This is a genomic window from Arthrobacter sp. PL16, assembly GCF_035985055.1.
Classification (GTDB): Bacteria; Actinomycetota; Actinomycetes; order Actinomycetales; family Micrococcaceae; genus Arthrobacter_D; species Arthrobacter_D cheniae.
Genome location: NZ_JAXCIC010000001.1, coordinates 55,645 through 517,017, shown reverse-complemented (window position 1 = coordinate 517,017; position 461,373 = coordinate 55,645). Strand labels below are relative to the sequence as shown.

Here is a 461,373-nt window from a genome sequence, read left to right as displayed (position 1 = left end):
CGCGGCACGCCGCAGCGCCTGGCCGGATGCCTGGACCACCGCCCTCCTCGCTGCCGGACCCCACCCCGCCGCAGTCCTCGCGGGTCCGGCCCGCGCAGACTTCGAGCAACCGGGCGGGAGCTAGCACATACGTGCTCGCCCCTCGCCGTGGGTCCGCTCCGCGCAAGGGCCGGCCCGTCCATGCGCGGAGAGTCGGGAGCGAAAGCCTGCGGTCGGTCGTCCTGCAGGGTCGGGGTGAAGGAGCCATCCGGATGTGCCCGGCGCGCGAAGTAGATGCAGGAAGGCGGCACGGGTCCGCCTGTACCCTGTGGAGGAAGAGCGTCGACACGAGAGCGGCGTCGCAGCACCACAGGTCCTGACGGGGAGGAGAACTGGCATGGACGACGCCGGTCTCCCCTATCTGCGCTCCCTCGTCCTCGTGTCGCTGATCCTGTCGGTGTCCTCCGCCTCGCACGTGGCCGCCGCCGGACATCTGCCCGCTCCCGCCGTGATCCTCCTGCTCGGCATGCTCCTCCTCCTCCCGATGATGCTGCTCGCACGGCGCCCGGTCTCGTTCCGTTCGGCACTGCTCAGCATGGGAGCCGGACAGTGGCTGGTGCACGCGCTCTTCTCCATGACCGCCGTTCCTGCCGTCTGCCAGAGCTCCGCGGCCGGGCCGGGTCATCATGCCGCCTTCGAGCTCGCCTGCTCGCCCGTGGCCCAGGACTCGATGGCCGGAGCGTCCGGCGGCGCGCTGATGATCCTGCTGCACGCTCTGGCGACAGTCGTCCTCGCGGCTGCGGCGTCGACGAGCGAGACGGCCCTCACCTCGCTCCGCGCCTGGCTCCGGCCGCTCCTCGTTCTTCCCTCCGTCGTCCTCCTGCCTGACACTCCGCACCGTCCGTCGGTGCTGGCCGTGCCGACGCCGGTTGCACCACGGTCCGCACACACCCGGGTTCCCACGCTGCGGGGTCCGCCACGTCTTCTGGCCCTGGCCGCCTGAATCGGAGATCCGAAGGGTCTCGGGTGGCAGGTCGGCACCAGCGATCTTCCTGACCCAATTTCCCGCTGCTCGACCCCGCCGTCGTGGCCGCAGTCGAGCGCACCCCGGAAGGCAATCCCATGTCATCGAACACCCCCCAGCGAAACCGCCCCGTCCTCACGACGTCCGCCGTCGCCCTTGCGACCGCCGGGCTCATGGCCTTCGGCCTCGGTGCCGCCAGCGCACACGTCACCGTCACACCGGCATCCACCACCGAGGACGGCTACTCGCAACTCACGTTCAGCGTCCCCAGCGAGTCGGAGACCGCAGCGACCAACAAGCTCGAGATCGAACTCCCCACGGAGCAGCCCTTCACGTCCGTCCGCGTGAAGCCTGTGGAGGGCTGGACGGCGGACGTGGTCACCGGCACCCTGCCGGAACCTGTCACCACTGCCGACGGCGCTACCCTCACCGAGGGTCCCCTGTCCGTGGTCTGGACGGCGGAGGCCGGCTCGGAGATCTCGCAGCAGGAATACCAGACGTTCTCGATCTCCGTCGGACGCCTGCCCGAAGCCGGTTCCATGGTGGTGCTCCCGGCAACGCAGTCCTACACCGACGGCGAGGTGGTCGCCTGGGACCAGGAGACCGTCGAAGGTGCCGAGGAGCCGGACAAGCCGGCGCCGTCGTTCGTGACGACGGCCGCGGTCGAGGGCGATGCCGCCCACGGAGGCGCTGCCGCCGCTGCCGAGACCCCTGAGGCCATCGACGCCGAGCAGGCGTCCTCCAGCTCGGCTTCGGCGGTCGGCTGGATAGGGCTCGTCGCCGGACTGCTCGGTCTGGCCGCCGGAGCTACGGCCCTGGTCCGCACGCGCAAGGCCTAGTCCCCGATACCGGCGCGGTGCCGGCGTGCGAACCGGCACCGCGCCCCCGGGCGGCATCCCTGACGGCAGGAGGCGAGGGGCGCCGGGTCCGTATGCCGCGGCGTCAGGACACCGGACCGCACTGGCTCAGGCGGTCGCGGGCTCCAGGAACCACAGGCGCGTCTCGCCGTACTTCTTGTCCGAGAACCGTTCGAGCCAGGCCGGCCACGGGGGCTCCGGCGTCCGGGCGGACCGTTCCACCACGACCACGGCGCCTTCCGCCAGTCGCGATTCGAGGGCCTCCAGGACGGCGATCACGCCGTTGGCGTCCACCGTGTAGGGCGGGTCCATCAGGACGAGGTCCCAGGTCAGTTCCGGCGCGACGCGGTCGAGGTAAGTCTCCACCTTGGACCGGTGCACCCGCACGGCCGTCCAGCCGAGCACCCGATTCACGAGGTCGGCGTTCTTCTGGGCCACCATCGCGGCGCGGTCGGCGGATTCGACGAGGTCCACGGTTGCCGCTCCCCGGCTCGCGCTCTCGACGCCGAGGGACCCCGACCCCGCATAGAGGTCGAGCACGTGCGCTCCATGGAGCACCCCGTAGGACTCGAGGCGTGAGAAGAGCGCCTCCTTCACGCGGTCCGACGTCGGCCGGGTGCCGTTGCCTTCGACGCTGACGAGGGTCGAGCCACCTGCGGCTCCAGCGATGATACGCGTCATGGATCGACTCTATCGCCCGTCAGGGGCGCGCCCGGAACCGGTCCGGGCAGCGACGGACGGTTGACGGGATAGACGGCCACGTCCGCATGACGGACGGTGAGGAAGACCTGGGCCCCCGCAACGACGTCCAGCGTGACGACGTCGATGGGGGCCATGTCCGCGGCCATACCCGCGGCGTGGACCCGCACCACGTCACCGCGGTGTTCGACGTCGTCGACCGCAGCCCTGATGCAGCTCGTCCCCGGCGCCAAAACGGCTTGGAGGGTCACGGCTACCTGCGCGGGCCGCACGGCGAGGCCGAGGTCCGTGCCCTGGGCCACAGGAGGACCGAGCGGTACGTGCAGGCCGTTCACCCCGACGAACCCCGATGTCGACCGCCGTCCCGGCACCAGGTTCAGGCCGGCGAGCCGGGCACCGAAGGCGGTCAGCGGGCGTGTGAGGACTTCGCCCGTCCTGCCGGACTCGACCACCCGTCCGCCGTCGAGGATGAGGACGCGGTCGGCGAGCAGGAAGGCGTCGAGCGGGTCGTGCGTCACGATGATCGCCGACCGCTCCGCCAGGACGTCCCGGAGCAGGGTCCGGATGGCCGGGGCAACGCTCACGTCGAGGGCCGCGAGCGGTTCGTCCAGCAGGAGCAGGGAGGGACCGGCGGCGAGTGCGCGCGCGACGGCGACCCGCTGTGCCTGACCGCCTGACAGGTGCGCGGGCCTGCGGCCCGCCAGATCCCCGATGCCCGCGCGCTCGAGCCAGTGCAATGCCGTCACGCGGGCGGTGGTCCGGTGCACCCCTCGGCTACGGGGTCCGAACGCCACGTTCTCCAGGACCGAGAGATGCGGGAACAGGAGTGCCTCCTGGGCGAGGAGTGACACCCCCCGTCCGCGGGGTTCGGTGAGGACGCGACGACCGGGGCCGACGTCGAAGAGCACTGATCCGTCCAGTCCGGCCCGGCCCTCGGACGGAGCCAGCAGACCGGCCACGAGGTCGAGCAGCGTGGACTTGCCCGCTCCGTTGGGACCGAGTACCGCGAGCGTCTCCCCCTCGGCCAGCTCGAAGGACACGTCGAAGTCCCGGTCGGCAAGGGTCGCGTCGAACGACAACACCATCAGCGCATCGCCTCCGGTGCACGACCCGGGGGCGTCCCGGCCGCGGTCACCGCGAGGCGGTCCAGCGGCCGGACCCGGTGTGCGACTCCGACGACGGCGATGGCGACGACGACGAGGATGAGGGACAGCGCCACGGCTGCGTCCGGATCGGTCTCGCGCTGGAGATAGATCTCGAGCGGCAGGGTCCTCGTGGTGCCTTCGAGACTGCCGGCGAACGTCAGGGTCGCGCCGAACTCACCCAGCGCGCGGGCGAACGAGAGGACGGCGCCGGACACGAGGCCCGGCAGGACCAGGGGCAGCGTGATCCGCCGGAGCACCGTCCAGCGACCGGCTCCGAGGGTCGCGCCGACGGCCTCGTAGCGCGTTCCCACGGACCGCAGGGCACCCTCGAGGCTGAGTACGAGGAATGGGAGGGCCACGAACGCCTGTGACATGACGACGGCCGTCGTCGAGAACGCGATGTCGATTCCCAGCGCGGAGAAGCTGCTGCCGAGCAGCCCTCGCCGGCCGAAGGTGTACAGCAGGGCGATGCCGCCGACGACGGGCGGGAGGACCAGCGGCAGGAGCACCAGGGACCTGACGAGGCGCTGGCCGCGGAAGGACGTCCGGGCGAGGACGAGGGCCATGGGAACGCCGACGATGACGCAGACGGCCGTCGCGGAGAGCGACGTCCTCAGGCTGAGGAGGAGGGCCGCCCGCGCGCTGTCGGAGGTGACGAGCGGTACGAAGCGCGGCCAGTCGACGCGCAGGGCCATGGCCACCAGCGGCAGGACCAGGAAAAGTCCCCCGACGACGGCGACCGCGACCACCCAGCGCGGAAGGGCCGCGGTGTTCATGCGTTGTGCCGTCCACGGGTGGCCGACCGCCCGCGGCCGGCATCAGGGCGCACCGAAACCCGCCGCCTGCAGCACCGCCGTACCCTCGTCACCCGTTACGAGATCGACGAAGGCCTGCGCGGTCGCGGCCTCGCCGCTGTCGGCCAGCGACGCTATCGGGTAGGTGTTGACGACACCCGACGACTCGGGGAAATTGATGCCGAGCACCGCGTCACCCGCTGCCAGCACGTCGGTCACGTAGACGAGACCGGCGTCCGCCTCACCGGAGGTGACCTTTCCGATCACGTCCGTCACGGAGGACTCCTCGCTGACCGGCGTGAGGTCCACGCCTGCGGCCTCCTCCACCGCTGCCGCAGCTGTTCCGCAGGGTACCTGGGCTGCACACACGACCGTCTTCACGCCGGATCGCGCGGCGTCCGCGAGTGTTGCGATGCCCGCGGGATTGTCGGGCGGCACGGCCAACTGGAGGATGTTCGTCGCGAGATCGACCGCCGGTCCCGCGAGGAGTCCGTCGTCGGCCAGCTTGCCCATGGTGCGCGTGTCGGCGGAAGCGAGGACGTCGGCGGGCGCGCCCTCGATGATCTGGGTGACGAGGTCCGACGACCCAGCGAAGTTGAGCGTCACGTCGGTCCCGGGGTACTCGTCCTCGAACCGCTCGGCGAGCTCGGTGAACGTCTCCTTCAGCGAGGCTGCGGCGAACACGGTGATGCTCCCGTCGACCGCGTCAGCCTGCCCACCGCTGCCCGCCGCGCCCGGTTCGCCGGTTCCGCACCCCGTGGCGGTGAGCACGACGACGCCGATGGCTGTGAGGACGAGGTGGCAGGAGTTCCGGGTACGCCCGCTCCTGGTCATGCCCTTCCTGCCGGGGTCTCGATGATGACGGTGGTCGCTTTGATGACGGCGATGGCAATTGATCCCTTCTCCAGGCCGAGATCACGGACTGCCTCACTACTCATGAGGGACACCACGCGGTGCGGCCCGCACTGGAGCTCGACCTGCGCCATGACTTTGTCCTGCAGGACATCGGTCACGATGCCGACGAACCGGTTGCGGGCGGATCGCCCGATGTCCGACGGGTCTCCCGGCAGGACGGCGTTCCGGTGCGCGAGCGTCGCCAGCTCGAACGCATCGACCACCGACCTACCCGCAGCGTCCTTCGCCCTCCTGAGCACACCGCTGTCGATCCACCGGCGGACGGTGTCGTCGCTGACTCCGAGGTATCGGGCCGCGTCTGCTATCCGTAGCTGCGTCATATATCCGATGCTACATCCTCAGATGCGGGGCGAAGGGATGCTAACCCTTCTCGAGGAATGCTTCCTTTTCCGGGTCGAGGTACAGCTCGATGGCCAGCGAGAGTCCCGGGTACCCCTTCAGGTCCGGATCACCCGCAACGATCTCCTGGGCGTCGCTGCGGGCCTTCTCGATCACCTTGCCGTGCTGGGTGATCTTGAGGAACCGGAGGGCGGAGCGTCCACCCGACTGCGAGGCCCCGAGGATGTTCCCCTCCCGCCGCAGCTCGAGGTCCTTCTGCGAGAGCTCGAACCCGTCGGTCGTCGACGCGACGGCGGACAGGCGCTCGCGGCTCGGGTGCTCGGGCTCGAGCTTCGTGACCAGGAGGCAGGTTCCCGCGTGCCCGCCCCGGCCGATGCGGCCCCTCAACTGGTGCAACTGCGAAATGCCGAAACGGTCTGCGTCCATGATGACCATGAGGGTCGCATTGGGGACGTCGACGCCCACCTCGATCACGGTCGTGGCGATGAGCAACTGGACGGTGCCGTCGGTGAAGCGCGACATGACGTCGGCCTTGTCCTGTGGATCCATCCGACCATGCAGCATGCCACTGACGACGCCCCGCACCTGGGGTATGTCTGCCAGCGACTCGAACAACCCCACCACACTGGTCAGTTCCTGCTGCCCGCCGGCCTTCTTCTCTCCCTGCGGCTCTCCATAGAGCGCCTCCGGGGCGTCCTCCTCGGCCTTGCCGTCGTCCCCGATCTTCGGACACACCACGTACACCTGACGCCCGGCGTCGATTTCCTCCCGTGCCCGGGCCCAGATCCTGTCGATCCAGCCGGGGTGCTCGGTCAGGCCGACCTCGTGGGTGGTAATCGGGCTCCTGCCGGCCGGCAGTTCCGAGAGCGTCGAGGTCTCCAGATCGCCGAAGACCGTCATCGCGACCGTCCGCGGAATAGGTGTCGCCGTCATGACGAGGACGTGCGGAGAGGTGCGGGCCTTGGTGCGCAGCGAGTCCCGCTGCTCCACGCCGAAGCGGTGCTGCTCATCGACGACGATCAGCCCGAGGTCGAAGAACTGCACGTTGTCGGAGAGCAGGGCATGCGTCCCGATGATGATGCCCGCATCTCCCGACGCCGCCTCGAGGAGCGACGTCCGCCGCTGCGCCGTGGACATCGATCCCGTCAGCAGTACGACCCGCGTTCCGTCCATCGCCCCGCCGAGCATCCCGCCCTCGGCGAGCGGACCGAGCGTCCGCGTGATGGACTGGAGATGCTGTGCGGCGAGCACTTCCGTCGGTGCCAGCAGGGCCGCCTGCCCGCCGGCGTCGATGACCTGGAGCATCGCACGCAGCGCCACCAGCGTCTTGCCGGAGCCGACTTCCCCCTGCAGCAGCCGGTTCATCGGATGGTTCTGGGCGAGGTCCTCCGCCAGCGTGCCGCCGACCTCGAGCTGTCCCTTCGTCAGAGTGAAGGGCAGCCTCGCGTCGAACTGGTCGAGGAGCCCACCCTCGCGGCGGGGCCGGGCGGTGGCCTCCTCCCGCGCTGCCAGTGCCCGACGGCGGGCCAGGGCTGCCTGCAGGACGAACGCCTCCTGGTAGCGGAAGCGGTGCTGCGCCCGGTAGGCGTCCTCGACCTGCTGCGGCCGGTGGACCAGCTCGTAGGCGGTGGCGAGGCTCATCAGCTTGTCGCGTCGGGCGATCGACGCCGGCACCGGGTCGTCGAGGTCGGACAGGCGGAGGGTGTCGAGGATGGTGCCGACGGCCAGCGCAATGCGCTCGCTGCCCAGCTTCTCGACGGCCGGGTAGACCGGGATGGGCCGGTTGACGTAGTCCGGATCGTCGTCCCCCTCGTCCAGGAGCACGTAGCCGGGGTTGGTGAGCGACAGCTTCCCGCGGTAGACCGTGACCTTGCCGGAGAACATGGCACGCACACCGGGCTTGAGGTCGCGCTCGGCGCCATAGCCGTTGAAGAACGTGAGGCTGATCGCGCCGATGCCCCCCTCGGCGTCGTCGGTGATGACGACCTCCAGCAGCATCCCCTTGCGCGTGCGCATCCTGCGGGAGTTGGCGGATTGGACGCGGGCGATCAGGGTCACCTCCTCGTCCACCGGGACGTCCGCGATGGGCGTCAGTTCACCGCGCTTGAGGTAGGTGCGCGGGAAATGGTTGAGCAGTTCACCCACCGTGGTGATACCGAGGTGTTTGGCGAGCAGCTTCGCCAGTGGACCGAGGTGCCGGTCCAGCGGTGCGTCGAGTTCCGAGGCGGTCGTGGACCGCGCCGTGTCAGGAGTCACCGGCCCCGGCTCCCGGACCGGGGGCGGCGAGCTGGGTGACGGTGATGTTGACCGGACTACCGGCCTCGTTGATGAGCGCCAGGGCCGGCGCAGCTTCCGGCACGTGCACGTGGACGCGCCAGCGGTAGCCCTCCTCGACCTGGGTGACGGCGCTCATGATCACCGAGTCGCCGATCTCGTCGAGGTGGAGGCGGAGCGTGGCGGCGTCCAGCGGACTCAGGTTGATGGTGCACATGACTTCGACGCCGTCCGCATCGCCGCCGTTGTGGATGTGCGGGGCCTGGATGTCATAACCGTGCAGTCCGTCGAGCAGCTCGTCCTGCAGCTCCTCGCCGAGTGCTGCGGCCCGCAGGGCGTCCAGGATCAGCAGGAAGCCGACGCCGCCCGCGTCCACCACTTCGGCATCGGTGAGCGGTTTGAGCTGGCTCTCCGTGTACACCACTGCTTTCAGCGCACTCTGCACCGAACCCCTGAGCGTCAGGGCGAGCGTCAGGTTGCTGTCGTCCCCGGCGTGCGCGGCGGCTGTTTCGGCGGCCCCCTGTGCGCTGGCCTCGAGCACGGAGAGCATGGTACCCGGTACGGGATCGCTGAGCGCGGACCAGCTCCTGATCTGCGCCCGGTGGAGCGACGAGGCGAAGAGCGAGCAGGTGAGGCGGGTGGTGCCGTGGAGCGGTTCCGCGAACGCTGCCAGGAAGACGGCGAAGAGCGTCCCCGAGTTGCCACGGGCATCCTCCATGGCGGCGCGGCCTGCGAGCGCGAGCAACTCGCCCAGGTCGGACGTGTCGGCGGCGCTGACTGCACGGGCAGCGGAACGCACCGTCTGGTAGAGGTTCGTGCCCGTGTCGCCGTCGGCGACGGGAAAGATATTGATCGCGTTGAGCCGGTCGCTGTGGTTGCCGAGGGACTCTTCCGCCTTGCTCAACCAACGCTTCATCGCGACTGCATTAGCGGTGATCTTAGTGTGCAAAGTGATCCCATCCCGTGAGAGCTGTCGCCTGTGACGCCAGTGTCACCTGCGGCTTGCCCGGCCTCACCGAGCCTACCGCAGTGAACCCGGGTGGAAGCAGGACGTCCGGGGGGAACGCGGCAAGGAGCCCATGGTCCTCGCCGCCGCCGAGCACCCAGTCCATGGGGTCGACGCCCAGCAGGTCGGCCGCCGGCGCCAGCGGACCGGAGTATTTCCGCAGCGCCGCCGGGTCGAGGTCCACGTGCACCCCGCTCGCCGCGGCAATTCTCTGCGCGTCGCGGACCAGGCCATCGGATATGTCAAGCATTGCACTGGCGCCAGCACCTGCAGCGACCGGACCTGCGGCGAGGGGCGGGGAGGGTCGCAGTTGCACCGCGATCAGCTCCTCCCCCAGCTGTCCGAAGTCGGCGGGTGGGCGGGCGCCCTCGAGGATCGCGAGGCCGGCCGCGGCCCTCCCGAGCGTGCCCGCGACCGCGAGGATGTGGCCTGCCCTGGCGCCCGATCTCAGCACGGGGGTGAGGCCCCGCATCGCTCCGGTCACGGCCGCCGTGATGACGAGCTGCGCGCCGCCGCCGAGGTCGCCACCCACGACCGAGCAGGACTGGGCACCCAGCTCTCTGATCGCTGCCGCGAGTCCCCGGGCGCAGTCCTCGACCCAGGCGACCGGCGTCTGCGAAGGGAGCGTGAGGCTCACCACGAGCGACGTCGCGACGCCACCCATCGCGTTGACGTCGCTCAGGTTCTGGGCCGCCGACTTCCAGCCGACGTCGTAGCCCGTCGTCCTGAATCCACCGGGGCGCAGGAGCCGGAAGTCGTGATCCTCGACCAGGGTGTCCATCGAGACGACCAGGGGCCCGGCCTCGGGCACCAGGACTGCGGCATCGTCCCCGGGACCGACGAGGGCCCCGGAAGCAGGACCCAGCAGCGGAAGGATCCGGGCCAGGAGTTCGCCTTCGCTCACGTCGCCGACGGTTCCCCGACGGGCTCTCGCATCATCGGCAGGGGACCGCTCTGTGGCTACCCCGTTGTACGGACCGTGACTCATAGGCCCTGCCGTGGGATTCCGGACCGGCGCAGGTGCCCTGCACCCCGGCGCCGGCTCATGCCGTCGTCAGGGCGGTGACGTAGTCACCGAGCCGGTCAGCGGCAGCCGCGGGGGCGAAGCCGGTGGCCCGTAGCTTGGCGAGGTCGAGCGTGCTCTGCAGGGGACGCGGAGCGGCAGCCTTGCCGGCGAAGTACTCCTCCGTGCTGACACCGGTGACGTCCGCGCGGTTCCTGCCGCAGAGGGCGTACACATCGGCCGCGATGTCGGCCCAGCTCTGGGGCTCCCCGTCGTTCGTCACGTTGTAGGTGCCGAACGGCGCCTCGTTCCCGACGAGGTGCAGGATCGCAGCGGCGATGTCCGCGGTGAACGTGAGGCGCCCGATCTGGTCGTTCACGACGCTCGGGGAGATGCCCCGTCCCGCAAGGTTCGCCATGGTCCGTACGAAGTTTGCTCCCTCGCCGATCACCCAGCTCGTGCGCAGGATGTAATGCCGCGGCACCGTCGCGACGATCGCGTCACCCGCCGCCTTCGTCTGGCCGTAGACGCCGAGCGGGCTGAAGGGCTCTGCCTCCTGGTGCAGCTCCTGCGTTCCGTCGAACACGTAGTCGCTGGAGATGTGGACGAGGGTCAGGCGGTGCGTGCTCGCTACCCTGGCGAGGGCCGCGACCCCTGCGACGTTGACGGCCCAGGCGGCAGCCCGGCCCTCGGCGCTCTCGGCCGCGTCGACCGCGGTGTAGGCCGCAGCGTTGATGATCGTGTCGTAGGCCGTCCACGGGCGGGCGCCGTCGAGCTCGTCACTGAGCAGGTCCAGTTCGGCCCGTCCCGCGAATTCGACCGACGGCTGGTCTGCGAGGGCGGACCGCAATGCCTTGCCGAGCTGGCCGTCAGCGCCCACGACGAGCGTCCTGCGCGGAGCCAGGGCGGTGACGTCGCCGAGGCGCGGGTGGGCCCGGTCCTTGTCCGACAACTCCGCGTTGCCGAGGGGGATGGGCCATTCGATGGCCGCCGTCTCGTCGGCGAGGTTCAGGAACACGTACTGGTCCTGGGCATCCGCGGACCAGTGGTCGTTGACCAGGTAGGTGTACGCCGTGCCATCCTCCAGCGTCTGGAAGGCATTGCCTACGCCCCGCGGGATGAAGATCGCCGTCGAGGGGTCGAGCTCGGCGGTGAAGACGGCGCCGAAGGACGGCCCTTCGCGGAGATCGACCCAGGCGCCGAAGACCCGGCCCGTGGCAACGGAGATGAACTTGTCCCACGGTTCGGCGTGGATCCCCCGCGTCGTACCGGCGGTCTCGTTGAAGGAGATGTTGTTCTGGACCGGACCGAAGTCGGCGAGGCCGGCGGCGGTCATCTTGGACCGCTGCCAGTTCTCCTTGAACCAGCCGCGGTTGTCACCGTGGACCGGCAGGTCGAAGAGCACGACCCCGGGGATCGGCGTCTCGCGCGAGGCGAGGGGTTTCGAGAAGACGGGACCCATGCGCTACTGCCCCAGTTCGATGTACTTGGACTCGGTCACGGCCTTCTGCGGCCGCCACCAGGTTTCGTTGTCGCGGTACCAGGCGATCGTGTCGCGCAGGCCCTGCTCGAAGTGGTGGAACTCGGGCGTCCAGCCGAGCTCGGTGCGCAGCTTGGTCGAGTCGATCGCGTAACGGAGGTCGTGGCCCGCGCGGTCGATCACGTGGTCGTAGGCATCCGCAGCCTCACCCATCTCGGTGAGGATGAGCTCCACGACATCCTTGTTGTTCCGCTCGCCGTCGGCGCCGATCAGGTAGGTCTGGCCGATCTCGCCCCTGTTCAGGATGGTCCATACCGCGGAGGAGTGATCGTTCGCGTGGATCCAGTCGCGGACGTTCAGGCCCTCCCCGTAGAGCTTGGGACGCACGCCGTCGATCACGTTCGTGATCTGCCGCGGGATGAACTTCTCGACGTGCTGGTAGGGACCGTAGTTGTTCGAGCAGTTGCTGATGGTGGCCTGGACCCCGAAGGACCGGACCCACGCACGCACGAGGAGGTCGGACGCCGCCTTGGTGGACGAGTAGGGGCTCGACGGATTGTAGGGCGTCTCCTCCGTGAAGCGCTCGGGGTCGTCGAGCTCGAGGTCGCCGTACACCTCGTCGGTGCTGATGTGGTGGAAGCGCCTGCCGTACCTGCGGACCGCCTCGAGCAGCGTGTAGGTGCCGATGATGTTCGTGTCGAGGAACGGGCGGGGGTCATGCAGCGAGTTGTCGTTGTGGGATTCGGCGGCATAATGCACGACGGCGTCGGCCCGCTCAGTGAGCGGACCGACCACGGCGGCGTCCGCGATGTCCCCGACGACCAGTTCGAAGCGCTCCGAGGGCAGCCCCTCGAGGGAGGCGTGGTTGCCTGCATAGGTCATCTTGTCGAGGACCGTGACGGAGACGTCCGTGTGCTCCATCAGATAGTGCACGAAATTGGACCCTATAAAGCCGGCGCCGCCGGTCACCAGGAGATTCTTCACGTCCTGCACTTTACCGGGTGCACCCGCGGTTGCCTGGTCGGGCGCAGTTCACGGCAGGCCGACGCCCTTTGGACTTCGACTGGGAGGCGCCCTCGTGCTCCCCGTCGCCTCAGCCCTGCACCAGCCGGCACGGACCGGTGCAGGGCTCTGCGTCACGACTGGTGGCGGCCCCGCCTGCGCACGACGACGACGGCGACAACGGCCAGGAGAGCGGCGAGGAGGCCCGCACCGATCCACGTGACGGGTGCTGTCGAGGACGCGCGGTCCTCGCCCACGGCCGCCGCAGTACTGCGGACCGATGGCGATGCGGACCGGCTTGCCCGCGGCGACGCGCTCGCCGTCGGGCTGGTGGTCGGGGCTGCGACCGTAGGAACGGCCGCAGGCGGCGCCGCGGCCGGTGATGCGGTGGGCGATGCGCCGGCAGTGGACGCCGGGACCGGAGCCGGGATCGGAGCCGGTGCATTCGCGGATGCCGTCGCCGAAGGGCCTCCGGCGGTAGGGCTCGGTGCGGGTGCCTCGGCCGGTACGTCCACGACGTCCCCCGACACGGAGTCGTACCGCAGGTTCGTGTAGATCAGCGTGTCGGCGAACAGGAGATAGCCGGTGTCCGGCTCGATGAGGTGGCCGGTCCCCGGATGAACGAGATAACCCGTCCGTGCATTGATCGCGAAGCCGGTCGCCGAGTCGACGCCGGCCGTCGCGGTGGGATCGGGCACGGGCGGTGCGGGCTCGCCGAAGGTCGCGGCGGGCTGCGGCTGCTTCACGACGTCCGGCTGTTGCCGGGCTAGGACGTCCGGCTGCTGCTGGGCGACGACGTCCGGCTGCTGCTGCTGCTGCTGGGCGACCATGGCCGGCCGGACGGCCGCGGGATCCACCGCGAGCGCGGAGGTGGGCGCGGCGATCAGTGCTCCCGCGACGAGGAGCGCAACCCTTCCGGATCGGGATCCGACTGTCCTGGTGCGGGCTGTCAGGGGCAGGGCGGGGTGGTGGGGCGCTGTCATTCGTCCTCGGCTCGATGTCCGCACCCGTGCCGCTGAGACAGCATCGGGCGCGCAGGGGACCGTCAGCGTGGCTCGGCTGCGGCTCTCGAATACTACTGTCGGCGATCCTCGCGGCCCGTTCACCGAAGCCCTGGCCGCTCCGTGTCGTCAGTGCGCCGGGGCTACACATTAGGGTGGGACCATGCGTGCTCTCCCCCGCGCCGTAGCCCTCGCGGCGGCGGCCGTCACCCTGCTCGTCGTACTGCCCGGCTGTACCTCCGTGGTCGACGTCGATCCGGCGGAGGATGCCGCGGACGCGTCGTGCGCCGACGTGATGATCGCGCTGCCGCCCACGGTCGCCGAGAACGAGCAGCGCGACACCAACAGCCAGGCGACGTCGGCCTGGGGTGATCCCTCGAAGGTGGTCCTGCGATGCGGCGTAGGTGTACCCGGTCCCACCACCGATCCCTGCGTGACGGTGAACGACGTCGATTGGGTGGTGCGTGAAGGGGACCCTGCGTGGACGGCGACGACGTACGGCCGTGATCCCGCCGTCGAGGTTTTGTTCGACCCCGACGAGGTGGCCTCGAGCACGGTCCTCGTGGAACTGGGCGATGCCGTCTCGCGGGTCGAGCAGACGCGCGCCTGCGTGGGCCTGTCCGATGCGACTCCGGCACCGCCTGGCGGCTGACGCGCTTCGGCCGGCCGAGCCGGATCCCACGTTTTACCCAGCTTCACCTGAACCAGCCGCGACCCGCCAGGAGGCACCGTGAAAGCCGAACAGATATCCGACGTCTGCACCTTCCACGGAGAGGGACCCTACTGGGACCCCCGGCGCGGGGAGCTGCTCCTGGTGGACATGATGGAGGGTGATGTCCTCGTACGCCACGAGGACGGCACCTTCGATCGGCATGACGTGCACCCGCGCCTCGCCGGAGTGATCCGCGGCCGGACCTCGGGCGGCTACGTCATCGGCGTCGAGCGGGGATTCCTCTTCTCCGACGACGCATTCACGGACCTCGTTCGGGGTCCCCTGGCCTTCAGCGATCCCGCCGTACGCATGAACGACGGCGGCTGTGACACCGCGGGCCGCTTCCTCTGCGGGTCGATGGGCTGGGGGGGCGGCTTCGGTGCGGGCGCGCTCTACTCACTGGACCAGGACCATGCTGTCTCCACGGTCCTGGAAGGACTCACCGTGTCCAACGGCCTGCACTTCTCCCCGGACGGCGGCACGGCCTTCCTCAGCGACACCCCGACGGGGCGAATCGATGCCCTCGGGTATGACGTGGAGGCCGGGTGCTTCACGGACAGGCGCACGTTCGCCGTCGTCGAATCCGCCCTCGGCATGCCCGACGGAATGGCCATCGACGCGGAAGGCGGCATCTGGACCGCGCTCTACGGCGGAGGAGCCGTTGCGCGCTACGACGCCGCGGGGAAGCTGTCGGAGCACATTCCACTCCCCGTCACGAACGTGACGGCCTGCGCGTTCGGCGGCAGGGACCTCTCGACCCTCTTCATCACCACCACCCAGGAGAACATTCCTGAGGGCTCCGAACCGCAGGCCGGCGCGCTCTTCTCCCTGGACGCAGGAGTAGCCGGAGCGGCCCTGCCGATGTTCAGGGGCTAGGTGCGCCTCAGAGAATCGGCTTGCCGCCCGTGACGGCGATGCGTGCTCCCGAGACATAGCTCGCCTCGTCGGATGCCAGCATCACATAGACCGGCGCGAGCTCGGCGGGCTGACCGGCCCGCTGCATCGGCACCTGCTGGCCGAAGCTCTCGACCTCCTCCTCCGGCATCGTGGCAGGGATGAGCGGGGTCCAGATAGGTCCGGGAGCCACCGAGTTCGCCCGGATGCCGCGCTCGGCGAGCAGCTGCGCCATCGACGCGATCATGTTCGCGATGCCGGCCTTCGTCGCCGAATAGGGCAGCAGTGTCGGCACCGGATTGTCCGAGTTGACGGAGCTGGACCCGATGATCGAGCCGCCGGGACCCATGTGCGGCAGGACGGCTTTCGTGAGGTGGAAGAAGGCGCTGAGATTGGTGGCGAGGGTGTAGTCCCACTCCTCGTCCGGGATCTCCTCGATGGACTCGTGCGACATCTGGTACGCGGCGTTGCTCACGAGGATGTCCACCCGGCCGAATTCCTCGACGGCCGTATCGATAACGGCCCGGCAGGTCGCGGGGTCGGCGAGGTCACCGGGGAACAGGACGGCCTTCCGCCCCGCCTCCTCCACCCAGCGCGCCGTCTCGCGGGCGTCGTCGTCCTCGTTCAGGTAGCTGATGAGCACATCCGCACCCTCCCTCGCATAGGCGATCGCCACCGCGCGGCCGATGCCGCTGTCACCGCCCGTGATCACCGCCTTCTTGCCCGCGAGGCGTCCCGAACCACGGTAGGACTGCTCGCCGTGATCCGGTGTCGGGTCCATGGCTTCCGTGGTTCCGGGTGGTTCCTGCTGCTGTGCTGGCTGGCTCACTGTTCCTCCTGGTGTCTACGGATGATCGCACCCGTGGGTTCCTTGCCCTTCCACCGTAAGCACGCTTAGTAATTGAAGGGAAGCGGACATCCGGTCCGGGAATCCGTTGCACAGGAGGACCTGCAGTCGCATGCCGTATGCAGCCGAGTACATCCTGCCGCTCAAGTGGGCCGACATCGGAGCGGTGGCCGAGCTGTCCGGCTACCTGGAGCACCTGGTCCGGTGGGTCGATGTCACCGTGGTCGACGGCTCCGCCGGCCCCTTCTTCGAGCGGCACGCCCGGGCCTTCCCCGCCGGTGTCCGCCACGTCAGGCCCGATCCGGAGCTCCTCCGCCGGGGCGGAAATGGCAAGGTGCTGGGTGTCCTGACCGGATTGGCCCTGGCGCGGCACGAGCGCGTCATCGTTGCTGACGACGACGTCCGGTACCGCCGCCCCGACCTGCAGCGGGTGCTCGGCCTCCTCGACGGGGCGGATCTGGTGCGGCCCCAGAACTACTTCGCGCCGCTACCGTGGCACGCCCGCTGGGATACCGGACGGGCGCTGCTCAACCGGGCTCTTGCCTCCGACTACCCCGGCACGCTCGCGATCCGGCGGAGCATCGTCGTTGCCGCCGGCGGCTACAGCCCGGACGCCCTCTTCGAGAATCTCGAGCTCATCCGCACCGTACGGGCCGCGGGCGGTGTCGAGGTCCGCGCCGACGACCTCTTCGTCCGTCGCATCCCCTGCTCGGCCCGGCACTTCGCCCGGCAGCGCGTGCGGCAGGCCTACGACAGCTTCGCGCAGCCGGTGAGGCTCGCTGTAGAGCTGAGCGTACTGCCGACGGTCCTGCTGGCCCGGCCTACGGGCCGGCAGCTCGCGGTCATCGCCCTCACCGTCGTCGCACTGGCCGAGGTGGGACGGCGACGGCGGGGCGGGCGTACGGTCTTCCATCCGGCAGCCGCGCTGTGGGCCCCGGTGTGGCTCCTCGAACGGGCCGTGTGCAGCTGGCTCGCCGTCGTCTGCAGGGTGCGCGGAGGAGTGGGCTACGCCGGGGGGCGGATGAAGCTTGCCGCCCACTCCGAGCGGAGCCTGCGGATCCGATGGGCCGACGGCGGGCATCTGGGGCCCCCACCTCGCTCCCCCGGGTCGGACTCCACCTGATCCCTCCGCCTGACGGTGTCGGTGATAGTAAGTACACTGATGGCTCAAGCCGATCACGATGAAGAGGTACTCACATGGCAGACACACTGGGAAGTCCGAACTCCGAGCCCGAGGGTGGTTTCGAGCGGGATCCCTCCGACTGGGTGACCGGTGACGAGCCGATGACCGCGGCGCAGCGCAGCTACCTCGACACCCTCGCACGGGAGGCCGGCGAGGAGATCCCGGCGGATATCAACAAGGCCGAGGCCTCGGAGCACATCGACCGGCTGCAGAAGAAGAGCAAGCGGGTCAGCGACTCCTGAGCTCCGACGCGTGACCTCACGGTCGCCTGATCCCACTCGACGACGCCCTTCCGTGGGCAGGTCCGGACATTCCCACTGGACGGGGTCGACGAGTGGGATTCTCGCGTCCGGGGCTGCCGCCTACCCGCTTACCGTGCGGCCGCGAAGTTGAACTCGGTGCAGATGTCCCGGCCGAACACGAAGCGCCGCACCGGAGCCGTGCGTGCCTCGGCCAGGACGTCGGAGCCGGTGAAGCGGATGCCGGGAACGCCGTCCCCGACGAGCACGGGGGCCGTGGTGAGGTAGAACCTGTCCAGCAGTCCGGCCTCGAGGAAACGCGACACGGTATTGCCGCCACCCTCGACGAGCACCTTCCAGAGTCCCCGGGCCTGCAGGATGTCCAGGACCCTGCGAGGCGCAAACTCCTCCGCAGGCAGCCTCACGACCTCCACCGAGGCGGGCAGTCCGTCGGGCACCATGGCGTCGAGGCCCGTGATCCAGAGGGTGGGGACGCCGTCGTCGGCGAAGACCCGTGCATCCGCGCCGACTTTCGCGCCGGCGTCGAGCACCACCCGCACGGGGCTGCGTCCGGCCACGTCCCCGACGGCCAGCGAGCAGTCCTCGGCGAGGACCGTCGATGCACCGACGACGACGGCGTCCACGAGCGCGCGCAGGCGCTGCAGGTGACCGTGGTCGCCCCGGTCCTCGTGCAGGCCGGAGTCGCCGGAGCGTGACGCGATGAAACCGTCGAGGCTCTGCCGCAGCTGCCCGATCACGAGCTGCCCCGTTGCTGCCGCGAGGTAGCCGTAGCGATGGGTGAGCTCCTCCGGCTCGCCCGGCGCGGGAGCGGTCGGCACGACGCCGTCGAGCAGGGCCTCCCACGCGTCCGCTGACGGAGCGGCGTCGTCGTGCCTCATGCGGGCGCGCTTGGTCGCGAGGTAGCCGGCATTCTCGGAACGCTCGGACACCGCGAGGCCGCGGCGCTCGACGACGCTGATCCCCAGCTCCTCCAGGGCTTCCTCCTTGGCCGGATTCCCTGAGAGCAGGCGGACCGCACTGATGCCGAGGTCCTGCAGGATCTCGGCCGCCTGGTCATAGCGGCGGGCGTCGATGGGCAGTCCAAGGGCGGTGTTCGCGTCCACGGTGTCGATGCCCTGGTCCTGCAGCGCGTAGGCCTTGAGCTTGGCGAGGAGCCCGATGCCCCGGCCCTCGTGTCCGCGGACGTACACCACGGCCCCTCGCCCCTCCTGGGCGATGGCAGCGAGCGCGGCGTCGAGCTGCTCGCCGCAGTCGCACCGCCACGACCCGAACGCGTCTCCGGTCAGGCACTCGCTGTGGACGCGCACGAGTGGGGGCGGATCCTGGGGGCCGTGGGCGTCGTCGTCGATCCCCTGTGCGAGGACGACATGCTCGATCCCTCCGCCGTCACGGTAGCCGACCATGCGGAAGGTCCCGTGCCTCGTCGGCAGGACGGTCTCCACGACCCGCTCGACGCTGGCCGGGACGGAGGAGGACTCGGACTCGGACTCGGCGGACCGGATGGACTGGGCGGGCATGCAACAACCTTAGGAGCGGTGCGGACGACGGCGAAAACGTGCGTCGTACTGTCAACGGACAGCAGCAGCCGTTTATTGCTGGATCAGGGACGGCGGGTGCCGGGGCAGGGGACGGCGCACTCCGGCCGCGGCGCGTCCGAGGACCTCGCGGAAGGCCAGCACGGCCGGCCGGCGTGCACCTGCGCGGCGTGCGGACGTGAAGATCGAGCGGCGCGGGCTGTCGTCGAGCTCGAGGAGCTGGACGGGCACGCTCCGCCCCGTCCACACGAGGTCCGGCATGAGGGCGACGGCGTTACCCGACTCGATCAGGCGGATCTGCGCCTGCAGGTCGGCGGTCTCGTAGCGGACGTCCGGCTCGAAGCCCGCTCGCCGGCACGCCTGCTCCGCCCAGTGACGGGACGCCGCTCCCCTGGGCTCCATCACCCACGCCGCCTCCGCCGCCTCCGCGATCGTGGAAATACCCTCATGCCCCATGCCCGCCCCGGGGACGGCGAATCGAATGGCATCCTCCGTCAGCGGCAGGTGGTCCAGCTCGGGGTGGCGGGGGGCGGCGTGGCCCGGGTACTGCTCGGCGATCACGAGGTCGAAGTCACGGGCGAACGTCTCGTACAACGCTTTCTCCGGCTCGCGCTGCACCATCTCGATGCGGACGTCCGGGTAGTCACGCGTCATGGCGGTAAGGGCGTCGGGCATGAGCGCCAGCGCCGCGGACTGGAAGACCGCGACCCGCACGGTCCCGGACACCGTGGTCAGCGACGCCGCCAGATCGGCCTCGGCCCGCTCGAGAGTCTCGAGCAGTTCCGCGGTGTGGGCTACGAGCACTTCGGCCTGTGGCGTGAGCACGACCCGCCGACCGGTCTTCCGCAGGAGCTCGACGCCGACCTCCTTCTCCAGGAGAGCCAGCTGCTGCGACACGGAGGACGGGCTGTAGCTCAGGGCCGCTGCCACCTCCGCAAGCGTCCCCCGGAGCTTGAGCTCGCGGAGCAGGCGCAGCCGACGCAGGTCGAGCATGGGACCTCCAGGGAGTAGTTACTACAGTCCTACCGATGGATAACCTTCGGGAATCGTCGCTTTTGCTAATCCTAGGGCCTGCCGATACTGGAAAGTGAAGTTGCTGCTTCATCCTGTGCCGGCGTGAGCCGTCCGACCGAGAGCCGTTGCCATGACAACCCAGATCCCGCCCCGTGAGGGCCTTTCCGCCACCGCGACACCCCTGGACACGTCCGCCGTGTCGGGCCAGGGGTCCGATCACGCGGCGGCGCACTCTTCCGCCCGAGACACCACCCATTTCTCCACCGGAGGCGCCACCCACTTCTCCGCCGGGTCAGGCGGCAGCACGGACATACCCGCAACGCTGCCGGAGGCGTCGATCGCGCTCGTGCGCCGGTGGCTCACCGAAGCGTCGAACGTCCCGGTCGACACTTCGGCACAGCAGCTCGCCGGCGTCCTGAAGGATCCGAACGGGCTCGCGTTCACGGTGGGCTTCGTCGACGGCGTCATCCGTCCGGAGGACCTCGCCGTCGCAGCACGCAATCTCGGAGCCATCGCACCGATGGTGCCCGGATTCCTGCCCTGGTACATGCGCTCCGCGGTGAAGATCGGGGCCGCCGTCGCGCCCGTCCTTCCGCAGGTCGTCATCCCCATCGCGCGGCGCGTGCTCCGGGGCATGGTGGGCCACCTCATCATCGATGCTTCCGACGCCAAGCTCGGCCGGTCGATCAGCAGGATCAGGCGCGAGGGAATAGGCCTCAACGTCAATCTTCTCGGCGAAGCCGTGCTGGGAGACCGTGAGGCCGAACGCCGGTTGGAGGGCACCGTCCGCCTCCTCGAGCGCCCCGACGTCGATTATGTCTCCATCAAGGTGTCCTCCACCGTCGCCCCCCATCCCGCCTGGGCCTTCGAGGAGGCCGTGGAGCACGTCGCCGAGAAGCTCACTCCGCTCTATGCACTCGCGGCCCGATCGGAGAAGCCCAAGTTCATCAACCTCGACATGGAGGAGTACAAGGACCTCGATCTGACGATCGCGGTCTTCACGGCGATCCTCGGCCGTCCCGAATTCGAGACCCTCGAGGCGGGCATCGTGCTGCAGGCGTACTTGCCGGACTCGCTCGCCGCGATGATCCGGCTGCAGGAGTGGGCGGCCGCCCGACGCGCCCGTGGCGGAGCCGGGATCAAGGTCCGGGTCGTCAAGGGTGCCAACCTCCCGATGGAGCACGTCGAGGCGTCCCTCCACGACTGGCCGCTGGCCACCTGGGGATCGAAGCAGCAGTCGGACACCCACTACAAGCGCGTGCTGAACTATGCGCTGCAGCCGGACCGCATCGACAACGTCCGCATCGGCGTCGCAGGCCACAATCTCTTCGATCTCGCCTTCGCGTGGCTCCTCGCCGGCGAGCGCGGCGTCCGCCACGGTATCGAGTTCGAGATGCTCCTCGGCATGGCCCAGGGTCAGGCCGAAGCCGTCAAGCGCGATGTCGGCTCCCTGCTCCTCTATACGCCCGTCGTCCACCCCAGCGAATTCGACGTCGCCATCGCCTACCTGATCCGACGCCTCGAGGAGGGTGCGAGCCAGGACAACTTCATGTCCGCGGTGTTCGAGCTGTCCGAGAACGAGGCGCTCTTCGAGCGGGAGAAGAACCGTTTCCTCGCCTCGCTGCAGGAGCTCGACACCAGCATCCCGGCGCCCAACCGCCGGCAGGACCGGACCGTCCCCTCGGCGGCCCACCCCGGCAGCGGTTTCGCGAACACGCCTGACACGGACCCTTCTCTGCCCGCCAACCGGGCGTGGGGCCGGGCGATCCTCGATCGCGTCCCCACGTCCCGCCTGGGGAACGACGTCGTCGCCGCCACGACCCTCACGCGTGCCGAGGAGCTCGAGGACACCATTGCCGGCGCGGTGTCCGCGTCGGGCTCCTGGGGTTCGCTGAGCGGCGCCGAGCGCGCAGCGGTCCTGCACAAGGCGGGGAACTCGCTCGAGGCACACCGCGCGGACCTCATGGAGGTCATGGCCGCGGAGACCGGCAAGACGCTGGACCAGGCCGACCCGGAGATCTCCGAGGCCGTCGACTTCGCCCACTACTACGCCGAGCGCGCACGCGAGCTCGACGACGTCGACGGTGCCTCCTTCTCCCCCGTGCGCCTCACGGTCGTGACGCCGCCGTGGAACTTCCCGGTCGCGATCCCGGCCGGGTCGACGCTCGCCGCCCTGGCGGCGGGCTCAGCGGTCATCATCAAGCCGGCCTCGCAGGCACGCCGATCGGGTTCCGTCATGGTCGAGGCCCTGTGGGCGGCAGGCGTACCGCGTGAGGTCCTGCGGCTCGTGCAGGTCGAGGAGGGCGACCTCGGCCGGCAGCTCATCGCCGACCCGCGGGTCGACCGCGTGATCCTGACCGGCGGCTACGAGACCGCCGAACTGTTCCGCTCCTTCCGGACGGACCTGCCGCTGCTGGCGGAGACCTCCGGCAAGAACGCCATCATCGTCACGCCGAGCGCGGACCTCGACCTTGCGGCGAAGGACGTGGCGCAGTCGGCCTTCGGCCATGCGGGCCAGAAGTGCTCGGCGGCCTCCCTCGTGATCCTCGTGGGCAGCGTGGGCACGTCCCGGCGCTTCCGCAACCAGTTGCTCGACGCCGTCACCTCGCTGACGGTCGGCTACCCGGAGGATCCGACGGCGCAGATGGGTCCCGTCATCGAGCCGGCAGCGGGGAAGCTCCTCGACGGCCTGACGACGCTGGGCGAAGGGGAGTCCTGGCTCGTCGAACCCCGCAAGCTCGATGACTCGGGCCGCCTGTGGAGCCCGGGGGTGCGCGACGGCGTGCGGCGCGGTTCGACGTACCACCTGACGGAGTACTTCGGCCCGATCCTCGGCATCATGACCGCCGCTACCCTCGATGACGCCATCGCGCTGCAGAACGACATCGACTACGGACTGACCTCCGGCCTGCATTCGCTGGACAGCCGTGAGATCGCGACCTGGGTAGACGGCGTGCAGGCAGGAAACCTGTACATCAACCGCGGTATCACCGGGGCGATCGTGCAGCGGCAGCCCTTCGGCGGCTGGAAGAAGTCGGCCGTCGGTGCCGGCACCAAGGCCGGCGGCCCGAACTACCTGGTGGGGCTCGGCTCCTGGTCGTCGAAGGAGTCCCTCACCCGGGGGGCTCCCCTGCCCGTCGTCGCACCCCTGCTCACGGCGGCACGGTCGGCAGGCCTGCCCCAGACCGACGTGGCTCGTCTGGAGCGCGCCGCCGCATCGGATGCTGCGGCCTGGACCAGCGAATTCGGCCGCGTGCAGGACGTCTCGGCCTTGGCCGCGGAGCGCAATATCTTCCGCTACCTCGCCCATCCCGTGACGGTGCGCCTCTCGCAGGGCGCGCTCCTCGCCGACCTCGTCCGGGTCCTCCTCGCCGCTGGGGCGGCCGGTGCGCCGGTCTCCGTCTCCTCCGCCGTGGAGCTCCCCGACGAGCTCCGCTCCGTCGTCGATGGCCAGGCCGACAGCGTTGCCGTGGAGGACGATGACGCCTGGCTGGCCCGTGCGGGACAGCTTCCCGTGCGCCGTATCCGACTCATCGGCGGAAGCGCGTCAGCCCTCGCCGTTGCCACGGGAGGACGCCCGGATCTCGCGGTCTATGCGCAGCCGGTCACCGAATCGGGACGGGTCGAAATCCTGCCGTTCCTGCAGGAACAGGCGATCAGCATCACGGCGCACCGCTTCGGCACGCCGAACGCACTGACCGAGGGCATTCTCTAGTCCGGCCCCGCGTCCGGTCCGTCGGCTCGTCACGGCGCCCTCTGGCAGAATCGATCCCGACAGTATCGATGCCCGCCTGGGCGGCCGGAAGGATCGACGCCCCGATATGAGAGACACCGGGAGGACCCCGAAGACCCGGGAGCCCTGGCTTATGGCGTGGCTCCCGGGTCTTCTCGTGATGGCGGCCGGCGTCACCGCGTCCCTGGCGCTGGCTTCGCTCCAGACTCTCCTCGGGGCCCTTGTCGTCGCGCTCCTCCTCGGAATCCTGCTCGGCAACTCCAGCCTGTATTCCGAGGGGCTCCGAACGGGTGTCGCCGGCGGGACCAAGCGCCTGCTGCGCGCCGGTGTGGTCCTTCTCGGACTCCAGCTCGCCCTGCCGGACATCTTCGCCCTGGGGCCGCAGGTCGTCCTCCTGATCGTCGCGTGCGTCGCCGTGAGCTTCTACAGCACGCTATGGCTCGGACGACGCTTCGGCCTGACCCGGACAGGGTCCCTCCTGATGGCGGCGGGCTTCTCGATCTGCGGCGCGTCGGCCGTCGCAGGAATGCAGGGCATCATCGACGCCGACGACGACGAGGTGGCCTCCGCGGTCGCGATGGTCACGCTCTACGGCTCGCTCATGATCGTCGTCCTGCCCCTGCTGAACGCGGTGATCGGACTCGACGGGAGCCGCTTCGGCATCTGGTCCGGCCTCGCCGTCCACGAAGTGGCGCAGGTGGTCGCGGTGGCCAGCACCGCCGGCACCGTGGCACTCGCGTCCGCGACGGTGGTCAAGCTCGGCCGCGTCCTCATGCTGGCGCCCGTGGCAGCCGTGGCGAGCATCGGCGAACGACGGCGGGCTACTGCTGCTGCTGCTGCGCCGAGTGTCCCGGAAGGGACGCCGAACGGCTCCGGGATGTCCGGCGGAGGAGCTCGCGCCGACCTCCGTGCCGCACGTCGGACCACGCCCCTGATTCCGCTTTTCGTCGTCGGGTTCCTCGCGATGGTGGTCCTGCGGTCCCTCGACGTCCTGCCGCAGCCTCTCCTCGACACCGGCCGGACCCTGACGACCATCCTGCTGGCCGCAGGAATGTTCGGGCTCGGCGCAGGGATCGACATCCGGCAGCTCCTGCGCACGGGCGGACGGTTCGCTGCGGTCGGCGCTGCCTCCACCCTGCTGCTCGCGGGGGTCTCACTTCTCGGCGTCGTCGTCCTGGCTTAGAGTGTGTCTCCTGATGCCCGGAGCCAGAGTGTGACGGCGCTGAAGACAACCCGCCGTAGGTGAAGTGAGCTTGTCGTAGCGGGACGAACTTCCGGCATTGCTGGCTGATGGTGAAGGGGCGTCTGGTGCATTCCTTGGAGTCCTCGACGTCGTAGCTGACGGGTCGGTCCTCGGGTCGCGGCGTCCGGGGTGTCCTTGCTGGTCGAAGGGCTCCGGAATGACCGCGACGATTCCACGGGAGGGAGCGCAGGTGCTGACCGATGACCCGCACCGAGTAGGCCTCGTCGCCGCGGACCCGGTCCCGGCCGGGCGACTCGAGAGTGATTCATCAGGATCGGGAACATCGGCGCGTCTCCGGCGTGATCTGGTCCGATGAGGACCACCAGGGGAAATCCCGCCCATCAGGGACGTCGTGAATCTTCGTGCTCGGCCCGCCTCCAAGACCGGCCCATGCCATGATCCGCGGTCCCATCGGGCCTGCGTCAAAGAACATCACGCGCACTCGGATATCCTCCCGTACGCCATCATCACCATCAGGAGACGCGTCCTCGTGTTTTACCTTTTCAATCCCCGCCGTCACTAACTGAAGCTCCAGGGAGGGCTGTCCGCCCGTCCTGAAGTGGTGGCTGCCCCGTGAAGCGACACCCGCGATAAGTCAGTCGCAATGAGTCAGTCGCAATAAAGTCGAGTCGATCGAGGATTACAGGAGCTTGAGAACTCGAACGCCCAATTCCCCATTGGGTGAGGCTGCCGCAGCGCTATCGATAACGCCCCTATTCGCGGGATGCATCGATCTCTCCGGCCGCGAAATCGGACTCAAGCTAGCTGGCCGGTGCGCAGCCGTATATCCATCCACGGCGCCGAATCTCTTTGAAGCTCACATGCCCCGATGACATGACCCGGCAAGGGTTGGTCCTCCGAAGGCCCAACCCCCACCGGGTCGAGAATGCCCATCAAGACACTCAAAGAAAATTCTCGTATCATGCACTAAGTGGACCTGCGTTATTAGTAACTATGATGACCGCCTTTGTCACATCTGATCCTCATCTTATCGCTCTTATCCCAGCCATCCTTCTCGCTGTAGCTATACGCCTGGTAAGAGTTGTCGCACTTGCCCTTCTGGATTAGGTAGTTGAAGTCACCGCGCTGCGTCCACACGTAGCGCTCGTCGATTATCCTTTGTTTGCCATTGTGATTTATTTGGACGACTTGCACGTAAACCTTCTTGGAATCGTAATCGTCGCCGACGACCTTCAGTTTGCCGTCACGGTTCACCTTGAGGGTTAGATCTTCATCGTCGCCGTGGTAGTTCCCATCCATTGCTACTTGGACGGGGGACGCAATGGCTGGTGCCGAAAGACTCATGCCTGCCAGCAAACCGAACAGTGTTCCTGCAACGAGGATGAACAGGCGCCAAGTAAGAGATTTTTTCATGATGGCTTTCTTCCACACATGCCGGGCCAACAATAGGAATTGGTGCGTGCCGCGGTCAGCACGCCGCGGGCGGATGTCCGGCGAGGCCGCTCGTTCATGCCAGAGCAGATGCGCAAACCAGGAATAATTCGGACAGCCTTGCCTGCCTGCGTTCGTTTCCGCTGCCTCTAGTTGCGATCTTCACATTCGGACCGTGCTTCCCCAGCAGGGCCGCCCCTACACCTTTTCCGGGTGCACTTTCATTGTAGATGACCGCTAGCGATCAGAAAAGGGCTGTGATACTTTATTCAATGTGTCGGTCCATCAATCTTCGCCGCACCTGAACACCGCCCGCCTGCCGTCATGGAATGGTACCTTGAAGATCCGCCGATGCTCCTAGGTCTTATTCAGCATCAAGCCACGAATAACGGGTCGAGCAAGTAATTATGGTGAAATGGCGTCGATTCTGCAAGTAGTCGACACCCGAATTCGGGTAGTTAACGGCAAAAATGGGGTATCTTATAGAAGAACCTCTGGTCAGTACCGCCAGATGCACCGACCGGCGCAGTTAGTGACGGCGGGGATTGAAAAGGTGAAACACGAGGACGCGTCTCCTGATGGTGATGATGGCGTACGGGAGGATATCCGAGTGCGCGTGATGTTCTTTGACGCAGGCCCGATGGGACCGCGGATCATGGCATGGGCCGGTCTTGGAGGCGGGCCGAGCACGAAGATTCACGACTTCGTTGAGGGGCGGGATTTCCCCTGGTGGTCCTCATCGGACCAGATCACGCCGGAGACGCGCCGATGTTCCCGATCCTGATGAATCACTCTCGAGTCGCCCGGCCGGGCCCGGGACGCGCGCGCTTGCACGCGGACCGGGGCCGCGGCGACGAGGCCTACTCGGTGCGGGTCATCGGTCAGCACCTGCGCTCCCTCCCGTGGAATCGTCGCGGTCATCCCGGAGCCCTTCGACCAGCAAGGACACCCCGGACGCCGCGACCCGAGGACCGACCCGAAGAACCGATCCGGGTCACGCCAGGGCGCGGGCGGGAGATAGGGACGCGAACTCTCATGCCCCCGGTAGGCCGGTCGGCTCAGCGCAGGCCGGTACCGCGGTCGAGGGCGAGCCCGATCAGTTCATCGATGAGCTCTGTATAGCCGAGACCGGACTTGGCCCACATCTGCGGGTACATGCTGATCGGGGTGAAGCCCGGCATCGTGTTGATCTCGTTGATCACCAAGCGGCCCTCCGGGGTGTAGAAGAAGTCGACGCGGGACAGACCCTCGCCGCCGATCGCCTCGAATGCCTCGGCTGCGGAATGACGCACGCGTTCGATGACCTCCGCGGGAAGGTCGGCCGGACAGGACAGCTCGGCGGCAGCCCCGTCCACGTACTTGGCCTCGAAGTCGTACCAGGCGTGGTCCCCGGGCTGGATGGCGATCTCACCGGGAAGGGACGTGCGCGGGGCGTCGAGGCCCCGGCCCTGCAGCACGGCGACCTCGATCTCGCGGCCCACGATGCCGGCCTCGATGACCACCTTGGGATCGAAGGCACGCGCGGCCTCGACCGCGGCCCGGATCCCGGCGGCGTCCTCCACCCGGGTGATGCCCATCGAGGAGCCGGCCCTGGCCGGCTTGACGAACAGGGGGAACTCGAGCGCCGTCGCCCGCTCGATGCTCGCCTCGGAATCGGTGCGCCACTGGCGATCCGTCACCACCACGTAGGGGCCCACCTCGAGACCCACCGACGCGAAGACCACCTTCATGAAGTGCTTGTCCATCCCGACGGCGGACGCCAGCACACCGGCGCCGACGTAACGCATGTCCGCCATCTCCAGCATGCCCTGCAGCGTCCCGTCCTCACCGAACGGACCGTGCAGCAGCGGCAGGACCACGTCCACCCTGCCGAGGCTCTCGGGGACCGAGCCGGGTGCGGCGACGAGCAGTTCCTGCCCTGCCCTGCCATCGCCGGCGGTGCCCATCACCACGGCCTGCTCGTTCGCCGTGACCTCGGGCAGGACGTCGGACCGAAGGGACCAGGCGGACGGGTCGGCCGAGACCAATGACCACTGGCCGGATCTCGCGATCCCCACGGGAACGACGTCGTAGCGGGAGCGGTCGATCGCCTCGAGGACGCCGGCCGCGGTCACGCAGCTGACGGCGTGCTCGCTGGAGCGTCCGCCGAAGAGGACGAGGACGCGGGCCTTGCGGGCAGGAGTGGCAGTCTCGGTGGTCACGATGCGTGATCGCCTTCCGGCTTGAGGTTGCGGGCCAGCAGGCGCGGCCCGAGGTCGTTCACGGACAGGCGTCCCTGGAGGACGGCCACCACGCTCTCGGTGATGGGCATGTCCACGCCGAGTTTCGTCGCGGACTCCAGGACGGCCTGCGCGGACTTGATACCCTCGGCCGTCTGGTTCATGCGTACCGTCACCTGGTCGAGGGTGAGCCCCTGACCCAGCAGGTGACCGGCGGTGTGGTTCCTCGACAGGGCGGAGGAGCAGGTGGCGATGAGGTCCCCCATGCCCGCAAGCCCGGCCATGGTCTCCGGCCTGCCCCCGAGCGCGACGGCGAGGCGCGTCGTCTCGGCGAGGCCCCGGGTGATGACGGAGGCCTTGGTGTTGTCGCCCATGCGGCGGCCCTCGCAGATGCCGACGGCCAGGGCGATCACGTTCTTCACGATCCCGCCGATTTCCACGCCGATCACATCGGTGGAAGTGTACGGGCGGAAGTAGGACGCCGTGCACGCCGCGGCGATCCAGGTGGCGGTGTGGTGGTCGGGACAGGCGACGACGGACGCCGTCGGTTCCTCCCGCGCAATCTCCATCGCGAGGTTCGGGCCGGACAGGACGGCGATGCGCCCGGCGGGGAGGCCGAGCTCCTCGGCGATGACCTCGCTCATGCGGGCGTCCGTGCCCACCTCGAGCCCCTTCATGAGGGAGACGAGGACGGCATCGGCCGGTATGAGCGGTCGCCAGGCCGGCAGCTGGGCGCGGAGCGTCTGCGCGGGAACGGCGAGGACCACGAGCTCGCTACCGGTGAGGACGGCGTCGACGTCGGCCGACGCGGTGATGTTCAGCGGGAGCCGGATGTCTCCGAGGTAGCGCGCGTTCCGGTGTTCGGCGGAGATCTCGTCGGCGACCTCGGGACGCCGGGACCACAGCATGACGTCGGTCTCCGCGGAGGCGTCCGCCAGGACCTTCGCGAAGGTCGTTCCCCAGCTCCCCGAACCGAGGACGGCGATCTTGCGGGGCGGCCGGGCACTCCTCACGGTGTCGCTCACGGCTTGGCCCCTGGCTGGGCCTCACCAGGACCCTGCTCCCTCGTTCTGCTCTCGCGGGATTCGACGTCGCGGGGTTCGCGCCCCATCCGATCCTGCTGCTGCAGCGCCGGATTCCAGCGCTCGGCTGGAGCCTGCTCGCCTCGGAGCTCGGCGAGGAGCTCGGTGACGGCATCGAGGATGCGGTCGGTCGCCGCGTCGAGGGTGGTGCGGGTCAGCGGTGCACCGCGGAACTCGCTGAGGTCCACGGGATCGCCGACGAGCAAGCGGGAGCGCTTGCGCGGGAACGGGTAGAACCGCTTGGCGTAGCGGGGGAAGAACTCGTGGGCGCCCCACTGCGCGATCGGTACCACGGGCGCACCGGTCTGCAGGGCCAGGCGGGCTGCGCCGGTGCGACCCTTCATGGGCCACATGTCCGGGTCCCGGGTGAGGGTGCCCTCCGGGTAGATGATGATGCCACCGCCGTCCGCCAGCGCGTCCCGGGCGGCTTCGAGGGACCGGTTAGCGCCCGCGGAAGTGCGCTCCACCGGCACCTGCCTGATGATGCGCAGGATGGACCCGATCACCGGCACCTTGAACAGCGATGCCTTCGCCATGAAGTGCGGCATGATGTCCTGGTTGTAGAGGAAGTGAGCCACCACGATCGGGTCGATCTCCGTGACGTGGTTCGGGCAGACGATGATGCCCGTGCCGCGGGGCAGGCGTTCCTGCCCCTGCCATTCCTTGGACATCATCGCGTTCATGGCCGGCCTCACCCAGGAGGCGAGGAAGGCGAACATGGCACGTGAGCCCCGAGGCTCCCCCACGTTCCCGGACCGCCTAGGAGAGTGCCACGGCGGCAGCCGGGGCGTCCTCCGTGATATCGAAGTCGGCGCCCAGGCCCTCGAGCTTGTCCTGGAAACGCTCGTAGCCGCGGTTGATCAGTTCGATCCCGGTGACGTGTGAGACGCCGTCGGCCGCGAGGGCTGCGATCAGGTGGCTAAAGCCTCCACGCAGGTCGGGGATATGGATGTCCGCACCACGGAGTTGCGTGGGTCCGGAGATCACGGCGGAGTGGAGGAAGTTTCGCTGGCCGAAGCGGCACGGCACACTGCCGAGGCACTCTCGATGAACCTGGATGCTGGCGCCCATTCGGATCAGGGCATCGGTGAAACCGAAACGGTTCTCGTAGACCGTCTCGTGGACGATGGACACGCCGGAGGCCTGCGTGAGGGCGACGATGAGCGGCTGCTGCCAGTCGGTCATGAAGCCGGGGTGGACGTCCGTCTCGAGGACGAGCGGGGAGAGGGGCTTACCCGGGTGGTAGAAACGGATGCCGTCGTCGTCGACGTCGAAGGCTCCGCCGATCTTCCGGTAGGTGTTGAGAAACGCGGTGAGGTCGAGCTGCCGGGCACCCTCCACGTAGATGTCACCCTTGGTGACCAGTGCGGCGGATGCCCAGGAGGCCGTCTCGTTACGGTCCGAGATCGCCTTGTGGTTGTACCCGGTCAGTTCCTTGACGCCCTCGATGCGGATGACGCGGTCCGTCTGGACCGTGATAATCGCGCCCATCTTCTGCAGGACGGCGATCAGGTCCATGATCTCCGGTTCGACGGCGGCACCCGACAGCTCGGTGATGCCATCGGCTCGGATGGCCGTGAGAAGCACCTGCTCCGTTGCTCCGACGCTCGGGTACGGGAGGGTCAGCTTAGCGCCGTGGAGGCCCTTCGGTGCGGAGATGGAAATACCGCCGGGACGCTTGTCGACGACGGCGCCGAAGTTGCGGAGGACCTCGAGGTGGTAGTCGATCGGGCGGTCACCGATCTTGCAGCCGCCGAGGTCCGGGATGAAGGCCTCGCCGATGCTGTGCATGAGGGGCCCGCAGAACAGGATGGGGATGCGGGAATCGCCGGCGTGGGCGTCGATGTCCTTGGAGCGAGCCATCTTCGCCTCGCTCGGGTCCATGGTGAGGTCGCCGGTGACCGGGTCCTTGGTGACTGTGACGCCATGCAGCTGCAGCAGGCTGGTGACGACGTCGACGTCCTTGATCTCGGGGACGTTCCGGAGGACGGACGGCGTGTTGCCGAGGAGTGAGGCGACCATGGCCTTCGGAACCAGGTTCTTCGCCCCGCGGACGGATACCTTGCCCGTCAACGGAATGCCGCCGCGAATGGTCAGAACGCTACCCATGAATACCTATTTTCCTCATACGTTTAGCCCCCGCGGAGTCGAAAATGCTCGTTCCAAGCATAGGAGCACCCCGGGGCAGACAGAAATACAAGGGTACTTCGTGCGCACCCTCTTCCATGATAGGAACCCCCGCGAGTGCGCCGGCATTCCGGCAGGCCCTTCGAACGGCACGTGACCTGCGCGACATCCACCTACGGGAGGCCCGGTCACCGAACCGTGGCTCAGCTGCGGACGGGCAGCGTCGTCGGCTTGAAGGACGGGCGACGGGCTTCGAACGCCGTGATGTGCTCTTCCTGGCGAAGCGTCAGGCCGATGTCGTCCAGGCCTTCGAGCAGGCGCCAGCGCGTGTAGTCGTCGATCTGGAAGGGTGCACTCACGGAGCCGCACTGCACGCTGCGGGATACGAGGTCCACGGTCACGGTGGTGCCCGGCTCGTTCTCGATCACCTTCCAGATGAGCTCGATGTCATCCTGCGCCACCTGCGCGGCGACGAGTCCCTGCTTCCCCGAGTTGCCGCGGAAGATGTCGGCGAAGCGCGAGGACAGCACCGCGCGGAAGCCATAGTCCTTCAGGGCCCAGACAGCGTGCTCGCGGGAGGAGCCGGTGCCGAAATCCGGGCCGGCGACGAGGACGGAGCCGCGGGAATAGGGCTCCCGGTTGAGGATGAATCCCTCCTCCTTACGCCATTCCGCGAAGAGCGCATCTTCGAAGCCCGTGCGGGTGATGCGCTTGAGATAGACGGCGGGGATGATCTGGTCGGTGTCGATGTTGCTCTGGCGCAGCGGAACGCCGATGCCGGTGTGCGTGGTGATCTTCTCCATGGCGGGCTCCTAGGCTGCTGGCACGGTGGGCGTTGCGGACGCAGCGTCCGCGGGATTCACGGCAGAGGCGCCCGTACTGCCCGGCAGCGGACCGAGGTCCGACGGCGAACTGAGGGTACCGCGCACGGCCGTGGCGGCGGCGACGACGGGTGAGACGAGGTGCGTGCGTCCGCCCTTGCCCTGGCGTCCCTCGAAGTTGCGGTTCGAGGTCGAGGCGCAGCGCTCCCCGGGCGCGAGCTGGTCGGGATTCATGCCGAGGCACATGGAGCAACCGGCGAACCTCCACTCGGCTCCGAAGTCCTTGAACACACGGTCCAGACCCTCGGCTTCGGCCTGCAGGCGCACCCGGGCTGACCCCGGGACGACCATCATCCGAATCGCGGGATCCTTGTCCCGTCCCCTGATAATGTCTGCCGCGATGCGGAGGTCCTCGATGCGGCTGTTGGTGCAGGAGCCGAGGAATACGGTGTCGACGCGGATGTCCTTCATCGGCGTGCCGGGCTCGAGGGCCATGTAGTCCAGGGCCCTCGTGCAGGCGGCCTTGTCGTTCTCGTCCGCGAAGTCGTCCGGTGACGGCACGGCCTGGGAGAGGGAGACTCCCTGGCCCGGATTCGTGCCCCAGGTGACGAAGGGCTCGAGCTCGTTCGCGTCGAGGAACACCTCGGCGTCGAAGACGGCGTCGTCGTCGGTGCGCAATTCACGCCAGTCGGCGACGGCGGCATCCCAGTCCTCGCCCTGCGGGGCGTGCGGGCGGCCCTCGAGGTACGCGAACGTGGTCTCGTCCGGCGCGACCATGCCGGCGCGGGCACCGGCTTCGATGGACATGTTGCAGATGGTCATGCGCGCTTCCATCGACAGTGCCCGGATGGCCGACCCGCGGTACTCGAGCACGTAGCCCTGGCCGCCGCCGGTGCCGATCTTGGCGATCACCGCCAGGATGATGTCCTTCGAGGTCACTCCGGGCTTGAGCGTGCCCTCGACCGTGACGCCCATGGTCCTGAAGGGCTTCAGCGACAGGGTCTGGGTGGCCATCACGTGCTCCACCTCCGACGTCCCGATACCGATGGCGAGCGCCCCGAACGCTCCGTGCGTCGACGTGTGCGAATCGCCGCACACGACCGTCAGACCCGGCTGGGTCAGGCCGAGCTGCGGACCGACGACGTGGACGATGCCCTGCTCGGCGTCACCGAGCGAGTGCAGGCGGACGCCGAATTCGCGGCAGTTCGCGCGGAGGGTCTCGATCTGCGTCCGGCTGGTGAGATCGGCGATCGGCTTGTCGATATCCAGCGTCGGGGTGTTGTGGTCCTCGGTGGCGATGGTCAGGTCGGGGCGGCGCAGCGGCCGACCGGCAAGGCGGAGGCCCTCGAACGCCTGCGGCGAGGTCACCTCGTGCACGAGGTGCAGGTCGATATAGAGGAGGTCGGGCTGCGCTTCGGCGCCGACGACCTCGCCCTTGCGGACCACGTGCGCGTCCCAGACCTTCTCTGCAAGTGTCTTGCCCATGACGATCGTCCTTTTCTGTTCCGAAGCGCCACACCGGTGGGGCGGCGGCTGTCGGGACCAACGGTGGTGTCAACTCAACCAGTGCCCGACAGGGAGTGCCAGCCGGACGGCTTGCGTCTCAGATAATGAGACTGCAATATCATCCTATGGACAATTCTAGCGGCGTCGGCGTCATCGACAAGGCCGCGCTCGTGCTCGACGCCCTCGAGGCCGGACCGACGACGCTCGCACAGCTCGTCGCCTCCACGGGCCTCGCCCGGCCCACCGTCCACCGGCTGGCTCTCGCCCTCGCACACCACAGGCTCGTCGGACGCGACATCCAGGGGCGCTTCGTGCTCGGCAGCAGGCTCGTCGAACTGGCGTCCGCGGCCGGCGAGGACCGCCTGATCGCGGCGGCGGGACCCGTCCTGCTCAACCTGAGGGACGCGACGGGCGAAAGCGCGCAACTTTTCCGGCGCCAGGGTGACTGGCGCGTGTGCGTAGCCTCCGCCGAGCGACCCGTGGGCCTGCGCGACACCATCCCGGTGGGGACGCAGCTATCCATGAGGGCCGGCTCGGCCGCGCAGTGCCTGCTCGCCTGGGAGGACCACGACCGCCTGCTGAAGGGCCTGCAGCACGCACGCTTCACGCCGACGGTACTGGCGGGAGTCCGTCGTCGCGGGTGGGCCCAGAGCCTCGGCGAGCGTGAGGCGGGAGTCGCTTCGGTCTCGGCTCCCGTGCGCGGACCCTCCGGAAGGGTGATCGCCGCCGTGTCGATCTCCGGTCCCATGGAGCGCCTGACCCGCCAACCGGGGCGCATCCACGCCGAGGTCGTCTCCGACGCGGCCCGCCAGCTGACGCTTGCGGTCGCCAAGGCGGCGGACTGACGTGGGTGCACCGGATCAGGGGGACCCGGTCGGGCTGAAGCAGCGGTATGCGATCTTCCTGCGCGGCGTGAATGTCGGCGGTATCACCGTTCGGATGGCCGATCTCCGGAGCGTGCTCGGGACCCTGCCCCTGACCGACGTCGCGACCGTCCTCGCGAGCGGCAACGTCACGTGCACCTCGGAACTGAACGCTGCAGCCATCAAGGACCTCGTCGAGGACGCGCTGCGGCGCCGGTTCCGGTACCAGGCGTGGGTGATCGTCGTCAGGCGCGCGGATCTTGCGGCCGTGGCGGCATCCGTGCCGACACGTCCGGACGGCGGTGACGGCACGTCTGTGGCGCCACCCGACGTCCACACCTATGTGACTCTGTTCACCGGTAGGGACGAACTCACTGCCTTCCTCGACGACGCGAACGGCATCGAGGAGCAGCCGACCGTGCTCGCGGGTCGGACCGCCGTCGCGTGGTTCTCCCCCAAGGGCCGGTCGACGGACGTCCCCCTCGCGAAACTGCTGGCGCGCTCGCGCTTCGCCGCCGTCTCCACGACGAGGAACATCAACACCATCGAGAAGGTCCTGGGACTGCTCGGCTGATCGGTGGCGTCCGAACGCCGGACAAGCACCGTCCCGCCTGAGCGCTCCGGCCGGTACTCCCGCTCCCGTTGCCGCGACTAGGCCGGTTTGGCGTACGTTGCCGCGCTCATGATCTCGTAGCCCACGAACGTCTCATCGTTCTCGACCCAGGCATCATGGCCGGCGGGTATCGAGTAGGCGTCGCCGGCGTGGATGGTGGTGCGGGTTCCGTCCTCCATCTCCACTGCCAGCGTCCCGGCGGTGCAGACCCCCAGGTGGTTGTTCTGGCAGCTCTCGGTATGGACCACGGTCTTGACGGTCTCGGACCATCGCCAGCCGGGCTCGAATGTGAACCTGCCCAGCGTGGTGTCGCCGAGGCTGACCACGTCGACTTCGGTTTTCGGCGGACGGCGCTTTTCATCGGGCTCGTTGAAGGATTTCGATTCAAGGGCGTTGACAGTTATGGCAGGCATTTTGTCCTCCTCGATGGGTTGCTTCTAACCGTTCATCCGGAGGAGAAAGCAGATGCTCCGGGAATGAGGATCCGGCGGACCCGATGGGGGCGCCCTGTGAGGGCTGGGCCGGACACGTGCGGGCGACGCTAAAAGCGTGCTCTCACCCGTAGTGGATGTCAATGTGCTTGGGCCATCCCGGCATGTCCGTCGCCTGCCCGGGCTACACGGCATGGGCGACCGCCCCGAGGCGGAACCGGCCGATCACACGACCCTACAATGGCCAGAAAAGCACCCGCCGCCAGAAGAAGGACAGTCATGCGCCTGATCGCCCAGGATTGCTACAGCCTCGAACAGCAGAAGGGGTCGCACGGTTTCGTCGTCGTCGGCGCCGGTCGGACCGCGGTGATCGATCCCGGGATGTCGTCCGGGTTCGACGGCGTCATCGCCGAGCTGCGCGCCAACGAGACGATCACCGGCCCCATCACCGACATCGTCCTCACGCACTACGATGCCGACCACGCCCAGTCGGCACAGCGTCTCCAGGAAGCGCTGGGGGCCACCGTATGGATCGGCCGGGACGATGCCGATGTCCTGCGCGGCCGAATCATCCCCAAGACCCTCTTCCGCAAGGTCCTGCAGAGGGTGGCGCGCGTGCCGTTTCCCGAGGGCGCGCGGGAACTGACCGGTTCGGGCGAGATCTTCCCGGGCCTCAGGTACTTCCCCACCCCGGGCCATACGCCGGGGCATTATGCGTTCCAGTGGCAGGCCGTGCTGTTCACCGGTGATGCCGCCAAGGTGTCGGCGGACGGCCGGGTCAGCGACTTCTATGCAGTCGTCATCAACGACAAGCCTGTTGCCGCGCGCACGGTCCAGCTCCTTGCGGAGCACATCCGCACCGGGTCCGTGGAGTGGATCTGCTCGGGCCACAATGCGATCGCCCGGACCGGCACGGCCTCCTGACGCAGGCGGACGTGATCAGCCGCGCCCGGAAGCTGCCAGGACGGCCGCGGTGAAGGCGTTGCAGCGCTCGACCTCGTCGGCGACGGGCTGCAGGACGACGTCGTGCGCCACGCCCGAGCAGGCGTCGAGCAGGCGCTTCCGCACGCGTGACGCACGCCGTCCCGCGCCCCATCGCGCGAGCAGGGCGGCCACGACCCCCAGGAGGACTCCCGCGGTCAGGCCGCCGAGGATGAGCAGCGTGGGCACCGGGAAACCTTCGACCCGTGGGACGTCGATGGCGGGAAGTTGCAGGAATCCGAGGACTGCCAGAACTCCGAGCCACGCCAGTCCCGCGACGAGGGCCGCGAAGGCGATCCACTGCAGGACGCCGAAGATGCCCCACCAGGCGCGCCTGCCCGTCTCGAGGTCCGTCCCGGTGACGGCGGTATCTAGGGCATCCGTCAGCTCCCCCGCAGTGTCGCGGGCGGCGTCGCGGATGGACGTGTGCCACGGTTCGACGACGTCGCCTGCCGCCGCATCCCCGAACACCCGCAGCGCGTGATCCACCCTCGCACGCTGGGCGGGTTGGGCGAGCGGGAGCGACGAGCGCCGGAGTTCCGGAGCCATGTCCTGGGACCGCAGGTTGAGCCGCCGCAGCGGATCGGGCCGGAGCCCCGCGAGCCACCGCGTCACGGGCCAGCCCATGGTTGCGTGCGCGTCGCGGCGGTAGGCACTGCGGACGGCGTCCACCACGACGCGGACTCCCGCTGCTGATCCGAGCTCGTCGGCCAGTGCGTCCAGAGCACCCCCGGACGGCATGGCGACGGCGGGGTCCGCCGTGAAGGGCAGCAGCTCGGCTGCTGACCGCGCCGCGTCCGCCACCATCCTCCGCGTCGCCGCGGCCCGGCTCTCCGCGAGCTCCCGGATCTGTCGCGAGAGGTCTCCGACGCCCTGGCCGGTCCTCGCCGACACAGGGAGGACGACGACATTGCGCAGGCCTTCATCGGCGAGGATCGCTTCGAGCGAAGCGGTGACCGCGTCGAGGTCTGTGGTGTCCAACCGGTCGGCCTGGTTCAGGGCTACCAGGGTCACGGCCTCGTGCGTCGCCAGCTCCTGCAGGAAATCGTGGTGGAGCGCTGCGTCAGCGTACTTCTGCGGATCCACCACCCAGAGCAGGACGTCCACCTGCCCGGCGAGCCGGTGGACGATCTCGCGGTGCGCCAGCGTGATCGAATCGAAGTCGGGCAGGTCCAGCAGGATCAGACCTGCAGCGGAGTCGAGCGGTACCGGCACTTTCGACGGGACGGTCGAGGAACGGGTCGTCGACGTCGAACGCCTGCGCCGCCACCTGAAGAGTCCCCACCTCGGCCGGCGCTCGGCCGCATCACCGGCCTGATCGAGGTTCGCGGGCAGGTCGGCGCTGTCGCGGCCGGCCCGATCGGGATTCGCGCTGTCGCGGCTACTGTTCCGGGCGGTCGCCGCGACCAGCACCTCGGCAGGTCCGCGTCCCGCGACGCCCTTCCCAGCCTGTGCCCCATCGATTCGTGCCGGCCCTGCGGGCCCGGTAGGTTCCGCAGCCGGCGCCCCGCCACCTGCCCCGGCCACCAGCAGCGCGCCGTCGGGCAGTTCCACGCGCTGGCGCACATCGAGCCAGTCGAGCAGCTCATCGCTCCCCTGCCGTCGCCACACGAGTGCCAGCGGTTCCGACGTCGTAGGCCTCCGCGCTGCTACCCGAGCCGCATCGGTGCCGCTCAGGGCGTTCACCAGGGAGGACTTTCCGCTGCCGGTGGGTCCGAAGACCCCGACGACGGTGTGGTCACCGGACAGGGACCGGCGGGTTCCCGCACGGTCGAGGGCGCTGTGAAGGCGTTCGAGGTGGTCCTGCGGCAGCCGGTCGACGCCGAGGTCGTGGGCCGTCCGCAGTCGGTCGAGTACCCCCGTGAGGGAAGTTGCCAGCTGTGTCTCCGCGGCAGCGTCCAGGTGTCGGCTCACGCCTCGTCCTCCGCGTCGGAGGGTCGCCCGGCCGGCAATGCCGTGCGCAGCCGGCGGGCGAGCACGCGCAGCGACTCCGCGGGTGTCTGCTGAGCAAGGGGCGCGAGGCAGACCTCGTAGGGCGCACGCTCGTGGCGGAAAAGCCCTTCGACACGCTCCGACAGGTTCGTGCGTGCCGTGGCGGTCAGGCGACGAACGGCGTCATCGCCGAAGACGGCTTCGAGGAGCTTCTGACCCGCGATCGCGGACGCACCGGCGATCCCGATCTCCCCGCCCGTCAATCCCCCGGTCGACGCGAAGACCACCACCATCAGGGCCACGGCGATGCCGTTGACACCGAAGGAGAGCATCCGAGCGGTGAAGCGCTTGTCCGCGCCCTCGGCCTGGACGAGCTGGAGGAGGTCCTGCTGCCAGGCTCGGATCTCACCTGCCACGGCGGCGGAGAAATCATCGGCCCGCCAGGCGGGCACGCCCTGGAGCAACACCGCACCGGCCTGGTCCGAGCGCCACCGTCGCCGCGTCGCCTCATCCGCCCGGGCGGCCTGCTCGACGATGACGGTCTGCAGTCCGCTCCCGATGGCCTCGGCCACGGTGGACGCCGGTGCCGGCCGACCGGTGAAGAACGCGCTCACACGGTCGCGGGCCCAGCCGATCCTCGTCTCGAGTCCCCGCATGAACTCGCCGGTACCGACGAAGTCCTGCCAGCGGGCGAGGACCTCCCCCCGCAGCAGCCTGCCGTCCTCGGTTGCCGCCAGGACATCCGCCAGGGCGTCCCTGTACGCGCCGTCGACTGCGGCTCGCAGCGCGTCCCCGACGGACTGCTCCTGTTCGGCGGCAACGGCTATCGCCTCGATGCGAGCAGCCAGGGCGCGCGTGGCGCCGCGGACGGTGCGTCGGGCGATGTCGCGGCGCCCCTCGGCGTCCGCCGCCAGCGCCTGCAGCCAGCGCATGATCGGTTCGACGACATCGAAGGGCAGCATGCGGGAGGTATCGAGCCGCACCTCGGGGATGACGAAGATCGGAGCGTGGCCGAGATTCTCGGCGGCGAGCAGTGTCAGCAGGTCTCCCCGGATCTCCTCCTCGACACCGGGTGGGACACGGTCGAGGACGACCGCGACCAGCACGTCCCGGCGCCCGGCCTCTGCCAGCAGCTTCCAGGGAACAGCATCCGCATACCGGTTCGCCGTGGTGACGAAGATCCACAGGTCCGCGGCAGCGAGGAGCTGTCCGGCGAGCCTGCGGTTCTCATCGGCGATGGAGTCCACGTCGGGCGCATCGAGCAGGGCGAGGCCCGGCGGCAGCGTCGGCACGGGTCGGAGGAGCAGTGTGTCGGCGCCGGCGGCCTGATGGAGGCCGGACCGCGGTTCCGAGGTCGACGACGGGATCGAAGGGCTCCCGAACGCGGCTGTCCCCGAGGACGCCTCGACGGGTCCGTCATCTCCGGCCAGGCGGACCCGGCTCAGTGTCGGCAGGATGCGGGCGTCGTCGAACCAGGCGCCGTCGTCGGGATGATGCAGCAGGAGAGGCTGTCGCGTGGTGGGCCGGACGGCACCCGCGACGGACACCGACCGTCCCACCAGGGCGTTGACGAGCGTCGATTTCCCTGCACCCGTCGAACCGCCGACGACGGCGACCAGGGGCGCGTCCAGACTGGCCAGACGCGGCAGGATGTAGTCGTTGAGCTGACCGCGCGCCGCCTCGGCGGAGCCGCGCGCCTCGACCGACGTCGGAAGGGCCAGGGGGAACGCAAGGCACTCCAGTGCCCCGCGTACCTCACGCAGCAGCGAAGGAAGCCCGCGGGCCTCGCCGGCGAGGGAAGGTGCGCTCATGGCACCATCATGCCAGCCGGTGTGCCGGCCGGCCGGAGCTTGCCCGAGGACGTCGTTCAGGTATTCTGCCGGGCGCTCGAGACCCGGGCAGACGAACCGGATGCCCTTGCCCGGAGCGGCACCTGGTTAAACAGGACGTCCCGGACATCGTGATGATGTCCGGGACGTCCTGTGTGTCCGTGAGGACCGCTGTGACCCCAGCGGGATTCGAACCCGCGTTACCGCCGTGAGAGGGCAGCGTACTAGGCCGCTATACGATGGGGCCAGTACTTTTTCTTGCTACTTACTGCTTTTTCCTACTTGTGCCATCCCGTCCGTGAGAACCGGAGTGCGCTGGGGTACCAGGACTCGAACCTAGAATGTTGGTACCAGAAACCAGTGTGTTGCCAATTACACCATACCCCAATGGCGCTTTTCGAAGCCCTGATCGTGCTGGGATCCGCTCGCGTAACCGCTCCGCGCCGAGAAATAACTTTACCGGACGGAGGGCAGGAACTGCAAAACGGCTTCCAGCCCGGCGATACGCGGCACTGCCGCCGCATCCTCCACGACTGGTTCACCTGCAGCACCCTGGTATCCCGCAGCCGTCCCCCCGTCCGCAGCCGGGTCAGGGCCCGGCCCGCCGCCCCGGCCTGCCCTGTCCAGCCATACGCCGACCAGCCCGGCGTTCCTCGCCCCGACCGCGTCGATCTCACGGTTGTCGCCTACATAGAGGGTCCTGGCTGGCAGGGTGCCGAGGAGTCGGGCACCCTCCAGGTAGATCGCCGGATCGGGCTTCGCGACGCCGACGGTGTCGATGCCGACCAGGATCCCGATCCGACCCAGTCCGGCGCGATTCAGCTTCGCGCGTTGGTAGTCGTGCACATTGTTGCTCACCGCGCCGTACGGTATGCCCCGCGCGTCGAGGTCGTCCAGCAACGGCCCGACGTCGTCGTAGGCCCGGAAGTGGAGCGGGAGCGTCTGCTCGTATTCGCGCACCCATGCATCGGCCACGTGCCCCAGGAAGGGCTCGGGCGTGAATGCAGCCCTGGCGTGCCGGACACGGTGGACGCGCTGCTCCTCGAAGGTCAGTTCCCCGGCGAGGAAACGGTCGTAGTGCCGTTGCGGGTCGGTGGTGTACATGGCCTTGTAGCGCACCCAGTCGTCGTCGCCGAGGTGGCTCAGCGCCGGATCGGGGATGGACTGGAGGGTGTGCCCCATCGCCTGTTCGAGATCCACGAGCGTGTCGTCGATGTCGAACAGCACCCCGTCGGCCACGATGGCCTCCTGTCCCGCCTGGTCAGCGTCGGACACCCCTCAGTCCACCGTCGCACGCAGGGCGCGTACCCGTGCGATCGAGGCTTCCCGTCCCAGGATCACCATGGATTCGAACAGCGGGGGGGAGATCCTGCGTCCCGAGATCGCGGTGCGGACGGGGCCGAAGGCGACCCTCGGCTTGAGGCCGAGGGTATCGACCAGGGCAAGTCGCAGCGCGGCCTGAAGCGCCTCCGCATCCCAGGCCTCGCAGCCCTCCAGCGCTTCCAGCGTTGCATCCAGGACCTCGGCCAGGTTCTCCGGAAGACCCTTCCGGGCGTCGTCGGCGATGTCGACGGCGTCGTCGGCCTTGAAGAGGAAGCCGAGCATCTCGGGGGCTTCACCGAGGAGTGTGATGCGCTCCTGGATCAACGGCGCGGCCGCCGCGATGACGCGAAGCTCCTCGACCGTCGGTTCTTCGCCGATGACGCCGGCGGCAGCGAGGTAGGGCAGGAGGCGGCTGCGGAACTCTGCGGGGTCGAGCAGCCGGACGTGGGTGCCGTTGATGGCCTCGGCCTTCTTGAGGTCGAACCGGGCGGGGTTGGCCAGGACGTCACGCACGTCGAACTTCTCTACCAGCTGCTCGACCGAGAAGATGTCCTCGTCTGCCGACATGCTCCAGCCGAGGAGCGACAGGTAGTTGAGCAGTCCCTCGCGAATGAAGCCGCGCTCCCGGTGCAGGAACAGGTTGGACTCAGGATCACGCTTGGACAGCTTCTTGTTGCCCTGGCCCATCACGTACGGCAGGTGGCCGAAGAGCGGCATGTATTTCGCGACGCCGATATCGATCAACGCGCGGTACAGCGCCACCTGGCGTGGAGTGGAGGACAGCAGGTCTTCGCCGCGAAGGACATGCGTGATGCCCATGAGCGCGTCGTCGACCGGGTTGACGAGGGTGTAGAGCGGCGCCCCGTTCGCCCGCACGACGGCGAAGTCCGGAACACTGCCCGCGCGGAAGGTGATGTCGCCGCGGACCAGGTCGGTGAAGGTGATGTCCTCGTCGGGCATCAGCAGGCGCAGGACCGCCGGTCTGCCCGCAGCACGGAACGCGTTCTTCTGTTCCTCGGTGAGGGTGCGGTCGTGGTTGTCGTAGCCGAGCTTGACGTCGCGACCGGCCGCCCGATGGCGCTCCTCGACCTCCTCCGGCGTCGAGAAGGACTCGTAGAGATGGCCTGCCTCCGTGAGCCGCGTGATGACATCCCTGTAGAGCTCGCCGCGCTGGGACTGGCGGTAGGGGCCGTGCGGTCCGCCGACTTCCACGCCCTCGTCCCAGTCGATACCCAGCCAGGTCATCGCTTCCAGGAGCTGCAGGTAGCTCTCCTCGCTGTCACGGGCGGCATCCGTGTCCTCGATGCGGAAAATGAGCTTTCCGCCGGTGTGTCGCGCGTAGGCCCAGTTGAACAGCGCGGTCCTGATGAGCCCGACATGCGGCGTGCCCGTTGGTGACGGGCAGAATCTGACCCGGACGGGCGTGGCATCGGTGACGATGGGGAGGTCTGCGGCAGTAGTCATGATGGTCTCAGTCTACGTGGGGCCCCCTGGCCGGGCGCGCCGCCGTCGTGCCTCCGACCCGACGGTGCAACCTCTCAGCGGCGGGCTGGGTTGGACAGCCGTCCGATGCCTTCGATGTCGACATCGAATCGCTGGCCGTCCGTGATCATGCCTACTCCCGCGGGCGTGCCGGTGAGGATGATGTCGCCGGGCAGCAGGGTGAAGGCCTGTGACACGTAGGCCACGAGTTCACGGGCGCCCCAGATCATGTCGCTGGTGGAGCCGTCCTGGCGGAGGTCACCGTCGAGCGTGCCCCGGACGCGGAGGTTCTCGGGGTCGAGGTCGGTCTCGATCCAGGGGCCGATCGGGCAGGACGTATCGAAGCCCTTCGCCCGCGCCCACTGGTCGTCGGTCTTCTGCACATCACGCGCGGTGAGGTCATTGGCGCAGGTGTAGCCGAAGACGACGTCGTCGACCCGCTCCAGCGGGACGTCCTTGCAGATCCGGCCGATGACGACCGCCAGTTCGGCCTCGTAGGAGATCTGGTCGGAGAAGGACGGCAGCATGATGGGGTCACCAGGGCCGACAACCGAGGTGTTGGGCTTGAGGAACATCAACGGCGCAGCCGGAGTCTCACTGCCCATCTCCTGGATGTGGTCGGCGTAGTTCCGTCCGATACCCACGACCTTGCTACGCGGAATGACGGGTGCCAGCAGGCGTACGTCCTCCAGGGCATGACGTACGCCGGTGAGCTGGACGCCGTTGTAGAAGGGGTCACCGTTGATGACAGCGACCTCCTCGCTTCCGGCCGGGCCTTCGACGACGCCGAAGGTAGGGTCATCATTTACGACAAAGCGTGCAATTCGCATGCCGCTAAGAGTAGCCTGAGCCGCTGCATCCGAACGCGGTCGCCGTCGCGGGGCCCGGGTGCCGCTGGACATAAAAAATACCGCGGGCACTCCCTCCCCAGAACGAGGGTGCCCGCGGTATCAGCACTAACTCACGAACTCGCCGGGCAAGATCCTTCAGGACGCCTGCACCGAGCCGGGGTGGTTAGTAAGGCCATCCGTTCACGCGGTCGGTCGAGGAGACGGGGGCCGTGGTTCCGGTCTTGGCGGGAGCTGCATTGGCTACAGCCGCCGTTCCGGAGACGAGGAACACAGAAAGCATGAGTGCGGAAACGAGACGCTTCATTTTGGACATCCTTAAAGTCGGAAACGGTGATGGGTGCGGGTGCTGGTCATTACCATAATGCGCCCTCGAAATCATCGTAAGCCACACCAGTCACTTTGGTAACACTTTTCGCCAGAAAGTTGCGAGTTGAGTCCAAATCGTGTCCTCCCCAGCAATCAGGGCCAATACTGTTCAGGGGCGATAGCCTGACAGTCGATGGCGGGAGGCGACCATGGCACTGCATGACAGTCGCAGCGAGCAGCTCATGATTGAGCTGCAAGCGCGAGATGCTTGGAATCAGCGGGATTATGTGCGCTCGCAGGAATTGGCCGAGCGCGCAGCGAGCGCTGCTGCAGCGTCGAACGACGAGTCGAGCTGGTGGAATGCGACCTTCCTCGTATCGGAAGCCCTGAGGAAGCAGGGGCTGATGCAGGAATCGAGGGACGTTGCGGAGAGGCTCGAGAACCATGCGCTGACGCGCACCTCGAACGCCCTGAGTGCGCGGGTGGCAACGCTGACTTCATTCGCTCTGCAAGGCGCTGGGGACCTCGCCCGGGCGGTCGTAGCGGCACGCGCGGCTGTCCAATTCGCGGAGGTCGAGCCCGGCCAGAAGAGTATCAGGATGGAAGCCCGAAATGCACTGATCGCGGCGCTCGCGGACAGTGATCAACTCGAAGGCGCCTGGCAGGAAAGTCTGATCCTCGCAGAGATGTTGTCCACCGAACCGACCACGCAGTCAACCGGTCTTGGCTACTGGGCCATCGGAAACGTGGCGTTTCTCCTGAAACACATTACCGAGGGGGTGTCGTATCACCAGCTCGCCGCCAAAAGCCTCTCGCCCACCAACGACCTCGATCTGTGGGCGCGCTTCAACAGAGGCTCCGCCCAGTTCCGTCTTGCCGCCGGCGTGGTGGAGCCCGAGACCCTCGAGTGCATCGAACGCGCTGAACTTGCCAGCTCCATCGTCGGGGGCACCGAGCGGGACCGCCTCGAGTTGAAGCTGACGCGCGCGCAGTGGCTCGTCCTCACGGGACAGTTCGAGGCAGCCATCAAACAACTCACGGAAATCATCGACAATAAGCACTTGCTGGCCTCGCATGTCGCCGCCCAGGCCCATTTCCTTCAGGGGCAGGCGTTGGCCGCCTCTACCAGCAACGCAGACGCCCTTGCCGACCTCAGGCTGAGTGAAAAGCTCTTCCTACAGTCAGGTGCTGATGAAAGAGCAACCACTGCCAGGGCTCTCATCGAGACCATTCAGCAGCCACAAAGCTGAATCGGCACAAGCGATTGAAAGTCAAGGGAAATCCGCGGCGATACTCTTGCCCTGATCTCCGCCGCGCCTGACGTAGCGTCTTCTTCAGGCCCCGACCGGGCTGGGCGTTTTCCCCCATTACTCCCACCCCGATCGGGGCTTTTTCCCGCTCGCGTCCTCTGGGCGAAATTGAGGCTATCTTGACGCGCCGACAGGCCTGCGATGAAGCGTCCCGGTGCTAGTGTTTTCCCGTCAGGTAGCCGATGGCGCGATGCTCGCCGTTCATCTGCTGCCGGCTGGGTCAAGCACGCAGGTCCGGATCCAATCCATTCATTCATTCGGCGACGGCTCGGGGGTAGGGCGCCATGACGAGGGCTTCCTCCTGCAGCATCTCCCGCGTAGGGCTTGTCCCCTGGTTGCTCCTTCCGACCGCGGGCGCCGCTGACTCCACCACACCCGGATTCCTGCCATCCGGAATGTACGCTGGAACCGATGAGCGCTGACCAGAAGGACCCCCGGCTCGCCATGCTGGTCGAGAGCATCGTGCGGCTATCGCGGGGAGAACTGAGCAGTCGCATCGAACCCTCCACCGCACGGGACGAGGTTGACGCCGTCATCACCGGTGTGAATCTCCTCGCCGAAGAACTGGAGCAGGTGTACGAGCAGTTCGAGAAGCGCGTGGAGAGCCGCACGGCCATGCTCCGGCAGGCCCACCTGGACATGATGAAGATGGCCATGTCGGACGCCCTCACGGGTCTCGCCAATCGGGTCGCGCTGATGGATGCCATCGAGGAAGCACTCAACCAGGCTGCGAATGGCGCCTTGCCGCCGGCCCTCCTGCTCCTCGACCTCGACAGTTTCAAGAACGTCAATGACCGCTTCGGCCACGATGCCGGTGACCGTGTCCTGCAGGAAGTCGCCCTACGCCTCAACAGCGTCGTTCGGGAGAGCGACGTCGTCGCAAGGCTCGGCGGGGACGAGTTCGCTATCCTCCTTCCGGCCGCCACGATGGATATCGCCATGCAGGTGGCGCGCAGGGCACTCGAGGTCCTCGGACAACAGGTCCGCCTCGACTCGCTCTACGTACACTCCCGCGCCAGTATCGGCGTCCGGCTCGGAACCGCGGAGCAGACGCCGGAAGAACTCCTGCTGGACGCGGACACGGCGATGTACGCCGCAAAACGCGAGGGTCGCAGCATCATCAAGGTCTTCGAGCCCGTCATGCTGTACTCGCGTCAACTGCGCAGCCAGATGGCGACCGAACTGCGTGGCGCCATCAGCGCCGACGAACTGGTCCTGCATTACCAGCCCGTGGTCGAGCTGGCGACGAACCGCATCCTCGGCGTCGAAGTGTTGGTGCGCTGGCAGCACCCGCTGCGAGGACTGATACCGCCCGATACCTTCATTCCGCTCGCCGAGGAAATCGGCGTCATCCACGATCTCGATCGCTGGGTCATGTCGGCGTCCCTCCGGCAGCTCGCCCGGTGGAGACGCGACCTCGATCTCGATGCGGACTTCCAGCTCAGGGTGAACCTGTCAGCGGTCGAGCTCAAGCAGCTGGACCTCGTCGACCACGTCCGAACCCTCCTCCGCGAGCTCGACCTTCCCGCCCAGAACCTGGTGGTGGAAATCACCGAGACCGCGATCGTGACGCGCGGCGAGGTGGAGATGTACTCGCTGCTCAGCCTGCAACAGCTCGGCGTCGGCATCGAGATCGACGATTTCGGTACCGGCTACTCATCGATCAGCTACCTGCGCGAGTTGCCGGTCAGCATGGTCAAGGTGGACCGCTCGCTCTTGGTCGAACTGGACACCAGGGCCGGTCAGCTGGAATTCGTCGCGGCGATCCTTCAACTGATCCGGGCTGCCGGGCTGGAGGCTGTCTTCGAGGGGATCGAGACACGCGAGCAGGCGGACCAGCTGCGCGCCATGGGCTGCGCGAGCGGCCAGGGATACTACTTCAGCCGGCCCCTGCCGGCGGAAGAGGCCGGCGCCCTCCTCGCCTCCACACGGCACCTGCGCGTGGAGGAAGGTATCGACGACCCCGAGGTAGCGCCGTTGCGGTGACCGCGCGGGTCCTCGCGGTGACCGATCAGAGGTGACCGATCAGACCAGGCGCGTCAGCCAGCCGTGCGTGTCCTCGACGGTGCCGGTCTGGATGCCGAGCAGCTGGCTGCGGATCGACATGGTGACCTCCCCCGCCGCAGCATCGGCCATGCCGATGAACTCGTCGCCGTCGCGGAGCTGTCCGATGGGCGTGATGACCGCGGCCGTGCCGCAGGCGAAGACCTCGGTGATCTCGCCACCGGCTACACCGTCACGCCATTCGTCCAGGGTGATCTTCCGCTCGCTGACCTGCAGGCCGCGATCGCGTCCGAGCTGGATGACGGAGGAGCGCGTGACGCCCTCGAGGATGGTTCCGGACAGGGCCGGTGTGACGATCGAGCCGTCCCGGAAGACGAAAAAGACATTCATGCCGCCGAGCTCCTCGACGGCGTTGTCATTGAACTGATCGAGGAAAAGGACCTGCTTGCAGCCGTGGGCCTCGGCCTCGAGCTGGGCAGCGAGCGACGACGCGTAGTTGCCGCCCGCCTTCGCGGCACCCGTGCCGCCACGTCCCGCCCGGGCGTAGTTCCGTGAGACCCAGATGTCGACGGGCTTCACCTCGCCCCCGAAGTAGTTGCCGGCAGGGGATGCGATCACGCGATAGGAGACCTCGCGCGCGGGTCGTACGCCCAGGAATGCCTCCGTGGCAATCATGAAGGGACGCAGGTACAGGCTCTCGCCGTCGCCGGAGGGAATCCAGTCCTGGTCCGCCGCGACGAGCTGACGCAGTGACTCGAGGAACAGTTCCTCCGGGAGCTGCGGCAGGGCCAGGCGCACGGCCGAGCGGTTGAGACGGGCGGCATTGGCGTCCGCGCGGAAGGTCCAGATGGACCCGTCGGCGTGCCGGTAGGCCTTCATTCCCTCGAAGATCTCCTGGCCGTAGTGCAGCACCGCGGCGGCAGGGTCAAGGGCGATGGGGCCGTAGGGCTCCAGTCGGGCGTCGTGCCACCCTCCGACACCGGATGCATCGACGCGGAAGTCGATGATCGTCGTGTGGTCGGTGAAGTAGTTGCCGAACCCGGGGTTGGCCAGGATCGCCTCCCGCTCCGCTGCGGACGCCCGCTGCGTGGACAGGTGCCGGGCAAACCGGGTATCGGTGGCTGTCATGATTCCTCCGCGCTCACGCGGGCTGCTCGTGCGGCAGGGCCGCCGTCGCCCGTCGGTGGTCAGTGCTTCGACACTGGGTTAGTGATGTGTAACCACCTTAGGACACGGCAGCGGCAATAGCATCGCCGACGGCGGCCGTCCTCCGGTCCGTGGTGCGGGACGAGATGTCCTCCTCCACGGCCCGCTCGATCCTCGCGGCGTGCTCGTCGAGACCGAGGTGCCGGAGCAGGAGCGCCGCAGACAGGATTGCGGCGGTCGGGTCGGCGATCTGCCGGCCGGCGATATCGGGCGCCGACCCGTGCACGGGTTCGAACATCGAGGGCGCGGTGCGATCCATGTTGAGGTTCGCGGACGCCGCAAGCCCGATCCCGCCGGAGACAGCCGCTGCCAGGTCGGTCACGATGTCGCCGAACAGGTTGTCCGTCACGATCACGTCGAAGCGCGACGGATCGGTGACGAGGAAGATCATCGCCGCGTCCACGTGCAGGTAGTCATGGCTGACGTCGGGGAACTCGGCGGCGACGGCCTCGACGGTGCGCTTCCACAGGTGGCCTGCATAGACGAGGACGTTGTGCTTGTGTACCAGCGTCAGCTTCCTGCGGCGCGCCGACGCCCGCGTAAACGCATCGCGGACCACACGCTCCACGCCGAATGCCGTGTTGAGTGAGACCTCGGTGGCCACCTCGTGCGGCGTCCCTCCGCGCAGCGTTCCTCCGTTGCCGGTATAGGGGCCTTCGGTCCCCTCCCGAACCACGATGAAATCGATGACACCGGGAGCAGCCAGCGGACTGGGCACCCCGGGATACAGGCGTGAGGGTCGCAGGTTCACGAAATGATCCAGGGAGAAGCGGAGCTTCAGCAGGAATTCGCGCTCGATGAGCCCGGACGGGATACGCGTATCTCCAGGAGCCGCGCCCACCGCCCCGAACAGGATGGCGTCATGGCCCCTGAGTTTTCCGAGGGTCTCGTCGGAGAGCGTCTCCCCCGTCTCGAGCCAGTGCTGTGCGCCGAGTGTGTACTCGGTCAGCGTCAGGCGGACGTCGTCGCCCGCGACAGCCCGCAGCACCTTGACGGCCTCCGCGGTCACTTCGGGGCCGATCCCGTCCCCGGGGATGACGGCGAGGTCGATACTGCGGCGCGCATCAGTCATGGCTCCAGCGTAGGAAAGCGCGCGGGGCGGTCACAATCGGTCCGCAGGGTGAGACAACTCCACCCGGGGTCGGCGGAGCAGTGGGAGGAACGGAGCGGCGCCACCCGGGGCGGAGCACCGACCGTGCGCAGCCGCTCCTGTCGGTCCTGACCGACAGGCCACGGACGGGACGTCCCGCATCCCCGCGCCGCGCGCATGCGCGACCTATATTGTGAGGACAGCTCAGCAGAGGTCGGGAAGGACACCGTGGCGCAGGACGAAGTACGTGGACGTCGAGGTGACGCCTCCGCCGTCGTCGCCTCCGCATCCGGCAACGAACGCGCACACCTCAAGCGTCTCCTCGAGGACGGCGGCCTCCCGACCAGGACGGTCACCACGGCAGCCTCGCTCCTCGACGAGGTACTCACGGCCCGGCCCGACGTCCTGCTCGTCGATGTCTTCCTGGCCCTCGCGTACGCGGACTCACTCGCCGACACCATCGCCCAGCACCCACAACTCACCGACCTGCCCGTGATCCTCCTGCTGCCCGAGGGCGGCGCCGGCGAGCTCCCGGATACGCTCGCGCCTTCCCTCTCCGACGTCGTCTTCCGACCGCTGGAGGCCACGGAGGTGCTGCAACGGACCCGATCCGCGATTGCGCGGCGACGGCACCGTCAGGCGCAGAGGGCATCATCCGAGCGGCTGCGCGAAGACATGCGCAGGATCTCGGCCCGCATCCGGGCGACGAACGATCCGGCCGTGATAGTGGACCAGTTCCTGCCGGCGGTCGGCCAGGCCCTCGACGCACACCACGTGGCACTGCAGGTCTTCGACGACGACCGCGTTGCAGCGCACAGCTGCAGCTGGACCAGGGACACCGATGATGGAGCAGCTATCGCGGCTCCGCTCCGGACCCACCAGGAAGCGTCGCTCGCACTCGCACTCGAACTGTGGGAGGACACGGCGACCGCATCCTTCAGCTCCGGACCAGCGGCCGCGCCACAACGGGACGACATCCCCCCGCCGGAATGGATACTCCACCACGCGCGGGCGGATCCCGCGAGCCTGCGAGGGGACGACCGGACGATGCACGGTGTCGTGGCGGCCCTCGGCGAGGGAGACACTCCGTTCGGGCTGCTGTGGATCATGAGTGAGGAGACACCGCTGACCTGGACCGGCGTCGAGGCAGCACTCACGCAGCACGTCCTCGGCAACCTCGCACACGGGCTGATCCAGGCGCAGCTGATCTCCCGGCAGCAGCAGGCCGTACGCAAGCTGCGCGCCCTCAACCAGGCGAAGAGCGACTTCGTCGGCACGGTGAATCACGAGCTGCGAACACCCCTAGCATCCATTGCCGGCTACCTCGAGATGATCATCGATGGCGTCGGGGGCGAGCTGCCGCCGGAAGCGCACACCATGCTGCAGGCCGTCGAGCGCAACACCGCCAAGCTGAGCCAGCTGATCGACAACATTTCTGCGCTCTCCGCCCGGGAGACCGACGCGTCCGAGCATGGTCCCGTCGACATCGTGCACCTCGTCTCGGAGCTGACCAGCCGCGCGGTGCTGCAGGCCGCTGCAGGCGGCATCACACTCGACTGCGCCCTCCCAGACCGGTTGGTCACGGTTTCCGGTGACCGCGGGCAGCTGTCGGCGGCCCTCGCGGTGGTCCTGTCTAACGCCATCAAGTTCACCCAGCAGGAGGGCACCGTCTCCGTGCGGCTGACGCAGGAGCCCGACCACGAACACGTCGTCATCGTCGTGCAGGATACGGGGATCGGCATCCCCGCGGATGACCTCCCCCGTCTGTTCGACGCTTTCCATCGGGCGTCGAATGCGACACCTGCCCTTCCGGGCGCGGGCGTCGGACTGAGCATCGCCAAGAAGACGCTCGAGGACCACCACGGAACTATCACGATCGAATCCAGCCTGGGCGTCGGCACGTCGGTGGCGATCACGCTACCGCTGCTGAACCACGCTGCCGTAGGCTGACGAGCTGGACTCCGCACGGAAGGAACGCTCATGACCGCGGCAGCGAACCGCATACCGGTGCGCCAGTTGGATCTGGACACCCTCCTGCCTTACCTCGACCTCCATCTCGTCGGTGCGACCAACGGCGTTCGCCTGTTCCGGGCGGCGGGCCTCTCCTGGGCCGGGACACCGTACGAGGAGGACTTCACGCGGCTGCGGCAGGAGATCAGCGAGGAGCGCACATTCCTCAAGCGACTCATCAAGGCTCTCGGTCATCGGCCGAGCCTCGTCAAGATGACCCTTGCCAGGGTCCTCTCCGTCATCGCCGACCTGGATCCCCTCAACCCCAAACGGCGGAAGGCGAGCGCGGGCGCGCAACTCGAGCTCGAGGCCCTGCAGTCACTGCTGAAGGGGAAGGAAGCGCTCTGGTCGACGCTCCTGGCACTCTCTCCTGCAGGATCGGGACAGCAGGCGAACATGGCGGAGACAGTCCTCAATACACCGGTCCTGGAGCGGCTCCTCGAAGCCTCCAAGCGACAGCAGGACACGGTTGCCCGCGTCATGACCGAGACGGCGCCGGCCCGCTTCCTGCAGCAGTAGCCGGGCATCACCCTGCAGTAGCCCGGGTATGACCCTGCGGTGGTCCGGCGGCGACCGCAGGGGCGCCTCACTCCCCCGCGGGTCCTTCGTACTTGGGGAAGACGGGCGACGGAGCGGGCAGCCGGGTCCCGGCCCCGATGTGCCGGCCCAGCGCCTCGAAGCGGCGCAGCGCATCGTCGCCGTCGGTACCCTGCCCCAGTGCGGTGAGGATCTGGCCCGCGCTGGTCGGCATCACGGGCTGCGCGAGGATCGAGACCACCCGGAGCACCTCCAGCGTCACGTAGAGCACGGTGTTCATCCGCTCGGGGTCCGTCTTGCGGAGGACCCAAGGCTGCTGGTCGGCGAAGTACGCGTTCGTGTCGCCGAGCACCGTCCAGACCGCCTCGAGTGCGCGGGAGAACTCCTGGCGGTCGTAGGCCGATCGGCTCGCGTCGAGCAGGGCGTGCGCCTGATCGAGGATCCCGGTATCGGCGGGTGACAGCGGGCCCGGCTCTGGCACGGCACCGCCGCAGTTCTTGGCGACCATCGAGAGCGAGCGCTGCGCGAGGTTGCCGAAGTTGTTCGCGAGGTCGGAATTCATGCGCCCCACGACCGCCTCATGGCTGTACGAGCCGTCGGCTCCGAAGGGGACCTCACGGAGCAGGAAGAAGCGGACCTGGTCCAGGCCGTACTGGTCCACCCAGTCACCCGGCGCCACCGTGTTGCCCAACGATTTGGACATCTTGACGCCGCGGTTGTGCAGGAACCCGTGAATCATGACGCGCTTCGGCACCTCGAGGCCCGCGGACATCAGGAAGGCGGGCCAGTAGATGGCGTGGAAGCGTGAGATGTCCTTGCCGATGACATGCACGTCGGCGGGCCAGAACTTCCGGAAGGTCTCCGATCCGGTGTCCGGGTATCCGACGCCGGTCAGGTAGTTCGTGAGTGCATCCACCCACACGTACATGACATGGCGGTCGTTGCCCGGAACGGGGACGCCCCAGTCGAAGGTGGTGCGGCTGATGGAGAGGTCCTCGAGCCCACGCCGCACGAAAGAGATGACCTCGTTGAAGCGGGGCTGTGGCGCACCGAACTCGGGCTGCGACCCGTAGAGGTCCAGCAGCTTCTGCTGGTAGGCCGAGAGCCGGAAGAAGTAGCTCTCCTCCTCGGTCCAGGTGACCTCCGTGTCGGTCTCCCTCGCGTACCGCACGCCGTCCTCGCGGACCTCGGTCTCGTCCTCGCCCCAGAACGCCTCGTCCCGCACGGAGTACCAGCCGGCGTACTTGTCGAGATAGATGTCCCCGTTCGCCTCCATGCGCTTCCATATCTCGGTCGCGGCGGCGTAGTGGTCCTCGTCCGTGGTACGGATGAAGCGATCGTAGGACGTTCCGACGACGTCGTTCATGTCACGGAACGCAAGTGCGTTGCGGGTGGCCAACTCGCGAACGGGGATGCCCTCGCGGTCCGCTGCCTGCTGCATCTTCAGGCCGTGCTCATCCGTCCCCGTCAGGTACATGACGTCGAACCCGTCCAGGCGCTTGAAGCGCGCCATGGCGTCGACGGCGATGGTCTCGTAGGCGTGCCCGATATGCGGGACGCCGTTCGGGTAGGAGATGGCCGTGGTGATGTAGAACGGAGGTTTGGCGTCAGCAGCGGGAGTCACCCTATGAAATTACCCCGCGGGACCTCCATTTGCCCAAGTGCGGCAGGGGGGCAAGGACAGGTCGGCCGTCTCCGGCAGTCACTCGACGACGACGGCGTCGAGTCCCAGCACCGCGTGGACGCCCCAGGTCCGGTTGGCGATCTGAGTGATACGGAGGTCGACGACGGAACTGGCGAGGGCCAGCGCCGTCTTCCGTTCCAGTCCGTACAACTGCTGCAGCCAGGTCAGCATCGCACCGAGCGCTTCCGCCGTCGCCCTGTTCAGGTCGGCATCGAATCCGAAGGTGATGCGGGCGGTCGGGGTGAGCGCATGGATGCTGCTGAGCGGCGCATCGCGGACGACGTCGACGGTGAGCGTCGTCGTCATGCCGCACTCGATCGCGGTGCCACCGACCTCGCCGTCACCCTGCGCGGCGTGCCCGTCGCCGAGGTGCAGGAGCGCGCCGGGTACGGTGACGGGCAGGAACAGCGTGGACCCGGCCGTCAGCTCGCGGCAATCGATATTGCCGCCGCCGGCGGCGCGGGGAGGGGTGGTGGAGTGTTCTCCGGGCTCCACGGGCGGCAGGCCCACGACGCCGAGGAACGGCGCGAGCCGGACGGTGTGGCCGTGCTGGTTCGTCCCGGTCCCGGCGTCGCGGTCGAGGTCCCACAGCAGCCAGGCGGGCTCCGACCCCTCGATGCCCAGGCTGTGGGCGAAGGCGTCGTCCCGACTGCCCCCGGCGGTCCAGCCCCAGTCCGCTGTTTCGACGGCGTCGAACCGGAGGGCGAGCACGTCACCCGCGGTGGTTCCGGCTACCTCGATGGGGCCCGTGAGCGCGTGCCCCCGGCGATCAGGGAACCGGTAGGGCGTCGTCGCGCCGGGGGCGGACTGCCGTTCGAGGTGCCCCCAGGCGTCCAGGGACTCGACGATCACGCGGTCGCCGGGTTCGATCGTCAGCACGGGTGCGGTGTCCCGGGACAGGACTTGCGTCGCGGTCGCCTGCTGGGCAAGGAGCCGGTGGGTCGCCATGGGAGCGCATTCCTCGGGAACGTCGATCAGGTGACAGCGGTCATGGGACTTCGATCAGTCCTGCAGGTCCACTTCGCGGGCCACGGATGCACCGATCTCGGCGCGTATGGCGTCGAGGACCTCCTGGGGCACGGAGCTGTCCACGGTCAGGAGGGACAGCGCCTGGCCCCCCTCCTTGTTCCGTGCCACCTGCATGCCGGCGATGTTGATGCCGCGCTCACCGAGCAGGCGACCGAGCGTCCCGATGACACCGGGCCGGTCGGCGTACAGCAGCACCAGGAGGTGGTCGCTGATGGGGATCTCGAGCTCGTAGCCGTTGACGCCGACGAGCTTCTCCACCTGCTTCGGCCCGGTCAGGGTACCGGCCACCGAGATCTGCGAGCCATCGGACAGAGCGCCGCGCAACCGGAGCACGTTGCGGTACTCCTCGGACTCCGGTGTGGTGATGAGCCGTGAGGTGATACCGCGCTGCTCCGCGAGGATCGGTGCGTTCACGTAGGACACCTGCTCCGACACGACGTCGGTGAAGACGCCCTTCAGGGCGGCGAGTTCGAGGGCCTTCACGTCGAGGGACGCGATCTCGCCGGCGACCTCGATGTCGATCTGCGTCAGCGAGTCGTGCGTCAGGGCGGTGAAGATGCGTCCCAGCTTCTCCATGAGCGGAATGCCGGGCCGGACGGCCGGGTCGATGACGCCGCCGGCCACGTTGACGGCGTCGGGCACGAGTTCTCCGGCCAGGGCGAGCCGCACGGACTTCGCCACCGAGACGCCGGCCTTCTCCTGGGCCTCCTCCGTCGAGGCACCGAGGTGAGGTGTGACCACCACGCTGTCATGGGCGAAGAAGGGGAGGTCGGTGCTGGGCTCCTGCACGAAGACATCGACGCCGGCTCCGGCGATCCGGCCCTCCTCGAGCGCCGTGTGGAGGGCCGCCTCGTCGACGAGTCCGCCACGGGCGACATTGACGACGTACGCGGTGTCCTTCATGAGGGCGAATGCGTCGGCGCCGAGCATGCCCACGGTCTCGGGGGTCTTCGGCATGTGGATGGTGACGAAGTCCGATTCGCGGAGCAGTTCGTCGAGTGTCACCAGGCGGACGTTGAGCTGCGCTGCCCGGGCCGAGGTCACGTAGGGGTCGTAGGCGAGGATCTGCGTGCCGAAGCCCTGGAGGCGTGCCGCAACGAGCGCACCGATGCGACCGAGGCCGATGATGCCGATGTTCTTCTCGTAGAGCTCCGTGCCGGAGTACTTGGAGCGCTTCCACTCCCCCGCCTTCAAGGCCGCACTGGCCTGCGGAATGTTCCTCGCGAGGCTGAGGATGTGGCCGACCGTCAGTTCTGCCGCGGAGATGATGTTCGACGTCGGGGCGTTGACCACCATGACGCCCGCCTGCGTCGCGGCCTTGATGTCGACGTTGTCCAGGCCGACGCCGGCGCGCGCGATGACCTTCAGCTTCGGCGCCGCGCTGATAGCTTCCGCGTCCATCCGCGTCGCCGAGCGCACCAGGACGGCGTCGACGTCGGCGAGTGCGCCGAGGAGCTGCGCGCGGTCCGCTCCGTCAGTGCTGCGGATCTCGAAATCGGGGCCGAGGGCCTCGACGGTGGCGGGTGAGAGTTCCTCGGCGATGAGGACGACGGGCTTCGGGGTCACGGGGAGTTCCTTCTGGGGTGTGGCAGAGGGCGGCTGGCTGGGAACGGCCGGGCGCTGCGGACCCGGGCCGGACATGGGACCGGCAGGGCACCTGCTCGTCGCTGAGCGTTGAACACGTGCCCTGCCGGGGAGGGATCAGGCGCTAGCGCGCGACCGAGCCCTCGGTGTAGTCATCGTTCGTCTTGATCCACGAGAAGAGCTTGCGGAGCTCGCGGCCCGTGCTCTCGATCGGGTGGTCCTCACCCTTCTTGCGCAGCTCGGTGAACTCGGGCGCGCCGGCGTCCTGGTCGTCGATGAAGCGCTTCGCGAAGGCACCGCTCTGGATGTCCGCGAGGACGGCCTTCATGTTCTCCTTGACCTCGGGCGTGATCACGCGCGGGCCGGAGACGTAGTCGCCGTACTCCGCGGTGTCGGAGACGCTCCAGCGCTGCTTGGCGATGCCACCCTCGACCATGAGGTCGACGATCAGCTTGAGCTCGTGCAGCACCTCGAAGTAGGCGACCTCGGGCTTGTAGCCGGCCTCGGTCAGCGTCTCGAAGCCGTACTGGATCAGCTGCGACGCACCACCGCACAGGACGGCCTGCTCGCCGAAGAGGTCGGTCTCGGTCTCCTCGGTGAAGGTGGTCTCGATGACGCCGGCACGGGTGCCGCCGATGGCCTTCGCGTAGGACAGCGCGAGGTCGCGCGCCTTGCCGGTGGCATCCTGCTCGACGGCGATGAGGTCGGGAACGCCGCGTCCGGCCTCGAACTCGCGTCGGACGATATGCCCCGGGCCCTTGGGTGCCACGAGCGCGACGTCGACGTCGGACGGAGGCTGGATGTAGCCGTAGCGGATGTTGAAGCCGTGGCCGAAGAACAGGGCGTCGCCGGCCTGCAGGTTCGGGGCGATGTCGTCCTTATACACGTGGCGCTGCACCTGGTCCGGGGTGAGCACCATGATGAGGTCCGCCTCGGCGGTCGCCTCGGCCACCGAGAGGACGCGGAGCCCCTCCGCCTCGGCCTTGGCGCGCGACGCCGATCCTTCCTTCAGTCCGACGCGCACGTCGACGCCGGAGTCACGCAGGCTGAGGGCGTGGGCATGGCCCTGGCTGCCGTAGCCGATGACGGCCACGGTGCGGCCCTGGATGATCGAAAGATCTGCATCGTCGTCATAGAACATCTCGGTCACGGGTGTTTCTCCTTGGGGTGGGTGGTGCTGGAAAGGAAGGGGTAGCGCTCGGAAGCGCTGTCAGGCGCTGCGGAGGGCGCGGTCGCTCATCGACTTGGCCCCGCGGCCGATCGCGAGGGTGCCCGACTGGACGATCTCGCGGACGCCGAACGGCTCGAGCACGGACAGGAGCGCCGAGAGCTTCTCCGGTGTGCCCGTCGCCTCGATGATCAGCGAATCGGTGGCGACGTCGACGACGGAGGCGCGGAACAGGTCCGCGGCTTGCGTGACCTGCAGCCGGGTCGCGGCGTCGGCCCTGACCTTGACCAGGATGTGGTCGCGCTGCACCGACTGCTCGGTGGTCAGCTCGACGATCTTGATCACGTTGATGAGCTTGTTCAGCTGCTTGGTGACCTGCTCGAGGAGTTCCTCCTCGGCCTCCACCACAACGGTGATGCGGGACATCCCCGCGACTTCGGTCGGTCCGACCGCAAGCGAGTTGATGTTGAACGCACGCCGGGCGAACAGGCTGGCGACGCGGGTCAGGACGCCGGGAACGTCCTCGACGAGCACGGAAAGGGTGTGTCGTGCCATGGTCAGTCCTCCTGCTCCCAGGTCGGGGTCATGTTGCGGGCAATCTGGATGAGGTCGTTGCTGACGCCCGAGGGCACCATCGGCCACACCATCGAGTCGCGGCTGACCACGAAGTCGATGACGACAGGGCGGTCGTTGATCGCAAGGGCCTGCTGGATGGTGGCGTCGATGTCCTCGTCGCGCTCACAGCGCAGCCCCACGCAGCCGTAGGCATCGGCGAGCTTCACGAAGTCGGGCACACGAACGGTGTCGTGCCCGGTATTGAGGTCCGTGTTGGAGTAGCGCCCCTCGTAGAAGAGGGTCTGCCACTGCCGCACCATACCGAGGGACGAATTGTTGATGACCGCGACCTTGATGGGGATGTTGTTGATGACGCAGGTGGCCAGTTCCTGGTTGGTCATCTGGAAACAGCCGTCGCCGTCGATGGCCCAGACCACGCGGTCCGGGTTGCCGACCTTCGCTCCCATGGCTGCCGGGACCGAGTAGCCCATGGTGCCGAGGCCGCCCGAGTTCAGCCAGGCGTGGGGACGCTCGTACTGGATGAACTGTGCTGCCCACATCTGGTGCTGGCCGACTCCGGAGACGAAGACGCCCTCCGGGCCGGTGAGTTCGCCGATGCGCTTGATGACCTGCTGGGGTGCCGACAGGCCGTCATCGGGCTGGGTGAAGCCGACCGGGTAGGTCTCACGCAGGTGGTTGATGGTCCTCCACCAGGCGGAGATGTCGGGCCGTTCCTGCGTTCCGAAGCTTTCGCGGACGGCTGCGGTCAGCTCGGGGATGATCTCCTTGACGGACCCGACGATGGGCACGTCGGCCGTGCGGTTCTTCGAGATCTCGGCCGGGTCGATGTCGGCGTGGATGACCTTGGCGTTCGGCGCGAAGCTGGAGAGCACGCCGGTGACGCGGTCGTCGAAGCGGGCTCCGAGTGTGATGAGGAGGTCCGCCTGCTGCAGGGCCGTGACAGCGGAGACCGAGCCGTGCATGCCGGGCATGCCCACGTGCTGGTCGTGGGAGTCCGGGAAGACGCCGCGGGCCATCAGCGTCGTCACCACGGGCGCGCCGACGAGCTCGGCGAGCTCCTTCAACTCGGCGGACGCATGGGCCTTGACCACGCCTCCGCCTACGTAGAAGACGGGGCGCTGCGAGCCGCTGATGAGGCGTGCGGCCTCGCGGACCTGCTTCGAGTGCCCGCGCATCACCGGGCGGTAGCCGGGGATGTCCACCTTGGGCGGCCAGGAGAAGATCATCGTCGACTGCTGCGCATCCTTGGCGATATCGACGAGCACCGGACCGGGGCGTCCGGTCGTCGCGATATGGAAGGCCTCGGCGAGGACGCGGGGGATGTCCTGCGCCTTGGTCACGAGGTAGGAGTGCTTGGTGATCGGCATCGTGATGCCGACGATGTCCGCTTCCTGGAACGCGTCCGATCCGATGAAGGCGCTCGAGACCTGGCCCGTGATGGCGACCATGGGCACGGAATCCATGTGGGCGTCGGCGATGGCCGTCACGAGGTTGGTAGCACCCGGGCCCGAGGTCACGATGCAGACTCCGGGGCGGCCGGTCACCATGGCGTAGCCCTGCGCTGCGTGGCCCGCACCCTGCTCGTGGCGCACGAGGATGTGGCGGAGTTTCGTGGAGGCCAGGAGCGGGTCGTACGTGGGAAGGATCGCCCCGCCGGGAAGACCGAAGACGTCGTCGACTCCGAGTTCCTCGAGGGACCGGACGATCGCGGCGGACCCGAGCATCTCGGTGGGCGCCACGACGGTGTTGGACCCTCGGACGGCGCTCACCGGGACGACGGGCGTGGCCGCGGTCTCGCGCGCGGGTGCTGCGGGAGGTGCTGGTCTTGCTGCCAACAGCGCTGGGCTGATGGGCGATCCCTTGGACATCTCAGACTTCCTTCGGAACGTGTGCTGCACTGCTGCAGCTGGAACTGCGGACGGACTTCCACGCGCCCCTCTTCCGTTGACAGATTGTGTCAACAAAAAAACCCCTCAGCCTTGTCGGGCTCTGCGAGGGGTTGCGCGTGACTGCAGTCGTCGATGAGACGGGCTTCAGGCCACGCGCTGCATAAGGACGACGACTACGGGTTCGAGCTGCATACCTGTAGTCTCCACGCCCCCGCGAAAGGGTGTCAACCACACCCCCTGCGATCTCACATGGTGGACTCCTGCGTCCAGTTACTGGACACTAACGCTCTTCCCCATCTCGCCGGCGCGGGGGAAGATGCCCCCGCGCCGGCCACGCGAACCTGCGCTAGCCGCAGTAGGCACCGGTCGACGCCGAGTGGACGAGCTTGGCGTACTTCGCGAGCACGCCCTTGGTGTAGCGGGCGGGGAGCGGCTCCCAGCCCACCCTGCGCTCCTCCAGCTCGGCCTCGTCGACGAGCAGGTCGAAGCTCTTGGCCGCGATGTCGACCCGGATGCGGTCGCCGTCGCGCACGAACGCGATGGGACCGCCGTCGACCGCCTCGGGTGCGACGTGTCCGATGCACAGGCCCGTGGTGCCGCCCGAGAAGCGTCCGTCGGTCAGCAGGAGGACGTCCTTGCCGAGGCCCGCACCCTTGATGGCACCGGTGATCGCGAGCATCTCGCGCATGCCCGGCCCGCCCTTCGGCCCCTCGTAGCGGATGACGACGACGTCGCCGGCGTGGATGGCGCCGGCGTCGAGCGCCTCGAGGGCACCGTTCTCACGCTCGAAGACGCGCGCGGTGCCTTCGAAGACGTCGGCATCGAAACCGGCGCTCTTGACCACGGCACCCTCGGGTGCCAGCGAGCCATGCAGGATCGTGATGCCGCCGGTCTTGTGCAGCGGGTTGTCGAGTGCGCGGAGGATCTTGCCGTCGAGGTCCGGCGGGTTGATGTCCGCGAGGTTCTCCGCGAGCGTCTTGCCGGTGACGGTGAGGCAGTCGCCGTGCAGCAGTCCGGCGTCGAGCAGTGCCTTCATGATCACCGGCACCCCGCCCACCTTGTCGACGTCGAACATCACATAGCGCCCGAACGGCTTGAGGTCGCCCAGGTGCGGGATCGTGTCACCGATGCGGCTGAAGTCGTCGAGCGTGAGGTCCACCTCGGCCTCGCGGGCGATCGCGAGGAGGTGCAGGACGGCGTTCGTCGAACCGCCGAAGGCCATGGTGACCGCGATGGCGTTCTCGAAGGCCTTCTTCGTCATGATGTCGCGCGCCGTGATGCCGAGGCGCAGGAGGTTCACGACGGCCTCGCCGGATTTCTGCGCGAACGCGTCGCGTCGGCGATCGACCGAGGGAGGTGCGGCGGACCCGGGCAGTGACATCCCGAGCGCCTCGCCGATGCAGGCCATGGTGTTCGCGGTGTACATACCGCCGCACGCACCCTCCCCGGGACAGACGGCGCGTTCGATGCTGTCCAGGTCCTTGAGGCTCATCGTGCCGGCCGCGCAGGCACCCACCGCCTCGAAGGCGTCGATGAGGGTGACTTCCTTCTCCGTGCCGTCCTCGAGCTTCGCGAAGCCCGGCATGATGGTGCCCGCGTACAGGAAGACGGAGGCGAGGTCGAGGCGTGCGGCCGCCATGAGCATCCCGGGCAGCGACTTGTCACAGCCGGCGAGGAGCACGGACCCGTCGATGCGCTCGGCCTGCATGACCGTCTCCACGGAGTCGGCGATGACTTCCCGTGACACGAGCGAGAAGTGCATGCCCTCGTGACCCATCGAGATGCCGTCGGAGACGGAGATGGTGCCGAACTGCATGGGGAACCCGCCGGCCGCGCGGACGCCTTCCTTCGCGCCCTCCGCCAGGCGGTTGAGGGACAGGTTGCAGGGGGTGATCTCGTTCCAGGAGCTCGCGACGCCGACCTGCGGCTTGGCGAAGTCGTCGTCGCCCATTCCCACCGCACGAAGCATGCCGCGTGCGGGCGCCGCATGGATTCCGTCCGTGACGATGCGGCTTCTGGGCTTGATGTCTGGAGTTGTTTCCACGCTCATAAGGGAAAGTCTAGGCCCGCGTTGCAGGCACGTTTCGCCATATGACCCTCCTGTTACAGCAGCCGGCAACGGGCAAGGGAGGGCCGTCTCCACCCGCGCGGATCCTCGTGCCTTCCCGCCGCCCTCCGGTACAGTGTGGATCTCGCGGGCAGTCCTTCCGGCCCGCCGGCCGAGAGCTCCGCGAGAAGTCCCGGACGGGACCAGTCCGACAGCCTCCTACCGCAACGGCGTGATATGACTCCCGATGAGCCCTCCGACTCCAGCCCACCCCTCGACGGCGGACAGGGACTGAAGAACGCCCTGCGCCGCGTCTTCGACGGGCAGATCCCCAACTACGGCGACTACAACCTGGTCTTCGCGGCACGGCACGCGAGCAAGGCGGCGGGACGCGCGCGAACCTCGCGGTCGGCTCCGGTGGCTCCGTCGCCGTCCGCCACCGCCTACGTGGTCGGCTATCGCTGGAAGCCGATGGAACTCATGATCGCGCCGGTGGACCTCACCGGCATCACGGGCGCCGGTGTGCCCGTCGAGGTGAACATGACCAATCTCGCGCACGCGCTCCAGTGGGATGCCGACGACAGCTTCGAAGTCGGCACGAGCACGGGGCGAATCTTCCGCTTCGACGTGTCCGCCGATCCGGTGCTCGATATCGGGCCGGGCACTCCCCTGCACCTGCCGCAGGACGACGACGTGATCGACTTCAACGCCTTCATGGCTGCCTTCATCGCGATGGCCTGATGAACCCCCGTGCGGATGGGACCTAGTCCCACGGGCCCTTCCGTACGAGGTTCTCCGGCTCGCGGCCCTCCCCGAGAAGCCCGACCTGACGCTTCAGCAGTGCGAGGATTCGAGGTGGGAAAGCCTCCGTGTTGCCGCCGATGTGGGGGGTGATGATCACTCCGGGAGCGCTCCACAGCGGGTGGCCCTCCGGCAGTGGCTCCGGGTCGACGACGTCGAGCGCCGCTTTCAGCCGACCCGCCAGGACCTCGCGTGTCAGTGCCTCCGTGTCGACGACGGCGCCGCGGGCCACATTGACGACGAGCGCGCCGTCGGGCAGGGCAGCGAGGACCTCGCGGCCGATCAGACCGCGGGTCGGTCCGGTCAGGGGTGTGATGACGATGACGACGTCGTGGTCCGGCGCGAGGCCGACCAGCTCGTCGCTGCCGTGGACGTGCCCGAGGTCGTCGTCGCGGGCCGCGCTGCCGACCCGGGTCACCTCCGCCTCGAAGGTCACGAGCCGGCGGCGGATCTCCTCGCCGATGCCACCGACGCCGACGAGCAGCACCCGCCGGTCCGCGAGGCCCGGGTAGCGGGCGCTGTGCCACCGGCCCTCGGACTGCTGCCGCACGGCGTCGTCGATCCCGCGCAGCGACGCAAGGGCCAGCCCGACGGCCAGCTCGGCGGTGGCCGCAGCGTGCACCCCGGCTGCCGTCGCGATCGCGACGCCCGGTCCGACGAGGTCCGCGACGCCGTCGTACCCCGTGGACTGCGTCTGCACGAGCCGCAGGTTCGGCGCCGCATCGAGGGCTCCGTCGAGGTGCGCCCGCCCCGTGTAGGGCAGGACGGCAGCGTCCAGCTGCGCAGGGTCGAAGCCCTCGGGGGCATCGCTGAAATCCCACAGCACCACGTCGACGGCTGGAGAGACGTCTGCCAGCGCATCGCGCAGATCCGCGGAGGGGACGCTCAGGGTTCGGACGATCGGGCCGGCGGAAGGAGTCGAGGGGTCGGTCATGGTGCCAGCCTAGCGCCGGGGCTGCGGCTGCCCCGCGGCCGACGAGGGTGGACACCCGGAGAAGCCCGTCCTAGGGTCGGAGCATGTCAGCCGCAGCACGACGGCGACCCGACCGCTCCCCCGCCCGGGCCATCCTGCCGGCCCTCGCGCTGCTGGTCCTGACCGCCTGCTCACCCGAGGCGGCCGAGCCCGAGCCGGTCTTCGCGGGTGCCTCCGCGGCCCCCGCTCCCGTCGCGGATGCCTCGTCCGCCGTTCCTCCTGCCCTGTCCTACGAGGGTGATGCGGTGTCGGGGCTCGGCCTCCCGTGGTCCATCGTGGTGCTCGACGACGGCAGCCTGCTCGTCTCGGAGCGCGACACCGGGGAGATCAGGCGGATCAACGGGACCACCCGGGAGGTCATCGGCACCATCGCCGACGCTACGGCCGCGGCCGGCGAGGGAGGACTCCTGGGCCTCGCCGTGGCAGACAGTGCCGACCCCGCAGCCCTGTACGCCTACTACACCTCGGCCATGGACAACCGCGTGGTGCGCCTCCCGCTGGGCGACGGCGGGCTCGGTGCCCCGGAGCCGATCCTGACAGGCATACCGAAGGCCGACATCCACAACGGCGGGCGGATCGCCGTCGGGCCCGACGGTCACCTCTACATCGGCACGGGCGACGCCGGAGTCCGCCCGAACGCGCAGGATCCCGGGAACCTCGGCGGGAAGATCCTCCGGATCACGGTCGACGGCGACATCCCCGCCGACAACCCCATTCCCGGCTCCCCCGTCTACAGCCTGGGACACCGAAACGTGCAGGGACTCGCCTGGGACTCCGCCGGGTCCCTCTGGGCGACGGAGTTCGGGCCGGAGATCGACGACGAACTGAACCTCGTGCAGCCGGGCGGGAACTACGGCTGGCCCGAGGTCACCGGCGCCCCGGGCGATTCCCGTTTCCTCGACGCCCAGGTGGTGTGGCCGTTGACGGCGTCGTCCTCCCCCAGCGGCATGACCATCCTCGATGACATCGCCTACATCGGGGGCCTGCGCGGGCAGCGGCTGTGGCAGGTCCCGCTCGAGGGCGGCACGGCCGGGGAGCCTGTCAGTCACTTCGACGGGTCCTATGGACGGCTGCGGGACGTCGCAGGGGCGGAGGGCGGTTCGCTGCTCGTCGCGACGAACGAGCCCGGCGGAGCGAGGATCCTGCGCATCGCCGTCGGTCCGTCGGGGTGAGCGTCCGGTTTCATGTTTGGGCAGAAGTGCTGGTAGAGTCTCATGCTGTTGCGGATGACCAGACCGGGTGAAATCGGGAGGTAGAAAGCCACGCACCTCTAGCTCAATTGGCAGAGCAATTGACTCTTAATCAATGGGTTTCGGGTTCAAGTCCCGAGGGGTGCACTTCGTTACCCCGTTCTTCAGGTCTCGCCGCCTGGAGGGCGGGGTTTCGTTATGCCCGGATGTTGTCGAGGTTTCCCGACATGGTCGGCGCGGGGTCAAGCCCGTTCCCAGGTCCCATCACTCATTGCACCACGGTCCACCGGTCTGCACGATGGAAGAAAGCGTGCAGGCGCAGGTGTCGGTCGGCGGAGGGACGTAGATGACCAGGAATGCCGCGGACGATCGGCCCGCCTTCGACTACCATCCCTGGCCCCGTCCGATCCCGGCGCCCTACCTTCCCCTTGTCCGGTTGGCCATCCTCCTCGGCCTCCTGACCGTCCTGTTCCTGACGGTCCTGCCCTCCCTGTCGATCCTCCACCTCCTGGTGAGCACCCTGGTCCTGGTGTCGTTCTTCCGCCGCACGAGGAGGACGCAGAAGCGCCGCGGGGACACGAACGGCTGACGCACGTCGCGCCGTCACGGCGGCCACCGGGCGTGCCGCGACGGCGCCTGCAGCAGTATCGGCACCAGCACCTCGTCATCACGCCGCCGACTGCTTGTCCCCCGGGCCTACGATGGACGCGTGAACGAAATCCTGTCCTTTGCCGGGAACTACTGGTGGCTTGTCTTCCCCCTGTCCGGGGTATTCGCGGTATGGGGTAAGTCGTGGTCCGCGGCGGGCGAGCGGCGCCACCAGCGCAGGATGGAGCTGTACCGGCTCAAGAATCCGGCACTTCCGCAGGCACCGCAGCAGCCGACCGGCGATCCGGCGCAGAACCGGGCCAGCCGGGAGCGTGACGTCCGGCATGTCGAGCGCATGCATGACGAGGTCGACAGGAAATGGCTGTCCTACGAGCTCGATGCTGCCAAGCTCATCGACTACCCGATGATGACCGACGTGCGGGAGCCGCTCACCGTCGCCTTCCTCCGCGCCAAGCGGGAGGCCGACGCACTGCGGCCGCAGGAACCCGCGGGCGTCTCGTCCGAGGAACTCGCCGCGTACCGCTCGGCGGTCACCTCGTTCGACGTCGCGTTCCAGGTGGCCGAGACCGAGGCCCGACGCGTCAGGGCGAGCGGGTTCACGACCGATGAGCGCCTGCGCCTGGACACGGCGCGCAAGCTCGTCACCGTGGCCGTCGACGACGCCGCGACAGCAGCTGAGCGCCAGACGGCGTATCGACGTGCGCGCCGGGAGCTGGACGGGCTGATCGTCCTCCCCGACGCCACCATCACCTCGCTCGAGAAGAAGGTTGCCGGTGCGATCGGTGCGCGGCCGGAGCCCTCGCCGTCCTGAGCATCGGATGGACGGGGCGGGCAGCGCCTACGCGCCGGGTCTTCCCTGACTGCTCCCACGCGGAGCATAATCGCTCCCACAGGCACCTTCGCCAGACAGCGCGGGTTATGACAGGAGCACACATCATGGCGGCGACGATCAACACGTACCTGAATTTCAAGGACAACGCGACTGAGGCGATGGACTTCTACCAGTCGGTGTTCGGCGGTGAGCTGCAGCGCAGCACCTTCGCGGAATACCAGGTCAGCGAGGACCCGGCGGAGCAGGACAAGGTCATGCACTCGATGCTGACGACTCCGTCAGGGCAGGTGCTCATGGCCGCCGATACGCCGAACAGCATGGAGTACAGCGCTCCGAGCGGTCATTCGCTCTCGCTCAGCGGCGACGACGAGGCGGAGCTCCGCGGCTACTGGGATGCCCTCGCCGGGAGCGGCACCGAGATCATGCCGCTGGCTGCCTCACCGTGGGGTGACAGCTTCGGCATGTGCATCGACCGGTTCGGCATCTCGTGGATGGTCAACATCGCCGGGGCGGGTGCGGGTCCCGACGCGGGCGGAGCCACCGACGCCCAGGAGGCAGGAATCGGAGGGTAGGAGCCGCCGCTCGACCGCCAGGCCCGTGCACCGGTCTCGAAGGTCAGTGTCGGTTCGTCCGGCATGGACAGCGTGAGCACGGCCTCCTCGATGCGCTCGTGGTCCTCGATGTCGTGTTCGACCGCTCGGAGGGCGACGGCGACGTCGTGCTCCCGGCGGTCCCCCACGAGGTCCACCGCCGCCACCAGGTACAACCGCTCGGGTCCCACGTACTCGAGGTGGAGATAGGTCACCCGCTCGATGCTCCGGTGCGCGCTGAGCCGCGCGGCCACCGACTCGAGGAGGGCGGGAGACACGGCCTGCCCCACGAGGAAGCGCCGGTTGCGGTCGATCAGGATCACGGCTATCACTCCGAGGAGGACGCCCACCAGGATGGAGCCGATCGCATCCGGTACGGGTGAACCCGTGAGCTGGTGCAGGAGGATGCCCACGAACGCGAGGACAAGCCCGATCAGGGCGGCCGAGTCCTCCGCGAAGACTGCGCGGAGCGTCGGGTTCGACGTCGTCGAAACGCTGTGCAGGGTTGAGGTCCCGCTCTCGCGCCCAGCCCTGCGGGCCTGCCGGAACGCCTGGGTGAACGAGATCCCCTCGAGGACGAACGCGACCGCGAGGACGGCGTAGGCGATGCCGTAGTCACCGGCTGGTTCGGGCTCGAGCAGTTGCTGGACCCCGTGCGTGATGGACACGACGGCGCCGGCCGTGAAGAGCCCGAAGGCGGCGAACATGGACCAGACGTAGGCCTCGCGTCCGTACCCCATCGGGTGTGTGCGGTCCCGGTGGCGCCTGGACTTGCGCTCGGCGACGAGCAGGAAGATATGGTTCCCGGTGTCGGCCCAGGAGTGGGCTGCTTCCGCGGTCATCGAGGCGGACCCCGTGACGATCGCCGCGAAGGTCTTGGCGGCGGCGACCACGAGGTTCGCGACGAACGCGATGATGACCGTCAGCGTGCTGTCGCTGCCCGGGGACGGCTGAGGTGCGTCCACGGCCGGCGGCGCCTCGGTCGCCGGGGTGTATTCCTGGTTCTTCAAGCCGTCCTTCCGGGACGTCGGACGACGACGGCGGCACCCACCCCGGGCACCGCCGTCGGGCGCCTCCTACCTGGATGCTTCCTTGTTCACATCCGTCGGCGAATCGAACTCACGGTCCGGCAGGTTCTTCAGCGTTTCCAGCACGGATCCGTCCGCGCCCTTTCCCTCGGCGTGCTTGACGAGGTCCTCCCTGGACGCCGGATACTCCATGCCGCCCAGTGCCTTCTGGATGTCGATCGGACTCGGATCTGCCATGTGGTGCTCCTTCGTATCGGTTTGATTTCCCTGCATGGTGGCGCTCCCGGTGGGGGCGCCGTCACTGGCCCAGGATCACGTGGGCAGCGTCTATCTCACGGTCGGTCACCGTGGTGGGCGCCTCGAGGTGCACCGCGCCGGAGGGGATGATGCCTGCTCCGCCGTAGCGCTCCATGACGCGCCACTGCGCGGCGACGTCCTCTCCGGCGTGCCCGGGCGGAAGCCTGTCCCAGAAATCGAACCCACCGCATGCCACGAGGGCCTCGCGGTCGAACAGGACGCACCCGCCCACCCACGCGACGCGGTACAGCCGCCACTCCCCCTGTGGGATCCGGAGCTCGGCGGCGGCGTGGGCGAGGTTGGCGGCATTGTGGAGGGGCCAGCGGGAAAAACCCTCACTCCCCGGCCGGATCCGCTCCGGGAGCACCTCGTCGTCCGGCCACAGAACCAGCCCGATACGCTCGTGCGGCCTGCGGTCGGTGAGGTAGGACAGACCCTGCACGGCAGAGCCGATGAACCCGCAGCCCGATGCCTCCAACGCCCTGCTCATCCGTACCAGCGAGCCGGGTTCGAGCCATACGTCGTTGTCGAGGAAGAGGACCAAGGGGGCACTCGCCAGTCCCAGGAGGTAGTCCCTATGCTCGGCGAGCCCCCTGCGGGGCAGGTGACGCTCGAGCTGCACGCGGTGGCCCTGGGCCTCGAGGACCCGGACCATCGCCCGGACCGCCGGCTGCATGAAGGAGGCGGCCTCGCCCTCGGTCTGGTCACTGACGATGACCCGGAAGGGCACACCCTCCTGCGCTGCGAGCCCGGAGAGCGTCACGGCGAGTTCCGCGGCCCGTCCGTAGGAGGGGATCAGCACGTCGACGAGAGGCTCCTCGCTGGGAACGTCGAGCGCCCACTCCCCCGACCAGCGTGGTGTCACGGCGCGTCACCGGGGACCGGCGTCGACCGGATCCTGCGCACCACGGCGGCGGTCGAGCGCTCGGGCACGTAGTCGAGGATGCTGACCCTGCCCCCGCAGGCCTCGACGGCCGGCGTCTCCTCCAGCATCTGCGCGGTGTAGTCACCGCCCTTCGCATAGACGTCGGGCCGCAGGAGCTCGATCAGCGGGACCAGGGTGTCCGTATCGAACACGGTCACGTAGTCCACGCAGCTGAGGGATGCGATGATCCCGGCACGGTCGGCGATCGGGTTGATGGGCCGGTCCGGTCCCTTGAGCCGACGGACGCCGTCGTCGTCGTTGAGAGCGACGACGAGGATGTCGCCGAGCTGCTTGGCCTGGTTGAGGTAGCGCGTGTGGCCGCGGTGCAGCACATCGAAGCAGCCGTTGGTGAGGACGATGCGCCTGCCTGCTGCGCGGTCCTCCTCCACCCGCCGCAGGAGGTCGGCCGTCGAAAGCGCGGTGTCCGCGACCTGCTGGAGGTGGCGCGTGAGATCCGCCGTCGTGCAGACGGAGGTGCCCGGGCGGTGCACGACGACGTCGGCGGCGGCCTGGGCGAGGTCGAGGCTCGTGGTCAGCGGGAGCCCTGCCGCTCGCGCGACGGTGAGGCTCGCGACGAAGGTGTCTCCTGCGCCGGACGCCTGCTTCTCCGTGGCGGGCCTGGCCCACGTCCGGTGTCCGCCGCCGTCCCGCGTGAGGAGCACCGTCCCGTCACGGTCCAGTGTCACGACGACCGCGGCGGCGTTGGTCGCCGCGAGCAGTTCGGCACGGCGCGCGGTGACTGCGGCAGCCCTGTCCGAGCGCGGATCGAGGCGGGTCGCGAGGACCTGCGCCGCTTCTCCGGCGTTGGGCGTGACGAGGTGCGGATTGAGCTCCGACCAGGCAGCGGTATCGTGCGCATCGACGACGATCAAGATGCGCGGGTCGATGGCCGACGCGGTTCCGAGAGCCGCGCGGACCTCGTCGCCGAGCGCGCCCGAGCCGTAGTCGCAGACGACGACGGCGTCCACCCCGGCGACGGCGTGCGGGACCCGGGCGGCGAGCGCACTGATCGCCGGCCCGGGGAGCTGGTCGTGCGTGTCGTCGAGGCGCAGCATGACCTGGTCGCCGCCGAGGATCCGGTACTTCGTGGTGGTGCCGACGCGGTCGTCCTGCACGAGGTCGGTCGTGTCCACACCGGCGTCGTCCAGGATCGCGCGGAGGCGGCGTCCGGCGTCGTCGGTCCCGATCAGGCCGCACATGCGCACCCGTGCTCCGAGGGCGGCGAGGTTCATCGCGGTGTTCGCCGCACCACCGGCTGCGTAGTCGCGGCGCGTGATGTCGACCACGGGTGCAGGCGCCTCACGGCAGAAGCGCTCGATGGTTCCGCTCCACCAGCCGTCCAGCATGGCATCGCCGACCACGGTGATGCTCGGGGCACGGTCTGCGATGGCAGCGGGCACCCAGGCAGCGAGCCCGCGTACCTCCGAGAGCTCGTCCCCGTCACTTCCCCCGTCCGGTCCGTCTGCTGCGGAGCCGAGCCGGTCCTGGAAAGATTCCGCCATCAGGCGCCCCCCTGCGGTGGCGAGCTGATGTGGACGACCTTCACGAGGGCGAACTCGTCGAGGAGTTCCGGTCCGTAACCGAAGCCTGCGCCGCTGATGCCGCGCGGCTGGGCGGACCCGCCGGGCGCACCACCGAAGACGGCGTTCACCTTGACCGTGCCCACGGCGAGGCCGGCGATGGCCCGCTGCGCGTGTGCGATGCTGCCGGTCAGGACGGAGGCCGCCAACCCGTAGGGTCCGGCTGCGGCCAGGCGAAGACCTTCGTCGAAGGTGTCGACGACGGTCACGGGGGCGACGGGTCCGAAGGTCTCCTCGGTCATGACGGTCATGGTCCCGGTGCAGTCGGCGAGGACGGTCGCCGGGTAGTGCGCTCCAGGGCCTTCCGGGACAGCGCCGCCTGCCAGGCAGCGCGCGCCTGCGCGGATCGCCTCGCTGACCTGGGCATCGACGGCGTCCCGCATGCGGCGATCGACGAGTGGCGGGAAACTACCGCTCGCGGTACGGGTGCGGGCCTCCTCCGTCAGTGCGGCGAGGAAGGGCTCGGCAATATCCCGGTGCACGTAGATGCGTTCCACGGACGTGCAGATCTGGCCTGCATTGGCGAAGGCCCCGAGGGCTGCCTGACCCGCTGCCCAGACCGGATCGACATCGGCGTCGACGATCAGGGGGTCGTTGCCGCCGTTCTCGCGGATGACGTGGGCTCCCGTGAGCACGGCGGCCCGCGCGATCCGCGCACCCGTGGCACTGGAACCGACATGGGCGAACACGTCTACGTCGGTCTCCATGGTGATCATCTGTCCTACCTCGGCGCCACCCGTCAGGGTGGTGAGGACGCCGTCGGGGAAGGACGGCTGGAGCAGGCGTCCGAGCAGTTCGCCCACGTGCGGGCAGCGCTCGCTGGGCTTGTGGATGACGGTGTTGCCCGTGACGAGCGCTGCACCGATCAGACCGGCCGCCACAGCCACGGGATCGTTCCACGGGGTGAGGAGGACCGCGACGCCGCGCGGCTCGGCGACGGTGTAGTCGGTTGCGGTCACGGCTCCCCGTAGGCTCAGCCCGCGGTGCACCGGACCGAGCTCGGCGTACTGTTCGAGCGTCGAGATGCCTGCCTCGATGCCGCCGAGCGAGTCCGAGAACGGTTTTCCGGTCTCCCTGGTATTGAGTTCCGCGAGTTCCCGGGCTCCGTCGCGGAGGGCTGCCGCTGCCCGCCGGAGGGCTGCTCCGCGATCGGCCGGGCTGGTGGCCGCCCACTCGGGCTGTACCGTCCGGGCCAGCGACACCGCAAGGGCGACCTGCTCGCGGGCGGTACCGGGCAGGGTGCCCACCTCGGTGCCGTCCACAGGACTGACGATCGTGATGGACGCGCCCTCCTGCGCATCAAGCAGGGAGGGTGCCTGGGACTGGACGGACATTGCGCTCCTTGATATCGACTGACTGCAGAGGTGCCGCTGCTCTTCGTTCCGGCAGCACGGCTAGTGGTTCCATACCCCCGCTCCCGCTGCTTCACACAGGGAGTCAGCTGATTTCTCCGCCGCGCCGCGCAGCCATCAGCACGCTTAGCATAGGGTGGCGGAAACAGGCCCGGCGGTTCCCGGGCGCCAGGAAAAGGCGTGGACAGCAGCAGCAGCGCTGTGTAGAGGTGGAGGGGGACCCCCGAGCCGGCTGCGGTACGTGCGCTGGGCACCAGGGGTCCATCAGCGGGTCATCGACAGTCTCCAGCTGCGAGCTTCATCAGCAGTGGTGGCGGACAGGAACGGGGAAGGGCTTCATGCGGAACGCGAACACGACGGCGGACTTCGGCGGACGACAGGACACGGCGAGGTCCGTCGGACCCGTCCTCGCCCCGTTCGAGGACGTGCGCCGGATCGCCGTCCTGCGCGGAGGAGGCCTCGGTGACCTCATGTTCGCCATGCCGGCCATCGCTGCCCTGAAGTGCTGCTACCCCGATGCGGACATCACCCTGCTCGGCATGCCGGGGCATGCCGCCCTCCTGGAGGGCAGACCCGGTGCGGTCTCCCGCATCGTCGAGCTTCCCTACTTCCCCGGAGTCCGTCCGGGCCGTGACGAGGATCCTGTCGCCGTCGAGCAGTTCTTCGCCGGCCTCCGCGGATCCTTCGACCTCGCTGTGCAGCTGCACGGTGGTGGACGCAACTCGAATCCCTTCCTCCTGCGCCTGGGCGCGCGCCACACCATCGGTACGCGGACGCCCGACGCCGTCGGGCTGGAGCGGACCATTCCCTACGTGTATTACCAGCACGAGGTCTTCCGCGCGCTCGAGGTCGTCGGGCTGGCGGGCGCCGTGCCGGTGGACCTCGAGCCCCGCCTGGACGTGAGGCCGGAGGAGATCGAGCGCGCGGCGCACCTGACAGGCGGCGGACCCGTGGTCGCACTGCATCCCGGAGCCACGGATCCCCGCCGACGGTGGCCGTCGTCGTCGTTCGCGGAGGTCGCACTGCGCGCGGCGGCCGACGGGTGCGAGGTGGTGGTCGTAGGAGACGAGACCGATGCCCCGACGGCGGAGGAGATCGTCCGCCTCGCCCTCGAGGCGGACCCGTCCGCGAACGTCCGCTCGCTCGCCGGTCGGCTCACCCTGGGAGAGCTCGCCGGGATCCTCGACCGGAGCGCCGTGATGGTCGGCAACGACAGCGGTCCGCGGCATCTGGCCCAGGCGGTCGGCACGCCGACGATCGGCGTCTACTGGATCGGCAATGTGATCAACGCGGGCGCCATGGGACGCTCACTCCACCGCGTGCACTTCTCGTGGGTGACCCGGTGCCCGGTGTGCGATGTGGACGTCACGCAGGTCGGCTGGACGGCGACACGCTGCGAGCACGATGACTCGTTCGTTGCGACCGTCCAGCCCGACGCCGTCTACGCGGACGTGGCGGAACTCAGGGCCACGAGCCTTCTTCTGCGTGGGCGATGACCATCTCGCGGATCTCGCAGCTCTTGGGCTGCGAGAGCGCGAAGAGGATCGCCTCGGCGACCCGCTCCGGGTCGTTGAGCCGTGAGTCGTCCTGCGGCTTGTACTGCTCGTCGCGGTCGTCGAAGAACCGTGTCTTCATGCCGCCGGGAATGATCGTCGTCACCCCGATCTGGCCTGCCGTCTCGGCTGCGAGGGCCTGCGAGAAACCCATGACGCCGAATTTCGAGGCGCAGTAGGCCGTCGCGTCGCCGACGGCCTTGATGCCGAGCGTCGAGGCGATCGTCACGACGCGGCCGTGTGTCTTCTTCAGGTACGGCAGCGCGGCGCGCGCGGTCGACGCCGTGCCCATGAGGTTCACGCCGATCACCTTCTCCCACTGGTCGGCGGGGACGGTATCGAGCGCACCGCACCGGTCGATCCCGGCGGCGGTCACGACGGCGTCGAGCCCGTCCATCATCTCGGCTGCCTCCTGCACGGCTTTCTCGACGGCCTGCCGGTCGGCGACGTCCACCTCGAAGGCCTTGACGCCGGTCACGCGGCTGATGTCGCGGTCGAGGACCACGGGGGTTCCCCCGGCCCTGATGACGCCCTGCACGATGGCGGCGCCGAGGCCGGAGCCTCCGCCGGTCACCAGGACGCGTCCCGGGTTGAAGCCGTTCGTTCCTGTGGTGGTCGTTGCGTTCTCAGTCATGCTGTTCCCTTCGGTGCTTGGCTACGGACCGACGGTTCGGTCCGACCGGATCTGCAGCTCGTTACCCGACGCGTGCGAGCGCGGCTGCGAGTTTGGTGGTGGAGCGGGCGGGTATGTAGGGAACGGTGACCGTCCTGCCGCCCCAGCTGCTCACGAGTGCGGCTTCGGGGAGGTCCTCCGCCGCGTAGTCGCCACCCTTGACCCAGATGTCGGGCTGCAGGCGGGAGATGGCGTTCTCCGGTGTCGACTCGCTGAAGACGAGGACGGCATCGACGCACTCGAGCGCGGAGAGTAGTTCGGCGCGGTCCTCCTGCTTGATGATGGGGCGGTGTTCGCCCTTCAGCCCCCGCACGGATTCGTCGGAGTTGAGGCAGACGATCAGGCAGTCCCCGAGCCGGCGGGCTGCCGCGAGCGTCCGGGCGTGGCCGGCGTGCAGGAGGTCGAAGCACCCGCCGGTCGCCACGACGGTGCCGCCGGCTTCCCTCGTACGCTGCGCGACGGTCAGGGCATCGAGTCCGTCGACGGGCAGTTGCCGGGGAGCGTCTTCGACCCGCCGACCCATGGCGCCGACGCCTCCGGACCCGAGGAAGTGTGCCGCGGCCTCCGTCGCCTGCTGCGCGGCCGCATCGATGGGGAAGCCCTGTGCGAGGCCGGCGGCGAGGGCCGAGGCGAAACGGTCTCCTGCCCCGCACGGGTCGGCGGCGCCGACCCGTGGAGCGGGCACCACCTGGGGCAGCAGGCCGGACGCGACGACGAGGGCTCCGTGTTCGCCCATCGTGACGATGACGGCCCGGCTCCTCCAGGCGGCCAGCAGCACATCGGCGGCAGCGGCGGCGGCCTGGGTGCCGGGGCCCCTGACCTCGGCGAACCGGAGTGCTTCTCCGAGGTTCGGCGTCACGGCGGCGACCCCCGGTACCGGCTGCGCCCCCGAGGGGTGGGGATCCCATACCACCGGGGTGGATTCCACGAGCGCCTCGAGGCGTGCGCGAAGCTCTTCGTTGGCGAGCAGTCCCCTGCCGTAGTCCGCCGCGATGATCGCGTCGGCGCCGTCGAGCGCTGCGAGCATGTCCGCCGTGCACCCCGGAACGGGCGGCGTCGCGCATCCCTCGTCGAACCGGACCACCGGCTGGCCAGAAGCACGGACGCGCGTCTTGACGGGCGTGGGTGCACCCGAGGGGCCCGCGACGAGGGTGATGCCGTCCAGCTCGGCGCGGAGCAGGGCAGCGGAGTCGTCGTCGCCGAAGACCGTCACCAGAACGGCATCGTGCCCGTCGGCCTGCAGCATGCGGGCTACGAGGCCTGCGCCGCCCGCGCGGCGCTGGACGGCGTCGACATCGACGACGGGCACGGGTGCATCCGGCGACAGCCGGCCGGCTCCCCCGGACAGGTCAGTGTCGAGGAGGACGTCCCCCACCACCACGATCCTCATCGCTGCTCCTCCTGACGACGACGGTGCACTTCTGCGTCGAAGGCCCGGCAGATGGCGTGGAGGGCGATGAGATGGCCCTCCTGGGCATTGGCGGACTGTGCCTCGACCGCCACGAAGTCGTCCACGCACTCGGTCAGGGGATTCGGTCCGGCGCCCGTGAGCGCCCAGGTGGTGATTCCGGCTGCCCTGGCGGCGGCGACGGCGTGCAGCAGGTTGGGGCTCCTGCCGCTCGTGCTCAGCAGGACCAGGATGTCGCCGGGACGGCCGTGGGCGCTCACCTGGCGGGCGAACATCCGGTCGAATCCGTAGTCGTTCGCGATGGCGGTGACCGCGGAACTCTCGGCGTGGAGCGAGATCGCGGAGAACGGTTCGCGCTCCCCGTCGAAGCGGCCCACGAGCTCCGCCGTGAGGTGCTGCGCCTCCGCGGCGGACCCTCCGTTGCCGGCCGCGAGGAGGCGCTGGCCCGTCATCAGGCGCGAAGCCAGTTCCACCCCCCATGCCGCGAGGGTCCCGGCGTTCTGCGCCAGGGACTCGAGGGCGGGAGTCACGGCCCGGAGGTGCTCCATGACGATCCGGCGCGCATCCTCCTGGACGACATCCTGCGGACGTCCTTCCTGGCCGCGGCGGTTCGGGGACGTCGGTAGCGCCTGCGGCGGTGCAGTGTCGCTGCGTGTCTGCAGATATGCGTCTGTAAGGTGCGTGGTCACAGTGCCCTGCCTCCGGTGCTCTCGAGTCGACGCGCGGCACTCCGCCGCGCGGTGGCCGGTTGGGTGGGTGCCGCCGCGCCCAGTGCCGACTGGTAGGCCCTCTCCGTGTCGGCGGCGATGCGGCTCCAGGAGTAGCGGGCCCTGACGCGGCGATGACCGTGGTCACCGAGTTCGCGCGCCCACTCGGGATCTGCGATCATCTCGGCGACAGCGGCGGCGATGGCCCCGGCATCCTGCGGCGGGACGTGGAGACCGGTCTTCCCGTCCACCACGGTGTCGACGAGACCTCCGACCGCCGCGGCGATCACGGGTACGCCGCAGGCCATGGCTTCGAGCGGAACGATGCCGAACGGCTCGTACCAGGGAGCACAGACGACGGCGTCGGCGCTCCGGAGGACGGCCGGCATCTCTGCGCGGGAGACCTGGCCGCGGAGGATCACCCGGTCGGCGATCCCGAGGTCGGCGGCCAGGCCGAGGAGCCGCTGTGCCTCCGGATCATCCTCGAGCCCGGAGGTGTTGCCGCCGCCCACGATCACGAGCTCGACGTCGTCGCGCCCCTGGTCCGCGAGGTCACGGAGGGCGCGGATGACCAGGTCCATGCCCTTGCGCGGGACGAGCCGCCCCACGCTGACGATCCGGTGGGCGCGGCCGCGGTCCTCCACCGGTCCCCGGGGAGTGAAGAGCTCGAGGTCGACGCCGCAGGGCGCGATCGAGATGCGACTGCCGGACACTCCCATGGCCTTGAGCTCGAACACCTCGTCCGAGCAGGTGGCGACGACCCGGTCGGCACTGCGGCCCACCATGGCCTCCAGCATGAGCCGCTCGGACGGGCTCGTGTCTTCCGAGCCCTGGTGGCGCCGCTTGACGGTGCCGAGGGCGTGGAAGGTCTGGAGGACCTGCACGGGCCGGCCTGCGCTGCGCGACTGGCGAGCGGCGTCGAGCGCTGCCAGGCCCGACATCCAGAAGTGCCCGTGGACGATGTCCGGTGGCTCCTGTCCCCAGTCCTCGACGATCCCGTCCGCGAGGTCACCCATGAACGGCAGGAGCATGTCCTTCGGGACGTGGCGGACCGGACCGGCCGTGATGTGCACGACCTCCAGGTGCGGGTCCGTCCGTACCCGGTCCGGCAGGGCGGGGTCGTCCCGGCGCGTATACACGGTCACGTCGTGTCCCCGGTGGGCGAGCGCCAGGGACAGTTCGGCGACGTGGACGTTCTGCCCTCCGGCGTCGACTCCTCCCAGGGCCGCGAGCGGGCTTGCATGCTCAGACACCATCGATATCCTCACTGTGCATTCCTTTCTGTAACCGCCAGGACCCGGTGCCGCGTCGGCTCCTGCTCGAGGACGTCGTCCCAGTCGGCGAGGAACCGGGCGAGCCCGTACTGTTCGAGGGCCGCTTCGCGAGCGACCAGCCCCCGTGCTCGAGCCTCATCCGGGTCGGCGATGAGGCGTGCCGCCATACGGACGAGGTCGTCGACGCGCGTCGAGATGGCGCCGGCTTCGGCGGGGACCGCGCGTGCGGCCTCCGTCGCCGCGAGCGCCAGCACCGGAAGCCCCACGTGCATGGCCTCCAGGAGCGAGAGACCGAGCGAGGTCCACCGCAGCGGGTGCACGTACGCCCGGGAGCGCCCCAGCCTGGCGTGCAGCTCCGCCATCGGCAGGTCACCGCCGATGCGCAGCTCTCCCGGACCGAGATCGAGTGTGTCGCCGAGGCCGTCGGTCCCCATGCCGAAGACTTCCACGGGCGCGACGCCGGCGAACCGCGGGAGGAGGTCGGTGCCGGTGATGCGGCCGCGGCGGACCGGCTCGTTGATGACAGCGGCGAGCTGCTCGACCTCACCGGTGTAGAGGTAGCCCGGATCGACGATGCCGTGCTCGATGACCGTGGTGCTCGCTACGCCGCTGTCCCAGAACAGCTCGTTGAAATGGGTGACGTGGATGACGGGGATGTCCGTCTGGGCGGCGAGCGGATGGACCGTGCCCACGATGTCCCGGCGCGGGGTGTTGTGCTCCAGGAACACGGCCGGAAGGTCGCGGCCGGGCGTCCGCCCGAGCAGGCGTTCGCATTCGGCGATCTCCTCGATCCGCTGCAGGACGACGAGGTCGATGTCGGCGTCCGCGAGGTCGGAGGGTGCCACCTCGATGACGGATGCGGGCCAGTCCCGCCCTGCCCGCCCGAGACCCCAGGCGCCGCCGTCGGGCGTGGTGGGCAGCACGTAGGTGTGGCTGCCCCTCACGAAGGCGTCGGTCCACCCGCCGTGGACGTGCCATAACAGGATCCTCATCGGTTTCCCCTCGTTGTTCTGCGGCCGTCGGTGCGGCCGATGCTGCGGCGTGAGCCGAGCGACGATATTCCGGAGCTGAGCCGGAGGACGGCGTCGACGACGTCCTCGGGTGAGACGTTGGACAGGCACGGATGGCCCTGGACGGGGCAGATCCGGGCGCGGCTGAGTGCGCAGGCCGCATCCTGGTCCCCGAGGAGTTCGACCGGGACGCGGTACGGGGCCCAGCGGATGGCCGGGACCACGGGTGAGAAGAGGCAGACGACCGGAGTGCCGACGGCGGCGGCCAGGTGCGCCGGACCGGTATTGCCCGTGATGACCACGGAGGCCCCTGCGAGCACGGAGCCCAGCACGGCAAGGTCCGTACGGCCGCCGAGGTCGACGGCTTCGGGACCGGCGACGGTCGACGTGAGGTCCGTCTCGTTGGGTGAGCCCGTGACCACGACCCGGAACCCGGCAGCGGTCAGGAGTTCGACGGCGGCGGCGTGATGCAGGGGCGGCCACGCCCGGGCGGGCACGGAGGCGCCGGGGTGCACGACGACGTAGGGTCCTCGACCGACGAGGGCCGAGGCATCGGCGAGATGCGTCACCTGGAGCCTGCCGTCGTCGCCGGGCGGGAGGGCGTACCCCGCGGCCTCCGCGATGCCGAGCGCCCGCTCGGCCTCCGGCTGGTCCTCCGGGAAGTCCTCGCCCGGTTTGAGCCGGACATCGAGCAGCGACCCCGCGTAGTCGACGGATGCGCCGGCGATCCGCCGCACCCCCGCGAGGCGGAGGAGGAGTGCGAGCGGCAGGGGTGACTGATGGAACGACGTCAGGATGACGGCCTCGTCGACGCCCAGCGCCACCAGGGCGTCGTGCAGTTCTCCGACGAGGTCCGGCGTGAGCTCCGGGGCGGGGTCGATGATCCACGGAGCCGACCAGGTGAGGACGTCGACGACGCCGGGCAGGAGCCTGGCCGCGGCTGCGCCCTGCGGGCCGCACAGCATGACGACGTCGTTCGGCGAGTCACCGTGGTCACCGGCCGCGATGGCGCGTACGGCAGGACCCGCGAGGAGGACATCCCCGGCGCTGTCGAGGCGGGCGACGAGGACGCGGCGCCTCACGCCGTGCCTGCCCACAGCAATTCCACGGCTTCGGCGAGACTCCCGGCGACGGCGGGAGCCGCGCTGATCTCGTCCTCGAGGGTGATGTCGGTCGGGACCAGGACCGCACGAGCGCCCGCGGCCGCAGCCGCGCCCATGTCCGCTCCGATGTCCCCGATCACGGCGACTTCACCGGGCTCGAGCTGCAGGCGGGCACTGGCCGAGAGGACCATCCCGGGACCGGGCTTGCGGCACGAGCAGGCGTCGCCGGCACCGTGGGGGCAGATCTCCCACACGTCGAAGGGACCGAGCAGTTCCTCCACGCGGGCGTTGACGGCGTCGACCTGCTCGCGCGTGATCAATCCCCTCGCGATCCCGGACTGGTTGGTCACCACACCCACGGGAATGCCGCGTGAGCGCAGGCCGTCGAGCACCTTGCGGGCGCCGGCCATGGGCTGCACCAGGGACGGGTCGCCGTTGTACGGGACGTCCACGACGATGGTCCCGTCGCGGTCGAACAGGACCGCCCGGGGGGCGGTCGGCGTGAGCTCGGCCGAAATATGCATACAGGCTTAGTTCCCGAGAAGCAGCAGTACTAAACACTTCTCACCGAACTTCTTCTCCTGCTCCTTCTTCCGGCCCCGTCCGGCGGCGTCGGAAGCAATACTCGTTCGATCCTCTGGCAGGATGATCGGCATGACTTCCGAGGGCAGGAGCGCCGTGAGCGCCCAGCAGCCGACCCCCCTGACTTCACCTCCACAGCCGGCCCCGTCGGAGCCCTGGAGTGCACGCGGAGTTCCCGCGTCGACCCCCGCCCCGGACGGGCGCCCCGAGATCCTCGCACTGCGCGCGTTGAAACTCGGGGACCTCCTCGTCGCGGTTCCCGCACTCAAGGGGCTGCGCAGGGCCTTCCCCGAGCACCGCATCCTCTACGCCGCGCAGGAGTGGCTCCGCCCGATCATCGGCCTCACCGGCGCCATCGACGACCTCCTTCCCACGCACGGACTCGACGATCCCCTGCCCATCGAGTACGGGCGGATCGACCTCGCCGTGAACCTGCACGGCAGCGGAGGGGAGAGCAGGGCCCGGCTCGAGGAGATCGGCGCGAAGCGGCGCATGGGCCACCGGTCACCGGGCTGGGACGGGCCGGGCTGGCAGGACGGCGTGCTCGAGCGGGACCGCTGGGCGCACCTCGTGAGCTGGCACGGCGTGCCTGCCGACCCGCTGGACTGCAGGCTGCGCGTGCCCGACGGCGAGAGCCCTGCGCCCGAGGCCGTCGTCGTACACGTGGGCGCCGCGTACGGAAGCCGGCTGTGGCCCGTGGAGCGGTTCGCCGAGGTCGCTCGCACCCTGGCTGCGGCGGGGCACCGGGTCGTCTTCACCGGCAGCGGCAAGGAGCGGGCCCGCGCGCTCGCCGTCGCCGACGCCGCCGGCCTGCCCGAGGACACGGTAGCCGCAGGCCAGCTACCCCTCGACCGCTTCGCACGGCTGATCGCAGGAGCATCACTGGTGATCTCGGCCGACACGGGCGCTGCGCATCTGGCGTCGGCCTACGCCCGGCCGTCCGTGGTGCTGTTCGGTCCGGCGCCGGCATCGGAGTGGGGACCGCCGCCGGGACCGCACACGGTGCTGACGGACGAGTCCCTCCGCGTCGGCGAGACCTTTTCACCCACACCGGATCCGGCCCTGATGGCCGTGACGGTCGAGCAGGTGCTGGCTGCCGCGGCGAACCACGGCATCAGCTGACGCAGGCGCGGTCCGCTTCCGAGCGGGGATCCCCGGGTCAGGCGATGCTCGTGCGCAGTCCCCGCTGGTCCTGCTGCGCGGGTGCCCCGAGGAGGCGCTTCTGGAGCTTGACCAGGATGCGGGCGAGCATTCGGGAGACCTGCATCTGCGACATCCCCAGTTCGTCGCCGATGGCCTGCTGCGTCTGCTCCATGAAGTAGCGGCGGTACAGGAGCTCCTTCTCGCTGCCATCGAGCTCATTGACCGCGCCACGCAGCGAGATCATGTCGTCACTGCGCTCCATGCCGCTGGAATCCGCCGCCAGGGTGTCCGCCCAGCTGCGGCCCTCGAACGGAGCATCGAGCGAGTCGGGTCGAAGGCTCCAGTGGGACGCCTGCGCTTCGAGGACCTTGTCCTCCGGCCAGCCCAGTTCGATCCCGAGTTCCCGCGCCGTCGCCTCCCGTCCGAGCCGCTGCGCCATGGCGGGTGCTGTGCGGGCGATCTCCGTCCGAAGATCCTGCACATCCCGAGGAGGTCGGACCACCCAGCAGGAATCCCGGAGGTAGCGCTTGATCTCCCCCGTGATCGTGGGCACGGCGAACGAGGCGAAGGGAACACCGCGAGCCGGATTGAACCGCTGTACCGCCTTGATGAGCCCCAGGTACGCGACCTGCCGGATATCCGACGCCTCCGGCCCGGTCGTCGCGAAGGACCGGGCTACCGCTTCGGCGATGTCCATGTGGCGAAGCGCGATATCGTCCTGCAGCGCGGCCTTGAGGGGGCCCTCCGTACACGTACCGTTTCCGGCCCGGTCGTCGACGGCGGGCACTCCTGCCGGCGGGCGCCGGAGGCCTCCGATGATCGACTGGGGTGCGGCGGTACTCTGCATGCTGTTCTCCGTTGGGCGCTGGACACGTACGCTTCCCAACAAAACATCAGCCTGCTTAGTACGCAACCTGTTTCTACTGCTGCACTACTTTCTCCCAAACCCTTTCCTTCTTCACCAGGCTCGTGTAAAGCGGCACATCGCCAGGTACTTCCCGAGGCATGCAGAAAGCCCCCTGCCTCGGTGGCAAAGGGCTTCGATAGTGTCGTCCTGCCGGTGACGGCGTTGGGCTGCAGCCCTGGCGTCAGCCGGGTACGGTTGCTGCCGGCCCTGACGCGCCGGGATTCTCGAGCGACGAGCCCTCAGCTGACGGGCTCGTAGCGGGCCAATTCCAGCGGGGCGCTCCCAGTTCCCTGATGACGACCTGCAGGTGGCTCCGCAGCTCGTCCGACACGAGCCCGCCGCCGGCGACGAGCGTCCGCTCGATGTCGTCGGCCGCTTCGAGGACATGCCGACCGCCGGGAGCGATCGAGACCATGTGGGAGCGACGATCGAGGTCGTTCCGCACCCTCGTCACGTGTCCCCTCGACTCGAGCCGTGACAGCGTCTTACCCATGGTCTGCGCCTGGACACGGACGATCTGCGCGAGGCTGGCCTGCGTCATGGCGCCCTGGTCGGCCAGGACGCCCAGGGCGATCACGCCTGCATGGGTGACCCCGATGTCCACGAGGCGCTCGTTCCACGCGTGCTCGACGAGCCGCGCCGCCGTCGTCAGCAGTCGACCGGTGGGCCATTGGTCCAGATCGGGCATAGAACCGTGCACTTCCTCTCACTCGCGGAACCGGCGACCGCCTCGGCGTCGGATCCTCCACCTATGATAGCTAGGATGGCTAGTCAATCCCCACGGCAGTAGCCCGGGGCTCGCTTTCCGGCGGGTCCACCGCTCCGGCCGCTCGTTCGATCCTCAGGAGTATGCATGTCAGAACGACTAGCCGCCGGCGAGAGTGCCCCCGACTTCACGCTCGATGACGCCGCAGGCAACGAGATGACACTGTCCTCCCTTCGGGGCGGAAAAGTCGTCGTTTATTTCTATCCGGCCGCCGCCACCCCCGGTTGCACCACCGAGGCGTGCGACTTCCGCGACAACCTCGCCTCCCTCGGCGCCGCGGGGTACACCGTCCTGGGGATCTCCCCCGACCCGGTCGCCAAGCTGGCCTCGTTCTCCGAGCAGGAAGCCCTCACCTTCCCGCTCCTCTCCGACGAGGACCACGCGGTCGCAGAGGCCTACGGCGCGTGGGGCGAGAAGAAGAACTACGGCAAGACCTATGAGGGACTCATCCGCTCCACGATCGTCGTCGACGAGGAGGGCAGGGTTGCTCTGGCGCAGTACAACGTGCGCGCGACCGGCCACGTCGCGAAGCTACGTCGCGACCTCGGGATCGACCAGTAGGGAGTCCTGCCCCAGCCTCCCATGGCGCTAAAGTAGGAGGCAGGGTGCTTCTCTGGCGAGGCGCATCGAAGCGCGAGTGGCGGAATTGGCAGACGCGCTGGATTTAGGTTCCAGTGTCTTCGGACGTAGGGGTTCAAGTCCCCTCTTGCGCACATCAAGGCCCTGGCCGGAGTGATCCGACCAGGGCCTTTCCGCTGCACGCAGGGTTTGTCCTCCACGCCGCCGACGCCAGTATCACCGCAGGTCACGGGCAGGTCACGGCGTGCTGGGCCCAACCGTGAGCGGAAATTTAATTTTGCAGAACCAACCCATCCACCCCCACCGGTCCCCCGAAGTAACTGTGAGACATCGACACGATGTGTTTCATCAAACAGTCACAGACCGCAGGCACTCGCCGGGTCACTTCTACGGAGGAAATCTCATGGAAATCACCAAGCGCAGGAACCTCTCGATCCTCGGGATCGCAGCCGTCTCGATGTTCGGTCTCGCAGCCTGTGGCGGTGGCACCGAATCAGCGTCCGAGGCCACCCCGAGCAGCATGGCCAGCGAGACCAGCATGGCCAGCGAGTCCCCCTCGGCAGAGGCAAGCATGAGCCCCTCGGCTTCCGCCGACGCCGCGATGGACCCCGCCGCCAACCTCGTAGGCCCCGGCTGTGCCGGCTACGCCGAGACGGTTCCCGACGGCGCAGGCTCGGTTGCCGGCATGGCCCTCGATCCCGTAGCGACCGCCGCGTCCAACAACCCCATCCTGACCCAGCTCACCGCTGCCGTCTCCGGTGGGATCAACCCCGACGTCGACCTCGTCGACACCCTCAACGGTGGCGAGTTCACCGTCTTCGCCCCGGTCGACGAGGCTTTCGCAGCCCTGCCCGCCGAGGCCGTCGAGGGCCTCAAGACCGACACCGAGGGCCTCTCCAGCATCCTCACCTACCACGTCGTGCCCGGCAAGATCCAGCCGGCCGAGCTCGAGGGCACCACCCAGACCACGGTCCAGGGCGCCATGCTCGAGGTCACCGGCTCGGGCGATGAGCTCAAGGTCAACGATGCCAACGTCATCTGCGGTGGCGTCCAGACCGCCAACGCCGTCGTGTACCTGATCGACGCCGTCATGATGCCCCCCGCAGCCGGCTAAGGACCACTGATCTCCCTGGTTCAAACCTCTAACGCGTTCCAGGGATAACGGACGGACCCTCTCACCCCCGCGGTGAGGGGGTCCGCTCCTTTGTCGTCGAACCCGCGTACCTGAGTGGCAGGGACAGAAGGATCGCCTAGACTGAGGGCTTCCAACCCCCGGATCGCCAGGACCGGGATTCCCCTGCCTTTCGGAGATCCTGCTTGTGAAGAACGCCGCCGCGCGCCGCGCCAGCCACGGACAGGCTCCCACCAGGACGCTCGCGCACCCGCTGCGGGCCGTGATCGCGTTCCTGTCCGTGGCCTCGCTCGTGTCGTGCACCGGTGGCCAGGTGGCACCACCACAACCCTCCGCGACGACGACGCCGGCCGCTACTGCTGCCGCTGACGTCTCCACCTTCACCTTCGGGACCGCTGCCGATCCCCGCACACTCGACCCCGCACTCGCCAATGACACGGAGTCCTATCGCGTCACCCAGCAGATTCTGCAGGGCCTCGTCGGGGTCGACCCGCTGACGTCGGAGCCGACGGCGCTGCTGGCCGAGTCCTGGGACGAACAGGACAGCGGCCGTTCCTACGAGTTCACGTTGAGGGACGACGTCGTCTTCCAGGACGGGGAACCCTTCGACGCCGCAGCCGTCTGCGCGAACTTCGACCGCTGGTACACCCTCCCCGCCACCGCTCGCACCGGTACCGGCCGCCTGCCCTTCGAGAATGTCTTCAAGGGCTACGCGGACCAGCCCGAGACCAGCCTGTACGAGGGCTGTACCGCTATAGCGGAATACACGGTCGACCTGCAGCTCGCCGGCCGGATCACCGGCCTGATCCCGGCGCTCGCCGCTCCCGCCTTCGCCATCTCCTCCCCCGCCGCACTGGAGGCGGGCGCCGCGAACGACCTCACGGAGTCCCTGGACGGAGCGCCCATGTCCCGCTACGGGCAGGCTCCTGTCGGAACGGGTCCCTTCCAGCTCGCCTCATGGGAGCCGGGCGGGGTGGAACTGTCCTTCTTCGACGGGTACTGGGGCGAGCGGGGCGAGGTGGACCGCGTCGTCTTCACCACCATCTCCAATCCGGACTCGCGAGCCAGGGCCCTGACCTCCGGCCGGATCGACGGATACGACTTCGTCTCTGTGGACAGCGCCGTCGATCTCGCCCGCAACGGCCTGCAGTTCCTGCAGCGGGATCCCTACTCCGTGCTGTACCTCGGAATGAACGAGGACTTCCCCGGGGTGGACAACCTGCTGTTCCGGCAGGCCGTCGCCCACGCCATCGACAAGGACGCGCTCATCCAGGGCCGCTTCCTGGACGGTACGAAACCGGCCCGGCAGTTCATCCCCGAGAAGCTCGGCGTCAGCGGCGAGACGGTGGAGGCCTACGGCTACGACCTCGGTCGGGCGAAGGACCTCCTCGAACAGTCCGGGTACGACGGGCGCGAACTTCCCTTCTACTATCCCCGCAACGTGTCCAGGGCATACCTGCCGTCCCCGGAGAAGGCCTACGCAGAATTGAGCCGCCAACTGACGGAGGCCGGATTCGTCATCAAGCCCGTACCGATCGACTGGAGCGAAGGCTACATCGAGGCGGTCCAGCAGACGGGCGACCGGGCCTTCCATCTGCTGGGCTGGAGTGGCAGCTACGAGGATCCGGACAATTTCGTCGGAGCCCTGTTCGGCGCCTACAACGAGGAGTTCGGCTACGAGGACCCGCAGCTGTTCAGCAAGATCAACCGCGCCCGCGGACTCCCCGCCGACGAGGACCGAACAGGGGCGTATGCGGACATCAGTTCCCAGATCTCGGCCCGGATCCCGGCCGTCCCCCTCGCCTTCCCGATCTCCGCGCTCGCGATGAGCGCACGGGTGACCACCTACCCCGTCAGCCCCGTGATGAACGAGGTCTTCAACCGCATCGACCTGGCCGACGTCGAGCCGAGGCCCGAGCCGTCCAGCTGATGCATCGTGCGTATCCTTCCGGTACCTCTCGACGGGGGCGTGCGGATTTAAATATGGTCACCGCCAGACGCTAGGCTTTCCCTGCTAGGACCTCGCGACTGGAGACAACGTTGACCACCACCCATCAGGGCACGCCCGCCAAGACCACCGACGTCGTCCTGATCGGCGGCGGGATCATGAGTGCGACGCTCGGAGCGTTCCTGCGACAGTTGCAGCCCACCTGGGACATCTCCCTCTTCGAGAGGCTCGACGTCGCCGGCCTCGAGAGTTCCGACCCCTGGAACAATGCAGGCACTGGGCATTCCGCACTCTGCGAATTGAACTACTCGCCCGCTGCCAAGGACGGTTCGGTGGACCCGGCCAAGGCAGTCGCCATCAACGAGCAGTTCCAGGTCTCACGCCAGTTCTGGTCCCACATGGTGTCCGAGGGCCACATCGGCGACCCGCGCACCTTCATCAACACGGTGCCTCACATGAGCTTCGTCTGGGGCCAGGCCAACGCGGAGTACCTGCGCAGGCGCTATGAGTCGCTCAGCGCCCAGCCGCTCTTCTCCACGATGGAGCACAGCGAGGACCACGGCACCATCGCCGGCTGGACTCCGCTGGTCATGAAGGGTCGCAACCCCTCGCAACCCGTCGCTGCATCCCGGGTCGAGGGCGGTACCGACGTCGACTTCGGAGCATTGACCCGCCACCTCACCACGTACCTCGACGGCACCGGCGTCGACCTCCACTACGGCTTCGACGTGCTCGACATCGCGCGCGCCGGCGACGGCCGCTGGGATGTGAAGGTCAAGAACAGGGCGACGGGCGAGGCCAGCACTGTCACCACGAAGTTCGTCTTCATCGGTGCGGGCGGCGGCGCCCTGCACCTGCTGCAGCGTAGCGGAATCCCCGAGGGTCGCGGTTTCGCCGGTTTCCCCGTCTCCGGGCAATTCCTCCGCTGTACGGATCCCGAGCTCGTCGACCAGCACAACGCGAAGGTCTACGGCCAGGCCTCGGTCGGCGCTCCCCCCATGTCCGTCCCGCACCTCGATACCCGTTTCGTCAAGGGTGAGCGCTCGCTCCTGTTCGGTCCGTACGCCGGTTTCTCCACGAAGTTCCTGAAGCGCGGATCCTACCTGGACCTGCCCACCTCCATCAGGACCTCGAACCTCGTGCCCATGCTGGCCGTGGCCAAGGACAACATGTCGTTGACCAAGTACCTCATCACGGAGGTCCTCAAGAACCGCGAGGCCAAGAACGAGGCATTGAACGAGTTCCTGCCAAGCGCCGAGGGCGGCAGCTGGGAACTCATCTCCGCTGGGCAACGTGTACAGGTCATCAAGAAGGCTCCGAAGAAGGGCGGCGTACTGCAGTTCGGTACTGAAGTCATCACGTCGTCGGACGGTTCGGTCGGAGCACTGCTGGGCGCCTCCCCCGGGGCATCCACAGCCGCTCCCATCATGGTGGAACTGCTCAGGCGGTGCTTCCCCGGGAAGATGTCCGATTGGGAGCCGAAGCTCAAGGAGATGCTGCCCGGGTACGGCGTCCAGCTCAACGAGAACCCGTCCCTGGCGGCCGAGGTCCAGTCGCTCACCGACAAGGCCCTCAAACTCGCATAACGACCGCGGAGCCAGCCAGCCGGGCGACCGTCAGCACCGAAGGCAGGTTAATTGTTCCGTCTTGCCCAGCTCTCGCTCGGTAATCGCGCGCTCATCGCGCTCATCACGATCTTCGCCTCCGTCTTCGGTGTCATCACCCTGGGGTCACTCAAGCAGGAACTCATCCCCTCGCTCGAGTTCCCCCGGATCACCGTGCTGTCCGCCGTTCAGGGAGCATCACCGGAGTACCTCGACCAGCAGGTGAGCGAACCGCTCGAGGCGGCGCTCAGCGGAGTCGAGGGTTTGGAATCGTCGTCGAGCACCTCCCGCACCGGCGTCTCCACCGTCAACCTCGTCTTCGTCTACGGCACGAACCTGGACCGGGCTCGGGCGCAGGTCGACAGGGCCATTTCCACAGTCCGTCCGACGCTTCCCGATGACGTCGAGCCGCAGGCGCTGGCCGGCAGCATCAGCGACCTGCCGATCGTCTTCATGGCGGTGTCCTCGGACCAGTCCCTCAGCGAGCTCAACGGGGACCTCGCTCGGCTGACCGTTCCCCGTCTCCAGAAGATCGACGGCGTGCGCACGGCGGACGTCTCGGGCGGAACCTCCCAACACGTGGCGATCCTGCCGAAGGACGGAGCCCTCGAAGCGGCCGGCCTGACTGTCGGTGACCTCACCAGCACCCTCGAGGACAACGGCGCACTGTTCCCTGTCGGAACACTCGATGAAGATCCGCGGTCATTGACCATCCAGGCCGGGAGCCAGATCGGGTCGCTCGATGACGTGGAGGCACTGCCGGTGCTGCCGTCCACCTCCTCCGGTGCACCCGATTCCACCGCCCCCGCCCCTGGGCGGACCGCGACTGCTCCCCGTCCGGCCGTCACGATCGGTGAGGTCGCCGACGTCGGCCTGGCCGATGATGCCCCCACCTCCGTCGCCCGTACCAACGGGGTCGAGACGCTCGCCCTGACGGTGACGAAGGTCCCCGATGGCGACACGGTCGAGATCTCGCACGAGATCGTCGCCCTTGTCCCCGAGCTCGAGGCCGAACTCGGCAATGCCGCCGACATCACAGTGGTCTTCGATCAGGCGCCGTTCATCGAGAGCAGCATCGACGACCTCACCACGGAGGGCATCCTGGGGCTCGGATTCGCCGTGCTCATCATCCTGATCTTCCTGCTGTCGGTCCGCTCGACGCTCGTCACCGCCATCTCGATACCGCTCTCACTGCTGATCACCTTCATCGGCCTCTACGCTGCGGGCTATTCGCTCAACCTGCTCACCCTCGGAGCACTGACCATCGCCATCGGTCGCGTCGTGGATGATTCGATCGTCGTCATCGAGAACATCAAGCGCCATCTCGGCTACGGGGAGGAAAAGCGCGAGGCCATCCTGACGGCGGTCCGCGAGGTCGCGGGAGCCATCACCGCTTCCACACTGACCACGGTCGCCGTCTTCGCCCCGATCGGCTTCGTCGGCGGGCTGGCCGGCGAGCTCTTCCGGCCCTTCGCCGTGACCACCGGGATCGCGCTCCTGGCGTCCCTCGCGGTGTCGCTGACCATCATCCCGGTGCTGGCCTTCTGGTTCCTGCCCCGGACGTCGGTGGCCCCCGCGATGTTCCCGACGTCCGCTTCCTCGACCTCCGCGTCCTCAACCTCCGCGTCCTCAACCTCCGCGTCGTCGACGCCCGCCGGCTTCGAGAACTCCGCGGCCACACGCCGCGGTGCCCGTCACGCCGCCGCCGTGCCGAGTGACGGCGGGCAGATCACACCGAGCCCGGAGCGGACCTCTTTCCTCCAGCGCGGCTACCTGCCGATCCTGACGGGCACGCAGCGTCACCCCGTCGTCACGCTCATCAGTGGGCTCATCGTGCTGGGAGCGACGGCGGCAATGGTCCCGTTCCTTCCTACGAACCTCCTGGGTGGATCAGGGCAGAACAGCTTCTCGATCACACAGACCCTCACTCCCGGATCAAGCCTGGCCACCACCACGGAGGCAGCCGGCCGGACGGAGGAGATCCTCGCCGACAATCCGGAGATCCGCGACGTCCAGCTCACCGTCGGCAACGCCGACGGAGCGTTCGCCGCCCAGTTCTCGGGCGGTGCCTCGGTGGCGACCTTCACCGTCATCACCGACGAGGAGGCCGACCAGGAAGTCCTTCAGGAATCCGTACGAGGGGACCTCGAAGAACTCCAGGACGCCGGCAGCTTCTCGTTGTCGAGCCAGCAGGGCGGCTTCGGCACCTCCAGCACGATCGACATCGATATCACGGCGCCGGTGAGCGAAGACCTCGAGTCCGCCAATGCCGCCGTGCTCGACGGCATGCAGGGGCTCGACGGCGCCGGCGAGGTCACGAGCAACCTCTCCGCGGCCCAACCGCAGGTGCAGATCGACGTGGACCGGGCCGGCGCCGTGGAGGCCGGGCTCACGGAGGGCCAGATCGCCGCCCTCCTCGGGGGCCGCATCAGTCCGGTCCCTGCGGGCACCGTGCGCTTCGATGCGAGTGACTTCCCGGTCCTGATTGGTGAGGGAACGGCGATCACAAGCCTCGAGCAACTGCGCACCCTTCGGATCCCGACGTCTCGGGGGCCCGTCGCCCTGACGGACGTCGCGTCGGTGGAGGAGGTCCAGGTGCCTCTTTCGGTGACCAGCTCCAACGGTGAGCGGACCGCCCGCATCTCGATCACGCCGTCGGGCGAAGACCTCGGGACACTGACGACGGCGGTCGACGAGAGGCTCGCCGGCATCGAGCTGCCGACCGGCGCAACCGCCACCGTCGGCGGGGCTTCGTCCCAGCAGACGGAGTCCTTCGAGCAGTTGTTCCTGGCGCTCTGGGCGGCCGTGGCCATCGTGTACGTCATCATGGTCGCCACCTTCAAGAGCCTCGTGCAGCCCCTGATCCTGCTCGTCTCGATTCCCTTCGCGGCCACAGGTGCCATCGCGCTCCTGCTGATCACCGGCATCCCCCTCGGGCTGCCCTCTCTCATCGGCATGCTGATGCTCGTCGGCATCGTCGTCACGAACGCGATCGTGCTGATCGACCTCATCAACCAGTACCGGCTTCCGCGGAACGGTTTCCCCGGCCTCCGTGTCGCGGATGCCATCCGCGAGGGAGCCCGCCAGCGCCTCCGGCCCATCCTCATGACCGCGTTGGCCACCATCTTCGCGCTGACGCCGATGGCACTCGGGCTGACGGGCGAGGGCGGCTTCATCTCGCAACCACTCGCCGTCGTCGTGATCGGTGGGCTCGTCTCCTCGACCGCGCTGACGCTCGTCCTCGTGCCGGTCCTGTACCGGCTCGTCGAGGGCCGCCGGGAGGAACGGGCGTCGCGCCGGGAGGAGCGGTCCCGGGGCCTTACGGGCGAACAACCCGCCTAGCCAGCAAGGACGCATCGTGACTGTCAGGTGCGGTACCTTGATCGGCGGCTACACTAGATGCAAAGCTATCTAGTTGTCGGCGGCGCCGGCAGAAGGCCGGGACGCAGCCATGGCTGAGCAGGTGGACACAACGATCGGACGCACGGATCAGGACGACCCGAGCGATACCGGGCCCTCGGTCCGGCAGTCGTCGGAGACCTGGGAGTCGCTGTTCCGCGCTCAGGTCGGCGTCATGCGGCGAATCCGCATGGATCCGGTGTTCAGGGAGCTACCCATCGGCGAGTACGACGTCCTCTTCAACCTGACCCGCTGTCCCACGGGCTGGACGCGCCTCAACGAGCTCAACCACCACCTACTCATCAGCCAGCCCAGCCTCAGCCGGATGGTGGACCGGCTGGAAGCAAAGGGCCTGGTGGTGAAGCGGCCCGCGCAGACGGACCAGCGCGGCGTCGAACTCGCGCTCACCGACGAGGGCCGGGCGTTGCAGAGGCGCATCGGATCGACGCATGTCCACCGCATCCAGGAGGTGCTGGCGCCCGTGCTCAGCACAACCGAGATGGAGCAGCTCAAAGCACTCACCGACAAGATCAACGCGCACCTCGGCGACTAGCACGGCGTACCTCCCCGGACCGTCGACGCGGAACGCGGGAGGGCTTCGTCATCGCCGGCGTCGGGTGGGCTCGTCCGTCTGGGGAGCAGTCAGCGCGGCAATCAGCGGAGGACGAGCCGCTCTTCGCTGCGCTCCAGGGGGAGGCTGTCGACCGTGGCAATCACCAGCAGCCGTGAATGCTGCAGCGAGCCGCCGACCGTCGGGAGGAAGGCCGTGTCGGTAGCATCCCTGCCGGTCTCAATGCGCAGCATCGAGGCCCTCGGCGCAAGCACGGTCGCGTCCAGCAGGAGCCAGAAACCGTCGACCCACGCCTCGACGGCGGCGTGGAAGTCCATCGGACTGAGGCCGGTTCGTTGCTCCCGGTAGACGGTCGGTTCGCCTCCAACTCTATGCTTGAGAAAAGGCCGCACACGTCGGCGTCAGCCGGGCATCTTCGGGCCGGCGGGCCGTAGCGGCATGAGAGGAACATCATGAGCGAGTTCACAGCGGATGCCATCGGCGACCTGACCGGAAGGCGTGCGATCATCACGGGCGCCAACAGCGGGCTCGGACTGCAGACCGCCGTCGGGCTGGCGCGGAAGGGTGCCCATGTCGTGCTCGCGTGCCGCAGCGAGCAGCGGGGGCGCGACGCCGAACAGAGGGTGCGTTCCCTCAGCGGAAGCGAGCACGTGCACATGCGCGTGCTCGATCTGGCGAATCTCGCCTCCGTGCGCGACTTCGCGGCCGGCACGGAGGGACCGCTCGATCTGCTCGTGAACAACGCGGGAGTCATGGCGACGCCGAGGTCGACCACCGCTGACGGGTTCGAGCTGCAGTTCGGCACAAATCACCTCGGCCACTTCGCACTGACGGGTTTGCTGCTGCGGAACCTCCATGCGGCCACTTCGGCGCGCGTGGTCACGCTGTCGAGCCTCGCGCACAAGCGCGGCCGTCTCGACTTCGGGGACCTGCAGTCCGAGCGTGGCTATCGCCGATGGGGTGCTTATGGACAGAGCAAGATCGCCAACCTGTACTTCATGGTGGAACTCGATCGGCGCGCCCGTGCCGCAGGATGGGACCTCGTCTCGGTTGCAGCACACCCGGGGCTCGCCAACACCAACCTGACTGCCGGCATGCAGACCCCGGCCATGCTTGATGTCTTCTCCGGCTTCGTTCGGCTGATGAGCCAGTCCGATGCAGCCGGAGCACTGCCCACCCTGTACGCGGCGACGGCCCCGGACGTCAGGGGCGGCGATTACTACGGCCCGTCCGGTCCGGGCGAGACCCGCGGCGCTCCCCGCCTCGTGGCACCGGTGGCCAGGGTTCTCGACCGGGACATCGCGGTGCGGCTCTGGAACCGCAGTGTCGAATTGACCGGAGTGGACTACGCGTCGCTCCAGCCGGCCGGCTGACCGAGGGCCTGCCGGCCAACCGAGAGCCAAGGATGGGCCTGCCTGCTTGACCGACGGGAAGGTGGGCCTGCCGGCTGACCGACAGCGATAGGGTCGGCCGCCGGCCGGCCGAAGGCGAGGAGTCAGCCCGTCGGCGGTGCCGCGACCTGCACCGAGAGGATCATCTCGCGGATGGTGGCGAACTCCGGCGTGGCGTAGTACTCCTCGGCCTCCCCGATCGTGCCGAAGGAGACGGTTGCCGGACCGGTGTTCGCAGGCGCCTTCGGTGCGAGCACCTCGAGGTCTCCGAAACTGAAGCGGCCCAAGGATTCGCCGCCCTGGACGGTGTTCGACAGGGAGCAGGCCAGCGCGTCCGCCCCGCCTACTCCGTCGGTGATCCCGTACGCGCCGAAGAAGCGGAATCCGGTGATGAGCCGGACGACGAATCGCGGCTCGATCCCGGTGGTGGCCGCTGGTTCGTCCGTCAGCGCGAGCGGTTCGCTGCCGATGACGTAGTAGGGCGTGCGCTCCGACTCGGGGCAGGGCGCTTCCGGTGTGAGGATGCCGGAGTGAAGCTCTGCGGTGGTCATCCCGTCCGGCGTGCGGACGGCGTAGTGCAGCGAATCGGGCGCGTAGAGGCCGGGCGCGGGAGCGAGCGGTTGCACCACCCAGTCCTGGGGCAGTTCGAAGCTCACGAGCCTCGAAGGATCGGTGAAGACTTTCCACCCGTCCCGTGCCTCGCGGAGGGGCGCCACGGTCGGCTCGGGTGTTGCGCTGGCAGATGATCCTGATGACGACGCACTTCCGTCGCCCTCCTCCGCCGCGGTGCACGACGCGAGGAGGAGCGCGATGAGCGCCGCGGTGAGGATGCGCGAGGACCGCCAGGCGCTCCTGCTGGGTCGTGCCTCGATCATTGCGGCCCTCCCTCGGCGTCGCCTCGTGCCGCCAGTCTAGGGGTCGGCGAGGTGACCGACCCCATGTGCCGCGCCGAGGGAGCGGACGGCGAGGACCGACGCGATGACGGCGTCGGCTGCCTCCTCGAGGTCCTCGCGCGCCATGCCCTGGGTCCACGACAGGCGGACGGCGCTGAGGGCTGTCCCCTCGTCGAGCCCGAGTGCCAGCAGGACGGCCGACGGCTCCGAGGATCCGGCCGCGCAGGCCGACCCACTCGAGCAGACGACGCCGCGCCGCTCGAGTTCGAGCAGGACGGTCTCCCCGCTCACGCCTGGGAAACAGAAGGAGGCGAGGTTCGGCAGTCGGTCCTCGGCATGACCCGTCAGAAGGGCATCCGGAACACGCGTCAGAATCCGCGCGATGAAGGCGTCGCGCGCCGACGCCGCGTCAGCGGCTGCTGCGGGTAGCGCGCCCTGGGCCAGCTCCAGCGCCCTCGCGAGGCCGACGGCGCCGGCCACGTTCTCGGTGCCCGAGCGGCGCCCCCGTTCCTGGCCCCCGCCGTGCAGCACCGGTTCGCAGCGGATTCCCGCGCGCAGGTACAGCAGGCCGATACCCTTCGGCGTGCCGAGTTTGTGTCCGGACAGGCTGAGCGCCGAGACGCCCAGACGGTCGACGTCGATAGGAAGCCAGCCTGCAGCCTGCACGGCGTCCGTGTGGAAGGGGACGCCTCTCCTCCTGCAGATTCCCGCCAGAGCGGCGACGTCCTGCACCGTGCCCATCTCGTTGTTGGCGTACATCACGGTGCACAGCGTGGTGTCCTCCCCCAAGGCAGCCTCGAGTGCGGCGGGCGCTACGACACCGGTGTCGGAGACGGGCAGCACGGTGATCCGGAAACCATGCGTGTCCCGCAGGTAGGCGAGGACCTCGGTCACCGCGGGATGCTCGATCGCGCTCGTGACAATATGGCGGCCCCGAGGGGAGGCGAGGGAGATACCCTTCAACGCGAGATTGTTGGCCTCGGTGCCGCCCGAGGTGATGATGACCTCCGACGGCCTGCAGCCGAGCATCCCCGCGAGCCGGACGCGGGCGGTCGAGAAGGCGTCCGCGGCGGCCTCGCCATAGGTGTGGTGGCTCGAAGGGTTCCCGAACGTCGTGGTCAGGAGGGGCCACATCTCCTCGAGGACCTCACGCCGGACCGGTGCCGTCGCGGCGGCGTCAAGGTAGATCATGCTCGCCGCCCTGATCGGTAGCATCCTCCGATACCCCATCCGAAGCAGCCGCCACGGGCCTGCTGGGGCCCGCCGCGAAATCGAGCCCCAGGTCGAGGGCACGGACGCTGTGCGTGAGCGCACCCGCGGAGATGATGTCCACCCCGGTTGCAGCGATCGCCGCCACCGTGTCCAGGCGCACGTTTCCACTGGCCTCGACGAGCGCACGGCCGCCGATCATGCGTACGCCCTCCGCCAGTTCCTCGAGGGCGAAGTTGTCGAGCATGATCGTGTCGACCCCCGCTGCGAGGACCGGCTCGATCTGGTCCAGCCGATCGACCTCCACCTCGACGTGCACCGTGTGCGGCAGCCGCGAGCGGGCTGCCAGCAGTGCTTCCGTGAGAGCCAGGGGCCCGTCAACGGCGAGCAGGGCAAGGTGGTTGTCCTTCACCATCACGGCGTCGGAGAGGCTGGATCGGTGGTTCGAGCCACCTCCGCACCGGACCGCCCACCGCTCCAGCACCCTGAGGCCCGGGGTGGTCTTGCGGGTGTCGACGATCCGGGCGTCCGTACCGCCGGCAGCCTCCACGAAGGCCTGGGTCATGGTCGCGATCCCGCTGAGGCGTTGAACGATATTGAGGGCCGTCCGCTCGGCCGTGAGGATACCCGCGGCCGGCCCGGAGATGTCGGCTATGGTGTCTCCAGCCTCGAAGCGGGAGCCGTCCGGGCGAGGGAACGTGACGCTGATACGGCCGTCGGTCAGCTGCATGGCCACCTCGATGGCCGCCGTTCCGCAGAGGACACCTGGTTCGCGTGCCGTGATGGTCGCCGTCGAGCAGAGGTCGGGGTCGATGAGCGCCTGGACCGTGATGTCACCCCAGGGTGCGTCCTCGGCGAGCGCAGCGGCGACGATCGACTCGATGAGGTGCCGCGGCGGAACGGTCGCCTGCGGTACCACCAGGGTCAGCCTGCTCATGGCGGCCCTCGTGGGGCTGGTCGTGGGGGTCATTCGGTGGCTCCTTCAGCAGCTCGTACATAGGACCGGCCGGGTGCGGGCCGGGGGGCGGTCTCGGTCTGATCTGCCCGGTAGTGGGCTCCGCAGGACGCCGTGCGCTGCGTGGCTGCGTGCACGAGCAGGCGTGCGCACAGCAGCAGATTGTCCGTCTCGGGATCCGCACCGGCGCGGTAGGAGGCGAGGTGCTTGCGGGCCAGGTCGAGGCCCGCACCCGTGCGCAGCACCCCGGCGTGGTCGGACATCAGGTCCTGCAGGTCGCGGCGACTGAAGGCGTAGGACGCCGCCCTGTGCGAGTCGAGGTCGACGGGCTCGGCGTCGAAGCTGGGCGCCCCTGCCCTGCCGTGGACGATCGCCGCCGCGCAGCGGGCACCGAACACCACGCCCTCGAGCAGGCTGTTCGAGGCCAGGCGGTTGGCGCCGTGGACGCCCGTTCTCGCCACCTCTCCGACGGCGAACAGCCCGGGGACGGATGTCTGCCCGTCGGCGTCGGTCCGCACTCCTCCCATCCAGTAGTGGGCTGCGGGCACCACCGGGATGATCTCCGACGACCAGTCGAATCCGTAGCGCGCAGTGAGCTCCGTCAACGAGGGGAAGCGCCGGGTGAGGAACTCCTCCCCCAGGGCGGTCGCGTCGAGGTACACCCGGTTCCTGGAGGAGTGATCGGGCGCGTCCGCAACCGAGCTGTTCGCCGAATGGGTCGCCGGTTCGGAGGCGCGAAGCGCGAGGTGTCGGGCGATGCTGCGGGACACGACGTCGCGCGGGGCCAGGTCCCCGTCGGGGTGGTAGTCCGCCATGAAGGCCCGTCCGTCTGCATCGACGAGCCGGGCACCCTCGCCCCGGACTGCTTCGGAGATCAGCGGGTTGCCCGGAACATCGAGTGACGTCGGGTGGAACTGGAAGAACTCGAGATCGGCGACCACAGCTCCTGCTCGCCAGGCCAACGCTACGCCGTCGCCCGTGGCGATCACCGGGTTCGTCGTGGAGGCGAAGAGCTGGCCCGCCCCGCCGGTCGCAAGCACGACGGCGTCGGCGGTGATGTCGCGGAGGCGACCGGCCGCGAGTACGCGCACCCCGACGGCCAGGGGCACGCTTCCCGTCGGGGTCGACAGCAGGACGCGCGACACGAAGGTGTTCTCGAGCACCTCGATGCCGTCATCCCTCCCGACGGCCGCGGTCAGCGCGTCAACGAGGCCGGCACCCGTCGCGTCCCCTCCGAGATGCAGGATACGGGCAGCCGAATGGGCGGCTTCGCGTCCGAGGGCCAAGGATGTTCCCGTGTCGCCGACGGTGTCGAAGACGACTCCTGCGCGCCGCAGGGCCCGAATGCCGTCGGCTGCGCCGTGGCATAGCACCGAGACGGCGGAAGGGTCGGAGACACCGGCACCGGCGGCCAGGGTGTCGGCGATGTGCGCGGCGACGGAGTCCCCGGTGTCCCCGTCGGCCCGCCGCGGGTGCCGCCCGTCGGTCTCCGCGACCCGAGGAACGACGGCGGCGATACCGCCCTGCGCATACCGCGTGTTGCTCTCGGCGAGGACGACCTTCGAGACCAGGACGACGGCGCACCGCGCATCGAGCTGACGCAGCACGAGTGCCGTCTGAAGCCCTGCGATGCCGGCGCCAACCACCACGATCCGACGCGCCCGACCGACGGAGGGAACCGTCGTGCCACGCGTGCCCGTCCGGGTCATGGGCGGACCGCGAGCATCCGGTTGAGGGCCACGCGGGCCGGCTCCGCAACGCTGTCCGCGACCGTGATGCGATTCATCACTCGGCCCTCGACGAGTCCCTCCAGCACCCAGGCGAGGTAGCCGGGATGGATGCGGTACATCGTCGAGCAGGGGCAGATCACGGGATCGAGGCAGAAGATGGTGTGCTGCGGGTACTGGGCGGCCAGGCGGTTCACCATGTTGATCTCGGTGCCGATCGCGAACGTGCTTCCGGGCTCCGCCGCATCGATCGCCTTCCGGATGTAGTCGGTGGAGCCCGCCTCATCGGCGGCGTCGACGACGGCCATCGGGCATTCCGGGTGCACGATTACCCGGACACCGGGAACGTCCGCCCTGGCTTTGTCGATCTGGGCGACGGTGAAGCGCTTGTGCACGGAGCAGAATCCGTGCCAGAGGATCACACGGGAGTCCCTGAGGGTCTGCTCGTCCGTTCCGCCCCACGGTTTCCTCGGGTTCCACATCGGCATCTGCTCCAGCGGGACGCCCATGGCCTTGGCAGTGTTGCGTCCAAGGTGCTGGTCCGGGAAGAAGAGGACGCGCTGGCCACGTTCAAACGCCCACTCGAGCACTGCGGCGGCGTTCGACGACGTGCAGACTATTCCTCCGTGCTCGCCGCAGAAACCCTTCAGTGCGGCGGAGGAATTCATGTACGTCACGGGAATGACGGGTTGGCGTCCGTCGGCGTCGGGTTCGGAGCCGAACAGCTCGGTCAGCTGGTCCCAGCACTCGGAGACCGAGTCGATGTCGGCCATGTCGGCCATCGAGCAGCCGGCGGCGAGGTTCGGGAGGATGACGGCCTGCTGCGGAGTCGAGAGCATATCCGCCGTCTCGGCCATGAAGTGGACCCCACAGAACACGATGGCCTCCGCCTCGACCCGTTCCGTGGCTGCACGCGCGAGCTGATAGCTGTCGCCGATGAAATCGGCATACTGCACCACCTCGTCACGCTGGTAGAAGTGCCCGAGAATGACGACAGACTCCCCCAGCGTCTCCTTCGCCGCGCGGATGCGTCGGTCCAGGTCGGGAGCGGAGGCTGTCCTGTACTCCTCGGGCAGTTCGCCCTGGCGGGGCGTCGCGGGCGGAGCGGTATCCCCCATGGAGGCGCCCGGCCCGTACTCGGGCATGGGCAGCGCGTCGAAGGCCCAGGGATCCCGGGCGAGCGCCGGAGAACAGGTCGAGGTGGGCGCAGGTACGGCTGTTGTTCCGCGTGAGATGAGCTCGATGGCAGTGGTGACGGACAAGTGCTTCTCCCTAGGGTGGGCCCTCGCCCGGCAGGGCGTGGGGGCGGTACGGCGGGGCGTTCGATCGAAGGGGTCCGGACCGGATGGGTCCGGACGAGCGCGGAGCAGGAGTGCCTGGCTGGACAAGCTCCGACCATGCGGGTGGCCGCGGATAGGCCGACGTGGCGCGCGGGCCGGGCCTAGGACGGCCCTCCGGCAGCCTCTGCGACGACCTCGGCCGGCTTGGCCCCAGGAACACCGACCGGCTTCCGGGCTCCAGTACCTGGCGCCGTGCCCGTTCTGCGGCCGGCACCGGTGCCATCGTCCACGCCCGGAGGGTCCGCCCGTGCTCCCGTGTACCGGTAGAGGCGCGGCGGCCTGTTCCGTCCTCCCTGCAGCACCTCGTCGGTCGGCGCGATGTCCTTGGCGGAACGGAATTGACGTCGGAAGTTCGCCGGATCGAGCTGCTTGCCGAGCACGGCCTCATAGACACCCCTCAGCTGCGCGAGCGTGAAACGCTCCCCCAGGAAGTGGTAGGCGACCGAGCCGTACTCGATCTTGCCCCTCAGTCTTCCGAGTGCGTAGGCGACGATCTCGTCGTGGTCGAAGGCCAGCCCCGCGACTTCGGACGCGCGGAACCACTGGATGTTCTCGGAGGCCCGTGCCAGGTCTGCCTGCTCCGGACGGACGAGCGCCCAGTAGACGATCGACACGAGCCGTTGCGTGGCCGATCGATCCAGCCCTCCGAAGGCGTACAGCTGCTCGAGGTAGGTGGGATCGAGGTCGGTGGTCTCCCGGAGGTTCCGCGCTGCGGCGTCCTGCAGGGACTCGCGGCCGTCCAGCGGGCCTCCGGGAAGGGCCCATCTGCCCAGGTGCGGCTGGCGGATCCGGCGAACGAGAGGCAACCAGATCTCCGGGCGCCCGGTAGCCGTGTCGTCACGCAGCGCGAAGATGACGGTGGAGATCGCAAGGGACGGAGCCTGCACCTGGCGCTCCGACACATTGGCGGAACTGTCCATGGAGCCCTCCGGCCGGTCGACGACGCGTGTCTTGTTAAGGTCAGATTGACTATAACTCATATCGAGGCGACAGCGTGAGCGAGGGCCGACGGCACTGGGCCCGCCCTGCCGCCACGCGTCATAACCGCGCTTCGGGTTGCCCCGAGGAGGAGGAGTGTCTAAAGTCACATGCGTCGGCCCTTCGAGGCCGCGCGGCGGGGATGTGTTCAAGGATGCACATGTCCCTGCCGCCCTTACCATGGGTCCATGGACCACCACGCTGTACACGACGTCGAAGGTGTCGACCCACACCTGTCCATCACCCGCAGCGATGCTCGCGATCCACGTCCGCTTCCCCCGGTCCTGCTGCTGCACGGCTTCGGATCCTCGTCGCAGCGGAACTGGGTCGACACCGGCTGGGTACGCGTCCTGAATGAAGCCGGGCGCTCGGCCGTCATGGTCGACCTGCCCGCGCACGGGGACAGTGCTGCTCCCGCGGATGCCGGCGCCTATGCGCCGAGCAGGATCCGCGCGGACATTCTGCAGGCGCTCTTCGACGAACGCATCACCCCCCTGAGGGACGGCGAGCCCACCTCCGGCGTCGACGTCGTCGGATACTCGCTCGGGTCGCGACTGGCCTGGGAGTTCGGCGCCACGCAGCCGGAAACGGTCCGGCGGATGGTTCTCGGCGGGCCCGGAACGGCTGATCCGCTCGCCACCTTCGATCTCGCCGGCGCGGAGCGCTTCCTTGCCGGGGGGCCGGCGTCCCAGGACCCTACGACGGTCGACCTCCTACGCATGGCTCAGGCTGTCCCTGACAACGACCTCCCATCGCTCCTGGCGCTGGTATCGGCCATCACCACGGAGCCCTTCGATCCGCAGGCAGCCGTCCCGAAGATGCCGCTTCTCCTGGTCGCGGGCGATCAGGACGACTATGCAGGAGGCATCGACGACCTCCAGGACTGGGCCCCGAATGCCCGCATCACCCGTCTTCCGGGCAGGAACCACACCAACGCCATCACCTCCCGGCTGTTCAAGGAAGCGGCGGTCGAATTCCTGGCCTGACACCCGGTGATGACGGCTCGGCGAGGTGCGCGCCGCTCCGGGAAATCAGCACTGGAGCGGCGCTATACTGAGAACTGATCAGCCGCCTTACTCTGAGGCTCGGCGATGATCCATCATCACAACCTGTCACGGGAGGACACCCCATGGATGTGCTCCTTGCTGACCGCTACCAGACCACCGACCTCCTCGGAGTGGGTGGGGCTGCTTCCGTCTACCGTGCCGTCGACCACAACCTCGGTCGCGATGTCGCGGTCAAGATCTTCAATCCGACGACGCCCGACGACGACGACTACCGGCGCCAGCACACGGAGACGATGCTGTTGTCGACGCTGAATCATCCCGGCCTCGTGACGCTGCATGACGCAGGTATCCACCAGGACCGGGATGGCCGCACCACCGGCTTCCTCGTCATGGAGCTCGTCGACGGCGAGGACCTCCGGCACCTGCTCAAGCGCGGGGCCCTTTCCGCTGTCGACGTCGCGCAGGTGGGTGCCGACCTCGCCGATGCCCTGGCCTACATCCACTCCGAGGGCGTTGTGCACCGCGATGTGAAGCCAGCCAACATACTGATGTTCCACAGCAGGGACAACAGCACCCGCCTGTATCCGAAGCTCACCGATTTCGGCATCGCACGCATGATCGACGCAACCATGGCGACCGCTGCCGGTGCAACCATCGGGACCGCGAACTACCTCAGTCCTGAGCAGGCCAGGGGTGATGCGTTGGATGAGCGGAGCGACATCTACTCCCTCGGGCTCGTGCTCCTGGAGTGCCTCACAGGTGAGAAGGCCTTTTCAGGCCCTGCCGTCGAGGCTGCGCTGGCCCGCCTGCTGCGCGATCCGGAGGTGCCCGAGTCCCTGGGCGCGGACTGGAGCGATGTGTTGCATCGAATGACCTCGAGGGATCCGACGGCGCGGCCCTACGCCCACGACGTCGCCCTGCAGCTCCGCAGCTATGCGGACGAGCACTTCGATCCGCCCCTCACGCCTGCTGATCAACCTCGGGCCGCGGGCACGCCCTCGTACTCCCGGGACGTGGACATGCTGACGCTCGAAGCCATCCCAGGCGGCGTGATCACGGGCAATATCCACATCCCAGAACCACCGGGCAGGGCTCCCCGCATCACCTGACGGCCGCGGGTGGTCCATCCGCTGTTGCGGACGGGGCGCCCCTAGGCGCCGTCGTCGTCCTCTTCCGGTTCGAAATTGCTCGGCTCGTCCATCGTCCCGGCTGCGACCCCGTCGGCGCCCGCGGGGATGGTTCCTTCGGGTCCCACGCCCTGCGAGTCCGCCTGATCGTCGTCGTTGCGGTTGGTTCCTTCGGTGCTCATGTGTCCTCCTGCTGATCGGCCGTGCTCCGATACTAGGCGCGGCGGTAACCGATGAACAATCGGTTGATGACCCCACATCGACTCGTGGTCAGGCTGTGCTGACGCGACGGAGAGCGATGGCGGACAACGCGCCGATCAGCAGCAGGATTCCGGCTGCCACGCCCGGCACCATCGCGGCTCCTGCAGCTCCGCCCGCTTGGGCGAGGGTACCGGCGAGCGCTGACCCGACCGCCGTGCCTGCCACGATGCCGCTCGCGAGGAACGTCATGACGGTGCCGAGGCGATGAGCCGGCGCCACTGCGGAGCCGATGGAGAAGATGGTGACCATGGCGGGTCCGACGAAGAGTCCCAGGATCAGCAGGACCACCACCATGACGGCGATCGACACGGGCAGGGCGAGCGCGGCCGCGGCACCGGTCATCGCCGCTGCCGACACCATCCAGCGGCTCGTGTGACGGAAGCGCGGCGACCAGTAGGCCACCGACAGTGCGGCGATGGCGGAACTCGACCCCATGACGGCATACAGCAGACCGGAAGATTCGGCAGCGCCGAACTCGCCGGTGAACGCGGTGAGGAAGGTCTGCGTGGAACCGAAGAAGCTGCCCATGGCGACCATGCCTGCAACGGGGAACAGCACGAGGGCCGGACCGAGACGCGGAACCGACGCGCCCGTTCCATCCTGCCCGAGGGCTCCACCATCGGCGTCCACCTCGGACTCCACGAGCGGACGCGCATCGCTGAAGGCAACAGTGGGGTGCACGGCGAAGGCGCAGACGAAAGTGATGGTGAGTGCGGCGGCGAGGGCCAGCGGGAGCCATGGTGCGATCAGGCTCGCAAGCAGCCCGACGAGTGCCGGGCCGAGGACGAACGTCAGCTCATCGGCGGTGCCTTCGTAGGACAGTGCTGTATCCAGGGCAGATCGGGGACTCCTGCGGGTCATGGCCATCCACCGCACGCGGGCGAGCGGGCCGACCTGCGGGCAGGTGAATCCCATGGCGAGCGACGATGCGAGGACGAGGGCGAGGGCCCTACCGGTGAAGCCGGCGCTGGTCGATGTCACGACCAGCAGGGCCGCGATGGCCAGGGTATTGAGCACCGCCGACACGAGCAGGACGATCCGCTGGCCACGCTTGTCGGCGAGAAATCCGAGCAGGGGTGCTCCGAGGGCGGACCCGAGACCGACGGCACCCGCTGCGAAGCCTCCAGCCGCATAGGAACCGCTGGCGGTGGTGACGAGCGTGAGAGCTCCGACCGCGAGCATCGCCAAGGGAAGCCGGGCGAAGAGGCCGAGAACGAGGAAAGAGGTTCCTGCCAGCTGCGGGAGGACACCGAACTTGCCCAGCCGGGATCGTCGAGGTGCTTCGGCGGTCGATTCAGGAGATGTGTCCGGGGATGGGACAGGACTCGGCGAGGCCGGTGTGGGGTTCTTGTACATGTGCTTTCCGGGTGCGCGAAACGCGCATCGTCCCCCCTCCCGATGCGCCCGACCCGGTAACGCATGAAATTTTACACGCTCACAGGCCGCTCCACATAGTGCAGGCTCGAACCCTGCCTGCCTTTCACGACCTGCAGTTGCGCACTGATGCGCTGCTTGAGTTCAGGCACGTGGCTGACGAGTCCGACGACCCGCCCCCCACTCCTCAAGCCCTCGAGAGCGTCCATCACCTGCTCGAGCGCCTGATCGTCCAGCGAGCCGAACCCTTCGTCCACGAACAGCGTCTCGATGTCGAGTCCACCCGCCTCTTGCTGCACCACGTCAGCCAGCCCGAGCGCGAGCGCCAGGGACGCCATGAAGGACTCTCCACCGGAGAGCGTCGATGTGTCCCGTCGATTGCCCGTCCACCCGTCGATCACGTCCAGGCCGAGGCCCGACCGCTTGTTCCCCGCCGTGGCATCGCTGTGGACGAGCTGGTACCGCCCGTCGGACATCTGGAGTAGCCGCTCGGTCGCGGCGGCCGCGACCTGCTCGAGGCGGGACGCGAGCACGTACGTCGCGAGGGACATCTTGTACAGGTTCTCACCGCCTCCGCGCGTGGTGTCGGCTATGGCCGAGGTGAGGTGCGCCCGCTCCCTCAGCGGTGCGATGGTGCGTTCACGGTCGGACAGCTCTCGGGCGTAGGTCTCGAGCTGCACCACGGAGTGCCCCAGTACCTCGGCGCTGATGCCTGCCCGGTGGGCGCGGGTCCGAAGATCTGCCGCTGCTGCTGCCGCATCGCGTTCGTCGTCGTCGGATGGCGGCGTCAGGCCGTTCTCCTCCTCCCGCAGGCACTCCCTGATGTCCTCGGAGTCCCACTCCGCGTCAAGGCGGTGACCCTGGATCTCGTGGTCCCTGACGGATTGCACGTGCCGGGCGTGACGGTCCTCCGGCAACAATGCTGCTCGTACATCAGCCGCCGAGGTGAACGGCGTGCTGCCCAGCGCCTGCTCGAGCCGCTGTCGGCTCTCCTGCAGCGCAGTCGTCGCCCTGTCCAGGGTATCGAGCGCACTCCGGGCGCGCTCGATCCTCTCGGCGGCGCGCTGCACCTCGTCCACGCGGTCCGCCAGGGACGCAGCCCCTGCCTGCAGTCCCGCCAGTCTTCGGGCCAGCATGGCGTCCTGGTCGGTCAGCGATGCCCGGCGCTTCTCCACCTCGCTCCGCTCGTGGCGCAGGACGTCCCGCAGTGCCCGCATCCGCTCCTCCTCCTCGGTCGCGCGCAGGATCCGCTCTTCGACGGAAACACACTCCGCCTGCGCCGCCTCCGTCCGGTCCACCCTGAGACGGGCGGCGCGGGTCGAGGAGGCAACGTCCTCGGGAACTCTGGCGCCTCCACGAGCCGCGAGATCAGCCAGTTCGAGCCGGATGCGGTCCCTTGCCTCCCGGGCGGCCTGCAGGGCGGTTTCGGCATCGGCCTGTTGCCGGCGCGCGGACTGCTCCTCCGCGAGGGTGACGCGGTCACCGCCGGGCGATGTCACGGGAGCCGGATGCTCCTCGCTACCGCAGACCGGGCAGGGCTGTCCCTCCTCGAGTCGTTCCGCAAGCTCCTCCGCGGCCTGCTCGAGCCGGAGTTGCAGCTTGTGCAGCCATTCCTCCTTCAAGGCGAGAAAGCGCTCCGACGCGAGGACGTACTCCGCTTCAGCCACGCCCCGACGCTCCTCGGCAATGCCATGCTGCCGGACGATATCCTCCGCAGCGACTGCCGCGGCGAGTTCGGCGCGGACATGCGTAAGGCCATCGGCGGCCAGCCGCAGGGGTACCAGGCTGTCGGAGTCCTCCGCGCGCCGGCGCTGCAGCGCACTGATCCCTCTGTCCGCCTCGTCGATCCGTCCGTCGAGGCGGCCGACCTCCGTCGTCAAGCCATCGAGTTCACGTCGCACGTCGATCAGCCGCTGTTCCTCCGGCAGCGCAGCACGCAGGACTGCCAACGCTGACGAGGACGCTTCGCAGGCCGCCGTGAGGGCTTCCCTCGGTCGCTCGGAGGAGTCAGTGCCAGGACCGAGCAGACGGAAGTCCAGATACTCTCCGGCGACACGGTCTGCCTCAACACGGCGCCGGGCATCTTCCTCACCCGTCTGTGCACGTTCCAGCTCCGAGGTCGCCTCGTCGCTCAACCGGAGAAGGGCAGCAAGCCCCTGCGCCTGATCATGACGGCGCGTCTGCTCCACCAGGCGCGCGATGCCCTCCGTTCGGCTCTCATGCTCCCGGCGTCGCCGCCGGAGCTGCGCAAGGGCTTCGAAGCGGAGCCGACGTCGGCTGATGCTTGCCAGCGAGCCATCGGCGAGCGCACTCTTCTCAGCAAGCTCCGTGTTCTCCGCGGCCGCCACCTCCCATCGGTCGCGCAGCGCCTCCGTAAGCGCATGCATCTCTCCATCCCGCTCCTCCGGGGACATGGTTCCGATGACTTTGTCTGCCGCACCGAGTGCATCGTCAGGGGGAGTTGCCATTGTCATGCCCAGACCGTGCCGCTCGGCTTCATCAGCCGCCCGGAGGAAGAGATGCCGCTGCTTGCCCTCCTCCTCGGCCAGCTCCCGGGACGACCGCTGGCTCTCCTCGGCGAACAACCGTTCGAGGTCCTCGAAGCGGACCGTCGAGAAAAGACGCTGCAGCAGTTCACGCCGTGGCTTTGCGTCGGCCCGCAGGAACGCCGCGAACTCACCCTGGGGGAGCATCACCACCTTGGTGAACTGCTCCTTGTCCATGCCGAGCAGGGATTGCAGTTCCAGCCCCGCCTCGTCACTCCGTGCAGACTTCTGCACCCACTCGGAGCCGATCCGCTCGCTGAGCAGGGTGCGCGCCTGCTCCGTCGTGGTGCCACTCCCCCGGCGCGCCGGCCGCTCCCAGGCCGGTGACCGCACGACCCGGAAGCGACGATCGGCGACGGAGAACTCCAGGGAGACCTCAGGGGCCACCGACTCCGCCGCGTGATCGCTCCGGAGTCGCTTGGCTCCCTGTCGTGCGCCCGGAACTGAACCGTAGAGCGCGAAGCACACAGCGTCCAGCACGCTGGATTTGCCGGCCCCGGTCGGGCCGTTCAGCAGGAACAGTCCCTGACTCGACAGGGCGTCGAAGTCGACGACCTGGCGGTCGGCGAACGGGCCGAACGCCTGGATCTCGAGGTTGTGGATTCTCACAATGCCGTCCTATCGCTCGTGCGCGAGGCTCAGCGCGCAATCGACGGTCGACCTGATGAGCGCCTCTTCCTCCGCCGACGCGGCGCGGCCGCGTACGTGATGCAGGAAACCACTGCAGATGTCGGCGTCGTCCCGTGCCTCAGCCATGCGCTGGCTGTAGGTCCGTGCGTCCTCCCGCTCTCCGCCCTCGGGCGCGAAGGCGAGGACGAGGGTATCGGGGAATCTCGTCCGGAGGCGTTCCATGGCTCGTGCCGGCCGCTCCCTGTCCGTCAGTGTGATGTGGCAGTAGGCGGTCTGGGCCGATCGGAGGTCCTCGCGGACCAGGAGTTCCTCGAGCGGGCCCTGCAGAACGGCGAGGTCACGTGGCGCCGGCCATTCGACGGCGCGAACTGCACCGATGCCGTTCTCCGTCGCCTCGATGAGCCAGGCACCCTTGGTCTGGTTCACCTCCGAGAAGGAGTAGGCAAGGGGCGATCCCGAGTAGCGCACGCTGTCGGAGAGTTTCTGCCTCCCGTGGAGGTGCCCGAGCGCTGCGTAGTCGAAGCCGTCGAAGAGGGAGAGGGGGACGGAGCCGAGGCCGCCGATGGCGAGGTCGCGCTCACTGTCGGAACCCGCACCACCTGCAGCAAAGGTATGCGCCATGACGATCGACACCACGCGGCGCTCGGAAGCCCGCTGGGCGATGTCCGCGCGGACCCGGTCGAGTGCCGCCGTCGTGACGGCCGTGTGCGTGCTTGCCTGCGCCTGGAGGATCTCGGCGACGACGCGCGGCTCCAGGTACGGGACGCCGTAGATGGCGAGCTCTGCACCTGCTCCGAGTGGATGCACGACCGGCGTCCCGATGTCCTCGGTGCGCGTACGCAGGTGCACTCCGCCTCGCGCCAGGATCCGTCCGCCGAATCCCAGCCGCGTCGCGGAATCGTGGTTCCCGCTACTGACGACGACGTGCGCTCCGGCCACGGTCAGCCGATCGAGGGCGTCATCGAGAAGGGCGACGACGTCGACGCCGGGCAGCGCCCGGTCGTACACGTCCCCGGCAATGAGGACGATGTCGACCCCCTCCTCGCGGACCGTCTTCTCGAGGTTGTCGATGAAGATCCGCTGGGAGTCGAGCATCCCGGTGCCGTGGAACGATCGGCCCAGGTGCCAGTCCGACGTGTGGAGGATCTTCATGATTTTCACGCTACCGCCGCTCGCCGACATTCCGCGAACCAGCGCGCGGCGGGCCGCGAAAGGACGCTAGCGCCCCGTCCCGGGTGCATCCGGATCGTCCATTCGTGATGCCTCGCGCGCATCGGTGTCCCGTGTCTCGAAGAAGGTTGCCGCGTCACGTCCGCGGCGCTCGTCGCCCTGCACGACGCGGTCGCCTGCCGCGGTTCCGCCAGGGGTGTCCTGCGCCGCGGGCGAACCGTGCCTCGAGGGCTCGGTCGTCATCCACTCGGAGCTCCCCTCACCGGCCGCAGGATCTGCCGGGGCGGAGACGGGGGCATCAACCGTGCCACGGCCGGCTCGGGCGGGTTCCCAGCTGTCGACGGTTCGGAAGACCAGCCCTGCGATGACGCCTCCGATGATCGGCGCGGCCCAGAACAGCCACAGCTGCTGAAGCGCCCAGGAGTCCGCGAAGATGGCCGACGCGGTGGCCCGGATGGGATTAAGGGCGCCGTTCGTGACGGGCAGGAGGAACGAGAGCAGGCCCGCGAAGGCCAGGCCGACGGCGAACGGTGCCAGGTCGCGCCGAGCACGGCGCGAACCGGCGCCGAGGAAGACGGCCACCAGGATGGCGGTGGCGGTGACCTCCAGGAGGAAAGCACTCGTCAGGGGGAACTGGGCCGGCGAGTGCTCACCGAAGCCGTTGGAAGCCGAGCTGAAGAAGGTACGGATCCCGGTGAGCTGCGAGTTCGCGCTGAGGACCAGCCAGATCAATCCGGACGCCGCCACCGCCCCCAGGACCTGCGCCACGATGTAGGGGACCACGGAGGCCCAGCCGGTCCGCCCGGCGATCGCCGAGCCGAGGGTGACAGCCGGGTTGAAGTGGCCCCCGGAGATGTAACCGAAGGCGATCATCGCTGCCACGACGGCGAACCCGAACACGAGCGTCGGCTGGAGGGACGTCTCCGTCGCGAGCATGGTGGCTCCGAGGCCCACGAGGATGATGAAGAACGAGCCCACTGCCTCGGCGATGGAGCGTGCCACGAGGCCGGACGCCTGTGGCCCGTCGTCCCCGCTCGTCATCGGGGCGGAGTCCGGCGTCGAGCCGGTCGCGGTCGTAGGGTGCGTCATGGGGTCGTAGTCCTTCTATCGAGCCTGCGGGAGACCGCCCGGTGGTATACCGGGCCGCCGACGAGCCTTCCATCCTAGTCTGGACGCTCGCTGGGATCGGGCTGGTCCTCGCGGCGCAGGAATGAACCCGCACCTCTTTAGACTGGGGACGTGACCAGAGACAGCGCCGCCGCCAGCACTCCCGCCGACGTCCCGGAAAAGGTCGACGAATCATCGACGGACCCGTCCACCTATGCGGACCGGGTGCTGGGATGCCTTTTGGGCACCATGGCCGGGGACGCGTACGGCGTCCTCCACGCCGTGGGCGACGATCCCTCCGCCGCGCTCGGCGATCCTGCGGCACTCGCCGTCTCCGACGCGACCCAGCTGACCCTGTACACCGTCGACGGCCTCGTCGACGCACTCGAGTGGGCGAACGACGGCGTCGCCGCCGACGAGACCGCCTGCCTCTGGCTCGCCTATCTCCGCTGGCTCGTGCGGCAGGGCGAGCACCTCCCGGCGAACGCACCGGCACCGCCCGGACGATGGCTGGACCGCCAGGACGACCTGCTGCCCGTGCACGACCCCGATGCCGACACGGTTCGCGCTCTCCTCACGGGTGCGATGGGCACGCGGTCACGCCCCCTCAACCCGCAGGCGGAGGGCGCCGGTGCCCTGATGCGATCGGCTCCCTTCGGTCTGGTCCCCAGGATTCCGGCGAGCATGGTGGAACGGCTGACGGTCGACGCTGCCGCGCTCACGCACGGATCCCCTGCCGCCCGGGGCACGGCAGCCCTGTTCAGCGGCCTCGTCCGTTCGCTCGCCATCGATGAACTGACCCTGGACGAGGCAGTTCGCGTCATGCGCGGCGAGGAAGACCGCCTGGCGCACACGTCCGGACACGACGACGGCACCAGCGGTGTGACGACGGGAGCGACAGCGCCGACAGCGTCAGGCGGACCGGCCGCGAGGGTCGCGCCGGGAGCGATGGCGGGAACGACCGCGGACGCGACGACGACGGGCAGCAGGGCTGACGCCACGACGGCGGCAGGGACGTTCGAGGCCGCACTGCAGGCCGTGCTCGAGGGTGCTTCCGAGTCGTCCTCTCCGCAGGACCATCTCGCAGCTGCACTCGCCCACGCCTCGTCCGCCGGACGCCCTGATGCCTCCTCCACGGTCGCGGCGTCCGTGGCGGGTGCGATCGTCGGCGCGCTGCACGGCACCCGGGCCCTTCCGGCCTCGTATCGGAACGCCGAGGGAATGCCCGCCGTCGTCCGGGGCATGGCCCGCACCCTCGTGAGAGCCACGACGGGCTCGTGACGCTCCGCCGATGGATCCAGGCCCCGGGACCGTCGCCGTGTGCCGAGGAAGCTCCTCGGTCGACCGGAGCACCTGCCTAGGCTGACATCATGTGGAATCCCACCGACCTCCCCCAGCTCTCCAATCACCGCGTCCTCGTCACCGGGGGCAATGCCGGTCTCGGCTACTTCGCCTGCGAGCAGCTCGCGGGAGCCGGTGCGAGCGTGGTCATGGCGTCGCGCAGTGACGAGAAAGCCCGTCGCGCCATCAGCGCCATACGCGGACGACATCCTCACGCCGATGTGTCCTTCCAATCCCTCGACCTCGCGGACCTCGCCTCGGTGCGTGCAGCCGCGGACGCGCTCGCCGACGCACCGCCCCTGACTGGCCTGCTCGCCAACGCGGGGGTGGTGGGGTCCTCACAGCACCGGACGACGGCGGACGGTTTCGAACTGCAGTTCGGCACCAACCACCTCGGCCATTACGCCCTCGTGGCGCTCCTCCTGCCCACACTGTCCGCTGCCGGTACGAGGATCGTGCACCTCGGCAGCATCAGCCACCGATGGGCGCGTCTGACGCCGACGTCCCTGCAGCCCTCGACCTACCGCAACGCGCGCGCCTACGCCACGTCCAAGCTCGCCGTGATGGCGTTCGGCTTCGAACTGGCCCGGCGTCTCGACCTGACCGGCAGCGCTGCCACGAGCGTCGTGGCCCATCCCGGCCTGGCCCTGCGTATGTTCACGCCGGAAAGGCCCGGAGTGGCCACGTTCGAGAACGCGGCGACGTGGCGGCAGCGGATTCTGCGGCCGGTTGCGCAGGGAAAGGACCACGGCGCATGGCCGCTGGTGCGCGCGACCGTGGATCCGACCATCCCCAACGGTGCCTACTGCGGACCGGACGGCTGGTTCCAGCTCACGGGATCCCCCGCCGTCGTCCCGGCGAAGCCGCACGCCCGGGAGAGCAACGCAGCATCGAGACTCATTGACCTGTCAGCCGGCCTGACCGGAATCGACCTCAGCTTCTGACCGCACCTGGGAACCCTGGCACCCGCATCTGCGCCTACTGGCTCCCCGCGGGCCAGCGGCCGCCGGTCATCTGTAGGAACTCCGCCTCGGAGAGCACCTCGATGGCCTGTCCGCGCTCATGCAGCTCCAGGACGCGTCGGGCCTTGCCGGTGACGCGTCCGTTCCTGAGGTCCGAGGCGACGAAGCCGTCGCCGACCACCAGCACCGTCGTGCGGCGCGTGACGGAACTGGCAGGCTGCGCTCCGAGGCGCGCCGCCCGCTCCTTCGCCTGCGGCCGCGAGATGCCGAGGCTGCCCGTGAACACGACAGTCTGTCCGTAGAGCGGGTGTCGCGGGTCCGCCTGGGCATTGGCGTGGGGGTTCTCGCCCTCTTCGGGCCAGCCCGACCAGCCCGACGGCGATGCACTGCGCTCGAGTGCCGTGCGGGTGGCTTTCGACAGTTCATCGATGCCCGGTGCGTAGGGCTCGGCACGCGACAGCGGCAGGTTGTGGGAGCCGAGCACGTCCTCCACAGTGGAGGCCTCGTACCGGCGGGCGATATCGATCATGATGCCGGCGCAGGCTCTGGCGTCCTCCACGGCATCGTGGTGGTTGACCAGGGGCACGCCCGCTGCTTCGGCCACGAACGGGAGCGAATAGGACGGGAGGAAGTAGCTCCTGCGGGACAGCACCACGGTACACGCGTACTCCCAGGCCGGGCCGGCGAGCGCGGAGACCTCGAGGGCCGAGCGGATCACACCGAGATCGAATGCCGCGTTGTGCGCCACCAGTACGTCGGAGCCGATGAACCCGCCGATCTCGGGGAACAGCTCCCCGAATCTCGGGGCGCCGGCCACCATCGAGGAGGTGATGCCGTGGATGGCGATGTTGCGGGGGTCGAAATGGTCATGCCCCTCGGGCGGGCGCATCAGCCATGATGCTTCTTCCACGACCCTGCCGTCGCGCACCTTCGTCAGGCCGACGGCGCACGGGGAGCCACGGAAGCCATTCGCCGTCTCGAAGTCGATGGCCGTAAACGCAATTCCCACGCATTCAACTGTACTGCCGCCCACCCACACCCGTTCACCGAACGTTCATCGCGCCCCGGCGCGTTCCCGCAGCAAGTGGTTCTACCCTGAATCATGGCCCGCATTGACTCCTCCCGCCGGTGGTACCTCTTCGACTACGGGAACGTGATCTCCACCCCTCCCACGCCGCAGGACTGGGACGCGCTCGCGGAGGCGATCGGCATCCCAGGACTCCAGGAACCGACGTCCACCTATTGGCTCCACAGGTACGCCTATGACGCCGGCTCGCTGTCCTCGGACGAATACTGGTCGCTGGTGAGCGGCGCGCGGGTCAACCCCGTGAGGGCCGCCTGGCTCGACATCCTCGACGGAAATCAGTGGTCGCACCCGAACCTCGAGGTACTCGACGTCCTGGAGGACCTCGATGCCCGGGGCGAGCGCCTGGCGTTGCTGTCGAACATGCCGGCCGCCATGGTCTCCCACCTCGGAGACGCTCCCTGGACGAAGCTTTTCCAGCACCTGTTCTTCAGCTCGTCCCTGAGACTGGTCAAACCGTCGGCGGCGATCTTCGAGCACGTGCTGACAGAGCTCGCCGTCGACCCCGGACTGGTGACGTTCGTCGACGACTCGCCGGCGAACATCGCTGCTGCCCACTCCCTGGGGATCGACGCGCGACTGTTCGACCCGTCGTCGGACCTGTCGAGGACACTCGTAGCGCCCGGCAGGGCGCAAGGCACCGCGCGAGGCTTCGAGGCCGTGGCCCTGCCCGGCGCGGAACCGGCGGTCAGCGCGCTGATCCAGGAGTAGGGACAGCCAGGGCCCTGGGCACCCCGGCCACCTCGGCTTTCAGTCCTACCCTGCGGAGTCCCCACGTTCCAGGAGGCCGGTGCTCACTGGACCCGCTTGTCCGCCCGGTGCTTGCGCACCTTGGAGACGACGAACCAGACCGCGAACACCACGACGGCGACGATCACGAGTTTCTGGAAGGTGTCGGCGTACTGCTCGACGATGTGCCAGCTCTCCCCGAGGTAGAACCCGGCCATGACGAAGATCGTATTCCAGATCAGGCTGCCGGCCGTGGTCAGCAGGAGGAACTTGCCGATCGGCATGCGTTCGATACCCGCCGGAATGGACACGAGACTCCTGAACAGGGGGATCATCCTGCCGAAGAAGACCGCGCGGTAGCCGTGGCGATTGAACCAGGCCTCCACCTTGTCGACGTCCTCGAGGTCGATGAGGGGAACCTTGGAAACGAGGCGCCGCATGCGGTCACGCCCGAGCCACGCGCCCAGGGCGTACAGCGCGTAGGCACCGACGACCGACCCCAGCGTTGTCCAGAGAATCGCCTCGAACAACGAGAAATTGCCCCTGCTGGCGGTGAATCCCGCGAGGGGGAGGATGACCTCGCTCGGCAGCGGCGGGAACAGGTTCTCGAGGGCGATCGCCAGGCCCGCTCCGGGTGCGCCGATGGTCTCCATCAGGTTCACCGCCCAGTCCGTGACGGCGCCGAGGGCCGAGCCGTCCGACGTCGTGGTCGCCGATGGGACGTGGACCGCCTGGACTGTCTGGATGATGCTCACGGGTGAATCCGTCCCTCTCGTGGTCCGCCCTGCGGGCGGCCGGTGCGTGCGTGCTGGCGTGCGGTGCTGCCGGCTGACCCTGCGGTCCTACTCGCGCTGTCGGGTCAGCAGTGTTGGTGCGTCAGGCGTGTCGCTACTCGGTAGGACGAGAAGACAGCGCGTCGACGAGGTGCGGCAGCAGCGCCCTGAAGGCGATACCGCGGTGGCTGATGGTGTTCTTCTCGTCGGGTGCGAGTTCGGCGCAGCTCCGGTCGAGTCCTTCGGGGACGAGGATCGGATCGTAGCCGAAGCCCCCGGTCCCGCGGGGTGCGTCGAGCAGTGAGCCGCGGAGTTCGCCTCGCTCGGTGCGGCTGGCGGCCGCATCACCGGTGGGATGCGCGAGTGCGGCCGCGCAGACGAAGGCTGCGCCCCGGCGCTCGCGCGGGATGTCGCGCAACTGACCGAGCAGCAGCTCCAGGTTCGCGGCGTCGTCCCCATGGTGTCCGGACCAGCGGGCGGAGAAAATGCCCGGGGCTCCTCCGAGGACATCGACGGCCAGGCCGGAATCATCGGCGACGGCGACGAGTCCCGTCGCGCGCGCAGTCGCTTCGGCCTTGAGGAGTGCGTTCTCCTCGAAGGTCACACCGCTCTCGACGACGTCGGGGGCGCCCGCGGACGCCGCGTCGATGACCTGGGTGTCGACGTCGAGTCCCGGCACCTGGTCACGCAACAGCTCGCGCAGCTCCCGCAGCTTGCCTGCGTTGCGCGTCGCGAGGACGAGGCGTGGCTGCTTGCCCTCAGCCACCTGGGAGTCCCGCAGCGTATCGATCTGGATCTGCGCCAGTTGCGCCGTCCCCAGCAGTGCGAGGTCGAGCAACGCGTCGAGCTCGGCACGATCGAACGGCGCTCCCTCGGCAGTGCCCTGCACCTCGACGAACTTCCCGGACCCGGTGACGACGACGTTCATGTCGGTCTCGGCGCGCACGTCCTCGACGTAAGGGAGGTCGAGCATGGGCACGCCGTCGATGATGCCGACGCTGATGGCGGCGACGGTATCGGTCAGCGGCGAGGCCGACGCCGGTATGAGCTTCTTGTCCTTCGCGTACCGGATCGCGTCGGCCAGGGCCACGTAGGCACCGGTGATCGCCGCGGTGCGGGTGCCGCCGTCGGCCTGCAGCACATCGCAGTCGAGCACGATGGTGTTCTCGCCGAGCGCCTTGGTGTCGATGATGGCACGCAGCGACCGTCCGATCAGGCGGGAGATCTCGTGCGTCCGGCCGCCGATCTTGCCCTTGACCGATTCACGGTCCGAGCGGGTGTTCGTGGCACGCGGAAGCATCGCGTACTCGGCGGTGACCCACCCCTTGCCCTCCCCCTTCAGCCAGCGGGGTACGCCGCTCGTGAGGGACGCGGTGCAGAGCACACGCGTGTTGCCGAACTCGATCAGGGCGGATCCCTCGGCCTGCTTCGACCAGCCGCGGGTGATGCTGATGTTCCGCAGCTGGTCGGGCGTCCTGCCGTCCGCTCGCAGCACGGGAGGTACAGCCGCGTCGGACACAGGGCCGGGTGTGGAATTCGCAGAGGTCATGATTTCCAGTCTAGACGGCTGCGCATGGGAGGTTGCTGGTAACACCGTCGCGCGGCCGACGCCGGTCAGACTGTGTAGGACACGCCGGCGACGGCGACCGCGAGCTGTCCGTCATAGCTCTGCCGGGCCTCGCTGACGGCGAGGTTCGCGTCGTTCCACACCGGGAGGTGGGTCAGCAGCAGGCGCTTGGCTGAGGCGCGCGTAGCGACGTCGCCCGCCCGCTTGCCCGTGAGGTGTACGCCTGTGATCCCATCGTCGCGACCCTCGTGGAACGCCGCCTCGCAGAGGAAGATGTCGGCGTCGCGCGCGGCCTCCACCAGTCCGTCGCAGGAGTCGGTATCACCCGAGTAGGTGAGGATGTGCGGGTGCGCGACACCGTGCTCATCCGTCTCGGCAACCACGACCCGCAGCGCGTATGCCTCCTCGATGGGGTGCAGGACCTGGTAGGGCGTGATGGTGAAGGGACCTACCGTGACCGGATCACGATCGCCCCAGGAGTGGAAGTCGAAATCCTCGTGCATCCCGGGGTCGAGTTCGAGGCCGTACGCACTCGCCATCCTGTCGGCGGTCGCCGCCGGCCCCCAGACGGGGATACGTGGCATACCCCAGCCCGAAGGATCCCAGTGCACGGCAACGTGGAGGCCACAGATGTCCATGCAGTGGTCGGGATGGAGGTGGGACAGGAACACGGCGTCGATCTCGCGGAGGTTCATGTATCGCTGCAGGGCGCCGAGCGAACCGTTCCCGAGATCGAGCAGGATACGCCACGTCCGGCCCTCCCACTCCGCGCTCAGGAGGTAGCAGGAGGCCGGGGACTGCGGCCCGGGGAAGGACCCGCTGCACCCGACGATGGTCAGCTTCATGCGCGGGGGAAGCCGGCGGCGGCGATCATCTCGGGGGTGATCCGAGCCAGGCTGCCGGTGGGGTACTGCGCTGCGACGTGGTCCACGTGCTGCACGCTCAGCACCTCGGGTCCGAGGAAACGGCGCGCCAGCACCTCGAAGCTCCCTGCATCGCCCGTCGCGATGAAGCGGTGCACGGCGGGCGCCGCGCTCCTGCGCTCGAGGCCGTGCGAGACGAGTGCCCTGTAGACGTCCTTGGCGGTCTCCTCGGCGCTCGAGACGAGGGTGACGTCGTCCCCCATGACATAGGAGATGACGCCGGTAAGCAACGGATAGTGGGTGCAGCCGAGCACGAGGGTGTCGATGCCGGCGTCCTGCAGCGGCGAGAGGTACTTCTCGGCGGTGCGGAGCAGGGCGGGGCCACCCGTGATCCCTGCCTCCACGAACTCGACGAAGGAAGGGCAGGCGACGGAGGTGACGTCGAGGTGTGGGGCAGCTGCGAAGGTGTCGTCATAGGCGCGCGAGCCGACGGTCGCGGCCGTCCCGATCACGCCGATCCGGCCGGACCGGGTGGAGGCCACCGCTCGCCTGACCGCCGGCTGGATGACCTCGATGACGGGGATGCCGTACCGGTCCGTGTAGCGCTCCCGCGCATCGCGGAGCACTGCTGCCGACGCCGAATTGCAGGCGATCACGAGGAGTTTGACGCCCGAGTCGACGAGCTCGTCCATCACACCCAGCGCGTGGGCACGTACCTTGGCGATCGGCAGGGGGCCATAGGGGCCGTTCGCCGTATCACCGACATACATGATCGATTCATGGGGAAGCTGATCTATGACGGCACGCGCCACGGTCAGTCCTCCGACGCCGGAGTCGAAGATGCCGATGGGCGCTTCGCTGCGGTCCGTGTTCAATGGCGAGAGGGTCATGATTCTCTGAGAATAAGACGTGCCGCCGACGAAAACTATTCGCCTCTGCGTGGGGTGCATCACAGACCACGCGTGCCGGGCCCTCAGCGATCCAGGCGAACGGCCTTCAACATGGCCTGCACCAGCGATTCCTGCAGCCAGGTGACGAAGTTGTACACCAGCGCGAGATAGGACTCGACGTCGTCGACATCCTTCGAGTCCGCGATGTCGTGGAGGCGTTCGGCGTCCGCCTCGGATTCGATCCTGAGCCGGTCCGCGAGGACGAGCCGCACATCGTTGAGCGCCTGTGCCAGGAGCCTCGCCTGCTCGTCGTTCAGCGTCATGGGGCTGAATTCGATGAGCAGGGCGCTGCCGCGCAGGGCACCGATCTTCTGCTCCCGCAGGGAACGTTCGGTCAGCCGGCGGAACGCGAGGGCTTCGTCGTCGTCCCCGCGGATAGCGTCGGGCAGGAGGCGGCGGACGGCGGAATCGTCCGGCGTAGTGGCCTCGGCATCGGCACCAGACATGCCGACGAGCGCGGCCAACGGATCCTCGCTCGGCGCCGTCTCGGGCTCGAGCATCGAGATGACGTCGTCGAGCAGGGCGCCGAGGAGGCGCGCCTCACCCGGTTCCAGCGCTCCGGTGATACCGCGTCGGGTCGACTTGAAGTGCTTCGCCATGGGGTGGGCTTACTCGCTTCCGGCTTTTTCGAAGGTGGCCCAGAGTCCGTACGAATGCAGGGCTACGGTGTCCTGCTCCACCTTCTCGCGGCTGCCGGAGACGACGGCGGAACGGCCCTGCTCGTGCACCTCGAGCATGAGGGTCCGCGCCCTCGCCTCGGTGTAGCCGAAATAGGACTGGAACACGTAACTGACGTAGCTCATGAGGTTCACGGGATCATTCCAGACCACGACGACCCAGGGCTGGTCGAGGTCGGTCTTCTCGGTCGTCCGCACCTTCTCCTGGGTGTCGGTGCCGGTTGCAAAGCCTACTGTCATACCGTCCATTCTAGGTCGCATCACCGATGCCCGGTGGCCTGGTACTCCTACAGCGGACGCCCCGCTATCGTTTTGAGGGTGACTGATGCCCTGACCACTGAATCACCTGACGCGGGTTCGGCCCCCCCTGCCGTGGATGCGCCGAACAGCGCCCTCTTCACCGACCAGTACGAGCTCACGATGCTGCAGGCATCCCTCCACTCCGGGGCGGCACACCGCCGATCGGTCTTCGAGGCCTTCGCCCGGCGCCTCCCGGCGGGGCGGCGCTACGGCGTCGTCGCAGGAACGGGCCGCCTCCTCGAGGCGCTGGCCACCTTCCGGTTCGACGAGGCGCAGCTCGCGTTCCTCAGCGACCACAGGATCGTCGACGACACCACCCTCGACTGGCTGGCGGGCTTCCGCTTCACGGGCTCCATCTCGGGGTACGCCGAGGGCGAGGCCTACTTCCCCAACTCCCCCATCCTGACGGTCGAGTCGTCCTTCGCAGAGGCGTGCATCCTCGAAACCCTGATCCTGTCGGTCCTGAACCACGACAGCGCCATCGCCTCGGCCGCCTCCCGAATGACCGGCGCTGCGGCCGGGCGGCCGTGCATCGAGATGGGATCCCGTCGCACGCACGAGGAGGCGGCGGTCGCCGCGGCCCGCGCCGCCATCATCGGAGGCTTCGCCAGCACATCCAACCTCGAAGCCGGTCGACGGTACGGCCTGCCGACGGTGGGCACCGCAGCCCACTCCTTCACCCTGCTGCACGATTCCGAGCGAGCCGCCTTCGAGGCCCAGGTCGCCTCGCTCGGCCGCGGCACCTCGCTCCTGGTGGACACGTACGACGTCGAACAGGGGGTACGCACCGCCGTGGAGGTGGCGGGTCCTGACCTGGGAGCAGTCCGGCTCGACTCGGGAGATCTCGTCGCTCAGGCGCGCTGGGTGCGCCAGCTCCTCGATGACCTCGGCAACCACACGACAAGGATCGTCGTCACGTCGGACCTCGACGAGTTCGCCATCGGCCTCCTCGCGTCCGCTCCCGTCGACTCCTACGGCGTCGGCACCTCGCTGGTGACCGGCTCCGGAGCACCTACCGCGGGCATGGTCTACAAGCTCGTGAGCAGGCAGGACGACGACGGCACCTTCATCTCCGTGGCCAAGGCTGCCAAGAACAAGGCCTCGGTCGGCGGGATCAAAGACGCACTGCGCCGCCTCGACGAGCACGGCACCGCGCAGGTCGAGGTGGTGGGGGTCGGTATCAGTCCCGCCGACGACGGCAATGACCGTCCCCTCATGCAGCAGTTCGTGAAGGAGGGCGTCCTCCTGCCGGGCTGGACCGGACCCGAGGCCGTCACCCGCGCGGCCGAGCGTCACGCACTGTCCATGGCCGAGCTACCCGGAGCAGTCCGCCGCCTGCAGCGCGGCGAACCAGTCATCCCCACCGAATACGAGGAGGCATCATGACGCGCGCACTGGTCATCGTGGACGTGCAGAACGATTTCTGCGAGGGCGGCTCGCTCGCCGTCCAGGGCGGCGCACAGGTCGCGGCCGACATCAGCGACCACATCGACGAGCAGGCAGGTTCGTACGACTACATCGTCGCCACGCAGGACTGGCACATCGACCCGGGTGCGCACTTCTCCGAGACACCGGACTTCATCGACTCGTGGCCCGTCCACTGCGTCGCCGGCACCAAGGGCTCGGACTTCCACCGCGACCTCGACACGGAGAGCATCGACGCCGTGTTCCGCAAGGGTCAGTTCGAGGCGGCCTACTCCGGCTTCGAGGGCGTCAAGGCGCCCGACGACGAGGTGCCCACCGGCGAGCAGAAGCTGGGCGGAGGGTCGGTGGAGAACAGCGAGGACCCGATGACGCTGGACGACTGGCTCCGCGAGCACGAGGTCGACGACGTGGTCATCGCGGGTCTGGCAGCGGACTACTGCGTCCGGTCCACGGCGCTCGATGCGCTGCAGGCCGGCTACTCCGTCACGCTGCTGACGGATCTCACGCGCGGAGTGCATGAGGACAACACCGAGGACGTCCTCGAGGAGCTGGCGGCCGCCGGCGTGGAGCTGGAGCGCTGAATTCCTACCACGGACACAGGCCGGGCTGGTTCGCGCAGCCCGGCCTGTCGTGTCCCTGGGCCCGTCCTACTTCTTGCCGATGAACCAGTCCTGAAGCTTCTGTAGCCGGCGCTGGAGCTGGTCCTCGTTGGCCTGGGCCACGGCGGGTCCGCCGCACTCGCGCCGCAGCTCCGTATGCACCTGACCGTGCGGCATACCCGTTCGCGCAGCCCACGCAGAGACGTTCTTGGCGAGCTGGTTCCGCAGCTCCGTAAGCTGGCGGTGGTCCACGACGAGCGGATCCGCTGCCGGCGCCGCCGAACCCCTCGCCTTCCGGCGGGACTGCTGCTCGTGCTGGCGCTGGCGCAGCAGCTGGCCCACCTGATCGGCGTCGAGCAGTCCCGGGATGCCGAGGAAGTCGAGCTCGTCCTCGCTCCCCATCTCGCCGCCCGTGCCGAACTCGCCGCCGTCGAACAGGACGCGATCGAAGGATGCCTGCGACTCCAGCGCCTCGAACTTCTGCTTGGTCAGGGAGTCCGACGCCTTGTCCTCGCGGTTCGCCGCTTCCATCAGTCCATCGTCGAGACCGAAGCCCTCGTCGTCCTTCTCGGGCCGGTCGAGCGCGTGGTCGCGTTCGAGCTCGAGCTGGTTGGCCAGCGCCATGAGGATGGGCACCGACGGCAGGAAGATCGACGCCGTCTCCCCGCGCCGTCGGGCACGCACGTAGCGGCCCACGGCCTGCGCGAAATACAGCGGCGTGGCGGTCGAGGTCGCATAGACGCCGACGGCGAGTCGCGGAACGTCCACACCCTCGGAGACCATGCGGACTGCGACCATCCATCGCTTGTCGCTGTCGGAGAACTCCTCGATCTTCGAGGAGGCCTTGGCGTCGTCGGACAGGATGACTGTCGGGGACTCCCCCGTGATCCTCTTCAGCTGGCCGGCGTAGGCGCGGGCATCGTCGTGATCCGTCGCGATGACCAGGCCACCGGCGTCGTGCACGGTGCGGCGCACCTCGGTGAGGCGCTTGTCCGCGGCGGCGAGGACGGCGGGAATCCACTCCCCGGCAGGGTTCAGGGCGGTACGCCAGGCCTGCGCTGTGATGTCCTTGGTCACGGCGGCCTCGCCGAGGGACGCTGCCATCTCCTCGCCTGCACTGGTGCGCCAGCGCATCTGGCCCGAGTAGGCCATGAACATGACCGGACGGACCACGTGGTCGCGGAGCGCCTGCCCGTAGCCGTAGGTGTAGTCGGCGCGCGACCGGCGGATGCCGTCCCGGTCCTCGACATACTCGACGAAGGGGATCGCGGCGGTGTCGGAGCGGAAGGGCGTTCCGGTGAGGGCGAGGCGCCTGGCTGCGGGCTCGAACGCCTCACGAATGCCGTCACCCCAGGAAAGGGCGTCTCCACCGTGGTGGATCTCGTCGAGGATGACCAGGGTGCGGGCAGCTTCCGTCTTCGCCCTGTGCAGCATCGGCTTGCTCGCGACCTGCGCATACGTCACAGCCACGCCGATGAAGGCGCCTCCGTGGCGACCGTCGGCGTTCTTGAAGTTCGGGTCGATGGCGAGGCCTACCCGCGCAGCGGCATCAGCCCACTGGCGCTTCAGGTGGTCGGTCGGGGCGACGATGGTGATCCGGTTGACGATTCCGCGCTCCACGAGCTCGGTCGCGACCCGGAGGGCGAATGTCGTCTTGCCCGCACCAGGGGTTGCGACCGCGAGGAAGTCACTGGGCGATTCGTCGAAGTACTTCTTCAGGGCCTCGCTCTGCCACTGGCGTAGCTTGGGAGCCGTCCCCCAGGCCGCGCGCTCCGGGTATGCGGGGGGCAGGGCTCCGCCGGCACCGAACAGGGTGTCACTACTCACGCCAGGACAGTACCTTCCATTGACTTGCTGGGGGTCGAGCTTGGCCCGGCGTCCGAAGACCCGGCCCCTCTCAGACCCGAAACTATACCTGCTGCCGTGGACACCCACAGAGCCAGCCAGATGGCAACGAACGTGGGGACGTGTCCCGGATTGCCGTCGTCGTGCAGGAGTGCGAACAGCGCTCCGGCGCCGGCCGTTCCGACCACGCCGCCGAGCTGGTCGGAGATCTGCAGGGCCGCGGAATTGCGTCCCTGCTCGCTCTGCGCCGAGAGCTTCAGGACGAGGACCGACGTGCTGGAGAGCGTCATGCCCATGGCGAAGCCGGACAGTCCCCAGACGACGGCGAGCACCCAGAGCGGTGCCTCGAGGGCGGTTGCGAGGGCGAAGAGACCGAGGGACATGGACAGGATGGACGAGCCCGCGACGAGCAGCCACTGGCGGGCGAAGGTCACCCGTGCCTGGACGAAGGATCCGGCGCTCCACCCGAGAGCGCCGGCGCTCAGGGTGAGCCCGGCGGTCCCCGGACTCAGGTCGCGGGAGCTCACCAGCATGAGCGGGATGAAGGCTTCGGTACCGAAGAACGCGATGTTCACGAGGCCGCGCGTTGCGATGATGCTGGGTAGACCCCGCGCGAGGACGAGGGTGCCCTTCGGCAGGAGCGCGGGCAATACCAGGAGGACGACGACGACGCCGGCTGCCGCGAGCAGTGTCAGGCCGGTGACGCTACCGGCGTCGGGTTTCTCCGTATCGGCGAGCCGGACGACAGCCCACTGCGCTGCGAAGACACCACCGGCGAGGGCGAACCCGCGCAGCGTGCGTGTCCGGGCCGAGCCAGTCTCGACCGACGCGATGGGTCCGAGCTGGCTGGTCTTCGGCCACACGATGAGAACTGCGGCGAGCACCACCGGAGCCACGCCGAGGAACACCCAGCGCCACCCGAACTGCTCGGTCACGAACCCCGCGACCACCGGCCCGATGAGCGCCGGCAGAACCCACGCCGCGGCGAGCCAGCCGAAGACGACGGGTTGCGCTCGCTGCGGAAAGGAACGGCCGATCACGACGTACACCGCCACGATCATGAAGCCCCCGCCGAGCCCCGACACGGCCCGGCCGACGGTCACCAGCCAGAAAGCCGGCGCGGCTCCTGCGGCGAGCAGTCCGAGGATCATGAGGGCCATCCCGACCGCGAGAGCGGGGCGGGGGCCCTTGCGGTCGCACCAGGAGCCGGCGACGACCGTGCCGAGCAGGGAGGCAGTCAGGTACATCGAGAACGCGAGGCCGTAGCTCGACTCCCCGGACAGCTCGCGCGCCACGGACGGCATCGCGGTAACCACGGCCATGGCCTCGAAGGCGGCGCAGGTGATGATGGCCAGGATGCCGATGGTGAGCGGCCGCAACTCAGGAGACATCGCTCCGACGGGCGTATCGGACGTTCTACGTGTGGCCTTGCTCATGTCACCTGTTCTGCTGAGGGTGGGTCTGCGGTGTTGCGGGGGCTGCGGACTGGTGGGGCTGCGGTGTTGCGGACTGCTGAAGCCCCGCGTTGCCGGACCTGCGGCTTTAGGGGGGTGCGACGTTGCGAACTGCTGAAGCCCCGCGTTACTGAACCCGCGGCAGTACGGGGGTGCCACGTTGCGAACTGTGCCTTGCCGAAGCCGCGGAAAAGTCGGCGGTGCCGCACTGCTCAGCCCTTCGAAGCGTCAGGCGGCGCGTCTTCTCCTGGTTTGCGCAGCCAACGGCCGCTTGAGCTATCCGAGCCGCTCAGAATCCACCAGCGGGGCGGGGTCCTAGTCCTTCGGCTTGTCGTCGCCACCTGGGCGAAGCCCGTTGTAAATTTCCTTGCACTCCGGGCACACAGGAAACTTTTCCGGGTCACGGCCCGGAGTCCATACCTTGCCGCAGAGGGCAATCACTGGTTCGCCGGTGAAGGCGGACTCCATGATCTTTTCCTTGCGGACATAGTGCGAGAAGCGTTCTGCGTCGCCGGGCTCGACCTCCTGACGGAGTTCCTCACGTTCGATGGTCGCCGTCGAGCCGCCAGTACCGGCATCGAGTGGATCGTTTGCGAAGGGATCAGGAGGCATAGTCATGGGCTCAGTCTATCGCTCGAGGCTGCGCTGGTCAGGTGGTGCTCGGTAGCGCTCCGACTGTTCTTCGGGACGACCGATATTCGCCTTTTCCGGGCGACTGATATTCGTCGAGACTCTCTTCTTGTCTTTCGGCGATGATTACCTACCGCTCAATTGAATGCACGTCGGCTAGTGGCCAGAATTGTCGGTGGCAGGGGACATAATTGCGGTATGGCTACGAATTCGGAGGACTTGAAGAACCTCGAGCACATAACTGCTCGGATTACTTCCCTGAGCGCCGAGAAAGCACATATCGATGCAGAACTGGCGATCGCCACCGAACATATGCGGGTGCTCTTCGAGCATCGACTCCTGACCCACCTGTCCCAACCCACCACTCGATCCCCTTCGGGCCCTGTCATCAAGCGGCCCAGGACGAACCTCGCGGACACCACGACCGCCACGGAACTCGCCTGCCTGCTCCGGGTCTCCGAACGCACCGCCCACCGCCTCGTGCAACACGCGATGCTCCTGATCAACCATCACCGACCAACTCTCGTCGCCCTGCGTGCAGGAACCATCACCTGGGACCACACCACTGCCCTGCTCCACGAATACGCGGGCCTACCCCACACCACCGCGACACGTATGGAAGAAGCGCTCCTACCCGTCGCCCAGGTGACCACCGTGTCCCGCCTGTCGTACCGGGCCCGTCGCCTGCGCACCCGACTACACCCGACCGCACTTCAAGACCGCGCCCGCAGCGCCACCGAGAACCGGCGCATCGACGTTGAACCAGCCGACGACGCTATGGCCTGGCTTCACGCCTATCTCCCCGCCACCGACGCCGCAGCCATCGACGCCCGACTGACTCACACCGCCAGAGCCCTCCAAACGCCCCACGAGCGACGAACCCTCCCCCAACTGCGCGCCGACATCCTCACAGACCTCCTGCTCGACGACCGCCCCCACCCCAGTGACGAGCAAGACCACCGACTATTGGACGGGCGCTTCGAGGCGAACCGCGCCTCATCACAGTCGGCAGCATCACGGTCGACGGCCCCGCCTGCCTCTTCAAGTTCCGGTAATTCTGGTGGTTCCTGTGGATCAACTGGCTTTGGTGGTCAGCGTGTGCGAGCCCATATCAACGTCACCGTGCCCGTCCTGACGCTGCTCGGCGTCGACAACGAACCCGCCGACCTCGAAGGCTACGGGCCCATTCCCGCCGACATCGCCCGACGCCTCGCCGCCCACGCCCCCTCCTTCACACGCATTCTCACCCACCCCGAAACCGGGACGGTCCTCAGCGTTGGCCGCACCTCCTATGCCGTTCCTGCCGACCTGAAGAAATGGTTACGCGTCCGCGACCAAACCTGCCGACACCCCGGCTGCACCACCCCGGCTTCACGCTGCGAACTCGACCACACCAGGCCCTGGTCCCATCACGGCACCACTTCCCACAACAACCTCGCCCACCTCTGCCGCAAACACCACATGCTCAAAAGCGAAGGCATTTGGCACTACGACCAACAATCCAACGGCACCCTTCAAGCACGCTCTCCCGCCGGCAACACCTACTACGACACCCCCAACCCCCTGAGCACCTGAACGCCAGATCGCCGGATCGCCGGATCGCCGGATCGCCGGATCGCCGGATCGCCGGATCGCCAAGCATTCAGCACCCACCAACTGCGCAGCTGGCATCATGCGGATATGGGCATCAACCTTGGCGTGCACTGAAGGCAATACTCGAGGCGGTGTGACCGGTGGGACCAGTCCTGCGGGTGAGCGATATCAGCGGGTGGGGGCTTCGCAACCGATGCCGGTCGGGTTCTCGATGCAGTTCTCACTCACGTTGTGCCCCTTGGTCCGCCAGATACTCATCAGGTGTGGCTCCGATATCACTGAGGCCTCACCGGCCACCGGCTGAAACGGACCTCCGTCAACCGAATAATCTCCCGCGAAGAACGTCGTCAATGTCAACGTGAAGTCACCCGTCTGCACATACTGATGACTGGTTGAAGTCTGCGTATTGAACGCCACCCCGTCTACCGGGCCGCCCGGCGTCGACGTCGTCGCACTCGTGCTATCCCCGTAGGACCATTCGTAGGACACTGGTCGTGCTTTGAGCACGATCATCGCGTCCTGAAACTCAAATGTGAAATTCTGCTCTACAGCCTTGGCATAGATATTGGAATGCGCGTTCCTCAGCCCGAAATTCAGCGGCTGTGACACGACCGCCGCCGCCAGGACGGGCTGCTTTTGAAACTCCTCGATCGTGATCACAACCGGAGCCTCCGCCACGGCTGAAGTTGCCCCTTCAACAGGAGGCTCTGGTGGCGAACCGGGGTACATACAGGACGACCGTCCGGTGGGAGTCTGAGATGCCGGCTGCACGTTGCTATCCACTTCAATCCAGTTCACCAGGACACCACCATCCTGAGCATCACATCGGGCATCTACTCGCGGACACCGCGCTGGATCCAGATCACTACCGACCCCAGCAGTACAGGCCCGAACATAGGTGTAATCAACTCCGTCATCGATAGGCGAAACCACAGGGTTTGCACTAGTCGGAGTCGAATCAGATGGGCTCTGCGGTGGTGCATCATGCTTCTGGGAACCAGATTTCGCAGTGGCAACGAACTCGTTACTGTCGGCCCTCGCACTTGGCGGTACACCATCGGCTATCGCCGAGGTTGTCGGCGTGAGAAGACCTACAATTAGGACCAGGGAGACGGCAACCAGTGATATTTGACGCATTACGTTCCCTCTGGCCGTCCAAAATCGAGGGCCGTCCAACCACCTTGGGCATAGGAGGCAAAAATGACATCCACCATCGCCTCGGTTGCGGGTTCTGAAGGGAATGCGCTCCCATCGTTTTCAAAGTAGGTGATTTCCGCCTGTTCATTATCGACAAATACTTGCACAGACCCCTCGGTGTTGATTGTAAAGTCTGTGCTGAAGCTAAGCACCTCAAATTCCCCGCCGCTGATCCACTGACCATCTTCATAGATGCCCTGCACCACTTCTTTCACCTGATTGCACGTCCTGCAATTTTCGCCAGTGACAGCCTCGAAAGGCACCCAATCATTCGTCTCGTAACCGTACGAGAAGAGCTCGAACCAGTACTTCGTGAACGCCTCCAGCCCCTCGGCCGAATTCTCGTCAGCGAGCGCCGGCTTCGCAGGAATTGGAAGGTTGGCGGCGGGACCGGCTGAAGACGCAGGCGACGGCTCGGAACTGGCAGGTGCGGACGCGGAGGCTGACGGCGACGCATCAGGGCCCGCCGGAGATGAGGACGGCGACGGCTGACCAGCGGTTTGGGTGGCGGCAGGATCAGGGTCACCCTGGCAGCCACTCAGGAGCACTATTGCAACTGCCGCACCTGCCACTACCGGAGTCACTCGTCCAAGACCAACCGATCGCATGAAGTACATGCAATTCCCCCATCACACTTGCCCGACACCCGGAACGGCCCAGCATAGCCGGGAGGTCGGATAGCGCTACGGGTTATGCACAGCGAAATTGCCATCAGATGGGAGGCACGGCGTTCGGGATACCACGAGCGTTCCAGAGGGGTCGCGAGCACCCCGACGGTTCCAACTGGCACTCCACGCCGCTCGTCGCGGCTCCATGCGCACAAACGCACGGGGCTCGACCGGCAGCCGAATCAACGGTTGGCGGAGACCGCCAGCAGCAACTCGGGCGCCCTGCGGTCGTACCAACGACCACCCATCCGAATGCCGACCACGAGCAGGATTGCTCCCAGTGCCACCCCGACCAGCAACGCGAGCCAACCGAACAGCATATTGCCGGTCACCAAATAGGCGATGGCGAGGACGATCTCGGGCAAGGCAAGGAGCAGCATCACCAACCACCCGATGAACTGCACGGCGAACATCGTGAAGTTCGTGCCCGGAGGAGTCTTGAAGGCACTTTCCCCCGGCAGTGGAACGTTATAGGTATACCGGGCCGAGACGACGCTCGACAGCCCGGCGCCAGTCAGCAGGAGTCCCAGGGACAGTCCCAGCATGGCCGGCGCATCTCCGATGCGGCCGGCGACCACCAGCGGCACCAGGGTGAACACCAGGGTGATTGGCAACGCGAACACCAGCAGCGCCGCGGCACGTCCGGACCGGTCGTCGCGCCCGCTCACTCCGGTGGACACGTGCAAGCTGAAGGCCGTGTTGTCGTAGGAGATGTCGGCGGAGATGGACCACGCCATGAGGAATGCCGTGATCGGGCCGAGGAAGGCGAAGGCCTCTCCTGACGCGCCCCCGGAGAAGAACAACAGGACGGCGACGAACGGGATGATCACCAGCGAGGCGGAGTACCGCGGATCCCTGAACCAGTAGGTCAGGGCCCTGGCCGTCACGGCTCCTGCAGGCGTCGCCGGGAAGCGGCCCAGGAACCCGAGATTTCCACCCGCGCGCTTGGTGACCGCGTTGTAGGGCGGAGTGACGAGTGCATGGCTGAGGCTCCGGCTCCACAGCACGAGGAATAACGCCAACGTCGCCGCCCCGATCAGGAATCGGGCGACGGCGAGCCCGGCCTCGCCCGCTGCGACGTCGGCCGGAGCTGCCCAGAGGGCTCCGAGCGGAGTCCAGGCGAGGACGTCGGCCAACGAAGATGCAAATCCCGGCGAGTTCTGGAAACCCGCCGTCACTCCCCCGATGATGGGGCCGAGGAAGATCAGGGGGATGAAGGCGATGATCCCGTTGACGTCCTTGAACCGCCGGGAACCGGTCATGGAGGACACCGCCGTCGTCACGAGCCTGGAGGCTACGACGCATAGCAGCACCGCGACCAGCCCGCACACGAGCGCTGTGAGCGCTGCCGCCGGATAGCGGATCCAGGTGAGCACCTGCGCCAGGCTCGCGATCAGGGTAACCACGCCGGGGATGCCGACCAGTCCACCGAGCACCAGCCCTGCGAGAAGCTGGCGCATCGGGATGGCGAACGTCACGAAGCGCGCCGGGTCGAGCGTCATGTCGATGCCGGTCGCCGCGATGGGAATGACGAGCCACCCGAGGACTGCTGCGGAGCCACCGATCACGAGGACCGTCCGGATGAACTCCACGTCGGCCGATCCGAGCAGCACGAGACCGACGACGAGCAGGGAGAGGATTCCGAGTCCGTACAGGCCGCCGAGGATCACGCCGATGAGTTGCGCGGTACTGCGCTTGAGCGAGTTACGCAGGAGGAGGAGCTTCAGTCTCAGGAGGTTCGCAACCACGACAGCCCGTCCGACGTATTGCGGCCACCGACAAGCTCCACGAAGCGGTCCTCCAGCGTCGCGTCACCCCGGACCTCGTCGACCGTCCCTGCGGCGAGCACAGTACCCGCGGCAATGACGGCAACGTGGTCGCACATGCGCTGGACGAGGTCCATCACGTGACTGGAGACGATCACCGACCCTCCGGACTGCACGTAATTCGCCAGGATGTCCCGGATGTTCGCTGCCGACACGGGATCCACGGATTCGAAGGGCTCATCGAGGACCAGCAGTTTCGGAGCGTGGATCAGGGCCGATGCGAGGGCGATCTTCTTCGTCATACCGGCGGAGTAGTCGACCACCAGTGTGCCGGCGTCGTTCGTGAGGTCGAAAGCCCGCAGCAGGTCGCCGGTCCGCTCTGCGACCGTCGCACGGTCCATTCCGCGCAATAATCCGGCGTACGTGACGAGCTGCTCGCCCGTGAGGCGATCGAACAGTCGGACGCCGTCGGGCAGGATGCCCATCAGCTTCTTCGCCTCGAGGGGCCGCGCCCACACATCGACGCCGTGCACGAGAGCCTGGCCGAAGTCCGGTCGAAGGAGGCCGGTCGCCATCGACAGTGTCGTGGTCTTGCCCGCACCGTTGGGTCCCACCAGCCCGTAGAACGAACCCTGCGGAACCTCGAGGGTGACGCCGTTCACCGCGATCTTCTCGCCGAAACGCTTGGCGAGCCCACGAATGCTCAGCGCCGCGCTACCGGCCCTTGCTTCGGGGTTGTTCTCGTCGGACGGTAGTGGCACCAGAGAGCTCATGCGCCCACGCTAGCAACGGGCACGCGGGCTGCTCGTCATCCCAAAGGAGGAAAAGCCACCCGTAGGAGGAGGACGAGGAGGCGGATCCCGGTCAGAAACCGCCGGCGCGCTCGTACTGGGGTACAGGGACGAATTCATGTCCGAGCTCGTGGGCTGCCCGCATCCACCAGTGCGGGTCCCGAAGCGCGGCCCGGGCGATCAGCACGACGTCGGCACTCTCGTTCCGGATCACGGCGTCCGCCTGGTGCGGGTCGCTGATGAGCCCGACGGCGCCGGTCGGAACGCCCGAGGTCCGCACTTCCTCGGCCAGCGCGACCTGATAGCCAGGGCCGACCGGGATCGGAGCAGCCGGGACCGCGCCACCGGAGGAGACATCGACGAAGTCGACGCCCTCTTCCGCCGCGCACTTCGCGAGCCGCGCGGAGACCGCGCCATCGATCCCGCCCTCCGTCCAGTCGGAGGCCGAGATCCTCAGCAGGAGTGGCATCGTCTCCGGGATGACGCGCCGGACCTCGCGTATCACCTCGAGCGTCAGGCGGAAGCGGGATTCCTCCGAGCCGCCCCAGCCGTCCGTACGGGTGTTGACCAGCGGCGAGAGGAACTGGTGGAGCAGGTATCCATGGGCCGCATGGATTTCCATGGCGTCGAATCCGGCGTCGACGGCCAGTACCGCAGCACGACCGAAATCGCGGATGACCCCGTCAATGTCCTCCTCGGTCATCGCCCGGGGTGCCGCGTACTTGCCAAAGGCCTCCTCCGTCGGACCGAGGGTCTCCCAACCACCGTCCGAAGCGGGCACGGAGTTGTGCCGGCCGCTGAAGGGCCAGTAGGTCGACGCCTTCCGGCCGGCGTGGGCTAGCTGCACTGCCGTCTTCGTCCCGACGGCGCTGTGCTCGTGGACGAAGTCGTTGATGCGGCGCCACGCGTCGGCCTGTTCCTGCGTGTAGATGCCGGCGTCGCGGGGGCTGATCATCCCTTCGTGGCTGACGGCCGCCGCCTCGGTGATGATGAGCGCCGCGCCGCCGGTGGCGAACTGGCCGAGGTGCACGAGGTGCCAGTCCGTGGGCACACCCGCGGCCACGTCCGGGTCGCAGGAGTACTGGCACATGGCTGCCACCCATCCCCTGTGCGGGAGCTCGAGCGAACGGAGCGTGATCGGGTCGAAGAGACCGGGGTTACCGGTCCGGGTGACTGCGGAGGTCATGTCGTCCTTCGATGGTGTCGGGCGGGGATGGACGTGGTCTAGAACAGGGCGCGGGCGAGCGCGCTCCTCGCCTTCGTCACGCGGGGGTCGGTGACGCCGACGACGTCGAACAGGTCGAGCAGTCGCCTGCGCGCCGCTTCCTTGTCCTCGCCGGCGGTGCGCCCGATGAACGCGATGATGCGGTTGAAGGCGTCCTCGACATGCCCGCCCGTGAGGTCGAGGTCGGCGACCGTGAGCTGGGCGTCCAAGGCGTCGGGCTCGTCGGCTGCGCGCTGCCGCACGACGTCGGCCCGGAGGTTCTGGACCCGCTCCAACAGTTCGACCTGCGCCAGACCTGCCTTCGCCTCCGCATCCGCGGGTTGCTCCATGAGCGCACGCCGATACGCGGCTGCGGCGGCTGCGTAGTCGCTCTTCTCGATGGCGTCGAAAGCCTCCTGGTGCAACGGCGGCAGAGGCGGCTCCTCCGCCTCTGCGGCGTCGGGCTGCGACCCGTCGTTGAGGCTGCCCGTGACGCCGTTGGCCTCGGCGACCTTCATGAGCTCGTCGAGATAGCCCAGGATCTGCTGTTCAGGAAGGACGCCCTCGAACAGCGGTACCGGCTGTCCCTTCACGACCGCGACGACGGTCGGTGCGCCCTGCGCCTGAAAGGCCTGCGCGATCTGAGGCTGTGCCTGGAGATCGACGTTCGCGAGCAGCATCCTGCCATCGGACGCCACGGTAGCGGCCTCGAGGACGGCCGTCACCTGGTTGGACTGCTCACTCCACGGGGCGCGGAGGTTCACGATGACGGGCACCTGGGACGAAAGCTGCACCAGCTGCGGGAAGGTCTGCTCCGTCACCTCGACGATGTAGGGGCTCTGTGCAGCAGGCGCCTGCCGTGCCGCTGCCGGTCGGGCAGCCGCTTCCGCGCGTGCCTTCAGGGCGGAGAGGTCCACCGCTCCCCGCAGGTTCATGCTTGACGGCGGGATACCGCCCCGTTGTGCTGGTGTGGACAATGCTCTGCCTTTCTCTGGCTGCTGCTGGTGGGTTGCCGACCGATGGCGGCATGAAGCCTTGTTCAGCGCAGTGTGGCCGACAACAACTGCTGTGCGGCGCCGATGACCCGGATCTTATCGTCGCTCCCCGCGGGTGGTACATACATCATCACGGCTTCGCCGTAATTGACGTCGATGCCCTTCTCACTGACATCCTTGCCCGTCAGGGACTGGTACACCGTCCCTTTCAGGTCGATGGTGTCCCCCGGGGACTTGGGCAGGCTGCTGTACGTGTGGGTGAGGTATCCGAAGACCATGGCGCCGCCGTCACCCGAGAGGAGGGCTTGTGTGCGGTCCTCCTCGGCTGCGTGGCTGAAGGTGATGGTGGCGGCCTCGTTGCCCGGGTCGGCGACGACGCCGGCCTGGAACTCGGTGATCGCCTCGGCGAACGAATTCTCCTCGAACGTCTCCTTGTTGGCACCGGAGGGCTTGGTGAGGAAGTCCGCGATGGAGGCCACGGCCGACTGCGGGGCAGTGGCGAGCGTTCCGGCTTCCTCGAGCGGCACCGGGCCGGTAGCGCCGGGCGCTGGAGCGGATGGGAAGGTGCTTCCCGGCAGCATCTGCACCGCTGACGTCAGCCTGTAGTTGTCGCGGGGCGTCTCCTGAACCAGCAGGAGCGCCTGCGGTACGGGGTTCTGCTCGCCCTGTGTCAGCGCCACGATGGTTCGCGGCCATTCCGGACCGGTCGGGACCATCTCCAGCATCAAGGGTGCATCGGCAACCGGCGCGGGCGCGGCTGCCTTCGCGTCCTTCGCGCCGACGGCGTAGGACCCCGAGCGGAGATCGAGCGCGGCGCCGGCGACCCGAGGTGCCAGGCGCTTGGCGTCGGAGGCGGCGTCGGCGTCGGCAACGGTCGAGGCTACGGACCCGAGGATGCGCTCGAGCTGGCTCTCGAGGACGACTGGCGGGCCACTCGCCTCACTGCCTGCGGACGGCGCGCCCGTGGCGGCCGAGGTCGGCGTCGCAGTGGAGGAGGGAGATGGGGATGCCGTGGACGAGACGGAGGGCGACGGCGACGTCGTCGCCATTCCCGGTGCGATCCCCAGCAGGGATCCGGCACCGATCAGTCCGGTCACCACGACGACGGCGGTGGGCGTGGCGATGGAGGACGCAGCCCCCGTCCTGCCGTCCTGCGCCTGCCTGCGTGCATAGGCACGGGTTCCCTGGGCAGGTTCGTCCCGGCTACCGGGAGTGCCACTGTTCCCCCGGGCGCGGGGGGTGATGAACAGGAGTGCGATTCCGAGCACGACGACGAGGGCGCCACCGATGATGAGGGGCAGCGCGAAGGGGGTCGACTGGTCGTTCGGGCGCGTCACGGACACGTCGGTCGGAGCCGGCGCCTTCCCGTCCGCCGCCAGCAGGATGGACCAGTCCCCCTCGACGGGCTCGCTCCACCGGTAGGTGAGCGTGCCGTCCCCCGGCTCCTCGCTGACCCAGAGATCGCTTCCGCTGGGGTCTGGCACGGAGTCCTCACCGTCGACGCGCTCGCTGGACAACGCGTCCTCGCTGATACCGGTCACGCTGAGATGCGCCGCATCCCCCACCCATGCCTCGACGTCGGAAGCCCGTCCGACGGCGAGGGTGAAGGGCCCGTCGGCAGTCACCGTCACCTCGACCGAGCCGCCCTCGGAACCACGCGCACCCGGCTCGATCACCGTGAGGGGCGCGGACTGCGCACCCTGCGCAACACTCGCCGTCACCGTTTCCGCCGGCGCCCAGATGGTCCGCTGCCCGATGCCGAGAAGCATCAGCAGGAGCCCTGCCACGATGATCGGTACTGCTGTCTTAACGCGCACTGATTGCCTATCGTCGTCCGTTTACGGCGGACCGCGTGGCCCCTTCCGCTCTGGTGGTCCGGCATGCCGCTCGGAAGTCCACGCAGGAATAGTCACTCAATGGTAACGAAGTTCCTACCGTTCGATCGGCCCTGAGCGGCGCCCGCCCGCGCCACCGTCGGACGGTCCTGCCGGGGCGCGGATCGCCCCGCGTCAAGAACCTCGCCCGCATGCCCTGACTGTTAGGGTTTCGCTAGACCCGCGGTAGACGCACCGCTCACGTGAAAGCAGAGCTCTTCGTTGACAGACCACCAGGACCTCCCGCTCGATCAGCCGCTTCCTCGGCCTGACGGGGCCGGAACCAGCGACAACGGCCTGTCCGCAGCTGATCGGTCCGTCATCGTGACACCGCCGCCGTCGACTCTCCGGAGCCTTTTCTCGCTCGCCCGCAGGTCGCTCCCCTCGGCACAGCCACGGCCGCGCTTCGAGTTCCCGGAGCTGGAGCCCCTTCCCATCGCCGTCGACCCTGGCGTCTCCCTGTCGGACGAACGCCTCAAGTTCGGTGGAGTCAGAGCGCCGAGTATGCAAACCCACCCCATACATTTCGGCTTCATGATGAGTGTCGGCGTCGGCCTTGCGCTGCTCGCCTTCTTCATCATCACCAACGTCGGTCAGCTCCTGGTCTGGATCGGCGCAGCACTCTTCATCGCCCTCGGCCTCGACCCGATCGTCCGGTGGCTCGAGACCAAGCGCGTACCGCGCCCTGCGGGAATCGCGGTCTCCCTGCTGGTGCTCGTGGGCATCGTCGTCGGCTTCTTCGCGCTGCTGATCCCGACCATCGTCAACCAGACGTCCCAGATCATCGACCGCGCGCCGGAATATGCCGACGACTTCCTGAATTCCGAGTTCTTCACGACCGTCGACCAGCAGTTCCAGGTCCGGGAGCGCGTAAGCAGCGAGATCGATGGATTCCTTGCCAACAGCTCGGCCGTCGGCGGTATCTTCGGAGGGGTTCTTGGCGTCGGGACGGTCATCGTCAACGGACTCTTCGGGGCCCTGGTGATCCTGGTGCTGGCGCTCTACTTCCTCGCGTCGCTGCCGTCCATGAAGAAGTGGGCGTACCGGCTCGCCCCGCGATCACGCCGCCCGCGCGTCGAGGTCCTGTCCGAGGAGATCACCCGCAGCGTCGGCATGTACGTCATCGGGCAGGCCTGCGTCGCCCTGTTGAACGGCACCTTCGCCTTCATCGTGATGTCGTTCGCCGACGTACCGTTCTCCGTGCTGCTGGCGTTCGTGGTCGCCCTGCTGGCCTTCATCCCGCTGGTCGGCGGAACCATCGCCGCGGTCCTGGTCACCCTGATCTCCCTCACCGTGGGATGGCACACCGCCCTGCTGTTCGCCATTCCGTACATCGCATACCTGCAGTTCGAGGCGTACTTCATCTCGCCCCGCATCATGCAGCGGGCAGTAGCGGTCCCCGGGGCGGTAGCGGTCATCGCCGTGATCGCGGGCGGAAGCCTCCTGGGCGTCCTCGGCGCACTGATCGCCATCCCGACGGCGGCAGCCGTGATGCTGCTGCTCAAGGAAGTCTTCATCGCGCGTCAGGACAGCCAATAGGCCCCGTTCAAGCTGTCGGCGGCATTCCGCCTACGGGGCTGTAGCCGCCGGACCCTCCCACATGGTGGGCAGCGGTGACACCGGGGCGGGCAGCACGACGTCGGCGATCTCGTTGAGCGCGCGCGCGGCGTACTTCTCCCCCACCCAGAGGTGCTTCGCACCCTTCACGGGAACGACCTCCGCCTGCGGCACGGCCGCGAAGCGCTCAGATGCTTCCGGGGGCTTCAGGTAGTCGTCGTGTTCGGGAACGAGAACCTTCAACGGCAGGCCCGCTGCTGCCCAGGCGGCGAGGTCGTCATCGTCCGCCCGGTGCAGTGGCGGCGAGAGCAGGATGGCCCCCTCGATGAGCTCCGCCACCGGGTCCCGCGCGCCGTACTTGAGGCACAGCTCGGTGCCGAAGGACCAGCCCACGAGCCAGATGTTGTGGAGCCCCTGCGCCACGGCCCAGTCCACTGCGGCCTGCAGGTCCAGGCGCTCGCCGTCGCCGCCGTCGAAGGCACCCTCGCTGCAGCCCCGCGGCGAGCAGGTGCCGCGCGTGTTGAACCGCAGGACGGCGATGTCGGCGAGGGCCGGGAGCCGGAAGGAGGCCTTCCTGTACACGTGGGAGTCCATGAAGCCGCCGTGCGTCGGCAGGGGATGAAGCGTCACGAGCGTGGCCTGCGGTGCCCGACCGCCCGCGGGTGCGGCGAACTCCCCCACCAGCGTCAGCCCGTCCGCCGTGTGCAGCTCGATGTTCCGACGATCCGCGGGAAGCACCGTCGACGCGCGGATCTCGACTGCCTCGTGGCTGGTCCTGAAGGTGTACTCGGGGGTGTCGCGGCTGGCCATCCGACCAGTCTAGGTGGGTCTGCCGGCCTCCGAGGCGGCCCCTCGGGCTTGCGGGAAGAGCCTCAGTAACGGAAGCTCCGCGTCTGCCAGCACCGCACATGCCAGTGCCTCCGGTCAGCCAGCGCTGCCTCGGGACCGAACAGCGAGTCCTCGCGCCACACCACCAGGTGCGCGATCCCGGGCAGGATGAACGAGTTGCAGCCGGGGCACGTATACGTCTTCGCCGCGTTCCGCTCGGTGATGCGCCTCACGGACCACTCGCCGTCGGGCGCGGTCTCCCGCAGGGGCAGCCCTACGCGGGACCGCTCGAGGTCCTCCTCCGGCGGCGCAGCCCACTTGGGCCGTGAGGAACCGCGGGGACGGTTCGGGCGGTTGGAACGGGGCACCGTCACAGTCTGCCCGACCGGGGGCTGTCCGTGGAAACGGGTCGGGGCCTCCGTCGGAACGTGCTGCCACGCGGAAGGCCTCCCCCGGTACGAACCCGCACCGGGGAGGCCTGTTTCGCGCTGTCTGCCTGCTAGCAGCGGCTGGCCCGCTGCTCTGCGGTGGCGGGGTTGTTGTAGCAGGTGTCACCGGTCCCGCGGGTGCTGGACGTCACGACCGGCGCCCCGGGTGCACTGGTTTCGGTCTCGAGCGGGGCCAAGGTTTCGCGGTCCACGGTGACCTCGGGATTAGCCGGGGTCGTTACCTCCTGCACATCGTCCGGGGCCGCAGCTTCCGTGACCGTTACCTCAGGGGCGGCGGGTGCGCAGAGCGTATTCACCAGGTCCTCACCGGGGAACGTTTCGTTGGTGATCACCGGCTCGCCGGCCTCTTGGAAGGTCGTCACCAACGGGGCAAGGGCCGTCTCATTGACGACTATCCGCGGGTTGGCGGCAATGGGGAATACCACCAGCACCAGCGGGGCTGTCGTGTTGAGCTCGTACCGGTATGTGGTCACCGTGGTCGTCGCGGTCCTCGTCCGCGGAACGGTCACCGTGCGCGTCTGTGTCGTCGCCTGCGTCGTGGTCCTGGTGAACGAAGTGGGCTGCGTGGTCGTCACGCAGGATTCCTGCTGCTGGCTGGAGGTGGACACCTCGGTCACCGGCGTGGTCGTCGTGGTGACGGTCTCCCGCAGCTGAGTCGTCGTGGTGACGCGCTCCTGCGGGGTGGTGACGGTGGTGATCACGGTCGTCGGCGTCGTGGTGGTCGTCACGACGGTCCGCTCACACCGCTCGACGGGCTTGGCACCCTTGTCATTGTTGACACGTTGGCAGTTCCGCGTGCCGGGTGCATCGGTGCTGGTCGGTGTCCCGCGCTCGGTGCGGGTGGTCGTCACCGGCGTGCCGGCAACGACCACCGGGACCGCCGTGGACTCCCCGGCATCAATCTCTTCGGAGCTGACCGAGGGGGTACCAGGACGCTCGGTCTCCACCACGACAGGATCTCCGACATCACGGGTCTCCGTCTCCGTCGTCGCATCAACCAATGGTGCGGGCGAATCGACGACTATCGGAGAGCCGAAAGGCACCGCATTGCTGTACGTCGTCTCGGGTACGCCGGCCACGGTGACCGGTAAAGTCCTCGTGGTGACGACGCACCGGTCCCCGCCCTGTGTAGCCGCTTCCGTATAGACACCGCCGGCCTGCAGGCACGTGTGCGCCCGGGTGTGGGTGGCGTTCGCTGCCGGAGCGAGCGGTCCGACCGCACCGCCGACGAGCAGCCCGACAGCGGCGAGACCTGTGATGTACCTGCGTGATTTCATAGGGGATTCCTGCCTCGCAACGCTGCGGGTAGTCGAATCTGCGTATGGAAGTGGCCGTGCGTGGTTGGGTTTGGGGGCAGGGCAATCTGTTGACACTGTAGGGATTGCCGCCGGGAGGCATGTCTGGGGTGGCCCAATATTGTTTGCCTGGGTCAAGTGTCGGTGCGTACTTCAGGCTCGGCAACACTCGTGTTTTCCAAAGCCGACCAAGTAGTGGCTGCTCCGGCAGACCCCGAACCGCCCGCTGTCGAAATCCTGAGGACCCCGCAGGAGTCCGGACCCGGCCCAGCGGGCCCCTAGAATGGACAGGTCCGACCGCCGGCGGATCGACCATCCGTGACCGCGGCCGGGCATCCACCCGCAGTAGATCCGAAGGTTGATTGTGCGTCTTGTCATAGCCCGCTGCTCCGTCGACTACATCGGCCGCCTCCGCGCGCATCTCCCCCTTGCCACCCGGCTGCTCATGGTGAAGTCCGATGGTTCCGTCCTGGTGCACTCCGACGGCGGCTCCTACAAACCCCTGAACTGGATGAGTCCGCCCGCCACACTGCGCCTGACCCCGCCCGACGATGCCGACCGCGCCGAGGGCATCACCGAGGTCTGGACGGTGCAGCACGGCAAGAGCGACGACAAGCTCGTCATCAACATCCGCGAGCAGTTCCATGATTCCTCGCACGATCTCGGGGTCGACCCAGGGCTCGTCAAGGACGGCGTCGAAGCGGATCTGCAGCGCCTCCTCGCCGAGCAGATCGAGCTCCTCGGAGCCGGTTTCACCCTCATCCGCCGCGAGTACATGACGGCCATCGGGCCCGTGGACATCCTCGCCCGTGATGCCGAGGGGCGGACGGTGGCCATCGAGCTGAAGCGCCGCGGCGACATCGACGGCGTCGAGCAGCTCACCCGCTACCTCGAGCTGCTCAACCGGGACCCGATCATGTCGCCGGTGCGGGGGGTCTTCGCGGCGCAGCAGATCAAGCCGCAGGCACGCGTGCTGGCCATCGATCGGGGCATCGACTGCCTGACCCTGGACTACGACGCGATGCGCGGGGTCGACGACAGCGCCTCCCGCCTCTTCTAGGCCCACCCCGGTCCCGTCCTCCGCCGGAGGGCCGGAACCACGACGGCCTAGAATCGGACCATGGCCCTCTCCAGCGGAACGCCCACTGCCCTTTCCGGACGACTGGTGACCGACGCCGGCATCATCGACGACGGCGTGCTGCACTGGGACGGCACCCGCATCACCGCGGCCGGCCGGGACACCGGGGACATCGCCGGAGGAAACCTGCCCGAGGGCTACCTGATCCTCCCCGGGCTCATCGACCTCCACTGCCACGGTGCGGGAGGAGGCGACTTCACCTCGGGTTCAGCCACCGATATCGAGACGGCTGCGGCACACCTCCACCGGAGCGGCTCGACGACAGTCCTGGCCAGTACCTGCTCGGCACCTCTCGAGGACCTCGAGGCCGCCTTCGGCCGCCTGTCCGAGGCCGTCGAAGCCGGACTGGTGGCAGGCATCCACGCGGAGGGTCCCTTCCTGTCGAAGGATCGCAACGGAGCCCATGACCCCGCTTTCCTGCTCCTGCCGACGCAGGAGGACGTCGCGCGGCTCGTGGCCGCCGGGCGCGGGCACCTGGCCTCAATGACGTATGCCCCCGAACTCCCCGGGAGCGACGTCCTCGTGTACGAGCTGGTGATGCACGGCGTCATCCCGTCGATAGGCCATACGGACAGCTCCACGGAGGGAACGGCGGCCGCGCTGGACCTCATCAACGAGGAGCTGGCGTCCACCGGTTTCGCCGGCTTCAGCGGCAGGCCCACGGCGACCCACCTCTTCAACGCGATGCCCGTGATCCACCACCGCTCGCCCGGGCCGGTGCCGTTGCTGCTGCAGCGCGCCCGCGCGGGCGAGATCGCCGTCGAACTCATCGCGGACAATGTGCACCTCCACCCGGAGACGGTGCGGATGGCGTTCACGATCGCAGGGTCGGAGAACATCTGCCTGGTCAGCGATTCGACGTCGGCGACGGGCTGCACCTCCGGAACCTACCGGTTGGGACGCAGCGAGGTGACCGTCGTCGGCGACTCGGCCGTACTCATGGCGACCGGAGCCCTGGCCGGCGGCGCGGGCAGCCTCCTCGACGTCGTTCGGTGCTCGGTTCAGGCCGGAGTGGGCATCGTCGACGCCGTTCGCTCCGCGACATCGGTCCCGGCGAGCGTCCTGGGACTCGCGGACGAAGTGGGGAGCCTGCGCAGCGGCCTCCGGGCCGATGCGCTGGTGGTGTCCGAGGACCTCGAGCTGAAAGGCGTCCTCCGCAGTGGAACCTGGATCCGGCCCCTGGAGCTCTGACATCCCCTGGCTTTTCAGCGCCACGGTAGAGGAATCAGCGCCACGTCCCGATGCCGATGACCGGACCCGCCTCGATCCATGAGGAGAGGCCCGCGTAGACGTCGTACTTCATCGCCAGATCGAAGGGCTCGCCCTCATAGGCCAACTGCACGACGATGGCTCCGGGCTGGATGCGGACACGCTCCGCCTCCGTGGGAGACCGCCAACCCTCCACCTCGAGGGAACTGCGCAGGAAACGGAATCTGGGGATGGGGCTCAGGGACAGGAGACTGAGCCATTCCAGGTTCTTGTCCGTATAACGACAAACCCCCACCCGCCAACCCTTCGGAGGGAGGCGGATGGAGGCGTCGAAGGTGCCGAGGGCACGGTTCAGCTGATACCGGCGGAGGAGGAATGCGCCGATCACGAGCACGAGCAGTCCGAAGACGACCGCGAGGCTGATGAACGTCACACCCAGTACCTCCATGCTCAGGACCCTAAGCGGATTCCGGCGTCACCGAGCCGCCGACCTTGGCGTTGTCCGCCACGATCACCACGCGGTTGGAATCGACCGAGAAGAATCCTCCGTCCACACCCACGACCAGGCGCTCGCCGCTGACCGGCACCACCGAAAGCTCGCCGGCTTCGAGGATTGCGAGGATCGGCGCGTGGCCGGGAAGGATCCCGATCTGGCCGTTGGCGGTCCGAGCATTGACCACGCGCGCCGCGCCCGACCACACGAAGTGGTCGGCCGCGACGATTTCGACTTGGAGTTCGCCCTGTGTCGCCATCGGCGCTACTTACCGGTCTGCTCTTGGATCTTGGCCCACTGGCGCTCGACGTCGTCGAGGCCGCCGATGTTGAAGAACGCCTGCTCCGCGATGTGGTCGAGGTCGCCGTTGCAGATCGCCGAGAAGCCCTCGATGGTGTCCTTGATGGAGACCGTCGACCCTTCGACGCCGGTGAACTGCTTGGCGGTGTAGGTGTTCTGCGAGAGGAACTGCTGGATACGGCGCGCACGCGCGACGATCACCTTGTCCTCTTCGCTGAGCTCGTCGATGCCGAGGATGGCAATGATGTCCTGCAGTTCCTTGTTCTTCTGCAGGATCTGCTTCACGCGGACGGCCGTGTTGTAGTGATCGTTGCCGATGTACTGGGGGGCCAGGATGCGCGAGGTCGAGGCGAGCGGGTCCACGGCCGGGTACAGGCCACGGGACGCGATCTCGCGTGAGAGCTCAGTGGTCGCATCGAGGTGCGCGAAGGTGGTTGCCGGAGCCGGATCGGTGTAGTCGTCAGCAGGCACGTAGATGGCCTGCATGGACGTGATCGAGTGGCCCTTCGTCGAGGTGATGCGCTCCTGGAGGAGGCCCATCTCGTCGGCGAGGTTCGGCTGGTAGCCTACGGCGGACGGCATGCGGCCCAGCAGGGTCGACACCTCGGAACCCGCCTGGGTGAAACGGAAGATGTTGTCGATGAAGAGCAGGACGTCCTGGTTCTGCACATCGCGGAAGTACTCCGCCATGGTCAGGGCCGAGAGCGCCACGCGAAGACGCGTTCCTGGCGGCTCGTCCATCTGGCCGAACACGAGGGCCGTGTCCTTGAGAACGCCGGCCTCCTCCATCTCGACCCAGAGGTCGTTGCCCTCACGGGTACGCTCACCGACGCCGGCGAACACCGAGGTGCCGCCGAAGTTACGGGCGACACGCGTGATCATCTCCTGGATGAGGACGGTCTTGCCGACACCGGCGCCACCGAACAGACCGATCTTCCCACCCTTGATGTAGGGGGTCAGCAAGTCGATGACCTTGATGCCGGTCTCGAGCATCTCCGTGGAGCCCTCGAGGGAGGCGAAGCTGGGGGCCTTGCGGTGGATGGGCCACCGCTCGGTGATCTGCAGCTCGGACTCGTCGACGTCGAGCGGCTTGCCGAGGACGTTGAAGATGTGGCCCTTGACCCCGTCACCGACGGGGACGGAGATAGCCGATCCGGTGTCCTGCACCACGGTCCCGCGGACGAGACCGTCCGTGGCCTGCAGCGAGATCGCCCGTACGAGGTTGTCGCCCAGGTGCTGCGAAGTCTCGAAGGTGATCAGGCGGGTGACACCGTTGAGGGTGACCTCGGTGGTGAGGGCGTTGTACATTGCGGGGATTGCGTCGGCCGGGAACTCGACGTCGACAACCGGGCCGATGACACGTGCAATACGGCCGGTGGCGCCGGGGGCAACTGAGTCCGTACCGTGTTCAACAGTCTGGGCAGTCATCTCTCTCACTTCATTTACGTAGATGGCGTGGAAACAAGTCTAGCTGTGCACCCGGCGCCCGCGAGGACCCGGATGAGGGAGGACATCAGGAGGCGTTCAACGCATCCGCGCCGGCGACGATCTCCGAGAGCTCCTGGGTGATCTCCGCCTGGCGGGCGGTGTTGCGCAGGCGTGTGTACTTCTTGATGAGCTCCGTCGCGTTGTCACCTGCGGACTTCATCGCCCGCTGGCGGGCAGCGAGCTCGCTCGCCGCTGCCTGCAGCATGGCGGCGAAGATACGCGCTTCGATGTACCTCGGAAGGAGCGCGTCCAGAACCTGCTCGGGCTCCGGCTCGTACTCGTAGAGAGGGAGGAGTTCGCCGTCCTGCGGCTCGTCCTCGTCCACGACCTCGAGCGGGAGCAGGCGCATGATGGACGGTTCCTGCACGACCATCGACCTGAACTTCGTGTAGACGACGTGGATCTCCTCCACGCCACCGTCCTCGAAGTCCTTCAGGAAGGTGGACAGGAGCGCCTCACCGACCTCACGGGCGGTGCTGAACTCGGGAGCATCGGTGCCTCCGGTCCAGACCTTCTCGTAACCGCGGCTGCGGAAGTCGAAGTAGACCTGGGCTTTCCGGCCGATGAGGTATGCCTGGATCTCCTTGCCCTCGGAGCGGAGCGTCTCGAAGAGTCCCTCCGCCTGCTTGAGGGCACTGGCCGAATACGAGCCGGCGAGGCCTCGGTCGGATGCCATCACCAGTACGGCTGCGCGCCGCACCTGACCGCGCTCGGTGGTCAGGGGGTGGTCGATCTCCGTCTGCGACGAGACGGCCGAGACGGCACGTGTAATCGCGTTCGCGTACGGCAGCGCCGCGGCAACACGCGTACGTGCCTTGCCGATGCGAGAAGTCGCGATCAGTTCCATCGCCTTGAAGATCTTCCGCGTCGATGTGGTCGAGGCGATCTTCTGGCGGTAGACCCGGATCTGGGCTCCCATTGTTGTCCTTTCCTTCGCTTCCGCTAGGAGAAGCGATCAGGCCAGGGTGCTGCACGCCGGGAGGGTTGGTCCCTCCCGGCAGCAGATCCTCTAGCGCTTGTGCCTGACGATCTTTTCCTGCTCGACCGAATCGGCGTCGATCGCTTCGTGCTCCTCGTGACCGGGGTGGACACCGTCCCCACCGGTACCGAAGAAGCCCTGCTTGAAGTTCGTGATCTGCGTCTTCAGCTCCTCGATCGTCGAGTCCTCGAGCTTGCCCGTCTGGGCAAGGGTGGTGAGGATCGGCGACGTGTGGCCGAGGTGTTCCAGGAACTCCGTCTCGAAGCGGTTGATGTCCTCGACGGGTACTTCGTCGAGGTGCCCGTTCGTTCCTGCCCAGATGGAGACGACCTGCTGCTCCACCGGCATCGGTGAGTACTGGCCCTGCTTCAGCAGTTCCATCAGCCGCGCACCACGGGTCAGCTGCTGACGTGATGCCGCGTCCAGGTCGGAGGCGAACATGGCGAACGCCTGCATGTCGCGGTACTGGGCGAGGTCGAGCTTCAACGTGCCCGAGACCTTCTTCATCGACTTCACCTGAGCGGCACCGCCGACGCGGGACACCGACACGCCGACGTCCACGGCAGGACGCTGGTTGGCGTTGAAGAGGTCCGACTGCAGGAAGATCTGGCCGTCGGTGATGGAGATGACGTTGGTCGGGATGTAGGCCGACACGTCATTCGCCTTCGTCTCGACGAGCGGCAGGCCCGTCATCGAGCCGGCGCCGAGCTCGTCGGAGAGCTTCGCACAGCGCTCCAGGAGACGGGAGTGCAAGTAGAACACGTCGCCCGGGTAGGCCTCGCGTCCCGGCGGCCGGCGGAGCAGGAGGGATACCGCGCGGTAGGCCTCTGCCTGCTTCGAGAGGTCGTCGAACACGATCAGGACGTGCTTGCCGCCGTACATCCAGTGCTGCCCGATGGCGGAACCGGCGTAGGGGGCGAGGTACTTGAAGCCCGCGGGGTCGGAGGCGGGAGACGCGACGATGGTCGTGTACTCCAGGGCACCCTTGTCCTCGAGGGTCTGGCGGACCGCAGCGATGGTCGACGCCTTCTGGCCGATCGCCACATAGATGCAGCGGACCTGCTTGTTCACGTCGCCGGAAGCCCAGTTGGCCTTCTGGTTGATGATCGTGTCCACCGCGATGGCGGTCTTGCCGGTCTGGCGGTCGCCGATGATCAGCTGGCGCTGTCCGCGGCCGATGGGAATCATCGCGTCGATGGCCTTGAGGCCGGTCTGCATCGGCTCGTGCACCGACTTGCGCTGTGTGACGCCGGGAGCCTGGGTCTCGAGCGCTCGGCGGCCCTCGGCGACGATCTCGCCCAGGTCGTCGATGGGCTGGCCCAGGGGGTCCACGACACGACCGAGGAAAGCGTCGCCGACGGGAACCGAGAGGATCTCGCCCGTGCGGTGCACTTCCTGGCCTTCTTCGATGCCGTTGTAGTCACCGAGGACGACGACACCGATTTCACGGGTGTCGAGGTTCTGGGCGAGTCCGAGCGTGCCGTCCTCGAACCGCAGCAGCTCATTGGCCATGACCGAGGGAAGTCCCTCGACTCGGGCAATGCCGTCGCTGGCGGTGGTCACGCGGCCGACTTCGACGCGCTCCGCGTTTCCGGGCTCGTAGGACGCCGCAAAGTCGTTCAACGCACTACGAACGTCTTCGGCGTTGATGGTCAATTCGGCCATCTCAGTCCCTGCTCTCCTGTGTTGTGATCACCATGGGATGCGTGGCGACCGGGGTGTGATTCAGTTGATGACGTGGAAGGAACAAGGCGCGAACGCCTATCCCGCCAGCTTGCGACGGAGTTCGGACAGGCGAGTGACGACAGTCGAATCGACCATTTCGTCCCCTACGCTGACGCGCACTCCACCGATGAGTGAGGGGTCTACCTTCACGTTGACCTTCAGCTGCCGGCCGTACATCGCGTTCAGACCGGTCGCCAGGCGTTCCTGCTGGCTCGCCGTCAGCGGACGGGTGACGCTGACGTTGGCGATCCAGCGCTGCTGGCGTGCTGCAACCAGTTCGAGGAACCGCCCGACGAGCGCTGCGGGCTTCATGCCCCGCGGGGCCCGAACGGCCTGGCTGATCAGCAGCCGTGCTGCCGGTCCGGCCTGCGGCACGAGCTTCAGGCCGAGCGCCACCTTCGACTCCGGGGTGGCCTGCGCTTCCGACAGCGCCCTCTGCAGGGCGTGGTTGGACGCGACCACCTGGACGAAGGAGTACAGCTCGTTCTCGAGCTCTTCCAAGCCCTCCACACCGCTGCCCTGCTCGGCCACCGAGATGACCACGGTGGCCGCGAGGGTCTCCAGGGCGTCACCGATGTCGCGAGCATTGCCCCAGCGCTCACCGACGAGGTCGCGGACGATACTCGCCGCTTCGGACGAGACACGACCGGCGATCAGCTGGTCGACGAGCACGGCCTTGTCGCTGCCGGTGCGTGAGGGATCCGTCAGCGCACGGCGGAGGCCTGCATTGCTGTCCAGGATCACCAGGACACCGAACAGGTCCTCGGCCAGTGCCAGGTCGGCACCCGGCAGTCGTGGCTCCAGTCCTTGACGGACCTTCGCCAGGGAGAGGCTCGATACTCCTGCCATTACTTCGCTGCACCTGCGCTCGACGACGTCTCGAGATCTGCGAGGAAGCGGTCGACGACACGCGACGAGCGTGCGTCGTCGGCGAGGGACTCCCCGACGATCCGGCTTGCCAGGTCGGTCGCGAGCGTTCCGACCTCGGCCCGGAGCGAGACCACGGCGGCCTGGCGCTCGGCTTCGATCTGGACGTGGGCCTGCTCGGTGATGCGTGCCGACTCGGCCGCAGCCTTCTCCTTCAGGTCCGCGAGGATCTGGGCACCCTCGGCGCGCGCCTCCTCACGGATGCGGTTCGCCTCGGTCCGTGCCTCGACAAGCTGCTGCTTGTACTGGTCGAGGGCCGCGTTGGCCTCGGCCTGAGCGGCCTCGGCTTTCGCGATGCCGCCTTCGATTGCCTCGGTTCGCTCGGCGAATGTCTTTTCGAATGCCGGCATGACGAACTTGCGAACGATGTACATCAGGACGACGAAGCCGACAACGGTCACCAGCAGTTCCCATACGTTCGGGATCAGAGGATTCGATCCCTCTTCCGCCGCCATAATCGCTGCATCAAGCATTTTTCACCCGTCTTTCTTCAACTGGTCTTCGGTCGGTCGGAGCGGCTGTGTCAGGCGCCGATGACGAAGGCGAAGACGAGACCCAGGATCGCGAGGGCTTCGGTCAACGCCAGGCCGAGGAAGGCGATGGGCTGGAGGACACGCTGTGCCTCAGGCTGGCGAGCTACACCATTGATGTAGGCCGCGAAGACGAGACCCACGCCGATACCACCGCCGATTGCGGAGAGACCGTATCCAACGAGGTTGAGGCTACCCTGTACTTCCATTGTGTTCCTTTCAAGATGCCGCCTTGATGCGACAGGTTGTTTGGGATCATCCCCGACGGGGAAGACGTGTGTGAATCAGTGGGCGTCGGCGTGCAGGGCGCCTTCGATGTAGATCGCGGCGAGCAACGTGAACACGTAGGCCTGCAGGACCATGATCAGCGCCTCGAGCATGTACATCGCGATCGAGCCGACGAGGACGAGCACGCTGGTCCCCTGGAGGAAGATGTTGCCCGTCATGACCATGTACTCGATGGCCGAGCCGGCCAGGGTCACAATGAGGTGGCCGGCGAGCATCGTGGCGAAGAGTCGGAGCGAGTGGGTGACCGGCCGGACGATGAAGTTCGAGATGATCTCGATCGGCACCACGATGAGCAGGATGTACCACGGGACGCCCGACGGGACGACGGCCAGCTTGAAGTAGCGGATGCCGTGCTTCTTGAGGCCGATACCGACCCAGAGGAAGAAGAAGAGGGCTGCGATACCGTAGGCGCTGCCCGGGTGGGAGAACGTCGGCAGCTGCAGGAACGGGATGGCCCCGAAGATGTTGTTCACCAGCACGAAGAAGAAGGCGGTGAAGAGCCAGGGGACGTAGCGGAGGAAGTCGTTCCCGCCGATGATGTCCTTGCCGATGGAGTTGCGGACGAAGCCGTAGGCCGATTCTCCCAGGAACTGGAGTTTGCCGGGCACCATCTGCCGACGTCGTGAGGCGATGAGGAAGAAGGCGGCGATGAGGACGACCGAGAGGATGGTCAGCAGCATCTGCTTACCGAATCCGGCCTCCAGCAGGACGCCGTACTCGCCACCCCACGGGAGGATGTCCCTGTAGTGGGTGTCCTCTATCGTCGGGGCTACGAATCCCTCTTCGGTAGTTGCGGCCGGGAGCGCAAGCGCGATCAACGCGTTTCCTCTCTGCAGTGTCCATCATTGGGCAAGATCTGTTCGGCCGAAGCGTGACTGGTCCGACTCGTTAAGTTAAGGGGAATCACTCGGGTCCTACCTCGGCACCGGGCGTCGTCCGGAGTCCGCTTCGCGGATTCGGCGTGTGGTCCCGAGTGAGGTTGTGCATGTGGGAGAGGTAGAAACCCCCCGCTGCACCTAAGAACGCTCCCGCCAGCACCAACCAGCGCGTGTCGAGGAGGTTATCCAGGCCCCAGCCTATCAAACTCCACACCAGGATCCCGCCAATGATGTAGCTGAAGACCGCCATACCGGCGTTGTAACCGCCGTTCGAAAAGCGCGCGTCGACCTGCTCGGACGGAGGAGCCGGATCGTTGTCCGGAGCGGGGGTGGAGCCTGGCATGTCAGTGTCCTTCCGTTCGATGGACAGGAGGGGCGGCATCCGAGGCAGGGGTGGCTCCCGGGCTCGGGGCGGCTTCACCGGCGTCCTCGGCGTCGACGTAAAGAGGTGTCCTCAACCGCGAGAAGGCGAAGACCTCGGCGACCTGCCAGGCGATGACGGTGGCGAGAGCACCCGTGAAGAACCAGGTGCGGTCGAGCCAGCCCGGCGTTCCCAGTAAGAAGAGGACGGCGGCGAAGCCGACCACCTTGATCGCATAGGTCACGGCGAAGAGCCCGAGGGCTCCGGACGGGTTCGTCCGTCCTGTGTAGTGCCCGATGAGGAGGCTGATGCCGAAGAAGGCGATCACGAGGGCGGCGCCGAAGAGCACGCTCAGGCCGGCAGCAGGCGCCGTCGCAAGGGTTGCAGCCACCGCCAGCACGACGGCGACGGTTCCGCCTGCGGCGGCACTGCGCGACAGGATCCCCAGCCAGGGCGATTCGGTGGCGCCCGATACCGGTACGAGGTTCGGGCGATCGGGTCCGTTCACCGGATGATCCGGTCGTGGCACGTTCTGTCCGCTCTGTCTGCTGCGCCGTCCGGCGCCCTGCTGCTCCTCCGCCGACGGCGTCGGGAGGTCTGATGCCGGATCAGCGGGACTGGTCGTCGTCGCGCCCGGCGCCTGAAATTCTACCGCACGCGGGGCGGGCCTCCGGGAGTCAGGCTTCCGCCGTCGCCCGGCGCCGGGCTACCGCGCGGAGGATCCGCGGTGAATAGAGGTAGAGCGCGACGACGACGGCCGCGAACAGCGAAACGGACACCGCGAGGGGCGCGGGGGCAGTGGCGAGCACGAAGCCGGCGGCAGCGGTCAGCGCCGAGAGGATGCTGACGAAGATCGACACCTGGACGTGGTTGAGGCCGGCGTCCGTCAGCCGCTGGTAGACGTGCTGGCGGTGGGCGGTCGAGAGCCGCTCACCGCGTCTGGCCCGCCGGAGGAACGTGGTGAACGTGTCCGCGAGGTAGATCAGCACCGGCGAGAGGAGGTACTCGAGGTAGACCCCGGCGAGTAGTCCGGTCACGGCGATGGCGGCGATGGAAGCACCGAGCAGATAGCTGCCCACGTCTCCGAGGAACACGAAGCCCCGCCCCAGGTTCCACGGCAGGAATCCCGTGAAGGCAGCGGCGACCACGAGGCCCGCGACCGTCAGCCACACCTGGTCGCTCAGCACGCCTGCCCACGAATAGAACAGGCCGACGACCAACCCGTGCATGCCCGAGATCCCGTTGATACCGTCCATGAAGTTGGTGGCATTGATGTAGGTGGCGAAGGCGACGGCTCCGACCGGGACCCACCAGTAGCTGCTGTCGTCGATCGACGTCGCGAGCGCGGCAGTGCCGATCGCCCCGATGACGAGTTGCGCCGACAGGCGGACCTTGACGGACAGGCCGCGGAAGTCCTCGACCCAGCCGAGGGTGGAGGCTGCTGCCACCAGGACGACGATGACGAGGATCAGCGAGCGGTCGACCGCGACCAGACCCGTGACGAGCGAAAGGACCAGCGCTGCCAGGATCGCCACCGCCACGGCCAGTCCCATCCCGCGGATGACGACGGTGCTGTGGGAGGACCGGTCGTTGGGGATGTCGATGACCCCCAGCCGCCGGAGCAGGGGCTTCACGACGACCGGCAGTGCAAGCGAGAGGACGAGCGCGACAAGCCCGACGACGACCAGGAGGACGCTCACGACGCACCGCCGCCGGCACCGGAGGTGGAGGGCGTGGACGGCCGCGACGCCGAGGTGGAGCTGCTATGGCGGACGGTGCCTGCCGCGTCGTTCTTCTCGTACGCCGATCCGCCGTCGGGCGTGGCACCGGGCTCGATGGCACCGAGCTCCGTGGCTGCATCGAGCGATGCGATGCTCCGCTGGTCATGTCCGAAGCCGCCCTCGGCTTTCCATTCCTGCAGGCTGAGCTGCTGCGGGTCGAGCGGCACAACCGAGGTGTGCGAGATCTTCGGGTGGAGTGGACGGGAGTCCTCCTCCCCCACGCCCATCAGGTCCTCATGCATCTTCTCGCCGGGCCGCAGTCCCGTGAAGACGATATCGATGTCCTTGCCGGACATCGCGATCATGCGCTGCGCGACGTCGAGGATCTTCACGGGTTCCCCCATGTCGAGGATCAGCACCTCGCCTCCCCTGCCGATCGCACCGGCCTGCACCACGAGCTGGCATGCCTCGGGAATGGTCATGAAGAACCGGGTGACGTCGGGGTCGGTCACGGTGATCGGACCGCCGTTGCGGATCTGCTCCGTGAACAGCGGGAGCATGGAGCCGCGACTGCCGATGACATTGCCGAAGCGGACGGACACGAAGCGCTGCCCCGTGCGCTCCGCGTGCCAGGACGCGAGCTTCTCCGCGACGCGCTTGGAGTGACCGAGGACGCTCGTCGGATCGGCTGCCTTGTCCGTCGAGATGTTGACGAAGTTGGTGACGCCTACCGCCGCGGATGCCTGCAGGACATTGAGCGATCCCTGGACGTTGGTCTTCCAGGCCTCCTCGGGATACTGCTCCAGCAGGGATACGTGCTTGAGGGCTGCCGCGTGGAACACGACCTGCGGCCTGCGGTCCTCGAAGATGTCGAGCAGGGCGTCGGCGTCGCGGATGTCCGCCAGCACGGTATCCCTGCCGGTCAGGAGGCCGCGTCCGGTGAGGGATATCTGCGTGGACTGCAGGCCGGTCTCGTCGCGGTCCAGCATGATGAGCTCGGCCGGGGCGAAGGCCGAGAGCTGCCGGCACAGCTCCGAGCCGATCGAGCCACCGGCACCTGTCACCAGCACTCGCTTGCCGGTGATGTAGCCGGCCACGTCGTCGGGGTGGATGTCCACCGGGCGCCGCCCGATGAGGTCCTCGACGGCGACCTCGCGGAAATCGGCGATCGCCGGGCCCGTGGCCCCGAGCATGTCCCGCAGCGGGGGCAGGACCAGCACCTTGATCCCGAGGCCCGCCACGAGGTCGGAGACCCGGCGCACCTGAGCCGCCTCGACCTCCGAGAAGGCGATGACGAGGATCGATGCCTGGGTCCTCGTAGCCACCTCACGCAGGTCGTCGATGCGGCCCAGGACGGGCACGGCGGAGAGTCGGAGGTGCTTCTTGGCGGGATCGTCGTCGATCAGCCCGACGGGGAAGTAGGGCGATTCCGGATCCTGCATCATCCGGTTGACGAGGGAGTTGCCGAGGAACCCGGCTCCGTAGATCAGCGTCCGCTGGGCGTCCTCGCCCGGCTTCGCCTTGCTCTCGACGTACATCCTCTTGAGGTACCGCGTGGCCGCGAGGAACATGCAGGCGAAGGGGAAGGCGATGATGCCGATGCTCCGCGGCACCTCGATCACGGTGAAGAACGCGACGCTGACCAGGACGAGGATCACCCCGACGAGCACCGCGACGATGACCAGGAGCTTCGCCTCGTGGAAGCTGCCGAAGCTGTACCTGCCGCGATAGAGCGCGAAACTCAGGCCCACCACCAGCTGCGCGACCACGGCGACCGCACAGAATGCAGCGATGCCCGGGACGTTGACTTCCTTGACGAGGAGTTCGTAGCGCAGGATCAGGGCAAGGAGGATGGCGACGATCCAGGCCGCCGCATCCAGCAGGTACTGCGACCACAACCAGATGGCCGGTTTGTCGCCGGTCGAGGCTGCGGCGGTGGAGCCGGGTGTCCGGGCGGTAGCCCGGCCTTCGTTGAGTCCCATGATTCCTAACGGTGTCATGCAGGCCGACACCGCCTTCCACACTTCACGTGCTGCCGCCGGGAGACCCGGCACCGGTAGTGCCGGGACCGGACCGGCAGGGGCTGGAACGCGGTGTAATAGACTGCTACTACCCGAGAATACTAACTGCCCCGCCTGCGCCAGGCCTGTTGCGCACTGCCCTGGCGCGGCCTGGAAGGAACAGGTTGTCCGCCCCTGACGCCGGCTCTCCCCGCGTGTTCATCGTCATCACCACCTTCAATCGGGCAACCCACCTGCAAGAACTCCTCGGCTCCATCGCGTCCCTCGATCCTGCACCCGCGGGCGTCATCGTCGTCGACAATGCCAGCACCGACGGGACCACCGCGGTACTCGCCGCGGTGGACCTTCCCGTGCCGGTCATCGTGCATCGGCTCCCGAGCAATGTCGGAGGTTCGGGCGGGTTCGCGGCCGGGGTGACGGCCGGACTCGAGGAGGGCGCCGACTGGCTCTGGCTGATGGACGACGACGTCGTCGTCCTCCCCGACGCCCTCGCCTCCTTCGCTCCCTGGATGGGCCGCTACTCCTGCATCCACGGGCGCCGCCTCGACCACGCCGGGAACCCCTTCTTCTGGCAGCACATCCTCAACGAGTCCCTCGGCGTCCATCTGCCGGTCCGCGGCGATGTCTTCGCGTCGTCTCCGGTCTTCCACACCAACGTCGGCTGCTTCGAGGGGATGCTCGTCTCGGCCGACGTGGTGCGGGAGACGGGTCTGCCGGATGCGCGCTTCTTCCTCAACGGTGACGACACCACCTACGGCTGGCTCATCTCGCAGCAGCACCCCGTGGCCTACGTCGACGCGTTCGTGCTCCAGAAGACCCGCCCCCAACGGCAGATCGACCTCGGCGTACGTCACCTGAACGATTCGAGCGACCTGTCGCGGTTCTGCGGCATGCGCAACCGCGGGCACCTCGCACGCTACCTCCAGGTCAACGGCTGCTACTCCCGCGTGGGCTTCGGACTCGGGACTCTCCTCTCGACGGGCAAGGAGGTCGTACGGCTGGTCGCCGTCGAGCGAACACTGTCAGGGGTCTCCGCCCTGTGGCGGGGTTGGCGAGCCGCGCGCGTCATCCTGCGGGATCGGGACTGGCGGCCTGAGCCGCCGCTGGCGGACCCGGCCGTGCAGGCGGAACGCCGGTGAGCTGGCTCGTCCTCGGCGGGTCCGGCTTCGTCGGGTCCGCGATACTCCGGGCACTCGAATCAGCAGGCGTCGAGGCCCGGACCGCTCCAGCGCCACGGCTCAGGACCGCGGCGGACACACCGGAGGCGCTGGCCGAAGCCGCCGTCCGTGCTGACATCACGACGCTGGTGGCACTCATGAAGGGGCACGATGTCGTCGTCAACGCGGCGGGACTGGCCACGCCGTCTGCGTCCGCCGGCGCCGACCTGCTCGGCGCGAACGCTCTGCTCCCCGTCGTCCTCGCCCGCGCGGCCGGCGAGGCGCGCGTCCGGCGCTTTCTCCACCTGAGCAGCGCGGCTGTGCAGGGGAGAACGGCAACGCTGGACGAGACGGATGCCGTACGGCCGTTCTCGGCCTACTCGCGCAGCAAGGCCCTCGGCGAACAGGGCCTCGCTGCGCTGCGGCTCCCCGACCTGTCCGTGGTGACGGTGCGGGCCACGTCGGTCCAGGGCACGGGACGCCCGATGACGACGGCTATCGCCCGGCTCGCCCGCTCACCGCTGGCCTCGGTGGCTTCACCGGGCAGCGCGAAGTCCCCCATCACCTCGGTCGAGGCGCTGGCCGACCTGGTGGTCGCGGCGGGGCGCCACGACGACGTCGTGCCCCGGATCGTCCTGCAGCCATGGGAGGGACTCACGGCCCGCTCGGTCCTCGAGGCGGCGGGCGGGCGGCCCCGTGCGCTGCCGGCGGCCCTGTGCAGGGTAGCCGTGGCAGGAGGCTATTCGGCGTCGATGCTGATGCGCGGACGCCTCGACGGACACGTGCGCCGTGTGGAACTGATGTGGTTCGGGCAGGATCAGGTGCCCGGCTGGGCCGTTCAGGCAGGTATCGTCCCGACGGCCCGGGTGCGGGACGTCCTCGCCGCTGCCGGCGCTGCAACCGGGGGCACCGTCTGGAGGTAAACCGTCAGGAGGTGAAGGGGCCGGAGCCGCCGGACACCGCCGGCGCGTCGTCCACCGACTCTGCCGGTGTTCCGCTGCCCGGCTCTGCCGGCGCAACCTTCCCCGACTCTGCCGGAGTCCCGACGCCCGGGTCGGCGCCGTCGATCCCGACGATTCCCGGCACGACCTCGCGCAGCCGTTCCAGCGAAAGAGTGCCCTGGCGTACGACCCGCAGGGTCTCCCCCGTCGCATCGACGATCGTCGAGCCTGTGCCGCCTCCCGCTGTCCGTGGGCCTGCGTCCAGGTACACGGCCACGGATTCCGCCAATTGTCCTGCTGCCTCGGCGGCCGTCGTCGCGGCCGGCTGGCCCGTCCTGTTCGCCGAGGAGACGGCCAGCGGCCCCGTGAGGGTCAGGAGCTCGAGGGCTACCTCGTCGTCGGGCATCCGGAGGGCAACGGTACCGAGTGCGTCACCCAGGTCCCAGGTGAGGGACGGCTGGGAATGGCAGATCAGTGTGAGGCCACCGGGCCAGAACGCCTCGGCCAACCTGCGCGCGTCGGGAAGGACATCCGTCGCGAGGCCGTCGAGCGTCTGGATCCGTGGGATGAGGACCGGCGGCGGCATGTTCCGGCCGCGCCCCTTGGAGGCCAGCAGGGTCGCGACGGCCTGGGGTGAGAAGGCGTCGGCTCCGATGCCGTACACGGTGTCCGTCGGCAGCACGACGACCTGCTTGAGCGAGACGGCCCGCTGGGCTGCGGTCAATCCCTCGCGTTTCTGAAGGGGGTCGGAGCAGTCGTAGCTAGTGGTCACCGGATCATCTTTCCATCAGGGGGGACACGCCTGCGCGCATCAGGCGGGTGGGTCAGGGGCGGACTCAGGCCGACGGCGGCGGGCCGAAGCCCGTGCCACGGAAGCCTGCCGAATATGCTGCGAACCAGGCCCGCAGGCCTCTCAGGTCGCGCTGTGTGAGGAAGTAGTAGGGGAAACCGATGACGTCCGCACCGAACCATCGAAGGTTCCGGTACTTGCGGGCGAGGTAGGCCCGGTTGCGGAAGTAGGAGAACCGCTTGAAGTCGCCCTCGGGGATCACCGGGGTGATGAAGCCACCGAAGATCGGCTTCATCTCCGTCCAGGTGGCCGGGTGGCGGACGGCCACGGTGGCCAGGGTCCCGTACTTCAGACCGGCCTTCCGCACGCGTGCGAGGAAGTCCACCTCGTCCCCGCGGATGAAGAACTTCATGTCCGGCAGCCCGATCTTCGAGAACACCTCGGCGCGGATCAGCGCCCCGTTGAAGAAGTGCACCATGTCGGGCAGGAAACCCATCGGCTCCAGCGTCGCGCGGTCGTTGGTCAGCCGTCCGTTGATCCGGAAGTTGAAGGACAGGCGAGAGGGGTCGGAGGTCGCCGCGACCAGTGGACTCACGATGTCGAGCTCGTGCTCGTGCGCGGCGCGGAGCAGTTCGGTGAGGCAGCGCTCGTCCTCGGGATGGCCGTCGTCGTCCATGAGCCAGATCCACTGGGCCCCGCTGGCGATCGCCGCGAGGATCGCGAAGGCGAAGCCACCCGCACCTCCGAGGTTCGCCTCCGAGCGCAGGTAGTGGATGGTGCCCTCGGCGGCCGCAACGACATCACCGGCCGGCTTCGTGCCGGAGTCCACGAGCGCCACCGTCACGATCGGTGCTGTCTGGGCGGCGAGCGAGCGCAGGAGTTGGGCCAGCTCCCCGGGGCGGTCGTAGGTCACCGCGGCCACGGCCACGGTGTCGCCGGTCGATGGTGCCTGGGTCGGCTGCTCCGTCATCGTGATGCCTGTCCTGTCGTCGCTGTCGATCCTGTCGATGCCTCGTCGTCGCTGAGCACGGCGCTCGTCGCCCGGTCCCGTCCGCCGAGGTCCTGGTGCGTCGTCACCGAGGACCAGACGCCGGCCTGCACGAGGAAGGCGGCGACCCAGGGCGCCTGTACCTCGGCGTGCTCCATGACGAAGCTGCCGCCGGGCCTGAGGAGCCGCGCAGCAGAGGCTGCGGCGGCCCGCGGCAGCTGCAGGCCGTCCGCTCCCCCGCCGTACAGGGCCATCTGCGGATCGTGCTCCGCCACCTCGGGCTCGTTCGGCACGGCTTCCGCGGGGATGTACGGCGGATTGGAGACCACGATGTCGAAGGAGCCGTTGTGCTCGGGAAGGGCCGTCGCGAGGTCGGCCTGGATCAGGCGCACCCCGAATTGCTCGAGGTTCGCTGCCGCCCACGCGAGTGCCAGGCCGCTGAGCTCGACGGCGTACACCTCCGCGCCCGGCACCTCGTCCGCTATCGCCGCGGCGATCGCCCCCGATCCGGTGCCGAGGTCGACGATCTTCGGGCCGACCATACCCTTGGCCAGGTCGATCACGAACTGCGCCACGGTCTCGGTCTCGGGCCGTGGGATGAAGACGCCGGGCCCGACCGACAGGTCGAGGCGCCGGAAGGACGCCGTTCCCGTCAGGTGCTGCAGGGGTACCCGCCGGGCACGCTCGTCGATCAGGGCGTGGAAGCCCTCGGGGATGTCCGCTCCGGTGAGGGCGAGGGCACGCAGGCGTCCCCTTGAGACCCCGAGGAGGTGGGCGGCCAGAAGTTCGGCGTCGACCCTGGGGCTCGGGACGCCTGCCTCGCGGAGCCGACGCTCCGCTGCCCGCAGGGCTTCCTCCACGCCTACTCGTCCGAGCCGATGGCGTCCAGGCGGGCCTGCTCGTCCATCTCGATGGCCGACTGCACCACGGGCTCCAGCTCGCCGTTCATGACGGCGTCGAGGTTGTAGGCCTTGTACCCCGTGCGGTGGTCCGCGATCCGGTTCTCGGGGTAGTTGTAGGTGCGGATGCGCTCCGAACGGTCCATGGTGCGGATTTGCGACTTCCTGATGTCGGAGTTCACCGCATCGATCTTCTCCTGCTCGTGCGCCAGGATGCGTGAGCGCAGCACACGCATGGCGGCCTCACGGTTCTGCAGCTGCGACTTCTCGTTCTGCATGGCCACCACGATGCCCGTGGGAAGGTGCGTGATCCGCACAGCGGAGTCGGTCGTGTTGACGGACTGCCCGCCGGGCCCGGACGAGCGGTACACATCGATCTTGAGGTCGTTCTGGCTGATCTGCACTTCCTCGGGCTCGTCGACCTCGGGCAGGACTAGGACCCCCGCGGCGGACGTGTGGATGCGGCCCTGGGACTCCGTGACGGGTACCCGCTGGACACGGTGTACCCCGCCCTCGAACTTGAGTCGCGCGTAGACGCCCTCGGCGGGATCGTTCGACGATCCCTTGATGGCCATCTGGACGTCCTTGTAGCCACCGAGATCGGATTCGTTCGCCGAGAGGAGCTCGGTCTTCCAGCCCCGGGACTCGGCATAGCGGGCGTACATCCGGAGCAGGTCCCCGGCGAAGAGCGCAGCTTCGTCGCCACCCTCGCCGCCCTTGACCTCGATGATGACGTTGCGGCTGTCGTTCGGGTCGCGCGGGATCAGCAGTCGTCGCAGGCGCTCCTGGGCGACGGCGAGCTGCTCCTCGAGGACGGGCACCTCGGCGGCGAACTCCGGGTCTTCGGAGGCCATCCCGCGGGCGGCCTCGAGGTCGTCGTCAAGGGCGGCCCACCGGTTGTGCGCATCGACGATGCGGCCGAGTTCGGCGTACCTGCGGCCGAGCTTCCGCGCCAGCGCCTGGTCGGCGTGGACAGCGGGATCGGCGAGCTGGTCCTGCAGCTCGGAGTGTTCGTCGAGCAGTCCCTGGATGGACTCAAACATCGGGTATACCTCTTTCGGCGTGTACGGCCAGTCTACGAAGAACATCGGGGCGGAGTGGACGTCACCACTCGGGTGGTCGTGCATGCCGTCCCCGCACCGGACGCCGGTCCCGGCGTGCGGGCTTAACCCGAAAACCGCCCTGGAACGGGACCACGGGTTCCGGGCGTCCGGCAGGCTGATCGCCTGCCGGACTCCCTGCGTCGTGGCCCCGTTCCGGGCGGTTCCGTGGTGCTAGTCGGAGTCCTTGGAGCCCAGCGTGGTCTTCTGGACCTGCATCAGGAACTCGACGTTGGACTGCGTCTCCCGGATCTTGTTGGTGAGCAGCTCGAGTGCCTGCTGGGTCTCCAGACCCGACAGCACGCGGCGCAGCTTCCACATGATCTTGACCTCGTCCGGCGAGAGGAGGTTCTCCTCGCGCCGTGTGCCGGACGCGTTGACGTCCACCGCGGGGAAGATGCGCTTGTCCGCGAGATTGCGTGACAGGCGGAGCTCCATGTTGCCGGTGCCCTTGAACTCCTCGAAGATGACCTCGTCCATCTTGGAGCCGGTCTCCACCAGCGCGGTCGCGAGGATGGTGAGCGAGCCACCGTTCTCGATGTTGCGCGCGGCACCGAAGAAGCGCTTCGGCGGGTACAGCGCTGCCGAGTCGACACCACCGGACAGGATGCGGCCCGACGCCGGAGCAGCGAGGTTGTAGGCACGGCCCAGGCGGGTCATGGAGTCCAGCAGGACCACCACGTCCTGGCCCATCTCCACGAGGCGCTTGGCACGCTCGATGGACAGCTCGGCGACCGTCGTGTGGTCATCGGCCGGGCGGTCGAAGGTCGAGGCGATGACCTCGCCCTTCACGGTCCGCTGCATGTCGGTGACTTCTTCGGGACGCTCGTCGACGAGCACCATCATGAGGTGGACCTCAGGATTGTTGATCGTGATGGCGTTGGCGATCGCCTGCAGGATCAGCGTCTTGCCCGCCTTGGGCGGCGAGACGATCAGCCCGCGCTGGCCCTTGCCGATCGGAGCCACGAGGTCGATGACGCGCGGACCGATCTTCTTGGGATCCGTCTCGAGCCGCAGGCGGTCCGAGGGGTACAGCGGTACGAGCTTCGCGAACTCGACGCGGTCCTTCAGGTCCTCTGCCGGCTGGCCGTTGACCGTGGTGATCCGGACCAGGGCGTTGAACTTCTGGCGTGCGCTGGCCTGGGTCTCGCCATCACGGGGTGCGCGGATGGCGCCGACGACGGCGTCGCCCTTGCGCAGGTTGTGCTTCTTGACCTGGGCGAGGGATACGTAGACGTCGTTGGGGCCCGGCAGGTAGCCGGAGGTGCGGACGAAGGCGTAGTTCTCGAGGACGTCGAGAATGCCCGCTACGGGCAGCAGGACGTCGTCCTCGGTGACCTCGACGTCGTCGACCTCGGGGTTCTGGGTGCGTCCACGGCGGCGGTCGTTGCGGTCGTTGCGGTCGCGGAAGCGGCTGCTGCGGTCCTCGACGACGGGACCGCCGGTGCGGTTCGCGCGGTTGCGTCGGTTACGTCCGCGACCCTCGTCGTCGTTCGCGCCGTTGGCGCCGTTGTTCCGGTTGTCGCTGCGCTCGCTGCCGTTGCGGCCGCCGTCGTTCTGGCTGTCGCTATTGCCGGTGTTGTTCCCGCCGCTGTTCGAGCCGTTCGTGAACGTTCCGTTCGCACCGTTGCCGGATCCGTTGTTCGAGCGGTCCTCGTCGCGGCCGTTGCGTGAGCGGTTGCGTCGCTCGTTGCGATCGGCACGGCCCTCGCCCTGCTGGCCGGACTGGGTCTCGGCCTGCGTGTCGTTCTGTGCGGTTGCCTGCGTCTCGCCCTGCGGGGCACTGGTGGATTCGTTCTGACCCGACTGCGCGTCTGAACGGTCCTCGCCGCGGCGGTTGCGGCGGTTGCGCTGGTTGCGGCCTCCGCTCTCGCGGTCACCGCGATCCTGCTGCTCGCCGGCCGGTGAGTCCTCCGAGCCCTCGCGGGAAGGAGCCTCGACCTGCTCGCTGGTGACGACGGCGGCATCCGATGCAGGTGCGGAGACGACTCCGTCACTCCCTGCACGACGGTTCCGGTTGCGGGTGCGGGGCTGGCGCTCGGCTGCCGGCGCCTGCTCGTCCGCGGTGCGCTCCTCGGAAGCAGGGGCCGGAGCATCTGCGGTCGAGGGTCCTGCGGTCGAGGATCCTGCAGTCGCGGTGTCGGCCGGAGCGGTGCGCTCTGCGTCGGCGGTGCGCTCGCTCCGGACGGAGGGAGCCTTCTGCCGATCGGCGACGGCGCCGCCGCGCTGGTGGTCCGAGATCGCGGACACGAGGTCGCTCTTGCGCATCCTCGATCCGCCGGTGATCCCGAGCTGTCCGGCAAGAGCCTGCAGCTGGGCTAGCTTCAGGCCGGCAAGGCCGCTGCTCTTGGAAGTTGTTGCGCCGGTTGCTTCGGCGTCTTGGGTGGCCACACCTGGTAACAGGTCAGTGGTGTCAGTCACGAAGGATCCTTCCCCCTCGTCGGGCGGCCACCTGATCAGTGGTCCGCGGTGGTTTGCCCCGTGCCGCATATGAAGCAGGCGGGGTTCAGCTGGACCGAAGGCTATCCGGCGTCGGCTGGGTGTGCTGTGAGCCTGAGGATGTCTTCGTGCGTCAGATCTGGCCCGAACGCACGAAGATAAGGTCGGAGGCTACACCGGAGGATGTGCTACTGCTCAAGGAACCTGCAGTTTTCGTGGCGGCCCTGAGAAAAGGACGGCCGACTCAACAGAAGCACACGATGTCTTGAGAGACACAATGATTCGCGAGGCGCACAGCGTACGCCGGAACGATCATTACCCTTGGTGCACTCCCACTTTAGCACCTACATGCTCGATCGCGAGCCGGAGGATGCGCCACGAGCCGGGCGTGTCCACCTGCCCGACCAGCTGCCGCACGGCCTCCTCCGCCGCAGCCGCGCCCGCCTCCCCGACGGCGAGCGTCATGACGCTCGGTCCCGCCCCGGAGATGGTGCTGGCGAATCCCGCCGAACGCAGCCCGCGCATCAGGGTGGCACTCGGCAGCATGGCCTGGGCGCGGAAATCCTGGTGCAGGGAGTCCTGCGTCGCAGGGAACAGCAGTGACGGATCGGCTCCGAGGGCGTGCACGAGCAGTGCCGCGCGGCCCGCATTGGCTGCGGCACTGCGATGGGACACCGACGGCGGCAGGAGGGCCCGGGCACTGTCCGTGGACAGCGCGAGCTCCGGGATGGCGACGACGGGGATGATGTCCGGATGCACCTCGACGCGCGTGCTGTGGAAGGCGTAGCCGCTCTCCCAGGAGATGGCGAGCGCGCCCAGAAGGGCCGGGGCGACGTTGTCGGGGTGGCCCTCGATCGAGGCGGCCCACTGGAGGAGATGCGCGGCGTCGAGCCGACGATCGACGGGCAGCAGCGCGTTGGCCGCGAGCACTCCGGCGACGATCGCGGCTGCGGAGGAACCGAGGCCCCTGCCGTGCGGGATCACATTCGTGGTGTCCAGCTCGAGCCCCGATGCCCGGAAGCCCCCGCGGCTCAGCGTGCTGATCAGTGAACGCGCGACGAGGTGCGTCTCATCGGTGGGCAGGGCGGCAGCGCCCTCCCCTGTTGCGCGCACCGTCGTCGTGCCCGACGTCGTGGTGCGGACCCGGACGGTATCATGCAGCGCCAGCGCGAGTCCGAGGGTGTCGAAACCCGGTCCGAGGTTGGCACTGGTGGCGGGTACCCGGACCACCACGTCCTGGCCCGACTCGACGGAGGGGAGGTCGGCGACGCCGCCTCCTGCCTCGACCGACGCCGGCACAGGCACTGCAGGCAGGCCTGCCATCTCAGTCCTCGAGCCCGAGTGCGGCGGCGACGCTGACGACGTCGAATTCCACCTTGATGGGTTCGATGTCGGAACCGTCCGCGGTGCGCAGCGCCCACTGCGGGTCCTTGAGGCCGTGGCCCGTGACGGTGATGACGATGGTCTTGCCCGTGGGCACGAGTCCCTCGGCGTGTTTCTTGATCAGGCCTGCCACGCCGGCGGCCGACGCCGGCTCCACGAAGACGCCCTCACGGGCGGACAGCCAGCGGTGGGCATCGAGGATCTCCTCATCCGTCACGGCCTCGATGAGACCGCCGGATTCGTCCCGGGCGGCGACGGCAAAATCCCAGGACGCCGGGTTGCCGATGCGGATGGCGGTGGCGATGGTGTCGGGTTCCGTGATCGGGTGGCCCTTGACGAGCGGCGACGCACCCTCGGCCTGGAAGCCCCACATGATGGGAGTGCGGGTGGCGACGGCGGGAAGTTCGCCGTGGTGCATGGACGCGTACGGCGCCGCGTACTCCTTGTAGCCCTTCCAGTACGCGCTGATGTTGCCCGCGTTGCCAACCGGCATGAGGTGGTAGTCGGGAGCGTCACCGAGGGTGTCGACGACCTCGAAGGCGGCTGTCTTCTGTCCCTCGAGCCGTGCCGGGTTCACCGAATTCACGAGGAACACGGGGTAGGCCTCGGCGAGCTTGCGGGCGACGTCGAGGCAGTTGTCGAAGTTACCGTTCACCTGCAGGAGCTGCGCGCCGTGGGCGATCGCCTGGCTGAGCTTCCCCATGGAGATCTTGCCGTCCGGCACGAGGACCGCACACGTGATCCCCGCCTGCGTGGCATAGGCCGCGGCGGACGCCGAGGTGTTGCCGGTCGACGCACAGACGACGGCCTTCGCGCCGGCCGCTACGGCCGCCGTCATGGCCATGGTCATGCCGCGGTCCTTGAAGGATCCCGTGGGGTTCATGCCCTCGACCTTGAGATAGACGGTGGATCCCGTCAGCTCGGACAGGTGGCGGGCGTGCACGAGCGGCGTTCCGCCCTCACCGAGGGTGACGACCTCGGTGGCGTCCGTGACGGGTAGGCGTTCGGCATATTCGCGGATGACTCCGCGCCACTGGTGGGCCACTTAGATTCCCTCTACTCGTAGTACGGATGAGACGGCGGTGATGACATCGAGCGCTGCGACCTGCTTCACGGTGGCCGCGAGGGAGGCCTCGGGCGCGCGGTGCGTGACGATGCGCAGTTCGGCGGTGGTGCCGCCGTCGGACCCTCCCTGGTGGATGCGCTGGCGCATCGTCTCGATCGAGACGCCGTTCTCGGCGAAGATCTGCGCGATGCGCGCCAGGACACCGGGCTGGTCCGCGACCTGCAGGCCTATGCAGTAGCTCGTGCGCACGGTGTCGATGCTCAGCGGCGGGACGTGGCCGGTGGTGGTCTCCGTCCTGCCGGGCCCACCGAGCACCATGCGTCGCGCTGCACTGACGACGTCGCCCAGGACGGCCGAGGCGGTCGGCGTACCGCCGGCACCCTGGCCGTAGAACATCAGCTCGCCGGCGTTCTCGGCTTCGACGAAGACGGCGTTGAAGGCCCCCCGCACCGCGGCGAGCGGGTGGGAACGCGGCAGGAGGGTGGGGTGGACGCGCACGCCGACACCCGCGGCTCCCGCCTCATCGGTGAGTATCTCGGCGATGGCGAGAAGCTTGATGACATAGCCGTCCTCGGCCGCGGCTGCGATGTCGTCGGCCGTCACGGAGGTGATGCCCTCGCAGTAGACGTTCTCCAGCGCGAACCGTGTGTGGAAGGACAGCGAGGCGAGGATGGCCGCCTTCGCGGCGGCGTCGTGGCCCTCCACATCCGCCGTCGGATCCGCTTCCGCGTAGCCCAGGTCCTGGGCGGCCTTCAGCGCGTCCGCGAACTGGGCGCCCGTGGAGTCCATCTGGTCGAGGATGTAGTTGGTGGTGCCATTGACGATGCCCAGCACGCGCGTGATGCGGTCTCCGGACAGGCTGTCCCGGATGGGCCGCAGGATCGGCACGGCACCGGCGACGGCGGCCTCGTAGGACAGCTGGACACCGGCGGCATCGGCCTGCTCGTACAGTTCAGGGCCGTCCTGCGCGAGGAGTGCCTTGTTGCCGCTGACCACGGCTGCTCCGTGCCGGATGGCGCGGAGGATCAGGGATTTCGCCGGCTCGATGCCGCCCATGAGCTCGATGACGATGTCCGCCTGCTCCACGAGCGACTCCGCGTCGGTGGTGAGGAGCCCTGTCGGGAGCTCGACGTCGCGCCGCGCGTCAAGCGAGCGGACCGCGACGCCGATGAGTTCGAGCGGAGCCCCGGCACGGCGGCCGAGGTTCTCGGCGTCGTCGAGGAGGATGCGGGCTACCTGGGAGCCCACGTTGCCGCAACCGAGAAGGGCTACGCGCAGGGGCTGTGCGGGGGGCGTTGCAGATGAGTTCATACTGTCCGTGGGGCTCCTGGATCCGTTGCGGGCACTGCTTTTGCGGGCGAGGCCGGCTCGCGCTGGACGTCCCTGCGGAACAGGTCCTCCTCCGTCTCGCCGCGCACGATCAGCCGTGCGATACCGTCGGCCACCGCCACTACGGGCGGGCGGGTCAGGTAGTTGTAGTTGCTCGAGAGCACCCAGCAGTAAGCTCCGGTGCCCGGAACGGCGAGGAGGTCACCTGCTCCCGTGTCGTCGGGAAGGTAGACGTCCCGCACCACAATGTCACCGCTCTCGCAGTGTTTTCCAACCACGCGGGAGAGCACAGGATCGGCATCCGGCGTGCGTGAGGCCAGGACGGCCGAGTAATCCGCGCCGTAGAGCACCGGACGGGCGTTGTCGCTCATGCCGCCGTCGACCGACACATAACGTCGCGGATGCGTCACGGAGGTGTCCTGCACCACCTCGGATCCGTTCGCGGCGGCGTCGACCCGCACCGTCTTGGTGGTGCCTGCGGTGTAGAGCGTGAAGGTGGTCGGTCCCACGATCGCCCGGCCGGGCTCGATCGAGATCCGGGGCACCCCCAGCCCCAGCCTCGTGCAGGTGGACCCGACGACGGCGGCCATGGCCCGCGCGATCTCCGCCGCGGGACGGGGCTCGTCGGCCTCGGTGTAGGCGATGCCGTAGCCGCCGCCGAGATCGAGCTCCGGGAGTTCGACTCCGTGCCGGTCACGCACTCCCGCCAGGAAACCGAGCAGCCGCTGCGCCGCGAGCTCGAAGCCCTCCGATTCGAAGATCTGCGAGCCGATGTGGCAGTGCACGCCGAGCAGGTTGATGCCCGGGTGTGCCAGCGCGTCCGCGACCGCCCGGGCCGCGGGCGAGGAGGCGCCGTCGGCCTCGGCTCCGCCTGCACCGTCCCTCCCGCTCCCGGCCGCCTGACCCGGTCCCTGCTCGGTGGTCAGCGAGAGACCGAACTTCTGGTCCTCGTGCGCCGTGGCGATGAACTCGTGGGTGTGCGCATGGACGCCGGGGGTGAGCCGCAGCATGACGTTGGCCGTGCGTCCGCGCTGCACGGCGAGATCGCCGACGAGCGCCACCTCCTGGAGGCTGTCGACGACGATCCGCCCGAGGTCGGCATCGATCGCGCGCGTGATCTCCGCCGCTGACTTGTTGTTCCCGTGAAGGCCCAACCGGTGGCCGGGCATGCCGGCGCGGAGGGCTACGGCGAGCTCGCCTCCCGAGCAGGTGTCAAGCCCGAGCCCTTCCTCGCGCACCCAGTGGACGACCTCCGTGCACAGGAAGGACTTGCCCGCATAGAAGACGTCCACTCCCCCGCAAAGATCCTGGAAGGCTTCGTCGAAGGCGTTCCGGAAGGTCGCGGCACGCGCGCGGAAATCACGCTCGGACATCACGAACAGCGGGGTGCCGAACTCCTGGGCCAGATCGGCGACCGGCACGCCGTCGATCCGCAGGACGCCGTCCGTCCCGCGCTCGACGTCCTCGGCCCACAGTTTGGCATCGAGCCGGGCCTGGTCCGTCGGTAGGGACAGCCAGCCCGGGGCGAGCGGTGATGCTTCGGCGACCACTGCTACATCCTTTCCGGCGCGGAGACGCCGAGGAGGTCGAGACCGTTCGCGAGGACCTGCTGCGTCGCGTTGTTCAGCCACAGGCGTGACCGGTGGACGTCCTCCACCGGCGCGTCACGGAGCGGTGCGACGCGGCAGGCGTCGTACCACCGGTGGTAGGTTCCCGCGATGACCTCGAGGTGGCGGGCCACCCGGTGCGGCTCACGGAAGATCGCGGACTGCGCGACGATTCCTGGGAACTGGCCGAGGGCGGCCAGCAGCTCGCCCTCCGTGGGATGGTTCAGCGAGGCGGCGTCGAAGGCGGTGGTGTCCACTCCCGCCGAGACGGCGTTGCGCGCGACGGCGTGGGTCCTCGCGTGGGCGTACTGCACATAGAACACGGGATTCTCGTTGGTCCGCCTGGTCAGGAGGTCGAGGTCGATGTCGATGTTCGAATCCGCGGAGAACCGGGCAAGGGTGTACCGCGCGGCGTCCACGCCCACGGCGTCGACGAGATCCTCGAGGGTCACGACCGTCCCGGCGCGCTTCGACATGCGGACGGGCGCGCCGTTCTGCACGAGGTTCACCATCTGCCCGATGAGGACCTCGACCGTATCGGGATCGTCACCGAGGGCCGCCGCAGCAGCTTTCAGGCGTGCGACATACCCGTGATGGTCGGCACCGAGCATGATGATGTTGAGGTCGAATCCGCGCCGGCGCTTGTTGACGAAGTATCCGATGTCGCCTGCGATGTAGGCCGGGGCGCCGTCCGATTTGATGACGACGCGGTCGCGGTCGTCACCGAAGTCCGTCGATCTGAGCCACCAGGCTCCGTCCTCGTAGAAAAGATTGCCCGAGCCCTTCAGCTGCTCGAGGAGGCCCCCGACGAAGTCGTTCTCGAACAGCGAGTGCTCGTGGAAGTAGACATCGAACTCCACCCCGAAGTCCCGGAGCGACTTCTTGATGTCGGTGAACATGAGATCGACGCCGACCGCACGGAAACGCTCGACGGCGTCGGCTTCGCCGAGACCGAGGACATCCGGCTCGGCGGCGAGCACACGCTGCGCGATGTCCTCGATGTACTGACCGCCGTAGCCGTCCTCCGGAGCGGTCCGGCCGGCCGCGCTCGCGTAGAGGGAGCGCGCAAACCGTTCGATCTGCGCGCCGTGGTCGTTGAAGTAGTACTCCCTCACCACGGACGCGCCCTGGGACTGGAGCACACGTGCGAGTGCGTCTCCCACCGCAGCCCAACGGGTCCCGCCGATGTGGATGGGACCGGTGGGATTCGCCGAGACGAACTCGAGGTTGATCTTCTGGCCGGCGAGCGCAGCGCTCGTGCCGTACGCGGGTCCCGCCTCGACGATGGTCCGCGCCAGCTCGCCCGCGGCTCCGGCGTCGAGGGTGATGTTGAGGAAACCGGGACCGGCGATGTCGACGCTCTTGACGCCATCGATGCCGGCGAGGCGGTCGCTGAGGAGCTGTGCGAACTGCCGCGGATTCATTCCGGCCTTCTTGCCCAGCTGCAGGGCGATGTTCGTGGCCCAATCCCCGTGCTCCCGGTTCTTGGGTCGCTCCACCCGAACCTCCGAGGGGAGGTCGATACTGAGGTCACCCGCTTCGACGGCAGCCTTCAGGCAGGCGGAAATAGCGGCAGAGAGTTCTTCGGGAGTCACCCGTCCAGCATAGCGGCGCCGCTCCGGACACCCTGATTTCCGTGACGGCGGTAACGTTCTGCGACAGGACGACGCAGCGGACAGGACATCGGGGACGTGCGCGTGCAGTCCGGAAGGGCAGAAGAAACGAATCGAGATATAGAACGTTGGAACAGACCAGTACGTTACTTTAAGATTCAATGACCCTCGGCGCGGAGCCTCTCCGCCCGTTCCCGGTACGGCGACCCACCAGGAGCATCCAGTGACCATGACAGGGCGAACCGACGAACCCTCGACCGAACAGACCGGCCGGCCCGGGTTCCCCCTTCACAAGCGTGTGCTGACCGCACTCGCCGCCGTCTCCATCCTCGGTGCCGCAGGCTGCGCCGGAGCGGAGGCACAGGCGCCCACGGACGGAACCCCCGCATCGGAGGCGCCTGCGTCGGACGCTCCTGCTGCCACCGGGGAGTCCGCACCGGCGGGTGGACCGGCAACAGCGGAAGCCGCTGCAGGCAGCCAGACCTACGAGGACGGTTCCTACACCGAGACCGGGTCCTACCAGTCCCCGGCCGGGCCCGAGGAAGTGGGCGTGACCATCACGCTCGAGGCCGACGTCGTCACCGCCGTCGAGGTCGAGCCGATGCCGGACAACCCGACCACCACCATGTACCAGGAGCGCTTCGCCGGAGGCATCTCCGACGCCATCGTCGGCAAGAAGCTCGATGAGCTCGCCGTCGACAAGGTGGCCGGTTCCTCCCTGACCAGCGGGGGCTTCAACGAAGCTACCGACAAGATCAAGAGCGAAGCGCAGCTCTAGGTCGTATCGGGCATGTCGCGCACCTTCTGCTTCGAGGCGATCGGTACCAGTTGGCGCGTGGACAGCAGCGAGCCACTGGCGCCGACCCATCGGGCCGAACTCCTGCGGATCGCGGAGGACTACGACGCGCTGTACTCCCGCTTCCGCGCGGACTCGGGGGTGACGGCACTCGGGGCCTCCGGAGGTTTCCTTCCGCTCCCGCTTCATGGAGCAGCGCTGGGACGCCTTCTGCGGACGCTGCATGACCTGACGGGCGGTGGCCTGTCTCCCCTGGTCGGCGAGCGCCTCGCCGACCAGGGGTACGACGCCGGCTACAGCTTCGTGCCCACGGCGCCCCCCGCACCCGCACGGGCCTGGGACGACCTGCTCGCGTGGACGGGGGACGGTATCACCCTGAGCGGACCGGCGCTGCTGGACGTCGGCGCCGCAGGCAAGGGCCAGCTCGTCGACCTGATGCTCGAGCGCCTCGTCACTGCCGGGCACGAGAACGTGATCGTGGACGCCAGCGGGGACATGAGGCGGGCGGGGAGCGGCTCGATCACGGTGGCCCTCGAGCACCCCTACGACTCGTCGTCCGCCATCGGGACGGTCAGCCTCGGGTCCGGAGCGCTGTGCGCGTCCGCGTCCAATCGCCGTGTCTGGGGCGACGGCCTGCACCATGTCCTGGATGCGCGAACGGGACGCAGCGTCGACACCGTCGTCGCCACGTGGGTCCTCGCCGAGGACGCCATGACCGCCGACGGGCTGTGCACCGCCCTCTTCCTCGCGGACCCCGACGACCTCGCCGTCTCCTTCGCCTTCGATTTCGTCCTGATGTATTCCGACGGACGGGCCCGCTACTCCGCCCCACTAGCAGGAGCACTGTTCTCATGACCGCAGCACTCGACGGCCTGCTGGGCCGCATGACCATGTACCGCCTCACGCTCACCCTGCTCCTGGTGCTGACCGTCGAGGCACTCGTGCTCTCGCTGACGGGGCTGCTCGCCTACACACCGGCGGAGATCACGGGGACGCTGGTCGCCGCGGTGGGAGGGACGGTCATCGGCACGAGGGTGATGGCCCTGATCCTGCGATTGCGGCCGCACGGGGACTCGTCGCTCATCACGGGCCTGATCGTGTTCCTCATCATGTTCCCGTCAAGCACCGCCGCCGGGCTCGGCGGCATCCTCGTCGCGGGTGCGGCGGCGGGAGCATCGAAGTTCCTGCTCGCCTTCCGCGGTCGGCACATCTTCAATCCCGCCGCGACCGGCGCCGTCGTCGCCACCCTGCTCGGTGTCGGGGCAGCCGCCTGGTGGGTCGCCAACGCCTACATGCTCCCCGTCGTCGCCGTCGGCGCGGCACTGCTCCTCTACCGGACGCGGAAGCTCTCCATGGGTGCGGTGTTCCTCGTGGTCGCGATCGGCATCCTGCTGTTCAACCTGGTGCAGGGCGGCATGACCGTAAGCGCCGGCCTTCAGCTCGTCCTGACCTCCTACCCCGTGCTGTTCCTCCTCGGTTTCATGATGACCGAACCACTCACCCTCCCGCCCCTGCGCCGGCAGCAATGGCTCTTCGCCGTCATCGTCGCCGTCGTCCTCGCCCTACAGACCTCCATTGGACCGGTGTTCCTCGGCCCGGAGTTCGCCCTCGTCATCGGTAACGCCGTGGCGTTCCTCCTGGGACAACGGCGGGGTGTCCGGCTGTCCTTCGCGGGATCCCGGCACCTCACGCCGACCAGCACGGAGCTCGTGTTCGAGCCGACGCGGCCGGTCCGCTTCAAGGCCGGCCAGTACATGGAGCTGAGCCTGCCCCACCGTGGCGCGGACAGCCGCGGCAGCCGAAGGGTCTTCAGCATCACCTCCGCACCCCAGCGGGCCGACGCCGTCACCTTCGGCCTGAGGACGACGGATTCGGGAAGCTCCTTCAAGAAGGCCCTCCTCGACCTGCCGAAGGACGCACAGATTACCGGCACGCTCGTCGGAGGCGACTTCCACCTGCCCCGCGATCCGTCGATCCCCCTCCTGCTCGCCGCCGGAGGGATCGGCGTCACCCCGTTCATCAGCCAGCTCAGGGACATCGACGCGCGGGGCGAGGAGCGCGACGTCGTCCTCGTCTATGTGGTGCGGAGCGAGGAGGAGATCGCCTTCCGGGACGAGCTGACCGGACTCGGGACGCGGGTGGTGCTCTTCGTGCCCTCGGGCGCCGGCACCCCTTCCCTTCCGGGCAACTGGACCTATGCGGGCGATGAACCGTCCGCGGAGGAGCTCCTCGCTGCGGTTCCGGACCTCAAGCAGCGCAGGGTGCTCGTGTCGGGTTCGCCGAGATTCATCGGGGACCTCCGCGCGGTGGTGCGCGCCGCGGGCGTGCCGAGGGTGAAGACGGACGCCTTCCTGGGCTACTGAGGATGGCGGACGAAGCTCCTCCCGCGTTTTCCGACGCAAGCGGTACCTGATAAGCTCGATGAGTCCCTTACCGGTACGGGAGTTCCCGTATCTGCCTTCGTAGCTCAGGGGATAGAGCGTCTGCCTCCGGAGCAGAAGGTCGTAGGTTCGAATCCTATCGAGGGCACCAAGGCTCATGCAGAGTCCACCGCCGTCGGCCACCAGGCCGGCGGCGGTTCTGCTTTTGGTAGGCTCCACTGGACGCGGCCCTGCGGGATCGCTCCAGCACCTACCGGCGGGGGAATCGTGGGGACGAAAGGCACGCCGCGGCACGCGAAAGCGGCACTGGGCGTCCCGGCCCTGCTCACCGTCCTCGTCCTCGTCCTCACCGTGGTCGCGGCAGGCTTCATCGGACGGTTCACCGCCCAACCGGTGGTGGATCCTCCCGTCGACGTCGTGGGCCAGGAGAGCACCGCGACTCCCTCCGCCACCGTCATGACCGAACCGCCGGCCGACAGCGAACCCCTGGTGATCAGCGGCGACACGGCCGCCGCCGCATTGCTCATCCTCGCCATGGCCGGTCTCGCCCTCCTGGTGCGGTTCCTCCTGAGGTTCCGTCGGCGGCACATCGCCGGGAGCGGTTTCCTCGAGCAGGCGGACCTGCAGCAGCCGGGCACCCTCGCGCTCGTGAACGATGCGCTACCGGCCTGGACCGAAGCCACGCGTACCGCCCTGGCCGGGGACGCCGACACCTCCGACGCCGTCATCCGGTGCTGGCTCGACTTCGAGCACCTGTGCGCCGTAGCGGGCGCCGGACGAACGCCCGCCCAGACGACGTCGGACTTCGCCACCGCCGTCGCGGCCGGCCTCGATCTTCCCGCTGAGCCCCTCACCAGCCTCAACCGCCTGTACCAGCGCGCCAGGTTCGGGCGAACGGACGACGACGCCCCGCAGCGCCTCGGCCACGACGACCGCGAGCTCGCGCTCTCCAGCGTCATCGAGCTGTCCATTGCCCTCGCAGCACACCGCAGGATCGCCGGATGAAGAGATCGGCGTGGGCCATCACCGTCGTGCTCGTCCTCCTCGCCCTCGTCGCGGGGTGGTTCTTCGGGCTCGATGCCCGCCACGCCGTGGCCCTCGCCGGTGCCGCGTTCGCCGCAGGAATAGCCAACGGACTCCTGGAGTCCGTCGACGTTCCTCGCGCGACCCTGGCGCCGCTGCCCGAACCGGTCCGCGGCCTCTCGGATCTCCAGGCCCTGGAGTTCTCCCTGTCATCGACGGAACCCGGTACACGCGCTGTTCGGGAAGTCCACGCACTCGCTCTTGCCGTCACCACCGCGCACCCCGGTGCGGCGAGGAGCCCGGCGCTCGAAGCCCTCATCGCGAAGGCGCAGTCCCCGGAGCTCAGCCATCACGAGCTGGGCACCATCGCCGATGAGCTGGAGCGGATCGTTCTCCTCCAGCCGGTGGCGCCACCCCGCCACACCCCGCCAGGAGACCCATGACAGCCCCGGACCGCACCCGTCCCGCCAGCGGAGTGCCGACCGAAGTACCGACCGGAGTACCGACCGGAGCGCCGGCCTATATCGGCGAGGCCGCGCGGATCGGCCGAGAAGTCCTCCACAGCACCGGGACCGTGGTCGTGGGAGCCGAGGGGGCTCTCCGCCTTGCGCTCGCGGCGGTGCTCGCAGGCGGCCACGTCCTGTTCGAAGATCTGCCCGGGCTCGGCAAGACACTTGCAGCCAAGACGCTCGCCCAGTCACTCGGCCTCGACTTCCGGCGCCTGCAGTTCACTCCCGACCTCCTTCCGTCCGACGTGACCGGATCGTCGATCTTCAACCCGGTCACCCGCGAGTTCGATTTCAAGCCGGGACCGATCTTCGCCGGGCTGTTCCTCGCCGACGAGATCAACCGGACCTCCCCCAAGACGCAGTCCGCGCTGCTGGAGGCGATGGCGGAGGCACAGGTGTCGGCCGAGGGCACGACCCTGCCCCTGACGCGTCCCTTCCACGTCTTCGCCACCTCGAACCCGATCGAGTTCGAGGGCACCTATCCATTGCCCGAGGCCCAGCTGGACCGCTTCATGGTCCGGCTGCGATTCGGCTATCCCGGCCACGACGGCGAACAGGACATCATCGCGAGGCGGCTCTCACGCCGTCAGGACGAAACGATGGTGGCGCGGGTGACCACGGCCGAGGGCCTGCTGCGCCTGCAGGCGGTCGTCGAGTCGGTGGGCGTCGACGACGACGTCATCGACTACGCGGTCCGCCTCACCGCCGCGACCCGCAGCCACCCGGCGGTGGAGGTCGGGGCGTCACCCCGCGGCTCGCAGGCGCTGGTGCTGCTGGGCCGCGCACTCGCCGTCCTCGACGCGCGCTCCTTCGTCCTGCCCGAGGACGTGAAGGAGGGCGCTGTGGCCGTCCTCGCGCACAGGATCACGCTGACGCCGTCGTCCTGGGCCCAGGGTGTGGCGACGGAGAAGGTGGTGCGGGACGTGCTGGGCGAGGTACCGACGCCGCCGACGGTGCACCGGAGCGAGCACGGGACCGGGCACCATGGCTAGGCGGTCGGTCACCCACTCCCCCGTGTGGGCCCTCGCGGTGATCATCGCCCTGGTCTGCGTCGGCGCCGGCCTCGTCTCCGGCAGGCCCGACACCGTGGCACTCGCCGCACCGTTCGCCCTCCTCGCGCTCGCAGGTCGAACCACCGCGAGCCGCGAGGACACCGTCATCGGCATCACCGGGGACAGACGGGCGCAGGGAACGGGACGACGCCTGCGCCTGCTGCTCGCGCCGCCCCGGACCGACGGCGTTGCGACGGTTGCGGCGCCGCCCGGGCTCGTCGCCACGATCCTGGCCGCCCCGGGGTGCCCGCCCGAAGCCCTCGTCCTCAGGTCCGACGAGGACTGCCCGGTCCTCGTGGACGGCCCGCTGTCGGGCGAGGCCGACGTGCTCTCGTACGGCTCCATCGGATTCAGCCCGGACCTCACGGCCGCCTCTGCATTTCGGCCCACTCCTCCCGTACGCGTCAGCATCCTCGCGCCGGTCGGCCCGATGCTTGCCCGTCCGGTGTCCCGCCGGCTCGCGGGGATGGCAGGCACGCACGGGTCGAGGCGGCCGGGTGAGGGCGGCGAGCTGAGGTCCATCGCCCCCTTGCAGCCCGGTGACCAGCGTCGAAGGATCGACTGGCGTGCCACCGCGCGCCGCTCGACGGATCAGGACCGCCTGATGGTCCGGCGGACCTTCGCCGATGCCGAGGCATCGGTCTTCCTGGTCGTCGATCAGGGGCAGGACCTGCCCCGGTGCACGTCCGACTGGTTCGAAGCCGGCTCACCGCGGCTCGTTCCGGGGTCCCTGCACGTGGCGCGGGTGGCCGCGACGAGGGTCGCCGCGTCCTACCTGTCCGTCGGAGACCGCGTGGGACTCGATGACCTGTCCGGCACCCGGAGGGCCCTGCGCTCTGCGGCGGGAGCGCGGCACCTCGAACAGATCCGCACCAGGCTCGCCGCGACGTCGGTGATCCCGCGACGACGCCGGCGTCGTGATCCCGTTCCACCGGAAGGCGCCGTCGTCGTGGTGTTCTCCGCCTTCCTCGATCCCGAGCCCGCGCGCCTGCTGCGTCTGTGGCACGCGCAGGGACTCGTGGTCGCCGGTGTCGACTGCGTGCCTTCCCTCGATCGCACGGAGGTGACGACGACGCAGGCACGTGCCGTGCAGCTCACCCTCCTGCGGCGCCGCCTCCTCCTCGACGACCTGCGGCGGGACGGCATTCCGGTCTTGAGCGGATCGAGCGGGGAGATCGGCTCCGGAACCGACGATTCCCTGGAGACCGGCTTCCGCCTCCTCGAGCGCCGGGCCCGCAGGCGGGTGGGTCAGGGATCGGGACCGGGCGCGCGGTGAGACGCGGCGGCACCCCGGCGGTTCCCGATCGGAGTGGACTCGTCCCCCTGTGGGCGCTGCGCTGCGCGACCGCGCTGATCGCCGTCCTGCTCGGGGCCGTCGTCTGGAACGGAAGTGCCTGGATCATCCTGCCGGTCCTGGCGGCGGCGGCCGCTGCGGTCCTTCCGTCGATCGGTCTCGCAGCGCTCACACTGCTCCTGCTGGTCGTGGCCTACGCCGTCAACATGCCGGTCGGGTCGCCTTGGCTCCTCGTCTTCGTCGCCGGACTCCACACCGTGTTCATCCTGTACCTCCTGCTCCTGCACCTCCCCCTCCGCGGCTGGATCAGCGGCGCGGCGCTGCGGGAGCTCGGCGGGTCGCTCCTGCGCATCCAGGCGGTCGCCCAACCGGTGGCCGTCCTCGCACTCCTGGTCGACGACGCCGGCTCCAGCCTCCCGGCGGTCGTCGCGGGCGTGGCGGCTCTCGTCGGCTGGTGCCTGTGGCTCGTCGGTCGGCGGGATCCTGACCCGAAGACCCCGGGTCAGCACTCCTGACGACGCCCTGCAGGGGCACTGGATCCCACCGCTCCCGGACCTGCAGCCGCCATCGGCAGGGCGTGCAGGAGGACGATCCATTGCGGACGAGTCCTGACCGCGCGACGTCGTACCGTTGAAGCATGATCGAGACCTCGGCACGCCTGCTGCAGCTCCTCTCGCTCCTGCAGCTGCGGCGCGAATGGACCGGCCCGGCCCTGGCCCAACGCATGGACGTCACCGAGCGGACCGTCCGCCGCGACATCGGCAAGTTGCGCACCCTCGGCTACCCCATCAACGCCTCGCCGGGAGTCGCCGGCGGCTACCAGCTCGGAGCGGGTGCGCAGCTACCGCCCCTCCTGCTCGACGACGACGAGGCGCTCGCCGTCGCCATCGGCCTGACCGCGGTCACGGCGAGTCCCGTCTCCGGAGTCGGTGAGGCGTCCGTCCGGGCCCTCACGAAGCTCGAGCAGGTCCTTCCGCCACGGCTCAGGCCGCGCTTCTCGGGGCTGCGCTCCGCGGTGACCCGCATGGCCGCCATCAGCACGCCGGTGAGCCCCGAGGTGCTCACCGCCCTCTCCGCCGCGATCACGGAGCGTCGCTGCGTCGCCTTCCGCTACGACCGCCACGACGGCGAGTCCTCCCGCCGCATCGTCGAGCCGTATCGCCTCGTGGACACGGGGAGGCGCTGGTACCTCGTGGCCTTCGACCGCTCCCGCGAGGACTGGCGCACCTTCCGCGTGGACCGGTGCCAGAGCGTACCGGTGGCGAGGGACCGCTTCGTCGCGCGCCCCCTGCCCGCCGCCGACCTCGCTGCGTACGTGCAGGAGTCCATCACGCGCTCGCCCTACTCCTACGATGCCGTCATCCGCTTCCACGCACCGCTGAGCGAGCTGGAGGCGCGCGTCCCGTCGAACACGGGCACGCTCGAGGCGGACGGCGAGGAGTACACGCTGCTGCGGGCCGGCTTCGACTCCCTCGACTTCCCGCTGGCCTACCTCGCAAGCTGGGACCTCGACTTCGAGGTCCTCGAACCGGCGGAGATGCGCGAGCGCGCCGTCGTCGTCGCCGACCGGTTGCGGCGATCGGCGGGGCCACCGGAGGACGCGCCGGAGACGGAGCACAGCCCTCGGTGAACGCCGGCCTGCGGCTCCATGCGAGCAACTAGACTGGCAGGCAACTATGGCACTGACAATCTCCTACCCCGCGGACCTCCCTGTCTCGGAACGCCGGGCAGACATCATGGCCGCCATCGCGGCCAACCAGGTCACCATCATCGCCGGGGAGACCGGCTCCGGTAAGACGACACAGATCCCCAAGATGTGCCTCGAACTCGGGCTGGCGGAGAACGGACTGATCGGCCACACCCAGCCGCGCCGCCTCGCAGCCCGCACGGTCGCCGAGCGCATCGCGGAGGAACTGCAGGTGCCGCTCGGCGAGGAGGTGGGCTACCAGGTCCGCTTCACCGGGTCGGTGGGCCGCAAGACCAGGATCAAGCTCATGACGGACGGCATCCTGCTGGCCGAGATCCAGCACGACAGGATGCTGCGCAAGTACAGCACGATCATCATCGACGAGGCCCACGAGCGCAGCCTCAACATCGACTTCATCCTCGGCTACCTCCGGCGGATCCTGCCCGAGCGGCCGGACCTCAAGGTCATCATCACCTCGGCCACGATCGACCCCGAGCGGTTCGCCGCTCATTTCGCAGCCGATGCCGCCGTCGAGAACACCTCTCCCGCACCGATCATCCAGGTCTCCGGCCGCACCTACCCCGTCGAGATCCGATACCGGCCGCTCGACCAGCCGCCGGGCGGGCTCGACGACGGCGACGGTGGCGCGGACAGCGAGCTCGAGGAGGAGCGGGATCCGCTCGACGCCGTGTGCGATGCCGTCGACGAACTGTCGATGGAAGCGCCCGGAGACATCCTCGTGTTCTTCTCCGGCGAGCGCGAGATCCGGGATGCCGCCGACGCCCTCCGGGCCAGGATCCAGTCGACCACGCGCCTGCGCGGCACCGAGGTCCTTCCGCTGTTCGCGCGCCTCTCGCTCGAGGAGCAGCACCGTGTCTTCCGTCCGACCGGCAGTCACCGCAGGATCGTGCTCGCGACGAACGTCGCCGAGACCTCGCTGACGGTGCCCGGTATCAAGTACGTGATCGACACGGGCACCGCCCGGATCTCCCGCTACTCCCACCGCACCAAGGTGCAGCGACTGCCCATCGAGCGTGTCTCCCAGGCGTCCGCGAACCAGCGCGCGGGACGCAGCGGGCGTGTCTCGGACGGAATCGCCATCCGCCTCTACTCCGAGGAGGACTACGCGTCGCGCCGCCCGTTCACCGAGCCGGAGATCCTCCGCACCAGCCTCGCCGCGGTCATCCTGCAGATGGCGGCGATGGGCGTCACACGAAGCCCGAAGGACATCGCCGAGTTCCCCTTCGTCGAACCGCCCGAGACGAAGGCGATCAATGACGGCGTCGCACTCCTGCGTGAACTCGGCGCGCTGAAGGACGACGGCGGATTGTCCGCCGTCGGACGCAAACTCGCGCAGCTTCCGGTGGACCCCCGCCTCGGCCGCATGATCGTCGAGGCCGGGGCGCGGGGTTCCGTCAAGGAGGTCATGGTCCTCGCCGCGGCCCTGACCATCCAGGACCCGCGCGAGCGGCCGTCCGCGGACCAGCCGGCGAAGCAGCAGCAGGCCGCGGAGAAGCACAAGCGCTTCGTCGATGAGAATTCGGACTTCACGGCCTACCTCAACCTGTGGCGGTACCTGGAGGAGAAGCAGGACGAGCTGTCCTCGACACAGTTCCGGAAGATGTGCCGCGCCGAGTTCATCAACTACCTGCGCGTGCGGGAGTGGCAGGACCTGTTCCAGCAGCTGCGCCAGCTCGCGAAGCCGCTCGGCATCACCCTGCCGGCCGGGCCCGTGGATCCCGTGGGACTGCACGAGCAGATCCACATCAGCCTGTTGGCGGGCCTGCTCGGCAACATCGGCCTGTACGACCAGCGGAAGCGTGAGTACTCGGGCGCCCGCGGGACGCGCTTCGCCGTCTTCCCCGGATCGGCGCTCTTCAAGAAGTCCCCCGACTGGGTGATGGCCGCCGAACTCGTGGAGACCTCACGCCTCTGGGCGCGCGTAGTCGCGCGCATCGATCCCCTCTGGGCCGAACAGGTGGCGCCGCACCTCGTCAAGCGCTCCTACAGCGAACCCCACTGGTCCCGGAAGATGGGCTCGGTCATGGCGTACGAGAAGGTCACGCTGTACGGCGTGCCGATCGTCCCGCAGCGCCGCATCAATTACGGACGCGTGGACCGTGAGGTCGCCCGCGAACTGTTCATCCGCCATGCCCTCGTGGAGGGCGACTGGAAGACGCACCACACCTTCTTCAGCCGCAACCAGGCGCGGCTGGCCGAAGTGGAGGAGCTCGAGAACCGGCTCCGGCGGCGGGACCTGCGGGTGGACGACGAGACGCTCTTCGAGTTCTACGACCAGCGGATCGGCGCCGAGGTCGTCTCGGAGCGGCACTTCGACTCGTGGTGGAAACAAGCCCGGCACGAGCACCCCGACCTGCTCGACTTCGACCCGGAGCAGCTGCTCAGCGAGGACGCCGCGGAGCTCGACGAGACCGCTTTCCCGAGCACGTGGCGGCAGGCAGGCTTCGAGCTGCCGCTCACCTACGAGTTCTCGCCCCTCACGCCGGGAGCCCATGACGGCGTCACCGTCACCATTCCGGTGCTGTTCCTCAATCAGCTCGCTCCGAAGCCCTTCCGCTGGCAGATCCCGGGCCAGCGGGTGGAGCTGGTGACGGCCCTCATCAAGTCCCTGCCGAAGCAGGTGCGGAAGAACTTCGTGCCGGCTCCCGATGTCGCACGGACCGCCGTCGCCGCCCTCGCCGCGGACTTCGATCCCGAGCAGGATGATCTCGAAGCGTCGCTCGAGCTCGCCCTGCGCCGCTTGCGGGGCCACATCGTCCCGCCCGGATCCTGGAACTGGTCGGCGGTTCCGGCGCACCTGCTCATGATGTTCCGCATCGTCGACGCCGAAGGGCGCGTGCTCGACGAGTCCCGGGACCTCGAATCGCTCAAGGAATCCCTGGCTCCCGCCGTCAGCCGTGCGATCGCGCAATCCCTGGGAGCAACCCCCGGCAGCACCCGGCCATCGGGTGGTCCGGGACGCGGCGGCCGCGGCAGTGGCAGCGGGAGCGCGTCCGGCGGCACCGGCCCCGCCGGACGCGACGATGCCCGCCATTCCTCCTCGCGGGGATCGGGACGGGGTGCCGCGAACGAGACCGCGCCGTCGGGCGATCGGGCGGGTACATCCCCGTCCGCCGGTTCCGCGCCCCGGGGAGGCGTAGCCGTCGCGGAGGCTCCCGCGGTAGCCGAACGCACCGGCGAAAAGGCCTGGGTCTTCGGCACCATCGACCGAGAGGTGTCCCGCACTGTCGCAGGGCACCGCGTGACGGGCTTCCCCGCCGTCGTCGACGAGGGCGTCTCGGTCGGCGTCAGGGTCTTCCCGACAGCCGGCGAACAGGCCACGGTCATGCGGGCCGGGATCATCCGGCTCCTGTCGCTGCGCATACCCAGCCCGGCGAAGTACGTGCTGGAACATCTCAGCAACACCGAGAAGCTCACCTTCAGCCAGAACCCGCACGGCAGCGTCGCCGAGCTCATCCGCGACTGCTCGCTCGCGGCGATCGACAAGCTCGTACCCCAGGACCTGCCGTGGACCGAGGAAGCCTTCAACAGGCTGTACGAGGAGGTCCGTGCTGAGCTGATCGACACCGTGTTCACGGTGACCGCGACGGTGGAGAAGATCCTCGCGAGCACGCGTCGTATCCAGAAACAGCTGAAGGGCACCACGAGCCTCGCCCTGATCACGGCCCTGAACGACATCCGCAGCCAGCTGGAGCACCTGGTGTACCCGGGCTTCGTCGCGGCGACCGGTTACTACCAGCTGGCATCCCTCCCCCGGTACCTGGGGGCCATCGAGGTAAGGCTCGAGAAGCTACCCACGAACGTCCAGCGCGACGGCGTCGGCACGGCAGCGATCCAACGGCTCGAGGACGAGTACGACGACGCCGTTGCGTCCCTCGCAGCCGGCCGGCACCGCCCCGAAGCCCTGACCCGCGTCCGCTGGATGATCGAGGAACTGCGCGTGAGCCTCTTCGCGCAGGACCTGGGCACCGCGTACTCGGTGTCGGAGAAGCGCGTCAGGTCGGCGCTCACCGAGGCCATGGCCTCGGCGCGCTAGCACTCCGGCCCGTGGACGCCGGGCGCTCCTGCGCGGCAATTCCCCCTCAGTCCGGCACGCATGTTCCGTGGCCGGCATCGCGCAGGGCGCCGCGGAGAGTCTCGGCCGTGCGCTCCATGTCCGCGGGATCAGGAGCGTGGTCGACGCGCTTCAGGTCGAAGTCCGCCGGTGACCGGGTGGGCCAGACGTGGACGTGGAAGTGGGGTACCTCGTAGCCCTCGAGCAGGACGCCGACGCGCTTCGCGCCGAAGGCCTCCTCCTGGGCGCGCCCGATGGTCTGTGCAACGGACATGACCTTCGAGAGCATCTCCGGGTCTGCTTCGAGCCAGTGCTCGATCTCGCGCCTGGGTACGACGAGCGTGTGACCCGGCGTGATCGGAGCGATCGTCAGGAAGGCGACCACGTCGTCGTCCCGCCACACGAAACGCCCCGGCACCTCTCCGTTGATGATCTTCGTGAAGAGCGTGGTCATGGGAACTCCTGGGGTCGGTACGGGAGGGACGCTGCCACCAGGGCTGCCCGGTAGCCGGACCTGCCCGCGCAGGGGTGGTGGCAGGGGGCGTCCTGGGTTCATGCTCCGACGCTACCGCGCCCTCCTGCAGCGGGCCAGCACCGCGCCCGCTGCAGGATCGCTGGGCCGCCCGCCAACACGGTGCGCACGGGCCATGCCCACTCCGGTCAGGCTCCGGTCGCCACCGGCAGGCCGTCCGTCGTCGACCACTGGGACCATGAGCCGGGGAACAGCGAGGCGTCGATGCCCGCGATGTCGAGGGCCGCGATCTCATGTGCAGCCGTGATGCCGGATCCGCAGTACACGGCCACCCGGCCCCGGTCCGCGCCGACCTCGCTGAAGCGGCGGCGGAGCTCAGCGGCGGGCCTGAAGCGCCGGTCCTCCCTCAGGTTCTCGGCCGTCGGCGCACTCACTGCGCCGGGTATGTGGCCGGCCTTCGGGTCGATCGGCTCCTGCTCGCCGCGGAAGCGCTCACCGGCCCGCGCATCGAGGAGCACGTCCACCGTCGAGCATTCCAGGAGCTCGGGGATGGAGATCACCGGCATCTGCCCGCTGGCCAGATGGACGTTGCCCACGCAATGTCGCTCCTCCCCGCCCTCGACGGGGAGCCCCGCGGCGCGCCACGCCGTCAGACCTCCGTCGAGGAGGCTGACCGACGTGAACCCGGCGTTGCGCAGCAGCCACCAGAGGCGGGCGGCGGCGAGGTTGCCCGAGTCGTCGTAGGCGACCACGGTGTCGCCGTCGTTGAGCCCCCACTGGCGCGCCGCTTCCTGCAGGGCCTCCGGGTCCGGCAGCGGATGGCGCCCGAGCCCCGGTCCGCCGGTCGCACACAGCTGCGTCTCCATGTCCACGTACACGGCACCGGGTATGTGGGCCGCGCGGTAGTGCTCGTGGCCGTGGGGGTCGCCCAGGGACCAGCGCACATCGAGCAGGATCGTCTGCGCGCCGGAGGTCATCCGGTCCTGCAGTTCCTGCACATCCATCAGAGTCTTCATCGAGATCTCCTGTCGGAATGAGCGACCGGAACGCGGTGGTCACCGCGTCCGGTCCTGATGCAGGTCAGTCCACCACACAGCCGCCTACCCTCCAAGAAGGCCACGCTGCGCACCCGCTCGTTGACCAGGGGAAGCACGACCGTCATCGGGCCCCGAGCCCCACCCACCTCCGCACCGCGGCCCCGAGATGGGACGTTCCCGTCAGACCTCGACGCTCTCGCGCGTCGCGAGATGCCTGAAATCCGTGCCGTACCGTGCGCCCAGCCGGGTGACGTGTCCCTCGACCATCGCGAGACCCGTCTCGTTGAGCAATCCGTCGTGGATCTGGAAAGCGCGGGCAGCGCGGACGGACGTCACGAAATCGACCACCTCCGCCAGCTTCGACCACGGCGCATGCACGGGGACGAGGAGAGTCCCGACGTCAATGCCGTCCGGGACGATGAGCGAGTCACCCGGGTGGTAGACCGAACCGTCGATCAGGAAGCCCACATTGGCGATCATCGGGATCAGCGCGTGGATCAGCGCGTGCTGTCCGCCGAACGTCCGCACGGCGAAACCGGCGACGGTGAACTCCTCGCCGCCGGACACCGCGTGGAGGCGGTTCGCAGCGCCACCACCGAGGGCAGCGCCGACGGTGTCGACGACGCCACGAGGGGCCCACAGCTCGATGCCGGGATTCGTCTGCAGCACGGCGACGACGCGGTCGACGGCGATGTGATCAGGGTGCTCGTGCGTGACCAGGACGGCTCCGGCGCCGGCGAGTGCCTCCTCGACCTCCGAGAACGCCCCCGGGTCGATGACGAGCACGGACCCACCCTGCTCGATGCGCACGCAGGAATGGGAGTACTTGGTCAGCAACATGGGCTCAGACTACTCGCGGCGGCGCTGATAATCTTGACTCTGGTCCAGGGCACCCGAGTGCCCGCGGAAAGGGTATGACATGACGCCTGAGGCGACATCCGAGCCAGCGGCGACGACGGCAGCGGCGACGGCAGGGCCGGGTCCGGCAGAAGGTTCCGGTTCGGAGACGGGACCGGCTGCCCGCAAGGGGCCGGAGCAGCGCGTGACCCGCCAGCGGCGTGCCGTCAGTGCGGCGCTCGACGAACTGGACGACTTCGTCAGCACACAGGAACTCCACCGCGTCCTCCACGACCGCGGCGAGTCCGTCTCGCTCGCAACCACCTACCGGATCCTGCAGTCGATGGCCGATGACGGACTGGTCGACGTCCTGCGGAACGGCGACAACGAGGCCGTCTATCGCCGCTGCGCCGTCGAGCACCACCATCACCACCTGCTGTGCAGGAACTGCGGGAGGGCCGTGGAGATCGAGGCACCCGCCGTCGAGCAGTGGGCCGTCCGCATCGCGGCGGAACACGGATTCACCGACGCCGCCCACACCGTCGAGATCTACGGGCTGTGTCCGGACTGCAGGGCATCCACCGTCGCGTCCTGATCGTCGCGGACTCCACCCGCCGCCCGGGCCCGTTCTCCGGTTCCGGACGGCGCATGATCCTCGGCCGTGACGGAATCAGGCACCATCGTAATCCCGGCGGCACGGACCGGGGGATCGCTGTTCCACCGGCAGACGTTTGCGGTCCATTGGATTAAGCTCGTCACGTGACGTCTCCTGACTGTTCCGATTCCAGCGGGACCCGCACCGGTGCCGGTCCCGGTGCTGACTCCGACCGTGCGGACCACCTCGCCGACCTCGTGGAAGCCGTCCGGCGCTACAGGAACGCGGAGCGTTTCATGCGCGGCCAGAGCAGGGACTCGATGCACCTCGGTCGAACGGATATGGCGGCGCTCCGCCTCATGCTCCGGGCAGGGCAGGCGGGGCGCCCCCTGAGTGCCGCGGCACTCGCCAGGGGGCTCGGGATCTCCTCGGCCGCGACAACGGTCCTCATCGACCGGCTGGAGAAGAGTGGCCACGCCGAGCGTCGCCGCAGCACGACGGACGGCCGTGCCATCGAGATCTGGCCGACGGCCGCGTCGGACGAGGAGGTACGGTCCACCATGGGCGTGATGCATGAGCGGATGATGGCCGTTGCCGCCGCCCTTCCGTCGGAGGACTGCACCACGGTCCACGGATTCCTCGGCAGGCTCGGGCAGGCCATGTCCGCCCTGGAGCTGCCGCACGTCACGCCGGCACCACCGGGCACCTGAAGAACCACCCACGTGGCAGAAGAGCCATAGCGATTACCTAGAGAGCTTGACTACTAGATGGTCTAAACTGTGAGCATGAAGCCTTCGGACGCGCGGCAGGGAGCAGGGTACTGGTACCCGCCGTCGGGAGAAGGCACCGCTGATGACGCCGCTACCGGCGTCGATGTCCTGAACGCCCTGAGGGCCTACCGCAACGTGGAGAGTGACCTGCGCCGTCGCCTCAGCCAGCGGCTCAACATCAACGAGACGGACCTCGGAGCCTTGCGCTACCTTCTCACGGTGTGGCAGCGGGACCAGGGCGCCAGCCCGAAGGACCTCGCCCTGGCCCTCGGCATCTCCAGCGCCTCGACCACCCTCGTCATCGACAGGCTCGAGAAGGCGGACTTCATCCGACGGCGCCGGCACCCGGTGGATCGTCGGGCCGTGATCCTCGAACCCGGGGACAAGGCCACGGACGAGTTCCGCTCCGCCTTCGATATCGAGAAGCGCGGCGTCCTCGCCGCTGCCGACGGCCTGACGAGCGAAGAGACCGAGACGGTCACGCGCTTCCTCCGGAGCATGGAGCAGGCCATCGCAGATGCCGTCGGCCAGCCCGATCGCACGCCCGATCCCTGACGCACCCGTGCTTCCGGGCGGGTTCCCGGCCGGGTTCCTGGGCGGGTTTCGGGGCGAACCCTAGGCGGACGATCCAGCGACGCGGAGGTCCGGTTGTCCGACGGCGTCCACTCGACGCGACCGTCGCCGTGAGCGGCGCGACCCGATCAGGCGGCACGCGAGATAGATGGCGAACGAGATCGTCGTGACATAGGGACTGACGGGGATCCGTCCACCCAGCGCCAGCAGGATCCCTCCGACCACCGACGTGCAGGCGAAGACCACGCTCAGCAGCACCACGAACCCCGGCGCCGAGGTGACCTTCAGGGCCGCCGCGGCCGGCGTGATGAGCAGTGCCAGCACCAGCAGGGCACCGACCACCTGGATGGACAGCGCCACCGAGACCCCGAGCAGCACCATGAAGAGGATCGAGAGCCCCCGGACAGGAACACCGCGCGCCTCCGCCAGATCGGCGTCAGCACTCGCGAAGGTGAGCGGACGCCAGATCGCCGCGAGCGCGATCATCACGACGACGGCACATCCGGCGAGAAGGTTCAGCTGCACATCGTCGACCGAGACGATCTGCCCGGTGAGGAGGCCGAACTTGTTGGCGGCTCGCCCCTCGTAGAGGGCGAGGAAGAGAATCCCCAGCCCGAGGCCGAAGGGCATGACGACGCCGATGACGGAGTTCCGGTCCCGCGCCCGGATCCCCATGACCCCGAGGACGAGTGCCGCCAGGACAGACCCCACCAGGGACCCGGCCACGACGTTGGCGCCGACGAGGAGGGCGAAGGCCGCGCCCGCGAAGGAGAGCTCTGCGATGCCGTGCACGGCGAAGGCGAGATCCCGCATCATGACGAAGGTCCCGATCAATCCGCCCAGCAGCCCGAGCACGGCTCCGGCGATCAGCGAGTTCCGCACGAGGGGCAGGAGCTGCGCATAGTTGTCGAACGTGAAGATGGCGCTGAGGATCTCCTGGAAGTCCATGGTCTAGGCGCTCTCGTGGTGGTGCGTAGTGTCATCCGGCAATCCCACGACGACGATGCGGCCGTTGCTGTGCAGGACCTCGACCGGACTCCTGTACAGGTCCGAGAGCACCTCGCTCGTCATGACGTCCTCCGGGGTCCCGACGCGGAACTCACCGTCGGCCAGGTACAGGACGCGGTCCACGTACTCGATGACGGGGTTGATCTCGTGGGTCACGAAGACGACGGCGCTGTTCTTCTCATGGCACTGGCGGTTGATGAGCGAGCTCACCGCCTGCTGGTGATGGAGATCCAGGGAGAGCAGTGGCTCGTCGCACAGGAGCACGGTGGGATCGGTGGCGAGTGCCTGTGCGGCTCGCAGGCGCTGCTGTTCGCCGCCGGAGAGGAGCCCGACGGGTGCATCCGCGTAGGACTCGGCGCCGACGTCGCGCAGGAGGCCGTCGACGCGCTCGTTGTAGGCCCTGCTCCGCATCCGCAACCCCCACCGGTGCCCGTCGACACCAAGACCCACCAGGTCACGCGCCCGAAGGGGTGTCTCGGGCGGAAAGGACTTCTGCTGCGGGATGTAGCCGAGGGTCCTGCTGCCACGAGCGATGGGCCGACCGTCGACCCGCGCGGTCCCGGAGTCGAGGGCCTGCAGTCCCAGCAGCACCTTGAGGAAACTCGTCTTCCCCGAACCGTTGGGACCCAGGACGGCGAAGAACTCCCCGGGCATGATGTCGAGGTCGAGTCCCTTCCACAGCGTGCGCTTCCCGAAGGAGAGCGCCGCGCCGCGGAGGCTGATGGCCGGCTGTCCCCTACCCTCCTGCGGGTAGGGGACCTGCCGGGGCAACGTCGAGGTCATGCGGAACGGGTTCCAGTCTGTCGTAGTGCGTCATGATGCTGGGTCGTGGTCCTGTGTTGCGGTTCCGGACCGGTCGCCCGGTTCCCGACCGGACCACCACCGCTCTCACTGTTCGAGGGCGGCCTCGATGGTATCCGTGTTGGCCGTCATCCAGGAAACAAAGTCCTCGCCGTCGGGAAGTGTCTCGGTGAAGTCGAGCACCGGAAGGCCTGCGCCGTCGGCGGCTGAGCGTACCGCTTCCGTCTGCGATCCCGCGGTCTGGTCGTTGTAGGCAAGGAAGGCGAGCGTGTCACCGGTGACGAGGGTCTTCATCTCGTCCAGGGCGGCGACGGGGACGTCCGTCTCCTCCTCGACCGCCTCGCTGAACTCCTCCGGGGTGACGTTCTCGAGCCCGGCGGCTTCGAGGAGGTAGACGGGTACGGGCTCGGTCACGGCGACCTGTCCGCCCGGGCCGTCCGCTGCGAGCGCCGCGAGCCGGTCCTCGAGGGGAGCCAGTTCCGCGATGAACGCGTCGGCGCGTTCCCGGTAGTCCTCCGCGTTGGCCTCGTCGAGACGCCCGAGTTCGTCGGCGATGGCGTCGGCCAGGGTTGCCATCGCAGGCAGGCTGTACCAGACGTGTTCGTTCAGCGCTCCGTATCCGTGCCCGTCGTCCTCGCCCGAGTGGCCTCCCGCTTCCTCGGCGTGCTCCTCCGTCGGCTCACCCTCGGCGGTTTCCTCGAGACCGGAGAGTTCGACGGCGTCGAGCACCGTCCCTGCCCCGGTCTCCTCGGCCAGATGCCCGAGGAAGGCGTCGTAGCCGCCCCCGTTCGCGATGACGAGGTCCGCCTCGGACACCGACAGCTTGTCCTGCACCGTGGCCTCGTACGAGTGCGGGTCCTGGCTCAGGCTGTCCACGATGGCTGTGACGTCGACGTCGTCGCCCCCGATGGTCGCTGCGATGTCCCCGTACACATTGGTGGCCGTGACGATCGAGATCGAACTCCCCCCGGCGGTGGAGCCCGCACCCTCGGCCCGCGCGTCGGTCGCACTACCTGCACAGGCGGTGAGCCCGAGGGCAGAGACCGCGAGAAGGGCTGTCACGACGGGACGACGGGAAGCGGGCATGAGGACCTCGATCAGACTGTTGAGAATTGTTTACGTTAGCGAGACGAGCCTATCGTAAACGCGAATCATTCGCATTCAGGTCGCCGGTCGACGATCAGGCGACCGGCGCCTCCGTGCCGTTGACTCCCTCACCGGTCCTCCTGGCTCCCTGATTCTGCGTCGCGTCCCGGATCTCACCGATCAGCTGTTCGATCACATCCTCGAGGAAGAGGACTCCGCGGGTCGATCCGTCGGGCCCGAGGACGCGGGCCACGTGCGAGCCGGTCCGCTGCATCACGGCGAGGGCGTCCTCGATCTCCTCGTTCAGAGGCAGGTTGGCGAGCGTCCGCACCTTGTTCTCCGTGATGGGTTTCCGGTACATCGCCTGCGGCATGGACATGATGTCCTTGAGGTGCATGTATCCGGTGAGGTTGCCGTGCTCGTCCACCATGACGAAACGGGAGAACCCGGTGCGCCCCACCGCCCGCTCGAAATCCTCGGGCGTCGCGTCGGCGCGGACCGTCACGAGCTCGCTCAGCGGGATCATCGTGGTCTCTGCCGTCTGCCCCGAGAACTCGAGTGCGCTCGTGATCAGGCCGGACTCATCGTCCACGAGTCCGCTCTTGGTGGATTCCTCGACGATGGACTGCACCTCCTCCAGCGTGTAGGTCGAGGACACCTCGTCCTTCGGCTCTACCTTCAGCGCGCGCAGGATGTGGTTCGCGGCCCAGTTCAGCGAGGAGATCACAGGATGGACGACCCTCGCGATCATCACCAGCGGAGGTGCCAGAAGAAGCGCGGCCTTGTCCGCCACCGAGACGGAGATGTTCTTCGGCACCATCTCGCCGAACGTCACGTGCAGGAAGGTGACGAGGAGCAGCGCCAGCGCGAAAGCGACACCGTCCGCCAACCCCTCGGGAACTCCGACGGCCTCGAACGGAACCACGAACAGGTGATGGATGGCGGGCTCGGCCACCTGCAGGATCAGGAGCGAGCAGACCGTGATGCCCAGCTGTGAGCAGGCGAGCATGAGGGACACGTGCTCCATCGCCCAGATCGTGGTCCGGGCGCGCTTGGAGCCCGCGTCGGCCAGGGGTTCTATCTGGCTCCGGCGCGCGGACATCACGGCGAACTCGGAAGCGACGAAGAAGGCATTGCCCATCAGGAGGATGACGAGCCAGGCTATTCCTGCCCAATCACTCATCGGTCGTCCTTCCCTACTGCGGTACTGCCCGCGAAAGCCGGCCGGCCGGCGCGCTGCGGGCGGGTTCCCTGGGCCACCGACTGGTGCTCAGGTACGACGGCGCCGTCGGGAGGGCTGTCCCCGCCGTCCGCGCGACCCGTCGGTGCGGGCCGGAAGTGGAGGCGGTCGATCCGGCGTCCGTCCATGCGCTCCACCGTCAGCGTTCCCGCCGGGACCTCGACGACGTCGCCGGGTTCCGCGACGCGACCCAGCTCCGCCAGCATGAAGCCGGCGACGGTCTCGTAGCCCGCCTCGTCCGGAACCACGAGGCCCGGGATCTGCACCGTGACCTCGTCCGGTCGCATGAGACCCGGGAAGTACCAGTCCCCCGCCGCGCTCTGCAGCACGCCGGGCTTGAGCTTGTCGTGCTCGTCCTTGACCTCACCGACGATCTCCTCGACCAGGTCCTCGAGCGTGGCGACACCGGCAGTGCCTCCGTACTCGTCGAGCACGACGGCGAGCTGCAGGTTGGCTTCGCGGAGCTCACTGAGGAGGGAGTCGAGGTGGACGGTCTCGGGCACGCGCAGGACGTCGGTCATGATCGTCCCGGCAGGAAGCTCCGCCCGCTTGTGGCGTGGTACGGCGACGGCTTTCTTGACGTGGACCACGCCGCGGATATCGTCCGCGGAATCGCCGATGAGCGGGAACCGCGAGTAGCCGGTGCGACGGGCGGCTTCCACCACGTCGGCGACCGTCTGGTCCGAATCGATGACCTCCATCCGGATGCGCGGCGTCATGACGTCCGCTGCGGTCCGCTCGGAGAAACTGAAGGTCCGCGCGAGGAACGTGGCCGTGGCCTGGTCGAGCGTGCCCATCTCAGCGGACCGACGGACGAGCGATGACAGCTCGGACGGCGTGCGGGCTCCCGAGATCTCCTCCTTGGCCTCCAGGCCGAAGATGTTCAGGATGCGGTTCGAGAAGCCGTTGAGCACGATGATGGCCGGCTTGAACACGGCTGTGAAGACGAGCTGCGGACGGGCCAGAGCCCTACCCACCCTGAAGGGCAGCGCGATGGAGAGGTTCTTGGGTACTAGCTCGCCGATGAGCATCGACAGGAGGGTCGCCAGGGCCATCGCGATGACGATGGACGACGAGGCCACCAGTGCCTCGGACAGCCCGAGGGAGGTCAGTGGCGCCTCGAGCAAGTGCCCGACGGAAGGCTCCATGACGTAGCCGGTGAGCAGCGTCGTGATGGTGATGCCCAACTGGCAGCTCGAGAGCTGGGTGGACAGGGATTTCAGGCAGCGCAGCAGCGGTTCCGCCCTGGTGTCGCCGTCGTCGACCGCGCGCTGGACGTAGGTCTGGTCGAGCGCTACGAGGGCGAACTCGACGGCCACGAAGAATCCCGTCCCCAGGACGAGGAGCAGGCCGGCAGCCAGGTAGATCCATTCCACCGCTACATCCCCTCCGTCGAGGAGCGGGACGGCGATGGTCCGCGTCTGAGGGGGTCCGCGGCGTCGGCAGGGAGGGCGGCCGCATCCTGGTCGGAGCCGGCGTCGGCCGGGTGTCCCGCATCGGATTCGGGTAGCGGATGGGCAAGAGTGGAGGATACGCCGGCGTCGAGCCGGCCCCTAGAAGGACTGTCCATAAGGAGACCAGTTTACCGGGTGGCGCGTCATCCGCGACACGATCTTCGGCCGGTTACTCCGACAGCGCACCGGGCTCCGGCCCGAGCCGCTCCTACCAGCTCTGCTGGACCGGCCTGCCCTCCTCGTAGCCGGCTGCCGACTGCACACCGACCACCGCACGCTCGCGGAACTCAGCCAGCGACGAAGCGCCCGCGTAGGTCATCGAACTGCGCACCCCGGCGGTGATCAGGTCCAGCAGGTCCTCGACGCCGGGGCGAGCCGGATCGAGGTACATCTTGGAGGCGGAGATACCCTCTTCGAACAGTCCCTTCCGGGCGCGCGCGAACACGTCGTCGCGCCGCGTACGGTTCTGCACGGCGCGGGCGGACGCCATGCCGAAACTCTCCTTGTACCGGCGACCGTTGCTGTCGGTCTGCAGGTCTCCCGGGCTCTCGTACGTGCCGGCGAACCACGAGCCGATCATGACCTGGCTGGCGCCGGCCGCGAGGGCCAGGGCGACGTCGCGCGGGTACCGGACGCCGCCGTCGGCCCAGACATGGGCGCCGAGTTCGGCCGCCGCCTGGGCGCACTCGTGGACCGCGGAGAACTGCGGGCGCCCGACGGCCGTCATCATGCGCGTGGTGCACATGGCGCCCGGGCCCACGCCCACCTTGATGATCGAAGCGCCTGCGGCGACGAGATCGCGTACCCCGTCCGCACTGACCACGTTGCCCGCGACGATCGGGACCTTCGGATCGAGGCCGCGGACGACGGCGAGCGCGTCCAGCATCTTCCGCTGGTGGCCATGCGCGGTGTCCACGACCAGTACGTCGACGCCTGCGTCCAGCAGCGCCCCGGCCTTCGCCTCGACGTCGCCGTTGATACCGACGGCGGCGGCTACGCGGAGCCTGCCGGAAGCATCGAGCGCCGGATCGTAGATCGTCGAGCGCAGGGCACCCGTGCGCGTGATGACCCCCTGGAGGGCACCGTCCCGTACGACCGGCGCCAGGGAACTCCGGGCACCGTCGAGATCCTCGAAGGCCTTCTGCAGCGCGGCGGCGGGATCGTCGTCGAACAGGGAGGCCTCGAAGGCCGCCGGGGCCTGGCGCATCACGGACTCGAGGGAAGCGAAACGGTCCACCTCCTCGCAGTCGCTCGCGTGGACCACTCCCACGCAGGTCCCGCCGTCATCGACCACCAGGACCGCGCCGTGTGCGCGCTTGTGCATGAGGTGCAGCGCATCGATCACGGTCGAACCGGGCTGGAGCTTCAGCGGGGTCTCGAAGATCGGATGGCGGTCCTTGACCCAGGAGGTGACCTCGGCGATGACCTCGACCGGCACATCCTGCGGCAGCACCCCGATGCCGCCGCGGCGCGCGACGGTCTCCACCATGCGGCGCCCGGTCACCGCCGTCATGTTGGAGACGACGAGCGGGATCGTGGTTCCCGTTCCGTCGTCGGAGGACAGATCGACGTCGAACCGGGATATGACCTCGGACGCGGACGGCACGAGGAAGACGTCCGAGTAGGTGAGGTCGGTGGTCGGCGGATTGATGTAGCGCATGGTTCTCCCTGTATCGGCGGCCGGACAGACAGCCGCAAAGAGTCTAATGCGTTCCGGGCGAGGAGCCCGTTCGGTGACCGGCCCGCAGTATCGCACGTCGGCTGCCAGGACGACACGCCTGATTGGATTGTTCGTCAGTCCTGTCACTACACTTGAACAGGGTCCAGACACGGCTTAACGCCTGTCCTGCCGACCGCACCGCGCTCAGGGCAACTTACGGAAGAGGCGTATACCAAGTGCCAGAACAAACCAGCCACCGTCTACCTGAAGAATTCGGCGGGAACGAGTGGCTTGTTGACGAACTCTACGAGCAGTTCCAGAAGGACCGCCACTCCGTCGACAAGAAGTGGTGGGACCTGTTCGATTCGTTCGATGCGGAGAATGCTCCGGCGGAGAACGGCCGGCGCTCGGCAGACAGGCCCGCAGATCCCGCATCAGCCCCCGCGTCCACGACTCCTACCGGACCCGCAGCAAGCGGTCCCACGCCTTCCACGCCTGTCGCCGCGCACCCTCCGACGAAGGAACTCCCCGTCGTGAAGACCGAGGCCCCGGCTCCCAAGGCATCCGGCGAGAGCCCCGCCAGCACGCAGGAGAGCGGCAAGCCCCCTGTTGCGAACGAGCCGGCCAAGAAGCCGGAGACCTCCCGCGAGGAGAAGCCCGCCGGAAAGCCCATCCCGGCGCAGCTCCCGGCCTCGGACCGCAACGCCGAGATGGAGGAGAACAAGGTCAGCGTGCTCCGCGGGCCCGCCAAAGCGATCGCCACCAACATGGAGGCGAGCCTCAGCGTCCCGACCGCGACCAGCGTGCGGGCCATCCCCGCGAAGCTGCTGATCGACAACCGTGTGGTCATCAACAGCAACCTCGCCCGTGCCCGCGGCGGCAAGGTCTCCTTCACCCACCTCATCGGATACGCCATCATCCGCGCGTTGGCCCAGTTCCCCTCGCAGAACGTCTACTACGAGGTCATCGACGGGAAGCCCTCGGCGGTGCAGCCCGCGCACGTGAACTTCGGACTCGCGATCGACATGCCGAAGCCCGACGGCACGCGCTCCCTCGTGGTACCGAACATCAAGAAGGCCGAGACCATGAACTTCTCGGAGTTCTGGCATGCCTACGAGGACCTCGTGAAGAAGGCCCGCGCGGGCAAGCTCGGCGCGGACGACTACGCCGGCACCACGGTGTCCTTGACCAACCCGGGCGGCATCGGTACGGTCCACTCTGTTCCCCGCCTCTCCAAGGGCCAGGCCTGCATCATCGGCGCCGGTGCCCTCGAGTACCCCGCCGAGTTCCAGGGCTCGAGCGAGAAGATCCTCGCGAAGCACGCGATCAGCAAGACGATCACCCTGACGTCGACCTATGACCACCGCGTCATCCAGGGTGCAGGCAGCGGCGAGTTCCTGCGCATCATCCACCAGCTGCTGCTGGGTGAGCAGGGCTTCTACGACGAGATCTTCGAGTCTCTGCGCATCCCCTACGAGCCCGTGCGCTGGAGCGCCGACATCCAGGTCGATCCGATGGACCAGATCAACAAGGTCGCCCGGATCCAGCAGCTCATCCATGCCTACCGCGTGCGCGGCCACCTCATGGCGGACACGAACCCGCTGGAGTACGTCCAGCGCAAGCACGCCGACCTCGACATCCGGACCCACGGGCTCACCCTGTGGGATCTCGACCGCGAGTGGCCCACCGGCGGTTTCGGCGGCCAGCCGATGCTCAAGTTCCGCGACATGCTCGGCGTCCTGCGTGATGCCTACTGCCGCACCACCGGCATCGAATACATGCACCTGCAGGACCCCGTCGAGCGGCAGTGGTTCCAGGACGAGCTCGAGCACCCGTACTCGAAGCCGAGCCGTGAGGAGCAGTTGCGCATCCTGCACAAGCTCAACTCGGCGGAGGCCTTCGAGACGTTCCTGCAGACGAAGTTCGTCGGGCAGAAGCGATTCTCCCTCGAAGGTGGCGAGTCGCTGATCCCGCTGCTCGACGCCGTGATCTCGGGTGCTGCCGACGACGGCCTCGACGAGGTCGCGATCGGCATGGCCCACCGCGGCCGCCTGAACGTCCTGACGAACATCGCCGGCAAGACCTACGCACAGGTCTTCCGCGAGTTCGAGGGCACGCAGGATCCGCGCTCCGTGCAGGGCTCGGGAGACGTCAAGTACCACCTGGGCACCGAGGGCACTTTCACCTCCGACGCCGGGAACGAGACGAAGGTCTATCTCGCTGCCAACCCCTCGCACCTCGAGGCCGTCGACCCCGTCCTGGAGGGCATCGTCCGCGCCAAGCAGGACCTCCTCGACCAGGGCGACAGCTTCCCCGTCCTTCCGATTCTCATCCACGGAGATGCGGCGTTCGCCGGTCAGGGAGTGGTCGCGGAGACGCTGAACCTGTCGCAGCTCCGTGGCTACCGCACGGGCGGCACCATCCACGTGATCGTCAACAACCAGGTGGGCTTCACCACCAGCCCGACGTCGTCGCGCTCCTCCGTGTACTCGACGGACGTCGCGAAGATGGTTCAGGCGCCGGTCTTCCACGTGAACGGCGACGATCCCGAGGCCGTGGTCCGGGTGGCCCAGATGGCCTACCAGTTCCGGCAGCGGTTCAAGAAGGACGTCGTCATCGACATGGTCTGCTACCGCCGTCGCGGGCACAACGAGGGCGACGACCCCTCGATGACGCAGCCGATGATGTACAACCTCATCGAGGCCAAGCGCTCGGTCCGCAAGCTGTACACCGAGGCCCTGATCGGCCGCGGTGACATCACCCAGGAGGAAGCCGAGCAGGCACTGCGCGACTACCAGGAGCGCCTGGAGCGGGTGTTCGCGGAGACGCACGCCGCGCAGACATCTCCCATCCCGATCATCACCAAGGACCCGCAGGCGGTGTCGGACCTCGAGCGTCCCCTCGCGCAGCAGGCCGACGCCGGCGAGACCGGTGCACGTCGAACCGCCATCAGTGCGGAGACCCTCGCGCACATCGGCGCCGCCCACACCTCGATACCGGACGGCTTCACGGTCCACCCCAAGCTCAAGGCCCTGCTCGACAAGCGTGAGCAGATGTCGCGGGAGGGCGGCATCGACTGGGGCTTCGGCGAGATCGCGGCCTTCGGTTCGCTGCTCATGGAGGGTGTCCCCGTGCGGCTGGCAGGCCAGGACTCGCGCCGCGGTACGTTCGTGCAGCGGCATGCGGTCTTCCACGACCGCGCCACCGGCCGTGAATGGCTGCCGCTCGACGGCCTCGCCAAGGACCAGGCGAAGTTCTGGGTCTGGGACTCGTTGCTCAGTGAGTATGCAGCGATGGGCTTCGAATACGGCTACTCGGTGGAGCGGCCCGACGCGCTCGTCATCTGGGAGGCGCAGTTCGGGGACTTCGTCAACGGCGCCCAGACGATCATCGACGAGTTCATCAGTTCTGCTGAGCAGAAGTGGGGACAGCGTTCCTCCCTCGTGCTGATGCTCCCCCATGGCTACGAAGGGCAGGGACCGGACCATTCGTCGGCGCGGATCGAGCGCTTCCTGCAGATGTGCGCCGAGCAGAACATGGTCGTCGCGAATCCCAGCAGCGCGGCCTCGCACTTCCACCTGCTGCGTCGACACGCGTACAACCGCCCGCGGAAGCCCCTCGTGATCTTCACGCCGAAGCAGCTGCTGCGCCTCAAGGGAGCAGCGAGTGCAGTGGAGGACTTCACCCAGGGTTCGTTCCGCCCTGTCATCCCGGACACGCTCGAGACGCCGGGCAACGACGTCGAACGCTTGATCCTGGTGTCGGGGCGCCTCTACTACGATCTGCTGGCCTCGCGCCAGAAGCTCGACGACGGCAAGACGGCCATCGTCCGCGTGGAGCAGCTCTACCCGCTTCCCCTCGACGAGATCAGGGCGGCTCTCGCGACCTACCCCGGTGCGGAGATCGTCTGGGCGCAGGACGAGCCGGCGAACCAGGGACCGTGGCCGTTCATCGGACTCAACCTCCCGCAGCAGCTCGACAGGCCGGTGCGGCTGGCAAGCCGGCCGGCGTCGGCCTCCACCGCAACAGGCTCGGGAAAGAATCACGCGATCGAGCAGGAACTCCTCATCAAGAGGGCGTTCGGCCGGCACTAGAAAGCCATCAGTATGATGTCAGGTGGGGTCGAGCGCCCCACCTGATGTCTTTAAGGCCCGTCGAGGTTCGGTCCGAGCCCCTACGCGGCCGGAACGGCCCGGTGTCCGAGCCCGACAAGTACCGCATCCGATCACCAGTACATCGACGACCAGCACACCGAGGGACCAGTGGAACAACGCAGAATCCGGCTAGCAGCAGTGGGCGACGAACTCCTCGCGGGGCTCGGTGATCCTCGTGCCCTCGGCTGGTTCGGTCGCGTGATGGCCCGCACCAGGCCGGACAACGCGACGGTGGAGGCCTACAGCCTCGCGGCACCCGGCGAGGGGACCGAGGCCCTTGCCAACCGCTGGCTGCAGGAGGTCGGGCGGCGCTTCGGGGACGGTCTCGAGAACCGCCTCGTGATCGGCCTGTCCGACCGCGACCTCGACCTCGAACTGTCGACGGCGAGGAGCCGCCTCAACCTCGCGAATATCCTCGATGGTGCTTCGCAGACGAACGTCAAGGTCCTCGTCGTCGGCCCTCCTCCCGGCCTCGATGCGGAGCGGAACAGGCGCCTCGCCGATCTCTCGGCAGCCTTCGGCGACGTGACCACCCGGCGCAAGCACGTCTTCGTCGACACCTTCACCCCGCTGCTCGCCCACGAGCAGTGGCGCCATGATCTCGCCGCCAATGGCGGCACGCCCGCGCAGGCCGGGTACGGCCTGATCGCCTGGCTCGTCCTGCACCGCGGTTGGTTCCAGTGGCTCGATGTGCCGGCGCCAGAATAGATGAGCGCACACCGCTGAAGCCCCGGAGACACGCCGTCTCCGGGGCTTCTTTCATTGCCCGGGAAGCGCATGTTTCGCCCAGGTAACAAATGGGTTATCACTGGTTCACTGAGTGTCCGGAGGCAACAATCCTTCGCTATGCTGTCCGAGTGTGATTGCCGTCACTGCCGCAATCCGCCTCGGGGGACATCACTGCGTCCCCCGCGCCAAGCACAGTAAGGACTATCGAATGCGTAATAAGCGCACCATGACGCTCGCCGCACTGTCCATCGGGGCACTCATGCTGAGTGCCTGCGGATCCGCGGGTGGAACTGCCGAGACCCCGGCATCGGAAGGCGCCACGGAGGATCTGGCGACGACGATCAACATCGCGATCAGCCAGGCACCCACCGCCTACAACGGTGGCACGGCCGCAACCAACGCCGTCTACAACACCTACGTGGACAACCTCACCACCAGCTCGTGGGTCGCCTTCAATGCGGAGGGCAACCTCGAGAAGAACGAGGAGTTCGGCACCTACGAGAAGACCAGCGACGATCCCCTCACCGTGAAATACACCATCAATGAGGATGCTGTCTGGTCCGACGGAACCGCGATCGACTTCGATGACGTGCTCCTGCAGTGGGCCGCCTTCTCGGGCACCCATCCCAGCGGCGAGACCGATCCGGAATCCGGCGCCGAGGCGGACCTCTTCCTGGCATCCTCCACCAATGGTTTCGGCCAGATGGAGATGCCCGAAGGCGAGCCGGGCGCCAAGGAATTCGAGGTCGTCTACAGCGAGCCCTACGCGGACTGGGAGTCCGTGATGTCGACCGCCCTCATGCCCGCGCACATCGCTGCGGAGCAGGCCGGCCTGTCGGCCGAGGGCGACGGCGCGGAACTCGTCGAAGCCATCCAGAACGATGACCGCGCGGCGCTGACCCCGGTGTCGGAGTTCTGGAACACCGGCTGGAACTACGAAGCCGACCTCCCGACCCTCCCCGACACCGCGATCCTTCCCTCATCCGGCCCCTACGTCCTCGACAACGCGGCCAACGGGACCCTGACGCTCGTCAAGAACGACCAGTACTGGGGTGAGGAGCGTGCCGGCAAGACCGACACGATCGTCTTCAAGACCGTCGTCGACGAGGAAGCCGTCCAGGCCCTCCAGAACGGCGACGTCGACATCATCGAGCCCTCCAGCCCGACCGTCGACACGAAGACCGCGCTCGAGCAAATCGGTGAGACCGTGACGGTCGACACCGGTCAGTCCCTGACCTTCTCGCACGTCGACCTCGACCAGCGCCCCGGCGCCGTCTTCGAGGACCTCAAGGTGCGCCAGGCCTTCGCCAAGTGCATCCCGGTAGCGGACATGGTCGACAAGTTCGTCACGCCGGTCGACCCGGAAGGCTCCGTGCTGAACCTGCACGAGTACCAGCCTGCGCAGGCCGACTACGAGACGGTCCTCGAAGGCGCTCCCGCCGCCGAGAGCGACGGCGTCGCCGACATCGAGGGTGCCAAGGCGCTCCTCGCCGAGGCCGGCAAGACCGAGCCCGTCAAGGTCTCGATGATGCACGCATCGACGAGCCAGCTGCGCGCGGACCAGGTCGCCCTCATCAAGGACAGCTGCGACAAGGCAGGCTTCGAGATCACCCCGCAGCCCGAGGCCGAGTGGAGCGCCAAGCTCTCCCAGCCCGGTGCCTGGGATGCCGTGGTCTTCGGTTGGGCCGGTTCCGGCCTGGTCGCCTCCGGTGAATCCATCTACGTCTCCGGCGGCGAGCAGAACTTCGGCGGCTACACCGACGAAGAGGTGGACCGTATCTGGAGCGAGATCGTGACCAACACGGACACCGAGAAGGTCGTCGGCCTGAAGAGCGAACTCGAGCAGCGCCTTGCCGAGACGCAGTACAACGTGGTGCTCTACGCCAACCCGAACATCGCGGGCTACTCCTCGAAGCTCCAGGGCGTGGAACTGAACCCGACGCAGACCGGCATCACCTGGAATGCCTACAGCTGGACGAAGCAGAACTGATCGCCTCTTCCGGATGAGCATGAGGACGGGCAGGCCCTCGGGCCTGCCCGTCCCTATGCCCGGCACAGCTACAGCCTGCACCGTTTCCTAGGAGCCCCCACGTGTTCTACTTCATCGTCAAGCGAACCATCATCTCGTTTTTCATCATGCTCGCAGCGACCACGCTGATGTACTTCCTCACGATTTCGTCGGGTGACCCCTTCGAGGACCTCGGTGAGGCGAGCGGCCCGGAGAAGGCCGCCACCATCGCAGCGCGTACCGCCGCGATGAACCTGGACGTGCCACCCATCCCCCGCTACTTCCTCTGGCTGCAGGACGTCGGCCACTGCCTCGTCCCGGGCGGCGTGAGCTGCACGCTCGGGCTGGACCGTACAGGAGCAGCCGTTCTGCCCCAACTCGAGAACGCCGTCGGCTCGACGCTGCGCCTCGTCGTCGTCGCCACCGTCCTGGCACTCGTGCTCGGCGTGGTCGTGGGTATCGTGACGGCGATCCGGCAGTACAGCACCTTCGACTACTCGGTCACCTTCATCTCCTTCCTGTTGTTCTCGCTCCCCCTGTTCTGGCTCTCGACGCTGCTGAAGCAGTACCTGGCGATCGACCTGAACACCTGGCTCGCGAATCCACAATTCTCGTATCTCACGATCGCCCTGATCGGGGTGGTCGCCGGCGTGATATGGGCGGTCGTCGTCGGCGGTGACCGCAAGCGCAGGCTGACGGTCTTCGCCATTGCCGCAGTGGCGACGGCGCTTGCCCTCTACCTCCTCCTCGTGTCCCGCTGGTTCGTCACCCCGGGCCTCGGATTGGTCGGCATGCTGGTCTCGGCCGCAGGCATCGCTGTCCTCTGGACCGCCCTGCTCGCCGGCTTCCGCCGTCGTCGTGTCCTGCACGCCGCCCTCGCGGCAGCGGGCGTGGGATTCGTCGGCTACCTCGTGTCGATTCCCCTCCTGGCGGATACCAACTGGCTCATCGTGCTGGCACTCGTCGTCGTCCTCGCGGTGGTGTCCTATCTCGTCGCCGGCGTCGTGGGCGGCCCGTTCCGTGCGCAGGCAGCCAAGATCGGAGCGGTCATCGCCGTCTCGGTCAGCCTGCTCATCGTCGTGGACCGCCTCCTCCAGGCCTATCCGACGCTCTCGGCAAAGGCCGGTGGCCGGCCCATCCCGACGACCGGCTCCCAGTCCGCCAACCTCGCCGGGACCTTCTGGGAGATCAACCTGGATTACGCACTGCACCTGATCCTGCCGACCATCGCCCTGACGCTCATCTCGTTCGCGACCTACACGCGGTACACCAGGGCCAGTCAGCTCGATGTCATGAACCAGGACTACATCCGCACCGCGCGGGCCAAGGGCCTCAGCGAGCGGACCGTGCTGGTCAAGCACGCGTTCCGCAACGCGATGATCCCGATCACCACCCTGATGGCCTTCGACTTCGCGGGCGTCCTCGGCGGCGCCGTCATCACCGAGCAGGTCTTCGGCTGGAACGGCATGGGCAAGATGTTCGTCGACGGCATCCAGAACGTGGACCCGGGGCCGGTCATGGCCTTCTTCCTCGTCGTCGGGACGGCCGCCGTCCTCTTCAACATGCTGGCGGACATCGCCTACGCGTTCCTCGACCCCCGCATCACCCTCAGCTAGGACCCGATCATGAGCAATCACCAGAACCCGCGGGACGATTCCCGCTCGTCTGTCGAATTGTCCGAGATGACCCTGCAGAGCCAGGACACGGACATCGCGACCGCCGCTCCGACACGGGCGCAGACGGACCGCATCCGCACCACCGAGGCCAAGAGCCAGGGCCGTCTCATCAGGGAGCGTTTCTTCCGGCACAAGGGAGCCCTCGCCGGAATCGCACTGCTGGTGCTGATCTTCCTGCTCGCCTTCAGCTCCATCGGTTTCGCAGGCATTCCGGGTTGGTGGAACAAGGACTACGACGTCCTCGCCGCCCGGTTCAACGAGGGCCGTCCCACGCTCACCCTGTGGCCGTTCAGCCTCGGTGAGCATCCTTTCGGGCAGGACGTCCTCGGACGCGACTACTTCGCCCTGACGATGCGCGGAACGCAGACATCGCTCATCATCGCCTTCATCGTCGGACTCGTGGCCATGGTCATCGGCACCACGGTGGGGGCCCTCGCCGGCTACTTCCGTGGCTGGACCGAGGCATTCCTCATGCGCATCACCGATGTGGTCATCACCATCCCGACGGTCGTCATCGCGGCGGCGGTCGCCGGAATCGTCGCCAAGGCGGGCATCATCCCCTTCGCGGTCTTCCTGGGCATCGTCACGTGGACAGGACTCGCCCGGCTGGTGCGCGGCGAGTTCCTGTCGCTCCGGGAGAAGGAGTTCGTCGAGTCCGCCAAGTCGGTCGGCGCGAGCTCGTTCCGCATCATCTTCCGGCACATCCTCCCGAATACCGTCGGGGTCATCATCGTCTCCACGACCCTGGCCATCTCCGGAGCCATCCTGCTCGAGACCGCCCTGAGCTACCTCGGCCTCGGCGTCGTCTCGCCGGATACCTCGCTCGGCAAGGCCATCAATGACAACCGCTCGGCCCTCACGGTGCGGCCGTGGCTGTTCCTGTGGCCCGGAGCGTTCATCATCGGCATCGCCCTCGCCGTCAACTTCATCGGTGACGGCCTGCGCGACGCATTCGACCCCAAGCAGACAAGGGTGAAGCAGTAATGGCAGCACACAGCTCGGTCATCATGACGGACGAACAGGCACCCGTCGGGAGCGGACCCATCCTCGCGGTGAAGGGGCTCGGCGTGGATTTCAACGTCGACAACGAGTGGGTGATGGCCGCCGAGGACGTCTCCTACGAGATCCACCCCGGCCAGATCCTCGCCATCGTCGGGGAGTCCGGATCCGGCAAGAGCATGTCCTCCATGGCCCTGCTCGGCCTCCTCCCCCGCAACGGACGCTCGCACGGCAGCGCGAAGATGCTCGGCAAGGAACTGATCGGAGCACCGCAGGGCACGCTCCGCCGCGTGCGCGGAAACGAGATCGCGATGATCTTCCAGGAACCCATGACGGCGCTGAACCCGGTCCTGACGGTCGGCGAGCAGATCCGCGAGGCGGTCGAGCAGCACACGGAGCTTTCGCCGGCCCAGGCCAGGAAGCGCGCCATCGAGCTGCTGCGCATGGTGGAGATCCCTGAGGCCGAGCGCCGCTACGACTCCTTCCCGCACCAGTTCTCGGGCGGCCAGCGCCAGCGTGCAATGATCGCCATCGCCCTCGCCAACGATCCGATGCTCCTGATCGCGGACGAACCCACCACCGCGCTCGATGTCACCGTGCAGGCCGAGGTCCTCGACCTGCTGCGCAAGCTCAACAAGCGGCTCAACAGCGCCGTGCTCCTCATCACCCACGACATGGGCGTGGTCGCCGACCTCGCGGACCACGTCATCGTGATGGAGCGGGGCAGGATCGTCGAGGCCGCGCCGACGGCCCAGCTGTTCGCGGCCCCGGCCGAGGCCTACACGAAGCAGCTGCTCGGCGCCGTCCCGCACCTGGGTTCCAAGGTGGGCGGTGTCCTCACCGACGTCGAGGTGGTCGACGGGCACCTGAGCATCCACGAGGAGTACGCGGAGGCAGCACTGCGGGCGCGGGAGACACATACGGCTTCCGGCGTCGTACCGGCGCTGGAACTCACGGATGTGGACATCGAGTACCCGGGCCGGTTCCGGCAACCGCCCTTCAAGGCGGTGTCCGGTGTCTCCCTGACCATCAACCCCGGTGAGGTCCTGGGCCTGGTGGGCGAGTCCGGATCCGGCAAGTCGACCATCGCGCGCGCCGTGACGGGACTGATCAGGACCTCCGGCGGAAGGGTGAGGATCGGCGGCACCGACATCACGGACCTCAGCGCGCGTCAGCTCCTGCCGCTGCGCAAGAAGTTCGCCATCGTCTTCCAGGATCCCGCGGCGTCCCTCAACCCGAGGATGTCCATCGGAGAGAGCATCGGCGAGCCTCTGCTCCTTCATCAGAAGCTGGGCCGCGGGGCGCTCGACAAGCGGGTCGCGTCCCTGCTGGAGGATGTGCAGCTGCCGGTCGCCTTCCGCAACCGGTACCCGCACGAGCTCTCCGGCGGTCAGCGCCAGCGCGTCGGCATCGCCCGTGCGCTGTCACTGCAACCGGACCTCCTCGTGGCCGACGAACCGACGTCGGCGCTCGACGTCTCGGTTCAGGCGAAGGTGCTGGAGCTCCTGCAGGAGCTCCAGCGGGAACGCGGATTCGCCTGCCTGTTCGTGAGCCACGACCTCGCCGTCGTCGAACTCCTGGCGAGTCACATCGCGGTGCTCAACAAGGGCAACCTGGTGGAGCAGGGCAGCACCGAGCAGGTCCTCAAGTATCCGCGTGACCCGTACACGCGCCGCCTGCTCGCAGCAGCGCCCGTGCCGGACCCTGCGATCCAGTCGTTGCGGCGGGAGCAGCGCACCGCCCTCCTGGCGGCGGGCTCGTCCGAGTAGGACGATCCGGCAGGAACGACGAGGAACCCTCCGCGCACGGAGGGTTCCTCGTCTGCATCTGCGCCGTCGGCCGGGTCAGTGACGGAAGACGATCTTTCCGAAGACGTCACCGGCCAGCATGCGCCGAAACCCCCGGGCAGCATCATCGAGGGGCAGGACCGTGTCGATCACGGGCCGGACACCGGTGGCCACGAGGAAGCGCGTGAGCCGCACCAGCTCCTCCCGCGTCCCCATCGTCGAACCGAGCACGCGCAGCTGGAGGAAGAAGACCCGGTTGAGGTCGGCGGAGGGCGCGGAACCGCTGGTAGCTCCGCACGTCACCACCGTCCCACCGGGCACGAGGGACTTCAGGGAGTGGGCCCACGTCGCCTCACCCACCGAATCGAAGACGACGTCGACGCGCTCGGGGAGCCGCGCACCGTCCTCGAACGCCTGGTCGGCGCCGAGCTCGAGCGCCCGCTGCCGTTTCTGCGCGCTCCGACTCGTGGCCCAGACGCGGAAGCCCGCTGCCGAGGCCAGGGCGATCAGGGCGGACGCGACTCCGCCGCCGGCGCCCTGCACGAGGACGGTGGCCCCGGGCGCGGCCGGAGAGACCGTGAAGAGCATGCGATAGGCGGTGAGCCAGGCCGTGGGCAGGCAGGCCGCTTCCTCGAAAGTGAGCTCGGGAGGTTTCGGGACGAGGTTCCGCTCGGGAACCCACACGTAGTCGGCCATCGTGCCGGGGTGGCGCTCCGACAGGAGCGAACGCTTCGGGTCCAGGGTCTCGTCGCCGCGCCACTTGGGCGAGGACACCACGCCGTGTACGATCACCTCGTTGCCGTCGTCGTCGACACCGGCGGCATCACATCCCAGGACCATCGGCAGCCTGTCCTGCGACAGTCCTACTCCCTTGAGCGACCAGAGGTCGTGATGGTTGAGGCAGGATGCGACGACCCTCACCCGCCGGAAACCGACGGGCGCGTCCGGGAGGTCCAGGTCTCCGACGGTGAGCCCGGCGAGCGGATCATCCGCGGACTGGGTGGCTACGTAGGCGGCGCGCATGCACAAGCTCCTTCGATCATGGATGATCCTTCAATCCTAGGGGCCGGCCGTGCCGCGAAGGAGGTGGCCCTGATCGGTGGAGGCAGGCTGTTTAGGTGACGCCCACCGCCGTATGGGAGACTTGGGTGCAGTTCTGCACGACTACAGTGCCGGAAGAAGAAGGAGGCAGCCATGAGCAAGCGAGCACGCAAGCGTCGCGACCGCAAGCGCGGAGGCGCAAACCACGGTAAGCGCCCCAACGCCTGAGTTCAGGCCTTGAAAGCATGGTGGTAGCACCAACGACAGAACCTCCGGCCCGTCAGGGTTCCGGAGGTTCTGTCGTTCAACCGTGTATTCGCCGAGATGCTCGCCGAAGACGCGACCTCGAGCTATTGAAGGTCAGTGGTCTGCCGTCTTGAGCTGGCTGATGCGGTCGAGGATGCTCGCCTTCAGGGTCGATGGCGCCACCTCGGTGCAGGATCGCTTGACGACGGACCGGATCACGCACTCGAGATCATGCTCCTCGGCGCACTCCGGACAACCGTTCAGGTGGTCCTTGATCTCCACCAGGTCCTGGTGTGACAGGGCACCGTCGAGGTACTCGTACAGCCGCTCGATCCTCGAGTCGGCGCAATCGCCCATACTCTCGCAATCGCTCATTTCTTCATCTCCTGTTCCTTGCCCGCTGCCCCAGGTGCAACCCGCTTCTTGGCACTCGCACCTGCGGTGGCACCGAGGCCCCGCTCGTGCGCGTACTCCGCGAGGAGCTCGCGCAGCAGTTTGCGCCCGCGGTGCAGCCGGGACATGACGGTCCCGATGGGCGTATTCATGATTTCCGAAATCTCCTTGTACGCGAAGCCCTCGACGTCCGAGAAGTAGACCGCGAGCCTGAATTCCTCGGGAATGGCCTGCAGCGCACTCTTCACATCGGAGTCCGGCAGGTGGTCCAGTGCTTCGGCCTCGGCGGAACGCAATCCCATGGAGGTGTGCTCCGCGGCCTTGGCGAGCTGCCAGTCCTCGATGGTGTCCGAGTGGGACTGCAGGGGCTCGCGCTGCCGCTTGCGGTAGAGATTTATATAGGTGTTCGTGAGGATGCGGTACAACCACGCCTTCAGATTCGTGCCCGGCTTGTACTGGTGGAACGCCGAGAACGCCTTGGTATAGGCCTCCTGCACCAGGTCTTCCGCATCACTGGGATTGCGGGCCATACGCATGGCGGCAGAGTAGAGCTGATCGACGTACTGCATCGCGTCGCGCTCGAAGCGTGCCTTGCGGTCGGCTTCCGACTCCGTCGACACGTCCAACTGTGCATCTTCGGCCTGGCTGCTGCCTGCGGGGGCTGTTGTATTCATCGAGTCGAAGTCTACTCGTCCGCCCTGTCGCGGCGCCGTGGTGCCGCCCCGCTGGATCGACGTCGAGAGCTGGAATCCTGGTCTGTCGACCGCCGCGGTCTGTAGCACCGTCATCCGTGCGACCCTTCTTCCGTTGCGAGTTTCCGTACACCTGCTCCAACCTCGTCCCGGAGCCTTCTATTCCTGTCGTCCATTCCTGAGGGGGATGCCGGCCCTGCGGTGCAGCTCCCTGTCCCGCAACCCCGCGGGCCGGCCCGGTCCCGGATCGCACCGCTCCGGCGAGGCGTGTAAAACTAGACCCAGCGTGCTTCGTATCCGTCGAATCAACCCCCGGCAGAGCTGTCGGGCCCCAGGAGGCAGTTGTGACCCTTGTCCGCGTTATAGCCCGACCCATGATCGCCAGCAGCTTCGTGTTCTCCGGGATCGACAGGCTGCGCAATGCCGGAGCCACGGCCCCACAGCTCAAGCCCGTCCTCGCGTCCATCACCAAGGTGGTCCCGTCCGCCGCCGCCGTGACCGGCAACGAGAAGCTGGTGGGCCAGGTGCTCGGCGCTACGCAGGTAGGAGCCGCGCTCCTGCTTGGCATCGGCCGGTTCTCCCGCGTCGCCGCCCTCCTGCTCACGGTGACGGCCACGGTCAACGCCCTCGTGGACTACCGGTCGGCCGATGCCTCCACCCCTGCGGGCAAGAAGGCCCGCCGGTCGCAGCTGCTCAAGAACCTCTCGCTGATCGGCGCCGTGCTGCTGGCCACCGTCGACACGAACGGCCGCCCTGGTATCGCCTGGCGCGCAGAGCACCTCGCCATCGGCGCGAAGAAGAACGCCGCGGGCCTCGGCAAGGACGCACGCAAGCAGTTCAAGAAGGCCGACCAGGCCGTGCGCAAGACCGCCGCCGACGTCGTCGGTTCTTAAGCTCCATGGCATCGTCCTCAGGCGGGGTGTCCGGCCAGTCCAGGTGGCAGGCACCCCGCCTGACGCGTCCCGTCGATGCGGAGCTCGCGGTTCCCGGCTCCAAATCCCTCACCAATCGCTACCTGGTGCTCGCGGCCATCGCCGATGGCCCCTGCGTCCTCCGCAGGCCGCTGCACTCCCGCGATTCCGCCCTGATGATCTCCGCCCTCCGGTCGCTCGGCGCGGTCATCGATGAGATCCAGGGCGACGGCGACTTCGGACCGGATCTGCGGGTGACTCCCCTGCAGGGTGATCAGGACACCGCCGCGGTGCGCGCCGTGAACTGCGGCCTCGCCGGCACCGTCATGCGTTTCGTCCCGCCGCTCGCGGGCCTGGTGTCCGGTACCACCACGTTCGACGGCGATCCGCATGCCCGCAGGCGCCCCATGGGCGGCATCGTCGATGCCCTGCGGGGCCTCGGGATCGCGGTGGACGACGGCGGCAGCGGATGCCTGCCGTTCAGTATCGAGGGGAAGGGCCACGTGCGGGGCGGACGCCTCGTGATCGACGCCTCCGCGTCCTCGCAGTTCGTCTCCGCACTCCTGCTCGTCGGCACCCGCTTCTCCGAGGGCTTGCACCTCGAACACGTCGGCAAACCCGTTCCAAGCCTGGATCACGTCCGCATGACGGTCGAGACCCTCCGGTCCCTCGGCGTCGTCGTGGACGACTCCGTGCCGAACCACTGGCGTGTCTCCCCCGGCTCCGTCCCTGCGTTCGACGTCGCCGTCGAGCCCGACCTGTCCAACGCCGGGCCCTTCCTCGCTGCCGCGGTGGTCACCGGCGGCACGGTCCGCGTTCGCAACTGGCCCGAGGGCACCACCCAGGTGGGTGACCAGTGGAGGCGCATCCTCCCCCTGATGGGGGCGACGGCGAGCCTCGACGGCGACACCCTCACCGTCACGGGCGGTGCCTCGATCTCCGGCGGCACGTTCCCCGACACCTCCGAGCTCGCGCCCACGGTCGCGGCCCTCTGTGCGCTGGCGACGACGCCGTCGACCCTCACGGGCATCGCCCACCTCCGTGGACACGAGACCGACCGGCTCGCAGCACTCGCCGCCGAGATCAACGGACTCGGAGGGGATGTCGAGGAGACGGCGGACGGCCTCGTGATCCGGCCGGCTCCCCTGCACGGCGGTGTCTTCCATACCTACGAGGACCACAGGATGGCGACGGCCGGGGCGATCATCGGCCTCTCGGTCGACGGCGTCGAAGTCGAGAACATCGGCACCACGGCCAAGACCATGCCGGAATTCCCCGAACTGTGGGCATCGCTCACCGACACCGCCGGCAGCGCCGGCCTGGCTGACACAGGTGCCCGCGCATGACCGAAGCCGGCAACCGCCGCGGATCCCGTTCCTGGGACGAGTCCGACGTCCGGATCCGCCCCAATAAGAAGGGCACCCGCCCCCGCACCAAGAACCGCCCCGCCTACGAGGACGCCGTGACAGGTCGCGTGGTGACGGTAGATCGCGGGCGGTACACCACGGTCGTCGACGAGGACACCTCCGACGAGCGGATCGTCGTGGCCGCGCGAGCCCGGGAGCTGCGGCGCAACGCCGTCGTCGCCGGTGACCTCGTGGCACTCGTCGGGGATCTCTCCGGCGGACCCGACTCACTGGCGCGGCTGGTACGGATCGAGGAGCGGCGCACCGTCCTGCGGCGGAGCGCGGACGACACCGATCCGGTGGAGCGCGTCGTGGTCGCCAACGCGGACCAACTGGTGATCGTCGTCGCGGCCGCCAACCCGGAGCCGAGGACGGGCTTCATCGACCGCGCTCTCGTGGCCGCCTACGACGCCGGCATCGAACCTCTCCTATGCATCACCAAAGCCGACCTCCGCGACCCCGCGGCTCTGCTCGCGAACTACGAGCATCTCGACCTGCGCGTGATCATCAGCCGGACCGACGAGAGCGTCGGCATCGAGGCCACCTCGGACGACGGCGAGTCCGCCCGTCTCTCCCACGGGGCGGTGGACGCCCTGCGCGACGAGCTCGACGGTCAGGTGAGCGTGCTGCTCGGCCATTCAGGCGTGGGCAAGTCCACCATGGTCAATGCCCTCACCGGGTCCACCCGCGCCACGGGCGGCGTCAATGCCGTCACGGGCCGGGGGCGCCACACGTCGTCGTCCGCCGTCGCCCTCAAGGCCGCCGACGCGGCACCCGGCACCTGGATCATCGATACGCCCGGCATCCGGTCCTTCGGACTGGCGCACGTCGATGCCGACCGCATCCTGAAGGCGTTCCCCGACCTCGAACCCGGGACGGAGCGCTGCGAGCGGGGATGCAGGCACGATGACAACGCCGTCGACTGCGGGTTGGACAGCTTCGTCGCAGAAGGTCTCGCCGGAGACTCCGGACCCGTCCGGCTGGGCAGCCTGCGGCGGCTCCTCACAGCGGGGATCGTCGACCCGCGGGGCAACGCGCACGACGCGAAGGAACTCGGCCAGCAGTGACCCCGGGTGATGGCGCCGAAGGCGCGGTCACCGGAAGCGCGACAGAAGGATGCTAGACTGAGACCTGTTGTTGTTTGCGCATTAAATTTCAAGCCTTGACCCTCCACCTGGAGTTCGACAGCTTTTGACGATAAGCGGGTAACGAACACCACGATGAGCCCCGAACGTCGGAGGCTCTCCCAGGTAAGGATGTACAACATGGCTACTGGCACAGTGAAATGGTTCAACGCCGAAAAGGGCTTCGGCTTCATCGCTCCCGAGGACGGCGGCGCTGACGTGTTCGCCCACTTCTCCGCGATCAACTCGAACGGCTACCGTTCACTCGAAGAGAACCAGAAGGTCAACTTCGAGACCACCCAGGGCCCCAAGGGTCCCCAGGCCGAGAACATCACCGTTCTCTAATACTCCCCGTGCCGCTCTGCGGCGACGGATCGAAAGCCACCGTGAGGCGCAAGCCCGCGGTGGCTTTCTGCTGTCATCAGCCGTCCTCGCCCGCGCCCGAAGCGTCCGAAGGCCCGCCCAGACGATAGGTTGATCGGTATGAGTTTCACGCAGGGCTACAACGACGATCTTCGTCTGGCCCACATCATGGCCGATTCGGTCGACGACCAGACCATGTCCCGCTTCAAGTCACTCGACCTCCGTGTCGAGACGAAACCGGACCTGACGCCCGTGACGGACGCCGACAAGAGCGCCGAGGAGGCTATCCGTGGCCAGCTCTCGAGGGCCAGGCCCCGCGACGCCGTCCTCGGCGAGGAGTACGGCAGCACCGGCTCCGGGTCACGCCGCTGGGTGATCGATCCCATCGACGGCACAAAGAACTTCGTTCGGGGCGTGCCGGTCTGGGCCACCCTGATCTCCCTGATCGACGACGGTAAGCCTGTCGTCGGCTTGGTGAGCGCACCCGCACTGGGCAAGCGCTGGTGGGCAGCGGAGGGTACCGGCGCCTACACCGGCAAATCGCTCGCTGCAGCGCAGCGCCTCCGCGTCTCCAATGTCTCACGGCTCGAGGATGCGTCGCTGTCCTACTCCAGCCTGTCGGGCTGGCGCGAACGCGGCGCCCTGGCCGAATTCGTCAACCTCACGGATCGCGTCTGGCGCACGCGCGCATACGGCGATTTCTGGTCCTACTGCCTCGTCGCGGAGGGCGCCGTGGATATCGCGTGCGAGCCCGAACTCAAGCTGTACGACATGGCCGCACTCGTGCCGATCGTGACCGAGGCGGGCGGCCGATTCACCTCCCTCGACGGCGAGGACGGACCCTTCGGCGGTAATGCGCTTGCAACCAACGGCACCCTGCACAGTGAGGTCCTGCGCACCCTCAACCCCGATGTGGATGACCTCCTCTAGCAGCAGCCGCCACCCTTCCGGTCCTTTCGATGCCCGGGTTCGTACGGGTCCGCATCGATGAGGATCGGCCCGAAGCTCGACGAACAGCGCCGGCGGGACATGGCAGCCGCTTATCTGTCCGGAGCCGGCCGCTACGACCGCGTACGGCCCGGTTACCCGGAGGCGGTCACGGAGTGGCTGATCCCCGCCGGTGCCAGCCAGGCGGTCGACGTCGGAGCCGGAACCGGTCTCTTCACCCGCGCTCTGGCGGCACGCGGGCTCGAGGTGACGGCCGTCGACCCGTCGGAAGACATGCTGGCCGTTCTCTCGGCCCACTTGCCTGCAGTGCCCGTCGTCGTCGGTACGGCCGAACAATCGCACCTACCCGGGGCATCGGCCGACGTGCTCGCGCTGGCACAGACCTGGCACTGGTGCGACCACGATGCCGCGGTCAGGGAAGCCGCACGGGTGCTGCGGCCCGGCGGCCGTCTCGGCCTTGTGTGGAATCAGCTCGACGTCTCGGTCCCCTGGGTCCACCGGCTGTCGAGGATCATGCACGCGGGCGACGTCTTCTCTCCCGAGGATCGGCTATCACTCGGACCGCTCTTCGGCCCGCCTGAGGAACTCCTCGTGCGCTGGACGCAGCAACTGACGGTGCCCGACGTCGTCGACCTGGCGCGGTCCCGCAGCTATTACCAGCGGGCCACGCCCGCCGTGCAGACGCGGGTCGAGAGCAACCTGCGGTGGTACCTGACCGACTACCTCGCATTCCCGCCTCGGGCGGTCCTGCGCATTCCCTACTACACACACGCCTGGCGTTCATCCCTCCTCGGTACCTAGTTTTCGGCATGGCTAAACGCTAAATTTAGGTATGCCTCAACCCGAGCGTCGGTCATCCTGGAGGATACGCTCCGTATCCTGCTCCGCCGTCGTGCTGCTGCTGACGGGGTGCGTCGCCCATGCTGCGCCTGCGCCCGATCCGGATGAGCGGCTCCTCGTCCTGACTACCTTCTCCGTCCTCGCCGACCTTGCCGACACCGTCGGCGGCGGTCACGTGCGCGTCGAGTCGATCACCAAGGTCGGCGCCGAGATCCACGGGTACGAGCCGACGCCCTCGGACCTCGTCCGAGCGCAGGAGGCGGACCTGATCCTCGACAACGGGCTCGGGCTGGAGCGGTGGTTCGAGCGATTCCTGAACTCGGTCGACGCTCCGCACGTGGTGCTCTCCGACGGCGTCGAAGGTGTCGAAATCCGCTCCGGCGACTACACAGGGCGCGCCAACCCCCATGCCTGGATGTCACCCATCGCCGCCCAGACGTACGTCGACAACACCGTGGATGCCCTCTCCCGTCTCGCGCCGCAGTACACGGCCGAGTTCGAGCACAACGGCCGCGAACTCAACACCGAATTGGGCGGGATCCTCGCGGGTTTCAAGAAGGACATCGCTCACCTCGACGATCCCGCGCTCGTCAGCTGCGAGGGAGCGTTCTCCTACCTGGCCCGGGATGCCGGCCTCGAGGAGGCCTTCATCTGGCCCGTCAACGCGGACTCCGAGGGTACGCCCCGGCAGATCCGCCGTCTCATCGACTTCGTACGGGAGAACCGGGTGCCGACACTCTTCTGCGAGTCGACGGTGAACCCTTCCGCGCAGGAGCAGGTGGCCCTGGCCACCGGGGCCCGGCTCGGGGGGACGCTGTACGTCGATTCCCTCTCGGCAGCCGACGGGCCCGTACCCACGTTCCTCGACCTCCTGCGCTACGACCTGCGAACCATCGCGGAAGGACTCACCAGATGACGGTCCATCCTGTGCCGACAGGTTTCCCAGCGGGCGCACCGGTCCTCGACGTCCGGCACCTGACCGTCCGTTATGACGACGTCCAGGCACTCGACGACGTCTCGGTCACGCTGGCACCCGGCAGGATCTGCGGGCTCATCGGCGTCAACGGCTCGGGCAAGTCGACGCTGTTCAAGGCGCTCATGGGCCTGCTCGCCCCGCAGTACGGCAGCGTCGAGCTCTTCGGCCGGACCACCGCGAGCGCCAGGAAGCAGGGACTCGTCGCCTACATGCCACAGGCCGAGGAGGTGGACTGGACGTTCCCGGTGTCCGTCTCCGATGTCGTCGCCATGGGACTGTACGGACGTCTTGGTCCGGCGCGACGGCTGCGTGCTGCGGACCGCGCCGCTGTCGATCAGGCCCTCGAGCGGGTCGGCCTGACCGATCTCCGGCGGCGCCAGATCGGCCAGCTGTCCGGCGGCCAGCGCAAGCGCGTGTTCATCGCCCGCAGCATCGCCCAGGATGCCAAGTTGCTCCTGCTCGATGAGCCCTTCGCGGGCGTCGACCGGTCGAGTGAGCGCACGATGACCGCGCTCCTGCAGGACCTGCGCGACGAGGGCAGGTCGGTGCTGGTCTCCACCCATGATCTCGCCGGCGTCCCCGAACTGTGTGACGAGGCCATCCTGCTGCATCAACGAGTCCTGGCGCAGGGGGACCCGGCTGCCGTCCTGACCCACGGCAACCTCGCGCGCGCCTTCGGTCCCGTACCCCGGGCGGCCCCGCTCCCGCCAGCCGCCGCTTCCTCCCCCACCGCTTCCTCCCCTACGCCAGCCCCCGCTTCCTCCCCCGCGCAATCCGCCGCACCGGCCCCCGCCCCGATCGGAAAGCCCTGACATGGACGTGTTCGCCTTCATCCTGGAGCCGCTGCAGTACGGATTCCTCACGCGCGCCCTCGCCGTCACGGTCGCGGCAGCGGTCGTCGCCGCCGTGCTCTCCTGCTGGCTCATCCTCATGGGTTGGTCCCTCATGGGTGATGCCGTGTCGCACGCCGTCCTCCCCGGGGTGGCCCTGGCCTACATCCTCGGCATCCCCTTCTCGATCGGTGCCTTCGTGTTCGGCGCAGGTGCGGTGGCACTCATCGGAATCGTCCGATCCACGACCAAGCTGAAAGCCGACACCGTCATCGGGGTGGTGTTCACCGCACTCTTCGCCTCGGGCCTCGCCATCGTGTCCGCCACGCCCTCGCAGATCGATCTGATGCACATCCTGTTCGGGAATGTCCTCGGCGTTTCGACGGGCGACGTCTGGCAGGTCATGATCCTCGGCGTCGTGACGCTCGCGATCCTCCTGTTCAAGCGTCGCGACCTCACGCTGCTGGCCTTCGACCGCACCCATGCGCACGTCATCGGACTCAACACCCGGTTCCTGTCGGCCCTCCTGCTCGGGCTGCTCGCGCTGACCGTCGTCGTCGGATTGCAGGCGGTCGGAATCATCCTCGTCGTCGCCATGCTGATCACGCCGGGAGCCACGGCCTTCCTGCTGTCGCGGAGCTTCGACCGGATGCTCGTGATCGCCGTCGTCCTCACCGTCGCGGCGTCCATCGCCGGCATCTATGCCAGCTACTACCTGGACATCTCCACGGGCGCGGCCGTGGTCCTCTGCCAGGCGCTCGTGTTCACCGTGGTTTACCTGTTCGCACGGCCGGACGGCGTGCTGTGGCAGGCACGACGACGGCGGGTGGTGCGGACACATCCCGTGGAAGGGCGGGTCGCTGCCTCCAGCATGGCCCCGGTCCCTGCCTCTTCGGCGCGGGCGTCCGACGGCGCTCCGGCCGGAGACGCCTGATGGCCGGCCGGAAAGGTGCCGTCCTCAGCATCGAATCCACGAGCGTGCAGGACTACGTCAAGGCCATCTACACATTCACCGAGTGGCAGGGCGACGCCGTCACGGCGACCCACCTGGCTGCGCGCCTGTCGGTCGCTAACTCCTCCGTCACCGGCATGGTGGCCAAGCTCGTCGATCTCGGACTCGCCGTCCACCGGAAGTACGGCCCCGTCAGCCTGACGCCGACCGGGGAAGCCCTAGCCCTCGCCATGGTGCGCCGGCACCGGCTCATCGAGTCGTTCCTCGTCACGGAGCTCGGGTACAGCTGGGACGAGGTGCACGATGAAGCGGAGCTCCTCGAGCACACCGTGTCCGATGCCTTCATCGAGCGCCTCGACGCCAAACTCGGACGGCCCCGGCGGGACCCCCATGGTGATCCCATCCCGGCTGCGGACGGCACGGTCGAGTATCCCCGCGCCTATCGCCTCGACAACCTCGACGACGGCCATGCAGGGCGGCTCGTCAGGGTCAGCGACGACGACCCCGACGTCCTGCGGTACCTGGACCGACTGGGAATCATGCTGGGCGACGACCTCCGACTCACCCGCCCCGGCGCGGGCGTGCTGCTCGAGCTCCACGTCGGTGGCGATGCCGCGCAGCCACCCCTCACCATCGACGCCGGTCTGGCCAGCGCGCTGTGGATCGAGAGCGACGCACTGCACGAGGGCTGCGAGCTCGAAGATGCTGGACGGTGATCGAGCGCCGTTGCGCACCGGACGCGCTCAGGACCTATCGTCTAGTCGACACCGTTGCCCGGACATCGAAACTGTCGTCCCTTGTGGAAGCTCCGGCCGCCCCGATGTGACGCCGAACCGTTGCCCCTTCGCCCACGGGTGTCCTCCGCTTCTAGACTGATCGGAATGCTCGGCCCGGTTCTACCCGATACGCCTGGATGGAGATCCCGATGACCACTCTCGGACTTGAGGAGGAGTACCTGCTGCTCGAACCGCAGTCAGGACTGCCCGCCGACCGTGCCTCCGAGGTGCAGGGACTGCTCGAGGCCACGCCGGAAATCAGCCGGGAAGAGATCCAGCGGGAGCTGCTGTCCTGCCAGATCGAGACCGCGACGCCCGTGTGCGACACCCTCACCCAGGCCGAGGAGTCCCTGCTGAACTTCAGGCGCAAGTTCGCGGATGCGGCCGGCAGGACCGGATGCATCGGAGCCGCCACCGGGACGGCCCCGCGGATCCGGCAGGCGTACCCGGAGCTGACCGACAAGCAGCGCTACGAGGACCTGCGGGCCAGCGCTCCGGGCATCGTCGGTGACCAGTTCGTCAACGGGCTTCACGTGCACGTCGGCATCCCCGACCAGGAGCGCGGCGTTCAGGCCCTCAATCGCATCCGTCCCTGGATTCCGCTGCTGACCGCCCTCAGCGTGAACTCCCCCTACTGGCTCGGCCGGGACAGCGGGTTCGGCAGCTGGCGCGTGGTGCACTACCGACGATGGGCCGTGCAGGGCGTCGCCCCCTACTTCGCCGATGCAGCCGATTACGAGCGGAGGATCACCCGCCTCGGTGCCTCCGGTGCCATTCTCGACCGCGGTGTCCTCACGTGGGTCGCGCGGCTCTCGGATCACTACCCGACCCTCGAGCTGCGGGCCTGCGACGTCCAGCTCGAGGCCCAGGATTCGGTTCTCCTCGGGGCACTGACGCGGGCGCTCGTCGTGACGGCCCTGAATGATGCCGAGGCGGACGCCACACCCCTGATCCCGGACCCCGAACTCTTGGATGCAGCGCTCTGGCAGGCTGCGCGGGACGGACTCGGGCAGCACCTCGTGGACCTTGCCACTGCCGAGCCGGTCCCTGCGCATCAGCACCTCACTGCCTTCCTCGACCATGTAGGCGCGGCGCTAGAGGCGGAGGGCGACGGCGAATGGGTCCGGGCGGGGCTCGAGACCCTCTCCACGCGCGGTACCGGAGCGCAGCGCCAACGGAAGGCGATGCACGACGGCGGCATGCCGGCGCTGCTCTCGCTCTACGGAAATACCCTCACCGCCGAGCCCTAGGCCTAGCGCTCGCGGCTGTCCCGCCGCAGAAGACCGACGATGAGGCACAGGAGACCCACCATGAGCGGGACCAGGGTGAAAAGCGTGTGCGTCCCGCCGAGGTAGCTCATGATGAAGATGTAGATGAACGTACCGCCGACGAGGATCCAGCCGAGCACGAGCAGAGCGCGTCCCCTGTTGGGCGGCGGCAGCGGCGGGAGCCACGACGGCGGCCGGTCAGTCCAGCTCATCTCCCCAGTGTAGGTCGCGCTCGGTCGGCCACAGTGGTGGGCACCGTGCTGAGCGTGACGGCGCGTTGTAGGATCCACGAAAGCACCGCGCACGAAGAAGCGCCCCGCCGGATACCGGCGAGGCGCTTCATGGTGGTGGAGATGGCGGGAATTGAACCCGCGTCCGATGCAGTGTAGTCAGGGCTTCTCCGGGCGCAGTTTGCGTCGGTTTTTCTCGGCTCCAGCCATCGTGCAAACTAGTGGCTGCCAAGCCCAGTTGTATAAAAGTCCCCCCGGTCCCTACAACGAGGACCGGGAGCAGTGGCCCTCTAAATGACGCCAGTATCCGGGGCGAGAGCAAACCCGGGCTGACGGACTAGCTAGGCTGCTTAGGCAGCGAGAGCGAAGTCAGTGCGCTTTTGTTCGGCACTTATTGTTTTACAGAGAGCGTTTACGAGATAACCCTGTATCCTCGGCCCGCTTCACCTGTCGCGACTAACATCGTCGAAACCTGTCATCCCCATGTTCAGTTATCAAGCGATACCTGCGTCCAACGTCCCACGGCCGTTCGACTGAATCAGTCTACCCCACCGAGCCGCGGTGCGAGCAGGCGCTTCGCTCCCGGAGAACGCCGGCACCTACCGCCCGAGGGTGAGTCCCAGGATGACGATCGGTGCCTGCCACAGACGGACGACGACGAAGGCCAGCGTCACGAACGCGATGCCGAGCGCAGCCAGTGCTGTGGTGGCGGCCTGCTTCCGGCGAAAGCTCCACCAGAAGATGGAGGCGTTCAGCAGGATCAGGATCGGCGAGATCCACACCAGGACCTGCGCGAAGAAGACGTAGACGAGGAAGACGAAGGGAATCAGGGACAGGATGCCGACCGGCACCACGATCATGAGGAGGATCAGGTCGACGAGCGCTCCTACCGTCACCCACCAGGGGCGCCGGTAGGTCAGTTCGGACGGCTCGGGCTCCTCGTCCTCCTGGGCTTCCCAGAAGACATCACTCACGCGCCGAGATTCTTCTCGCGCATTGCGCGGAGTGCCTCGCGGTTGTCCTGCTTCTCGCGCAGGGTCTGCCGCTTGTCGTAGTCGCGCTTGCCCCGTGCCACCGCGATCTCCACCTTCGCCCTGCCGTTCAGGAAGTACAGCTGAAGGGGTACGAGGGTGAAACCCGACTCGCGGATCTTCTGCGAAATCTTCGTCAGTTCTTCACGGTGCAGCAGCAATTTCCGTCGTCGCCGGGCCGCGTGATTGGTCCAGCTGCCCTGTGAGTACTCGGAGATGTGAATGCCTTCGAGCCACAGCTCATCGCCATAGAAAATTGCGTAACCGTCCAGGAGCGAAGCCCGTCCAGCCCGCAAGGACTTGACCTCGGTGCCCATCAGCGCAAGGCCGGCCTCATAGGTATCGAGGACGGCGTAGTCGTGGAAGGCCTTCCGATTGGTGGCCACCACTTTCCGGCCACTTTCCTTCGGCACGGCATAACTCCTTCGAAGATGCTGCAGCGGACGACGGCCCGCGGGAAGACAGTGTCTTCCATCCTACGACCTAGAACAAGCCGATCGGGTCCACGAGCGTGCCGTTCAGCATCGTCTCGAAGTGGAGGTGGCAGCCCGTGGAATTACCGGTGGTGCCCGTGTAGCCGATCAGTTGCCCGGCACTCACGCGCTGGCCCGCCGAAACGAGGTAGCTCGTCAGGTGGTAGAAATTCGTCGCGAGGGCGTTGCCGCCCATGACACCGTGGCTGATGACGATCCGGTTGCCGGCGCCCGGCAGGACGTTCGAGTCTGCGTACCAGACCTCACCCGCGGCCGGCGCGTAGAGCGGCGTACCGCAACCCACGCCGTAGTCGATCCCGGTGTGGGTGTACCCGCCGGAACCGTTGAAATCGATGGTTCCCACCGGCGTCGGACGCCAGCCGAAGCCGGAGCTGATCTGGCCGCTCACCGGTGCGTTCAGGCGGAACGCGCTGGGAGTAGAAGGCGCCGGCGCGGGAGGAGCCACGATCTGCGGAACGACGGGCGCGACGGGCGCCGCGACCTGTGGCTGCACGGGTGCCGGCGCGGGCCTGTTGGCGGCCTCGGCCTCCGCTGCCCGTCGTGCACTCTCCGCCGCGGCCGCCGCGTCGGCTGCGGCCTGGGCTTCAGCCTGAAGACGCGCCTGCTCCACCGCTGCTGCAGCTTCCGCTTCGGCGCGCAATCGCTCCTGCTCAGCCTTGACTCGCGCCTCTTCGGCCTTGCGTGCTTCCTCGATCTGGCGACGCTGGCGTTCGGCGATGTCGGCATTGACCTGTTGCTGCGCCTGCTCGACACTGGCCAGCTTCGCCTCGATGACCGGCTTCTGCTCCTGCAGCTTCGCTGACAGGGCCGAGGTATCGGCAACGAGTTTGTCGACCTTGGCCTTCTCCCCAGCCGCTGCGTCCCTGGCGGCCTGCTCGGCGTCGAGGGCGGCGTCGGCCTTGTCCTTGAGCTTGGTGATCTCCGCCTCGACCGCCAGCAGCCTGGCCCGGCTGTTCTCGTTGGTCGCGTTCTGCTCGGACAGGCGCTCCATGGCGGCATTCTGGCCGCGTAGCGCCTGATCCACCATATCCATGGACTCGGTGAAATCCTCGACACCCTCTGCTCCCAGCAGAAGCGAGACGTTGGTGGGAACCCCACCATTCTTGTACGCCTCCGTCGCGATCTGGCCGATGACCTCCCGGGTCTCGTCCATCTCCTGGCGATCAGCCCGCAGTTCCTCGGTGATCTTGTTCTTGGTTTCCTGCGCCAGATCCACGCGGACGGCCAGCGCTCCCACCTCGCCGGTCGCCGCCTCTACCCTGCCCTGCGCATCGGCGAGGGACTGCTGCGCGGCGGGCAGTTGACCCTGGTAGTTCTTCAGCGTCCCGATGGTCTCGGCGATGTCGGCGTCGAGGTACTCCATCGACTGCTGGACCTCGGTGATCTCGTTCTGCAACGAACCCTTCCGGTCGTCGAGTTCATCGGCGACGACGGGAGTGCTGAACCCAAGGGCGAGCGCGACGACGAGGGCGATCGAACTGCCCGCCGTGGCGCGGACGACGAAAACGGAACTATTCTGCCGGGCCCACCAGGTTCCTGATGAGCGCACGTGTCCCCTGGCGTTGAGCAGCATGATGCTAGACCTTTACGTATCGTCGAAGAGTGAGCAGGGATGAGAGTCCTGCGAGGATGGCCCCGAGCAGTATGAGAGCGGGCACCAGGATAAGAACCTGTTGGGAGGAGATGAACGCCGTCTGAGGGAAGGTGTTCACCAGCCAACCATCGATGAGGAATCGGGACGCGCCGTAGAGCGTCGCGGATGCGAGCACTGCCCCGATGACCGCCGCGATGACGCCCTCCAGGACGAAGGGCAGCTGGATGACGGCCTTGGAGGCTCCGACGAGACGCATGATGCCGGTCTCGCGCCGGCGGCTGAAGGCGGAGAGTCGGATGGTCGTCGCGATGAGCAGGATTGCGCAGAACGTCATGATGCCCGCGATTCCGAGCGCGACGACGGAAGCCCAGTTCATGTAGCGGAAGATCGCCTCGAGGAAGTCCCGCTGGTCGCTCACGGCGTCGACCCCTGGCTCGGACGAGAAAGCCTCGTTGATGACCTCGTACTTCTCCGCGTCCACCAGGCTGACGCGGAACGACTCGGGAAGCTGGTCCGCAGTGACGGAATCAACGATCGGCGAATTGGCGAACTGGTCGCGGAAGTGGCCGAGCGCCTCGTCCTGCGACTCGTAGGACACCGTGTCGACATACGGTGCGAACTGGTCCGATTCGAGCTTCGCCTGGATAGCCGCTCGCTGATCCTCCGAAACGGGTCCCGTGGCGCAGCTGGTCTCCGACGAGTTATCCACGCAGAGGTAGATGGTGACCTGGACGCGGTCGTACCAGTAGCCCTTCATCTGATTGATCTGCAGCTGGAACAGTCCGGCGGCACCCACGAACGTCAGGGAGATGAAGGTTACGAGAATCACGGACGTGACCATGGACAGGTTGCGGCGGATGCCCGAACCGATCTCGGACAGGATGAAAGCGAGCCTCACTCGACCACGGCTCCGGTCTCGCCGATGTAGATACCCTGCGCATCGTCGCGGACGACAGCTCCGCTGCGCAGCTCGACCACGCGCTTTCGCATGGTGTTCACGATGTCGTCGTCGTGTGTCGCCATGACAACCGTGGTGCCGTTCTGGTTGACCCTGTCGAGGACCTTCATGATGCCCATCGAGGTGGTCGGGTCGAGGTTGCCGGTGGGCTCGTCGGCGAGGAGGATACCGGGGCGGTTGACGATGGCACGGGCGATCGCCACACGCTGCTGCTCACCGCCGGAGAGCTCATGGGGCATCCGGTTGTTCTTGCCCTCCAGGCCCACAGTGGCGAGGACGTCGGGCACGGTCTCCCGGATGACGGCGCGGCTTCTGCCGATGACCTGCATGGCGAAGGCGACGTTCGAGAAGACCGTCTTGTTCGGGAGCAGGCGGAAATCCTGGAAGACCACGCCGATCCCGCGCCGGAGGCGGGGTACACGCCAGCTCGGAATGTTGGCTACATTCTGTCCGGCCACGTACACGGCGCCCTTCGAAGCCTGGTCCTCCTTGAGTACCAGGCGGATGAAGGTCGATTTACCGGAGCCGGAAGCACCGACCAGGAAGACGAACTCACCGCGGTCGACGTCGAGCGAGACGCCGTCGAGCGCGGGTTGGGACTTCTGGTCGTAGGTCTTCGTGACGCTGTCGAATCTGATCATGATCACTCTGCGCCCGTGGTGTCCGCCGGGCACGGGCATTTGTTGGGGGAAGGAAGCACCGGCTCCTCGACTATAACGACATATCTCGGGGTGCCTACTACCGCACCGGCGTTTCGTGCGCAAGTACTGCGAAAACAAACAGGTGTTTTCGCGGCAAAGGTGAGTACCGCTACGCGGCGTCGTTACGGTTGTTCGTGCGCCAGCGGATGCCCGCGTCGATGAAGTCGTCGATCTCGCCGTCGAACACCGAGGAGGTGTTCCCCACCTCGTGATTAGTGCGCAGATCCTTGACCATCTGGTACGGGTTCAGGACGTAGGAGCGCATCTGGTCTCCCCACGAGGCCTTGACGTCTCCCGCGAAGGCCTTCTTCTCCGCGTCCTCCTCCTGCTTCTTCAGGAGGAGGAGCCTGGACTGAAGAACGCGCATGGCGGCCGCGCGGTTCTGGATCTGCGACTTCTCGTTCTGCATGGACACGACGGTGCCGGTGGGTAGGTGGGTGAGACGTACCGCCGAGTCCGTGGTGTTCACGGACTGCCCTCCGGGACCGGATGAACGGAAGACGTCGACGCGTATCTCGTTGTCCGGCACTTCGATGACATCGGTCTGCTCGATGAGCGGGATGACCTCGACGGCGGCGAAGGACGTCTGGCGACGGCCCTGGTTGTCGAAGGGGCTGATGCGGACCAGCCGGTGGGTGCCGGCCTCGACGGACAGGGTCCCGAAAGCGTAGGGCGCCTTCACCTCGAAGGTCGCGGACTTGAGGCCCGCCTCCTCTGCGTAGGAGGTGTCGAGAACCTGCGTCGGGTAGCCGTGGCGCTCGGCCCAACGCAGGTACATGCGCAGGAGCATCTCGGCGAAATCGGCCGCGTCCACTCCCCCGGCGCCCGATCTGATGGTGACGACGGCTTCACGCTCGTCCCACTCCCCAGCCAGCAGCGTCACGATCTCGAGGTTGTCCAGGGACTTGCTGAGGGAAATGAGTTCCTTCTCGGCTTCGGCGAGGGTGTCCTCATCGCTCTCATCCTGCGCGAGTTCCACCAGGACCTCGAGGTCATCGATACGACTCTCGAGGGTTTCGAGCCGTTCGAGGGCGGATTGCCGGTGGGACAGCTTGGACGTGACCTTCTGCGCAGCCGAAGGGTCGTCCCAGAGGTTGGGGGCACCGGCTTCCTCGCTCAGTTCCTCGATGTCCTTGCGGATCCCCCCGACGTCGGAGACCTGCTCGATGGACTGGTACTTGGCGCGCAGGGCTCGGATTGCAGCGGGAAAATCAGTGGTTGCCATGGTCATTCCAGCCTACGTCATCGCCCTTGGGTGGCTGGGGACTACGCCATCGGTACCGATCGGGAGCCGGCACGGGGTTCGTGCACCAGGTAGCGCCTCAGCCTTGATGCGGCATACGCAAGGACAGCTGCGTACAGCAGAGTCAATAGTTGCCAACTAAGCACAGGTTGCCATTCGGCGCTGAACATCTCAGTCCAGTTGACTGTGCCGTCCAGTCCCACGGTGTAGCGACGCAGGGTGAAGATGAAGGCGTATACGTGGGTGAGGACGAGGACCGTGAGGACCCACGACGCTACAGCGGCGGAGCGCTTCCCGCTGGGGAAGGGTGTTTTCTCAACTGCAACCCCGCCATACAGTAGAGCGAGCACGACGAGCGCGAGGACGTACCGCCCCTGCCATATATAGCCGAGTTCTGTGATCACCTGGGCCTGCAAGAGGGCTGGAAGAAGAACGATGCTGGCAAGAAGCCCGAGCATGCCCACCCGCGCCCAGCCCTTGGTGAGCGCCACGCCGGCAAACAGAACTGCAGCCAGGCAGAAGTGCCAGAAGAAGTAGACACCGTCAGGGAGAACCGTGTCCATCCAACCCAGTACCCCGATGTACTCACGCGTCAATGAGAAAGCGCGCTCGATCATCGTCAGGAACGCTTGCTCCGGAGTCACCGCCGAGCCATTCCCCGTGAGGCTGTCGAGGCTGTCGGCATAGAACAGCCATGCCAGACTGGCCGCACTCGCGCTCAGAAGGATTGCGCTGCATACGAGTCCTGCCGGCGTGCGGAGAATGGTCATCACCGCGCGTCTGCGATAAATCAAAACGACGCCGAGTATTGCAGCCACAAGCCACACGAGGGACAACGCTCGCGTGTTCGCCAGCACAGCGCCCGACACGGCCGCGGCCAACAGATGCATGCCGTAGGGGGCACCTGGACGCTCCCGCCTCTCTATGCCAGCGGCGAGATTCGTGAAGAGGGCTGCTGTGGTCACAATCTCCAGTGCGTTCGGGTTGATCGAAGCGCTGAGGAACAACACCATCGGAGTCAGCGCGACCACTCCAGTTACCACGACCCACCTCGCGCTGGCCAACCTAGCAGCAGCCCAAAAGGTAAGCGTCAGAAAAGTTGCGCACAGCGCAGCGCTCAGCAGTCTCATCGCATAGACCACGGCATCACCATCCATCAGCAGGGTCGGGAGGCCAGCGACGTAGTAGTACATCGGGTTGTAATTTCCCGCGCTCGTGGTTGCAATGGTCGGTTCTGCCGAAGCCTCGCCTACCCCGTTGGCACAGTCGGCAGTGATCGTCGGCTGGAACCGGAAGCAGGTCTTCTCCGGGAGTTGCGCGATGTAGCCCGGAACGAGCACACTGCTTTGCGCCCCCTGTCCCTCTCCCTGATCACCGAGAGGTTGTCCTCGTACCACTGCCGCGGCCTTGATAGCGTGAGCCGTCTCGTCTGGTGAGGCCATGAGCGGAGTAGCAAACGCCCACATAGCGATTAACGCGAACAGTGTGGCGAATATAGCAAGAGGGGTCGAAGAGGCACGCCATCCCCCCCGCTTGTCCTGCTCCTCCATGAGGCGTTGCCTGTGGGATAGCCTCATTACTTCGCCCGGTGCATTTATCGCGTCCACAAGGTCCAAAGCTATCTCAGGTTGGAGGAGCTCGAGCGCGGACTGACAGCGACACGGATCTGCGGTGGCGGCCGGCCCCACTGGACAGAGAGACCCCGCTACCGAACAAGCTCCGCGCGGGCATCCGCCCGGGCGACAATCGGGATCCCCGCAGGCACGAGAAAGTTGACGATGGGTGGGCGCACGACGGCGGTGAGCACCACGCGGGCCGTCCGTCCGTCGGGGGCTCCTGTCTCCGGATCAATCCCGAAGCGCGTGAAGCGCGCCTCGGCGCCGGTCGCGGCGAGGTAACCTGCAGCCGCGTCCTCGACACTGGCGTCCTGCAGCGACGGGAGCGTCGACGTCGTCTCCTCGCCGCCGCTCCCGACAGCGATGCTGTAGCTGTCAGCGGCCGCGAGCGCAGCGCCGTCGGCGGCCGAAAGCAGTTTCTTGTGCTCTATGTAAACGGACGATACGGCTAGCACGACGCTGACGACGAGCAGGGAGACAAGGAGGTAGCCGATGACCAGGATTCCCACCTGCCCATCCTCCGGACCGCCGGCCGCTCCGGCACGTGCGCGAGAGCTACACCGGATCAGCACCCTGCCGCGAGTTCCCGCCATGACCGTCAGCCGAACCGTTCGACGATTTGGGTGGCCGTGGCGTCCACCGTCACCGCCGATGGGTGGGACCCAGCGATGGAGGGAACCAGCGGGAAGGGAACGTCCAAGCGCACGACGATAGTCACGCTCGAGCCCGGCTCAAGGCATTGTGCGCTGCAGACAATGTCCATCGCGGCCTGCTCCTCCGCGAATCCGAAGTCGCCGAGCGCTATCCGCACGGCTTCGCGCGCCCGGGCGTCGGCCTCCTGCGGTGTCGGCGCGTCCACGTACACCTTCGCAGCCTGGTCGACCGCCCCCACGACGGCAAAGGAGCCGCCCTGCAGTTGCCCGATGGTCAGCACGAGGTAGACGACGGGCACAAGGAGGAGAACGCCCAGGAAAACGAACTCCACGACAGCACTCCCGCGCTCGTCCCTCAACGCACACAGGGTCGGCCTGCGCCGCGTCGCTGCACGGCCCGAGCATCCTCCGTTGCGCCCGGACGGGCCTCGAGCGGCGGGCGCATCATGACGGGAGGGCAGCATGGCCGCGCACCTCCATGACACCGGCAGGACCGATGAGGCCGATCACGGGCAGGGGCGCGCGAACGACCACCTCCAGTGTCCTGACGCCTCCCTGCGTGCTCTCACCGACAGAGATGTCTGAACCGTAGGAATCGGCCAGCGAGCCGCTGATCAATTCCTCTGCACGTCCTACGGCGTCCTGCGGATTGCGGTCCGCGAGGGTGCCGTAGCGAGCTCCAGAGGAAGCGGCATCGATCAGCGTGTTCCGTACGTGGAGCACGAGCGTGAGCTGGATGATTGCGATGAAGATGACCGTCAGGAGGCCGCCGATCAGGGCGAAGTCCACAACAGCAGCACCCCGTTGCAGGTCCGAGCGGTTCCCACGTGCACGGAACCTCCGCGGGACCGGCAACATCTAGGGCGAGACCTGGTCGATCGCCTGGTTGAACAGGCCTTCCAGGGCGGGCCCCGCGATTGCGAGCAGTGCGGCGACGAGGACGGCTGACATGAGCGTGATCATCACCCACCCAGGAACGTCACCGCGTTCCCGATCTCCGGATGGTCGCAGCAGAGCTGCAGCGGTTGCTGATAGCAGCAGGGCGAGTCGCTGGGCGCTGATCAGGATTTTCATGGAGTTCCCCCTTGTAATGATGCGTTGAGTGATGATCGAACGTTCACAGGCCGAGGTTGATCAGCGCGATGCCCGGATAGACGGCAAAGAGAACGGTCAGCGGGAGCACGCCGAAAACCAAGGGCACCATCATCGCGATCTCCTTCTTGCCTGCCGACTCCATCAATTCGCGCTTCGCGAGATCTCGGACATCCTGTGCCTGAGCCCGCAGCACGTCTGCGAGCGGAGTGCCGCGCTGCACGGCGACGGTGATCCCATCGACGAATCGCGCAAGCGGGGCCAGTCTGGTCCGGCTCGAGAGATCCTGAAGGGCGTCCACGAGTGGCCTACCCGCCCTGGTCGAAGCCAGCACGAGGGCGAACTCACCGGCGAGCTCTCCCTTCGCGGTCCGACAGATGCGCTCGAGTGCGCCCGTCGTACTCTCTCCTGCAGAGACAGCCAGGGCCATGAGTTCAGCGAGGCTTGGAAACTCGGCAAGCATGCGCGCCTCACGTCGCTTGATATTCGACGACAGGACGTAGTCCCTCCCAACGAATCCCATCACAGCGCTCCCTAGGACGATCACGACGGCCAGTGGCAAGCTGGCTGATCCTGATGCTGCCAGGACCACCATGACCAGTGTCGAAGCGCCGAGCCCGCCGGACGCCCAGAGGAGTTGCTGCGCCCTGAAGTCCGTCGGTGACTGACCACGGCCTGCCTGGTCGAGTCTGCGCGTGAGCGTCGCGGTCGCAGGATTGAAGCGCTGCGACCAGGAGACAGTGTCCGCGAGAAGCGGGCGGACGATGCGCTCCAGTGGGCCGAAGGGAGTCACGTTCGCCGCCGTGTCCGCCAGAAGCCTGGACTGGACGTTGGCCGCGAGCAACTGCGGCGCGATGCGCTGCGTCAGGGTCATGGGCCGCATCGAGGGGAGCCGCACGAGCACCAACCACAGGCCCACACCGAGCAGGAGTCCGCACAGGGCGGCCAGTGCGACAACCGAGGTCATCGGAGAACCCTCTCGTCTTCCGGCAACGCTCCGACGCGCAGCATGATGCGGTAGCAGACGACAGATACCACCAGACCTCCGAGGAGGACTGCCGCCCCACCGGCGGAATTGTAGGCACGGACGGCTTCCGGCCGAGTAGCAAGAAGCATCAGCACCAACCAGGGTGCAGCCACGGCCAGCCTGGCAGCGTTCACCGTCCAGGACTGTCGCGCCTCCAGCTCACTCCGCGTGCGGGCAGCATCGCGCAGGAAGTCGGACAGGGTTCCGAGCAGTCGGCCGAGATCAGAACCACCGACCTCTCTCGTCATGCGGAGTGCCTCCACGATCCGGTCTGCTACAGGATCTGAAAGACGTTCCTTGAGCCGGTTCAGCGCGTCCTCGAACCGGCCGCCCGCCCGGTAGTCGGAGGTGAAGGTACGAAAGGCAGGCCGCAACTCGAGCGGCCCTTTCTCTCCGAGCTGGATAAGCGCCTCCGGCAAGGACAGACCAGCCCTGATGGCGGACCGCAGGTGGTCCACCACATCGGGCCAGAGTTCGCGAAGTGAAGCTGTCCGCTTGGCCGCACGCCATCGGACGATCGTGAGCGGAAGGAATCCACCAAAAAGCGCGAAACACACCGAGATCGGCGCGGAACCGGTCAGGACGAGACCAAGCAGGAGCACGAACACGCCGACTCCCGAGCACGAAGCGAGCAAACCGTTTGACGACACCCGCTCTACGCCCGCCCGGAGGAGAAGGTCATCAAATGGCCTTCGCCGTGCAACGGTGGCTCGCTTCCGCTCGGGCCGTTCCCAGAAGGACCACCAAATGAGGAACAGCCCGGCACCCAGAGCCACGCCGAGCGCCGTGGTCACGCGCGGGCCCCGAGCAACGATGCGACGTCGACACCCGCCGCGGCGAACTTCTCCTCAGCCGGCATACCGGTCGCCGTGAGTTGAAGGACGCCGTCGATGCGCTTGAACACCGAGGAGGATTCGATGACACCGTTCTCGACCCGACGGCCCAGGGCCATGATCTCCATGACCCGGCGTTGGCCGCCCGGTAGACGTGCACAGTGCACCACGAGGTCGATGCAGGACGCGACGGTCGGAAGAACAAAACTGCTCGAAATGTTCTCTCCGGCGAGAAGCGGCAGGGTGCAAATCTTCGTAATCGCATCGTGGGCACTATTGGCATGCACGCTGCACATGCCCGGCAGCCCACTGTTGAGCGCAATCAGCATGTCCAGGCTCTCCGCCTCCCGAACCTCACCGACAATGAGGCGGTCCGGGCGCATGCGGAGTGCTTCCTTGACCAGACGGCGGAGGGGGATCGCACCGTGACCCTCGAGGTTAGGCTGCCGGCACTGCAGGCCCACCACATCACGCAGCGGGAGTTGTAGCTCGAAGATCTCCTCGACGGTGATGACCCTCTCGCGAGGTCCTATGGACGCGCCGAGACAATTCAGCATCGTCGTCTTGCCGGCCTGAGTGGCGCCGGACACCAGAATGTTGAGGCCGCTCGCGACCGCAGCCCCGAGGAATCGTGCAGCCTGCGGCGACAGGGTGCCCAGGTCGACGAGATGTTCCAGCCTCGACGCTCGAGCGATGAACTTCCTGATGTTGACCGACCAGTGCTTTCGCGTCACATCGGGGATCACGACGTGCAGCCTCGATCCGTCGGGCAAGGAGGCATCGACGAAGGGGCTGGACAGATCGAGGCGCCGCCCGGAGGACTTCAGCATCTTCTCCACCAGGTCCCGTACCTGCTGATCCGTGAGCGAGAGGGCGGTGAGTTCGGACTCACCATCGCAGGCGATGTACACCTCGTTGGGGGCATTGATCCAAATCTCCTCCACGGTCGGATCATCGAGGAGCGGTTGCAACGCCCCGAAGCCGGCAACAGCGTCGTAGACCTGTTTGCGGGCGACATCGAGTCGGCCGAGCGGGGGAAGCACACCGAGCACCGAGCGATCCTCGTAGTCGGCGACCGCGTCGTTCACTAGGAGCTGGATCTCCGACACCTGCCGGGCAGGGTCGAGGCCGCGCCTTCGGATGAGTTCGCGCACCTCGCCTTCGATCAAGCGCACACCGTCCATGACCATCCCCCATATGCCGGCATATAGCTGCCGGTGCTCTGGCAGAGCCGTCGAAGCTCGTACCGCCCCTCACCCTACTGACGGCAGCGCAGCGCGACTAGACGCGAATGCTTGTGTGCGTAAGTCGTTTGAGCACACTTCAAGCCTCGTGTTCGGTCGACACGCCGCTCGAGGTGCCGGAAAACACGCAGGTTTTACCTAAGATTCTGCTTTCACTTCAGAAACCCCAGTCACATCAGTAACAGGACTGTAGTCTCCACGGGATTTCATTTAGCTGGCTAACGCCCGGATTCTGCTGGAGAAACCCGTGACCTTGCCCTCCCCCGCCCGCCTGCTGTGCGCCGCTGTACTGTCCCTCGGTCTCGCGGGCAGTGCCATTCCCGCTCTGGCCCTCGACGCCGCACCCTCAGTGCCTGCCGCTCCGACGATCCCGCCCACTCCGGCACCTGCCGATCCAACGATCCCGCCCACTTCGCCGTCTGCCGAAGAGCGTGCTACCGGTGAACCCGTCGCCCCGACCGCGACCCTCACCCCCAGCGCACCCTTGTTGTCCCCGCAACTCCCTGGGACGCCCTCTTCGGGAAGCGAGGGCATCGACGCCAGCACGTCGGCTTCGCCTGATACCGTCCCCTACGATCAACTCATCGCCAGCCCGGCCAAACAATCCGAGCTCGCGGGTCCGCTCGGTGCCAGCCTCGGTCAGGGACTTGAGCGGATCGTCGAGAATGATGACCCACAGGTGCCGACCGATGAGGAGAACGCGCTCCTCGCCCTGATCGTCGAGGGCAAGAGTATCGACGAAGCCACGGATCGTATCAGCGCTGAAGACGAAGGTGGAACCAACTCCGCTTCGGCAGCGCGCGAATTACCGGGACAGGTGTCGCCTGCCCCTTTCGCCGCGGCGACCAACTACTGGAAGCCGTCCGGCGTCCTCGGAGTCGACGTCAGCAGCCACCAGGGCACTGTGGACTGGGCAGGGGCATGGTCCTACGGATCGCGATTTGCCTATGTAAAGGCAACTGAAGGGACCTACTACAAGAACGAGTTTTTCGGCGGCCAGTACGGCGGTGCTGACAACCAAGGGATGCTGCGCGGTGCATACCACTTCGCCACGCCGAACACGACAAGTGGCTCTGAACAGGCTCGCTTCTTCGTCGCCAACGGAGGTGGCTGGAGCGCTGATGGCAAGACACTGCCGCCCCTGCTGGACATCGAGTACAACCCTTATACGTCGCTCGGCAACGTCTGCTACAACATGAGCCCGACGCAGATGGTCAACTGGATCCGGGACTTCTCCAACACCATGCGCACGCTGACCGGGCGCCTGCCGATGATCTATTCCACCGCGGATTGGTGGAATACGTGCACCGGCCGATCGACGGCTTTTAGCGACCACCCGCTGCATATCGCCAGCTACAGCAACTACGGACCGGGCACCCTCGCCGCCGGATGGAACTCCTACGCCCTCTGGCAGTACACGAGCGAAGGCCCTGTCGTCGGCGATTGGAACCAGTGGCCCGGGGACCTCAACGGGCTCCGGACCTTCGCTACCGGTTCAGAAAGAGCCCCTGCGGTGGTGGTGCCGGTGGATAAGTCGTTGAAGGTCTTCAGTCCCGGTGATTTCAATGGTGATGGGCGTGCGGATATGGTCACGCGTCGGACCGATGGGACCTTGTGGCTGCATCCTGGGTTCGGAAACGGCTCCTTCGGTGCTGCTGTGAAGATCGGTAGCGGCTTCGAGGTTTACAACCAATTCATCGGTATCGGCGATTACGACGGCGATCGTCGCAACGACTTCCTCGCTCGCAATGTCGACGGCAGCCTGTGGCGCTATTCCGGAACAGGAACGATCTCCTCAACCAATGAGGGCTATCGCATGGCCGTGAAAATCGGCGACGGCGGTTGGGACGGCTTCAACACGATCATCGGCGCCGGCGACGCTGACGGAAACGGACGCCCGGACCTCCTGGCTCGCAAGCCCGACGGCAGTCTATGGCTCTACTCCGGCCCAGGCGACGGCACCCACGGCTACGCCCGCCAAGTGGGCTCCGGAAGCAGCAACTCGCTGGAACTAAGTGCGGTCGGCGACTTCAACGGCGACGGCCCCGTGGACCTGATGTCCAGGTCCCCCCAAGGCGAACTTCGGCTCAGGGTCGGCAACGGCTCCGGGGCATTCACCCCCACCGGCTTCACCATCGGCAGCGGCTGGAACATCTACAGCACCGTGATCGGCAACCGGGACTTCAACACGGACGGCCGTTCCGACCTCATGGCCATCCAACCCGACCAAACCCTGCGCTTCTACGCAGGCACCGGAACCGCCTCCGAAGGCTATCTACGCCCCACCCAGACCACCACGTCCTTCTGGCCGTCCAACAGCACCACCACCGCCACCGCGGATCTCAACTCCGACGGACGCCGCGACGTCCTCACCCGCCGCCCCGACGGAACCCTCTGGTTCCACCCCGGCCAGGGACAAGCCTCCTTCACAGCCGCCCGCCGCATCGGGTCCGGTTGGAACATCTACCAGGACATCACCGCAGCTAGCGACTTCAACGCCGACGGACGCAACGACATCCTCGCCCGCACTCCAAACGGAGACCTCTACCTCTACCCCGGCACCGGCACCATCTCCGCCACCAATGAGGGCTACTCCGCACCCCGCAAGATCGGAACGGGCTGGAACGTCTTCACCGATATCACCGGAGGAACCGACCTCACCGGAGACGGCAAACCCGACATACTCGCCCGCCACCAGGACGGATCCCTCTGGCGCTACGACGGCACCGGACGCATCGGTACCGGCAACGAGGGCTACCAGCCCGGCACCATCATCGGACTCAGCGGCTGGGATGCCTTCACCGACATCACACCCATCGGCGACTACGACCGCAACGGCACCACCGACCTTCTCGTCCGCAACCCCAACGGAGACCTCGGCCTCTACCGCGGAAACAACTCCACCTTCCCCACTCAGGAGATCGTAGGCACGGGTTGGAACGTCTACACCAAACTCCTCCCCCTCGGCGACCAGAACGCCGACACACTCTCCGACATCACCACCACCACACCCACCGGCACCACCTGGCTCTACCCCGGCGACGGAATGACCAACGAAGGCTACAACCACGCCCTCACCACCGGCCGCCTCTAACCAACCACCGGAGAAAATGTTGAAAACAACACTCGCTTCTCAAGCATTGGCCGTCGCCGCGCTGTCCTTTGCGCTGCTCGCCTCGTCTACAGGACTCGGCACGACCGCCGTAGCTGCTGAGCAGCAGACCAGTGACCTAGTTAGTACCGTCAGCAAGGTACCGACGAACGACATGGAAGACGACGCAGTAGGCGAGTTGGAGGGTGCGCCGATCGAACCCGGGTACGGGTCGACAGAACCCGCAGTCGCCCCGGAGGGCGGTGCATTTAGTTCCGCCCCGGCCTCACCTTCAGATCGGCAGACGGATACCGCGTCCGAGGAGGCAACCGCGCCGTCGCCGTCGCAGGATGACACTGCGCCCGACCAGCAAGATCTAACCTCGCAGGTTCCTTCGCTCGATTGGAATCCGCTGCTCGAACCGAGACTCAACGCCCGCTACGGGCCCCACATCGAGACGACGAACGGGGAGTCAGCACTCGAGGGATCCTCTGCAGACCGACCGACGACACAAGAGGCGGCGAACAACGGCACTGCAGCCTTCGGCCCCCGTGAGGGCAAGCTCAATGTCAAATTCGTAACGGTGCAGCTGGCGGGGAAGACGGATGCAGATGTATCAGCCATAAATGTCAGCGCAGCTAAAGAGTCCATTTTGGCTTCAGACGCCTATTGGGGTGCCGCGTCGAATGACCGCATCGGCATGTCTATCGGTTCGACAGTTTTAAAACACCAGTCCGCGGCGCGTATCACCGACTCCTACTCGTCGATCATGGCGACGGTAACTCGTGAACTCAACTGGCAGTACCGAACTAATGAAGCTCTCGTCATTTTCGTTCCGCATAAGGATCTGAGCTACGGGGGCAGCTGGGGTATTCTCGGCGGCGGGTTTACCGACGGTCCCATGACAGGCAGGGTAATTATGCCCTACCCCTCCGCGGTAACGAAGAATGTTATGACGCACGAGTTCGGGCACGTGTTTGGACTTCACCACGCAAACTCGCTGAACTGCGACAGTGGTCGCCTCGACGTGGGCCGTTCCGGTGCGTCTTGGACAGATCCTGGCTGCCGCACCTACGAGTACGGAGACACGAGCGACCTCATGGGTTACGCACAATTAAGCACCCCTTCGATCAACTCCATGCTCTGGACTTATGGCGGATTCGGCAATGGCGACGAAGTTCTCGATGCCGGAGTCGTGACCACCGCTCGGTCATTCACATTGAAACCTTGGTCAGGGAATGAGCGGCAGCGCGCCGTGCGGTTCACTGACCCGGTGAGCAAAGAGACGTACTTCCTTGAGCTGCGTCTTCCTATCGGGAACGACGCTGCGACAGCAGTTAACGGTAACCGTGGGGTTAAGATCGTCAAGGAGGATATTCTCGGATGGGATGACAATGCTTCAATCGCGTTGGGCCGCGATAGCTCGTTCCGCGGATACCAAAACGGCACTCTCGCATGGCCTGCGGGTTCTACCTTTACAACCCACACCGGAACCAGGGTGTCCGTAGATTACATCGGATCGGCGATCGCCGGCGTCACTGTTCGACCGGCAGCATCTGCGGTGGTGGTGCCGGTGGATAAGTCGTTGAAGGTCTTCAGTCCCGGTGATTTCAATGGTGATGGGCGTGCGGATATGGTCACGCGTCGGACCGATGGGACCTTGTGGCTGCATCCTGGGTTCGGAAACGGCTCCTTCGGTGCTGCTGTGAAGATCGGTAGCGGCTTCGAGGTTTACAACCAATTCATCGGTATCGGCGATTACGACGGCGATCGTCGCAACGACTTCCTCGCTCGCAATGTCGACGGCAGCCTGTGGCGCTATTCCGGAACAGGAACGATCTCCTCAACCAATGAGGGCTATCGCATGGCCGTGAAAATCGGCGACGGCGGTTGGGACGGCTTCAACACGATCATCGGCGCCGGCGACGCTGACGGAAACGGACGCCCGGACCTCCTGGCTCGCAAGCCCGACGGCAGTCTATGGCTCTACTCCGGCCCAGGCGACGGCACCCACGGCTACGCCCGCCAAGTGGGCTCCGGAAGCAGCAACTCGCTGGAACTAAGTGCGGTCGGCGACTTCAACGGCGACGGCCCCGTGGACCTGATGTCCAGGTCCCCCCAAGGCGAACTTCGGCTCATGGTCGGCAACGGCTCCGGGGCATTCACCCCCACCGGCTTCACCATCGGCAGCGGCTGGAACATCTACAGCACCGTGATCGGCAACCGGGACTTCAACACGGACGGCCGTTCCGACCTCATGGCCATCCAACCCGACCAAACCCTGCGCTTCTACGCAGGCACCGGAACCGCCTCCGAAGGCTATCTACGCCCCACCCAGACCACCACGTCCTTCTGGCCGTCCAACAGCACCACCACCGCCACCGCGGATCTCAACTCCGACGGACGCCGCGACGTCCTCACCCGCCGCCCCGACGGAACCCTCTGGTTCCACCCCGGCCAGGGACAAGCCTCCTTCACAGCCGCCCGCCGCATCGGGTCCGGTTGGAACATCTACCAGGACATCACCGCAGCTAGCGACTTCAACGCCGACGGACGCAACGACATCCTCGCCCGCACTCCAAACGGAGACCTCTACCTCTACCCCGGCACCGGCACCATCTCCGCCACCAATGAGGGCTACTCCGCACCCCGCAAGATCGGAACGGGCTGGAACGTCTTCACCGATATCACCGGAGGAACCGACCTCACCGGAGACGGCAAACCCGACATACTCGCCCGCCACCAGGACGGATCCCTCTGGCGCTACGACGGCACCGGACGCATCGGTACCGGCAACGAGGGCTACCAGCCCGGCACCATCATCGGACTCAGCGGCTGGGATGCCTTCACCGACATCACACCCATCGGCGACTACGACCGCAACGGCACCACCGACCTTCTCGTCCGCAACCCCAACGGAGACCTCGGCCTCTACCGCGGAAACAACTCCACCTTCCCCACTCAGGAGATCGTAGGCACGGGTTGGAACGTCTACACCAAACTCCTCCCCCTCGGCGACCAGAACGCCGACACACTCTCCGACATCACCACCACCACACCCACCGGCACCACCTGGCTCTACCCCGGCGACGGAATGACCAACGAAGGCTACAACCACGCCCTCACCACCGGCCGCCTCTAACCAACCACCGGAGGTAGAACAGTCCGCGACGAACCCCGGTAGCCTTCGGGCTGCCGGGGTTTTCTCCGCGCCGGATTGTTATCCGACTGTCGTTACGACCCGGCGGAAGATCCAGTGCTTGTAGAGAAAAAAGTTCCAGACTGTCATCAGTGCGGTCGAGAGCACCTTACCGACCTGATAACCGAGACCAATCTGTTCAGATCCCGCAACGATGAGGCTGGCTGCGACAGTGTTGAAAGCTACTGCGGCAAGGTACTTCACAGCGCTGGGTCCAAGGCCGGTTGTGGCTTTGAAGGCGTACCGGCGCTGCAAGGCGTAGTTGGCTACCAGGCTCGTGAGGAAAGCGGCGGGCGTTGCGATGATCAGCCCCAGGTCTAGTACCTCGTGAAGCAGAACGAGGAGTCCGAAGTCGATCAAGAAGGACAGGCCGCCAACGAACAAGAACCTCAGTGCCTCGCCGCGTCGACTGGCCTGCACTGATTGGCCCGCGCCTCCGCCGTCGGCTCGCTGCGGGCTGTCATGTTCCATTCAGATTCTTCCTCGTGCTCAATCCTCGGCTGGTGTCGGCGATGCTTTCGAGGGGTCTTGCAGTCGGAAGCAACAACGCTGGGGGCTCGTCCGATGTTATCAGCCGGTGATCAGCGGTTCCTTGTTGGCCGCCGTCGCGCCCAACCCCCGGAGACATATCCCTCGAGCAGCAACCCCTAGACTAGATCAGGCTGCTTCTCCTAGGCCATGCCGGGGAGTGTTACTCAGCGGACTCATAGAATGCGAAGGACCCGAACGAGCCTGCTGTCTCAGTAGGGGCTCAGGAACGAAACCGAGATGGGGAAATGGTTCGAAGTAACGTACTCGTCATCATGCCAGCATGGAATGAGCAGGAGACGGTCGGCAATACGGTCCGCGAGGTCCTCGGACAGGAGCAGGGGTACGACGTGCTCGTGGTCGACGACGGATGCACAGATCGCACCAGCATCGAGGCGCTCCGGGCCGGCGCTCGTGTCCTTCGCCTCCCATTCAACATGGGTGTGGGCGGTGCGATGCGCGCGGGCTTCAAATACGCCAGGGAACATGGATATCCATCGGTCATCCAGGTCGATGCCGACGGGCAGCACGACCCTCGGGACATCGCGAAGGTACTGGAGGGCCTTGATCATGCGGACATCGCGATCGGTGCTCGTTTCGCGGACACGGGAACTTATCGTGTGAGCGGACCTCGTCGGTGGGCAATGATCTTCCTCGCGAAGGTCATCTCACGGCTCGCGCGAACAACCCTTACCGACGTCACCTCGGGGTTCAGGGCAGCCAACAGCCGAGCGATCAGTCAATACATCGATCACTATCCCGCCGAATACCTCGGCGACACCATCGATTCACTGGTTGTGGCCATTCGATCGGGCTGTACGGTCCATCAGGTCCCTGTCGCGATGCGTCAACGTCAGGGCGGACAGCCCAGCCACAATCCTGCAAAATCGGCTCTCTACCTGATGAGGTCCGTGCTGGCCCTGTTCCTGGCGCTTACACGGCGCCGGTCACACATACTGCCGAAAGAGGAAATGGCATGATCGCCCAGATTGCACCGTTCGCCTTCGCCCTCATCATGGTCGGCATCGTGCTTGAAATGCTGCGGCGAAAGACATTGCGCGAAAAGTACGCCGTGCTCTGGTTGGTCGTGGGGACGGGCTCCCTGATCCTTGGTGGATTTCCACGACTCCTCGAGGTTTCGTCAGAAGTCCTGGGGGTCGAAGTGCCCTCGAATCTACTGTTCGCGATCGGCCTGGTCTTCCTCGTGGGAGTATGCCTCCATCTGTCCTGGGAGCTCTCCCTCGTCGAGGACGAAACCCGGGTACTGGCCGAAGAGGTAGCTCTCCTGCGCGCCGCCGTCGAGGACCTACAGTCGTCGAACGGGACCACGGTGGTGCGGGACGGCCGTGAGGGCGGAAACCCGCAGCCCTGACACCAGACGCAGACTCAGGATAGCTACCGAGCCGAACTGATCAAGCGACGGGCGCCGCGGTCCTGCTCTCGCGCCCGACGAGGTCGATGAGGTACTGGCCGTACCCGCTCTTGAGGAAGGACTGTGCGCCGGCGGTTACTTCGTCGTCCGACAGGAACCCCTGACGCCACGCGATCTCCTCGGGCACGCCGATCTTGAGGCCCTGCCGGTGCTCGATGGTCCGGACGAAGTTCGCGGCGTCGTTGAGCGAGTCGAAGGTACCCGTATCCAACCATGCCGTCCCTCGCGGCAGCACCTCCACCCTCAGTTTCCCGGCCTCGAGGTAGGTGCGATTGATATCGGTGATCTCGAGTTCACCCCGTGCCGACGGCTTGAGCGCCTTGGCGATACCAATTACGTCGTTGTCATAAAAATAGAGCCCCGGCACGGCGTAGTTGCTCCGCGGGACTGCGGGCTTTTCCTCGAGAGATACGGCTTTGAAGTCGTCGTCGAATTCGACCACCCCGTATTCCCGCGGGTCACTGACGTAATAACCGAAAATCGCGCCGCCATCGAGATCGGCGAAACGGCGAAGCTTCGTCCCCATCCCCGGTCCGTAGAAGATGTTGTCACCGAGCACCAGGGCGACATTCTCCTGCCCGATATGCTCCTCCCCCAAAATGAAGGCCTGCGCGAGTCCCTCGGGCTTCGGCTGCGTCATGTAGGACAGGTTGGCGCCGAACCGCGAGCCGTCGCCCAGGAGGAACTTGAACTGATCGGCGTCCCTCGGCGTCGTGATGATCAGGATGTCGCGGACACCCGCCAGCAGGAGCGTGGACAGCGGGTAGTAAATCATTGGCTTGTCGTAGACAGGAACGAGCTGCTTGCTGACGCCGAGTGTGACTGGGTGCAGTCTCGAGCCGGTTCCACCGGCCAAAATTATTCCACGCATAGACTCCATGATCGTCTGTGGCGGGCGTCGATCAAAATTCGGCGCAATTTCCGGGCGGAGACGCGAAGAACGTTAACCATCTACCGAATACAAGAATACGGAATTGCCCGCCCACTGCAGTCGTGACTTGGCCTCGAGACACGGCAGGTCCAGCTCGGTGGCGGATGCGATGACGGCGACTGCGGGGAGCGCGTTCGCGAGTTCGCATGGATCGATCGAGACGTAGGTGACATCGAAGCCGTTCGTCGTGATCTCGGCCGGTCCGTCACTCTTCCAGCTGAAGGAGATGTAGCCACCGCCCCGGTTCCAAGCTTCTTCGGACGTGTTCTCCGGATCAAGCGCCCGCCATACCTCCTTGTCCGGCCCGGACCGCTGCAGCCCGGAAAGCGTCGGCACGCCATTCGCGAGCATGACGGTATCGAAGGAACCGGAATTCGACACCCACACGTCCCCTTCCCGACGTGCCTGGTCACCTGCGTCCCGAAGCTCCGTAGCCGTCTGCGAGTCGCGGAGGTCACCAAGACCGACGAGCACGGGGTTCGCCCGGTAGACGGGAATGAGCGCGAGGAGCAGGACGACGGCGGTGACCCACCGGCGGTCGCCGTACCGGACGACGAGGAAAGCGCAAGCCCCTGTCGCCAGGGACCCGACCACGATGCCGGTCAAACTGAGGTCCGGCAGGTAGTTCGCCTGCAACCGCGACCCTGCGTACGCCGTGACGGCCCCCACGACGATGCCGGACACGAGGGCAGGCCGCAGCCTGTTGGCTTCGACGAGCCTGGAGATGAGCAAGACCAGTCCGATCACTCCGAGGACTCCCACCACCTGTGCGGCCCGGATGGGGGTCACACGGTTGAGCAGCGGGACGAGCTCTCCGATCGCACCCCAGTTGGCACTGGCCCACAGGAGGGCGACGAAGCCGCTCACGAGGATGGTCGCCGTCGCGGCGACGTCGCGCCGATGGATCACGAAGCGGGCGCCGGCGAGGAGGATGACGACGACGCAGAACGACGAAGTGTACGCAGTCCCCAGCTCACTCTGGTTAAGGAACAGTGGCGGGACATCGTCCTGCATCACCCCGAGGAGTGGTGCTCCGAACAACAGTTCCACGTCCTGCGCCTCACCCGTGGACCGACGACTGCCGGGGTACACGGTGGTCAGGAGTGCAGTGAGTCCCGCGCGGTTCTCGAGGAGCATGCCGACCCCGAAGACAGCTGCCACGGCGCCGGTCCCGGCGACCGAGAGCCAGCGCTGTCGCCACGGGGTGGGTCGGGTCAGCACGTGGATCACAGAGGCAAGTAGCACGGGCACTCCGAGCAGGAGGGACCACGGCGTGTAGAAGGACGGTAGCCCGGCGATGAGGATGCCGCCGAAGAGGGCTGCGGCGGCGGCCGGCAGGTTCTTCCGCCGGTCGAGGAGGTCGTGCGCCTTTATCATGAGGTAGCATCCGGCGACGGTGTAGGAGATTAACGCAACGGGCATGAGGGACCACCAGGCAGATGCCGGGGCCAGGAAGATGAGCCCTGCCGCCAGGTAGCCGAGGTGCCGCTTCCCGCCCAGTGCCGTGATCCAGCGCGGCAGGGCGAGGAACAGCACGAGACTCGGCAGCCACCAATGCGCCGCGAAGACCATCGCGTCGGGGACGAATGCCGCGGTCCGCAGCAGCGTGCCATCGAAGAAGACGAACGACTCGAAGAAGCCGCCTGAGGTAAACCGGTGGACGACGTCGGCCTGCGCGCCGAGGAGGCTCAGGGTCGGAGCCCCACCCGTGGCGATGACCGACAGGGCGATCGGAGAGTACGCGTTGTACTCGTCGGATCTGATCGAATTCGCCTCGCCGAACTGCAGGCCCAGCGGCTGGGACGGGTCCTGGCGCAGGTGGTCGATGCCGATGGACGAGGTGGTGACGCCGAGCAGGACCAGTAAAACGTAGGAGACGACAACGGCACCCGTCGCGAGACGGTCGGACCCCGGTCGCAGGAAACGTTCGATCGGCGAAAGGCGGGCCACGCCCGCTCGCGCCGACGACCCGGGCAGCTTGGCCTGCGTCACGCGGTACCGCCCTGCGCACTCTCCGCCCTCGGACTCCGTACCTTGAGCTTCATGTAGAAGGCACGACGGGCCAACGCGTTCAAGTGCGCGAGGACCGATCCTCTGAGCACGTCACCCCTGCTGACGTCGGTAGGCCGCGAGGCTGCCAGTTCGGAATAGAGTCGCTTCGCTTCCGTCGCCTGGGAGCGCATGAGACGGACGCTCCACTGCCCTGCACTCACGCGGAAGCTGGCCAAGCTGGCCTCCATGCAGAACACGTCCCCGTGGTCGAGCACGTGCATGTAGGACGCGACGTCCAGCATGTAGGAGTGAGTATCGTCCCATCCCCGCTCCAGCAGCGCGTGCCGACGGACGAGGACGCACGCGGGCTCACCGAATGGATTGGTACCGCTGCGAACGGTCTCACGAACGGCGACGCCCGCGGAGATCACACCGCGCATCCCGGCAAGTCCCCTGCTCCCCAGCACGACCTCACCGGCGTCGTCGACGATGTCCCTCCTCGCTGCGACCATCACGCAGCCTGGGTATGCGACAGCTGCCTCGACCTGTGCCGCGACGCAATCAGGGCGTAGGAGATCGTCACCGCACACTAGTTTGACGTACTCCCCGCGTGCCTCCTGGGTGACCCGGTTCCAGTTTGCCGGCGCACCGCCGCCGCGCGGAGTGGGCGACAGGACACGCACGCGCGGATCCGCCGAGAACTCGTCGATCGCCGCGGCAGTCCCGTCCGTCGAGGAATGGTCCGCGATGATGATCTCCACGTTCTCGTAGGTCTGCGCCGTGACGGAGCGCAATGTCTCGCGGATGTGGTCTTCGTTGTTGAACGCGGGAATGACGATCGATACAAGCGGATTCATAGAGCTTTCTTCTGGTCGGCGGCCACGGCTGCAGCGTCGCCTTCGGGAGGGGGACGACGGAATGAGAAGTACTTGTGACCGAAGTAATTGATGAAGACCGTGCAGCAGGTGATGACGATCTGGGACGGGATCCTCGGATAGCCGAGGATGTCGGCGATCAGGAACAGCAGCGCCATGTTGATCAGGAGGGATGTGAGATTCACGAGCGCGAAGCGGCCGAGATCGAGCAGCACGTGACCCTTGACCCTGAAGACGAGCTTCCGGTAGACGAAGAAGACCGCGACCAAGGAGATGAGCCATGCCGCGGACAGCACCACGGGCGACGAGACGTACTGGCCAAAGGTCAGCTCGAGTGCAACGAAGAGCAGCGTGCTCAACACCGTATTGACGCCGCCAACAACGAGGAACGCCACCTTCTGGTTCTTGATCAGCCGCAGGAGGATCCCGGGCTCGCCGACCACGATCCCCCGCGGCGACTCGTCCGCTCCCATCGCCTTATCTGGCGCGACCGGGCTGGCCGCCGAGGGCTTGGCGTCCTCCACGTTCACCTGCTCTCCCGCTCGGCGGCCGGTTCCCGGCGCGAAGCGGAGCGGCGGCGACCCGCCAGGACACCAGCCAGAAGTCCCCCGAGGACGCCCCACAGTACCGACGCACCGATGGCGACCCACATCAGGGGTACGAGGACATTCCAGGCAGGAGGCTCGAAGGACACGGTGACGACCTGCCCCTCGGACTCAGGTCCGACGTCGACGGTCAAAAGGTACCCTCTCGTCGAATCTCCGATTGAGCCGTTCGACACCGAGTAGCCCGGCCAGTCGAGCCGGCTGAGGACGACGGATCCGCCGTCGGCTCCCGTGCGCGTAACCTCGAAGGACACCTTCTCCTCGCCGTTGGAGATGACCTCGACCTCCGTTCCCGCCGAGGTGGCGACTGGCTCGCCCACCGCACCCTCGACGTCGTCGCGGACCCACGTCGCGGAGTTCTCGGTGCGATCGACCTCAGTCCAACCGGCCGGAGCGACGCGGCTACGCAGGATCGCGCCGTCGCTGTCCTGAGGCTCGCGCAGGATCTGGATGGTGTCGACGTCGAGCAGCTCGGCCACGGTCTTGCCGGTCGCCTCGTCGACCGACAGCAGCTTGAATATCGCTCCCGCGCAGGTCCAGCCGTGGCTCGTCATGCACAGATCTTCGGAGTAGGCCGTGTACATGATGGGGCTGTAGAGGTTGTGCACGGGTTTGTCCGCAAGATACCAGCTGTTTGACACGAGGGTCTCGTCCCACACCTGCTCGCCGAGCTGCGCCGGCTCCCCGACCACAAAGATGGATCCTTTCGAATCCGGCAGGACGTCGTCGTAGGCGCCGGGCTCGGCAGGGAGCTGGAAGTCGGGCAGCGGCGCCGCAGGGAAATACTTCTTCTGGGCCACAGCGGTCGCGAGGCAGAACACGACGGCAATCAGAGCGGCGATGCGCAGCCCATGACGCCGCAGGACCGGTCGGTCGACGAACAGGGCGAGTAGGACCAGCAGGATGGCGAGACCCGCGAGCCCGCTGAACAGGACATGCAGGCGGACGAAATCCGGGTTCTGGCTCCATGCCAGGTAGGCGGAGAAACCGAGCGCGAGGATCACCGCACCCACCCTGAGCCGGGTGAGGCGGGAAACGAGCACGGTTGACATCAGCACCGCGAACACGATGAGGACCGACATCGCGAAATATGGCATGAGGCGCACCGGGAACCGCAGCGGACCCAGGTCACTGGGCGCGAGCGTCAGCAGGAGGGAGGCCGCACCGAAAACAAGCAGCGCCGCGGCCGGCCTGAGCTGCGCAACGGTGGGCCGGGTCAGTAGGAGCAGAGGCAGGAACCAGGCGATGTAGAGGACGGGCACGGGGGCGAAGGCCCCCCACCAGCCGGTGATCTGGGGCAGGCTGCTGGGGATCGGCGAGCTAACCAGGCCGGTGATGTCGATGCCCAGAAAGCCACTGTTGCCGATCACCGTTCCCCGGGCGGTCACGGGCGCGGTGGCCACACCGGGGAAGTACACGGTGAGCGCGAACGCGCCGCACAGCGCTCCCGCGGCGATCAGGCGCAGGGCACCCTTCCCTGTCCTCAGCAGCAGCGCCTCGGCCAGGAGGGCGATGAAGAGAATCACCAGCATGATGGTCCCGTGCACGTAACCGATGGTGATGAGGAGGTACGCGGGAATGAGTGCGGAGAGTGGGTTGCCGCCGTCGGCAAGGCGTTTCAATCCCCACCAGCACCATGGCAGGAGGGCGAAGACCATCAGACCGGTGACCCATGACGGTCCGTCCATATACGTGGTAAAGCCGGTCAACGTCGTCGCGACACCGGCGACCGCCGACCACTCCGGCGTCGCTCGGTAGGTACGGCAGACGTTGAAGACCCCTAGCGCCAGGATCACGAGGAAGACGATCTTGACGATCGACGAGAACAGCACGGCACTCATCCCGGTGCTCGCACCGAGCCCGATCGCCATGATCATCAGGTTCCAGATGCCCCATTGACCCTCAGCGGCGTAGTTGCCGGCCGCCCAGCCCTCGATGCTGAATAGGGGCCAGTCGCCGGCACGCAGCTTTTCGCCAATTTCCACCCAGATCCCGTAGGCGCCGGCCTGGGTGTCATCGAAGAAGTAGAACCGTCGGTTGAAGAGAAGCGGTATGAGGGCTGCGACGATGGTCGCCACCGCGGTCAGCAAGGGCCATAGAAGGGTGGACTTCTGCCGCCGGCCGCGTTCCTCCGCCACTGATGCACCGAGCGAGGGCACGCGGCGCTCCTCCTTCATAGGGGGTCCTAGTACCTGCATCGGCCTTCGTCATCCTTCGTCCGGGGCGCTTGAAGATCGGCGCGCCGTCGGCGCAGCATGCTTCTGTCAAGCCATCGACAGCCTACTAGGCTAGCAGGCCGGCGACCCGGGATCGTGCCGTGGCGGTGGGTCCGCAGGCGCGCCCGCACGACCCCGCTTGGTATGCTCGATCAGTCCAATACCCCCAAGGAGAACCCCTGTGAAGCCGGTAACGCTCTCGGTCGTCGTTCCGATGTACAACGAGGAGGACGTGCTCGAACCATTGTTCAGCCGTCTGCGACCGGTCCTCGACGGCCTTGGCGTGCCCTACGAGGTCGTCTGCGTCGATGACGGCAGCCGTGACTCCACGGCCCGGCTCGTCCAGGTCTTCCAACAGGGATGGAACGAGCTTCGTCTCATCCGACTCCTGCGCAACAGCGGTCACCAGGCCGCGATCACTGCCGGGATGACGTCCGCCGAGGGCGCCTACGTGGTCACCATCGACGCGGATCTCCAGGATCCCCCCGAGGCTATCGCGGCGATGCTCGCAACGGCGGTCAACCAGGGCGTCGACGTCGTCTACGGCGTCCGATCCGACCGTTCGACGGATTCCTTCTTCAAGCGGAATACCGCCGCCGGCTACTACTGGCTGATGCGCAAGGTGGCCGGTCCGCACGTACCGTCCAACGCCGGCGACTTCCGGCTCGTGAGCCGGCGGGTGCTGGACGCCGTCAATGACCTTCCACAGGAAGGACGCGTCTATCGCCTCATCATCCCGTGGTTCGGGTTCCCGAGTGCCACGGTGACCTACGAACGGGAACGCCGGGTGGCGGGAACGTCCAAGTACCCGGTGGCGAAGATGATCCTGCTCACCACAGAGAGCATCGTCACCTTCTCCGGCGGTCCGCTGCGATTCGCCACTTGGCTCGGCGTCCTCAGCGCGCTGCTATGCGTGCTGGTAGGCGTCTTCGTCTTCTTCGGAGTCCTCACGGGGCAGACCGTGCCTGGCTGGGCATCCACGGTCCTGATCGTGGGCGCGATCGGCGCGATCCAGCTGTTCTGCCTCGGCATCCTCGGCGAATACATCGGCAGAATCTTCTCGGGCACGCTCAATCGTCCGCTGTACCTAATCGGCTACGACAGCAGGAAGGCCGCCGAACACTTGCCTATCCAGCGCGCGAAGGACGACGCCGCCTAGTCGTTTCCGGGCGACGACGGATCGCTGCAGGCCGGCCCCCGCCGTCGGGCGGCGGGTGCGGACGAGCTGTCAGCTCCGACGACCTGTCAGCTCCTAAGGCGTGCGACGACGTCGGCGACGTCGCCGTCCATGACGACCTGGCCGTGCTCCAGAAGGACACCCCGCTTGCACACCCTCGACACGAGATCCAGGTCATGGCTCACCACCACGAGAGTCTTGCCTGCAGCACCGAGTTCCTTGATCTTCGCCAGGCACTTCTTCTGGAACGGCTCGTCCCCGACGGCCAGGATCTCATCGATGAGGAAGATCTCGGGGTCGGTATGGATGGCGACGGAAAAAGCGAGGCGGAGGTACATGCCGGAAGAGTAGAACTTCACCTCGGTGTCGATGAACTGCCCGATTTCGGAGAAGTCGAGGATGCTCTCGAAGCGCTCGTTGATCTGGTCCTCCGTCATCCCCAGGATGGCCCCGTTCAGATACACGTTGTCGCGGCCGCTGAGGTCCGGGTGGAACCCGGCGCCGACCTCGATCAGGCCCGCCACTCTCCCCCGTGTCTGCACCGTGCCGCTGTCGGGCAGCATGACGCCCGAGATGTGCTTCAGCAGGGTCGACTTGCCGGAGCCGTTCAGACCCAGCAACGCGACGGCCTCCCCCTGCTCGACCTGCAGGGAGACACCGTTGAGGGCGTGAAACTTTTGGGCGAGGTCGCCCTTGCGACCCTTCACGATCCACACGAAGGCTTCCTTGATGGATCGGGTATGCCGGAGCACGAACTGCTTGGAGATCGACTGTACGTCGACTGCGATGGCCACTGGTCCTACAACTCCTGTGCGAATCGGCCCTCAAGGCGCCGGAAGGTGAATTGTCCTGCGAGGATCACCACGAGGGCGATGCCCAGACCTATCGGCGTCCAGACGTCGAGCAGGTTCGGCGGAACCACCAACAGCGGGTCGGTACGCGGACTGCTCGTCGTCGGCATCCAGAAGGCGAAGTGGAACAGCTCAACGGCGATCGTGAGCGGGTTCGTCTGGTAAATCGTGTGCAGCACCTGCGCGGTGCCGGCGCCGAAGGCGTCGAACAAGCCGTCGCGCACCATGACCCACGAGTAGAGGACGGGCGAAGCCCACGTGGCGATCATGAGTAGCATGTCGACGAAGTTCTCGGAATCGCGGAAGTAGACGTTCGCCGCACCGAAGAACAGACCGAGACCTACCGCCAGCAGCGTGACGATCGTAAATCCGACCACCGCCGCTGCTATCTGCACGAACCCTGGAGACCATCCGCCGATGAAGCAGGCGACCAGCAGCACGAGCAGTTGCGGCACGAAATGAACAGCAGAGACCCAGACGGACGCAATCGGGAAGAGTTCGCGTGGAAGGTAGATCTTCTTGATCAGCCCGCCGTTGCCCACGATCGAGCGCGCCGCGTTGCCGAGCGCCTCGTTGAAGTAGTTGATGAGAACGATGCCCGAGAACAGGTAGATCGGGTAGTTCTCGGTGTTCCGGTTCATGCCGAGGAAGATTCCGAGCGCAAACCAGAACACGACGAACTGCACGCCCGGTTTCACATAGGACCAAAGGAGACCAAGGACGGAGCCCCGGTACCGTACCTTCAGTTCCTTCGCGACTAGCAGGCGCAGGAGATACCGCGAACGGAGGACATCCCGCAGGCCGCCGCCGAAGCCCGGCGTGGTCAGCTCAGCACCGGCCACGTCACTGGCTCTTTGACGAGTGGGACTCAAAGGTCTTCTTCCATGACTCGAAGGAGGTGATGTCTTCCAGCGCGTCGCGGTACTGCTCGCGCAAGCTGGGCCAGCGGCGGAGGATCTCCGCATTGAGACGCGCCGCCTCGGTCAGGAGCTCGCGCATCTCGCGGGGGTCGCGCCTGTACCAGGATGCCCCCGTCCCTTCGGCATTGGACACGATCGCGCTGTCGTACTGGGACATGCGCCACCATTTGTTGTCCTGATGCGCGATGAACGCCTGCGGCCGCTTCTGGCTCGCGGAGGAGATGGGTGCACTGAGTTGCCGGACGATCGTCTTGACCGCCCACGGAACCAGGGTCGTGTAGGACGGGGCCTTGAAGCCCTGTCCGCGGCGTGGCGGCTTGTCCATCTTCGGGGTGGGGAAGGAATCCGGGTCCGACTCGAACTGTGCGTCCGGGTAGTCCTTGGCCATGGCCCTGATCTCCGGCAGTTTCGTGTCGAGGATCTCGTGAAGCTGGTCCGGCCCCTTCAGCACATCCCGCATCGCCATCACGCGCCCGCGCGCCGTGTGGTACTGCATGGAGACCAGGTGCTTGATGTCCGAGTAGCCGGATTCCCGCACCACGCGGCCGCCCCGCTCGTACGGACTGTGGAGCAGGGCCGCAACGATCCGGTTCCGCGTGTGGAAGTAGGCCTGCCACCCGACCATGTCGTCCTTGTCGATCCAGGATACGTGCCACACGGCCGCTCCGGGCATGGACACCGTAGGGTATCCCGCCTTCTTGGCGCGAAGGCCGTATTCGGCGTCGTCCCACTTGATGAAGATCGGCAGCGACAGCCCGATGTCCCGGATCACCTTCGTGGGGATCAGGCACATCCACCAGCCGTTGTAGTCGACGTCGATGCGCCGGTGCAGCCAGGGCGTGTGACGGAGGTTGGCGCGCGCGAAGTCATGTCCGAGGACCTGCTCCGCGACGGGCTGGTCCGGCTGGAACCGATAGGGATTCACGATTTCGCCGAATGTGTGCAGGACCGTCCGGTTGTAGAGGTCGAACATGTGCCCGCCGACGATAGTCGGGGTCTTGCAATGCGTCGCGAAGGACAGGAGGCGCGGGATGCTTTCGGGCTCCACCACGACGTCGTCGTCGAGGAGCAGCACGAAGTCGCTGCCGTTCTCGACCGCCTCGTACATGCCGCGGGCGAATCCGCCCGACCCGCCAAGGTTGTCCTGGTCGATGATGCGCAGCTTGTCGCCGAGCTGCTGCCTGACCGCGTCGAAGCCCGGCTGCGCGGCCACCTTCTGGGTGCCCTGGTCCACGATCAGGATCTCCTGCACGTCCTTGATGGCGCCAGGATTGCCTGCGAGGATTCGCAGGTTGTTCAGGCAGAAGTCCGGCTTGTTGAGGGTCGTGATCTCCAGGGTGATGCTGCCTCGTGGCGGCTCCTCACCGCCGGCAAGCCAGTTCGCCTCCTCGAGGACGAGGGGGTCACTACCGGCGACGAGATCGAACCAGTACCATCCTCCGTCGCCGAAGGGCTGGAGGGAGAGGTCGAAGGAACTGGTCGTCGTGCCGTCGACCCGCGCGGTCTCCACGTGCTGCAGTGACCCGCGAGCATTCGACTTGTACACGGTGACGACGCCGGATCCCTCGGTTCGGACCTGCAGCCGGATTTCGCGGAGATTCGTCCACCGGCGCCAGTAGCTCGCAGGAAAAGCATTGAAGTAGGTGCCGAAGGACACGCGCTCGCCAGGTCGGACGGACGTCGACCGGCGGGACCGGAAGTCCTCGACATGCAGCTCCCGGGTGGAATCGGCCGTGGTACCCGCCGGCGAACTCACGGCGGTTCCGTCGGTCGTGTTCAGCTGGATACCGAAAGCACTTCCGGTGTCGACATACAGCCCCGCCGTGTCCATCTGGCTCTGCTGGGGCAGGATGATGCGCTGAAGCTCGTGCCACTGCCGGCTCTCGCCGTCGGCCTGGTCCCGGGCCGTCATAACCGTTGCGTTCTGCGTCATGCGTCTACTCCGCCGCTCTCGAGCTTCTGTCCGCCCGTGAAGTGCGGCGTGATCTTGTTGTCGAACATTGACAGGGCGGATCCGATCGCCATATGCATGTCGAGGTACTTGTACGTGCCGAGCCGCCCACCGAACAATACGGACTTCTCTCCCTGAGCGAGATCCCGGTAAGCGAGAAGCTTTGCGCGGTCCTCCGAGGTGTTGATGGGGTAGTACGGCTCGTCCTCCTTCTCCGCGAAACGGGAATATTCCCGCATGATCACGGTCGCATCCTTCGTGTAATCGCGCTCCGGATGGAAGTGGCGGAACTCATGGATGCGCGTGAAGGCCGCGTCCTCGTCCGGGTAATTCATCACCGAGCAACCCTGGAAGTCCTCGATCGGCAGCACTTCCTCCTCAAGGTCGATAGTGCGCCAGGAGAGATTACCCTCAGCGAAGTCGAAGTACCGGTCCACCGGGCCTGTATACACCACGGGCACCTGACCGAGGGTCGTCGACCGCGAGTACTCGTGGCCCTCGTCGAAAAAGTCCGTGTTGAGGTGGACATCAATGTTCGGGTGGTCGGCCATCCGCTCGATCCACGCGGTGTACCCGTTGACGGGCAGTCCCTCGTATTTGTCGTTGAAGTACCGGTTGTCATAGGTGTACCGGACGGGGAGCCGCGAAATGATCTCCGCGGGTAGGTCCTTGGGATCCGTCTGCCACTGCTTGCCCGTGTAGTACTTGATGAACGCCTCGTACAGGGGCCGTCCGATGAGCTGGATCCCCTTATCGTTCAGGTTCTGCGGATCCGTCCCGGCGAGTTCTCCGGCCTGCTCCTGAATGAGTGCGCGGGCTTCGGCCGGCCCCAGAGCGGTGCGGAAAAACTGATTGATCGTTCCGAGGTTGATTGGCATCGGATAAACCTCGCCCTTATGCCGGGTGTAGACCTTGTGGACGTAGCTCGTGAACTCGGTGAAGTTGTGGACGTAATCCCAAACGCGCTCGTTCGAGGTGTGGAACAGGTGGGCACCGTAGCGGTGCACCTCGATGCCCGTTCGGGCCTCCTTCTCGCTGTACGCATTGCCCCCTATGTGGTGGCGGCGGTCGAGGACTGCCACTCTGAGGCCGAGTTGGCTTGCGGCCCGCTCGGCAATGGTCAGCCCGAAGAAGCCCGAACCGACGACGACTAGATCTACGCTCAAAATATCTCCTGGAGTGGTCTCGACTCCCAATTATGCCGTAGAGCGCCGCTTCGCATGGACCGGCGCAGCACGGCACAGAGCTAAACAGGCTCCGCTCACTGAGGCTCAGAGGCTTGTGGCGGCATCAAACTGGTCCGTAAACGCCAGCATCATGGACTTCATATGTGCCAGAGAGGTAATCAGTGACTCACACGTCCCGACCCCTCAGCACGGCCGGCGCGCAGTCCTGCACTTCGGGCCATGATCCCGATCCTTGCCGGTGGCTTCACTACGTGATGCGACTGCCTGCCATGCGATGTGATGATCAGCACTCGTCGTTGCAGAGAACGGTTACCATCCGGTCGCGGCAATCAGCTGCTCGTAGAAGTAGGGGCTCAACGTCTGCGCGTATGTAGCAGTCAAATGATTATCGTCCAAGTAGACGCGCACATTACCGATGACGGACGGGCATGTGCCACCAGAACAGATGTATTCATTGAGGTCCATTGTTGCGAGACCGGGCGTGGCTGCTGCCAGCTGCTCGATCGGGGAGACCTCGCTCATGTCCCGAATCTCATCCTCGGGAACGTTGCACTCCTCGGCTGATTCTCCGTGCTCCTCGACGCATTCCATCATGTTGCGATCGAAACGTGGATTGTCTCTAATCGCCACCATTGGAACTCCCTGAGCCATTAACGCCATCGCTCCCTGCGTGAATCCGCCAGCAAGCAGCTCGTAGGGCGGTTCAGGTATCGAGTAGGTCCCCGTGGTGAACACGAGATCTGGATCGATATCGAGTATGTAGTCAGTCGCCTGTGCATTCCGCTCGTTGCAGTCTTCGCTTACTTGCTCCACGTAGCCGACGTACTGACAACCCCCCTTGATAAGGGCCACCAACGCCCAGTTGTTCTGTTCGGCCAGAGGCTTCATCGCGGCCAGCCACTGCTGAACGTGACTGTTTCCTACTGCGACGATTGTCCGAACCGGATCCTCTTGATCCACGATGACTGAGCACCCTAAACCCTGCAGGGAGGGCGCATCAGTCGAGAATCGGTCAATACATGGAGTCAGAATGTTGGCGTAATCTCGGCTCGCAGAGCTGACCGCGGGGATCAGGGGGGCATCGGTGTCGGCTTGGTCGACATAGCCGACTTCGAAGATGCTCGCTCCCGGATTGTTTCGGTCCACCTGCGAAGCGATTTGCTCGGCTTCAATCTGTAGTCCTCGCTGCCATCCGGTCAGGGGTGCGGCAACCAGCGCGACACACACGGCCAGCACGATCACAGCGCGCCGACGACGACGGTCAGCCCATGCCAGTGCCCTCATCGGTCGCTCGACGAAGCGCATCGTCAGGTAGGCCAGGACAAGCGAGACCGCGATTACGATCAGGCCGCCCACGAGGCCCGGCGACGCCCTGTCCTGCCAGATCAGTGCCAGCACCAGAACAGGCCAGTGCCACAGGTACAGCGCGTAGGACAGGTCGCCTACCCGCACCAAGGGCTTCGAGGACAGAAAACGGTCGACGCCGAAGGGGCTCGCGGTCTGCCCCGCGATGATCACGAGCGCGGCGGCAAGGAGTGGCCAGAGCGCCACGTATCCCGGGAACTGACCCTGGACGTCGAGCAGGAAGCCACCGCTGAGCATTGCCGCAAGACCCACCCAACCGGCCACGACCTTCAAGAAGCGTGGCAGGCGGATGAAAGGAAGAGCCAGCGCGAGCAAGGTGCCGACGGCGAATTCCCATAGCCGGGCGCGCGTGTCGAAGTAGGCATACGCCTGGTTCGTGGAGGTCTCCCAGACGGAGAAGGAGAGTGAGCCCAGGAACAGCGCGCCGAACACGAGCAGGACGACGCCGCGGAACTTCAGCTGGAAGCGGCGCGCCAGCAGGGCGCTGGCGAGAAACAGCAACGGCCACAGGATGAAGACCTGGCCCTGGACGGAGAGGGACCAGAAATGTTGCAGAGGACTTGCGAGGCTGTGGTCATCGGCGTAATAGTCGACGGCGTTGGAAGCCAGGATCCAGTTCTGCGCGTAGAAGAGCGAAGCCCATGCCTGCTCGATGATGTCCTGCCACCGGGACTGCGGAACCAGCAGGTAGGTCGCTCCGAGGGTCGCCAGAATGACGACGACGACGGCGGGTAGAAGCCGCTTGAACTGGTGCAACCAGTGCCGAGCGAGATCGAGCGGCTTCCCCGACTCGACCTTGCGGAGGAAGGACAGGGCCAGGAGGAAGGCGGAGATCAGCAGGAAGACGTCGACGCCGCCGGAAACCCGTCCGAACCACACGTGGTACGTCACGACCATCAGCACGGCCAGAGCGCGCAGTCCCTGCACTTCGGGTCTGAAACCCCGATCTGCGGCAATGACTCCACTACGTGGAGCAACCACACGACTCGATTCAACGACCGCCATAAGAAGCTTTCTGGGTAGACACGTTGACTGATTCTACCGGGAACATCTGCCAGGGCCCGGCAGGTGGGTCGGGTCACCGCGCACGCTGCGGTACCCGCGGTCACCGCGCCGGACGTTGTCCACATACCTCAGCCACCGAGCCCGCTCACCCGCGATCCGCTCTAGCCTCGAACCCAGTCATCACTTCTGGAGGCATCTGTGGATCTGCACGTCACGCTCGCCTCCGCACCCCCGGTGGCCTTCCCTGTGCGGGAGATCGTCGTCGACACCACCACGATCCCTACCGGCGCGGCCTTGGTCGAACGGCTGCAGGTGGCCGGCTACCCCGGCCCCTTCACGGTCGACGGGACGCCGCTGGGCGCTATAACTCCATACGGCACTGCTTTCCCGCCGGGCTCGGTCATCGTGTCGGGTGAGCCTGAGCGCCCCTCCAAGCGGACACGGCTCCCCCATCTGGTGTTCGTGGTCCACTCCGGACCCGACGCCGGCCAAGTGGTTCCGCTGACGCGCGGTAGTTACACCATCGGTCGTGCCTCGAACGACATCATCGTTTCCGATCCAGGACTCTCCCGCGACCACGCGCTTCTGACGGTAGGTGAGGACTCGATACTCATCGAAGACCTCGGATCGGTGAACGGTTCGTTCGTCGATGGTGAGGCGATCACCGAAGCGTCGATCAGCGTCTCATCCTGCCTTCGGTTCGGAGTCAGCCGATGCAGTGTCGCACTGGTCGACGAGCAGGGCTGGATGCCAGGAGTACCGCAGGAGATCCTCGAACCCGTGCCTGTAGGTTTCGAGTTACCGAAGCGGCCCTCGAAGATCCTCGTGCTCACAGCCCTCCTCCCGTTGGTGCTCGGCGTCGTCCTCGCGTTGACGACCGGTATGTGGTTCTTTTTGGCTTTCAGTGGCCTGTCGGCGGTCACCGGACTCGTTCCCCTCCTTACCTATCGCCGCAATTTCATCGGCTTCACCGCAGCTCTGAAGGACTCTGCTGAGCACGATCGATGCCGACGCACGGTGGCAACGCCCGATCCCGGGCAATCCGCTTTGGATGCTCTTCGCACTGCGGACCAGCCGTCCCCGGCGGACACTCCGACAGGACAGCCTCGGCCGGACGTGATCCTCCTCCGGCTCGGCACAGCCCACCAGCCTGCGTGCGTGTCCGTCGAGCGGGCCGACAATACGTTTGCACCTCCGCTCCTTCGTGATGTGCCCCTCCTTCTGTGCAGCCCGCCCTCAGAACGCGGTGGAACCACCGCGTTCACCGTCGCGGGCGAACCCGACGCGGTGCGGGGGCTCATGCGTGCGCTGCTGCTTCAGACCGCTCATCCTCGCTCGGGAACACCGCGCGTGGTGTGCTGGGGAGCGGCGTACGATCTCCCCCACCACGCCCGGTTCCTGCCGAACGTCCTTCTCACGCATGACCCCGACGTGCTCGCGCAGCTCGCCCATCAGGCAGGGGTGCTCCTCGTCTTCCACGTGTCGGACGATGTCCCGGAACTCGTCGGAGCGTCGACGGTGGTTGCGGTGCGTTTCCTGCCAGGAGATCGGGCGACCCCTGGACCGTCAGCGAGCATCGCGACGGGGGAAGAGTCCTGCCTGATGATCAGCGCCGATACCGCCCTGGTGCGTTTCGACGGAATCGAGTACGAGGCCATCCCTGATGGAGTTTCGGAGAGGACATTCGAGCGCACAGCACGCGCCCTGGCACGTACAGCCGTCAAGACCTCGCCCTCTACCCACCGCCGGAACGACGCGGCTGCTGGGGCCGCGCCCTACAGCCTTCCCCCCGCATCCGCGTCGATGTGGTCGGGAGACTTCTGTCCGGACACGCTACGCAGCCTTGTTCCGGACCAGTGGGCACATGCTGACCCCGAGCGTCCGACGGCGCACCTGGGCCGATCGGCGGCCGGGCCCCTGTCGATCGACCTCGTCAAGGACGGGCCTCACCTCGTGGTGGCCGGCACCACAGGCTCAGGAAAGTCGGAGTTCCTCAGGACCCTTGTGCTCGGTCTCGCTCTGAACCAGCCACCGGAACACCTGACGTTCCTTCTGATCGACTACAAGGGCGGGTCCGGGCTCGGCGCGCTCGCGTCACTTCCGCACAGCGTAGGTACTCTGACCGACCTGTCCTCCGAATCGACAGCTCGGGCCCTCACCTCTCTCCGCGCCGAGTTGCGACGAAGGGAGGCACTGTGCGCCGCATCCAGCGCGGATGACCTCGACGCGCTGCGTCGCGTGTCCCCGTCCTCCTGCCCTCCGCGACTGGTAGTCGTTATCGACGAGTTCAGAATCCTGAGTGATGATGTGCCGACGGCGGTTTCCGACCTCATGAAGATGGCGGCACTTGGTCGCTCCCTGGGCGTCCATCTGGTGCTGGCGACACAGAGAGTGCAGGGAGCGGTCACTCCGGACCTGCGTACGAACATCACATCGTCGATTCTCCTGCGGGTCCAGACCGCGATGGAATCGCACGACCTGTTGGGTTCCGGCGTGGCGGCCGACATACCGGTCGATTCTCCGGGAAGGGCCTATCTGCGTCGCGGCGCAGAGGTGCCGATCGCCTTCCAGATCGCCACCTCGTCGAGTCTGCCTGTCCCCACTGACACGCCTGGGTGGCAGGACTTCGCCACTTACCTCGGTGCGCAGTCGTCGTCGGTGTCCCATCGGAGCGACACGTATCGGGTCGATCCCCACTCGGCTTCCCATGAAGGCTCGAACCCCGTAGCACTTCCTATCGGATCCATGACTACAGAGACCGCGCCAGGATCGGGATCGAAGGGCAACGTCCTCGAGCGGGCGGTGGCAGCACTCGTCGATGTCGCCGGCGGTTCTGGCGTCGACCGACCACGCCGTCCCGTTCTGGCACCCCTGCCCGCACTTCTCACGTCCACGGCTTGTCGTGCATTCCCGCCGGTCTCCGCGCCAGGCATCGGGGGCGCGTCCTCCTCGCATAGCCCGGCAATCGCCCTCGGCGTGATCGATCTGCCAGAGCGCCAGGACCAGAGGAGCCTGGATTGGCATCCTGGTGAGCACTCCCACCTGGCTCTGGTCGGTCTACCCGGGAGCGGTGCGGCCGAAGCAGTGGCCACCGTGATCAAGGGCCTGCCTGCAGCCGATCCCGACATTCACCTGTACCTACTCGACGGGGACGGGACCCTGGCGGACTGTGCAGCGGGACCACACGTCGGGGCATACGTCGAAGCCGGTGAGTCCAAACGGGCCGCGCGTGTCCTCGAGCGGTTGGCAGCGCTGCCAGCTCGACGGTCCGACCGAACAACGTGCATCGTCCTGGCTGTCACGGGCTGGGGACGATGGTGCAGCCAATTCCGGCAGGGTCGCCTGGCGCGTGCGGAAGAGGACCTGCACGCGCTCATCCGTGACGGTGCCGGCTGCGGGGTGACCGTCCTCATCGACGGCGACCGTGAATTGACCGCGTCACGGTTTTTCGCCCTGATCCCGAATCGGATATATCTTCCCCTCGGGGCACATCAGGAGACCACGATGACATGGCCGAAGCTACCGCCTGTAGACGCCGCGATCGGCCGGGGCTTTGCTCAAGGCCCTGTCACGGGCGCCTGGGGCGACGGAATCTGTCAGCTCGTCATCAGCTCCTCAGCCGGGGACGAACTGGTGATCGCCCCCGCCCTTTCGCCCTTTCCCGTCTACCCCCTGCCCCGGTCTGTCAGCGCCGACGAGTTTCAGGCCGCTATGTCAGGACTCGGTGCCCCCAGCCTGGACGGGATGACACTTCCCCTGGGCCTGCACGGCGACGATCTGCTGCCCTATTGCGTCGCGCTCCGTAGTGGCGAGGTCTTCCTCCTCCTGGGGCACGCGGCGTCAGGGCGGACGAACGCGCTGAGCGTGCTCCGAAACTCGGCCGCTCGTCTGCTGCCTCGCCCGAACCTGCTGGCACCGCCGAATGATGATTCGGTGTCGGAGGCCACGACGTACTGGCGTGGGGTGTCCGATAACCCGTCCGGCGCCGAACTGCAGAGCTGCCTTCTCCTGGTGGACGACGCCGACCAGCTGCCGGCCGACGTGCAGCAGAAGCTGTCGGGGCTCGTCGCCCGGGGAGCTGCTGCGGTATTGGCAGCTGCGCCCAGCGCCTCGCTGATGACGCGCGTGCCCCTGTCGCTGCAGGCCCGAGGGACGGGGCGCGGCCTCATCCTTTCCCCTCGGTCGTCGGCGGACGGTGACTTTTTCGGGGTGCGGCTGGACCTTGACGCGGCCGGGATACCCGGCCGCGGACATGCCTGCGGGCCATTCGGCGTGAAGGAGGTGCAGATCGCACGTGCTCCTTGTGACGTGGGCGGATCGTCGACCGCGATCCACGCACTGCAGCCGATTCCTACAGCATTCTCTCGGGGGCGGCCGTCCGCACCGTGAACTCGAGCACCCGCTTCGAGAACAGCAGGACGATCACGACGGCAGCAGGAACCATGAGCAGGAAGCCGACGATCGGGTTCCCCGACGAGAAGTAGGGAAACGAGAGGATAACAAGGAACAGCTGGACCACGAGGGATGGCGAACGCGGCCACCTGAAGCCGCCCGCGAGCTTCACCGCCAATGCGCCCAGACCTGCGGCCACCAACAGCAAAAGCACCGCCATGAAGACCGAACCACCGACCGAGACAGGCTCCGCCCTGAAGACCGTGACCACCGATGCTGCTGCAAGCAGCGCGAGCGCCACCGATTCGAGCCCCAGGATAGCGGCGATGACGAGGACGCCCCGCGGGCGCTGGGGATGCTGGGTGACAGGATCAGGGACCACTCTCGAACCCTACCCGACTGCCCAACGGCGTCACGTGCCGGTTCAGGATGACGGTTGTGCTGTGACACAACCCTCACCCTGCTTGCCAATTAGACCTGTAAAACCCTTGTTTACCGGTGGGTAACGTGACAGCCTTAAAAGCAGTGCAAATCGGGGGGCCGAGATCGGCCCCCTTTACTATGAGCCCCCTCGTGAACGTTTTCACAGAACGCACGTGTGTGAGGTCGAAGGAGAATGTGATCACCATGGATTGGCGTAGTCGTGCGGCCTGTCTGGATAAGGACCCGGAGCTGTTCTTCCCGGTCGGCAACACCGGACCGGCACTTCTTCAGATCGAAGAGGCCAAGAGCGTCTGCCGCCGCTGTCAGGTGCAGGACACCTGCCTGCAGTGGGCGATCGAATCCGGTCAGGATGCCGGGGTATGGGGCGGATTGAGTGAGGACGAGCGTCGGGCGCTCAAGCGTCGGGCCGCAAGGGCACGACGCGCATCCTGACGGATGCCGAGCCGGGCTGAGAGCGCTGCCCGGCCGGACCCGCAGGATCGAGGAGCCGGAACAGAGACGAAGGGCCGCCCAGCGGGCGGCCCTTCGTCGTTGAAGCGCTCAACCAGCGGCTCAGGTCCCCTGGTTGAGGCGCAATCCCAATTCGAGCGTGACCGATGTACCGCCTCCGGGGCGCGTGCTCCATTCGATCGTTCCGCCGAGCTCGCTCGTGACGAGCGTCCTCACGATCTGGAGACCTAATCCTTCAGCGTGTCCTCCGGCAGGCAGCCCCACTCCATCATCTGCGATCGTCACCCGCAAAGTGTCTTCGCCGTCGGCCTCGGTGCGCCTGTTCGCCATCAGCCAGACAGTTCCCGTCCGCCCGGAGAGTCCGTGCTCGACGGCGTTGGTGACGAGTTCGTTGATCACAAGGGCCAGCGGAGTGGCGAGATCACTCGGCAACTCCCCGAAGTCGCCGCTCCTTTCGGTGCGCACAGCCTGCGAAGGCGAGGCGACCTCCGCGGACAACCGGAACTGGCGGGAGATGAGCTCATCGAAATCGACGCTCTGGGCGAGGCCCTGGGAGAGGGTCTCGTGCACGAGTGCAATGGTCGACACCCGGCGCATCGCCTGCTCGAGACCGAGCTTCCCCTCCTCGCTGACCATCCTGCGGGACTGCATGCGAAGAAGTGCCGCGACGGTCTGCAGGTTGTTCTTCACTCGGTGGTGGATCTCGCGGATGGTCGCGTCCTTCGACACGAGCTCCATCTCCCGGCGCCGGAGCTCGGATACGTCCCGGCACAGGACAAGGGCGCCGAACCGCTCCCTCTCGTCCCGCAGCGGGATGGCGCGGAGCGACAGGCTGACGCCGCGCGACCCTATTTCGGTACGCCACGGCATCCGGCCGGTGACGACCAGCGGAAGGGTCTCATCGACCATCCTGCGGTCCTTGAGGAGAGCTGTCGTGATCTCCGCGAGCGGGCGGCCCTCCAGGGTTTCCACATCGCCGAGGCGTCGGAAGGCAGACACTCCGTTAGGGCTGGCGTACTGCACGATTCCGTCGACATCGAGCCTGATCAGCCCATCACCGACACGGGGAGCCCCGCGCCGCGAGCCCGTAGGAGTCGCGAAGTCCGGCCACAGCCCGAGGGTCCCCATGCGGAGGAGATCGTAGGCGCACTGCCGGTAGGTCAGCTCGAGCCGTGAAGGCATGCGGGAGCTGGACAGATCCATATGGGTCGTCACGACGGCGAGTGTCCGGCCGTTCCGCACCATGGGTACGGCTTCGACCCGCATCGCCATCTCGGTGGTCCAGTTCGTCTCGCCTGAGCGCTCGATCTTCTGCGACTCCCACGCCACGTCGACCAGTGGCTGCAGGTCCGCCCGGATACGCTCACCGACGAAGTCGCTGTGGAAGACGGTGTGCGACGTGGACGGCCGGGCATGCGCCAGAGCCACGTATCCCCCGCCGTCGAGTGGGAACCACAGAGCGAGGTCGGCGAATGCGAGATCGGCGACCATTTGCCAGTCCCCCACCAGAAGATGCAGCCACTCTGCATCACCGGGTTCGAAACCCGCGTATTCGCGAATCGGATCAGTGAAGATTGCCATCAGAACTTTCTGTTGTTCGGGAGCCGCGCAGAGTGCGGTCGACGCCGCCCCTGGTCGGTCCGGCGCTGCGGCGGCGATACCGGATGTCCAGTCTGTCACTCCCGGCCGGCTCACGCCGACCGGGAGTGACACCGGAAGCGAGGGACTACCGGACGATGGAACGCAGCAGGCGTAGCGCCACGGACAGCGACGAGATGTCGTCCTGCTCGAGCAGATTCACCTCGGCGAACATATTGCTCGCCCGCTGGAGCTGGTCCGCGTTCTGTTCCTGCCATGCCTGCAGGCGCTGCCCCGCATCGTGGTCCTGCATGTCCTGTGACGCACGCATGACAGCGACAGTGATATCTGCGACGGTCGAATACAGGTCATCGCGCAGCGCTGCTCGGGCCAGGGCCTGCCACCGGTCCGTTCGCGGCAGCTTGGTGATCCGCTCCAGCAGGTTGTCGACCTCGAACCTGTCGTAGACCGCGTAGTACACCTTGGCGATATTCTCGACCGGCTCCTGCACCCGCCGGGTGCTGTAGGCGATGTCCAGCAACGCGAAGGACTCGAACTGCTCGGCCCAGTGACGGCCGAGTTCCTTCGGCAGGTGCCACGTCGTTGCGGTTGCTACGCCGACGCGTGCCCTCTCGAGGTCACAGCCCCGCAGGAATTCCGAGAGGCGGGAGCGGAACGGGGTGACCAGCGGTTTGAAGGCGTCGATATCCTCCTTCACCGGCGTTCCCTGCTCCACATGGTTGACGAACCAGCGCACGGCACGATCCAGGAGTCGGCGCAGGTCGAGGTGCACGGTGGTCCAGTGATCCGTCGGGAAATCTGCCGGCAGTGCCGCGAGCGCATCGACGGTCTCATCGAAGGAATAGATCTCCCTCAGCGCGACGAAGGCACGAGCGATCACCGGCTCCGGCACCGATGTCTCCTCCATGACGCGGAAAACGAACGTGATGCCACCGAGGTTGATGATGTCGTTGGCAATGACTGTAGAAATGATTTCCCGCCGGAGCGGATGGGTATCGAGCAGGTCATCGAACCGCTCCACCAGCTGGCGCGGGAAGTACCGCCGCAACGTCCCACTGAAATAAGGGTCATCAGCGAGGTTGCTCGCGGACAGCACCCTGGTCAGTTCGATCTTCGCGTAGGCGGCCAACACCGACAGCTCGGGAGAGGTGAGGCCCTTGCCGGCCTCGATCCGCTTGTGAAGTACGGCCGTCGTCGGCAGGGCTTCCAGGTCCCGGTCCAGGTCGACCTTCTTCTCGAGCCAGTCCATCATGCGCTCGTAGCTCGGGCTCCACTCGATGACGCGCTGACGGTCGTTGAGGAGAAGGACGTTCTGGTCGATGTTGTCCTGCAGTACGAGGCGCGCGACCTCGTCCGTCATCGAGTGCAGGAATGCGGCTCGTTCCTCGGGCTGCAGGCGACCGGCGCGCACCATCCGGTCGACGAAGATCTTGATGTTCACTTCGTGGTCGGAGCAGTCGACGCCTGCACTGTTGTCGATCGCATCGGTATTCAGGATGACACCGGACAGGGCGGCCTCGATACGACCGCGCTGCGTCATCCCCAGGTTGCCGCCCTCACCGACGACACGCGCTCGCAGTTCGCTGCCGTTCACGCGGATCGCATCATTCGCCCGATCGCCGACATCGGCATTCGTCTCGTCGGTGGCCTTGACGTAGGTTCCGATGCCACCGTTGTACAGGAGGTCTGCGGGCGCCCGCAGGATGGCCCGCAGCAGTTCGGGAGGGCTCAGCCTGGTGATGCCATCATCGAGACCCAGCGACCGACGCACTTCCGGCGAGAGGGGAATGGACTTGGCCTGCCGCGGGTACACACCGCCACCCTGGCTGATGAGCGTGCTGTCGTAGTCCTCCCAGCTCGAACGAGGGAGGTCGAAGAGCCGCCGCCGCTCCACGAAGGACCGTGCCGCGTCAGGGTTCGGGTCGAGGAAGATATGGCGGTGGTCGAAGGCGGCGAGCAGGCGGATGTGCTCGGAGAGGAGCATGCCGTTGCCGAAGACATCGCCGCTCATGTCACCGACACCGACAACGGTGAAGTCCGTGGTCTGCGTATCGACGTCGAGTTCACTGAAGTGCCGCTTCACCGACTCCCAGGCACCGCGGGCCGTGATGCCCATGGCCTTGTGGTCATAGCCGACGGAACCTCCTGAAGCGAAGGCGTCACCGAGCCAGAAATTGTATTCCGCCGACAGTTCGTTGGCGATGTCGGAGAACGACGCCGTCCCCTTGTCCGCGGCGACCACGAGATACGTGTCGTCGTCGTCGTGCCGCACCACCCGGGCGGGTGCCAGCACTGTCTCGGTGACACCGTTCGTGATCACGTTGTCCGTGATGTCGAGTAGTCCACGGATGAAGGTCCGGTAGCTGGCCTGGCCCTCCGCCAGCCACGCCTGCCGGTTGACGGAGGGATCCGGTAGCTGCTTCGCGAAGAACCCGCCCTTGGCGCCGGTCGGCACGATGACCGCGTTCTTCACGGTCTGCGCCTTGACGAGCCCGAGCACCTCGGTGCGGAAATCCTCTCGTCGGTCGGACCAGCGGAGTCCACCACGGGCCACCTTGCCGAAGCGGAGGTGGACACCTTCGACCTGCGGCGAGTACACCCAGATCTCGAACTTCGGCCTCGGGTAGGGCGCGCCGTCGATCCTGGCGGTGTCGAACTTGAAGCTGACGTGGCGCTTGTCCTGGAAGTAGTTCGTCCGGAGCGTCGCCTCGATGAGGTTGGCGAAGGTGCGCAGGACACGATCGGCGTCGAGCGTCGGAACCCCCTCGAGTCCTTCATCCAGTGCTGTACGCGCGGCACCCGAGGCGACGTCCCGGTCACCCTCGAGGTTAGGATCGAAGCGAGCAGTGAAGAGGGCCACGAGGGCGCGCGTCACCCCGGCGTTGCGCAGCAGGGTGTCGGCCACGAATCCGTAGGAGTTCGTGTTGCCCATCTGCCTCATGTACTTGGCGTAGGCCCTCAGGATCACCACCTGGCGCCAACCCAGCTCCTCACTCAGCACGAGGCGATCGAAGGCGTCCGATTCGCTGTTCCCCGAGACTGCCGCTTGGAAGGCATCCTGCAGCAGGGCGGCCGTGCCGAGCGCCGAGATGCTGCTGGGGTACTTCAGTCCCAGGTCGTAGAGGAAGAACGATCGACCGTCCGAACGGGTGATCTCGAACGGGCGTTCGTCCAGCACTTCAAGCCCGAGGTTGTGGAAGTACGGAAGGATCTGCGTGAGGCTCTTCGCCTCCATGAGGTACAGCTTGAGGCGCGCGTCCTCGGCGTCCTGTCTCCTCGAAACGTAGACGTGCAGCTGAGGGACCCCGCCACCTGATGCGGCGAGTTCCTCGAACCGTGAGATGTCCTTGAGAGCATCCTCCACCTCGTAATCCACGCGGTAACCGGGAGGGAAGGACTCCGCCCACGACGTCGCGAGGCGCTGCGCCGAGTCCTGGTCGAACCGCTCCTGGGCGACCTCGACGATCCCCTCCGACCACGAACGGGCAGCACGGACGAGCCGCTCCTCCAACTGGCCGGCGTCGATCTCGGGAATTTCAGCCCCGCGCTGCAGCCGGATGCGGAAGAACAGGCGCGCCAGGGCGGACTCGCTCATCCGGGCCTCGAAGTCGATGGAGTCGGCGTCGAGCGTGGTCCGCAACTCGTCCTCGATACGCAACCGCACACTGGTGGTGTAGCGGTCGCGTGGAAGGTAGACGAGGGCCGACATGAAGCGCCCGTACACGTCGGGGCGCAGGAACAGCCGGGTGCGGCGTCGTTCCTGCAAGCGAAGGATTCCGAGCGCGGTGGTGACCAGACCGGCGACGTCGATCTGGAACAACTCGTCGCGCGGGTACGTCTCGAGGATGGACAGCAGGTCCTTGCCGGAGTGGGAATCGGACGGGAAGCCACAGCGGCGGAGCACCTCTGCCACCTTGTCCCGCACCAGCGGCACGTTGCGCACCGAGCCCGTGTAGGCGCTGGTCGCGAACAGGCCGATGAAGCGTCGCTCACCGCTGACGTTCCCTTGGGCGTCGAAGCTCTTGATGCCGATGTAGTCGAGGTACGCAGCGCGATGCACCGTCGACCGCGAGTTCGCTTTGGTGATCACGAGGGCGCGACGCTCCCGCGCTTTCGCGCGCCCGGCCGCCGTGAGCTGCTGCAGGTGACCCCCTGCACTCCCGTGGCGGAGCAGTCCCAAGCCGCTGCCCTCGCGCACACGAAGTGCATCGGCACCCTCCTCGTCCGTTACGAGGTCGTATTCCTTGTAGCCGAGGAAGGTGAAGTTGCCGTTCTCGAGCCATTGGAGGAGTTCCTGTGCCTGTCGCACGTCCGGTATCTCGGCGGCATCGGCGATGGAATCGAGGGATGCTGCGATCGAGCGGACGGTGTTCCGCATCGCCGGCCAGTCCTCGACGGCCGCCCGGACGTCTCCCAGGACGCGGTGAAGGCCGTCGATGATCGATTCCTTGGCCGCGACGTCCGGGAGCCGCGTGACCTCGACCGACATCCAGGACTCGATGTGGGCGGTTCTTCCCGCGAGGCCCACCAGCTCGCCGACGTTCGGTAGCGCAGCGGTGTCTCCGCTGGACGCGCCCGCCGTCGACGGAACACGCGTCAGCGTGGCCAGAGCATGCGACTCGTCCTCGCGCACCGCAAGGAAGGTCGGATGGACGACGAGATGGATCGCGGCGTTCTGCCGGACGAGCTCCGCGGTGACCGAGTCCACCAGGAAGGGCATGTCGTCGGTGACGATCATCACGATGCTCGACATCCCCTGATCCATCACGCCGATAGCAGCGGTACCGGGTTCGCGGGCCTGGGCGAGGTCACGATGGGCGAGAGCCCGCTGGTGAAGGTCGCTCGCGGAATATCCGACGGCATCCTCGCGTGCGAGGTGCTCGAAGTAGTGCCCTACGAAATCCTCCCCTGACGTGTCCGAGCTTGACTGATCCGTTGTCCTGGATCCAGACGACATGGGAAGGGCCTCCGTAACGAAATGAAAGGCCGCTCCATTGCGACCTCTTACCGAGGAAGCCTATCGGTGTTGTCCGGAAAGTTCATGTCGCACGGCGTTGTCGGGCTCCGCGGCGCCTGCCGACGACGACCGGAACATCGGCGAGCTGCGCGATGGCGATCCGCAGTGGAGACTCCGGCGAGGTCTCGAGCAGGGCGGTCCCGGCAAGCAGGGCCTGATCCACGGCAGAAGGGTCTGCGGGAAGGAAGGCGGAAATGCGGGCGGGCGGTCCGAAGCGCTCCCAGGCCTCCCTCAACTGGGTCTCGGGAGCTCGCCCGACCGCTGCCGACCGCACCTTGTTGAACACGACGCGAGGTGCCGCCGTCGGGACGGCCTCGGCGAGCTCCGCGAGCGCCTTCACCAGGCGCGGAACGCCGATCGCATCCGCCGCGCCGACGGCTACCACCGCGTCGGCAGCTTCGAGGCAGCGCAGTGTCGCGCCGTTCCGCCGAGGAGCCAGGGTGTCGAAGCTCAATTCCTCATCCGCCTCGAGGCAGAAGCCGCAGTCGACGATGGTCACGTCGGCAAGCGACCGGCCCGTCTCGAGGACGTGACCCAGGGCGGGAGGACGTAGCTCGGGCCAGCGGTCCGGCCTGGTGATACCCGTCAATACACGGAGCCGGCCCCCCTTGATGGCCACTTCCACCGCAATCCGGCCGAGGGCCGCGCCGCTGAAGCCACCCTGGTCGGCGATCCGGCAGGCCTGGGCCACGCCTGCCGATTCATCAAGAAGCCCGAGCGACGCCCCGATGCTCGCACCGTAGGTGTCAGCGTCGACGAGAAGGACGGACACACCGTGCGCAGCAAGCTCCGCCGCCATGTTGATGGCCACGGTGGTGCGGCCCGGCGCACCGGTCGGGCCCCAGACCGTGATGACGCGCCCGTGCCCGGGAGCATCGACGGACTCAGCGGGCGGTGGTGCAACATTGGACGGCACGTCGAGGGGATCAGCGTAGGCGAGCGAGGTCCGCAGGCTGGAGGACGCCGTCTCGAACCGCTCGACGGCCCGGGTCACCGCGTCGGCGAGCGCGGCAGGCTCGATCGACGCTTCCACGTAGTCGACGCCGTCGACTTCGGCTGTCCGCGAGTCCGGCAACCCGTCGAAGAGGGCGACGACCACCACGCCGGCGAAGCGAAGCCGGTCGACGAGGGACGCCGTCAGCTCCGCCGCGCCGGGGGCGATGATGGCAGCCCTCGCCAGCCCCGTCTGGCACGCAGCGATGAGTTCGGAAAGCTCCTCGCAGCGGCGCACCACCGTGACCGGCCCGCGCAGCTGCTCGAGGCCCGGGACGTAGGCGCTTGCCATCGCTCCCAACGTGATGACGGGAATACTCACGAACCGGCGCCAGGATTCAGGACCACGGCGATCCGCGCGTCATTGGAGAGGGCGTTGAGAAGTTCGGGCATCGCGGCGTCGTCGACGAGCACCTGGACAAGGGTGGATGAGTTCGCGCCGAGGGCGGACTCCCCCACCGTCAGTTCGGCCACCTCGGCTGCCTCAAGAAGCAGTTGCGGCTCCTCGTAGGTGTTCGTGTCGGTGCGCAGCGAGACCCAGACATCCACGCGGTCCCCTGCTGCCGTACCAGTGGGCAGGGGGTCCTCGACCGTCAGCCCGACAGGCTTCCGGTCCAGCTCATCGGCAGCACCGACGGCCGCAGCGGGCACCAGTTCACCGCGGGTGACGAGTCTGGTCGCGACAGCACCCTCGGGTATTCCGTCGGCGACCAGCAGGTATGAATCCGCAGCATCGCCGAGCCTCACGGGTATGGCGACGAGGTCTTCGGCCGTCAATGTGGATCCGACGGCGAGGTTCTCCCGGGCCGAATATACCGGTGTGGTCGTGTTCTGGCTCTGCAGGAGCGCGATGACACCGGCCGTCGATGCGAGGACCAGCAACAAGCCGGTGAGAAGGCGCGGGTCCTTCCATGAGGGCTTCTTCAGCCGCAGTGCCTCGGTCGGCGATTGCGCCGCGCGCGTGGCGATGCTCATTGTCGTCCCCCATGCACACGGCGCGGTCCGGATCGGATCGCACGTCCGACAGCCAGTCTCGTGCAACGGGAGCGCGAAGGGAACCGAAGAGCCACAAATTGCCTCAAACTGTGGATAACTCCATCAAGGAGCACTTGCGGTGACAGAATGGATCCGTACCGGACATGACAGGAAAGGCGCACCCATGGCCGAACGGCGTTTCCTCACCCTCGCGGATGTCGGCGAGGTGCTCAACATCAGCTCGTCGCAGACATATGCGCTCGTCCGGTCCGGCGAGCTCCCAGCCATCCAGGTGGGAGGCCGGGGCCAGTGGCGGGTAGAGACGCGAGTGCTCGAGGAGTACATCGCCAAGGCATACGAGAAGACTGCGTCGGCGCTCAAGGCAGAAACCGGGAGCTCGAGTCTTACCTGACCAGCACCTGACTCCTGACCCTCGGGCGTCAGCCGACTCCGCGGACGCTTGTCCCGCGAGCGCCCATTCGTGATGGACCCGTGAACACGCCCTCCTTCTAGTCCGCGAACCGCGCAGAGTCGATCGAATCGATGGAATCGAAGGGCACCGTCAAGACATCGCGCTTCGACGACGGCTGCCGGCTATCACCGGGAGCGACCAGCCCGAGCTCGAAGAAGTCTGCGCCCACCCTCTCGATGAAGCCCGCATGAGGCGAAGGCGCCATTGCCAACCAGAGCGACACATTCGCCCTGTCCCTCGATAGCACGCGCAGGACTGATCCCAGACCCAGCCTTGCCGCGACTCCGGCCAGAGGCTGGCCCACATTCCGACTCGGACCTCGAAGGACCAGTAGCGAGGAAAGCGGCACGATGACCGAGCGGTCGTCGACAACCACCGCGAGCCACTCGGACCCGACATTCGTCAGGTTTCCCGTAATGGTCCTCCCCCCGTGCGTCGTCAACCCCAGCGGCCGGCCGACCTGCCCTACCAGTCGCTGCACGAGGGTAAGCCGGGCCTGCTCGGAGCGCGTCCGGTCCCGGATCTCACTCTCCTGCTGAGCAGTGGTCGCGGAGTGAAGTTGCGACTCGAGGTCATTGAAGAGGGCATCCCAGCGCATCGTTCCAACCTAGGACTGAAATTCCACCTCGTCAATCAAGACCAAAAAAGCTTCAAACGATCCTGCGTAGACAAACTGCATCAAATAGGCTCAAACTGTTCGAATGGAAGCGAAGCTGAAAACTGCCGATGTGCTGCTGGCCGGGGTGATCCTGGGATGCGCGACAGTTATGGCACGCGCCGGACAAGCCCTCCATCGTGGGACGGGAGCAGGTTCCCTTGAAGGCGTCCTCGGACTCGGGATGTCCGCTCTCGGACTCACCCTCGTCGGATGGTGGGTGCTGACGCTATTCATTGCTGTCGTCGCAGAAGTGGTGCTGAGACGCGGACCTTCGACTGCGGCTCGTCGTGCCCAGCGGTGTACCCCAGCTTTGATGCGCCGCCTCGCCGCCGCCTTCCTCGGCCTCAACCTCATCGTGGTGCCATCGGTAGCCCAGGCAGCATCCGGCGGACCCGACGCGGTGTGTGTGGCAGTCGTATCCGACGGGGCCACCGCGATCTGCACTACCGAGCAGTCCTACTCGTCCGTCTCCGCCCACACCGAAGCGGCGTCCTTTTCGAAGGCTCCGTACTGGTCCCCGCTTGCGGTCTCCGCGGCCATGCCTACCGGCGACTCCCCGGGCGCCTCGAAGGACAACGGGGTGACCGAGCGCGACGATCCCCGGGAGGAGCAGGTATCGCCGGTCTCGCCTACCTGGCAGCCGGCTCCGATGCCCGCTCACGGTGGTGCGTTGCTCCGTTCACCGACCCGCACCATCATCGCCGATGGTGAAGTGGTCGTAGCACCAGGCGACTCGCTCTGGTCGATCGCCGGTGATCGGCTGGGACCTCTGGCGACGGCGACTGATATAGCGGGAGCCTGGCCCGCCTGGTACGACACGAACATGGCCACCATCGGCGACGACCCGTCACTCCTCCTCCCGGGTCAGGTCCTGAAAGTTCCACAGACCTGACCCATCGGTAGCTCCGGCGCCACCAAGGCCGCGGCCCTGTCTTCGACCTCTGTCCTTCCGACGCGCCCTTCTATGGGCAGGAAGTTTCGCTCGCCGATTCACCGCCCATGGAAAGGGAATCGCATGTCAGCCGTAACCCAACTCCGACAGATAACCGCCGCCCGCCAGCTCGCCGAGGCCAGCGGAGCGCCGCGACCCCTGGTGTCCGCACCAGTCCGGTCTGCGAGGTCCGGCGGAGCGACCGTGATTCCCTTGAGACCGGCGGCGGAACCGGAGGCGGCCCCGGGACGTCCTCCTGCATCGATACCGCAGCAGACGGATCCACTGCTGACAGGACCGCTGTGCAATCCGGATCTGCCGGTCAAGCAATTCAGCGTGGCGGAAGGATCCGACGCGGACACCACCCTGCGTATTTCCGGTATCGCGCGGTCGGTGGCCCAGGGCGCTCTGGAGGTCCTGGGCGGCGCGCGTCCCCTGCAGCAGATGGCACGCTGGCTCGACCCCGAGAACTATGAACGCCTGCAACTCCGCACCAACCTCGCACGGTGTATCGCCAGCACCCCCACCACGGGGCAGCCACCGCGGGTGAGTGCTCTACGTCAGGTCGTGGTGCGCTCGGCCCGGGTGTGTCCGATCAGCCCGGGTGTCTTTGAGGCGTCCGTCGTCGCATTCGACCAGAGACGAGTCCGCGCCGTCGCTCTTCGAATCGAGCAACGGCGCGGAGTGTGGCGGGTGACCGCCCTCGAGATCGGCTGACTACTTCTTCTTAGCCTTTTTACCGGGCGCGGCCTGCGCCTTTTCGCGCTCGACATGCATCTCGGCGTCGCCCTGGGCGTTCGGAGCCGTGAAGCTGAGCGTGGCGGGCTTCGCGGGCGCATCGAGTCCAGCAGCCTTGATGGTCGGTGTCTGGACGATTCCCCGTCCGTCCTTCACACCCGGCAGCCCCGTCTGTGCAGGTGCGGACACCTCGACATCCAGGTTGAACAGGTAACCGATACTCTCCTCGCGGATCGACTCCATCATCGCCTGGAAGAGGATGAAGCCCTCCCGCTGGTACTCGACGAGCGGATCCCTCTGGGCCATGGCGCGGAGACCGATGCCCTCCTTCAGGTAATCCATCTCGTAGAGGTGCTCCTGCCACTTGCGTCCGATGACCGAGAGGACCACGCGGCGCTCCAACTCACGCATGGTCTGCTCACCGAGGGCCTCCTCACGCGCCTGGTAGGCCAGCTTGGCGTCCGAGAGGATCTCGTCGTGCAGGAAGTCCCGGGTGAGCTTCGACGTGCCGCCTGCCTCCTCGATGACCTCGTCCGCCGTCAGGGTGATCGGATACAGCGTCTTGAGGTTCGTCCACAGGAGTTCGTAGTCCCAGTCATCGCCATGACCCTGTTCGGTAGCCTCGTCGACCATCGCGGTGATGACATCCTCGAGGAAGAACTGCACCTTTTCCTTGAGGTCGCCGCCCTCGAGGATCCGTCGGCGGTCACCGTAGATGGCTTCACGCTGGCGGTTGAGGACGTCGTCGTACTTGAGAACGTTCTTGCGCTGCTCGGCGTTGCGGCCTTCGACCTGGCCCTGGGCGCTCTCGATCGCCTTCGACACCAGCTTCGATTCGAGAGCGACGTCATCGGGCATGGTGGCGCTGTTCATGATGCGTTCGGCTCCGCCGGAATTGAACAGGCGCATGAGGTCATCCGTCAGCGACAGGTAGAAGCGCGATCGTCCGGGATCTCCCTGGCGACCGGAACGGCCGCGCAGCTGGTTATCGATACGCCGGGACTCATGGCGCTCGGTGCCGAGCACGTACAGGCCGCCGAGGTCGCGGACCTCCTCCTGCTCGGTGCGGACCGCTTCCTTCGCGGCTTCGAAGGCATCCGGCCACTTGCCCTCGTACTCCTCCGCGTTGTCCGCCGGGTCGAGCCCCAGCTTCTCGAGGGCCGCGACGGCGTTGAACTCGGCGTTGCCGCCCAGCATAATGTCGGTGCCTCGTCCAGCCATGTTCGTAGCGACGGTGACGGCGCCCTTGCGGCCGGCCTGCGCGATGATCGCCGCTTCCCGCGCGTGGTTCTTCGCGTTCAGCACCTCATGGCGCACCCCGGCCTTCGCAAGCTGCTTCGACAGGTACTCGCTCTTCTCTACGCTCGTGGTGCCGACGAGGACGGGCTGGCCGGTCTCATGGCGCTCGACGATGTCCTTCACGACGGCGTCGAACTTGGCGACCTCGTTCTTGTAGATGAGGTCCGAGAGATCGGTGCGGGCCATCTCCCTGTTGGTCGGGATGGGCACGACACCGAGCTTGTAGGTGGACATGAACTCGGCGGCCTCGGTCTCGGCGGTGCCTGTCATGCCCGACAGCTTCTCGTACAGCCGGAAGTAGTTCTGCAGCGTGACGGTGGCCAGGGTCTGGTTCTCGGCCTTGATGTCCACGCCCTCCTTCGCCTCGATGGCCTGGTGCATGCCCTCGTTGTAGCGTCGGCCCGCGAGGATCCGGCCGGTGTGCTCGTCGACGATCATGACCTCACCATTGAGGACGACATAGTCCTTGTCCCGCTTGAACAGCTCCTTCGCCTTGATGGCGTTGTTCAGGAACCCGATCAGGGGCGTGTTGGCGGACTCGTACAGGTTAGAGATGCCCAGGTAGTCCTCGACCTTCTCGATCCCGTCCTCGAGCACGCCCACCGTACGCTTCTTCTCGTCCACTTCGTAGTCGGCCTCGACGGTCAGCTTCTGGACGACCTTTGCGAATTCGTTGTACCAGCGGTTGACGTCGCCGGACGCCTGGCCGCTGATGATGAGCGGGGTGCGGGCTTCGTCGATGAGGATCGAATCGACCTCGTCGACGATGGCGAAGTTGTGGCCGCGCTGCACGAGCTCGGCTGCGCTCCACGCCATGTTGTCGCGGAGGTAGTCGAAGCCGAACTCGTTGTTGGTGCCGTAGGTGATGTCCGCGGCGTACTGTTCGCGACGTGTCGCGGGATCCTGCTTCGACAGGATGCAGCCGCTCGTCAGGCCGAGGAAGCGGTACACGCGTCCCATCAGGTCCGACTGGTATTCGGCCAGGTAGTCATTGACCGTGACCACGTGCACCCCGTTACCACTGAGGGCGTTCAGGTAGGCGGGTGCGGTCGCCACGAGGGTTTTCCCCTCGCCGGTCTTCATCTCGGCGATGTTACCGAGGTGGAGGGCCGCTCCGCCCATCAGCTGGACATCGAAGTGGCGTAGTCCGAGGGTGCGGCTGGACGCCTCGCGCACGGCTGCGAAGGCCTCTGGCAGGAGATCGTCGAGAGTAGCTCCGTCGGCAAGACGCTTCTTCAGCCGCTCGGTCTCCCCACGCAGCTCTGCGTCGGACATCTCGCGGAATTCGTCTTCGAGGACGTTGATCGCGTCAGCGTAGTTCCGGAGTCGCTTCAGTGTCTTCTTGTCGCCGGTGCGGAGTACTCGTTCAAGCAGTGATGGCACTGGTATTTGCTCCCAATCTGATGCTGCCCAAAGATGGCGTCTCTAGTCTACGGGAGAGACGTTCCGTCCCCCGATATGGTTCCCCTGCGGCATGATGCGGCGGCCCCGTGACTGCGTGTCCGCTCAGGGTAGCGTGCCGACCTGCATGCCGACCTGCGTGCCGAGCGCGGACGCGAGGTTCCCGCGGTCCTCCACGACGACCTCGTCCAGGCCCAGCCAGCGGGCAAGCAGGCGCAGCTCTGCCGCAAGCTCCTGAGCGGTGTCCGGGACAGCGTCCTCCTCTGCGTGGCTGGCCCGCACGAGCAGCCTGCCGCTCGCGCGGTCCGCCTTGAGGTCGACACGCGCCGCGATGGAATCACGCAGGAGGAAGGGCAGTACGTAGTACCCGTGGATCCGACGCTCCGACGGCGTGTAGATCTCGATGCGGTAGTGGAAGCCGAAAAGCCGGTGCAGCCTGTCGCGCTCGAACACGAGGGAATCGAAGGGACTGAGAAGTGCCCTCCCGAGAGCCTTCCTCGGAACCGCAGCAGCCGGGTGCAGGTACCACGGTTCAGCGCCACCATCGATGGTGACGTGCTGCACGGACCCCGCCCTGACGAGTGTCTCCAGCGCCGTCCGCGTCTCCTGCACGGGCGTACGGAAGTAGTCGGCGACGGAACGAGCGGAGGCTACGCCGAGCGCACCGGCGGCGCGCTCGGCCAGCACGGCGAGGGCTTCCACCTTCCCCACCGCCTGCGTCGCGAGCACTGGATCAGGAAGCACGTCCGCGATCGGCGCGTAGAGGCGTTCGAACTGTGCTGTCCGACCCGAGGACCCGACCTCCCCCCGGGCGAAGAGGTCTTCGAGCACACGCTTGGCCGCCGTCCACCGCCAGCCCCACCCGTCGGCGGGGCGCGCTGCGTCTCCGCCCAGCAGGCGCTGGACACCGGACGCCGTCAGTGGGGCGCCGCGGTCGAGGAGGTCGAGAATGGCCGATTCGAGCACCTCTCTCTGCGCCACCGGTACACTCCCAGATCCCATCCAGGTGCGCCGCTGCCACACCCGGAGGTAGGGGAACAACTCCGGAGCGACGAGGCTCGCCTCGTGTGCCCAGTACTCGACGAGCGAGCGGGGAGCTGCGGAGGACATCGCGTCGAACTGGCTCCGCTCGTAGGACCCCAGTCGCGAGAACAGGGGAAGGTAGTGCGACCGGACCAGGACGTTCACCGAATCGATCTGGAGTACCTGCAGTCGTTGAACCGCGGCGCGGACGGCGCGGCGCGACGTCGGCGCGTCCAGCCGCGGACGATGTAGCCCCTGGGCAGCGAGGACGACGCGCCGGGCCTGAGCGGTGGTGAGGTTCTGCATGATGTGCTGAGCGGTCTCCTGCATGGAACTGCCTCCGCGCAGTACGCGGAGGCAGTTCCTGTTGATGGATCGGGTGCACGGGTACGTCCGTGCCTGGCGCGGTGGAGGGTCTAGGCTGTGGCTGCTTCCTTGGCCCGGTAGGCCAGCAGTTCCTCGTGGGGTTCCTCGGTGCCCTCCGCGCACTTCGCGTCGAGAGTGATGACGCCGTAGTTCCATGCCTGCCTGCGGTAGACCACGGACGGTGCTCCGGTGGCTGAATCCACGAAGAGGTAGAAGTCGTGGCCGACGAGCTCCATGTTGTCGACGGCGTCGTCCAGGGTCATCGGTTCACCGGAGAATACCTTGCGGCGAATCAGGACCGGCGAATCACCGGCAGGCACGTCGTCCGGGGAGGAGTACGGGTCGACGTCCTCCGGGCCCGCCTTCGGCTCGTGGGACGTCGGTTCGATGGCCGGCGTCTCGAGGTAGATGGGTTGAGCGGTATCGGCCGGCTCGAGGTCGGCTGTCGCGACGCGGACGGCGAGCGGAGTGTGCCTGCCGTGGTGGACCTTGCGGCGATCGCGTGCACGGCGCAGCCGCTCGAGTAGCTTCCCGTAGGCGAGGTCGAAGGCCGCGAACTTGTCGGCCGCCGATGCCTCTGCCCGAACAACCGGTCCCCTGCACATCACTGTGAGCTCGACCGTGAGCGAGGTGTCCGCCGAGCGTGCACTGGGTTCCTTGGTGATTTTCGCGTCGATGCGCTGTACCTTGTCACCGAGCTGCTCTATCTTGTCGATCTTCTCGGTAGCGTACTCACGGAACCGGTCTGATACCGCCAGGTTCCGGCCATTGATCACAAAATCCATGGTGCCCTCCACATCGCTAAGTGACACAACGGCGGCCGAGGCGTAGAGCAGAGCCGCCGCCGACGGGTACGTGTCGTCACTGTGGTACCCATACTTCACGGTAGTTCACAGGTAGGTTTTATTCACCCCTCCATGCTCCAAAACTTCGGGTAGTTCGATGGACCTGCCTGGTGCTTCCGGCGCCGCGGAGAAGGAGCCGGGACTCCGTGCGGGTAGGGCACTGCGGCCGCCTCCGGCAGGAGGGGAGGTGGCCGCCACGACGACGGCCCCCAGTACGCTGGCACCGCTGGAATGGAGGACGCGGTACACCTCGTTGATGGTCGCGCCCGTGGTCAGGACGTCGTCGACGATCACGCACGAGCGCCCAACGAGGCCCTTCCGGCCGCGCTCGAGGGCGGTCATCGAGAACAGGACGTTCGTCCGCCGTCGTCGTCTGCCGAGGCCCTTCTGCCCGCCGTTCCAGCCCGCAAGGGCCGTGGCCATGCCCCCTCGGACTGCGGCCCGCACACTCGTCCGGGCGAGTGCGGTCCCGAGCCTCGTCCTGGCCGGAACCTGCTGGACGGCAGGGACCAGCACCGTACCTGCGGGCAGAGAATCTGCCCGATCGAGCCGTGACAGAAGCAGCATCAGGGGGTCGTACCCACGGCGGCGCCTGGAGGAGGAACGGCCGGGAACAGGGACCAGCAGGACGGGGTGTTCCGCCGATGCCTGAGTGCCCGCGAGATCGGCGATCCCGTGGTGCAACGCTCCGGCCAGGGCCGCCGCCACGGGAGATCCGATGTCGACGTGCCCGTGATTCTTGTACGCGAGCAGGATCCCGGAGACGGCCCGGCCGTACCGTCCGGCGGCGATCACGGGCAACGGCCCGAAGGAAGGAGGGGTCGTCCGGGCGTGAGGCCTGGCATTGGGCCGGGCCCGGAGGGCAGTTCCGAGAGCCGAACCGGGTTCGACATGTTCGCCCGTCGTCGTCGGCTGGTGGACTCCGGGCGGTTCGACACCGAGCGGTTCGACACCGAGCGGTTCGACGCCGGGCAGTTCGACGTCGGGCAGTTCGACGTCGGGCAGTGACTCAGCACCAGCCTCGGCCCGGAACGGCCGCGAGGTAGCACGCCGGAAGGCGGCGAGGCAGTCCGGGCAGAGGGAGGTGTCCCATCTGCCACAAAGCACGCACGAGGACGGCAACACGAGGGATAGAAAGGCTGCGCCTGCTGCTGCCGCGCGCCGGTACGGTGGACCGAACACAATCTGGTCCAGCAGGTGAAGGGGAAGAAGGGACATCTGCCCAGATCATCACGCCTCCACGGCCGCAGAGACGGCGGGAAGCTCTATGTGGACATCTTCAGCCGGGGAACGCCGGATCGACGACCTTGAGTTCCTCGTCCACCCAACTCGTGCCGATTCGCCGGTAGAGCGTGTCGCCGGCCTGGGCATAGAACGTGTCCTCGGCATCCGAGCCTGCACTGATCCCGAGGACACCGACCAACCCCGCCATTGCCTCCTGCTCGCCGCTCAGCTGAAGGATCAGAGGAGTTGCTTCCTCACCGGCGCCGAGGGAGGAGGCGACGATCGTGCTTTGGCCGGCCCACTTGGCCGTCTCGATGGGCCTACCGGCGGGTCCGGTGACAGGAAGCGACAGGGGGGTGGTGAGAGTCTGCGGAGCCCCCTGCGCGGAGCGCGTGATTCCCGCGAGCAATATCTCGCTCGATCCTCCACGGTCCGTCACGAACAACGCTCGGGACCCGTCGCGGGAGATGCGCAGGTCCTTGACGCTCCGGTCGCCGAGCCACCCGGCAGCGAGGGTGACTGCGTCTGCCTCCGTCCCGCCCGGCGGCAGGGCGAGGATCTCGCTACGACCTCGGGCGGAGCGCGCCGTCCAAACCCAGTTCTCGGGGTCGAACGAGGGCTGCGTCAGGGCAGCACCTCCAACGACCTCGCGCACCTGGCTACCCGGTGCCGTGACGAACAGGGCGGTCCTGTCAGCGCTGACGAAGGAGTAGGCGCTTCCCGAGACGGACGTCGCGGGAGCCCTCGGCTCGAACTCCGACACCGACGGCAGGCCGTCGATCGGGATGATGGCGCCGTTCCGGACGCGCACCAGCTCGCCCTCGGCGATCGCCACCTGCTCGCCCCCGACATCCGGCGTGAGTTCGGGCACGATGAGATCAGCCACCTCCTCTCCGAGCTGGATGGGCTGACCGCTGGTCATCTCGACAGATGTGACGTCATTGAGGCCGACGAGATTGACCTGGAGCTGCTGGTTCATCTGCTGCAGGCCGAGGTCGGTCGCGTTCTCGAGGACCTCCGGCGAGAGTTCGACCGATGCCTTGCCCGAGGTGATGGGGATCGAGTCCCGGGCCAGGGTCACGCCCTCGGGGAAGGCGCTGGTCACCGAACCCTGGAGGTAGGGAGCGGGACCGGCGAGCATGGTACCGACGATGCGCGCCGTCACGCCGGTGCGTCGCACGAACCAGCGGGCATCCGGCACCCAGTAGCGATAGTTGCTGCTGTAGAAGTAGAGGCTGTGTGAGATCAGCAGGTCCGTGGCACTGCTCTGCGCGATCATGATGCCGTCAGGAATCTCGTCGATCCGCCACTCGCCGTTGACCTGCACCATGCGCACGCCGAGGGTCTCCGTCGAGGGGGCCGCACTGTTGGTCCGTACTCCCCTGGAGTCGACGGTGCCCGTCGTTTCCAGCTGGATCTGGTAGACACCCTCGGTCTCGCGCTTCTCCACGCGTGGATCGGAACGGAACAGGACGATCCGCTCCTCGGGCTGCCACGTCTCCTGCAGTTCGGGGGTCAGGAACTGCCGGGCGACGCTGTAGCCCTCGCTGGCCCCGGTTCCTGCCGTGATGAAGTCGCGCAGGATCCGCTCCGGAGTTGCTCCGGGCGCGGGCCCTTCGGGATCGAACACGGGGGCGACGACGTCGGGCTCCCCCTCGGACGCCGAGATGACGCCCACCGGCCCCGTCGTCGGGATCGCCGAGCACCCTGTGAGCAGGAGGAAGCAGACCACCAGCAACGCGGCGACGAGTTCCTGCGCACGGTTGCCTGCTGCGCGTACCCGAACGGCTTCGACCGCTGTCAGAATGTCAGCTCGCACTGCCCTGCCTCGTTCCATCCCCGATGTCGTGTCCTGAAAGAGCGGTGGAACCCTCCGCGCCCGGCGCGTCACGGTGGGAGCCCGACGCCTCACGGTGCGGCCCCGACGACGGCGGCAGCGCGAGGGGTGAGGACGTCAGCTCGGTACCCTGGCGCCGGGGCAGCGTGAAGCGGAAGCATGCGCCGGCTCCGGGATCGCCCCAGGCTTCGAGCCATGCACTGTGCAGCCGGGCGTCCTCCATGGCGATCGAGAGTCCCAGTCCACTGCCACCGGTGGTCCGGGCCCGCGCCGGATCAGCCCGCCAGAAACGGTCGAAGGCGCGAGAGGCCTCGAGAGGCGTCATGCCGATGCCATGATCCCGCACGGCGACGGCAACGGCCTCCGGGTTGCAGGCTATGTGGATTTCCACGGGCCTGCCCTCGCCATGCTCGAGCGCGTTGACGATCAGGTTGCGGAGGATGCGGTCGATCCGGCGCCCGTCGGCGTCGACGACGCACATCGTCTCCGTCGAGACGATGACGAGGTCCGATCCGAGCCGCTCGGCCAGGGGGTGGGCGCCGTCCATTGCGTGCTGGACGAGCTGGACGATGTCGACGGACTCCGCCTCGAGCACAGCCGCGCCGGCGTCGAACCGGGAAATCTCCAGCAGATCGGCGAGGAGTGCCTGAAAGCGCTCGACCTGGTCGAAGAGGATCTCCGCCGACCGCTTGTTGACCGGGTTGAACTCCTCACGCGCGTCGTGCAGCACCTCGGCGGCCATCCTGACGGTGGTCAGCGGGGTCCTGAGCTCATGGGACACGTCGGAGACGAAGCGCTGCTGCATCTGGGACAGCTGGGCCAGCTGGGTGATCTGGTCCTGGAGGCTGCCGGCCATGTGGTTGAAGGAGGCTCCCAGCCGTGCCACCTCATCCTCCCCTGTCACCTCCATGCGCTCCTGGAGCTCACCGGCAGCGAGTTTTTCGGACACGGCTGCAGCGTGGCTGACCGGCAGGACCACGCTACGGGTGACGTACCAGGCGATCGCGCCGATGACGAGGAGGAGGACCACGCCGGCCAGCCACAGCACGCGATGGATGTCGTCGAGGGTCGACTGCATCGTCGAGAGATCGTAGTAGACGTACAGCGCGTACGGCGTCTGCTCAGGTGGAAGTGCCACCTGCGTGCCGAAGGCGAGGCCCGGCGCGTCGGTCGCTCCGCTCTCCGTCACCGGAATCACGAACGGGGCCCAGTAGATGTCCTCACCGGTTGCAACGGCCGACTGCAGGTCCTGCGGCAGCATCCGTGCCGTTGCGCCCTCCTGGCTCACCGTCGTCGAGATGAGGAACCCCTCGGCCGTGGATATCGGCACCAGCATCGCCTGGCGTGGGGCGTCCGAATCACTCCCGACCAGTCCCGTGACGGAGTCCAGCACGAGCCGGCTGGTGGTGTCCGTGTCCGCCGCTGAGGAATTCCTGAAGACGGCCTTCTCCCGGTTCAGGGCCTCCGTGGCCTCGGCGCTGAACTGGTCGAAGCGCTGGTCGTAGAGCGCGCCGGTGATCTGGTTGGACAGGAAACCGCCCACGGCCACGAAGGACACCGAGGTCAGCAGCATCGTCGCGACGACGGTCCGGAACTGGAGGGACCGACGCCAGCGGCGGGCGACCGAGCCCGCCAGGTTGCGCGCGCCCGACCGGGCGGCAGTGAGGCGTGCCGCGAGTGTCTGTTTCGTGGTGGCACCGTCCGCGCCCGGAGTGCCGTCGTCACCGGTGTCAGCTTCGACGAGTCCCCGCGTTCCTGTAGCGGCGCTGCCGGGCGGCCGTGCTGCGGGCACCGTCACGACAGCGGGACGGGATTCCGCCCCTTCCGGGGGGCCGGCTTGTCCGTCGACTGCGGCGGTGACGGGAACGGAAGCGCGTGCGCCACCGCTCCCCGCGTCAGCTCTGCCCGGCCTTGTAGCCGACACCACGCACCGTCAGGACGATCTCGGGTGCCTCGGGGTCCCGCTCGATCTTCGAGCGCAGCCGTTGCACGTGAACGTTCACGAGCCGGGTGTCGGCGGCGTGGCGATAGCCCCACACCTGCTCGAGCAGGAGCTCGCGGGTGAAGACCTGCCACGGCTTACGTGCCAGTGCCACCAGCAGATCGAACTCGAGGGGTGTCAGCGAGACCCGGGTGCCCGCGCGGTTCACCTCGTGTCCGGCGACGTCGATACTCACATCACCGATTCTCAGCGTCTCCGGAGCCCTCGACTCGGCGGGGCGGAGCCGCGCACGCACGCGCGCCACCAACTCGGCGGGCTTGAACGGCTTGGGGACATAGTCGTCGGCACCTGATTCCAGGCCCCGGACGACGTCGGACGTGTCGGATTTCGCGGTGAGCATCACGATGGGGAGGTCCGATTCGGCACGGATCTGGCGGCAGACCTCGATGCCGTCGATGCCGGGAAGCATGAGATCCAGCAGCACGAGATCCGGGTGGGACGAGCGGAAGACGCCGAGCGCCGCCGCACCGTCGGCGCAGAACACGGGGTCGAACCCATCATTGCGGAGGACGATGCCGATCATTTCGGACAGGGCCTCGTCGTCATCGATGACCAGTATGCGAGCCTTCATACCCCAATACTGTCCCATCGGGGACGCAAAGTCCCACCAGCCCCACCGCAGCGAGGCCGGATCGCAGGAGAAGGGCCTGGAAGCGGGGCGATGCGGGTGGCGACCGGGCGCGCTGCTGCCCGGGTGGGTGGCGGTCCTCACTATGATGCAGGAGGGGATGCTGACTCCATGCCTCCCGGCAGCATCGACCGAGGGACGCTATGAGTGATCAGGTGAATGGTCAGCCGAACGACGCGACAGTACCGGACGACGCCGACGTGCCTCCCGACGGAACGACAGCAGGATCGGACACACCTGACGGCCGGGCCCCGACGCCGTCGCAGCCGTCGCAGCCGTCGGGCGGGACCAGCGGCGATGCGGCTCCCCCAGCAGCACCCTGGCAGTCCCCGGGCCTGAGCGGTGGCCCGAGTCAGTTCGGCCACCAGGGCCCGTCCGGTTACCAGGGCCCGTCCGGCCACCAGGGCCCGTCCGGCCACCAGGGCCCGTCCGGCTACCAGGGCCCGTCCGGCTACCAGGGCCCGTCCGATGCAGCTCCCCCCACCGCATCCGCCGGCGGCCGGCCCGCCGCGCCGGGCTGGGGCAACCAGTACCCGCCGCCCTGGCAGGGTGGCGGACCCTACGGCGGCCGGGGATTCCCGCCCGCCAACCAGTACCAGGCGCCACCCAAGCCGGGCGTCATCCCCCTGCGACCGCTCGGTCTCGGCGAGATCCTGGATGGGGCGTTCCAGGCGTGCCGCCGGAATCCCGTAGCCACCTTCGGAACCGCCATCCTCCTGCAGGCCGTCGTCGCGCTGGTGACGGTCCTCCTGCTCGGTAACCTCCTGTCCTCGGTCGAGGTGTTCGCGCAGGCGAATCCCTCGACCGACAGCATCATCGGCGCCGTCGCCGGCCTCGGGGTCTTCGCCACCGTCGCCGGCGTGGTGTCCGCCGTGGCGCTGCTCGTCCTGCAGGGGATCCTCGTCATCCCGATCGCCCGCGCCGTCATCAACCAGAAGACGTCCTTCGGTCAGGCCTGGCGTCTCGCGAGGGGCCGCATCCTCCCGCTGCTCGGCTTCGGCCTCCTGTCCTTCGCGGCAGGCCTCGTCGGGCTGCTGCTGCTGGTGGGCATCTCGGCGCTGGCCATCAGCGGGCTCGAGGCGTATTCAGCCTTCGTGATCGTCCCGCTCGTGCTCGGCGCCGTGGTGCTGATGGTGTGGATCGCCGTCAAGCTCGTCGTCGCACCCGCTGCCCTCATGCTCGAGGGCGTAGGTCCGTGGAGCTCGATCACGCGGTCATGGCAGCTCACCCGCGGCAACTGGTGGCGGACCTTCGGCATCGTGGTGCTGACCAGCATCATCGTCTCGATCATCGCTTCGGTCATCTCCACCCCCCTCACCTTCGCGGTATCGCTCATCTTCGGTTTCAGCTCCAGCGCCTCCGCCACCCCCGATGCACTCGGATCGCTGCCCGCCCTCGCCGCAACCCAGGCCATCACTGCCCTGTTCACCGCCGTCGGCTACGCCTTCCAGGCGGGCGTGACATCGCTGCTCTACGTCGACCTGCGGATCCGTCGCGAGGGGTTCGACGTCGTCCTGATGCGCGAGCACGAGCAAGCCGGGTCCGGTCCCACGGATGTCCTCCCCGGGGGCACCACCGCGTTCGGGCACCAGCCCCGAAGGCCCGTCTGATGAGGATGACCGCAGGGCCAGCGCCGTCGTTCCGGAGTTCTCCGTGATCGGTGGACCAACTGCGTCGCTCACCCCGGACGGTGAGGAGGCCCGTCGCCTCCTCGAGGAGGAACTCGCCAAGGCCGCCTACGCGGAGGCACAGCCCAACGTCTTCGAACGGATCCTGGCGGAGGTCCTCCGCGGGATCGCCAGAGTGTTCGACGGCATCGGCGGGCTGGGGGCGGGGCCCGGGACCCTCGTGGTGGCGATCGGCGCGGCCCTGATCATCACCGTCGCGATCGTGCTCATCAAGCCCAGGCTCAATGCCCGTGGCCGGAAGGAGGATACGGCTGTCTTCGATGAAGGAACCCGCTATTCCGCGGCCCGGCACAGGAGCCGAGCCTCTGCCCTGGCATCCGCAGCGGACTGGAACGGCGCCGTGGCCGAGGTGCTGCGCGCAATCATCCGTTCCGCCGAGGAGCGGCTCGTGATCGCAGAACAGCCGGGCAGGACGGCGACAGAGGCGGCCGTCCAGCTCGCGAATGTCTTCCCGCCGCTCTCGGCGGACATCGCATGGCTCGCCGACCTGTTCAACGAGACCGTCTACGGAAGCGGCAAGGCCAGCGGCGAGGAGTACCGGCGCGCCGCCGCCGTCGATGATCGCTTCTCGACGGAACGGCCCGAACAATCCCTGCACGCCGAGGGCACGACGACGCCGGCGGCACCGCAGTGACACGGAACCGGCGGCAGGGCCCAACACCCGTGGACCCGGCTCGCGCATCGCCCTCCGATGCACCGTCACGGGTGCAAGCCGGTCCCCGGACGACGACCGGGCGTGTTCCCGATCAGCCCACCCAGGGCCGCGAGATCATGGGCGACGGCAGCAGCGCACGCGCCACGACCCGGGACCGCGCGAGGCGGGCCCTTCCCCTGCTCATCGGTGCCCTCGTGCTCGCGCTGATCCTGATCATCAACCTGCTGCCCGGTTCCGAGGAGGACGATGGCGCCCTGTCCCCGGGCAATCCGGCCCCACAGGGAGCAAGGGCCGTTGCGGAAGTCCTGTCCGACCAGGGTGTCGACGTGGTTCGGGCCCGGTCCTTCGAGGACGCGATGGATGCCCTTGCAGACGGGCCCGCCACCCTGTTCCTCAATGATGCCCGGCAGTATCTCAGCGCGGATCAGGTAGCCGAGCTGACCGACGAGTCGGACCGGGCCGTCCTCGCTGCCCCGAATGACCGGCAGCTGACCCGGCTCGCCGACGTCTTCGCGGTGGTCGGGCCGACTCCCTTCACCCTGAGCGGCGATTCCCCTGCCGTGACCGCCCGGTGTGCCGATGCTGACGCGACGGCTGCTGGCCGGCTCGCAGCCGACGGGACGGTCTACGCGGGAAGCGTCGAATGCTTCTCGCAGGAGGTCGAGGGAGCTGCAGAGGAGGGAGGTGCGGAGGACGGAGCTGCAGAGGACGGTGCTGCGGACACCCGTACTGCGGAAAACGGCTCAGGAGAGGCCGACGCAGCAGATGACGGCGCGACAGGAGGCCTGTACGTCACGAGCAGTGACGGCTCCGTGGCCGTCCTCGGCGCCCCGGACATCCTGTCGAACGGGTCCATCACCGAGGAGGGGCACGCGGCACTCGCTCTCCGGTCGCTCGGATCCTCCCCGACCCTCGTATGGTACGAACCGACCGGCGCGGACATCGCCTCGATCGGCGAGGGCATCGATCCGCGCACCCTCCTGCCACCGTGGGTGGATCCGCTGCTGGTCTGGCTCCTCATCTGCGCCCTCCTGGCGATGGTCTGGCGGGGACGGCGCCTGGGTCCGCTCGCGGCTGAGCCGCTTCCCGTCGTCGTCCGCGCCGCCGAGACGGCGGAAGGACGGGCGCGCCTCTACCAGGACTCGCGGTCCATCGGCCACGCGGCCGCGAACCTCCGTGCAGCGACCCTCGCCAGGATGGCGCGACGCCTGCGCGTGGACCGCTCCGCCTCTTCGCTGGACGTCGTGGCTGCGGCAGCACGCCACTCGAGCCGGCCCCGCATCGAGCTCGAACAACGGCTGCTGCATCACACCCCGACCACGCATCGCGACCTTGTGCTGTGGGCACAGGAAATCCTCGACCTCGAGAAGGAGATCACGTCACCATGACCGACACCGAAGGTTGGCAGGACGATACCGGGCAGCCGGCGACGGCTAGGCCTCCGCGCGGAGCCCACCAGGCCACCCGTGTCGAGGAAAGGGCGCCCCATGCACCCGGGCAGGAGGACGATGACAGCCGGTCAGCGCGGGCCGCGTTGCTGCGCGTGCGCGCGGAAGTAGGGAAATCCATCGTCGGCCAGGACGCGGCCGTGACGGGGCTGCTGATCGGGCTGCTCGCCGACGGGCACGTGCTGCTCGAGGGCGTTCCGGGCGTCGCCAAGACCCTGCTCGTCCGCACCCTCGCCACCGCCCTGGACCTCGGCACCAAGCGTGTCCAGTTCACGCCGGACTTGATGCCCGGTGACATCACGGGCTCCCTGATCTACGAGTCCAGAACCTCGGAGTTCACCTTCCGTGAGGGGCCGGTCTTCACGAACATCCTGCTCGCCGACGAGATCAACCGGACCCCGCCCAAGACCCAGGCCTCGCTCCTCGAGGCCATGGAGGAACGGCAGGTCTCCGTCGACGGCGTCTCGAGGCGGCTCCCGTCACCCTTCATCGTCGCCGCGACGCAGAACCCGGTCGAGTACGAGGGCACCTATCCCCTGCCCGAGGCACAGCTCGACCGCTTCCTCCTCAAGCTCACCCTTCCGCTGCCCGGGCGTGACGACGAGATCGAGGTGGTCCGCCGGCACAGCGTCGGTTTCGATCCCCGGAACCTTAGCGCCGCCGGTATCCGCGCCGTCGCCGGGGCGGAGGATATCGACCGTGCCCGCGTTGCGGTCGGACGTGTCACCATCGCCCCCGAAGTGCTCGCGTACATCGTGGACCTCGTACGCGCCACGCGGACCTCGCCGTCGTTCCAGCTCGGGGTCTCCCCCCGCGGTGCCACCGCACTGCTGAACACCTCGCGTGCCTGGGCGTGGCTGTCGGGCCGCTCCTTCGTCACACCCGACGACGTCAAGGCACTCACCCTTCCCGCGCTCCGGCACCGGGTGGCACTACGGCCCGAAGCGCAGATGGACGGGGTGGACGTCGATGATGTCCTCGTCAGCATCCTCGGTACCGCCCCCGTCCCCCGGTAGGACCGAATCCCACCCCTGATCCCTCCGCGAGGCATCGCGACCGGATCCGAGAGGAGTCCCCTTGGCCATCACCGGCCGCTTCGTCCTGCTGGCCCTGTTGGGCGTCCTGCCCGTCGTCCTCTATCCGGGCGCGACGTCGATCCTGCTGTGGGCCGCCCTGCTGGCCGCACTCGCCGGTGTCGATGCCGCGCTCGCCGCTTCTCCACGACGTGTCGGAATCACACGGACCCTGCCGGACAGCGTGCGGCTGGGTGAGCAGTGCAGCAGTTCACTCGTGCTGCGCAATGACACCTCGCGGATGTTGCGTGCGACCGTGCGGGAGGCCTGGCAGCCCTCGGCCGGTGCGGCGGATCCCGAGCAGGCCGTCGTCGTCCCGTCGGGCGAGGCGCGACGGATGACCGTGCTCCTCCGACCGTCACGGCGCGGCATCCTCCGGGTCGGGACCGTCACCATCCGCAGCGCCGGCCCGTTGGGTATCGCCGCCCGCCAGCTCAGCGTCCCGGCCCCGGGCGTGCTCCGCGTGCTGCCACCCTTCAACTCGAAACGCCACCTCCCCTCGAAGCTCCGCCGACTGCGGGAACTCGACGGTCGGTCCGCCGTGCAGATCAGGGGAGCCGGAACGGAGTTCGATTCCCTCCGCGACTACGTCCGGGGCGACGACGTCCGGTCGATCGACTGGCGCGCCACCGCCAGGCGCCGCGACACCGTGGTGCGCACGTGGCGCCCCGAGCGCGACCGCCGCGTCGTCGTCGTCCTGGACACGTCCCGCACATCGGCTGCTCGGGTCCTCGACGAGCCGCGCCTCGACACCGGTATCGAAGCGGCACTGCTGCTGTCCGTCCTCGCCGAGCGCGGCGGCGACAAGGTGCACTTCCTGGCCTTCGACCGCAGGCTCCGCGCCCGCGTCGATTCGACGGCCAAGGGCAACCTGCTGAGCTCGCTCGTGACGGCCATGGCGCCGCTCGAGGCGGAACTGATCGAGGCGGACTGGTCCCGCCTGCCCTCGCAGGTCCGCGCCGCATCGGCCCACCGCTCCCTCGTGGTGCTGCTGACGAGTCTCGATTCCGGCGCCGTCGAAGAAGGGTTGCTGCCGGCACTGCCGGGCCTGACCGAGCGTCACGTCGTCGTGGTCGCCTCCGTCCGGGATCCGCGCCTGGACGAGATGAGCGCCGACAGGTCGACGGCGGCCGCCACCTTCCGCGCGGCCGCCGCCGAACGCGCCCTGCTGGATCGCGCCGCCGTCGCGAACCAGATCCGACTCCTGGGCGCCGAGGTCGTGGACGCGGTGCCCGCGGAGTTGCCGCCCCAGCTCGCCGACGCCTACATCAGGCTCAAGGCCGCGGGGCGCCTGTGACGGACACACCCGCCCTCTGCTCGGGGATCCCCGGCGATCCGCACCTTCGGGTACACCGCCGGTTTCCGCGGTGCATCATGGTTGACTGGGTGTCCGAGCGACGGAAGTGGGCGGCATGATCTCGATCTACCAGCAGGCGATGGGCACTGACTTCGGCCGCCTCCAGCCGGAGTTGCGCGAGTACTTCGGGATGCACGCGGGAAGCGGGGTGTCGGGTCACGGACGAGGCGTCTTCGACGTCGCCGGCTGTCCTGCGTGGTTCGCACGGCCCGCGTTCCGACTGACCACCCTCGAGAACGCCTTCTTCCCCGAGTACAACAGCGACGTGCCCTTCACCATCAGCAACTACCCGCATGTCGACCCTTTCGGCCGCTCGGCCCTCACTGCCCGGCGCGAGCTCGATTTCGGCACGGCCCTTCGCGTGTTCGAGGACACGACCTCCCTGCAGGACGGCGTCCTCACCGACTACGTGGGCCGACACCGCCGGATGGCCACCCTGCTCACCTGCACGGCGACCGACGAGGGCCACATCCGCATGGTGTCCTCCCGGACGCGGGTATTCGCCGGGCTCCGGCTTCCCCTGCCCGATGCCCTGGGAGCGCTCGCATACGTGGAGCAGTGGTGGGACGACGACGCCGGCGCCTTCCGCATCAGGACGCGCGTCGTGCATCGTCAGCTCGGCACGCTCCTCGTCTACGCAGGGCTGTTCGAGTACGCCACCCAGGAGTTCGACGGCGTCCTGCCCTCCAGTGCGGAACCGCGTCGCTGGGAACAGCGCGTCTGACCCTGCCGAAGGTGCACCCGCCGGCGGAAAGGACCCCAGCGAAAAAACCGCCGACAGGCGGGACCTCACTATCCCTCCGCGCGGACCTGGTCGAGCGCGTCGGCGGCCTGCGCCAGGCGCGTGAGTACCCGGACGGCGTCGGACGGCGACCGCACCTCGAGACCGTGCTGTGTCGTGGCGGTCAACGCGGCGAGCGCCCGGACGGGCAACCCGACCCGCCGCCAGGCGGCCAGCACCGGTTCGACGAGGGCGCTGACCTGTGGCACCGGGCTGCGCGGATCGAGGATCGCGAGCCAGAGCTCGCGGCCCGATTCGATGTTCTCCGCGAGCGCTTCCCACTGGCGGTCGGTGATCGACGGCAGGTGCAGGGCGAGTGCCGTGGCCGAACTGGCGCGGGCGGCATCGAGCGCGACGTCGGAGTCGCCGGGCGCCAGCACGGTACCCGAGGCTCCTGCTGCGACGACCGACGCCGTCACGAGGTTCCATGCCTCTGTCGCCTCGCGCCGATCGATGGCCCGGAGGCTGCGGTATCCGCTCGCGGTGGGCACGCGTCCGCTGAGGATCCTGTCGGCGTCGGGTTCGTCGAGCTGGAGGATCAGTTCGGCCCCGCGGGCCACGGACGACGCCCGGCGCACGAATTCCGCGGCACCCGCAGCCAGTGAGGCGTAGAGCTCCCGCCGTGCGCCGTGATCGATCAGGACCCGTTCGCCGTTGTGCAGGTGCACGCCGGCGGCCAGCGACAGCGGACCCTGCAGATGCAGTTTCAGGCGGGGTGACGTGCGCTCCTCAGCGCCGGCGATGTCCCCGAGCGCATTGATGTCTGAGGACAGCGCGGACTCCGCACGCCGCTGGTCCTTGCCCGGCCGCTGCACGAGCCGCCACCCGTGGGGTTGGAGGTCGAAGGGCATCTCGACCAGGATCCCGAGCGTGCGCCCGATCTCGTCACTTCCCGGCCCGCGAGCGGCCAGGGACGGGAGGAAGGGGACGTTCGCCCCGCCGAGCTCGCCGCGCACGGCGCGATCGGCCTCGAGCGGATCGGTGCCGGGCCAGTCGCCGGCCGCCGTCGCCCGGACCGCGGTGGTTCCGTCCTCGTCAGCCACGGGCGTTGCCGGGGGGCGCCATCGGACCGGAAGCGGAAGGGTCCGGACCGGAAGGGTCCGGACCGGAAGGCTCCGGGTCCGAAGGGTCCGGACCGGAAGGCTCCGGGTCCGAAGGGTCCGGACCGGACGTCGTCGCGGGGCCGCGCGCCCCCTCCGACGTGGGCCTGCGGTTCTCCGAAATGGCCTGGTGGTGGCGGATGACCTCCGAGATGATGAAGTTCAGGAACTTCTCGGCGAAGGCGGGATCCAGTTGGGCTTCCTCGGCGAGCATCCTCAGCCGGGCGATCTGCGCGGATTCACGCTGCGGGTCCCCGGCCGGGAGGTCGTGTTCGGCCTTGAGGTGTCCCACGCGCTGTGTGGCCTTAAAGCGTTCGGCCAGGAGATACACGAGGGTGGCGTCGATGTTGTCGATCGAGCTCCGCACGGAGAGCAGCTCGGCCATTACCTCGGGGGCTACGTCTCCTGCGAGTGAACTGGCTGCCGGGTCGAAGCCACTGCGTGGATGCGTCATGGGTCCAGTCAAGCAGAAGCCGGCGGGGCGGGGTGAACTGCGACTAGCGCTGCGCCGTGGCCGGCTCGGGGCGGAGCGCGGACCGCGCGGAGTCGATCGTCGCCTGCCCCAGTACCCGCGTGCCCTGGTACAGCACCACGGTCTGACCGGGCGCCACGCCCCGCATCGGCTCGATCAGGCGGACCATCAGCTGCGCGGCGCCGTCAAACAGTCCTACGCTGGCCCGAGCGGCGACAGGATCACCATGGGCCCGGACCTGCGCCATGCAGTCGAACTCCTCCCCCGTAGCCACCTCGTCGATGGGAAGGCCGGCCCACGACACCTTGATGCCCCTCATCTCGTCGATGGCGAGCAGATGCTCCGGACCGACCACCACCTCGTTCTGCTTCGGGCGTATCTCGAGCACGAACCGGGGCTTGCCGTCGGCGGCAGGCGTACCGAGCTTGAGGCCGCGTCGCTGGCCGACGGTGAAGGCGTTCGCACCGGGGTGGCTGCCGATCCTCTCGCCGTCGACATCGAGGATGTCACCCTCGGTCATGTCGATGCGCTCCTCGAGCCACCCGCGGGTATCGCCGTCGGGGATGAAGCAGATGTCATGACTGTCGGGCTTGTTGGCGACGGACAGGCCACGTCGCTCCGCCTCGGCACGCACCTCGGCCTTCGACGGCGTCTCGGCGAGCGGGAACATCGAATGCCGAAGCTGCTCGTGCGTCAGGACCCCGAGCACGTAGGACTGGTCCTTCGCCCAGTCGGCGGCGCGGTGCAGCTCCGGGTTGCCGTCGGCGTCATCGATCACCTTGGCGTAGTGACCGGTGCAGACGGCGTCGAACCCGAGGGCGAGCGCCTTCTCGAGCAACGCCGCGAACTTGATGCGCTCGTTGCAGCGCATGCAGGGGTTGGGTGTGCGCCCTGCCGCGTACTCGGCGATGAAGTCGTCGACGACGTCTTCCTTGAACCGCTCGGAGAAGTCCCAGACGTAGTAGGGGATGCCGAGGATGTCGCACGCACGCCAGGCGTCCCGTGAATCCTCGATGGTGCAGCATCCGCGGCTGCCGGTGCGCAGGGTCCCGGGCATGCGGGACAGGGCGAGGTGGACCCCGACGACGTCGTGCCCGGCCTCCACCGCGCGCGCCGCCGCCACTGCGGAGTCGACGCCGCCGCTCATCGCTGCCAGTACCCTCATGATGAAAAACCCGTTCCTGCCGTTTGGATGGTCGATGCGTGGCCGGCCATACCGGCCTTGCGGGCGCGCTCGTACGCCCCGCCGATTGCGTCCACCACGGCGTCAACGTCCTGCGCCGTCGATGTATGCCCGAGGCTGAACCGTTGGGCCCCGCGGGCTTCGTCCTCGGTCAGCCCCATGGCCAGCAGGACGTGCGAGGGACGCGGGACACCTGCGGTGCAGGCCGAACCCGTGGAGGATTCGATGCCCGCGAGGTCGAGCAGGAACAGGAGCGAGTCCCCCTCGCAGCCGGGGAAGGTGAAGTGCACGTTGCCCGGGAGCCGCGCACCTTCGGGTGCCGGATGGGCGACGCCGCGCAGGACGGCTTCCGGTACCTTCCGCAAGATGCCGTCGATCAGGCGATCCCTCAGCGAGGCGAGGCGGGCCCCCTCGACCGCGAGGTGCGCGACGGCGTCGTCGGCCGCTGCGGCGAAGGCGGCGATACCGGCGCCGTCGAGCGTGCCGGATCTGATGTCGCGCTCCTGGCCACCGCCGTGCTGGACGGGAGTGAGGGCGACAGCGCGGCCGACGAGCAGCGCTCCGACTCCCACCGGCCCGCCGATCTTGTGTGCGCTCACGGCCATGGTGGCGAGGCCGGAGTCCGCGAAGGAGACCGGGAGGGACCCGAAGGCCTGCACGGCGTCGCTGTGGACCGGGATCCCGTAGCGCGCCGCCTCGGCGACGATGCTCTTCATCGGTTGCACCGTGCCGACCTCGTTGTTGGCCCACATCACGGTGACGAGCGCAGTGCGATCCGGTGCGTCGGCGAGTGCGGCGCGCAGGGCGTCCAGGGAGACGACGCCTGTCGGATCGACGGGGAGCCAGACGATCTCCGCGCCCTCGTGCCGCCCGAGCCACTCGACCGTGTCCTGCACGGCGTGGTGCTCGATCGAACTGCAGATGATCCGGGTGCGTGCTTCGTCCGCCGATCGCCGCGCCCAGTACAGGCCCTTGATCGCGAGGTTGTCGGCCTCCGTCCCGCCGGAGGTGAAGATGACCTCGGACGCATGGGCACCGGCCGCGGCGGCGATCGTCTCCCTGGCCTCCTCGACCGAGCGCCGGGCGCGGCGGCCCGAGCCGTGGAGGGAGGAGGGGTTTCCACTCCGGCTGAGTTCGAGGGTGAGAGCGGCGAGCGCCGGCGCCGAGATCGGCGTGGTCGCCGCGTGATCGACATACACGGGCATACCTCGATTCTACGGGCGCCGCGCGGCCGGGCCGATTCCGGTGGCGCCCGTCACGCCTGCCCGCGGCTACGTGAACGCCCGGTTCACGGTGGTATGAATGCAGAGTGGACAGTCAAGCAGCGGCTCCTTCCTCTTCCGGCACCTACCTGCCCGGTCTCCGGCATGCGGTGCACACCTTCGGCACGCGCACGATCGACTTCGACCGCCAGGTCGCCCTGATGGCGGTCGTCAACCGCACACCGGACTCGTTCTTCGACGGTGGTGCGACCTACGCGCTCCAGGCGGCCGTGGACGCATCGCTCCGGGCGGTCGACGACGGCGCGGACTGGGTGGACATCGGCGGCGCTCCGTTCTCCCCCGGAGAACCGATCCCCGCCGCGGAGGAAGCCGAGCGCATCGTCCCCGTCATCAGTGCGGTCCGCGACGCATCCGACGTCATCATCTCCGCCGATACCTTCCAGCCCGAGGTCGCCCGCCAGGCACTCGCCGCCGGCGCGAACGTCGTCAATGACACGACCGGGCTGCGGGACCCCGACATGGCGGCCGTGGTCGCCGAGGCCGGCGCGCACCTGGTCATCACGCACAGTCTCGCCGCACCCCGCACGGTGTTCCCGAGACCCACCTACGACGACGTCGTGCAGGAGGTCTCGGAGTTCCTCCTGCGCAAGGTCGACGAGGCCGTCCGGCTGGGCATCCCCGAGGACCGCATCCTCCTCGACCCCGGACACGACCTCAACAAGAACACACTGCACTCCCTGGAGATCACCCGCCGATTCGCCGAGATCGCCGGGCTTGGATTTCCGACCCTCGCCGCGGTCTCGAACAAGGACTTCATCGGCGAGACACTCGACCGGCCCAAGCGGGAACGCGTCGAGGGATCGCTCGCAGCCGCCGTGATCTGCATCCTCGGCGGGGCCCGCGTGGTCCGCATGCACAACGTTCCGGCGTCCCGCGCGGCCATCACCATGACCGAGGCGATCCTCGGCTGGCGGGAACCCGCCTACCTCCGCCATAACATGGGCGACCACAACGAACCGGCGGCACCATGATCACCTCCCTCATCCCCTCCGCACCCGGCGCCGCTGTCGACGACGACGCCCTGCACCGCATCTACGCGTACCCCGCCTCGGACAGGCCGTACGTCCGGTTCAACTTCGTCGCGGCCGCCGATGGCGCTGCGACGAGCGGAGGGTTCTCCGCCGGCCTCGGCAACGACGGCGACAAGCGCATCTTCACGGTCCTCCGACGCCTCGCCGACGTCGTGCTCGTCGGAGCGGGAACCATCCGAGCCGAGGGGTACGAGGGTGAGCTGGTCGACGACGACGCGCGGTCCTGGCGTGGAGCGCACGGGCTCGGCGAGCATCCGGCCGTCGCAGTCATCTCGGGGAGCCTCGCCCTCGATGCGACGAGCGGATTCTTCACGCAGGCTCCTGTCCGTCCCATCATCTTCACGTCCTCCAGCGCCCCCGCAGGAAAGCGCGCCGCGCTCGAGGCCGTGGCCGACGTCGTGGACTGCGGCACGGACACGGTGGACACATCCGCCGTCCTCGCCGAGCTCGAGCGGCGCGGTCTCCAGAAGGTCCTGTGCGAGGGCGGTCCGGCGGTGCTGGGCGGCTTCACCCGGTCCGACGCCGTGGACGAGCTGTGCCTGTCGATCAGCCCCCTCCTCGCGGGCGGCGACGGGCCGCGCATCTCCTCGGGCGACAGCCCGGGTGACGCCGTCGCCCTGACGCTCGCCTCGCTCCTCACGGAGGAGTCCGCCCTCTATACGCTGTACCGGCGGGCTTCCTGAGCCCGTCCCGGGGAGAACTTACCGGGCGGCTGCTCCGTTGTACCTGTGCCTGCACTTCCCAGGAAACGCTTCCCGGCATCCGAGCAGCAGGCGGACAGGGCTGACGGCTTTTGTCCGGACCCACCTGTGCCTCTAGTCTCAGGTGGTATCGGACAGCGGCTGCTCAGGCCGACGTCGGGTCCCGGTCCTGCCGGAACCGCGCAACTCCCAGGAAAGGCCGTCCATGGCAGAGGCACCACGGAAGTCGTATTACGACGTCCTCGGTGTGCCCCCGGAGGCCGACGCCAAAGCCATCAAGGACGCCTACCGACGTGCGGCACGCACGGCCCATCCCGATCTCGGTGGCAGCGCCGCCCGCTTCCACGACGTGGCCGTCGCCTATGAGATCCTCAGCGACCCACAGCAGCGGGAGCGCTACGACGCCGAAACCGGCCGCAGACGCACCACGCCATCCGGCGCTCCCCGCGCGGGTGCCGGCCCCGGCACCGGCTCGGCGGCATCTGGCGCACGGCAGTCGACGCGAACACGCGTCGAGGACGAGGAAGCCGCCAAGGCACCCCCGAACTACCTCCCGCCGTTCTCCCCGTCGGCTCCCCCGGCTGTACCCCTGATTCTCGCCGGGAAGCAGGTGCATGGCTCACCGCGGCAGCCGGGCATGTTCGGAAGGCTCAACGGGGGCGTCCGGGCCAGGATCGACGGCGAACTGAGGACCGCCGCCCTGCTCGAACGAGCCCTGCTTCCCACCTACCCCGCGGCGCGACTGGTCAACGGGGTCGAGTTCGACGACCGGGACGACACGGCAGCAGGACATGTGCTGCTCGCCGGTTACCGGATTGCCGTCATCGACTCCTTCACCGCGCCACCAGGCAATTTCTCCTGGGACGGCCGCTCCCTGCGCCACCAGGGCCGACTGATGGATTACCGCATGACCGTGACCGTGCGGGCCGTGCAGGATCTCTTCCCGGACTTCAACGTCGCCGGCTGGGTGGTCATCCACGGGGCGCCTGATAATCCCTTCGCCCCGGTGATCGACGTACCGCCCGGCTTCGACCGGTCATCGCCGAACCTGATCCAGGTGGTCAATGCCGGTACCGCCGTCCGCACCATCCGGTCATTCCTGGCCTCGGGTCCGACGCCGAACGTGGTGCAGCTGCCTGTGCTCGCGCGTTTGCTCGCCGCGGCCGGAAGCTAGGATGGAGCGGTGTTCCGCATCCTCTTCCACACCCCCGAGATCCCGGGCAACACCGGAGCCGCCATCAGGCTCGCCGCCGTCGCCGGCGCGGAACTGCATCTCGTCGAACCCCTGGGGTTCAGTCTCGAGGACTCGAAGCTGAGACGGGCCGGACTGGACTACCACGACCTCACCGTCCTCCACGTCCATGGGACGCTGGACGACGCCTGGGCCGCACTGAAGCCACGGCGGGTTTTCGCCTACACCTCGGACGGGGATGTGTCCTACACGGACATCGCCTATGAACCCTCGGATGTGCTGATGTTCGGGCGTGAGTCCGACGGCCTCCCAGCGGACGTCAAGCACGACGAGCACGTCACCGCCCGCGTCCGGGTTCCCATGCTGCCCTCGCGCCGTTCGCTCAACCTCGCCAACACCGCATCGATCGTGCTCTACGAAGCCTGGCGCCAACAGGACTTCGCAGGCGCGCAGCGATGATCGACGTCTAGGAGCCCCCATGCCCGCTCGCCATGCCGCAGCACTGCCCGACGGCGGCGCGGAACACTTCGACCTCCTCGCGCCCGCCGTCTGGAACCCGGTGAGCAACGCGGTCGTGGCCGCAGCCGACATCCTGCTGGGCGAGCGGGTCCTCGACGTCTTCGCCGGCACCGGCACCGGCACGGTGCCCGCGGCTCAGCTCGCGGGCCCCGCCGGTCATGTCGATGCCGTGGACCGTTCCTCCGCGATGCTCGACCTCGCGGAGGCGAAGGCGGAAGCGCTTGGACTCGAGAATGTCTCCTACCACTGCGCGGATCCTTCCGAGTGGACTCCCGACGCGCCGTACGACGCCATCATCAGTTGCTATGGCCTTCTCCTGCTCGACGACATGGACACCGCGATGGACCGCATCGTCCGCATGGTGCGTCCTGGCGGACGCGTGGCGCTCAGCGCCTGGGACGACAGGGCGCTCGAACCCTTCGGGGACCTTCTCCTCGATTCCATCCGCTCCCTCGGGACCACCCCCTCCGGCGGCGCCGCTTCGATCGGCCCGTCGGCCACTCCGGTCTTCGTCGAGAACCGCAGGCGCCTCGCATCGGCCGATCGTCTGCAGGAGTGGCTCGGCGCCCGGGGCCTCACCGACGTCACGGTGGAGAAGCTCGGGTTGGCCGTCCCCCTCGATGCCGACCATGCCTGGTCGCTCGCGCAGGGCAGCGGCTATCGAGCGTTGCTGCCGCATGATCCTGTCGCGCTGGAGCGCGTCAGGGATGCTCTTCTGGACCGGCTCGGCGATGACTTCGTCCTGAACGCGGACTCGCTGATCGCCGTCGGTTCGTACCGGGCGACCGAGTAGCACGACGCGCCGGGCCATCCGGGGATCTACCTGCTCCGAATGCCTGGTGTCAGCAGTTGACCGCGGACCGGCAGGAGTAATGGAATGGTGCTATTGCAGCAGGGACGTGTTCGTCCCCCGCAGCACGACCCTCCCGATGCTGTTCGGTTCGAGGCGTCCGGCGCTTTATGCTGGAGCCCTATGGAAACGCCACGAGTAAGCCGGGTCAGTCCCATCGCACCCGCAGCAGACGAGTCGGCCATTGATCCCAGCGCCGGTCCGACCCTGACCGATCTCCTGTTGCGCATCGCACGGCAGGACCGCACGGCCTTCGCGCAGTTCTACGAGCAGACGTCGAAGCGTGTCTACGGATTGGCGCGGCGAGTGCTCATCGATCCGGACCTGAGCGAGGACGCCACCCAGGAGGTCTACCTCCAGGTCTGGAACACCGCCGATCGCTTCAATCCAGCCCTCGGCAGCCCGATGGCCTGGCTCATGACCCTCGCTCACCGACGCGCTGTGGACAAGGTGCGCTCGGAGCAGAGTGCCACGGACCGGGAAGCCCGTTACGGGGCGGCAACCCAGACCATCGATCACGACGACGTCGTCGACACCGTCACCCAGCGCCTCGAGGCGGAGGGTGTCGTGAGGTGTCTAGACACTCTGACGGCCACCCAGCAGGAATCGGTGAAGATGGCCTACTACGGCGGGCTCACCTACCGTGAGGTGGCCGAGAAGCTCGGCGTCGCGGTACCGACCATCAAATCAAGAATCCGCGATGGATTACTCCGACTCAAGACATGCCTAGGGGTGATCTGAGATGCAGGACAAGGATATGAACAGACAATTTGCAGATGACCTCGAGACGGATCTGGCCCGCGGCCATGTCCTCGAGTGGGCCGAGCTCTACGCACTGGATGCCATCAGCAGCGAGGAGCGCTGGAACATCGAAGCGTTCCTGGAGGACGCGGACCCGACGACCAGGACAGCCTTCACCGAGCGGGTCCGCACCTGTCGGGAGACGGTGACATCGGCCTACGCGACCGACCAGGTGGAGCCTCCGGCCGACCTGTTCGAACGCATCGTCGCGCAGCTCCCCGGGGCGGACACCAGTGCCGCAGGGTCGGGACTACCGGCATCGCCGTCGTCCGTCGAAGAAGATGATCCCGCTTCCTCGGCAACAGGAGGGCCCGGGATCCAGGACGAGTTGGCGAACCGACGATCCGCTAAGGCTTCCATGTCCTCCCGGGCCGCCCGTTGGGCCGTGGGCGCAGCGGCCGCCGCAGTGCTCGCCGTCGGAGGTGTGACGATCGCCCAGAACCTGCAGCAGACCACCGTCGAGCAGCAGGTTCTCGAGGCGTCGGACGTCAGGACCGAGCAGTTGACGCTCCAGGCCGGAGGGACCGCGGAACTCGCCGTCTCCAGCAAGCAGGATGCCGCCGTCGTAACACTCAATGGAATACCCGCTCCCGCCGAGGGATTCGTGTACCAGATGTGGCGGATCCCTGCCGACGGAACGGCGCCGGTCTCGGTGAGCACCATGACCGGGGACGACGTCGCCGGTAGCGCGGTCACCGAACTACCCGAGATCAGTGGCTTCAGTGCCATCGCCATCACCGTGGAGCCCGAAGGCGGATCCGAGACGCCGACACTGCCGATCGTCGCCGAGATCCCACTCGGCGCCTAGGTTCCCGGCTCGACAACGCACTTCTCAGCCCCGTCGATCCTTCGGCGGGGCTGTTGTGCTTGATGCCTGGCGGGCGCGGTGCGGGCGCACCTGCGCCTAGAAGCCTGCGATGGTCTCGTCCGTGTTGACGCCGACGACGTGGAAGGCCTCCGCGCTCCGTCCCTCCGGCAGGCCGCCCCGCCGGGCATTGTCCTGCAGGATGGCACGAACCCTGGACTGCATCCGATCGACGTCCGGGTGCTGGCTCCGATGCGCGGTGATGGCGGCGAGCTTCTGGTCCTCGAGCCCGGTCACGTCCACGAAGCGGTTCTCGTGGTGCGACGGCGCTCCGTAGAACCACAGCCACGGAACACGGTAGCTCCGGAGGCCGGCCGCCTCCAGCTCCGGATACGCGAAGGGATTCTCCACGGCCGGGTATACCGCCCGGGTCACAGCCTCCCCGCACGCGAGGTGATCGGGGTGGCTCTTCTGGATCCGGTCCCAGCTCCGTTCGGGGTGCATCGACAGGACGACGTCGGGCCGGACTTCCCGCATGCGGCGGACGATCCCGCGGATCACGGTGTCCGTCGGCTCGAGGAACCCGTCGGGTTGCCCCAGGAACGTCACGTCCGTGACGCCGACGATCGCGGCGGCGGCCCGCTGTTCCTCGCGACGGAGCTTCGCGAGACCCGGCCGGTCCTCGTCGGAGAATCCTCCCGCATCACCGTCCGTCAGGATGCAATAGCTGACCGATACACCGGCTGCGGTCCACCCCGCGATGGTCGCCGACGCACCGAAGTCGATGTCATCTGGGTGGGCGGCGAAGACCAGGACGCGCTCGGGCGAAGCCTGCGTCCGTTGACCGGCCGACACCCCTACAGCCCGCGCTTCCGGATCTCCTCGGTGGCCTGCGGCAGCACCGTGAAGAGATCGCCGACGATCCCGAAATCCGCGATCTCGAAGACGGGCGAATCGGCATCCTTGTTGATCGCGACGATCACCTTGGAGGTCTGCATACCGGCTTTCTGCTGGATGGCACCCGAGATGCCGGCCGAGATGTAGAGCTGCGGTGACACGGTCTTGCCCGTCTGGCCGATCTGGGCCGAGTGCTCGATCCAGCCGGCATCCGTCGCTGCCCTCGACGCACCGACCGCCCCTCCCAGTGCATCCGCGAGGTCCTCGAGCGGACCGAAGTTGCCGTCCACGCCTCGGCCTCCCGCAACGATCACCCGGGCCTCGGCGAGTTCGGGGCGTCCGCTGACGGGCTTGTCCGTCCGTCCGGTGATGCGGGCCACGGCCGGTGGTATCTCTACCGGGATCTGCACTTCGCGGGGTGCCGATGGGAGGCCCGCCTCGACGGCCTCGAAGGTGTTCGGCCTGACCGTCAGGATCGTCACCCCGGTGGTCACACGGCAGCTGACGGTGTAGGAACCAGCGAAATCGGCCTTGGTCGCCGTCAGGTCACCGTCCAGGGCGACGACGTCCGTAATGACGCCGGACTCCAGCCGGACCCCCACACGCGCGGCGATCTCCTTCATCTCGTAGGAGTTGCCGAGTAGGAGGATGCCTGCTCCGGACACACGTACGGCCTCGGTGAGGAAGGCCGCCTTGCCTGCCACGAGCACCTCGGACACAGCACCGGAATCAGGACGGTAGACCTCCTCGACACCGTACGAGCCGACGCCGTCGAGGTAGGCCTGATCGGCGTCACCCGCAAGTGCGACGACGCCGTCGCCGAGGGTGCCACCGAGCGAGAGGAGTTCGCGCTCGCTCTTCGCGAGGCTCGCCCCGGCATGATCGAGGAAGACGAGGACTGTGGTCATGGCGGGAACTCCTGGGAAGAAGGGCGGGTTGGGTCGGAGCGGACTAGAGGAGCTTCTGCCCGGCGAGGAAGTCGACCAGCCGGATGCCGGCGTCGCCTTCGTCCGTGATGACGATTCCCTGGCTGCGGGGCGGCCTCGGTGCAGCGGCCTCAACCGTCGTCCACGAACCGGCCCGTCCCACGTCGTCGGCCTGGAGCCCGACGTCGGAGAGGGACAGTACCTGGATCTGCTTCTTCTTGGCCGCCATGATGCCCTTGAAGTTCGGGTAGCGCGGCTCGTTGATCTGGTCGGTCACCGAGACGAGCGCAGGAAGGGGCGCTTCGATGGTCTCGGCGTAGGTGTCGTTGTCGCGACGAGCGGCGAGTGTCCAGCCGCCGTCGCCGGGCGTGAGGTTCAGGGACGCGGCGAACGTGACCTGGGGCAGGGCGAGCCGTTCGGCGAGCTGAGCCGGCACGAGGGATGTCTCGCCGTCCGTGGACGCCATGCCCGTGAGGATCAGGTCGAAGGGACCGACACGCTGAAGGAGCGCGGCAAGGGCTTTGGAGGTGGCCGAGGCGTCGGAGCCGTTCAGGGCGTCGTCGGTCAGGTGGACGCCGTCGTCGGCTCCTATCTGGAGTGACTTCTTCACCGCGGCAACAGCGCCGGCAGGCCCCATCGTGATGGCTGTGACCCGGTGTCCGGCGTCCGCTCCCCCATGCGCCTCGACCAGCTGGAGGGCCGCTTCGAGGGCGTACTCGTCCAGCTCGGAGAGAATACTCTCGGAGCGGACGGTCGTCAGGTCGTCACCGCTGATATGCCGGTCGAACTGCGCGTCGGGAACATGCTTCACCAGGACCGCTATGCGCAATCCTTGTGCTGGGGCCTCGTCCATGAATGACCTTCCTCGTTCCGGGATCTTCCCACCGACTAGCTAACCACAGAGGGCTGACGCTCAACGCTCATCGGGATACCTGCGAGCTCCGACATGAGCGCCGTCGTGCCTGCGCCCGCGCTCCCTCGTTCAACGAACAGGAGGCGGTCCCGGATCCGGGGCCGCCTCCTGTTCATTCCCGCACGGGGTGCTGACTGCTACGGGGTGGGCGCCTGGGCGAGGGTGACCTCGATCGTGCGTGACTCGCCACCGCGGAGGATCTCCACCGGCACCTGCTGGCCCACGGTCTGTACCCGTACCGCCGCGGTCAGCGACTGCGGGTCGCTGACCGTGTAGGTGCCGACCTTGGTGATCACGTCGCCCACCTCCAGCGACGCGCCCTCCGCCGGTGACCCCGGCTCGACCGACTCGACGAGCGCGCCCGATGGGAAGCTCGAGTCGCTCTGCGCCCCATCACTCAAGGCGGGCGTGACGCTGACCCCGAGGAAGCCGTGGGTGGCCTCGCCATTCGCGATGATCTCCTTCGCGATGCGGTCCGCATAGTTGATGGGGATGGAGAATCCGACGCCGATGTTGCCTGTCGACTCCCCGGAGCCGCCCGAGGCGATGGCGACGTTCACGCCGATGATCCTGCCGTCCGCGTCCACCAGCGCGCCGCCGGAGTTGCCCTGGTTGATTGCGGCGTCGGTCTGGATGACGTTCAGAAAGATGGAGCCCTGCGACTGCGTCGGCTGTTCGCCCGAGCCACCCGGGGGCAGGAAGTTGAAGCCCTCGCCGTCCTCGGACTCCGTACTGTCCGGCTGCTCCTCCGGTACGGCCGACGACGCGACGCTGATGGTCCTGTTGAGGGTCGAGACGATGCCATCGGTGACGGTGCCGCTGAGGCCCAGCGGAGCACCGATCGCGATCGCGGTGTCGCCGACGTTCAGTTCGTCGGAGTTACCGAGGGTGGCGGCGGTGAGATCCGGGGCGTCGACCTTGATGACGGCGAGGTCGCTCAGCGGATCGGTTCCGACCACGGTGGCAGGGAAGACCCGGCCGTCGTTCAGCTTGACCTCGATGGTCGGTTCCGACACCTGACCGCCCAGTGTCACCACGTGCGTGTTGGTGAGGATGTGACCGTCGGTGTCGAGGATGATGCCCGATCCCGAACCGCTGGCGCTCCCACCGCTGACCGCGATCGTGACGACGCTCGGCGAAGCGGTGACCGCGGCACCCGTGATGGTGTTCACGTCGTCGGTGTTGTTCACCACGACCGACTCGGGTGGTGCCTGCGATGTCACGGGGGCCGCGCTGGTATCGAGCGCGTTGAAGCCGGCGGTGGCCACGCCACCGCCGATGAGCCCTGCGACGAGGACACCAGCGGCGAAGGTGGCGAGCCCGACGCGCTTGCGGTCCTTGACGGCAGTCCGGCCGCCGGCGTCCTGCACCGGGTGCCCGTAGCCGCTCTGCTCGCCGTAGAAAGGTTGGTGGCCCGCGTAGGCGGGGTGCGGTGCGGAAGCGGCCTGGTAGCCCTGGTGACGGGGATCGGCATCCGGGGCGGGGAAGGACTGATGCCGGGCCGTCGGTGGATCGGTGCTCGGATGAGCGGCTGTATCGGAGTAGTCCCCCACTGGATCCCCACGGTGCTGCGCCTCGGGGGAAGACCCGCCGGCCCCTGCCGGCTGCTCGTTCGTGGACTGCTCATTGTTCCAGCCCGTCCCCCAGGACGGCGGGGTCTGCGGCTGCGGGGGCAATGGGCGGTCGGAGTTGCCCTGTGAGCCGTGCTGCTCGTTCATGGGAGGTCCTTTCATTGCTGTTGACCACATCCTGGCAACTCCTGCTGAGCGTCGAGCATGCGTTGGCTGTGCGGTTTCTGTGAAGTGTCTGGGATCGAAGGGCGCCCTGGCTCCTTCCATCGAAGGAACCGGCTGCGTCTCCAGTATCCTCCGCGCGCCGTTCCTCGAGGTCGAGGGATACGAGTCGGCCCGGCAGGGATCACCTATCGCCGTCGCCGTGCTAAGGGGACGGCCACCGATACCGGCTCGGATGGCGACCCCGTGGCTTTCGCTAGGGGCACAAGGCGCGGTGGTGGACGCCCTCCCACCCCAACCATAGAATCGGAAGGACAGGGAGCCTCCGGCGTCCACCGACCCCGGTCCTGGGATCGGTGAGGTCCGGAGGACGTGCTGAAGGGTCGAAAATGCGAATGTTGAGCGGGCGCGCCTGCGTCACTGCTGTCCTGGGCGCCGTCGTGGCGCTCCCCCTGGTCTCGAGTGCCGCGGCATTCGCGGACCAGCCGATCACTTTCCCGTCCGGCGACTACGTGATCGACAACGCCGACGCCCTCACCGCGGGTGAGGAGACCGAACTCGAAGCCGCCATCGAGGACCTGCGGTCGCAGGAGGGCTTCACCGTGCGGGTCGCCTACGTCGACACGTTCGAGAGTCCGACGACCTCCAGCGACTGGGCCACGGCCACCGCGCAGCTCAACGATGAGACATCGAACGAAGCGCTCCTGGGCATCGCCATCGATCAGGGTCAAGCGACCTACGTCGTCGGCAGTGGATCGGCGATCGGCGGACAGGGCCAGTCGCTGTACGACCAGTACATCAGCCCTGAGCTGCAGGGAGGGAACTTCGCAGACGCCGGGCTGGCGGCCGTGCAGGGGACGGAAGAGGCGCTCTCGGGCTCCAGCGGCGGAGGGGGCGCGAACGGCGGTACCACGACGGGCACCAGCGGTTCCTCGGGAGGCAGCGGGCTCGGCGGCCTCGTCCTGGTAGGCGGGCTGGTGGCCGTGGCGGGTGCCGGCGGCTACCTGCTGCTCAAGAACCGTGGTGGCAACAGCGCACAGCGCAAGCGCGAGGAGTACGGCTACGGGCCCGTACCGTCCGCGACCGGCGAAGTGGTCGATCCGCTGGCCTCCGTCAGCGTGGAGGACCTGCGCAAGCGGGCGGGCAGTCTCCTGGTGGCGTCCGACGACGCCATCAAGTCCAGCGAGCAGGAGCTCGGCTTCGCAGAGGCGCAGTACGGCGCGGACGCCATCACCACGTTCTCCCAGGACATCGCCGGCGCGAAGCAGCACATGAGCGAGTCCTTCAAACTGCAGCAGCAGCTGGACGACCACATCCCCGACACCGAGCAGCAGCAGCGCCAGTGGCTCGGCGAGATCATCCGCCGGTGCGAGGAGGTCAACTCCTCCCTGCAGGCCCACAAGGCGGATTTCGATGCCCTGCGCGAACTGGAGCGCAATGCCCCGGAGGCCCTCGCCCGTGCGCAGTCGGCTGCCGAGCAGGCACGCCGGCGGTTCAGTGCGGCCGAACAGGCCCTGCGGAACCTGCAGGGCCGGTACCTCGAGACCGCGACGTCGCAGGTTTCGGACAACATCGAGCAGGCCCGGGAACGGCTGAGCTTCGTCGAGAGCGCCGCTACCGAAGCGCAGTCCCGGATGTCGGCCGGGGATACGGGACGCGCCGTCGTCGCGGTCCGGGCCGCGGAGGAGGCGGTGCACCAGAGCGCCGTCCTCCTGGATGCCATCGACAAGCGCTCCGAGGAGCTGGGCGCAGCCGAACGCGAACTCGAACACGCGCTGCCGGAGACAGAACAGGACCTCGCTCAGGCGCAGGCCATGGACCGGACAGGACAGTACCGGGACCTCGCGGGGCCCATCGCGGCCGTGCAGTCGGCTGTCACGACGGTGCGTCAGGAACGGCAGAATCCCCGCAGCAATCCCCTCGCCCTGCTGCAGCGCCTCGAGTCCGCGCATGCACAGCTCGACGCCGCCCTCGGCGGTGTGCGCGACCAGGCGGAGAACACCCGCCGTGCCCAGGATTCCCTGCAGCACGCGATCATCGCCGCGCAGTCCAGCATCTCCGGCACCGCGGACTACATCCGCGCACGCCGTGGTGGTGTGGGCAGCGAGGCCCGCACCCGCCTCGCCGAAGCAGAGCGCAACCTCGACTATGCCGTCGACCTCCAGCGCTCCGATCCCGTCACGGCCCTGTCCCACGCACAGCAGGCCACGACGCTCGCGGATCAGGCCGCGCAGCTCGCCGAGCAGGATGTGGACGGCTTCGGCCGCGGCGGCATGGGCATGGGCGGCATGTACGGCGGACGCGGTGGCGATGGCATGGGCGGCGCACTCCTCGGCGGCATCCTCCTCGGATCCATCCTCAACGGTGGCGGCTTCGGCGGCGGCTTCGGGGGTGGGTACGGCGGAGGCGACGGCGGTGGTGGCTTCGGCGGCGGCGACGGCGGCAGCTTCGGCGGTGGTGGCTTCGGCGGGTTCGACGGCGGGGGCGGCGGCTTCGGGGACTTCGGAGGGGGCGGCGGCGACTTCTAGGACGCTCAGCCTCCTCCAGCAGCAGGACGCAAGGACTATCACGAAGAATCGAAAGGGAAATCAATGGTAAAGCAGTCAATTTTCGGCAGGATCGCCCAACTCACCCGAGCCAATGTCAACTCACTGATCGACCAGGCCGAGGATCCGCAGAAGATGCTCGACCAGATGGTCCGCGACTTCACGAACAGCATCGCCGAGGCCGAGAGCGCCGTCGCCCAGACCATCGGCAATCTCCGGATGATGCAGGACGACTACAACGAGGATGTCGAGAACGCGCGCAGCTGGGGCAACAAGGCCCTCGCCGCGTCCCGCAAGGCCGACGAGTACCGCTCGTCCGGCGATGCCGCCGACGCCCAGAAGTTCGACAGCCTGGCGAAGGTAGCCATCCAGCGCCAGATGGCGGCGGAGAACGAGGCGAAGGGCGCCGAGCCGACCATCGCTTCGCAGACGGAGATCGTCGACAAGCTCAAGGACGGCCTCAACCAGATGAAGGGCAAGCTGGGCGAGCTCACGACCAAGCGCGACCAGCTCATCGCCCGGGCCCGCACCGCACAGGCGCAGTCCCAGGTGCACGACGCCGTCAAGAGCATCGACTTCATGGATCCGACCAGCGAGGTGGGCCGCTTCGAGGAGAAGATCCGACGCGAGGAGGCCCGGGTCCGCGGACAGCAGGAGTTGGCGTCGTCGAGCCTCGACGCACAGTTCGAGAGCCTCGAGGACCTCGGTGAGCAGACCGAGATCGAGGCTCGCCTGGCCGCCCTGAAGTCGGGGGCGGGCTCGCAGTCTGCGATCGGCCAGGGCGCAGGAAGCGGCGCGGACGCCGGTACGCCGTCGACCGCGGGTGAGACCACCTACTGACGGATCGCGCCTGACAGAGCGCCCGCATAGCACAGGGGAACCGCTGCCGCCCGGCCGCGGTTCCCCTGCTGTCCGGCCGGTTCCACCCGCCTGCAGGCAGGTTAGATTGGCTCCATGGCTGTGACACTGGTGTGGTTCCGCGACGATCTCCGAATCTCCGACAACCCCGCGCTCGCCGCAGCCGCGGACAGCGGGGACGACGTCGTCGCCTGCTATGTCCTCGACGAGGAGACGGACGGGATCCGGCCGCTGGGCAGTGCCTCCAAGTGGTGGCTGCACCACTCACTCGTGGCACTGGATGCGTCCCTGACGGAACTCGGCATACCCCTGCTCCTCCGCCGCGGTGCCGCCGGAGACGTGATCCCTCAGCTCGTGCACGAGAGCTCCGCTCACGCCGTCGTCTGGAACCGCCGGTACGGCCTGACCGAGCGGACCACCGATTCCGCCCTCAAATCGTCGCTCTCCGACCAGGGCGTCGATGCCACCAGCTATCAGGCGAACCTGATGTACGAGCCGTGGGAGGTCACCGCCGGGTCCGGTAAGGCCTACAGGGTCTTCACGCCCTTCTGGCGGGCCTGCCTCGCCTCCCGCACCCCCCGCAAGCCCCTGCCTGCGCCGGACGCACTGCACGGCCCCCACCTCGACTCCGACGACCTGCCCACGTGGGGACTCCTTCCCACGACTCCCGACTGGGCGGAGGGCCTCCGTGACACCTGGACGCCCGGCGAAGCGGGCGCCCACCAGCGGCTCGACGATTTCCTCGATGGGGCGGTGGGGGGATACAAGGACAACCGCAACCTCCCAGCCCTCCGTGGCACCAGCATGCTCTCTCCCCACCTTCGTTTCGGCGAGATCAGCCCGTTCGAGGTCTGGCACGCTGCGCAGGACCACAAGGACAGCTCCACGGCCGAGGACATCCGGGTGTTCGGCTCCGAGCTCGGCTGGCGCGAGTTCAGCTGGCAGCTGCTGTACTTCAACCCGGAGCTCGCCACCGTCAACTACCGCCCGGAGTTCAATGCGTTCACTTGGGAGAGCTCCACCGAGGCGGAGCTGAAGGCCTGGCAGCGCGGCCACACGGGTTACCCCCTGATCGACGCCGGCATGCGCCAGATGTGGCAGATCGGCTGGATGCACAACCGTGTCCGCATGGCCACGGCATCCTTCCTCATCAAGAACCTGATGATCGACTGGCGCGTGGGCGAGAAATGGTTCTGGGACTGCCTGGTCGACGCCGATGCCGCGAGCAACGCTGCCAGCTGGCAGTGGGTCGCCGGCTCAGGTGTGGACGCCAGCCCCTACTTCCGCATCTTCAACCCGGTGCTGCAGAGCAAGAAGTTCGATCCGAAGGGCGCCTATCTCGTCCGCTTCGTTCCGGAACTGGCGGACGCCGACAACGTGCACGAACCGTGGAAGGGCTCGGCACCGGGCTACCCGGCTCCCGTCGTCGACCTCAAGGAGAGCCGCGAGCGTGCCCTGAGCGCGTACAAGGCCCTGTCCGAGTCCTAACTTCCCAGCCCGGTGGGGGGGCCGACGGGCGTCACACCTCCGCGGGAGGCCCTGCATCACCCCGATTCTCTCGGACACAACAAGAAGTCCGGCCCTCCCGAAGGAGGACCGGACTTCTTATTCGTTGCGGGGACAGGATTTGAACCTGTGACCTCTGGGTTATGAGCCCAGCGAGCTACCGAACTGCTCCACCCCGCGGCGTGTAACTAACGTTACCGGCCGCGGGGCCCCGAGGCAAATCGAGCGGCTGCCCGACTCCCCCGGCTACTGCCCGGCGCCTCCCGAAACCCTTTCCTCGGCGTCGAGCGCCCGCTGCAGGGCGTCCTGCAGGCGGTCCTGCGCCTCCCCATAAGCAGCGAAGTCGCCGGCTGCGAGGGCAGCGTTGCCGTCCTGGATGGCGGTGTTGGCGTCATCCAGGGCCGTCCGCAGGTCCGCTGCGGGATCGCCCGTCGTGGTGCCGGGCGTGCCTCCCTCCGAGGGGCTCGGAGTAGGAGTCGGCGTCGGAGTAGCTCCCTCGCCGTCCCCTTCTGCCGGTGCCGCCGGATCCTCGGGGGTCTCGCCGACATTCTCGCTGTCGCCGGTCGTGGCACCCGAGTCACCGCCGAACACCTGGTCGAGGGCCTCTGCGAGTGTCGGCGCGAAGCCGACGTCGTCGCCGAAGCTCACGAGTACGCGCCGCAGGACCGGGAACGAACTGCTGCCCGAGGACTGCACGTACACGGGCTGCACGTAGGCGATACCCCCGCCGATCGGCAGGGTCAGCAGGTTGCCGTTGATGACCTCGGAGGCACCCTGCCGCAGCAGGTTGAGTTCCTGCGAGACAGTGGTGTCCGAGTTGAACAGGTTCTGCGCCTGACCCGGACCGACGACGGAGTCCTGCCCCGAGCTGTCCAGCAGCGTCAGCCGCCCGTAGTCCTCGCTCTTGACGCCGTCCTCACCCGTGCCCGCATCGCCGTTCGCCGCGAGGAACCCGTACAGCACGTTCCTCGGGGTCTGGCCCTGCGGTACGAAGGGGATGTACGGCGTCGTCAGGGAGAAGGCAGCCTTGTCCTGGTTGGGCATCTGCAGGGTGAGATAGAACGGTGGCTGGCGGTCCGTCGTCGCCGCAGCCGCCGCGCCGTCGGCACTCCCACCCGGATCAGCAGGCACGTTCCAGGCCTCGCTGTTGTTGTAGAACTCGTCCGTCTCCGTGACGTGGTACTTCGCGAGGAGTTCACGCTGCACCTTGAAGAGGTCTTCGGGGTAGCGGACGTGTGCCATGAGGTCGGCCGACATCTCGCTGAAGGGCTTCAACGACGACGGATACACCTTCTGCCAGGACTTCAGGACAGGATCCTGGTCGTCCCAGGCGTAGAGGTTGACTGATCCGTCGTAGGCGTCGACCGTCGCCTTGACCGCGTTGCGGATGTAGTTGACCCGCTCGGCAGGCAGTGCCGTGGCGAGACCTTCCGCGGTCTGGGAATCCTGCGTCGCGGACTCGAGCTCCTGTTCGGTCGAGTAGGGGAAGTTCGCGCTGGTGGTGTAGCCATCGATGATCCACTTCACCCGGCCGTCGACGATCGCCGGGTAGCTGTTGCCATCCAGGGTCAGGTACGGGGCGACCTTGCGGACGCGGTCCACCGGGTCCCGGTCGTAGAAGATCTGGGACTCGCTGTTGACCTGATCGGAGAGGAGGAGATCGGTGGACTGGAACTTCAGCGCGTAGACCAACCTGTTGAAGGCGTTGCCCACGTCCGGTCCACCCTCGCCACTGAATGTCGTCCGTGACTCTGTATCGGAGTTCTCGTTCTGCGGGCGGTCGATTTCCGCGGGCGCCTGGCCCTCGGGAGCCCCGACCACCGAGTATTCCGGCGAATCCTCTCCGAAGTAGATGCGGGGCTCGTAGGTCGATTCGTCGCCGAGCACGCCCGTGGAGGGGATGCCGGACTGCAGGAAGGACGGGCGTCCGTCGGGCTCGACGGTCGAACCGGCGGCGGCGACGACGCCGTAGCCGTGGGTGTAGAAGACGTGCTCGTTGACCCAGCCGTCCGGGACGCCGTTGGTATCGAGTTCGCGGACCGCGATGACGGTGTCCTGCACCTCTCCGTCGATCTCGTACCGGTCGACGTTGAGGGTCTCGGGGAACTGGTAGTACTGCCGGAACTGCTGGAGCTGGCTGAAGGCGTCCGAGACGAGGTTGGGATCGAGCAGGCGGATGTTGGCCGTCGTCTCGCCGTCGTCGCCGAGGGCTCCTACCTGCGGAACGCTCTCCGGCGCGTAGGGCTCTACCTCTACCTCATCCAGGCCGTAGGCCTCACGGGTCAGGTTGATGTTCCGGTCGATGTACTCGCGCTCGAGGTTGAGCTCCGACGGACGGACCTGGAAGCGCTGCACGATGGACGGGTAGACGCCGCCCGCGAGGAGAGCGGTGATGATGAGCATCGCCGTGCCGATGAGCGGCAGGCGCCAGCGTCCGATGAAGGCCGACGCCACGAACAGGACCGCGACGATGATGGCAGCGACCGCGAGGATGGCCTTGGTGGGGATGACGGCGTTGACGTCGGTGTAGAGCGCTCCGGCCCATGTCCCCTGGTTCAGGAGGGTGTCATAGCGGTCGAGCCAGTAGTTGACGCCCTGCAGGACGAGGAAGAGGGCTGCGATGACCGCGATCTGGATGCGGGCGGCCTTCGTCGTGAAGAGGCCCTTCTCCTCGAGGCGGATGCCGCCATAGAGGTAGTGCGTCAGGATCGTCGCGATGGCGCTGATGATGACGACGCTGATGAGGAAGCCGACGACGAACTTCAGGAACGGCAGCGTGAACATGTAGAACCCGTAGTCCATGTTGAACTCGGGGTCCCTGGTGCCGAAGGGAACCTGGTTCAGGAACAGCAGCACCTCCTGCCACTGCGAGGAGGCCGCGGTGCCTGCGAAGGCTCCGAGGACCACGGGGATACCGAGCATCAGCAGGCGGCGGATGGGCTCCAGCTGCGCCTGGTACCGGTTCAGGTTGTCCTGGACGGCACTGTCGGGCGCGTAGATGGGCCTGCTGCGGAACGCGATGCGGAGGCTCAGGAAAACGGCCCCTGCCATGACGAGGAACGCGACGACGAAAAGGACGATCCTCGACAGGTTCTCGGTCACGAACACCTCGAGGAACCCGACCTGGTTGTACCAGAGCACGTCGGCGTAGACCTGCGACAGGTAGACGAAGGCGATCACGATCACCGCCACGACGATGATGGTCGGGATCAGCGGACTGCGACGCCGACTCGTTGATGCACTTGCTGGGCTCGGCCTACTGCCGAACGGACGGTCTGGTCCGGATGTCACATCTACCTCATCGTTAGCTGCTGCGGGTCACGACGACCGGTGTCCCGCGTCGCTCCCCCGGCCCGCACGCGGACAGAGGACAGCGTGCAGTTCCGCCCTTCGTGCTTTCATTCTGCCCTGTCCACGCTCAGCCGGACCAATTAGGTTCCCGCCTGCCGCTGGGGAGGCACGATCGTCATCCAACCGTGTCTTACGTCGTCGTGGTCCGGCCACGTCAGCCGGAATCCATATCAGCAGGCCGGGAGCCCGGCAGGATCCGCACCGGAACCGAGCGTCTCGACGGCCTCCACCGCATCATCGATGGTCTCCACCTTCACGACGGTCAGCCCGTCGGGGATGTTGTCCACCACCTCGTCGCAGTTCTCCGCGGGGGCGAGAAAGAACTCGGCACCACCGGACCGTGCACCGACGAGCTTCTGGGCAATACCGCCGATGGGACCGATAGCCCCTACCGAGTCGATGGTCCCGGTGCCCGCGAAGTGCCGTCCCCCCGTGAGGTCCCCCTCCGTCAGGCTGTCGATGATGCCGAGCGCGAACATGGTTCCGGCGGAGGGTCCGCCGACGTTGTCGAGCTGGATCGTCACCTCGAACGGGAAGTCGAAGGTCGAGGCCAGGAGGATCCCGAGCTGGAAGTCGCCCTCGTCCGACTCCTTCGGCAGCACGGACACGTCGAGTTCGGCTCCGTCGCGGACGATCGAGAGATCGGCCGGGGCACCATCGGCGTCGCCCAGCGTGGCACGCAGGGTCTGGATGTTCTCGATCGGCTTCCCGTCGATGCTTCGAAGGACGTCACCCTTTTGCAGTGCACCCTCGGATGCGGAGTCCTCAGCCAGGCCGGCGACCGACAGTTCCTCGGTGAAGTCGATGTTCTCGTGGGACAGTGCGGCTGCGATAGCCGATTCCTGCGACGAGGTCATGGCGACGGCATTCTGCTCCTCCACCTGGGACGACGTCGTGCCCTCCGGGTACACGAGTTGCTCGGGCAGGACGTTCTCGTTCGGATTCGCCCAGGCGCGGAAGGTGTCCAGGACATTGACCTGGCCATTCGGACCGCCGCTCACGAATACCGTGGTGAGGTCGAGCTCGCCCTCGGGCGGGAAGGTCTCCCTGCCCTCAACCCGGATGAGTGGCTGCCCGTTCACCTCTCCGATGGTGTTGAAGGTGGGGCCCGGCGATTCGATGACGTACGGCGAGGGGAGGAGTACGGCGGCCGCACTCAGAACGACGGCGAGACCGCCTGAAACCGCCATCGCTCGGAATCGCACGTCCCTGGGCCGCGCGGGTTCCCCGGGGCTGTAGGTCTCGAAGTGAACAGGCTGCGTCACTGCGCTTCTCTCTATAGGGCGGGCCGTGCGACGGCGCACGATGCACCCTTCCGGCCTTCCCAGAATAGACGCTCCGGCCGACACCCCTTCGGACGGGACGCCGGAGGAGACGCCGCAAGGAGCCTCCACTGCCGGTGGAGGCTCTTCTTCCCCACCCGCTGCAGGCACTCGGCACCCACGAGCGGCGCACTTTGCCCTGAGCGAACGATCCAGCGCAGGTGGGACACCTCCCATCCCGGGCCGGTAGCGTGATCTCCACAGCCGGCACGGATGGCGTTACCACTCCTGCCCGGACCCGCCAAGCTACAACCAGGACCGGTGGTATCAGTGACCAACCCATCCAACCCATCCAACCCCCCGAACGGCGACGACGACACGCCCCAGGACCCGCTCTCCGAGATGCTGGCGAAGATGTTCGGCGGTGGCGCCGCAGGGTTCGACCCGCAGGAGATCGCAAAAGCAGCGGGCCTGCCCTCGGACCCCGCAGCCATGGCCATGATGATGCAGCAGGTACAAGCCATGTTCTCCACGCCCAGCGATGGCCCCGTGAACTGGCAGATGGCCCACGAGCAGGCGAGGCGGGTCGCCGCCTCCGACAACGACCCATCGGTCACCTCCCTGCAGCGCAGGAGCGTCGACGAATCCCTGAAGCTCGCCGAGATGTGGCTCGATCCGGTGACCACCTTTCCCAGCACCGGTCAGCTCGGCCGCGCCTGGTCGCGTGCAGAGTGGGTGGAGGCGACCATGACGACCTGGCGCCGCCTGACCGAACCTGTTGCCACGAGCATCGCCAAGGCCCTGACCGACGTCATCTCCGAGCAGCTGCCCGACGAGATGAAGTCGATGATGGGCATGATGGGTGGACCGGGCTCGATGCTGCAGAACGTCGGAGGTGCGATGTTCGGCATGCAGTTGGGACAGGCCGTGGGCGCGCTCTCCAAGGACGTCGTCGGCTCGACGGACATCGGCGTACCCCTGGGGGACGGCCGGATGGCCCTCCTGCCGGCCAACGTAGCGGTCTTCGGCCAGGGACTCGACATCCCCGAGCAGGAGGTCCAGCTCTTCCTCGCCGTACGGGAGGCGGCGCACGTGCGCCTGTTTACCCACATCCCCTGGCTCACCGGGCACCTGCTCGGCAGTATCGAGCGTTACGCCCGGGGGATCCACATCGACATGACCAAGATCGAGGAAGCCGCGCGCGACATCGATCCCACCAATCCCGAAAGTCTCCAGGGCGCTCTCTCGCAGGGCGTCTTCATGCCTGAGCGCACGCCCGAGCAGGATGCCGCGCTCGTGCGGCTCGAAACGACGCTGGCCCTCGTCGAGGGTTGGGTCGACGAGATGTCAGCAGCGGCAACCGTGAACCTGCCATCGGCGGGCGCACTACGCGAGATGGTTCGGCGTCGCCGCGCGACCGGCGGCCCCGCCGAGCACGCCTTCGCCTCGCTCGTCGGCCTGGAACTGCGGCCGCGACGCCTGCGCGACGCCGCTGCCCTGTGGTCACTCCTCACGGCGGAACGCGGGATCGAAGGCCGCGACGCCCTGTGGCAGCACCCGGACCTACTGCCCACCGCTGAGGACCTCGACGATCCTGCAGGCTTCTCCGAGCGGCGGAGGTTGCTCGAATCGTCCGACGCCGACGTCGACGCAGCCCTCGAACGCCTCCTCGCGGGCGACTTCGAGCCCAAGGAGGAAGCGGCCTCCGATGACGCCGACGCGTCCCAGGAGGATCCCGATGTCGATCCGGACGCGGGAACGGGCGACGGCGGAGGCCCCATCCGCTGAGTCCACCATCATCGGGCACGGCTACCTCGGTACCGCCTCTGAAGAAGGTACCGAGGCCCAGCTCTTGTTCCAGGCAGTTCGGAACGGGCGTGCTGAATGCCGTGGTGCTACTGACCGTCCTTCTCGCTGGGAAGGTTCCGCTGGGAAGCGAAGGCAGCGCCGTCGAGGAACGCCTTCGCCGTCCCGGTGTGCGGGTAGGACGCCAGCAGACTCCAGAAGACGGCATTGTGCGAGGGCTCGATCAAATGCGCCATCTCGTGCAGGATCACGTAGTCGGTGACCCACTCGGGCATTCCCTGCAGCCTGTGTGACAGGCGGATGGACCGGTGGGCCGGGGTGGCGGACGCCCAGCGCGAGTTCTGGTTGGTGACCCAGCTGATCCTTCCGGGAATGCCTCGACCGCCGAGATAGCGACCGGCTAGTTCTTCCGCCCTCTGTAGAAGTGCCTGCACGGGCGCGTCGTCCTCGACGGGAGGCGCATCGAGGTATTTGGCGGACAACTTCTCCACCATGCGCTCCACCCAGTGACGCTCCTGGCTCGCGGAGAAGTGGCCGGGGATGGAGATGCGGATGACTCCATCGCGGATGTCCGCGCTGACGGTCCGCTTCCGGCGGGCTGATCGCCTCACTTCGACCGGCAACGGCGTCGGAGCGAGCGCCCGGCTTGGGTCAGGAGTTGTCACTGATGATTTCGAGGACGGCCTCGCCGTACCGCTCCAGTTTGGACGAACCGATCCCCGCGAGCTCCCCGAGTTCATCGAGTGATTGCGGCCGCGCTTCGGCGATCGCCACGAGCGTCGCGTCCGTGAACACGACGAACGCCGGTACGTCCTTCTCCCGTGCCTCGACGAGCCGCCAGGCACGCAGCGCCTCGAACGTCTCCTCCTCATAGCTCGCCGGACACTCGGCGCACCGGCCGATCTTCCGTTCGGATCCCGTGAGCAGCGGCCGCTGGCAGACCCTGCATACCGCCGGCGCGGACGCCTTCCGGTTCGCTTTCGCCCGCGGCTGCCGGAAGGTTGCCTGCCCGGCCGTCGCAGGCCGCAGGGCATCCAGGAAACGCGACGGCTTCCTGGAGGCGCGCCCGCCAGGTGAACGGGACGTGGACCAGGACATCGCGAGGTGGACGCGGGCCCGGGTGATCCCGACATAGAGCAGCCGGCGTTCCTCGTCGACTGCCTCCTGCGTGTCGGCGAACGAGATGGGCATGAGTCCCTCGCTCAGCCCGACGAGGAAGACGGCATCCCACTCGAGCCCCTTGGCCGAGTGGAGCGACGCAAGGGTGACACCCTGTACCGTCGGCGCGTGCTGCGCCGCGGCCCGCTCCTCGAGTTCCGCCACGAACGACTGCAGGGTGAATGCCTCTGGGCCGCGCACCCTGTTGAGTTCGTCGGCCAGGCCGACCAGCGCGGCGAGGGACTCCCATTTCTCCCGCACCGCACCTGAATTCTGCGGGGCGACCGCCGTGTAGCCGAGCGACGCGAGGACGTCGCGTACCTGCTGGGGGACGTCGTCGTCGCCCTGCGTCCGCGCTGCCGCCCTCAGCTGGAGAAGAGCGTCCCGGACCTCACGCCGCTGGAAGAAACGCTCGCCGCCGCGCAGCTGGTACCCGATGCCGGCACTCGCCAATGCCTGCTCGTAGGCCTCCGACTGACCGTTGGTGCGGTACAGGATGGCGATCTCGCTCGCCTTGACACCCTGATCGAGCAGCACACCGATGCGTCGTGCGCACTCCGCGGCCTCGGCCTCGTCATCGCTGCACTCGGTGAACACCGGTTCCGGCCCCGCGGGCCGCTGGGCGATCAGTTCCAGGGGTGCCGACCAGGTGGTGCCGGTAGCCCGCCGATCCGCTTCACTGCTCCTCGCCGCCAGGAGCGTGTTGGCGGCGCGCACCACCTGGGGCGTGGACCGGTAGTCACGCACCAGCTTGACCACCTGCGCACCCTCGTAGCGCTTGGTGAAATCGAGGAGGTGCCGGGACGTGGCGCCCGTGAACGAATAGATGGTCTGGCTGGCATCTCCGACGACGCACAGTTCGCGCCGCTCTCCGAGCCAGAGGTCCAGCAGGCGCTGTTGCAGCGGGGAGACGTCCTGGTACTCGTCGACCACGAAGTGGCGGTACTGCGACCGCACCGTCGCCGCCACCTTCTCGTCGTCTTCCAGGATGGCGACCGTGGTCAGCAGGACGTCCTCGAAGTCGATGAGGTTCCTGTCGATCTTCAGGTCCTCGTAGGCCGAAAAGATACGGGACACGGTGATGAGGTCCATGCCTGCCGGTTCGGCCCTCCCTGCGGCCGCTGCCGCGTAGGCATCAGGCGTCAACATGGAGACCTTCGCCCATTCGATCTCCGCTGCGACGTCGCGGATAGCGGCCCGATCGGTCGACAGGCGCAGGCGCCGCGCCGACTCGGCGATGAGTTGGGCCTTGTGGTCCACCAGCGCGGGCAGGGGCCCTCCGACGGCCTGCGGCCAGAAGTACTGCAGCTGCCGGAGAGCAGCGGCGTGGAAGGTGCGGGCCTGCACCCCACCGGCCCCGAGGTCACGCAGGCGCGTGCGCATCTCCGCGGCAGCCCTGGCGGTGAAGGTCACGGCGAGTACCTGCTGCGGCTTGTAGACGCCGGTATGCACGCCATAGGCGATGCGATGGGTGATGGCGCGGGTCTTGCCTGTTCCTGCACCCGCGAGGACGCAGAGTGGGCCCGACAGCGTGCTGGCCACCGTCCGCTGTTCGTCGTCGAGCCCCTCGAGGATGCTGTCTTCGAGCAGTGTCCCGGACACTAGGGGCGCGCCTCCGACGGCTCCTCGTCCAGCGGTCCCCCGTACCAGCGCTCGATCAGCGCTCGGGCGATGGAGACGCCGCCGGCGACGGCGATCTTCCCGTCGCGGACCTCGGTGAAAAGCTGTTGCCTCGTGAACCAGCGCACGGATCTCATCTCCTCACGGTCGGGCACGGCGTCCGTGGTCACTGCGCGAGCCACGAAGCCGAGCATGAGCGACGCCGGGAAGGGCCACGGTTGCGAGCCGAGATACTGCGGAGACTCGATCTCGATGCCGGACTCCTCCCCCACCTCCCGGATGACGGCGGCTTCCAGTGATTCACCCGGCTCGACGAATCCAGCCAGGGTGGAGAACCGGTCCTCCGGCCAGGCGACGGCCGATCCGAGCAGAAGTCGGTCGTCGTCGTCGATCACCGAGACGATGATCGCCGCGTCGGTGCGCGGGTAGTGCTCGGAATCGTCCTTCGGGCACTGGCGGACCCACCCGGCGGCACGCACCTTCGTCATCGCGCCGCATCGGGGACAGTGCGTATGCGTGGCGTGCCAGTTGGCGATGGCAGCAGCCTCGACGAAGAGACCGGTGTCGCGTGCATCGAGCGAGGCGGCGATGTCGCGGAGGCCCAGCCAGTCCTCCTGCGGGGCGATGGCGGTGTCCTGCTCCTCGAGGACCGCGAGCACCACTGGCTGCCCTGCATCGGTGGCCCCCTCGTTGATCCGACCGAGGTAGACGATCAGGTCCGGCCGCGGAATGGCCGTCGGCGCGACGAGTCGGAGTGCACTCCTGGCAACGGGAGCCTTACCGTCAACGAGGGTCAGCACCCTGGTTCCGGCCGCGTTCCACAGTGTGTCCAGGAGGCCCTCGGTGGTCCTTGCCTCACCGTCCCGGTCGGCGTCGGCACGTGCCAGCGGCAACGATCCGAGGGGAGGCAGCACCAGGGTGCGCAGGGGTTCGGTCATGGTTCTACGGTACGTTCTCGCTCTCCCAAAACCCATTCCGGAAGGACCACGTGGAGGAGCAGCACAGCACTGAACACGAGTAGTGCATCTGGCGACTCGCCGCAATGGAACGGAGCGGGCAGGGTGAGAACGACCTACGGTGGAGCTTGTGAAACGGACACCCATGGAACTCGCCGCAATCGCCAGTGCCGCAGTACCTGGCCTGGCCCCGACGGGCGTAGCAGGCGCTCCGGACGACGTGGCGGACTTCGACTCCGCCCTGCTGGTGGACGACGCCGGTAAACAGTGGAGGGTCCGCTCTCCCAAACACCCCGAGGCCAGCATGCGCCTCGAGACCGAACTGCAGGCATTGCGCGCTTTCACACCCGCTGTCAAGGCCGAACTCCCGTTCCTCATCCCGCACATGGCCGGAAGCGTGCGACAGGGCAACCTCAGCACGTTCGTCTACTCCCATCTGGCCGGCAGCACACGTCCCCTGGACGCGCTCACTGCCGGCGGGCGCGCCATGGCCCAGGAACTGGGGCGCGTCCTGGCTGCGATCCACGAGCTGCCGAAGGACATGGTGCAGCGCGCCGACCTGCCCGGGTATGAGGCGAACGAATACCGTCAGCGCAAGCTGAACGAGCTCGACCAGGCCGCGACGACCGGCAAGATCCCCTCGATCCTGCTGCGCCGCTGGGAGCACGCGCTCGAGGACGTAGCTCTCTGGCGCTTCAGCCCCACGGTGATGCACGGCGACCTCCACGAGGACCACCTGTTGATCGCCGCAGGTCGTGTCTCCGCCGTGACGGGCTGGACGGACCTGTGCATCGGCGATCCCGCAGAGGACTTCGCCTGGCTGGCTGCTGCTGAGGACACGGGCTTCGTCGACGCCGTCCACGCCGCCTACGCCGAGGCGAGGGCGGTCGCCGTCGACCCCCACCTCTCCCGCCGTGCAGCACTGGCCGCCGAATTCGCGCTGGCGCAGTGGCTGGTGCGCGGAGTCGCCCTCGAAGATGCGGAGATGATCCACGAGGCCGAGGGCATGCTCGCCACGCTCGCCGCCGACGTCGAGTTCATCGAACGTGAGCAACGGGAGGCCGCGGAACGCGCGCGACAGGTTCATGAGGAGCGCCTCGAGTGGGGTAACGCGCACGGCGATGACGTCCTCGACGATGACGCGGATGCCGACGGGGAGGTCTACGGCGACGCCGGTCACCATGGCCGGGGCGAGTCGCAGGATTCGGAAGCGGTCCACGATGACGACGCGGCCGCCGATGAACCCGACCGGCAGGACTCTGCGCAGCGCAGCGACGTCCGGCACTCCTACGGGCTACCCGAGGTCGCACCGCAGCGGACCGGCAGCCATGCGTACGACGCCGACGACGCCCCGTGGCGACTGCGTACGGCGGAGGACTTGCCGGTCAAGCCGGAGGAGCGCCCGACGGATCACCCACGCGGGCACCATGATGGGCATGAGACTCCCTCCGGGTCGTCCCTGGCACACGGGCGTCTGGTCGCGGGCCGCCAGAGGCCCGCAGGGACGTCGTCGAACGTGACGCTGATCAGGAGCAGCGATTCCGATGCGGGGTCGCCGGACGATGTGGCGACCTCGGCGCTGCCGATCATTTCGTACGGCCGCTGACAGGTTGACCCCGGTCGGGCCCAGCGTCTCCTCGCCGCGCCTCACGCGTGTCCGTCCGCCGAGGTGCCTGCCGCCGCGATGATGGCCTCGAGTTGGGCGGCATCGGACAGATCGTGCGGCCGCACCACCAGGTTGTCCGCGACGTAGAAGAAGGCAGCCCGCACCTTCTCGAGCGGCACCTCCTTCAGCCGTGACCAGGCCAGCCGGTACACGGCGAGTTGCACGGCTTTCGCCGCTCGCCGGTCGGGAGCCGGAGGCCGGCCCGTCTTCCAGTCGATGAGGTCCCATCCGCCGTCCGAATCGCGGAAAACGGCGTCGATCCGGCCGCGCACGACGATGCCGCCGATCTTCGTCTCGATGGGGGCCTCGATGGCGGCAGGTTCACGCAGCGCCCACTCGGACTGTTCGAAAATTGCGGCCATGTCCTTCAGTCCGAGCGTCTCGTCCACGTACGCGTCCGCGCCGCCGGGGTACTCTCCGAGATCGAGCATCCCGCCCGATCCGTAGAATTCCTCGATCCAGGCGTGGAAGGCCGTGCCCTTGCGTGCGGCTGATCCTGGGCGCCGGGGTAGCGGTCTCCGCAACTGCTGCATGACGGCATCCGCATCCTCACGCAGCTCGACGAGCATCGACGCGGAGATGTGCGAGGGGAGCGCGAGCGGCATCCGTTCACGCTCGCGCGCCTGGCGCGCGAGCGCGAGCCTCACCTCGCGGCCCCAGCGCCCGCCGTCGACGTCGACGTCGAGCGTGGGAGCTGTTGCCTGCTCGAGGACGGCGCGCGCTGCCTGCTCCAGGTCTGCACGCCGGGAGCCGAGCGGATCGAACGGCCACACGGCCCGCTCCGGCCTCGCATTGGCGGGGTTCGCATCCCCCTCATCGCCGTCGGCCAGCCAGTGCGGCAGCGTGAATCCGGGGGAGCCGGATTCGGCGAGGGCCGCGAGGTCGGTCAGGTAGGACGAGGGCCCTGACGGTCGCGATCGGCCACGGCTCCACGCCGACGAGGTGCACACGAGGGCGTGCTTCGCGCGGGTGAAGGCGACGTAGGCCAAGCGTCGTTCCTCACGCTCGGCATGTGCCCTGGCCTCATCGGTGAACTCCCTCTCGCTGGCCAACCATTCCTTCTGGTCCTGCTGTTCCCAGTCCCACTGGGGTAGCTCGGGCGCGTCACCACGCAGGGGCCAGGGGATCGAGGAGTCTCCGGTGCTCCAGCGGGAATCCTTGCCGCTGGGGAAGGATCCTTCATTCAGGCCCGGCACGAACACCACGTCCCACTCGAGGCCCTTCGACGCGTGGACCGTGAGGAGCTGCACCGCGTCCCTGCTGGCCTCGAGCTGCGTGACAGGCAGGCCGTCCTCCTCCTGGTCGGCGGCCTCGAGCCATGCAAGGAACGCAGGGAGATCGACCCGCTCGGCGCTGGATACGAACCCCGCGACGGCTTCGGTGAAGGCGTCGAGGTTGCGACGCGCCTCGTGGATGCTGACGCCGGGCTTCGCTGCCACCTCGATGTCCAGAAGAATGGTCCGCTCGACCTCGCCGATCATGGTGCCGAGATCGTCGCCCACGAACCCTCGAAGGGTTCGCAACTCCCTCCTCAGGACGTCCAGGCGTTCGCGCGCGATACCGCTGAGCGACCTGCCGGCGGAGGAGACCCAGTCCGACGGCGGAAGGTAGTCGACCGCCTCGACGAGGCTCCCCGCCTCGGCGAGGTCGGGCGCAACAACGGCGTCCCTGCTCTGCTCGTCGTCGAGCGCCTCCCCCGCTGTGGTGCCGCGTCGGAACATCGCCTCCCTCGTCCGGGCCAGCTGCCTCGACCAGTCGCCGAGTGCCATGAGATCCGCAGCCCCGAGACGCCAGCGAGCACCTGCCAGGAGCCTGAGCATCGAATCCGAGCGGTCGGGGTCGCCGAGGACCCTGAGGGTGGCGAGCAGGTCGACGATCTCGGGAGTCCGCAACAGGCCTCCGAGGCCGACGACCTGCACCGGCACACCTGCGCGTTCGAGTTCACGGCGGATCGGTTCGAACTGCTTGCGCCCGCGGCACAGGACCGCCATCGTCGGCCGGAGCGGGACGCCGTCGTCGCCCTTCTCGAAGGAGCGACGGCGCTGGCGCAGCACCTCGCGGGCGATCGCCTCGGCCTCGCTGAGGACGGGGGCGGCCGGGTCCGGTGACCCGCCGTTCTTCGCCGGGACGGCCGGGTTGACAGGAGCGTCCGTGAGGAAGCGCCCGAGCGTGACGTCACCGAGCGGCGCAGCCGGCCGTGCGACGAGGCGGGGAACCTGGTGCACCGGGGCGTTGCGGAGCCAGGGTGCGGGAACATTGAGGCGCTCCGACACCGTGTTCGCCGCCTCGAGGATCGACGTCGAATTCCGCCAGGCGACCGACAGGTGCGCCACCCCGGACGGGGTGCGTTCGTCGGCGGCAATTCTCGGGAACGCGGTGCGGAAGGTTCCGAGCTGGCCCGCGGAGGCTCCCCTGAACCCGTAGATCGACTGGTGCGGGTCGCCGACGGCGGTGACGGACCGGCCGTCGGCGAACAGGCGGGAAAACAGGACCATCTGCGCATGGGAGGTGTCCTGGAACTCGTCGAGCAGTATCACCCGATACTTCTCGCGCTCCATCTGTCCGGCTTCCGGGATGTCCTGCGCGATCCTGGCCGCGAGCGACACCAGGTCCCCGAAATCGAGCTGTCGGCGGGTCAGCTTCGCGGCGGCATACCGGTCGACGAGTTCGGTGACCGTGACGCGGGTGCGCAGCTTGTTCAACAGCTCCTGGACCTTCTGGGCTGCGGCCTTGCTGGAACCCGCCACGTAGGGCTGCGACGCGACGAAGTCGATGTGGCGTCGGAGCTCGTCCCGCACGGTCGCGGGGCTCACAAGATGCTCCGCACACTCCCCCGCCATATCGAGGAGGCCCTTGACGAGAGTGCTCTTCGCTGCCGTGAAGTGCTCCCACTCGCCGTCGTACGCTTCCACGACGGACGAAGCCAGCTGCCACGACTGCGCGGTACCGAGCATGACCGAATCACGTTCGACGCCGATGCGCAGGCCGTAGTCCTGCACGATGCCGTTCGCGAAGGAGTGGTAGGTCGAGATGGCGGGGTCCAGTCGGTCGAGCGCATCCCCGCCTGCTGTGGCGTCATCACGCGAGAGCGCTGCGTACAGCAGCGCCAGTCGCTGCCGGACGCGCGAGGCGAGCTCGCCGGCTGCCTTCCGAGTGAAGGTGACGCCGAGGATCTGCTCGGGGCGCACCAGGCCGTTGGCAACGAGCCAGACCACCCTGTCAGCCATGGTCTTGGTCTTCCCCGATCCGGCACCCGCGATGACGAGCAGGGGCTCCAGCGGGGCCTCGATCACCCGCGCCTGGTCCTCGGTCGGATACTGCACCGGAGCATCAGGATCCGAATGCAGGAGATCAGCCAGTTGCCGAGCCGAGTAGCGCGGGACCGTCGTCCCGGCGGCCGCCCCGCGGATTGCCCCCGACACCACTACTGGGTCACCTGCTTACCCTCTTCACACAGGGGGCAAACCTCCGGCAGGCGGCAACCGCTTCCTCCGAACCCGGAGCGCCGGGGGTCGTGGATGGTGTCGAACGTCGCGGCAGACATCAGTGCGGCGGCCTCCTCGATCATGGTCCTCGCCCAGGTATCCCTCGGCTCCACCGGTGGCTGCTCCTGCACGGACACGTTCTTCGATGTGGTGCCCAGCTGCACGAGGGAAGCACCTCCGGGAGCCGTGCTTCCCGAGTCAGGGGAAACCGTTCCGGTGTCGTCACCGTCGCCCCCGTCATCCAGCAGCGCACCCGACGCCACGGCCGTCTGGTAGGCGGCCAGTTGCGGATGGTGGGTGATGTCGGCGACCGCGGGAGCGCTCTTGCCTGTCTTGAGGTCGACGACGACGAAACGACCCTCGACGTCGAGCTCGAGCCGGTCGATCTGGCCACGGAGCCGTGCGATCCTCTGGACACCGTCCAGTTCGACATCGAGATCCACCGAGAAGTCCACTTCGGTGGCCCGGAGCGTCCGTCCGTCCTTCCTCATCGACAGGACGTAGGCGGCGAGCTTGCGTACCATCCCCTCGGCGCGCCTGAAATCGGCTCGACCTTCCCACGTGTCCTTGATGCCCAACTGCGGCCAGCGGCGTTCGAGTTCGCGGACGTACTCGTTGCCGGTGGCGTCCGGGAGATCCTGCGCGATCTGGTGGACGAGGGTGCCGAGCGAGCGGGCGAAGTCCGTGGTGCGCTCTCCCCCTGCCGCGGAGACGAACCAGCTGAGGGGTGAAGTCAGGACGGACTCGACCTTCGAAGGCGACACCGGGATCGGCTGGTCGACGGGCACCACGGGGTCCTCGCTGCTCGGTCCGAGGATGCCCCACCACTGGGACGGGTGGGCGCCGGGCACGGGAGGCTCCAACACCGCCATGCGTCCGAGGTGCCGGACGGCCTCCCGCGACAGCGCTGCGCTCGCCCGGGGGTCCTGGGCGAAGGTGCGCAACTCCGCGACCAGGGCACGGAGGGTGACCGGACGCAGGACCTGGGTGCGCGGCCGCTCGGCGAGGCCGCCCGGCAGAGGGTCCACCACATCGAGGAACTGCGAGGCCTGCTCGTCCTGGGAGGAGACGGCGCAGCAGACCAGTTCCTGCGTGGCCCGCGACACCGCGAGCGAGAAGGTCCGTAGCTCGTCGAAGCGGATGTCCTGCAGCAGCGACACAGGGTCCCTCGTGCTCCGGAAGGACTCGCCGTGATCGAGCAGGGCCCGCAACTCGCCGGAACCGAGTAGTTCTCCCCGGAGGCGGAGGTTCGGCCAGACGCCCTCCTGCACGCCGGCGACGATTACCAGGGGCCAGTGCCGCCCTGCCGCACTCGCGGGAGTGAGCACCGAGACCGACGCCTGCCGCTTCGTGCGCTGCGCCAGCGTGTCCATCGGGATGTCCTGGCTGAGGATGTAGTCGAGGAAGAGCTCGGGATCGGCACCGGGCATCTGCTCCACGAAACGCTCCGCAGTATGGAACAGGGCCATCATGGCGTCCAGATCCCGATCCGCGCGGGTCGAGGACGGGCCTTCGGACAGGGCTGCTGCCGACCAGCGCTGCGCGAGTCCGGAGGCCGACCAGAGCGCCCACAGGACGGTCTCCGGGTCCCGCGCCGGGTCGGCGACAGCCGCCTTTCCGGCGTCGAGCATACGGTACAGCCGACGCGCGGGCGCGCCCTCGGTCGGGAGTGCGGCAATCTCGTCCGGCGCGGAGAACAGCGCGGTCAGAAGCTCGTCGCTCGTTCGTCCTCCGCCCCGCTGCAGTTCCGTGCGCCGCAGGATCTGGCGCAGTCGCCGCAGATCGAGGCTGCCGGCGCCGCCGATCCTCGAGGTGAGCAGCGAGATGCACAGTTCGGTGTCCAGCTCCGCACGCCCCACCACGACGGCGAAGAGGTCGAGCAGCGGCCGCACCGCCGGCTCCTCACGGATGGCCGTCTCAGCGGCAGGAACATTCACGGCGATACCCTGCGCCGTGAGGAAACGCTGCACCGCCGACACCTGTGCGCCGTTCCGGACGATCACCGCGATGTCGTCCAGGCTGCGCTCCCCGAACAGGTGGGCCTCGAGCACCCGCTGCGTGATGAACCGCTGCTCGTGGAATGCGCTGTCGAGCACGTGCGCGGAGACGACCGGTACGTCCGTCGTCGACGGGGGCAGGGATCGGTAGGCCGTGCTGACTCCGCTCGTCGCGATGCGGGCGGCGACATTGCCCCACGCCTCGGCGAGGCTGCCGGTCAGGGTCAGGGATCCGGGCAGTGTCACCGTGGTCAGGCCCCCACCGCGGCGGAACAGGGTGGACAGGCGCCCGGCCAGTTCCGGACGGGCACCACGGAAGCCCTGGGCCACCGTGTCGGGACAGGATGTGATCACGACGTCGTTGCCCGCCCCGATGAGCCCCAGCAGTGCATGGACGGCGGGATTCGCCTCCTGGTAGTCGTCCACGAGGACGAGCTGAAGGCGTTGGCGCTCCCGGTCGAGGAAGTCCTGATCCGTCTCGAGGATCTCGCGTGCGGCGGTCAGGATTCCCGCCGGGTCGAATGCTTCGGGCATTCGAAGGTCGAGGACGTCACGATACTCGCGGTAGAGGGCCGCCGCCGCCACCCAGTCCGGGCGATCGAAGCGCTGTCCCCAGGCAGCCAGGTCCTCCGCCGGCACCCCGTACTCGCTCACCCGGTCGAAGAGGTCCCGGATCTCCTGCCGGAATCCGCGGGTCGGCAGTGCCAGGGCCAGGCTCGACGGCCAGTCGAGCAGCGGGGCGCCGTCGCGTCCGTGCCCGGAGAGGAGCTCCTTGATGATGAGGTCCTGTTCGGCTCCCGAGAGGAGCCTCGGCGCACGCGTGATGGTGGGGGTGCGACCCTCGGCCCGGGCCCGGCGGATGAGGTCGAAGGCGTAGGAGGACCAGGTCCGTGCGGGCGCCGTGCTGATGCTGCGATCCAGTTTCGCCGTCAGTTCGTCCCGGAGCCTGGTGGCGGCTGCACGGGTGGGCCCCAGGACGAGGAGCCCCTCCGGGTCGAGGGTTCCTGCCTCGATCCGACGGACCGCCAAGTCGGTGAGGAGCGAGGATTTCCCGCTTCCGGGTGCACCGAGGACGAGGACCTGACCGGTGATGTCCTGCAGCGAGTGGAGGACGACGTCGTATCCCCTCGCGGGAACGCGGGGAGGGGCGATCCCGGCGCCGGCGACGGACGCCGGCGGGACATCGTTGAGAGTGCTCGTCATGTATCTAGACCATCACATGCCACGGACAATCAGCGGTACCGCAACAGGGGTGCCTTGCTACGGTCCGGCGCGCCTGAGGGACGCGCCGAGAGCGGCCAGGACGGCATGGTCCGCATCCGACGGCCACCAGCGGGCGGAAGCAAGATCCACGCGGAAGTCCTCCGGATCGGTGGTGCCCGGCCGGACGGACAGCGGCGTGCACTCGTCGTCGTAGTGGGGCCGCGCGTGCAGCGCCAGCCCGCGCGCGGGATGACCGCCGGCCCGAAGCACCCGCCACCAGGGCACGTCGCGCGAGGCGCGGGACAGGGCCCTGCCCACCTGGCGCGGACCGCCGCATGTGAGCAGCTCGGCGATGTCCCCGTACGTGAGCACCCGGCCCTCGGGTATAAGCTCCGTGACGTCCAGGACTGCCCGGGCGTAGGCCTCGGAGGCGATGCGGGGCGCGGGTTCCCGTGCCTGTTCGACGTTGTGCTGCCCGGGGGGCTCCCCGCCGCCGACGGGTGGTGTGCGCATGCGTTCAACCCTAGTCCCGGGCGCTCGGCGGAGCGGCACCCGCCAATTCGTCGGACCCCGCCAGTACCGTGGTGCCATGACGAGCTGGCACATGGCACCGAGGGCGGCCTTCGACCTCGAAACGACGGGACGCGATCCGTTGTCGGCGCGGATCGTCACCGCGACGATCATCCTCGTCGACGGCTCCGGCGCCGTGCTGGAACACCACGAGTGGCTGGCTGATCCGGGCGTCGACATCCCGGACGGTGCCGCCGCCATCCACGGCATCACGACGGCGCACGCGCAGGCCCACGGCCTGCCCGCCGCCGACGTCGTCCGGGGAATCTCCGCGGTGCTCGCGCGCCTGTTCGGCGACGGCGTACCCGTCCTCGCCTACAACGCGCGCTACGACTTCACGGTCCTCGCACAGGAGGGGCACCGCCACGGGGTGGAGACGCCCCTGCCCTTGCCCGTGATCGACCCGTTCATCATGGACAAGCAGGCGGACCGGTACCGGCGGGGCAAACGCACGCTGACGGCCGTCTGTGAGCACTACGGGGTGCCCTTCGAGAACGCGCACACCTCCGCCGCGGATGTCCTCGCTACCCTGCAGGTGGGCCGGATCCTCGCCGAGCACTACGCCTTCCTTCAGCGGCCGGCAGCCGACCTTCACGCAGCCCTGATCGTCTGGGCGGACCGCCAGGCGGCAAACTTCGAGGAGTACCTCCGCAGGACGGACCCTGACGCCGTCATCGAGCGGGCGTGGCCGATCATCGGAGAAGCATCGGATGCGACCGGAGAGGTCCTGGTGCCGGTCGGCTCCGCCGCCTGAACGGCGACGGCTCCCACGTAGCCCGGCAGGCCTTGTTCGTCAGGGAATCGTCGGACCGCCTACTTCTCGTGCCGCGACGCCTCAGGCGAGCGGCACTGCGGCTGCAGCCGCCCTGGCCGCGGCGGGCAGCGCCGCGTGGATGCGCTCCATGGCAGCGTCGTCGTGCGCCGCTGAGAGGAACCAGGCCTCGTACACCGAGGGCGGGAGGTAGACGCCCGAGTCGAGCATGGAGTGGAAGAACGGACCGTAGCGGAAGGCTTCCTGGCCCTGCGCGTCGGCGTAGTTCCACACCCCGTGATCGGCGGTGCCGAAGGCCACGCTGAAGAGGTTTCCCGCCCGCTGGATGGAGTGATCGACCCCTGCCCTCGAGAGTTCCACGGACAGGGCTTCGCTCAGCTCCAGCGAACGCGCGTCGACATGACGGTAGACGTCGTCGGTGGCGGCGGTCAGGGTCGCGACGCCCGCGGCCATGGCGATGGGGTTGCCGGAGAGCGTGCCGGCCTGGTAGACCGGCCCGATCGGTGCGAGGTAGTTCATCACATCAGCCCGTCCGCCGAGCGCAGCCGCGGGGATTCCGCCGCCGATGACCTTGCCGAAGGTCAGGAGGTCCGGCGTCCATGGATGCTCGGCGTCATCGGCCCCGCCCGTCAGTTTCCAGAATCCGCCCGCGTGGGTGCGGAAGCCCGTCATGACCTCATCCACGATGAACAGCGCGCCGTGCTCCGAGGTGATGCGGCTCAGGAAGGCGTTGAAGCCGGGTGCGGGCGTCACGACGCCCATGTTGGCCGGTGCCGCCTCGGTGATGACGGCCGCAATGTGCTCGCCGTGCGTGCGGAACGCCTCCTCGACGGCCTCGATGTCGTTGTAGGGCAGGACGAGGGTCTCGGCGGTCGTCGCCTCCGTGACTCCTGCCGATCCGGGCAGCGCGAGGGTCGCGACGCCGGACCCGGCGGACGCGAGGAGGCTGTCCACGTGGCCGTGATAGCACCCGGCGAACTTGATGATGAGGTTGCGCGAGGTGAACCCGCGGGCGAGCCGGACCGCGGTCATGGTCGCCTCGGTCCCGGTTGAGACCATGCGCAGGAGCTCGACGGCGGGCACGCGCTCCTTCACGAGCTGCGCCAGGTCGGCCTCGGCCGGTGTGGAGGCACCGAAGGTCAGCCCGTGGTCGACGGCGCGATGCACCGCAGCAATGACGTCGGGGTGGGAGTGGCCGAGCAACGCCGGGCCCCACGAGCAGACGAGGTCCACGTACTCCTTGCCGTCGGCGTCGGTGACGTAGGCGCCGTGGGCATCGACGAGGAAGCGCGGCGTCCCGCCTACCGATCCGAAGGCGCGGACCGGCGAGTTGACGCCGCCGGGCATGAGGGCACGGGCGCGCTCGTACAGGGTGTCGGACATCGGCGCTGAGGTCGTCGAAGGGTTCGTCATGATGCGGTCCTTAGCTGTGGTGTTCGTCGAGCCAGAGCGCCAGCTCCGAGGCCCAGTAGGTGAGGATCATCTGCGCACCGGCGCGCTTGATGCCGAGGACGGACTCCTCGATGGCACGGCGGCGGTCGATCCAGCCGTTCGCGGCAGCGGCCTCGATCATCGCGTACTCCCCGGAGATCTGGTAGGCGGCAACCGGCACCGGTGACATGGCCGCGACGTCGGCGAGGACATCGAGATAGCTCATGGCGGGTTTGACCATCACCATGTCGGCGCCCTCCTCGATGTCGAGCTCCACTTCGAGGATGGCCTCCCGGCGGTTCGCCGCGTCCATCTGGTAGGTTCTGCGGTCGCCGACGAGCTGTGAGTCGACGGCCTCGCGGAACGGGCCATAGAACGCGGAGGCGTACTTGGCGGCGTACGCGAGGACCACGGTGTCCTGGTAGCCCTCCTCGTCCAGGGCCTGGCGGATGACGGCGACCTGGCCGTCCATCATGCCGGAGGGGCCGAGGACATGGGAACCGGCCCTGGCCTGCTCCACGGCCATCCGGGCGTACAGGGCCAGTGTGCCGTCGTTGTCGACAGAGCCGTCGTCGGCGAGCACGCCGCAGTGGCCGTGGTCGGTGAATTCGTCGAGGCAGACGTCACTCATCACGACGAGCGCGTCCCCGACCTCGGAGCGGACAGCCGTGATCGCCCTGTTGAGGACGCCATCGGGGTCGATCCCCGCGCTGCCCGTCGCATCGCGGTGCTCGGGGATGCCGAAGAGCATGATGCCGCCCACGCCGCGCTCCACGGCTTCCGCCGCTGCGCGCTTCAGGGAGTCCGTGGTGTGCTGCACGACGCCGGGCATGGAGAGGATGGGCGACGGCTCGGTGAGCCCCTCGCGGATGAACGCCGGCAGGATCAGTTCGGACGGGTGGACGCGGTACTCGGCCACCATGCGCCGCAGCGCGGGTGTTGAGCGCAGCCGTCGCGGGCGGTGCTGGGGGAAACTCATGACTTCTCTCCGTTGTCTGGTGCGGGCGCGAGGGTTTTTCCGTCGCTGCGGAAGGCCTCTTCGACGGCCGCTGCGATGCCCTGCGGTGTCGGGTCCGTGGCTATCGCTCCCGGTCCCCAGCCCTGCGTCCGCAGGGCCGCTGCCGTGGTTCGGCCGATGGCGACGGGATGGAAGGCCAGGGGCCCGTCGGCCAGCCTTTCACGAAACTGGAGGACCGCGCTCGGCGCCGTGAAGACGACGGCGGGCTGGACACCGGAGGACGCGAGCGCGACGACGCCGTCCGGCGCCAGCAGCGGTGGCGGCGTTCCCTGCTCGACGACGCCGGGCACACGCCGGGCAGGGTCCGCCGGGTACGGGACGGTGCGGTAGACCTCGATCCGGCGCACCGACCAGCCGAGGCCGGTCAGACCGGCCCGGAGATCATCGGGCGCGAGGTCGGCCTGGGGCAGGAGGACCCCGCCGTTCCCGCGCTCGAAGGCCCGGAGCAGGCCCAGGGAGGACGCGTCCTCCGGGACAAGGTCGACGGTGATGCCGGCGTCGGTGAGCAGGCGGGCCGTGGCCGAGCCGACGGCGGCCACCCTGGCCCCGCCGGTCGCGACGGCACCGGCGAGCGTGCCCCCTCCCGAGCGGGTGAGCAGCTCCAGGGCGTTGACTGCATTGCCGCTCGTCACCACGAGCCAGCGGTACTCCCCGCGACCGAGGGCCAGAAGTTCACGGGAGGCGGCTCCGACGTCGACCGGCAGTTCGGCGTCCGTGAGGGGCAGCGCGTACACGGTCATGCCCATCGACGCCAGTTCCGCGGCGATCCGCACCGACCGCGAGGGATGCCGGAGGACGATCACCACCCGGGACGCCCGATCATCCGCCACGAGGGCTAGCTGTTCAGCGGCGCGATGTCGGCGGCGCCCGACGCGAGCAGCTCCTCGGCGAGCTCGAGTCCGAGCCGCGCGGCTGCCACGGCATCGGTGGCGCGTGCTGATCGGGTTCGACGGAGAATGGACCGGCCGTCCAGGCTGCAGACGACGGCCTCGAGGGCGAGATCCTCCCCCTCGATGCGGGCGAGTGCCCCGATCGGCGCGGAGCACCCGGCCTCGAGCTGCAGCAGGACGGCTCGCTCCGCAGTCACGGCGAGGCGTGTGGGCAGGTGGTCGTAAGCGGCCAGCGCCTCGCGGACGTGCGGCATCGCCTCGCTTTCCCTGCACTCGACGGCCAGCGCTCCCTGCCCTGGAGCGGGCAGCATGACATCGGTGTCGATGAGCTCCGTGATGGCGTCCTCCCGCCCGAGGCGGCGCAGGCCGGCGGCGGCAAGGACGACGGCGTCGAGGTCTCCGGGCGCGCCCATGACGAGCCCCGCGACCCGACCGAGGCGCGTATCGACGTTTCCGCGGATGTCCACGACCTCGAGCCCGGGACGCGCGGCCCGGAGCTGTGCCGCGCGCCGGGGCGATCCGGTGCCTACGCGCGCCCCGTCAGGAAGTGTGGCGAGCGTCAGCCCGTCCCGCGCGCAGAGGGCGTCGCGGACATCCTCGCGCTCGGGCACGGACGCCACCGTGAGGCCGGGCGCGGGCAGCGTGGGGAGGTCCTTCAGGGAGTGCACCGCGATGTCGCAGCGTTCCTCGAGCAGCGCGTCCCGCAGTGCCGCGACGAAGACGCCCGTGCCGCCGATCTGCGACAGCGAGCCCTTCAGGACATCACCTTCGGTGCGGACCCGCACGAGCGCGTAGGGGAGCTCCGCGAGCCCCGAGACCCGCTCGGCGACCGTCGTGGTCTGGGTCAGCGCGAGGGTGCTGCCCCGCGTCCCGACCCTGATGCTTGGAGAGCCTGGGCTGCCCGGCGTCATCACGGGCCGGGGTTGGGCAGCGGCGTGCCCACGGTGGAGTCGACGGCGGCGACCGTCGGCTTCTCTCCGCGGCGGTTCGCGCAGCAGTTGGGCCGGCACACGTCGAACCAGGGTCCCAGCGCCGTCGTGGACGGACGATCCGTGATGGTGCCCTCGACGGTCCGCTCGAGGATCAGGTCGATCAGACCCTCGACGAACTTCACGTGGGTTCCCGGGGTAGGGACCCTATCGGCCACGATCCCGAGTTCCCCGCAGGTCTCCATGGCCTCCGTGTCGAGGTCCCAGGCCACCTCCATGTGGTCGGAGACGAACCCGAGCGGGACGATGACGACGCCACGCGTGCCGTTCTCGTAACGGTCGCGGAGCGCATCGCTGATGTCCGGCTCGAGCCACGGGATGTGCGGGGCGCCGGAGCGGGACTGGTAGACCAGCGACCATTCGACACCGGCAGCCTCGGGGATCCTGTCGAGGACGGCCTGCGCGGTCGCGAGATGTTGCGCCACGTAGGCCCCGCCCTCGTAGGCGGGCCCGCCCTCGCCGTCGCGCGGACCCGCCGCTTCAGCGTCTCCCATGGGGATCGAGTGGGTCGAGAACATGATGTGCACGGGGGCGTCGGGTTCCCCCTTCTCGGCGAGGCCGGCGCGAACCTTCGCGAGGCCCTCGCCCACGCCCTCGACGAAAGGCTCGACGAAGCCCGGGTGGTCGAAGTACTGACGGACCTTGTCCACCTCGAGCCGTCCTTCCAGCCCGGTCTTCACGAGGGCCATCCCGAGGTCCTCGCGGTACTGGCGGCAGCTCGAGTAGCAGGAATAGGCGCTCGTGGTCACGGCGAGCACCTTGCGGTGACCGGCGTCGTACGCCTCCTGGAGAGTGTCGGCGATGAAGGGTTCCCAGTTGCGGTTGCCCCAGAACACGGGCAGATCGATACCGCGACGGCGCAGCTCGGCCTCCATCGCAGCGCGCAGGGCGCGGTTCTGGCCGTTGATGGGACTCACGCCGCCGAAGGCGCGGTAGTGGTGCGAGACCTCCTCGAGGCGCTCGTCCGGGATGCCGCGGCCGCGGGTCACATTACGCAGGAAAGGGATGACGTCGTCCTGGCCCTCGGGTCCGCCGAAGGAGGCGAGCACGACGGCGTCGTACGCCTTCGGTGCCATCCGGCCGTTCTCGTCGACCCCGTCGAGGGGGTTGAATGCCTGTGTCGTCACTGGAGCACCTCTGCAATCTCGTCGTGGTTGATCCGCCGGCCCGTGTAGAACGGCACTTCCTCGCGGACGTGGCGGCGTGCCTCGGTCTCCCGGAGGTACCGCATGAGGTCCACGAGGTCCACGAGTTCGGGAGCCTCGAGTGCCAGGATCCATTCGTAGTCGTTGAGGGCGAAGGATGACACCGTGTTGGAAATGACCTGCGGGTACTTCCTGCCCTTCAGCCCGTGGTCCATGAGCATCCCGCGGCGCTCGTCGGTCGGGAGGATGTACCACTCGTAGGACCGGACGAACGGGTAGACGCAGACCCACTCGGCGGGAGCCACGCCGCGGGAGAAGGCGGGGCTGTGGGACTTGGAGAACTCGGCGTCGCGGTGCACGCCCATGGCCGACCACACCATGGTGGTCTCAGCGAAGATCGCCGTGCGGCGCAGTCTGCGGATGGCCGCCTGCAGGTTCTCGGGACGCGGGCCGTGCAGCCACACCATCACGTCGGCGTCGGCCCGGAGCGCGGAGACGTCGTAGAAGCCGCGCAGCACCACGCCGTCCGACTCGAAGGATGCGATGACCTCCTCCAGCGTCCGGGCACCGGAACCAGCGGTGGCGGTACCCCGCTTGAAGACGGTCCAGAGGGTGTAGAACAGTTCACCGGCGGCGTCGTCGCCCTCCCCGGTGTGCTGTGGAGCGTGGGCGGGGTTGCTACCGGTTAGCTCAGTCATGGTACTAGTTTGCCCCTTGGCCGAAGGCGAACCGAAATCCTTTTCTTCTACGGCGGGTAGAAGAGATTAAGGTCACCTTCAGTCGGTCGGGTCCCCGGTGAGCGGGGCATCGGCGAGCGCACTGGCGAGGGCTTTCGCACGCGCCCGGGCGTCGTCGATGACGGCGACGAGACCGGTTCCGGCGAGCCAGCCACCGGTGATGCCGAGGGTCCTGGACTCCTCCGCGACGAGCGCGCGGATGCGGGCCACGCGCTCACGGTGTCCCACGGAGGCGTGCGGCAGCGCGCCCGCCCACCGCACGACGTCCCAGTCGAGGACGTCCGCTGCACCGATGGGCACGCCGAGGAGCGATGATGCGTCCGCGAGCGCGTGCTGGTAGAGGACGTCGTCGTCCGAGGCGAGCCCGACGTCGGCCGGAGTGTCTCCCACGCGTCCGAAGGACAGGCGCAGCACGTGCGAGCCGGGACCGGCCTGGTCCCGCAGCCACGCCCACTTCGCCGTGGAGTGGGTGAGCGCCTTGGCCGCGACGCCCTCGACGCCGCGTGCGACGAGCACCCCTGTTCCTCGCGGCCGCGCATCGAGTTCCGGCACGTCCACGATCAGGGTCACGAGGGCGACGCCGGGAACGGGGTCCGGTCGCTCGGCGGCGAGCGTGGGAATGGCCGGTGCCAGCAGGTCGACGGCGGCGCGGCCTTCCGTCGCGACGAGGACGCCGTCGGCCGCGATCCTGCGCGTCAGCCCCGAGTGCTCGGTGGTGACCGTCCACGCCGACGCGGAGCGTGCCACGGAGGAGACCTGCTCGCCGGTCCTCAGATCGGCGCCGTCCGCCTGGAGCTGTTCCACGAGGGCGTCGCGGAGTTGCGCGATCCCGCCGACGAGCCCGCCGACGGCGGCTCCGGCGGGCGCGGCTTCGCGCAGCGCTCCTGCAGCAGCACCGAGGGATCCGAGGCGACCCATCGTGACCCGGAGGCCGGGTGCCACGGAGTCGACGTCGAGGTCGTCGGGGTCGGCCGAGAAGACGCCACCGGCGACGGGCGCCACCAGGCGGGTGAGGACCTCCTCCCCCATTCGGGTCCGCACGAGCTCACCCAGGCTGACCTTCTTGCGCGTTGCCAGGGACCCGACGGGCAGGACCCTGTCCAGTGCCGCCCGCAGGGCACCGGCACGGCCGATCACGGCGGTGATCGCAGGAGCGGAGGGGTCTGCGGGAATCCCGAGGACACCCGAGCTGGGCAGCGGCTGCGCGGACGCCTGCAGGTCCTTACCCGGGAGCTGCACCCACGCGCCGGTGGCGTCCGGCGAGACGATCCGGTCCCCCAGGCCCAGTTCGGCGGCGAGCGCCGACACGGTGGCGGACCTTGTGGAGAAGGACTCGGCGCCGCTGTCGAGCTGGAAGCCGCCGAGCATGCGGCCGTCGACCGTCCCGCCGAAGCGCCCGGACCGCTCGAGCAGGGTGACGTGGAGACCCTGTGCCAGCAGTGTCCGCGCGGCCACGAGCCCGGCCATCCCTCCGCCGATCACGACGACGGTACGAGGGCGTGGGCCCTGCGTCAGGGCGACGTCTTCCTGCACCCCTGCTGCGGCGTCTGTCCGAGCCCCCTTCGGCACGATTACGGCTCCACCGAGTGGATGAGCTCGACGACCCGCGTCAATACGTCCGGATCCGTCTCGGGCGGCACGCCGTGACCGAGGTTCACCACGTGACCGGGCGCCGAGGACCCGGCGGCGAGCACGGCCCGCACATGGCGCTCGAGGACGGGCCACGGTGCGGGCAGCAGTGCGGGATCGATATTTCCCTGCAGGGGAACCGTTCCGCCGAGGCGCCGGTTGGCCTCGTCGAGCGGCAGCCGGTAGTCGACGCCGATCACGTCGACGCCTACCTCGTGCATCGCGACCAACAGTTCCGAGGTGCCCGTGCCGAAGTGGACGAGCGGAGCACCGAGACCCCGTACATGGTCCAGCGCCCTGCGGGAGGCAGGCGCGACGTGGTGACGGTAGTCCGCCAGGCCGAGGGAACCGGCCCACGAGTCGAACAGCTGTGCCGCGCTGGCACCGGCCTCGAGCTGCGCACGGAGGAACTGGCCGGAAGCGTCGGCCGCCCAGTCGGTCAGGGCCGCCCAGGTCTCCGGGTCGGCGTGCATCATGGTGCGGGGACCGAGGTGGTCCCGGGAAGGTTTTCCCTCCACCATGTAGGCGGCCAGCGTGAAGGGTGCGCCGGCGAACCCGATGAGCGGCGTGGTCCCGAGCTGCGCGACGGTGAGTGCGACGGCCTGGCGGATGGGCTCGAGGGCTTCGTCGGTCAGGGTGGGCAGGGCGGCGACGTCGGCGGCCGACCGGATCGGAGCGCCGAGTACGGGCCCGACGCCGGGGACGATGTCGACGTCGACTCCTGCCAGCTTGAGCGGGATCACGATATCCGAGAAGAAGATGGCGGCGTCGACATCGTGGCGACGCACGGGCTGCAGGGTGATCTCGGAGGCCATCGCGGGATCCAGGCAGGATTCGAGCATGTTCGTGCCCTCCCTCAGCGCGCGGTACTCGGGCAGGGAGCGCCCGGCCTGGCGCATGAACCACACGGGACGCCGATGAGGAGTCTGCCCGCGGTAGGCGGAGATGAGTGCCGAGCCGGACGTGCGTCCGTCGACCAGCGGGTGTGATGCTCCAAGGTCCATACCGCCGATTCTGCCGAAGATCGCAGCTTTTGGTTAACCGGCGCCGTCCGCCCGGTGGGATGCGTGGCCAACATCACGGGAACCGCGAAGGGGCAGAATCCCGCATGATTCCGCGGTGCGCAAGCCCCGGTAAGGCTGTCCTATTCCGTGGAAGAGGGGTGCTTTCGGTATGATCGAAGGGTTGTGGTACTTCTTTCACTTGTAGCGACACACTCGAATGTGGACCTGGAAACCGTTGCCCGACTCAGCGTCGGGGCACCCCAGGTCCCTTCCGCCGTGCTTGCCGAGGACAGGGCGGTCGCCGGCGCCGTCGTCCTCGCCACCTGCAACCGCTTCGAGATCTATGCCGAGGCCCCCTCGGAGGACGATATCGAGGCCGCCCGCTCCGCGATCGTCTCGACGATCAGTGCGTACTCAGGCATCCCCGAACACTCCGTCTCCTCGTCCTTCGAGACGCACACAGGGCAGGACGTCGCCGAACATCTCTTCGCCGTCGGTGCCGGCCTCGACTCCGCCGTCATCGGCGAGCGGGAGATCGCAGGCCAGGTCCGCCGCGCCCTCATCGACGCACAGGGCTCCGGAGCCGCCAGTGGCGGCCTGGTCCGCCTGTTCCAGGCTGCGTCACGGACAGCGAAGGACGTCGGTGCGCAGACGGCGCTCGGCAGCCGCGGCCGCTCCATCGTCTCCGTGGCCCTCGAACTGGCCGGTGACCTGTCCGAGGACGCCGACTGGTCCGGCAAGACCGTCGTCCTGTTCGGAACCGGTGCCTACGCGGGCGCCACGGTGGCCGCGCTGAAGGACCGGGGCTGCACCGACATCTCCGTGTTCTCCTCCTCCGGACGCGCCGAAGCCTTCGTCGCCACGCGCGGCGGAACCGCCGTGAGCGCAGCAGAACTGCCGGGCGCCATGCGCCGGGCCGACGTCGTCATCGGCTGCAGCGGCAGCGACGCACGCATCGATGCAGGCGATCTCGAGCGGATCCGCGAGGGCAGCACCAGCCCGCTCGTCGTCATCGACCTCGCCCTCAGCCACGACTTCGATCCCGCCGTGGGCATGCTCGACGACGTGGAGCTCATCACCCTCGAGTCCGTCCGGGCCGCAGCACCCGGGGAGCAGTCGGATGCCCTCGCCCAGGCCAGCGACCTGGTACGCGATGCCGCACGGAGCTTCGAGGAGCAGCAGACCACCCGGGCGATGAACGCGGCCATCGTGGCCCTGCGCCGCCACACGCAGTCCGTCCTCGATTCCGAGATGGAACGTGTCCGCGCCCAGCACGGCTGCACGGCCGCCGCCGAGGAGGTCGAGTTCGCGCTCCGCCGGATGGTCCGCCAACTCCTGCACGTACCGACCGTGCGTGCTCGCGAGCTCGCCGCCGAGGGACGCCAGGACGAGTACACCGCGGGCCTCCAGGCGCTGTACGGGATCGACGTCGCGCCTGCCGCGGACAAGGCTGCCGCCGACAAAGCTGCGGACACGAAGGATGCCGACACAGCCGTGGTGTCCGACGCCGCCGTTACGGGCGCCCGCCTGCACGCGACCCACGCGCACGCCGATGGTGCCGTCTGCCCCGTGGACCACGAACGGCCCGCACAGAGCGCCTGACCGGTTCCGAGCCTCGGGGCGCGGCTCGCTCATCCCCTCAGTACGTCATCTTCTCCGGTTCCACCCTGCGCACCCACTCGATGATCCCCCCGCCGACCGACCGCGCATCCGGATGTCCCTGCGCCCGCAGGAAACGCACGACGTCGGCCGATCGAACCCCGGACTTGCAGTGGACGAGCACGGTCCTGGCGCTGTCCACCAGGACGTCGCCGTCGAGGATCAGGTTCTTCGGAACGAGCTGCGCGCCGTCGATGCTGACGATGGCGTACTCCTCCGGGTTGCGCACGTCGAGCAGATCGAAGTCGGCCGTTCCGGCGGCACGCTCGACGAGGAGGGCGGCCAGTTCCTCCACGCTGACTGTCGGCACCGGTTCCTCGGGCGCGGTGCCGTCCGTCGCCCCAACGTCGGCCGCTCCCTGTGCGGGCAGGCCGCAGAACTGCTCGTAGTCGATGAGCTCCGTGACCCGTTGCGCGGTGGGGTCCGGCCGCACGCGCAGTTCGCGCCAGGTCATGTCGAGGGCGTTGAACACCAGCACCCGACCGAGGAGCGTCGTGCCCAGTCCGGTGATCAGCTTGATGGCCTCGTTGACCATGACGGACCCGATCTGCGCGCAGAGCACGCCGAGCACACCGCCCTCCGCGCAGGACGGCACGGCCCCGGGCGGCGGTGCTTCCGGGTAGAGGTCACGGTAGGTGGGGCCGTGGTCCTGCCAGAAGACACTGACCTGGCCGTCGAAGCGGAGGATGGAACCCCAGACATAGGGTTTGCCGAGTAGAGCGGCGGCGTCATTCACGAGGTAGCGCGTGGCAAAGTTGTCCGTGCCGTCCACGATCAGGTCGTAGTCCGCGAAGAGCCCGAGCGCGTTCCAGCGGTCGAGCCGCTCCTCATGCAGCACCACCTCCACCAGGGGGTTCAGTTCGAGGATGCTGTCGCGCGCCGATTCCGCCTTCGACCGGCCGAGGTCCGTCATGCCATGGATCACCTGGCGCTGCAGATTGGACAGCTCGACGTCGTCGTCCTCGACGATACCGAGCGTGCCGACGCCCGCCGCCGCCAGGTACAGCAGTGTCGGAGAACCGAGGCCTCCCGCTCCCACCACGAGCACGCGGGCGTTCTTCAGGCGCAGCTGCGCCTCCGTACCGAAGCCCGGGATGATGAGGTGCCGGGAGTAGCGCAGGGTCTCGTCCCGCGTCAGGCTGCCCGCGGGCTCGACGAGCGGAGGCAGCGGAGCACCGGCCTGCGCCGGGTCAGCGAGGGTTGCGGCCCCGACGGGGGCCTTGGGTGCGGGCGACAAAGCGGTCATGCCCAAGGGTATTCCGCCCCCGGCGCGCCGGGCCAGTGTGCTCGCGCCCATCGCCGAGTCACGGGGAGGTGGCGGGCACGAACGCTGATGCCGCGGTGTCGCTCGTGGGTACACTGATCGGACGCCAGCCGCCCGAAGAACCCGAGGATCGCCCTACGTGATTGCTGAACCGACCGCCGCAGGAAAAGCCGTCCGGTTGCCGCGGGACGAACGCAGGCGGCAGCTCCTGGCGGCAGCACAGGAAGTCTTCGTGGGCAACGGTTACCACGGTGCGGCGATGGATGACATCGCCGTCGCGGCCAAGGTCAGCAAGCCGGTGCTGTACCAGCACTTCCCCGGCAAGCGGGACCTCTACCTCGCACTGCTCGACAGCCACCTCGCCGAACTGACCTTGCTGCTGCACGACGCCCTGAAGTCGACGGACGACAACAAGCTGCGCGTGCACGCGACCATGCGGGCCTACTTCCAGTTCATCGCGCAGGACAGCAAGGCGCACCGGCTCGTGTTCGAGTCGGACATCAGCAACGAGCCCGACGTGAGCAGCCGTCTCGAGGAGTTCAACGCGCAGTTCGCCAGTGCCATCGCCGGCGTCATCGCCGGGGACACGCAGCTCTCGATGGTGGAAGCGACTTTGCTGGGTCGCGGCCTCGCGGGCATGGCCCAGATCAGCGCGCGCTACTGGCTGGAGACGGACGGGAGCCTCGACATCGACGCCGCCGCTGAGCTCATCTACCGTTTAGCTTGGCGCGGAATCAGCCGTTTCCCCAAGGAGATCTAGAGTAGGTTCGGAGCAGCACAACGCTCACTACACAGGAGGCACCCGCCGTGGAAGTCAAGATCGGTATCCAGAACGTCAACCGGGAGATCATCCTCGATTCCGCCGAGAGCGCGGACGCCCTCGCCGAACTCGTTTCCTCAGCCATGAGCGGCGGTTCGGAACTGCGCCTCAAGGATTCCAAGGGCCGTCAGGTGATCGTGCCGACGTCCGTCCTCGGCTACGTCGAGATCGGCGCCGAAGAGTCCCGACGCGTGGGGTTCGGAGCGCTCTAGCTTCACCCCTGCAGCTTCAGCACTGCAGGCAGGACCCGCGGTCCACGGCATGCGCCGTCGGCCGCGGGTTCTTTTTTCGTCCGAGCGGACTACGCCGTGAGTCCCAGGGCACTCATCCGCCGGGAATGGTTGCGGGTCAGCTTCGAGAACAGCGCCGTCGTGTGCTGCGTGTGGTCGGCCTCATTGGCGAACAGCAGCCCCGCGAGGTATTCGCGTTCGATGCCGACCCGCTGTGCCTGGGTGAGCGCCTCACCCACGAGCCTCCTGCCCCACAGCGCCAGGCGCGAGGCGAGGCGGGGGTCGTCCGAGAGCGCTTCCGTGAGGCGGCGCTGCAGGTGGGCTGCGCCGTCGCCCGAGTCGATCGCGCTGATGAGGTCGCGGGTCCGAGGGTCGAGGCTGTCTGCCAGGGCACGGTAGAAATCCCCGGAGAAGGCGTCGATCACGTAGGCCTTCATCAGCGATTCGTACCAGTCACCGGGGCGGGTGCGCTCGTGGAAGGCGTCGATGGAGGCCTGGAACGGCGCCATGGCATCCTCGATCGTGGTCCCGAGCCCGCCGACGAAGCGGCCCACCATCTCGAAATGCTCGAACTCGAGGACTGCGAGGCGACCGAGGCTCGCCCTGTCCGCGAGGCTCGGAGAGAAGCGCGCATCGGAGGACAGCCGCTCGAACCCCGACAGCTCGCCGTACGCGATGACGCCGAGGAGGTCCGTGACGAAGCGGGCATAGCGAGGGTTCGCGAGGGCGTCCTCGGCGGCGCTCGCCGGGCCTGCGGGTGGGGTCTGCGCGACCGGGGACGGACCAGCCGGAGCGGCCACCGGCAACTGCGCCACCGGCGCCGACCGGTCCTGCGTCCCGTCCGTGCCCGTGGCGGAGACGGCGGTGCTGTCGGAGGAGCCCTTGTTCATTCTGCTAAGAGTACGCACTCAGGAGGGTCCGGCAAGCCCGAGGCGGTCCTCGCCGGACTGCCCCGTTGTCTGTGACGTGCATTACCGTAAGGTGCGTGCCAGCACAGCATATGGACCTCAGGGACCGTGAGTCCCAGCAGCGGCTGACGGAGTCGCTGCGAATTCTGCGCGAGGAACTCGATATTCGTGAGGGTTTCTCCGATGACGTCCTGCGGGAAGCGGACGCATCGGTGGCGCTGCATCGCCTTCCTCCGGCGGACCGGCGGGACCTGCCCTTCCTCACCATCGATCCGCCCGGCTCGACGGACCTCGACCAGGCCGTGCACCTCGCCCGCCGTATAGGCGACGCCGGCGAGGGCTACGAGGTCTGGTACGCCATCGCCGATGTTCCACTCTTCGTTGCGCCCGGCGGAGCCATCGATACCGAGGCGAGGCTCCGCGGGCAGACCATGTACGCCCCGGACGGCCGCATCTCCCTCCATCCGGAGGTCATCTCCGAGGACGCAGCGAGCCTTCTTCCCGAGCAGGACCGGCCGGCCTTCGTCTGGCATTTCGAGCTCGACGCCGAGGCGGTGGTCCTCTCTGTCGACGTCAGCCGCGCGACGGTCCGCAGCCGGCGCCAGCTGACCTACGCACAGGTACAGGCGGACATCGACGCCGGCACGGCGGACGAGCAACTGATGCTCCTCCGGGAGATCGGAGTGCTCCGCATCCGGCAGGAGCTCGACCGGGGCGGCGCCAGCCTCAACCTCCCCCGCCAGGACATCACCCACGACGGCGAGAGCTACGCCATCGTCACGGAACCGCCGCTGCCCTGCGAGGACTGGAATGCCCAGATCTCGCTCATGACGGGTATGGCGGCGGCACGGATCATGATCGACGGCGGCATCGGCATCCTGCGGACCCTGCCGTCTCCGGACGAGGGCGCACTGGGCAAGTTCCGGCGCCAGTCCGAAGCGCTGGAGCACCCATGGCCCAGGGACATGCCCTACGGCGCCTTCCTCCGCACGCTCGACGTCACCGATCCCCGGCAACTGGCGCTGATGCACTCGGCGGCATCGCTCTTCCGCGGTGCGGGCTACACCGCGTTCGACGGCGAGGTGCCGGACTCCCTGGTGCAGTCGGCCATCGCCGCACCCTACGCCCACACCACCGCCCCCCTCCGGCGCCTCGTGGACCGCTTCGTGCTGGTGACCTGCGCGTCCCTCTGCGCGGGCGAGGAAGTACCCGGGTGGGTCCGCTCGGCGCTCCCGCACCTCAATGCCCTCATGGCCTCCTCCAACCAGACGGCGTCCCGGCTGGACGCGGGAGCGATGGACGCCGTGCAGGCCGCTCTTTTGAGCAACCGCATCGGCGAGGCGTTCTCCGCCATCGTCCTGCAGGGCTCGCCGCCCGCCGTCGAGGACGCGCCCGGCAGGCAGGCACCGCGGCTGTCCGGCACGGTCCAGGTCACCGAACCACCGCTGGAGGCGAAGTGCTACGGCGAGCTCGTGGCCGGCGAGCGGGTGACCGTGGTCCTGCTCGAAGCGGATATCGCCCGCCGCCTCCTCCGATTCGAGGTGAAACCGACGGACACGCTTCCGCAAGCCCGCGATGACGCCGCGCAGGGACAGGCAGGGTAGTCTTGATGCGTAGTAATGGATGCCCGGTCGTTATCACTCTTCGATAACCCGCAGTACCTACTCGATCCCGAGTTTTCCCGCGGGCGCAGGTCTCCCTCCGCAGCCCGCACGCAGTCGCAAGCCCGCGATCGGCTTCCACTGGACGCTCTGCGCCCGCCGATACGCTCCGCACCGGATGGTCATCATCCGGGCGTCGAGCCTCGGCGGCCGCACGGCCTGAATGAACGGTAGAACGTGCACAATACAGATCACGACACGAACCACGGCGCTATAGCAGATATCGCCACGACGACCGACACACACCACCTCGTCGCCGACAACTCCACGGACGCCATCGACGTCGAAGAGACCCTGATCACCACCGAGGAGCCGCACGCTCCTGTCGCGGAGACCTTCGCCGACTTCAACGTCCGCCCGGATATCGTGGAGTCCCTCGCGGATGCGGGCATCATCCACCCGTTCCCCATCCAGGCGATGACACTGTCGATCGCCCTCGGCGGCCATGACATCATCGGCCAGGCGAAGACCGGTACCGGCAAGACCCTCGGCTTCGGCATCCCGGCCATCCAGCGCGTCGTCGGGCCCGACGACGCGGGCTACGACAAGCTCCCGGTGCCCGGCGCACCGCAGGCCCTCGTCATCGTCCCCACACGCGAGCTCGCCGTCCAGGTGGCCAGCGACCTGACGACGGCGGCGAAGAAGCGCAACGCGCGCATCGTCACCATCTACGGCGGCCGCGCCTACGAGCCCCAGATCGAGGCCATCAAGCGCGGCGTCGAGATCGTGGTCGGGACGCCCGGTCGCCTGATCGACCTGTACCGGCAGAAGCTGCTGGTCCTCAAGAACGTGAAGATCGTGGTGCTCGACGAGGCCGACGAGATGCTGGATCTCGGCTTCCTGCCCGACGTCGAGACCCTCATAGCCGCGACGCCACCGGTGCGCCAGACACTGCTGTTCTCCGCAACCATGCCCGGCCCCGTCATCGCGATGGCCCGCCGCTACATGACGCAGCCCACGCACATCCGCGCAGCGGATCCCGAGGACGAGGGCATCACTAAGAAGGACATCCGCCAGGTCATCTACCGGGCACACAACCTGGACAAGGCCGAGGTCGTCGCCCGGATCCTGCAGTCCCGCAACCGGGGCCGCACCCTCGTCTTCTGCAAGACGAAGCGCACCGCGGCGAAGCTCTCCGAGGAATTGATCGACCGCGGTTTCGCGGCCGGCGCCATCCACGGTGACCTGGGCCAGGGTGCGCGCGAGCAGGCCCTGCGCGCCTTCCGCGGAGACAAGATCGACGTACTCGTCGCCACCGAGGTCGCTGCCCGCGGCATCGACGTCGAGGACATCACCCACGTCATCAACTACCAGTGCCCCGAGGACGAGAAAGCCTTCCTGCACCGTGTAGGCCGTACGGGCCGTGCAGGCAAGAAGGGCACCGCCGTGACCTTCGTCGACTGGGACGACCTCCCACGCTGGGGCCTCATCAACAAGGCCCTCGGCCTGAACGCGCCGGAGCCGGTGGAGACCTACTCGTCATCGCCGCACCTCTACACGGATCTCGACATCCCGGAGGGGACCAAGGGCCGCCTCCCCCGCAAGGACCGGAAGCTCGCGGGTATCGGCGCGGAGGTCCTCGAGGACCTCGGCGAGACCGGCAAGCGCGGCGGCGGAGCCCACGCGGACAGCACCCGCTCCGCCGGCAGCGGGAACGACGGCGGACACGGACGCTCGGGCGGTCGCGGAGGTCAGCGCCGCGACGGCGGCTCGTCCGCGGACAGCAGCGAGTCCGGCCAGGGCTCCCGCGGGTCGCGCGGTCGTGGCCGTGGCGGGAACCGTTCCGGTGACACCACCGGACCAGCAGAGTCGGCTGCCGCACCCGCGACCGCGTCGGCGGCAGGAGATACGGCCGAGGGTAGCGGGCGCCGTCGTCGCGCCGGCGGGGAGGCCGAGGCACCCGCGGGCGACCGCCCGCGCCGCAGCCGCACCCGTCGCCGCAACGGCGAGGTCGTCGCGAACCCCGCCGGCGGCTCAGAGGACTAGCTCTCGGTGACCGAACTCTCCGTGCCTTCCGCGCCTCCGTCCTGGAGCGCGGAGGGCCGCAACCTCGTGGTGCACGCCGACAACGCCGAGTACCTGGCGAAACTTCCGGATTCGTCTTTCCGCATGATCTACGTGGACCCGCCGTTCAACACCGGCCGGGTGCAGCGACGGCAGCCGACGACGATGGTGCGGGCGGTCGAAGGCTCCGGTGACCGCGTGGGCTTCAAGGGCCAGTCCTACTCGACCGTCAAGGGAATCCTCTCGAGCTATGACGACGCCTTCGAGGACTACTGGGACTTCCTCGCTCCGCGGCTCGCAGAGGCCTGGCGCCTCCTGACGGACGACGGGACGCTGTACGTGCACCTGGACTACCGCGAGGTGCACTACGCCAAGGTCATGCTGGACGCCCTGTTCGGGCGCGAGTGCTTCCTGAACGAGATCATCTGGGCGTACGACTACGGCGCCCGGGCCAAGCGCAAGTGGCCCGCGAAGCACGACAACATCCTCGTCTACGTGAAGGACCCCTCCGGCTACTACTTCAACAGCGACGAGGTGGACCGGGAACCCTACATGGCACCCGGACTCGTGACGGCCGAGAAGGCTGCGCTCGGCAAACTGCCCACCGACGTGTGGTGGCACACCATCGTGTCCCCGACCGGCCGTGAGAAGACCGGTTACCCCACCCAGAAACCGGAGGGCCTGCTGCGCCGCGCCGTTGCTGCCAGCAGCAGCGAAGGCGACTGGGTCCTGGACTTCTTCGCCGGATCAGGGACCCTCGGTGCGGTGGCGGGCAAGCTCGGCCGTCGCTTCGTCTGCGTGGACAGCAATCCGCAGGCCATCGACGTCATGCGTGCCCGCCTCGCTCCCTGGACGTGAGCCCGGGCCCGAGCCCTGAGTCTGCACGCCAGGAACACCCCTGCGGACCGTTCAGCTGACCGGCGTCCCCGTGGCGAGCCCGATGATGGCCTCGAACGTCTCGCTCGTCGTGACGTTCTCACCGAGCAGGTTCGGCTTGCCGGTCCCGTGGTAGTCGCTGGAACCGGTGACGAGCAGGCCGTTGTCCCGGGCGATCCTCCGCAGCTCGACCCGGGCGCCGTCGGGATTGTCCCGGTGCTCCACCTCGAGGCCCACCAGTCCGGCGTCGATCATCTCGTTGATCACGGCACCGCCCACCACCGCTCCCCGGTTGAAAGCCGATGGATGCGCGAAGACGGGCACACCGCCGGCATCCCGGATAAGGGCGACGGCGTGAGCGGGATGCGGTGCGTAGTGGCTCACCCAGTACGGCGAGCGCGCGGTCAGCACGCGCTCGAAGGCTTCCGAGCGCGTGCTGACGATGCCGAGGGCGATCAGCGCGTCCGCGATGTGCGGCCGTCCCACGGTGGCGCCCTCCGTCACGTGCTCCTGCACCAGGGCCCAGGTGATCGGGTAGTCCTCGGACATCAGTTCGACCATGCGGCGGGCTCGGGTGAGCCGGGCCGACCGTGACTTCTCGATCTCGTGGCGCAGACCGGCATGCAGCGGGTCGTGGAGGTAGGACAGCACGTGCACGCTGATGCCGGTGTCCGTCCGGCAGGAGACCTCCATCCCGGGGACGAATGTGATGTTATGTGCCTTCGCCGCCGTCCTCGCCCTGTCCCAACCGGCAGTGGAGTCATGGTCGGTGAGCGCGACGGCGTCGAGCCCTGCCGCGGCGGCGGAGGCAATCAGGACGTCGGGATCCTCGGTGCCGTCCGAGACATTGGAGTGCGTGTGCAGATCGATTCTCACCGGATTCAATGTACGCGCCATGCGTTGCATCTCCGGCCAGCGGCTCAGCGTCATCAGGCATTTCCGCTCATCCCGCTGCCCGGACCACCCGGAACCGGGGCCTCGCAGCGGCGGGCCCGATGATGCGACCCGTGGCCGGACTTTCCCGCTGCGCGGCCACGGTGAGACGATGACAGGGTGAGCACCGACGACACCGCATCCGCAGCCCAGAACTCCACACACACAGGGCAGGGCCAGCCCCTGTCCGACCGCAACGAGAACCGCTCGCAGCGGCCCGACTCCGACGCCTTCAAGGCGTTCATGGCCCGTGACTGGGCGCAGGCCTCGGAGGAGCTCCCGGCCGAGGCACCCGTCGCCGCCCATGCAGCGCGCCGCCGTCGGGCCGTCTCCGATCGTTTCCCGGGGGAACGGATCGTCGTGCCGGCCGGACCCTTCAAGGTCCGCTCGAACGACACCGACTACCGATACCGTCCCCACTCCGGTTTCGCGCACCTCACGGGGCTCGGCCTCGATCACGAGCCGGACGCCGTGCTGGTGCTCGAGCCTGTCGACCCCGGAACGGGCGACGACGGCGGGAACCACGTGGCCACCCTGTACTTCCGCGAACTCGCAGGGCGTGAAAGCGCGGAGTTCTACGCCAATGCCCGGCTCGGCGAATTCTGGATCGGCCAGCGACTCTCGATGGCCCAGATCAAGGCGCAGCTGTCCCTCCGGACGGCCGACCTCGGCGAACTCGAGGTCGCCATCACGAAGGACGCAGGCGTCTTCGAGATCGGTGGCGTGAGCATCCGCCTGCTCCGCGAGGTCGACTTCAATGCCGACGCGCTGGTGGACACCTCCCGCATCAACACCGGCGTCGACCTCGAGAAGGCCGACGCCCTCGACGCCGTGCTCGCCGAGGTGCTGTCCGAGCTCAGGCTCATCAAGGATCCGTGGGAGATCGAGCAGATGGAGTCCGCCGTCGCAGCGACCGTCAGCGGTTTCCACGAAGTGGTCCGCGCACTCCCCCGTGCCATCAGCCATCCGCGCGGCGAGCGCGTCGTCGAAGGTGCTTTCTTCACCCGGGCGCGCGAGGAGGGCAACGACCTCGGCTACGACACCATCGCCGCGTCCGGCAACAACGCGACCACCCTCCACTGGATCCGCAACACCGGGCATGTCAAGGCCGGCGAGCTCCTGCTGCTGGATGCCGGCGTCGAGGCCGAGAGCCTGTACACAGCCGACATCACCAGGACCCTCCCCGTCAACGGTCGGTACACGGATGTGCAGCGGAAGATCTACCAGGCCGTGCTCGACGCCGCGGACGCCGGCTTCGCAGCGGCCCTGCCCGGCCGCAAATTCCGCGAGATCCACCTCGCGGCCGTCACCGTCCTGGCCGAAAACCTCGATGCCTGGGGGCTCCTGCCCGTCTCGCTCGAGGAGGCACTGTCACCCGAGGGGCAGCACCACCGCCGCTGGATGCCGCACGGGACGAGTCACCACCTGGGCATGGACGTGCACGACTGCGCGCAGGCCAAACGGGACCTGTACCTGGATGGCGTGCTCACCGAGGGCATGGTCTTCACCATCGAGCCGGGCCTCTACTTCAAGGCGGAAGACCTCTCCGTGCCGGAGGAGTACCGCGGCATCGGCGTCCGTATCGAGGATGACGTCCTTATGACCGCCGACGGACCGGTCAACCTGAGCGCCGCCCTACCACGCCACCCGGAGGACGTTGAGGACTGGATCGCCGGCATCTGGGGCAGCACCGGCGAGTAGCCCGACGGAGACGGGAAGAGGCGGGGACCAGTGCACTCAGTGCACTGGTCCCCGCCTCTTCCCGTCGTACCGATGTACTGCCGACGTACTGCCGGCGTCCCGCTGAGCGCTAGCGCTGTCCCGCTGCCGACGAGCCCGTGCCGCCCGGGCTCCCGCCATTCGCAGGCGGATCAGTTGCAGCCGGCGCTGCAATCTCTCCGTCGGCGCCCGGGGTGCCGCTAGCGCCTGCTGCGCCGTCCGCCGGAGCGTTGCCCGGAAGCTGGTCCTCCACGCGGATGCCGTACTGCGGCCGGCCATCGGGCAGGTCCGGGAATTGTCCCCGGCGCGGTCCGGTCGTGCCGGGACCGGCTGTCTGGCTCTCCTCGGCCCCGGCAGGATGCTGCTGGGGCTGCTGCTGGGGCTGCTGCTGGGGTTCCTGCTGGCCGGGGAACGGATCGTTCCAGGATGCGGGCCGTTCGGGCGCCTGCTGCTGGTGAGGCGGCTGCTGGGCCTGCTGTCCCTGGGCCCAGGCCGAGGAGTTCGCCCCCGGGTGCTGCGCCTGCCCGTTCATGGGCAGCTGCTGCAGCAGCCGACGCGCCTCCCCCGCGAGGCTCGGCTCCACGAGGACGTCGTAGCTGGTCGCGATGACCTGGCTCGTCGAGGTGAAATCGCGCTTTCCGCGCTGGAAGGCATAGGTGAGGACACCGAAGAGCAACCAGAAGATGGCGCCGAGCGCTATCGAGGAAGGCACGGTGCTCACCATGTCGCTGCCCGCGAACAGACCCAGGATCAACCCTACGAACAGGCCGAACCAGGCTCCCGACAGGGCACTGCTCAGGGCGACCCGCGGGTAGCTGAGACGACCCGTGACGCGCTCCACGGCCTTGAGGTCGTTCCCGATGATGGCGATTTGCTGCACGGCGAACTTGTTGTCAGCGAGGTAGTCGACGGCCTTCTGGGCATCGAGGTAGCTGGTGTACCGGCCGATGGTCTCGCCGGTGGGTAGCACCCGGCCCGGGTCGCGGGAGGCAGTGGTTCCAAGTGAAGGTGTCGACATGCACCCATTCTTGCCTACCGCCCGTGCGGATGGGAGGCGTATCGCCGGGAGCGGACTACCAGTTCGCTCGACGGCAGCTGGGTGGATGCTGGGAGCAGGGCGAAGCGGCGACTGCTATCGGGACGCCGCAGGTCGGTCCGATTCCGTCCCGCTATGCCACGCCGGATAGCCTAGAGCCGTGACTATCAATCCGACCCGCGTCTTCGTCGCCCGGCTGCTGGGCCTCGATGTCTTCGACCCCCTGGGTGACCGCCTCGGCCGCCTGCGGGACGCCGTCGTACTGGACCGTGGTCCCACCAAACACCCGCAGGCCATCGGCCTCGTGGTGGAGGTACCGGGCAAGAAACGCGTCTTCGTACCCATGACCCGCATCACCTCCATGGACCCCTCGCAGATCATCTGTACCGGCCTCGTGAACCTGCGCCGCTTCGAGCAGCGCGGCGCCGAGATGCTCGTGGTCGCCGAACTCTTCGACCGGCGCCTCACGCTTCGGGACGGCAGCGGGAGCGCCGTCGTCGAGGACATCGCGATGGAACGGAACCGCGCCGGCGACTGGCACGTCTCGCAGCTGTTCGTGCGCCGCGGGGGCTCGACGTCGCCCCTGCGCGGACTCCGGCGCGGCGGCGAGCGCCTCATCATCGACTGGCTCGACGCCTTCCACGGGACGACGGACGAGCCGCAGGGCGCAACGCAGTTCGTCGCCCAGCACGACGATCTCAAGCCCGCGGACTTCGCCGACGCGCTGCACGAGATGAACGACAAGCGGCGCATCGAGGTGGCCGGTGAGCTGCAGGACGACCGCCTCGCGGACGTCCTGCAGGAACTGCCCGACGACGACCAGGTGCAGATTCTCCAGTCCCTGACGCGTGAGCGTGCGGCCGACGTCCTCGAGGAGATGGACCCCGATGACGCGGCCGACCTCCTGAACGAGCTCCCCGAGGCGCAGAAGGAGGAGCTCCTCCAGCTCATGGAACCCGACGACGCCGAGGACGTACGGCGGCTGCTCGAGTACGAGGAGGACACCGCAGGTTCCCTCATGACCACGGTGCCGGTCATCCTCCCGCCCGAGGCGACCGTCGCCGAGGCCCTCGCGCACGTCCGGCGTGAGGAGCTGACACCTGCCCTCGCTTCGTCCATCTTCGTGTGCCGGCCTCCGCTCGAGACCCCGACCGGGCGCTACCTCGGCGTGGTGCACATCCAGCAGCTGCTGCGATATCCGCCGCCCGAGCCGCTCGGCAACATCATCGACACGGATCTCGAAGCCGTGGGCGACCAGGCGAATGTGAGCGAGGTGTCGAGGATCCTCGCCACCTACAACCTGAACTCGCTGCCAGTGGTGAACGCCGACGGCAGGCTGGTGGGTGCCGTAACCGTCGACGATGTGCTGGACCACCTGCTGCCCGACGACTGGCGCGCACAGGACGACACATCCGTACCGAAACGAGGTGACCGCCGTGGTTGAGAAGATCCGATCGAATTCACGCGGACTCGATACGCCGCGTGAGGCACGCAAGCGAATCCTCCCGCGTCTGCGCCCGAATCCGGACCGCTTCGGCAGCGGCACGGAGAACATCGCCCGCTTCATGGGCACCCCGCAGTTCCTGTTCTACATGACGGTCTTCGTCGTGGTCTGGCTGACCTTCAACACGATCGCCCCGGAGAACCTGCGCTTCGACAGCGCGGCACTCGGGTTCACGGCACTGACGCTGATGCTCTCCCTGCAGGCCTCCTATGCAGCACCCCTGCTGCTGCTCGCGCAAAACCGCCAGGACGACCGGGACCGCGTCTCCATGCGCGAAGACCGCCAGCGGGCGGAGCGGAACCTGTCCGACACCGAGTACCTGACGCGGGAGATCGCGGAGCTGCGCATCGCCCTCCGCGAGGTGGCGACCCGCGACTACGTTCGGTCCGAGCTGCGCTCCATCCTCGAGGAACTCCTCGAGACGACCGACGGCCAGGAACTGACCCTGCAGAAGCGCAAGCCCCGCAAGCCGTCCGACAGCACCGTGGCGCTGCCGAAGGTCCCGCCCGCCGGGAGGAAACCCGTCCGTTGAGCAGGCCTATCCCCACCGAGGAGGCCGTGCGCTCGGCCCTCGCCACGGTGATCGACCCCGAGTTGCGCCGACCCATCACCGAACTCGGCATGCTGGACACCGTGTCCATCAGGGACCGCGCCGTCCACATCCGGGTCCTGCTGACCATCGCGGGGTGCCCCCTCCGCGACACGATCATGCAGGACGCCGACGCCGCCGTGTCCGCAGTCGACGGCGTCGACCGGGTGGAGGTGGAGCTCGGCGTCATGGACCAGCAGCAGCGCGATGCGCTGAAGGACCAGCTGAAGGGTGAAGGGGGGCGCCGTGGAATCCCGTTCAACGATCCCGGGTCCCTGACCCGCGTCTACGCGGTCGCCAGTGGCAAGGGCGGAGTCGGCAAGTCCAGCGTGACCGTGAACCTGGCGGTCGCGATGGCCGCGCAGGGACTCCGCGTGGGCATCGTGGACGCGGACGTCTACGGCTTTTCCGTTCCGGCACTCATGGGCATCACCCAGCAGCCGACACGGGTCGACGAGCTCATCCTCCCGCCCGTCGCCCACGGCGTGAAGGTGATCTCGATCGGGATGTTCGTGGAAGGCAACCAGCCCATCTCCTGGCGCGGTCCGATGCTGCACCGGGCGCTCGAACAATTCCTGACCGAGGTCTATTTCGGTGACCTGGATGTCCTGTTCCTCGACCTGCCGCCGGGCACGGGTGACATCGCGATCTCCGTGGCCCAGCTGCTGCCCTCCTCGGAACTCCTGGTCGTCACGACCCCTCAGAGCGCGGCTGCAGACGTCGCCGAGAGGGCGGGCGCCATGGCGGCCCAGACAGGGCAGGGTGTAGCGGGAGTCATCGAGAACATGTCCTGGCTCGAGCTTCCCGACGGCGGTCGGCTCGAGCTCTTCGGCGCCGGGGGCGGCGCAGCGCTTGCCGACAGGTTGTCGGCCACTCTGGGCCTCGACATCCCGCTCCTCGGCAGCATCCCGCTGGACATCGCGTTGAGGGAGGGCGGCGACACCGGCACCCCCCTCGTCCTCGGTGCCGGGGCATCGAGGTCACGGGGAGAACTGCTGGCGATCGCCTCAGCGCTGACCCGCCGTCCCCGCGGCCTCGAGGGACTGAGGCTGAACGTCAGCCCTCGCTGACCGGGCGGAAGGTGGGAACGCGGCGGACTACGTCGCTTCGCGGTCGTACGGCGCGGCCTGTCCGGCACCGAGACGGGACCCGACGGGAACGGACGGGCCTGACCGGATGGCGCTGCTCCCGGCGGCAGCGGCAGTGGCTGCGGCGGGCGCTGCGGCCGCGGACGGCTTCGGGGCGCCCTGGCTCACCGGCTTCAGGACATCCTCGAAATCGTCGAGGAGGGCTTCCTTGATGATGCGGCGGGGGTCGTACTGGCGAGGGTCGAGCTTGCGCCAGTCGACGTCGTCGAGCTCGGGGCCGACTTCCTCCCTGAGCTGCTCGCGCGCTCCCGTGGCCATGCGGCGCAGGCCCTTGACGAGCCGGGCGAGCTGGGCAGCGTACTCCGGAAGTCGCTCCGGGCCGAGCACCACGACGGCGATGATCGCCAGGACCACGAGTTCGAGACCGTTGATTCCCAACACCTGAGAAGACTACCCTCCCGGCTTCGGCCGGCCATACTCGACAGGTGTTCCCGCCCGCTCGCCGAACCTATCCGGCATTGTCGCGGGGATGCGTGATCATCGAGAGGCCACGGATGATGCGCTCCACCATGGAGTCGTCCTGGCCCTGCGGAGCGAGGGACAACTGGGCATGCTCCGTGGTCACCAACTGGCTGAGTGTCTTCGGCATGGCGGCAGCCGGCATGCGGGACACGACCGTGTAGGTCACCGTGGGTGAGTCGAGCACCACCTGCCAGGGATTGCCCGACCGCACCCAGAGATCCCTGTCCGCTCCCCCGACATGTTCGAAGCCGTCCGCAGTGACCGTCCTGCCCGACACCGCACTCAGGGGCGCCGCCTCCGCCTCCTGGATCTCGCTGACCTTCCTCTGCTCGTACACGGTGACGGTGTGGCCGTCGTTCTCGAGGACCAGTTCCAGCGTGGGCCTGCCGCCGACGGTGATGCCCTCGGCGCTCTGCAGCGTGTACCCGAGGGATTCGAGTTCGGGGCAGTACCAGCCTCCGGCCCTCAAGGTGTCCAACTGGTCGTTATCCAGGTAGGTGGGGGTCTGTGGCGCAACCGATTCCCACCCCGCGCGGAGTGCGGTGGATCCGCTCGCTGCCTCGACCGGAACGGATTGCGCCTCGGAACCCACGATGTAGGCGCTTCCGAGGATCGCCGTGGCGACGACAGCTGAGCCGCCGGCCGCCGCGAGGACGGTGCGACGACGCCGGGGCGGTGTGACGCGCTCGTGGTGGTCGCGGACGAACGCAGCACTAGACCCGGTGCGTTCCTCGTGCCTGTGCAGCCTCGATCGGACGTCACTCGGAGGCCCGGAAGAGAGGAGGCTGCGCTGGAAGTCCGGGTCGGGTGAAGGTCGGCGAAGCCCCAGTAGCGCACTCTTGAGGCTGCGCAGCCGGGCTACGGTGGCAGCGCAGGGTGTGCAGCGGGACACGTGGCGTTCAACGGTGATCCGACGCCGGTCGGACAACTCACCGTCCACGAGGTCCTGCAGGAAGCGATGGGGATGCAGCATTGTTCCTAACCCAGACCGGCAACCCGTGCGACGCCCAGGGCGGCACCTCCACCGGACGTCCGGGGATCGCGGTGGGCGAGCTTCTGCCGCAGCATCGTGCGGCCGCGGTGTATGCGGGAGCGGACCGTGCCGAGCTTCACGCCGAGCACCTGGGCCACTTCGTCGTACGCCAGCCCTTCCAGGTCACAGAGGACGACGGCGGCGCGGAAGTCCGGCGGCAGTTCCTCGAGGGCGGCCTGCACGTCGATGTCGAGGTTATTGAACTCGAAGCTCCGTTCCGGGCCCGGATGCTTGCTGGGAAGGCGGCTCTCGGCCTCTTCCGTCAGTCCGTCGAAACGGATACGGGTCTTGCGTCTCGCCTGATCGAGGAAGAGATTCGTGGTAATGCGGTGCAGCCAGCCATCGAGGGTGCCCGGCTTGAAGTTGGCGAGGGACCGGAACACCCTGACGAAGACCTCCTGTGTGAGGTCCTCCGCGTCGAACTTGTTGCCCGTGAGCCGGTATGCGAGTCGGTAGACCTTGGGTGAGTAGGTGGTGACGACTTCTTCCCAGGAGGGCGCGACCCACGGGTTGCCGTGCTCATCGAGGATGGGCCCGTCCGGTCCTGCGACAGCCTCCACGGCGGTCTGTGCCGCCTTCACGCTAGACATCATCTACCCCTTCTTGCCACGGATCCCGATCATGCCCTGCCGTCGGCATCGCCGGGGCAGTAATAGCAGGGATTCGAAGCTGTCTTCATGCTGGATGTCCCGAAGGAAAAGTCTTTCGCACGAAGCTGTGAAGTAGCTGGCAGCTGGATGCGTGGTGCATCTTCCTTTCGCCGCCCGATCGGTTATTCTTCGCGCCCGTCGGACGTGCGGCTCCCGCCCTCCGTCCGCATGGAAGTCCGAGCACCCCAGACAGTAGTGTTGGGGCGGGGCTACGGCCTCCCGAAAGCTCCCTTTTCCCGCGAACCACAGAACGGACGTCCATGGCCGCCGACAAACACAGCAGCTGGTCCTACACAGAAGGACTCCCCGACGAGGACGACATCCTGCTCAGGGCGCGCGACAGGTCGCACGAACTCGGAGTAGCTCCCGTGACACCGGCCGTCGGGGCGGCCCTCACCGTCCTGGCCGCGGCTTCGAAGGCCACGACGGCGGTGGAAGTGGGAGCAGGAGCAGGAGTCTCGGGTGTCTGCCTGCTGAGGGGGCTGGGGCGGAACGCCGTGCTGACGACGATCGATTCCGACGTCGACCACCTCCGCGCAGCTCGCGAGGCCTTCGCCGAAGCCGGCATCCCGTCGAACCGGACGCGCACCATCTCGGGGCGGGCGGCCGATGTGCTCCCCCGTCTCACCGATCGCGCGTACGACCTCGTCTTCATCGATGCCGACAAGGCCGGTCTGCCCGCCTACGTCGAGCAGGCGACGCGACTCCTCAAGGAAGGCGGCATCCTGATCGTCAACGATGCCCTCGACCAGGACCGCGTCGCGGAGCCGGCCGTGCGGGAGCAGTCGACCAATACCCTTCGTCAGGTCGGCCGGATGATCCGCGATGACGAGTCCCTCGTGTCGGCTCTCCTGCCGACAGGGACCGGTCTCCTGCTGGCGGTCAAGCAACGGGCATGACCGCGAGGCGCGGGGCACCGGCAGGAGGCCGGGGCCCTACTAGCCGGTGACGGTGAGCAGGCAGTCCTTGAGGTTGCCTGCCTCCTCCGCATTCAGTTCGACGACGAGGCGGCCGCCACCATCGATCGGTACCCGCATGATGAGGCTGCGCCCTTCCTTGGTGACTTCCATCGGTCCATCGCCGGTACGCGGTTTCATGGCAGCCATAATGGGGGTCCCTTTCAACAGGGCGCAACCGCGGAGAGCGGCAGCGCGACAGTAAACAGTGCTCCGTCCCGTCGACCCGATGAAAGGCCCGGCGGTGCACGTCATCACCTTCATTATTCAGCACAAGCCCTGCACCTGCTAATTCAGGTGCGGCGTGGATCACAGTCAGGGTGGATAATCCCCCTCCGAGCCGGTTGGCGTCCATCCCCACAGCCAATCCACCCAGAGGAACTGCAGCACCACCGACACCGGCAGGAGCACCCAGAGGAGGCGTCCGCCGCGAAGCGACGCGGCAGAAAGCGCCAACGGGAACAGTGGCACCAGGATCCGCCAGGTACTCGATTGGGGATCCCAGAAGGCCGCGAGGTAGAGCAGGTAACCGGCGCACCAGGCGCACAGGACCAGGCCGAGCGAACGCACGGACGGCGCGAGGAACAGCGCTCCTGAGCCGAGGACCAGCGCCGCGACCACGAGGATGCCCGCCGCCGGACCCACGAGGGCCGCCGGTGCCTCGAACCAGGGCAGAAACGGGGTGAGGGCCTCGCCTCGCCAGGCGGTCTCCGTCGCGACATACGCATCGCGCCGGCCCGTGACAGCCCAGGCGACGAGCGGCCAGGCCACCGCGGCGAGGGAGGCGACCGCTCCGAGCAGCAGAAGGGGAAGCACCTGTCGTGCCGCCTCCTGCCGACGGGAGGCGTCCCTGTCCGGCCCGCGCCACGCCCACACGGCGTGGAGGAACAGGACGCCCAGGGCGATGGCGAACGGCACGCCTGCCGGACGGGCCAGGCACATGAGGACGACGACGGGCATCGCCGCGTAGTAGCGACGCGTCGCCACCAGATAGAGGGCGGACGCGAGGAGCAGGAGGTGCAGGGACTCCGCGTAGGGCACCTGCATGATCGCCGCGACGGGAGCGAAGGAGACGACGGCGACACCCGCGAGGGCGGTCCGATGCCTCGCCCGCAGGAGGAAGAGGCGGTAGATCACGAGTGAGGCGGCCGCCGCGGCGAGGCATGCCGAGACGGGGGCGAGAATGCCCCACCCCAGGCCGGTGATGGCGTCGAGCAGGCGGACGGTACCCGGGTAGAGCGGGTAAAAGGCCCACTGGTTGTGGCTCACGATGCCGAACTCGTCCGTGGGCAGTTCCGTCGGGTATCCCTCCCGGAAGATGCGCTCGTACCACCCGCTGTCCCAGTAGTTGATGAACGTCCCGTAGGCGGGCGCGGGCCCCGACCAGGGGCTGGCACCCTGGCGGGCAGCGGCGAGGAGGAGTATGGCGGTGCTGACGAGTCGCCCGAGGGCGAAGATGGCCAGAACCTGGATGGACCAGTGCGAGAACAGCCGGGAACGTCGCGACCCGGCAGCCGGTGCTGCCGTTCCCGTTCCCGTTCCGTCGGATCCCGCGCGGCTGGCCGAACGTCCGGCCCAACGGCTCATGGAATCGACGCCGTCGGAACGGGACCAGCGTGGCCTGGATCCTCCCCCGGCATCGGCGGCGCATCCCGCACCCAGCAGTCCCGGAGGTGGTCGTTGACATATCCCGTCGCCTGCAGCATCGCGTACGCCGTCGTCGGACCGACGAACCGGAAGCCGAGTCCGCGCAGCTCGCGTGCCAGGGCGGTACTCTCCGGTGTGATTGCGGGAACGTCGATCAGCGTGGCCGGAGCAGGACCCTGCTTCGGACGATGCCGGGCGAGCACCGAGCCCAAAGTGGTGCCGTCCGGGAGTGAGAGCAGTGCCTGCGCGTTGGCGATGGTCGCCCGGATCTTCTGCCGGTTCCGGATGATGCCCGCGTCAGCCAGGAGTCGGTCGACGTCCTGCTCACCGAAGGTTGCCACCGCTTCGGGGTCGAACCCGGCGAAGGCCCGTCGGAAGGCCTCCCGTTTACGCAGGATGGTGATCCAGCTGAGGCCTGATTGGAAGGCTTCCAGGCTCAGGCGCTCGAAGAGCGCTGCCTCGCCGACGACGGGTCGGCCCCACTCCGTGTCGTGGTACTGCTCGTAGGTCGTGCTGGACACGGCCCAGCCGCAGCGGAGGCGGCCGTCCGAGCCTGCGACGGCTCCGCTCACCGTTCGGCGTCCTGTCCGGCCAGCCGCGCCCGCAGGTCCGCTATCGTGGCATCCCGCGCGTCCAGGGCCAGGGCGAGCCGATCGAGGACCTCGTCCACCTGGTCCATGCGGTAGCCGCGGAGACCGAGACCGAACCGCACGGCGTCGATATCCCTCGCTGAGGGATCATCCGGCAGCAGCACGGGTGGCAGGCTCGCCACCGGCTCCACCAGGCCGAGCCCGTCGCGCCCTGCCGGCGCTTCGGGCGCACGCCGCCCGAGCGGCGCAGGCATCCGCCGTCCCGAGGCGACGAGCGCGGTCCCTCCTACCAGCAGGATGGCGAGGATCAGCAGGAAGATAGTCACACCGCAATGGTGCCAGAGTCACCTCCGGGGAAGGTCAGGAGGCGTGGTGCTCGTGACCTGCGGACGCCGCCACGATCCGCACGGCCTCCTCGGCCGTATCCACGAGCTGCAGCAGCGAGAGATCCTTTTCCGAGACTGTGCCCGCGGTGACGAGCGTGCCCTCGACCCAGTCGAGCAGCGGCTGCCAGTAGTCGACGCCGATCAGCACGATGGGAAAGGACGTCACCTTGCCCGTCTGGACCAGGGTCATCGCCTCGAACAGTTCGTCGAGGGTGCCGAAACCTCCGGGCAACACCACGAAACCGCTCGCGTACTTGACGAACATCGTCTTGCGGGCGAAGAAGTACCGGAAGTTGATGCCGAGATCGACCCACTCGTTCATGCCCTGTTCGAAGGGCAGTTCGATACCGAGCCCTACGGAGACACCGCCGGCCTCGCAGGCCCCCTTGTTGGCGGCCTCCATGGCGCCCGGGCCTCCCCCGGTAATGACGGCGAAGCCCGACGCGACAAGCCGCCGTCCGACCTCTTCCCCGATGGAGTAGAAGGCCGAATCGCGAGCGGTCCGCGCGGATCCGAAGACGCTGATCGCCGGACCGAGGTCCGCCAGGGTGCCGAAACCCTCGACGAACTCACTCTGGATGCGCAGCACCCGCCAGGGGTCCGTGCGGGTGAATCCCCCGGAATCGGGAGAATCGAGGAGCATGTTGTCCGACTGTGGTCCCGTTGCCTGGCCGCGCCGCAACTCCACCGAGCCCCTGCGCCGCGTGGCCTCGCCCGGAAGGCCGGCCTGCGGGCGACTGCCATTGGAGGGCAGCGTCGGGGGGCGGAGCGGGGACACGGCGTCGTCGTCGGGGGCTGTGGAGCGCCGGGCATCATCGGCGGCGGAGAAGCGCGGGTAAGGAGACATATCCCTAGGCTAACCAACACGATCTCAGGCGCAGATTTTTGGTTGCTCTTGAATCACAATCAACACCTTTGCGGTGCTTCGTATTGCTCAGAAGGAATAGTTCGCTAGATTTCTCCCATGACAAGTGAACCGCAACCGACTTCGCCTGCGTCCTCGGCACGTCCCCTCGTCTCACTCAAGAACGTCAACAAGCATTTCGGTGATCTGCACGTGCTCCGGAACATCAATCTCGATGTCGCCCGTGGTGAGGTGGTCGTCGTCATCGGACCATCCGGCTCCGGGAAGTCGACCCTCTGCCGGGCCATCAACAGGCTCGAGACCATCGACGACGGTGAGATCACCATCGACGGCAAGGTGCTCCCCGCGGAGGGCAAGGCGCTCGCAAAGCTACGGGCCGACGTCGGCATGGTGTTCCAGTCCTTCAACCTCTTCGCCCACAAGTCGATCCTCGAGAACGTGACGCTCGGCCCCATCAAGGTCAAGGGGATGAAGGGCGGCGCCGCGAAGGACCTCGCGATGTCCCTGCTCAAGCGCGTCGGCGTCGACAACCAGGCCCAGAAGCTCCCTGCCCAGCTCTCGGGTGGCCAGCAGCAGCGCGTGGCGATCGCGCGGGCGTTGGCGATGCAGCCGAAGGTCATGCTGTTCGACGAACCCACGTCGGCGCTGGACCCGGAGATGATCAACGAGGTCCTCGACGCCATGGTGGCTCTCGCCAAGGAGGGAATGACCATGATCGTGGTCACCCATGAGATGGGCTTCGCCCGCCGTGCGGCCGACCGGGTGATCTTCATGGCGGACGGCCAGATCATGGAACAGGCCACGCCCGAGGAATTCTTCACGAACCCTCGAAGCGACCGCGCCAAGGACTTCCTCGGCAAGATCCTCTCGCACTGACCCCCACTCACCACCCCGCTTCACGACTCGCCTCCAAGAGGCCTTCGCGAGGCCGCAACACAAGGAGAACCAATGCAGAAGACCCGATACGCAGCAGCCGCACTGGCCGCAGTGGCCGCACTGACACTGTCCGCCTGTGGTGGCGGAGACAGCGCCGAAAGCGAAAGCGGAAGCAGCGCCGAAGCCGGCGGCGAGAGCCTCCGCATCGGCATCAAGTTCGACCAGCCGGGACTCGGCTACGACGAGGGCGGGTCCTATTCCGGCTTCGACGTCGACGTCGCCAAGTACGTTGCCAATGAACTCGGAGTCACCGAGGAGAACATCGAGTGGGTCGAGGCCCCTTCCGCGAACCGTGAGAACCTGCTGTCGAACAACCAGGTCGACATGATTTTCGCCACCTACTCCATCACCGATACCCGCAAGGAGGTCGTCGACTTCGCGGGGCCGTACTTCGTCGCCGGCCAGGACCTACTCGTCCCCACCGACAGTGACATCGCCGGCCCCGAGGACCTCGAGGGCAAGAACCTCTGCTCGGTCACCGGCTCCACCTCCGCACAGAAGATCAAGGACCAGTACCCGGGTGTGCAGCTCGTCGAGCAGCCCGGCTACGCCGAGTGCGTCACCGCCATGGGCGGCGGCCAGATCGACGCCGTCACCACCGATGACATCATCCTGGCCGGTCTCGCTGCCCAGGAAGCCAATGCCGGCAAGTTCAAGGTCGTCGGCAACACCTTCTCGGAGGAGAACTACGGCGTCGGCCTGCCCAAGGGCAGCGACCGCTGCGAAGCCGTCAACGAAGCCATCACCAAGATGATCGACGACGGCGCGTGGGACGAGGCGATCACCAGCAACACCGAGGGTGCCGACTACACCTTCAACGCGGAACTGAACCCGCCGACACCCGCGCCCTGCGCCTAGCATCGCCCTCATTGGTGGGGTGGTCCGCGCGGACCACCCCACCAATGCCATGTTCCCCACCAGGAAAGAGGTGAACCGTGGAGAACTACCTGTCGCTGTTCCAGACCTATGACGTGCCCGCCGCGTTCTGGGTCAATATCCAGCTGTCATTCTGGGCGGCGATCTTCGCGCTCGTCATCGGCACGGTGCTGGCGCTGTTCCGCATCTCCCCGATCCCGAGCCTGCAGCTCTTCGGGGCCGCCTATGTCAACATCTTCCGCAACACGCCACTGACCATCATCCTCGCGTTCGGCTTCCTCGGATTGTTCTCCGTGATGCAGATCAGCCTCGCGAGTGATCTCACGGTCAGCCTGTTCAGGATCGCCATCGTCGGGCTCGCGCTCTACCACGCGGCCTTCGTCTGCGAAGCCATCCGCAGCGGCGTCAACACCGTCCCACTCGGCCAGGCGGAAGCGGCCCGGGCGATCGGCCTGAGCTTCCTGCCGGCTGCCCGCCTGATCATCCTGCCCCAGGCTTTCCGCGGCGCGATCGCGCCACTCGGAAACGTGCTGATCGCCCTCATCAAGAATTCGACCGTGGCCGCGGCAGGGTCCGTTGCCACGGAATCCTCAGGCCTCATGAAGACCATGATCGAGTTCCGCTCGGACCTCGTGGTTCCCATCTTCCTCACCTTCGCCCTCGGTTTCGTCATCCTGGTGATCCCCATCGGACTGCTCACCACGTGGGCCTCACGCAGACTGGCGGTGGCACGATGAGCGCGCAGCAGGTCCTCTTCGACGCTCCGGGCCCCAAAGCCCGGCGAATCATCCTGATCAGCAACATCGTCGGCGTCCTGATCGTCCTAGCCATCCTCGCCTGGATCATCTCGGCGCTGGCAGGCAAGGGCCAGCTCGCGGCCAGCATGTGGACGCCCTTCCTCGAGTCCCGGACCTGGCAGTTCTTCATCCTGCCCGGACTGCTCAACACGCTGAAGGCTGCCGGCATCTCCATCGTCACGGCCGTCGTGTTCGGCCTCATCTTCGGCGTGGGGCGGCTGTCCCACTCGGCACCCATCCGCTACGTGTCCGGCCTGGTCGTCGAGGTACTGAGGGCCGTTCCGGTGCTGCTCATGATGATCTTCTTCTGGCTGGCCCTCGGCAGTTCGGGTGCCGTGCAGCCGCAGAATGCTCCGCTGATCGCCGTCGTCATCGCGCTGACGCTCTACAACGGATCGGTGATCGCCGAGCTCGTGCGCTCCGGCGTCCACGGCCTCCCCAAGGGCCAGCGAGAGGCCGGCATGGCCATCGGCCTCACGAGGAACCAGTCGTTACGCAACATCGAGGTACCGCAGGCTCTGATCGCGATGCTGCCGGCCCTGATCAGCCAGTTCGTGGTCATCCTCAAGGACTCTGCGCTCGGCTTCATCATCACCTATCCTGAGCTGCTGCAGTTCACGCGGCGCCTCGGCGTGGGCGAGGGCAATGTCATCCCGTCTCTGTTCGTCGCCGCGGCGATCTTCATCATCATCAACTTCGCCCTGTCCACGCTCGCGACGCGACTGTCGGTCCTCCTGAGCTTCAGGACGAAGGGCCGCAGGCCATCACCCAAGGACCCCATCGTCCTGAACCCGGCCGCTACCTGAGTTCCGGCACGGCACGGCACGGCACGGCACGGCACAGCACGACGACGAAGACGACGAAGGGGCCCGGCAGATCGCCGGGTCCCTTCGCCGTTGGACGGAGGCCGGCCGTGCGGGTCAGGATCGCCGGGCCAGGATCGCCGGACCAGCGCCGCCACGTCCGGGGATCCGCCTGATCAGGACAGCGGCGTCAGGACAGCAGCGTCAGGACAGCAACGTCAGGACAGCAACGTCAGGACAGCCAGGTCACGAGCGCCTGGAGGCAGGCACGGACGGCGTCGGCGTGGACATGCTCGTTGTCGGTGTGGGCGAGCAGCGCATCGCCCGGGCCGAAATTGACCGCAGGAACGCCGAGGGCACTGAAGCGCGCGACGTCGGTCCAGCCGTACTTGGGCTTCGGCTCCGCGCCGACGGCCGCGACGAAGGCGGCGGCCGCAGGGTGCTGGAGGCCCGGCCGGGCACCGGCGGCGGCATCGGTCCGCTCGACGTCGAATCCTTCGAGCAGCGCCCGCACGTACACCTCGGCCTGCTCGGGGGTCTTGTCGGGGGCGAAGCGGTAGTTGACCTCGATGACGGTGCTGTCCGGGATCACGTTCCCGGCCGTTCCGCCGGTGACCTTCACGGCGTTGAGGCTCTCACGGTAGTCCAGGCCGTCGACGTGGACGGTGGCCGGCTGGTGGTCGCGCAGCCGGACCAGCACGTCGGCTGCTGCGTGGATGGCATTCACGCCCATCCAGGCACGGGCGGAGTGGGACGCCTTGCCGGTGACGCGCACGTCGAAGCGGGCCGTTCCGTTGCATCCGCCCTCCACTGTCCCGTCCGTCGGCTCCAGCAGCACGGCGAAGTCCGCTTCCAGCCATTCAGGGTGGGAGTGGGCAACGCGCCCGAGGCCGCTGAGCGACGCCTCGACCTCCTCGTGGTCGTAGAAGATGAACGTGATGTCCCGGGTCGGCTCGGTCAGAGCAGCCGCGAGCGCGAGCTGGACCGCGACGCCGCCCTTCATGTCGGTTGCACCCCTGCCGAACAGGGTCTCGCCCTCCCACGTCGACGGGACGGTGCCGCGGGATCCGGCGGCCGTCGGCAACGGGACGGTGTCGATGTGTCCGGCCAGGATGACGCGCTCGCTCCGACCCAGCATCGTCCGCGCCATGACGCAGTCGCCGTTGCGGACCACCTCGAGATGGTCGAGGCGCCGAAGGGCCTTTTCGATGGCGTCGGCTATTCCCGCCTCGTGCCCTGAGACGCTCTCGAGGTCGAGGAGCCGGGCCGTCAGGTGGGCCACGTCGGATGTCAGATCGAGAGCAGGGGCGGGTGTCTGAATCATGCTGCAACACTATCGCTCGGTAGACTGCTACCCATGACTTCTCCCACGCCCAGTTCATCCATGCCCGGCGACTCCCAGCGGACGGCCGGTGGCCTGGGCCTCGCCACGGTGTCTTCCACCGGAGCGGTCCTGGACACCTGGTTCCCTGCGCCATGGCTCGGCGAGGATACGCTGGGCCCCGACGGCCGTGATGGGCTCCGCAAAACCCTGGACGGCCTCGCCGCCTCCGGAGCGGACGAGTACCGGAAGGTCACCCAGCGGGTCGTGGACCTGACCATCGACCCCGACGAAGCGCCGGCCGGCACGGAGGATGCCTACCTCAGGCTCCACCTCCTCTCCCACAGGCTCGTGCAGCCCAACACCATCAACCTCGACGGCGTCTTCGGCCTCCTCGCCAATGTCGTCTGGACGAACTTCGGACCGACGCCGGTCGAGGGCTTCGAGACCGTCCGCGCAGCGCTGCGCGCCCGTGGACCGGTTGCCGTCCACGGCGTCGACAAGTTCCCCCGCATGGTGGACTATGTGGTTCCGGCCGGAGTGCGCATCGCCGACGCCGACCGCGTTCGCCTCGGCGCCCACCTCGCCGATGGCACCACAGTCATGCACGAGGGTTTCGTCAACTTCAATGCAGGCACCCTCGGCCACTCGATGGTCGAGGGCCGCATCTCGGCAGGCGTCGTCGTCGGAAACGGTTCCGACGTCGGCGGCGGTGCCTCGATCATGGGCACACTGTCGGGCGGTGGGAAGGAACGCATCACCATCGGCGAGCGCTGCCTCCTCGGCGCCGAGTCCGGCGTCGGCATCTCCCTCGGTGACGACTGCGTGGTCGAGGCGGGCCTGTACCTGACCGCGGGGACGAAGGTGACCCTGAAGGACGGCTCGGTCCTCAAGGCCAAGGACCTCTCGGGTGAGTCCGGCATCCTGTTCCTCCGCAATTCGACCACCGGGGCTGTTGAAGCACGTCCGCGGACGGGTGAGGGCATCTCCCTGAATCCGGCCCTGCACGCCAACTAGCGCATGGCACCGACCCGTCCTTCCGTTGCAGTCCGTCGCCGCCGCCGCGTCCGGACAGCAGCCATGCTCGCAGCGCTGGGCGTCGTGGTCGTGGGTGGGTCCGTCGTCGCCGTGCACCAACTCGACCAGAGCGAGGTGCTGGTGCGCGAACGCTGCAGCGCCACCGTGGGCGCCGACACGTTCGAGCTCACCCCGACGCAGGCGGGCAACGCGGCACTCATCTCGGGTGTCGCCGTCAACCGCGGATTGCCTGCCCGCGCCGCGTCGATCGCCATAGCGACCGCTTTCCAGGAATCGCGGCTGGAGAACATCGACTACGGCGACGACGCCGGTCCGGACTCCCGCGGCCTGTTCCAGCAGCGTCCATCCCAGGGATGGGGCACGCAGGAGCAGATCATGACACCCCTGTATGCCACGGGCGCCTTCTACGACGCGCTGGTCGAGGTCCCGGACTATGAGTCGCTCCCTATCACGGAGGCGGCGCAGACCGTCCAGCGGTCGGCGTTCCCGCAGGCCTACGCCGATCACGAGCCGGAGGGCCGCGCCTTCGCGTCCGCGCTGACGGGTAATTCTCCCGCTGCGCTCGACTGCACACTCCGTGAACCGACAGGCACGGGCGACGCGTTGGCCGTTTCGATCGCCGCCGACGAGGTCTTCGGACCGCTGGGGGGCGCTGCCGACGGTACCCGACTGACCGTGGACGTCACGGGGACGCTCGGATGGGCGGCCGCCCAGTGGGCCGTGGCGAACGCCTCCGCGCTGCACATCACCACCGTGTCCTACTCCGGGTTGGAATGGACGCGGTCGGACGGCGGCTGGACCTCGACGACGACCGAACCCGGCACCCTGACGATCGCCGTCGCGGGCGCAACGCCCTGATACCACCTGGCGTCGACTGTCACGCCAGCATTTTGATGACGGGCTCCACATAGCTGCGGAAGGAGCGCTCGTCGTCGAACAGTTCCTGGCACATCAGGAGTGTTCCCGGTTCGACCCACCAGGCACGGCGGACACCGAGCGGCAGTTCGACGACCTGCAGGCTGAAGCGGCGTGCCGCGCGGCCCAGTTCCAGCTCCCGTTCCTCGATGATGCGTGCCAGGAGATACTCCATGCTGCCGACGCCGCGGGCCCCGGCGTGCAGGGCATACTCGGCGCACCTCTCCTCCGCCCAGTCCATGGCCGCCCCGAAATGCGCCCTCAGCAGTGCCTTGAGGGCCTCCATGCCGTCGAGCGCCTCGAACAGCGGCGGAACGGGAAGGACGGCCTCGCTGATCCGGCGACCGATGAGACCGTGCCACCAGGCTTCCCACTCGACCCGCAAGGCTGCCGATCCACCGAAGGGATCCGTGAGGCGCCGCGTGTCGACGGTGCGGACCGCGGGGATGACGGGCGGCAGTGCCGGCCTGCCGATTCCCCGTAATCCCGCGCAGTCCCGCAGGTAGAGCGCCACGAGCAGTACTTCCGAAGTATCGACGGTGAAGTACGCGCTGTAGCGGGATTCGGAGTACGACATGGGCCTCCTTCGCACCAGTCAGGCTGCTCCTACTTTAGACCTCGGACCGACGGCGCTCCAGAGGTCGGACAGCGATTCGATGCGTCGTTCTGCGGGGCAGGAAGGGCCCCGCCTAGGATGGGACCATGAAGATCCTCGTTACCGGTGGCAGTGGCTACATCGGCTCCCATACCGTCCTCACCCTCCTCGACAGCGGCCATGACGTCGTCGTCGTCGACAACCTGCTGAACTCCACCGAGACGTCGTTGCAGCGCGTTGCGACACTCGCGGGCCGCACGCCGACGTTCCACAAGGCCGACCTCCTCGACGAGGCCCGGCTCCGGGAGATCTTCGCCGAGGAGAAGGTGGACGCCGTCATCCACTTCGCCGGCCTCAAGGCGGTCGGAGAATCCGTCGAGAAGCCGCTGTACTACTACCACAACAATGTCGGCGGCACCCTGAACCTGCTGCGCGTGATGGACGATGCCGATGTCCGCACCCTCGTCTTCAGCTCCTCCGCCACCGTCTACGGGGCGTCGGAGGAGGTCCCCCTCACCGAGAAGCTCCCGCTCGACGCCGTCAATCCCTACGGCCGCACCAAGGAACAGATCGAGGACATCCTGACCGACCTCGGAGCGGCGGATCCGCGCTGGAGCATCGCCCTGCTGCGCTACTTCAATCCCGTGGGCGCCCATTCCTCGGGCACCATCGGTGAGGATCCCACCGGCACCCCGAACAATCTCCTGCCCTTCGTGGCGCAGGTGGCCGTGGGCCGGCGCGAGAAGGTGATGGTGTTCGGCAACGACTACCCGACGCCGGACGGTACGGGCATCCGCGACTACATCCACGTCGTCGACCTCGCCGCAGGCCATCTCGCCGCGCTCGACTACCTCGTCCGGCAGGGCGGCGTGCACACCTGGAACCTCGGAACCGGCAACGGCTCCTCTGTCCTCGAGGTCCTCGCCGCCTTCTCCGCGGCCGTCGGCCGGGACATCCCCTACGCATTCGCTCCCCGCCGGCCGGGTGACGCCGCCGTCAGCTACGCGGACCCGTCCTCGGCCCTCGCCGACCTCGGCTGGTCTGCGACCCGCACGCTCGCCGAGATGTGCGAGGACCACTGGCGCTGGCAGAAGCACAACCCGCAGGGGTACGCGACGGAGCAGAGCAGCTAGCACCCTCACGACGACGGCGGCCGCCCACCTGGGAAGGTGGGCAGCCGCCGTCGTTCGAGCACGGGAATCAGCAGGATGATCAGCTGGCGGGGTAGTGACGTTCTCCCTCACCCGTGTACAACTGGCGCGGACGGCCGATCTTCGTCTGCGGATCCTGCATCATCTCGCGCCACTGGGCGATCCAGCCCGGCAGCCGACCGATGGCGAACAGCACGGTGAACATCTTCTCCGGGAAGCCCATCGCCTTGTAGATGAGGCCCGTGTAGAAGTCCACGTTCGGGTACAGCTTCCGCTCGATGAAGTAATCATCGGCGAGCGCCTTCTCCTCGAGCCGCATCGCGATGTCGAGCAGTTCGTCGTTCCCACCGAGCTTGTTGAGGATGTCGTGGGCGGTGGCCTTGACGATCTTCGCGCGCGGGTCGTAGTTCTTGTAGACGCGGTGCCCGAAGCCCATGAGCTTCACGCCGTCTTCCTTGTTCTTGACCTTCTCCATGAAGTCCTCGGGCTGCATGCCCTTGGTCTGGATGTCGCGCAGCATGTTCAGCACGGCCTCGTTGGCGCCGCCGTGCAGCGGACCGAAGAGTGCATTGATGCCGGCGGAGACGGACGCGAACATGTTCGCGTTGGAGCTGCCGACGAGACGGACGGTCGACGTCGAGCAGTTCTGCTCGTGGTCCGCGTGCAGGATGAGCAGCAGGTCCAGGGCCTTGACCATCATCGGGTCGAGGTCGTAGGGCTCCGCAGGCAGGCCGAAGGACAGCCGCAGGAAGTTCTCCACGAGGTTCATGGAGTTGTCCGGGTAGAGCATCGGCTGGCCGATGGACTTCTTGTGGGCATAGGCCGCGATCACGGGCAGCTTGGCCATGAGGCGGAACGTCGACAGCTCCACCTGCTCGTCGTCGAACGGGTCGAGCGAGTCCTGGTAGAACGTGGACAGCGCCGAGACGGCCGAGGACAGCACGGGCATCGGGTGCGCGTCGCGGGGGAAGCCACCGAAGAAACCCTTGAGCTCCTCGTGCAGCAGCGTATGGCGGCGGATGCGCCCGTCGAACCCGGTGAGTTCCTCGGGAGTCGGCAGGTTCCCGTAGATGAGGAGGTAGGAGACCTCGAGGAAGCTGGAGTGCTTCGCCAGTTCCTCGATCGGGTACCCGCGGTAGCGCAGGATGCCGGCATCGCCGTCGATATAGGTGATCGCGGACGAGGTGGCCGCGGTGTTCATGAAGCCGGGATCATAGGTGACCTGGCCCGTCTGCTTCAGCAGCTTCGACACGTCGTAGCCGTTGTTGCCTTCGACAGCGGGCACCAGCGGCAGGCTGAGCTTCCCGCCGTCGTAATGCAGGGAGGCAGCTTTCTGCTCTGTCATTGATTCTCCTTCAGGAGCTGGAGCGAGGGTGTCACCACGAATCATCGCTACACAGGAGGACAGACGTCACTCCGGCGATCGCACATACAGCGTCAAACGCTACCGTCAGGCAGCCCTCCACCACTAATCCTGCTGACCCTCGCCGTGGAAGGAAACCAGTGCCCTTCAGCGGACTGCGTGTGCAAGACGGCTGACGGCCGCCTCGATCCTCTCGTCGCTGCCCGTGAGTGCGACCCGGATGAAGCCCTCACCGGCGTCACCGTAGAACACCCCGGGCCCGGCAAGGATCCCGAGATCCGCGAGCCAGCCGATCGTGTCCCAGGTCGGCCGCCCGTTCGACGCCCAGAGATACAGTCCTGCGGCCGAGCCTCGAATCGTGAAACCCGCAGCTTCGAGGGCCGGGATGAGCAGGGCACGACGACGGCGGTACAGGTCCTTCTGGTCCGCGACGTGTGCGTCGTCCCCGAGGGCCACGCGCATGGCTTCCTGCACCGGGTACGGGACGATCATCCCGGCGTGCTTGCGCGAGTTGACGAGACTGGCGATGATCGCAGGGTCTCCTGCCGTGAAGGCAGCACGGTAGCCGGCGAGGTTGGACTGCTTGCTCAGCGAGTAGACCGCGAGCAGGAGATGGTGCGCACCTCCGCAGACCCGGGGGTCCAGGACGCTCGGGACCGGCCGTCCGCCCTGCGCGGGATCCCAGGAATCCCAGCCGAGCTCGCCGTAGCACTCATCCGATGCGACGACGGCGCCGAGCGCGCGGGCGTCGTCGACGATGCCGCGCAGGCTGTCGACGTCGAGCACCTCGCCCGTCGGGTTGCCCGGTGAGTTGATCCAGACCAGCTTCACCCTGCTGCGGACGTCCTCGGGGAGGTCTGCAAGGGAATCGGCGGGTACGGGTGTGGCTCCGGCGAGGTGGGCACCGATGTCGTAGGTGGGGTACGCGACCGTCGGGCGCACGACGACGTCGCCCTTCCCCAGGCCGAGCAGGAGGGGCAGCCAGGCCACAAGTTCCTTGGACCCGACAGTCGGCAGGATGTCGTCCGGGTCCAGTCCGGCCACTCCCCTGCGGCGCGCGAACCAGTCACTGATCGCCCTGCGCAGCCCGAGGGTGCCGTGCGTCGTCGGGTAGCCGTGGGCGTCCGCGGCTGCGGCGAGCGCGTCCTGGACAAGAGTGGGCGTGGGATCGACGGGTGTGCCGATGGACAGGTTGACGATGCCGTCCGCGTGCCGGGCGGCAACCTCCTGGTAGGGAGCCATCGCGTCCCACGGGTAGTCCGGCAGATGCAGGCCGAAGGACATCGGCTCCCCGGACGCCACTTAGGCGGGCTGGTTCTGGGGCGGGAGGACCGCGATGATCGGGTGGTCGAAGCCCGTGTTGCCGACCTTCGCCGCTCCGCCGGGTGATCCGAGGGCCGGGCCGGTGGGGGCGGGCACGTCGAAGAACTCCACGTTGGCCTTGTAGTACTCGGCCCACTGCTCGGGGGTGTCGTCCTCGTAGTAGATCGCCTCGACGGGGCACACGGGCTCGCACGCCCCGCAGTCCACGCACTCATCGGGGTGGATGTAGAGCGACCGTTCACCCTCGTAGATGCAGTCGACAGGGCACTCCTCGATACAGGCCTTGTCCTTGACATCCACGCACGGCTGCGCAATTACGTAGGTCACTTCCCACGCCTTTCCTTGGAACTGGGTCGCTGACGCACCCTCGGTGCGGTCTCCAGCTTAACGCAACGGCCCACCCCAGCAGGACCGTCGGCCGGGCGGCCACCGGAAGCCCGGCGGGCCTACCCTTGATGGGTGCAGACCCCCGCCGACCTCCTCGCGTCCCTCCCCCTGACCACGAGGGTCGTGGTCCGTCGTCGCCTCGACGACGGTTACACGGACTCCCTCGGGAACCTGATCGCCCTCGATGCGACCACGTGCACGGTTCGGACGCGCAGGGGCGACGACGTCGTCCTGCTCACCGAGATCACGGCTGCGAAGGCGGTCCCACCTGCGCCTCCGCGCCGCACTCCGCGCCGTTCTCCGCCTTAGGGCCGGCGCCCGAAGGCTTCGCATCAGGCGTGCCACCCTTGCCCGTCACAGTGGTTGGGACCTGTCAATCAATCGGTCGTGCTCACGTACAATCGGGGGATGGACTTAGACGAGGACCTCCAGGCCCGCGGACGGGCGCTCAGCTCCCCTGTCCGGCTCCGCATCCTGCGCCTGTGCCTCCACAAGGCGAGGACCAACAAGGAGATCGCGGAGACGCTCGACCTGAACCCGGCGACAGCCCTCCACCACGTGCGGACCCTGCTGTCCACCGGCTTCCTCGCCGCCGAAGACGCCAGGACAGGCAACCGCGGCGCCAAGGAGATTCCCTACCGTGCCACCGGATTGTCCTGGCACAGCCGGATCCCCAATTCTGCGCCCGTCCTGGTCGAGACGTTCCTGCAGGAGATCGAGGGCCTGCAGCCGTCGGACATCGATGTGTGGCGCCTCGGCGTCCGGCTGAATGATGCAAACCGCGAGGAGATGATGGGCCGCATACGGGCCGTTTTCGAGGACTACGCCGGGCGTGGTCCCGATGAGGACGGGACGGCGACGTCGATCATGCTCGCGCACCATCTGGACCGCACGGCCGACTGACACTGAGTGGTCGGCCTAAGGCCGCCGCGGACGCAGCAGGATGCTCCCGACCACCACGGCGCCGAGCGTCACCACGAGCACCCCGAACAGCCAGATGTTCCCGGCCAGGGCCGTTCCCGGGGCCGCTTCCGACGACCCGGTGAGGATGAGGGTCTTCGACGACGTCGAGAGCAGTGCCACGACGCCGTAGGCGACCGCCCCGGCAACAGCGGTGATGGTGACGTTCCGCGCCCATAGCCCGCACAGCAGGAACACGCTTCCGGCAAGCACCAGTGCAGCCAGGGCCCCGGCGGGAACGTCCGTAACTCCCACGTGCAGCAACTGGCCGTGCAGCAGGGTGCCCAGGATCGCCGCCGCGATGCCTCCGGCCACGGCGGCGAGCACCGCCGCCGTGCGACCGGGCGCAGAGGCGCCGCGCGCGGTGCGATGGCCGCTTGGGACCTTACCTGCCCCATCGGGAGCAGCGTCACCCACCATCTCCTGGGCGACGGCGGCACCCGCCGAAGCGCCGCCGCCATTCCCGGGACCGTCCGATGCCGGGAACGCCGAACGCCGGCCCTTCCCTGCAGGGAAGGTGCCGGCGTCGTCGTTTGCCACGGTGGTGCTGGCGTTACACGCGGGCGCGTGAACGGGAGGCGCGCATGCGCTCGTTCGCGTCCAGGATGACCTTGCGGATGCGGATGGTCTCCGGCGTGACCTCGACGCATTCGTCCTCGCGGGCGAACTCGAGGGATTCCTCGAGCGTCAGGTTGCGCGGCGGGGTCAGGTTCTCGAAGGTGTCGGAGGAGGCCGCACGCATGTTGGTGAGCTTCTTTTCCTTCGTGATGTTGACCTCCATGTCGTCGGCGCGGGAGTTCTCGCCGACGATCATGCCCTCGTACACCTCGGAGGTGGCCTGCACGAAGAACGAGCCGCGCTCCTGCAGGTTGATCATGGCGAACGGGGTCACGACACCAGCGCGGTCTGCGATCATCGAACCGTTGGTGCGGTACTCGATGTCACCGGCCCAGGGCTCGTAGCCCTCGGAGATCGATGCCGCGATGCCGGCACCGCGGGTGTCCGTCAGGAAGCGGGTGCGGAAACCGATCAGGCCTCGCGCGGGAACGATGAATTCCATGCGGACCCAGCCGGTACCGTGGTTGGCCATGTTGGTCATGCGGCCCTTGCGGGCGGCCATGAGCTGGGTGACGCCGCCGAGGTACTCCTCGGGCACGTCGATGGTCATGTGCTCCATGGGCTCGTGGAGCTTGCCGTCGATGGTCTTGGTGACCACCTGCGGCTTGCCGACCGTGAGCTCGAATCCTTCGCGGCGCATCTGCTCGACGAGGATGGCGAGGGCGAGCTCGCCGCGGCCCTGGACCTCCCAGGCGTCGGGGCGGGCGGTGGGAAGGACGCGAAGCGACACATTGCCGACCAGCTCCTTGTCGAGGCGGTCCTTGACCTGGCGCGCTGTGACCTTGGCGCCCTTGACCTTGCCCGCGAGCGGCGAGGTGTTGATACCGATGGTGACGGAGATCGCGGGGTCGTCGACGGTGATCAGGGGCAGGGGCTGGGGATTGTCGACGTCGGTCAGGGTCTCACCGATGGTGATGCCCTCGATACCGGCGACCGCGACGATCTCGCCGGGTCCGGCGGAATCGGTAGGAACACGGTCGAGCGCCCTCGTGGCGAGGAGCTCGGTGATCTTGACGGTCTTCAGCTCGCCGTTCTGGCGTGCCCAGGCGACGGTCTGGCCCTTGCGGAGGGTGCCGTTGAAGATGCGCAGGAGGGCGAGCCGGCCGAGGAACGGTGATGCATCCAGGTTGGTGACGTGAGCCTGAAGGACCCCGTTCGGGTTGTACCGGGGCGCCGGGATGTGATCGATGATCGTCTGGAACAGGGGCTCCAGGTTGTCGTTCGCGGGGATGGTGCCATCTTCGGGCTGCTCGATCGACGCGGCACCGGCGCGCGCTGCGGCGTAGACCACGGGCACGTTCAGGATCAGGTCCAGGTCGAGGTCGGGAACCTCGTCCGCGAGGTCCGAGGCGAGGCCCAGGAGCAGGTCCATCGACTCGCTGACGACCTCCTCGATGCGGGAGTCCGGGCGGTCGGTCTTGTTGACCAGCAGGATGACGGGGAGCTTGGCCGCGAGGGCCTTGCGGAGCACGAAACGGGTCTGGGGCAGCGGGCCCTCGGACGCGTCGACGAGCAGCACGACGCCATCGACCATGGACAGGCCGCGCTCGACCTCACCACCGAAGTCGGCGTGGCCCGGGGTGTCGATGACGTTGATGGTGATGGTCTCGCCCTTGGCTGCGGGGCCGTCGTAGAACACGGTGGTGTTCTTCGCGAGGATGGTGATGCCCTTCTCGCGCTCGAGGTCACCGGAGTCCATGACGCGGTCGGCTACATCGCCGTGAGCCGCGAACGAGTTGGTCTGCTTCAGCATGGCGTCGACCAGGGTGGTTTTTCCGTGGTCAACGTGAGCCACGATGGCTACGTTGCGGAGATCGCTGCGGACAGCGGTATTGCCTGTGGTTTCAGACATGCGTTATTACTCAATTCGGTATCTGCTGCGGGGAAAGTGGCGGCGGCTGCACTGCACGCCCTGTCTCCAGTCTAAACGTTGGATAAAAACAGACCTAATGCGACCTGTCGACGGCGCCCGGAATCCGCTGTGGGCGCACAACGACGGCGGCCCTCCGCGAGGTGGGCCGCCGTCGTCGGCTATGGGTTCACCGCCCGGATGAGGGACGGCCGCGCGTCAGGCGACCTCGGGCGGCAGGACGAGTCCCGCTCCGGGGATCGCTGCCAGCAGGGCCTGCGTATAGGCGGTTCCAGGGTTGTCGAACACCTCGTCGGTGGTCCCCTGCTCCACGAGCTTCCCCTTCTCCATGACGGCCACGTGGTCGGCGATCTGGCGGACCACCGCCAGGTCGTGCGTGATGAAGAGGTAGCTCAGACCGAGGTCGGACTGCAGGTCGGCGAGCAGGTTCAGGATCTGCGCCTGCACCAGCACATCGAGCGCCGAGACCGCCTCGTCGCAGATGACCACCTCCGGATCGAGGGCCAGGGCCCTGGCGATGGCCACCCGCTGGCGCTGTCCCCCGGAGAGCTCGTTCGGGAAGCGCTGCATCATGGCGGATGGCAGAGCCACCTGGTCGAGCAGCTCGCGGACCTTCTTCTCGCGACTCTTCGCGTTGCCGATGCCGTGCACGCGCAACGGCTCCTCGATGGTCCGGTAGATGTTGTACATCGGATCCAGCGAGCCATAGGGATCCTGGAAGATCGGTTGCACGCGGCGCCGGAAGTCGAACATCTCCTTCCGTCCGAGCGTGGTGATATCCACGCCGTCGAAGCGGATGCTGCCCGACGTCGCGCCGTCCAGTCCGAGGACCAACTTCGCGACGGTCGACTTGCCCGAACCGGACTCGCCGACCACCGCGGTGGTGGTGCCGCGTGCGATCGAGAAGGACACTTTGTCCACGGCGGTGAAGTCGGTCGACCTGCCCCAGCTTCCGCGGATCTTGAAGACCTTGGTCAGGTCCTCGACCTCGATCACCGTGTCCAGGGACGCTGCCTTCACTGCGGCCGGCGCCAGCAGGTCCATCGTCTCGATGCCGGCCCTCTTCGCCGATTCGATGCGCCGTGACGCGATCGACGGCGCGGACGCCACGAGCTTCTGCGTGTACGGGTGGCGCGGGTTGGTCAGCAGCTCGAGCGCCGGACCGGCCTCGACGACCTGGCCCTTGTACATGACGATCACCTTGTGGGCGCGCTCGGCAGCGAGCCCGAGGTCATGCGTGATGAGCAGGACTGCGGTGCCGAGCTCCTCCGTCATGGTGTCGAGGTGGTCCAGGATCTGCCGCTGCACGGTCACGTCGAGGGCCGATGTCGGCTCGTCGGCAATGAGCAGGCGGGGGCGGCAGGACAGCCCTATGGCGATCAGGGCACGCTGGCGCATACCGCCCGAGAATTCGTGCGGGTACTGGTTGGCGCGGGACTCGGCGTCCGGCAGTCCCGCTTCCGAGAGCACCTTCGCCACGTCCTGGGTGCCGCTGGGCAGGCCGTTGGCCTTCAGGGTCTCCTTCACCTGGAATCCGATCTTCCACACCGGATTCAAGTTGGACATCGGATCCTGGGGCACCATGCCGATCGACGAACCGCGAAGCTCGACGATGCGCTTCTCCGAGGCGGAGGTAATGTCCTCGCCGTCGAAGATGATGCTGCCGTTCGAGACGCGCCCGTTGGCGGGCAGCAGTCCGATGGCAGCCAGCGCCGTCGTCGACTTGCCCGAACCCGACTCACCCACGATCGCGACGGTCTCACCGGGCATCACCGTGAGATGTGCGTTCCGCACCGCCTCGACCTCCCCGTTCGACGTCGAGAAGGTGATGGCGAGATCGCGGAGCTCCAGCAGCGGCGTCGGCAGGTCGGACGTGGCCGGCGTCGCCGAGGACGGGGTCGTGTCATCTCTCATGCTGCTGCTCATCGCTTACGCGCCTTCGGATCGAGAGCGTCACGCAGGGCATCGCCCAGCATGATGAAGCTCAGAACGGTGATCGACAGGGCGAGGCCCGGCCAGAAGATGGCCATCGGATTGCTGCGGAGCGACGGCTTCGCCGAGAAGATGTCGTTCCCCCAGGACATGACGTCCGGCGGCAGTCCGATCCCCAGGAACGACAGCGTCGACTCCGCCACGATGAAGGTGCCGAGGGAGATCGTCGCGATGACGATGACCGGTGCGAGCGCGTTCGGGATGACGTGCTTCACCAGGGCGCCCAGCGGCGACACCCCGAGTGATCGGGCTGCCGTCACGAAGTCCGCGTTGCGCACCTCCATGACGGCAGCCCGCGTGATGCGGGCTATCTGCGGCCAGCCGAACGTGACGAGGATGACCACCAGCGTCCACACGTTTCGGTTCTGCTGGAAGACGGGGAGCTGCACGACGACGATCGCGCCGAGGATCAGCGGCAGCGCGAAGAAGATGTCACCCACCCGGGCGAGGATGGCATCGACCCAGCCGCCGAAGAAGCCGGCGAGGGCACCGATGAGGCCGCCGATCAGGACGACACCGATCGTCGCGAAGAGTCCGACGGTCAGTGATGACTGCGTGCCGTGGACCACGCGGGACAGGATGTCGCAGCCCTGCACCGTGAAGCCGAGCGGGTGCCCGGGGGCGGGCCCGCCGTCGGAGTTCGCGAGCAGGCAGTTCTCGTTGGGCGGCTCGTTCGTGAAGAGGCCCGGGAACAGCGCCACGAAGATGACCGCGAGGATCAGGACCGCGCTGATGATGAACAGCGGCTGGCGCCTCAGGCTGCGCCATGCCTCGCTCCACAGGCTGCGGGGAGCGGCGTCGGACACCGTGCTGTCCGTGGCCCGCACGGGCGTCTCGTCGGGATCGGCGACGAAGTGCTCGATGGGGTAGGCGGACGTCTTGGTGCGGGCCATGGGGGTTGGCGCCTCGGTGGGGGCGGGTAGGGATGTTGGTTCAGGCATATCGAATCCTTGGGTCCAGCCACGCGTACAGGAGATCCACCAGCAGGTTCGCGAGGCAGAAGATGAGGATCAGGAACGTGACGATCGAGACGACCATCGGTCCGTCACCGTTGAGCACGGCCCGGTAGAGCGTGTTGCCTACCCCGTTGACGTTGAAGATCCCCTCGGTGACGATCGCGCCGCCCATGAGGGCACCGAGGTCGGCTCCGAGGAAGGTGACGACGGGGATCAGGGAGTTGCGGAGGACGTGCACGACGACCACACGCCTGCGGCTGAGGCCCTTGGCCGTCGCCGTGCGGACGTAGTCCGCGTTGACGTTCTCGATGATGCTCGTGCGGGTGAGGCGCAGCACGTAGGCGAAGGACACCAGTCCGAGGACCACGGCCGGCAGGAGCAGCTCCGAGAAGGTCGCATCCCCGCTGACGGTGGGGTTGGTCCACTGGAGCTTCACGCCGATCAGGAACTGCATCAGGAAGCCGAGCACGAAGATGGGTACGGCGATGACGACCAGGGACAGGACCAGGACCGAGGAGTCGAAGATCTTCCCCTTGCGGAGGCCTGCGATCAGGCCGAAGACGATCCCGAAGAAGGCTTCTATGACGAGGGCCATGATGGCGAGCTTCGCCGTGGTCGGGAAGACCTCGGCGATGATCGTGGCGATGGGCCGCCCGGAGAAGTTGGTGCCGAGATCGAAGGTGAGGACGCCCTTGAGGTAGAGCAGGTACTGGATCCAGAAGGGCTGGTCGAGGTTGTACTGCTCACGCAGTCCTGCGACGACGGCGGGAGTGCAGCCGCGCTCACCGCAGATGGCGGCGGTGGCATCACCGGGAAGGCTGAAGACGAGGAAGTACACCAGCAGGGTGGCGCCGAGGAAGACGGGGATCAGCTGCAGGAAGCGTCGGACGATGTACCAGACCATCAGCGCCTACCTCCCGGTGCTGCGGGCGTCCGGTCGGGACGCGAGTGGGGGTTGCTCATGAGGTGTTGGACCTTTTCGTTGGAACACGGAAAAGGGGCCCGCCCTGTGCCGGGCGGGCCCCGCGACCGCTGGGGGTTACTTGCCGGTGATGGCGTAGTAGAGCGGAACGCCGTTCCAGCCGAACTCGACGTTGTCCACGTTGTTGCTCCAGCCGCCCTGGGCGACCTGGTACCACAGCGGGATGGCCGGGAGGTCCTCGAGGAGCTGCTCCTGGGCCTTGTTCATGGCCTCGTTGCCCTCCTCGACGGTGCTGGCCGCCAGTCCGTCGGTCAGTTCCTGATCGAACTCGGCATTGCTGTAGCGGGCATCGTTGGATCCCGCGCCTGTTGCGTAGATGGGTCCGAGGAAGTTGTACAGCGACGGGTAGTCCGCCTGCCACCCGGCACGCAGGGAACCTGTGAGGGTTTCCTCCGTGGCCTCGGTGCGGGCTTCCTTGAACGTCGCGTATGGCTTGCCCGCAACCTCGATGCCGAGGTCGTTCTTGATGTTGTTCACCACGGCCTCGACCCACGTCTTGTGGTCGCCCTTGTCGGCGTTGTAGCCGATGGTGAGGGGCTGCGACTCGTCGTACGGCGAGATTTCCTCGGCGTCCTCCCAGAGCTGCTTCGCCTTCTCCGGGTTGTACTCGAGGTTCTCGCTGCCCGGCAGGTCCTCGCTGTAGCCGTCGAGCACGGGTGCGGTGAAGTCCTTGGCGGGCGTGCGGCCGTTGTTGAAGATCACGGACGTGATCTCCTCGCGGTTGATCGCCATGGAGATCGCCTGGCGGCGGAGCTTGCCGGCCTCGCCGTCCCAGTTGGGGAGGTAGTACGGGATCGCGATGGTCTGGTTGCCCGCGTACGGCGATTCGATGGAGCGCTCACCGAGGTCGTTCTTGAAGTTCTTGATATCGCTCGTGGGGATCGTCTTCAGGACGTCGAGGTTGTCCGAGATGAGATCCTGGTAGGCGGTCGTGTCGTTCTGGTAGATCTTGAACGTCACGCCCGCGTTCTGCGCCGCCTGCGTGCCCTCGTACTCGTCGTTGGGGACGAGTTCGATCTGCTGGTTGTGCTGCCAGGCGCCCTCGGAGGCGAACTTGTACGGGCCGTTGCCGATCGGGTTCTCGCCGAAGGCGGCGGGATCCTGCAGTGCGGCAGCGGGCAGCGGGAAGAACGCGCTGTAGCCCAGGCGCAGCGGCCAGTCGGACTCGGGCTGGGCGAGCTTCACGGTGAACGTGCGGTCGTCGACGACGGTGAGGCCGCTCATGGTCTCCACGGTGGAGCCCTCGGCGCTGGCCTCGTCGTAGCCCTCGATGCTCTCGAAGAAGTAGCTGGAGAGCTGCGCGTTCTTCGCGGCGGCACCGTAGTTCCAGGCATCGACGAACGAGCTCGCGGTGACGGGGTCGCCGTTGGTGAAGGTCTTGCCTTCCTTCAGCGTGATCGTGTAGTTCTGCGCGTCCTCGGTCTCGATGGACTCGGCCATCTCGTTCTCGGGCTTGCCGTCTGCGTCGTAGCTGACGAGGCCCGCGAAGATGAGGTCGAGGATTGCCCCGCCGCCCACCTCGTTGGTGCTGGTGGGGATCAGCGGGTTCTGGGGCTCGGATCCGTCCACCACGATGACGGCGTCTGTGGTGCCGCCGCCCGTGCTGGATTCAGTGCTTCCGCCGCCGCATGCACTCAGCGACAGGACGGCGATGGCCGCGACGCTGAGCATTTTGGAATTGCGCGTGAAACGCATTCCGCCTCCTAGGTTTAGGTCTTTCCGGCGCTGATGTGGCCGGTTCGGTTGCCCCGCGAATAGCGAGGGCCAACTCACACCGCAGAATCATATGCCCGATTTGTTGCTTCCCTGAACAACCGGCCGGCGGGTGCCCGTCCCGGGCGGGACTCCACGCGGGTCGACGCCCGTCTTTCCGCCCGCCAGCGATACCTCAGCGGCTTGATCACGCTTCAGTAACGACTGCTGCCATCGGTCTTCAGCCCTACACAGGGCGTGGAGGAGGCCCGGGGCAGCGGGTTCCTCCCTGTCCGTCGGACCCGGAGAAGCCCGTCCTGCCGCGCAGGACGGGCTACCTCCCCGGTTCGGGCATGCCGGCTGTGCCGACACCGCTCTACGGGGAGATCAGTCGGTCGTCGCCATGAGCTTTGCGCGCAACTCGCGACGCTCCCGCTGTTTCGTCGGGTCAGGGAGCGGAACTGCTGCCAGCAGCCGCTGCGTGTACGGGTCCCGGGGGCTGCGCAGGATCTGGTCGCGACTGCCCTGCTCGACGATCCGCCCGCGCTTCATGACGCAGATGTAGTCCGCGAGCACATCGACGACGGCGAGGTCATGCGTGACGAACAGGCACGCGAATCCGAGCTCCCGCTGCAGGTTCTGGAACAATTCCAGCACCTTGGCCTGCACGGACACGTCCAGTGCGGAGGTCGGCTCGTCCGCGACCATCAGCTTGGGCCTGAGCGACAGGGCCCTGGCGATACCGACGCGTTGCTTCTGCCCGCCGGAGAGTTCATGCGGGTACCTGTTGCGGTAGGAGCGTGGAAGCTCGACCTGGTCGAGGAGTGTCTCGATGCGCTTCTGCAGCTCCCCGCCCTTGGCCTCGCCGGCGAGGAACATCGGCTCGCCGATGCTCTCGCCGATCGGGAGCCGTGGATTGAGCGATGAGGACGGGTCCTGGAACACCATGCCGACGTGCCGACGGACGGCGCCGAGCTCCTTCGATGAGGGACGGAATCCGGAGATGTCGGTGCCGACGACCTTCAGCGATCCCGCGGCGACGGGCAGGAGCCCGACGGCGGCCCGACCGATCGTCGTCTTGCCGGAGCCGGACTCCCCCACGAGGCCGATCACCTGTCCCGGGTACACCGTGAGGTTGGCGGCCTCCACCGCTCGGAACGCGGGCACGCGCCCCTGTTTCGGGTATTCGATGGCGACGTCGATGAGTTCGAGGACGGGCTCGGCGGTCGGTGGCGCGACGGACCGGTCCTCGGCGAGCTGCGCGAGGACCTCCTGCTCCCGCCTCTCCAGCTCATCGTGGTCCACCGACTGCAGCTCGGTCCGGGTGGCCGCGGCGAGCGCGGCGGTGATATCGACGTCGTCGTTCCCGTCGCCCTGCCCGAGGTGCGGCACGGCGGCGAGGAGCGCCTTGGTGTACTCGTGCTGCGGATTATTGAAGATCTCATCGGCCGTTCCGGTCTCGACGATGCGCCCCTGGCGCATCACCGCGATCCGGTCCGCGAGGTCCGCCACCACACCCATGTCGTGCGTGATGAGGACGATCGCGCTGTTGAGCTGGTTCCGCAGGTTGCGCATGAGGTCGAGGATCTCGGCCTGGACGGTGACGTCGAGCGCCGTGGTCGGCTCATCGGCGATCAGCAGCTTCGGATCACAGGAGAGGGACTGCGCGATCATGGCACGCTGGCGCTGGCCACCGGACAATTGGTGCGGGTAGGACCGGAACGCCTTGTCCGGGTCCGGCAGCTCGACCATCTGCAGCAGGCGCAGTGCGCGCTGCTTCGCCTCATCCGGCGAGATCTCATTGTGCAGGCGGAGCGTCTCGACGATCTGGAACCCGACGGTGTACACCGGGTTGAGGGCGGTCATGGGCTCCTGGAAGATGACGGCGACGTCGTTGCCGCGGATCTGCCGCAGCTTGGCGGGCGACATGGTGAGGACCGACTTGCCGTTGAGCAGCACGTCACCGGTCACGCGGCTGTTCGAGGGCAGGAGCCCGAGCAGGGACATGGAGCTGGCGCTCTTGCCGGAGCCGGACTCCCCCACGATTGCCAGTACTTCACCGGCGTTGACCTGGTAGTTGAGGTCTATCGCGGCCGGCACCCACTTCTTGTCCACGCCGAAGTCGACGCAGAGGTTCCGGACTTCGAGCACGGGCCCCTGGGACGCCGGCCGGTCCATGCCGGAGTCTCCCGTGCCGCCGATTACCTGAGTGCTCATGAGGGATTCTCCTTCGTGACGGAGGGTACGCGGGTCAGCGTGTCCTCCTGGATTGCCGCGTGCGGCTGCAGTGCTGGGACTATTGAGCCATGGAAAGCTCGAGCGTGGCCGGAGCCACCGTCTTCAAGCCGCGTACCAGTATCTGGTTCACGGGCATCGCCGTCCTGATCGCGGTGGGTGGGCTCGTGTCGGTGCTGGTGACGGACGGGACCGCCGGCCTTTCGGCGGCCGCGCCGCTCGTCGGCGTCGCCTATCTCGGCTGGTGGCTGTTCTGGTATCCGGCCGTCATTTTTGCCGACGAAGCCGTCACCCTGCGCAACCCCCTGGCCACCATCCGGGTACCGTGGGCCGCACTGATCGACGTCGACACCAAGTACGCGCTGAAGCTCGTCACGCCCTCGGGTGCGTACACCGCGTGGGCCGCTCCCGCTCCCGGCGTGTGGGGAACCCACGCCGGGAAGGTCGAGCATGTCACCAACCTGCCGTCCACAAGCTACGGTCCCGGCGGGTCCGTCCGTCCGGGCGATCTCAAGAACACCGATTCGGGCTACGCCGCCTACCTCGTCCGCTCCCGCTGGCAGGAGCTGGTGGAGAACGGCACGCTCGACGTCGATCATCCGGATAGTGTGCGCCGCTCCTGGAACTGGCGGCACATCGCGGTCGCGGTGCTGCTGATCGGCGCGGGCGCCGTCCAGAACGTCGGCTCCTAGACGACGTCTCACGTGGCCGCGGGCTTCTCTGCGTCCTTTGCCCGGCCGGCGTTGAACTTCTTCTGCCGCGGATCGAAGGCATCGCGCAAGCCGTCGCCGATGAAGTTGATGCAGAGGCAGATCAGGACGATGAACAGGCCCGGGAACCAGAACAGCCACGGCCGCGTCTGGAAGGCTTCCTGGTTCTGGCTGATGATGAGCCCGAGGGATACGTCCGGAGCCTTCACGCCGAAACCGATGTAGCTCAGCGCCGTCTCGAGCAGGATGGCCGAGGACATCAGCAGTGTGGTGTTCACGATGATCACGCCGACGGCGTTCGGCAGGATGTGCTTGAAGATGATGCGGACATTGGATGCTCCGGCGATCTTCGCGGCGTCCACGAACTCGCGTTCGCGCAGGGTCAGGAATTCACCGCGGACGAGGCGCGCGAGACCCGTCCAGAGTACGAGCCCGAGGAACAGGCCCAGGAGCCAGATCTGCGCTCCAGGCCCGACGTACCGATTCACGGCCTGACCGAGGGTCGCGGCTGCGAGGACCACGGGAATGATGATGATGATGTCGGTGAAGCGCATCAGCACTGCCTCGGTCCAGCCGCGGAAGTATCCCGAGCAGGCACCGACGATCACGCCGACGACGCCGGCGAGGGAGCCGATGATGAACATGATGATGATCGAGTTCTGCGTCCCGCGCATCGTCATGGCGAAGTAGTCGCGGCCGATGGAGTCCTGGCCGAACGGGTGGTCCCCCCAGCTGAAGGGGCCGGTGACGGTCGGTGCACCGCCATTGAGCAACGGCAGGAATTCCGTGTGGTTGTACTTCCACCACCCGGGGACCCCGGCGAAGCCCACGGACGTGAACGCCAGGAGGAAGATGATGGCGAAAACGACGAGGCTGACGATCGCCGCCGTGTTGTCGAAGAACTTCCGCCGCACGATCTGGCCCTGTGAGAGGCCCTTCGCTTCCGGCTCGGGTGCGGGATGGGTCGGTCCGGTGACCGTGGCCGCATCCCCGCCCGGAAGGTCTGAGGGGGTCTGGATGCTCATGCTTTCACCCTTACGCGAGGATCGAGGAACGAGTACACGATGTCGGCCACGAGGTTGAAGACCAGCGCGAGGATTCCGGCCACCAGGAAGAAGCCCATGATGGGATCGGGGTCGGTGCGCTGAAGCGCCTGGACGAAGAGCTGGCCCATGCCGGAGAACGCGAACACCTGCTCGGTGATGATGGCACCGCCGATCAGCGCTCCGATGTCGAAGGCCACGAGGGTCGCGAGCGGGATCAGGGCGTTGCGGAACGCGTGCCGCATGACCACGGTGCGATCGCTGAGGCCTTTGGCCCGGGCCGTGCGGATGTAGTCCATGTTCATGATCTCGAGCATCGAGGCGCGCGAGTACCGGCTGTAACTGGCGAGGGATGCGAGCAGCAGTGCGAGCGTCGGCAGCAGCAGGTGGGTGAACGTGTCGAGCCCGTTGACCCAGAAGGTGCCGTCGAGGCCGGGCGTCTCTGCTCCGACCGTAGCGATCGGCCTTCCCCGGACGCGCGGGTTGCTGACGTAGGACGGCCACGTGACCATGAAGCGGTCCACGACGATGAGGAACCCCATGAGGAGCCCCGTGAGCGCCGCGGCGCGCATGCTCTGGGCGCGGTCGTAGCCGCCCATGGCGTAACCGACCCCCATACCCAGCAGCACGGTGACGATCGCGAGGATGACGATCATCCAGACGGTCGCTGAGTTCAGGATCGGGTTGACGACGTAGTAGGCGACGAGCCCTACCGCGACCATGATCAGGGACGAGAAGAGCGCCTTGCGGTTGCGGAGGCCGGCCGTCAGGAGCACGATGCCGAAGGCGATGCCGACCCCTGTGACGAGGATGACGATCGGGCCGAGGCCCGGCGTCGAGAACCAGTCGACGAGGTCGAGGACTGTCAGCAACGCCGCTGCGACGATGGCGCCGACGACGAAGGCGATGGCCCTGCGTTTCCATGACCGGCTGGCGAACAGCGCCCAGATGAGTCCGCTGGCAATCGCCACGACGAGGATCGTGGACGTGGGTATGTCGGGATCCGCCAGGAAGTTGTTGAAACCGATGGCCCCGAACTCCTTGAGGAGCACCGCGAGCCAGAAGATCGGCAGCGAGAAGAACAGGAACGACATGAAGGTCACGCCGTAGTCCAGCCCGCTGTACTGGCGCAGGGCGGTGATGATGCCCAGTGAGATGCCGATGATGATGGCCAGGACGGTGGCCGTGGTGACGAGGGTGATGGTGTTGCCCATGGCCCGGGCCAGCGACGTCGTGACGGCCTCACCCTGGATGCTTGCGCCGAGGTCACAGCTGGCGGCGAACGGCACCAGGCACTTGGCTGCTCCCGCGAGCCAACCGAAGTAGCGCAGTGGCGCCGGCGTATTGAGGTCGAGGAGTTCTGTGCGCGCCTGGATCAGCTGCTCCCGGTTAGGGGCGTTGCTGGCCCGAAGGTCCTCGAGCGGATCACCCGACAGGGCAGTGAGCTGATAGACCACGAAGGAAGCGCCGAACAGGATGAGGACGGCCGTCACCAGACGCCGAACGATGTAGGTCACCATGTATTTCAAGCCTCAATGTTGAGTGCGGGTGGGTGTTCCCGTGCTTCGCGAAAGTGTAGTGCAGGGCCCGGAGGGACGAAATGTAGCGTCTCCCAATCACTCCGGTGCCACTGGCCCCACCAGGAGGCCACCGCTGCGGGGATGGGGCGACGTGGCCCTTGGCAGAGAAAAAGACGCCGGGACGGCTGAGTTCCCCCGTCCCGGCGTCTTCCTCCTACAGATGTACTCGTTCCAGCGGTCGAGCTACTGGACGACCTGCCAATCCCAGAAGTTCCACCAGACACCGGTCTGGTTCGGCATGTACTCGATGCCGCTGACGTTGTCGCTGAAGGCGTCGACGCCGGGCACCTGGAACAGCGGCAGTCCGTACTTGGAATCCCAGATCAGCTTGTCGATCTGCACCTGCAGGGCATCCTGCTCGGCAGGATCCGTGGTGACGATCAACTCGTCCATCAGCTTGTCGGCTTCAGGGCTGGAGAAGCCGTTGAAGTTCGAGCCGTTGCCGGACTTGAAGATCTGTGGCACGCCGGATACGCCGACGCCCGAGTTGATCCAACCGAAGATCGTGGCGTCGTAGGTGCCGTTGCCCAGGGCGGATCCCCAGTCCGAGGAACCGAGGCCGCCGTCGACGATCTTGAAGCCGGCCTGCGCCGCGGACTCCGCAATGAGCGTGTACGAGTTGAGGCGGTTCGGATTGTCCCGGTTGTACATGATTCGGACCTCGGGAGTCGCTCCATCGAGCAGCTCCTTGGCGCCTTCGATGTCGACCTCTGCGTAGGCTTCCGACCCATTGGTCGACGCTGCCTCTTCATACGGCTCCTGGTCGGTCAGGAACAGCTGCGAGTCGAGAGGCTCTGCATCAGGGTTGATCTTCTTGGTGATGGTGTCGACGAGCTGCTGTCGCGGCACCGTCTTCATGAAGGCCTCGCGGACTGCCTCATCTTCGAACACGCCGCTGAAGTTGAGATCGAGGTGGTCGTAGGACAGCTGGTTGCCCTGCTCGACCGTTACGCCCTCGAGCCCTTCGAGCTGCTCGACCGTATCGGCCGAGGCCTGCGGGGCGATGATGTCGACCTCACCGTTCTGCAGTGCCTGGACCTGCGCGGGGGCCTCGCCGATGTAGCGGACGGTGATCTCATCCACCTTCGGCTCCGGGCCCCAGTTGTAGTCCTCGTTGCGGGTCAGGGTCATCGACTGGTCCGGCGTGATGGCCGAGGCGACGAACGGACCGTTGGAGAGGAAGAGCGACGGATCCGTCGGCAGCGACTTGGTGTCGAAGCCGGTGTTCCAGAAGTCGGCGAGAGCCTGGACCTCGGGACGCTCTACCGGGCTCTCCGGGTCTCCCGCAGGTGTGGTCTGAATGAGCTCGATGAGTGCATCCTCGTCGGCAAGCCCACCCTTTTCCGCCAGCACGTGCGCCGGGGTGGAGATGCCACCCTCGGTCATCAGGCCGAACGCGACCTCGTAGTCCGCGAAGGGCTCCGAGTAGTTCAGGGTGATGGAGCGCCCGTCCTCGCCGATCTCGGGAAGTTCGGTGAGGGCGAGTCCCGCAGTGTCTCCCGCGTAGTCGAAGTAGGTGGCGCCGGAAACGACCTCACCTGCGTCGTCCAGTTTCGAGTCGTTGAAGTACCCGGAGCCGATGGCCCAGGAGAGCAGCAGGTCTCCGCCGTCGACCGGTTCGCCATCGGACCAGTTGACTCCCTCGTTGACCGTGTACTTCACGCTCAGGGGATCCTCGGAGAGGACCTCCATGCTGCCGAAGTCTTCGTTGGGGACGACCTCGAGATCGTTGTTGATGTAGTTGAACCCGGAGTGGGTCGCGTAGGCGATCTTGCCGTTGATGTCCACATTGCCTTCGGAGCTGTTCGAGTTGAACGAGCTGAAAGCATTTACTTCTACGACGCGGATGTTTCCGCCCGTTGCTTCGCCCTCGGCGCTCTCCTCGGGAGTTTCAGTTCCCGTATTGGCAGCGCAGGCGCTCAATGCGAGTGCTGCCACGGCAGCGACCCCCAAAGCTTTGGAAGTACGTCCGAAACGCATTCCGCCTCCTCTTTCTTAGTGTGATCCCAGCTTCACGCGGTGTTGCATGACAGCGGACACGCGACCCGAGAGGGTGACGCTACTCACGTGAGCAAAAGCCTAAGTGCACATTGTTACCAGCAGGTATCCATGTGGGTGGTCCCTAACGGTTGTTATCGAGCTGCAACCAAATGGTTCCAGCCGACCGAGGCGCCGCCTCTCGATGCCGGGCCGGGTGCTGAACCTGTGGCGACGTCCCACGGGCTACGCACAGGTACCCCTCTTTGCAACGCACGACGACGGCGATCCGCGTGGCTTGATCAGGCGCTCGACCCGGTGTTCTGCTTGACGGACCCACGCTTGCACAGTGTCATCGGTGGCACCGCAGGTGCCCGTCCGGCAGGGCGCGGAGCGACATGACGCAGAAGGAGGAGCATGGCCTGGTTGTTCGTCGACAAGCACGCCGCCGTCTGGGACGACGACGCCAATATCCAGGCAGCGATCGGCGCGCTGAAGGCGCGGTTGGACCAGCATGCCGAGGTGCACCTGTCGATCCAGAGCAGGGGACTCAAGGGTCCGGTCTTCGTCATCACGAGAGACACGGTGCTCAGTTCCCCCGAGCTGAACAACCGCTTCAACGCGGACCTGTTCGCCGAGCTCACGACACCGACGGCGCGTAACAGCCCGACCATCCACTGGTTCTCCGACGGACGCGGGTTCGTCTCGGAGACGAACAGCCGGATGTGGTGACCGACGCATAGTGTGAGGATCAGCACTGCACCGCTTCCTCGAAGGAAACCCATGCCCGACCCACAGCGTCCGCTACGCAAGCTCGGATTCCTCACCATCGGCCTGTTCGATCCGGCGGACCCGGCCGCGGGGCACGAATCGACCCTGCAGATCATCGAACTCGGCGAGCAGCTCGGATTCGACAGCGCCTGGCTGCGCCACCGCCACCTGCAGTTCGGAATCTCCTCTCCTATTGCGATGATGGCCGCTGCGAGCCAGCGAACGTCCCGGATCGAGATCGGAACCGCGGTCACCCCGCTGGGCTGGGAGAATCCCCTGCGCCTGGCCGAAGACCTGGCCACCGTCGATCTCCTCGCCGGCGGACGGATCAACCCGGGCCTCAGTGTGGGCGAACCGATGCACTACGACACCGTCAAGGATGAGCTGTATCCGAACTCTTCGGAGCTCGAGGACTTCAGCTACGCGCGCGTGGAGCGACTCGCCCGTCTGATCTCAGGGGAACCGCTCCGCGCACTGTCCGGCAGACAGGGTGTCGTCGAAGAATTCTCCAACCGTGTGGAGCCCCACTCCCCCGGGCTGCGTCAACGGCTGTGGTACGGGGCCGGCAGCAGGAAATCCGCCATCTGGGCTGGGGCGAACGGCTTCAATCTGCTCTCCAGCAGTGTGATCTTTCCCGAGGACGACCAGGAACCGGTCTTCGACCGGATCCAGCAGGCACAAATCCGCGCCTTCCGTGAGGCTGCCACCACTTCAGCCGGAACGCACGGACCAGGGCGGGTCTCGCAGGGCCTGGTGGTGATCCCGACCGATTCAGCGTCGGCGGACCAGCGGGAAAGGTACAGACGATACGTCGAGGAGCGCTTGCCCCGCACCAAGGCGCCGCAGGGGCCGCGAGGCATGCTGTTCGCCCCGGATCTCGTCGGCACCAGCGATGAGATCGCCGAGCAACTGCACGCGCACGCGGGGTTCCAGGAGGTCGACGAGGTGGCGTTCGCGCTGCCCTTCAGCTTCGACCACGAGGACTACGTCCAGATCCTGACCGACATTGCCACCACCCTGGGTCCCGCCCTCGGATGGACCCCGGGTGGAACGGGGCACGACGTCGATTAGGGCGTGTGCGTCAGGGCGATGGGGCCGCCGCATACACGCGGACCCAATCCACTCGCATCTCGCCGGCGCCGTTGGGAGTGCTGTCCGGGAACCAGTCCAGTTGTAGCGTCTGGTGCATCGAACCGGGGGGCTGGTGCGCGGGATCGGTGTCCTCGAACCACTTCACCCCATCGATGTACCCCACGATTCCCTTCGGAGACCAGTCGACCGCGTAGTTGTGGAACTGGGAAACGTCCAGGGCCTTGAACGCCGACGTCTGTGAGTTCGAACACGCATAGTGATGGAAGAACTTGATGACGTTCCAATCACCGGTGGTCTCCGCGAAGTCGACTTCGCCGTCGCATGGCCAATTTCCACTGTCCGGCCACAGGATGGACACGAGGTGATATTCATCGTCACCGGACCCGGCCGCACGGACTTCCCATCGCCCGTACTTCTGGTTTGCGAACTTCGCGCTGATGCCGGCGGTCGTGCCGTCCGGAGTTCCCGTCATGACCATCTTGGAACCGTCCACGGTGACCTGCTGGGGACTCCGAATACCGTTGCCGGCGTGCCCGACGCTGTTGTAGACAATCCACTTCGTAGCATCCGGCGCACCTGCGTAGTTGAACTCGTCGCCAGCTGTCCGTGTGCCCCAACCATGGACTACCGCCGCCTCGGTAGGTGTTCCCGTGCCAGGGGCGGTCGTCACGACCAGTTGGGGACGCAGGGCGGGATTCGAAGCTTCCTTCGACGTGAACCCGATCCACTTCTGCGCGTTGCTCTCCAGCTTGAAGTTCTGCTCACCACCCGTTGCGCTCACGCCCTTGGTGACATCCCATTCGACCCAGGAGTTGGCAGCGAACCCGCCGGCCTTCCCCAGCCACGCTCCGCGTACCGGAGCGTTGTTCCAGGTAACTCCCCCCTCGGTCCAGCCGCCGGACGTGGTGAACACATCCACGAACTGGGTGGACGTCGTGGATGTCTCCGAATACACCCGCAGTTTGGCCGAAACGACACGTTCTCCGGCGGGAACCCGGATATTGAAGCGTAGGAGTGCGTTCCGCCAGATATTCGCACGTCCCTCCGTGGACAGACGGATACTGGACCCGAAGTTGGTCGTCGCCCTGTCTGCCTGGACGTAACTGTCCATGGTCAGCGAGACCGTCGCTGCGGCGCTTGCCGTGGTCGGAGTGATGAGTGCGAACCCGATCAGAAGGGTCGATGCAACGGCTACGCACTTACGCCAGAACGACATCCCTGATGCTCTGACAGCCGTCGACCCAGGCACCGCAGGAGTTACCGGGCGGACGTGGAGCAACGCTTGTGCCGAAGAGGAGGTGCTTATTGAACCAGCGGACGTAGCTTTCATATTCATCGCTGTTTCTCATGTGGAATTGGAGTATTCAGCCGGGTCGAGAAGGTGTCGATCCAGAAACAACGACGGTCAAATGCAGGCTATTCCGCAGCGTAGACCAGCAGTGAAATAAGGCGCAACCAAAATATCTCCTCAATAACAAAGGCTTCAGGCAGTTCTGCGGAATCTGTGCGGACCGACACACATAACTCCCGGTCGTCGGCGAAGCCCGCGCCGGTCGGACGTTGGTACCGGACCTCGCCGCTCGGCGGACGCTTGCGCGCTCGCATACGCACAGGGTGCAGAATCTAGAGCATGAAGATGGCTGCAGGGCGTTGGGGATCGCCGGCGCAAGAGCCGGTATCGATGGGCACGGTGCCGGCGGAGCGCAGAGCGTACGGCAAGGCCGTGCGAGCAGTCCGGGCGGGTGAACTCGACGCGGATGAGGCAGCGGAGCAACTGATCGACCTGATGACGGATGGGGAGATTCTCGGATTGCTCGACGGTGACTCCCCCGGGCTGCTGCTCCCGCTCATCCCGATGCTGCTCGGTCGTCGGCCGTTCGTGGCGGGGGCGGTCTCGCGGCTCGGCATCCCAGGCATCCGGTTCAGCGACGGTGGCCGCGGCGTCGTGATCGGCGCCTCCACGGCCTTCCCCGTGACGATGGCACGGGCCGCGACCTGGGATCCGCTGCTGGAAGAACGGGTGGGGGTCGCGATCGGTCTCGAGACCAGGGCGCGAGGAGCGAACTACTCCGCCTCCGCCTGCGTGAACCTGCTTCGCCACCCGGCGTGGGGCCGGGCGCAGGAGTGCTACGGGGAGGATCCGGTGCTCACCGGCCGGATGGGCTCGGCCCTCACCCGGGGCGTCCGGGTGCACGTGATGGCGTGTGTGAAGCACTTCGCGCTCAACTCCATGGAGGACGAGCGCTTCGAGGTCGACGTGTCGGTCGACGACCACGCCCTGCACGAGGTGTACCTGCCGCACTTCAAGGCCGTCGTGGACGCCGGCGCCGACTCCGTGATGAGCTCCTACAACCGGGTGCGGGGCGAGTACATGGACGTCAATCGCGCCCTCCTGACCGATGTGTTGCGGCATGAGTGGGGCTTCACTGGGTTCGTGACGAGCGACTGGGTATTCGGCACCCACGACGCGGTCGTCAGCCTGGAGGCCGGGATGGATGTGGAGATGCCGCTGCGGCTGCTGCGCGCCCGTGACCTGCCGGCCGCGCTGCGCAGCGGTGACCTCGCCCGCGCGACTGTGCTGCGGTCCGCGCACCGCGTCCTGCGCACGTGCGTGCTGCATGCCGCGACCCGGGAGGCGGCGAGCCCGACCCCCACCCTCGTCGCCTCCCCGGCGCACCGGGCGCTCGCCCGTCAGGTCGCTGCGGAGTCGATCGTGCTGCTCAAGAACGAGACCGTCGGCGCAGCACCGCTCCTGCCATTGTCTTCCGCCACCCGGCATGTCGCGGTGATCGGACGGCTCGCGGCACAGGCGAACCTCGGCGATCATGGCTCGTCACGCGTTCGGCCACCCGCAACGGTCTCGCCGTTGCAGGGGCTGCGCGAGGCGCTTCCCCGGGTGCGGATCACGACCACTTCCGGGAGGAACGAGCACGCCGCGGCGGCGCTCGCAGCCGCAGCGGAGACGGCGATCGTCGTCGTCGGCCTGGACCAGCACGACGAGGGCGAATCCGTGGTGACCGGCGGCGTCGACGTAGGCGTGCTCGGTCGGGCCTTCGGCTCAGGTCCCCTCCGTCGGTTGCTCATCGGTCTCGCTCACGTGGCGTCGCGTTTCGTCCGTGGAGGCGACCGCACCTCACTCGACCTGCGCCCCGCCGATGTGCGCCTCATCCACGCGGTCGTCGCCGCGAACCCCCGGACCGTCGTCGTGCTGATCGGCGGCAGCGCGATCCTCATGGAGGCGTGGCGGGAGCGCGTGCCGGGGATCCTCGTCGCCTGGTACGGCGGTATGGAGGGCGGCCGCGCGCTCGCGAGCGTGCTGACCGGCAGTGCGGAGCCCGGCGGGCGGCTGCCCTTCGTGCTGCCGACGGACGCCGCGCATCTGCCACCGTTCGACCGCGCGGCGAAGTCCGTCGTCTACGACGACAGGTGGGGTCAACGCCGGCTCGACGGCGAGGGACACACGCCCGCGTTCCCGTTCGGATTCGGTCTGGGCTACACGACCATCGAGCACCGGCTTCTCAGCCACGGATTCGACGACACGGGCGGCAACGCGGACGTGCTCGTAACGAACACCGGCGGCCGCGAGGGCTCGACCGTCGTTCAGGTCTACGCCGCGGACGTGTCCGTCTCGAGGCCCGTGGCTCAGCTCCTGGGTTTCCGGAAGGTGACGCTGCAGCCCGGCGAGGAGACGACAGTGCGGGTTCCCCTGGACGCGGGGCCCACCCTGCAGCGCGATCCGGTCACACGGCGCTGGTCCCCCCGCGCGGGCGACTGGGCCCTGCTCGCAGCCCAGCACAGCCCGGCCAGCTGGGCAGACGCGGCCCGATTGCGGCGGCCGGTGGGACCGATCGACGAGGAAGGTGACACGGACGGTCGGCCGACCTGAGGTTGATAGGGGACGCGTCCCGTCGGTCACCCGGCGACGAGGTGAGGGGGTGCCGAAAGCCCTTCGACGCGCACGGGCAGCGCGTCGTCACCCTGCAGCATGGCGCGCAGCAACCGCCGCGCCTCCCACCGGAGCGACACGGGCGCCTGGCCGCGCCGGAGCACCAGCTCCCCGTCCGGCGTCCCGTACCGATTCTGAAGATCGCCGACCTCCTCGGCCTGCAGCACTGCGACGGTGCTACCCGCACCCGAGTCGACCAGCCGGACCAAGGAGGAGGGTCCCTTCAGATCGGACGCGACGAGGCGCTGCTCGCTCGCACCGAGAATGGTCTTCTGCGCCGCGCGGGTCACGACAAGCGGACGCGACGGCCCCTCCAGCAGGCCGGTCAGCACGTCCGCCGCGGCGTCAGGGCGGCCTGTTCTCCTAGCCGCTGCCTGCATCCGCTGCAGGCGGCCCGGCTCGCGCAGCACCTGATCGATCTTCCAGCCGATCGTCGCGGCGGTGTTGCAGCGGACGGCTGCCCCCTGCTCCATCAGGTAGTCGCCATTGCGAACCTCCTGCCCCGGAATGGGATTCACCAGCACCATGGGCAGCCCTGCAGCCATGCACTCCGACGCCGACAGCCCACCGGGCTTGCCCACGAACAAGTCGGCGCGGCGCAGCAACTGCGGCATCTCCGCCGTGAAGCCGAGCACGCTGTAACGGTCGCCGGCGGGTGCCACCAGCCGCTCCATGCGTTGCCGCAGCGCATCGTTGCGTCCGCACACGACCGTGGCCGTGAACGGCGAGCGCATGTGCATCGTCTGCCGCACCACCGAGACCGCATAGTCGCCACCGGATGCGCCCGCCGAGATCAGCAGCATCGGGGGCTCACCGGCATTGCGCGAAGGTGCAGCATCGAGCTGCTCTGCGATCGGGATGCCCGTGGCCGCGACTCGATCGGGAGGAAGGCCGAGCGCCATCAACTCCACCCTTGCCTCCTCCCTGGCCACGAAAAGCGCGTGGAACGCGCCCGGAAGCCACAGCCCCTGGAAGTCGTAATCCGTGGTCACGACAGCGGTCCTCGCGTCGATCACGCCACGAAGGAGCAGCGACGCCACCAGCTGGGCCGGCAGGAAGTGCGTGCACACGATCGACGTCGGACGGAATTGCTTGATCGCAGCGATGACCGGAAGGGCGTTCACCCGTGTCCAGGGGTCGATCGGACCGCGGCGCCGGAACGGTGGATCGCTGAGGTCGTACCCCCACTCGACCAGCCAGGGCGCACCCTCGACCAGGACGAAGTAACCCTTCCCCAGCAGTGCACGGTAGAGGACGCTACTCACCTGCAGCACGTCCAGAACCTGCACCTCGGCGATGTCGTCGCGCTCGGCACACGCCTGCTGGACCGCCGCCGCAGCGCTGTTGTGCCCCGATCCCACCCCTGCGGACAGGATCAGTACGCGCTCCCCGCCAGCGGTGCCGGGGCCTCGTACCGACGTCTTGCGCATGATGAGAGGCTAACAGTCCGTCCCACTCTGGTGACGGCGGGCCGGATGTGCCCCACAGTGCTCTTATAGCGCACCGATCCGCCACGGGAGAGGCGACATCTTCTACGGACGCTGACCGAGGCGACCGCAGGATACGGAGCTGGTCGCGGCGGATGTCCCGTCGGGTGACCTGCCGACCGGACGTTGAAGTGGAGCTCCACCATGTTCCGAGCTTCAGGAAACCCGGCACGCAACTGGCACAGGATTTTCGTTCACCGTCGTCGAAACACTGCTCGAACCGAGGGAGCCTCACCCACCCGCAACCACCACGGCGGTTCCGTACTCTACCCAGTCCGCACTTGGGCCGTCCCTGAAGAGCCGATCGGCTGTTCGCTGGCGCTCCCCCAAGAGGCCGATGCCTGGTACCTGATTGCAGGCTCTTGCATCATGCTCATCGCGGCAGTTGTCTTTGTCGCCCGGGCGATCGTCTCACTGCGCCGAGACGACTACGCCACTGTCCTGCAGCTGCAACCATCGCCTCGCGCAAAGGACACGGCAGTGCTGATGAGAACCGAACGAATATCCACCCCTGACCGAATATTCAGCGGGTGACTCAGGAGCAGGACATCACCTATGGCTGCTGGTATCAGGAGCCCATCATGCCCAGGATAGCTGCGGCGACAACTACCGCCGCCAGTGCTCCCACAACGACGGTGAGGCGATGAGAGGTGCGGAGAAGAGCGAAGCAGGCCCCCACGGGCACCAGAACCCCAGCCCCGGCGCCAACGACAAGCAGCGCGGTGTACCCGGGGCGTAAACCTGCGTCCCGCGGGGAACCTAGCCCGGTTGACTCCAAGTAGATGGCGAGCAGGCAGCTCAGCGTGATGAGTACACCGGTGACGCTGAGGATGACGCAACCCCAGATAGCCATCCTCGAAGAACTGGCGGTCCTGGTGTAGTTGCCGGGACCGACTTCGCCGTCGGTCCCGCGACCAGTGCCGGACTCGTCTCTCTCCATTTGAACTCCCACCAGAATCACTTGCAGGAAACACCCACCTCATTGAAGCGCAAGCACGTTCAATCGCTACCGTATGCTTCGCGGCCGTTCTCAACCCGGCCCACACCGATCCCTAGGCTTCGTCGCCGACATTGTTCTGACTGCACTGCAGTCGGCTGCATGCGCTCCAATCGAGGAGGCGTCATGCCGGTATGAATCAAAGGTCGGACGACATCCACCAGGTTCGTAGCCAAGTGACGGCAGGCGAAGGTCCTTGAACGGCGAGAGTGCCTGAAGCCCGGCAGGTCAGTACAGGTGCCCTGGGCTTCTACTTCTTACCTTGAGCCGAACTACACATCGAATCTGAACTCCGCTTCGTTCAGTGCCCAAATAACCCCCGGAGTTTGGAGGTACCACCCATCAAGCGATGCCTGTTTCAGCGCCGCATGAGTTGCCGCTCCAGCACCGCCTCGCTCATGCCGTTCAATCCGCAGAATCGAGTTCAATGGGCTCGGCATCCCGCAACATTTGACTTCGTCCTCAAGTGCGGCAGGGAACGATATCGTTGGATGCATGGCCGAAATTCAAGGTCTCGAGGAGCTCCTGACCGCACTGAACGCCGGGGAGACGATCCCCGGAGCTTCAACCCACCATGAGGCGATGCACGCCGCAAGCCAGGAGTCGCTGCGCATCACCGCCGAGCTCAACGGACGGTACCACCCGCCCGGAGAGGTGCGGGCCCTGATGAGCGAACTGACCGGACGCAAGGTCCCCGAGTCCCTCCAACTCTTCCCGCCGTTCAGCGCTGATTTCGGCAAGAACATCAGCTTCGGCACGGATGTGTTCGTCAACAGCGGCTGCCGGTTTCAGGACCAGGGCGGCATCGAAATCGGCGATGGATCCCTCATCGGCCACAACGCTGTTATCACGACCCTGAACCACGACATGTTGCCGAGCCGACGGGCCGATATGCACCCGGCCCGGGTGATCATCGGGCTGGGCGTGTGGTTGGGAGCCAACGTAACGGTGTTGCCAGGCGTGACGATTGGCGATCGGGCCGTGGTGGGCGCGGGTGCAGTCGTTACAAAGGACGTGGCCGCGGGGGCAGTGGTCGTTGGTGTGCCAGCAAAGCAGGTGGGCACCGTTCCGGAAGGTTGATCCTCCGGACTGGAAATGATTGTTCTGAAGATCGATCCAAATTCGGCAGTGAATCCCGAACCGGCGCCCGAGTCGAAGCGCGGTGAGCGGTTATGCGGCTCGTTGATGACCAGCCTCATCAGACATCGTTGTGCGGGCAAAAAATAGCGACCCAGCGGACATGAGTCGACTGAGACGTCTCACTCCACTGCAAAAATACATCACTGGACATCGACTGAACTCCACCATGTTCGGCAATGCATGAACGTTTCGCCGCCAGCGGTGCGGTCAAGTGTCTGGGAATCCAGTCACACCCGCGAACGAGCGTACTTCTGCACGCAGGTGACGGTGTCCGTCTGGCGTCTATCCCTCCCTCTGGAGCCAGTCGGATGCAGGGCAATCGATGGTCGCGGCGCAGACAATAAATTGGCACCATGTCGGACCTGCAGGTCGAGGCCGCTTACTCGCCGCATCGAATGGGTACACCGTGCAGAGCAGGAAGAGAATGAGCAAGAGCCGCAAAATATGGCTCGGTCTGCTGACCGGTATGGTCGCTACTGCCGCCGCCTTCTCTCTCTGATCATCATGGAAGAGCAACCAGACCATTTTCGAGCTCAAGTCGATTGCGGATCGCTTGGAACCCGGGCCGGAGTGGGAGGTCCTGAGCGCACAGCCGCCGGTCGGTGCTGCAGTGTGCATCCGGTTTGACGGGCCCTGCTCCCAGTATTCGTACCGGTGGGCGACTCGTGAGACGTATGTGCAGGGCGACCTGAAGAAGTATGTTCAGCAGGTCGGGTTGGTACCCGAGGAACTAGAAGACTGCGAATGGAACCAGCGGATCAACGCTGGAGGACTGAGTTGCCATGCCTCCGGCGTCGTCGACGGCTGGGACGTTCGCATCACCGTCAATGACTTCGGACCGAAGGATGACAACACCACGGTGCAGATCGTGATCAATCGCTACTGATTCTGAAAGCGTCTTCATGGGTTAGGAGCACTGAGCCGTACCGTGCCGTACGCCGCTGACCAGTCAGCCACCACAAGCCTCGCTAGACTCACGAGCATGACAATGGGGACGAACGGACAACTACAGCCACGCTCACGCAAAGCGGGACGAGACACCATCATCTGGGCGCTCGGAGGAGTGCTCTTGCTTTTGCCGGGGCCACGTCGCTCACCAAGGCTGATGCTTGGTACCTGATCATGGGCTCGTGCATGATGCTCATCGCAGCAGCTCTCTTTGTCGCCCGGACGATCATCTCCATGCGCCGGGACGATTACGCCACCTCTAAGTAGCCGAAATCATCGCCTCGAGCGAAGGACACAGCAATTCGCCCGATGTAGTGGAGCGGATTGAACATGGTGTCGATCAATTCGAACGATTGAACACACACCTGATATACAATCGCAATCTGCTCAATCCAATCGAAGGAAAAACACATGGCTGAGTCCAAACTTGTTCCGCAGAGGCCCACGGGAGCATTCATCGGAGCTAGCTGGGTTGCATTGCTCGTCGGAGTGTCGTCCTATCTCGTCGGTCTTTGGAACGCAACGAACATGGAGCTCAACGAGAAGGGATACTACTTCACGATCCTACTCTTCGGACTGTTCGCGGTAATCTCCATTCAGAAGACGATTCGAGATCGAGCTGAGGATATTCCGGTCACGAACATCTACTACGGGGTGGCATGGTTCTCCGTTATTGCGTCACTTTCGCTCCTGATCATCGGTCTTTGGAATGCCGACATGCTTCTGTCCGAGAAGGGCTTCTACGGTTTGGCCATGCTGATGTCTCTCTTCGGAGCTATCACCGTTCAGAAGAACGTGCGAGACATGGCAGTGTTTGCCGAGGTCGAGAAAACCGAGAACCCGAAGCGGAAGCTCTTCTCCGGTCAAGACATCCCTGCCGCAACGCCTGGGCCTACTCATCGCCCTGACTCCAATGCGATCCTCGGTCGACCAGAATGAATTGAGGGCCTTCGTACACGGTCTGGTTGTCGGCTTGGGGCGGAACCCTGGATCGCAGCGTTCGACCCAGTGAGTTATGGAACGCGCGGCGATTAAGCAACGTCCTGGCGTCGCGTACGTGATCACGGATAACAGCTTCGGTTGCACCAGCGCCTTCCATATGTTCTCCTTGTTCGCCATGCCGGTCATGTACCTGATCGCGCTGATCTACCTGATCGTTGGCTGAGGACGCGGTACAGGTACCGATTCGGCCGAGGCGCCTGGAGCAAAGCCATCATCGTCCTGATGTCGGGCGTAGAGGTGATGATCGCGGTTATCGTCGCGATCGTCCTGCAACAGGTCCTGACCTACAGCGGCGGGTAGCCGGTACACACGCCAGCGTCCGTCCACCATGAAGGAGCACGCCCACCACGAGGGGTCCATCTCGAGAGGACCATCTCGAGAGGACCGTTTTCTTCCCGGTGAGCGCGAGACCGATTGAGCCTCCAACCAGAGCCTCTCCCTGCGACGGTGTGCTGACCTATCCTCGCGAAAAAGCCTTTCTTGAACCGCCGGCTTCCTCGTCGATCCGCTCTCGGACGGAAATTTCCTTTCAGACGATAAAGAATGACCACGGCGGCATGCCATGTCTTGCAAATCGTCGGACAGCTTTGATGGTCTCAAGGTATTCTTCTGTTCGACTGGTGTCCGTGGATCCAGAGTGGCTCGGCACGGGCACGTTCACAAACCATCGGCAAAGGGGCTCACAGCCGATACAACGACGACCGGCCCTGAACCTGCCGAGGCAGGCGGAGCCGGTCGCTGTGCAGGTCGCTTAATTCACCCGGAAATCCTTAAGCAACCTCGTCCCGAAAAATCAAACCTCAGACATTGAATCTGAATTCGACCACGTCGCCGTCGGACATCACGTATTCCTTGCCTTCGATGCGCACCTTGCCGCGGGACTTGGCTTCAGCCATGGTCCGGGCGTCCATGAGGTCCTCGAAGTGGACAACCTCGGCCTTGATGAAGCCTCGCTGGAAATCGGAGTGGATGACCCCTGCGGCCTCCGGGGCCGTGGCACCCTTCTTGATCGTCCAGGCACGGGTTTCCTTGGGACCGGCGGTGAGGTAGGTCTGCAGGCCGAGGGTATGGAAGCCGACGCGTGCCAGCTGATCCAGCCCCGACTCCTCCTGGCCGTTCATCTCGAGCATCTCGCGGGCCTCGGCCTCGTCGAGCTCCACGAGGTCGGCTTCGAGCTTGGCGTCGAGGAAGATGGCGTCGGCGGGAGCCACGAGTTGGCGCAACTCCTCCTGGCGCTCCGGGCTCCCGAGCACGGCGTCGTCGACGTTGAACACGTAGATGAAGGGCTTGGCGGTAAGCAGGCTCAGCTCACGCAGGTGCTCCATCTCGAGCTTGTCGCTCTTCACAGAGGAAAAGATCGTGTCGCCGCGCTCCAGAACGTTCTCGGCCGCCTGCATCGCGGTGAGCTGCGCGGCCTCGCGCTTCTTGATTTTCACTTCCTTCTCGACGCGCGGGATCGCCTTCTCGAGGGTCTGCAGGTCGGCCAGGATCAGCTCGGTGTTGATGGTCTCCATGTCGGAGCGGGGATCGACCTTGCCGTCCACGTGGATGACGTCGGGATCATCGAAGACGCGGATGACCTGGGCGATGGCCTCGGCCTCACGGATGTTTGCAAGGAACTTGTTGCCCAGGCCCTCGCCCTCCGAGGCACCCTTGACGATCCCCGCGATGTCGACGAAGGAGACTGTGGCCGGCAGGATCTGCTTCGACCCGAAGACCTCGGCGAGCTGCGCAAGGCGCGGGTCGGGAAGGCTGACCACGCCGACATTCGGTTCGATGGTGGCGAACGGATAGTTCGCCGCCAGAACGTTGTTGCGTGTCAGCGCATTGAAAAGTGTTGATTTGCCGACGTTGGGCAGTCCGACGATGCCGATAGTAAGAGCCACGGGAGACAAGTCTACCGGCCATCGAAGGGCCGCCCGGCGGTGTCGCAACCCTGAATGTCGGAGGTTCCTGCGACAGTGTGGGCATGAGCACCACCGCCGCACTCCTCGTCGTCCTCGCCTTCGTCCTCGGTTGTGCCGTCGGAGCCTTCCTCGTCGGCCGCGTACTCCGGCTCCGTACGGGTGAGCTACGTGCGGAGCTCGACGACGCGATCGAACGCCTGGGCAGCACGACGACGGAGCTGGCAGCGGCAGCGGCGCAGCGCGACCTGCTGCAGCAGCACAACCGTGAGCTGTCCGGGAGGACGTCCACCGACCATGACGTACTGCGGGCCCTTGCCCCGGTTGCGGAGAAGCTCACGCAGGTCCAGCAGCAGGTAGGCCTGCTGGAACGTGATCGTGTGGAGCAGTACGGGCAGCTCGCCCGGCAGCTCGAGGAGGCGCGTGAGGTGGACGCACGGCTCCTCTCGACGACGCACTCCCTGGCAGGAGCCCTGCGCAGCAACAGCGCCCGCGGCCAGTGGGGAGAGGTGCAGCTGCGCCGCGTCGTCGAGGCGGCGGGCATGCTCTCCCGCGTCGATTTCCTGGAGCAGGTCTCCTTCAGCGCGGGCGACGACGGCGAGAGGGCGCGGCCGGACATGGTGGTCCAGCTACCCGGCGACAAACAGCTCGTCATCGATGCGAAGGTGCCGCTCAGCGCCTTCCTCGCGGCACAGGAGCTGAGCAGCGCGGCGAATGGTCCTGCGGACGCGGAGGGAGGTGCCCTCGAAGTGCGCAGGGCCGAATTGCTCCGGCAGCACGGCAAGGCCCTCCGCGCGCACATCGACGCGCTGGCCCGGAAGAAGTACTGGGAGGGTGCAGCCAACTCCCCCGAGCTGGTCATCTGCTTCATCCCGGTCGAATCAGTTCTGTCCGAGGCTCTGCGGGCCGATCCCGAACTCCTCGACTACGCCTTCTCCCGCAACGTGGCCCTCGCCTCCCCGGTCTCCCTGCTCGGCATCCTGAAGGGTGCGGCGTTCAGCTGGCGACAGGCCGTCCTCACGGACAACGCCCGTGAGTTGTTCGACCTCTCCAAGCAGCTCTACGAACGCCTCGGCACGATGGGCGGCCATGTGACCCGCCTCGGGGCCTCACTGAAGACGTCGGTGGAGCGCTACAACTCCTTCGTCGGCGCTCTCGAATCGAGGGTGCTGCCGACCGCTCGCCGCATCGGCGCCTTCGATTCGGCGTCCCTCGACGCCATCGATGCAGCGGTCGACGGTGCGGAGGGAGCGCGGTCCGGCGGAGAGGGCGCCGACGTGAGCGTGCTGGGCGCTGCCCGCGCGCAGCGTGCAGGCGCGAGCCAGGCCGCGGCGACGATCGACGCCACGCCACGCTCACTCACTGCGCACGAACTTCTCGACGGGACAGCGGGCTAGGCACCGGCAGTTGCCCCGGACGGAGGCGGAGCCGACCTGGCGCGAGGACGGCGGCCCTCCCAGAGGAAGAGCCGCCGTTCCGGTCGGCTGAGCGAGGTGTGATTCAGTTGAGCGAGGTACGGTCCTGCCGTTGGCCACGTCCGCCGCGGCCCTTGGACGGATCTCCCATCGCCTTCAGTGCGGCACGGATTTCCTTGGGCAGCGAGAAGATGATGTCCTCCTCGGCCGTCACGACTTCCTCGACGTCGCCGTAGCCGTACTCCGCGAGCAGCCGCAGCACGTCCTGCACGAGGTTCTCGGGAACGGAAGCACCGGAGGAGACGCCTACGGTCGTCACGCCCTCGAACCAGGATTCGTCGACCTCGTTGGCGAAATCGACCCGGTACGACGCCTTCGCGCCGTATTCGAGCGCGACCTCCACGAGGCGGATGGAGTTGGACGAATTGGCGGACCCCACCACGATCACGAGATCCGTCTGCGGTGCGATCTTCTTGATGGCCGCCTGGCGGTTCGAGGTCGCATAGCAGATATCATCACTCGGCGGATCCTGAAGCGTGGGGAAACGTTCCCTGAGCAGGTTCACCGTCAGCATGGTCTCATCGACGCTGAGCGTGGTCTGCGAGAGCCAGATGAGCCGATCGGGATCACGCACTTGGACCTTGTCCACGTCCTCCGGTCCGTTCACGATCTGGATGTGGTCCGGTGCTTCCCCTGCGGTGCCCTCCACTTCCTCATGACCCTCATGACCGATCAGGAGGATGTCGAAATCATCGCGGGCGAAGCGCTGGGCCTCCTTGTGCACCTTGGTCACGAGGGGGCAGGTGGCGTCGATGGTGCGAAGGCCGCGGTCCTCCGCGGACTTGACGACGGCGGGCGAGACTCCGTGAGCGGAGAAGACGACGAGCGCACCCTCGGGGACCTGGTCCGTCTCGTCGACGAAAATGGCACCCTTCGCCTCGAGCGTCGCCACGACGTGCAGGTTGTGCACAATCTGCTTACGTACGTACACCGGGGGGCCGTAGTGCTCCAGGGCTTTTTCGACAGCGATGACGGCGCGGTCCACGCCCGCGCAATAACCCCGGGGCGCCGCGAGCAGCACCTTCTTCTCCCCTGCCACCGGTGCGGCTGCAAGGACGTCACCCGGGGAGCGGCGCCTGCGCGGGATGGTGGGCATGGGGACCTGAACGGTGGTGCTGGTCATACGGCGATTCTACCGGGTCGATGCCCGGCGACAGGCTGACCCCCCCTACGGCTGCGCTGTGGGCTGAGCCCGACGCCTGCGCCCGAAGGCCAACTGCCCGACGACGCCGATTATGAGCGCGAGGACTCCCCCGACGACCACCGGCATGCTGGAAGCGGCGAGGTCCGCACCGGCCCGCTCAGCGAGACCGGTGACGAAGACGTCAGCGATGGCACTTGTCCCGCTCCCCGGGGCACGTGCCGCGGTTCCCGGCACCCAGATCCGAGCCAGCAGTCCCACCACTCCGATCCCCGCGACCCCGAGCCCGAGCAACGCGAGAGTGGTGCCACGCCGCCGTGCGATCACGAGCGCCAGCAGCGCCAGGATCCCCGCACCGGCAAGGTACAGCTTCCAGGCCTGCACCGCCTCGGCGACACCGCTAAGCACACCTCCACGCTCGATGGATCCGATATCGATCGTGGTGTCCGACGGAAGCGGGATGTCGAGGCCGAGGCCTCCCCCGAGGCTCTCCGCCACGAGGCGTACCACCGGGCCGATATCCAGGGTCAGGACAGCCGGCGCGGACTCCGCAGGCTCGGGTGCCCGGGCGAAGGTGAACGCGTGGGACAGGCGGAGGGTCTCCGTCCACGCCGTGGAATAGCCGGGTGATCCCATGACCGCTCCTGCGGCATCGCGAATGAGCGGCTCCACGAAGGAGTCGAGCTGCTCGGGAAGCCCCGTGTTCCCTGTGACTTCCTTCACCAGCGAGTCCGAGAGCGCCGCCTGGAAATCGGCGTCGTCCGCCAGTGGAGCCGCCAGCGCCACGAACCCCGACTCCTGCACGAGGTTTCCGTCGATCCACGCCGACGGGAGACCTCCGGCAGTGACCACGAGCGACAGGAGAGCCAGGAGGGCAGAGAGGAAGGTCCGCATGAAGTCCTTAAACTTGAGGTACAACGTCCGATTATGCCCGTTCCGCCCGCAGTCGGCACAGCACGCCGGGCGGTGGCGGGTACCCTCGAAACGCACATGCCCGTGACCATGACGACCCCTGGGGGTCGGGGATGGTACAGATGAACAGTGCAGTCCTCCGACGCGGAGGCAGCACCACCGACAGGCCCGAGGACAGGACACTGATGACGAGCGAGGGATTGCGAGCGCCTGCTGACGAAGCGCGGCCGGCGTCCACTGTCCCGGCGACGGCGGCCGAGACGTCCCCTGACTCGCCCTGGCCGCTGCACCTCCTGTCGGAGAAGCTGAAAGCCCATATCGAGCGGGCTCCGGCCGCCTGGGTCGAAGGTCAGGTGATCGAACTGAATCGCCGCTCGAGCATGTGCTACATCACCCTGCGCGACGTCGACTCGGAGGTGTCCCTCTCCCTGTCCGTCTATGGGACCGTGATGGACCGCGTGTCCTCACCCCTGGAGCGCGGCTCGCGGGTCGTGGCCCGCCTCAAGCCCGATTTCTGGATCAAGACGGGTCGGCTCTCGATGCAGACGATCGACATCCGACCGGTCGGTATCGGTGACCTCCTCGCCCGCATCGAACGCCTGCGGCAGGCGCTGGCAGCCGAAGGTCTCTTCTCGGCTGCACGCAAGAAGCCGCTACCGCTCCTCCCGCATCGGATCGGACTCATCACCGGCCGTAATTCGGACGCGATGAAGGACGTGATGCGCAATGCCGCACTTCGGTGGCCGGCGGTCGAGTTCGAAGTGCGGGAGGTTGCCGTCCAGGGTGTCAGCAGCGTGGCGCAGGTGTCCGCAGCCCTGGCCGAGCTGGACGCACATCCGCTCGTCGACGTCATCATCATCGCTCGGGGCGGTGGAGCCCTCGAGGACCTCCTGCCCTTCAGCGACGAGTCCCTGGTACGTGCCGTGGCGAGAGCTGCTACTCCCGTCGTCAGCGCCATCGGCCACGAGGCCGACCGGCCACTGCTCGATGAGGTCGCCGACCTCCGTGCGTCGACCCCGACCGACGCGGCCAAGCGCGTGGTGCCGGACGTCAGCGAGGAACTGGGGCGGATCGCCCAGGCGCGCGCTGCGCTGGAGCGGTCGATCCGGGTGCTGGTGCACCGCGAGAGTGAGAGTTTGGCGAATCTGCGCTCGCGCCCTTCCCTCGCCAGACCGGAGGGCATGATCGACGTGCGGGAAGCCGACGTCGAACGACTGCGTTCGAGGGCACGAAGATCCACTTCCGCCGCCGTGGATCGGGAGGCTGATGCCGTCCTCCATCTCCGGGAGCGCGTCCGGTCCCTGTCACCCCAGAAGACACTCGACCGCGGCTACGCCGTCGTCCAGACGCCGGACGGGCACGTGGTCCGGGACCCATCCGAGGTGGAGGCCGGTGGAGCCCTGCGGGTGCGGGTTGCAGGAGGTCAGTTCGGAGTGGTTGCCGAGGACGAACCGGTGCCGGGCGCAGCATCATGAACCATGCCGTCGCTCGTACCTCGGTCCGGTCCCGCCCCGGACCGGAGGCCGGCGTCGGCGTCGGCGTCGGCCACGCACCAGATGAGAAGTCAAAAGGGGTCCGGAGACGGACCATCGAGCAGCTAAGGAACATGCCATGACCGCCAGCACCCCGCCGGAGCCCCAGCCGGCCGGAGTAGACACACTGTCCTACGAGCAGGCCCGCGAGGAGCTTGTCGCCGTCGTCTCTCGCCTCGAAGCGGGAGGCGTGAGCCTCGAGGAATCCCTGGCGCTGTGGGAGCGCGGCGAAGCCCTGGCGGATCGCTGCGAAGCCTGGCTCGAAGGCGCCAAAGCGCGGCTTGCAGCCGCCCGGGACAAGGCCGAGGGCCAGTAGCCCCCCTCCCGACGCGCTACACCCTCCAAGCCGTTACGAGGCCTGCAGCCGTTGCTTCTCCGTCTCGACGTCGAACGTCGCACGCGGCCAGCTCAACTGCATGTCCTCGAGCGTCCCGGTGAGCAGGTGCTGGACGGCGAGCCGGGCGTACCACTTACGGTCAGCCGGAACGACGTACCACGGGGTGTCGGGCGTGCTCGTCCGCTCGACCGCGAGCTGGTACGCCTCCTGGTACTGCTCCCAGTACCCGCGCTCGTCGACGTCCCCGGGGTTGTACTTCCAATACTTGTCGTTCCGCTCGAGCCGCTCCGCGAGCCGGGTTTTCTGCTCGTCCTTGCCGATATGCAGCATGACCTTGAGCAACCGCGTGCCCGACGCTGCCACCTCGTTCTCGAACGTCCGGATAGCGCCGTACCGCTCCTCGACCTCGTCGGCAGAGGAGAGGCCGCGGACCCGCTGGACCAGGACATCCTCGTAGTGCGAGCGGTCGAAGACGCCGATCATTCCCGGCGTGGGGAGCTCACGGCGGATACGCCAGAGGAAATCGTGGTTCCGCTCCTCCTCGGTGGGCGCCTTGAACGCATGGTGCTGCACACCTTGCGGGTCCACCAGCCCGACGACGTGGCGGACGATCCCGCCCTTGCCGGAGGTGTCCATTCCCTGCAGGACGAGGAGGACCGAGATGCCGCTTCCGGACCGGCTCTCGGCGAACAGTTTCTCCTGCAGCCCCGATAGTGCCTTCGCGCCGGCGGCGAGTGCCGCCGTACCCTTGCTCTTCCCGCCGTCGAAGCCCGGAGTGGACCGCGGATCGACGGCGGCCAGGGTGAAGTCCGGCCCTGCCATCAGGAGACGGCGTATCTCTGCCGTGCTGTCGGTCGTCGTGGCCATGATTCCTCCTGGTGAGGTCGGTGTCATCGTGGTGCGATGCTCAGGGCTTGTAGGTGGACAGGAAGTCGGCCAGCCGATTGATTGCATCCTCGATGACCTCGACGCTCGGCAGCGTCACCATGCGGAAATGGTCCGTGTTGATCCAGTTGAATGCGCTGCCATGGGAGATCAGGATCTTCTGCTGCTTGAGGAGGTCGAGGGCGAACTTCTCGTCGTCCTTGATGGGGTACACCTCGGGATCGAGCCTGGGGAACAGGTACAGCGCGCCCTGCGCCACCTCGCAGCTCACGCCGTCGATCGCGTTCAGCATCTGCGCTGCCTTGTCACGTTGCTGTTTCAGGCGGCCGCCGGGCAGGATCAGGTCGTTGATGCTCTGGTATCCGCCGAGCGCCGTCTGGATGGCGTGCTGCGCGGGGACATTCGCGCACAGGCGCATGTTGGCGAGCAGGTTGATGCCCTCGATGTAGTTCGCGGCGTCGCGCTTCGGTCCGGAGATGGCCATCCAGCCACTGCGGAAGCCGGCGATCCGGTAGGCCTTCGACAGCCCGCTGAACGTGAGGCACAGGACGTCCTCCCCGGTTACCGATGCCGCGTTGATGTGCACTGCGTCGTCGTACAGGATCTTCTCGTAGATCTCGTCGGCGAACAGGATCAAGCCGTGCTCGCGGGCCAGGCGGACGATGCCCTCGAGGATGGGCTTCGGGTACACCGATCCGGTCGGGTTGTTGGGATTGATGAGGACGATGCCCTTGGTGTTCGGCGTGATCTTCGAGGCCATGTCCTCGAGGTCCGGCCACCAGTGGTTGTCCTCGTCGCACAGGTAGTGGACGGGGGTGCCGCTGGCCAGCGCCACGGATGCCGTCCACAGCGGGTAGTCGGGAGTGGGGATCAGGATCTCGTCGCCCGCATTGAGCAGGGCCTGCATCGAGAGCGTGATGAGTTCACTGACCCCGTTGCCGAGGTAGACGTCGTCGACGTCGATCGATTTGATGCCCCGGCTCTGGTAGTACTGCACGACGGCGGTGCGCGCCGAGAAGATGCCACGGGAATCGCTGTAGCCCTGGGATTTGGGCAGGTTGCGGATCATGTCCACGAGGATTGCCTCGGGGGCCTCGAAGCCGAAGGGCGCCGGGTTGCCGATGTTGAGCTTGAGGATCCGGTGGCCCTGGGCCTCCATGGTCATGGCGTGTTCGAGCAACGGTCCCCTGATGTCGTAGAGGACGTTACGGAGCTTATCCGACTGTTTGTAGGTGGCCATTGGATCAGGATGCCACAGCAGGGGCCCGGCACGCGGCATAGCAATGCCGTGCACCGGGCCCCTGCTGGATGCTTCGGGGTTGTGCAGGACTAGCCTGCCAGTCCCTTCTCGGCCAGCCAGTCTGCGGCTGCGTCTGCAGGGTTGCGCTTCTCGTCACCGCTGACCTCGCGGTTCAGCGAGAGCAGATCCTCGGTGGTCAGCTGCGCCGACACCTCGTTGAGGACGTTCTGCGCCTCATCGCCCACGGTGTCCATGTTAATGAGCGGCAGCACCTGCTGGGCGATGAAGTTGTTCTCGGGATCCTCGAGGACCACCAGGTCGTTGTCCGCGATGGACGGCGTCGTCGTGTAGATGTCAGCGACCTGCACGTCGTCGTTGAGCAGGGCCTGGAGCGTCAACTCTCCACCGCCGTCGTTGAGGGCCTCGAAGCCGCCGGGCTCGCAGTTGTACTTCTCCTTGAGTCCGGGCAGGCCGTAGGCGCGCTCCTGGAACGTGCTCGGCGCACCGATCGTGATCTCGCCGCATACTTCGGCGAGGTCGGCGATCGACGTGAGGCCGTATTTCTCCGCGGTCGCAGCAGTGACGACGAGCGCATCCTTGTCCTCGGCCTCGCTCGGCTCGAGGACACCGAGGTTCGCATCCGGGGACTTGGCTGCAAGCGCATCGGGCAGGGCCGCCAGGATCTCTTCGGCGGAGGCAGCCGTCGCGGCCGGATCCGCCAGGAGCAGGAGATTGCCGCTGTACTCGGGGATGACGTTGATGGAGCCGTCCTCCATGGCCTGGTAGTAGATCTCACGCGAGCCGATGTTCGGTTTCGTCGTGGCTTCCACGCCGGCGGCATTGAGCGCGCCTGCGTAGATCTCGGCAATGATCTGGCTCTCCGGGAAATCAGCTGAACCGACAACGATGGACCCAGTGGGCCCGGTGCTCTCCGTTTCCCCCTGAGGGTCGCTGTTGGCACCGCAGGCAGTCAACGCCAGCACGGCCGTCAGGCCGCCGGCCAGTCCCATCATGGCGCGCCGAGCGGCGCGCGGTTGTGACAGGTTCTTCATGTTGTTCCTCCTTGTGCACTGGCAACGGCCTCTTGCCGGCCAGATTCCTTCAGTGATCCCGCACCCGGCCGCGTGGCACGCAGTCCCGCAGGGATCGCAAACTTTTGGATCAGCGCCATCAGCCCGTCGACGGCGACAGCCAGGACCGCGATCACGACGGCGCCGCCGAACAGCCGACCGTTGTCGTTGATCTGCGTGCCCTCCACGAGGAACACGCCCAGCCCGTCCGCCTTGGCGTAGGCAACCACGGTGGCGGTCGCGACGACCTGCAGGATGCCGGCCCGCACACCACCGATCATGACCTGCAGTCCGTTGGGCACTTCCACCCGGAGGAGGATCTGCCACTCGGTGAGCCCCATGCTGCGCGCCGCATCGACCACCGTGCGGTTGACGGAGGAGATGCCCGCATAGACGCCGCTGAGCACGGGCGGCACCGCGAGCAGCACCAGTGCCCAGACCGAGGGCAGCACTCCGCGGGAGAAAAGCAGGGCGAAGAGGAAGACCATGCCGAGGGTCGGGAGGGCGCGGAGGATGCCGAGGCCCGACACGATGAGTACCCGTCCCCGTCCGGTGTGTCCGACGAACATCCCGAGGGGAATGGCGATCGCCATGGCGATGAGCATGGTCAGACCGACGTAGCCGAGATGTTCCAGGATCCGCATCGGTATGCCGCGCGGTCCGCTCCAGTTGACGGGATCGGACAGCCACTCGCCCATCTGGACGAACAGGTTGTTGCTGGAGTAGTCCATCAGGCAGCCACCGTCCGCACGTCGGGGGCAGCGGTCCGTGCGGTGCGCACCGGCGTCGCCCGGGTCCACGGCGTCAGGAGGCGCTCGAGGACGACGAGGACGAGGTCGAGCAGCAGGGCGAGCAGCAGCGTCGCAAGGATCCCGACGGCGATCTGCTCCGGGTAGTTGCGCGTCAGCCCGTCGGTGAAGAGCCGGCCGAGGCTAGGTACCCCGATCAGCGCGCCGACGCTGACCATCGAGATGTTCGTGACCGAGATGACCCGGATGCCCGCGATGAGCACCGGTATGGACAGCGGCAGGTCGACGGTGAGGAAACGGCGCAGGGGCGTGTAGCCCATCGCGACGGCAGCCTGGCGGACGCCGTCGTCGATCGAGTTCAGCGCGTCGACGGTCGACCGCATCAGCAGGGCGACGGCGTAGATCGTCAGGGCGACGACGACGTTGACCATGCTGAGGATGCTTGTTCCGAGCACCAGTGGGAGGAAGACGAACATGGCCAGGGAGGGGATCGTGTAGAGCAGCGACGACACCGTCAGCAGAACCGCCCCGGCGGACCGGTTGAGGCGCGCGACCTGGGCGAGGGGGACGGCGATGAGGACGCCGAACACGATCGGGAGGATCGACTGGACGAGGTGGTTGCCGGTGAGCTCGCGGAGGAGCGCCGCGTTCGCGGGGACGTAGTCGATGATGCCCTGGATCGAGTCCACGCCTAGACCGCCGTGTTGTGGTCTGCGCGGCCGCGGTCCAGCCGTGCTGATTCGATGAGGTCGAAGACCTCGGCTGCACGAACGACGCCCAGTGCGCGTCCATCGTCGTCGACCGTCACGCCGAGTCCGGAGGGGGAGGACAGCGCTGCATCGAGCGCGCGCCGGAGCGTGTCGCCCCGCGTGTAGAGGGACCCGCCCGGCACCGCTTCGGCCTGCTTCGTGATGCTGCCGCGCATAGCCTGCGGCACCCAGCCGTGCGGTCGTCCGTCAGCGTCGACGAGCAGCGTCCAGGGAGAGCGGACCGACACCGTGGGGTCGGCCAGCCGGTCCTCCTCGATGGTTTCCACGGGGTGGATGGTGATGTGGTTCCCCTCCTGGAAGGAGAGGTGGCGGAATCCGCGGTCGCGCCCCACGAAGCCTGCGACGAAGTCGTCCACGGGCGCCCGGAGGATCTCCTCCGGGGCGGCGAACTGTGCGAGGCGACCACCGACGGCGAAGACGGCGACCTTGTCGCCGAGGATCGTCGCCTCATCGATGTCGTGGGTGACGAAGACGATGGTCTTGGCGAGGTCCCGCTGCAGGCGCAGCAGTTCCTCCTGCAACTCGGCACGGACCACGGGATCCACGGCGCTGAACGGCTCGTCCATCAGGAGGACGGGAGGGTCCGCTGCAAGGGCCCGCGCCACGCCGACGCGCTGCTGCTGGCCCCCCGAGAGCTGCCCGGGGTAGCGGCGGCCCAGTTCCGGGGCGAGGCCGACGACGTCGAGCAGTTCCTGCGCGCGCCTGCGGGCCTCGTCTTTCTTCACCCCGTTGAGCCTCGGGACGGTGGCGATGTTGTCGATCACGGAGCGGTGTGGCATGAGTCCGGAGGATTGCATGACGTAGCCCATGGAGCGGCGGAGGTCCGCGGCCTTCTGCCGCGACACGTCCTGACCGTCGAGGAGGATGGTGCCCGACGTCGGCTCCACCATCCGGTTGATCATCCGCAGGGAGGTGGTCTTGCCGCAGCCGGACGGGCCGACGAGGACGGTGATCTTTCCGCGGTCGATGTCCATGGTCAGCTCATCGACCGCGGGGCGTCCGCCGTCGTAGGTCTTGGTGACCCGGCGGAACTGGATCATCGGGAGCCCGCTGGGGGAGCGCTGTAGCGATGTCATGGCAGCTGTGCCTTTCCGGGCAGGAGCTTCTCGGCCGGGCTGCGCCCGCGGGTCCGCACGAGGTGCGATTCCGGCGTGCCGTCTGGTTGTCTGCTGGGCGGGGCGCACAGCGGTCAGTCCAAGCTGTCGGAAGTTCTGAGTCTAACCAGAACTTCGAAGCGGACAGGGCAGCATATGGGTCACGGATACATCAATTCGGTCGCAGGACCCCCTGCCGGAGGGATCCGCGACCTGGTCGAGCCTCGGCCGGCGGTCTACGTCCCACCCGCCACGAGGAAGCGGACACCCCTCACGGGGTCCTGCTCGAGGAACACGACGTCGGTGATGCCCTCGTTTCCCAGCCGCGCCCTCAGCCGCGCCTGAAGATCCGGCTGGTTCATCGCGAGACCACCTCCGACGACCACCGGACCGGGGAGGCCGACGACGCCGACGACGTCGAGCACGAGGCGTGTGAGGTCGGTTGCTGCCCGCTCGATGATGCCGATGGCCTCCTGGTGCCCGTTCCGCACCGCGTCGAACACGGCACGGGACTGGGCGGCCCAGTAGGTGCGTCCCGCGCCCGAGTGGAAGAGTCCGATCAGCTCGGTCGGCGTGGAGACGCGGTTGAGGGCGAGGACGGCGGAGTCGAGATCGTCGGGCAGCTGCCCGATGTCGTGACGGTGCAGCGCGCGACGCACCGCCTCACGTGCCACCCAGTAGCCGCTACCCTCGTCGCCGAGCAGGTAGCCCCAGCCACCCGAGCGCGCTTCCCGGCCGTCCGCCGCGACGCCCCAGGCGACCGAGCCGGTGCCTGCGATGACAGCGACGCCCGTGCGGGCCCCTCCAGCCGCGAGGATGAGCCGTGTGTCATGCACGACGTCGATGGGGGCTCCGTGCGCGTGCGGTGCGATCAGCGCTCGCAGCCGGTCGGCGTCGGCCGCGGTGTCCACTCCCCCGGAACCGGCGACGACGCGCGTAACATCCGCCTGCCCATCGGGAAGGAGCTCGTGGAAGAGCTCGGCGAGGCTCTGCACGGCGTCTTCCGGGGTCACGTTCTGGACGTTGGCGCTTCCCGCCCTGGCTTCGGTGACGAGGACGCCGTCCCGCCACAGCGCTCCGTGGGTCTTGGATCCGCCGATGTCCAGCCCGACGACCAGGGACCCCTCCAGCGAGCCGTCACCGCCGTCACCGCTGTCACCTGTCAGGGGAAGCGAGGCTGGAGCGGGAGTGTCGGGCATGGCTACAGCCTACAAAGCGCCCGGACCCCGTCCGCCCTGGCGGGCTGCGCGGAGGCCCCTTCCGTGCCAGGGGGCTGCGCGGAGGCGCCTTCGGTGCTAGGGGGCTGCGCGGAGGCGCAGGACCAGCGAAGCCGACGCGAGGACCGCACAGGCGCCCGCGACCACGAGCGCGAAGACCGTGACGGAGGCATTGAGGCCCCAGATTCCGGCCGCGGCCCCGAGGCCCAGCACGGGGACGGCGCTGCCGAGGTAGGTGAGGACGTACACGGCGCTCACCGTCTGGGCGTGCAGCGCGGGATCCACCCGGATGGACACCTCGTTGAACACCACCCGGAAGGCCATGCCCTGGCCGAAACCGGCCAGGACGCAGGCTCCGACGAGCAAGGGGAGGCTGCCGGTCCCCGCCGCGACGGGCAGCAGGCCGACGCCCACCGCCATCCCTGCAAGCCCGATCGGAACCACGAGCCGGCCGCGGGGAGAGAGGAGCTGGCTGAGTGCGGACGAGGCGAGGACGAGGGCGGCGAGGAGTCCGATCAGCGGCCGTGACGACGTCCCTGCTATGCCCGCGAACCAGGTGGGGGCCAGACTCAGCGTGAAGCCGAAGACGGCGAAGCTGAGGAACCCCACCAGGGACGCGGTCCAGAAGGACCGCCGCGCCTCCCGTGAGACGGCCGGGCGGCGAGGGCGGAGCGCTGCCAGCGGACGGTCCCCGGCGGCGGGCTTGATAGCGGGACGTGCGCGGAGCAGCACCAGGGGGATCAGGAGGCCCGCCAACAGCAGAAGGTAGACGATGAACGGGGTCCTGGTCGGTGCGGGCAGGAGGGACAGGAGCCCTCCGATGACGGGACCCGCGGCCACTCCCCCGGCCGAGGCCATCAGGGTGAAGCGCGAGGCCCAGTCGGGGCGGGACGGGAGCAGGTCGCGGAGGGCTGCGGCACTTGCTCCGGTGGCGAGGGCGACGGCGCCGCCCTGGAGCGCGCGGCCGGCCGCCAGCATGGGTAGCGACGTGGCGACGGCGAAGAGCGCCGCTCCCAGGAGTCCGAGGAGGACGGCGAGGACGAGGGCGGCCCGCCGCCCGATGTGGTCCGACCAGTGGCCGGCAAGGATGAGCCCGCCGACCAGCGCCAGGACGTAGGAGGCGAAGGCGACCGTGATGGCGAAGGGGGTCAGGCCGAGGTCGGCCTGGATGAGCGGGTAGATCGGGGTAGCGAGGTTGGCCCCGACGAGAAGGGCGGAGATCACGGTCACGGCGAGCGCGAGGCGGATGGCCAGGGATGCGTCCCAACTGCGCTGTCCGGCACTGCCGGGTCTCATCCGTAGCTCGTTGATGACGCTCATCGCACTCCTCCTCGCACCCACGCGCCCAGAGTAGGCGCTTCTTTCGGGCGCAGCGGCGCCCGGACCTCTATAGGATGGAGCAGACTGCCCGCCCTGCAGCGTCACAGGAGCTGCTTTTGAGCGCCGTGCGCAACAGAGGCACGAAGAACTGACGGGAAGTGCGCTTGATGAGCAAGCTGGACAACCTCGACCTGCGACTGCTGCTCGAGTTGGTGCGTGATCCCCGCGCCCAGGTGAGCGAGCTGGGGGAACTGCTCGGCGTCGCACGCAATACCGCGCAGAGCCGCATCCGCCGCCTGCTGCGGACCGGGATCCTGCGCCATAGCGGACGCGAGCTCGACCTCGAGGCGCTCGGGTACGACGTCGTCGCGTTCGTCACCATCGAGGTGGCGCACCGTGAGCTCGATGGCGTGATCGCCGGGTTGCGCACCCTCAACCAGGTTCTCGAGGTCCACGAGATCTCCGGCCGCGGTGATGTGTGGTGCCGCGTCGCCGCTACGGACACCCACAACCTGCAGGCAGCGCTCCGCTCCGTGCTCCGGCTGAAGGGCGTCATCCGCACCGAGACGGTGCTCGCACTGCACGAGCACATCCCCTACCGCACCGAACCGCTGCTCGAGCGGCTGGCACAGCTGCCCGCCGACGCCTGATCGTGCACGGCCCGTACCCGGACCGCCAGACCGCCGCTGCATCACCCGAGGAGACCATGATGACCCTGCCCGCGTCCGACACCACCGTCACCTACCCCGCAGGAGCCGTGGAAGCGGTCTCGCGGGTACTCCATGTCGAGATGCGCGACGACGGCCGGCGGGTGGTCCTGCTCGACACCACCGCTTTCCACCCGGTCGACTCCGCCTGGCCGGACCAGGGACCCGACCGCGGGGTACTCGTAGCGGGCACGCGCACCTGGCCGGTCACGGACTGCGTGGTCGGCGCCACCGATGGCACCACCCTCCACCTGGGCGCCGGGGTGCCGGTCCGCAAGGGCACCGACGGCTGGGCGTTCGTCGTCGTGCATGTCATCGAGGGCTCCTGGAGCGAGCCCGACGGCGGACCCGCGGAGGGCGACGAGGTGGTCGTCCGTGTCGATGCAGCGCATCGTGCGGCGGTGTCCGCCGGGCACACCGGCTGTCACCTCGCGTCCCTGGCCCTCAACCGCGCGCTGTCGGGCCGCTGGAAGAAGGACGTGGCGCCGGACGCCCTGGGCGCTCCGAACTTCGACGCGCTGGCGATCGACACCACGGTCATCGGTGAGTTCGGTTCGGTGGACCGGTACCGGCTGGGCAAGTCCCTCCGCCGGAAGGGCTTCGTCGTCGAGGATCTGGACACCGACGCGATCGCTGCTGAGGTCGACGCCACCCTCGCGGAGTGGACCGCGACGGGTGCCTCCATCAGCATCGAGGCCGACGGTCCGGGGCTGACCGACCGCCGCCGATGGGTCTGCGAGCTCCCCGGCGAGCGCGCCGAGATCCCCTGCGGCGGAACGCACCTCACGTCACTGGCCGGGATCGACGTCGCCGTCCGGCTGGAACTGGACGACGCCGACGGGACACCGGTCCTGCAGATGGACACGCGGGTCGTGGTGCCCGGCCCGTCCTGATCGGTCCTAGGCTCCTGACCAGCCCTGGATGATGCCCTTCCGGCCGAGCCCGCCGAGTACCCGTGCCTCCGCGAGGAAACGCTCTGCGACCTGCAGCCGCGAGATCGCCTCGTTGTCTCCGCCGTCGTGCTCCGCCCGGCGTCGGGCCCCCGCGATCAGCGTCAGGCTCACCGCTGCCGCACGGCTCCGGAGGGCCACAGGGTCGACGAAGTGGTCGAACCCCGCGGTGAAGCGCCGCAATGCCTCCGGTACGTGCTTGTAGCCCGCGTGGAGTCCGGGCAGGACCGCCAGGTGTCCCAGAAAGCAGGCGAGGTCGTCGACGAGATGTCCCGGACCCAGCGCATCGACGTCGAGCAGTCCCGAGACCGCTCCGTCCTGGATGAGCAGGTTACCTTCGTAGAAATCGCCGTGCGTGGGCACGAGCGGTCCGGCATCGCTCGAGCGGACGGCGTCGTCGATCTCGGCAGCGAGCCGCCGGATGTGGTCGGCCTCGGCCGGGAGCGCCGCGACCGCAGCCTCGCCGTAGTCCCGCACCCTTGCGGACCATGGCGGCCGGACGGGGAGAGCGAGGACGGCGGACGGGAGCGAGGTGAGCACGCGCACCACATCACGGGGATCGACGTCGGCCGCGCCGTCGGCCATCAGGAGTTCGGCGAGCGGTTTTCCACGTGCCGGACGCATCGCGACGACGTCCTGGACGGGATCGCCGTCGAGGACCGGCGCCGGGACGCCGGCAGCCTCCAGGAGGCGGTGGCGTTCCGCCAGCGACACCGCGGCATCAGGCCTCAGGACCTTCAGGTAGCGGTGGTCCTCGCCGTTGCGGGCAAGGACGACGGCGCGCCGCAGGGGGCGGTAACTGAGCAGGTCCAGCACGGTATCCCCCGGCTCATGCCCGGGCCCGAAAGCGAACGCCGTGACGCGTTCGGGATCGAGGGCCAGGGGAAGCCCCGGCAGCAGTGGATCCTTCGGATGCATCCACACCGAGAGGACATCGGCGCCGTACCCGGGGACGACCACGACGCCGTCGGATGGGTGCTGAAGGGCGCAGGAGGTGATGCAGGCGTACCTGGGAGGTGGTTCCCCGGCCGTCGGCCGCCGGCGTGCGGGCATACCTGACACGGCCCGTACCTCGATCGGGAAGACACCGGTCACTCCGGCTCCCGGCCGGTGATGGATCGAGGCCGGTTGCCATGACACCAACTCCCAGCCCGCGGCGCCGAGCGCCCGGCTCAGCAGCTCGCGTGGAGCGTCCGAGGCCAGGAGCGCGATGGTGCCCTGCTCACGCATGATGCGTGCGTCCCTCACCCTCATCCGACGCCTAGGAGATACCTAGGGGCGCACGCCGTGGTGCCGGTTCCCCCGCCACGACCGATCGCTCAGGCGCGCCGACGCTGCAGCACGTCATCGAGGTTGATCCGTCCTGTCGCCGGCGCCGCACTGCCGTCGAGCGCCTCGGCCTCCTCCGTCGCTGCCGCAACCCGGGCTGCTGCCTCGGATGCCTTGATGGGCGTCTTCGACAAGGGCTTCGGAGCCTCGGGCAGGTCCAGCGGAGCCGGCGCCTGGCGTTCGGCCTTGGCTGCGTCGACATAGGTGGGGCGCGGTACCTCGACAGGCGCCCACGCGGTGGTACCGGCAGACTGACCGGCGCTCTCGGACGGCGCGGGCGGAACCGAGCTGCGAACATCCACGATCGATGAACCGTGCGCGACGGCGAGTGCGGCCGTCCGCAGCTCCATGGGGGTCAAGGGACGCACTGGAGTTTCCTCGGCGTCGAAAAGGGTCGTGGGGCGGCGAGGCGCCGTCGGGACGTCGTGGACCGGAGGGTAGTCCTCGACAGGAGCATCGATCCGGACGGGTGCCATGGCCTCCGCGAAGGCACGCTCCACCCGGGCACGCCGACTCCGGATGGCCATGGCGCGCAACGAGAGAACCGCGGCGACGGCGACACCGAGGCTCACCAGAGGGACGAGGAGGGAGACGACACCGAACGCACTCAGGATGAGGGTCACCGGGAGTGCGAGCAGCGCGAGCAGTCCCAGGAGCGCCACACCGATGCGACCTCGATGCAGCATCGACAGTCCCGAGCTGTCCGGCCGCCACGATGCACCGGTGGCATGCGCTATGGCCTTGTCGGTCGTCGCGGGGTGCGGTTCGTGGGTGTTTCCCGAGCGGGCGTGATCGTCCTGCGGCGCGGTCATTGTCATCATGCTCTCCATGGAACGGCGTGTCCCGGCGATGGGCGATTGGTGTGAGGCTCCGGCGAGGTCCGGCGTGGTCCTCCGGAGGACGGAGGGTGCCACCCAAACCAGCCAGAGACCGACGATTGCGACGAGCACCAACGAGCTATCCAGGGAGAAGACCACACTCAAAACCGTAGGAGCACTTCGGCCCGGCATCCCGCATTGTTCCCGGTGTGTCGGGAGCTAATATGCTGCTCACGGCATTCGACCCCCGTGTCACTCCTGGCGGGGCTGCAGGCTCTCGAGCCAGGGAGCCAAGAGACCGCGCGGAACATCCTCGGACGTCAGCGCGAAACTCCTGTGATCAGCCCACTGTCCGGCGATGTGCAGGTACCTCGGGCGCAGCCCCTCGTCGCGGAAGCGCAGCTTCTCCACCACGCGGAGGCTGGCACTGTTCTCCGGACGGATGTTGATCTCCATACGGTGCAGGCCGAGTTCGCGGAAGCAGTAGTCGGTGACGAGGGCCACCGCCGTCGGAGCAAGGCCGCGACCCGCACGCTCGGAATCGATCCAGTAGCCCAGGGTCGCCGTCATCGCAGAACCCCAGGTGATACCGGACACCGTCAGCTGGCCGACGAGCCGGGCGTCCCGCGAACCCGGGTCCTGTTCCGTGATGAGGAAGGGGAGAGCCGAACCCTGGCGCGCCTGGGCGGTCAGGGAGCGCACCATCTGGTGGTACGTCGGGAGGAAGCCCTCCGGATCGGGATTGGATGCCTCCCAGGGGGCCAGCCAGCCGGCATTGCGGTGGCGCAGTGCGGTCCACGCCGCCTTGTCCCTGTGACGGATGGGCCTCAGGACCAGCGAACCGGTCCTGAGGGTCACGGGCCAGCTGAGTGCCGACCACATGGCGGTCTAGTCCGAGATGTTCTTGCTGAAGTCCTTGATCCACGCCCGGAGGTCCGGACCGAGGTCCTCACGCTCCGATGCCAGTGTCACGACGGCCTTCAGGTAGCTGAGCTTGTCGCCCGTGTCATAGCGGCGCCCCCGGAACACGACTCCGTACACGCCTGACCCCTCGCCCTCGGCGGCTGCAAGGGTCTGCAGCGCATCGGTCAGCTGGATCTCGCCACCACGACCCGGCGCCGTCGTCTCGAGGACCTCGAACACGCGGGGGTGGAGCACATACCGACCTATCACTGCGAGGTTCGACGGCGCATCCTCGACGGCGGGCTTTTCGACCAACTGGTTCACGCGGACGTGGTCCTCACCGTCGATCCCCGTGATGTCGGCGCAGCCGTAGGCACTGATCTGCCGGGGATCGACCTCGATCAGGGCGATGACGGAGCCGCCCGTCTTCGCCTGGACCGCGATCATGGTCTCCAGGAGGGGGTCGCGCTCGTCAATCAGGTCATCGCCGAGAAGGACGGCGAACGGTTCGTTGCCGACGTGCAGCTTGGCGCGGAGGACGGCGTGACCAAGGCCCTTGGGGTCGCCCTGACGGAGGTAGTGGATGTCTCCGAGCTCGGACGGGCGGCGTACGGCTGCCAGCTTGTCGAGGTCGCCCTTGGCCTCGAGGGTCTGCTCGATGAAGGGAACGCGGTCGAAGTGATCCTCGAGCGCCCGCTTGTTACGCCCCGTGATCATCAGGACATCGGACAGACCGGCGTCGACGGCCTCCTGGACCACGTACTGGATGGCGGGCTTGTCCACGACGGGAAGCATTTCCTTCGGCATCGCCTTGGTGGCAGGAAGGAAGCGGGTCCCCAGGCCGGCCGCGGGGATAACGGCCTTCGTCACGCGTGATCGCAAAGTCATGGCTCCACATTACATAACGGGTGAGGTATTCCCCCCGCATGACCACAATGGGGGTATGACCCCGCCCGAACATGTCATGGAGAAGGCCCGCCTACGCTCGGTGCTCCGCTCGAACCGCGCCGGGCTGGACCCGATCGAGCGGCACGAGCAGTCGCACGCGATGGCCGGGATGGTCGCGGAGTACGTCAGTGGCCTGCTGGGATCCTCCGGCGGATCCGCGACGCGGCACGCCGTCGTCACCGCCTATCTGGGGGTCGACCCTGAGCCCGACACCGCGCCACTCCTGGCCCGGCTGCACGCACTCGGCGTCGACGTCGTCCTGCCCGTCTGCGAGCCGCAGTACCGGTTGTCCTGGACCGTCTGGACGCCCGGCGTCGCACTGCAGCGTTCGGTGCGCGCCCCGGTGGATGAGCCCGTCGGCCCCCGGCGATCCTTCGAGGAACTGTCGGGCGTGCGTCTGATCCTCGTTCCCGCACTCGGGGTGGACCGCTCAGGGCAGCGCATCGGCCAGGGAGGCGGCTACTACGACCGGTTCCTCGCACGCCATCCGCGGAACCGGGCGGACGCGGTGCCGCGGATCGGCATGATGTACCGGTCCGAGGTGCTGCCCGAGGGCGCCATACCGGCCGAACCGCACGATCAGCCCCTCGATGCAGTTATGACGGCCGATGGCCTCATCCGGCTCCGAACCGACGATCTCCCGGTGTAGACTGGCACTCGACCCCGGAGAGTGCCAACAACAGTCGCAGGAATGTGCCATCCGGGGACCACGAAGCTCGTCCAGGAGGAATTCCATGCCCATGTACGCCTATGCCTGCAAGGACTGCGGCCACGCCTTCGACATCCAGCAGTCGTTCTCGGACGATTCCCTGAAGGACTGTCCCGTATGCGGCGGCACGCTCCGCAAGAAGTTCAACAGTGTGGGCGTGGTGTTCAAAGGGTCGGGTTTCTACCGCAACGACTCACGAGCCACGACGACGAGCACGGACGCCGGATCGTCCTCGGTCTCCTCCTCCCCCTCGGCGCCTGCTGCTTCGGGCTCCGGGCCGTCGAGCAGTTCATCCTCCGAGTCCTCGTCGAGCTCCGCCAAATCCAAGGCCGGCGCTTCGTCCTCGGCGGGCGGCGGGACTGCTGCCGGGTCCTGAGGACCCCGTCGGGTAGACGGGCTGATCGAACGGGCTGCTCTCGCTGATGTCCACATAGCCGAAGCCCCCGGCGGGCGAGGGAACGCACCCGCCTAGGGTCGAGCCATGAACCCGACCGGCAAACCCCACGGTCCTCCCCTTCGACACCGCCTACGCAGGACGGTCCATCGACGCAAGAGGCTCATCGCCGCCCTGCTCTTCAGTGCCGCCGCAGGGGTAGCCGTGGAGGCGGCCGTGGGAGACGACTATGCGACGACGACGGTGGTCAGCGCCACCCGGGACCTCGCCGTCGGGACAATCCTGCAGGAATCGGACGTCACCGTGGTCCGCCTGCCCGAGCAAGCAGTGGCGGTCGGCGCTGCCGATAGTCCTGCCGACGTGGTGGGCCAGCAGGTAGCCACCCCCCTGCCGGAGGGCGCACCGGTATCGGCGACATCCCTGGTGGGCGACAGCCTGCTGACAGGCACGCCGCCGGGAACCGTGGCGGTGCCCCTTCGCCCCGCCGACCCAGCGACGGTGCAACTCCTGGCGCCCGGGCAGCTCGTGGATGTCATCCTGAGGACCGGCAACGGCTACGACGTCGCCGCGGACTCCAGCGTCCTCGCCCAATCCGTCGCCATCCTGTGGACCGACCCGGGCGACCCCGGCGCCTGGCCCGGCGGCGGCGAGGGCGGACTGGTGGTGATCGCGGCGAGCCCGGAGGACGCCGCCGCCCTCGCAGGATCTTCGAGTTCGGGGGACGTCCACCTTGTCCTGACGGCGCCGTGAAGTCCGGGGCGCACCCGGACGAGCCGGGCACGGGTCAACAACCGCTCGCCGATGACACCCGTGCGCAGGGCGCGATCCACGCCGATCCGGAGGCGGGGTCAGCCCCAGTGCGGGGGCCGCTGCTCCTTGAGCCATTCATCCTGGTTGTCCTCAACGTCTCCCCACGACCGGGCATCGTCCTCGCCCGCAGTCTTCGGCAGTGCGCTGGAAGCCTGGTCCGGACTTTCGGCCTCACGTCCTACGACGATCCCGCGACCCGGGTGCTGCTCGTCCTTCCGCATCCTGGCGGCGTCCTTCCGTGTCTTCGGCTGATCGGCACTTTCGCGGGGTGGCAGACCGATCACCGAAGAGGCGCGCTCGGCGCAACCGTCCGGGTCGGTGAAGACCTCGATGGTCCACAGCGGCATGTACCGCCAGCCCATCCGCTCGAGAACCTGGGGGCGGAGCCGGCTGCGCTCCCGGACGGACATCGCCCCATAACGACCTGTTCCATCCGATTCGATCGCCAGCGGAGCCGGCCTTTCGTCGTTCACGGTCGCAGCACTGCCGTCGGCACTGATGTCGGCGGGTCTGACCGCGACGATGTCGAGGACTCCGGCGTAGTGGTCCCACACGTCGGCCCCGCGATACCGCAACCGGTCCACGAGATCCGCCACGAGCGGGTCCTCGTTACCGCTGGATGCGGTCGGATGCTGCACGCCGTCCGAACCGAGCTCACGCTGCAGGAGCTCGAAGAAGTCCAGGGCGCCCGCCGTGAGCCTTTCCGGATCGAGGTCCGAGGGCTCGAAGCAGGTCAGCACGTGCTGCAGCCGGCGTGCGCGCGTCATCGCCATGACGAAGTTGCGGCGTCCGTCGGGCGCCGACAGCGGTCCGAACGAGTGCAGGGCGCGTCCGTGGGGCGTCCGTCCATAGCCGAGCGAGAAGATGATGTCATCACGCACGAGCCCTCCGGCCCGCTCGACGGGGACCACGCGGAAGGCCTCCCTTCCTGGGGTGAAGAAGTCCGCGGCCCACGGGAACTGCGCCATCTGCAGGCGAATTGCCTCCCCCACGCGCGCAGCATGCCGCGGACTCGCCGTCACGACGGCGAGCGAGAAACTCGGACGGTGGCGAATGTGCTCGAACACGAGTTCGACGACCCGGTTCACCTCGACGGCGACGCTCTCGACGCCGTCGTGCTCCGAACTGGGCATACCGGTGCCGTTGGGCAGGTATTCGACCATGAGTCCGCGGCCCTCCCCGGTGACTTCGGAGGCCTGCGGGAGTCTCGAGAGCTTCCCGTCGTAGAAGGTCTCGCTCAGGTACGTGTCGAGGCCGCGGTCGACACCCCGGTAGATCTGCGTGAGACCGCGGACGGGCAGGACATCGCGCAGGGAATCGAAAGCGCTGGGCAGGGGCTCCAGTGCCGATGCCCGGTCGGCCGGCTGCACCTCGATGCTGAAGCGCGTCGGCCCGGCGAGGCGATCGTCCCCGAGGACCACGACCTGCCCGGACCGGGCGACGCAAGGGACAGCGCTCTGCAGCGACATCGATTCGCCGTCCAGGATTACGGCGAGGTCGAAGCGGTGACCCTCGGGTACCGCACCCCTGATGGTCAACGGGCTCACGGCCCAGACGGGCAGGAGCGACGCGACGATGTCCTGGTGCAGACCGGCGAAGACCTCGAGCGTCAGCGTCCCGTCCTTGAGCTCCTGCCGGAGGCGCCCGGCGTCTTCCGGGTGACTCTCCACCGCTGCTCGCCACCGCTCGGCGAGGCTCCAGCGGATCCTTGCCGGTCCGGCGGCGATGTGCGCGTTGTCGGCAAGCCGGAACTCGGCCTCGAGCTTCCGGAGACTGTCGCCGTCGGACATGGCGAGGTAGTCGTCCCCACTGATCATCGCCTCGAGGGCCGATTGCCACCATGCAAGCTCGAGCTCGAATCCCACACGCTCGGCGGCTATCTCGCGCGCGGCGAGATCGTCGAGCAGCTCGGCCAGGCCCTGCTCGCGCATCTCGTCGAGGAGCAGCGTCCGTTCGGGCAGCGTCTCGAGCGTCTCCCTGTCGGCTGCAAGGTCCCGCAGGATTCCTTCGAGACCATCGAGGTCGAGGGAGGCGAGGTCGGGCCGTCCGGACGTGGGCCGGAGGATCGTGGTCAGCTCTTCGAGACGGGCCTCCACCGCACGGTAGGACGCATGGATCTCGGCGAGTCCCGTGGGCACCGAGGGGTGCCGTTCGGTCAGTGCATAGCGCGTCCACAGGGTGCGCTGCTGCTGCACCTCGAGCAGGGAGGTATGGAGGTCCGAGATGTGTACGCCCGGCCGGATGTACTCCTTGGCCACGCGACGCAGCCGGGAGCGGGTCATCGAACTCATCTCGATCTCGCGCTCCTTGCGCCACGACGAAGGAGCCGTCGCCGAGATGAGGTCCGTGACCGGTCGGTCGAAGATGTCGGGGGTGAACTTGTCGAGGCTCTCCCGCACGGCGACGAGGAGTTCGAGCTGCTCGCCCCACTCCCTGAAGGTTTCGCCGAGCGTGATGTGGGAGTGCTCCGCGACGCGCTGCACCTTGCTGCGCAGATCCGGGATCTCGGTGGCCACCTGCTCGGCAAGGCCATGTGCGTGTTCGGTTTCCTTGCGGTTGAGCAACTGCGCCCCGTACCAGGGACTCTCCGTGGAGGCCTTGCTGAAGCTACCCAGTTCGGCCGCACGCTGCAGGCGTTCCGTGAGCTCCTTGCGATCCGCGATCGAATCGAGCACGCTGCGCTTGAGCCGGACGGTCGTCGACGGCGCCGGATCGAGCGCGGTGAGGCCGGCCAGGGCCTGCATCGCCTGGTAGGGCGAACAGCCCCACCGCGTGCGGACGTTATGAAGGCTCCGGACGTGCTCCATGAGCTGGTATCGGTGCCCCGTCAGGGTGGAATGCAAGGAGTCGAGCTGAGGCTCGACGGCCTTCTCGTTCCGCACGAGGGCGCGGATGACGGACTCCCGGAGCTGCGCCGGACCGGTCTGGCTTCCCAGCTGCAGGACGAGCGAGCCGAGGTTGAGCCCATCGAGGTCCTGGACGAACTCGTTCAGGGTGCCTCGGCGCTCCGCGGCGACGACCACCCGCTTGCCGGCGACCGCGGCCCTTGCCGCGACGTTGAGGGCCGTCTGGGTCTGACCGGTTCCGGGCGGGGTTGCGACAGCAAGGCTCACGCCGGCATCGACGAGGTCGAGGACGTCCTGCTGCGCCCTGTCGGCGTCGAGGATCAGCAGTTCACTGCCGGGATCGCGCTCGTCCGCCGGCGGGAAATGCAGCCCGTCCGCCGATGCGGTGAGGGCCGAGGCCGCTTCCGCGTCACCGCGCGCCGCTCCCATCAGGGCCGCGAGGACCGGGTGGTCCGGGCGCAGGGCGGGATCGCCCTTGACCCCGGCGAGGTCGGCAAAGGTGGACACCAGGACACGGTGCTCCACCGACATGCCGCGTACGCCATCGGCCAGGGCGCGCATGCGCTCGAGGACGGGGTGGGGATCGAAGCGTGCCGTTCCGTAGGCCAGCCGCGCGATACCGGCCGGATCCACCTCGAGGCCCTGCTGGTTCCGCAGGTGGCGCACGAGCGCCGGATTCATGCGGGCCTGCTCGGTGATCTGCAGCTCGTAGTCGTCCTGCGAGGCATGGACCGTCAGTGAGACCGCGGTCAGGAGCACGGGAGCGTTCAGCGTCTCGGAGCGCCCGGAGCCATCGACGGATCGCCAGGACGCCGTGCCGGCGGCGAGGTAACCGACGTCGATCCCGCGCTCTGTGCCCAGTTCGAAGATCTTGGCACGCAGGGCACGGGCAGCGGCCTTGGCCGCGCTGTACTGCACGGGATCACGAAGGAGCGTCGACAGGCGCGTGCGGCGTCCGGCGAGGAGCTGAGCCAGGCCGGAGGGGTGTGCGTGCGTCAGGTCGATACTCGTACCGGCGGATGGCCGGAAGTGCAGCAGCGTATCGCCGGTGGCCTGCGGGCCGAGCCCCTCGAGCCAGGGCAGAAGGAAGTCCTGGGCCGACGAATCATCGGTGGACTGCGTCGGTCGAGGCCCAACCACGGCGCCGTGAGTGCCCTCCTGCTGGCGTTCCGACGGCGTTCCTTCCGCGTCCCGCTGGTCCTGCTCCGGCACGACCGCCTTCTTTCCTGCATTGTCACGTGCTGATCTTGACCAGATGGGCATATCTTCCAAGCTATCCGAAAAGCGAACGGACCCCGCGGATAGCAACGCGGCCCGGGCGGACCGGAGTGGGATTGCTCCTCCTCCGGTGTCCGCTTACTCCCATTCGATGGTTCCCGGTGGCTTGCTCGTCACGTCGAGCACCACGCGGTTGACGCCGTCCACCTCGTTGGTGATCCGGTTGGAGATGCGTGCAAGGAGGTCGTACGGCAGTCGCGACCAGTCGGCGGTCATCGCGTCCTCGCTCGAGACGGGCCGCAGGACGATCGGGTGTCCGTACGTGCGTCCATCACCCTGGACACCTACGCTGCGCACATCGGCGAGCAGGACCACCGGCATCTGCCAGACCTCGTTGTCGAGACCGGCAGCAGTGAGCTCGGCGCGCGCGATGGCGTCGGCCTTGCGCAGGAGTTCCAGGCGCTCCTCCGTGACGTCCCCGACGATGCGGATGCCGAGTCCGGGTCCGGGGAACGGCTGGCGCCCCACGATCTCCGCGGGCAGGCCGAGCTGGGCGCCGACGGCACGCACCTCGTCCTTGAACAGCGCGCGGAGCGGCTCGACGAGCTCGAACTGCAGATCCTCGGGCAGTCCGCCCACGTTGTGGTGGCTCTTGATGGTAGCCGCTCCCTGGCTGCCGCCGGACTCGACGACGTCGGGGTAGAGGGTTCCCTGCACCAGGAACCGGATGGGCTCGCCTTCGGCCTCGGCCTCGCGCATGATGGCGCGCTCGGCTTCCTCGAAGGCGCGGATGAACTCCCGGCCGATGATCTTGCGCTTCGTCTCCGGATCGGAGACGCCGCGGAGCGCTTCGAGGAAGCGTTTCTGCTCGTTGGCGACGTACAGCCTGACGCCCGTGGCCGCGACGAAGTCGCGCTCCACCTGCTCTGCCTCACCCTCGCGCAGCAGCCCGTGATCGACGAAGACGCAGGTGAGCTGCTCCCCCACCGCGCGCTGCACGAGCGCGGCTGCAACAGCCGAATCGACACCACCGGACAATCCGCAGATCACCCGCGCGTCACCGATCTGCTCGCGGATGCGCTCGACCTGCTCCTCGAGGATGTTGCGCGTGGTCCAGTTCGGGTTCAGGCGTGCGCCTCGGAAGAGGAAGTTCTCGATGACCGCCTGGCCGTGCTGGGAGTGCTTGACCTCGGGGTGCCACTGGACTCCGTAGAGCCCCTTCTCCTCGTTCGCGAAGGCGGCGACGGGAGCGCCGGCAGTGCTGGCGAGGACGTCGAAACCCTTCGGAGCGGACTGCACGCTGTCGCCGTGGCTCATCCAGGCGTTCTGGTGCTCAGGGGTTCCGGCGAGGATGGAGCGGGATGCGCCGTCGGAGCGGATATCCGTGGACCCGTACTCCCTCAGACCCGTCTTCGCGACGGTGCCGCCGAGTGCGTTGGCCATGGCCTGGAAGCCGTAGCAGATACCGAGGACCGGCACTCCGGCGTCGAACAGATCGGCCTGCACCGCGGGCGCTCCCTCCGCGTAGACGCTGGAGGGACCGCCGGACAGGATGATCGCCGAAGGGTTCTTGGCGAGGATCTCCTGAGTGCTCAGCGTGTGCGGCACGATCTCGGAGTAGACATCGGCTTCGCGTACCCGCCGCGCAATCAGCTGGGCGTACTGCGCGCCGTAGTCCACGACGAGGACAGGGCGGTGTTCGGAGCTGTTGTCGGGGGTAGTCACCCGTCAACAATAGTCTGCGTACTCCGGCGTCGCACATCAGCGGGCGGGCAGCGGAAGCGGCAGACGGGCTCGGGCGGGTGGTGGAGGCGGCGTGCCCGCCCTGGCGGCAGCGATCAGTAGCGCGGTGCCGCCTCGGGATGTGCGGCGAGGTCTTCCTCGGCCTGGTTGTGGATCCTTCTCTCCACGAAGAAGGACAGCAGCGGAACGACGCCGCCGAGCGCGATGAGGACGAAGCGGCCGAACGGCCAGCGCATGAACTGCCAGAGGCGGAAGTCGGCGATCAGGTAGACCACGTAGAGCCATCCATGCACGATCAGGACCGCCGTCGAGAGGTTGAATCCCCCCGCCGTCTCGGCGACGACCTCGGGCAGGAGCTGGAGGGGTGCTCCCCCGCCTGCGATGATCTCCGAGCCGAAACCGTACTTCGCAATCATCTCGACGACCACGAGGAGCAGCATGACTCCGGTGGCGTAGGCGAGCACCTTGTAGAACGTGAGTGCCGACCGGATCTGCGCGTGCGTGCCGCCGAACCGCCGCTTCGGCTTCCCCGTGGAGGTCGTCCCGCCTCTTCCTGCGGTCGGGCGGGGGGCTGGCTCAGTCACGGTGTGCACCGCTTTCACTAGGGGAGGGCGTCAGGGATGTCGGGCTGGTGCCGGCGAGCGGCAACCCCCCGGACGAATCGGGAGTGACGGGTGCATCGGTGCCGGTCGGGATCTCCCCTGCCTGCGCCTCCTCGGCGGCGTCCGCCGCGTCCTCGAGCGTCCGCCGGTGGTCATCAGCGACGAGGCGCCACCAGAGGAAGAAGGCGAAACCGGCGAACACGACCCATTCGACGGCGTAGAAGATGTTCAGCCAGTTGACGGGCGTCTCCTGGGGCTGCGGCCCGACCACGACGCGCTCCATGTCGGCGGCGAGGGGCACTGCCGAGCCACCGGCCGTCACGTCCGAGGCGACGACGAAGGCCGAGTACATGGGCGCATCCCACAGGTTCGACAGCTCCGCGGTCGAGAGGGTGGGCACCTGTCCCTCGACGGGCCGCTGCACCACCGGGGCTTCGGGCGGCAGCAATCGTCCGACGACGGATGCCCGGCCCTGCTGCTCGGGTACGGACGACGCGTTGTCCGCCTCGGGCACCCAGCCGAGCACCAGGGGGATGACGGCGTCCTCAGGAGCGTCGGCTGTTTCTGCCGCGGCAGCGCGGTCGACGGCGAACGCCTGCACGACCCAGAGCCCCTCGTCGCCGTCGCGAAGTCGGTCCTGCACCAGGACACGCGTGTCCGGCAGGAACTCGCCGTCGAGCGAGACCATCTGGTCGGCGGTGGTGGCGTAGAGCGGGGTGAGGGGCTGAAGGACGTCGGTCAGCGGCCGCACGTCCTCCGTCGAACCGGGCGCGGGTGGAGGCTCTTCGCGGGAGGAATTGAACTGCCACTGGCTGAGGAGCACGAAGACCGCGGCGATCGCCATCGCGAGGATCAGCATGAGGATCCATCGGGGCCTGAGCGCGGTCTTCAACACTCCTCAACGGTACTTCGTGCCTTTGTAGAACAGCGAATGCTGATGGTGGTGCTGGACAGGAGCGGGCAGCCGACTCACTGATTGGGACATCCCTATCACTTTGGCCCGTCGCAGTCTACGCTTGACCCTCGTGCGTTCCTTTCCCTATCCCCTGACCCCTGCGCCGGACCTGCGCTCTCCCGCGCGGTACCTGCGGTGGCTCGGGGGCTTCCAGAAGGCGACGCTCGCCGCGGGAATCCTCCTCGGGACCGTGTGGATGGCGTCGCAGGCCGTGATGCCCTTCGTGCTCGGCAGGGCGATCGACGACGGCGTGATCGGCGGAGACACAGGAGCCCTGGTGGGCTGGGCCGGGGCACTTCTCGGACTCATGGTGGTCCAGGCCGTGTCCGATACCGCGACCCACCGAGCGGGAGTCAGCAACTGGATGCAGGCGGCTTTCCGGTCCGTCCGCCTGGTCGGCGACAAGATCAGCCGGACCGGTGACGCCCTGCCGACGGCGCTCTCGACGGGCGAGGTGGTGTCGACCGCCGCGTCGGACGCGTTCCGGCTCGGCGAGGTGTACGAGGTACTGACGCGCCTCGCGGGAGCAGCCGCTGCCTGGCTGGTCGTGACGGTCCTGATCTGGCAGACCTCACCCATGCTCGGCGTCGTCGTGCTCGCGGGCGTGCCCGTCTGCTGCGGCCTCCTCCTGTTCGTGGTGAAGCCCATGCAGGCGCGGCAGCGTGAACAGCGTGAGGCCTCGGGGAAGATGACGGCCGTGGGTGCGGACACCGTCGCCGGGCTCCGCGTCCTGCGCGGGATCGGCGGCGAGCACATCTTCGTGGACCGCTACCGCGTGAAGTCCGCCGCGACCCGCGACTCGGGCATCCGGGTAGCCCGCTCCCTCGCGGACCTCGAGGCTTCCCAGGTCTTCATCGCCGGGTCCTTCAGCGTGGTTCTCACCTGGGTCGGCGCGTCCCTGGTCCTGTCCGGCGACATCACCCCCGGCGAACTCGTGGCCCTCTACGGGTTCTCCATCTTCCTGATGACACCCATCCGGGCAGCCGCCGATTCGGTGGCCCGTTTCATCCGCGCGCACGTCGGCGCCCGGAAGATCATCGCGGTGCTGTCGGTCGACGCGAACGTCTCCGAGAGCGGATCCCCTGTGCCCGCTCCCCCTGCCGGCTCGATGCTGGTCGATGAGCGATCCGGCGTCGTCGTCGAACCCGGGCTCCTCACCGCCGTCGTCTCACGCGAGCCCGCGGAGGCCACAGAGGCCGTCACCCGCCTCGGCCGCTTCGAGGACGCCGTCCTCGAAGAAGCGACCGTCCGATGGGGTGCCGCCGACCTGCGGCACGTGCCGCTGCCGGACATCCGCGCCCGGGTCGTGGTCAGCGAGGCGAGCCCGCAGCTCTTCAGCGGGCCGCTCCGCCGTCAGCTGGACCCCTCCGGCAGGCACGACGACGAGACCCTCCTCACAGCACTGGAAGCCGCCAGCGCGCTCGACATCCTGGACGGCCTCGACGGCGGTCTCGGCCACGAGGTCACCGAACGCGGCAGGGGTTTCTCGGGCGGGCAGCGCCAACGCCTCGTGCTCGCGCGCGCCTACCTCACCGGGGCCGAGACCCTCGTCCTGGTGGAACCGACCAGCGCCGTCGACGCCCACACGGAACAGCGGATCGCGGCACGGCTCGGTGGAGCCCGACGACGGGACGGGATGACGACCGTCATCGTGACGGCGAGCCCGCTGATGCTGCGGACGATGGACCGCGTCCTTTTCCTCGAGGACGGCCGCGTGACCGCCCAAGGCAGCCACAAGGACCTCATGGCCGGCAGTACCGCCTATCGGAATGTGGTGATCCGCAGTGAGTAGCACGGCCAAGCTTCCCGTCGCCGGGCCGAGATCGGTGCGGAACGAGGCCTCACGGTTGATCCGCCACCACCGCCGGGGCCTCGGCGCAGTGATCGCCCTCTACGTCGGCTCCTCCATCGCGGGGCTCGCCGGGCCGCTCCTGCTCGGCCTCCTCATCGATGCGCTCGCAGGGGGGACATCGGCCGGCTTCGTTGCCGGCCTGTCCCTCGCCATGCTCGGATTCCTCGCGGTGCAGTCCGTGCTGCGCCGGTACGCCGTGCGGTCGGGCATGGTGTTCGGCGAGCGCGTGTTCGCCGAACTGCGCGAGGACTTCCTAGCGGACGTCACCGCGCTTCCGCTGTCCACGGTCGAGAAGGCGGGGACGGGCGACCTCGTGGCCCGCACCACGAACGACATCGACGCGGTGTCCCACACCGTGCGCTTCGGCGTGCCGCAGGTCGTCGTGTCCGTGGTGACCATCATCCTGACCCTCGGCGCCGCCGTCGTCACCTCCCCCGTCCTGTCGCTCGCACTCCTCGTGGGGTTGCCGCTGCTCTGGCCCGTGACGCGCTGGTACCTCAAGCGCAGCGCGGGCGGGTACATGCGCGAGCGCGAGACCTACGCCGTCGTGAACGGGACGATCACCGAGACCATCGAGGGCGCACGTACCGTGGACGCGCTGAGCCTCGGTGCGCTGCGCAGGAAGGACCTGGACGACGCCCTGGGCACGAGCTTCCAGGCGGAGCGCTACACGCTGTGGCTGAGGTCCATCCTGTTCCCCGCGGCCGACATCGCCTTCTGGCTGCCCGCCGCCGCCGTCCTGCTCTGGGGCGGCTGGCTCGCAGGCCAGGACATCGTGACGCCGGGGGCGGTCGCCGCCGTCGCCCTGTTCGCGGTGCGGCTGATCGACCCCGTGGACCTGCTCATCATGTGGACGGACGAGATCCAGGTGGGGGCGGCGTCGCTGGCACGCATCGTCGGTATCAAGGACGTCGAACCGGACCGGCAGGCGACGACGGCGGAGCCCGTCAACGAGGACATCGTCGTGTCGGCAGCGAGCTACGCCTACCGCCCGGGGCACAACGTGCTGCACTCCATCGACCTCGTACTGGTGCGCGGCGAGCGGCTCGCCGTCGTCGGGCCCTCAGGCGCCGGCAAATCAACGCTGGGGCGCCTGATCGCCGGCATCCACCCGCCGACGTCGGGCTCCGTCACCGTGGGCGGCGTGCCCCTCGTGGACCGGCCGCTCGACGACCTGCGGCGCGAAGTGGCCCTCGTGACGCAGGAGCACCACGTCTTCGTGGGCTCCGTGTCCGACAACGTCCGCCTCGGCCGTGCCGATGCGGTGGACGGTGAGATCAAGGACGCCCTGCGCAGCGTCGGCGCGCTCGACTGGGTCCAGCAGCTGCCGGCGGGGATGGAGACGGAGGTCGGCTCGGGTGCACACGAGCTGACGCCCGCGCAGGCCCAGGAGCTTGCGCTGGCCCGGCTGATCCTCGCCGATCCGCACACCCTGGTGCTGGACGAGGCGACGTCGCTGATCGATCCCCAGGCTGCGCGGGACCTCGAGCGCTCGCTCAACGCCGTCCTCGATGGCCGCACCGTCATCGCCATCGCGCACCGGCTGCACACCGCGCACGACGCCGACCGCGTGGCCGTCGTCGAGGAGGGTCGGATCGCCGAACTCGGATCGCACGACGAACTGCTGGCGCTGGACGGTGCCTACGCGTCGCTGTGGAACTCGTGGCGGAGCGAATAGGGCGCTGCCTGGGACCGAGCGGGCGCTAGTGGTCGAAGAAGACCAGCGACGAGTTGATCAGCTCCGCGATGACCTCGGCGTCGTGTGCCCTGCGCAGCGACTCCCGGAAGTTCTCCTTGAAGAGGCTGCGGGCAATGGTCGCGAGCACCTCGAGGTGCTCCGAGAAGGACTGCGCCGGGGTTGCCATGAGCAGCACGAGCGTCGCCGGGCCGTCGACGGCCCCGAAGTCCAGGCTGTAGCCGAAGCGCGTGACGCCGACGGCTATGGACGTCTGGTTCACGTACTCGCTCCGCGCGTGCGGCAGACCGATGCCGCCGGGCAAGCCCGTGGCCATCTGGTGCTCGCGGGAGTTGACCTGGTCGAGGAACCCCTGGAGGTCGGAGATGCGGCCGGCCTCGTGGAGCCTGCCTGCGAGTTGGGCTGCGGCGTCGTCCTTCGAGGACGCCTCCATCTCGAGGATCACGAGATCGGGGGTGGTGAGTTCGGCGTCGTACAGCTCGGGGGACCGTTCGCTCACAATGTGCCTTTCGAAGTTCCCACCGGCCGAGGTGGCCGGGGTAGCGGCCGCTGCGCGCCGATGACGGCCGCTGGACGCGGCCTCCCCCGGCCCTCCCAGCTTACCGGGACAGCGCCGGGCACTCCCGTCCGCGCGCTGCATGCGCCGCGGTCCGGTCGGGCGACCGGAGGGAGTTACCGCGACTGAACGCTGATCAGTCGGTGGTCACGTAGGGCGAGAGAACCACTTCCACCCGCTGGAATTCCTTGAGGTCCGAGTAGCCGGTGGTGGCCATGGCACGGCGCAGCGCACCGATGAGGTTGGACGTGCCGTCGGTGTGGTGGGAGGGACCCCACAGCACTTCCCGGAGCGGTCCGACAGTGCCGATGTTGACCCTGTCCCCGCGCGGCAGCTCCTGGTGGTGCGCCTCCTGGCCCCAGTGCCACCCCTTGCCGGGCGCCTCCTCGGCGCGGGCCAGCGCGGACCCCAGCATGACGGCGTCGGCGCCCATGGCAATCGCCTTGACGATGTCGCCGCTGGCGCCCATGCCACCGTCGGCGATGACATGGACATACCGGCCGCCGGACTCGTCCATGTAGTCGCGCCTGGCCCCGGCGACGTCGGAGATCGCCGAAGCGAGCGGCGAATGAATGCCGAGTGCGCGGCGCGTCGTCGTCGTCGCCCCTCCGCCGAAGCCGACGAGCACGCCTGCGGCGCCCGTCCGCATGAGGTGCAGGGCGGGCGTGTAGCCGGCGGCTCCGCCGACGATCACGGGGACGTCGAGCTCGTAGATGAACTTCTTGAGGTCGAGCGGCTGCTCGTTCTTGGATACGTGCTCGGCGGACACCGTGGTGCCGCGGATGACGAAGATGTCCACGCCGGCCGCGAGCACGGTCTTGTAGAACTGCTGGGTGCGCTGCGGTGTCAGGGATCCTGCGACCGTCACTCCGGCCTCGCGGATCTCGGCGAGGCGGCTGGTGATGAGCCCCGCCTGGATCGGTGCGTCGTAAAGCTCCTGCATGCGCCGCGTCACGGCCGGGCTGAAGTTCTCCGTGCTGAGGTCCGCGATCTCGTCAAGGACCGGCTGCGGATCCTCGTAGCGCGTCCACAGCCCTTCGAGGTTGAGGACGCCCAGACCCCCGAGCCGGCCCATGGCGATGACGGTGGCCGGGGACATCGCCGAGTCCATGGGCGCGGCGACGACGGGCATCTCGAACTGGTAGGCGTCGATCTGCCAGCTCACCGAGACGTCGAGCGGATCCCTGGTGCGCCGGGAGGGCACCACCGCGACGTCATCCAGCGAATAAGCCCTGCGTCCGCGCTTGCCTCGGCCGATCTCGATCTCGTAAGTCACTGCTCTAGGTTAGCCCAGCGCGGGTCACCCACAGGCGGCGGCGCAGGCGGAGGATCGGGCGGCGGCGCAGGCGGAGGATCGGGCGGCGGCTCCGGCCGTGGATCGGGCGGCGGCTCACGACGAGCGTCCGGACAGTGTTGCCGTCGCGGTGAGCTCGGCGGTCTCGGATCGCGTGTGCGGTAAGCAGCCCTCTCGATCTTCCGATGCGAGATGGCTTTCCTCGCGGACACCGCATCGGCTGCCCTCCTCCCCTGAACGAGGGCGAAAGAATATGTTGCCAATGTCGACAAATCCATGGCTTGTCAGGCGGATCCTGTGTTTACTGAGGGTTAAGTCGTCGGCCCGTCGATCTTTCATCGATGAAAGATCGAAGTATTGGATCCACGGCCTTCTCTAGATGTGCCTGGCCCAGCCAAGCCTGCCGAGAGACACCGTCACCGAAGAAGGAGCGCAATGAAGCGATACATCTGTCAGGCAGTCCTCGGCGTACTTGGAGCAGCGCTGGTCGTCCCCGCACTCGCGGCTCAGGCCCAGGCCGGCTCCCTGCCGGCTCAGGCTGAGATCGTGCAGGACTACGACGTACTCGTCGTCGGCAAGACGACCGGTTTCCGCCACAGCAGCATCGACGAGGCCACAACGGCGATCATGGCGCTGGGCAAGGCGAACGGGTTCAGCGTCGAGGTCTGGGACCCCGCGACGTCACCGAGTAACAAGGGGCAGCCCGATCGCACGCTGCCCAGCACTCCATTCACCAGCGCCTCCGACCTAGACAAGTACGAAACCATCGTGTTCGTCTCCACCGTCGATGGCACCAATAATCTCGATCCCGCGAAACCGACGTTGCTGAACAAGACCGAACTCGACGCTTTCCAGGGTTACATCCGGGACGGGGGCGGATTCGCCGGCGTCCATGCAGCAACAGATTCCATGCACACAATCCCTTGGTACAGCCAGCTGACCGGTGGCGGAGCCCGCTTCGTCAGCCATCCACAGCAGCAGAATGCCGTGCAGGTGGTCGAAGACGGAACCCATCCTTCGACAGAACACCTGCCAGGTACCTGGGCTCGCTTCGATGAGTGGTACAACTTCACGCAAAGCCCTCGCGATTCTGTGCGGGTACTCACGAACCTCGATGAAACCACGTACAACGCCGGCGGCGGCAGCATGGGTGCCGACCACCCGCTGTCCTGGTGTCAGAACTTCGAGTCCGCCCGCTCCTGGTACACAGGCGGAGGACATACGGAGGCATCGTACGTCGATCCCGTGTTCCTGAAGCACCTCCTGGGCGGCATCGAGTGGTCCGCCGGTGCTGTGAGTGGCGGCGGCGACTGCGTCACCTGGTACGAGGTCGAGTCATTGACAGCGGACCTGCTGGCCGACGGCCAGATCTCATCGCAGGCCTCCACGCAGCTGGCGAAGCAGCTGGACAAGGCCCAGGAGCTCGCGGATGCCGGCCTCCATGCCGATTCGGCGGACAAGCTGAACGCGGCCGCGGGGCAGGTCCGTGCGCACGTCGACCGTGATTCACCGGCACACGACCTGCTGCTCGGGAAGGTACGCGACCTGCAGACCTGGCAGAGCGAACAGCAGTAGGAATGGCGTCTGCCGCACCGGCTACTGCTCGACACGCCGGTGCGGCGGACACCGCCGCCGTCAACGAAGGTAGTACATCCTCTTGAAACGCTCGCCACGCCATCCCCGGACAACGCGGTTGCTCACCTTGACCGCCGTGGTCGCACTACTGATCGCCGTGGCCGGCGCCCTCATCGCGGGGCGGGCTGGAAACGAACCCCTTACTCCCGAGGCGGGCTCGATCGAAGCAATTGCGGAAGAACTCGCGACGGGACAGGCCGAGGAGAAGACCGAGCTCACTGCCGATCTGGCTGCGGCAGCCGAAGAGGCGCAGGGGCATCTGGCGCAGGTTCTGCAGGAACTCGCGCCCGCTGTGCAGCTTGATGGTTCCGCCGGTCCGGATCCGGCCGGCGTCGAGGAGGTGGACGGGTGGAAGCGAAACGTGAAGCTTGCATCGGAAGCCCTGGGCGAGGTGCAGGACGGCACGAGTGAGCAGACCGTTGCACGGGAGGCCTTCATCGGTGCCGCTCACCTGTTGGACTCGGCGGCTTCTGGTTACGGGGACTACCTGGCGGCGTCCCCCGACGAGCAGACCGCTCTTGCCGCAACCGTGGCGGAGCGGCGCGATGCATCCGTGCGCCTGTGGCAGGCCGGAGCGGCGCAACTGGACACCCTGACCCTCGACTCGGACAGAGGGCATGTGCACCTCTTCCTGGCCCCGTCCGGGGATCCTGACGATGTCCCCGCGGAGTTCAGGGAACCGGAGGGCCACGAATGACAGCCTCTCCGACCGGGTGGCACACCGGGTAGTAAGCCGGGTGTCGGACCGCGTGTTGGCGGGACAGCCCGATGGTCGCCGCCCCTGGTCACTCCTCTGGCAACTGGCTCTCGAACATCCGGAAATACCGGCCGCGCAGGGCGACGAGTTCGCGGTGCGTGCCCGACTCGACGACCCGCCCGTCCTCCAGCATGTACACCACGTCGGCCTTCTCGATGGTGGCGAGCCGATGGCTGATCGCGATGATCGTCCGGGAGCGGTCCGCGAAGAGTCGCGTGAAGATGCGGTGCTCCGCCAGGGCGTCGATGGCCGACGTCGGCTCGTCCATGACGATGAAGGAAGCGTCCCGGTAGAAGTTGCGCGCCATCGCGAGCCGCTGCCACTGCCCGCCGGAGAGTCCGCTCCCCTTCCGTCCGCGGGGATCCTCCATCCAGTTGCTGACGTAGTTGTCGAACCCGCTCGGCATCTTCTCGATGAAGTCGGCTGCCTCCGCATCCGCAGCGGCCCGGCGCACAAGGTCGTCGTTCCGCGGGTGGAGGACATCGCCGAAGTAGATATTGTTGGCGGCCGTCGCGAATTCGTACCGGAGGAAATCCTGCGACATGACAGCCAGGTGCCGGTGCCAGTCGTCGATACCGATGTCCCGCAGGTTCCGCCCGTCGAGCAGTACCTCTCCCCTGCTCGGCTGGTAGAGGCCTGCGAGGACCCGGATCAGCGTCGACTTCCCCGCGCCGTTCTCCCCGACGATGGCGACGTGCGTACCGCGCTCGAAGGTCATGGAGATGCCCCGCAGCACCTCGTCCTCGCTTCCCGCGTAGGTGAAGTGGATGTCGCGGAGGTCGACGACGGTCGGTGCGGCTTCCAGTCGGCCGTCGGCGTCGGCGGACAGCGGGAAGTCCATGAACTGCTCGTAGTCCTTGAGGTTGGCGAGGTCCTCGTCGATGGAGCTCAGGGAGGACACGAGGTTGTTCGCCGTGCTCAGCGCCCTGCTGACGATCTGCTGGACATACAGGAACTGGCCCACGGGCTGCGCCCGGGCGATGATCTGACCCACGATCCACACCAGTGCGAGCAGTTCGGCGCCGTACTGCAGCGCGTCGGCGAGCAGTTGCTTGGGGATGTACCGCTTCTGGAAGTCGAGCCGCCGCTTCTCGTCGGCGTCACGCAGCGTGGAACGCAGGTCCATGAGGTATCGGACGATCCCGTACAGGCGCATCTCGGCGATGTGCTGCGGCTTCATGAGGTTGTTCTCGATCATGCGCCGTTGCCGCCTCGAGTCCACCTGCGTGTTCCAGTGCGCCATCTGCTCCCGTGAGAGCCGGAACTGCAGGTACACGCTCGGGATGATCGCCACGAGGACGATCAGCGCGATCCACCAGCTGACCAGGAGCAGCGCGACGATCGCGAGGACCACGGAGACCAGCTGGGTGAAGATCGCCGCGATGCGGTCGAGTACCCGCGCGTACGAGTCGGAGAACCGGCGCGCCCGGTCGTAGAGATCCACCGTCTCCTTGTCGTCGTACCGCCAGAACTCGAGCGCCAGGAAGCGCTCGTACATGCGGTCGCCCACGATGGCGCCGACACGGAAGCTCAGGACCTGCTGGATGTAGCGGTCGACGCTCGTGAAGGCCCCCCACAGCAGACCGAGGACGGCGGTGACGACCACGTAGGTGATGGCAGACCGCCCCGCGGTCGGATCGCCGGAGTAGGCGGCTGCCAGCGCCGTCGTCGTCAGGGACGCGAAATACGTCGTGACCAGCGGCAGGACCGCCGAGATGAGCGACCCGGCGACCTTCATGGCGACGGCGCCGGGTGAGGCCTTCGCGCTCACCACCAGGACCTGCCCGACGGCGCGTGCGTAGGGGCCGAGGCGGAGTTTGCGGCGCGCGGTGACTTCCGGCTGCGGAAGTCCGCTCATGCCGGATCAACCCGCCAGCCGTGCTGCCCGGGAAGAACCGGTGCGGAGCTGCTACTTGGAGCCGTAGTTGGGTGCCTCGACCGTCATCTGGATGTCATGCGGGTGGGATTCCTTGAGGCCGGCAGCCGTGATGCGCACGAACTTGCCCTTGGCCTTCAGCTCGGGGATGGTGCGGGCGCCCGTGTAGAACATGGTCTGCCGCAGGCCGCCGACGAGTTGGTAGGCCACGGAGGCGAGGGGCCCGCGGTAGGCGACGCGTCCCTCGATACCCTCGGGGATCAACTTGTCGTCGCCCGTGACATCCGCCTGGAAGTAGCGGTCCTTCGAGTACGAGGTGTTCTTGCCGCGCGTCTGCATGGCGCCGAGGGAGCCCATGCCGCGGTAGGTCTTGAACTGCTTGCCGTTGACGAAGATCAGCTCCCCGGGGGCTTCCGCGGACCCGGCGAGCAGCGATCCGAGCATCACGGTGTCGGCACCGGCGACGAGAGCCTTGCCGATATCGCCCGAGTACTGGAGACCCCCGTCGGCGATCACGGGGACGCCGGCGGGAATGGCTGCCTTCGCGGACTCGTAGATGGCGGTGACCTGCGGGACGCCGACGCCGGCGACGACGCGCGTGGTGCAGATGGAGCCGGGGCCCACACCCACCTTGATGCCGTCCGCTCCGGCGTCGATCAGTGCCTGGGCGCCCTCGCGGGTCGCGGCCTGGCCGCCGATGATGTCCACGTGGGCCAGCGACTTCTCGGCCTTGAGCCGGGCGATCATCTCGAGCACGCCGGCGCTGTGCCCGTTGGCGGTGTCGACGAAGAGGGCGTCCACGCCGGCGTCGACGAGCGCCATGGCGCGCTCCCAGCCGTCGCCGAAGAAGCCGATCGCCGCACCGACGCGGAGGCGGCCGTCGTCGTCCTTCGTGGACAGCGGGTACTGCTCGGCCTTAGTGAAGTCCTTGACGGTGATCAGCCCGCGGAGGACCCCCTCGTCATCGACGAGGGGGAGCTTCTCGATCTTGTTGGCCGCGAGGAGGTTGATAGCGTCGTCCCCGCTGATGCCGACCCGCCCGGTGACGAGCGGCATCTTCGTCATGACCTCGTGCACGAGCATGCTCGGGAAGTCCCGCTCGAGCACGAAGCGGGTGTCACGGTTCGTGACGATGCCGAGGAGGTGGCCGCCGTCGTCAACCACGGGCAGGCCGGACACCCGGTAGTGGCCGCAGAGCTCGTCGAGTTCCTGCAGCGTGGCCTTCGGTCCGATGGTCAGCGGATTGGTGATCATGCCGGACTCGCTGCGCTTCACGCGGTCCACCTGTTCCGCCTGGTCGGAGACGGACAGGTTGCGATGGATGACGCCGAGGCCGCCCTGGCGGGCCATGGCGATCGCCATGCGCGCTTCGGTCACGGTGTCCATGGCTGAGGAGAGCAGCGGGGTCTTGACCGTGATGCGCTTGGAGATGAGCGAGGACGTGTCCGCCTCCGAGGGGATGACGTCGGTGTGGCCGGGGAGCAGGAGCACGTCGTCGTACGTCAGGCCGATGAATCCGAAGGGGTCGTGGGTTTCGTTCTGGCCGGACTGCTGGCTCACTGCTGCGCCTCTTTCGGTGTCACCGGGTGGGGAAGGGACCTTCGGCTACGATGCGCCGGCGGGCTCTTTCAGTCTAGAACGGATCGCGGGGGTGCCCTATTCCGGTGACAGGCCTCACGTCACCAGCCGAGCACGGCCTTCAGTCGCTCCTCGAAGACAGGGATGGTCGTCTCGACGTAGGTCTTCGACAGGTGGTCATGGTCCATGTAGACGCGCACGTTCGAGCGCGAATTCCCACAGCCTCGAGCGCGTATCGAAATAAGCAGCAGCCTGGTCGGCACCGGTCTGCCGGACGGAGAACGCGAGGGACAGCAGGAAGACCGCACCGAACAGCGCGATCAGCACCGGCCTCGGCCGGGCCCGCGTCATTTTCACGATCACGGCGCAGGCCGCGAACAGCAGCGGCCAGAGGAGGAACACCTGTCCCTGGATGGACAGTGACCAGAAGTGCTGCAGCGGGCTCGCGGCGCTGTGGTCCAGTGCGTAATAGTCGACGGCGTTGCCTGCCATCTCCCAGTTCTGCCGATAGGTCAGGGCCGCCCAGGTCTGGTCGAAGACCGACCTCCAGCGCGAACTCGGGATGAAGACGGCAGTCGCCGCGAGGACTGCGAGGAGCACGACGGCGGCGGCGGGCAGCAGGCGCTTCAGCAGGCCGAGCCAGTGGGCCGCGAGGGCCAGCGGCTTCCCCGCCTCGAGGCGCCGCGTGAACGTGAGCGTGAGCAGGAACGCCGAGACGAGCAGGAAGACATCCACGCCACCCGATACCCGCCCGAGCCACACGTGGTACACCACCACCATGGCGACGGCGAGCGCGCGGAGTCCCTGCACTTCGGGGCGGAACCGGCGGTCCCCGGGGCCCGACGACGCGTCGGCGGCACGCTCCGACGGTGCGGCGGGCAGGACGGCGGTCATGGTGTCCCTCCTCGGGGTGCGGGTGCTGCTGGACGATCGCAAACCGTCAGTTTATCGTTGCGTGACCTTTCCCCGGGTCCTGCCCAGCCACCTGCGGCCCCCGGTCCTTCGATGCGGCGCCCGACGACGTATCCTAGAAGGAGTATCTTCCCGGCTCGACCGGGACCACTTCAGGGATCCGCCGGGATTGCCGGCCTCGACGACGTACGTCCAGTGGCCTCTCCCCTGCCCCCGCCACCACTGAGAGAAACCTAATCTGTGAATAAAAGACCTGCCGCACTGACAGCACCACGGGAACTGGCCAAGGGAGCCATGCGCATCGTCGCTCTCGGTGGCATCGGTGAGATCGGCAGAAACATGACCGTCTTCGAGTTCGACGGCAAGCTGCTGATCGTGGACTGCGGTGTCCTGTTCCCCGAGGAACACCAGCCGGGCATCAACGTGATCCTGCCGGACTTCTCCTACATCAGGGACAGGCTCGACGACGTCGTGGCCGTCGTCCTGACGCACGGACACGAGGACCACATCGGTGGCGTCCCGTACCTGCTCAAGGAACGGGCGGACATCCCCCTGGTCGGCTCGCGCCTGACGCTCGCCTTCATCGAGGCGAAACTGAAGGAACACCGCATCACGCCGAAGACCATCCAGGTCAAGGAGGGCGACCGCCGCACCATGGGCGGGTTCGACCTCGAGTTCGTCGCCGTGAACCACTCCATCCCGGACAGCCTCGCCGTCGCCATCCGCACCGCGGCCGGCATGGTCCTGCACACGGGCGACTTCAAGATGGACCAGTTCCCCCTCGACCGCCGCATCACCGACCTCGCGGGCTTCGCCCGCCTGGGCGCCGAGGGCGTGGACCTCTTCCTCACGGATTCGACGAACGCGGACGTCCCCGGCTTCACGACGTCGGAGAAGGACCTCGCGCCCGCCATCGACGCCGTGTTCCGCACCGCACCGCGCCGGATCATTGTCTCCAGCTTCGCGAGCCACATCCACCGCATCCAGCAGATCATCGACACCGCCCACCGCCACCGCCGCAAGGTGGCGTTCGTGGGACGTTCGATGGTCCGCAACATGACCATCGCCGCGGACCTCGGTTACCTGAACATCCCGCAGGGACTGCTCGTCGACTTCAAGAAGCTCGAGCGCAGCGACGACCACAAGGTGGTGCTGATCTGCACCGGTTCCCAGGGCGAGCCCATGGCCGCGCTCTCGCGCATGGCCAACAAGGACCATGCGATCCGCATCAGCGAGGGCGACACCGTCCTGCTGGCCAGCTCACTCATCCCGGGCAACGAGAACGCGATCTACGGCATCATCAACGCCCTGACCGAGATCGGCGCGAACGTCGTCCACAAGGGCAACGCCAAGGTGCACGTCTCCGGGCACGCCAGTGCCGGTGAACTCGCGTACTGCTACAACATCGTCAAGCCCCGCAACGTCATGCCGGTACACGGCGAATGGCGCCACCTGCGCGCCAACTCGGAGATCGCCGTCGCTACCGGCGTCGATCCCCGCAACGTCGTCCTCGCCCAGGACGGGGTGACCGTGGACCTCGTCCGCGGTCGCGCCACGATCTCGGGCAAGGTCGAGGCGGGCCTGGTCTTCGTCGATGGGGACAGCGTCGGGGGCATCACCGAGGAGGACCTCGTGGAGCGCCGCCGCCTGGCCGAGGAGGGTGTCGTCACGGTCCTCGCGATCATCGACCCCGACAACGGCGACCTCGTCGAGGTCCCGGAGTTCTTCACCAAGGGCTTCTCCTGCTCCGACGAGGACCTCGACAAGGCCGGTGCAGCCGTCGAGAAGGCCCTGCGCGACGCCGCGTCGAACCGACAGGGCGGACGTCGCCAGGATCCGGAAGAGATCATCGAGCGGGCCACGGCCAACTGGATGCGCCGGTTCTACAACCGCCAGCCCGTCGTCACCGCGATCGTCGTCGACGCCTGACCAGCGCCACCCCACACGATGGGTAGCACCACGGAGCCCGGTACTCGAAGGAGTACCGGGCTCCGTCGTCGATCAGGGGGTGGTATCCCTTGGGGCGGGTCGCGCAGGAAGGATCGTTGCACGGACCAGTGAACGGTCGTAGGCGATCCGGCCCTCGTTCTCGAGGATCAGTTCATCCGACAGCTCGAGCCCCGTGCGCTTGTCGCGCTCGGACCGGAACACCCTGTTGTGGCGGTACACCTCACCCTCCTGCTCGTAGAAATACGCGTCGCGCTCCCTGATGTGGAACTTGGTCGGCAACTCCCGGTCGGCGCGGAGCTCGCCCCGCAAATACTCGTCCGTCGTCCATGTGCGGAACTGGAACAGGTACGGCGTGCGGTTCTCGACCTGGTAGTCAAGATAGTTGAACGCTATCGAGGTGCCGGTGCCCCAGGGGATCTGCCGATTGTAGTCCGGGAACAGGTCCAGCCCGTTGTGGTGGTGGTGCTCCACGACGGTGAGCGGACTGTGCAGCACCATCCAGTGCAGCAGGTTCGTGAACTGGCACATCCCGCCACCCATCCCGCGGGTCGGTTCACCGTTGCTGATGGTGAGCCCTTCCCTGTAGCCCTCCTTGGCCGAACAGCGGCCCGCCAGGTTCCAGAACGAGAAGCGCTCACCAGGGGCGATCAGGATGCCGTCGATCTTCGGTGCTGTCAGACCGAGGCTCATCGCCTTGTTGTCCTGCAACTCCGTGTCGACGTTGCCGAGCCTTCGCCGGATCAACGAGGAATGCCGGTAGACCGTGACGGGTAGTTCCTCCTGCGGCCGCGTCATCGCAAGGGTGCCCTTCTGCCGCAGGTTCCGTACATGCCTGAGCAGGATCATCCGCTCGGTCGCGATGCGGTAGGTCAGCGGCGATATCTCGCCGAACAGTCGTCGTGCCACGCCTCCCCCTCCTTCTGAGCGTCGTCGTTCCACAATGCTAGGGAGTACATCGGCAGCCGGCACAGGGCTGTGGGCCGTCACGGACGCCGGGCCCGACACTGGAAGCTTCGGACACAGAAGCACCCCGGCGCGGGTATGCGCCGGGGTGCTTCTGAAACTGCCGATGGGGCCAGAAGCCCCCGTGTCCTAGTGCGAGTGGCCGTGGCCTTCTGCGCCGTCGGACTCCTCGGGCTTCTCGACCACGAGGGTCTCCGTGGTGAGTACCAGCGCGGCGATGGAGGCAGCGTTGCGCAGTGCGGAGCGCGTCACCTTCACCGGGTCGATGATGCCGGCGTCCACGAGGTTCTCGTACTCGCCGGTCGCGGCGTTGAAGCCGTGACCCACCTCGAGGTCCGAGACCTTGGCGACGACGACATAGCCCTCGTGTCCGGCGTTCTCGGCGATCCAGCGCAGCGGCTGGGCCAGGGCGCGGCGGACGAGGCCGATAGCGGTGGCCGCGTCGCCCTCGAGTGCCAGCACGTCGGGATCCGTGTCCAGTGCCTTGCCGGCATGGACCAGGGCCGAGCCGCCACCGGCGACGATGCCCTCTTCGAGAGCCGCACGCGTCGAGGACACGGCGTCCTCGATGCGGTGCTTCTTCTCCTTGAGCTCGACCTCGGTAGCTGCGCCGACCTTGATGACGCCGATTCCGCCGGCGAGCTTCGCGAGGCGCTCCTGGAGCTTCTCGCGGTCCCAGTCGGAGTCGGTGCGCTCGACCTCTGCGCGGATCTGCGCCACGCGGTCGGCGACGTCGGACGCGCTGCCGGTGCCGTCGACGATCGTGGTCGCATCCTTGGTGACGGTGATCCGGCGAGCGGAACCGAGCACCTCGAGGCCCACCTGGTCCAGCTTGAGGCCGAGATCCGGCGAGACGACCTGCGCGCCCGTGAGGGTGGCGATGTCCTGCATCATGGCCTTGCGGCGGTCACCGAAGCCGGGAGCCTTGACGGCGACGACGTTCAGGGTTCCGCGGATCTTGTTGACGACGAGCGTCGAGAGCGCTTCGCCCTCGATGTCCTCGGCGATGATGAACAGCGGCTTACCTGCCTGCAGGGCCTTCTCCAGCAGCGGCAGGAACTCCTGCAGTGACGAGATCTTGCCCGAGTTGATCAGGATGAGCGCGTCCTCGAGGATGGCTTCCTGCCGCTCCGCGTCGGTCACGAAGTACGGCGAGAGGTAACCCTTGTCGAACTGCATGCCCTCGGTGAGGACCAGTTCGGTCTGCGTGGAGGAGGACTCCTCGATGGTGATCACACCATCCTTGCCGACCTTCTCGAAAGCCTCGGCGAGGAGGTCTCCGACCTCGGTGCTCTGGGCGGAGATGGACGCGACGTTCGCGGTCTGCTGGCCGACGACCTCGCGGGCGTTCTCCAGCAGGCGCTTGGCGACGGCCTCGACCGCGACCTCGATGCCGTGCTTGAGCTGTCCTGGTGCGGCCCCGGCGGCCACGTTGCGGAGGCCCTCCTTGACGAGAGCCTGGGCGAGGACCGTCGCGGTGGTGGTTCCGTCACCGGCGACGTCGTTGGTCTTGGTGGCTACTTCCTTGGCCAGCTGAGCGCCGAGGTTCTCGTACGGGTCATCGAGTTCGATCTCGCGGGCGATCGTGACGCCGTCGTTCGTGATGGTGGGAGCGCCCCACTTCTTGTCGAGCACGACGTTGCGTCCACGGGGGCCCAGCGTCACCTTGACGGTGTTCGCGAGCTTGTCCACGCCGGCCTCGAGGGCACGGCGGGCGGCGTCGTTGAATTCCAACTGCTTTGCCATTGTTGATTCCTTTCAGGCTTGTGCAGCGAGAAAAAACCCCGGCCATCGCGGGCCGGGGCTTCTCCGTTCGGGGTACTACTTGACGACGACTGCGAGGACGTCGCGGGCGGAGAGCACCAGGTACTCCTGGCCGCCGTGCTTGACCTCGGTTCCGCCGTACTTCGAGTAGATGACGATATCGCCCTCGGCGACATCGACGGGGACGCGGTTACCGTTGTCGTCGACGCGACCCGGTCCAACTGCTACGACCTCGCCCTCCTGGGGCTTCTCCTTGGCCGTATCCGGGATGACGAGGCCGGAAGCAGTGGTCTGCTCGGCTTCGAGGGGGCGGACAACAATACGATCCTCAAGGGGCTTAATAGAGACCGACACTCGGGCTCTCCTTTGCGTTCGATACCAATGGAATATAGGCCGTCGGGCTGGGCGTGAACCGTCGTCGCGGTGCCGGCGAACGCTTCCCTCGGGATTAGCACCCACAGGGAGTGAGTGCCAGTCCTGACTGTATGCAACGGCTGGCACTCGGTCAAGGCGAGTGCCAGCCGTTGCGGATTCCGCCACCGCGGGCGGCTGCCATCCATCAAATAGGTCACGCTTCGTTTGCGTAATTCACCGGCTTCCCTCTACATTCGAGAAGGTAAGGCACTCCTTACTTCCACCGCCGGCCCTGCCCGGCCCTTACCTTCCGGAGCCAATCCATGGCACATGTGCGACTCGCCGTCCTCTCCGCCGCCGCCGCGGCCACCCTTGCCCTCTCGGGATGCGGTGGATCCTCCGAAGCGGCAGGTGAGCCCACAACAGCCGCTTCGGTCACCATCGACCACGCGCAGGGAACCACCGAAGTACCCGTGGACCCCCAGAACGTCTTCACCTTCGACCTCGGCGCTCTCGATACGCTCGATGCACTCGGGGTCGACGTCGCCGGCGTACCGCAGGGAACCCTGCCCGCCCAGCTGTCGGACTACGAGGGGGGCGACACCGCGAACATCGGCTCCATGAAGGAACCGGATTTCGAGGCGATCGCCGCCGCCGAGCCCGACCTGATCATCATCTCGGGCCGCGTGGCCGACTCCTATGACCAATTGTCGGAGATCGCACCGACGATCGACCTCAGTGTCGATGCCGCCGACCCGATCGCCAGCTTCACCGAGCACACCGAAGCACTCGGCCGCATCTTCGACCTCGAGGACGAAGTGACCGAGCGCCTTGCGAACCTCCAGACCGGGATCAGCGAGACGAAGGAGGCCGCTGCATCCGCCGGGAACGGCCTGGTCCTGCTGACCAGTGCGGGCGAGGTAACGGCCTACGGGTCCGGGTCGCGCTTCGGGCTCATCCACGATGTCCTGGGCGTCGAGCCCGCCGCGGACGTGAAGTCCGAGGGCACCCACGGTGAGGCCGTCTCGTTCGAGTACATCGCCGATGTCAATCCCGCGCACCTGTTCGTCATCGACCGCGACGCCGCCGTCGGCGAGGCCGGCGCGGCGGGTGCAGCCGTCCTGGACAACGAACTCGTGAACGGCACCGACGCCGTGAAGAACGACGCCGTCACCTACCTCGATTCCGCGAGCTGGTACCTGATCGGCTATGGCCTGAACAACCTCGACGCGATGGTGTCCGCGGTCAACGAGGCCGTCGCGGCCTGATCGGCACACTGCTCCCCCTCGGCAGGTACCTCTTGGCAACACTCATGTTCCGGTCGAAGCAACCGGCACAGCAGCACGGCTCCGTCCGACCGCCCGCCCTGTGGCTGGCCGCCGGAGCCGTGCTGCTGCTTGCCCTCATCAGCCTCTTCGTCGGGGTGTCCGACGTCTCACCGGCCGATCTCCTCGCGGGAGACGCCGCGGTTTGGCAGACCTTCCTCGTGAGCCGGATCCCGCGCACCCTGGCCGTGATCCTGGCCGGTGTCGCGCTCAGTATCGCGGGATTCATCCTTCAGCTCATGGCGCGCAACCGGTTCGTGGAGCCGTCCACCGTCGGCACGGTGGAGTCCGCCACGGCCGGCATCCTCGTGGCGACTCTGCTCCTGCCCGCCATTCCGATCGTCGGAAAAATGGTCGTCGCCGCCCTCTTCGCCATGGCGGGGACCGCCCTGTTCCTGGTCGTGCTCCGCCGCATCCCGCTGCGCAACACCCTGATCGTCCCCTTGGTCGGCATCATGCTCGGCGGTGTCATCTCGGCTGTGACCACCTTCTTCGCCTACCGCTTCGATCTCCTGCAGACCCTGAACACCTGGATGATCGGCGATTTCTCCGGCGTCATCCGCGGCCGCTACGAGCTCCTGTGGATCGTCGCCGCCCTCGCCGTCGTGGGCTACATCTGCGCGGACCGGTTCACCGTGGCCGGGATGGGCGAGGAGTTCACGACCAACCTCGGCCTGAACTACCGCCGCACCATGAACCTCGGACTGGTGCTGGTGAGTCTGATCAGCGCCGTGGTGGTCGTGGTGGTCGGTTCCATCCCCTTCCTCGGGCTGATCGTCCCCAACCTGGTGTCCCTGCTCATCGGCGACAACGTGCGCAGGGCCGTGCCCTGGATCGCCGTGTTCGGCGCCGGTTTCGTCCTGCTGTGCGACATCCTCGGCCGGGTCATCCGCCTGCCCTACGAAGTGCCCGTGGGCGTCATCGTCTCCGTGGTCGGCAGCGCGCTGTTCATCACGCTCCTCGTGAGGAGGACCGCCGGTGCGCGGTAGGACAGGGGCCCTTCCCGCCGCCGTCGTGCAGACGGCACGGAGACCCGTGCGGACGCTTCCTCCGCGAGTCTGGCTGGTGGTCCTCGGCGTCACCGCCGCGGCCCTCGTGGCGGCTTTCCTGCTCGTCGGCCTCGAGGGAAACCTCGCCTACGTCCTGCCGCGGCGACTCAACCGGATCGGCGCCATGGTGCTCGTCGCCGTCGCCGTGGGGGTGTCGACGGTGTTGTTCCAGACGGTGACCGGCAACCGGATCCTGACGCCGTCGATCATGGGGCTCGATGCCCTCTACATCCTCATCCAGACTTCACTGGCCTTCGCCCTCGGCGCCTCCACGCTGCTGACGCTCGGCCCGCCGATCCGCTTCGCCGTGGAAGTCACCCTCATGGTCGCTTTCTCCTCGATGCTCTACCGGTGGCTCTTCACGGGAGGTGGACGCAGCCTGCACCTGCTCCTGCTGGTGGGCATCGTCTTCGGCGTGTTCTTCCGCGGCGCCTCGTCGCTGCTCCAGCGCCTCATGGATCCGAGCGAGTACATCATCCTGCAGGACCTGTTCTTCGCAAGCTTCAACCGCGTGGACCCCACCCTGCTGCTGATCTCTGCGGTCGCCGTCGGAGGACTCTGCGTACCGGCGTGGCGCCTGCGGCACCGCCTCGATGTCCTGGCGCTGGGGCGCGACACGGCCGTCGGTCTCGGCGTCGACTACCGGCGCACCGTGACCCTCGTGCTCGTGATCTGCTCCGTGCTGGTCGCCGTCTCCACCGCCCTCGTCGGTCCGACGACGTTCTTCGGGCTCCTCGTCTCGGCGCTCGCCTACCAGCTGTGCAGCCAGTTCCGCCACGTCGTCGTCCTGCCGATCGCGGTCCTGCTCGGCGTGATCGCCCTCGTCGGAGGCCAGTTGGTCCTCGAGCAGGTGTTCGCCTTCGACACCGCGCTCAGCATCGTCATCGAGTTCACCGGCGGCCTCGTCTTCCTCGCCCTCCTCCTGAAAGGCCGTGTCCGGTGATCACCCTCGACAACGCCACCAAGCGCTATGGCGCCATCACGGTGGTGGACGGCGTCAGCGCCACCATCCCGCGGGGCGGCGTCACCTCGATCATCGGGCCGAACGGTGCCGGCAAATCCACCCTGCTGTCGATGATGAGCAGGCTGCTGCCGCTGGACGCCGGTACGGTCCATGTCGACGGACTGGACGTCAGCACGACCTCCGGCCAGACCCTCGCCCGCACGCTGTCCATCCTCCGCCAGGAGAACCAGCTGACCGTCCGGCTCTCGGTGCGCGACCTCGTGGGGTTCGGCCGCTTCCCCCACAACGGCGGCAGACCCACGGTGGTGGACCGCGAGCACATCGAACGTGCGCTCGAGTACCTCGACATGACCGAGCTGGCAGACCGGTTCGTCGACGAGCTCTCGGGAGGACAGCGGCAACGCGCCTTCATCGCGATGGTGCTGGCGCAGGACACGGACTTCATCCTGCTGGACGAGCCGCTGAACAACCTCGACATGAAGCACTCGGTAGACATGATGCGCCTGCTCCGACGGCTCGTCGACGACCTCGGGAAGACCGTGGTGCTGGTCATCCATGACATCAACTTCGCGTCCTGCTACTCCGACACGATCATCGCGATGCGCGACGGCGCCCTCATCCACCAGGGCACGGCCGAGGAGATCATGACGCCGGAGGTGCTGCGCGACGTCTACGACGTGGACATCCAGGTGGAGCTGATCCGCGGCAACAGGATCGGCGTGTACTTCGCCTAGGCTGGCCGCATGGCCCCGGACAACATCGCAGACATCCTGACTCCTGGGGGCTGGGAGCTGCTGAACTCCCTCGGCCCCTACACCGAAGCCGACAGCCTCCGCCTCACGGAGCAACTGCGGAAGGCCGGGCACTCCCCCGAAGTGGTTGCCGCCGCCCTCACCCAGTCGCGGCTGCGGGCGAAGGCCTCGGCGAAGTTCGGTCCGTTCGCCGACCACATGGTGTTCACGACGGCGGGGCTGGAGCAGGCCACCCGCCTGACGGTCGCTGCACGCCACGCACAGCGCTTCGTCGACGCCGGCCTCGTGACGGTCGCGGACCTCGGGTGCGGGCTGGGCGCGGACAGCATGGCCCTGGCCACCCTCGACCGCGAGGTGACCGCCGTCGAGCTCGACGAGACGACAGCCGCCGCGGCGACGATGAACCTCATGCCGTTCCCGAACGCGCGCGTGGTCAACGCCGACGCCTCCTTCGTCGACACGGCGGAGTACGACGGCGTCTGGCTCGACCCGGCGCGCAGGACGACGACGTCGTCGGGTATGTCCCGACTCTTCGATCCCGAGGCCTTCTCGCCTCCGCTGTCCTTCGCGCAGGGACTTGCCGACAGCGGGAAGCCGGTGGGCGTGAAGATGGGGCCGGGCATGCCGCACGAGTCCATCCCGGGCACCTGCGAGGCACAGTGGGTGTCGGTGGACGGCGACGTCACCGAAGTGGCGCTATGGTTCAACGCCCTGCGCCGCGAAGGCGTGCGCCGGGCTGCCCTCGTCATCGGGCCGCGGGGTTCGGCGGAAATGGCGTCGGCGGCCGATTTCGGTGAGGGCCCCACCGCCGGCGTCGGGAAGCCCGGCGGCTACCTCTACGAGCCCGACGGCGCCGTCATCCGCGCCGAACTCGTCGCCGACCTCGCCGGGCAGCTGGGCGGTCACCTCCTGGATCCGATGATCGCCTACATCTGCGCGCCGACGTACACGGACACCCCGTTCGCCCGCGCCTACCGCGTACTCGAGGTGCGGCCCTACAACGTGAAGGCGCTCAAGGCCTGGGTCCGCTCCGAGGGTATCGGCGTGCTCGACATCAAGAAGCGGGGCACCTCCGTCACTCCCGAGGAGGTCCGCAAGCAGCTGCTGACAGGTTCGGGCAAGGGCCGGAAGAAGGCCACCCTCGTCCTGACGCGCATCGGCGACGACCGCGTGGCGATCGTCGTCGAGCCCGTTCCGTCCGCCTAGCCATGCCCCTGGCGAGGCCACATCTCGCCGCCCATCGCAAGCACCACAATGCACCGCATGGTCTCCCCCTGCCTTCCTACACTCGTGGGGAAACCAATTTCGACGGGTGGAAGGCGGACACATGGCAGACGGCACGGAATCAGCGACGGAACGGCACGGGGTCCTGTTCGATGTGGACGGGACACTCGTGGACTCCAATTACCAGCACACCGTCGCCTGGTGGCAGGCTTTCCGCCGCTTCGGGCACGACGTCCCGCTGGCCGAGATCCACAGGGCCATCGGGATGGGCGGGGACAAGCTGGTCGAGCACCTGCTCGGGGAGGACCGTGACCCGGACCAGGACACCGAGCTCGACTCGACGCACGGCGCGATCTTTTCGGCCTACTGGCCTGCGCTCCGGCCCTTCCAGGGCGCCGGTGAGCTGGTCCGTCGCTGTGCCGAGGACGGCCTGACCGTGGTCCTCGCCTCCTCCGCCTCCCAGCAGGAACTCGGCGTCCTCCGCGGCATCATCGACGCGGACGACGCCATCACCGCGGCCACCAGCTCCTCCGACGCCGAGAACAGCAAGCCGTCCCCCGACATCCTGCAGGCAGCGCTCGACGCCGGCGGGCTGGAAGCGCGGAACGCCGTCTTCGTCGGCGACTCGGTGTGGGACGTGCTGGCGGCGTCCGAGCTGAAGATCCCCACGATCGGACTGGCGTCGGGCGGTACGAGCGAGGCGGAATTGCGGGACGCCGGAGCGGTCGAGGTCTACAAGGACATCCGGGCACTGCTCGAGGCGTTCGACGACGGCCCGCTGCACACGCTCGCCGCGCCGGGCGGGGGCGCCGCCACCTAGGACCGCGTAGATTACCCAGCAACGGCTTTCCACTATCCGAAGGAGGCGCCGTGGGCAGGACCTGGACCGGTTCCCGCGGCACCCCCGCTCTCGCCGCCCTCTCGGCTGCCGGGATCGCCTTCACCGCCCGGCCGTACCACCATGACGACGGCGTGTCCTCCTACGGACTCGAAGCCGCCGAGGCGCTGGGCGTCGACCCCGCACGGGTCCTCAAGACCCTGATGGTGGGTGTCGACCACCTTCTCGTCGCCGCCGTCGTCCCGGTCAGCGGGTCGCTCGACCTCAAGGCGCTGGCCGCTGCGCTGGGCAGACGCAAGGCGGTCCTGGCGGATCCAGCCGCCGCCCAGCGGCGCACCGGCTATGTCGTCGGTGGCATCTCGCCCATCGGGCAGCGTCAGCCCTCTCCCGTGGTCATCGACACATCCGCCCTCGACCACTCCACGGTCTTCGTCTCCGGCGGCCGGCGCGGGCTCGATGTCGAGCTCGCACCCGCCGACCTCATCGCGGTGACCACGGCGCTGGTTGCCTCGATCGCAGCGCCCTGACGGACCCACCGGGAGCCACGTCCGCCACCGGACCAGGACGGCGGTCACCGGCGTTCAGGGTGGAATCCGGACTGCTCCGCCCGATACGGTCATGCCGCCCGTTGCAGGTATGCCGACGGTGATCACGGAGGGCCGGCCGACGTCGCCGCCCTGATGCACGGTCAGTGTCGCGGGCGGAGCCACCTCGGCACGTTCCCGGAGGTACGCGCCGAGGGACGCTGCCGCCGAGCCGGTTGCCGGGTCCTCCCGCACTCCGCCGGGCGGGAAGGGATTCCGCGCTTCGAAGACGAGCGGGCTCGTGCGATGCACGACGGCGACCGTCGCGCCCCAGCCCTGCGCGGCCATGAGGGCCTTCAGTCCCTCGTAGTCGTAGTCGAGGTTCCGGAGGACAGCAGCGTCGCGGACGGCCACGATCGGATGCACGTTGCCGGCGTAGGACAGCAGAACGGGAAGGTCCGCGTCCAGGTCCCCCTCGGCCAGGCGGAGATGCTGCAGGAGCCGGCCGCGGACTGCGCCGTCGATACCCTCCACCCGCGGCTCGACGGTCACGAGGGACGCCATCAGGCGATCACCCACCCGGTCCGTGACGAGATCGATCCGACCCACCGGCGTGGAGAGCAGGAGCCTCCCTGTACCTTCGCGCTCGGCGAGCGCGATCCCGGTGGCGATCGTCGCATGGCCGCAAAAGGGCACCTCCGCCTCCGGGGCGAAGTAGCGGATCGTCGCGGCACCAGGCGTTCGCCGGACGATGAAGGCGGTTTCGGCGTAGCCGATCCTGGCAGCAATGGCCTGCATGTCCGTCGCGTCGAGGTGATCGGCGTCGAGCACTACGCCGGCGGGATTACCGCCGTCGGGCGTGTGCGTGAAAGCCGCGTAGCGGAGGATCTCCATACAGCGATGCCGGCGTCCGGTCCTCGGCGGCTCAGCCGTCGATCGCCGTCGGGTCCCCGACCTCGGTATTGGTCTTCCTGTTGATCAGCCAGGTGATGAGCCAGAGCACGACGCCGATCGCCATCAGACCACCGGCGATCTGGTACTGCACGACATCGCGCCCCACCCAGGGGCCGGCAAGGAACGCACAGAGGAGCGCGGCCACGATCGGAAGTGGACCGGGAGAGGTGAAGAAGACCTTGCGGTGGACGTCCCGCTTGCGGCGTAGGACCACGCAGGCGACGTTCACCACGGTGAAGACGCACAGGAGCAGGAAGGCTGTGGTCCCGGAGAGGTTCGCGACGATGTTGCTGTCGGGGTCGCTCGTCACGTAGACGATCAGGCCGAGGGCGAGGATCGTCGAGAACGCGATGCCTGCCCAGGGAGTGCAGCGCACCGGCAGGACCTTGCCGAGCTGCCGGGGAAGCACACCCTGCCGTGCCATCCCGTAGATCAACCGGCTCGCCATCAGCATGTTGATGAGGGCGGTGTTGGCAACCGCGAAGACGGCGAGGAAGGGGAAGATCCTGTCGATCGGGAAGTCCGGCGATCCCTTGTGGACCACTTCGAGGAGGGCTGCGCCTTCGGCCTCGCGAATGCCTTCCAGCTCGGTGGGGCTCAGGACCGTGACCACGGAGATGGCAACCAGCATGTAGAAGATGACCGCGATCCCGAGGCCTGTCAGCATGGTGCGCGGGAAGATCCGCTCAGGGTTCTGCGTCTCCTCGACCATGTTCACGGAGTCCTCGAAACCCACCATGGCGAAGAAGGCGATGGACGTAGCAGCGGTCACCGCGAGGAAGAGGCCCTTGTCCTGGTAATCGGTGAAGACGAAGACCTCACCCACGTTGCCGTTGCCCTGGGCCATGGCAAGGAAGCCCACGCCGATCACGATGCACAGCGCGGCCATCTCCACGAGCGTCAGGACCACGTTGAACTTCACGCTCTCCCCCACACCGCGGAGGTTGATCACCGCCAGCAGCAGCATGAATGCCAGGGCTACGAGGGTGATCACACCCTGGCCCGGCATGGCCAGCCACCCGTTGATCTCCAACCCGCCGAAGAAGTTCTGCGCGAGCACATTGGCCGACGTCGCGGCGCTGGTGATCCCCGAGCAGACGACGGCGAACGCCACCAGGAACGTGACGAAGTGGATGCCGAACGCCTTGTGCGTATAGAGGGCCGCCCCGGCTGCCTGGGGATACTGCGTCACGAGTTCGAGGTAGGAGAACGCGGTCATGGTCGCGACGATGAAGGCCAGCAGGAACGGGAGCCAGACCAGCCCGCCGACCGTGCCCGCCATGGTCCCGGTGACGGCATAGACGCCGGCTCCGAGAATGTCCCCGACGATGAACAGCAGGAGCAGTTTCGGCCCGAGGACCCGCTTGAGCTGGGGTTCGTCGGTAGTGGCGGGTGCATGTGACACGTGCTCGGCAGAAGTACTCATGGTCAGCCTCCCCTGTGGTTTTCCACCTCACTGTGGCCCTCTTCGGTGTGCTTGGCAAGGGTCGGATTACAGGAACTCCGCCTCGACGCGTTGGCCGAGGTCTCCACCCACCGATGATTTTTCGAGGGATGTGACGTCCAACAGCTACAACGGCCCACGAGGGGCCCGAGCAGCACCCAAGAGAACAATCCGGAACAGGAGAACCGTCATGGCCACCAACGTCTTCATCAACCTTCCCGTCAGCGATCTGGCGAGGTCGAAGCAGTTCTACACCAGCTTCGGCTGGACACTCGATCCCAACTTCTCCAACGACGACGCCGGAGCCGTCACCATCAGCGACACTATCCACCTGATGATCCTGACGCACAGCCACTGGGCGCAGTTCACGGACAAGCAGGTGGCAGACGCAACTACCACCTCCGCGGTCATCAACGCGATCAGTGTCGAAGACCCCCGCCAGATCGACACCATGGTCGATCAGGCCAGGGCCGCCGGCGCGACCGAGGGCAAGGCGCAGGAGTTCGGCTTCATGCGCTCGCGCACCTTCGCCGATCCCGATGGGCACACGTGGGAGATCATGTGGATGGACCCGATCGCCCGGACGGGAGACTGGGCGGCCGTGCAGGCCAAGTACGGGGAACAGCAGTTCGCCTGATCGCGGACAGGACAGGACAACGGATGGAACGCGACACCGAGGCACTCTGGAACTGCGCCCATGCGGAACGCGCTGCCCTGGCCCGGGACCTCGCCTCCCTCCCCGGCGAGGCATGGCGGGGTCCTACCCTGTGCGGGAACTGGAACGTCGAGGAGGTCACGGCGCATCTCACGGCGGCTGCATCGGTCGGTCAGTGGCGATGGATCCGGAGCATGGTGCTGGCAGGCTTCCGGCCGGGTGTGCACAATCAGCGACGGCTCGAGGAGTGTCTGGGGTCGACGCCCGCCGGGACGCTCCAGGAGTTCCGGGCCGTTATCGGCTCGACCGTGGCTCCGTCGTCGCACATTGCCGCCTACCTCGGCGAGGTGGTGGTGCACGCCCAGGACATCCGGTATCCCCTCCACCTCCCGGCACGGCCGGGCCTGGAGGCGTTGCTCCCGGTGGCGGAGTTCTTCGCCGCGAGGAACTTCACCGTTCCGAGCCGGGACAACGGTGCGGGGCTGCGGCTGGTGGCGGCGGATGCTCCGTTCGAGGTCGGAGCCGGTCCGGAGGTACGCGGCAGCCTGCTCGGGCTGGTGATGTGCCTGGCCGGGCGGCCCGCCTATCTCGAAGAGCTGGAGGGACCCGGCGTGGCGCTGCTCCGCGAACGCATCACCCGCGTGGAGAACTGAACCGCGTCGGGCGTCCTTCTGCTGGAATAGGCTTGCTGGATGAGTTCGACGTCCAGCCTGCCCGAAGACCGCATCCGGGCAGAAGTCCAGTCCGCGCGCCTCGACGCGACGTCGGACGCGAATTGGCAGTCCTTCATGGTCCGCTTCGATACCGAGTTCCCCCGGCTGCAGTCACTGTTCCACCGCATCTACGGACCGGGGGCGGACGGCGAACTGCTGCAGGTGGTCCTCGACGCCGCGGCGTCCTGGCAGGATCGCCCCGCGGATCTCAAGGCCCTTGACGCCTCCCGCGCCATGGCCCCGGACTGGTTCCAGTCCAATCGGATGCTCGGAGGGGTCTGCTACGTCGACCTGTACGCAGGGAACCTCGCGGGCATGCGTGAGCGCATCCCCTACTTCCGGGAACTCGGCCTCACCTACCTGCACCTGATGCCCCTGTTCCTGGCCCCGGCGGCGAACTCGGATGGCGGGTACGCGGTCTCCAGCTACCGCGACGTCGACCCCTCCCTCGGCACCATGGACGAACTCGCCGAGTTGGCCCGTGAACTCCGGGAGGACGGCATCGCCCTGGTGGTCGACTTCATCTTCAACCACACCTCGGACGAACACGACTGGGCGAAGCGTGCCGTCGCCGGTGACCCCGAGTACCAGGACTTCTACCTGATCTATCCCGACCGGCAGGTACCCGACGCCTACGAGCAGACCGTCCGGGAGATCTTCCCCGACGACCACCCCGGCTCCTTCGTGCAGCTCGACGACGGACGGTGGGTCTGGGCGACGTTCCATTCGTTCCAGTGGGACCTCAACTACCGCAACCCCCGGGTGTTCCGGGCCATGGCCGGCGAGATGCTGTACCTCGCCAACCAGGGCGTGGACATCATCCGCATGGACGCCGTCGCGTTCATCTGGAAACAGCTCGGCACCAGCTGCGAGAGCCTGCCCGAAGCCCACCTCCTCCTGCAGGCCTTCAACGCGGTGTACCGGCTCGCAGCTCCCTCGCTGCTCTTCAAGTCCGAAGCGATCGTGCACCCCGACGAGGTGGTGCAGTACATCGACCCGGGCGAGTGCCAGCTCAGCTACAACCCCCTGCAGATGGCCCTGATCTGGAACTCACTGGCCACCCGGGACGCCTCCCTGCTCGCCCAGGCCCTCGAACGCCGGCACGCCATCCCCGACGGCACTTCCTGGGTCAACTACGTGCGCAGCCATGACGACATCGGCTGGACGTTCTCCGACGAGGACGCCGCCGAACTCGGCATCAACGGGCACGACCACCGCCGCTTCCTCAACGCGTTCTTCGTCAACCGGTTCCCCGACAGCTTCGCCCGCGGCGTGCCCTTCCAGGACAACCCGCGCACGGGCGACTGCAGGATCTCCGGCACGACGGCGTCCCTCGCCGGTCTCGAAGCAGCCAGGGAAGCCGCCGAGGACGATGGCGCCGCCGTCGCCCGGATCCTCCTGGCCCACTCGATCATCCTCAGCACCGGCGGCATACCACTGCTCTACCTCGGCGACGAAGTAGGCCAGCTCAACGACTACTCCTACCTCGGCGACCCGGCCCGGGCAGGCGACAGCCGGTGGGTGGGCCGGCCCGGCTACCCCGCGGACCGCTACGAGGCCAGACACACCGCTACCACGAACGCCGGAGCCATCTTCGCCGGTTTCAGCCGGCTCATCGAGGTCCGGAAGCAGACCCCCGAGTTCGCCGGCGGACAGCTCGTTGCCTTCATCACGAACAACCCGCACGTCCTCGGGTACCAGCGCCCGGGACTGCTCGACGGCGAGGAATCCACCGTCGTCGTGCTCGTCAACGTCGCCGACACCCCGCAGGATGTCACGGCCCAGACCCTGTCCGGCCTACCCCCCATGGCACGGGAACTCATCAGCGGCGACAGTACGCTTCTGCACACCGGGGTGACCCTCGAACCCCATGGCGTCCGGTGGTTCAGGGTCTAGCCGGTCCATCTGCCGGCCCGGCAGTCAGGCCTGCTGACGGGAGAACTCCCCCGCGGCCCGGACCTGCTCGGGAGTAGGGCGGATGCCGGTGTAGAGCACGAACTGCTCCTCCGCCTGCAGTGCGACCACCTCGGCGCCCGTGATGACCGGTGTGCCCACGGCCCGGGCAGCGCGGATCAGGGGTGTCTCGGAGGGCACGGCGACGACGTCGAACACCACTTCGGCGGCCTCGATGGCGGACTGCGGGAAGGCGACGGCGTCGGCATCCGTACCGGCCATGCCGAGCGGCGTCACGTTGAGGATCAGGTCGGCGGTCGACTCCCCCACATCCTGCTGCCAGCCGAATCCGTACAGGTCCGCGAGCGCCCTGCCCGTCCGCTCGTTGCGCGCGACGACCGTCACGTTCGTGAAACCGGAGTCCCGCAGGGCAGCGACGACGGCCTTCGCCATGCCACCGGAGCCCCGCACGAGGACCGAGTGGGTGGTGGGGACCGCGTGCTCGCGGAGCAGCCGGGCCACCGCCGCGTAGTCGGTGTTGTAGGCGGTGAGGACGCCGTCGTCGTTGACGATGGTGTTGACGGAATCGATCGCCTTCGCGGACTCGTCGAGGTGGTCGACGAGCGCGATGACCTCCTCCTTGAACGGCATCGAGATCGCGGCGCCCCGGATGCCGAGTCCCCGCATACCGGCGATGGCGGATGGCAGGTCCGTCGGCGCGAACGCCTTGTAGATGTAGTTGAGCCCCAACTCCTCATAGAGGTAGTTGTGGAAGCGCGTCCCGACGTTGCTCGGGCGCGACGCGAGGGAGATGCACAGGGTCATGTCTTTATTCAGGATGGGCACACCGCCATTGTGCCTGCCCTGCCACGGTACTTCTAGCGGACGCCCGCCCGAACCAGTCCGTCGTGCACGAAGCGGGCCATCACGCTCCACACCGCCGACGACGCGAACGGTTCGAGCTCCATGCTGCCGCCCTGGTTGACGAAGGCCAGGTGCTGCCCCGCTGTTCCGGCCGACAACCACGTGTTCTGGGGGGCAGCGGCGCCGGACTCCTGCAGGGACCAGGCGAGCCACGGCTGCTCCCACAACCTGACGAGCGCAGGATCACGTCCCGGCGCGCTGGTCAGCGCTCCGGTTTCCAGCCGGCGCGCGAACGCCTCCCGGGTGACGGCCACGTTCTCCCCGATGTAACTCCATGCGGGTCCGACCCCGAGCCAGGCGACGACGACGGACGGCAGGTGCGCAGCACTCACCAGCGCCACCTGCACCTGCCCGAGCGCGGGCGTTCCTGCATCACGCGCAGCCGCCGGCGCGGGTCCGGACACCAGGAAGGCGCCGTCCGCACCCACCCATGCCGTGACCGACGTCGCGAGATCTGCGCGCTGGGCGCCGACCGCGAAGGAGAAGGTGGGTCCGCGTAGCGGTGCGACCAGGCTCAGGCCCGCCGCCGCCAGCTTCCCCGATGCCTCCATGAGGCCCGCGGCGGACAACTCCTCGATCTGGGCGCGACGACGGAACCGGTCAGCCATCCCGACCCCCTTGCCGTCCGCGCACTCCATCAGCAGGTCGAGCGCCTCGTTACTGATCACGGGCCCGCCGGACACGAACGGCTGGACCGCGGCGATGCGGGAGAGATCTTCCAGCGGGCGTCCGAGGTGCTCGGAGGCGACGGGATCGAGTGCGGGCTCGGCCGACGCCGGCTGCCCCGGTCGGGTGGCCACGGAAGCATTGTCCACCCTCGCCAGCGCGACCATGCGGTGCAGGAGGGTCTCCATCCCGACCGACTGATCCGGGGCGAAGCTGCCGATGATCTCGACGGACAGGTCCCCGAGAACGCAGAACCACCGGAGGACGCACACGGCCTGTCCGGCCTGGAGATAGGTGAACGTCTGGCGGCGTGCAGGGACATCGGCCACGGTCGCTTCCTCGTGGCCGACGATGTGCGCCTGCGGGAAGGACTGCAGAGTCGCGATCACAGCCCTGGTGGACAGCGCAGCCAGGGAAAGTCCGCCCGTAGAGCCCAGGCGCACCACGAGGTTGGGCCGGAAGGTACCCTCCGGAACCTGGGGATGTGCGAGCACCAGGGCGGCCCCGGCCTCGTCCAGGCATTCCCAGGCGGCCAGTCGCGGCAGGGTCACGGGCCCCGCG

General features: G+C 67.6%; 395 protein-coding genes, 6 tRNA genes, 1 other RNA gene and 5 pseudogenes (2 of these 407 cut by a window edge). 159 read left to right on the top strand and 248 right to left on the bottom strand.

The window, feature by feature from the left end; genetic code table 11:
* From RCH21_RS02340 to RCH21_RS02330, 3 genes are all read left to right on the top strand, one after another.
* A protein-coding gene (locus RCH21_RS02340; protein ID WP_326963037.1) for a spermidine synthase crosses the window boundary here: on the top strand, positions 1 to 124 show its 3' portion. It extends 701 nt beyond the left edge of the window; 124 of the gene's 825 nt are visible here — the last part of the coding sequence; its start codon lies off the left edge, out of view; its stop codon occupies positions 122 to 124.
* 252 nt (positions 125 to 376) lie between these two features.
* The gene (locus RCH21_RS02335; protein WP_326963036.1) at positions 377 to 982 is read left to right on the top strand and encodes a hypothetical protein; all 606 of its coding nucleotides are present in this window, start codon (positions 377 to 379) and stop codon (positions 980 to 982) included.
* A gap of 119 nt (positions 983 to 1,101) precedes the next feature.
* Positions 1,102 to 1,842: a YcnI family copper-binding membrane protein gene (locus RCH21_RS02330; RefSeq protein ID WP_326963035.1), complete on the top strand. Its 741-nt coding sequence runs from the start codon at positions 1,102 to 1,104 to the stop codon at positions 1,840 to 1,842.
* Positions 1,843 to 1,968: 126 nt separating this feature from the next.
* On the opposite strand, the gene rsmD is transcribed toward RCH21_RS02330, so the two are convergent.
* From rsmD to RCH21_RS02275, 11 genes are all read right to left on the bottom strand, one after another.
* On the bottom strand, positions 1,969 to 2,541 hold the full coding sequence (rsmD, locus tag RCH21_RS02325) for a 16S rRNA (guanine(966)-N(2))-methyltransferase RsmD (RefSeq protein WP_326963034.1): 573 nt from the start codon (positions 2,539 to 2,541) through the stop codon (positions 1,969 to 1,971).
* Positions 2,538 to 3,644 (bottom strand): sulfate/molybdate ABC transporter ATP-binding protein, encoded by a 1,107-nt coding sequence (locus RCH21_RS02320; RefSeq protein WP_326963033.1) that lies wholly within the window; start codon positions 3,642 to 3,644, stop codon positions 2,538 to 2,540. Before RCH21_RS02320 ends, rsmD begins: the two co-directional genes overlap by 4 nt.
* Positions 3,644 to 4,480, bottom strand: coding sequence for an ABC transporter permease (locus tag RCH21_RS02315; RefSeq protein ID WP_326963032.1), 837 nt, complete (start codon positions 4,478 to 4,480; stop codon positions 3,644 to 3,646). The genes RCH21_RS02320 and RCH21_RS02315 overlap by 1 nt, the downstream gene beginning before the upstream one ends.
* Positions 4,481 to 4,522: 42 nt before the next feature.
* A complete protein-coding gene (gene modA / locus RCH21_RS02310; protein WP_326963031.1) occupies positions 4,523 to 5,332 on the bottom strand; it encodes a molybdate ABC transporter substrate-binding protein in 810 nt (269 codons plus the stop codon).
* Positions 5,329 to 5,733: a TOBE domain-containing protein gene (locus RCH21_RS02305; RefSeq protein WP_120147849.1), complete on the bottom strand. Its 405-nt coding sequence runs from the start codon at positions 5,731 to 5,733 to the stop codon at positions 5,329 to 5,331. Before RCH21_RS02305 ends, modA begins: the two co-directional genes overlap by 4 nt.
* A gap of 40 nt (positions 5,734 to 5,773) precedes the next feature.
* Positions 5,774 to 8,008: an ATP-dependent DNA helicase RecG gene (locus RCH21_RS02300; protein WP_326963030.1), complete on the bottom strand. Its 2,235-nt coding sequence runs from the start codon at positions 8,006 to 8,008 to the stop codon at positions 5,774 to 5,776.
* Positions 7,998 to 8,942: a DAK2 domain-containing protein gene (locus RCH21_RS02295; RefSeq protein ID WP_120147851.1), complete on the bottom strand. Its 945-nt coding sequence runs from the start codon at positions 8,940 to 8,942 to the stop codon at positions 7,998 to 8,000. The genes RCH21_RS02300 and RCH21_RS02295 overlap by 11 nt, the downstream gene beginning before the upstream one ends.
* Before the next feature lie 22 nt (positions 8,943 to 8,964).
* Positions 8,965 to 9,936, bottom strand: a complete 972-nt coding sequence (thiL, locus tag RCH21_RS02290) for a thiamine-phosphate kinase (RefSeq protein WP_326963029.1) — start codon at positions 9,934 to 9,936, stop codon at positions 8,965 to 8,967.
* A gap of 139 nt (positions 9,937 to 10,075) precedes the next feature.
* On the bottom strand, positions 10,076 to 11,497 hold the full coding sequence (locus tag RCH21_RS02285; protein WP_120147853.1) for a sugar nucleotide-binding protein: 1,422 nt from the start codon (positions 11,495 to 11,497) through the stop codon (positions 10,076 to 10,078).
* Between the two features lie 3 nt (positions 11,498 to 11,500).
* Positions 11,501 to 12,499 (bottom strand): dTDP-glucose 4,6-dehydratase, encoded by a 999-nt coding sequence (rfbB, locus tag RCH21_RS02280; protein ID WP_326963028.1) that lies wholly within the window; start codon positions 12,497 to 12,499, stop codon positions 11,501 to 11,503.
* 152 nt (positions 12,500 to 12,651) lie between these two features.
* The gene (locus RCH21_RS02275) at positions 12,652 to 13,500 is read right to left on the bottom strand and encodes a hypothetical protein (RefSeq protein WP_326963027.1); all 849 of its coding nucleotides are present in this window, start codon (positions 13,498 to 13,500) and stop codon (positions 12,652 to 12,654) included.
* A gap of 181 nt (positions 13,501 to 13,681) precedes the next feature.
* Between RCH21_RS02275 and RCH21_RS02270 the strand changes: the two genes are divergently transcribed.
* A complete protein-coding gene (locus RCH21_RS02270; protein ID WP_326963026.1) occupies positions 13,682 to 14,170 on the top strand; it encodes a DUF3515 domain-containing protein in 489 nt (162 codons plus the stop codon).
* A gap of 78 nt (positions 14,171 to 14,248) precedes the next feature.
* Positions 14,249 to 15,106 carry an SMP-30/gluconolactonase/LRE family protein gene (locus RCH21_RS02265; protein ID WP_326963025.1) on the top strand — a complete coding sequence of 286 codons (858 nt, stop codon included), beginning with the start codon at positions 14,249 to 14,251 and terminating at the stop codon, positions 15,104 to 15,106.
* Between the two features lie 7 nt (positions 15,107 to 15,113).
* Here the strand turns inward: RCH21_RS02265 and RCH21_RS02260 are convergent, their stop codons facing one another.
* Positions 15,114 to 15,953, bottom strand: a complete 840-nt coding sequence (locus RCH21_RS02260) for an SDR family oxidoreductase (protein ID WP_326963024.1) — start codon at positions 15,951 to 15,953, stop codon at positions 15,114 to 15,116.
* Between the two features lie 130 nt (positions 15,954 to 16,083).
* Between RCH21_RS02260 and RCH21_RS02255 the strand changes: the two genes are divergently transcribed.
* Both RCH21_RS02255 and RCH21_RS02250 read left to right on the top strand, forming a co-directional pair.
* On the top strand, positions 16,084 to 17,094 hold the full coding sequence (locus tag RCH21_RS02255) for a glycosyltransferase (protein ID WP_326963023.1): 1,011 nt from the start codon (positions 16,084 to 16,086) through the stop codon (positions 17,092 to 17,094).
* Positions 17,095 to 17,168: 74 nt separating this feature from the next.
* Entirely contained in the window at positions 17,169 to 17,396 is a 228-nt protein-coding gene (locus RCH21_RS02250; protein WP_120147857.1) for a DUF3072 domain-containing protein, read from the top strand.
* 128 nt (positions 17,397 to 17,524) lie between these two features.
* On the opposite strand, the gene ribA is transcribed toward RCH21_RS02250, so the two are convergent.
* Complete coding sequence (gene ribA / locus RCH21_RS02245; RefSeq protein WP_326963022.1) at positions 17,525 to 18,931, bottom strand: GTP cyclohydrolase II; 1,407 nt, start codon at positions 18,929 to 18,931, stop codon at positions 17,525 to 17,527.
* 72 nt (positions 18,932 to 19,003) lie between these two features.
* On the bottom strand, positions 19,004 to 19,942 hold the full coding sequence (locus tag RCH21_RS02240; protein ID WP_326963021.1) for a LysR substrate-binding domain-containing protein: 939 nt from the start codon (positions 19,940 to 19,942) through the stop codon (positions 19,004 to 19,006).
* A 151-nt stretch (positions 19,943 to 20,093) separates the two neighbouring features.
* Between RCH21_RS02240 and RCH21_RS02235 the strand changes: the two genes are divergently transcribed.
* Both RCH21_RS02235 and RCH21_RS02230 read left to right on the top strand, forming a co-directional pair.
* A complete protein-coding gene (locus RCH21_RS02235; protein ID WP_326963020.1) occupies positions 20,094 to 23,678 on the top strand; it encodes a bifunctional proline dehydrogenase/L-glutamate gamma-semialdehyde dehydrogenase in 3,585 nt (1,194 codons plus the stop codon).
* 151 nt (positions 23,679 to 23,829) lie between these two features.
* Positions 23,830 to 24,879, top strand: coding sequence for a YeiH family protein (locus RCH21_RS02230; RefSeq protein ID WP_326963019.1), 1,050 nt, complete (start codon positions 23,830 to 23,832; stop codon positions 24,877 to 24,879).
* A gap of 1,005 nt (positions 24,880 to 25,884) precedes the next feature.
* Here RCH21_RS02230 and RCH21_RS02220 read toward each other — a convergent pair.
* Entirely contained in the window at positions 25,885 to 26,313 is a 429-nt protein-coding gene (locus RCH21_RS02220) for a hypothetical protein (protein WP_326963018.1), read from the bottom strand.
* 666 nt (positions 26,314 to 26,979) lie between these two features.
* Between RCH21_RS02220 and RCH21_RS17145 the strand changes: the two are divergent.
* Positions 26,980 to 27,301, top strand: a pseudogene (locus RCH21_RS17145) (IS5/IS1182 family transposase); the annotation flags it as partial.
* 88 nt (positions 27,302 to 27,389) lie between these two features.
* Here RCH21_RS17145 and RCH21_RS02215 read toward each other — a convergent pair.
* The 6 genes from RCH21_RS02215 to leuC all read right to left on the bottom strand — a co-directional run bounded on the left by RCH21_RS02215 (position 27,390) and on the right by leuC (position 34,065).
* On the bottom strand, positions 27,390 to 28,532 hold the full coding sequence (locus RCH21_RS02215; RefSeq protein ID WP_326963017.1) for a D-alanine--D-alanine ligase family protein: 1,143 nt from the start codon (positions 28,530 to 28,532) through the stop codon (positions 27,390 to 27,392).
* Complete coding sequence (locus RCH21_RS02210; protein ID WP_326963016.1) at positions 28,529 to 29,575, bottom strand: NAD(P)H-dependent glycerol-3-phosphate dehydrogenase; 1,047 nt, start codon at positions 29,573 to 29,575, stop codon at positions 28,529 to 28,531. Before RCH21_RS02210 ends, RCH21_RS02215 begins: the two co-directional genes overlap by 4 nt.
* A complete protein-coding gene (locus RCH21_RS02205; protein ID WP_442784647.1) occupies positions 29,572 to 30,378 on the bottom strand; it encodes a lysophospholipid acyltransferase family protein in 807 nt (268 codons plus the stop codon). Before RCH21_RS02205 ends, RCH21_RS02210 begins: the two co-directional genes overlap by 4 nt.
* 13 nt (positions 30,379 to 30,391) lie before the next feature.
* Positions 30,392 to 31,741, bottom strand: coding sequence for a UDP-N-acetylglucosamine 1-carboxyvinyltransferase (murA, locus tag RCH21_RS02200; RefSeq protein ID WP_120147865.1), 1,350 nt, complete (start codon positions 31,739 to 31,741; stop codon positions 30,392 to 30,394).
* A gap of 221 nt (positions 31,742 to 31,962) precedes the next feature.
* Positions 31,963 to 32,562, bottom strand: coding sequence for a 3-isopropylmalate dehydratase small subunit (leuD, locus tag RCH21_RS02195; RefSeq protein WP_326963015.1), 600 nt, complete (start codon positions 32,560 to 32,562; stop codon positions 31,963 to 31,965).
* Between the two features lie 9 nt (positions 32,563 to 32,571).
* Positions 32,572 to 34,065: a 3-isopropylmalate dehydratase large subunit gene (gene leuC, locus RCH21_RS02190; protein ID WP_326963014.1), complete on the bottom strand. Its 1,494-nt coding sequence runs from the start codon at positions 34,063 to 34,065 to the stop codon at positions 32,572 to 32,574.
* Between the two features lie 146 nt (positions 34,066 to 34,211).
* Between leuC and RCH21_RS02185 the strand changes: the two genes are divergently transcribed.
* On the top strand, positions 34,212 to 34,931 hold the full coding sequence (locus RCH21_RS02185; RefSeq protein ID WP_120147868.1) for an IclR family transcriptional regulator: 720 nt from the start codon (positions 34,212 to 34,214) through the stop codon (positions 34,929 to 34,931).
* A 1-nt stretch (position 34,932) separates the two neighbouring features.
* On the top strand, positions 34,933 to 35,523 hold the full coding sequence (locus tag RCH21_RS02180; protein WP_326963013.1) for a DUF1697 domain-containing protein: 591 nt from the start codon (positions 34,933 to 34,935) through the stop codon (positions 35,521 to 35,523).
* Positions 35,524 to 35,600: 77 nt separating this feature from the next.
* On the opposite strand, the gene RCH21_RS02175 is transcribed toward RCH21_RS02180, so the two are convergent.
* On the bottom strand, positions 35,601 to 35,975 hold the full coding sequence (locus RCH21_RS02175; protein WP_120147870.1) for a cupin domain-containing protein: 375 nt from the start codon (positions 35,973 to 35,975) through the stop codon (positions 35,601 to 35,603).
* A gap of 297 nt (positions 35,976 to 36,272) precedes the next feature.
* Here RCH21_RS02175 and RCH21_RS02170 point away from each other — a divergent pair, with 297 nt between their 5' ends.
* Positions 36,273 to 36,917: an MBL fold metallo-hydrolase gene (locus tag RCH21_RS02170; RefSeq protein WP_182976872.1), complete on the top strand. Its 645-nt coding sequence runs from the start codon at positions 36,273 to 36,275 to the stop codon at positions 36,915 to 36,917.
* Between the two features lie 15 nt (positions 36,918 to 36,932).
* Here RCH21_RS02170 and RCH21_RS02165 read toward each other — a convergent pair whose 3' ends face one another.
* The 8 genes from RCH21_RS02165 to RCH21_RS02130 all read right to left on the bottom strand — a co-directional run bounded on the left by RCH21_RS02165 (position 36,933) and on the right by RCH21_RS02130 (position 44,695).
* Positions 36,933 to 38,888, bottom strand: coding sequence for a GTPase (locus RCH21_RS02165; protein ID WP_326963012.1), 1,956 nt, complete (start codon positions 38,886 to 38,888; stop codon positions 36,933 to 36,935).
* A complete protein-coding gene (locus RCH21_RS02160; protein WP_326963011.1) occupies positions 38,885 to 40,717 on the bottom strand; it encodes a dynamin family protein in 1,833 nt (610 codons plus the stop codon). The genes RCH21_RS02165 and RCH21_RS02160 overlap by 4 nt, the downstream gene beginning before the upstream one ends.
* Before the next feature lie 192 nt (positions 40,718 to 40,909).
* A tRNA-Glu gene (locus RCH21_RS02155) sits at positions 40,910 to 40,982 on the bottom strand.
* Between the two features lie 68 nt (positions 40,983 to 41,050).
* A tRNA-Gln gene (locus RCH21_RS02150) sits at positions 41,051 to 41,122 on the bottom strand.
* 69 nt (positions 41,123 to 41,191) lie between these two features.
* Positions 41,192 to 42,010: an HAD family hydrolase gene (locus tag RCH21_RS02145; RefSeq protein ID WP_326963010.1), complete on the bottom strand. Its 819-nt coding sequence runs from the start codon at positions 42,008 to 42,010 to the stop codon at positions 41,192 to 41,194.
* Between the two features lie 3 nt (positions 42,011 to 42,013).
* Entirely contained in the window at positions 42,014 to 43,522 is a 1,509-nt protein-coding gene (gene gltX, locus RCH21_RS02140) for a glutamate--tRNA ligase (protein ID WP_326963009.1), read from the bottom strand.
* 74 nt (positions 43,523 to 43,596) lie between these two features.
* Positions 43,597 to 44,370: a fumarylacetoacetate hydrolase family protein gene (locus tag RCH21_RS02135; protein WP_326963008.1), complete on the bottom strand. Its 774-nt coding sequence runs from the start codon at positions 44,368 to 44,370 to the stop codon at positions 43,597 to 43,599.
* Between the two features lie 184 nt (positions 44,371 to 44,554).
* Positions 44,555 to 44,695, bottom strand: a complete 141-nt coding sequence (locus RCH21_RS02130) for a hypothetical protein (protein ID WP_326963007.1) — start codon at positions 44,693 to 44,695, stop codon at positions 44,555 to 44,557.
* Positions 44,696 to 44,906: 211 nt separating this feature from the next.
* On the opposite strand from RCH21_RS02130, the gene RCH21_RS02125 reads away from it, so the two are divergent.
* Together RCH21_RS02125 and RCH21_RS02120 are read left to right on the top strand one after the other, a co-directional pair.
* The gene (locus RCH21_RS02125) at positions 44,907 to 45,947 is read left to right on the top strand and encodes a hypothetical protein (protein ID WP_326963006.1); all 1,041 of its coding nucleotides are present in this window, start codon (positions 44,907 to 44,909) and stop codon (positions 45,945 to 45,947) included.
* Positions 45,948 to 46,418: 471 nt separating this feature from the next.
* Positions 46,419 to 47,993, top strand: a complete 1,575-nt coding sequence (locus RCH21_RS02120) for a putative bifunctional diguanylate cyclase/phosphodiesterase (protein WP_326963005.1) — start codon at positions 46,419 to 46,421, stop codon at positions 47,991 to 47,993.
* Positions 47,994 to 48,032: 39 nt separating this feature from the next.
* On the opposite strand, the gene RCH21_RS02115 is transcribed toward RCH21_RS02120, so the two are convergent.
* Both RCH21_RS02115 and RCH21_RS02110 read right to left on the bottom strand, forming a co-directional pair.
* The gene (locus RCH21_RS02115) at positions 48,033 to 49,139 is read right to left on the bottom strand and encodes a branched-chain amino acid aminotransferase (RefSeq protein ID WP_326963004.1); all 1,107 of its coding nucleotides are present in this window, start codon (positions 49,137 to 49,139) and stop codon (positions 48,033 to 48,035) included.
* Between the two features lie 97 nt (positions 49,140 to 49,236).
* Positions 49,237 to 50,289 (bottom strand): 3-isopropylmalate dehydrogenase, encoded by a 1,053-nt coding sequence (locus RCH21_RS02110; protein ID WP_326963003.1) that lies wholly within the window; start codon positions 50,287 to 50,289, stop codon positions 49,237 to 49,239.
* Positions 50,290 to 50,535: 246 nt separating this feature from the next.
* Between RCH21_RS02110 and RCH21_RS02105 the strand changes: the two genes are divergently transcribed.
* Together RCH21_RS02105 and RCH21_RS02100 are read left to right on the top strand one after the other, a co-directional pair.
* Positions 50,536 to 52,257 carry an ATP-binding protein gene (locus RCH21_RS02105; protein ID WP_326963002.1) on the top strand — a complete coding sequence of 574 codons (1,722 nt, stop codon included), beginning with the start codon at positions 50,536 to 50,538 and terminating at the stop codon, positions 52,255 to 52,257.
* Positions 52,258 to 52,287: 30 nt separating this feature from the next.
* Positions 52,288 to 52,836 (top strand): hypothetical protein, encoded by a 549-nt coding sequence (locus tag RCH21_RS02100; protein WP_326963001.1) that lies wholly within the window; start codon positions 52,288 to 52,290, stop codon positions 52,834 to 52,836.
* Between the two features lie 67 nt (positions 52,837 to 52,903).
* Here the strand turns inward: RCH21_RS02100 and metG are convergent, their stop codons facing one another.
* From metG to ilvD, 7 genes are all read right to left on the bottom strand, one after another.
* Positions 52,904 to 54,478: a methionine--tRNA ligase gene (metG, locus tag RCH21_RS02095; RefSeq protein ID WP_326963000.1), complete on the bottom strand. Its 1,575-nt coding sequence runs from the start codon at positions 54,476 to 54,478 to the stop codon at positions 52,904 to 52,906.
* Between the two features lie 78 nt (positions 54,479 to 54,556).
* A complete protein-coding gene (locus RCH21_RS02090; protein WP_326962999.1) occupies positions 54,557 to 55,486 on the bottom strand; it encodes an acetamidase/formamidase family protein in 930 nt (309 codons plus the stop codon).
* Positions 55,487 to 55,540: 54 nt separating this feature from the next.
* A complete protein-coding gene (gene serA, locus RCH21_RS02085; protein WP_326962998.1) occupies positions 55,541 to 57,133 on the bottom strand; it encodes a phosphoglycerate dehydrogenase in 1,593 nt (530 codons plus the stop codon).
* Positions 57,134 to 57,275: 142 nt separating this feature from the next.
* On the bottom strand, positions 57,276 to 58,301 hold the full coding sequence (ilvC, locus tag RCH21_RS02080; protein ID WP_120147884.1) for a ketol-acid reductoisomerase: 1,026 nt from the start codon (positions 58,299 to 58,301) through the stop codon (positions 57,276 to 57,278).
* 60 nt (positions 58,302 to 58,361) lie between these two features.
* The gene (gene ilvN / locus RCH21_RS02075) at positions 58,362 to 58,874 is read right to left on the bottom strand and encodes an acetolactate synthase small subunit (RefSeq protein WP_326962997.1); all 513 of its coding nucleotides are present in this window, start codon (positions 58,872 to 58,874) and stop codon (positions 58,362 to 58,364) included.
* 2 nt (positions 58,875 to 58,876) lie between these two features.
* Positions 58,877 to 60,763, bottom strand: coding sequence for an acetolactate synthase large subunit (locus RCH21_RS02070; RefSeq protein ID WP_326962996.1), 1,887 nt, complete (start codon positions 60,761 to 60,763; stop codon positions 58,877 to 58,879).
* Positions 60,764 to 61,130: 367 nt separating this feature from the next.
* Complete coding sequence (gene ilvD / locus RCH21_RS02065; RefSeq protein WP_120147887.1) at positions 61,131 to 62,834, bottom strand: dihydroxy-acid dehydratase; 1,704 nt, start codon at positions 62,832 to 62,834, stop codon at positions 61,131 to 61,133.
* Between the two features lie 234 nt (positions 62,835 to 63,068).
* Between ilvD and RCH21_RS02060 the strand changes: the two genes are divergently transcribed.
* Positions 63,069 to 63,572: a hypothetical protein gene (locus RCH21_RS02060; protein WP_326962995.1), complete on the top strand. Its 504-nt coding sequence runs from the start codon at positions 63,069 to 63,071 to the stop codon at positions 63,570 to 63,572.
* A 22-nt stretch (positions 63,573 to 63,594) separates the two neighbouring features.
* Here RCH21_RS02060 and RCH21_RS02055 read toward each other — a convergent pair whose 3' ends face one another.
* On the bottom strand, positions 63,595 to 64,566 hold the full coding sequence (locus tag RCH21_RS02055; protein ID WP_326962994.1) for a 2-hydroxyacid dehydrogenase: 972 nt from the start codon (positions 64,564 to 64,566) through the stop codon (positions 63,595 to 63,597).
* An 83-nt stretch (positions 64,567 to 64,649) separates the two neighbouring features.
* Here RCH21_RS02055 and RCH21_RS02050 point away from each other — a divergent pair, with 83 nt between their 5' ends.
* The 5 genes from RCH21_RS02050 (at position 64,650) to RCH21_RS02030 (ending at position 67,808) form a co-directional block, all read left to right on the top strand.
* On the top strand, positions 64,650 to 65,777 hold the full coding sequence (locus tag RCH21_RS02050; protein WP_326962993.1) for a PQQ-dependent sugar dehydrogenase: 1,128 nt from the start codon (positions 64,650 to 64,652) through the stop codon (positions 65,775 to 65,777).
* Positions 65,778 to 65,869: 92 nt separating this feature from the next.
* Positions 65,870 to 65,942 (top strand) — tRNA-Lys (locus RCH21_RS02045).
* Positions 65,943 to 66,141: 199 nt separating this feature from the next.
* Positions 66,142 to 66,384 carry a hypothetical protein gene (locus RCH21_RS02040; RefSeq protein WP_326962992.1) on the top strand — a complete coding sequence of 81 codons (243 nt, stop codon included), beginning with the start codon at positions 66,142 to 66,144 and terminating at the stop codon, positions 66,382 to 66,384.
* A 120-nt stretch (positions 66,385 to 66,504) separates the two neighbouring features.
* Entirely contained in the window at positions 66,505 to 67,215 is a 711-nt protein-coding gene (locus tag RCH21_RS02035; protein ID WP_326962991.1) for a hypothetical protein, read from the top strand.
* 125 nt (positions 67,216 to 67,340) lie between these two features.
* Complete coding sequence (locus RCH21_RS02030) at positions 67,341 to 67,808, top strand: VOC family protein (protein ID WP_120147893.1); 468 nt, start codon at positions 67,341 to 67,343, stop codon at positions 67,806 to 67,808.
* A gap of 89 nt (positions 67,809 to 67,897) precedes the next feature.
* Here RCH21_RS02030 and RCH21_RS02025 read toward each other — a convergent pair.
* The 5 genes and pseudogenes from RCH21_RS02025 to RCH21_RS02005 form a co-directional block, all read right to left on the bottom strand.
* Positions 67,898 to 68,791 (bottom strand): annotated as a pseudogene (locus RCH21_RS02025) (cation diffusion facilitator family transporter); the annotation flags it as partial.
* A gap of 111 nt (positions 68,792 to 68,902) precedes the next feature.
* Positions 68,903 to 69,091 carry a DUF2795 domain-containing protein gene (locus RCH21_RS02020; protein ID WP_120147895.1) on the bottom strand — a complete coding sequence of 63 codons (189 nt, stop codon included), beginning with the start codon at positions 69,089 to 69,091 and terminating at the stop codon, positions 68,903 to 68,905.
* Positions 69,092 to 69,152: 61 nt separating this feature from the next.
* Complete coding sequence (locus RCH21_RS02015) at positions 69,153 to 70,016, bottom strand: glycosyltransferase family 2 protein (protein ID WP_326962990.1); 864 nt, start codon at positions 70,014 to 70,016, stop codon at positions 69,153 to 69,155.
* Positions 70,013 to 71,578, bottom strand: coding sequence for a PfkB family carbohydrate kinase (locus tag RCH21_RS02010; RefSeq protein WP_326962989.1), 1,566 nt, complete (start codon positions 71,576 to 71,578; stop codon positions 70,013 to 70,015). Before RCH21_RS02010 ends, RCH21_RS02015 begins: the two co-directional genes overlap by 4 nt.
* Positions 71,578 to 72,990 (bottom strand): aldehyde dehydrogenase family protein, encoded by a 1,413-nt coding sequence (locus RCH21_RS02005; protein ID WP_120147898.1) that lies wholly within the window; start codon positions 72,988 to 72,990, stop codon positions 71,578 to 71,580. The genes RCH21_RS02010 and RCH21_RS02005 overlap by 1 nt, the downstream gene beginning before the upstream one ends.
* Before the next feature lie 356 nt (positions 72,991 to 73,346).
* Between RCH21_RS02005 and RCH21_RS02000 the strand changes: the two genes are divergently transcribed.
* The gene (locus RCH21_RS02000) at positions 73,347 to 74,504 is read left to right on the top strand and encodes a glycosyltransferase family 9 protein (RefSeq protein WP_326962988.1); all 1,158 of its coding nucleotides are present in this window, start codon (positions 73,347 to 73,349) and stop codon (positions 74,502 to 74,504) included.
* Here the strand turns inward: RCH21_RS02000 and RCH21_RS01995 are convergent.
* From RCH21_RS01995 to RCH21_RS01965, 7 genes are all read right to left on the bottom strand, one after another.
* Positions 74,470 to 75,195 carry an SDR family oxidoreductase gene (locus RCH21_RS01995; RefSeq protein WP_120147900.1) on the bottom strand — a complete coding sequence of 242 codons (726 nt, stop codon included), beginning with the start codon at positions 75,193 to 75,195 and terminating at the stop codon, positions 74,470 to 74,472. The genes RCH21_RS02000 and RCH21_RS01995 overlap by 35 nt on opposite strands.
* Before the next feature lie 61 nt (positions 75,196 to 75,256).
* On the bottom strand, positions 75,257 to 76,624 hold the full coding sequence (rfaE2, locus tag RCH21_RS01990) for a D-glycero-beta-D-manno-heptose 1-phosphate adenylyltransferase (RefSeq protein ID WP_326962987.1): 1,368 nt from the start codon (positions 76,622 to 76,624) through the stop codon (positions 75,257 to 75,259).
* Positions 76,621 to 77,190, bottom strand: a complete 570-nt coding sequence (locus RCH21_RS01985; RefSeq protein ID WP_120148055.1) for a D-sedoheptulose-7-phosphate isomerase — start codon at positions 77,188 to 77,190, stop codon at positions 76,621 to 76,623. Before RCH21_RS01985 ends, rfaE2 begins: the two co-directional genes overlap by 4 nt.
* A 137-nt stretch (positions 77,191 to 77,327) precedes the next feature.
* Positions 77,328 to 78,617, bottom strand: coding sequence for a glycosyltransferase (locus RCH21_RS01980; RefSeq protein ID WP_326962986.1), 1,290 nt, complete (start codon positions 78,615 to 78,617; stop codon positions 77,328 to 77,330).
* The gene (locus RCH21_RS01975) at positions 78,614 to 79,615 is read right to left on the bottom strand and encodes a glycosyltransferase (protein ID WP_326962985.1); all 1,002 of its coding nucleotides are present in this window, start codon (positions 79,613 to 79,615) and stop codon (positions 78,614 to 78,616) included. The genes RCH21_RS01980 and RCH21_RS01975 overlap by 4 nt, the downstream gene beginning before the upstream one ends.
* Entirely contained in the window at positions 79,612 to 80,715 is a 1,104-nt protein-coding gene (locus RCH21_RS01970; RefSeq protein WP_326962984.1) for a glycosyltransferase family 9 protein, read from the bottom strand. The genes RCH21_RS01975 and RCH21_RS01970 overlap by 4 nt, the downstream gene beginning before the upstream one ends.
* Entirely contained in the window at positions 80,712 to 81,260 is a 549-nt protein-coding gene (locus RCH21_RS01965; RefSeq protein WP_326962983.1) for a D-glycero-alpha-D-manno-heptose-1,7-bisphosphate 7-phosphatase, read from the bottom strand. The genes RCH21_RS01970 and RCH21_RS01965 overlap by 4 nt, the downstream gene beginning before the upstream one ends.
* Before the next feature lie 130 nt (positions 81,261 to 81,390).
* Here RCH21_RS01965 and RCH21_RS01960 point away from each other — a divergent pair, with 130 nt between their 5' ends.
* Positions 81,391 to 82,440 carry a glycosyltransferase family 9 protein gene (locus tag RCH21_RS01960; protein ID WP_326962982.1) on the top strand — a complete coding sequence of 350 codons (1,050 nt, stop codon included), beginning with the start codon at positions 81,391 to 81,393 and terminating at the stop codon, positions 82,438 to 82,440.
* A gap of 37 nt (positions 82,441 to 82,477) precedes the next feature.
* Here RCH21_RS01960 and RCH21_RS01955 read toward each other — a convergent pair whose 3' ends face one another.
* Both RCH21_RS01955 and RCH21_RS01950 read right to left on the bottom strand, forming a co-directional pair.
* The gene (locus RCH21_RS01955; protein ID WP_326962981.1) at positions 82,478 to 83,308 is read right to left on the bottom strand and encodes a sigma-70 family RNA polymerase sigma factor; all 831 of its coding nucleotides are present in this window, start codon (positions 83,306 to 83,308) and stop codon (positions 82,478 to 82,480) included.
* Between the two features lie 241 nt (positions 83,309 to 83,549).
* Positions 83,550 to 84,056 carry a MarR family winged helix-turn-helix transcriptional regulator gene (locus tag RCH21_RS01950; protein WP_326962980.1) on the bottom strand — a complete coding sequence of 169 codons (507 nt, stop codon included), beginning with the start codon at positions 84,054 to 84,056 and terminating at the stop codon, positions 83,550 to 83,552.
* A gap of 165 nt (positions 84,057 to 84,221) precedes the next feature.
* Between RCH21_RS01950 and bcp the strand changes: the two genes are divergently transcribed.
* The 7 genes from bcp (at position 84,222) to RCH21_RS01915 (ending at position 93,349) form a co-directional block, all read left to right on the top strand.
* Positions 84,222 to 84,695, top strand: a complete 474-nt coding sequence (gene bcp / locus RCH21_RS01945) for a thioredoxin-dependent thiol peroxidase (protein WP_326962979.1) — start codon at positions 84,222 to 84,224, stop codon at positions 84,693 to 84,695.
* Positions 84,696 to 84,765: 70 nt separating this feature from the next.
* Positions 84,766 to 84,847 (top strand) — tRNA-Leu (locus RCH21_RS01940).
* Positions 84,848 to 85,116: 269 nt separating this feature from the next.
* On the top strand, positions 85,117 to 85,827 hold the full coding sequence (locus tag RCH21_RS01935) for a fasciclin domain-containing protein (protein ID WP_326962978.1): 711 nt from the start codon (positions 85,117 to 85,119) through the stop codon (positions 85,825 to 85,827).
* Between the two features lie 205 nt (positions 85,828 to 86,032).
* A complete protein-coding gene (locus RCH21_RS01930; RefSeq protein ID WP_326962977.1) occupies positions 86,033 to 87,775 on the top strand; it encodes an ABC transporter substrate-binding protein in 1,743 nt (580 codons plus the stop codon).
* A 110-nt stretch (positions 87,776 to 87,885) separates the two neighbouring features.
* Positions 87,886 to 89,379 (top strand): malate:quinone oxidoreductase, encoded by a 1,494-nt coding sequence (locus RCH21_RS01925; RefSeq protein ID WP_326962976.1) that lies wholly within the window; start codon positions 87,886 to 87,888, stop codon positions 89,377 to 89,379.
* 51 nt (positions 89,380 to 89,430) lie between these two features.
* Positions 89,431 to 92,739 carry an efflux RND transporter permease subunit gene (locus RCH21_RS01920; protein WP_326962975.1) on the top strand — a complete coding sequence of 1,103 codons (3,309 nt, stop codon included), beginning with the start codon at positions 89,431 to 89,433 and terminating at the stop codon, positions 92,737 to 92,739.
* A 109-nt stretch (positions 92,740 to 92,848) separates the two neighbouring features.
* Positions 92,849 to 93,349, top strand: coding sequence for a MarR family winged helix-turn-helix transcriptional regulator (locus RCH21_RS01915; protein WP_326962974.1), 501 nt, complete (start codon positions 92,849 to 92,851; stop codon positions 93,347 to 93,349).
* Positions 93,350 to 93,450: 101 nt separating this feature from the next.
* Here RCH21_RS01915 and RCH21_RS01910 read toward each other — a convergent pair whose 3' ends face one another.
* On the bottom strand, positions 93,451 to 93,684 hold the full coding sequence (locus tag RCH21_RS01910) for a hypothetical protein (RefSeq protein ID WP_442784646.1): 234 nt from the start codon (positions 93,682 to 93,684) through the stop codon (positions 93,451 to 93,453).
* 135 nt (positions 93,685 to 93,819) lie between these two features.
* On the opposite strand from RCH21_RS01910, the gene RCH21_RS01905 reads away from it, so the two are divergent.
* Positions 93,820 to 94,740: an oxidoreductase gene (locus RCH21_RS01905; RefSeq protein ID WP_326962973.1), complete on the top strand. Its 921-nt coding sequence runs from the start codon at positions 93,820 to 93,822 to the stop codon at positions 94,738 to 94,740.
* Between the two features lie 122 nt (positions 94,741 to 94,862).
* On the opposite strand, the gene RCH21_RS01900 is transcribed toward RCH21_RS01905, so the two are convergent.
* The 6 genes from RCH21_RS01900 to RCH21_RS01875 all read right to left on the bottom strand — a co-directional run bounded on the left by RCH21_RS01900 (position 94,863) and on the right by RCH21_RS01875 (position 101,802).
* Positions 94,863 to 95,633: a hypothetical protein gene (locus RCH21_RS01900; protein WP_326962972.1), complete on the bottom strand. Its 771-nt coding sequence runs from the start codon at positions 95,631 to 95,633 to the stop codon at positions 94,863 to 94,865.
* A 36-nt stretch (positions 95,634 to 95,669) separates the two neighbouring features.
* On the bottom strand, positions 95,670 to 96,842 hold the full coding sequence (locus RCH21_RS01895) for a cysteine desulfurase family protein (protein ID WP_326962971.1): 1,173 nt from the start codon (positions 96,840 to 96,842) through the stop codon (positions 95,670 to 95,672).
* Positions 96,829 to 97,797: a carboxylating nicotinate-nucleotide diphosphorylase gene (gene nadC / locus RCH21_RS01890; RefSeq protein ID WP_326963223.1), complete on the bottom strand. Its 969-nt coding sequence runs from the start codon at positions 97,795 to 97,797 to the stop codon at positions 96,829 to 96,831. The genes RCH21_RS01895 and nadC overlap by 14 nt, the downstream gene beginning before the upstream one ends.
* Positions 97,798 to 97,826: 29 nt before the next feature.
* Positions 97,827 to 99,524 (bottom strand): L-aspartate oxidase, encoded by a 1,698-nt coding sequence (nadB, locus tag RCH21_RS01885; RefSeq protein WP_326962970.1) that lies wholly within the window; start codon positions 99,522 to 99,524, stop codon positions 97,827 to 97,829.
* Positions 99,521 to 100,804 carry a quinolinate synthase NadA gene (gene nadA / locus RCH21_RS01880; RefSeq protein ID WP_442784645.1) on the bottom strand — a complete coding sequence of 428 codons (1,284 nt, stop codon included), beginning with the start codon at positions 100,802 to 100,804 and terminating at the stop codon, positions 99,521 to 99,523. Before nadA ends, nadB begins: the two co-directional genes overlap by 4 nt.
* 179 nt (positions 100,805 to 100,983) lie before the next feature.
* Positions 100,984 to 101,802, bottom strand: coding sequence for an NUDIX hydrolase (locus RCH21_RS01875; protein ID WP_326962969.1), 819 nt, complete (start codon positions 101,800 to 101,802; stop codon positions 100,984 to 100,986).
* A 246-nt stretch (positions 101,803 to 102,048) separates the two neighbouring features.
* Here RCH21_RS01875 and RCH21_RS01870 point away from each other — a divergent pair, with 246 nt between their 5' ends.
* Together RCH21_RS01870 and RCH21_RS01865 are read left to right on the top strand one after the other, a co-directional pair.
* On the top strand, positions 102,049 to 102,846 hold the full coding sequence (locus tag RCH21_RS01870) for an alpha/beta fold hydrolase (RefSeq protein WP_326962968.1): 798 nt from the start codon (positions 102,049 to 102,051) through the stop codon (positions 102,844 to 102,846).
* 143 nt (positions 102,847 to 102,989) lie between these two features.
* Positions 102,990 to 103,976, top strand: a complete 987-nt coding sequence (locus tag RCH21_RS01865; RefSeq protein WP_326962967.1) for a serine/threonine-protein kinase — start codon at positions 102,990 to 102,992, stop codon at positions 103,974 to 103,976.
* Positions 103,977 to 104,017: 41 nt separating this feature from the next.
* On the opposite strand, the gene RCH21_RS01860 is transcribed toward RCH21_RS01865, so the two are convergent.
* The 5 genes from RCH21_RS01860 to RCH21_RS01840 all read right to left on the bottom strand — a co-directional run bounded on the left by RCH21_RS01860 (position 104,018) and on the right by RCH21_RS01840 (position 111,064).
* Positions 104,018 to 104,176 carry a hypothetical protein gene (locus RCH21_RS01860; protein ID WP_182976874.1) on the bottom strand — a complete coding sequence of 53 codons (159 nt, stop codon included), beginning with the start codon at positions 104,174 to 104,176 and terminating at the stop codon, positions 104,018 to 104,020.
* Positions 104,177 to 104,264: 88 nt separating this feature from the next.
* Positions 104,265 to 105,611: an MFS transporter gene (locus RCH21_RS01855; protein ID WP_326962966.1), complete on the bottom strand. Its 1,347-nt coding sequence runs from the start codon at positions 105,609 to 105,611 to the stop codon at positions 104,265 to 104,267.
* A gap of 71 nt (positions 105,612 to 105,682) precedes the next feature.
* Positions 105,683 to 108,784: an SMC family ATPase gene (locus tag RCH21_RS01850; RefSeq protein WP_326962965.1), complete on the bottom strand. Its 3,102-nt coding sequence runs from the start codon at positions 108,782 to 108,784 to the stop codon at positions 105,683 to 105,685.
* Between the two features lie 9 nt (positions 108,785 to 108,793).
* Positions 108,794 to 109,957 (bottom strand): exonuclease SbcCD subunit D, encoded by a 1,164-nt coding sequence (locus RCH21_RS01845; protein WP_326962964.1) that lies wholly within the window; start codon positions 109,955 to 109,957, stop codon positions 108,794 to 108,796.
* Between the two features lie 66 nt (positions 109,958 to 110,023).
* A complete protein-coding gene (locus tag RCH21_RS01840; protein WP_326962963.1) occupies positions 110,024 to 111,064 on the bottom strand; it encodes an aquaporin in 1,041 nt (346 codons plus the stop codon).
* Between the two features lie 150 nt (positions 111,065 to 111,214).
* On the opposite strand from RCH21_RS01840, the gene RCH21_RS01835 reads away from it, so the two are divergent.
* Positions 111,215 to 112,363: an ADP-ribosylglycohydrolase family protein gene (locus tag RCH21_RS01835; RefSeq protein WP_326962962.1), complete on the top strand. Its 1,149-nt coding sequence runs from the start codon at positions 111,215 to 111,217 to the stop codon at positions 112,361 to 112,363.
* Positions 112,364 to 112,452: 89 nt separating this feature from the next.
* Complete coding sequence (locus RCH21_RS01830) at positions 112,453 to 113,367, top strand: SDR family NAD(P)-dependent oxidoreductase (RefSeq protein WP_326962961.1); 915 nt, start codon at positions 112,453 to 112,455, stop codon at positions 113,365 to 113,367.
* Between the two features lie 34 nt (positions 113,368 to 113,401).
* Here RCH21_RS01830 and RCH21_RS01825 read toward each other — a convergent pair whose 3' ends face one another.
* Positions 113,402 to 114,394, bottom strand: a complete 993-nt coding sequence (locus RCH21_RS01825; RefSeq protein ID WP_326962960.1) for an exonuclease domain-containing protein — start codon at positions 114,392 to 114,394, stop codon at positions 113,402 to 113,404.
* A 93-nt stretch (positions 114,395 to 114,487) separates the two neighbouring features.
* Here RCH21_RS01825 and RCH21_RS01820 point away from each other — a divergent pair, with 93 nt between their 5' ends.
* Entirely contained in the window at positions 114,488 to 115,180 is a 693-nt protein-coding gene (locus RCH21_RS01820) for an HAD family hydrolase (RefSeq protein WP_326962959.1), read from the top strand.
* Between the two features lie 83 nt (positions 115,181 to 115,263).
* Here RCH21_RS01820 and RCH21_RS01815 read toward each other — a convergent pair whose 3' ends face one another.
* From RCH21_RS01815 to clpS, 6 genes are all read right to left on the bottom strand, one after another.
* Positions 115,264 to 115,851 carry a DedA family protein gene (locus tag RCH21_RS01815; protein ID WP_326963221.1) on the bottom strand — a complete coding sequence of 196 codons (588 nt, stop codon included), beginning with the start codon at positions 115,849 to 115,851 and terminating at the stop codon, positions 115,264 to 115,266.
* 235 nt (positions 115,852 to 116,086) lie between these two features.
* A complete protein-coding gene (gene rph / locus RCH21_RS17140; RefSeq protein WP_442784644.1) occupies positions 116,087 to 117,520 on the bottom strand; it encodes a ribonuclease PH in 1,434 nt (477 codons plus the stop codon).
* 65 nt (positions 117,521 to 117,585) lie between these two features.
* Positions 117,586 to 118,383 (bottom strand): MBL fold metallo-hydrolase, encoded by a 798-nt coding sequence (locus RCH21_RS01800; RefSeq protein ID WP_326962958.1) that lies wholly within the window; start codon positions 118,381 to 118,383, stop codon positions 117,586 to 117,588.
* Positions 118,380 to 119,291: a glutamate racemase gene (gene murI, locus RCH21_RS01795; RefSeq protein WP_326962957.1), complete on the bottom strand. Its 912-nt coding sequence runs from the start codon at positions 119,289 to 119,291 to the stop codon at positions 118,380 to 118,382. Before murI ends, RCH21_RS01800 begins: the two co-directional genes overlap by 4 nt.
* Before the next feature lie 83 nt (positions 119,292 to 119,374).
* Positions 119,375 to 119,950, bottom strand: a complete 576-nt coding sequence (locus RCH21_RS01790; protein WP_326962956.1) for a DUF2017 domain-containing protein — start codon at positions 119,948 to 119,950, stop codon at positions 119,375 to 119,377.
* A gap of 9 nt (positions 119,951 to 119,959) precedes the next feature.
* On the bottom strand, positions 119,960 to 120,268 hold the full coding sequence (clpS, locus tag RCH21_RS01785; RefSeq protein WP_326962955.1) for an ATP-dependent Clp protease adapter ClpS: 309 nt from the start codon (positions 120,266 to 120,268) through the stop codon (positions 119,960 to 119,962).
* Between the two features lie 132 nt (positions 120,269 to 120,400).
* Between clpS and RCH21_RS01780 the strand changes: the two genes are divergently transcribed.
* Positions 120,401 to 121,714, top strand: coding sequence for a nicotinate phosphoribosyltransferase (locus RCH21_RS01780; RefSeq protein ID WP_326963220.1), 1,314 nt, complete (start codon positions 120,401 to 120,403; stop codon positions 121,712 to 121,714).
* On the top strand, positions 121,711 to 122,334 hold the full coding sequence (locus tag RCH21_RS01775; RefSeq protein ID WP_120147936.1) for an isochorismatase family protein: 624 nt from the start codon (positions 121,711 to 121,713) through the stop codon (positions 122,332 to 122,334). Before RCH21_RS01780 ends, RCH21_RS01775 begins: the two co-directional genes overlap by 4 nt.
* 66 nt (positions 122,335 to 122,400) lie before the next feature.
* Here the strand turns inward: RCH21_RS01775 and RCH21_RS01770 are convergent, their stop codons facing one another.
* The 3 genes from RCH21_RS01770 to RCH21_RS01760 all read right to left on the bottom strand — a co-directional run bounded on the left by RCH21_RS01770 (position 122,401) and on the right by RCH21_RS01760 (position 126,269).
* Entirely contained in the window at positions 122,401 to 124,179 is a 1,779-nt protein-coding gene (locus RCH21_RS01770; RefSeq protein WP_326962954.1) for a DEAD/DEAH box helicase, read from the bottom strand.
* The gene (locus tag RCH21_RS01765; protein ID WP_326962953.1) at positions 124,176 to 125,633 is read right to left on the bottom strand and encodes an MFS transporter; all 1,458 of its coding nucleotides are present in this window, start codon (positions 125,631 to 125,633) and stop codon (positions 124,176 to 124,178) included. The genes RCH21_RS01770 and RCH21_RS01765 overlap by 4 nt, the downstream gene beginning before the upstream one ends.
* Before the next feature lie 333 nt (positions 125,634 to 125,966).
* Complete coding sequence (locus RCH21_RS01760; protein WP_326962952.1) at positions 125,967 to 126,269, bottom strand: DUF3039 domain-containing protein; 303 nt, start codon at positions 126,267 to 126,269, stop codon at positions 125,967 to 125,969.
* Positions 126,270 to 126,479: 210 nt separating this feature from the next.
* On the opposite strand from RCH21_RS01760, the gene RCH21_RS01755 reads away from it, so the two are divergent.
* Positions 126,480 to 127,856 carry an HNH endonuclease gene (locus tag RCH21_RS01755; protein ID WP_326962951.1) on the top strand — a complete coding sequence of 459 codons (1,377 nt, stop codon included), beginning with the start codon at positions 126,480 to 126,482 and terminating at the stop codon, positions 127,854 to 127,856.
* Positions 127,857 to 128,042: 186 nt separating this feature from the next.
* Here RCH21_RS01755 and RCH21_RS01750 read toward each other — a convergent pair whose 3' ends face one another.
* The 7 genes from RCH21_RS01750 to RCH21_RS01720 form a co-directional block, all read right to left on the bottom strand.
* On the bottom strand, positions 128,043 to 128,534 hold the full coding sequence (locus RCH21_RS01750) for a PKD domain-containing protein (RefSeq protein ID WP_326962950.1): 492 nt from the start codon (positions 128,532 to 128,534) through the stop codon (positions 128,043 to 128,045).
* A gap of 476 nt (positions 128,535 to 129,010) precedes the next feature.
* Entirely contained in the window at positions 129,011 to 129,688 is a 678-nt protein-coding gene (locus RCH21_RS01745) for a DUF6318 family protein (RefSeq protein WP_326962949.1), read from the bottom strand.
* 233 nt (positions 129,689 to 129,921) lie between these two features.
* Positions 129,922 to 131,487, bottom strand: a complete 1,566-nt coding sequence (locus tag RCH21_RS01740; RefSeq protein ID WP_326962948.1) for a transporter — start codon at positions 131,485 to 131,487, stop codon at positions 129,922 to 129,924.
* Positions 131,469 to 132,278, bottom strand: coding sequence for an ABC transporter ATP-binding protein (locus RCH21_RS01735; RefSeq protein WP_326962947.1), 810 nt, complete (start codon positions 132,276 to 132,278; stop codon positions 131,469 to 131,471). Before RCH21_RS01735 ends, RCH21_RS01740 begins: the two co-directional genes overlap by 19 nt.
* A gap of 91 nt (positions 132,279 to 132,369) precedes the next feature.
* Positions 132,370 to 133,482 (bottom strand): NADH:flavin oxidoreductase/NADH oxidase, encoded by a 1,113-nt coding sequence (locus RCH21_RS01730; protein ID WP_326962946.1) that lies wholly within the window; start codon positions 133,480 to 133,482, stop codon positions 132,370 to 132,372.
* Positions 133,483 to 133,520: 38 nt separating this feature from the next.
* A complete protein-coding gene (locus tag RCH21_RS01725; RefSeq protein ID WP_326962945.1) occupies positions 133,521 to 134,477 on the bottom strand; it encodes a tetratricopeptide repeat protein in 957 nt (318 codons plus the stop codon).
* A 62-nt stretch (positions 134,478 to 134,539) separates the two neighbouring features.
* A complete protein-coding gene (locus RCH21_RS01720; protein ID WP_326962944.1) occupies positions 134,540 to 136,312 on the bottom strand; it encodes a hypothetical protein in 1,773 nt (590 codons plus the stop codon).
* 279 nt (positions 136,313 to 136,591) lie between these two features.
* Between RCH21_RS01720 and RCH21_RS01715 the strand changes: the two genes are divergently transcribed.
* Positions 136,592 to 137,908, top strand: a complete 1,317-nt coding sequence (locus tag RCH21_RS01715) for an AI-2E family transporter (protein WP_442784643.1) — start codon at positions 136,592 to 136,594, stop codon at positions 137,906 to 137,908.
* Positions 137,909 to 137,938: 30 nt separating this feature from the next.
* On the opposite strand, the gene RCH21_RS01710 is transcribed toward RCH21_RS01715, so the two are convergent.
* The 3 genes from RCH21_RS01710 to RCH21_RS01700 form a co-directional block, all read right to left on the bottom strand.
* Positions 137,939 to 138,736, bottom strand: coding sequence for an alpha/beta hydrolase (locus RCH21_RS01710; RefSeq protein WP_326962943.1), 798 nt, complete (start codon positions 138,734 to 138,736; stop codon positions 137,939 to 137,941).
* 62 nt (positions 138,737 to 138,798) lie between these two features.
* Positions 138,799 to 139,122 carry a hypothetical protein gene (locus RCH21_RS01705; protein WP_326962942.1) on the bottom strand — a complete coding sequence of 108 codons (324 nt, stop codon included), beginning with the start codon at positions 139,120 to 139,122 and terminating at the stop codon, positions 138,799 to 138,801.
* 131 nt (positions 139,123 to 139,253) lie between these two features.
* Positions 139,254 to 140,480 carry a hypothetical protein gene (locus RCH21_RS01700; protein ID WP_326962941.1) on the bottom strand — a complete coding sequence of 409 codons (1,227 nt, stop codon included), beginning with the start codon at positions 140,478 to 140,480 and terminating at the stop codon, positions 139,254 to 139,256.
* 382 nt (positions 140,481 to 140,862) lie between these two features.
* Between RCH21_RS01700 and nucS the strand changes: the two genes are divergently transcribed.
* Complete coding sequence (nucS, locus tag RCH21_RS01695) at positions 140,863 to 141,558, top strand: endonuclease NucS (protein ID WP_326962940.1); 696 nt, start codon at positions 140,863 to 140,865, stop codon at positions 141,556 to 141,558.
* Between the two features lie 60 nt (positions 141,559 to 141,618).
* Entirely contained in the window at positions 141,619 to 142,827 is a 1,209-nt protein-coding gene (locus RCH21_RS01690) for an N-acetylglucosamine-6-phosphate deacetylase (RefSeq protein WP_326962939.1), read from the top strand.
* A gap of 34 nt (positions 142,828 to 142,861) precedes the next feature.
* Here RCH21_RS01690 and RCH21_RS01685 read toward each other — a convergent pair whose 3' ends face one another.
* The 13 genes from RCH21_RS01685 to RCH21_RS01625 form a co-directional block, all read right to left on the bottom strand.
* On the bottom strand, positions 142,862 to 143,293 hold the full coding sequence (locus tag RCH21_RS01685) for a DUF2550 domain-containing protein (protein WP_326962937.1): 432 nt from the start codon (positions 143,291 to 143,293) through the stop codon (positions 142,862 to 142,864).
* A 10-nt stretch (positions 143,294 to 143,303) separates the two neighbouring features.
* The gene (locus RCH21_RS01680; protein ID WP_120147953.1) at positions 143,304 to 143,597 is read right to left on the bottom strand and encodes a F0F1 ATP synthase subunit epsilon; all 294 of its coding nucleotides are present in this window, start codon (positions 143,595 to 143,597) and stop codon (positions 143,304 to 143,306) included.
* A 5-nt stretch (positions 143,598 to 143,602) separates the two neighbouring features.
* A complete protein-coding gene (gene atpD / locus RCH21_RS01675; protein ID WP_120147954.1) occupies positions 143,603 to 145,066 on the bottom strand; it encodes a F0F1 ATP synthase subunit beta in 1,464 nt (487 codons plus the stop codon).
* Between the two features lie 85 nt (positions 145,067 to 145,151).
* Complete coding sequence (locus RCH21_RS01670; protein ID WP_120147955.1) at positions 145,152 to 146,045, bottom strand: F0F1 ATP synthase subunit gamma; 894 nt, start codon at positions 146,043 to 146,045, stop codon at positions 145,152 to 145,154.
* Between the two features lie 90 nt (positions 146,046 to 146,135).
* Positions 146,136 to 147,770, bottom strand: a complete 1,635-nt coding sequence (atpA, locus tag RCH21_RS01665) for a F0F1 ATP synthase subunit alpha (protein WP_120147956.1) — start codon at positions 147,768 to 147,770, stop codon at positions 146,136 to 146,138.
* A gap of 96 nt (positions 147,771 to 147,866) precedes the next feature.
* Positions 147,867 to 148,679, bottom strand: coding sequence for a F0F1 ATP synthase subunit delta (locus tag RCH21_RS01660; RefSeq protein ID WP_326962936.1), 813 nt, complete (start codon positions 148,677 to 148,679; stop codon positions 147,867 to 147,869).
* Positions 148,679 to 149,230: a F0F1 ATP synthase subunit B gene (locus RCH21_RS01655; protein WP_120147958.1), complete on the bottom strand. Its 552-nt coding sequence runs from the start codon at positions 149,228 to 149,230 to the stop codon at positions 148,679 to 148,681. Before RCH21_RS01655 ends, RCH21_RS01660 begins: the two co-directional genes overlap by 1 nt.
* Before the next feature lie 50 nt (positions 149,231 to 149,280).
* Positions 149,281 to 149,496 (bottom strand): ATP synthase F0 subunit C, encoded by a 216-nt coding sequence (locus RCH21_RS01650; protein ID WP_019481292.1) that lies wholly within the window; start codon positions 149,494 to 149,496, stop codon positions 149,281 to 149,283.
* Positions 149,497 to 149,571: 75 nt separating this feature from the next.
* Entirely contained in the window at positions 149,572 to 150,393 is an 822-nt protein-coding gene (atpB, locus tag RCH21_RS01645) for a F0F1 ATP synthase subunit A (protein WP_120147959.1), read from the bottom strand.
* A gap of 85 nt (positions 150,394 to 150,478) precedes the next feature.
* Positions 150,479 to 150,796 (bottom strand): hypothetical protein, encoded by a 318-nt coding sequence (locus RCH21_RS01640; RefSeq protein ID WP_326962935.1) that lies wholly within the window; start codon positions 150,794 to 150,796, stop codon positions 150,479 to 150,481.
* Position 150,797: 1 nt separating this feature from the next.
* On the bottom strand, positions 150,798 to 151,322 hold the full coding sequence (locus RCH21_RS01635) for a hypothetical protein (protein ID WP_326962934.1): 525 nt from the start codon (positions 151,320 to 151,322) through the stop codon (positions 150,798 to 150,800).
* Positions 151,323 to 151,491: 169 nt separating this feature from the next.
* Positions 151,492 to 152,514: an MraY family glycosyltransferase gene (locus RCH21_RS01630; protein ID WP_326962933.1), complete on the bottom strand. Its 1,023-nt coding sequence runs from the start codon at positions 152,512 to 152,514 to the stop codon at positions 151,492 to 151,494.
* Positions 152,511 to 154,535 carry a polysaccharide biosynthesis protein gene (locus RCH21_RS01625; protein WP_326962932.1) on the bottom strand — a complete coding sequence of 675 codons (2,025 nt, stop codon included), beginning with the start codon at positions 154,533 to 154,535 and terminating at the stop codon, positions 152,511 to 152,513. Before RCH21_RS01625 ends, RCH21_RS01630 begins: the two co-directional genes overlap by 4 nt.
* Positions 154,536 to 154,720: 185 nt before the next feature.
* Here RCH21_RS01625 and RCH21_RS01620 point away from each other — a divergent pair, with 185 nt between their 5' ends.
* Together RCH21_RS01620 and RCH21_RS01615 are read left to right on the top strand one after the other, a co-directional pair.
* A complete protein-coding gene (locus RCH21_RS01620; protein WP_326962931.1) occupies positions 154,721 to 155,695 on the top strand; it encodes a glycosyltransferase in 975 nt (324 codons plus the stop codon).
* On the top strand, positions 155,692 to 156,636 hold the full coding sequence (locus RCH21_RS01615; RefSeq protein WP_326962930.1) for an NAD-dependent epimerase/dehydratase family protein: 945 nt from the start codon (positions 155,692 to 155,694) through the stop codon (positions 156,634 to 156,636). Before RCH21_RS01620 ends, RCH21_RS01615 begins: the two co-directional genes overlap by 4 nt.
* Before the next feature lie 4 nt (positions 156,637 to 156,640).
* Here the strand turns inward: RCH21_RS01615 and RCH21_RS01610 are convergent, their stop codons facing one another.
* The 10 genes from RCH21_RS01610 to argS all read right to left on the bottom strand — a co-directional run bounded on the left by RCH21_RS01610 (position 156,641) and on the right by argS (position 169,850).
* On the bottom strand, positions 156,641 to 157,426 hold the full coding sequence (locus tag RCH21_RS01610) for an L-threonylcarbamoyladenylate synthase (protein ID WP_326962929.1): 786 nt from the start codon (positions 157,424 to 157,426) through the stop codon (positions 156,641 to 156,643).
* A gap of 64 nt (positions 157,427 to 157,490) precedes the next feature.
* The gene (locus RCH21_RS01605) at positions 157,491 to 158,414 is read right to left on the bottom strand and encodes a glycosyltransferase family 2 protein (protein WP_326962928.1); all 924 of its coding nucleotides are present in this window, start codon (positions 158,412 to 158,414) and stop codon (positions 157,491 to 157,493) included.
* The gene (gene prmC, locus RCH21_RS01600) at positions 158,411 to 159,292 is read right to left on the bottom strand and encodes a peptide chain release factor N(5)-glutamine methyltransferase (RefSeq protein WP_326962927.1); all 882 of its coding nucleotides are present in this window, start codon (positions 159,290 to 159,292) and stop codon (positions 158,411 to 158,413) included. Before prmC ends, RCH21_RS01605 begins: the two co-directional genes overlap by 4 nt.
* Positions 159,293 to 159,294: 2 nt before the next feature.
* On the bottom strand, positions 159,295 to 160,374 hold the full coding sequence (prfA, locus tag RCH21_RS01595) for a peptide chain release factor 1 (protein WP_120148061.1): 1,080 nt from the start codon (positions 160,372 to 160,374) through the stop codon (positions 159,295 to 159,297).
* A 231-nt stretch (positions 160,375 to 160,605) separates the two neighbouring features.
* On the bottom strand, positions 160,606 to 162,852 hold the full coding sequence (gene rho / locus RCH21_RS01590; RefSeq protein ID WP_326962926.1) for a transcription termination factor Rho: 2,247 nt from the start codon (positions 162,850 to 162,852) through the stop codon (positions 160,606 to 160,608).
* A 333-nt stretch (positions 162,853 to 163,185) separates the two neighbouring features.
* Positions 163,186 to 164,193 carry a homoserine kinase gene (gene thrB, locus RCH21_RS01585; RefSeq protein WP_326962925.1) on the bottom strand — a complete coding sequence of 336 codons (1,008 nt, stop codon included), beginning with the start codon at positions 164,191 to 164,193 and terminating at the stop codon, positions 163,186 to 163,188.
* A gap of 1 nt (position 164,194) precedes the next feature.
* A complete protein-coding gene (gene thrC / locus RCH21_RS01580; protein ID WP_120147969.1) occupies positions 164,195 to 165,298 on the bottom strand; it encodes a threonine synthase in 1,104 nt (367 codons plus the stop codon).
* A complete protein-coding gene (locus RCH21_RS01575) occupies positions 165,299 to 166,630 on the bottom strand; it encodes a homoserine dehydrogenase (protein WP_326962924.1) in 1,332 nt (443 codons plus the stop codon). It abuts the gene before it with no gap.
* Entirely contained in the window at positions 166,627 to 168,198 is a 1,572-nt protein-coding gene (locus RCH21_RS01570) for a diaminopimelate decarboxylase family protein (protein WP_326962923.1), read from the bottom strand. Before RCH21_RS01570 ends, RCH21_RS01575 begins: the two co-directional genes overlap by 4 nt.
* Positions 168,199 to 168,200: 2 nt before the next feature.
* Entirely contained in the window at positions 168,201 to 169,850 is a 1,650-nt protein-coding gene (gene argS / locus RCH21_RS01565; protein WP_326962922.1) for an arginine--tRNA ligase, read from the bottom strand.
* A gap of 247 nt (positions 169,851 to 170,097) precedes the next feature.
* Between argS and RCH21_RS01560 the strand changes: the two genes are divergently transcribed.
* From RCH21_RS01560 to hrpA, 11 genes are all read left to right on the top strand, one after another.
* Positions 170,098 to 170,646 carry an FMN-binding protein gene (locus RCH21_RS01560; RefSeq protein ID WP_326962921.1) on the top strand — a complete coding sequence of 183 codons (549 nt, stop codon included), beginning with the start codon at positions 170,098 to 170,100 and terminating at the stop codon, positions 170,644 to 170,646.
* 12 nt (positions 170,647 to 170,658) lie between these two features.
* The gene (locus RCH21_RS01555; protein WP_326962920.1) at positions 170,659 to 171,519 is read left to right on the top strand and encodes an FAD:protein FMN transferase; all 861 of its coding nucleotides are present in this window, start codon (positions 170,659 to 170,661) and stop codon (positions 171,517 to 171,519) included.
* Complete coding sequence (locus RCH21_RS01550; protein WP_326962919.1) at positions 171,516 to 173,027, top strand: FAD-dependent oxidoreductase; 1,512 nt, start codon at positions 171,516 to 171,518, stop codon at positions 173,025 to 173,027. The genes RCH21_RS01555 and RCH21_RS01550 overlap by 4 nt, the downstream gene beginning before the upstream one ends.
* A 93-nt stretch (positions 173,028 to 173,120) precedes the next feature.
* Positions 173,121 to 173,196: transfer RNA gene (locus RCH21_RS01545), tRNA-Arg, on the top strand.
* A gap of 116 nt (positions 173,197 to 173,312) precedes the next feature.
* On the top strand, positions 173,313 to 174,050 hold the full coding sequence (locus tag RCH21_RS01540; protein ID WP_326962918.1) for a DUF4129 domain-containing protein: 738 nt from the start codon (positions 173,313 to 173,315) through the stop codon (positions 174,048 to 174,050).
* Positions 174,047 to 174,511, top strand: a complete 465-nt coding sequence (locus RCH21_RS01535; protein WP_326962917.1) for a hypothetical protein — start codon at positions 174,047 to 174,049, stop codon at positions 174,509 to 174,511. Before RCH21_RS01540 ends, RCH21_RS01535 begins: the two co-directional genes overlap by 4 nt.
* The gene (locus RCH21_RS01530; protein ID WP_326962916.1) at positions 174,508 to 175,569 is read left to right on the top strand and encodes an AAA family ATPase; all 1,062 of its coding nucleotides are present in this window, start codon (positions 174,508 to 174,510) and stop codon (positions 175,567 to 175,569) included. The genes RCH21_RS01535 and RCH21_RS01530 overlap by 4 nt, the downstream gene beginning before the upstream one ends.
* The gene (locus RCH21_RS01525; protein ID WP_326962915.1) at positions 175,562 to 176,905 is read left to right on the top strand and encodes a DUF58 domain-containing protein; all 1,344 of its coding nucleotides are present in this window, start codon (positions 175,562 to 175,564) and stop codon (positions 176,903 to 176,905) included. The genes RCH21_RS01530 and RCH21_RS01525 overlap by 8 nt, the downstream gene beginning before the upstream one ends.
* Complete coding sequence (locus RCH21_RS01520) at positions 176,902 to 177,438, top strand: hypothetical protein (RefSeq protein ID WP_326962914.1); 537 nt, start codon at positions 176,902 to 176,904, stop codon at positions 177,436 to 177,438. Before RCH21_RS01525 ends, RCH21_RS01520 begins: the two co-directional genes overlap by 4 nt.
* Before the next feature lie 122 nt (positions 177,439 to 177,560).
* Positions 177,561 to 178,553 carry a helix-turn-helix transcriptional regulator gene (locus RCH21_RS01515; protein WP_120147980.1) on the top strand — a complete coding sequence of 331 codons (993 nt, stop codon included), beginning with the start codon at positions 177,561 to 177,563 and terminating at the stop codon, positions 178,551 to 178,553.
* 46 nt (positions 178,554 to 178,599) lie between these two features.
* The gene (gene hrpA / locus RCH21_RS01510) at positions 178,600 to 182,667 is read left to right on the top strand and encodes an ATP-dependent RNA helicase HrpA (protein WP_326962913.1); all 4,068 of its coding nucleotides are present in this window, start codon (positions 178,600 to 178,602) and stop codon (positions 182,665 to 182,667) included.
* Between the two features lie 46 nt (positions 182,668 to 182,713).
* Here the strand turns inward: hrpA and RCH21_RS01505 are convergent, their stop codons facing one another.
* The 3 genes from RCH21_RS01505 to RCH21_RS01495 form a co-directional block, all read right to left on the bottom strand.
* Entirely contained in the window at positions 182,714 to 183,139 is a 426-nt protein-coding gene (locus RCH21_RS01505) for an HIT family protein (protein WP_326962912.1), read from the bottom strand.
* Positions 183,140 to 183,345: 206 nt separating this feature from the next.
* Positions 183,346 to 184,173: a sulfurtransferase gene (locus RCH21_RS01500; RefSeq protein ID WP_326962911.1), complete on the bottom strand. Its 828-nt coding sequence runs from the start codon at positions 184,171 to 184,173 to the stop codon at positions 183,346 to 183,348.
* Between the two features lie 201 nt (positions 184,174 to 184,374).
* Complete coding sequence (locus tag RCH21_RS01495; protein ID WP_326962910.1) at positions 184,375 to 185,034, bottom strand: MBL fold metallo-hydrolase; 660 nt, start codon at positions 185,032 to 185,034, stop codon at positions 184,375 to 184,377.
* A 79-nt stretch (positions 185,035 to 185,113) separates the two neighbouring features.
* Between RCH21_RS01495 and RCH21_RS01490 the strand changes: the two genes are divergently transcribed.
* The 3 genes from RCH21_RS01490 (at position 185,114) to RCH21_RS01480 (ending at position 186,951) form a co-directional block, all read left to right on the top strand.
* The gene (locus RCH21_RS01490; protein ID WP_326962909.1) at positions 185,114 to 185,626 is read left to right on the top strand and encodes a Fur family transcriptional regulator; all 513 of its coding nucleotides are present in this window, start codon (positions 185,114 to 185,116) and stop codon (positions 185,624 to 185,626) included.
* A 164-nt stretch (positions 185,627 to 185,790) separates the two neighbouring features.
* A complete protein-coding gene (locus tag RCH21_RS01485) occupies positions 185,791 to 186,336 on the top strand; it encodes a MarR family winged helix-turn-helix transcriptional regulator (protein ID WP_326962908.1) in 546 nt (181 codons plus the stop codon).
* A gap of 75 nt (positions 186,337 to 186,411) precedes the next feature.
* Positions 186,412 to 186,951: a MarR family winged helix-turn-helix transcriptional regulator gene (locus RCH21_RS01480; RefSeq protein WP_120147987.1), complete on the top strand. Its 540-nt coding sequence runs from the start codon at positions 186,412 to 186,414 to the stop codon at positions 186,949 to 186,951.
* Positions 186,952 to 187,011: 60 nt separating this feature from the next.
* Here RCH21_RS01480 and RCH21_RS01475 read toward each other — a convergent pair whose 3' ends face one another.
* From RCH21_RS01475 to RCH21_RS01445, 7 genes are all read right to left on the bottom strand, one after another.
* Positions 187,012 to 187,917 carry a metal ABC transporter permease gene (locus RCH21_RS01475; RefSeq protein ID WP_326962907.1) on the bottom strand — a complete coding sequence of 302 codons (906 nt, stop codon included), beginning with the start codon at positions 187,915 to 187,917 and terminating at the stop codon, positions 187,012 to 187,014.
* Positions 187,918 to 187,920: 3 nt separating this feature from the next.
* Positions 187,921 to 188,760 (bottom strand): metal ABC transporter ATP-binding protein, encoded by an 840-nt coding sequence (locus RCH21_RS01470; protein ID WP_182976878.1) that lies wholly within the window; start codon positions 188,758 to 188,760, stop codon positions 187,921 to 187,923.
* Between the two features lie 105 nt (positions 188,761 to 188,865).
* A complete protein-coding gene (locus RCH21_RS01465) occupies positions 188,866 to 189,864 on the bottom strand; it encodes a metal ABC transporter solute-binding protein, Zn/Mn family (RefSeq protein ID WP_326962906.1) in 999 nt (332 codons plus the stop codon).
* Between the two features lie 94 nt (positions 189,865 to 189,958).
* Positions 189,959 to 191,047, bottom strand: coding sequence for a hemolysin family protein (locus tag RCH21_RS01460; protein ID WP_120147990.1), 1,089 nt, complete (start codon positions 191,045 to 191,047; stop codon positions 189,959 to 189,961).
* Entirely contained in the window at positions 191,044 to 192,480 is a 1,437-nt protein-coding gene (locus RCH21_RS01455; RefSeq protein WP_326962905.1) for a hemolysin family protein, read from the bottom strand. The genes RCH21_RS01460 and RCH21_RS01455 overlap by 4 nt, the downstream gene beginning before the upstream one ends.
* Before the next feature lie 2 nt (positions 192,481 to 192,482).
* The gene (locus RCH21_RS01450) at positions 192,483 to 192,674 is read right to left on the bottom strand and encodes a hypothetical protein (protein ID WP_326962904.1); all 192 of its coding nucleotides are present in this window, start codon (positions 192,672 to 192,674) and stop codon (positions 192,483 to 192,485) included.
* Between the two features lie 92 nt (positions 192,675 to 192,766).
* On the bottom strand, positions 192,767 to 194,218 hold the full coding sequence (locus tag RCH21_RS01445) for a GuaB1 family IMP dehydrogenase-related protein (protein WP_120147992.1): 1,452 nt from the start codon (positions 194,216 to 194,218) through the stop codon (positions 192,767 to 192,769).
* A gap of 236 nt (positions 194,219 to 194,454) precedes the next feature.
* Between RCH21_RS01445 and RCH21_RS01440 the strand changes: the two genes are divergently transcribed.
* From RCH21_RS01440 to RCH21_RS01415, 6 genes are all read left to right on the top strand, one after another.
* The gene (locus RCH21_RS01440; RefSeq protein ID WP_326962903.1) at positions 194,455 to 198,312 is read left to right on the top strand and encodes a multifunctional oxoglutarate decarboxylase/oxoglutarate dehydrogenase thiamine pyrophosphate-binding subunit/dihydrolipoyllysine-residue succinyltransferase subunit; all 3,858 of its coding nucleotides are present in this window, start codon (positions 194,455 to 194,457) and stop codon (positions 198,310 to 198,312) included.
* Positions 198,313 to 198,480: 168 nt separating this feature from the next.
* Positions 198,481 to 199,080, top strand: a complete 600-nt coding sequence (locus RCH21_RS01435; protein ID WP_120147994.1) for a GDSL-type esterase/lipase family protein — start codon at positions 198,481 to 198,483, stop codon at positions 199,078 to 199,080.
* Positions 199,081 to 199,309: 229 nt separating this feature from the next.
* Positions 199,310 to 201,091: an ABC transporter family substrate-binding protein gene (locus RCH21_RS01430; RefSeq protein ID WP_120147995.1), complete on the top strand. Its 1,782-nt coding sequence runs from the start codon at positions 199,310 to 199,312 to the stop codon at positions 201,089 to 201,091.
* A 101-nt stretch (positions 201,092 to 201,192) separates the two neighbouring features.
* Positions 201,193 to 202,725: an ABC transporter permease gene (locus RCH21_RS01425; protein WP_326962902.1), complete on the top strand. Its 1,533-nt coding sequence runs from the start codon at positions 201,193 to 201,195 to the stop codon at positions 202,723 to 202,725.
* Between the two features lie 9 nt (positions 202,726 to 202,734).
* Positions 202,735 to 203,769, top strand: coding sequence for an ABC transporter permease (locus RCH21_RS01420; RefSeq protein WP_326962901.1), 1,035 nt, complete (start codon positions 202,735 to 202,737; stop codon positions 203,767 to 203,769).
* The gene (locus RCH21_RS01415; RefSeq protein WP_326962900.1) at positions 203,769 to 205,553 is read left to right on the top strand and encodes an ABC transporter ATP-binding protein; all 1,785 of its coding nucleotides are present in this window, start codon (positions 203,769 to 203,771) and stop codon (positions 205,551 to 205,553) included. The genes RCH21_RS01420 and RCH21_RS01415 overlap by 1 nt, the downstream gene beginning before the upstream one ends.
* Before the next feature lie 75 nt (positions 205,554 to 205,628).
* Here RCH21_RS01415 and RCH21_RS01410 read toward each other — a convergent pair whose 3' ends face one another.
* Positions 205,629 to 206,594, bottom strand: a complete 966-nt coding sequence (locus RCH21_RS01410; RefSeq protein ID WP_326962899.1) for a zinc-binding dehydrogenase — start codon at positions 206,592 to 206,594, stop codon at positions 205,629 to 205,631.
* 171 nt (positions 206,595 to 206,765) lie between these two features.
* Between RCH21_RS01410 and RCH21_RS17135 the strand changes: the two genes are divergently transcribed.
* Positions 206,766 to 206,840: a 50S ribosomal protein bL37 gene (locus tag RCH21_RS17135; protein ID WP_104061284.1), complete on the top strand. Its 75-nt coding sequence runs from the start codon at positions 206,766 to 206,768 to the stop codon at positions 206,838 to 206,840.
* A 132-nt stretch (positions 206,841 to 206,972) separates the two neighbouring features.
* Here the strand turns inward: RCH21_RS17135 and rsrA are convergent, their stop codons facing one another.
* Positions 206,973 to 207,233 (bottom strand): mycothiol system anti-sigma-R factor, encoded by a 261-nt coding sequence (gene rsrA / locus RCH21_RS01405; RefSeq protein WP_326962898.1) that lies wholly within the window; start codon positions 207,231 to 207,233, stop codon positions 206,973 to 206,975.
* On the bottom strand, positions 207,230 to 207,925 hold the full coding sequence (locus tag RCH21_RS01400) for a sigma-70 family RNA polymerase sigma factor (RefSeq protein WP_442784657.1): 696 nt from the start codon (positions 207,923 to 207,925) through the stop codon (positions 207,230 to 207,232). The genes rsrA and RCH21_RS01400 overlap by 4 nt, the downstream gene beginning before the upstream one ends.
* 362 nt (positions 207,926 to 208,287) lie before the next feature.
* On the opposite strand from RCH21_RS01400, the gene RCH21_RS01395 reads away from it, so the two are divergent.
* From RCH21_RS01395 to RCH21_RS01345, 11 genes are all read left to right on the top strand, one after another.
* Positions 208,288 to 208,836 carry a DoxX family protein gene (locus RCH21_RS01395; RefSeq protein WP_326962896.1) on the top strand — a complete coding sequence of 183 codons (549 nt, stop codon included), beginning with the start codon at positions 208,288 to 208,290 and terminating at the stop codon, positions 208,834 to 208,836.
* Between the two features lie 5 nt (positions 208,837 to 208,841).
* Positions 208,842 to 210,200, top strand: a complete 1,359-nt coding sequence (gene aroA / locus RCH21_RS01390; RefSeq protein ID WP_326962895.1) for a 3-phosphoshikimate 1-carboxyvinyltransferase — start codon at positions 208,842 to 208,844, stop codon at positions 210,198 to 210,200.
* Positions 210,197 to 211,327 (top strand): ribosome small subunit-dependent GTPase A, encoded by a 1,131-nt coding sequence (rsgA, locus tag RCH21_RS01385; RefSeq protein WP_326962894.1) that lies wholly within the window; start codon positions 210,197 to 210,199, stop codon positions 211,325 to 211,327. The genes aroA and rsgA overlap by 4 nt, the downstream gene beginning before the upstream one ends.
* A gap of 198 nt (positions 211,328 to 211,525) precedes the next feature.
* On the top strand, positions 211,526 to 211,729 hold the full coding sequence (locus RCH21_RS01380; RefSeq protein ID WP_043446208.1) for a cold-shock protein: 204 nt from the start codon (positions 211,526 to 211,528) through the stop codon (positions 211,727 to 211,729).
* Between the two features lie 138 nt (positions 211,730 to 211,867).
* Entirely contained in the window at positions 211,868 to 212,677 is an 810-nt protein-coding gene (hisN, locus tag RCH21_RS01375) for a histidinol-phosphatase (RefSeq protein WP_326962893.1), read from the top strand.
* A 57-nt stretch (positions 212,678 to 212,734) separates the two neighbouring features.
* Positions 212,735 to 213,496, top strand: coding sequence for a class I SAM-dependent methyltransferase (locus RCH21_RS01370; RefSeq protein ID WP_326962892.1), 762 nt, complete (start codon positions 212,735 to 212,737; stop codon positions 213,494 to 213,496).
* A gap of 31 nt (positions 213,497 to 213,527) precedes the next feature.
* A complete protein-coding gene (locus RCH21_RS01365) occupies positions 213,528 to 214,451 on the top strand; it encodes a metal ABC transporter substrate-binding protein (RefSeq protein WP_442784642.1) in 924 nt (307 codons plus the stop codon).
* Complete coding sequence (locus RCH21_RS01360; protein ID WP_326962890.1) at positions 214,448 to 215,323, top strand: metal ABC transporter ATP-binding protein; 876 nt, start codon at positions 214,448 to 214,450, stop codon at positions 215,321 to 215,323. Before RCH21_RS01365 ends, RCH21_RS01360 begins: the two co-directional genes overlap by 4 nt.
* A 1-nt stretch (position 215,324) precedes the next feature.
* Positions 215,325 to 216,275 (top strand): metal ABC transporter permease, encoded by a 951-nt coding sequence (locus RCH21_RS01355; RefSeq protein WP_326962889.1) that lies wholly within the window; start codon positions 215,325 to 215,327, stop codon positions 216,273 to 216,275.
* Positions 216,275 to 217,009: a metal-dependent transcriptional regulator gene (locus RCH21_RS01350; RefSeq protein WP_326962888.1), complete on the top strand. Its 735-nt coding sequence runs from the start codon at positions 216,275 to 216,277 to the stop codon at positions 217,007 to 217,009. The genes RCH21_RS01355 and RCH21_RS01350 overlap by 1 nt, the downstream gene beginning before the upstream one ends.
* A gap of 209 nt (positions 217,010 to 217,218) precedes the next feature.
* Positions 217,219 to 218,319, top strand: coding sequence for a carboxylate-amine ligase (locus RCH21_RS01345; RefSeq protein ID WP_326962887.1), 1,101 nt, complete (start codon positions 217,219 to 217,221; stop codon positions 218,317 to 218,319).
* Between the two features lie 2 nt (positions 218,320 to 218,321).
* Here the strand turns inward: RCH21_RS01345 and RCH21_RS01340 are convergent, their stop codons facing one another.
* From RCH21_RS01340 to RCH21_RS01265, 16 genes are all read right to left on the bottom strand, one after another.
* Entirely contained in the window at positions 218,322 to 218,549 is a 228-nt protein-coding gene (locus tag RCH21_RS01340) for a hypothetical protein (RefSeq protein ID WP_147394304.1), read from the bottom strand.
* 133 nt (positions 218,550 to 218,682) lie between these two features.
* Positions 218,683 to 219,050, bottom strand: a transfer-messenger RNA (tmRNA) gene (ssrA, locus tag RCH21_RS01335).
* A 116-nt stretch (positions 219,051 to 219,166) separates the two neighbouring features.
* The gene (locus RCH21_RS01330) at positions 219,167 to 219,541 is read right to left on the bottom strand and encodes a hypothetical protein (RefSeq protein WP_120148010.1); all 375 of its coding nucleotides are present in this window, start codon (positions 219,539 to 219,541) and stop codon (positions 219,167 to 219,169) included.
* Positions 219,538 to 220,011, bottom strand: a complete 474-nt coding sequence (gene smpB / locus RCH21_RS01325; RefSeq protein ID WP_087027172.1) for an SsrA-binding protein SmpB — start codon at positions 220,009 to 220,011, stop codon at positions 219,538 to 219,540. The genes RCH21_RS01330 and smpB overlap by 4 nt, the downstream gene beginning before the upstream one ends.
* Positions 220,012 to 220,081: 70 nt before the next feature.
* On the bottom strand, positions 220,082 to 221,665 hold the full coding sequence (locus RCH21_RS01320) for a M23 family metallopeptidase (protein ID WP_120148011.1): 1,584 nt from the start codon (positions 221,663 to 221,665) through the stop codon (positions 220,082 to 220,084).
* A gap of 4 nt (positions 221,666 to 221,669) precedes the next feature.
* The gene (ftsX, locus tag RCH21_RS01315) at positions 221,670 to 222,584 is read right to left on the bottom strand and encodes a permease-like cell division protein FtsX (RefSeq protein WP_120148012.1); all 915 of its coding nucleotides are present in this window, start codon (positions 222,582 to 222,584) and stop codon (positions 221,670 to 221,672) included.
* Positions 222,581 to 223,285, bottom strand: a complete 705-nt coding sequence (ftsE, locus tag RCH21_RS01310) for a cell division ATP-binding protein FtsE (protein ID WP_120148065.1) — start codon at positions 223,283 to 223,285, stop codon at positions 222,581 to 222,583. Before ftsE ends, ftsX begins: the two co-directional genes overlap by 4 nt.
* A gap of 169 nt (positions 223,286 to 223,454) precedes the next feature.
* Positions 223,455 to 224,570 carry a peptide chain release factor 2 gene (gene prfB, locus RCH21_RS01305; protein WP_120148013.1) on the bottom strand — a complete coding sequence of 372 codons (1,116 nt, stop codon included), beginning with the start codon at positions 224,568 to 224,570 and terminating at the stop codon, positions 223,455 to 223,457.
* A gap of 41 nt (positions 224,571 to 224,611) precedes the next feature.
* Entirely contained in the window at positions 224,612 to 226,138 is a 1,527-nt protein-coding gene (locus RCH21_RS01300; protein WP_326962886.1) for a DUF2142 domain-containing protein, read from the bottom strand.
* Positions 226,139 to 226,293: 155 nt separating this feature from the next.
* Complete coding sequence (locus RCH21_RS01295; protein ID WP_120148015.1) at positions 226,294 to 226,713, bottom strand: pilus assembly protein TadG-related protein; 420 nt, start codon at positions 226,711 to 226,713, stop codon at positions 226,294 to 226,296.
* Positions 226,714 to 226,802: 89 nt separating this feature from the next.
* Positions 226,803 to 227,189: a hypothetical protein gene (locus RCH21_RS01290; protein ID WP_326962885.1), complete on the bottom strand. Its 387-nt coding sequence runs from the start codon at positions 227,187 to 227,189 to the stop codon at positions 226,803 to 226,805.
* A 112-nt stretch (positions 227,190 to 227,301) separates the two neighbouring features.
* On the bottom strand, positions 227,302 to 227,715 hold the full coding sequence (locus RCH21_RS01285; RefSeq protein ID WP_326962884.1) for a TadE family protein: 414 nt from the start codon (positions 227,713 to 227,715) through the stop codon (positions 227,302 to 227,304).
* Positions 227,716 to 227,931 carry a hypothetical protein gene (locus RCH21_RS01280; protein WP_120148017.1) on the bottom strand — a complete coding sequence of 72 codons (216 nt, stop codon included), beginning with the start codon at positions 227,929 to 227,931 and terminating at the stop codon, positions 227,716 to 227,718. It abuts the gene before it with no gap.
* A 43-nt stretch (positions 227,932 to 227,974) separates the two neighbouring features.
* Positions 227,975 to 228,916, bottom strand: a complete 942-nt coding sequence (locus tag RCH21_RS01275; protein ID WP_326962883.1) for a type II secretion system F family protein — start codon at positions 228,914 to 228,916, stop codon at positions 227,975 to 227,977.
* The gene (locus RCH21_RS01270; protein WP_326962882.1) at positions 228,913 to 229,770 is read right to left on the bottom strand and encodes a type II secretion system F family protein; all 858 of its coding nucleotides are present in this window, start codon (positions 229,768 to 229,770) and stop codon (positions 228,913 to 228,915) included. The genes RCH21_RS01275 and RCH21_RS01270 overlap by 4 nt, the downstream gene beginning before the upstream one ends.
* Positions 229,767 to 230,993 (bottom strand): CpaF family protein, encoded by a 1,227-nt coding sequence (locus tag RCH21_RS01265; RefSeq protein WP_326962881.1) that lies wholly within the window; start codon positions 230,991 to 230,993, stop codon positions 229,767 to 229,769. Before RCH21_RS01265 ends, RCH21_RS01270 begins: the two co-directional genes overlap by 4 nt.
* 307 nt (positions 230,994 to 231,300) lie before the next feature.
* Here RCH21_RS01265 and RCH21_RS01260 point away from each other — a divergent pair, with 307 nt between their 5' ends.
* Both RCH21_RS01260 and RCH21_RS01255 read left to right on the top strand, forming a co-directional pair.
* On the top strand, positions 231,301 to 234,147 hold the full coding sequence (locus tag RCH21_RS01260) for a GH25 family lysozyme (RefSeq protein WP_326962880.1): 2,847 nt from the start codon (positions 231,301 to 231,303) through the stop codon (positions 234,145 to 234,147).
* A gap of 1,495 nt (positions 234,148 to 235,642) precedes the next feature.
* Positions 235,643 to 237,286, top strand: a complete 1,644-nt coding sequence (locus tag RCH21_RS01255) for an FG-GAP-like repeat-containing protein (RefSeq protein WP_326962879.1) — start codon at positions 235,643 to 235,645, stop codon at positions 237,284 to 237,286.
* A gap of 78 nt (positions 237,287 to 237,364) precedes the next feature.
* Here RCH21_RS01255 and RCH21_RS01250 read toward each other — a convergent pair whose 3' ends face one another.
* On the bottom strand, positions 237,365 to 237,814 hold the full coding sequence (locus tag RCH21_RS01250) for a GtrA family protein (RefSeq protein ID WP_120149306.1): 450 nt from the start codon (positions 237,812 to 237,814) through the stop codon (positions 237,365 to 237,367).
* Between the two features lie 332 nt (positions 237,815 to 238,146).
* Here RCH21_RS01250 and RCH21_RS01245 point away from each other — a divergent pair, with 332 nt between their 5' ends.
* Both RCH21_RS01245 and RCH21_RS01240 read left to right on the top strand, forming a co-directional pair.
* The gene (locus RCH21_RS01245) at positions 238,147 to 238,851 is read left to right on the top strand and encodes a glycosyltransferase family 2 protein (RefSeq protein WP_120149527.1); all 705 of its coding nucleotides are present in this window, start codon (positions 238,147 to 238,149) and stop codon (positions 238,849 to 238,851) included.
* A complete protein-coding gene (locus tag RCH21_RS01240) occupies positions 238,848 to 239,243 on the top strand; it encodes a DUF2304 domain-containing protein (RefSeq protein ID WP_326962878.1) in 396 nt (131 codons plus the stop codon). The genes RCH21_RS01245 and RCH21_RS01240 overlap by 4 nt, the downstream gene beginning before the upstream one ends.
* A gap of 40 nt (positions 239,244 to 239,283) precedes the next feature.
* On the opposite strand, the gene rfbA is transcribed toward RCH21_RS01240, so the two are convergent.
* The 5 genes from rfbA to RCH21_RS01215 form a co-directional block, all read right to left on the bottom strand.
* A complete protein-coding gene (gene rfbA / locus RCH21_RS01235; protein WP_326962877.1) occupies positions 239,284 to 240,174 on the bottom strand; it encodes a glucose-1-phosphate thymidylyltransferase RfbA in 891 nt (296 codons plus the stop codon).
* 72 nt (positions 240,175 to 240,246) lie between these two features.
* On the bottom strand, positions 240,247 to 242,226 hold the full coding sequence (locus RCH21_RS01230) for a DUF7657 domain-containing protein (protein ID WP_326962876.1): 1,980 nt from the start codon (positions 242,224 to 242,226) through the stop codon (positions 240,247 to 240,249).
* Positions 242,223 to 243,083, bottom strand: a complete 861-nt coding sequence (locus tag RCH21_RS01225) for a glycosyltransferase family 2 protein (protein ID WP_120149310.1) — start codon at positions 243,081 to 243,083, stop codon at positions 242,223 to 242,225. The genes RCH21_RS01230 and RCH21_RS01225 overlap by 4 nt, the downstream gene beginning before the upstream one ends.
* Positions 243,080 to 243,631: a GtrA family protein gene (locus RCH21_RS01220; RefSeq protein ID WP_326962875.1), complete on the bottom strand. Its 552-nt coding sequence runs from the start codon at positions 243,629 to 243,631 to the stop codon at positions 243,080 to 243,082. Before RCH21_RS01220 ends, RCH21_RS01225 begins: the two co-directional genes overlap by 4 nt.
* A complete protein-coding gene (locus tag RCH21_RS01215; RefSeq protein ID WP_326962874.1) occupies positions 243,628 to 245,883 on the bottom strand; it encodes a hypothetical protein in 2,256 nt (751 codons plus the stop codon). The genes RCH21_RS01220 and RCH21_RS01215 overlap by 4 nt, the downstream gene beginning before the upstream one ends.
* 220 nt (positions 245,884 to 246,103) lie before the next feature.
* Here RCH21_RS01215 and RCH21_RS01210 point away from each other — a divergent pair, with 220 nt between their 5' ends.
* On the top strand, positions 246,104 to 247,081 hold the full coding sequence (locus tag RCH21_RS01210) for a glycosyltransferase family 2 protein (RefSeq protein WP_235830719.1): 978 nt from the start codon (positions 246,104 to 246,106) through the stop codon (positions 247,079 to 247,081).
* A gap of 86 nt (positions 247,082 to 247,167) precedes the next feature.
* Here RCH21_RS01210 and RCH21_RS01205 read toward each other — a convergent pair whose 3' ends face one another.
* The 5 genes from RCH21_RS01205 to RCH21_RS01185 form a co-directional block, all read right to left on the bottom strand.
* Entirely contained in the window at positions 247,168 to 247,893 is a 726-nt protein-coding gene (locus RCH21_RS01205; RefSeq protein WP_120149312.1) for an ABC transporter ATP-binding protein, read from the bottom strand.
* Positions 247,894 to 247,898: 5 nt separating this feature from the next.
* Entirely contained in the window at positions 247,899 to 248,792 is an 894-nt protein-coding gene (locus tag RCH21_RS01200) for an ABC transporter permease (RefSeq protein ID WP_120149313.1), read from the bottom strand.
* A gap of 1 nt (position 248,793) precedes the next feature.
* On the bottom strand, positions 248,794 to 250,803 hold the full coding sequence (locus RCH21_RS01195; RefSeq protein WP_326962873.1) for a glycosyltransferase: 2,010 nt from the start codon (positions 250,801 to 250,803) through the stop codon (positions 248,794 to 248,796).
* Positions 250,800 to 251,987, bottom strand: a complete 1,188-nt coding sequence (gene glf, locus RCH21_RS01190) for a UDP-galactopyranose mutase (protein ID WP_326962872.1) — start codon at positions 251,985 to 251,987, stop codon at positions 250,800 to 250,802. Before glf ends, RCH21_RS01195 begins: the two co-directional genes overlap by 4 nt.
* Before the next feature lie 330 nt (positions 251,988 to 252,317).
* Complete coding sequence (locus RCH21_RS01185) at positions 252,318 to 254,378, bottom strand: acyltransferase family protein (protein WP_326962871.1); 2,061 nt, start codon at positions 254,376 to 254,378, stop codon at positions 252,318 to 252,320.
* 198 nt (positions 254,379 to 254,576) lie between these two features.
* Between RCH21_RS01185 and RCH21_RS01180 the strand changes: the two genes are divergently transcribed.
* A complete protein-coding gene (locus RCH21_RS01180) occupies positions 254,577 to 258,767 on the top strand; it encodes an FtsK/SpoIIIE domain-containing protein (RefSeq protein WP_326962870.1) in 4,191 nt (1,396 codons plus the stop codon).
* Here RCH21_RS01180 and RCH21_RS01175 read toward each other — a convergent pair.
* A complete protein-coding gene (locus RCH21_RS01175) occupies positions 258,730 to 259,152 on the bottom strand; it encodes a hypothetical protein (RefSeq protein WP_326962869.1) in 423 nt (140 codons plus the stop codon). The genes RCH21_RS01180 and RCH21_RS01175 overlap by 38 nt on opposite strands.
* 245 nt (positions 259,153 to 259,397) lie before the next feature.
* Here RCH21_RS01175 and RCH21_RS01170 point away from each other — a divergent pair, with 245 nt between their 5' ends.
* Positions 259,398 to 259,646, top strand: a complete 249-nt coding sequence (locus RCH21_RS01170; RefSeq protein WP_055769355.1) for a WhiB family transcriptional regulator — start codon at positions 259,398 to 259,400, stop codon at positions 259,644 to 259,646.
* 120 nt (positions 259,647 to 259,766) lie between these two features.
* Here the strand turns inward: RCH21_RS01170 and RCH21_RS01165 are convergent, their stop codons facing one another.
* The 4 genes from RCH21_RS01165 to RCH21_RS01150 all read right to left on the bottom strand — a co-directional run bounded on the left by RCH21_RS01165 (position 259,767) and on the right by RCH21_RS01150 (position 268,248).
* Positions 259,767 to 261,245: a sensor histidine kinase gene (locus RCH21_RS01165; RefSeq protein ID WP_326962868.1), complete on the bottom strand. Its 1,479-nt coding sequence runs from the start codon at positions 261,243 to 261,245 to the stop codon at positions 259,767 to 259,769.
* 145 nt (positions 261,246 to 261,390) lie between these two features.
* Positions 261,391 to 266,220, bottom strand: a complete 4,830-nt coding sequence (locus tag RCH21_RS01160; protein WP_326962867.1) for an NAD-glutamate dehydrogenase — start codon at positions 266,218 to 266,220, stop codon at positions 261,391 to 261,393.
* Between the two features lie 82 nt (positions 266,221 to 266,302).
* Entirely contained in the window at positions 266,303 to 267,595 is a 1,293-nt protein-coding gene (locus tag RCH21_RS01155) for an AAA family ATPase (protein ID WP_326962866.1), read from the bottom strand.
* Complete coding sequence (locus RCH21_RS01150; RefSeq protein ID WP_326962865.1) at positions 267,592 to 268,248, bottom strand: SAF domain-containing protein; 657 nt, start codon at positions 268,246 to 268,248, stop codon at positions 267,592 to 267,594. The genes RCH21_RS01155 and RCH21_RS01150 overlap by 4 nt, the downstream gene beginning before the upstream one ends.
* Before the next feature lie 184 nt (positions 268,249 to 268,432).
* Here RCH21_RS01150 and RCH21_RS01145 point away from each other — a divergent pair, with 184 nt between their 5' ends.
* Positions 268,433 to 268,660: a helix-turn-helix domain-containing protein gene (locus RCH21_RS01145; protein WP_120149322.1), complete on the top strand. Its 228-nt coding sequence runs from the start codon at positions 268,433 to 268,435 to the stop codon at positions 268,658 to 268,660.
* A gap of 97 nt (positions 268,661 to 268,757) precedes the next feature.
* Here RCH21_RS01145 and RCH21_RS01140 read toward each other — a convergent pair whose 3' ends face one another.
* Positions 268,758 to 269,318 carry a hypothetical protein gene (locus RCH21_RS01140; RefSeq protein ID WP_326962864.1) on the bottom strand — a complete coding sequence of 187 codons (561 nt, stop codon included), beginning with the start codon at positions 269,316 to 269,318 and terminating at the stop codon, positions 268,758 to 268,760.
* A 103-nt stretch (positions 269,319 to 269,421) separates the two neighbouring features.
* Here RCH21_RS01140 and RCH21_RS01135 point away from each other — a divergent pair, with 103 nt between their 5' ends.
* The gene (locus tag RCH21_RS01135) at positions 269,422 to 270,270 is read left to right on the top strand and encodes a LysM peptidoglycan-binding domain-containing protein (protein ID WP_326962863.1); all 849 of its coding nucleotides are present in this window, start codon (positions 269,422 to 269,424) and stop codon (positions 270,268 to 270,270) included.
* 123 nt (positions 270,271 to 270,393) lie between these two features.
* Entirely contained in the window at positions 270,394 to 271,026 is a 633-nt protein-coding gene (locus RCH21_RS01130) for an Rv3235 family protein (protein WP_326962862.1), read from the top strand.
* Here the strand turns inward: RCH21_RS01130 and secA are convergent, their stop codons facing one another.
* The 4 genes from secA to RCH21_RS01110 form a co-directional block, all read right to left on the bottom strand.
* Positions 271,027 to 273,729 carry a preprotein translocase subunit SecA gene (gene secA / locus RCH21_RS01125; RefSeq protein ID WP_120149335.1) on the bottom strand — a complete coding sequence of 901 codons (2,703 nt, stop codon included), beginning with the start codon at positions 273,727 to 273,729 and terminating at the stop codon, positions 271,027 to 271,029.
* 123 nt (positions 273,730 to 273,852) lie between these two features.
* Positions 273,853 to 275,100: a winged helix-turn-helix domain-containing protein gene (locus RCH21_RS01120; protein WP_326962861.1), complete on the bottom strand. Its 1,248-nt coding sequence runs from the start codon at positions 275,098 to 275,100 to the stop codon at positions 273,853 to 273,855.
* Between the two features lie 86 nt (positions 275,101 to 275,186).
* Complete coding sequence (gene hpf, locus RCH21_RS01115) at positions 275,187 to 275,921, bottom strand: ribosome hibernation-promoting factor, HPF/YfiA family (protein WP_120149533.1); 735 nt, start codon at positions 275,919 to 275,921, stop codon at positions 275,187 to 275,189.
* A gap of 105 nt (positions 275,922 to 276,026) precedes the next feature.
* Positions 276,027 to 276,776, bottom strand: coding sequence for a ComF family protein (locus RCH21_RS01110; RefSeq protein ID WP_326962860.1), 750 nt, complete (start codon positions 276,774 to 276,776; stop codon positions 276,027 to 276,029).
* Positions 276,777 to 276,812: 36 nt separating this feature from the next.
* On the opposite strand from RCH21_RS01110, the gene RCH21_RS01105 reads away from it, so the two are divergent.
* Positions 276,813 to 276,989 carry a hypothetical protein gene (locus RCH21_RS01105; protein WP_326962859.1) on the top strand — a complete coding sequence of 59 codons (177 nt, stop codon included), beginning with the start codon at positions 276,813 to 276,815 and terminating at the stop codon, positions 276,987 to 276,989.
* Positions 276,990 to 277,260: 271 nt separating this feature from the next.
* On the opposite strand, the gene RCH21_RS01100 is transcribed toward RCH21_RS01105, so the two are convergent.
* From RCH21_RS01100 to mtrA, 3 genes are all read right to left on the bottom strand, one after another.
* Positions 277,261 to 279,024, bottom strand: coding sequence for an LpqB family beta-propeller domain-containing protein (locus RCH21_RS01100; RefSeq protein ID WP_326962858.1), 1,764 nt, complete (start codon positions 279,022 to 279,024; stop codon positions 277,261 to 277,263).
* A complete protein-coding gene (mtrB, locus tag RCH21_RS01095) occupies positions 279,014 to 280,840 on the bottom strand; it encodes an MtrAB system histidine kinase MtrB (RefSeq protein ID WP_326962857.1) in 1,827 nt (608 codons plus the stop codon). Before mtrB ends, RCH21_RS01100 begins: the two co-directional genes overlap by 11 nt.
* Positions 280,841 to 280,937: 97 nt before the next feature.
* Entirely contained in the window at positions 280,938 to 281,615 is a 678-nt protein-coding gene (gene mtrA, locus RCH21_RS01090) for an MtrAB system response regulator MtrA (RefSeq protein ID WP_120149338.1), read from the bottom strand.
* A gap of 200 nt (positions 281,616 to 281,815) precedes the next feature.
* On the opposite strand from mtrA, the gene RCH21_RS01085 reads away from it, so the two are divergent.
* From RCH21_RS01085 to RCH21_RS01060, 6 genes are all read left to right on the top strand, one after another.
* Positions 281,816 to 283,282, top strand: a complete 1,467-nt coding sequence (locus RCH21_RS01085) for a hypothetical protein (protein WP_326962856.1) — start codon at positions 281,816 to 281,818, stop codon at positions 283,280 to 283,282.
* Positions 283,283 to 283,325: 43 nt separating this feature from the next.
* Positions 283,326 to 283,994 carry a DUF4129 domain-containing protein gene (locus RCH21_RS01080; protein WP_326962855.1) on the top strand — a complete coding sequence of 223 codons (669 nt, stop codon included), beginning with the start codon at positions 283,326 to 283,328 and terminating at the stop codon, positions 283,992 to 283,994.
* A gap of 71 nt (positions 283,995 to 284,065) precedes the next feature.
* The gene (locus RCH21_RS01075) at positions 284,066 to 285,403 is read left to right on the top strand and encodes a DUF4350 domain-containing protein (protein ID WP_326962854.1); all 1,338 of its coding nucleotides are present in this window, start codon (positions 284,066 to 284,068) and stop codon (positions 285,401 to 285,403) included.
* Positions 285,400 to 286,479 (top strand): AAA family ATPase, encoded by a 1,080-nt coding sequence (locus RCH21_RS01070; RefSeq protein ID WP_326962853.1) that lies wholly within the window; start codon positions 285,400 to 285,402, stop codon positions 286,477 to 286,479. Before RCH21_RS01075 ends, RCH21_RS01070 begins: the two co-directional genes overlap by 4 nt.
* A 61-nt stretch (positions 286,480 to 286,540) precedes the next feature.
* Complete coding sequence (locus RCH21_RS01065; RefSeq protein WP_326962852.1) at positions 286,541 to 287,833, top strand: DUF58 domain-containing protein; 1,293 nt, start codon at positions 286,541 to 286,543, stop codon at positions 287,831 to 287,833.
* A gap of 115 nt (positions 287,834 to 287,948) precedes the next feature.
* Positions 287,949 to 288,617: a DUF4166 domain-containing protein gene (locus tag RCH21_RS01060; protein ID WP_326962851.1), complete on the top strand. Its 669-nt coding sequence runs from the start codon at positions 287,949 to 287,951 to the stop codon at positions 288,615 to 288,617.
* 68 nt (positions 288,618 to 288,685) lie between these two features.
* Here RCH21_RS01060 and RCH21_RS01055 read toward each other — a convergent pair whose 3' ends face one another.
* From RCH21_RS01055 to RCH21_RS01040, 4 genes and pseudogenes are all read right to left on the bottom strand, one after another.
* The gene (locus tag RCH21_RS01055) at positions 288,686 to 289,717 is read right to left on the bottom strand and encodes a hypothetical protein (RefSeq protein WP_326962850.1); all 1,032 of its coding nucleotides are present in this window, start codon (positions 289,715 to 289,717) and stop codon (positions 288,686 to 288,688) included.
* A 145-nt stretch (positions 289,718 to 289,862) separates the two neighbouring features.
* A pseudogene (locus tag RCH21_RS01050) lies at positions 289,863 to 290,228 on the bottom strand (chorismate mutase); the annotation flags it as partial.
* A gap of 43 nt (positions 290,229 to 290,271) precedes the next feature.
* Positions 290,272 to 291,411 (bottom strand): tRNA 2-thiouridine(34) synthase MnmA, encoded by a 1,140-nt coding sequence (gene mnmA / locus RCH21_RS01045; RefSeq protein WP_326962849.1) that lies wholly within the window; start codon positions 291,409 to 291,411, stop codon positions 290,272 to 290,274.
* Positions 291,408 to 292,634 (bottom strand): cysteine desulfurase family protein, encoded by a 1,227-nt coding sequence (locus RCH21_RS01040; protein ID WP_326962848.1) that lies wholly within the window; start codon positions 292,632 to 292,634, stop codon positions 291,408 to 291,410. The genes mnmA and RCH21_RS01040 overlap by 4 nt, the downstream gene beginning before the upstream one ends.
* Before the next feature lie 104 nt (positions 292,635 to 292,738).
* On the opposite strand from RCH21_RS01040, the gene folP reads away from it, so the two are divergent.
* The 7 genes from folP (at position 292,739) to RCH21_RS01005 (ending at position 298,614) form a co-directional block, all read left to right on the top strand.
* A complete protein-coding gene (gene folP / locus RCH21_RS01035) occupies positions 292,739 to 293,683 on the top strand; it encodes a dihydropteroate synthase (RefSeq protein ID WP_326962847.1) in 945 nt (314 codons plus the stop codon).
* A complete protein-coding gene (locus RCH21_RS01030; RefSeq protein WP_326962846.1) occupies positions 293,680 to 294,426 on the top strand; it encodes a pyrimidine reductase family protein in 747 nt (248 codons plus the stop codon). Before folP ends, RCH21_RS01030 begins: the two co-directional genes overlap by 4 nt.
* A gap of 223 nt (positions 294,427 to 294,649) precedes the next feature.
* Positions 294,650 to 295,618, top strand: a complete 969-nt coding sequence (locus RCH21_RS01025) for a J domain-containing protein (RefSeq protein ID WP_326962845.1) — start codon at positions 294,650 to 294,652, stop codon at positions 295,616 to 295,618.
* A 9-nt stretch (positions 295,619 to 295,627) separates the two neighbouring features.
* Entirely contained in the window at positions 295,628 to 296,095 is a 468-nt protein-coding gene (locus RCH21_RS01020; protein WP_326962844.1) for a tRNA (cytidine(34)-2'-O)-methyltransferase, read from the top strand.
* A 19-nt stretch (positions 296,096 to 296,114) separates the two neighbouring features.
* Complete coding sequence (locus RCH21_RS01015; RefSeq protein ID WP_326962843.1) at positions 296,115 to 296,948, top strand: class I SAM-dependent methyltransferase; 834 nt, start codon at positions 296,115 to 296,117, stop codon at positions 296,946 to 296,948.
* A gap of 180 nt (positions 296,949 to 297,128) precedes the next feature.
* Entirely contained in the window at positions 297,129 to 297,746 is a 618-nt protein-coding gene (gene sigK / locus RCH21_RS01010) for an ECF RNA polymerase sigma factor SigK (protein ID WP_326962842.1), read from the top strand.
* A gap of 16 nt (positions 297,747 to 297,762) precedes the next feature.
* Entirely contained in the window at positions 297,763 to 298,614 is an 852-nt protein-coding gene (locus tag RCH21_RS01005) for an anti-sigma factor (RefSeq protein WP_326962841.1), read from the top strand.
* A gap of 96 nt (positions 298,615 to 298,710) precedes the next feature.
* Here the strand turns inward: RCH21_RS01005 and RCH21_RS01000 are convergent, their stop codons facing one another.
* The 4 genes from RCH21_RS01000 to RCH21_RS00985 all read right to left on the bottom strand — a co-directional run bounded on the left by RCH21_RS01000 (position 298,711) and on the right by RCH21_RS00985 (position 303,065).
* Positions 298,711 to 299,466, bottom strand: a complete 756-nt coding sequence (locus RCH21_RS01000; RefSeq protein ID WP_120149355.1) for a PIG-L deacetylase family protein — start codon at positions 299,464 to 299,466, stop codon at positions 298,711 to 298,713.
* 2 nt (positions 299,467 to 299,468) lie between these two features.
* Complete coding sequence (locus RCH21_RS00995; protein ID WP_326962840.1) at positions 299,469 to 300,416, bottom strand: electron transfer flavoprotein subunit alpha/FixB family protein; 948 nt, start codon at positions 300,414 to 300,416, stop codon at positions 299,469 to 299,471.
* Positions 300,417 to 300,459: 43 nt separating this feature from the next.
* A complete protein-coding gene (locus tag RCH21_RS00990; protein ID WP_326962839.1) occupies positions 300,460 to 301,287 on the bottom strand; it encodes an electron transfer flavoprotein subunit beta/FixA family protein in 828 nt (275 codons plus the stop codon).
* Between the two features lie 197 nt (positions 301,288 to 301,484).
* Positions 301,485 to 303,065 (bottom strand): S1C family serine protease, encoded by a 1,581-nt coding sequence (locus RCH21_RS00985; protein WP_326962838.1) that lies wholly within the window; start codon positions 303,063 to 303,065, stop codon positions 301,485 to 301,487.
* A 404-nt stretch (positions 303,066 to 303,469) separates the two neighbouring features.
* Here RCH21_RS00985 and RCH21_RS00980 point away from each other — a divergent pair, with 404 nt between their 5' ends.
* The 3 genes from RCH21_RS00980 to RCH21_RS00970 all read left to right on the top strand — a co-directional run bounded on the left by RCH21_RS00980 (position 303,470) and on the right by RCH21_RS00970 (position 307,972).
* Positions 303,470 to 305,608: a TPM domain-containing protein gene (locus RCH21_RS00980; RefSeq protein ID WP_326962837.1), complete on the top strand. Its 2,139-nt coding sequence runs from the start codon at positions 303,470 to 303,472 to the stop codon at positions 305,606 to 305,608.
* A gap of 63 nt (positions 305,609 to 305,671) precedes the next feature.
* Positions 305,672 to 306,466, top strand: a complete 795-nt coding sequence (locus tag RCH21_RS00975) for a PspA/IM30 family protein (protein WP_120149359.1) — start codon at positions 305,672 to 305,674, stop codon at positions 306,464 to 306,466.
* A gap of 114 nt (positions 306,467 to 306,580) precedes the next feature.
* On the top strand, positions 306,581 to 307,972 hold the full coding sequence (locus RCH21_RS00970) for a cryptochrome/photolyase family protein (protein WP_326962836.1): 1,392 nt from the start codon (positions 306,581 to 306,583) through the stop codon (positions 307,970 to 307,972).
* A gap of 124 nt (positions 307,973 to 308,096) precedes the next feature.
* Here the strand turns inward: RCH21_RS00970 and RCH21_RS00965 are convergent.
* The 3 genes from RCH21_RS00965 to RCH21_RS00955 all read right to left on the bottom strand — a co-directional run bounded on the left by RCH21_RS00965 (position 308,097) and on the right by RCH21_RS00955 (position 312,531).
* A tRNA-Met gene (locus RCH21_RS00965) sits at positions 308,097 to 308,170 on the bottom strand.
* Between the two features lie 66 nt (positions 308,171 to 308,236).
* Positions 308,237 to 311,281, bottom strand: coding sequence for a UPF0182 family membrane protein (locus RCH21_RS00960; protein WP_120149361.1), 3,045 nt, complete (start codon positions 311,279 to 311,281; stop codon positions 308,237 to 308,239).
* A gap of 230 nt (positions 311,282 to 311,511) precedes the next feature.
* Positions 311,512 to 312,531: a YlbL family protein gene (locus RCH21_RS00955; RefSeq protein WP_326962835.1), complete on the bottom strand. Its 1,020-nt coding sequence runs from the start codon at positions 312,529 to 312,531 to the stop codon at positions 311,512 to 311,514.
* Positions 312,532 to 312,933: 402 nt separating this feature from the next.
* Between RCH21_RS00955 and RCH21_RS00950 the strand changes: the two genes are divergently transcribed.
* A complete protein-coding gene (locus tag RCH21_RS00950) occupies positions 312,934 to 314,391 on the top strand; it encodes a zinc-dependent metalloprotease (protein WP_326962833.1) in 1,458 nt (485 codons plus the stop codon).
* Between the two features lie 107 nt (positions 314,392 to 314,498).
* Here RCH21_RS00950 and RCH21_RS00945 read toward each other — a convergent pair whose 3' ends face one another.
* Genes RCH21_RS00945 through nudC form a run of 3 tightly spaced genes read right to left on the bottom strand, consistent with a single transcriptional unit; the run spans position 314,499 to position 318,125 of the window.
* Entirely contained in the window at positions 314,499 to 315,074 is a 576-nt protein-coding gene (locus tag RCH21_RS00945; RefSeq protein ID WP_326962832.1) for a M48 family metallopeptidase, read from the bottom strand.
* A complete protein-coding gene (locus RCH21_RS00940) occupies positions 315,061 to 317,169 on the bottom strand; it encodes an ATP-dependent DNA helicase UvrD2 (protein ID WP_326962831.1) in 2,109 nt (702 codons plus the stop codon). The genes RCH21_RS00945 and RCH21_RS00940 overlap by 14 nt, the downstream gene beginning before the upstream one ends.
* Positions 317,169 to 318,125, bottom strand: coding sequence for an NAD(+) diphosphatase (gene nudC, locus RCH21_RS00935; RefSeq protein WP_326962830.1), 957 nt, complete (start codon positions 318,123 to 318,125; stop codon positions 317,169 to 317,171). Before nudC ends, RCH21_RS00940 begins: the two co-directional genes overlap by 1 nt.
* Positions 318,126 to 318,288: 163 nt before the next feature.
* On the opposite strand from nudC, the gene RCH21_RS00930 reads away from it, so the two are divergent.
* Positions 318,289 to 319,749 carry a phosphotransferase gene (locus RCH21_RS00930; RefSeq protein WP_326962829.1) on the top strand — a complete coding sequence of 487 codons (1,461 nt, stop codon included), beginning with the start codon at positions 318,289 to 318,291 and terminating at the stop codon, positions 319,747 to 319,749.
* A 41-nt stretch (positions 319,750 to 319,790) separates the two neighbouring features.
* On the opposite strand, the gene RCH21_RS00925 is transcribed toward RCH21_RS00930, so the two are convergent.
* The 3 genes from RCH21_RS00925 to RCH21_RS00915 are packed head-to-tail and all read right to left on the bottom strand — an operon-like array spanning position 319,791 to position 327,007.
* Positions 319,791 to 323,231, bottom strand: a complete 3,441-nt coding sequence (locus RCH21_RS00925; protein WP_326962828.1) for an ATP-dependent helicase — start codon at positions 323,229 to 323,231, stop codon at positions 319,791 to 319,793.
* Positions 323,232 to 323,233: 2 nt separating this feature from the next.
* Positions 323,234 to 326,494 carry an ATP-dependent helicase gene (locus RCH21_RS00920; RefSeq protein ID WP_326962827.1) on the bottom strand — a complete coding sequence of 1,087 codons (3,261 nt, stop codon included), beginning with the start codon at positions 326,492 to 326,494 and terminating at the stop codon, positions 323,234 to 323,236.
* A 57-nt stretch (positions 326,495 to 326,551) separates the two neighbouring features.
* Positions 326,552 to 327,007 (bottom strand): MGMT family protein, encoded by a 456-nt coding sequence (locus RCH21_RS00915; protein WP_326962826.1) that lies wholly within the window; start codon positions 327,005 to 327,007, stop codon positions 326,552 to 326,554.
* A 76-nt stretch (positions 327,008 to 327,083) separates the two neighbouring features.
* Between RCH21_RS00915 and RCH21_RS00910 the strand changes: the two genes are divergently transcribed.
* The gene (locus tag RCH21_RS00910) at positions 327,084 to 327,818 is read left to right on the top strand and encodes a 3'-5' exonuclease (protein WP_326962825.1); all 735 of its coding nucleotides are present in this window, start codon (positions 327,084 to 327,086) and stop codon (positions 327,816 to 327,818) included.
* Between the two features lie 81 nt (positions 327,819 to 327,899).
* Here the strand turns inward: RCH21_RS00910 and hemL are convergent, their stop codons facing one another.
* The 8 genes from hemL to hemE form a co-directional block, all read right to left on the bottom strand.
* Positions 327,900 to 329,219, bottom strand: a complete 1,320-nt coding sequence (gene hemL, locus RCH21_RS00905; protein ID WP_442784656.1) for a glutamate-1-semialdehyde 2,1-aminomutase — start codon at positions 329,217 to 329,219, stop codon at positions 327,900 to 327,902.
* Positions 329,220 to 329,259: 40 nt separating this feature from the next.
* Complete coding sequence (hemB, locus tag RCH21_RS00900; RefSeq protein ID WP_326962823.1) at positions 329,260 to 330,246, bottom strand: porphobilinogen synthase; 987 nt, start codon at positions 330,244 to 330,246, stop codon at positions 329,260 to 329,262.
* Complete coding sequence (locus tag RCH21_RS00895) at positions 330,243 to 331,115, bottom strand: uroporphyrinogen-III synthase (RefSeq protein ID WP_326962822.1); 873 nt, start codon at positions 331,113 to 331,115, stop codon at positions 330,243 to 330,245. The genes hemB and RCH21_RS00895 overlap by 4 nt, the downstream gene beginning before the upstream one ends.
* A gap of 5 nt (positions 331,116 to 331,120) precedes the next feature.
* On the bottom strand, positions 331,121 to 332,086 hold the full coding sequence (gene hemC, locus RCH21_RS00890; protein ID WP_326962821.1) for a hydroxymethylbilane synthase: 966 nt from the start codon (positions 332,084 to 332,086) through the stop codon (positions 331,121 to 331,123).
* On the bottom strand, positions 332,086 to 333,240 hold the full coding sequence (locus RCH21_RS00885) for a ferrochelatase (RefSeq protein ID WP_120149537.1): 1,155 nt from the start codon (positions 333,238 to 333,240) through the stop codon (positions 332,086 to 332,088). The genes hemC and RCH21_RS00885 overlap by 1 nt, the downstream gene beginning before the upstream one ends.
* A 47-nt stretch (positions 333,241 to 333,287) precedes the next feature.
* Positions 333,288 to 334,007: a hydrogen peroxide-dependent heme synthase gene (gene hemQ, locus RCH21_RS00880; RefSeq protein ID WP_120149375.1), complete on the bottom strand. Its 720-nt coding sequence runs from the start codon at positions 334,005 to 334,007 to the stop codon at positions 333,288 to 333,290.
* Between the two features lie 78 nt (positions 334,008 to 334,085).
* Positions 334,086 to 335,615 (bottom strand): protoporphyrinogen oxidase, encoded by a 1,530-nt coding sequence (hemG, locus tag RCH21_RS00875; protein ID WP_326962820.1) that lies wholly within the window; start codon positions 335,613 to 335,615, stop codon positions 334,086 to 334,088.
* Between the two features lie 2 nt (positions 335,616 to 335,617).
* A complete protein-coding gene (hemE, locus tag RCH21_RS00870) occupies positions 335,618 to 336,679 on the bottom strand; it encodes a uroporphyrinogen decarboxylase (RefSeq protein ID WP_326962819.1) in 1,062 nt (353 codons plus the stop codon).
* Positions 336,680 to 336,862: 183 nt separating this feature from the next.
* On the opposite strand from hemE, the gene RCH21_RS00865 reads away from it, so the two are divergent.
* On the top strand, positions 336,863 to 338,281 hold the full coding sequence (locus RCH21_RS00865) for a glutamyl-tRNA reductase (RefSeq protein ID WP_326962818.1): 1,419 nt from the start codon (positions 336,863 to 336,865) through the stop codon (positions 338,279 to 338,281).
* A gap of 37 nt (positions 338,282 to 338,318) precedes the next feature.
* Here RCH21_RS00865 and moeB read toward each other — a convergent pair whose 3' ends face one another.
* Positions 338,319 to 339,584, bottom strand: a complete 1,266-nt coding sequence (moeB, locus tag RCH21_RS00860) for a molybdopterin-synthase adenylyltransferase MoeB (RefSeq protein WP_326962817.1) — start codon at positions 339,582 to 339,584, stop codon at positions 338,319 to 338,321.
* 157 nt (positions 339,585 to 339,741) lie between these two features.
* On the opposite strand from moeB, the gene RCH21_RS00855 reads away from it, so the two are divergent.
* Both RCH21_RS00855 and RCH21_RS00850 read left to right on the top strand, forming a co-directional pair.
* Positions 339,742 to 340,362, top strand: a complete 621-nt coding sequence (locus RCH21_RS00855) for a TetR/AcrR family transcriptional regulator (protein WP_120149379.1) — start codon at positions 339,742 to 339,744, stop codon at positions 340,360 to 340,362.
* 47 nt (positions 340,363 to 340,409) lie between these two features.
* Positions 340,410 to 340,634 (top strand): DUF3107 domain-containing protein, encoded by a 225-nt coding sequence (locus RCH21_RS00850; protein WP_120149380.1) that lies wholly within the window; start codon positions 340,410 to 340,412, stop codon positions 340,632 to 340,634.
* Positions 340,635 to 340,723: 89 nt separating this feature from the next.
* Here the strand turns inward: RCH21_RS00850 and RCH21_RS00845 are convergent, their stop codons facing one another.
* Entirely contained in the window at positions 340,724 to 341,542 is an 819-nt protein-coding gene (locus RCH21_RS00845) for a ferritin-like fold-containing protein (protein ID WP_326962816.1), read from the bottom strand.
* Positions 341,543 to 341,637: 95 nt separating this feature from the next.
* On the opposite strand from RCH21_RS00845, the gene RCH21_RS00840 reads away from it, so the two are divergent.
* The 3 genes from RCH21_RS00840 to RCH21_RS00830 all read left to right on the top strand — a co-directional run bounded on the left by RCH21_RS00840 (position 341,638) and on the right by RCH21_RS00830 (position 346,083).
* Positions 341,638 to 343,164, top strand: coding sequence for an RNB domain-containing ribonuclease (locus RCH21_RS00840; RefSeq protein ID WP_326962815.1), 1,527 nt, complete (start codon positions 341,638 to 341,640; stop codon positions 343,162 to 343,164).
* Between the two features lie 279 nt (positions 343,165 to 343,443).
* Complete coding sequence (locus tag RCH21_RS00835) at positions 343,444 to 345,207, top strand: DEAD/DEAH box helicase (RefSeq protein WP_326963218.1); 1,764 nt, start codon at positions 343,444 to 343,446, stop codon at positions 345,205 to 345,207.
* Positions 345,208 to 345,213: 6 nt separating this feature from the next.
* Entirely contained in the window at positions 345,214 to 346,083 is an 870-nt protein-coding gene (locus tag RCH21_RS00830) for a DNA-methyltransferase (protein ID WP_326962814.1), read from the top strand.
* 51 nt (positions 346,084 to 346,134) lie between these two features.
* On the opposite strand, the gene RCH21_RS00825 is transcribed toward RCH21_RS00830, so the two are convergent.
* The gene (locus tag RCH21_RS00825) at positions 346,135 to 346,977 is read right to left on the bottom strand and encodes a PHP domain-containing protein (protein ID WP_326962813.1); all 843 of its coding nucleotides are present in this window, start codon (positions 346,975 to 346,977) and stop codon (positions 346,135 to 346,137) included.
* 177 nt (positions 346,978 to 347,154) lie between these two features.
* Between RCH21_RS00825 and RCH21_RS00820 the strand changes: the two genes are divergently transcribed.
* Positions 347,155 to 348,735, top strand: coding sequence for an aminopeptidase P family protein (locus RCH21_RS00820; protein WP_326962812.1), 1,581 nt, complete (start codon positions 347,155 to 347,157; stop codon positions 348,733 to 348,735).
* A gap of 109 nt (positions 348,736 to 348,844) precedes the next feature.
* On the opposite strand, the gene RCH21_RS00815 is transcribed toward RCH21_RS00820, so the two are convergent.
* Complete coding sequence (locus RCH21_RS00815; protein ID WP_326962811.1) at positions 348,845 to 349,771, bottom strand: general stress protein; 927 nt, start codon at positions 349,769 to 349,771, stop codon at positions 348,845 to 348,847.
* Positions 349,772 to 349,949: 178 nt separating this feature from the next.
* Here RCH21_RS00815 and RCH21_RS00810 point away from each other — a divergent pair, with 178 nt between their 5' ends.
* Genes RCH21_RS00810 through RCH21_RS00800 form a run of 3 tightly spaced genes read left to right on the top strand, consistent with a single transcriptional unit; the run spans position 349,950 to position 352,952 of the window.
* Positions 349,950 to 351,233, top strand: a complete 1,284-nt coding sequence (locus RCH21_RS00810) for a magnesium transporter (protein ID WP_326962810.1) — start codon at positions 349,950 to 349,952, stop codon at positions 351,231 to 351,233.
* Positions 351,226 to 351,825, top strand: coding sequence for a DUF1003 domain-containing protein (locus RCH21_RS00805; RefSeq protein ID WP_235830729.1), 600 nt, complete (start codon positions 351,226 to 351,228; stop codon positions 351,823 to 351,825). Before RCH21_RS00810 ends, RCH21_RS00805 begins: the two co-directional genes overlap by 8 nt.
* Complete coding sequence (locus RCH21_RS00800; protein WP_326962809.1) at positions 351,822 to 352,952, top strand: Mrp/NBP35 family ATP-binding protein; 1,131 nt, start codon at positions 351,822 to 351,824, stop codon at positions 352,950 to 352,952. Before RCH21_RS00805 ends, RCH21_RS00800 begins: the two co-directional genes overlap by 4 nt.
* 27 nt (positions 352,953 to 352,979) lie before the next feature.
* Here the strand turns inward: RCH21_RS00800 and RCH21_RS00795 are convergent, their stop codons facing one another.
* The 3 genes from RCH21_RS00795 to sigE all read right to left on the bottom strand — a co-directional run bounded on the left by RCH21_RS00795 (position 352,980) and on the right by sigE (position 355,118).
* Positions 352,980 to 353,411: a Sec-independent protein translocase TatB gene (locus RCH21_RS00795; protein ID WP_326962808.1), complete on the bottom strand. Its 432-nt coding sequence runs from the start codon at positions 353,409 to 353,411 to the stop codon at positions 352,980 to 352,982.
* Between the two features lie 67 nt (positions 353,412 to 353,478).
* Positions 353,479 to 354,465: an anti-sigma factor family protein gene (locus RCH21_RS00790; protein ID WP_326962807.1), complete on the bottom strand. Its 987-nt coding sequence runs from the start codon at positions 354,463 to 354,465 to the stop codon at positions 353,479 to 353,481.
* 5 nt (positions 354,466 to 354,470) lie between these two features.
* Positions 354,471 to 355,118, bottom strand: coding sequence for an RNA polymerase sigma factor SigE (gene sigE / locus RCH21_RS00785; protein WP_442784641.1), 648 nt, complete (start codon positions 355,116 to 355,118; stop codon positions 354,471 to 354,473).
* Positions 355,119 to 355,435: 317 nt separating this feature from the next.
* Between sigE and RCH21_RS00780 the strand changes: the two genes are divergently transcribed.
* The gene (locus RCH21_RS00780; RefSeq protein ID WP_120149387.1) at positions 355,436 to 356,074 is read left to right on the top strand and encodes an O-methyltransferase; all 639 of its coding nucleotides are present in this window, start codon (positions 355,436 to 355,438) and stop codon (positions 356,072 to 356,074) included.
* 39 nt (positions 356,075 to 356,113) lie between these two features.
* On the opposite strand, the gene RCH21_RS00775 is transcribed toward RCH21_RS00780, so the two are convergent.
* The 5 genes from RCH21_RS00775 to RCH21_RS00755 all read right to left on the bottom strand — a co-directional run bounded on the left by RCH21_RS00775 (position 356,114) and on the right by RCH21_RS00755 (position 359,601).
* The gene (locus RCH21_RS00775; protein ID WP_082471292.1) at positions 356,114 to 356,281 is read right to left on the bottom strand and encodes a DUF3117 domain-containing protein; all 168 of its coding nucleotides are present in this window, start codon (positions 356,279 to 356,281) and stop codon (positions 356,114 to 356,116) included.
* 165 nt (positions 356,282 to 356,446) lie between these two features.
* The gene (locus RCH21_RS00770; protein ID WP_326962806.1) at positions 356,447 to 357,718 is read right to left on the bottom strand and encodes a hypothetical protein; all 1,272 of its coding nucleotides are present in this window, start codon (positions 357,716 to 357,718) and stop codon (positions 356,447 to 356,449) included.
* The gene (locus tag RCH21_RS00765; protein ID WP_326962805.1) at positions 357,715 to 358,350 is read right to left on the bottom strand and encodes a DNA-3-methyladenine glycosylase I; all 636 of its coding nucleotides are present in this window, start codon (positions 358,348 to 358,350) and stop codon (positions 357,715 to 357,717) included. The genes RCH21_RS00770 and RCH21_RS00765 overlap by 4 nt, the downstream gene beginning before the upstream one ends.
* A complete protein-coding gene (locus RCH21_RS00760) occupies positions 358,347 to 358,694 on the bottom strand; it encodes a DivIVA domain-containing protein (protein WP_326962804.1) in 348 nt (115 codons plus the stop codon). The genes RCH21_RS00765 and RCH21_RS00760 overlap by 4 nt, the downstream gene beginning before the upstream one ends.
* 34 nt (positions 358,695 to 358,728) lie before the next feature.
* Positions 358,729 to 359,601: a TIGR00730 family Rossman fold protein gene (locus RCH21_RS00755; protein WP_120149390.1), complete on the bottom strand. Its 873-nt coding sequence runs from the start codon at positions 359,599 to 359,601 to the stop codon at positions 358,729 to 358,731.
* Between the two features lie 117 nt (positions 359,602 to 359,718).
* Here RCH21_RS00755 and RCH21_RS00750 point away from each other — a divergent pair, with 117 nt between their 5' ends.
* The 4 genes from RCH21_RS00750 to RCH21_RS00735 all read left to right on the top strand — a co-directional run bounded on the left by RCH21_RS00750 (position 359,719) and on the right by RCH21_RS00735 (position 363,034).
* On the top strand, positions 359,719 to 360,495 hold the full coding sequence (locus RCH21_RS00750; RefSeq protein WP_120149391.1) for an amino acid ABC transporter ATP-binding protein: 777 nt from the start codon (positions 359,719 to 359,721) through the stop codon (positions 360,493 to 360,495).
* Between the two features lie 72 nt (positions 360,496 to 360,567).
* Entirely contained in the window at positions 360,568 to 361,413 is an 846-nt protein-coding gene (locus tag RCH21_RS00745) for a glutamate ABC transporter substrate-binding protein (protein ID WP_120149392.1), read from the top strand.
* A gap of 77 nt (positions 361,414 to 361,490) precedes the next feature.
* Positions 361,491 to 362,168 (top strand): amino acid ABC transporter permease, encoded by a 678-nt coding sequence (locus RCH21_RS00740; protein ID WP_120149393.1) that lies wholly within the window; start codon positions 361,491 to 361,493, stop codon positions 362,166 to 362,168.
* Positions 362,165 to 363,034 carry an amino acid ABC transporter permease gene (locus RCH21_RS00735; protein ID WP_326962803.1) on the top strand — a complete coding sequence of 290 codons (870 nt, stop codon included), beginning with the start codon at positions 362,165 to 362,167 and terminating at the stop codon, positions 363,032 to 363,034. The genes RCH21_RS00740 and RCH21_RS00735 overlap by 4 nt, the downstream gene beginning before the upstream one ends.
* Positions 363,035 to 363,263: 229 nt before the next feature.
* Here the strand turns inward: RCH21_RS00735 and dapE are convergent, their stop codons facing one another.
* A complete protein-coding gene (gene dapE, locus RCH21_RS00730; protein ID WP_326962802.1) occupies positions 363,264 to 364,355 on the bottom strand; it encodes a succinyl-diaminopimelate desuccinylase in 1,092 nt (363 codons plus the stop codon).
* A gap of 33 nt (positions 364,356 to 364,388) precedes the next feature.
* Here dapE and dapD point away from each other — a divergent pair, with 33 nt between their 5' ends.
* Positions 364,389 to 365,369, top strand: coding sequence for a 2,3,4,5-tetrahydropyridine-2,6-dicarboxylate N-succinyltransferase (gene dapD / locus RCH21_RS00725; protein ID WP_326962801.1), 981 nt, complete (start codon positions 364,389 to 364,391; stop codon positions 365,367 to 365,369).
* A 3-nt stretch (positions 365,370 to 365,372) separates the two neighbouring features.
* Complete coding sequence (locus RCH21_RS00720; RefSeq protein WP_326962800.1) at positions 365,373 to 366,248, top strand: hypothetical protein; 876 nt, start codon at positions 365,373 to 365,375, stop codon at positions 366,246 to 366,248.
* 19 nt (positions 366,249 to 366,267) lie between these two features.
* On the opposite strand, the gene RCH21_RS00715 is transcribed toward RCH21_RS00720, so the two are convergent.
* Positions 366,268 to 366,882 carry a hypothetical protein gene (locus tag RCH21_RS00715; protein WP_326962799.1) on the bottom strand — a complete coding sequence of 205 codons (615 nt, stop codon included), beginning with the start codon at positions 366,880 to 366,882 and terminating at the stop codon, positions 366,268 to 366,270.
* A gap of 125 nt (positions 366,883 to 367,007) precedes the next feature.
* Between RCH21_RS00715 and galE the strand changes: the two genes are divergently transcribed.
* Positions 367,008 to 368,033, top strand: a complete 1,026-nt coding sequence (gene galE, locus RCH21_RS00710; RefSeq protein WP_326962798.1) for a UDP-glucose 4-epimerase GalE — start codon at positions 367,008 to 367,010, stop codon at positions 368,031 to 368,033.
* A gap of 79 nt (positions 368,034 to 368,112) precedes the next feature.
* On the opposite strand, the gene RCH21_RS00705 is transcribed toward galE, so the two are convergent.
* From RCH21_RS00705 to fdxA, 3 genes are all read right to left on the bottom strand, one after another.
* Positions 368,113 to 369,396 carry a citrate synthase gene (locus RCH21_RS00705; protein ID WP_120149399.1) on the bottom strand — a complete coding sequence of 428 codons (1,284 nt, stop codon included), beginning with the start codon at positions 369,394 to 369,396 and terminating at the stop codon, positions 368,113 to 368,115.
* Between the two features lie 165 nt (positions 369,397 to 369,561).
* Positions 369,562 to 370,698, bottom strand: a complete 1,137-nt coding sequence (gene dapC / locus RCH21_RS00700; RefSeq protein ID WP_326962797.1) for a succinyldiaminopimelate transaminase — start codon at positions 370,696 to 370,698, stop codon at positions 369,562 to 369,564.
* An 18-nt stretch (positions 370,699 to 370,716) separates the two neighbouring features.
* Positions 370,717 to 371,064 (bottom strand): ferredoxin, encoded by a 348-nt coding sequence (gene fdxA / locus RCH21_RS00695; protein WP_120147223.1) that lies wholly within the window; start codon positions 371,062 to 371,064, stop codon positions 370,717 to 370,719.
* Positions 371,065 to 371,196: 132 nt separating this feature from the next.
* On the opposite strand from fdxA, the gene RCH21_RS00690 reads away from it, so the two are divergent.
* Both RCH21_RS00690 and RCH21_RS00685 read left to right on the top strand, forming a co-directional pair.
* Positions 371,197 to 371,433, top strand: coding sequence for a putative acetyltransferase (locus tag RCH21_RS00690; RefSeq protein ID WP_120149402.1), 237 nt, complete (start codon positions 371,197 to 371,199; stop codon positions 371,431 to 371,433).
* A gap of 99 nt (positions 371,434 to 371,532) precedes the next feature.
* Positions 371,533 to 372,027 carry an ArsR/SmtB family transcription factor gene (locus RCH21_RS00685; RefSeq protein WP_120149546.1) on the top strand — a complete coding sequence of 165 codons (495 nt, stop codon included), beginning with the start codon at positions 371,533 to 371,535 and terminating at the stop codon, positions 372,025 to 372,027.
* Positions 372,028 to 372,042: 15 nt separating this feature from the next.
* On the opposite strand, the gene RCH21_RS00680 is transcribed toward RCH21_RS00685, so the two are convergent.
* The 7 genes from RCH21_RS00680 to RCH21_RS00650 all read right to left on the bottom strand — a co-directional run bounded on the left by RCH21_RS00680 (position 372,043) and on the right by RCH21_RS00650 (position 382,411).
* Positions 372,043 to 372,624, bottom strand: coding sequence for a hypothetical protein (locus tag RCH21_RS00680; protein WP_326962796.1), 582 nt, complete (start codon positions 372,622 to 372,624; stop codon positions 372,043 to 372,045).
* Between the two features lie 13 nt (positions 372,625 to 372,637).
* Entirely contained in the window at positions 372,638 to 374,554 is a 1,917-nt protein-coding gene (gene typA, locus RCH21_RS00675) for a translational GTPase TypA (protein ID WP_120149404.1), read from the bottom strand.
* Between the two features lie 216 nt (positions 374,555 to 374,770).
* A complete protein-coding gene (locus RCH21_RS00670; protein ID WP_326962795.1) occupies positions 374,771 to 376,486 on the bottom strand; it encodes an ABC transporter ATP-binding protein in 1,716 nt (571 codons plus the stop codon).
* A gap of 8 nt (positions 376,487 to 376,494) precedes the next feature.
* Positions 376,495 to 377,457, bottom strand: coding sequence for an ABC transporter permease (locus RCH21_RS00665; protein WP_120149406.1), 963 nt, complete (start codon positions 377,455 to 377,457; stop codon positions 376,495 to 376,497).
* A gap of 40 nt (positions 377,458 to 377,497) precedes the next feature.
* Complete coding sequence (locus tag RCH21_RS00660) at positions 377,498 to 378,424, bottom strand: ABC transporter permease (RefSeq protein ID WP_326962794.1); 927 nt, start codon at positions 378,422 to 378,424, stop codon at positions 377,498 to 377,500.
* A gap of 135 nt (positions 378,425 to 378,559) precedes the next feature.
* A complete protein-coding gene (locus RCH21_RS00655) occupies positions 378,560 to 380,197 on the bottom strand; it encodes a peptide ABC transporter substrate-binding protein (RefSeq protein WP_120149408.1) in 1,638 nt (545 codons plus the stop codon).
* A gap of 384 nt (positions 380,198 to 380,581) precedes the next feature.
* A complete protein-coding gene (locus RCH21_RS00650; protein ID WP_442784640.1) occupies positions 380,582 to 382,411 on the bottom strand; it encodes an ABC transporter ATP-binding protein in 1,830 nt (609 codons plus the stop codon).
* 89 nt (positions 382,412 to 382,500) lie between these two features.
* On the opposite strand from RCH21_RS00650, the gene RCH21_RS00645 reads away from it, so the two are divergent.
* Entirely contained in the window at positions 382,501 to 383,121 is a 621-nt protein-coding gene (locus RCH21_RS00645; RefSeq protein ID WP_326962793.1) for a PH domain-containing protein, read from the top strand.
* 8 nt (positions 383,122 to 383,129) lie between these two features.
* Here the strand turns inward: RCH21_RS00645 and RCH21_RS00640 are convergent, their stop codons facing one another.
* The 3 genes from RCH21_RS00640 to RCH21_RS00630 all read right to left on the bottom strand — a co-directional run bounded on the left by RCH21_RS00640 (position 383,130) and on the right by RCH21_RS00630 (position 387,700).
* Positions 383,130 to 384,164 (bottom strand): ABC transporter permease, encoded by a 1,035-nt coding sequence (locus tag RCH21_RS00640; protein WP_326962792.1) that lies wholly within the window; start codon positions 384,162 to 384,164, stop codon positions 383,130 to 383,132.
* Positions 384,161 to 385,702 carry an ABC transporter permease gene (locus tag RCH21_RS00635; protein ID WP_326963215.1) on the bottom strand — a complete coding sequence of 514 codons (1,542 nt, stop codon included), beginning with the start codon at positions 385,700 to 385,702 and terminating at the stop codon, positions 384,161 to 384,163. The genes RCH21_RS00640 and RCH21_RS00635 overlap by 4 nt, the downstream gene beginning before the upstream one ends.
* 243 nt (positions 385,703 to 385,945) lie before the next feature.
* The gene (locus RCH21_RS00630) at positions 385,946 to 387,700 is read right to left on the bottom strand and encodes an ABC transporter family substrate-binding protein (protein ID WP_326962791.1); all 1,755 of its coding nucleotides are present in this window, start codon (positions 387,698 to 387,700) and stop codon (positions 385,946 to 385,948) included.
* Between the two features lie 456 nt (positions 387,701 to 388,156).
* Between RCH21_RS00630 and RCH21_RS00625 the strand changes: the two genes are divergently transcribed.
* A complete protein-coding gene (locus tag RCH21_RS00625; protein ID WP_326962790.1) occupies positions 388,157 to 388,471 on the top strand; it encodes a hypothetical protein in 315 nt (104 codons plus the stop codon).
* A gap of 51 nt (positions 388,472 to 388,522) precedes the next feature.
* The gene (locus RCH21_RS00620; protein WP_120149415.1) at positions 388,523 to 389,581 is read left to right on the top strand and encodes an LLM class flavin-dependent oxidoreductase; all 1,059 of its coding nucleotides are present in this window, start codon (positions 388,523 to 388,525) and stop codon (positions 389,579 to 389,581) included.
* A 10-nt stretch (positions 389,582 to 389,591) separates the two neighbouring features.
* Here RCH21_RS00620 and RCH21_RS00615 read toward each other — a convergent pair whose 3' ends face one another.
* Positions 389,592 to 390,818: a CBM96 family carbohydrate-binding protein gene (locus RCH21_RS00615; protein WP_326962789.1), complete on the bottom strand. Its 1,227-nt coding sequence runs from the start codon at positions 390,816 to 390,818 to the stop codon at positions 389,592 to 389,594.
* Between the two features lie 414 nt (positions 390,819 to 391,232).
* Between RCH21_RS00615 and RCH21_RS00610 the strand changes: the two genes are divergently transcribed.
* The gene (locus RCH21_RS00610) at positions 391,233 to 393,488 is read left to right on the top strand and encodes a beta-glucosidase family protein (protein ID WP_326962788.1); all 2,256 of its coding nucleotides are present in this window, start codon (positions 391,233 to 391,235) and stop codon (positions 393,486 to 393,488) included.
* Between the two features lie 26 nt (positions 393,489 to 393,514).
* On the opposite strand, the gene RCH21_RS00605 is transcribed toward RCH21_RS00610, so the two are convergent.
* Positions 393,515 to 394,978 carry an MGDG synthase family glycosyltransferase gene (locus tag RCH21_RS00605; protein WP_326962787.1) on the bottom strand — a complete coding sequence of 488 codons (1,464 nt, stop codon included), beginning with the start codon at positions 394,976 to 394,978 and terminating at the stop codon, positions 393,515 to 393,517.
* 1,549 nt (positions 394,979 to 396,527) lie between these two features.
* Between RCH21_RS00605 and RCH21_RS00600 the strand changes: the two genes are divergently transcribed.
* From RCH21_RS00600 to RCH21_RS00585, 4 genes are all read left to right on the top strand, one after another.
* Positions 396,528 to 397,112, top strand: a complete 585-nt coding sequence (locus tag RCH21_RS00600) for a DapH/DapD/GlmU-related protein (RefSeq protein ID WP_326962786.1) — start codon at positions 396,528 to 396,530, stop codon at positions 397,110 to 397,112.
* Positions 397,113 to 397,848: 736 nt separating this feature from the next.
* Positions 397,849 to 398,058 carry a hypothetical protein gene (locus RCH21_RS00595; RefSeq protein ID WP_326962785.1) on the top strand — a complete coding sequence of 70 codons (210 nt, stop codon included), beginning with the start codon at positions 397,849 to 397,851 and terminating at the stop codon, positions 398,056 to 398,058.
* 473 nt (positions 398,059 to 398,531) lie between these two features.
* Complete coding sequence (gene yiaA / locus RCH21_RS00590; RefSeq protein WP_326962784.1) at positions 398,532 to 399,059, top strand: inner membrane protein YiaA; 528 nt, start codon at positions 398,532 to 398,534, stop codon at positions 399,057 to 399,059.
* Between the two features lie 76 nt (positions 399,060 to 399,135).
* Complete coding sequence (locus tag RCH21_RS00585; protein ID WP_326962783.1) at positions 399,136 to 399,285, top strand: hypothetical protein; 150 nt, start codon at positions 399,136 to 399,138, stop codon at positions 399,283 to 399,285.
* 637 nt (positions 399,286 to 399,922) lie between these two features.
* Here the strand turns inward: RCH21_RS00585 and ychF are convergent.
* A complete protein-coding gene (ychF, locus tag RCH21_RS00580; RefSeq protein ID WP_120149426.1) occupies positions 399,923 to 401,008 on the bottom strand; it encodes a redox-regulated ATPase YchF in 1,086 nt (361 codons plus the stop codon).
* 83 nt (positions 401,009 to 401,091) lie between these two features.
* Between ychF and RCH21_RS00575 the strand changes: the two genes are divergently transcribed.
* A complete protein-coding gene (locus RCH21_RS00575) occupies positions 401,092 to 402,423 on the top strand; it encodes a DNA recombination protein RmuC (protein WP_326962782.1) in 1,332 nt (443 codons plus the stop codon).
* A 103-nt stretch (positions 402,424 to 402,526) separates the two neighbouring features.
* Here the strand turns inward: RCH21_RS00575 and RCH21_RS00570 are convergent, their stop codons facing one another.
* The gene (locus RCH21_RS00570; RefSeq protein WP_326962781.1) at positions 402,527 to 403,624 is read right to left on the bottom strand and encodes a 4-hydroxy-3-methylbut-2-enyl diphosphate reductase; all 1,098 of its coding nucleotides are present in this window, start codon (positions 403,622 to 403,624) and stop codon (positions 402,527 to 402,529) included.
* A 45-nt stretch (positions 403,625 to 403,669) separates the two neighbouring features.
* A complete protein-coding gene (locus tag RCH21_RS00565; RefSeq protein ID WP_326962780.1) occupies positions 403,670 to 404,560 on the bottom strand; it encodes a hypothetical protein in 891 nt (296 codons plus the stop codon).
* A gap of 179 nt (positions 404,561 to 404,739) precedes the next feature.
* Between RCH21_RS00565 and xseA the strand changes: the two genes are divergently transcribed.
* The gene (gene xseA / locus RCH21_RS00560; RefSeq protein ID WP_326963214.1) at positions 404,740 to 406,029 is read left to right on the top strand and encodes an exodeoxyribonuclease VII large subunit; all 1,290 of its coding nucleotides are present in this window, start codon (positions 404,740 to 404,742) and stop codon (positions 406,027 to 406,029) included.
* 136 nt (positions 406,030 to 406,165) lie between these two features.
* A complete protein-coding gene (locus tag RCH21_RS00555; protein ID WP_120149430.1) occupies positions 406,166 to 406,402 on the top strand; it encodes an exodeoxyribonuclease VII small subunit in 237 nt (78 codons plus the stop codon).
* 33 nt (positions 406,403 to 406,435) lie between these two features.
* Here the strand turns inward: RCH21_RS00555 and RCH21_RS00550 are convergent, their stop codons facing one another.
* The 8 genes from RCH21_RS00550 to RCH21_RS00515 form a co-directional block, all read right to left on the bottom strand.
* On the bottom strand, positions 406,436 to 407,290 hold the full coding sequence (locus RCH21_RS00550; RefSeq protein ID WP_326962779.1) for a PPK2 family polyphosphate kinase: 855 nt from the start codon (positions 407,288 to 407,290) through the stop codon (positions 406,436 to 406,438).
* A gap of 40 nt (positions 407,291 to 407,330) precedes the next feature.
* The gene (locus tag RCH21_RS00545; protein WP_326962778.1) at positions 407,331 to 408,548 is read right to left on the bottom strand and encodes a pyridoxal phosphate-dependent aminotransferase; all 1,218 of its coding nucleotides are present in this window, start codon (positions 408,546 to 408,548) and stop codon (positions 407,331 to 407,333) included.
* 89 nt (positions 408,549 to 408,637) lie between these two features.
* A complete protein-coding gene (locus RCH21_RS00540) occupies positions 408,638 to 409,600 on the bottom strand; it encodes an ABC transporter substrate-binding protein (protein ID WP_326962777.1) in 963 nt (320 codons plus the stop codon).
* Positions 409,597 to 410,349, bottom strand: a complete 753-nt coding sequence (locus tag RCH21_RS00535; RefSeq protein ID WP_120149434.1) for an ABC transporter permease — start codon at positions 410,347 to 410,349, stop codon at positions 409,597 to 409,599. The genes RCH21_RS00540 and RCH21_RS00535 overlap by 4 nt, the downstream gene beginning before the upstream one ends.
* Entirely contained in the window at positions 410,349 to 411,035 is a 687-nt protein-coding gene (locus tag RCH21_RS00530; RefSeq protein WP_326963213.1) for an ABC transporter permease, read from the bottom strand. The genes RCH21_RS00535 and RCH21_RS00530 overlap by 1 nt, the downstream gene beginning before the upstream one ends.
* A gap of 23 nt (positions 411,036 to 411,058) precedes the next feature.
* Entirely contained in the window at positions 411,059 to 412,177 is a 1,119-nt protein-coding gene (locus RCH21_RS00525; RefSeq protein WP_326963212.1) for an ABC transporter ATP-binding protein, read from the bottom strand.
* Positions 412,178 to 412,467: 290 nt separating this feature from the next.
* Entirely contained in the window at positions 412,468 to 413,430 is a 963-nt protein-coding gene (locus RCH21_RS00520) for an N-acetylglucosamine kinase (protein WP_326962776.1), read from the bottom strand.
* A gap of 96 nt (positions 413,431 to 413,526) precedes the next feature.
* The gene (locus tag RCH21_RS00515) at positions 413,527 to 414,768 is read right to left on the bottom strand and encodes an MFS transporter (RefSeq protein WP_326962775.1); all 1,242 of its coding nucleotides are present in this window, start codon (positions 414,766 to 414,768) and stop codon (positions 413,527 to 413,529) included.
* Positions 414,769 to 414,935: 167 nt separating this feature from the next.
* Between RCH21_RS00515 and RCH21_RS00510 the strand changes: the two genes are divergently transcribed.
* Both RCH21_RS00510 and RCH21_RS00505 read left to right on the top strand, forming a co-directional pair.
* Positions 414,936 to 415,418, top strand: a complete 483-nt coding sequence (locus RCH21_RS00510) for an Lrp/AsnC family transcriptional regulator (RefSeq protein WP_182976992.1) — start codon at positions 414,936 to 414,938, stop codon at positions 415,416 to 415,418.
* Between the two features lie 56 nt (positions 415,419 to 415,474).
* Positions 415,475 to 416,368, top strand: a complete 894-nt coding sequence (locus tag RCH21_RS00505) for a metal-dependent hydrolase (RefSeq protein WP_326962774.1) — start codon at positions 415,475 to 415,477, stop codon at positions 416,366 to 416,368.
* A gap of 6 nt (positions 416,369 to 416,374) precedes the next feature.
* Here RCH21_RS00505 and RCH21_RS00500 read toward each other — a convergent pair whose 3' ends face one another.
* The 4 genes from RCH21_RS00500 to galU all read right to left on the bottom strand — a co-directional run bounded on the left by RCH21_RS00500 (position 416,375) and on the right by galU (position 420,363).
* Positions 416,375 to 417,655 carry a phosphotransferase family protein gene (locus RCH21_RS00500; protein WP_326962773.1) on the bottom strand — a complete coding sequence of 427 codons (1,281 nt, stop codon included), beginning with the start codon at positions 417,653 to 417,655 and terminating at the stop codon, positions 416,375 to 416,377.
* 89 nt (positions 417,656 to 417,744) lie between these two features.
* On the bottom strand, positions 417,745 to 418,731 hold the full coding sequence (locus RCH21_RS00495; RefSeq protein ID WP_326962772.1) for a hypothetical protein: 987 nt from the start codon (positions 418,729 to 418,731) through the stop codon (positions 417,745 to 417,747).
* Between the two features lie 93 nt (positions 418,732 to 418,824).
* A complete protein-coding gene (locus tag RCH21_RS00490; protein ID WP_326962771.1) occupies positions 418,825 to 419,454 on the bottom strand; it encodes a GNAT family N-acetyltransferase in 630 nt (209 codons plus the stop codon).
* Positions 419,455 to 419,460: 6 nt separating this feature from the next.
* Positions 419,461 to 420,363, bottom strand: a complete 903-nt coding sequence (gene galU, locus RCH21_RS00485) for a UTP--glucose-1-phosphate uridylyltransferase GalU (protein ID WP_120149443.1) — start codon at positions 420,361 to 420,363, stop codon at positions 419,461 to 419,463.
* Between the two features lie 55 nt (positions 420,364 to 420,418).
* Between galU and RCH21_RS00480 the strand changes: the two genes are divergently transcribed.
* Both RCH21_RS00480 and RCH21_RS00475 read left to right on the top strand, forming a co-directional pair.
* On the top strand, positions 420,419 to 421,072 hold the full coding sequence (locus tag RCH21_RS00480; protein WP_326962770.1) for a 5-formyltetrahydrofolate cyclo-ligase: 654 nt from the start codon (positions 420,419 to 420,421) through the stop codon (positions 421,070 to 421,072).
* Positions 421,032 to 421,298: pseudogene (locus RCH21_RS00475) on the top strand (FmdB family zinc ribbon protein); the annotation flags it as partial. The gene RCH21_RS00480 and the pseudogene RCH21_RS00475, both read left to right, overlap by 41 nt.
* 14 nt (positions 421,299 to 421,312) lie before the next feature.
* Here the strand turns inward: RCH21_RS00475 and RCH21_RS00470 are convergent.
* Complete coding sequence (locus RCH21_RS00470) at positions 421,313 to 421,459, bottom strand: hypothetical protein (RefSeq protein ID WP_326963238.1); 147 nt, start codon at positions 421,457 to 421,459, stop codon at positions 421,313 to 421,315.
* 154 nt (positions 421,460 to 421,613) lie between these two features.
* Here RCH21_RS00470 and RCH21_RS00465 point away from each other — a divergent pair, with 154 nt between their 5' ends.
* Positions 421,614 to 422,276, top strand: coding sequence for an RcpC/CpaB family pilus assembly protein (locus RCH21_RS00465; RefSeq protein ID WP_326962769.1), 663 nt, complete (start codon positions 421,614 to 421,616; stop codon positions 422,274 to 422,276).
* A 98-nt stretch (positions 422,277 to 422,374) separates the two neighbouring features.
* Here the strand turns inward: RCH21_RS00465 and RCH21_RS00460 are convergent, their stop codons facing one another.
* The 4 genes from RCH21_RS00460 to RCH21_RS00445 form a co-directional block, all read right to left on the bottom strand.
* Positions 422,375 to 426,445 (bottom strand): DUF4011 domain-containing protein, encoded by a 4,071-nt coding sequence (locus tag RCH21_RS00460; protein WP_442784639.1) that lies wholly within the window; start codon positions 426,443 to 426,445, stop codon positions 422,375 to 422,377.
* A gap of 93 nt (positions 426,446 to 426,538) precedes the next feature.
* Complete coding sequence (gene guaA, locus RCH21_RS00455) at positions 426,539 to 428,125, bottom strand: glutamine-hydrolyzing GMP synthase (protein WP_326962767.1); 1,587 nt, start codon at positions 428,123 to 428,125, stop codon at positions 426,539 to 426,541.
* Between the two features lie 113 nt (positions 428,126 to 428,238).
* A complete protein-coding gene (locus RCH21_RS00450) occupies positions 428,239 to 428,727 on the bottom strand; it encodes a DUF3817 domain-containing protein (protein WP_326962766.1) in 489 nt (162 codons plus the stop codon).
* On the bottom strand, positions 428,720 to 429,640 hold the full coding sequence (locus RCH21_RS00445; RefSeq protein WP_326962765.1) for an SURF1 family protein: 921 nt from the start codon (positions 429,638 to 429,640) through the stop codon (positions 428,720 to 428,722). The genes RCH21_RS00450 and RCH21_RS00445 overlap by 8 nt, the downstream gene beginning before the upstream one ends.
* Positions 429,641 to 429,770: 130 nt before the next feature.
* On the opposite strand from RCH21_RS00445, the gene RCH21_RS00440 reads away from it, so the two are divergent.
* Both RCH21_RS00440 and RCH21_RS00435 read left to right on the top strand, forming a co-directional pair.
* Positions 429,771 to 431,492 (top strand): ABC transporter ATP-binding protein, encoded by a 1,722-nt coding sequence (locus RCH21_RS00440; protein ID WP_326962764.1) that lies wholly within the window; start codon positions 429,771 to 429,773, stop codon positions 431,490 to 431,492.
* Positions 431,485 to 433,230, top strand: a complete 1,746-nt coding sequence (locus RCH21_RS00435) for an ABC transporter ATP-binding protein (protein ID WP_326962763.1) — start codon at positions 431,485 to 431,487, stop codon at positions 433,228 to 433,230. The genes RCH21_RS00440 and RCH21_RS00435 overlap by 8 nt, the downstream gene beginning before the upstream one ends.
* A gap of 25 nt (positions 433,231 to 433,255) precedes the next feature.
* Here RCH21_RS00435 and RCH21_RS00430 read toward each other — a convergent pair whose 3' ends face one another.
* Together RCH21_RS00430 and RCH21_RS00425 are read right to left on the bottom strand one after the other, a co-directional pair.
* On the bottom strand, positions 433,256 to 433,747 hold the full coding sequence (locus RCH21_RS00430) for a PTS sugar transporter subunit IIA (RefSeq protein WP_120149453.1): 492 nt from the start codon (positions 433,745 to 433,747) through the stop codon (positions 433,256 to 433,258).
* 193 nt (positions 433,748 to 433,940) lie between these two features.
* Entirely contained in the window at positions 433,941 to 435,080 is a 1,140-nt protein-coding gene (locus RCH21_RS00425; protein WP_120149454.1) for a GuaB3 family IMP dehydrogenase-related protein, read from the bottom strand.
* Between the two features lie 453 nt (positions 435,081 to 435,533).
* Here RCH21_RS00425 and RCH21_RS00420 point away from each other — a divergent pair, with 453 nt between their 5' ends.
* Together RCH21_RS00420 and RCH21_RS00415 are read left to right on the top strand one after the other, a co-directional pair.
* Positions 435,534 to 436,673 (top strand): ThuA domain-containing protein, encoded by a 1,140-nt coding sequence (locus RCH21_RS00420; RefSeq protein ID WP_326962762.1) that lies wholly within the window; start codon positions 435,534 to 435,536, stop codon positions 436,671 to 436,673.
* Between the two features lie 136 nt (positions 436,674 to 436,809).
* Positions 436,810 to 437,430: a hypothetical protein gene (locus RCH21_RS00415; protein WP_326962761.1), complete on the top strand. Its 621-nt coding sequence runs from the start codon at positions 436,810 to 436,812 to the stop codon at positions 437,428 to 437,430.
* Positions 437,431 to 437,518: 88 nt separating this feature from the next.
* On the opposite strand, the gene RCH21_RS00410 is transcribed toward RCH21_RS00415, so the two are convergent.
* The 3 genes and pseudogenes from RCH21_RS00410 to RCH21_RS00400 all read right to left on the bottom strand — a co-directional run.
* Positions 437,519 to 439,348: an ABC transporter ATP-binding protein gene (locus RCH21_RS00410; protein ID WP_326962760.1), complete on the bottom strand. Its 1,830-nt coding sequence runs from the start codon at positions 439,346 to 439,348 to the stop codon at positions 437,519 to 437,521.
* Between the two features lie 51 nt (positions 439,349 to 439,399).
* On the bottom strand, positions 439,400 to 440,926 hold the full coding sequence (gene guaB / locus RCH21_RS00405) for an IMP dehydrogenase (RefSeq protein ID WP_326962759.1): 1,527 nt from the start codon (positions 440,924 to 440,926) through the stop codon (positions 439,400 to 439,402).
* Positions 440,927 to 441,148: 222 nt separating this feature from the next.
* A pseudogene (locus tag RCH21_RS00400) lies at positions 441,149 to 441,838 on the bottom strand (acyltransferase family protein); the annotation flags it as partial.
* Positions 441,839 to 442,150: 312 nt separating this feature from the next.
* On the opposite strand from RCH21_RS00400, the gene RCH21_RS00395 reads away from it, so the two are divergent.
* Positions 442,151 to 443,785 (top strand): ribonuclease J, encoded by a 1,635-nt coding sequence (locus RCH21_RS00395; protein WP_120149460.1) that lies wholly within the window; start codon positions 442,151 to 442,153, stop codon positions 443,783 to 443,785.
* A gap of 72 nt (positions 443,786 to 443,857) precedes the next feature.
* On the opposite strand, the gene RCH21_RS00390 is transcribed toward RCH21_RS00395, so the two are convergent.
* From RCH21_RS00390 to groES, 3 genes are all read right to left on the bottom strand, one after another.
* Entirely contained in the window at positions 443,858 to 444,712 is an 855-nt protein-coding gene (locus tag RCH21_RS00390) for a VanW family protein (RefSeq protein ID WP_326962758.1), read from the bottom strand.
* A 186-nt stretch (positions 444,713 to 444,898) separates the two neighbouring features.
* Entirely contained in the window at positions 444,899 to 446,515 is a 1,617-nt protein-coding gene (gene groL / locus RCH21_RS00385; protein ID WP_120149462.1) for a chaperonin GroEL, read from the bottom strand.
* Between the two features lie 75 nt (positions 446,516 to 446,590).
* The gene (gene groES / locus RCH21_RS00380) at positions 446,591 to 446,887 is read right to left on the bottom strand and encodes a co-chaperone GroES (RefSeq protein ID WP_055768411.1); all 297 of its coding nucleotides are present in this window, start codon (positions 446,885 to 446,887) and stop codon (positions 446,591 to 446,593) included.
* Positions 446,888 to 447,210: 323 nt separating this feature from the next.
* Between groES and RCH21_RS00375 the strand changes: the two genes are divergently transcribed.
* From RCH21_RS00375 to ybaK, 7 genes are all read left to right on the top strand, one after another.
* Positions 447,211 to 448,155 carry a siderophore ABC transporter substrate-binding protein gene (locus RCH21_RS00375; RefSeq protein WP_326962757.1) on the top strand — a complete coding sequence of 315 codons (945 nt, stop codon included), beginning with the start codon at positions 447,211 to 447,213 and terminating at the stop codon, positions 448,153 to 448,155.
* Positions 448,156 to 448,187: 32 nt separating this feature from the next.
* Positions 448,188 to 449,201 (top strand): ABC transporter permease, encoded by a 1,014-nt coding sequence (locus tag RCH21_RS00370; RefSeq protein ID WP_326962756.1) that lies wholly within the window; start codon positions 448,188 to 448,190, stop codon positions 449,199 to 449,201.
* Positions 449,191 to 450,204, top strand: a complete 1,014-nt coding sequence (locus RCH21_RS00365) for an iron chelate uptake ABC transporter family permease subunit (protein ID WP_326962755.1) — start codon at positions 449,191 to 449,193, stop codon at positions 450,202 to 450,204. Before RCH21_RS00370 ends, RCH21_RS00365 begins: the two co-directional genes overlap by 11 nt.
* On the top strand, positions 450,201 to 450,959 hold the full coding sequence (locus tag RCH21_RS00360) for an iron ABC transporter ATP-binding protein (RefSeq protein WP_326962754.1): 759 nt from the start codon (positions 450,201 to 450,203) through the stop codon (positions 450,957 to 450,959). The genes RCH21_RS00365 and RCH21_RS00360 overlap by 4 nt, the downstream gene beginning before the upstream one ends.
* A 9-nt stretch (positions 450,960 to 450,968) precedes the next feature.
* Entirely contained in the window at positions 450,969 to 452,183 is a 1,215-nt protein-coding gene (locus tag RCH21_RS00355; RefSeq protein WP_326962753.1) for a THUMP-like domain-containing protein, read from the top strand.
* Between the two features lie 121 nt (positions 452,184 to 452,304).
* Positions 452,305 to 453,021, top strand: coding sequence for an HAD family hydrolase (locus RCH21_RS00350; RefSeq protein ID WP_326962752.1), 717 nt, complete (start codon positions 452,305 to 452,307; stop codon positions 453,019 to 453,021).
* 50 nt (positions 453,022 to 453,071) lie between these two features.
* Positions 453,072 to 453,566 (top strand): Cys-tRNA(Pro) deacylase, encoded by a 495-nt coding sequence (gene ybaK, locus RCH21_RS00345; RefSeq protein WP_326962751.1) that lies wholly within the window; start codon positions 453,072 to 453,074, stop codon positions 453,564 to 453,566.
* A 54-nt stretch (positions 453,567 to 453,620) separates the two neighbouring features.
* Here ybaK and RCH21_RS00340 read toward each other — a convergent pair whose 3' ends face one another.
* Together RCH21_RS00340 and RCH21_RS00335 are read right to left on the bottom strand one after the other, a co-directional pair.
* Positions 453,621 to 454,457, bottom strand: a complete 837-nt coding sequence (locus RCH21_RS00340) for a PhzF family phenazine biosynthesis protein (protein WP_326962750.1) — start codon at positions 454,455 to 454,457, stop codon at positions 453,621 to 453,623.
* Positions 454,458 to 454,488: 31 nt separating this feature from the next.
* Positions 454,489 to 455,943, bottom strand: coding sequence for an APC family permease (locus RCH21_RS00335; protein ID WP_326962749.1), 1,455 nt, complete (start codon positions 455,941 to 455,943; stop codon positions 454,489 to 454,491).
* A gap of 208 nt (positions 455,944 to 456,151) precedes the next feature.
* On the opposite strand from RCH21_RS00335, the gene RCH21_RS00330 reads away from it, so the two are divergent.
* From RCH21_RS00330 to RCH21_RS00320, 3 genes are read left to right on the top strand one after another with little or no spacing between them, the layout of a single operon-like run.
* Positions 456,152 to 456,598: a VOC family protein gene (locus RCH21_RS00330; protein WP_326962748.1), complete on the top strand. Its 447-nt coding sequence runs from the start codon at positions 456,152 to 456,154 to the stop codon at positions 456,596 to 456,598.
* 23 nt (positions 456,599 to 456,621) lie between these two features.
* Positions 456,622 to 457,269, top strand: coding sequence for a maleylpyruvate isomerase family mycothiol-dependent enzyme (locus RCH21_RS00325; RefSeq protein ID WP_326962747.1), 648 nt, complete (start codon positions 456,622 to 456,624; stop codon positions 457,267 to 457,269).
* 39 nt (positions 457,270 to 457,308) lie between these two features.
* Entirely contained in the window at positions 457,309 to 459,225 is a 1,917-nt protein-coding gene (locus tag RCH21_RS00320) for an amylosucrase (RefSeq protein ID WP_326962746.1), read from the top strand.
* 24 nt (positions 459,226 to 459,249) lie between these two features.
* Here RCH21_RS00320 and RCH21_RS00315 read toward each other — a convergent pair whose 3' ends face one another.
* Positions 459,250 to 460,068, bottom strand: coding sequence for a shikimate 5-dehydrogenase (locus RCH21_RS00315; RefSeq protein WP_326962745.1), 819 nt, complete (start codon positions 460,066 to 460,068; stop codon positions 459,250 to 459,252).
* Positions 460,069 to 460,100: 32 nt separating this feature from the next.
* Positions 460,101 to 461,373: the 3' portion of a hypothetical protein gene (locus tag RCH21_RS00310; protein WP_326962744.1), read on the bottom strand. Its footprint extends 38 nt past the window's final position; only the last 1,273 of its 1,311 coding nucleotides appear in the window; its start codon lies beyond the right edge, outside the window; it ends in the stop codon at positions 460,101 to 460,103.

What these genes read in the sequence shown, in the direction of transcription:
- RCH21_RS02335 (WP_326963036.1), top strand. Translation starts at nt 377, where the DNA reads ATGGACGACGCCGGTCTCCCCTATCTGCGCTCCCTCGTCCTCGTGTCG.
- RCH21_RS02330 (WP_326963035.1), top strand. Translation starts at nt 1,102, where the DNA reads ATGTCATCGAACACCCCCCAGCGAAACCGCCCCGTCCTCACGACGTCC.
- rsmD (WP_326963034.1), bottom strand. Translation starts at nt 2,541, where the DNA reads ATGACGCGTATCATCGCTGGAGCCGCAGGTGGCTCGACCCTCGTCAGC.
- RCH21_RS02320 (WP_326963033.1), bottom strand. Translation starts at nt 3,644, where the DNA reads ATGGTGTTGTCGTTCGACGCGACCCTTGCCGACCGGGACTTCGACGTG.
- RCH21_RS02315 (WP_326963032.1), bottom strand. Translation starts at nt 4,480, where the DNA reads ATGAACACCGCGGCCCTTCCGCGCTGGGTGGTCGCGGTCGCCGTCGTC.
- modA (WP_326963031.1), bottom strand. Translation starts at nt 5,332, where the DNA reads ATGACCAGGAGCGGGCGTACCCGGAACTCCTGCCACCTCGTCCTCACA.
- RCH21_RS02305 (WP_120147849.1), bottom strand. Translation starts at nt 5,733, where the DNA reads ATGACGCAGCTACGGATAGCAGACGCGGCCCGATACCTCGGAGTCAGC.
- RCH21_RS02295 (WP_120147851.1), bottom strand. Translation starts at nt 8,942, where the DNA reads ATGAAGCGTTGGTTGAGCAAGGCGGAAGAGTCCCTCGGCAACCACAGC.
- RCH21_RS02285 (WP_120147853.1), bottom strand. Translation starts at nt 11,497, where the DNA reads ATGGGTCCCGTCTTCTCGAAACCCCTCGCCTCGCGCGAGACGCCGATC.
- RCH21_RS02275 (WP_326963027.1), bottom strand. Translation starts at nt 13,500, where the DNA reads ATGACAGCGCCCCACCACCCCGCCCTGCCCCTGACAGCCCGCACCAGG.
- RCH21_RS02270 (WP_326963026.1), top strand. Translation starts at nt 13,682, where the DNA reads ATGCGTGCTCTCCCCCGCGCCGTAGCCCTCGCGGCGGCGGCCGTCACC.
- RCH21_RS02255 (WP_326963023.1), top strand. Translation starts at nt 16,084, where the DNA reads ATGCCGTATGCAGCCGAGTACATCCTGCCGCTCAAGTGGGCCGACATC.
- RCH21_RS02250 (WP_120147857.1), top strand. Translation starts at nt 17,169, where the DNA reads ATGGCAGACACACTGGGAAGTCCGAACTCCGAGCCCGAGGGTGGTTTC.
- ribA (WP_326963022.1), bottom strand. Translation starts at nt 18,931, where the DNA reads ATGCCCGCCCAGTCCATCCGGTCCGCCGAGTCCGAGTCCGAGTCCTCC.
- RCH21_RS02240 (WP_326963021.1), bottom strand. Translation starts at nt 19,942, where the DNA reads ATGCTCGACCTGCGTCGGCTGCGCCTGCTCCGCGAGCTCAAGCTCCGG.
- RCH21_RS02235 (WP_326963020.1), top strand. Translation starts at nt 20,094, where the DNA reads ATGACAACCCAGATCCCGCCCCGTGAGGGCCTTTCCGCCACCGCGACA.
- RCH21_RS02230 (WP_326963019.1), top strand. Translation starts at nt 23,830, where the DNA reads ATGGCGTGGCTCCCGGGTCTTCTCGTGATGGCGGCCGGCGTCACCGCG.
- RCH21_RS02220 (WP_326963018.1), bottom strand. Translation starts at nt 26,313, where the DNA reads ATGAAAAAATCTCTTACTTGGCGCCTGTTCATCCTCGTTGCAGGAACA.
- murA (WP_120147865.1), bottom strand. Translation starts at nt 31,741, where the DNA reads ATGGGTAGCGTTCTGACCATTCGCGGCGGCATTCCGTTGACGGGCAAG.
- leuD (WP_326963015.1), bottom strand. Translation starts at nt 32,562, where the DNA reads ATGGAGAAGATCACCACGCACACCGGCATCGGCGTTCCGCTGCGCCAG.
- leuC (WP_326963014.1), bottom strand. Translation starts at nt 34,065, where the DNA reads ATGGGCAAGACACTTGCAGAGAAGGTCTGGGACGCGCACGTGGTCCGC.
- RCH21_RS02185 (WP_120147868.1), top strand. Translation starts at nt 34,212, where the DNA reads ATGGACAATTCTAGCGGCGTCGGCGTCATCGACAAGGCCGCGCTCGTG.
- RCH21_RS02175 (WP_120147870.1), bottom strand. Translation starts at nt 35,975, where the DNA reads ATGCCTGCCATAACTGTCAACGCCCTTGAATCGAAATCCTTCAACGAG.
- RCH21_RS02170 (WP_182976872.1), top strand. Translation starts at nt 36,273, where the DNA reads ATGCGCCTGATCGCCCAGGATTGCTACAGCCTCGAACAGCAGAAGGGG.
- RCH21_RS02160 (WP_326963011.1), bottom strand. Translation starts at nt 40,717, where the DNA reads ATGAGCGCACCTTCCCTCGCCGGCGAGGCCCGCGGGCTTCCTTCGCTG.
- gltX (WP_326963009.1), bottom strand. Translation starts at nt 43,522, where the DNA reads ATGACTACTGCCGCAGACCTCCCCATCGTCACCGATGCCACGCCCGTC.
- RCH21_RS02135 (WP_326963008.1), bottom strand. Translation starts at nt 44,370, where the DNA reads ATGCGAATTGCACGCTTTGTCGTAAATGATGACCCTACCTTCGGCGTC.
- RCH21_RS02130 (WP_326963007.1), bottom strand. Translation starts at nt 44,695, where the DNA reads ATGAAGCGTCTCGTTTCCGCACTCATGCTTTCTGTGTTCCTCGTCTCC.
- RCH21_RS02125 (WP_326963006.1), top strand. Translation starts at nt 44,907, where the DNA reads ATGGCACTGCATGACAGTCGCAGCGAGCAGCTCATGATTGAGCTGCAA.
- RCH21_RS02120 (WP_326963005.1), top strand. Translation starts at nt 46,419, where the DNA reads ATGAGCGCTGACCAGAAGGACCCCCGGCTCGCCATGCTGGTCGAGAGC.
- RCH21_RS02115 (WP_326963004.1), bottom strand. Translation starts at nt 49,139, where the DNA reads ATGACAGCCACCGATACCCGGTTTGCCCGGCACCTGTCCACGCAGCGG.
- RCH21_RS02110 (WP_326963003.1), bottom strand. Translation starts at nt 50,289, where the DNA reads ATGACTGATGCGCGCCGCAGTATCGACCTCGCCGTCATCCCCGGGGAC.
- RCH21_RS02100 (WP_326963001.1), top strand. Translation starts at nt 52,288, where the DNA reads ATGACCGCGGCAGCGAACCGCATACCGGTGCGCCAGTTGGATCTGGAC.
- RCH21_RS02090 (WP_326962999.1), bottom strand. Translation starts at nt 55,486, where the DNA reads ATGGCGACCCACCGGCTCCTTGCCCAGCAGGCGACCGCGACGCAAGTC.
- ilvN (WP_326962997.1), bottom strand. Translation starts at nt 58,874, where the DNA reads ATGGCACGACACACCCTTTCCGTGCTCGTCGAGGACGTTCCCGGCGTC.
- RCH21_RS02070 (WP_326962996.1), bottom strand. Translation starts at nt 60,763, where the DNA reads ATGTCCAAGGGATCGCCCATCAGCCCAGCGCTGTTGGCAGCAAGACCA.
- ilvD (WP_120147887.1), bottom strand. Translation starts at nt 62,834, where the DNA reads ATGAGCGTGGAAACAACTCCAGACATCAAGCCCAGAAGCCGCATCGTC.
- RCH21_RS02060 (WP_326962995.1), top strand. Translation starts at nt 63,069, where the DNA reads ATGACTCCCGATGAGCCCTCCGACTCCAGCCCACCCCTCGACGGCGGA.
- RCH21_RS02055 (WP_326962994.1), bottom strand. Translation starts at nt 64,566, where the DNA reads ATGACCGACCCCTCGACTCCTTCCGCCGGCCCGATCGTCCGAACCCTG.
- RCH21_RS02050 (WP_326962993.1), top strand. Translation starts at nt 64,650, where the DNA reads ATGTCAGCCGCAGCACGACGGCGACCCGACCGCTCCCCCGCCCGGGCC.
- RCH21_RS02040 (WP_326962992.1), top strand. Translation starts at nt 66,142, where the DNA reads ATGACCAGGAATGCCGCGGACGATCGGCCCGCCTTCGACTACCATCCC.
- RCH21_RS02030 (WP_120147893.1), top strand. Translation starts at nt 67,341, where the DNA reads ATGGCGGCGACGATCAACACGTACCTGAATTTCAAGGACAACGCGACT.
- RCH21_RS02020 (WP_120147895.1), bottom strand. Translation starts at nt 69,091, where the DNA reads ATGGCAGATCCGAGTCCGATCGACATCCAGAAGGCACTGGGCGGCATG.
- RCH21_RS02010 (WP_326962989.1), bottom strand. Translation starts at nt 71,578, where the DNA reads ATGGCGGAATCTTTCCAGGACCGGCTCGGCTCCGCAGCAGACGGACCG.
- RCH21_RS02005 (WP_120147898.1), bottom strand. Translation starts at nt 72,990, where the DNA reads ATGTCCGTCCAGTCCCAGGCACCCTCCCTGCTTGATGCGCAGGAGGGC.
- RCH21_RS02000 (WP_326962988.1), top strand. Translation starts at nt 73,347, where the DNA reads ATGCGGAACGCGAACACGACGGCGGACTTCGGCGGACGACAGGACACG.
- RCH21_RS01995 (WP_120147900.1), bottom strand. Translation starts at nt 75,195, where the DNA reads ATGACTGAGAACGCAACGACCACCACAGGAACGAACGGCTTCAACCCG.
- rfaE2 (WP_326962987.1), bottom strand. Translation starts at nt 76,624, where the DNA reads ATGAGGATCGTGGTGGTGGGGGACGTCCTCCTCGACACTGACCTGTCC.
- RCH21_RS01985 (WP_120148055.1), bottom strand. Translation starts at nt 77,190, where the DNA reads ATGGAGCACCTCCGGGCCGTGACTCCCGCCCTCGAGTCCCTGGCGCAG.
- RCH21_RS01975 (WP_326962985.1), bottom strand. Translation starts at nt 79,615, where the DNA reads ATGAGGATCCTGTTATGGCACGTCCACGGCGGGTGGACCGACGCCTTC.
- RCH21_RS01965 (WP_326962983.1), bottom strand. Translation starts at nt 81,260, where the DNA reads ATGCATATTTCGGCCGAGCTCACGCCGACCGCCCCCCGGGCGGTCCTG.
- RCH21_RS01960 (WP_326962982.1), top strand. Translation starts at nt 81,391, where the DNA reads ATGACTTCCGAGGGCAGGAGCGCCGTGAGCGCCCAGCAGCCGACCCCC.
- RCH21_RS01955 (WP_326962981.1), bottom strand. Translation starts at nt 83,308, where the DNA reads ATGCAGAGTACCGCCGCACCCCAGTCGATCATCGGAGGCCTCCGGCGC.
- RCH21_RS01950 (WP_326962980.1), bottom strand. Translation starts at nt 84,056, where the DNA reads ATGCCCGATCTGGACCAATGGCCCACCGGTCGACTGCTGACGACGGCG.
- bcp (WP_326962979.1), top strand. Translation starts at nt 84,222, where the DNA reads ATGTCAGAACGACTAGCCGCCGGCGAGAGTGCCCCCGACTTCACGCTC.
- RCH21_RS01935 (WP_326962978.1), top strand. Translation starts at nt 85,117, where the DNA reads ATGGAAATCACCAAGCGCAGGAACCTCTCGATCCTCGGGATCGCAGCC.
- RCH21_RS01915 (WP_326962974.1), top strand. Translation starts at nt 92,849, where the DNA reads ATGGCTGAGCAGGTGGACACAACGATCGGACGCACGGATCAGGACGAC.
- RCH21_RS01910 (WP_442784646.1), bottom strand. Translation starts at nt 93,684, where the DNA reads ATGGACTTCCACGCCGCCGTCGAGGCGTGGGTCGACGGTTTCTGGCTC.
- RCH21_RS01905 (WP_326962973.1), top strand. Translation starts at nt 93,820, where the DNA reads ATGAGCGAGTTCACAGCGGATGCCATCGGCGACCTGACCGGAAGGCGT.
- RCH21_RS01900 (WP_326962972.1), bottom strand. Translation starts at nt 95,633, where the DNA reads ATGATCGAGGCACGACCCAGCAGGAGCGCCTGGCGGTCCTCGCGCATC.
- RCH21_RS01895 (WP_326962971.1), bottom strand. Translation starts at nt 96,842, where the DNA reads ATGATCTACCTTGACGCCGCCGCGACGGCACCGGTCCGGCGTGAGGTC.
- nadC (WP_326963223.1), bottom strand. Translation starts at nt 97,797, where the DNA reads ATGAGCAGGCTGACCCTGGTGGTACCGCAGGCGACCGTTCCGCCGCGG.
- nadB (WP_326962970.1), bottom strand. Translation starts at nt 99,524, where the DNA reads ATGACCCGGACGGGCACGCGTGGCACGACGGTTCCCTCCGTCGGTCGG.
- RCH21_RS01875 (WP_326962969.1), bottom strand. Translation starts at nt 101,802, where the DNA reads ATGGACAGTTCCGCCAATGTGTCGGAGCGCCAGGTGCAGGCTCCGTCC.
- RCH21_RS01870 (WP_326962968.1), top strand. Translation starts at nt 102,049, where the DNA reads ATGGACCACCACGCTGTACACGACGTCGAAGGTGTCGACCCACACCTG.
- RCH21_RS01865 (WP_326962967.1), top strand. Translation starts at nt 102,990, where the DNA reads ATGGATGTGCTCCTTGCTGACCGCTACCAGACCACCGACCTCCTCGGA.
- RCH21_RS01860 (WP_182976874.1), bottom strand. Translation starts at nt 104,176, where the DNA reads ATGAGCACCGAAGGAACCAACCGCAACGACGACGATCAGGCGGACTCG.
- RCH21_RS01855 (WP_326962966.1), bottom strand. Translation starts at nt 105,611, where the DNA reads ATGTACAAGAACCCCACACCGGCCTCGCCGAGTCCTGTCCCATCCCCG.
- RCH21_RS01845 (WP_326962964.1), bottom strand. Translation starts at nt 109,957, where the DNA reads ATGAAGATCCTCCACACGTCGGACTGGCACCTGGGCCGATCGTTCCAC.
- RCH21_RS01840 (WP_326962963.1), bottom strand. Translation starts at nt 111,064, where the DNA reads ATGACGCACCCTACGACCGCGACCGGCTCGACGCCGGACTCCGCCCCG.
- RCH21_RS01830 (WP_326962961.1), top strand. Translation starts at nt 112,453, where the DNA reads ATGTGGAATCCCACCGACCTCCCCCAGCTCTCCAATCACCGCGTCCTC.
- RCH21_RS01820 (WP_326962959.1), top strand. Translation starts at nt 114,488, where the DNA reads ATGGCCCGCATTGACTCCTCCCGCCGGTGGTACCTCTTCGACTACGGG.
- RCH21_RS01815 (WP_326963221.1), bottom strand. Translation starts at nt 115,851, where the DNA reads ATGGAGACCATCGGCGCACCCGGAGCGGGCCTGGCGATCGCCCTCGAG.
- rph (WP_442784644.1), bottom strand. Translation starts at nt 117,520, where the DNA reads ATGACCTCTGCGAATTCCACACCCGGCCCTGTGTCCGACGCGGCTGTA.
- RCH21_RS01800 (WP_326962958.1), bottom strand. Translation starts at nt 118,383, where the DNA reads ATGAAGCTGACCATCGTCGGGTGCAGCGGGTCCTTCCCCGGGCCGCAG.
- murI (WP_326962957.1), bottom strand. Translation starts at nt 119,291, where the DNA reads ATGACCCTCTCGCCATTGAACACGGACCGCAGCGAAGCGCCCATCGGC.
- RCH21_RS01790 (WP_326962956.1), bottom strand. Translation starts at nt 119,950, where the DNA reads ATGGCGAAGCACTTCAAGTCGACCCGACGCGGTATCACCGGAGCGCTG.
- clpS (WP_326962955.1), bottom strand. Translation starts at nt 120,268, where the DNA reads ATGACAGTAGGCTTTGCAACCGGCACCGACACCCAGGAGAAGGTGCGG.
- RCH21_RS01775 (WP_120147936.1), top strand. Translation starts at nt 121,711, where the DNA reads ATGACGCGCGCACTGGTCATCGTGGACGTGCAGAACGATTTCTGCGAG.
- RCH21_RS01765 (WP_326962953.1), bottom strand. Translation starts at nt 125,633, where the DNA reads ATGAGCAAGGCCACACGTAGAACGTCCGATACGCCCGTCGGAGCGATG.
- RCH21_RS01760 (WP_326962952.1), bottom strand. Translation starts at nt 126,269, where the DNA reads ATGACTATGCCTCCTGATCCCTTCGCAAACGATCCACTCGATGCCGGT.
- RCH21_RS01755 (WP_326962951.1), top strand. Translation starts at nt 126,480, where the DNA reads ATGGCTACGAATTCGGAGGACTTGAAGAACCTCGAGCACATAACTGCT.
- RCH21_RS01745 (WP_326962949.1), bottom strand. Translation starts at nt 129,688, where the DNA reads ATGTACTTCATGCGATCGGTTGGTCTTGGACGAGTGACTCCGGTAGTG.
- RCH21_RS01735 (WP_326962947.1), bottom strand. Translation starts at nt 132,278, where the DNA reads ATGAGCTCTCTGGTGCCACTACCGTCCGACGAGAACAACCCCGAAGCA.
- RCH21_RS01730 (WP_326962946.1), bottom strand. Translation starts at nt 133,482, where the DNA reads ATGACCTCCGCAGTCACCCGGACCGGTAACCCCGGTCTCTTCGACCCG.
- RCH21_RS01710 (WP_326962943.1), bottom strand. Translation starts at nt 138,736, where the DNA reads ATGGCCAGCCGCGACACCCCCGAGTACACCTTCAGGACCAGCCACGAG.
- RCH21_RS01700 (WP_326962941.1), bottom strand. Translation starts at nt 140,480, where the DNA reads ATGAAATCACGCAGGTACATCACAGGTCTCGCCGCTGTCGGGCTGCTC.
- RCH21_RS01690 (WP_326962939.1), top strand. Translation starts at nt 141,619, where the DNA reads ATGGCCCTCTCCAGCGGAACGCCCACTGCCCTTTCCGGACGACTGGTG.
- RCH21_RS01685 (WP_326962937.1), bottom strand. Translation starts at nt 143,293, where the DNA reads ATGGAGGTACTGGGTGTGACGTTCATCAGCCTCGCGGTCGTCTTCGGA.
- RCH21_RS01680 (WP_120147953.1), bottom strand. Translation starts at nt 143,597, where the DNA reads ATGGCGACACAGGGCGAACTCCAAGTCGAAATCGTCGCGGCCGACCAC.
- atpD (WP_120147954.1), bottom strand. Translation starts at nt 145,066, where the DNA reads ATGACTGCCCAGACTGTTGAACACGGTACGGACTCAGTTGCCCCCGGC.
- RCH21_RS01670 (WP_120147955.1), bottom strand. Translation starts at nt 146,045, where the DNA reads ATGGGAGCCCAGATCCGGGTCTACCGCCAGAAGATCGCCTCGACCACA.
- atpA (WP_120147956.1), bottom strand. Translation starts at nt 147,770, where the DNA reads ATGGCCGAATTGACCATCAACGCCGAAGACGTTCGTAGTGCGTTGAAC.
- RCH21_RS01660 (WP_326962936.1), bottom strand. Translation starts at nt 148,679, where the DNA reads ATGGCAGGAGTATCGAGCCTCTCCCTGGCGAAGGTCCGTCAAGGACTG.
- RCH21_RS01655 (WP_120147958.1), bottom strand. Translation starts at nt 149,230, where the DNA reads ATGCTTGATGCAGCGATTATGGCGGCGGAAGAGGGATCGAATCCTCTG.
- RCH21_RS01650 (WP_019481292.1), bottom strand. Translation starts at nt 149,496, where the DNA reads ATGGAAGTACAGGGTAGCCTCAACCTCGTTGGATACGGTCTCTCCGCA.
- RCH21_RS01640 (WP_326962935.1), bottom strand. Translation starts at nt 150,796, where the DNA reads ATGCCAGGCTCCACCCCCGCTCCGGACAACGATCCGGCTCCTCCGTCC.
- RCH21_RS01625 (WP_326962932.1), bottom strand. Translation starts at nt 154,535, where the DNA reads ATGACACCGTTAGGAATCATGGGACTCAACGAAGGCCGGGCTACCGCC.
- RCH21_RS01605 (WP_326962928.1), bottom strand. Translation starts at nt 158,414, where the DNA reads ATGACGGAGCAGCCGACCCAGGCACCATCGACCGGCGACACCGTGGCC.
- prfA (WP_120148061.1), bottom strand. Translation starts at nt 160,374, where the DNA reads ATGTTTGAGTCCATCCAGGGACTGCTCGACGAACACTCCGAGCTGCAG.
- thrB (WP_326962925.1), bottom strand. Translation starts at nt 164,193, where the DNA reads ATGGCAGGCCTGCCTGCAGTGCCTGTGCCGGCGTCGGTCGAGGCAGGA.
- RCH21_RS01575 (WP_326962924.1), bottom strand. Translation starts at nt 166,630, where the DNA reads ATGAACTCATCTGCAACGCCCCCCGCACAGCCCCTGCGCGTAGCCCTT.
- RCH21_RS01560 (WP_326962921.1), top strand. Translation starts at nt 170,098, where the DNA reads ATGACAGGGCGAACCGACGAACCCTCGACCGAACAGACCGGCCGGCCC.
- RCH21_RS01555 (WP_326962920.1), top strand. Translation starts at nt 170,659, where the DNA reads ATGTCGCGCACCTTCTGCTTCGAGGCGATCGGTACCAGTTGGCGCGTG.
- RCH21_RS01550 (WP_326962919.1), top strand. Translation starts at nt 171,516, where the DNA reads ATGACCGCAGCACTCGACGGCCTGCTGGGCCGCATGACCATGTACCGC.
- RCH21_RS01535 (WP_326962917.1), top strand. Translation starts at nt 174,047, where the DNA reads ATGAAGAGATCGGCGTGGGCCATCACCGTCGTGCTCGTCCTCCTCGCC.
- RCH21_RS01530 (WP_326962916.1), top strand. Translation starts at nt 174,508, where the DNA reads ATGACAGCCCCGGACCGCACCCGTCCCGCCAGCGGAGTGCCGACCGAA.
- RCH21_RS01525 (WP_326962915.1), top strand. Translation starts at nt 175,562, where the DNA reads ATGGCTAGGCGGTCGGTCACCCACTCCCCCGTGTGGGCCCTCGCGGTG.
- RCH21_RS01515 (WP_120147980.1), top strand. Translation starts at nt 177,561, where the DNA reads ATGATCGAGACCTCGGCACGCCTGCTGCAGCTCCTCTCGCTCCTGCAG.
- hrpA (WP_326962913.1), top strand. Translation starts at nt 178,600, where the DNA reads ATGGCACTGACAATCTCCTACCCCGCGGACCTCCCTGTCTCGGAACGC.
- RCH21_RS01505 (WP_326962912.1), bottom strand. Translation starts at nt 183,139, where the DNA reads ATGACCACGCTCTTCACGAAGATCATCAACGGAGAGGTGCCGGGGCGT.
- RCH21_RS01500 (WP_326962911.1), bottom strand. Translation starts at nt 184,173, where the DNA reads ATGAAGACTCTGATGGATGTGCAGGAACTGCAGGACCGGATGACCTCC.
- RCH21_RS01495 (WP_326962910.1), bottom strand. Translation starts at nt 185,034, where the DNA reads ATGTTGCTGACCAAGTACTCCCATTCCTGCGTGCGCATCGAGCAGGGT.
- RCH21_RS01490 (WP_326962909.1), top strand. Translation starts at nt 185,114, where the DNA reads ATGACGCCTGAGGCGACATCCGAGCCAGCGGCGACGACGGCAGCGGCG.
- RCH21_RS01480 (WP_120147987.1), top strand. Translation starts at nt 186,412, where the DNA reads ATGAAGCCTTCGGACGCGCGGCAGGGAGCAGGGTACTGGTACCCGCCG.
- RCH21_RS01475 (WP_326962907.1), bottom strand. Translation starts at nt 187,917, where the DNA reads ATGGACTTCCAGGAGATCCTCAGCGCCATCTTCACGTTCGACAACTAT.
- RCH21_RS01470 (WP_182976878.1), bottom strand. Translation starts at nt 188,760, where the DNA reads ATGACCTCGACGTTGCCCCGGCAGGTCCCCTACCCGCAGGAGGGTAGG.
- RCH21_RS01465 (WP_326962906.1), bottom strand. Translation starts at nt 189,864, where the DNA reads ATGCCCGCTTCCCGTCGTCCCGTCGTGACAGCCCTTCTCGCGGTCTCT.
- RCH21_RS01460 (WP_120147990.1), bottom strand. Translation starts at nt 191,047, where the DNA reads ATGAGTGATTGGGCAGGAATAGCCTGGCTCGTCATCCTCCTGATGGGC.
- RCH21_RS01450 (WP_326962904.1), bottom strand. Translation starts at nt 192,674, where the DNA reads ATGGACAGTCCTTCTAGGGGCCGGCTCGACGCCGGCGTATCCTCCACT.
- RCH21_RS01445 (WP_120147992.1), bottom strand. Translation starts at nt 194,218, where the DNA reads ATGCGCTACATCAATCCGCCGACCACCGACCTCACCTACTCGGACGTC.
- RCH21_RS01430 (WP_120147995.1), top strand. Translation starts at nt 199,310, where the DNA reads ATGCGTAATAAGCGCACCATGACGCTCGCCGCACTGTCCATCGGGGCA.
- RCH21_RS01420 (WP_326962901.1), top strand. Translation starts at nt 202,735, where the DNA reads ATGAGCAATCACCAGAACCCGCGGGACGATTCCCGCTCGTCTGTCGAA.
- RCH21_RS01415 (WP_326962900.1), top strand. Translation starts at nt 203,769, where the DNA reads ATGGCAGCACACAGCTCGGTCATCATGACGGACGAACAGGCACCCGTC.
- RCH21_RS01410 (WP_326962899.1), bottom strand. Translation starts at nt 206,594, where the DNA reads ATGCGCGCCGCCTACGTAGCCACCCAGTCCGCGGATGATCCGCTCGCC.
- rsrA (WP_326962898.1), bottom strand. Translation starts at nt 207,233, where the DNA reads ATGAGCGATTGCGAGAGTATGGGCGATTGCGCCGACTCGAGGATCGAG.
- RCH21_RS01400 (WP_442784657.1), bottom strand. Translation starts at nt 207,925, where the DNA reads ATGAATACAACAGCCCCCGCAGGCAGCAGCCAGGCCGAAGATGCACAG.
- aroA (WP_326962895.1), top strand. Translation starts at nt 208,842, where the DNA reads ATGGCATCGTCCTCAGGCGGGGTGTCCGGCCAGTCCAGGTGGCAGGCA.
- rsgA (WP_326962894.1), top strand. Translation starts at nt 210,197, where the DNA reads ATGACCGAAGCCGGCAACCGCCGCGGATCCCGTTCCTGGGACGAGTCC.
- RCH21_RS01380 (WP_043446208.1), top strand. Translation starts at nt 211,526, where the DNA reads ATGGCTACTGGCACAGTGAAATGGTTCAACGCCGAAAAGGGCTTCGGC.
- hisN (WP_326962893.1), top strand. Translation starts at nt 211,868, where the DNA reads ATGAGTTTCACGCAGGGCTACAACGACGATCTTCGTCTGGCCCACATC.
- RCH21_RS01370 (WP_326962892.1), top strand. Translation starts at nt 212,735, where the DNA reads ATGAGGATCGGCCCGAAGCTCGACGAACAGCGCCGGCGGGACATGGCA.
- RCH21_RS01365 (WP_442784642.1), top strand. Translation starts at nt 213,528, where the DNA reads ATGCCTCAACCCGAGCGTCGGTCATCCTGGAGGATACGCTCCGTATCC.
- RCH21_RS01360 (WP_326962890.1), top strand. Translation starts at nt 214,448, where the DNA reads ATGACGGTCCATCCTGTGCCGACAGGTTTCCCAGCGGGCGCACCGGTC.
- RCH21_RS01355 (WP_326962889.1), top strand. Translation starts at nt 215,325, where the DNA reads ATGGACGTGTTCGCCTTCATCCTGGAGCCGCTGCAGTACGGATTCCTC.
- RCH21_RS01350 (WP_326962888.1), top strand. Translation starts at nt 216,275, where the DNA reads ATGGCCGGCCGGAAAGGTGCCGTCCTCAGCATCGAATCCACGAGCGTG.
- RCH21_RS01345 (WP_326962887.1), top strand. Translation starts at nt 217,219, where the DNA reads ATGACCACTCTCGGACTTGAGGAGGAGTACCTGCTGCTCGAACCGCAG.
- RCH21_RS01340 (WP_147394304.1), bottom strand. Translation starts at nt 218,549, where the DNA reads ATGAGCTGGACTGACCGGCCGCCGTCGTGGCTCCCGCCGCTGCCGCCG.
- RCH21_RS01320 (WP_120148011.1), bottom strand. Translation starts at nt 221,665, where the DNA reads ATGCTGCTCAACGCCAGGGGACACGTGCGCTCATCAGGAACCTGGTGG.
- ftsE (WP_120148065.1), bottom strand. Translation starts at nt 223,285, where the DNA reads ATGATCAGATTCGACAGCGTCACGAAGACCTACGACCAGAAGTCCCAA.
- prfB (WP_120148013.1), bottom strand. Translation starts at nt 224,570, where the DNA reads ATGGCAACCACTGATTTTCCCGCTGCAATCCGAGCCCTGCGCGCCAAG.
- RCH21_RS01300 (WP_326962886.1), bottom strand. Translation starts at nt 226,138, where the DNA reads ATGGAGGAGCAGGACAAGCGGGGGGGATGGCGTGCCTCTTCGACCCCT.
- RCH21_RS01285 (WP_326962884.1), bottom strand. Translation starts at nt 227,715, where the DNA reads ATGTTGCCGGTCCCGCGGAGGTTCCGTGCACGTGGGAACCGCTCGGAC.
- RCH21_RS01280 (WP_120148017.1), bottom strand. Translation starts at nt 227,931, where the DNA reads ATGAAAATCCTGATCAGCGCCCAGCGACTCGCCCTGCTGCTATCAGCA.
- RCH21_RS01275 (WP_326962883.1), bottom strand. Translation starts at nt 228,916, where the DNA reads ATGACCTCGGTTGTCGCACTGGCCGCCCTGTGCGGACTCCTGCTCGGT.
- RCH21_RS01265 (WP_326962881.1), bottom strand. Translation starts at nt 230,993, where the DNA reads ATGGACGGTGTGCGCTTGATCGAAGGCGAGGTGCGCGAACTCATCCGA.
- RCH21_RS01250 (WP_120149306.1), bottom strand. Translation starts at nt 237,814, where the DNA reads ATGGAACATGACAGCCCGCAGCGAGCCGACGGCGGAGGCGCGGGCCAA.
- RCH21_RS01245 (WP_120149527.1), top strand. Translation starts at nt 238,147, where the DNA reads ATGCCAGCATGGAATGAGCAGGAGACGGTCGGCAATACGGTCCGCGAG.
- RCH21_RS01240 (WP_326962878.1), top strand. Translation starts at nt 238,848, where the DNA reads ATGATCGCCCAGATTGCACCGTTCGCCTTCGCCCTCATCATGGTCGGC.
- rfbA (WP_326962877.1), bottom strand. Translation starts at nt 240,174, where the DNA reads ATGCGTGGAATAATTTTGGCCGGTGGAACCGGCTCGAGACTGCACCCA.
- RCH21_RS01225 (WP_120149310.1), bottom strand. Translation starts at nt 243,083, where the DNA reads ATGAATCCGCTTGTATCGATCGTCATTCCCGCGTTCAACAACGAAGAC.
- RCH21_RS01215 (WP_326962874.1), bottom strand. Translation starts at nt 245,883, where the DNA reads ATGAAGGAGGAGCGCCGCGTGCCCTCGCTCGGTGCATCAGTGGCGGAG.
- RCH21_RS01195 (WP_326962873.1), bottom strand. Translation starts at nt 250,803, where the DNA reads ATGACGCAGAACGCAACGGTTATGACGGCCCGGGACCAGGCCGACGGC.
- RCH21_RS01185 (WP_326962871.1), bottom strand. Translation starts at nt 254,378, where the DNA reads ATGGCGGTCGTTGAATCGAGTCGTGTGGTTGCTCCACGTAGTGGAGTC.
- RCH21_RS01170 (WP_055769355.1), top strand. Translation starts at nt 259,398, where the DNA reads ATGGATTGGCGTAGTCGTGCGGCCTGTCTGGATAAGGACCCGGAGCTG.
- RCH21_RS01165 (WP_326962868.1), bottom strand. Translation starts at nt 261,245, where the DNA reads ATGGCAATCTTCACTGATCCGATTCGCGAATACGCGGGTTTCGAACCC.
- RCH21_RS01160 (WP_326962867.1), bottom strand. Translation starts at nt 266,220, where the DNA reads ATGTCGTCTGGATCCAGGACAACGGATCAGTCAAGCTCGGACACGTCA.
- RCH21_RS01150 (WP_326962865.1), bottom strand. Translation starts at nt 268,248, where the DNA reads ATGAGCATCGCCACGCGCGCGGCGCAATCGCCGACCGAGGCACTGCGG.
- RCH21_RS01145 (WP_120149322.1), top strand. Translation starts at nt 268,433, where the DNA reads ATGGCCGAACGGCGTTTCCTCACCCTCGCGGATGTCGGCGAGGTGCTC.
- RCH21_RS01140 (WP_326962864.1), bottom strand. Translation starts at nt 269,318, where the DNA reads ATGCGCTGGGATGCCCTCTTCAATGACCTCGAGTCGCAACTTCACTCC.
- RCH21_RS01135 (WP_326962863.1), top strand. Translation starts at nt 269,422, where the DNA reads ATGGAAGCGAAGCTGAAAACTGCCGATGTGCTGCTGGCCGGGGTGATC.
- RCH21_RS01130 (WP_326962862.1), top strand. Translation starts at nt 270,394, where the DNA reads ATGTCAGCCGTAACCCAACTCCGACAGATAACCGCCGCCCGCCAGCTC.
- RCH21_RS01120 (WP_326962861.1), bottom strand. Translation starts at nt 275,100, where the DNA reads ATGCAGGAGACCGCTCAGCACATCATGCAGAACCTCACCACCGCTCAG.
- hpf (WP_120149533.1), bottom strand. Translation starts at nt 275,921, where the DNA reads ATGGATTTTGTGATCAATGGCCGGAACCTGGCGGTATCAGACCGGTTC.
- mtrA (WP_120149338.1), bottom strand. Translation starts at nt 281,615, where the DNA reads ATGAAGGCTCGCATACTGGTCATCGATGACGACGAGGCCCTGTCCGAA.
- RCH21_RS01085 (WP_326962856.1), top strand. Translation starts at nt 281,816, where the DNA reads ATGAGTGATCAGGTGAATGGTCAGCCGAACGACGCGACAGTACCGGAC.
- RCH21_RS01070 (WP_326962853.1), top strand. Translation starts at nt 285,400, where the DNA reads ATGACCGACACCGAAGGTTGGCAGGACGATACCGGGCAGCCGGCGACG.
- RCH21_RS01060 (WP_326962851.1), top strand. Translation starts at nt 287,949, where the DNA reads ATGATCTCGATCTACCAGCAGGCGATGGGCACTGACTTCGGCCGCCTC.
- mnmA (WP_326962849.1), bottom strand. Translation starts at nt 291,411, where the DNA reads ATGAGGGTACTGGCAGCGATGAGCGGCGGCGTCGACTCCGCAGTGGCG.
- RCH21_RS01040 (WP_326962848.1), bottom strand. Translation starts at nt 292,634, where the DNA reads ATGCCCGTGTATGTCGATCACGCGGCGACCACGCCGATCTCGGCGCCG.
- RCH21_RS01030 (WP_326962846.1), top strand. Translation starts at nt 293,680, where the DNA reads ATGATCACCTCCCTCATCCCCTCCGCACCCGGCGCCGCTGTCGACGAC.
- RCH21_RS01025 (WP_326962845.1), top strand. Translation starts at nt 294,650, where the DNA reads ATGGCAGAGGCACCACGGAAGTCGTATTACGACGTCCTCGGTGTGCCC.
- RCH21_RS01015 (WP_326962843.1), top strand. Translation starts at nt 296,115, where the DNA reads ATGCCCGCTCGCCATGCCGCAGCACTGCCCGACGGCGGCGCGGAACAC.
- sigK (WP_326962842.1), top strand. Translation starts at nt 297,129, where the DNA reads ATGGAAACGCCACGAGTAAGCCGGGTCAGTCCCATCGCACCCGCAGCA.
- RCH21_RS01005 (WP_326962841.1), top strand. Translation starts at nt 297,763, where the DNA reads ATGAACAGACAATTTGCAGATGACCTCGAGACGGATCTGGCCCGCGGC.
- RCH21_RS00995 (WP_326962840.1), bottom strand. Translation starts at nt 300,416, where the DNA reads ATGACCACAGTCCTCGTCTTCCTCGATCATGCCGGGGCGAGCCTCGCG.
- RCH21_RS00990 (WP_326962839.1), bottom strand. Translation starts at nt 301,287, where the DNA reads ATGGACGAGGCCCCAGCACAAGGATTGCGCATAGCGGTCCTGGTGAAG.
- RCH21_RS00985 (WP_326962838.1), bottom strand. Translation starts at nt 303,065, where the DNA reads ATGAACGAGCAGCACGGCTCACAGGGCAACTCCGACCGCCCATTGCCC.
- RCH21_RS00980 (WP_326962837.1), top strand. Translation starts at nt 303,470, where the DNA reads ATGCGAATGTTGAGCGGGCGCGCCTGCGTCACTGCTGTCCTGGGCGCC.
- RCH21_RS00975 (WP_120149359.1), top strand. Translation starts at nt 305,672, where the DNA reads ATGGTAAAGCAGTCAATTTTCGGCAGGATCGCCCAACTCACCCGAGCC.
- RCH21_RS00970 (WP_326962836.1), top strand. Translation starts at nt 306,581, where the DNA reads ATGGCTGTGACACTGGTGTGGTTCCGCGACGATCTCCGAATCTCCGAC.
- RCH21_RS00955 (WP_326962835.1), bottom strand. Translation starts at nt 312,531, where the DNA reads ATGGCGGTTTCAGGCGGTCTCGCCGTCGTTCTGAGTGCGGCCGCCGTA.
- nudC (WP_326962830.1), bottom strand. Translation starts at nt 318,125, where the DNA reads ATGACCGAACCCCTGCGCACCCTGGTGCTGCCTCCCCTCGGATCGTTG.
- RCH21_RS00930 (WP_326962829.1), top strand. Translation starts at nt 318,289, where the DNA reads ATGGAACTCGCCGCAATCGCCAGTGCCGCAGTACCTGGCCTGGCCCCG.
- RCH21_RS00920 (WP_326962827.1), bottom strand. Translation starts at nt 326,494, where the DNA reads ATGACGAGCACTCTCAACGATGTCCCGCCGGCGTCCGTCGCCGGCGCC.
- RCH21_RS00915 (WP_326962826.1), bottom strand. Translation starts at nt 327,007, where the DNA reads ATGCGCACACCACCCGTCGGCGGCGGGGAGCCCCCCGGGCAGCACAAC.
- RCH21_RS00910 (WP_326962825.1), top strand. Translation starts at nt 327,084, where the DNA reads ATGACGAGCTGGCACATGGCACCGAGGGCGGCCTTCGACCTCGAAACG.
- hemL (WP_442784656.1), bottom strand. Translation starts at nt 329,219, where the DNA reads ATGTCCGACACCCTGTACGAGCGCGCCCGTGCCCTCATGCCCGGCGGC.
- hemB (WP_326962823.1), bottom strand. Translation starts at nt 330,246, where the DNA reads ATGAGTTTCCCCCAGCACCGCCCGCGACGGCTGCGCTCAACACCCGCG.
- hemC (WP_326962821.1), bottom strand. Translation starts at nt 332,086, where the DNA reads ATGACGCCGGGCAGCCCAGGCTCTCCAAGCATCAGGGTCGGGACGCGG.
- RCH21_RS00885 (WP_120149537.1), bottom strand. Translation starts at nt 333,240, where the DNA reads ATGGCACCGAAGGCGTACGACGCCGTCGTGCTCGCCTCCTTCGGCGGA.
- hemQ (WP_120149375.1), bottom strand. Translation starts at nt 334,007, where the DNA reads ATGACTGAGCTAACCGGTAGCAACCCCGCCCACGCTCCACAGCACACC.
- hemE (WP_326962819.1), bottom strand. Translation starts at nt 336,679, where the DNA reads ATGGACCTTGGAGCATCACACCCGCTGGTCGACGGACGCACGTCCGGC.
- moeB (WP_326962817.1), bottom strand. Translation starts at nt 339,584, where the DNA reads ATGACCGCTTTGTCGCCCGCACCCAAGGCCCCCGTCGGGGCCGCAACC.
- RCH21_RS00845 (WP_326962816.1), bottom strand. Translation starts at nt 341,542, where the DNA reads ATGAACAAGGGCTCCTCCGACAGCACCGCCGTCTCCGCCACGGGCACG.
- RCH21_RS00815 (WP_326962811.1), bottom strand. Translation starts at nt 349,771, where the DNA reads ATGTCGACACCTTCACTTGGAACCACTGCCTCCCGCGACCCGGGCCGG.
- RCH21_RS00790 (WP_326962807.1), bottom strand. Translation starts at nt 354,465, where the DNA reads ATGCTGCATCCCCATCGCTTCCTGCAGGACCTCGTGGACGGTGAGTTG.
- sigE (WP_442784641.1), bottom strand. Translation starts at nt 355,118, where the DNA reads ATGATGTCTAGCGTGAAGGCGGCACAGACCGCCGTGGAGGCTGTCGCA.
- RCH21_RS00780 (WP_120149387.1), top strand. Translation starts at nt 355,436, where the DNA reads ATGGCCGCCGACAAACACAGCAGCTGGTCCTACACAGAAGGACTCCCC.
- RCH21_RS00775 (WP_082471292.1), bottom strand. Translation starts at nt 356,281, where the DNA reads ATGGCTGCCATGAAACCGCGTACCGGCGATGGACCGATGGAAGTCACC.
- RCH21_RS00770 (WP_326962806.1), bottom strand. Translation starts at nt 357,718, where the DNA reads ATGAGCCGTTGGGCCGGACGTTCGGCCAGCCGCGCGGGATCCGACGGA.
- RCH21_RS00755 (WP_120149390.1), bottom strand. Translation starts at nt 359,601, where the DNA reads ATGTCTCCTTACCCGCGCTTCTCCGCCGCCGATGATGCCCGGCGCTCC.
- RCH21_RS00750 (WP_120149391.1), top strand. Translation starts at nt 359,719, where the DNA reads ATGACAAGTGAACCGCAACCGACTTCGCCTGCGTCCTCGGCACGTCCC.
- RCH21_RS00745 (WP_120149392.1), top strand. Translation starts at nt 360,568, where the DNA reads ATGCAGAAGACCCGATACGCAGCAGCCGCACTGGCCGCAGTGGCCGCA.
- RCH21_RS00735 (WP_326962803.1), top strand. Translation starts at nt 362,165, where the DNA reads ATGAGCGCGCAGCAGGTCCTCTTCGACGCTCCGGGCCCCAAAGCCCGG.
- dapE (WP_326962802.1), bottom strand. Translation starts at nt 364,355, where the DNA reads ATGATTCAGACACCCGCCCCTGCTCTCGATCTGACATCCGACGTGGCC.
- dapD (WP_326962801.1), top strand. Translation starts at nt 364,389, where the DNA reads ATGACTTCTCCCACGCCCAGTTCATCCATGCCCGGCGACTCCCAGCGG.
- RCH21_RS00720 (WP_326962800.1), top strand. Translation starts at nt 365,373, where the DNA reads ATGGCACCGACCCGTCCTTCCGTTGCAGTCCGTCGCCGCCGCCGCGTC.
- RCH21_RS00715 (WP_326962799.1), bottom strand. Translation starts at nt 366,882, where the DNA reads ATGTCGTACTCCGAATCCCGCTACAGCGCGTACTTCACCGTCGATACT.
- galE (WP_326962798.1), top strand. Translation starts at nt 367,008, where the DNA reads ATGAAGATCCTCGTTACCGGTGGCAGTGGCTACATCGGCTCCCATACC.
- RCH21_RS00705 (WP_120149399.1), bottom strand. Translation starts at nt 369,396, where the DNA reads ATGACAGAGCAGAAAGCTGCCTCCCTGCATTACGACGGCGGGAAGCTC.
- dapC (WP_326962797.1), bottom strand. Translation starts at nt 370,698, where the DNA reads ATGTCCTTCGGCCTGCATCTGCCGGACTACCCGTGGGACGCGATGGCT.
- RCH21_RS00685 (WP_120149546.1), top strand. Translation starts at nt 371,533, where the DNA reads ATGGACTTAGACGAGGACCTCCAGGCCCGCGGACGGGCGCTCAGCTCC.
- typA (WP_120149404.1), bottom strand. Translation starts at nt 374,554, where the DNA reads ATGTCTGAAACCACAGGCAATACCGCTGTCCGCAGCGATCTCCGCAAC.
- RCH21_RS00670 (WP_326962795.1), bottom strand. Translation starts at nt 376,486, where the DNA reads ATGAGAGATGACACGACCCCGTCCTCGGCGACGCCGGCCACGTCCGAC.
- RCH21_RS00665 (WP_120149406.1), bottom strand. Translation starts at nt 377,457, where the DNA reads ATGGCCCGCACCAAGACGTCCGCCTACCCCATCGAGCACTTCGTCGCC.
- RCH21_RS00660 (WP_326962794.1), bottom strand. Translation starts at nt 378,424, where the DNA reads ATGGTCTGGTACATCGTCCGACGCTTCCTGCAGCTGATCCCCGTCTTC.
- RCH21_RS00655 (WP_120149408.1), bottom strand. Translation starts at nt 380,197, where the DNA reads ATGCGTTTCACGCGCAATTCCAAAATGCTCAGCGTCGCGGCCATCGCC.
- RCH21_RS00650 (WP_442784640.1), bottom strand. Translation starts at nt 382,411, where the DNA reads ATGAGCACTCAGGTAATCGGCGGCACGGGAGACTCCGGCATGGACCGG.
- RCH21_RS00645 (WP_326962793.1), top strand. Translation starts at nt 382,501, where the DNA reads ATGGAAAGCTCGAGCGTGGCCGGAGCCACCGTCTTCAAGCCGCGTACC.
- RCH21_RS00640 (WP_326962792.1), bottom strand. Translation starts at nt 384,164, where the DNA reads ATGAGCATCCAGACCCCCTCAGACCTTCCGGGCGGGGATGCGGCCACG.
- RCH21_RS00635 (WP_326963215.1), bottom strand. Translation starts at nt 385,702, where the DNA reads ATGGTGACCTACATCGTTCGGCGTCTGGTGACGGCCGTCCTCATCCTG.
- RCH21_RS00625 (WP_326962790.1), top strand. Translation starts at nt 388,157, where the DNA reads ATGGCCTGGTTGTTCGTCGACAAGCACGCCGCCGTCTGGGACGACGAC.
- RCH21_RS00620 (WP_120149415.1), top strand. Translation starts at nt 388,523, where the DNA reads ATGCCCGACCCACAGCGTCCGCTACGCAAGCTCGGATTCCTCACCATC.
- RCH21_RS00615 (WP_326962789.1), bottom strand. Translation starts at nt 390,818, where the DNA reads ATGTCGTTCTGGCGTAAGTGCGTAGCCGTTGCATCGACCCTTCTGATC.
- RCH21_RS00610 (WP_326962788.1), top strand. Translation starts at nt 391,233, where the DNA reads ATGAAGATGGCTGCAGGGCGTTGGGGATCGCCGGCGCAAGAGCCGGTA.
- RCH21_RS00605 (WP_326962787.1), bottom strand. Translation starts at nt 394,978, where the DNA reads ATGCGCAAGACGTCGGTACGAGGCCCCGGCACCGCTGGCGGGGAGCGC.
- RCH21_RS00600 (WP_326962786.1), top strand. Translation starts at nt 396,528, where the DNA reads ATGGCCGAAATTCAAGGTCTCGAGGAGCTCCTGACCGCACTGAACGCC.
- yiaA (WP_326962784.1), top strand. Translation starts at nt 398,532, where the DNA reads ATGGCTGAGTCCAAACTTGTTCCGCAGAGGCCCACGGGAGCATTCATC.
- RCH21_RS00585 (WP_326962783.1), top strand. Translation starts at nt 399,136, where the DNA reads ATGGAACGCGCGGCGATTAAGCAACGTCCTGGCGTCGCGTACGTGATC.
- RCH21_RS00575 (WP_326962782.1), top strand. Translation starts at nt 401,092, where the DNA reads ATGAGCACCACCGCCGCACTCCTCGTCGTCCTCGCCTTCGTCCTCGGT.
- RCH21_RS00570 (WP_326962781.1), bottom strand. Translation starts at nt 403,624, where the DNA reads ATGACCAGCACCACCGTTCAGGTCCCCATGCCCACCATCCCGCGCAGG.
- xseA (WP_326963214.1), top strand. Translation starts at nt 404,740, where the DNA reads ATGACGAGCGAGGGATTGCGAGCGCCTGCTGACGAAGCGCGGCCGGCG.
- RCH21_RS00555 (WP_120149430.1), top strand. Translation starts at nt 406,166, where the DNA reads ATGACCGCCAGCACCCCGCCGGAGCCCCAGCCGGCCGGAGTAGACACA.
- RCH21_RS00550 (WP_326962779.1), bottom strand. Translation starts at nt 407,290, where the DNA reads ATGGCCACGACGACCGACAGCACGGCAGAGATACGCCGTCTCCTGATG.
- RCH21_RS00545 (WP_326962778.1), bottom strand. Translation starts at nt 408,548, where the DNA reads ATGGCCACCTACAAACAGTCGGATAAGCTCCGTAACGTCCTCTACGAC.
- RCH21_RS00540 (WP_326962777.1), bottom strand. Translation starts at nt 409,600, where the DNA reads ATGAAGAACCTGTCACAACCGCGCGCCGCTCGGCGCGCCATGATGGGA.
- RCH21_RS00535 (WP_120149434.1), bottom strand. Translation starts at nt 410,349, where the DNA reads ATGGACTACTCCAGCAACAACCTGTTCGTCCAGATGGGCGAGTGGCTG.
- RCH21_RS00525 (WP_326963212.1), bottom strand. Translation starts at nt 412,177, where the DNA reads ATGATCCAGTTCCGCCGGGTCACCAAGACCTACGACGGCGGACGCCCC.
- RCH21_RS00520 (WP_326962776.1), bottom strand. Translation starts at nt 413,430, where the DNA reads ATGCCCGACACTCCCGCTCCAGCCTCGCTTCCCCTGACAGGTGACAGC.
- RCH21_RS00515 (WP_326962775.1), bottom strand. Translation starts at nt 414,768, where the DNA reads ATGAGCGTCATCAACGAGCTACGGATGAGACCCGGCAGTGCCGGACAG.
- RCH21_RS00510 (WP_182976992.1), top strand. Translation starts at nt 414,936, where the DNA reads ATGAGCAAGCTGGACAACCTCGACCTGCGACTGCTGCTCGAGTTGGTG.
- RCH21_RS00505 (WP_326962774.1), top strand. Translation starts at nt 415,475, where the DNA reads ATGATGACCCTGCCCGCGTCCGACACCACCGTCACCTACCCCGCAGGA.
- RCH21_RS00500 (WP_326962773.1), bottom strand. Translation starts at nt 417,655, where the DNA reads ATGCGTGAGCAGGGCACCATCGCGCTCCTGGCCTCGGACGCTCCACGC.
- RCH21_RS00490 (WP_326962771.1), bottom strand. Translation starts at nt 419,454, where the DNA reads ATGTGGTCGGCACTCAGCTGGCCCGTGACCCTCAGGACCGGTTCGCTG.
- galU (WP_120149443.1), bottom strand. Translation starts at nt 420,363, where the DNA reads ATGACTTTGCGATCACGCGTGACGAAGGCCGTTATCCCCGCGGCCGGC.
- RCH21_RS00480 (WP_326962770.1), top strand. Translation starts at nt 420,419, where the DNA reads ATGACCCCGCCCGAACATGTCATGGAGAAGGCCCGCCTACGCTCGGTG.
- RCH21_RS00465 (WP_326962769.1), top strand. Translation starts at nt 421,614, where the DNA reads ATGAACCCGACCGGCAAACCCCACGGTCCTCCCCTTCGACACCGCCTA.
- RCH21_RS00460 (WP_442784639.1), bottom strand. Translation starts at nt 426,445, where the DNA reads ATGCCCATCTGGTCAAGATCAGCACGTGACAATGCAGGAAAGAAGGCG.
- RCH21_RS00420 (WP_326962762.1), top strand. Translation starts at nt 435,534, where the DNA reads ATGAAGCGATACATCTGTCAGGCAGTCCTCGGCGTACTTGGAGCAGCG.
- RCH21_RS00410 (WP_326962760.1), bottom strand. Translation starts at nt 439,348, where the DNA reads ATGAGCGGACTTCCGCAGCCGGAAGTCACCGCGCGCCGCAAACTCCGC.
- RCH21_RS00395 (WP_120149460.1), top strand. Translation starts at nt 442,151, where the DNA reads ATGCGCATCGTCGCTCTCGGTGGCATCGGTGAGATCGGCAGAAACATG.
- groL (WP_120149462.1), bottom strand. Translation starts at nt 446,515, where the DNA reads ATGGCAAAGCAGTTGGAATTCAACGACGCCGCCCGCCGTGCCCTCGAG.
- RCH21_RS00375 (WP_326962757.1), top strand. Translation starts at nt 447,211, where the DNA reads ATGGCACATGTGCGACTCGCCGTCCTCTCCGCCGCCGCCGCGGCCACC.
- RCH21_RS00355 (WP_326962753.1), top strand. Translation starts at nt 450,969, where the DNA reads ATGGCCCCGGACAACATCGCAGACATCCTGACTCCTGGGGGCTGGGAG.
- RCH21_RS00350 (WP_326962752.1), top strand. Translation starts at nt 452,305, where the DNA reads ATGGCAGACGGCACGGAATCAGCGACGGAACGGCACGGGGTCCTGTTC.
- RCH21_RS00340 (WP_326962750.1), bottom strand. Translation starts at nt 454,457, where the DNA reads ATGGAGATCCTCCGCTACGCGGCTTTCACGCACACGCCCGACGGCGGT.
- RCH21_RS00335 (WP_326962749.1), bottom strand. Translation starts at nt 455,943, where the DNA reads ATGAGTACTTCTGCCGAGCACGTGTCACATGCACCCGCCACTACCGAC.
- RCH21_RS00330 (WP_326962748.1), top strand. Translation starts at nt 456,152, where the DNA reads ATGGCCACCAACGTCTTCATCAACCTTCCCGTCAGCGATCTGGCGAGG.
- RCH21_RS00325 (WP_326962747.1), top strand. Translation starts at nt 456,622, where the DNA reads ATGGAACGCGACACCGAGGCACTCTGGAACTGCGCCCATGCGGAACGC.
- RCH21_RS00320 (WP_326962746.1), top strand. Translation starts at nt 457,309, where the DNA reads ATGAGTTCGACGTCCAGCCTGCCCGAAGACCGCATCCGGGCAGAAGTC.